Origin of the sequence: Dyadobacter sp. CY356 (assembly GCF_021440195.1) — a bacterium.
Taxonomy (GTDB): Bacteria; Bacteroidota; Bacteroidia; order Cytophagales; family Spirosomataceae; genus Dyadobacter.
In genome coordinates this window covers 692,059-1,153,431 of record NZ_JAJTSZ010000002.1, presented here as the reverse complement: position 1 = coordinate 1,153,431, position 461,373 = coordinate 692,059, and the positions used below count along the sequence as shown (strand labels likewise).

The following is a 461,373-nucleotide window of genomic DNA, read 5'->3' as shown; positions in this document are numbered from 1 at the left end:
TGACCTGAATAAGTTGGTATAGAAACCGACGGGGCGCATAAATTTGATGGAGACGTCATCGGGAAGCTGGTTCAGGATATTTTCGACGTCATAATGCACCGAGAGTGATCAGTATCCTGTTGCGCTGTGGGCGCCGACACTGCTTAAATGCACAATGTTTTTTACGCCGGAAGCTGTAACTGCTTTTTTGTAATTGTTGCCAATTTGATGAAACCCGGCAGTGAAATCAATGTCTTTGTCGAAGATGCTGCCGATGCCTTCCCAGGCTTCCATCAGATAGACAATATCTGCGCCTGTAAAAGTCTTGATAAGGAAATCAGCATCTTTCATTGATCCGATTGATGCTTTGGCTCCTAATGCTTCAATGTCTTTTTGTCTTTCGGCTTTACTGCTGATAACCGTTACAGTATGTCCTTTTTGTACCAATTCTGCTGTAAGCGGTTTTCCAATGTTCCCCAAAGAACCTGTGATTACGATGTTCATATTTTTGATTTATTTTGTTGATGCAAAGTTCAGCAACAAGTCAAAAGCAGAAGTAACCTAATCGGGGGAATACATAACGATAACGAGGATGTTAGTAAATGTTGAAGGGTAGGGGCTGTGTCAATCCGGATTTATATGCTGCTTTTGGGTTCCCCCAATCCACCTTATGCTTCTTAGTGTCTTTCGTGTTTATTGTGGCACTGATTTTCCAACAACTACCTGTTTAAATATGGCTGAACTATTTGCATACAATAATCCCAGATTATTCTTTCATTTTCGGCCGAGTAGTATTTTGGATTAGGTTTTGCCACTTTTTTGTTGGCAAAATATTTACCAGTAATATTTTCTACATCTTTCGAAGTTGCTAAATAAATCGTGTTTTCTGCTCCCTGTTCCGGTGTAATTGCAAATAACATGGAGAGTTTGAAAATCAGATTTATAATAAAACCTTTGTCAGCATTTTGGCCGAACTCCGTTTTTATAGTACCTGGATGTAAGGTATTCGCAGTGATATTGTTAAAACCCGTTTTCTTCAATTCTTTAGCCAAATATTGTGTCACCCAAATCAGGTATAGTTTTGATTGTCCGTAAGCACTGCCCAGCGAATAGTTTTTTGTTAACTGAATATCGTTCAAATCGGGTACGCCACTCATAGCGTGCGCAGAGGACGAAACATTGATAATGCGTGCAGCGGGGCTTTTGGCTAAAATCTCTAATAGCAACTGGGTTAGAAGAAATGGTGAAAAGAGATTAAGTGCCATGGTTTTTTCAAGACCTTCTTTCGTCGTTTCTCTGTCTTTACCGAACATTGCCCCTGCATTATTGATCAGGACATCCAGGCGTTCATATTTTTTCTTGAAGTCACCCGCCATTCGTTGTACGTCTGCCAGTGAAAACAAATCAGCAACTACAAAATCGATTTTGTCATTACCTGTTTCAGATTTTATTTCTGAACATACTGTTTCAGCTTTATTAAGATTTCGGCCATGTATAATGACCGTATGTCCCAGCTTTGCTAAAGCCTTTGCAGTTACTTTTCCAATCCCATCCGTGCTTCCGGTAATTAATATTGTTTTGGATTCCATGTGCTTTTTTGTCAGTTTTCTCCCCTTATTCACCAACACTTACCAACAAGTTACGATAGTCATATTTTCGATAATCGTTACTTTTTTCCTTTTCTTTATTAATCTCGATTAACTCGTTTTTGACTTCAACTCTTAACCAATACTCCGGATCTAAATTTGAGAATGAGCTCAATTTTAATACGATGTTTGTATTTAATTTTCTTTCACCAACCAGGTATTTATGAAGATTACTATCCTTCATTTCAAATAAATCTGCCAGTGTTTTTTGAGTTACGTTAAATGTTTTAAGATATAATTTTACAAAGTCCAAAACCCTTAACCTGTCAGAAATGCTGTCAGATTCAATATAATCTTCGATTCTGTATTGTATAGCCAACAATTCGTTTCTTAACTTTTGCTCTTTTGATTGTTTTTCTGAATGGGAAGTGATAAATTCTTTTAAAGACTTCATTTTATCATCATTCCAAATTTCTGTGACTTCAATTTCCTTGTTTTTCATGATGTTAGTTTAGAAATTTTGTGATTAATTGTTCACCAGCTTCCGGACTTATGACCATTGTTTTGTCTCTCCATTTCAATGCTCCGTATTTTTCACAATAAACAGCCATCAATTTTAATTCGTCTTCCTTATTTTCTTCCATAACATCGAACGCTAGCCAGCCCTTGAAATGTTCCAAACCATAAATGAAACTTAGTCTGCATGCAAATGCTATTAGGCATCCTGCAACATGATCGTGTATTTTAGTTTTGCCTTTATTGTGAGGGGCAATTTCAATATATGCCATATACGGTTCAACAGTCTCTCTTAATTGAAACGTGAGACATCCTTCAATAATTTTCGGGGTCGCTTCTTTAACTAAGATATAGGTTTGAAAACCTGCTCTTTTTGAATGCTTTTTAAGGTTAAAACGCCAGCCATCGGTTATAGATGGTATTGATAATCCAGAGGGTTGGATTATTTGCGCCTCAATTGTCTGCCTATCAGAAATTCGGAAAATCTTTACTTTCATTCTCAATACATCTGATACGAAGATAATGAAAATTATACAAAATGTATAATAATTGAAAAACCTTTCACAGTCCCTTGGCCGGATTATGTTCGTTATACTTCTTGCAGATTTGCAGGCTTTCCTGCTCCCCGCAATCTTCTGGAAAGTTTTTAAAAATTTTTGATGTTATGATTTTGTTGATGTCACTAACCAAGTTTGCTTAACCATTATTTTTACTTAACTGGTCAACAAATTTCAATATCATCTTTATTTGTTTGTCCTCAGATTCCTGAGACATAATTTTTTCTATAATTTGGTTTCTATCATCTTCTGATAATTTCTTGAATGGTTTTAATACATCCGATTCTTTGAAGGTCTCTAAAATTTCCTTTTCTGTAATCTGATTTTCTAACGGTAACAGGTAGAGTGTAACTGTTACAATGTCGCCGCCACTCTTGTTTATCGCTTTTCTGATTTTCTCATTTATTGAAATTAATTTGTCTTGTCCTGTGATGGTAAACAAGTTGATGCTTTCAATTTTATAGTCGTCAATCGTACCCGAAACTTTTAACGAACCCCATTTTCCTACTATATGTTTTGTATCAGGAACTTGAATATGATATGTCCAGGCACCTTTGCCAGGTTCATATTTCAATTCAAGTTTTTGGCCTTTTACTAGATATTGCATTTGGTCGGGGCTGTCTTTTGGCTATCCGTTCGTAGCGAAACATACAAAAATATTCTCTGACAATTTGTATTTTTCCTGTGCTGTTCCAATTAACAAGCGAATGTTTTAAGCCAATAACATCCAAATCACTTCACCTTCCGCGTATCAAGCCATCCAACCCTGTTCCGGATCAGCCAGCCAAAATGCAGATAAAATATACCAACGGTGAACAACGCAGCGGCGGTCCATATCATCAGTCGTTCTTCTCCAAAGATAGGATTGTAGATATTGATGATCGAAAAGAAAGATCCTGTCACAGCCCAAAACAGGAGCCAGGGCCATTCGGGGTGGCCGCTTTTCTTCACATGTACCGACCTTCCGATCATAACTGAACTTCGGATCAGCAGCCAGAATCCTGCTAAAAGTGGCAATGAAATGGCAGCCAATATGGAATTTGTAAAAAATATTACCGCCAGGATCATATCCAGTATGGCACCAGTAAGATACCAACTCCAGCCGCTGAACCATTTACGGTTTAGGATACAAAAAGCCAGTTCCAGCAAACCTGTTGTAAAAAGCAAAGCTGCAAAAATGATACTTATCTGGTCATAGGTCAGGGTCTGGTTTACAATGACGTAAATGCTAAATGCAACCATACCGGTTCCTGATAACAGGAACATCCACCAGTGGTGAATGAGATGTGTTTTTTCTTCAATAATATCTGGCATCATGGCTTATCCCGGTCGGGAATTTTGTTATAAAAATTTATTCAAAATTATTAATTACTGGTCAACCCAAATTCCATTTCCAGTTCAGGATTTCGGGCATGTCTTCGCCGTGCATATGGATGTAAGCTTTGTGATCGAGCAGCTTGTCACGCAGATATTGCTTGGTATATGCGCCTTTCGCACCCAAATCAGGCAGTCGGTCAATGACATCGCTTACCAGATGGAACCGGTCCAGGTTATTAAGCACCACCATATCAAACGGCGTTGTCGTTGTTCCTTCTCCTTTGTATCCCCGCACGTGCAGGTTTTTGTGATTTGTCCGGCGGTAGGTGAGGCGGTGGATGAGCAGCGGATATCCGTGAAAGGCAAAAATAATGGGTTTGTCTTTGGTGAAAAGAATGTCAAAATCCCTGTCATTTAAGCCGTGCGGGTGTTCGGTTTCCGGTTGAAGTGTCATCAGGTCTACAACATTAATCACCCGGACTTTCAATTCCGGCAGTTGTTCCCGAAGAATCTGCACGGCTGCGATTGTTTCCAGCGTAGGTACATCTCCGGCGCAGGCCATCACCACATCCGGCTCAAAACCTTCATCATTGCTCGCCCACTTCCAGATACCCAAACCAGCGGTGCAATGTTTTATCGCTGCATCCATATCGAGCCATTGCATTTCAGGCTGTTTGCCGGCAACGATCACATTGATATAATCCCGGCTTCTCAGACAATGATCTGTCACCGAAAGCAGCGTGTTGGCATCCGGCGGTAAATAAATACGGACGATATCGGCTGTTTTATTCGCCACCACATCCAGAAAACCCGGATCCTGGTGACTGTTTCCATTATGATCCTGTCGCCAGACATGAGAGGTGAGCAGGTAATTCAACGAGGCGATCGGTTTGCGCCACGGCAGATTTCTTGAAACCTGTAACCATTTTGCATGTTGATTAAACATCGAGTCCACAATGTGAATAAAGGCCTCATAACAAGAAAACAACCCGTGCCGGCCAGTCAATAAATAACCTTCCAGCCATCCCTGACAAAGATGTTCGCTTAAAACTTCCATCACGCGGCCATCGGGAGAAATATGATTATCCCCAGGAATTATTTCGGCGGTAGATGTTCTTTCAGTGATATCAAACAAATGAGAAAGACGGTTGGAAGCTGTTTCATCCGGCCCGAAAATCCGGAAATTCCGTTCATTCCAGTTTGCTTTCATCACATCCCGCAGAAAACCGCCCATAACCGAGGTCGCTTCGGCCGTAATATTGCCGGGCGTCGGCACGTCCACCGCATGATCTTTGAAATCAGGCATTTTTAAGTTTACAAGAAGTGATCCGCCATTGGTACTTGGATTGGCACCCATTCTTCTATTGCCTTCCGGAGCAAGTTCTGCAAGTTCCGCAGTTAGTTTTCCGTTTTCTTCAAAAAGCAGTTCTGGTTTGTAACTTTTCATCCAGGCTTCGAGCATTTGTACGTGCTCAGGTTTTGCAGCTAGTTCGGCCAGAGGAACCTGATGCGCGCGCCAGGTACCTTCAATTTGCAGTCCGTCAACCACTTTTGGGCCTGTCCAGCCTTTTGGCGTACGGAAAATAATCATCGGCCAGACCGGACGTTTTTTATATCCGTACACCCGTGCGTCACTTTGGATCTGCCGGATTTCTTCCACCACGATATCCAGCGTTTTAGCCAGCAATTCATGCATCGAATCGGGATCATCACCTTCCACGAAATATGGATTATACCCATATCCACGGAAAAGCTGTTCCAACTCTTCTTTTGAAATCCGGGCCAGAATAGTAGGATTGGCAATTTTATAACCGTTCAAATGCAGGATCGGCAGTACAGCACCATCATGAACAGGATTCAGGAATTTGTTGGAATGCCAGCTTGTCGCCAGTGCGCCGGTTTCCGCCTCGCCATCGCCTATCACACAGGCTGCGATCAGGTATGGATTATCAAAAACAGCGCCGAAAGCGTGGACAAGTGAATAACCCAATTCTCCTCCTTCGTTGATGGAGCCTGGTGTTTCCGGCGCCACGTGACTTGGAATGCCACCTGGAAATGAAAACTGTTTGAAAAGTTTTTGCATTCCGTTTTCGTCCTCACTGATATTAGGATAAACTTCACTATATGTGCCTTCCAGATAAGTATTGGCCACTAATCCGGGACCGCCGTGCCCGGGACCAGCTACGTAGATAATGTTCAGATCGTATTGTTTGATGATACGGTTGAGGTGAACATAAATAAAATTCAGTCCCGGCGTGGTACCCCAATGTCCCAAGAGTCTTGGCTTAATGTGTTCAAGCGTCAACGGCATTTTAAGTAACGGATTGCCATATAGGTAAATCTGGCCGACGGACAAATAATTGGCTGCTTGCCAGTAAGCATTCATTTTTCGTAATAATTCGGGCGTTAAAGTTTTTTCTTCACGACCGGTTTCTTCATTTTCCATATTTTATCGTTTGTTGATGTGATTCAAAACCTGGCTTACCAGCCGGGCGATCATTAGTTCTTCATTTGTTGCAATCACCCGAACTATCACTTTTCCGGTATCGATGGAAATAACCGGATCGTTTTTCTGATTCTTTTTTTCATTCAGTTCAATGCCCAAAAAGTCAAGATCCTGACAAATCCGGGTGCGGATTTCAGGAATATTTTCTCCGATACCTCCTGAAAATATAAGAGTATCAACCCCGCCCAGCACAGCCGCAAAAGAGCCGATTGCTTTTTTCACCTGATAACAAAACATTTCTATCGCTTCGGCAGCGCGGTGGTCAGCAGCTTCGGTTTTTATTAATTCCTGGATATCTGGACTCGTTTCCGAGATACCCAAAAGTCCGGACTCGTGATTAACCAGATGGTTAAATTGTTTGGGACTTAGTTTTTCAAATTGCATCAGATACCAGGCTATACCCGGATCAAGATCGCCGCTGCGGGTTCCCATCATCACGCCCGAGGCAGGGGTAAATCCCATGGTGGTATCAATACTTTTTCCTTGTTTTACAGCGGCCAGACTAACACCGTTTCCAAGATGTGCCAATATCACTTTTCCGTTGGCGGCTTTTTTGCCTGCCTGGGTTTCAAGTTCCTGCATCAGGTAAGCGTAGGAGAGGCCGTGGAAACCGTAACGGTGAATATGTTTTTCAGTAAATCTTCTTGGAATGGGAATCCGTTTTGCGACATCAGGCATTTCAGCATGAAACGAAGTGTCAAAGCAAGCGACTTGTTTTAAATCCGGATGTCTTTTGCTGAAAAGCTCAATCAGTTTGATTTCCTCAGGCAAATGTTCCGGATCGTAAGGGCTGATTTTTTTGAGGTATTCAAGTAATTCAGTTGTGATTTCTTGTGGGCCTGTGTGTTGCATGCCGTGCACTATGCGGTGGCCGATGGCAGAAACTCCGGGAAATTCACTTCGGTTTTCCAGCCAATTGGTCAGAAAGCCAATGGCGTGTTCAAAAGTGTTTTCCCGGATTTCAACAGTTTCGGTTTTTTGGGAAGTATTGATCGTTAAAACCGGTGCCGTTGTTTTACTTCCAATATTCGCAAGCTTTCCGGCAAGAACCAGTGTTAATGCCTTCCCAACTTCGTAAAAGGCAAATTTGATACTCGATGAGCCTCCATTGATAACTAGAATAAAAACGTTATTTTCTGTTGCCACCTCGTTTTCTTTTATTTTGAAAAATATGTGTCTCAACCAACATTAATTTATTAAATATATGAATGTCAGTTTGTTGCAAATTTCACCTGATAATAAAAGCAAACAGTAGATATAGCATGTTATAGATTTTTGGTTAGAACTTACATCTATTACAGATCATAAAAACATCATTGCCATTTTTCGGGCAAAATTATACGCACGCGCCGTATTGCAAAAACAGGGCCAACCCCGGCAACTGAAATTATTTCAGGTACCCGAACTTTAAGTATTTGAATCGACAATATATGTTGGAAGAAAAGTGTGTGGTATGCGATCCGGCTTAATCAGGTATGAATCAAATTTAGGCACAACTGCATGTCTTAATTGTGACAAGGATCATCTTTTAACCTAACCTTTGGCAGGCTGCAACGCTTTTTAACAGATCCTTTTATATCGCTTTCACGATAGCGATCAAAACGTTAAATCTATTCTCCGGTCAGCATAGCAACCATTTTGTTCGCAGCATCATCGGAATGTATCATTTCTGTATTTTTTAAAGTGTCCTGAGTAATTTCAGATGCCCTTTTTTGCATATGCAATTCATATTTTGCCACAGCATCTTTGATCGCTTTGAATTCGTTAACTGTCAGACATTCTGCTAATTCATAGGCATCCTGCATAGCCATATTTACACCTTCTCCGGCGTATGGCGGCATTCTGTGGGCAGCGTCACCAAGCATGGTCAGGTTAGGTAACGTTTCCCAGGTTTGATCAAAAGGAAAATGATACATGGGCCGGGGAACAATACTTATATGATCGGTTTCAAAAATTTCCTGATACATCGGATGCCAGGAACCAAATTGTTCTTTAAACCAGGCCGCAACCGATTTGTTGTTGCTAAAATCAATACCACTTTCACTCACCCAATTTTCAGTAACAACATTGCCACTATAAAATGAAAGTGTACCATCCGCTTTTGTATTGATGGATAAAGATTGATTGTCACCCATAATCATTACAGACCCGGCACCGTGATTTGTTAATTCCCACATTTTTGGCGCATTTACAGCGGCGTCATAGACATTGCCTTCAATAATGGTAATGTTGGAATAAACAGGCTTAATGTCAGTTATATAAGGCCTGATTTTAGAATTGGCACCATCCGCCGCAACAACAAAATCGGCATAAACCTGGCTTCCATTTTTAAAATGAAGTAACCAGCCTTCATTTTTTCTTTCCATTAAAAGAAAATGACTATCCCATACAACTGTTTCAGGATTTAATGAATTCAACAGGATATCGCGCAATACCTGGCGGTCAATTTCGGGACGGGTTTCGTCACGGTCATATTCAACTTCATGTTCATCCAAAAGTATGTTTGCATGCTTGTCCATAATTCTGAACCTGCCTGCATTCGGGCGATGATTTTCCATGAATTCCTGTATCAAATCTGCCCTCCGGATAGCTTCCAGCCCTGACTCTTCGTGTAGGTCAAGGGTTGATCCCTGATGTCTTATATTTTTATTAACATCCCGTTCAAAAACCTTCATGTCGACACCCTTTAACTGGAGTAATCTTGCCAAGGTCAGCCCACCGGGGCCGCCGCCTATAATGGCTACTTTTTTGTCTTTTAATAACATATTGCTAATTGTTAATTCTATGATACTTGCAAAATTAAAGGTACTTTTACGGATAAAATAACCATAAATGGTATTAAAATAGTCGTGAATGAAAATATCGGTTGTTGACAAACATGGTTCCGGCATAGCACTGCAATTTGCCAAAGCTATTGGCGCAACAGTTCAGGGACGTTATTTTCTGGTTCCTGAAAATAAAGGAGGAGGGTACATCACCGGCTTTTCCTGGGGAAATAATGAGCTGAGGTTAATGGTGCGAAATTATTATCTGCATGAGGAAATTCAGCTTGACAGAACCAATGAGCTGGCAGAGGATCAGGATGATATTGTCTTTTTGATCAGTGGCGTCCTTCCTCTTCCGGTTGAACAGGAAAAACAGCTGGTTCCTGAACAAGCCAGTGTATTAATCTGTGCGCACGCCGTTTCTTCGGTACTAACTATGCCTTCAAATACATTTTTCAGAAGTATTACAATGGCAGTTTCCCGAAAATATTTACAAAAATTCTTTGGAAACCTACTGCATCCTGTGGTTGTAAGTATTCTGGAAGCGAAAGGAAACTTTGTGTATGAGACCGGTATATCACCTGAAATGATCAAAACTGCCAGCGAAATCCTGCATCCAACGGTGTCGGAAAGTTTGGAAAGTCATTTCTGCAAGTTGAAATGTGAAGAAATGCTTTGCTACATTTTTGCTTTACTGATCCAGCGCGATTCAGCGCCAACAAGCGGGATGCATATCGACGATATCAAAGCGGTATATGCTATCAAGCTTCGTTTGCAGTCGCAGCTGGACAAAGCACCAAACATTGCTTTATTGGCCAGGGAAGTCCATATGAGCGAACCAAAATTGCGTAAGCTTTTTAATCAGACTTTCGGTAAGAATGTGTTTGAATATTTTCAGTCGATGCGTATGCAGCAGGCAGCGAGATTATTAAAGGAACAGAAACTGACGGTTTCGGAGGTGGGTTATCAGCTTGGATTTACCAATCTGAGTCATTTTTCAAGAGTTTTTGAACAGCATATTGGTATGAAACCGAAGAAATATTCAGCGTCATAAAATGACTTATTTCAGCTTTGACAAAATTATCAATACGCAGAATGATAAGCCAGACATCACAAAATCTCATTTTGAACAATTTATTCAAAATGAGATTTTATGATAATTTTAGTCATCAGAAAGCCATCCAATAACTGAGAATATTTATTTAACCCAGGAAATTCAGCACTGCTTCAAGTACCTTTTCCGGTTCTTCTTCATTCATGTAATGACCACTTTCTTGCAGATCGATTACGTTGCAATCTTTCGTAACAAAAGGCAAACCATAACACATAAAATTGTAACCAACATTACTTCCTATACCCAGCACAGGCATGGCTAGCTGCTGATAATTTTTTGCATCTTCAATATCCTGAGCGAAGCTTTGATACCACGCATTAGAAGCGCGGATACTTTCCGGCTGGTTGTATGCCGAAGCATATACAGCTCTGTCAAAAACCGACATTTTTGTTTCATCAATCATGACATAGGCAAACAGCCAGTCGAGCAAATATTGAAATCTGTCTTCGAGTAATTTTTCCGGTAGCCCTTTCACCTGATTGAAACTCATCCACCAGGCGTAGTTAGACTGGCCGTCCATTTTATCTTTAAAACTGCCCATGGGAGGTATCAGAGGCATTTGTAACATTCCCTCACTAGGGTGGGACCCATCCATGAGGATAAGTTTTGCAACCGCCTCAGGATAATTGAAAGCAAAACTCATAGCCACCATTCCGCCTATATCATGCCCAAGTAAATGTACTTTTTCAAGTCCAAGTTGAATTGTCAATTCATGGATATCCTTCGCCATTGTTTTTTTGTCATAGCCGGATGCGGGTTTTTCCGAAGTTCCCATACCTCTGATATCGACCACAATAACCTTGTAATTTTTCGCCAGTTCCGGTGCTATGGTATGGAAAGAATACCAGGTTTGTGGCCAGCCTGGTAGACAAATCAGTGGTTCTCCACTTCCCCCTTCAACATAATGAAGTGTAACTCCGTTTACTGTCGCAAATTTGTTTTCAAACCCGGGCCACTTTTTGATCAGTTCTTCATCAGAATACGGATCTGTTTCATTGTGAATTTCTGTATTCATGATATTGATTTAAATATTTGCTTCAACCGGCGACCAGCTTAATCCTCCGTAACGATCATTATCAAGATTGTTATGATGAACTAAAAACATGCTGTACAGATACTGGGATTGCTGCCATTTTGGATAAAGATCATTTTCGCCTTCCGGCTGAGCGGCTCTTTGCATCTTGTTATAGGCAGAAAATTCTTCCATGGAACCCATATGAACGAGCTCGAATTTTGCTCCTTTGTACTGTTCACTCAAACTGACAAGGTCACTTGGGCTAACACGGAAACTGGCAATATTTAAATATCTTGGAGTTGTTTCGTCAACAGCTGCCAAGGCCGTGTAGGCTGCGGTATCGTCCATTGTTGTGAAGTCAATTTCCCAATCTGCCTTATCGTCATAGTAAGCAACCGTCTTTTTTGGAACGTTGAATAGGGGCGTATTGTAGCGCAGAATATCTGTAAAACAGCCGTTAAAAATGGAGGTAGCCTGAATCGGACTTTGATCCAGAAGTTTGTGGAATTCTTTACGAAGATCGAAATTGCGGTTTTCACCTTCGGGCATCTGCGTGATATCAGTAGAGAAATCAGAAGGAATAAAACGGGGAACACCAGCGGCGATCGCTGCCTTCAATAGTTTTGACTGTGCTTCCACAATTACATCATGCAGGCCGGCTACCGCAGAAACCACGCAGGATACACCGGTGCAGGCAGCAATAAGATCCTGTTCGTTTGACGTATCGACTTTAACAACTTCGACGCCCAGTTTTTCAAGCGTATTAATTTTGTCTGCCTTACTTTCATGACGAACGATCGCCCGTACTTTTATATCATTTTTGATCAGTTCCCGGCAAATTCTCTGACCAAGATTTCCGGTAGCTCCGGATACTAAAACTAAATTTTCCATGTTTGTCATCATTTTTTAATGATGCAAAGCTAGATGCCTTTTGGGCGGCAAAAACTACCATTTGGTAGTAAATCATATTTTCTTAATATTTTTCCTGATCCTGCTGAGCGCGTTTGGCGTTATGCCCAGATAGGATGCGATTTGTTTTACTGGCACTCTCTGCATGAGTTCAGAATTTGCCAAGAATTCGAGATAGCGCTCTTCGGCAGACAAAGTTTGGAAACTGATAATTTGATCGATCATGCGAACGGCCATTGCTTCCCAGGTTATTCTGCCAAATTCCTGCCAGGCCGGAAATTGCTTATAAAGCTTCTCCATGTCCGGTTTATCAATATAAAACAATTCAGCATTTTCTATGGCTTCAATGTTAAAGCGTGTTGGCTTTTGTGGGCTAAGGCTGGAAATTTCAGCAAAAAATTCATCTTGAAAAACGACCCAGGCCGTAAGTTGCTGATCTCCTTCACCATAAAAAAAGCGAAGTGCCCCAGATTTGATGTAGAAATATTGATAGGCAATCTGACCCCGTTTTAGAATCAGATCACCTTTTTTTACCTTTTTTATCTTGAATTTTGAAAGAATTGCCTGAAGGGTAGTTTCTTCTATTGTTGTTTTTGATTTTATAAAATCTGATAATTCTTTCATTTTGATTCTTTGGGTTTCACGCAAAGGGGCAAAGTTTTTGTTTAAGATCGCAAAGTTAATTTTAGATAACACTTTGCGTACTCTGCCTTTTTTCTTTCCTGCTCTGCGTGAAATTTACTTTCGCAAAGTTATTACTGTGTTCTTCTATTTTTCCTTTCCTGCTCTGCGTGAAATTATTATTGAATTGCTTTTCCGAAAAAATCACCGGCATTCCATTTAGGTCTTTCAGTGGTTTGAGCGATGGAGTAACTAATCAGAAAATTAAGCTGAACATATTTTTTTGCAGCTTCAAAATCGAAGCCGTTTGTTATTTCGTCTGACGGCTTGTGATAATTGGCATCTCTCCATTGCTTTGTAAATTTAACCAGATCGAAAGAAGGATCGACAGTTTTTAGACCATATTTAATGTGTAACGCTGGTATACCCTCCAAAACAAAACTGTACTGGTCGCTGCGGACAAACCGTGCTTCCTCCGGCATTGGATCCTTTTGTTTTTCGATACCCAACTGTTCACATGCGAAAGCAACGTGTTGATCAATGCTGGAATGCTCTGCGCCAAGCGGTGCCACCGATAAAAGCGGAGCAATAAGCGTAGGCATATCTGTATTTACATCGGCCACAATCTGAGATTTCGGCACGGTGGGAAATGATGAGAAATAGGCAGATCCAAGCAAACCCATTTCTTCCGCGGTTGTCATCACGATCAAAACAGACCGGCGGGGTTTCACACCTGTACGTTTATAGATTCTGGCTATTTCCAACAGACAGGCCACTCCGGAGGCATTGTCATGTGCGCCATTATAAATTGAATCTCCTCTTACCGGCATTGCTATTCCCACATGGTCAAGATGGGCTGTGTGAATGACATATTCGTTTTTCAGATTTTGATCTGTTCCTTCAATTTTCGCAATGACATTATAACTCTCAACATCCTTATATTCGCTCGTATATTGAACGCGGATGGACACGGGTAATTCAAAAGAAGATGGTTTTCCCTGTTCCAGAATACTCAAAACCTGTTTCAGATTTTTACCGGAATTCATAAATATCCTGATCAATTCGGCATTGGGTACACGAGCACTCAGTTGAAGTTTTCCAAGCGCACTGCGGCCAACTGCCACTGTTTTGGCGGGATCCATCGCTACGGAAATACTTGGAATTGCCGTACTTGCCGGAGTAGGAAGGGCTGTGCTCATTATGACTCCAACTGCTCCTTTGGAAGCTGCGATTGTCATTTTTGATGCTGGACTTCCAAAATGTGCCTGAATGCTGGAAGGCAATTGCAGATTCGCCGGAGCACCATTTAACAATACCACAATTTTTCCCTTTACATCCAATCTATCATAATCCGAATATTTTCCCGGCATATCAATCCCATAACCGGCAAATACGAGCTGCGCTTCTGTTACTGTTTTGGCCTGCAAAGCGTTTGGTAAAATCGTTATATCCTTGCCAATGGAAAGTGTATCTTCATTTCCATTTTTATCTTTCAATATCGCCAGCGATGATTTTACATTTATTGTGGCTTTTCGAAGAATCAGTTTTTGAACAAAAGTGCCGTTTTCTCCCGCAGGCATTAATCCTATTTGTTTATATTGATCTACAACATAATCAACCGCCATTTGATAACCTTCTTTTCCGGGAAGTCTTCCCTTTAATTTATCATCGGCCAGGTAAGTAATGTCACGTTTTATTTTTGAAGTATCAACCTTGCTCAAAGCGTTTTTAGTGTTTTTGTCCAGTTTGAGATTCTGGGAGAAAACGGGGAAAAGAGCAAAACAGGAAAGTAGGATTGAAAGTAAAAAATTGAAGCGCATGGAAAATTGGTTGATCCAGGTTAAAGATTAAGTAATGTATTAAAGAAGTGTTGCACATAAAGATTACCATCAAATATATTTCGATCTTAAATCAGTCAGGCAACAATACTAATATAACATATTTATCCGAATATGAATATGTTGAATATGGTTTGACCAAAAAAGGATTCCCAAACCAATACTATTTTTGGTTCGGGAATCCTTTTTGGTAATTAGGACTCCTTAAACATTACCATAACTATTCGACTGTCCGCCGTCAATAGCAATCGTTTGTCCATTCACATAGGAGCAATCTTCGCTTAAAAGAAAAGCGACAACCTTGGCAACTTCCTCGGGCTGGCCCAATCGTTTGCTGGGATTAGACTGGGCATATTGCGTTTGCGCTGCTTTGGGATCTGCTGGATTTACCTGCACAAATGCCTCTGCAACCATGGGCGTGAGAATGGCTCCGGGCGCGATTGCATTGGTGCTGATATTGAATTTCGCATATTCCAGTGCTGCATTTTTGGTCATTCCCGAAACGGCATGTTTGCTGGCTACATAAGGTGTTTGGTTCATCACACCACGGATACCGCCCACCGAAGCTACGTTAACGATCCGGCCATATTTTTGATCCTGCATCACAGGAATTACATAACGCATTCCATAATAAGTACCCATCAAATTAATATCGATAACTTTTTTGAACACGTCCATATCATATGCCGTCATAGGTGCCTGGCGGCCTTCAATACCGGCATTATTGTAAAATCCGTCAATGCGTCCAAACGTTTTTACGGTTTCTTCAACATAAGCTTTTACCGCGGCTTCGTCAGACACATCAGCTATAATGACGATCAGTTTCACATCCGGGAATTTTTCCAAAATGGCTGTTTTAGCCTTTTCCAAAGACGACGCGTTGAAATCTATCAGAGCAAGATTTGCTCCTTTTGATGCACATTCAAACGCAGTTGCCAGCCCAAGACCCATCGCTGCACCGGTTATGATGATGGTTTTATCTTTTAAGTTACTCATATTGATTCTGTATTTAATTGAAAATATATTCGGTTAAAAACTAAAAAAAATTTATTGTGTTATACCTCGCCAAAGTAAATCGAAGCAATCGTCTATGATCTGCTGTGTTAGTGGAAATAACTTTTGAACGATCCCGGTTGAGCAGGAGCGGACAGCTCCGTCAAAAAAACTGATGAGCATGATGGGCGCCTGATTTTTGATGATACCTTCATTTTGTCCTTTTTTCAGCAGGTCATAGAGCGGTTTGTTTTGCTGCTCATATTCTGCCATCTGCTTCGAAAAATTGAGCTGAATGTAATTTGATTGTATATAGTGATCTATAAATACGGTCTCATTATAATGATTTAGTCTGTAATTCAGCATATTGACATATATCAGTTTCAGCGATTGCTTTACGGGCAGGTTGATGTCAAAACGCTCATACATTTTTTCGGTCATCTTATCTTCGACACTCGAATAAGCAGATTGGACGATCTCTTCTTTATTTTTGAAATAAGTATATAAAGTACCCGTACCTACACCGGCCGCCTTGCTGATGTCAGCAATATTAATTCCGGCAAGCCCATGTTTGCCCGTGATCTCAAATACTGACTGTATAATCTTTTCCTGTTTGGCTGGATCAAGTGGTCTCATAATGTAAATTTAACCGAAAATTTATTCATTTAAAAGTTAAGTTATAAATAAGATTATTATTAACTATAATTGCCAATATCAGTGGATACGCTTACCGTGAAAATGTATAAAAAAACCGCTATCAGAACTCTTATTCTAATAGCGGTTTTTTGAATATTTAATAACTGAATACTAAGTTAATTGAACTTCTGCGTTTCTTGGGCCAAGTGATTTACGGTTCATTCTATTACCGACTGATCTCATGAAAGCAAAAACAACAACGCCTGTTATAATACCTAACCCTATTATGTTTTTCGTAGTTTTCATAATTGAAATAATTTATTTTGTGAAAAAGCAGTAGTACCTTCCATATATTTCAACCTATACAAAAACGATACCAGTAATGGATTTTGGAAGAAATTATATTTAATTAAATTAAAAGCCAAAAAGGAAAGTCCATGAGCGTGTACATTAATAATATTCAGCGATATAAAACGAAGAGTGCAGCGTTATCGACTGAATTGAAGGGGGTTTCTACATGGCGATTGGGTGTTTTTTTATTGTCTGTAATCATCATTCTTATTCTGGCAAATGAAAAATTAATCGTGCCTTTACTTCTGGTTGTTCCGGTTTGTATTCTTGCTTTTGTCTTAATAGTAAAACGCTACTCCAAACTTTCTTTGGAGAAACAGCATGTGGATTTCTTGTTAGAAATAAATGAAGATGAGCTGTTAAGACAGGAAAATGGGTTATCTGGTTTTCCTTCCGGGCAAATGTTTGTCAATCGGAATCATCCTTTCGTATCAGATTTTGATATTTTCGGGACCCATTCACTTTTCCAGCTTATTAATCGTACTACAACGGAGTTTGGTCAATCTTTACTGGCACGCTGGCTCGGAGAGCCAGCGTCCCGGGACGAAATTTTGGAACGGCAGAAAGCTGTAAAAGAACTTACGCCTAAAATAGACTGGCGACAGGATTTTCAGGCATCGGGAATGCGGTTTAATAATGAGAAAAGTGCATTTAATAAATTGCTCACCTGGATAGAAAAGCCGGCAAAGTTACTTCCCCATCAATTTAAATACCTGGTAATAAGTATATTGTTGTCAATTTTGTCTACGTCGGCAGCGGCTTATTTCCTTTACGGTTTATTATCGGAAGTCACTTTTTCCTTTTATTATATACTCCCATTGGTGATCAGCTTGTTTATAAACCGGCGTATTTTGAAAACCACGAGGCATATTTCGGAAGAAATTATTGATAGTACACATGCCAATATCAAGACATTGGGCGGCTACCAGGCACTGATCGACAGAATTGAAACAGAAGAATTTGATTCCGTTTTACTTCAACGTCTTCGTTCTGTTTTCAATCAGAATAGTTATTCTGCGTCCAAAGAAATCAATGGATTAAGAACAATACTGGAAATATTTCAGACAAAGGGGACAAAGGGTTCTATTGGTAAAAATGATTTTTATGGTATTTTCAATAGTCTGTGGTTTTTTGATTTTTATCTGATTATCATGACTGAAAAATGGAAAAAGAAAAACAGGCCTTTTCTGATTTCCTGGGCGTCTGCGGTCAGTGAATTTGAGGTTTTAAGCAGCCTGGCCGGATTTGCCTGTTCAAATGATACTTTCACTTTCCCTGAAATTGTAGCGGAACCTTATGTTATTGATTTTAAGGAACTCAGCCATCCTTTGATTCTTAATGGAAAAAGGGTTTATAACGATTTTGCTTTTCATGGCCGTGGCGAAATTGCATTGATTACCGGGTCAAACATGGCGGGAAAAAGTACCTTTTTAAGATCGGTGGGTATCAACCTGGTTTTAGCGTTTATGGGAGCGCCTTGCTGCGCACGGTCGGGGCGCGTATCGCATCTTAAAATATTTACCAGTATGCGAACGCAGGACAATCTCGAAGAGGGAATTTCTTCTTTTTACGCTGAACTTAAAAGAATAGAACAACTCCTGAAACTGGTTGAAAGCGGTGAACCTGTTTTTTTCCTTCTGGATGAAATGTTCAAGGGCACTAATTCTCAGGATCGGTATGCTGGTGGCGCTTCGCTGATAAAACAGTTGGCCGGGCTTAATGCTTTTGGGATTATTTCAACACATGATCTCGAACTGGCCAAATTAACCGCAAATCAAAAAAACATAACGAATTACAGCTTTAACAGTGAAATAAATGATGATGAAATTATTTTCAATTACAGGCTGACAAAAGGAATATGCACAGACTTCAATGCCCGTGCATTGATGAAAAGAAGTGGGATAAAGATTATTTCGGATACTGGAAATATTTCTGAATTGTAAAGAGGATTTAAAAAAAATAAATAGGAACGGCCATCTTTCTGTAAGGTGGCCGTTCCTATTTATTTTTAATTTTTCTTAAACCAGTTTCCAGTCAGGTCTCTCGAAGTGGCAGGTATATCCGCCCGGGTTTTTTTGCAAATAATCCTGATGTTCAACCTCTGCATTCCAGAAATCTGTGGCAGGCACTACTTCTGTGACAATCTTGCCGGGCCAGATACCCGATGCTTCCATTTCTGCAATAAGCCCGGTAGCAACTTCACGTTGTGTTTCATCCAGATAAAAAATAGCTGAACGATAAGACATCCCGATATCATTTCCCTGACGATTTCGCGTTGTCGGATTATGAATCTGGAAGAAATATTCAAGGAGTTTGCGATAGCTTAATTGAGCCGGATCAAACACAATCTCGATTCCTTCTGCATGTGTTCCATGATTCCGGTAAGTTGCATTGGGAACATCACCGCCTGTATATCCCACAACTGTTGAAATTACACCCGGCTGATGTCTGAAAAGTTCTTCCACTCCCCAAAAGCAACCGCCTGCCAAAATGGCTTTTTCAGTACTCATATAGTTCGTTTTAATGTGATAATACTATAATGAAAATTCTGTGCCTCGTGCAATCCGGGACTTTTATTGTCAGTTTATCTATCTGGTGGTTTTGATCAAAGATTATTATCCTTTTTGCACCTGCATTATAACGTCACAACAATTTTACCAACTGTCCGTCCGCTTTCGATCTGGGCGTGCGCCTCTGCCATTTGGTCAAAGGAAAAGGTTTTTGATACATGAGATTTAAGCTTTCCATCCGCAATGAGCTGCGCTAAAAACTTCATATCGGTTCCACTGGAATGGACCAGTAACAATTTACCCTGAATATTTTCAGATTTTAGTTTTTCATTTACTTCCTCGCTAATCTGACCAACGATAGTGGTAACTTTTCCGCCATTTTTAAGTACTGGCAAAGACTGTATAACGCTATTCGAACCCACGCAGTCGAATGCGAAATCAATATCTTTTGTCGCATCTGCCAAGGACTGGTTTTGATAATCGATATGTTCATCGGCTCCTAAGGAAAGGACAAAATCCCGGTTTGCAGCAGATGAGGTGCCGATAACATAAGCACCCAGATGTTTTGCGAGCTGCACAGCATAATGCCCGACGCCTCCAGAGGCGGCGTGAATCAAAACCCTGTCACCTTTTTTTACCCCGGCATCAGTAAATACCTGCAAGGCCGTAAGTGCGGCAAGGGTTGCTGCGGCAGCCTCGTCGTGCGATATGTCAGCGGGTTTCAAAGCCAGGTGATCGGCGGGTGCTGCTACATATTCTGCGTAGGCATTACCAACGCCCGGGAAATTCACCATACCAAAAACTTCGTCACCAACATTAAACAGACCTGATTTGGATTCGGTCACTACGCCCGATATATCCCAGCCCAGAACCAACGCTGATTGCTTACTTACACCACCATATTTATAAACTCCGCCGCCCAGACGTGTTTTAGCATCAACCGGATTAATGCTGATTGATTTTACTTTGATCAAAACCTCGTCAGCCTTAATTTGTGGTACGGAAACTTCTGTCATTTTTAAGTTTTCTGTTGATCCCGGCTCAACCAATATCATCGTTTTCATTTGTTTGTTTTTAAGTTATACCGCAAAATTATACTATCAGGATGAATAGATAGTAGTATATATTTTCGTTAAGTTAGTATATTTGCTGCATGCAAAAAGAAATATTACACGCGCCGTATGTTATTAAGTATGAAACGCTGGACGTTTGTCCTAAGCCGGAACATGCCCACAGTTTTTTTGAACTGGTTTATGTCCGTTCAGGTACGGGCTTGCAGTGTATCAATAAGAGCAGCTTTGCATATCGGGCCGGACATTTGTTTTTGCTAACGCCGGATGATTGTCATTCGTTTGATATTCAAACGACCAGTCAGCTTTTTTTTCTTCAATTCAATGATATTTATATTAAAAACAACGGAATTGTTGCGGAGAATGTAAAAAGGCTGGAATTCATTTTACAAAATGCGAATCACCAGCCCGGCTGTATTTTTAGAAATAAAGATGACAAAATGCTGGTAGGCCCGATCATTGAAGCCATCATCCGTGAGCATGAAACCAGAGATATCTATAATCAGGAACTGATCCATCAGCTCGTCAACACACTCATCATTATCATTGCCAGAAATATTGCCAAATTCCTGCCGGAAAAAGTAAATATGGCAACAGAAGAAAAGGCGATTGACGTGCTTCAATATATTCAGAACAATATTTATTATCCTGAAAAATTAAAAGCAGAAAATGTCAGCGGACATTTTGGGATATCGAATTCATATCTGGGCCGATATTTTAAAAAACACACGGGCGAAACGATGCAGGAATATATCAGCAGTTACAAAACAAAACTGATCCAGCACCGCTTAAAATTCAGCGACAAGCGGCTGAATGAAATATCGGATGAGTTTGGCTTTACTGATATCAGCCACTTGAATAAATATTTTATAAACCAGACGGGTAGCAGTCCGGCGGCTTATCGTATCTCGGTGCGCAATGAATCCGTTTTAATTCAGTGATTGCTTCTTAAATAGTATTGGCGTCATACCCACCTCTTTTTTGAAAAGTCTTGAAAAATAGGACAGATTATCAAATCCTAACGCATAAGCAATTTCTGATACGGATTGTTCTTCATATTTCAGGCGGTTTTTTGCTTCCGAAATCAGATAAATGTGAATATGCTCCAATGCCGTTTTCCCGCTTTCCTGTTTTAACACATCAGTTAAATATCCCGAAGAAATATTCAAACGCTCAGCCATATATTGGACGGAAGGAAGCCCTTTGCTATGCAGTAATCCGTTGGCAAGGTACGCATCCATTTCTTCAACAAATCTGCTTACCGTTTTTCCGGAAATTTCTGAGCGGTTAATAAATTGTCTTTTATAAAAACGCTGGGCATATTTTAGCATTGTACCCACATTGGCCAGGATGATTTCCCGGCTGTATTCATCCTGATTGTTGTTATACTCATTTTCAATTTTACGATACAGATCCCAAATTGTTGTTTCCTCCTTTGGAGACAAATGCAACGCCTCATTGATTTCATAATCGAAAAAATGATATTTTTTTATCTCATTATGAAGAATATGGCCGTTCAAAAAATCCTCATGAATAAAAATCAGAAAGCCATCCTCATCCAAATGAAGATTTCTCATTTCGATAACCTGCCGTGGTTTTACAAACATCATTGAGCCGCAGTCATGATCGTATTTGGTACGGCCATATAAAACCACACCGGATTTTAATTTCTTAAAACCGAGCATATAAAAATCACTGGTAAACTCCTGCGCACCTATTGAGCAGGCTCCGTTGCATTGATATATACTGAACAAGGGATTTTCATTGGGAGGAAATCCGTTATCGCGGTGCAGGTCGCTCAGGTTTTTATAATGTTTCATTTTATTATCAGATAAATGAAAGACAATCTGCAAAAATAATCATGCAGATCGTCTTTCAGGATTAAATATTTCTATTTTATCAGTGGCCGTGTGCCGCTGCTGATACTTCTTTCCAGGCTTCGAATTCAGCGAGGCGTTCGCTGTAAACTTGTTTTACGCCCGGGTATGCAATTTTGCCTAACAAAAAGTGTAAAGGAGGGTTTTCTGCGTCAATTAATTGTAATACAGCATCTGTCGTAGCTTCCGGTTTTCCCCAGGTATCCGGAGTAGCACCATCAGCAAACGCTTTTTTGATCGGCGCATATACCTCGTTCGGTTCAGTTTGAAAAGCAGAGGCACCAGACCAGTCTGTTGAAAAACCATTTGGCTCAATCAAACTTACGTTTATTCCAAAACTTTTCACCTCAGCAGCAAGCGTTTCACTCAACCCGTTCACCGCATATTTTGAGGCATTATAAAGTCCTAAAATCGGAAGCGTTACCAGTCCAAGGAAACTTGAAACCTGAATAATATGTCCGCTTTTTTGCGCTCTCATAATCGGAACGACTGCTTGTGTAACCCAAAGAAGTCCAAAAAAGTTGGTCTCCATCTGAGCGCGGGCCTGCTGTTCTGTTGTTTCTTCAATAGCACCGAACAACCCGAAACCTGCATTATTGATCAACACATCAATACGGCCAAAATGTTCATTGGTTTTATTCACTGCTGCAAAACAATCTTCTCTGTTATTAACATCCAGCTGAATCGGAAAAACTGCATCACCATATTCCTCAATCAGATCATCCAGATTTTCTACATTTCTGGCGGTTGCTGCCACTTTATCTCCTCTTTCTAATAATGCTTTGGCCCAAAGTTTACCAAAACCACGGGAAGCTCCTGTAATAAGAATTATTTTTGACATGATATTTTTCTTTTTTAGTACACTACAAAGGTATCATGAGCCTATGCAGTGGATTTAACACAAAATCAGGATTCATTGACACAATTCGGGAATTGGCCATATCAGTATCCGGATTTTAAGCAAACTGACTTTTTTAAAGTTGGTATATCAGTACCTGACAGGATCAAAATGAGTCTATATTAAGGTTGTGAAAAAATACCGTATATCATTGGCAAGTAACTGAGGCTGTTCCGCAGCCGCAAAATGTCCGCCTTCCGGCATCTCTGTCCAATGCTCAATGTTAAAACCTTTTTCGATATAGGATCGGGGAGGTGTAGGAAGTTCCTTTGGGAATCTGGCATAACCAACCGGAATTTTCACAAATTCATTTTCAGCAAAAGCAACAGGCTTTTTGCTGTTTTCATTATAGATCCGCATGGAGGAATGAATGGTTTCAGTAAGCCAGAACAAAGTCACATTGGCAAGCAGCTCGTCCTTTGAAAACGTGTTTTCAATATTTCCCTTATGGTCACTCCAGCTATTAAACTTTTCCAAGATCCACGCACATAAACCCGCAGGCGAATCATTCAAGCCATAAGCAGCTGTGAGCGGTTTTGTAGCATGCATATGTGAATAAGCACCTTCTCTGGCGGACCAGTCGGCCCCGGTTTTTTGGAAAGCAATAACTTCATCCGGAAGCTTTTCATTTTCTTTGACATAAGGTTTATAAGACCCGGAAATAAAATTAAGATGCAGCCCGATAACGTTTGCAGGATGTTTCAATGAAAGCCAGGTGTTGATACCGGCGCCAATATCTCCGCCCTGAGCTCCATAGTGTTCGTAGCCCAAAGTCGTCATCAAATCATGCCAGAGATCAGCTACCACGAAACTATTACAACCCGGCTGATGCACTTTTCCTGAAAAGCCAAATCCGGGAATTGATGGAATTACCAGGTCGAATGAAATTTCCGGATCTTCGGTAAGCAGTGGTATCAATTGCATCATTTCAAGAAAAGAGCCGGGCCATCCGTGCGTAATGATCAGGGGAATAGACCGCTTTCCTTTTCCTTTGATGTGAAGGAAATGTATTTGGTAACCGTTTATATCGGCAATGAAATTGGGATACGCATTGATTTCTTTTTCAGTTTTTCGCCAGTCAAACGAGTGATGCCAGTAATCTGTCAATGTTTTCATATAAGAAAGATCAGCACCATATGACCAGCCGGACCCTGTAATTTCGTCGGGCCAGCGTGTATTATTTAATCTCAATTTGAGATCATCCAGCTGATGCTGTGGAATATTGACTGAGAATGGTTTTATCGTATTCACTATTTATCGTGTAGTTTTTATGGATATTAAAGTAGTTTTAAATTCAATACAGTAAGGTAAGCAAGTCGCAAGAAAAGCCATAATCATTCATTAATTCAATAATTTGATTTTTACAAGTTTTGGATTGATTTACATAATCAGTAAAAAGCTGTATACGAATACCTTTGTTCAACAAAATAAAAACAGACGATGGAACAGAAAAATAAAATTGCACTTATTACCGGCGGTAGCCGCGGATTGGGTAAAGACATGGCACTACGCCTTGCAGAAAAAGGAATTGATGTCATCATTACATACAACAGCCAGTTAAAGGATGCGGAAAATGTGGTGGCGCAGATTCAGGAAAGTGGACAAAAAGCGGCTGCGCTGCAACTGAACACGGGAGATATCAAAAGTTTTGGCTCATTTGTGGTTCAATTACAAGATATTTTGCAGAACAAATTTGCAGCAACGCGTTTCGATTATCTTGTAAATAATGCCGGTATCGGCGGTTATACTCCAATTGCGGACGTAACTGAAGAAGCTTTTGACGAATTGCTGAACATTCATTTCAAAGGTGTTTATTTTATGACACAAAAAATGTTACCCATTTTAAATGATGGCGGCGGAATCGTGAATGTATCATCCGGCCTGACCCGAGTAACGGTGCCTGGTTCTTCGGTTTATGCTTCAATGAAAGGTGCCATGGAAACATTCACGCGTTATCTGGCCAAAGAATACGGGTCGCGCGGGATCAGGGCAAACATTATTGCACCGGGAGCGGTGATGACAGATTTTGGCGGAGGACATTTGAGAAATGATGATAACATGCAAAAATTTATCAGCAACGTAACTGCCCTGGGAAGACCCGGCGTGGCTGAAGATATTGGTGGTGTTGTTGCCTTTTTATGTTCTGAAGAAGCGCGTTGGGTAAACGGTCAGCGTATAGAAATATCAGGCGGAATGGCATTGTAGTTTTTGAAATGTTACAAAAGAAAAGTTTAGTAGCATCCAATGCACTACTAAGCTTTTCTTTTTAATTCCATATTTCCATCAGTCGAAGTATTACTTTGCCCTGAAAACCCATTTTGGTGCATCATTTATCTGCTGACGTAGAAGCAAATTTATCTGCGCCGCGTGGTGCTGCACATGCCTCATGTTGTAAAATAATATTTCCAGAACAGAATAATTCATTGCATCAGATTCAAAATCTTCGATAAAACGCTCGTTTTTTATTTTTTCCTCAGTCAGGCCAGCAATTAATTTTCGGCATTTTTCACGACTTGATCGCATATAATCAAGCAATTCTGTTTTGGTGTAAAACCTGTCCGGTACTAAATCATCGATTGCATGTTCTGGTAAATTGTCGGGATCTGCAATTGTGAAAGATAGCTTTGGTGAGAAATTTACAGGAGGAATTGTTGAATAATAATCCAGAAATACCAGCACATGATAGGTCATGTAAAAGAGCCTTTTATGCTCATAAAAAATGTTTTCAGGACAAAGTAGGATTGCCTCTTCCAGCGTATCGATACTTGCACCAAATTGATTCCATAAGCTTTCTCTCAGTTCATGAATCATATAATGTTTTTTATTTAAGTACTTATTGATTAGTTAGTTATATGTAATACATAGGTATTTGCATACCAAAATTTTACTTGTATCAGCTTTAAGCGTACTATAAAATAACTTCTTTTTGTTTGTAACGAAGTATGACAATTCCGCAGTCAAAGGAGGTTGATTCTATCAGTGAATAATTTTGTTTACCATCAATTTCTTTGAAAATAGGTAGTCCATTGCCTATCGCAGAAGGGTCTAAAAGTAGATAGAACTCGTCAAGCAGTTTTTCTTTAATAAGAGCGGAGGCGAAAGTTGCACCACCATAAGCAATGATATCTTTTCCTTCCTGCATTTTCAGTTTTGTAATTTCCTTAACGAGATCACCTTTTGCCAGAATCGTATTTTCCCATTTTGACTCGTTTAGTGTTTTGGTAAAAACTACTTTTGGTGTCCGGGTAATCATTTTTCCTGGTATGTAATCGGGATCATCAGGTTTTGTCGCAATATTGGCCCAATAAGGAATAAATTCTTCAGCAAGTTTTCGCCCAAGAATGATGCAGTCAACAGGATCGGTTATTTGTTTTACATAATTGTTCAGTGCCTCATCCCAATCCCATACCATCCAGTCCATTTCTCCATTTGGCCCGGCAATATATCCGTCAAGACTGATCTGGACTTGAAGTTTTAGTTTTCTCATGATGTATTATTAATTTTGATTTACAAAATTAATAATACAACTTTTGAAGAAGAGGGTGCATCCGCGCCCAAAAAAGGGGGTATTGCGACAAATAACTCCTGATCACAAATATTCATATGATCAGGAGATGAATTTTTTCTATGAAAATAATTGCGGTTTCGCTTTGTAAGTCTCCCATAAAAACTCTCCGAATAAGGTATTAGCCCATGCAAACCATGATCTTGTAAATTTCGTGGCATCGTCCTTATGAAAAGATTCGTGCATGAAACCTGTGCCGCCATGGCACTTTTTCAGCGTATCAATACAGAGTTTTATCTCCTTATCATTGTTACTCGTCAGTCCGCGGATAATGATTCCCAACGGCCATATCATATCCAGACCAATATGCGGCCCGCCTATTCCTTCACCCGCCTTTCCCTTGAAAAAGAAAGGATTATTTAACGACAGCAACATTTTTCGCGTGTTCTGGTATATCGGGTCATTTACTGGCAGCGCATCCAGATAGGGTAGTCCCAAAAGACTCGGGACATTGGCATCATCCATCAGATTGTAACTTCCATACCCGTTTACCTCATATGCATATACCTTGCCATATTCTTTGCTGTCAACCACTGCATGGATTTTCAAAGCATTTTCGACTTCCAGCGCGAGTGCATTTAATTCAGTTGCGGCTGCCTTATCTCCACTAATTTTTTCAATCATTTTTGCAGCCTGTTTCAAGCTTACAACAGCGAAAAAGTTTGATGGTATCAGGAAAGAATAAATCGTTGCATCGTCGCTTGGACGAAATGCTGAACAGATCAAACCAACAGGTTTTACCGGATATCCGTATCCGTTCATCGGTACGCCATCGGTTGCCCAGGAAGTTTTGCGCTGGAAATGATAAGGCCCATTATCCTTTTTTCTCTGCTGCTCTTTAAAAGTTTTAAGCGTGAGCATGATCGCTTCTTTCCATTTGGCATCAAAAGGTGTTGTGTCACCAGTTAACTGCCAGTAACGATGGGCAAGCCGGATAGGATAACACAGAGAATCGATTTCCCATTTGCGCTCATGCAAACCCGGTTTCATATCCGTTTCGTCGGTTTTCCATTCACCGGTTTTTTTAGGATCGTCATAAAAGGCATTTGCATAAGGATCTCTCAAAATACAAACAGCCTGACGGTTTATGACACCGGCGATCAATTGTTGAAGCGTTTTATCTTTCTTGATAAAATCAAGATATGGCCAGACCTGCGCGGTACTGTCACGCAGCCACATGGCGTCAATATCACCTGTGATTACGTATGTATCCGGCTTTTCACCTTTTCCGTTAAAAGTTACAGTGGTATCAAGCGTATTTGGGAAACAATTACCAAAAAGCCAACCCAGTTCCTTGTCTTTAATAGCCGATTGAAATTCCAGAATGGCATCTTCAATAACCTTGCTGGTGAATTTCCGTTCACCAGGATTTAATCTGACAACCGGAAAATCGGGATTGGCAAATGCGGGTATTTTACCGATCATCAAACCGGTTCCTAAAAGAGCTGTACTTTTTATAAATGTGCTTCTGTTCATAGAGAATAAAAAAATAAAATGCTGATTGCCAGGGAGATAATTGTAATATATTAAAAAAAGTTATAAGATTGGGCGATGTCTTTATATTACAAATAACGTATTTAAACATATTACTGAATGCGAGATCACAGATTTTATTTTATTCATGGCAATGACAAACTTTTGTTATAAGGTTTATGGAAAAAATAGTCAGTAAATTCCGCTCAAAGCATTTTTTTAAAGTCATATGTATCATGGAACCAAACAAGATTTTTGTTGCTAATTTTTTGGTAACTTTGAATTCATCCTATTAAAGTTTGAGGGAAATGGGCAAAAATACATCCATATCAATTGGTCAACATTTTGACGAATTTATTCAAAATCAAATTGATACAGGCCGGTATACATCATCCGATGAAGTGATTAAGGCAGGACTTCGTTTATTGGAAGATGAAGAGCAAAAACTAAAACTATTACGACAAGCACTTATTGACGGTGAAGAAAGTGGATGGGTAGAAAATTTTAATCCAGCAATCTTCAAGGCCAAGTTGAAACAGAATTATTCATCGAATGAGTAAATACAGGTTAACTAAGCTTGCCGAACATGATCTGGAAAAAATATGGGATTACACAGTGTATGAGTGGTCACTTGATCAGGCGGAAAAGTATATCGACGGTTTGTTATCCAGTTTTGAAGCAATAGGTGAGGGAAGAATTGAAGGTAAAGCTATTGATTCAGTTGTGTTGGGTTACCGTAAGGTACTGCATGGTAAACACTATATTTTCTTCCGATTTTCACATGAAGATGTAGTAGATATCGTAAGGATTCTTCATATTAGTATGGATATTGAAAGGCATCTTTAAATTTGAGTTTGGCCGTCTGATTGGATAGGCCAAATATTGTATCAGTGATAAGTTCTGATAATATTACAGAAAGTGCCGGAATTTCAATGTTATTCCGGCACTCATTTTAAATTATAAAATTGAAGAGATTTAAAAGCTTAAACCCCCAAACTCCACCCTTCACGATAAGTACGTTTTACATACTGATTCACCTCATCAAAGTTGGTCACTTTCATGTTTTTATAATCCCAAAGCATTTTCATATTTGCACCCGGGTAATCAAATCCTTTTCCGTTTTCTCTTGGTTTGGGCATATCTGCGCCTCTGATTGCCAGGTTGGCCATAAGAATTGCTTCGGTTAATGGACCGGCAAGTTCAAAAGGTGAGCTAAGTTCCATATTGCCATATCCTGCAATGGCGCCTTCCACCCACTGTGCATAATGACCTTCTGCACTGCCTGGCACGCGGGCAAACTTTTGTTTCACTTTTACATCTTCCATTCTCGAAAGAGGCAAAAGGCGTGGATTGGCAGCATATTCGCTCGCCATCATTTTACCTTTTGTTCCTACAAATAAAATACCGCTGTTACCGTCACCGAACAATTCATTTGGTCCTAATTCTTCCGGACGCTCGGGTTTTATGCCCCCATCCATCCAGTGCATGGTAACCGGCCCTTTTGTTTTTGCGGTTTTAGGAAAAGTTAATGTGGCGTGACTGGATGGTGGACAGCTGTCAGGGAAAATGCCTCTTTTACCGAAATCTGTGAAAACACTGCTTACGCTCGCCTGTACGTCAAGGGCATATTTCAGTCCAAGCACCCGGAAAGGGGCCTCCATTAAGTGGCATCCCAAATCACCCAAAGCACCTGTTCCATAATCCCACCAACCTCTCCAGCTTCCAGGAATCAATTTATCTACGTAATCTTTTTTAGGAGCCGTTCCCAACCAAAGATCCCAGTCAAGTCCTTGCGGCACAGGTGGTTTTGCTGTTGACCACGGAATGCCTTGTGGCCATATCGGCCGGTTAGTCCAGATATAAACGGTGTGAACTTTGCCAATTGTGCCGGCATCATACCATTCATGCAATTGTCTTACACCATCACCGGAAGAGCCCTGGTTTCCCATTTGCGTAACCACTTTGTAACGTGCCGCTGCTTCTGTAAGCTGGCGTGCTTCGTAAATATCGTGGGTCATCGGCTTTTGAACATACACGTGTTTGCCAAGCTGCATGGCTCCCATAGCCACCACAGCATGGGTATGATCCGGTGTTGAAACGGATACGGCATCAAAATTTTTCGATTCTTTTTCAAACAATTCCCGCCAATCCTTATAGTATTTGGCTTTTGGGAAATTCTTTACGCTTTCAGCAGCACTTCGGTCGTCCACATCACATAGAAAGCCGATATCAGCTTTACCGCTTTTGGCAAAATTGGCAATATCCGATCTTCCCTTTCCGCCGACACCGACACCAGCTACAATCAGCCTGTCGCTTGGTGCCAGAAATCCTTTTCCGCCGATTACATGGCGTGGAACGATCATAAATGCGGCTGCTGCCAAACCGGATGTTTTGATAAAATCTCTTCTCGAAGAAGCCGGTTTATCATTTCCTGTACTTTTTTCCTGCATTTTAAGGTTCTGGTTAAGTGGTTTATTTCAGGAGGACATCAAGCCCGATAGTAAAAGTCACCGATGGGCTTATTCTTTTGTCAAACAGGATATTATATTTTTTTACTCAGAAAATTCAATTTTCCTGTTTCCTCTAATACATACGGGTAAAGGATATTATCAGGCCCCGGTTTATCTGAAAAAAGATGGAGAATTATTATTGGTTTGATATTTTTAGCTTGCAGATGTTTGGCAATCAAACCAAACCAATAATCAACCTGAAAATAAAACGACTCATGAAAATCGAACTTTCTATTGAATACCAGATATTTGAAAGTGACCAGGAGCTGGAAGAAGATTTGCAGGAACTTCTCAAAGCATCGAAAGAAGCGGTTAAACTGTCTTACGCGCCGTATTCAAAATTTCATGTGGGGGCTGCACTGCTTATGTCGAATAGAGAAATCGTGAAAGGCAGTAATCAGGAAAATGCATCTTTCCCGGCCGGGATCTGTGCTGAACGCGTGGCATTGTCGGCGGCGTCTTCCTTTTATCCAAATGAAAAAATAATGGCTGTCGCTATTTCTTATCATAACAGTACTGACGATAGTTCTACGGAAAATATTCTATCACCCTGCGGGATTTGCCGGCAAAGTCTTTTGGAGGCGACACAGCGGCAACAGGCGCATATCAAGGTTATTCTGAGTAATCCGCAGGGGAAAATAATTTATCTGAAAAATGCAGATGATTTGCTTCCTCTGGCGTTTTCCTCTGATCATTTCTGATTTTCAATTGTAAGAATAAATACAAAGCACACGAAGTTTTACACAAAAACGTAGTAAGGTGTTTTAGTATTTTTATGATTTTCAGGAATATTTGATTCGGGGTTAAGTCAATGTTTGGCTGGCATATTTAATAATACAATAATATTCATCACGATTCCTGTTCACATTGAGAGCCTAATTTCGTATTCAATTTAAGAAGCGAAAGATGGATTTTCTGGTTTGGCAAAACAGGCGTGATACAATTTTGTTTTTTAGATTGTTGACTACCATTTTATTATGGAAATCAACAATGCCATTCAACTGTTTGGCACAAAATTCGAAAAGCATTTTATTTTCTTCTGAGATGAAAATGACAGAAGCAGGAGAATTTTCAGTGATAACCTATAACATCGCCGGATTGCCGGAATTCATTTCCAGCGCTGTTACCAAAAGATCTTCGAGTATAGCAGAGATCGGGCAGAAATTGAACCGGTTTGATATTGCCCATGTTCAGGAAGACTTTAACTACAATAAATTTCTTTATAACTCAGGGAATAGTCATCCTTTCCGGACCAGAAATAAAGGAAAGGTTCCTTTTGGCGACGGGTTGAATACACTTTCAAACTTTCCGGTTCATGACCTCCGAAGAATACGCTGGAAAGATTGCAGCGGGTCGGACTGCCTGACCCCAAAAGGTTTTTCATTTAGCCGGATCGAAGTGGCAAAAGATGTTTTTATCGATTTCTACAACGTACATGCCAACGCGTGGAACCACAATTCAGCCTCCGCTGCAAGACGGAAAAATATTAAGCAGTTATCGGATTATATCAAACAGCATTCTGCTGAAAATGCAGTAATCCTGATGGGGGATCTTAATGCGCGTTATTGTTTTTACAATGATAACATCAGTCTGTTAAATACAGAAAACAAGCTGACGGATGTTTGGGTTTCCGAGAAAAATATGGGCAAATTTCCTGATATGTTAAAGGATTTTCCATCGGAAGATATTCTGTCCATGACAGATTCCTGTGAAACGATTGATAAAATTCTTTACAGAAGCAGCGTGGAAATTGAACTTTCTGCTACTGATTACAAATTTGAAAATCTGCTTTTTTCAAATGCAAATGGACTTCATCTTTCAGACCACATTCCGGTAAGTGCTAAATTCTTTTGGAAAATTAAGCGTAAAATTCATAACCGAATTGAACCAGTCCTTACCAAAAACGAAAAATAACATTTCCTTTTTGGCGAGTGATCTGTTATTTCCCCGTTGCTGCGGCAGTTCCGGAACTCAATAATCCGTGATAAAATGCCATGTAGTAAGGCAGTAAAAAGAAAGTACCTTCATGTTCCTCATGCCCGTCGCCCTCGGAAGCGAATAAGGCAAAGCCATCACGATCCTGCCGCACATGTCCGCGCTCGTCAACAGGTAATGCAAAACCGTCTGTCCGCCAGCCAATATTTTCATTTTGCAAAGGCGAAGAATCAAAAACGACATCGAGTCGATGTGTATTATCCATTGTATAACCAATCAGATCCAGTGGAATTTTTTGCAAATTTTCCAGAATGAAATCCGGATTATTATTTGCTTTATACATGCTTTTGACCACCTTCGGAGCATAAAGCCGGTTTTCGGGAAACAGGTTTTTATCATCGAAAAATTTCTGGTCGGCAAGTGCTGTGAAGCGATTTGCCAGCGATGCATAAATCACATCCCAAAATGCATTTTTTTGTTTGCTGATATGCTGCCAGGCAATTTCCAGCGACTGGCGATACATCAAGAAAGGGAAGGATCGGTCTCGTAATTGATCAATCCGTACATACTCATCAGACAAAGATTATTATCCCAGGGCACCACGTTTTCAGGCGGAAAAAACTCTTTTGGATGCATGGCATTGATATGGTAATTGTACTTTTCACGCAAAATTTTCGCCTCCTTATCATATTTCGAATCGCCGGTAACGTGTTTGGCAACATTCAAAAACGACAGCATCATCATCGAATTCAGTCCGCGCTGGTCATATCCATAAACTGAATTGAAATATTCGGGTGAAAAATCTCCCCAGCGTGTCACTTTTCCATCATGGTCAACAAGTTTATAACCATGTCGGATCAGGTGATCCATCACATCTCCTACAACTTCCCGGACTTCCTTTTTTTCTTCCTCTGTTTTGGCAACCAGATCGTAATAAATTCCGTAGAAAAAGAAATGGCCGGCCAGCTCGTCGGAACTGGTATCACATTTCCACAAATATTTGCCGTCTTTGCTTTTTGGGAAACGGGGATAAATATTTTTCCACATCGGATCGCCCTGCTGATGTTTTAGGTTGGCTTCCTGGCTGTAAATTTCATTCACAGGTTCGCGCCAGTCTACCGGAATAATGACACGCGCCGGAAATCCTTTTTCATGTGTGATATCCACAAGCCATTTGCAAGCTTTAAAACTTCTTTCGGCTAATGTTTTTGCTTCCAAATCACCGGACGCGGCATACCTGAATGCATTAGCCGCGCCATACATGGAAGTATACATACCGTCATTATCTGAAATGGCAACTTCCGAAGATTCCGGATTAAATTGTTCTTTCAAATGACTTGGCGCGACAAAACCCATCCGGTTATGTTTGTCTTCCACCTGTTTTGTGAAAATTTTTGCTTTATCTTCCAGTGACATTACCGCTGGTGTGATCTGGCTTATTCCCTGATTTGTAGCAATCCACAAAGTTCCGTCTGGTTGCACTGTCATATCATTGACATGATCATCAGGCATCCAGCGGCGGCTGTAACGGTATTTGAAATAATCGTTTTTGACTTCAATTACACCGTTTTCTGTACCAAACCAAACCGTTCCATCTTGCCCGGCAGCCGCGCAGATAAATTTATTATAGGGTAATCCTTCCTTTCCGGTAAACAATTTCCAGGATTTCCCGTCCAGGCATCCAACGCCTTCTTCTGCTCCGACCCAAAGTCTGCCTTTTGAGTCAGTAACGATGGCAGAAACATCTTTTAATGACCAGTTATATTTATCACTTTGAGGGAAAATTCTTTCCGGCTTTTTGCCCGTGCTGATGAAGTAAAGTCCTTCATCACAGCCGACGGCGTAACCGCCTTTGTAAGCTATCGATGAAAGTACTTTTCGTCCGGGAATTATGTGAGATTTTTGAAGAGATTTTAATTGCGCATTTCCAGCGGCTATCCATTTTCCATCCTGGAATTGAAACTTTTGTTTCAGAATTTCAGCAACAGGAATTCCGTTCCGGAAATAAATTTTGTCAACTTTTCCTTCCGGCAGACCATTTTTAACAGCATGTATGGTTACTATTTCCTGTATAAATTTTTGATTGCCGACGGATTGGGCCGGAATATGAAACGGGATAAGGACCAACCAGAGAAATAAAAATTTCATGCAACGTGCGGTTATCAGATTGTCTGCTTTGACAATCAACAGCATTATTACTTCTCTGGCTGAAAAAGAGGCTATGATCTGGCTTAAAACTACCTTCCCAGTGAAATTAAATTAGAGAATATCCGGTAAGCACCCGGCACACCAGCCGGTAGTTGGCGAAACCAGCTCATGGTCGTATACACATAATTTCCCTTACCATATTTGGCAATCAAAATTCCGCTATCCAGTTTTTCACTGCCAGGATCGTTGCAGGAAATGACGGTTTCATACTTTTCAGACCAGCTTTCGGGTTGGTATAAACTGCGCTCCTGAACCCAGCCGTCAAAATCTTTCTGGGTAATTTTATTTGGATAATTCAGTGCCTGGCAATCCGGTTTTAAAAAACGAACTTCCGCACCTTCCACAGTCACACGTTTGCTGGAAACCTTGAAGGGATAAGGTCCGAAATCCTGCATCAAAAGTCCCTGATCAGAATTGTATTGAACGATAAGGTTACCGCCATTTTCAACATAATGCAGCAAAACCTGGTTAATCACTTTCAACCGTTCCACAATATTATACGCCTTCACACCAATTACAACGGCATCATATTTTTGAAGTTTTTCATCAGAAATATCGCCGTCTTCCAGTATCACCACATTATAACCAATCTGTTGCAAACTGGCGGGAACGAGGTCGCCGGCGCCTTTGATATAACCAATCAACCCGTTCGTTTTACTGATATTCACTTTCACGACTTTTGCTTTTGCCCGTGGAAAGTAAAGCTGTGTAGGAATATGATTGTAGCTTAGCAGACCCAGACCCTTATCAAAGGTTTTATTTTCAAAAATTGCCTCCGCAGTAATTTCACCTTCACTACCTTCTTTTGGCGGAAATAATAGAAAATCTGCACATTGTTCTGCCCCTTTTATTTTTAGATTGAAAAGAACAGCGGCAGGCGAGGCGCGCCAGCCATCAGGAATTTTTAGTTTTACTTCTCCCGAAATGTTGTCTTTTCCTGCTTTGATCACAACACTAACCTTTTTATCAACCTGCTTGTCAAACAAGTAGACCTTTTCATTTATTGAAACATATACGGGTGGCGTGATGGCAACAGGCTCGTAAACTTCTCCAAGTATCGGATCTGTTTTTTGATAGATTACAGGGATTTTATAACACAAAGTACTTCCGGCAATATCCAGATTAAAAGTTAATTCAGCCACTGGCTGATTTTCAGGAACTCCTCTTTCCTGTTGTTTTGAAATATCAAATAGACCGGAAGTACCTTCTTTTTGTAGCCAGTAAGGCTGGGAATAATCAGCGTTTTCAGGAATTTCAATATCATCCAAATGCGTAAAATCCTGATTATTGGTTAATTCAACATTAAGAATGAAATCCCTCTTACCAAATGGGAAATTTATCTTTTTTATCGTTACAGGAATAGCAGAACGGTTGATGGCTTCAATCCTGAATTGCATTTTCTGTCCGGGCGTGTAGGAATTGTCCGTGGCCGTTATCTGGATAAATAAGCCAAGGGCATCCTGGATCACTTTATCCAAATCCTGTAATTTAGTTTGTTTCCAGTAACTGTCAGGCAATTTTTCAATCTCCTTTTTTATCGTTAATAGCTGTGGAACAACAAGGGATGGATTTGTTAGTTTGAAAGAATCTTCTGCTTCCAAAATAAGTTTGGTGATACGCTGAGCATCTTTTACTCTTGTCCAGTTCGTGGAAACGCCTTCCATCAGATCATGTCCGGCCTTGTCGCCCTTGACATGTTTGAAATATTCAGTCAGTGTTCCACGAAAACCGACAGTCCCAAATCCCTGACTTCTATGCAAACTGCGGCTTTCGGCAGCGATTTCTCCATAAGATTTTCCTAGCAAAGGATTAAAGCTCCCCACATCCAGTTTAATATAATCTTCCGCTTCTTTTTCGTCTACTTCATCCCGCCGCTGATTCCACCACATACCGGCATTCCAGACCAGACGTTTTGCTTTCCAAACCTGTACGTATTGCAATTGTTCCGGAAATTTAGCAGGATCTGCCGCGGCTTCAAATGCTTCTTCAATAAGTATGGCTGAGGCAATATGCTGTCCGTGTCCAGCTCTTTCATCAGGTGGGAAACGGCTGATGATCAGATCGGGCTTAAATTTGCGGATGACCCAGACGGCGTCGGCAAGTAGCTTTTCCTTGTCCCAGATTGTAAAAACTTCCTCAGCACTTTTTGAAAAACCAAAGTCGACAGCACGGGAAAAAAATTGCTGTCCGCCATCAATTTTTCTTGCCTGCAAAAGTTCCTGTGTTCTGAGTATACCAAGATTTTCCTTCATTTCGCTGCCAATCATATTCTGGCCTCCGTCACCTCGGGTTAAGGAAAAATAGGCTGTGTTATAAAGTTTTTCATTGGCCATGTATGCAATCAGCGTGGGATTTTCATCATCCGGATGCGCACCAAAATAAAGTACATTACCAAGCACATTCAGTTTTTGGATACTCTGAAGAATTTTGGAAGACGAAGGTTTATATAAATGCTGAGCGTGAAGCTGGATGGGAGTCATAATCTTGATCAGTAAAAATCCTATAAGCAAAAGTTTTTTCATAACTGGTTGCGTAAGTTTTGCATCTTTAATCACTGGCAATATACTCAAAATTTCTTATCAGTCTATAATGTTAATAGGATAAGTATATGAAATTAGTGACGGGTCAAATTGGCTTTGTGGTATGGATCCGAAATATTTAATTTAAACTCTACTTAGTTTATAGAGTAATTAATTTCTTCAACTACATTTGTAACAGGCTTAACCAGAAGTAATATAAAACTATCCTGACAATCAGAACGTTTCTGCGCAAATGGCACATTTGAAAGTCTGGCGAATGGTATTATGAGCCAAGTAAAAGTTATTGAACCTTCATCAAAAGAAGCAAACGTATGAGCACTTATCAGATCAATGTAATTTATCCGAATACCATCAGTCTTTATAAAATAACGTCACTTGTCGAGTCCGTTCAAGGAACAAGAATCCAGCATATCAACTTTACAAGTCAGGGAAAGGATTTGGTAGGAACATTAATTGTGGAAACCTCTGACAGAAGCGGATTTGCTTCCGTTGTCAGATTGATGCGGGCGAGCAATGGATTGCTTTCTGTTATTGAAAAACAGAATGTTGCCTGATTTCTGAGAATATTTCTTTTAGATTTTGAAAGGAATAATCACCTTAACGCTAAAATTTCTTCCCATATTAAAAACCCCCATTCTGCCGGTAACGGCGTTGACCGCTGTGTATTTCAAGCGACTGAGGTGATTTTGGTAAGCGACGTCAGTAATGTTGTTTGCTGATAAAAAAATACTCAAAAATGTTCGTTGTCTGGCAACCAGATCACCCCCCAACCCTGCATTCAGCAAACCATAACCTGCTGTTTTAGTTTCTGTGTTGAATCCTGTAAAAGGATGGTTTTGAGCGAAAGTATTGTCCAGTTCAAGCTTCAGATAAGCATTACGAAATTTTTTATTGTTTTTTCCAAACTCTGCTTTCAGTGTATTGATCAGCCTTCCTGCTGGAATTAATGGTAAATTTTTACTGCCATCCTGCTTCTGGCCAAGTGTTGCTCTGACATAAGAAAATGAACTTTGGATATGCAGCCAGTCGAGCGGGTGGGGGTGGATATCAATGCCAAGTTCCCCTCCATAAAGATTTGCTTTGTTTTGGGCATACTGATACGCGATCAGCTTTTCATTCCCATCCAGCACAATGGAATCTGATCCGGAACCGGAAACCAGTTTTCGGTAATAAATGAAATTACTGATTGAATTGTAAAAAGCATATGCGGAAAGCGTAAGATGCGAGGTCGACATTTCAATGCCGCCATCCAGCTGGAGGCTCGTTTCTGATTTCAGGTTTTGCTGGCCATGAACGTAGCGGTTTGTGCCTTCATGTGCGCCATTGCTGGCGAGTTCAGGAATGTTGGGTGCACGAAATCCTCTGGCGATATTAAATTTCAAAGTGGCGGCCTTTGTTAATGCATAACTCAAACCGCCGCTGGCCGAAACGTTTGAGAAATTCCTCTTGAAACTTTCAAATTTTAAAGCCTCATCCATGTATAACGCATTGCTGTTCAGAAATCTGCTATCAAAGCGAATTCCGCCGCTGATCGTTAATTTGTCGATTCTTTTTTGGCTGTAAAAAAATACGCCGGCATCAAAAAGAGCATATTCCGGAATCAAGGCTTCTACGCCTTTATTTCGGTTTGTCTGTTGCATACCGTTAATCCCAACAGAATTTTTCCAGCCGTTATTTTCTGAAAAATGGTAGCGGATATTATAGTTTATTGTGCTCAAATCAAAGTATAAGGCCTTTTCTCCCGGATCCAGAACATTACCAAATTCCTGTCTCCGGTTACGTTGGTAAGCAACCGTAACGGCGAGCCGGTTATTTCCAAGATAAAAACTGTTATCTGTTGCGAGCTTAAAATGTTTTATTTTCTGGTACGGAATGACTGGATTCGAAGTATCATCATCTTTCGAACCAACCGTAACTTCCTCCTCCGTTCCATTGTTATTAACAACTTTTGTAAACTTCCCCGTCACCTCATCGCGGTCTCCTTCAATTAATCCGACGGTCTGGTCGAAACGTGTCAGATACAGATGCGTAAATCCCCAGCTTTTGTTAAGTCCGATGTAAGTGCCGAAATTTTTCTCGTTGAAATTGGAATTAAAAACTTTTCCATCGTATTTATTTTTGTAATCAGCTGCCGCCTTATAGGTACCATTTAAACCCCAGACCAAACCATTTTTATTTCCATTAATTTCTCCGTGTACGCCACGTAAGTTGTTGTTTGACTGATAGGTAGTTAAAATATTACCATTGATTTCACCCTCTGCTGCCGTTTCGATGGAGGTGAAATTGATCACACCGGCCAAGGCGTCGCTGCCATACATAATAGACGCCGGCCCTTTGAGCACTTCTGCGCGGTTGATACTATATTCGTCAATTTCAACGCCATGTTCGTCACCCCACTGCTGGCCTTCCTGCCTGATCCCGTCATTGACAACAACCAGGCGGTTATACCCAAGTCCGCGGATAACAGGTTTGGAAATAGCAGCTCCGGTAGAAATCTGAGAAACGCCGGGAATCTTTGTCAGCGCATCGATGATGTTGGTGGAAGTTCCCCGGTTGAAGTCTTGCTTTTTAATAATCGTAACCGGAATCGGTGTGCGCTTAACCGAGGTTGCTGAAGAAACGCCTGTTATGGTAACAGCTTCCGCCTCCACAGCAGTTGGTGAAAGTTTGAAATCTTTTGTCATATTACCTTTCAGCTCAATTGTTTCCAAAATAGAGCTGAAACCTACGAATGTTATTTCAATCAAATATTTTCCTTCAGGTAAATTTTTGAAAGAGTACATTCCCTGTACATTGGTTGAACCTCCGATTTTTAAGTCGGGAAATATGACGGATGCGCCAGGAAGTATTTCTCCGTTTTCTGAATTTATTATTTTTCCGGTGAGAATATTTTTAACATTTTCAGTCGGCTGCAAAGCGTTATCTGTCTTGACCTGAGCCTTAGTATTTAAATGAAATATAATTCCTGCAATAAGAAATAGAATTTTCAGTAAATCTGACCTCATATTTTATATAAAATAACGTTTGGGACTGAATTTACATAAAATATTTGCAGGCTTTGAGTTTCACGGAAAGCTAATAGGTTTCACGCAAAGCAACAAAGTTTTGCGCAAAGCTCGCAGAACAAGATCTTCGCATTCGTTGCTTTTTATCTTTTTTCGCTTCGAGTGAACCCGGAGGTGAGATTTTATTTATACAAATTCAGCCACAACGATGCCCTTAATCCCAGATTACTTCCTGAGGGCGTGTTTACTATGTTTCGGAAATCATAGACATAGAAAGGAGAAAGCTGAGCCAAGGCTCTGGATTTTTTATATTGAAGGCCGGCACCAAACATAAAATTATGGAAGAAATAAGGCTTAGCATCAGTTTCAAAAGTATTGCGTCGTTTGGATTTATTTAGATAACTTTCAAAGTCAACTTGTTGATAAGCAGTCAAATCCAGACTGGTTCCCGATTGTATAAACAGCGAAATATTCTTTTTTAAAGGAATATAATATTTAAGGCTGATTGGCAGACTGATCACAGAAGTTTTAATTGAAATATCTTCAATCTTGTCAAATTTCGATGGCAGATAACTCCGGTATTGTATTAGAAAGAATTTCCCGGTTGCCGAATTATAGTCCCTGAGCGCTTTGTGATTTTCTGCTTCCAGCGTTGAAGCCTGAATTCCAAAAGAAACACCCAGATTTTCGGCAGGAAAAAATTCAACAACCGGACCTATACCGTAACTATGCAGCGAAAGCAAACTTTCCATACCAAGCCGGGGCTGTAAGGCAGAAAGTCTGAAAGGCGGCCTTTTCGGTTTTATAACTTGTGCTGGCGTCTTTTTTGAAGAAAGTGAATCAACAAGTGCGGCGAGGGCCTTGTAATTATAAGCCTGAATTGCCCGGTTAGAATCGAGCAGCATAGTAAACCGATCTTCGTCATTTGCCTTTTCAGTTGTATCGGAATGAGCAATGAAACCGGATTCTGCATTATTAGCAACAACGTTTTTTTCTGGAAGAACGTTTTTACCAGCGGCGGAGTGATTTTCTGCTTCTGGTGTTTTTGTTAGTAAAGTTTCTATTTCTTCATGGGTATCAGTTATTTCCGGATTATTTTTAGTTGTTAATGCGGTCGAATTCGTAGCGTTTTTTCGATCATCTTCGGTTCCGTTTTCTGTAAAACGATTTTTGTTCTCAGGCGGCGAATTATAGAAATGTCTATGCTCAATTATCGTTTTCTTAACAATATAAACCGTATCAGTATTGGATACAGATTTTAGGGTAGCGGTAATCTGCTCAGACTGGACAGATCTTTTTTCAGGATTATTTTCATAAACCATATTCCGGCCTGATTTATTACTCAGTTCCCGGATCAGCTCCTGATTTTCCCGCAGTGTATAAAGCGTTGTGAACCAGCCTGCAAGCATCATAGCAGCCAGCGCCCAACCACCATATTGCTGTATCCATGGGAAAAATCCCGCAGCAGGTAATTTTTTACTGAACCGGTCCCAGGCCTGGGGCTGATATTCCGGCCTCACAGATTCCAGATTCTTTTTAATCAGTTTGTCGAAACGTTCACTAGACATAGTTCCGTGTATTTATAGATCCGTTTGAGACCCAGTTTATGAGAAGTTCCTGTAATTTTATCCGGGCTTTCGCCAGATTGGAACGAGAAGTCCCTTCATTGATTCCAAGCATCCCGGCAATTTCAGCGTGCGAATAGCCGTCTACCACATGTAAAGAAAAAGCTGTGCGGTAGGATGGAGGTAAAAATTGTACAACGGCCAATATTTCTTCAGCCGACAAGCGTTCAATAAGTCCTTCATCCTCACCAATATCGTAGGCTTCTTCAATGTCAGTAAAGGTTACGTCTGACTTATTTTTTCGGTAATGGTCAATAGCAGAGCGGATTATTACCGTTCTAAACCAGGCGTCAAAAGGCTGATCGGGATCGTAATAACCTATTTTGTTTAAAATTCTGAGAAAGCCGTCATCAAACATTTCTTCTGCCTCCTCTCTATTGTCGGCATAGCGCATGCAAATGTTGATGCCGAAGCTGTAATATGCTTCAAACAACTGTTTCTGAGCGGCTGGTTTCTGATTGCGGCATCCTTCCAGTATCTCCTTCAAGGGCAATGTTTTAGATCTTCTAAAGAGCACAGATCTATCAATAAGTAAGTTCCATTTCTTTCTACGTAAAAGAGCGACAGTCTCGTTGCCTGACAAAGATAATTTTTTTTTCTTCCATACTCAGGCAACGCTGATGTCAGAAAACTCCGTAAGTATTTATGTAATTCTTGTAATAATACTTAAAAATATTAATTACTGTAAATCAGTACGTTATGTTGGTTTATCAAAAAGTAAGTTCCTGAATGCACCAGATTATCGATACGTACGCGCGTCAGTATTTCAACACAACCCTAACAATAAATTTTAATAAGGTTTTTTTGATTTTTTAAAGTAAAACTGATTTCTGTTTGTTGCCTTACCCTTTTTTATGGTAAATGTAGCCTTCCTCTATCCTAACAACAGAAAACCCGGTGTTTGCGGCTCTGGGTATGACTGTTTGATTTATAGAATTTATTAGTTTGATGTAAGTCCGGTTTTATAGTACTTTTTCGATTACCATTTCAGTATTTAGCCTTGAAAAAAGATAATTCCCCTCCGTTAATCAGTGTAGTGCTTCCTTGTTATAATCCGGTTGACGGGTGGTGCCAGACATTAGAAAATAATATCAAAGAGTTGAATGAAAGGTTGCCGGCCAACACTATTCAGTATATTATTTCAAACGATGGCTCGACCCGGCTGGATAAAGACAAGGTCTGCCTGCTTACTGCAAGCGATAATGTTGTCTTTCTTGATAATGTGGTCAACGAAGGAAAAGGCTCAGCAATTCGAAAAGGAATGATGCGTGCAGAAGGTGATATCATCATTTACACCGACATTGATTTCCCTTTTGGGACTAGTCCTATTGTGGAAATGGTTAAGATTTTTGATGAAAATCCTGATTGCTGGTTTGTTTACGGTAATAGGACGAGCGAATATTTTAAAAAACTGCCACTGAAACGAAAGATGATCTCGAAAGGTCTTCACGTGCTGAACCGTATTTTTCTTTCCCGGCATATCACAGATACGCAGGCGGGAATCAAGGGTTTGAGGAGAGAAATTCTGCCGGAGGTTCAGCGTACGAAAACAAATACTTTCGTTTTTGAAATTGAACTGATCCGGAAATTGATCAGAAAAAAAGTGGATATACAATCTGTGAATGTTTTCGCAAATCCTTCCATTATTTTTAGTGATTTCAGTACCAAAATTTTACTAAAAGAGGTCGTTAGTCTCAGCCGTATTTTTGTGATGAGCTGGATCTGGAACGATATGTTATAAAAGTACATCTGTTATTAAAAATTATTTTAACCTGGCTAAAAAGTCCTTTTCCTGGTGAAAGCCAGGAAAGGGCATCGAATTTATTTTTAGTGATAAAAATAAATTCATTTGTTAATTAATATAACGATCGGTATATTTGTTTTATGAAATTCGTACCAAGATCAGAGACCACAAGACAATTTATTACAGAAGCCACTGCGGATCTTTTTAACAAAAAGGGTTATGCCGGCACCTCAGTCGCAGATCTGGAAAAAGCAACCGGACTGACGAAAGGAAGTATATATGGCAATTTTGAAAATAAAGAGGATGTTGCGCTCGCTGCTTTTGATTACAATCTGGCCAGATTGAGGAAGCGGATACAGGAAACAGTTGAAAAATGTGATAGTAATAAAGAAAAACTTTTGGGCCACATTGCCGTTTATTATGTCAAAACGACCAATAACGGCGGTTGTCCTATGTTAAATACCGCTGTCGAAGCGGACGATACCAATGAAATATTCAGACTGAGAGCTGCTTCGGGGCTTATGTTATGGAAGTCTGACCTGGTAGATATTATTAGAAAAGGTGTTGCAGAAAATGAATTTAAAGCAGATACAGATGCAGATAAAACCGCATTGATCTTGATTGCCCTTATTGAAGGCGGAATTTTATTAGGTAAGGCAACAAAGAATTTCGTTCATATGGATACCGTTTTTGACGCTGCAAAAGGTAAAATAAGGGAAATCTGTGTCTGATTTTTTTTGAATCATCATATACCGATTGTTATATGGAGTAGTGGAGTAAACTTAAATAATATCATGAAATACAAAATTTTTGGAAGGAAAACCGGCCTTCGTGTCTCTGAGCTGGCATTGGGAACCGGGACATTTGGTACACGTTGGGGGCATGGTGCAGAACCGGTAGAATCACGTAAAATATTCGACAAATTTCTGGAAGCCGGTGGAAATTTCATTGATACTGCTGACGGCTATCAGGTGGGAGAGTCGGAAGAAATACTAAGTAATTTGATTGCCGGCAGGCGTGATTCCCTGGTGCTCGCATCCAAATATTCTATGGGTGGAAAAGAACTGCTGACATCAGGGAATAGCAGAAAAACAATGGTTCGCGCAGTGGAAGACAGTTTGAAAAGATTGAAAACTGACCGTCTGGACCTATACTGGGCGCATCTTTCGGATGGGCAAACACCGATTGAAGAGATAGTACGGGCTTTTGATGATCTGGTACGGGATGGTAAAATTTTGTACGCCGGTTTTTCAAATTTTCCGGCATGGAGAATAGCCAATGCATCCCTGCTCGCTGACCTGCGTGGATGGTCACCCGTCGCAGGAATCCAGATAGAGTATAATTTAATAGAACGGACTGCCGATCGTGAATTATTACCGATGGCCGAAGCTCTGGGATTGGGTGTTGCCTTTTGGTCGCCATTGGCAGGCGGAACATTGACAGGGAAATATCGTTTAGCTCAGAATGATAAAAATAATCGTCAGGAAGCATGGAAGGGCAATTTGGTAAAAGCAGAAACAGGAAATCGTGAAACTGAAATTCTGGATACGCTGGAAGTTTTGGCAAAAGAATATAACGTAAAAATACTGGATATCGCACTTGCCTGGATTCGTCAAAAGCATGATAAATCTACACTTTCGACAGTAACCATTATAGGACCTCGAACAAAGGAACAGCTGAATGACAACCTCGCTTCACTTGCGCTGACACTTTCTCAGGAACACATTCAGCGATTAAATGATATCAGCGCCATCGATTTAGGTTCTCCGCATGAAATCATTTCACAAAGCAGTGCTTCTCTTTTTGGGGCAGGTTCCGGATTTATTGAATTGAACCATCCGGTTGCCTAAATATTAACTTGAACTTTTGAAGCCTTGCTGATTTCGGTGTTAAACCGGGATTAGCAAGGCTTTTTATTTTGTAAATTCTGTTACTGAAAAAATGTTTTGGTAATCTGTATTTTATAAATTTACTTTGTCTATCAATTTAGTAGATTATCTATCTTTTTGCCAGCCAACGTTAATAGTATATTTTCGATTCACTTTCGGATCTGGTGGAAATAAGTTATCAAATAAAAATAATAAGTATCTCATATGAATAAGTATCTGCTATTACTTGTCATCTGTTTCGTTGTTTGTAAAGCATCCGCGCAGTCAGGTAGGTCTAAACCAAATATCATCATTATTATGGCAGACGATCTGGATAGTAAGCAATTGAGCTGTTATGGCGGCCAGAATCTGAAAACAAATAATATTGACGCACTGGCAAAAAATGGTTTGAAATTTAATCATATCTATACTTCGGAAGCCATGTGCGTCCCAACGCGTGCTTCCTTATTTACAGGTTTATATCCCGTTAGACATGGTTCTTTTCAAAATCATAAACCTGTATATGACAATCTGAAAAGTGTTGGACATTATCTTGCTGACCTTGGATATCGCGTTGGCCTCACGGGAAAAGATCATGTGACCAAGCCAAAAACCGTTTTTCCATTTGAAATTGTAAAAGGTTTTGAGCCGAATTGCGTAGCCGCTACCGATGATTATGAGCTTGAAGATGTTAAAAAATATATCACACAGGATGAAAAACCGTATTGTCTCTTTGTAATGAGCATCAATCCGCATGCTCCCTGGACGGTTGGTGACACGACCGAATTTGAGGCGGATAAATTAATACTTCCAAAAAACTGGGTGGATACAAAGATTACACGCAGTCAATTTGTTAAATATCTTGCCGAAGTAAGAAGGCTTGACAACCAGGTTGGTGATATCACAAAATTGCTGAAAGAGACCGGACAAGACAAAAATACGATCGTAATTTTTCTAGGTGAACAGGGTGCGCAATTTCCTGGCGCGAAATGGAATCTTTGGGATGCCGGTCAAAAAAGTTCTATGCTTTTGACCTGGCCAGGAAAGGTAAAACCGGCTTCCGAAACAAATGCATTGGTTCAGTATGAAGACATAACACCAACGCTGATCGATATCGCAGGTGGGAAAGCGATTCCAAATCTGGATGGAAAAAGCTTTTTGCCTGTAATTCTTGGAAAAACAAAAGAGGCAAGGGAATATGCTTACAGCATCCATAACAACATTCCGGAAGGCAATCCTTATCCGATCCGCAGTATTCGCGATAAGCAATATAAGCTCATCTTAAATCTGACTTCCGACAAAGATTATTACAACCGGTTTATGATGAATCCGAAAAGTACAGAGCGAAATTCTGTATGGTTTTCGTGGATGGCCGAAACAGGTAAAGATCCACAGGCAGAAAAACTTACAAACCGGTTTGTAAAAAGGCCTGCAATAGAATTTTATGATACTGTAAAAGATCCCTGGGAATTTAATAATCTGGCGAATGATCCTGTTTATCAAAAGACTATTGAGAAATATAAAGTAAAACTATACGCTTGGATGAAGGACCAGGGCGATAAGGGGGCAGAAATGGATATTGTCTACGACAAAAAGCCATGAAAATGCGCATCGTTTGATATGGATTATACATTCCAAAAACCGTAAGAAAACTTACTTTGTAACTATATTCTTTACCTGTTTGTAATTATTTTATAGGTAATTATAACTATATTACTAACTATGTTTTGAAAGTTGAAGTTAATCACATTGATTTGTCTATAAATCTGATAGACTAATAATTTGTAATGTTTTCTTCTGTTAGTCAAATACGTTTTTGTTGAAAATGAAATGATTAAAATTGATTTATAACAGATGAGATTTAAATAATAAGGAAAATGATTTACGAAAAGAGATTTATACTGACAGTGGGCAGAGAAGCCAAAATTATTCTAAAAGCAGATTTTCAAAAAAACAGTAATGAGGTTACGATCGATTTTGAATTTTTAATAAAAGACACACATGAAACTTCATTTCATGATTCGATCATGAGCAATCATCCGCAGTATTGGAAACTTAAAAAGTCCACAGTGGATAAGGCGCAGCTTCTGCAAATGGAATATAGCGGCGTTTCAAGAAAACAGCTTTATTCGGCCATAAATGAGTTTAAAACAAGGATAGGCGAGCATTATGAAATCCATTGTAATATTAATATTGAAGAAAAAATCAAAAATTTGAAAGGTGTTAGAATTAGTGCCCTAAACAGAACCTTACTGACCCGAATGTGATACTTGTCATGCGTATAAAGTTAAACGTTTGTGGTAATCTGCCGGATTTGTAATGTTATGAAATCTACTAAGACGATAGAATTATCAGAAAGTTTTTCTTTCGTTTTTAAGCTTTTGGTAAAATTAAATTTTGACATCCTGATTCACTTAGATTAAATAGTTTTAATAAATTCTGTCAAACGGAAAGTCGGTTTGGTGGTATTCTGGTAGCGGTGGTAGGGTGCATTCTTCTTTGAATGGTAATAAATTCAATGCTGTAAGTTTGTAATACGACTTTTTAACTTCCTGTGTAAAAGTACCTCAGTTTAGAAAATTTACCCGTTACATTTAAATTTCAAGACAATGCCAAAATTAAACGAAAAGCAGACTGCATTAGGCGACGTAGCAGCCAGGCAGTTAGCCATCGCAACGCGTACAGTTCCTCAAATGGGAGCGATCACCCCGCGTTGGCTGACTCATTTATTAAACTGGATTCCTGTTGAATCAGGAGTTTATCGTCTCAATAAAGTAAAAGATGGCAGCACAGCCGAAGTTGATTGTTCGGGACGCGATGAGCGCGAACTTCCGCATACTTTTATTGACTATGTCGAAAATCCACGTGAGTATAACCTGAATGCTGTTAATACGGTTCTTGATGTTCACACACGCGTTTCAGATTTATACAGCAAGCCTTACAACCAGATCAGTGAGCAGCTTCGTTTAACCATTGAAAGTATAAAGGAGCGTCAGGAAAGTGAGCTGATCAATAACGAAGAATATGGTTTATTGTCGAGCATTGCACCTTCACAACGTATCTCAACCAGAAACGGAGCACCAACGCCGGATGATCTGGATGAGCTGATTTCCAAAGTTTGGAAAGAACCGGGTTTCTTTTTGCTTCACCCAAAAGCAATTGCTGCCTTCGGCCGTGAATGTACCCGCAAAGGTGTTCCACCTCCAACAGTTTCTCTTTTCGGATCACAATTTATTACATGGAGAGGTATCCCGCTTTTCCCATCTGATAAATTACCGATCGAAAACGGAAAGACAAAAATTTTACTTCTTCGTACAGGCGAAAGTCGCCAAGGCGTTGTCGGGCTTTATCAGCCAGGTTTGCCGGGCGAACAATCTCCCGGATTATCAGTACGCTTCATGGGGATTAACGACAAAGCGATAGCGTCTTATCTGGTTTCTCTTTACTGCTCACTGGCGGTTTTGGTGGATGATGCGATTGCCGTACTTGAAGACGTAGAAATAGGAAACTATCATGAGTATAAATACTAATCAATTTCCTGCCGACGGAAATATTTCGGGTTTGCCGGATGTGACGGAACTGGAAAAACTGGCAAATGAGCTTTTTTCATTGCTTCCCAATGAGATGCCAAAAGCCAGTTTTTCCCCGGATCTTGCTGATCATCCGAGACTTGAAAAATCACTGAACCTGGTGCACGACAGGCTTCCGTCGTTATTCTCCAAAGGCGAAGGGTTTAATGTGAACAATCCGCAGACCAGTTTGCCGGATCCGCATTTTCCAGTCGACAGAACGTCCGTTCCGGGTTTCGGAGCCTCTCCATCGGCTTTGCGGCCAGGAAGCGAGTTGAGTTTGGCTCAGCCGGCTGGCCCAAATAGTATTACGAGCACAACGGATTATCCGGGACTGGATCATAAACGACCTTCTGTTGCCGGGAGTGGAATTTCACCATCTGCCGCACATCAGGGAAATGCTGTGAATCTGGAAAATCCGCAAACCAGCTTTCCTGATCCAAATGTTGGATCTTCTGTTGGTTTGGGACAAGTACCACATTCTGTTGCGGGAAGTGGAGTTTCACCCTCGGTTATTCAAAATGGGCCTGGTTATGCCGATGCATTTCCGTTTTCGCCAGACACCGCCTTTGAGCCGAACCTGGATAATCTCTGGTCAACCATTAATACTTTTAAGAGCACGCCTCAGATTCCTGAAATCCCTGGAACTGGCGGTGCGCAATATTATTTTTTACAAGGAGCTGGCTTTAAGGGAAATGATCCTTTTGGTGTCATTCAGAATCCAACCTCCCAGCTTAGTGGCAAATCCTTTCCGCATATTCAAAATGGTGCAGGAAATGCTCCGTTTGACGTAAATCTCATAAAAAAGGATTTTCCAATTTTGCAGGAACGTGTTAACGGCCGGCCTTTGATATGGCTGGATAACGCAGCGACCACACAGAAACCAAAATCGGTGATTGACCGGATCACTTATTTTTACGAACACGAAAATTCAAACATTCACCGCGCTGCGCATGAGCTGGCGGCACGTGCGACGGATGCCTATGAAGGTGCGCGTAGTAAAGTTCAGGTTTTCTTGAATGCGGGTTCTGTCAACGAAATTATTTTTGTCCGTGGTGCTACCGAAGCAATTAATCTGGTTGCGAAAACCTGGGGTGAACAAAACCTGAATGCCGGTGATGAGATCATAGTCAGCAATCTGGAACATCACGCGAATATCGTTCCCTGGCAGCAGCTTGCAGCAAAAAAAGGTTTGAAAATCAGGGTAATACCGGTAGATGATGACGGGCAGATTTTGCTTGATGAATATGCGAAATTGTTAAATCCAAAAACAAAACTGGTTTCCTTTACACAAGTCTCTAATGCGTTGGGCACGGTTACGCCGGCAAAACAAATTGTGGATATGGCGCATCAGGCCGGTGCGAAGGTACTGGTGGATGGCGCTCAGTCGGTTTCACATTTGCGTTCGGATGTCCGCGCTTTGAATTGTGATTGGTTTGTTTTTTCAGGTCACAAGGTTTTTGGTCCGACCGGTATCGGCGTGCTTTATGGAAAAGAGGATTTGTTGAACGAAACCCAGCCATGGCAGGGTGGAGGAAATATGATTCAGGATGTAACTTTTGAACAAACAAAATTCCACGACGCGCCAAACCGTTTTGAGGCCGGAACTGGTAACATCGCGGATGCCGTCGGACTTGGCGCAGCTATTGACTATGTCAATAAAATCGGGATTGACGTCATTCACCAGTATGAGCATTATCTTTTGGTGTATGCTACGAAGCTGATGAAAGATATTCCCGGCCTTCGTTTGATCGGTACGGCGCCAGACAAAGCATCTGTTTTATCTTTTGTTTTTGCGGGCTATAAAACAGAAGAGGTGGGTGCAGCGTTAAACAATGAGGGAATTGCAGTTCGCTCCGGGCATCATTGTGCGCAGCCTATTTTAAGAAGATTTGGTGTGGAAACGACCGTTCGTCCATCGCTTGCTTTTTACAATACCTGCTCAGATGTGGATGTGCTGGTTGAAACATTGTACAGGCTCAGAGGTGCCCGCAGATAAATTTTTGCGCTAAAATTATTTCAGACAGACGGCTATTTGTAATTTTCCTTTAAATTAACCGAACACGGCATTCAGAGGGAATTCACAGATAGCTGTTTTGCATATTACCAAATTCATGAGCAACAACACAAATACGCAGTCGCTGATCAGTCTTTTAAGGGAAACGCATAACGCAGAGTGGGAGGCAACCCCTTCGTCCCATGACGCTATTGCCTGGTTAAACGATCTGGTCCAGTTTCTTTTTCCAAGTAATCACTTACCGAAAAAGTCCTCATATGAAGGAATTTTGAAGAAAAACCAGATTGATCTTGAAAATATTCTTTTGAGTTATCTTGAACCTTCCGGGCTCGATATTGTCGGTGTTGTGAGTGATTTTTATAATTCGCTGGAAAATATTTATCAGAATCTGCGACTGGATGCGAGCAAGATTTATGAATATGATCCGGCCGCGACGAGCGTAAATGAAGTGATTGTATCCTATCCGGGATTTTATGCCATCACCGTATATCGTATTGCCCATAAGTTAACACAGCTTGATATTCCCGTTCTGCCGCGGATTGTCAGTGAATATGCACATGGGAAAACCGGTGTTGATATTCATCCCAATGCAAAAATTGGCGTGCCGTTTATGATTGATCACGGAACAGGTATTGTGATTGGCGAAACAACGGTTATAGGTAAAAATGTCAGTATTTATCAGGGCGTAACGTTAGGTGCATTGCAGGTTGCCAAAAATCTTGCTGATATTAAAAGACATCCAACAGTTGAAGATAACGTAATTATTTATGCCCGTACGACGATTCTTGGCGGTGATACCGTGATTGGAAAAGACAGTATTATTGGTGGCAGCGTTTTTCTTACCAAAAGCATCGAGCCAAATTCCCAGGTTTTTAATACGCATCAATTGCGTATCACTACAAGAGAAATCCCTGCTGAAATAAATAACGGTACCGGTTTATGACCAGTACCGTTAATATTTTTTTTACTTAATTGTAAATGAAATCCAACGCATAGGTTTCGTAAACTGATCCTGAGGCGTCATAGGACTTTACTGTGACTTTTTCCGGATAACCGTTTTGTAAATAAGTGTAGTCGTAAGTTTTGAATACTTTGTAAGTATTATTTACGATCCAGCGTTCTTCAATAATATTGTTTGGACTGTAAGACTGAACAGAAAACATGCCGCCCCGATCAACGCCTATTTTGAAAAACGGGTTGGGATGTGTATCGTATTTAAATTGTGACTGGCTATTTTTTTCTGTTTCAAGTGCACTTGTCTGCCAGCTTGATTCAATATTATTCTGAGCATTTCTGGTGTAATTAATCACCGTCGGATATTGCTCGTTTAAACCTTCGGTATACCTTTCCTGAATGATAAATCCTGATTTGTTATATACAAATTTCTTCACTGCTACTTTCGGCTGGTAAAACCACGTTTCACTGATTTTCTGTACTGTGTCAGTTTCAGGCGTATTGAACTGCATGGTATACAGCTTGATCATGTCCTTTGAAATATAATGGCTTTCAAACACTATTCTGTTAGCCTTCAATATTTCGTAGCTATCCAATTTTCCACTGATACGTTTAAATGTTCCTTTTAAGTAGGGAGGAGTATCCTTTGTGACGATATAAGCCCGATACTCACTCAGGTAACCATTTTCATACAAAAATTCGCTCGTCATATTTCCATTGTACAATACCTTTGAAAGTTGTGTATCAACAATATTATCACCAAAGGGAGCTTGCCTTTTAGAAATATTGGAAGGCGCTGGTTCGTCTTCTTTTTTGCAGGAAATGAAAGACACTAAAAATAATAGGCAATAAATGTACTTCATGGCTGATAAAATTAATGTGAGTAAAATCAATTCACTTACAAAATATTGATGAATTGTATTTTATAAGTAACCGCTGAATATATTTATAATATCTTTTAAATCAAATAGTTTGGTTGATGAGTCATCAATTCTCCGATGATTTTTTTAACGCAGATACTTAATAAAATTGAGTGAGAAGAAACTCAGTTTAATCAAAATCCGCATATCATTCGTAATTTTAACCATACCGGAAAACATTTACATTTATTAATTCCGGTTTCGTTATGGAAGATATTTTTGAGATTGACGTTGAATTCAAAGGTGAAATCAGAGAATTTGAGGGCCGGCTTGTTCTTACCGGTTATGAACACAAAATAGAAATTTTTATAGAAGATATTTCTGTATTTTTCGAACCTGATGAAGAGCGGAATTACCGCGCAATTGTAGGTCTGGATCAGATCGGCCATAAAAATCTAAGTCCCGGTTTATTGCAGGCTATTGCACAAAGACTGGAATCTTTACTGAAATAACATGAGTTACGTGGTTATTATCCAAACTGAAAGATGAGCTAACGTAGGAAAACCGATCCATCAATTAAAAATAATAATGGATGGATCAGTTTTCCTGTTTTAGTTCAAAGTGATTTGTTGCCAGGATATTCAATCTGATTTTCCTGAGTATTTAGAAGTCCTGCCGGAACATTTAAACTGCCTGTTTCAGCGTCCAACAGTCCATTTTTCTCGTCTTCAATATTGGTAGCCTGCGTATAAATATCGCCGGCAAAAGATCTGTTTCTTAATTCCTGTTTGAATTTTTTGATCAGAACCGCTCGGTCGTCATCATCTTTCGGGCCACCATAATTATCAAAACCGAAACCGCCCCATTCGCTTACAATTAACGGAACCTGGTTACGATAGAAAAACGGATCGCCAACGACCAGCGGAAAAGCAGCCACCCGGTCAAGTTCACCTGACGAAAGTTCTTCCAGAACTTCACGCCATCTTTGCAGGTCTGAGGTATATAAATGCGCGGATAATAAATCCGATTTCAAACGGCCTTCAAATGAAATATGCTGCCACCCATCGTTGTCAACAACCAGAAACTGCGGATAAGCAAGTTGCATGAAATGGTATGTTTCAATAATATATTCCCTGGTTTCCGGATTTGTGGCAATATCCTGTGCACCCCAATCTTCATTATAAAGACTCCAGATGATGATCGAAGGATGTGTGCCGACCAAAGCAAGCATTCGCAATAGTTCGTTTCGGTGATTCGTCCGGCTTTTCTGGCTGGATTGGTGCGGACTCGGGACTTCAACCCAAAGTAACATTCCGATTCGATCCGCAAGTTTATAAATCCTTGGATCAACTCCGGCGATATGAATTCTGACCAGATTGCAGCCAAGCTCCTTCATCGCATACATATGTTTCCTGATCTGTTCATAGGTTGATGCCCCCGGCTGATACAAAATTCCATCCAGATAAACGGGTTTATTATTCAGATACAGACAGCATCCACGGGCTTCAATTTTTCTCAGTCCAAATTTTGTTTCAATTTCAGCGGCATAGTCCTTCTCATCAATCAACTGAGCAACCAGGCGGTATTGATGAGGATCTTCGGTTGACCATAATTTTGCATCCGGAATCCGTAAAACTACACGCTGGGATTTTTGTCCGGTTTGCAATGTCAACGGAAACTCATCTTCCGCCACAGGTGTAGTTTTGTCCGCTTTGTCATCAAAAACTTTTATTCGAATTTTGTAAAAACCAGGATCCGAGATACGTGTTGTAAGATTAAACCGGACCAGATTATCTTCCACACTGCTCACAACGCCGACTCTGGAACGAAGCCTGTTTCTTTCCACAGTTTCAATCCAGATACTTCGTACCGCTCCCGTGTAGGTCTGATACCAGATTCCGCCGCGCTTGTAAACATAGGATTCCTGCTTTCCACGCGTGATATCCGCGTCCATTGAGCTTTCAATCCTGACTGTAATCCTGTTAACCGGTCTGAGAAGATGTTCATCCAACTCATAAGAAAAGGACGTGTATTCACCCAGATGTTTGAGTTCACCTTCAATCGTAGTAAGTTCAAAACCGTTGAGCCAGACCTGGGTTTCGTAGCCGCAGGCACCAAAAGAAAGTTGAATCAGGGAGTTTGCTTTCTTTTCTTCTTCAATATCCGGCAAATTAAATTCGCGCTCATACCATACCACAACCTTGTCCTGCCATGGTTTTTCCGACTCTAAAGCGCTGGCTATATGCTGTTCCACACTGCCCGGCCAATGTGCTGTCAGGTCGTATTGATGACCTGCAAACCAACTTTCTGACAAACCCTTATCCAGAGAATCATGTGAAAATTTCCATTCGCCATCCAATAACATATATTCATTGGGACGTATAACCGCCCGGGGAAGGGCGTCTGCATTGTCAACAAATCCCTCTTCTCTTGATTTTGTAAGTCCGTAATTAGGATGATTCTCCGTTCTGGTCATAATCGCTTGTTCGATGTGTCATGTAATATAAATCTGTCCACTATAATTACTATTCCAACAGTCTTCCGAAATAGCACGCCCGGTTGTTTCTATATGCGTAATTTGATGATTTTTAGTTTGTTAAATGGTTTTAAAAGTTGTTTTTGAATTTTATTTCAATAAAACACATTTTTGTAATGATAAGGTATACTTTTAGTGTTGGTTACATTGTTTTAATTGGTTTTTATGAATGGCAGGTTTCCGGTAAATATGTTTTCACCCCGAAACGATAAATTATTTATATTTTTTTTGCTTTTGGTCATTTTGTGGCCGTGTTTTTTGCTTGCCCAAAGTCCTGGTAATGTGCTGGAAAGAGATTCTACGGTTAGAGGAGATACCAGTAAATTGTATGACCTGATCGATGTTGGTAAAAGACTGCTTCATATTAAACCGAAAAAAAAGGAATCTACCCCGGGAAGAACGATCTACTTTTCAGTGCTTCCTTTTTCTACACAGGTGCCCGGTGGCGGGACGGCTTTGGTAACTTCCACAACGGCCGGATTTTATCTGGGCGATAGAGAAGATACCTATATGTCGCGCGTGACTTTTACGCCTTACTGGAATTTTAAACAGCGTTTCGGGCTTCCGATCCGTTCTTATATATGGCTTGATAAAAACCGTTGGGTGATCAGCGGAGATACGCGAATGATGGTATATCCGCAATATACCTGGGGTTTGGGAAGGCAGTATAAGGAAGGGGATGAGTTGCTGGTAAATTATTCCTATCTCCGCTTGTATCAAACTTTACTTAAACGACTTTCACGCGGTTTTTTTGCCGGCATAGGTTATCATATAGATTATCGGGTGCATATTCATACGGATGAGGGATCACCACTTCTGGCAGATTATTCAGGATATGCTTACGGTACAGCGCAGTCTGCAAACAGTTTTTCTTCGGGATTAAGTTTGAATGCATTGTTTGATACTAGAAATAATTCTATCAATCCGTGGGACGGATATTACGCGAGTATTCAGTACCGTTTCAATCCGACCTACCTGGGTAATACGAATTCGTGGAAGTCTCTTTACCTTGATTTTCGAAGATATATCCGCTTTGACCAGAACCGTGAAAGACAGAATATGTTAGCGATCTGGACTTATTTGTGGAAGGTTTTTGATAAAAAAGTGCCTTATCTGGATCTGCCCAGTATAGGTTGGGAAGATTACAACCGCTCCGGTCGTGGGTTTGATCAGAACCGTTACCGTGGAAGAAATCTGCTTTATGTAGAAACGGAATATCGCCGGGATATTACAAACAATGGCTTCCTGGGTTTTGTCGTTTTTGCTAATGCCAATACGGTCAGCGGGCCTAAAAGCACATTTTTATGGAGTTGGAATCCAGGCGGTGGGTTTGGCCTCCGTATAAAAATGAACAAACGCTCCGGGACTAATATCGCGCTTAATTATGGATTTAGCCGTCATTATTCTGGTTTGAAACTTACCTTGGGCGAGGTTTTCTAAATCCAGTCCTTGTTCTTATTTTCAGCTTTTTATGGATAACTCACAAAACGACAGAAGGTTTCCTCACATTTTGTATTCCTGTTACTCACACAAGAGTAGTGAGGGTGAACAATTCATACCTGAACATATTTTTGGTTTTGTTATTTCAGGTGAATCAGAAATGTATCTCAATGGAAAAAATTACGTTTTCAAAGCAGGAGATTTCCGGTTTTTAAGAAGAAATCAATTGGCAAAATATGTCAAGCTTCCGCCAGCCGGGGGCGAATACAGATCCATTTCTATATCGATGGATCAAAACACACTTCGTAGTATCAGTGCGGAAAATAACCTGGTGATGGATAAACCTTATACCGGTGAAAATGCACTGTTCCTGAAACCAAACCGTTTGTTCAGTAATTATGTTGAATCACTAAGTCCTTATCTTGACGGGACCTCCGAAATCAGCAAAGGACTTACAGCAGTAAAGGTCAAGGAAGCGATCCTGATCTTACTGGAAACTAATCCGGAACTAAAAAATATTCTATTGGATTTTAGCGAGCCAGGCAAAATTGATCTGGAAGCTTACATGAACGAGCATTACAGATTCAACGTAGACCTCAATCGTTTTGCTTATCTGACAGGCAGAAGTCTGGCAAGTTTTAAACGCGATTTTGACAAAATATTTCACATATCTCCAAACCGCTGGTTGCAGCAAAAAAGACTTGATGACGCCTATTTTCTGATCAAAGAAAGAGGATTAAAATCATCGGATGTATATCTTGAAGTAGGCTTCAAAGACTTTTCTCATTTTTCATTTGCCTTCAAAAAAGCCTACGGAATTTCTCCTTCCAGAATAGCATAATTCCATTTTTAACTAGTATCAAAAGTTTGTTTAACATTGATCTGAGACAAAAAACCCCGGGAAATACCGGGGTTTTTCTTTTTTGGTATTTGGATTAAACAAAGATCTTACTACAAATTTTACAAAGAAATTACTACTTTATTCGTCGGATTTCTCTACAATATTTCAGCCAATATCAATCTACATTTGCGCTAAACTAATTGGATAAGGTTCTTAGAATTATTGCCAGGTAAGTAAATCAGTCTTATGCCGGCAATGCTGAATCTTACGACTATTGAACATTCAAATTTAGATATAAATCAAAAACGCTCCTCATTCAAAGGATTAATATAAATCAATTCAATTATTTTACTCAAATGAAAAGAAAACTACAATTCTCTAAGAAACATTTTACGGTTACTTTGGTTTCTGCATTTATCCTGACTTCAACAACGTTATTTGCTCAGGTGAAAATTGGAGCCAACTCTGCGACAATCGGAGCGAACGCAAATCTGGAAGTTGAAGCAACAAATGCTAACAAAACCGTAATTACAAAAGATGCGGGAAAATTGATTGTTGACGGTAATGCACAAATCAAAACATTGCCTGATGCTGCTTTGGCCGATAAAAGCGTGGCTGCCGATGCGAGTGGAAATCTAACTTTAAGAAGCAATTTGACCGTTGCACCTTTAGGATTATTGACCGGGCCAACCCGTTATACAAGCGATCAGGTTAACGTAGCAGTGAATGCCGTAAGAACCGGGAATGTGGTTTGTCTTGAAGGTTATATATCGGCAAAGGAAACATTAGCCCCTAATGAAAATGGGAATGAATTCAGAATTGCTTTAATTCCAGGTGGTTACACACCAAGAGTGGTACAGCAAGGACCAAGTGGGGGTAATTTCGGAGTTCAACACGCGGATGCATGGGAAATCTATACACCGATCATTTATACCAACGGTGCGGTTGGGTTCTATTTACCGGACGCGGAGTTTACAATTAACCACATTGTTTCTCTGAACGGGGTATGTTATATAGTTAATTAAGGTTGCCTGTTCTTTTCAAAACGAAAAGAGGAAAATCATTACGGACTTATAACTTACACTCAATGAAAATATATAAAAAATCGTCCAAAGCTACGCGCTGGCTAAGGACGTGTTCATTTATTCCCATGCTGGCACTACCGCTTTTTGCAAATGCCCAGCAAGCGAGCCAGGGAAATACAACCGTTTTCGGTGGAGCGGAAATTACTGTTTTCGGAGCTCATAACTTTGTCACAGGCGGTAGCGGCACACAACCCGGAATCGTTAAAACAATACGCACTTCCCCTTTTGGTGTACTGAAATTTGGACCGGCAGCTACACAATCAGCAGCAAATGATGCAAATCATGTGGATGGTTATGTTTCCAAAATTGGTAATACTGCATTTACATTTCCTACCGGAAACGGTACGGATCTCAGGACGCTAAGTATTTCGGCGCCTTCTACGACAACTTCACAGGTTACAGTGGCCTGGTTCAATGGAAATCCCGGAACAGTAAATGATCCTTCGGACGCTTCAACCCATAGTATTTCTTCTTTGGACGGTACGTTAATTTCTGTGAGCCAGGCTGGTTTCTGGGATTGGATTCCGGTAACAGGATCTTTCTCCGGATTGACTGTTACGGCCTCTATTCCTGATCTGACTGCATATTCGGCTGCGGCTGACTTGCGCCTTGCGGGTTGGAATGGTACGCAATGGGTAAGCCTGAGCGCAACGGGTAATGCAACCGGAAATACCGAGGGAAGCACCATATCAGGTACAATTCCGGCCACGGGCACCATTTCGGCGCTAGCCATTGGTAGTGTTACGCCATTGGCAACAGATCCTGTTCCTTTTGCTTGCAGCACAAGCTCTTATCAGGTTGTAGGAGAGGGTTCATTTTCAAGACTTTATGAATATGATATCGTTACCGGAGTGAGAAATAGTGTTGCCTTGCTGGATCATTACGTCAATGCAATCGGATTTAATAACGTCGACAATCTAATTTGGGGATATGCGCCGAACACGAATGAGTTAGTACGTATAGACGCCTCCGGAACGGTTACACCTTACGTTATCCCTAACCTTCCTCAGAGTGCTTACAACGTTGGAGATGTAATGAACGGAGGCTATTTATTTCTCTATGCTCAGGCTTCGGCCAGCTATTATGTTGTAGATATTAATCCGTCGCGCACGGCAACCTATCTTAAACTTGTAGATCCGACAGCGGCCTATGCATTGGAAACTGCTCCTTTCGGAACAAACATAACGCCGATCGGGATCACCGACTGGAGTTACAATCCGCAGACTGGCCTGTTCTACACTTTGCAAAATGGCACAGCGGCTATCACTACGCTAAATCCAACAACCGGCGAGCTGGTCATAGCTTCTACGCCTGTTTCTGGTGCAGGTATAACGAGTGATGCGGCGGCATTTGGGGCTACTTTTCTTGACAATGCAGGTAATCTGTATGCCTTTTCAAATGGTACCGGGAAATTTTACAAGATAAATCTGGCATCTAATACGGCAACATTTATGTCAACTTCTACACCATCAGGAGCCAACGATGGTGCAAGATGCAACCTGGCAGAAGTTACTCCGGCTGTTCCGTTTGCATGTACTACCAGTTCTTATCAGGTAGCATCTACGGGATCTTCGGTTCCGTCTACGCTATATCAGTATAATATCTCAACAGGTTTGCGTACATCCGTTGCCACCCTGGACCGCTACGTAAATGCGATAGGATATAACAATGTGGACAACCTGATGTGGGGATATGCGCCTAACACAAATGAAGTGGCGAGAATAGACGCATCCGGTGCGGTGGCTGGTTTTATAATTCCTAACCTGCCAAAAATATCTTTCAATGTCGGGGATGTGATGAACGGGGGATACCTGTTTTTATATTCACAAAACAATAGTAATTTTTACGTAGTTGATGTGAATCCGGCACGTCCGGCGACCTATCTCAAATTGGTAGATCCAACAGCCGGTTATGCCCTGGAAGCGGCACCTTATGGTACTGCAATGTCTGCACTTGCGATCAGTGACTGGAGTTATAATCCAAAAGACGGGTTGTTCTATGCCTTGCAAAGTTTCACCGCTGTACTTGCCACACTCAATCCTGCAACGGGCGCAGTTAGCGTGAAACCGGCATCAGTTGTGTCTACCGGAGCCAATATTGCAGGTGACGCACAGTCGGGGTTTGGTGCAACTTTTCTGGATAATGAAGGTAACCTCTATGTCTTTGCCAATGGTAGCGGTAATTTTTATCGGATTGATGCCGCTGCTAACACAGCGTTGCTGATGTCAACCTCTATTGCTTCCATTGCTAATGACGGTGCGCGTTGTAATTTGGCTGCTCCAATTCCGCTGCCGGTTACCCTGGTTAGTTTTACTGTGGAAAAAAATGGCTCGGAAAATCCTTCTGCAGTGCTGAGATGGAGCACTTCCTCGGAAACCAATTCAGACCATTTTGAAATTGAACGCAGCGAAACTGGTAAAAACTGGGCGAATATTGGAAATGTTCTTTCGAGTGGTGAAAGCACTGCGCTTCTTAGCTATTCATTTAAAGACAACGAGCCAAAATCCGGTGAAAATCTTTATCGCTTGCGGATGGTAGACAGAGACGGCACATTTGCTTACAGTCGTATTCAGAGTGTGACTTTTGACGGTAGAGACACAGATCTGTCTGTTTACCCTAATCCATCTGCTGATAAATTATTTATCCGGGATTATAGCACAGTTAAGTATGTTGCCGTGAGTAATCTTAGCGGAGTTGCCGTATACAAATCAACCTCCTTTGCATCAGGAAACGGTTTTATTGACCTTACAAACCTTTCACAGGGAATGTACATTGTAAGGATATCCCGCACTAACGGGACTATATCTACACATAAAGTAGTTGTAGGGCAGTAAAACTTGTTTATTGAAAATGTGTTAAAAGCCCTTCCGTATATTCTGGAAGGGCTTTTTCATTATAAAAATGTTATTAAACGATTATCAGAATTGGTGATCGTTACAGCGAATACAGACCATGATATACATTTAATTCAATAAAGCCTGGAACTCCGATACTTTTAACTTCCAGAAGATAATATTTCCTCTTAGCCGTTTTACAGGCCACAATGGTCCCAACCGGCAGATAGTTTGTCCAGGAATATGAGCCATTCGGAGCGGCGTTGATCTGATAAGCATTGAAAGTCAAATTATTCAGGTCTTCAATCGTGATATTTTTTATACTGACAATACCGAGACTCTTGAATGAAACCGTCGTAGGGAATAAAGCAGAATAACATCCGCCGTCACTCTGCCACCCAATATCGCCTGCCGGGTAAGCTGCTACCGTAAAAGGACTTGTCAGTTTCATGCTTTTATCAAATCCAAGCTTTGTCGTGTTAACAAGATCCCAGTTAAAAGCAGGAGGTACCCGGTTAGGCAAATGACCGGGATCAATCATCGCAGATGTTGTTTCTGTGAAACTTACATGAGCCATTTTCGCGGTTTGCGTCTGGGTTGACGGTTGCGGATCCGTGTTTTCGTTACAAGAGCAGATTGTAAATAATAGTGAAATAAAAAGGGCATTGATAATTAAATTTTTCATGGCAATAGACTTTAAATTTTTATAAATAAATGATAGAATTATTTCCCTTCACAGCGTGCAGATTATCTGTCTCAGGAAGGCAATGCAAACGTAGAAAGGAATAAATGCAGCAACTATTTTACTTGGTATACAAAAGGTTGATAGGAGTGAAAAACGGGGTGTACAAAAAGTAAACGGGCTTGTTTAACGGTAAGAATCTGACAGAAAACCTGGTAGGAAGAGGCAAAGGAAAGTTTAAGGGGAACTGGCGGAGGATATTTATTTTTGAACTTATTGCAACGTTATCCCGGATAAACGGTGTCTTACTTTTAACACCCAGAAAGCAGAATCCAGGAACGCTAAAATTATTTTTGATAGCAGAAATGTTCTATCATCCTGTTAACGACTTATGAAAACAAAACTACACCGCCACATATTCTATTTTTTCACTTTCCTGATATTGGTATCCTGCAATAACGTAAAGGATCTCCAACCTGCGGGTGGTGAAGATGTTCCGGATGGCGTTGCTCAGGTGCTAACAAATGCATATCCACGTGCAAAAGATATTACGTTGAAAACCGTATTAAAAGATAAACTTTGGGAGGCCCGGTTTTCCTCTGATAATGTTTTATTCTATGTTGCATTGAGCACGAACCGGGTTCTTAGGGCTTATAAGTTGCTTAGCCCTACCGTACCGGATTCATTGCAAAACACTTTTTCTACATTATCTATTAAAGGAGGTACTTTTTCTGATTTCAGGCAAGAGGATTTTGCGGTGGATACACGGTATTATACAGCAAAGTATGTTTTAAACGGAACTCCCTATGTAGTTAAATGGGAAACATATTCACAAGAAGGAACATATGCAGGGAAACACATCTACGTAGTAACTGTTAAGCCTTATTTTAAGTTTGAATATAGAATTGGTTATAATGAACCTGAATTACAAACCGTTGTTCCGGCAGCTATCAATAAATATGTGGCTACTTTAAACCGTACACTTACTGGGGCCACCGGATATGTTTCTGATGAAAATAAAGTGTCATATTTCATTTCTGCGACGGACTTTATGCCTAATATTCAAATCAACCTTTTTTACGATGAAAGTAATAATCTTGCAATTGAGTATCCGGGACCAGGCGACCAAGTATTTCTTGGTCTGCCTAGTTTTCCTGAACAGGTAATTAAATTTGTAGATAATTCTGTGTTTACTTCAAAAATGAGTTTTGGGCAGGGATACATTAAGAAAACGGAAGCAATTGCACAGTTCGGTTTGTTTTTTAACCGTGAAATATCACAGCAATTTAGTAATACCGAGGCATTTCAAGTATGGCTGGACAGGAATGGAAACCTAGTTGATTTTTTATACACAGCGAGCTTATTTGTTTAAGACTTAGTTTACTATCTCGAACCTCACCTCCCTAACAACCCCTTAATGAAGTTTTTTCGCAGTAAAAAATACAATAGTTTAACCGAACTGGTGCTGGCCTGCCAAAGGCTTGAACCCAGTGCGCAAACTATTTTTTACGAGCGATATAAAGCAAAACTCACAGGTATTTGTTTGCGTTATGCCAAAACGAAAATGGAGGCGGAGGATATTTTCCAGGAGGCTTTTATTAAAGTTTTTAAAAATTTGAATGAGGTAAAGGATATCGGTTCCACAGATAGCTGGGTAAAATCAGTGGTGATCCGGACTGCCATTAATTATTACAACCGGACAACAAAAGATCAACTTTTACATTCCTCTATCGAAGACTTTCCGAAGGAACTGGAATCGGCAGATTACGATACAATTATTGAACAATTGAATGTTGAAGTGCTCCTGGAAATAATAAATCAGCTGCCTGACAGCTACCGGATGGTGGTCAATTTACATTTAATAGACGGATATACACACGCTGAAATTGGACAGATAATGTCAATTCCAGATAGCACATCGCGATCCAATTTCATGAGAGCAAGACATTTATTAATGAAAAAATTACAGGAAAAAGGAATCACGCAATATGAAAACTCCTGATAACAACGAGGACGAAGCATTGCAGAAAGCTTTGAGACGCAAATTTGATGACTTTGCGCCCGAACCGGACCCTTCATGGAAAAAAGGCATTTTTGATACTTTACAAACATCAAACAGAACTGCCTATATCAGGCCGTTATTGATAGCTACTGCTTTGATTGCCATACTTTTTTTTACTGGCATAGAATATGATTTTATTTCAATTAAGATGATTACGAAATCTGACATTTCGAATAAAGAAACTAATGTGAGACGTGATTCTGACAGAGAAATAAAAAGTAAGAATGAAATAACTGCTGAAAAATCAGAAACCATAAGTGACCTAACCAGTTCTTTGCCGGAGCCCGGCAAACTTTTGTTATCAAACAACGGCAATATGTCTGTCAAAAAAGTGAAAGAGGAAAAAACACATGTTGTCAGTAAAGTTGAAATCGTGCAGGACCACTTGGAAAGCAAGCGTAATGAGGTGAAAACTTTGACAGAAGCAGCAACTGAAAGGATAATCAATCAATTATACATAGAGAAAGATTCATTACCCGATATGCAATTGACCAAGATATCCCCAGACAAGGAATTGTTAAAATTCGATATTCCTAAAATCAAACCATTAGAAATCCGGGCTTTTATTGCATCAAATTTTAAACCTGCTCTGAAAATAAACAAGAAGGAATTAGCAAGAAATGAACAGGAAAAGCCAGGAATGGTAAAGACTAAGAAAGAGTTAAAATTTCTTTTTAATGTCACCAGCATGAATACTTTTCAGGAACTAACGGTACGTGCTACTCCCGGTATTGTTTACCAGAACATTGGTTTTCCAACAAAATTTTCAGCAAAAAGACTTGGAACGAAACTGAGCGGTGGAGTAGAAAAAAACGGATTCCAGCTGCTTTTAACTTATGGTCAGTTTGACCAGTCCTTTCAATATGAAATTGCAACTGACGAATTCCTGGTTAACGACAAAAACCAGATGGGTGACAAAATTATCAGAAAGGGAATCAAACATGATGAAAAAAGCACAATGAAATTAATTGGGATCGGACTCAAAAAGCATTCACTAATTACGAAAAACCATGTTTTCCGGAATTACTATGGCGATGTTGGAATGGAGTATTCCAGAGAATTAACAACCCGTAGTAATGTGTTATGGGGTAATGCGGGTATCGGGAAAGAAATAAGAATCAGTAAAAACACAAGTTTAACGATAGGGCCATATCTTGAATACAGTTTTATTAAATTGATAAATCCCGATAGTAAATTTCAGGTCAGGCCTTACCAAATCGGTATAGCAGCCGGTTTGCGATTTGGTAACCGATAATTCTTATGACCATTGTCGATTTTTGTTACAATTTATTGTAAACTTTTATCATCTGGTGGTTACAAATTCTACACTAATGGTTACATTTGTTTTAAGAAGAGAATGTAACCCTACGAATAAAACTATGACTATTCATCCCTCTAATCATTCGTCTATGCATGCGCGTTCCAAGTATCAAGAATTACCATATCATCTATGATGGGTTTATCCAGTAGATTTTAAGTTCAGAATTACTCAAAATCAAATAAATAATCGATCCGGGAGAACTGGTGTTAAAGCTAATTTATGACCAATTTTTGTTGGGGTCATTAAATAAATTCTAGTCCTGGCAGACTATTTGTTCCAAAACCTCTTTCAAAAATCTAATCCAAACGAAATGCTACTATATAATTGGATGAGAATGAATTTATTCAAAATTGCGGCCGGGATCAGCCTGTTATCCTGCGTGGTTTTAGTTATCGTCAAAGTTTATTTTTCAATGACTTTTCTTCCGGATATGTCAGGTAGTGAAGCAAGTACTATTTTTCCAATCCAGTTTCTGACAGATAACCGTCCAATATATACTGATCCTGAAAATGCACCGTTCCGTTTTACTCAATACACGCCAATATATTTCTTCATCACCAGTTTTTGCTTAAAATTGAATGGATGGCTTCCCGAAGACGTGCATAAGGTTTTCGTCAGCAATCGATTTATTTCTATTACACTTACAGTCCTAACCTCTCTGGTTGTTGCTTATATTTTAACCAAACTGACCAAAAGAAAAAAAATGGTCGGAATCCTGATCGCATGTTTCGTTTTTCAGGTTTTGGGCCTTTGGATATTAACCAGCTCCCGGCCTGATAGTCTGATCGTATTATTGACTGCCTTGTATGTTTGTGCAATCTTTAAAGGAATAACCTCTGCTTCACAAAGTGATCTTTGGTATATTCTGGCCATTTTCATATCTGTCAGCGCATTTTTTGTAAAACAGAGCGGAACCATTCATGCCATTGCGTTGGGCATTTTCTGTATCTATCAGTATCAGTGGAAATTGCTGGCAAAACTTATCCTGTCAGGTCTCGTATTTTTTGGGCTCTACTTGCTTGTATTACCCATCAATACCATACCTGTTTTCTTCTCCAATATTGTCGGCGGAGTAGAGAATTCAGTAAGCTGGAACTGGTTTTATGACTGGACACTGAAAAGATTTCTTCTTCAGTTTGCGCCGCTTATTATTTGTAATTTTATTGTTACATTTCATACGCTGACCCATAAGGAATCGGTTTTTTACCGTTTTTTGGCAATCGCCAGTTCCATGTTTTTCTTATTTGCAACGGCAACAGCCTTTAAGGTTGGAGCGGGGGTTGGATACTATCAGGATTATCTGATCCTGGCTGTAATCCAAATTACCTTGTTTTTTACTGAACCAGAAAGAAAGAATTTGTTTCAGCCCAAAATTTTAAGGGCAATGCTCGCTTCCTATCTCATCATTGTGGCCATTCATTGCACACTTTTTGTTTACATGACCTATCAGATTCAGCCACATAGTTTGTACACACATCAATACTTTACGGAACGGGAGGTTGCAAATTTTCTTGTGAATGAAAAGAATCTGATTGATAAGGAATGGGTTTATGTTTGTGATGCTGATAATTATCAGGGCGTGTATCTCAAACATTTCTTATTCAAAAATATTTTATTGCCTTTCACGGACGTGGTATATCTCGCAGACAAGAATAAAACCTTTGATTTCCGGAACTTTGAAAACATGGTCAGTGAAAACAAGATCAGGTTTGTCGTGGCAAAAAGAGGAGAAACTCCTAAAAATGTGCTGGGCTACGAATTTCCTGATTTGAAAAAGATCAAAACGATTGATAAATACGATATTTACGAGCAGTAGTTGTATTTTTGATTAGATCTTTAAAACGCTAAGAATGACCCGAATTGTTTTTTACCAATTACTGATCCTAATAATTTTCGCCTGTAATCTGTCGGCACAGTCGCCCCAACCCACATATCAATTTAAAACTGACAGTATAAATTTGTTTGATAAGGCGAGAAACCGGCTGGTTCCGGTGATGTTGTATTCACCAAAAACTGATAAGAAGTTTAGGAATCAGAAGCTGGTGATTTTTAGTCATGGGTATGGTGAAAATAAAGGAGGTGATTATCAGATTTATTCTTATCTGACCGAGAATCTTGCTTCACTAGGTTATTTTGTAGCGAGTATCCAACATGAATTGTCAACTGATAGTCTTCTGGCAATGAAAGAGCCTTTTAAGGTCACAAGAAAATCTAATTGGGAACGTGGAGTAGAAAATATTCATTTTGTTTTGAATGAACTAAAAATAAGATTTCCATATGTTGATAATAGAAATCTTATTTTAATCGGCCACTCGAATGGCGGCGATATGACCGCTTTATTTGCCACAAAATATCCAGAACTTGTTGATAAAATAATAACTCTGGATAACCGGCGGATGCCTCTTCCCAAAACAAGGCAGCCAAAAGTGTATTCCATACGTTCATGCGACTTACCGGCTGACGACGGGGTGTTGCCAACAGCAATCGATGCAAAGAAATATAGAATACAAATCGTCGCATTAGCCGACACAAAACATTCTGACATGGACAATGACGCAAACACCTTACAGCGTAGGGAAATCAATAGCTATCTGGAAAACTTTGTAAGAGAATAAATATTTTAGGGAAATTATATTTGTTTTCTTGCCCAAATGAAAATATCACCGCATATATATATGATCAACCTAATTCGTACCAACTCCGATGATCCGGATTTCATTCAGCTTGTAAAAAAACTTGACGCAGATCTTGCTATACGGGATGGTGCAGATCATACATTTTATTCCCAATTCAACAAAATCGACAAAATAAAACATACCGTTGTTGCTTATGAAAATAATCGACCCGTCGGTTATGGGGCGATGAAGGAATTCATGCCCGACAGTATGGAAATGAAACGCATGTACACGGCACCCGAAGGCCGGGGTAAGGGGATCGCAACAGCTATATTGACAGAATTGGAAAAATGGGCATCGGAGTTATCTTATAAAAGTTGTGTCCTTGAAACCGGGAAAAGGCAGCCGGAAGCTATTAATCTTTATAAGAAAAACGGCTACTTAAATATTCCTAATTATGGTCAGTACATTGGCGTTGAAAATAGTGTTTGTTTTAAAAAGGATCTGATAAATGAAAGGTTTGCATGATATGCTTCAACTGGGTAATCCGCTTCTCTATGAAGTGTGCGACCCCGTTTTGCAAACAGAATTACCGCTGGTTAAGGGATGGGTTGCGGATATGGATAATGTGATGAAGGAAATCAGGATAAAATACAGTTTCGGACGGGCTATTGCCGCGCCGCAGCTTGGCATTATGAAGAGGCTGATCTATATGAACATTGATAAACCTGTTGTTTTTATCAACCCTGAAATTACAGGATTAAGCAAGGAAATGTTCGAGCTTTGGGATGATTGTATGAGTTTTCCTAATCTTTTAGTCCGGGTAAAACGTCATAAAAGTTTAACAATAAGGTATCTTGATGAAAACTGGCATCAGCAGGAATGGGAAGTGTCGGATGATTTATCCGAATTGCTGCAACATGAATATGATCATTTGAATGGTATTTTGTGTACCATGCGAGCAATTGATAACAAATCGTTTAAGTGGCGGACGTAGCAGTAATTGGCAGGAATAAATATCTGTCAGAATTTTTGTATATTAGGTCTCATTTATTAAAGAAAAGTATGAATACTCTAAAGGTAGAAATATTGAATCCGAAGGCAGAGAAATTATTGGAGGATCTTGCTGACATGAATTTAATCTCAATTCTGGATTCATCGACAAATGGCTTTACATCTGTTTTAGAAAAACTTAGAACAAATGCAAAAATGGTCCCCTCAATTGATGAAATAACAGCGGAGGTAGAATTAGTGAGAAGCGGGCGTTATGCAAAATAATTATATGAGAATAATCCTTGACACAAATCTTTGGATCAGCTTTCTCATAACAAAAGACCTTTCTAAGCTCGATGAGATAATCTTTTCGAAGCAGGGTACCCTAATTTTCAGTGCTGAATTACTTGAAGAATTCCTGGAAGTCGCGCAAAGACCGAAATTTAAAAAATTTTTTCCTCAGGAAGATGTTGAGCAAATTTTGAAAACTATTGAAGAATATGCAGAATTTGTAACTGTTATTACAAAAACCGATGTTTGCAGAGACCCTAAGGATAATTTTTTACTATCATTATCAATAGATGGTAACGCAGATTTTTTAATAACCGGAGATAAAGATTTATTAGCGTTACATCCTTTTGAAAAAACTTCAATCATTACAATTTCAGATTTCCTTCAATTCCATCCATATCCGAAAAATACCTAAATACCCTAAATGAAATCTTCCTTAACCCCAGTCACTAAAATGAGAATCATGTTCTTGCTGGTTCTTTCATTAACCACATACATAGCCAGCGCACAACAAGCACAGACAATTATCCCGTTATGGAAAAACGGGCCTCCGGGTTTCGAAGCAAAATCGAAGGAGGCTGAATCCGCTAAGGATTATTGGGTGAAAAATATTCATAATCCTTCTCTTCAGGTGTTTCTTCCACCCACGGAAAAAGCAAACGGAACGGCGGTTGTGGTTTGTCCGGGCGGTGGATTCAGATTGCTTGTCTACAATGCAGAGGGAACAGAACCGGCAGAGTATCTGGCGAAACTCGGCATTACCGTTTTCGTTTTAAAATATCGTCTTCCAAGAGAAGAGGGCTCTCCCTATTCACTGGAAAAACAGCCACGTGAAGACGGGTTGCGTGCCATACGGCAAGTGAGAAGTTTGGCAAAGGAATACGGAATCGATAACGGCCGCATTGGTATGTTGGGTTTTTCTGCCGGTGGTGAAGTGGTTGCGGCTGTTGCGTATGAATCTGGAAAAGGAGATCCGGCGGCAAAGGATCCTGTTGACAGATTAGATGGTAAACCGGACTTTCAGATGCTCATATATCCCGGTCCGTTGGGCATTCCAGATGTAATTGCTCAGGATGCGCCGCCTGCTTTTTTGCTGGCAGCCAATGATGATCCCTGCTGCGCGGTTACGACCACGAGTTTATTAGTGAAATATCGGGAAGCAAAACGGCCTGTGGAAGCTCATTTGTATACAAAAGGAGATCACGGGTTTAACATGGGAAACCGCTCTCCGTGGCAAAGTATCAAGTCGTGGCCACAACGCATGGCTGACTGGCTTGGCGATAACGGCTATCTGGAAAAAGCGAAACCATAACAAATCAGGTTTGTTCAATTGAAATGAAGATTTCTGCTGTGGTTGGTGTTTGCACTAACCACAATTTATTTCGTCTTATGGTTGGTGCTTTCATCAACCATTCCTTATTCTATGCAAAACAATAATTCTTCTTCCATATACCGGAATTTTCATCATCGATTTTCTACAATTTATATTAAATTGTTGCAGCAACTCCCAATTACTATAACCCGTTATACAATTTCAACCTTATGAAGAAATTATATGTTTTATTCCTGATCTGGTCAGTTTCAGCGCAGGCACAGCAAAAGGAAAAAATTAAAGTAAGTGATTTGACAAAAGTCAGGCAGGTGGGAAATATCGCCATTTCTCCTTCTGAGAAACAGGCCATTTACACACTTTTAACTGTTGAACCTTTACCTGATTCTCCGTTTGAATATGATTACAGGACACACCTTTATCTCGTAGATCTTACCAACAAAAATGAGCCGGTTGCCTTAACCCACGGAACCGAAAGCGCAACCGCCCCCGAGTGGTCTCCGGACGGTACTAAAATTGTTTTTTCCAGAAAAGTTAAAGAAAAGACCCAGCTTTTTATTCTTCCTGTTCAAGGTGGTGAAGCCTGGCAGCTGACTGATTTAAGTTATGGAGCATCCAATCCGAAGTGGTCGCCGGATGGCAGCAAGATCATGTTCTCTGCATCACTTTCTATGAGTGAAATGTTGAAGGACTCAATCTTAAATCCGGGAAAAGCTGTTCCGGTGTGGTCTATGGAAAAGCCGGGATTCCAGAACAATAACTTTGTGAAAAAAGATAAATCCATCAAGGCAAATCCGGATGGGTCTCTTGCCGAAATTCGTGCATATCTGGACAAAGATGTGGAGGATAAAAAAGCGAAAGTGATCAATCGCCTAACTTTTCAGGGGGAATCTACCACGCAGCCAGAACTTACTTTCGCTCATTTATACACGATTGAGCCAAAGGAAGGTGCCAAAGCAAAACCTGTAACAAAAGGATTTTACAGCTACGGGCAAGCGATCTGGACACCTGATAATAAAATTATTTTCGTTACTCAGGGTGATAGTCTGCAACATCCCGACCGCAGCAAAACCAGCAGGATAGTAATTATGAATGCCGATGGCAGTATAGGTGCTACACTTTTGAGCGATCCTGCATATAGTTTCACTAAGCCAACGATTTCAAAAGATAACAAATCACTGGCCTACATTTCATCACAGGCTGCTATTAAACCTTCCACGCTGGATCAGGGGCATATTGGAATATTGACATTGGGTTCAGGTTCAAAACCTTATATTTCCAACTTCGACCGGATTGCTTCAAACCTTACCTGGACGGCTGATAGCAAATCACTTTATTTCGCAGCAGCTTCTAATGGCGGTTTCCCGGTTTATAAATTAACCTTATCAAACAAAAAAGTAGATCAGCTTACAGGATATGATACAGGAATCAACAGCTTTGATATTTCAACAACAGCCATTGTTTATTCCAAAACAGAAGTAGCCGACCCTTCGGAACTTTATACGGCTGATCTGGCAATGAAAGCAGAAGTGAAACGGAGCAATCATAACACAGAATGGCTGAAAGATAAGCTACTAAGCTACCCGGAAAAAAATACTTTGAAAAACTCCAAAGGGCAAACTGTTGAGTACTGGATTATGAAACCTGCAAAAGTGGAAGCGGGCAAAAAATATCCGTTGGTGTTACAAATGCATGGCGGCCCGACAGCCATGTGGGGGCCGGGAGAAATATCAATGTGGCATGAACTGCAATTCTTTTGCGCCCAGGGTTATGGAGTTGTTTATGCGAATCCACGCGGTTCAGGTGGTTATGGCCTTGATTTTATGAAGGCTAATTTTCAGGATTGGGGTACAGGTCCGGCGGAAGATGTTTTGGCAGCGGCAAGTTTGGCTTCAAAAGAATCCTGGGCAGATACGTCGCGTCAGGTTATAACGGGTGGTTCCTATGCAGGATATCTGACTGCCTGGATCGTTGGGCATGACAATCGCTTTAAAGCCGCGCATGCACAGCGTGGCGTGTACGAACTGACAACGTTTATGGGTGAGGGTAATGCGTGGAGCCTGGTTCCAAATTATTTCGGCGGTTATCCCTGGCAGACAGAAATCAAAAAAGTTCTGGATGCAAATTCCCCCCAGACTTTCGTAGAAAATATTCATACGCCTCTCTTGATCAAACATGGTGAAAATGATTTAAGAACCGGTATCATTCAAAGCGAATTATTATACAAAAGTCTTAAAATACTTGGTCGCGACGTGGAATATGTACGGATGCCGGGAGGAACACATGAGCTTAGCAGAAGTGGAAATCCTCGCCAGCGGATAGACAGAATTCTAAGAATCTACGAATTCTTTGAAAGGTATGTAGGAGAAAAATAGCGAAAACTGAACATTTAGTTTGATCTGAAAAAACGAAAAGCTGTCTCATCTCGTGTGGCAGCTTTTCGTCTTTCAGGCATAATAAAATTACATCAAAATTTCATTAGTGGCAGTAATCGGCGGAGGTAAATGTTTCTGACCCAGCATTTCACGTAAGTCAATTTCAATCGTTCGGCACATGGATGTGATCGGGACGTCGTTTGGTCCGCCTTCAAATGGATTTTCAGTACTTTCTCCAACTTGTTCAAGAGAAGTGAAAACCCAGGAAACAATCATGCTAAACGGAATATTTAGCCAGATTCCATATTCTCCGAGTTTGGCAAATTCATTTAACAAACCAAAAGGAAGAAGTATCACAAGCAACCGTATAAAAAAGAGATTGATACTTGCAAACTGCCTCGGATATGGAAAGTTTTTGATACGCTCACTCTTTCCCTGATGATCATACAGATCTTTCAAAATATTTTCAAGTTCTACATAACATAAGGTATCCAATATCCCATCTTCATTTAATTTTTTTAAATGTTCGGACTGCAATGCAATTATCTGTGTTGCCCTGTTTTTTGTTCCAAGAATATAGCCGGCTTCCTGCTCCGACAAAAAAGGTTTTAATTCATCCGCCAGATTTTTCTCCCATTCTTCAACCGTGTAATTGGTCAGAAATTCTATGTTGTATTTTTTGGTTTTAATATTTTCCCAGGATTTCGATTCTCTGAGTTGAAAGCGTAAAGCTGTTAACCAGGCCATATGACGATAGATTATCTGTTGGTGAATTCCCTTTTGGGCATCGTCTCCGGTTCTGATATAACCCTGGGTCATGATTCCCAAAGTCCGGCTGCTGTTAACAATTCCGCCCCAAATCTGACGCGCTTCCCAAAGCCGATTGTAGGTTTGTGTATTCTTAAAACCGGCAATAAATGAAGTTGCAGTTCCAATGAGCGCAATAGGAACCCATGGAATTGTGAGCCAGGTAAAACCCGCGAATTTGAAAAGAACGGTTGGGATAATTGCCCAAATTAAAAGCCAGTAAATAGTTCTGCGCGTCCAGAGTACAAATGTTTTTAAACGATAGTGACTTCCAATATTCATGTGAGTAGTTTTTCGTCCGGCGGGTCAGACAATTAATTAAAATGCACACTAAGCTAGTGAATAAAAATGTCCGGCAATTTTATCAAATGTATTATTGTTATGAGAAGCCTAATCCAAAAAACTTTGGCTGATCGCTTCCAGATAAATTTCGTTATTACATTTTTTAAAGATAATACCCCTGCATTGATTGAATTTAACGAATGCTTTCAGGGCCTGGATAAATTTTTCGATAATATTCTGGTCAAGATCAATCGTTTCAAAATGGATGTTTTGGACCACCAGTATTTTCTGTTTACGATCGGCTTTGGCATCCATTCTGGCGATAAATGTTTCTCCTGCAAGTACCGGTAGTGAAAAATAACCATACTTGCGTTTGGCTGCCGGAACGAAACATTCAATCTGGTAATCAAAATTAAAGAAGTCTTTTAAACGATGGCGGAAGACGTTGAGAATATCGAAAGGTGAAAGAATGAAGACATCATTTGATAAACTGATATTTATTTCCTGATCGGGTAGCATGTAAAAAGGACCTTTCAGTTCCTCGATAACGACTTTTTCTAATTCTCCGGTCTGAGCCATTTTCTTAATTTCTTTTTTCACCAGGTTACCTCTGACGTAACGGGCACGCCAGGCCATTTCTTTCTCGCTGGCAATTCCCAGAGCTCCAAGTGTACGGCGAATGACAAAACGGGCGTATTCTTCATCAGAAGGCATGGTTATGTCTGTATCTCGCGGCACCAGGTCGAGTGGCAGGCTATATACTTTTTGGAAAGTTTTGGTTCTGGTGATCATCAGGCTCCCATCGAGGTAAAGTCTTTCGAGCGCAACTTTGGCGGGCCGCCAATCCCACCAGCCCGAACTTGCTTCCAGACGATCATTTTCAAAATCGCCCACCATAAGCGACTCTTCTCTTTCCACCCTGTCGAGGATCTCCTTCATTAACTTGATCTCCTGTTCCGTGAGGGGTTTTCTTTGTGTTTTAAAAGCTTTTTTAACAGGCAGCGTATAGGAGAAGTCGTGCATGGGAATAAACCCGGCATCTGAGGTGAAGTATTCAAAAATGCTGCCATCCTTACAAAGTTCGGCCAGCCATTCATTTTGATAGTCCGGTATGCGCGCCGCCATAACATGGTGATGGGCACGCTCAACAACGTAATTCGTGTCCAACTGTACGAAACCCAAATGATCAATGACACGGTAAACAGCCTCAATCCCGGTCCCGAACTGTGCTTTTTGTGATAGTCCGGCGGCATTAAGGATAATTTTCCGTGCCTGCGATTTGGTTAGGGCAATAGCTGATTCCATAAGTCCAAGATAAATAATATCTGTGTCAATGCACAGTCTGCGATTTGACCGGACTTAAATTAACTTGTCTATCAGGAAATTTTGAATCTTTGAAGATTTGTATTTTACTACAAAATAGCCCGATATCAGGAGCAGCTTATAGCGTAAAGCTTATCCTGGTACCGGGCTAAATTTATTAAACTTAAACAAATATTAGAATCAGACCATTCATTTACAGGGAACATGCTTCAATACCAGTCCGTCAAAATGTAACTTTTCTGGTTGCGCAAAAACAATTTTACCATCTTGATTTTTGCGGGTACTGATCCCTTCGATAAACAAAGAATCTTTTCTTAGAAATATCACTTCCTGAATTGACTCTGAACCGTTGACCATAAATGTGCAGGTCGCTTTTAAAGTATCACCATACATTTTACCAAGCAATGAGCCGTTGCTGTGATCCTTTTCATAAAGTTTATACCCCAGACTTCCCCTGACACTATCGCCCGACATCAGAGCATTCAGCAGCACAGTATCTTTTTTAACAACAGAAGAATAACAAATGTTGAAAGTACTGTCCTTGTCAGAAGTCTTCATATTTACTGCCGAGTTTTGTGTAGGACCAGAATTGCAGGCAAACAGCAGCAAGAGCGCACAGGAGAAGAACAAAATATAGAAATAAGTTTTCACTGGTTTGTAGGTTAGTTGATAATGTATCAGTTTGTTATAATCTGATACAAAAATCTTCAAACCCCGGTGCCTGAAACCTGATATTGGCCTGAACGAAAAATGATCCTTATCATAGAATTAATTTTGACGTCACGGAAACTTTTTCTATTCTGTCATTTGCTTCCCCAACGCAGTATCCAGAAAATTAACCGCTTCATGATGGTCGGTGGAAATACTTACGGGCATCCATTTTTCCATTTCTGCTGTTCTGGCTGCGTCCGCTAGTTTTAAAATACCAATGGCCTCGCTTCCTAACACCAAATGCACAGGAGGTTCGGGGTTTTCAACCAAGTCAAGCATTACTTTTGCAGCCTTGTCGGGGTCACCCATTGGGACAAAATCCCCGCTTGCAAAATAGTAAGCTCGTTGATCTACGGTTGTTTCGTACCCCTCAACTTTTGGTGCGAAACTCATTGACGCGCCTGCCCAATCAGTACGAAATCCACCTGGCTCTACGCTGGTAACGAAAATTCCAAGCGGTAAAACTTCCTTCGCCAGGGCCTCGGTAAATCCGCCCAGACCAAATTTTGCAGCCTGATACATCGTTAATCCAGGATTTCCTACACGCCCGCCCACAGAACTTATCTGCAATATGCGTCCTGAACGCTGTTTGCGCATATGAGGTAAAATGGCACGGGTAATTTCAATAGGCGCATATAAATTTGTATCAAGCTGGCTCCGGAATTGTTCATCCGTAAAGGCCTCAGCAGCACCGATTATGCCAAATCCTGCATTATTGACAAGGATATCAATTCTTCCAAAATGCGCTATTGCATCCGACACAGACTGATAAATTTCTTCGCGAATGGTAACGTCAAGTTTTACAGGGAAAATCTGATCAGGATACTTTTCAACAAGATCGTCCAGTTGTGCTGTATTTCTTGCAGTGGCTACAACTTTATCACCTTTTTCAAGAACTGCTTCTGTCAGGTTACGTCCCAATCCGCGGGAGCTTCCTGTTATAAACCATACTTTTGTCATCGTTTTTGTTTTAAATTGATATGACAAAGGTAATGTGGTTTACCAACGATAGTTTTGTTGAAAAGCTCAGATTATTTTGTTGAAAAGCTCACGTATCTGATATTCGAAATCAAATAAATAAACAAATAACCATTGACATCTAAACGATTATAAAGTATTACGCACATTTATAAACGTTTAGACCGAGGCTTCGTCTTCGTATCTTCTTAATTATAGTTCGTTCAAATGCCTGTTTCATTAACAAGCATCAGGTTTCGTAATTCGAGAATATTATTCACTTTCAGTTTTTTAAGTATCCTCATTTTAATCGTACTGATCGTAGAAGTTTTTCTATCAAAAATTTGAGCGATTTCTGAAATATTAACTCCCTGACATATGTATTGGGCTATTTCATATTCATGAAAAGTAAGATTGCTGTTTTCTTTCAACCGGGTCGTTTTTTCAAAAGCAGAAACGTTTTTATTTATGCCCAGAATCTCTTTGCACACATAACGCATCCCAATCAAAACATCGGTGATACATTCGATGAGTTCTGCTTCATCGTTTTGTTTTGATAAATATCCCATAACACCAGCCCGCAGAAAAGAAATTGCCAGGTAAGGGCGCGGCTCTTCATCGTAAATAATAACTGGCCCGAAAGTATTTTCATCTCCTGATTTGTTTAAAAAGCGAAGATTGCCTGCATTTGAATCGGGATTTATTCCTAGAATAGTTACATCACTTTTTGCGTTTGTTTTGAGAAAAGAAGTCATGCAGGACGATTCCAGAATCAATATATCATTAAAGTTATCCTTGAGTAAAGCTATCAGGCCAATACGCGTAACCGGATGTTTATCCACGAGGGCAATAGTTATCATCTTAAAGAGGGGTTGTTTAATTTTCCAGTTGGCCTTTACGTTGTTTGAAATCAAACTTTACGGCAATGCCGTAAGAATGAGAAACGCTCAACATTTACTATTTCAATCCGTGTGTCAGCATCGCTTGTTTTTCTTGTCCATTCAGTCTTTGCATAGAATTTTTTCGATACAGCGATGTTTTGTCTGAAATTTTACAAAGGCTGACCTTGTATAGTGACAGACAAAAATTTTCAGTGCTCTGAAGATAAGATGCCAAAAAAATGGCAATTATCACCAGGGACCTGAATAACAGATACGAAATGAATATAATGATATCGTCTCAACGGAAGATTGGCCGATACTACTACACTATAAATGATGATCTTAAAAGCTTAGATTAATGTCCAGTTATAAATTTTACTGTTAAAGAACAATTGTTTAACTGAAATAAGTGTAGATGTCCTGAGAGGGTTAAAATGAGGTATTTTTAAAGAGTTTTTCATGATGAATCAATTTTATAAAGTGAGAAATATGTAACATAAAGATATGTAATAATTTACCAGAAATCAATTTGGAAACGATTTCCGGAAGACAATTTCCAATGTGCTGATGAGAATCATAATGTTTTGAGGATTTGACGGTTAATAACTTGTGCTGCTTTATCTGTTAAATGGTTTTATATCTTTTAACACTTTTAAAAAGATAGCTCGTAATTTTACTACTTTCTTCTATCAAACAAAAAGCGGTTATCATGGCATTTATAAATTTTAATTCAGGCAAAATCGTACAGATCTGGGACGGGATTTCCGGAACGCTGGCGCATACTGAAAATTCGACTTTTGGTTATTTTACAATTGAAAACGGCACAAATTTACCGGAACACAGCCATGTGCACGAGCAATGTTGTCATGTATTGGAAGGAGAACTCGAATTTAATATTGCCGGCGAAATTCAGTTGCTGACAAAAGGTATGGCGGCATTTATCCCTTCTATGGCACCTCATTCAGCCAGGGCATTAACAGCATGTAAAGTTCTTGACTGTTTTACACCAGTTCGGGAGGATTTTGTTGCACTGGAAAAAAACCAGTTATGATTCTAAAATGGTTCATAATCGATTCCGATTATGAACCATTCGCTTTGCATATTTCTTTTCATCACACGGATCGAGGTTTCTGTCACTGATATTTTTTTGATGTTTATTCCTGCCCTAACATTGTCAAAAAAATAAGATATGAAACTACGTTTGAGTGAATTTTGGCTGGCAACGCTTTGCTGGGTTCTTAGTATTTACCACTTCCTGAACAATGCATTCTCTGCATCGGAGCCGCATAAGTCATACATTGGGGAGATGACGCAGTTATTTGCGCAAAAAGGTATGGTGTATAATTATAGCACCTATCATCTTTTACCTCGGCTTTCGGTTGCAACTGGTTTATATCTCAGTTTTATTTTCCTCAATAACTGGGTCTTACCAAAATATTTGCCACGAAAAAAATGGAATATCATCGTGCTTTTCTGGTTATGTGCCTATGCCTTTTTGACTATGGTATATGCCGGTTATTACCGTCACGAAAACATCCTGACAAGTCCTTCCTTTGGTGCATGTCTGGTCGATAGTGCCCCTGATACTTTCAAAATATTTCTATTGTTTTTGGCTTATACGATTGTCAAAAATCTGATTTTGAATTTTCTGGTTCATGACGTACATAACCAATCTTTACGCACCAGAATCATTCGTGAGGTCATCGTCGTGTTCCTGATTTGGGCGGCTATTTTGTTTGCTTTATTGCAAAGTGATTACCGTGATTTGGCAATTTTCTGGTTCTGCATAATTCCGTGTGGTTATTTTATCTACCTGTTCAATTTATATTATCTGATACCAGATTATAAAAAAGAGCCGGAAAAACTCCGTGGATACACGCTAAGACTTTTGAGCACCATAATTGTTTCGGGATTTTTCTCAATGATTTTTTTGCAAATTTTACATCAGATTCTGCCGGTTATGGCTTTCCTGACCATCAATTTTCTGGTGTTTACGATCGCTGTTGTATTCTCCTGGTTCATTTATAATCAGAATAAAGACCAGCTGCAACTGCTTTATTCGCTTAAAACAGAATTAGGGAAATCTTCCGCTGACCTACAATTTCTTCGATCCCAAATCAACCCTCATTTTCTTTTTAATATATTGAATACCTTGTATGGAACAGCAATTCAGGAAAGTGCTGACAGGACTTCTGAAGGAATTCAAAAACTGGGAGATATGATGCGGTTTATGCTTTATGAGAATAATCTTGATATGATCCCGGTGGCACGCGAAGTCGATTATTTAAAAGATTACATTCATTTGCAGAATCTTCGCCTTGCAAAATCTGAAAACATAAAGGTTGAAGTAAATATTTCTGAAAATACCTGCCAGCATTCAATCGCGCCCATGCTGCTGATTCCTTTCATTGAAAATGCTTACAAACATGGGATCAGTTTGCAGAATCGGTCATGGATCAATATTTCGCTCCGGTGCGAGAATAATAAACTGGAACTGGATGTTTACAATAGCATACATACTAAAAATCAGTCTGATACGGAAAATGAGAACAAAGGAATTGGTCTGGATTATGTACGGCAGCGGCTCGGATTATTATATCCTTCGAAATATGATTTACAAATCAGAGCGTCGCAGATAGAATATTTTGTTCATCTTACATTGCGTTTTCAGTAGTGAAAAGTATGTCGAAAGGATAGCCACAACATGAGTATAACAATGAAAGCAATTGCAGTCGACGATGAGCCTATGGCATTGGAAATTATTGGGGCACTTGCAGCAAAAGTGCCTTTCTTAGACTTATCAGCCAGTTTTGTTAATGCCTTTGATGCCATTCGTTTTATAAAAGAAAATCATGTCGATTTGATTTTTCTGGATATAAAAATGCCTGATATTTCAGGATTCGAACTATTAAAAGCACTCAGCAAAGAGCCGCTGGTTGTTTTCACAACGGCATATACCGAACATGCTGTTAAAAGTTATGAACTTGATGCTGTGGACTATTTGCTCAAACCATTTTCATCAGAACGTTTTGCAAAGGCCTGTTACAAAGCTTCGGAGGTTTTGGAATTTCGTACCAAAACGTTAAATCCGAAACCCGAATTTTTGTTTCTAAAATCCGGGTTTGAACAGATCAAGGTATTTTTTAATGAAATATTGTTTATTGAAAGTTCTGGTAATTATATGGTTTTCAGGCTTCCAACCAGTAAAATTTTGTCCCGGCTTACGATGAAAGAAGTTTTAGAACTTTTACCGGAAACGGATTTCATTCGTGTTCATAGATCTTTTATTATATCAAAAAATCGGGTCAGCAAAATTGAACGGAATCACTTGCATATAGGCAAACACGTCATTCCAATCGGCAGCATGTTCATGAATGAAGTTGCGACTTGTTTTAAAAAATGATAGCATTTTGAATGATAGGATGAGAGAATGTTGGATCCCGGGAACTTAACCCCTCATTCCCGCACTTCATTCTATCATTCTATCATTCTATCATTCTATCATTCTATCATTCTATCATTCCAGAATTGCCGTTAAGTAACATCTTAACCTAAGTATCAAATATTTTCTACAAAATATATTAAATTAGTAGAAGTATTTCGTATTTAATACTTTGATATTCAGGTTATGAAACATTCGCGACGTTACTTTATCATGTTGTTTTTGTGTCTGTTTTTTACTTCCAAAACATTTGGAATCGATATAACGCAAAGCATCACATCAGGAGGAAAGAGCAGAAGTTTCGTTTTTCACGCACCGGGAACAGCCGTAGCGCAGAACCTTCCCTTGCTATTCGTTTTTCATGGTGATGGTGGAAGTGGTTCGGGAATTAAGAGTGCTACCGGCTTTGATGCTATTGCAGATGCCAATAATTTTATCGTCGTATATCCCAATGCGGATAACGATGGAAACGGCTGGAACCGGGCCATCGACCAGTTGAAAGATATCAACTTCACATCAGATATGATCGATTATTTTTGTTCGGCTTATCATATCAACGCGCAAAAAATTTATGCTTCCGGACATTCGGCCGGAGGGTTTATGACTTATAATCTTGCAGTAAATCTTGCCTGAAGGATCGCCGCTTTTGCACCGGTCGCTGGTAATATGTATGCAAATAATGGCAATTATTCCTATTTCAGCAGCGCAAATTTCAAGCCGGTTCCAATCCTTCATATTCATGGAGATCCTGACGGCACTGTCGATTATCCCGATCCCGACCATAAGCCAACGGATTGGAGCGAGTGGCCGCTTACTGAGTTTTCCTACTATACTTGCGGCAAAGTTACCTACACACTTCCCAATGGGACAATAGCCCCCAATGTAACCAAGCTTTCCTTCTGTGCCGGTACGCCGCCTGCAAAGGAGATTTCACTCATCCGGGTAGCTGGTGTGGGGCACAACTGGCCAGCGGTTACAGGATTTAATCCGGCCCAGGTTATCTGGGATTTTTTGAAAGCATATTCCATTACCACAGCGCCTTCCTGTGCACCGGTTCCTGAAACCCCGGCTTATGCCGAGGGTACCATTCATACACAGGGAAATGTGATCATGAGTCCTTGTAATGAGGCGTTTATACCAAGAGGTGTCAATTATTCTTTGGCAGACGATTGGGAATTTCCAGCCAATATTAACGGAGACCCAACAGGCGTAAACAATGAATTGTCTGCCGAAATTATAAAAGCGAAACCCAATATCGTCAGAATTGAATGGTATGCAAACCGTGCAGCAAACTGGAAACCCTATACTGTTGCAGACCTTGATGTGGTCATCACACGTTTTCAAAATGCCGGAATTGTTTCTGTAATCGACCTGCATGACCTTACTTGCTCCAATGATTATGTTCAGTTTAACAACATCATTTTACCCTGGTGGAGGCAGCAATCGGTCAAAAATTTGATCACCAAACATAAAGGTTATGTCATCGTAAATGTTGCCAATGAATTTGGTAATGTAAATTGGGCATCGGATCCGTCATCAGCTTACACGACCTGGCTCAATCATTACAAAACCGTCATAACAGATTTACGAACAGCAGGAATTCAGGTTCCGTTGATGATCGACGCACCCGATTGCGGACAAAGTCTGGACATCGCTTTGCAGGTCGGAGCCGCGCTTCAAACGCAGGATCCCATGCATAATATTATTATGAGTGCCCATGCATATTGGTATGCTGATAATGCTGCGGCCATGGAAGCGCGCGTTCAGCAAATTGCCAATGCCTCATTTCCGATTGTTTTGGGTGAAATCGCCAACATTCAGGATGCCACAGGACCTTGTTCCAATATAATTCCAGCCTATAAAAATCTGCTTCAAAGTTGCCAGAACCACAACGTGGGCTGGATGGCCTGGACCTGGACGGATGATTTTTGCGAAGGAATAAATGGTCGCCGGATTAGTATGAATGGCAGTTTTACTAATCTTTCAACATATGGAAGTACGATAATAAACGACCCGGATTTTGGACTTGCCACACATGCGGCAAAAATGAATGCATTGTGTCTGAGCGCACCGCTACCCGTCAAATTACAATCTTTCGAGGCAGAGGAAACTAATGAAAATCAGATTTTGATAACATGGAAAACGACTGATGAAATCAATTTTAAACAATTTGAGATTGAAAGAAGTACGGATGGAAAACGATTTGAAAAGCTGGCCATTATTCAATCCAATGTTGTTAATCATTCCAACTACAACTTTCCAGACACAAAATTATTGGAGCCAATATATTACTATCGTCTGAAAATGATTGATATGGACGCGACTTATGCTTATTCCGGTATGGTATCGGTTGAGAGAAAAGGCTTTGATCAAATAGCTGTTTATCCCTCACCAGCCCGCGACTTTGTCCGGATTAAAGCCAGCGACAATGCTTTTCCTGCCAAAATTAAAATTATAGATCAATCCGGAAAAATAGTTTTAGCCCAGACTATTTTGAAACAAAGTCAAAAGATCAATATTGAAACCCTAACATCAGGGTTGTATATCATTATCATGCAGGATAAAATGATTGGAAAGGTGATAGTTCAGGAGAAATAAAAGTAAATGCAGTATATGATCACCAAACCTGGCAAATCATATGCTGCATTTTTTGCCCGATTATTCAGCGGTAATCAGGCTTTATTCATGGAAAGCAGAATTTTACGAACCATGTCAAGTATCCTTTTTCGAAGAAGAATGGTGGCGGTTCCAAAAATTACAAAGACGCCCAGCAAAATCAAATACCCCAGATAATAGCTGTCCAGTGCTTCGTTAAGGAAATTTCCCAGCAGAATTAAACAAGTTACAAGAATTGAAAAACCCAGTATAGCAGTTAAAACGTAAAATGTTACTGTGGCTGCAACGGACTCAAAAACCGGTAAGATTTGTTGTTTTACAAGATCGAATTTGTCATCAATAAATTTGATAACTGTATGAATTAACTTTTTGCCATCTTCGGGTAAAGATGCAATCATTTTGAATGATGATTCCGGAGCCGCTGGTACTTCTGAACCATGTTTTTCCACCACTTCCAGTCTCGAAATTAATACTGCATGCTCATTCGGGGAAATATCTTCACCATCCGTTTTGGCGTAAACCTTGGTAAATTCAGCACCGAAGTATAGAATAATTGAGGAATAATAGACCCAGGTGAGCAGTATGACAATGGATGCGGATGCGCCATAGGTTGCGCCAAGATCCTGCTGGCCCAGATATAAACTGATTCCCGATTTCCCGATGGCAAAAAGTACAGCGGTGAAAGCTGCCCCGATCATACATTCTTTCCATCGCACATGTCCATCGGGTAACACTTTAAAAATCGCAGTAAATAATGCAGTCAGCACAATGAGCACCAGCAAAATATTCAATGCCGTAAAAACAATGACAGAAACTTCTGAAAAGTGACTTTCCAACTTGCTGCTCAACAGATCAATGGCAGTGTTTACACCCAGAGATACAATCAACAGAAACCCAAGCGTAAGTATTACAGAAAATGATAATAGCCTGTTTTTAAGATAAGCCAGCCAGCTTTTTTTAGGTTTTGATTTTATCGACCATATATAATTGATAGAATCCTGGATTTCTGCAAAAACCCCTGTCGCACCAATAAGCAGCGTTACTATACCCACCGTCGCCGCAACAGTTGACTTGTTGGATATCTCTGCATTCTTGATAATCTCCTGAAGCTGAGCGGCTGCATCTTTTCCCACCAACCCGCTGATCTGACCGAAAAGCTCACCCGTAAACGCTTCTTTGCCATAAAAAAAACTAACAACGGAAATGATGACAAGCAGCATCGGAGCCAGTGAAAATATGGTATAGTACGATAATGCCGCGGCAAGTTTCAGGCCATTATCATTCATGAATTCATTAAAACTATCTTTAATGAGAGAGAAAGTAAATTTTATTTTGCTCATAACGGTCTGTACAGTTGACAGTTTTTGATTGAAATTTTCTCATTAGGATAAATTTTTATGCCAAGGAAAAACGACATAAAATGTGTAGGTTTATATGCTCACGTGCTGTAATGAAATTTGAATTTTTCTAAAAATCAAACCGTCATTCTTATGGATATCAAAACTAATCAAGCCACAAAAAATCGCCCGGGAGGAGATCGTATTATTGACGCTCCTTATGTTTTTATTGATATTCCAACCTTTGTTGAACAGTTGAAAAGCGAAAAATCGTGGGAGAAAAATGACAGAAATGGAATAACGGTTTTTAAATCCTCAGGAATGACCATGGTTATCACAGCCTTGAAATCCGGTGCCGTGCTGAACCATCAGCGAATGGATGAGTTTTATACTTTGCAGGTTATGCAGGGAGAAATCCAGACCGAAACGGATGGAAAAATTATCCAAAGCATTCAGGGACAGGTGGCTGTTTTTCATCCCAACATGGCGCATACCATTCTGGCTTTGTCCGATTCGGTTCTGATGATGACGACTTATGTTTGTATTTAATTCAAGTTCAACATATTACCTGTTAAAATTCTTATCAGGAACACAATGTATCCTGTGAATGATATCAAATTTATTTTACTATCAATGAAATATTTCGCCGCTATTTTATTTCTGTCTGTTTTTTTGACTGGTGCTGCTCCGGGAAAAATAAAGCCAGGAGAAGGTTTTGTTGAAGTTAAAGGCGGACGTATCTGGTACAAAGTTGTCGGAACCGGAAAAGGTGTTCCGTTATTATTGATTCACGGCGGACCTGGCAGCAGAAGTTGTGAGGGAATTCCGGGATATTCCACTTTGGGAGACGATCGTCCTGTTATTTTTTACGATCAGCTAGGTTCCGGACATTCCGACCGGCCAACGGATACTACACTTTGGCAACTGCCAAGATTTGTTGACGAGATTGATGCGCTGCGAAAGGCACTGGATCTGAAAGAACTTAATATTCTTGGAAGCTCCTGGGGCGGAACGGTAGCTGTGGAATATATGGTGACCAAAAAGCCAAAAGGGGTAAAGTCTGTAATTTTTGCCGGGCCACTGATCAGTACTTCAAAATGGATGCGTGATGCCAAAATCCTGATTTCCCAGCTTTCAAAACCAGTTCAGGATTCGATCAATAAATATGAAAGTCTGAAAATCTACGACCACAAATCCTATGCGGCAGCAACGGATACTTTCAATATAAATTATCTCAGCCGAAAACCCGGAGCAAGAATTTCCGCTCCTGATTGTGCAGGATCAGGAAAAGGTAATGGAGAAATTTACAGATATATGTGGGGCCCAACCGAATTTAACGCGACAGGTACGCTGAAAAATTTTGAGAGAACGCCTAATCTCCATGAAATAACAGTGCCGGTTTTATTCGTCACCGGTAGATTTGATGAGGCAAGGCCGGAAACGATGTATGAATTTCAAAAGGAAATCCCGGGCTCGAAAGTGGAAATTATTGAAAACTCAGGACACAATAAAATCAGGGATAACCCGGAGCAGTATCTTACTGCAATCAGGAATTTTCTCAACGGGAAATAATTTTAAAAGATAGATTAACACAAAACAGGGTCGGCCAGTTTATTCTGGCCGACCCTGTTTTTATAATTCTAATTTAAATTTTTATTTGGCAGGAATAAACTTCAACGCCCAGGAATTCATACAATACCGTTTTCCTGTTGGAGCAGGGCCGTCGTCAAAAACATGGCCTAAATGCAAACCTGTACTGGTTTCCACCACTTCATCTCTCGACATACCCAGTGAATTATCCGTTACCACTTTCACCGCTTTGGAATCGATGGGTTTGAAAAAGCTTGGCCAGCCTGTGCCCGATTCAAATTTGGTATCCGAACTGAATAATGGTTTTCCAGTCGCAGCACTTACATAAATTCCCTTTTTGTGATTGTTCCAGTAAGGATTTCTAAAAGGAATTTCAGTACCCCTTTCCACCATAATATGATAAGCCTCGGATGACAAAACCTTTTTCCATTCCGCGTCAGGCTTGGCTCCGGGAAATGAGGCAACATCCACCGCACTTTCTTTGTTTTTACTACTACGACTTTGGCCACATGCATTCATCGACAGCAGCATAATGAACGCAATTATTATATTTAACTTTTTCATTTTTAATGTATGAAGTGATTATTGAAAACAATTTTTGGTCAATTAAAATTCTGATCGGAGGTTTTATTATACTACAATCCGGAGTAGTAATCATAGCCCCTTTTAGCCCAGTAATCCGGTGGGCGCTGATTGCTAAATGAAATCTTCCCGATACATTTCAGGTTTTTAATTCCATATTTCACAGGGATAATCAGCCTAAGCGGTGCACCATGAGCAGTCAGCAGCGGTGCATCATTCATTTCATAAGCCAGGATTGTTTGCGGATGCAAGGCACTTTCCATATCCAGGCCCACCTGGTATTTTCCGCTTGGCGTTTCCATTCCAACATACTGCATCGAAGTTATATCGTCCAGTTTATAATGTTTGATAAAATCAATAAAACGAACGCCTGCCCAGTGCTGGATCTGATCCCAGCCTTCAACGCATTTGAAATCAAATATAATTTCGGTTTTGGGTAAGGCTTTGATCGCATCTAAACTGACTTTCAAAATTTCCCCGTCACTTTTTACAACGCATAACAGCCAGTTTTCAGGATTGAAATTTTTATCTTCATTGCCGATATTACTATTGATCCGTACTCGTTTTGCGGCCATTTCTTTTGGATAAGTTTTCACGAGATGGTTATCGCTAAAAAACTTCCTGAAAAAAATCTCGGTTTTGTTCAAAGCAGCCCGCAGCGGTTTTCGGGCTCTTGCCGTTACACCGTTAGGTTCGGCGGGAGCTTTATAAAGCCAGTTCCAGCCTTCATAAGTTGCCGCACCGAAAGCAAAAAATGTTGCGAATGAGATAAAAGTCCTCCTTTTAATTTTTTGATCAACAGTAAGTTGCTTTTTATTTTTTGGATCAATAATCTCCATATCATTGTCGTGGTTTAAATAGAAATTATTCGATTACAAGACTTTCATTATCCGAAGCATTTCGCTCCTCATCAGGTTTTCCTGAGATGATCGCGGGTTTTTCTGTAACAACTTCAAAACCGGAAATCACCGACCTGAAATTATTCCAGTCTGCAATAATTACCTGGACAATGTGAATAATAAAGAAAAATAAATAACCCAGCGTTAACGCAAAATGCAGTATCCTGGCCAGATTATAGCCTCCAAAAATCCAGCATAACCAGTAAAACTGAACAGGTTTATAAATCGCCAATCCGGTAAGAACAGAACCCAGGCCCATAACTATAATGGCGGTGTATGCAATCCGTTGTGCCGCATTGTATTTGTTCTGCGGCGGAGCCGTTTTTCGGATATGCAGGTCGTGTAAAAGTACGAGCCAGGCTTCTTTGAAAGACTTTTTTTCGGGAACGAGATTTCGCCATTCTCCTGAAAAAATTGTGTACAAAACATAGAACAAGCCGTTCAGGGTAAAAAACCACATAAACAAAAAATGAAATGCCATTCCTTCCGCAAGCCGGTAGGGTATATGGAAGAAAGTAAATACCGCATCAGGGAAAAAATGATAGAAAGTATAGCCGAAAATGGTGATCGAATACGCGTCATTTGCCCAATAAATCAACATTCCGCTCCAAATCATGATCGTTAGTAAAGGGAAGTTTACCCAATGTGTCCAACGCATAACCAGAGAATGTTTTTCTTTTATAACTTTCATTTGAAGAGGTATTTAAATGATATTTCAAATTAGCTTTTTCACCCTTAGTCGCTTATCTTTTCGAAACCTTACAAAAAATGTGTAAAAATTTGTAAGGTTTTTCTGTTCAGCAAGTCTAACCATAAGATAGGTATTTAAAATCTTGGAAAAGCAATTCAGGCTGTTAATCATAATGAAGATTTTCCCTACATAAAAAAAATGGATAAAAGCAGGTTGTCATCCGAAAGTGTAATGGTTGATCCGCGCCAATGGGTGAAAAAGTATGCCGATTACTTGTATACATACGCTGTCTCGCGTGTTAACGATGAGGAGCTTGCGAGAGACCTTGTTCAGGAAACTTTTCTTGCTGCATTGGAGAGAATTAAAACCTTCGAGGGCAGAAGCTCGGAGCGTACCTGGTTAACAGCGATTTTGAGAAATAAAATTATCGATGTTTACCGGAAAAAATCGTCAGGTCCTGAAAGACAGTCTGATGTCACGGAGGCAGAACGGGCTCAAAATGACTTTTTTGATCCGAACGACGGGCATTGGAACGAAGCTTTCAGACCAAAGGAAATAGGAGAGGAGGAGGATCTGCTTGTGAGTGCAGAGTTTTCTGTTATCCTTCAAAAATGTATGGAAAAGTTACCTGTTTTGTGGTCCGCCGTTTTCACTATGAAACATATGGACGACGAGGTAACGGAGCATATTTGTGAGTACTTGAAAATATCGTCTTCCAATTTTTGGGTGATTATACATCGGGCCAAGCTTAACCTTCGTGCCTGTCTTCAAAAAAACTGGATTTAATTAAAAACGTTATGAACTCTTTAAAAGGAATAATATATAATTGTCGGCAAGCCACATTTCTGATTGAAAAAAAGCAGATCAAGAAGCTGACCTTCAGAGAAAACATTGAACTAAAGATACACCTCACAGGATGTTCGGTTTGTCGTGTATTTCAAAAACAAAGCATTTTGATCAATCAAATGGTCAAAAATCTTCTGATGAATTCACAAAATAAGGAAAGGAAACTGGACGATAATTTTAAACAAAACTTACAAGACAGGATTGATGATGAGTTGAATAGACAATAGTTTAAGAGTTTCGTAACAGGTTAAAGTATTCATTTTTTCCTTTTATAAAGCGACTCATAAAGATTTATCCACTCTTCCACAGTTATCTTTGAAACAAGTTCGCCTATCAGTGCAAACGGTATCTGATCAACTTTTTTAAAACGCAGGCAGCTTTTCCCGATATCCGGTTTGGTCGTAATGTGTTTGGCATATTCGCCGGTAAACCAGTTCATGAGTTCTTCATTTGCGTATATTCCCATATGGTAAACCGCTATGAAATTTTTTTGTGAAGCTATATTCATGAAAGGCAGCGGAAGCGATGGATTGCAATGATAGCCATCCGGATAAGTCGAATGCGGAATTACATAGCCGATCATGCCATAACTCATGACCTCGTTAAATCCTGACGGCAAGTTTTCAGTAATTACTTTTCTCAATTCATTAATAGCAGATTGCCGGTCATCCGGAAGTGAATCCACATATTCCTGGGGCGTAGAGGCGTTTGATTGCATGTAACGGATTGTTTAATATGTCATCTAAAATTAATAAGTATCCGGAAATTCCGGGTATTTGAATGATATCTTTTTGATTTCTGATTTTTATAGCCTGAAACGAACGCAATAAACGCCTAACGAATATTTAAGTACTAATGCAGGATGCTCCTATGGAGCGTATATTCACATACGCTATCCAGTAACTCTTCAATGGAATTTTCAACTCAACAACTCAACAATGAAACGGAAACCGACATCCGAAATACATCCAAAACTGATTTAACGGTTGCTTTCCGCAAACATTTATTTCTAGATTTGTTTAAATTATTAATATTTTTTAAATCCTTAATTTGTTATTATTGAGAAGTTTACGAAATTGAAGACGTCATTCCTATCATTTAAAAAATCTCAACCCTGTGAAACTAACTATCCGGAATCTTCAAAAAACTTATCCAAATGGTGTTCAGGCGCTGAAAGGAATAAACCTGGTTATAGAAACCGGAATGTTTGGCTTGCTTGGTCCTAATGGAGCCGGCAAATCTTCATTAATGCGGACAATTGCCACTTTGCAGGAAGCAGATGCGGGAAGCATTTTTCTGGATGAACTTGACGTGCTCAAAGACAAGGCAGAGGTAAGGAAGATACTGGGATATTTGCCGCAGGAGTTTGGGGTATACCCCAAAATCAGTTCGGAATTGATGCTGGATCATATTGCTCAGTTAAAAGGAATTCTGAATGCCAATGAAAGAAAACAAACCGTCGCAGCTTTGCTCGACAGAGTGAATTTATATAATGACCGCAAAAAACATCTTGGTACCTTTTCCGGTGGTATGAAACAACGTTTCGGAATTGCGCAGGCACTTTTGGCGAATCCCAAACTGATCATTGTCGATGAGCCAACGGCAGGTCTGGATCCGGCGGAACGTAATCGCTTTTACAATTTATTGAGTGAGTTGGGAGAAAATACCATTGTGATTTTATCTACGCATATTGTGGAAGACGTGCGGACTTTGTGTAGTGATTTCGCAATTATTTGTAAGGGAGAAGTACTCAGAAATGGAAATCCGGACGAAGCTGTTAAAGAATTGAATGGTAAAGTTTACAGCAAGCTCATAGACAAGGGTGATAAGTTGAGTTACAGAGAAAATTATCAGGTTATTTCAGAACAGATGAAAAGCGGCAAATTGGGAATTAGGGTATTTTCTGAATCAGATCCCGGAAACGAATTCCTGCCGGCTGAACCGGTTTTGGAAGATATTTACTTTCATCAGATAGCCAGCAAACTGGATACGGTTTCGATGTAAATCTTTTGTCCTGATTTCATTTGTAAAAATATTCCCTGACTCATAAAAAGACTCCGGCATGTTCCGTCAAATATTTTTGTTCGAAATAAAATATCGCTACAATCGTCCTGCCACCTGGATTTACTTCTTCATCTATTTTCTCGTCGGTTTTCTTTCTGTGGCCGGTGGCTGGTCGGCGGCTTCGGAAAAGGTGATGTACAACGCTCCCTGGACGATTGCGGAAGGAAATATATTTTTTAGTTTCACAATGATGATGGTCTGTTCAGCAGTGATGGGCGTACCGCTTTACCGGGACATCGAATATCAGACACGCAATTACTTTTATGCGATTCCAATAACAAAAGGTGGTTATTTCTGGGGAAGATTTTTCGGCTCTTTTGTATTCGTTTTATTAATCGGTACCGGTTTTAGTTTTGGAACTTTGACAGGAACTTTCGCCGGCCCCATGTTTGGCTGGATAGCTGCGGAAAGGGTTGGGAGTTATGGACTATGGAATTATTTCTATCCTTACTTCGCCTTTGCCATAGGAAATTTACTATTGTCCTCAACCATATTTTTTGCGCTTGTCTCTTTTACAAGAAATGTAAAAGTGATTTATTCTGCCAGTATCCTTCTGCTGATCGCTTATCTGTTGGGTAATTTTTTGGTCAGAGATATTGAAAATCGTGAGCTTGTTAAACTTCTTGATCCGTTTGCAATAAATACTTTCAATCTTGAAACCCGCTTTTCGACACCATATGAAAAGAATAATTTGCCCGTTCCGATAACGAATATTTATCTGCTGAACAGGCTGATATGGTTGGGGTTGGCCATAGCTTTAATATTATTTACTTATTACCAATTCAGCTTTCAAAAGTTTTTACAGCCTGAGATTTCAAAGGAAAAAAAATCAGGAAAGGATAAGGATGAAAAAGCACCGGGACTTTTAAAACACGTCACGCAGCAATTTGGCGGCAGTTACAAAAAAACGATTTTGTGGAATCTTACCAAAATTGAATTTTTAAATATTGTCAGAGATAATTATTTCAGAGCGATTTTGCTGGGCGGACTGATTTTTCTGATCCTGGATATCTGGATAGGCAATACACTTTACAGCGTAGGGGACAGGCCGCTTACGATTTTTATAATGGATTTTAAAGGTTTCGATTACAACGTTTTCATTTTCATAATTCTTCTTTTTTATACCGGAGAGGCTGTTCACAGAGAAAAAGCAACGCGTTACAACATTCTGAATGATGCACTTCCGGTTTCCAACACCATTTTATATTTATCAAAACTTTTCGGCCTTGTTGGGATTGCTGTTATTATGGCCACAATCCCACTTTTCATAGGGATCATTATCCAGACGCTCAAAGGTTTTACGGATTATAATCTGCCGGTTTATCTTATTGATCTGTACTTACTTACTTTACCTGGTTTTATCCAGATGATACTGCTGTCATTTGCCGTGCACGTTATTGTCAATAATAAATTTGCCGGACACGGTGTGGCGATGCTCATTTGGGCGGCCATGTTTCTGCTTCGTAATTTTGCGGAATACGATTATAATCTGCTCTTCTATTTTTTCACGCCCGAGTATAAATGGTCGGATATGAACGGTCTTGGGCACTTTGGCAAACCACTTTTCTGGTTTAATTTTTACTGGCTTTTGTTTGGCTCATTGCTGGTAACGATCGCTTATCTGTTTTTCCAACGCGGTGTTGTGGGTGGTTTTAACGAAAGAATCCGGGTAGCAAAAGAGCGGTATTCAGGTGTTCCAAAATTTCTGGTTCCTGTGTTTTTTATCGGTTGGTTCATGAGCGGGGCCTATATTTACTACAACGTCAGTTATCTCAATGACTATTACAGCGCTTCTGAACTGAGGACAAATCAGGCTCTGTATGAGAAAAAAATGAAGAAGTACGAAGGCTTGCCGCATCCAAAGGTTACGAGTCTTATCCTGAAAGCTGATATTTTTCCGGAGGAGAGAAGGTTAAATATGTATGCCAAAATGATGGTTAAGAATAGGACTAACAAGCCGATCCGAACAATACATATGCTGGATGGTGACAATCTGGAATATAAACTTCTCTATAATGGCAAAAACCTTAAATACACAGAACCGCTTCATCAGCCTTATTCCAAATTTACATTTTTCAAGAAGGGTGAAAAAGTAGCGGGTTACCGGATTTACAATTTAGAGAAAACCATGCAGCCCGGTGATTCTGCGGTTATGGAAATTTATTCAGTGAAGCGGAATAAAGGTTTTTTAAATAATGGTTTTAGCAGAGAAGTCGTTAATAATGGAACATTTTACAGCGGCGGTTTTCCGCAAATGGGTTATCAGGAAAGCCTTGAACTGGAAAGCGATGAGTATCGGAAAAAACTGGGATTGAAAGAAAAAAAGGACGATTTGCCAGCTCAAAATGATCCGGTTGGCAGAAGCACAATGTTATTCAACGACAACGCGGATCTTATACATTTTGAAGCCACGCTAAGCACGAGCACAGACCAGATTGCTATTGCGCCAGGTTATCTACAAAAGAGTTGGGAGGAAAAGGGACGGAAATATTTCTATTACATCCAGGACAGCCCTATACAATTATTTGAAAGCGTAATTTCGGCCCGGTACGAAGTTTTACGAGAACCGCTGAAACTGGATAACGGCAAAACGGTGAACATTGAAATATTTTATGATAAACATCATCCCTACAACCTGAACCGGTTCAAAGCTGCATACGTCGATGGTCTGAAATATTTTTCGGATGTCTACGGGCCCTTTCAATTTCGCCAGATGCGCCTTATGGAATTTCCCAGATATGCAGGATTTGCACAAAGTTTTGCAAATACGGTTCCCTATTCAGAAGCTTTTGGCTGGGTTGCGGATTTTAAGAGTCCTGACGATTTTGACTATACTTATTTTGTAACGGCACACGAATTGGCACATCAGTGGTGGGGCCATCAAATTACTCCCAATAAAACAAGAGGTTCCAATCTGATTTCCGAAGCCCTCGCGGAATATACCGCACTGATCCTCACCGAAAAGAAATATGGAAAGGACAATATGAAACGTTTTTTGAAAGATGAGCTTGACAGATATTTGCGGGGCCGGGCCAATGAAGCCAAAAAGGAAAATACTTTTATAAACTGTAACCGTCCATATGAATGGTATTATAAAGGAAGTCTGGTCATGTACGGTTTGCGTGATCTTATTGGAGATACGGCTGTGAACCATGCGCTTCGGGAATTCAGGGATGAATTTGCATTACGGGAAAATCCACCTTTTCCGGGGAGTTATGATTTGTTTTCTTACCTTAACAAACATACGCCTGATTCAGTAAAGTACTATCTGAACGATACGTGGAAGAAAATAACTTTGTATGAAAACAAATCAGAAAAAGTCACGGCAACGCCTGCGGGAAAGAATTTTTACGATGTGAAATTCTCTTTCAATACGAAAAAATTGTATGCAGACAGCGCCGGGAAGGAAACTGTTGCACCGATGAATGATTATGTTGATATCGGAATTTTTGCAGCAGAATCAAAAAACAAATCAGGTCAGAAACAGATAAACCCTCTGTTCATTAAAAAGTATAAACTTAAACCGGGCAACCAAACTGTTACGATCCGTGTAAAGGGAAAACCCGTTAAAGCAGGTATTGATCCATATAACAAACTGATTGATCGGATCCCGGATGATAATTTGATTGAAATTGATTAAAGAAATGCGGGCGAAAGATTATGATGATTTTTTATCAAGCCCATTGACGGCTAGAAATATTCCCGCTCATCGCAAATTCTAAATCTGCGATGAGCAGGATCCACATCAGGCCTTGTCGTAGGCTTCCTGCAAAAGTGCAATATCCAGTTTAGTCATTTTCAGCATCGCCTGCATAACACTTTGTGCCTTGGCCGGATTTTTATCACCCAATAATTCACCTAAAATTGAAGGTACTATTTGCCAGGAAACGCCAAATTTATCTTTTAGCCAGCCACATTGGCTTTTTGATCCTCCTTCTGAGAGTCTTTCCCATTTATCATCAACTTCTTCCTGTGTTTTGCAATCTACAAAAAATGATACCGCTTCGGTGAAATTGAAAACGGGCCCACCGTTAAGTGCGTAGAAAGTTTGTCCTTCGAGCTCAAATGTCGCGGTCATTATCTGACCGGCAGGTCCGGGGCTTCCTTCCGGATACCGGCTCACACTCAGTATTTTTGAATCTTTGAAGATGGATATGTATAAATTCATGGCTTCTTCCAACTGGTTGTCGTACCAAAGAAACGGTGTAATTTTTTGCATACTGTTAAATGTTTTTGTTTGGTTAAACGAAGATTTGGATTGGTTATTTATCAGGATTTATTATTACAAAAATACGTGAATCAGAAGTCGGTTGCAGGGTATGGAAACGACTTTATCAGGGGGGATTTGCGACTATTAATTTTTACAAAACGTAATTTTTTGTAAAAAAAGACGCATAAAAAGGAGAAAAACCTGCCCGACTCACATCGAACAGGTTTTCAGTATGGAGCAAAAAAAACGATCTTTTAAAACATTACAAAACTATCATTTTCCCATTGTGTTGTATGCAGCTTGTACGGATAAAGCGGACGGAAAGAGTAGTAGTAAGTAACTGCGCCAAGGGTAGCATCTTTTTCCTGTGAAACCAAAGTAATGTTTTCTGGAATTTTTGAAGCTTGGGCTGCGGCCATATCTTTGTAAAGAACAAGCGTGCCTTTTTCAAGGTAAGCAGTTTGATCAAGGGGGATTTTGAGGATTTTTGTTCCGTCATAACAGTGTGTAACCATGGTTCCGGCTGTGTCATCCCAGCTATAATCCAATCCCACCGGAAGACTTATTCTCGTAAAAATGGAGAATGTTCGGGCATAAGACGGGAAATTATTTTTTTGCTTTTCAGTGTCACTTGTCGACTCGTTACCAGAATAAAAACCCACATATCCACTTGAATATGTAAAAGAACATTGCGTTTTGTAAGCAGTGTACTCTGGTGAGGCTGGCAGTTCTGATCTGGTTCCTGTACCAATCTGTTTCTCGATTTTGGTAAGTCCCCATGTTTTATTTTCGATCAAAGGCATGACCTCGTCTTTTTTGATAACAATATCCTGCTCTTCTTCCTTCGCCAGTTCCTTCTCGGTACAGGCAAAATTTACTACCAGTAACATAATTACCCAATAGTAACGCGTTAAAATTTTCATATTGTAGAAATTTTTCATGAATAATAAATAAGTATTTTTTGCTAATTGGCTACGGATATGAAGAGGGATTTCATGTGTTTGTAAATTTAGAAAAATTGTAACAAATAATATTAATAGTTGTACAATTATTTTGATAGACTTGTAGAATATATGCTAAGGGATAAGAGCTTAGGACTTTGCAGAAAATTATATATCAAAATGAAGTTTTGATCACTACCTGCAAAATATTATTTCGCAGATTTTCTTCCTTCATGATCTGGTAGCGAAACATGTATCCGACTTCCAGATCGAGATTTTCACTAAAACGATAACCTGGCCCGGCATAGGATCTGTTTTGGTCAAAGAAATGATCATTGACCTGATTTTTTCCCTGAACATTCAGGAATAGCTCGTTTTGAACTGACAAATAGAATCCTTTTGTAAAGAGCGGATTGGCTAACAACGGGATTTGGGCTTGCAAATAATATCTGAAACGCTGGGCAAAAGCTTTGTTATTCTGCTGATCAAGGAACCTTTGTTCATATCTGAACCGGTTTGTAATTTCTGTTCGCCGGATCTCGTTTTCTATTTGAAACTGTTCGAATATCCGGTTTTCCAGTTCGTAATTTTTATTATCATTCTCTTTATCCCAGGTACCAAAATAGGTATAGCCCATCGTAATCGTTTTATTATCAGAAATTTTATAACCGATTCCGGGACGAATTAATAAGGTATTGACATACTCCATTTTATCTGCCGAACGCACCTGGACATCAGCACTAAACTGCCACCTTTCAGAAATTTTTTGCTGGTGCGACCAGAAAAGCCAACTATTGTGCTCTATGGTTTGTGCCGAAGCGGGCAGAAAACCATGTAAGATCAGGCACGCAGGTAGGAAGCAACATAGCTTTCGAAGTTTCATAATATAGCAGTTCAACATTGTGTACACATCATCTATATCTATGCCAGACTTCTGAAAATCAGGCTTCCACGTTAAGAAGTAATCTTTATAGAGCCCATAATTATTTGACAGCAAACAATCTTCATTGAAGAACAAAAAGCTCGCGGAACTGTAAAGGAATTATTAGCTATTACGGAATGAATTGTTATCCAACATGAGCAGCGTCTGTTTTTTAATTTTTGCGGTGCAGAGAATAACTGTGAATTGGGGAGGTATGTTTACCCGGAAGCCAGCAAATTAAATTCCGGAATTCAACAACTTTCCGCATTGTGGAATTTTAAGGAAGTTTAACCGGATTGGTATGATTATTTATTAAGCCAGGTCAATTACAACTTATCAACAAAAAACAATAGAAATTATGAAACGTATTAAATTGAATATCATAGCATTCATGCTTTTAGGATCGTCAGCTGCATTTGCACAGACAACTCCATCAACAACGCCAGGTAGCACGACTCCAAACAGTACGACTCCAAGTTCAACGCGTCCAAGTGGATCTTCTAAAAGCAAATCTAATGGAACGATGACGCAGCCATCGACATCTCCGGGAAGTACAACAACACCAGGCAGCACAACATCGCCGTCATCGACAACACCTGGTAGCAGCTCATATCCGTCATCAACAACGCCTGGTAGCTCTACAACAACACCTGGCAGCACAACATCGCCATCGTCGACAACACCTGGCAGCAGCTCATATCCGTCGTCCACTACGCCTGGTAGCACAACATCACCGTCGTCGACAACACCTGGTAGCAGCTCTTATCCGTCATCAACAACGCCTGGTAGCTCTACAACAACACCCGGCAGCACAACATCGCCGTCATCAACAACTCCTGGAAGCAGCTCATACCCGTCGTCAACAACGCCTGGTAGCTCGACAACTCCGGGAAGCAGCACGACAACACCAGGAAGTACAACAACACCCGGCAGCACAACATCGCCGTCATCAACAACGCCTGGTAGCAGTACATCACGTCCATCAAGTGGATCGTCTACTACAAGACCATAATAATTTAAATTCAACCTGGTAAGTTTATTACCAAACTGAAATAATAAGAAACCTGGTTACATATCCTTTATGGATTTCGTAGCCAGGTTTTCTTTTTTGGTAATTATTCAATGACCAGATTTTTATTTCCGGTCATTCTTATACCCGATTTGGGCATATTTTCGGTCTTTATATTTCTGCCCAAAACCTCACCCGACATCTTCGTATTGCTTATTTCAACTTGTGAACAACCGTTGAAATAAAACATTTTTTTATTCTCGGATTGCGGTGCCAAAGTGTTGCTTCTGATGATTGTATTGCCATTAAAAAACAACCCCTGCGTACTTTTCGCATAGAGTACCGGAAAGTCAAAGGTGGTAAAAACATTCTTCTCAATATGAATATTAAAATGAACCGGTTTTTTAAAATCAGCAATTTTATTTGAGGGGTTTATTCCAATAACTGCATTACCCGGCCCACCCTGGTAGGCGCAATCGATAAATTGATTGTTCCTGATAGTAACATCCCGAACAGGCCCCGACTCATACCATCCTTCTGCGTCAGCTTCGATCAGAATTGCGCTCATGCCTGTCCGATAAAAAATGTTGTTCTCTATCAGGGCTTTTCGAGGTGTGGTCAGCAATATTCCTCTGGTATTGGTCCTGGTGAAATAATTATTTTTAATCAAAACCTGTGGAGTCCAGGTCATATTTTCCACACAATCACGGGCTTCAAGTTCGGCTGGTACCACACTTTGAAAGGTTAAGATTATTTCCCGGTCGCTGATCTTTTCAATTGTTTTAACAATACCTTTTTCAAAACGGAGCATAGAAGCGGAGTGAACAAAAGCCACAGTATCGCCAGCGAAAAATGCATTGAATCCATAACTTTGGCCATGCATAAAACGTAGTTTCAACCGGTCGTTCCCAAGTTTTTCAACGATTCGCAGATTCGTTCCATGTATATTTATAGGGTCATCATGTGCTCCTGAAAATTTGCAATCCTCTATTCTGATTTGACCGCGGCATCCCGAAAAATGCATAAAATCGGCTGAGGACGCAATAAGCCTTTTTGTCTCTTCCCTTGGAGCGCAGGTCACACGCTGCATGGTAATGTTTTCAGAATACTGGCTCACAATTCCCAGTCCGTGCATATAATGCATCCCCAGATCTTCAAGTTTAATATTTTTGCTTTGAAGAATCAGCATACCAACCTGATCACGGATGATATCGCGAACTGTTAAAATATTTCCCTCTTTGGGTTTAAAATCATGGGGTGTGTCAAAATGTACCAGATTGGGCCGTAACTCCGAAGCCCTGCTGGTATTGAAAATCTTCCAGTCACTGTAACGCAAGGTTTTCAATGTGGTATCAAATTCAACACTATGAAAATGACTCGTTTTCCAGCCTTCACCATGCCAGATTAATTGTCTGTTAGTGATGGAATACGCTGCATCCGGATGGATTTCCATATTCACACCCTGAGCATCCACTTTTACATAACGCATTTCCGACATGGTTGGCCGTTCAAAATCCACATGGATATTTTGAAGTTTCATACCTTCACACTGATCCAAAACAATGGTAGTCATTTTTCCATGGAAAATGAACAGCGAACCATTCCCGTCAATGGTCAGGTTCCTGGCCTTTTTGAAAAGCATTCCAATTGTTTTTATTTTGGTTGGATCTTCTTCTTCTGCGGAAGTATTCGATACAAAATATTTTGCCTTTATCGCACCATCCGGCCAAAAATCATAGCGGCCTTTCGGGAAAGTTATATGTGTGTCATGTCGGGCAATGGCGTCATCAATAATCTTCTGAACCCGGGGTGTGATATTCTCATATGTATCCGCTTGTACCCCAAAATCGGAAACAGAAATAACTTGGCTATAAGTAAGTTGAGAAACGGAGGAAAATGAAATTAGTAACGTAATTGATCGTAGAAATTTAAATAGATAACGCATAGGGAAACAAAATAGAATCTTACATTCAGTTTGAAATAGAGTAAGCTGTTTAGTGCTATTTTTTACCGCCGGATTGAAAGTAATTTATTTAATAATAGTGGTTCATTTCAATTGTTAAGGGCAATAATCTCTTCACTTTTCTGTAAATCAGCCGGGTTTTTCATACCCCGCATCTGGCATAATTTTATCCTGTGAATGCATCTTTCAGAATTGTATATCTGAAACGGAATTTCAATTAATCCCATCGAAAATTTACACTTCATCCAATCAATTTCATGAAAAATCATTTTATCAGTAAAATGTTAATTTTTGCTTTATTAAGTGCAATTTCTCTTAATAAGGTAAAAGCACAGAAAGGTCTGCCTTCCAAACAGCCCTTCACAGCGACCATCAATACAAGTTATCCGCAACATCTGAATTTCAAGGAAAGTATGGTCAGTAATCTTAAAGTACCGCCAGGATTTAAAACGTCCGTAGTCGCCTCCGGTTTGGGGAAACCCAGAATTATGGTTTTGTCAGACAACGGATCTTTATATGTTACCAGACGTGATGTCGGTGATATATTGATGCTGACCGATAAAGATGGTGACGGTAATTTTGAAGATTTGAAAACCGTATGGGCGCAATTCCCCGACGTTCATGGCATTACGATTCATGACGGGTATATGTATCTCGCTTCGAGCAAAATTCTTAAAAGAGGTAAAATTGGCACAAATGGAATGTTGACCGATACATCGACTTTAATTAAAGACTTACCAGAAGGTGGCCAGCATGACAACCGGATGATTTCTTTCGGTGCTGACGGATTGCTATATATGACCGTAGGAAGTACCTGCAACGATTGCGGGGAAACGAACAAGGAGAATGCCACGATGCTGGTGATGAATGCGGATGGGACTAACAGAAGGATTTTTTCAAGAGGTCTCAGAAATACGATTGGTTTTGACTGGCATCCACAAACGAAGGAAATCTGGGGTATTGATAACGGTACAGATTGGCGCGGCGATGGAATTCCTCCCGAAGAACTAAACAAAATTGAAGACGGTGCTGATTATGGATGGCCATGGGTTTTCGGAATGCAGGAGGTGGATCCGACACGTGAAGATCCAACGGGAACTACAAAAGAAGCTTATGCCAAAAATACAAAACCGGCAATTATGACATTTGCGGCGCATAGTGCACCGATTGATTTCAGGTTTATTGGTAAAACGGCCGGTTTTTCTGCTGAATTTCAAAATGATGCTTTGGTGGCATGGCACGGCTCCTGGAACCGGAAAAATCCGGAAGGTTACAAAATACAGAGAATACACTTCGTGAACGGAAAACCGGCGTCAGTTCATGATTTCTTTTCCGGATTTTTAAGCGCAGATGGCAAAACACGCTTCGGTCGTCCGGCGGGGATTATTATTGATAAAAAAGGGAAAATCTACGTTTCTGATGATGAAAATGGAATCATTTACTGCATCATGCCGGCAAAATCATAAGTTGGAAAACATTAAAAATGATAAGATTATGAGAAATATAAAGTGTTTGCTTTTGATATTGATAGCGTTGACTTCTTATAGTAAAAGTCAGGCACAATCACCGAAAATCAAATTTGGAATGCCAGGAATTTATCCGGAAGGAGTGACTTTTAACAGTAAGAACAAATTATTTTATGTTGGTTCAGTCACCACCGGCACGATTGGGACCGTGGATATGAACGGAATTTATAAACCCATTTATCAGGATTCTTTGTTAAAATCAACCTATGGACTGAAAATGGACCCGAACCAGAATCTTTTATGGGCTTGTGTTTCGGATGCTAATTATAGTAAATATTCGGAGCCATCCACGCGTAAAAAAATAGGCAGGCTTATTGCCATTGATTTAAAGTCAGGGAAAAAAGTGAAGGATATTGATCTGGCATCGCAGTATGAAGGAAAACATTTTATTAATGACATTGCTTTCGATTTGCAGGGAAATATCTATGCGACAGACAGTTTTTCTCCGGTGGTTTATAAAATTGATAAAGATGGAAAACCTTCTGTTTTTACAAAAAGCGAAAATTTTGAATCCATAGATATTGGTCTGAATGGTATTGCATTTAATAAGGATGGTTATCTGATTGTGAATAATAACAGTCAGGGCGCGTTATATAAAATTGATTTGAAAAGTCCGGATAACGTAACACGGATAAAAATTAAAAATCTGTTTCCAGGCGCAGATGGAATGTTATTCGATAATACTGGGAACCTTGTTTTGGTTCAAAACAAAGGCGTTGACAAAGTACATCAGCTTTCCAGTACCGATGGATGGCAAACGGCTGAATTAAAGGCATCTACTTCTGCGGAGGATCGTTACCAGCAGCCGAGTACAGCGACGATGTCAGGTGAACAGGTCTATGTTTTGAATTCAAAAATGAATGAACTTTCGGATCCGATTAAACGGCCTTCGAAAGATTTTACGATACAGTTGGTAGAATTTAAACCGGCAAAATAGTTGTCTTCATAAACTCGAAATAATATTTTTAATGACTAATTGCTAAAAGCTAATGGCCAAAAGCTATATTGAATTCTTAATCAGCAAATACAAATTATGAATATTATCAAAGCAGATGAAATCAAGCCGCTTTCAGCAACCGGAGATACAGTAATAATCGATGCCAGGGGCGGTGCAGATGCAGAAGATCGTTTTGAACGTGAACATTTGGAAAGGGCTCAATTTGTCAATCTTGAAACAGATTTGTCAGAAAAACCGGAAAATGCTGCCGTTGGCGGTCGCCATCCATTGCCGGAAGCGGTTAAGTTTGGTGAGTTGCTTGGCAGGCTTGGTATCACTCCTTCTACGAGGATCATTGTTTATGATGACAAAAAAGGAGCTATGGCAGCGGCCCGTTTCTGGTGGATGATGAAGGCCATCGGGCATGAAGAAGTTTATGTAGTAAGCGGAGGCCTTGATGCCATCAAAAAAGAAGGTTTGAATGTCACCGACGAAACAGAAACTTTACTTACGGAATTCCCGGTTTATCCGGTAGAAAACTGGATTTCTCCCGTTGCCAATATCGAAAAAGTGGCCGAGGCTGCTGCAAATGAAAATTATATAGTCATTGATGTACGTGAAAATTTCAGGTTTAGGGGAGAAAGTGAACCGATAGATCTTGTTGCAGGCCATATACCCGGTGCGATTAATATTCCTTATCTGGGAAATATGGACGCAGAGGGGAATTTTCTTTCACCAGATGAATTAAGAGAAAAATATAAAGATGCCCTGGGTGATTATAATCCTGAAAACATCATTGTGCATTGCGGCTCAGGAGTAACTGCCTGCCACACACTTTTGGCTTTGGAAGAAGCGGGCATTGAAGGCGCAGCCCTTTACGTAGGTTCATGGAGCGAGTGGTCCAGAAATGACAGACCTGTTGCAACCGGCGATTTATAAATCTTTGTTATAATTTTAGTCCCTGATGGTAAGTATGTTTACTGCCATCAGGGATTTAATTTTGGTACATAAGGCCCGCCCGTTTCTCCCCATCCCCAGACCGGCATCGGTTCAGAATCGTCCAGAGGATTTTCATTTTCTTTTGAATTAATTACAGCAATCCTGCTTCCCCATTCCAGATATCCTACGAGCGCTGACCGGAATTCGGGATCATCAGCAAGATTGACTTCGTCACAACTTTCGAGTAATAATTCAATCCAACGTTTCCTCTTGGGTTCGTCAAGCATTTTGCCCAAATGATGCGCAATCATCTTATAATGACTTCCATGATCTACCTCGGAATAAAGTTTTGGCCCACCAAAAACTTCCCCGATGAAATGAGCCACGTGTTTGCTATGATCTCCGGACATATTTTTAAACACAGGATATAACAAATCGTCCTGAAAAACTTTTTCATAAAATACCTGCGTAAGTTTTTCCAGTGCTTCATTACCACCCGCCCACTCATAAAGCGTAGGGATTTTCTTCTCCATAATTTTAATATTAAACCAGATAATTAGATAGAGATTTTTCTATCTGAAATCCTCTGTTGATTAACAATTTATAAAAATTGAATATCAGATAAAAGAAAATATAAGCGTAATCGATCTTTATCACTTAGTAAAATGAATATTGGTATTCATGAAATTCAAAATATAATTTGATAAAATTTAATTAATACATAATTATACTAATGTTAAATATTATTTATCCAAATAAAGTAAAATGAAATTCAATAATATTGAAATAATTGATAATGATGTAAGTAAATTGTAATCATAATTTCCAGTTAATACGAAATTCTGAACCTAACTAATTTTCAATCTTAAACTGTCCTGCAAATGAAGAGAAATTTATACAGTTTTTCCAGGTACAAAAAAATGCTGGCAAATAGTATTTGCCTGGCTGGCGTCATGGCTTTCTTGTCTGGCAGTTTAATGGCGCAAACCAAAATGACGCCTGCGAAAATTGACGCTTTGAAAACAGAACTTTCAAAGGAAATTGAAGCCAACAAAAAGTTTTCACAGGAAATGGTGGATATGGTTTTCAGTTTCGGCGAACTCGGATTTCAGGAGACGGAAACATCAGCTTACCTGACAGGTATCTTAAAGAAAAATGGATTTACCGTAGAAATGGGGATTGCCGGAATGCCAACGGCCTGGACGGCCAAATGGGGATCTGGGAAACCGGTTATTGCCATTGGAAGCGATATTGATTGTATACCAAAAGCCTCGCAAAAACCCGGTGTATCTTACCATGATCCGATTGTAGAAGGTGCTCCCGGACACGGAGAAGGCCATAATTCCGGTCAGCCGTTAAATATTACAACCGTTCTGGCTTTAAAAAAAGTTATGGAGCGGGAGAAAATTCAGGGTACCATTATGCTGTGGCCCGGCGTTGCAGAGGAGCAGTTAGGTTCCAAGGCATATTATATCAGAGATGGATTTTTCAAAGATGTTGATGCCTGCATTTTCACACACGTAGCGAGCAATCTGGGAACGTCGTATGGCGATCCGGGAATGGTTGGGATGATTTCTGTGAAGTTCAGTTTTGAAGGACAGGCAGCGCACGCTGGCGGAGCACCATGGCGGGGAAAAAGTGCTTTGGATGCAGTGGAGTTGATGAACGTGGGGTGGAATTATCACCGTGAACATATGGAGCCGTCGCAGCGCTCACATTATGTGATCACGGACGGCGGCGATCAGCCAAATGTGGTTCCTTCGAAAGCGGCAGTATGGTATTATTTCCGCGAGCGGACGTATCCGAAAATTATGGATATGTATAAAGATGGTATCCGAATCGCAGAAGGGGCAGCGAAAATGACGGATACAAAAATGACCTATGAAGTTTTGGGAAGTGCCTGGCCGGGACATTTTAATCAGCCGATTGCCGAAGCAATGTATGAAAATATTAAGGCAGTAGGTTTGCCAAAATGGAGCGAGGAAGATCAGATTCTTGCGAAAGCTGCTCAAAAAGAAGTAAATAGTCCGATTGCGGAAGGGTCGGGTTTGAGTACTACACTGAGCCCGCTCGGAAAACCGACAGCCGTTCCATCGGGTTTTTCAGGGGGATCTGATGACATAGCGGATATTTCATGGAACGTGCCAACAATTGTATTGGGTTATCCTTCCAATATTCCAGGATTACCGGGCCATCACTGGGCAGATGCAATTGCTATGGCGACCCCCATTGCCCACAAAGGTGTTACCGCGGGAGCAAAAGCGGAAGCAATGACTTTGCTGGATCTTTTTGTAAAACCGGATATTTTGAAAAATGCATGGACATATTTCAAAGACGTCCAAACTAAAGATACCAAATATATTCCGTTGGTTTCTGCAACGGACAAACCTGCGATTTATCTCAACAAAAGGATCATGGAAGAATTTCGTCCTCAGATGAAAAAATTCTATTACGATCCTTCGAAATATGCCACTTATATGGAACAGTTGGGAATTAAGTATCCGACTGTTCGTGATGTAAAAGCTCCGAACGTCGGGAAATAAATCAGACTATTCTACTCACTCTAAAACATTGTTATGAAAACAAATTTTGCTTCATTTCCTTGCAGAAATTTGCTGCGGTTTGGTATTGGTTGCTTATTATCAGCATTTTTAACTTCACCATCTGAGGCCCAAACGAAAATGACGCCGGCAAAGATTGATGCGTTAAAAACAGAGCTGACAAAAGAAATTGATAAGCAGCAGAAAATGACGCAGGAAATGGTGGATATGGTTTTCAGTTTTGGAGAACTTGGTTTTCAGGAAACCGAAACGTCAAAATACCTTACTGACATTCTGCAAAAAAACGGTTTCACGATTGAACACGGAATTTCAGGTATACCAACGGCTTGGACGGCAAAGTGGGGTTCCGGGAAACCGGTGATAGCTGTGGGGAGTGATATAGATTGTATTCCAAAAGCATCTCAGAAACCCGGCGTTTCATACCATGATCCGATCATAGAAGGTGCTCCCGGACATGGAGAAGGCCATAATTCCGGCGAACCTTTGAATATTACAGCCGTTTTGGCTTTGAAAAAAATAATGGAACGTGAGAAAATTCCCGGAACGATCATGCTTTGGCCGGGCGTGGCAGAGGAATTGGTAGGTACGAAAGCGTATTTTATTCGTGACGGTTATTTCAAAGATGTCGATGCCTGTATTTTTACACATGTTGGAAATAATATGACGGTTTCTTACGGTGATGCAGGAAACAATGGTTTGGTTTCGGTTTTGTTCAAATTTGATGGACAGGCAGCGCACGCAGGCGGTGCGCCATGGCGCGGAAAAAGTGCATTGGATGCGGTAGAATTGATGAATGTCGGCTGGAATTATCACCGCGAACATATGGAGACGACACAACGGTCGCATTATGTGATTAAAGATGGTGGCGACCAGCCCAATGTGGTCCCTTCAAAGGCGTCGGTCTGGTATTATTTCCGAGAAAGATCTTATCCGAGAATCATGCAGAATTACAAGGATGGGATCAGAATTGCCGAAGGTGCTGCGATGATGACGGATACCAAAATGACCTATGAAGTCTACGGAAGTGCCTGGCCGGGGCATTTTAACAAAGCCATTGCAGAAACGATGTACGAAAATATCAAGGCAGTAGGTTTGCCAAAATGGAGTGAAGAAGATCAGATCCTTGCAAAAGCTGCGCAAAAAGAACAGGGTAACAGCGAAGGGGGATCAGGTGAAACAAAAGGACTGGCAACGACTTTGAGTGCTCTGATCAAACCAATCCCGATCACAGATCCGGGAAGTGGCGGTTCGGATGATATTGCTGATATCTCCTGGAATTTGCCAACGGTTGTGTTGAGGTATCCGGCCAATATTCCTGGTCTGCCTGGGCATCACTGGTCTAACGCAATTGCAATGGCAACACCGATTGCGCACAAAGGCGTGACAGCCGGAGCAAAAGTGGAAGCTATGACCTTACTGGATATGTTTGTGAAACCTGAAGTGATTAAAAATGCAAAAGCCTATTTCACAGACGTACAAACAAAGGATGTAAAGTACGAAGCGATTATTTCAAAAACTGATAAGCCTGCTATCCGTCTGAATGAAAAGATCATGGAAGAATTTCGTCCGGAGATGAAAAAATACTATTACGATCCGTCGAAATATGCCACTTATCTGGAACAGCTGGGAATCAAATATCCGACAGTAAAATGACTTCGGCTTTAGGCAATCGGCTGTCAGTATCTAGCTGAAATCCGATTGCCGAATATTCCATTAAACTTTTTTCTTAACCACTACTGGCCGGTAGCTGACGGCCGATAGCCGACTGCTAAATATGCTTAAACTCAAATCCGTTTCCCACAGCTATAATGGAAAGGAAGTGCTGAATTTCAGTGACTGGAATATTGAGCGTGGAGAAAAATGGCTTTTGTTGGGTGAATCAGGAAGTGGAAAAACAACGCTGTTGCATATTTTGACAGGCATAATTTCACCTGCAAGAGGTAAGGTTATGATCAATGAAACAGATTTATATAAGCTATCAAGTCGTGAACTTGACCGCTTCCGGGGTAGAAATATAGGTCTGGTTTTTCAACAGCCACATTTGATTAAGAGTTTGACTGTGGAAGAGAATCTGAAACTTGCCCAAACTTTTGCCGGACTTCAAAATGATAAAGTACGGATAGAAGAGGTCGTTGCAGCATTGGGGATTGGGCAGAAAATGAAAAGTTATCCAGCCGAATTAAGCCAGGGACAATTGCAGCGTGCGTCCATTGCCAGGGCGGTTCTGAATCAACCGGCGCTATTGATTGCCGATGAACCTACATCAAGTCTTGATAATAAAAATGCAAAAGTGGTAATAGATCTGCTTTTGAAACTATCAGAATCGTCTAATTCTACATTAATTATTTCTACGCATGACGATCGTGTTAAAGAGGCTTTTTCAAAAGAATATGTACTCAAATAATAAATGAATCCATTTCAAATCAGTTGGAAAAGCCTGCTATATAATAAATGGACATTTGTTTTGAATGTGCTGCTGGTTGCTTTCGGAACAGGTATTTTGACTTTACTTTTAATTGGAACAACACAAATTGGAGATAAATTAAGGGGGAATGCAAAAGGAATTGATCTGGTGGTAGGAGCGAAGGGAAGTCCGTTGCAAGTTATCCTGAGCAGTATTTATTTTATTGATTTTCCAACCGGCAATATTGCTATGTCCGAGGCACAACAGCTGGCAAAAAATCCGATGGTAAAACGAGCCGTACCTCTGGCTTTGGGGGATAATTATTTTGGTTGCCGGATTGTAGGCACGGATAGCAGTTTTATCAATTTATATCATTTGAAGATTGCAAACGGGAAGTTTTGGGAAAAAGATTTCGAGGTAGTTATTGGCTCGGAAATGGCGAAAAATAGAAATTTAAAAGTCGGAGATACCTTTCATGGTTCACATGGATTGACTGCTGGTGAAGAGGGCGCCCACGAGGGGCGCCCCTACGTGATTACCGGGATTTTGGCACCGGCAGGAAATACAACCGACAATCTTATTCTTACCAATATTTCAACAATTTGGAATATTCATGGAATTGATTCAGAAGGTCAGAATGATAAAAGAGAAATTACTTCGCTTCTGATACAATACAAATCACGGATGGCGATGATTATCCTTCCGATGATTGTCAATAAAACAACTTCCATGCAGGCTGCTTCCCCTGCCAAAGAAAGTGCAAGGTTATTTTCGCTTATTGGTGTCGGTGTAGAAACTATGCAGTGGTTTGCCCTGAGTCTGATGTTTATTGCAGGTATCAGCGTTTTTGTAAGTTTATACAATTCTCTGAAAGAGCGGATGTATGATCTGGCAATTATGCGGGTAATGGGTGCATCTCAGTTTCGCATTTTTTTGATTATTATGATTGAAGGACTGATTTTAACTTCAATTGGATCTATTGCCGGAATAATTATCGGACATTTTACTTTGGAACTCATAGGTCATTTTCAGGAATCATCACAGGCAAGGTTAACCGGATTCTATTTTGTAACGGAAGAATTTTATCTCCTGACCGGAGGATTTCTTATCGGCATTTTGGCCTCTGCGCTTCCTGCATTTAAGGCTTACAGCACAGATATTTCTAAAACTTTATCAAAAGGTTGATGTATGATTTTGAGAAAAACTGTTTTTCTGATATTGTTTCTTGTTACCACTTTTACTTTAAACGCCCAGCCTCCGACACACGTCCCTTTGATGACAAACACCTGGAAACTTATTGCAGAGAGATCGTACAGGAAAAATAAAGAATTTAAGATGGTGCCAACCTTTCCGGCCAAACTGGAAGCACTTCAAAATAAGTTTGTTGAGCTTCCCGGTTATATGATTCCCATCAACGCAGATGTTGAGCACAAGGAATTTATGCTGGCCGTGGTGCCGATGGATCAATGCCCATATTGCGGACAAGGTGATATTCCTTCTATGGTTGAAGTGAAAATGTCAAAAGAAGTAGGTTACACTGATAAACCTGTAAAAATCCGTGGAAAACTTTTATTGAATAAAACAGGAGATCTGCGCTCTGAAATATTTCTGCTCAATGCGGAATTGGTAAAATAAAATGTCGAAATTTTGAATAAATAACTCCTATACTAATTTTATGAAATTAACCTACAATGCATTAGCCGTTCTGCTGGCTTCCGGGTCTTTAACCTTTGCACAGAATCCAGCTGGTAATACCACTCCGGCCAAACCAGCGGCATCATCTGCAACATTTACTTCGGTGACCCAGGGATTGAAAAAATACGACGGTTTTTTTAATTTTTACTATGATGAAAAAACCGGGAAAGTATTGCTTGAAGTCGATAAGCTCGACAAAGAATTTCTCTATTTTTCGTCACTGACAGACGGTGTAGGCAGCGGTGGGCCAGAGCGTGGCCAGGCTTCTTCTGCTATTGCCAAATTTGTAAAAGTTGGCCCAAAAATTCTTTTGGTTGAGCCAGTTTATAATTACAGGGCGATCACACAAAATCAGGATGAGAAAAAAGCGGTTGAAAATAACTTTGCCAAATCTGTGATCTGGGGTTTTGTTCCGGTGGCGGTGGAAGGAGACAAAATACTGATTGATATAACGCCATTTATCGTCCGCGACAGTCAGAATATTGCTTCACGTTTGGGTGTGAGAAGGGCCGCCGGACCAGTCGCGGTTTCTCAGCCGGCAGGTGGAGGAGGTGTTTATAAAATGGATGAAACCCGTTCGGTTTTATATATTGAAAACACAAAAAATTTCCCAAAAAATACTGAATTTGAGGCATTAATAACCTTTACAGGAGGAAATCCTAATACCAATTTTTTTGGTGGCGGAGGTGGTTTGGCACCAGATCCGGGCGCGATTACAGTGAATATGCACCAGTCTTTTGTAGAACTGCCGGATGACAAATATAAGTCCCGGAAATTTGATCCACGTTCAGCATTTGGTCAGTTTAGTTATATGGATTTTTCTGCACCCATGGATGAGCCGATCGTTAAAAGATTTATCAGACGTCACCGGCTCGAAAAGAAAAATCCAGGCTCAGCGCCCAGCGAAGCAATAAAACCGATTGTTTATTACATCGACCGGGGAGCACCTGCGCCTGTAAAGGCGGCTTTGATTGAGGGCGGCGCATTCTGGAACCAGGCGTTTGAAGCGGCGGGCTATAAAAATGCATTTCAGGTAAAAGAACTTCCGGAAGGAGCTGATCCGATGGATATTCGATATAATGTGGTTAACTGGGTTAATCGGAATGGAAGTCCGCGCGGATTTTCTTACGGCATGTCGTTTATTGATCCGCGAACCGGAGAAATTATTAAGGGTGTGGTCACACTAGGCTCCGATCGTCACCGCCAGGATTACCTGATTGCGGAAGGTTTGTTGCAGCCTTATGTAGATGGGAAACCTGTACCCACGGCGATGAAGGAATTGGCACTTGCCCGGATTCGTCAGCTTTCAGCCCACGAAATTGGTCACACATTAGGTTTCAATCACAACTTTGCCGCAAGTCCGAAAGATCGGGCTTCGGTGATGGATTACCCTTTTCCAAAGTTTTCTTTGAAAGCAGATGGAACTGTTGATATTTCAGATTCCTATGCAAAAGGAATCGGGAGCTGGGATAAACGGGCTGTGATGTGGGGATATACCGAGTTCCCAAAAGGAACAGACGAAGATGCAGCCTTGGAAAAAATTATGCAGGAAACGCTGAAACAAGGTTTTATCTACATTCCTGATATTGGGGGCAACGCACATCCAACTTCTCACCAGTGGGATGATGGTTCAAACCCTATTGATCAGATGACCAATATCATGACGGTGAGAAGAAAGGTATTGGATAATTTCTCTGAAAAGGCAATTCGAAATGGTGAACCTATGGCAACTTTGGAAGAGGTTCTGGTACCAATTTATCTTTTGCATCGCTACCAGATTGAAGCCGTGGCCAAATCCGTAGGTGGTTTGTACTTTACCCATGCTGTAAAAAATGATGGACAGGTGATTACCAGAATGGTAGAACCAAAAGAGCAGTGGAGAGCTCTGGAATCTTTGCTTAATACAATTTCTCCCGAAGCATTGGCATTACCGGAAGCGTTGATCAAAAAGATCCCGCCGCGTCCAACCGGATATCCGGCAAGTCAGGAAACTTTTACAGGTCATACCGGACCAACTTTTGATCCGATTGCGGCAGCAGAAATGGCAGCAGGTACTACGTTTTCTTATTTATTCAGTTCCGAACGCGCGGCACGTTTAATCGAATATAACGCAAGAGATGAAAACCAGCCAGGATTGATGCCAGTAATTGACAAAATTCTTGACAAAACCTGGAAAGCTCCTGTTATAACGGGTTATAAAGGTGAGCTGCAAATGCTGGTTAATAACCTTTCATTGAAATATCTGTTAACGTTAGCCGCCGATTCCAAAGCGCCGGAGAATGTTAGAGGTGAAACGCTTTTGAAGGTTGAAGAGCTGGGACAATGGATGAAAGATAAAGTTACTTCGGTCACACCAAAACAAAAGGCAAATTTACTTTTTGGTCTTTCACAAATTGAAGAGTTTCACAAAAATCCGGATAAGTTTGAACCGGCCACCGTACTGGATATGCCGCCTGGTGCTCCGATTATGGGTTTAATGGATTTTATGGGTTGCTCCCAAAGTTTTAACCGGGAGTAGTTAGGATTGTTAAAAATATAGAAAGGCTCTGATTATCTGATGCGTCGTAGAAGATTTCAGAGCCTTTTTTATATCTAATAAAATTCACTGAATAAATATTTACGATTTTATCATACAAAATTGTGTAATGGTTTAGATTCAATCGGTTACATTTGAGAATCTTGTATTAGCCACTTTTTATATGAAATCACTATTCACGCTCTTAGTATTATTAATTATTGGCCCAATCTCGTATGGGCAAATTGTATTTTTGAATAACCCTGATTGGGAACAAGCAGCAAAAAAAGCCAGATCGGAAAAGAAACTGATTTTCATTCATCTGGAGAGCAACAATTGTCAACAGTGTAATGAAGTAGCAACGCAGGGTTTTAATGAAACGATTTTAAAAGAGAAGTTCGAGAAACATTACGTTTCAATCCGAGTAAATACAGATACTGAAATGGGACATAGGCTTGCCGAAAAGTTTGAGATTAAAGGAGCCCCCGTTTCTTTATTTGTAGATGCTGACGGAAATATTCTCAACCGTTTTAATGGTTCAACAAGCGCTGGATTTATGTATGCGCAGCAGGCAGATATCGCCTTGGGAAGGAGGGGTGAAAAAAAGGTAAAGGATTTTGAAAAGGAATATAACTCTGGATCCAGATCTTCAAAATTTCTTAAAGAATATATTGCAAAACGTAAAGAAATGCAGCTTCCTACAGATGATCTGCTGGAAGAATACGTTGGTCAGTTGCCAGTAGATTCTTTGAAAAATTACAATGTTATAAAGTTTATATATATGCAGGGACCATCCCTTGATAGCCGGGGATACAAAATGATTCAGTACACGGAACGTAAATTAATAGACAGTTTGTACAAATCAATTCCGGTACAAGAGGCGGTAGCGATCAACAACGCCATCATCGAGACAACTTTTAGAAATGCTGTCAGGAATAAGAACATAAACCTGGCTCATGATTTGTCGCGGTTTATACAGAATACTTACAGGCCGGATTTTGCAAAGGGTTCCCTGGCAAGTCAAAGAAGTTTGTTACGTTATTTTTATGCTGTAAAAGATACTGTTCAATACATCCAGTTAGCAGAAAATTTCCTGGATTATACGCACATGCGATTAACGGTTGATTCGCTTAAACGTATGGATGAAAAGGAAATGAAAATACAACAATCAAGACAAATTCCCGGGAAATTGTCGCATACCATGAGGATATCGCCGCCTTCCCAATATTTTCATATCGAACTTAATGAACATGCCTGGCATTTTTTTGAAATGGCAAAAAAGAAAGGCGATTTAGAAAATGCTCTGAAATGGTCGCAGCAATCAATGTTATTCTTTGATGCACTTAACAAAGATCGCCAGGGGTCGATGAGCCTCGGTAATCCAGCCTATCTGGATACCTATGCCCAAATACTATATAAACTTGGACGAAAAGACGAAGCAATTGAGTGGCAAACAAAAGCTGTATCCGCTCAAAAAGTTACCGGTATGCCCTCGGGGTCATTTGAAGCGACGCTTAATAAAATGAAAGCAAGGGAATAATCTTTTTCAAAAAACAGATCCGAAAATCAGAGTTTTCCTGTTATCGGATCTGTTTTTTTGACCTTCTACTGCTGATATTTAATTTTATTATTTTAGTTCTTGCCGGATGTCTGATACAAATTGCTCAGTTACTCCGGCAAGCATAGCTATTTTGGATATTGAAAAATCAGTATTAAGCAGCAGGTTTTTCACAATATCCTCACGCGCTTTTTCGTCGGCTGTTTTTACAGCAGTTTTAATCGCATAGTCCATGACATTTTCATAGTCCCATTTCGCTTTTAAACTTGAATCGTATGACATACGCTCTTCTTTGTTTAAATTGTTTAATTCTGCTATTTTAAATACTTTCTCAAAAACACTTTTTCTCATAAATAATGGCATTTTGTCCATCTTTACGATATTTTTCAACAAAAACAACCATCTATCCAGGTCGGTAAATAACTCGTTTTCTGTCTTTGTAAATTTAGGTAATTCAATGAATTTATATTCCAGCTTGTCGTAAAATATTTTCCCGGTCACTTTGTCTATCAAACATAAATCATGAAGATATTGTTCGCTCGTACTTTCTTCCAAAGTAAATTCCAGCAGTGCTATGAAATAAACTTCTTTCAATTTATAACCCCATTTATTTCCTTTCGGTAATTGTTCACTTATTAGACGTGAGGTGTAAAAAATAGCTCGTTCCTTAAAAAAGTCTTGTCTTCCGCGCTGCATTTCTACTAGAAACTGCTCTCCATTATCACCTGTGCATAATAAATCAAAAATTGCTCGTTTCGAATCTTCGTTATTTCCGTAAAGCTCAGTTTGGTTGTAAGTTAAGTCCCGGATTACTTTCTGGCCAAGAAATAATTGATTGAGGAAATCTATAAGAATTTCTTTGTTAGGTTCACTTCCAAATAGGCGTTTAAAACCGAAATCTGTCAAAGGGTCAATAAACCGACCTGGGGTAGGATAATCTTGCTGCATAATTATAATAGTGTGTGAAACTACAATGTAGCAAGATTTTATCTAACTTCCATTCTGGACATCATCATTCCTGATTCCTCTTTTATTTTTACGGATAGCGTCTTTGAGCCTTCCAAATTTATAATTCACACTGAAATTAAATGTTCTGAAATAATCCCTTCGGATACTGGATTGGGAAAAATCCGGGCCAAATGAATTATTAATATTGCGCCGGTATTTCTTATATGGATTCGAGACCGAGGCTGAAAATGATAATTTATCCTGATACAAATCTTTATTAACACTAAAAGAAGTACTAACAAAACTATTGGTTGATCCTTGTAAATTCACGCCTTTACCATTGGCATTCAGGTTTGCATTAACACGCCAGGATTTTTCAAACCGATATCCGGATGAAGCAGAAAAATTGTACATCAAACCTTCATTCTTTAATAAATTACCATTTACTACACCACGAACCATTCCATAGGCAACGCGTGTGTTCAGACTGAAATTCCATTTTTTAGTAATTGGAATGTTTAAATTCAGATTGCCCTGTGGGAGCTTTGCTTGCCCCGTGTTTCCATACGACGTCCTGGTAATATTTGTACTGGAATCATATACGGCCACTGGAAATATCAGGTTTTTGAAAAAAGTGTAACCAAGGCCAAAATTGACAGACATTTTTTTCGACCAGTTGTATCCAATCTGAAAGTCATTAACCAAGGCTGGTTTGAGATTTGGATTTCCTGTTTTTTCGAAATTTGGATTGGATTTGTCAATGAATGGATTGAGCTGGTAAATGCCGGGGCGTTGAATTCTTTGGGTGTAACCCAGATTGATAGCAGTGGTTCCAACCAGTTTTTTGCTAATAGAAATCGATGGAATTACATTGAAATAATGCGTTGAAAGATTTGATTCACTGGATATAAAATTCGCGTTGATCAAAGTTTGTTCAACTCTTGCCCCCACTTTAAAACTCCATTTATTGATACTGTATTGATAGGTATTGTATGCGCCGTAGACATTTTGGTCGTATCTGAACTTGTTGCTTAAATCAGGTTGAACTTCATAAGATCCCGTTTCATTATTTTCAAAAAGATTTTGAAAATCGCTTTGGTTATTGCGTAATATCGCTTTCAAGCCAGCCTCAATGTTTAACTTTTTATAAGGATGGATATAGTCTGCCTGAAATGTTTGTTCTGAAAATTGCTGGTCATTAACTTGTTTATAATCAGGTTGATCGTAATCCAATCTATCAGTGATCGCAATATTACTTTTTTGGTTATTGGTATATGCAAAATACCGGTAAGATAAAGTAAGCAATCGATTTTTATCTGCTCTGAATCCTCTCTGGTAATTTACCGCAGCGTCTATTCCTGAACCTTTTGTTCCGGTATTATTCGCCAATGAATATTTTTGTAAAACAGATTCCGGTGTGCTTAACAGACTGACTTGTCTGTTTTCTCCATTTGAGTTGCTGCCATTTAAATTGAATTGGCCGGATAGTAGATTCAGGCTGTCAATTTCGTAAGAAATTTCATATCCCAGATATGCACTTTTACTTTTGGATTCCGCTGTTCCATTTTGTAATAGCATCGTATTTTCAATGCCAAAGGTGTTTCGCGAAGTTGAATTGATAATTTGCGGAGATTTAAAAATACTCGCTCCTCCCAAAGCTGACATACCCATTTTTCCTATTTTTGCAGAAAAAGATCCACCCACGCCGGGTCCTCCATTTGGAAAACGTTCGCTTACGTTTACAGTTCCATTATATCCGTTATCGAGTTTTTTATTGGTGATGATATTAATTATTCCAGCTAATCCTTCGGCATCATATTTTGCCGGTGGCGTGGTAATTACTTCGATTCGTTCAATGGAGGATGCCGGCATTGTTCTCAAAATTTCCTTATAATTTCGCTCAACCATACTGGAAGGTTTCCCGTTTATCAGAATCTTGAAATCGCTGTTCCCTTTCATCAGAATATTATTATCCGCATCGAGTGATAGCAGCGGAACTTTGCGCATCATGTCCAGTACACTAAAAACCTTACTTTCCGGGTCAGCCTGTAAATCATAGGAAATCCTGTCGACTTCCTGCTTAACGATTTGTTTTGTTGAAGTAATGGTAACTTCTTTTAGCCCTACGGTTTGAGGTGTAAGAAGCAGTATACCCAGATCTGATTGTTGCTTTGTAGAGTCAGTCAGATCTACCAAAACCGTTTTATTTTTGTACCCAACACCAACAAGTACAATGGAATATTTTAAAGGTTGCAAGGCGGGGAACGAAAAGGATCCGTCACTTTTTGTGTAATCTGCTTTTACCGGAATTCCTTTTTCAGATAGTAAATTGACTGTTATATAATCCAGTTTTTTCTGTGCAATCGAATCACTCACAAATCCTGATATCCTGTAAGTTTTAGCGCTTGTCTGCGCAAAATTGTTTGTGCAGATACAATACATTCCCAGTGCAAAAAGCAGTAGCTTTTGCAGTAAATTTTTAATTTTCATGATGTATTTTTTATGGCTAATAAATTGAAAAAGGCATAGTTATCCTGTCCGGAAATTCCGGATTCTAAAAAATGTTCTGCATAAAAATCAGTAGTGAGGAATTCGCTGGAAGCTTGAATATTATTTTGAGCCCTTTTGACTACTCTTTGCGATCAAGTTTTCTTTCAATCAAAAAATTAGCAATCAGACTTAAACCGCCAAAAAGGAAAATCATTGATGTAAAAGCAATTCCCTTTTCAAAGTAAAAAATATGTCGTAGGATATTTGCGGTAATGATACCCAATGCAATACCCACAGATAACATTCCGAATTTTAAAGTTGGTGATAGTGAAGGATTGTTTTTGCCGACAAATATGGAAGCATCAACACCTTTGTCGATCATGGATATACGTTCCCGGTGTCGCGTCATCATAAATACATATGCAATTCCAAAAATTGCTGAAAAGGCTCCCAGTGCAATAATTACACTCATGGATGTTCCGCTCATAATATCTGTTTTAAAGTTTAATACTGATTATACTGCATTAGACAAGAATACTTCAAGACGGGTTACAGAATTTCTATAATTTTATTAAAATAAAAAATAGTTAAGATTATCTGTAACCTTATGATGGGAAGGACGGTCTCATAGCCAATAGGCATGTATAATTAGCGGATGAAAAATACGGACGACCAGTTTTATATCGAAAAAATAAAAAAGGGAGACCCGGCTTCTTATGCGTTTCTTGTGAATAAGTATAAGGATATGGCTTATACGATTGCGTTAAAAGTTTTACGAAACGCTGAAGATGCGGAAGATTCGGCGCAGGAAAGTTTTGTAAAAGCATATCAGCAGCTACATAAATTTGAGAATAAATCGAAATTTTCTACCTGGTTATATACGATTGTTTACAGGACATCAATCACAAAACTTCAAAAAAATAAAATTCCTTTTTTTCCAATTGATGAAGATATCAGCGAAAATTATGCTTACGATTTTTCAACATCACAAACAGATGAGATACTGGAGACAGAGCAGTCCACCTATATAAAATCAGCGATTGGGAAATTACCGCAGATGGAAGGCTTGTTGATTACACTTTTTTATATGAACGAAAATTCGATCAGGGAAATTGAAGAAATTACAGGTTTGACAGAATCTAACATTAAGGTAAAGCTATTTCGGGCCAGAAAAATTTTGGAGCAGGAATTGCGTTTTTTGTTAGAATAAAATAATTTAGAAAAATGGAAGAGGACGAAGAATATCTTTTCAAAAAACTAATGCAGGAATCACAGCCTGATCAAACATGCTCTGATTTTACGGATAGTGTTATGAAAATGGTGCAGGCCGAAGAGCTTGCCCGGCAAGAGGTTTTGCGTACTTTATTGGTAAAAGCTGACGCGGATCATCCTTCTTTTATGTTTGAATCCAGGATTATGTCCCAGATTTTGCCAGCCGCTGAAAAGGTTGAAAAACCAATTATCAGTAATGGCGCCTGGTATACCATTGCCGCTTTCTTTGCCTTAGTAATTGGATATAGCATATTTGCCAAGTCTCCTCAACTTGCGACGGATGTTGATCCCTATCTGCTTGGAAGAACGCTTACAGTTTTTTCAGTAAATATCAGTGAAATACCTTCAATTTACTCGATTGTCATTATAGCATTTTGCATACTACTAATGGCGGATTACTTTATCCTTCAAAGATTCCCAAGGAGAACAGTTCATTAATAAAACTTTTTAATTCCTTATCACATATAAATTTCTGGTATTGAATGCTGACATTCAATACCAGAAATTTAACCATTAACCATTAACCTCTGCGATTGTAACGGTCAAATTGGTTACCGCGCTGAAATGCCATTAAACGATCACGTTGCGCCGGAGTTAGAACAGCCATAATTTCCTGTTGTTTTTTCCATTGTGTTTCTTTCAGGTTTGGCGTTCTTCTTCCCACAATGACGCGGTCATAACGGTTTTCAATGTTTTTAATCTTATTTTCCTGTTTGCGTGTAAGTCCAACGATTTTGTCCAGCTTATTAATTTGAAACTCTTCAAAATTATTGTCGATCCGGGCATTTGGAACTGGTCTGTTTCCGTACGCACGGCCTTGTTGAGCATAAGAACTTCCAACTGTAAGTGTTGCTAAAAGAGCGATTGATAAGATGATCTTTTTCATGGTTTCTAAAAGTTTAATTTGTTTGTTATGTCTTTTAGAGAGGGATTTGACCATGAAGTTTAACGGGTGAAATGCAAAATCGGTCAATAGACCGGATTAATAGACGTAGAAGCTTTTTACATCGACCAATGGATCAGGTATATTGGAAATGAATAATGTTTCCATAAACCACTGTACCGCCATCGAGTATTGCATAGGCTCTGTAATAAGTATGAGGGACACATGGCCCACCTTCAACTTTACTTTTTGCCCCATCACTAAATGGGTCGCTGAAAATAACCTTCGTATTAGTTTCAACGGTTGGGGTAGGGTTAATTGGTGCACTGGCGCTGTATACGATTCCGTATTCAACAACATGCATATTACCACTTTCAACCACATTAAGTTTGAAGGTAAAGGAAGCATGACAGTTCATTTCTGTAACCAATGTTTCCAGTTGTGGTGGACCTGGCATACTGTGGTCTGTGCAGGCAAAAACGAATGAAAGGATGGCTAAAAGATAAATAGAGCGGAAGGAAGAGATTTTTTGCATGAGCTTATTGTTTAGGTAAAACAACACTAAATTTCATCTCTCAATTTACAAATAATAATACTATTTATAAAAATAATATTATTTAATGGGTGTTTAATTATATGTTTAAAGCAGTTACTTTAATGATTAATAAATCAAGGAAACATAAAATGCCGTAATTGATTTTGAGTAAGATCAGTTACGGCATTCAGGATTAAATTAAAAATGAAAATTTATTCACTTTTAAGGCTCTTGACCGGATTCATTAAAGCCGCTTTTATACTTTGAAAGCTCACGGTGAAAAGTGCTATGGCGACTGCGATAATTCCTGCAAGAACAAAAACCCAGTAGTTGATTTCAATACGATAGGCAAAATCGAGAAGCCATTGGTTCATAAAATACCAGGCTAGGGGCGAGGCTATAACCAGCGCAATCAGCATTAGTTTGATAAAATCTTTTGAAAGTAAAATCACAATACCGGAAGCGGTAGCACCCAGCACTTTCCTGATGCCAATCTCTTTGGTACGTTGCTGTGAAATAAAGGCAACCAATGCAAATAATCCTAAACAGGAAATCAGAATGGTAATGCTTGAAAAAAGTCCCAGAATTTTGGAAACCCGGCTTTCGGATTTGTACATTTCGTCAAATTCCTGATCCAGAAAATGATATTCAAAGGGACGCAGTGGAAAATTGGTTTTCCATGTTTCTTCCAGGACCTTGACCGCTTCCGGCATTTTATCACCTGAAATTTTTACCATCATTTTACCGAAATAATTGTATTCAGGGATAATGGCGATCGGGCCAATTTTTTCATGAAGTGACCTGAAATGGAAATCTTTTGCAACTGCCTTCACTTCACCTTCGCGACCATTCATGTTTACCGATTTTCCAATGGCAGCAGCGTTTGTCCAACCCAATGCTTTTACCGCAGACTCATTCAATATAAAAGCGTATTTTCTTAATTCAACGCTATCTTTTGTGGCTTGAAGGATATCTGTTTCATTGAAATTTTCACCGGCAGCCAGTTTCATCCCAAGCGTCGTAACAAAATCTTTTTCTACGGGGATAGCAGTGATATTCATATTAAAACCCGGAGGCTTGTCTTTTGCAGTAATCATATACCCGCCTTGAACGCTCACCGGTGAATCGTACGATGCCGTGACAGCTTCAACAGACGAATTATTAAGCAATTCATTTTTTATAGAAGCAAGTTTTCCGGACGAAATGCCGGTGCTGAGATCGAGTACTATAATTTTGGAAGGATTCATACCCAGATTTTTATTCTGGATATAAGAAAGCTGCTGATTGGCGATGATTGTACCGATGATGAAAAGCAGGGAAACCGTAAACTGGGAGACAACAAGAAAACTGCGCAGACCACTTCCATTATTTCTGGACAAAACCTTGCCTTGTAAAACCCTGATAGGTTCGAATCCCGACAGAACTGCGGCGGGATATACGCCTGATAAAAGCGTAACCAGAATAGCCAGAATTACAAGGATCAAGCTCACAGAATAAGTTGGCCAGACACTAAAACTCAAAATGCTACCAGTTAAATTACTCAGCGCAGGAAAGCCGAGAAGGGAAATAATGACACCAACGATAATAGATGAGATTGTAATAATTCCGCATTCAAAAAGATATTGGCGGAACAGCTGTGAGCGGGCAGCGCCCATCACTTTTCTAACACCAACTTCCCTTGCGCGCACGGCTGAACGGGCTGTAACCAGATTTATAAAATTAATACAGGCAATAACCAGTATCAAAATGGCAACACCGGAAAGGATATAAATGTATTTATAATTTCCGGAAACTTCCATAGAACTGGATGCTTTGGAATAAAGATGAATGCGGTTAAATTCTTCCAGTTCAAGGCGGACTTTTGAGGAAGGATCCTGCGGATTGTTTAGATTTTTATTTACATAACCGTCCACTTTTGACTGCAAAGTTTTGACATCGGTATTTGGTTTGAGTAATAAATAAGTATAATCATTTGCAGATTCAAAAACCTCGGTTTTCGAACGTGGTAATGTGCTGTAACTGGCCAACCAGTTGAACTTGATATGTGAATAAGAAGGAAGATCCGTGACTACGCCGGTTACCTGTAAATCGTATTTTTCTGCAATTTTTACCGATTTCCCGATGGCACTTCCATTCCCAAAATATTTTTTTGCAGTTGTTTCGTCAATCACAACTGAATTGGGTTGCGACAAAGCTGTTTTGATATCTCCTTCAAGAAAAGTTTGCGGAAAAATCCTGAAAAAGGAAGAATCGGCAAAGACAACCTTTTTTTCATTAAATAATTTGTCCTCATACTGAACAGAAACCGCACCTGAACCGCTGAGCGGGTATAGTCTTACAGCATCTTCTACTTCGGCAAATTCCCTGGAAAATACAGGAGCTACACCGGTTGGTGTAATGGCAACATAAACCGGCTCACTGTCGCCCGATTGATAAAATAAATTAACTCTGACAATATCTTTTCCGTGGGTTTGGAATTTGTCATATTGCAGTTCATGAAGAATATAAGTGGCCAGCAAAAGGAAACAGCCAATGCCGATTGACAATCCGGTAATGCTTATTATGGAATTGGTTTTGTATTTCCAAAGGCTCCGGAAAGTGATTTTAAGATAATTTTTAAGCATATCGAAATAGTTAACAGGTTGGTAGTGAAAATCGTATCGTGTTCTTTGAATTATATAAGATTGCTTTCTGTTTTCAGGAGGAGAAGCAGGTGGTAATCCTAGGATTATCTATATTTTTAATTAGCTTTGACAACAAACAAATGAAACCGATATGGAACTGATCAGGGAAATCATCGTGCCTACCGACAATACTTACCTTCTCAAATTGCCAGACGAAATGATTGGCAAGCAGGTTGAAGTTATTGCTTTTGAAATTGAAACGAAACCGGTTGAAGACATAGAAGAAAGAAGAAAGAGAATCCGAGAATCTCTTGCTGATTTGGAAGTGGACTTGTCTAATTTTAAATTTGATCGGGACGAGGCCAATAATTATGATGAATAAGTTTGCAGTAAATACTAATATTCTGGTATATCTGCATGAAACATCTCCATCTCCAAAAAAGGATATTGCAGAAAGGATTGTGTTAGGCTTTCCAGCAGTGTCGGTGCAGGTAGTTTCAGAATATCTTAATGTCCTGAAAAGAATTCTGAAACTACCTAAACTACGTTTGATAGAGCACACTATCGTATTGCTTGAAGATTGCAAAGTCGTTAATCTGGATAAGGAAATATTAGGCCACGCAAGACGGTTAATCAAAAGATACGATTTCCAACTTTTTGACAGCATCATTATAGCATCCGCGCTGGCTGCAAATTGCAGCATCCTGTATTCTGAGGATTTGCAGCATAAACAGCTGATTGAAAACCGGCTTACCATAATTAATCCGTTTTTGTAATTTTTCCAGATTTCTGACAAGTATTTAATTATTCGCTTTTCAGACTTTTCACAGGATTCATTAGTGCCGCTTTTATACTTTGAAAGCTTACCGTCAATAATGCAATTACCAGTACCAAAACAAATGGGGCTGCAAAAAGCCACCATTGAATATCTGTACGGAATGCATAACCATTCAGCCAGCGATTTGTAGCAAACCAGGCAAGCGGAGCCGATATGACAAATGAAATCAGGATCAATATTGCAAACTCACGGTACAACATTTCAACAATCGCATAAACCGACGAACCCAATACTTTACGTATCCCGATTTCTTTGGTACGCTGCGCGGTCGTAAATGAAGCTAGCCCGAACAAGCCAAGGCAGGCAACCAAAATGGCAAGTCCGGTAAATACACCAAACACCTGACCAAAGCGCTGATCAGCTTTGTATTGATCATTGAACCGATCATCCAGAAATGAATATTCAAAAGGATTGCCAGGAAAAAAGCGGTTCCATTCTGACTGAATACCGGCAACCGCAGTATTTGCTTGTCCTGTGCTAAGTTTCACCGAAAAGTATCCGCGAATGTCAGGAATAAGTCGAATAATAAGTGGTTCGTAAGCTTCTTTTAAAGACTGTTGGTGAAAATTATCAGTTACACCAACGATGGTGAAAATCTCTCCCCAGAAATTAATTTCTTTTCCTATGGCTTGCTCAGGATTGCTGAATCCAAGTTGTTTGACTGCCATTTTATTAAAAACAACAGCTTTGGGATCGCTTCCGAAATCTTTTGAAAAATTTCGTCCGGATACCAGTTTCAGATCATATGTTTTAAGGAAATCATAATCGACACCAATAACCCGGTATTGCTTTCCGGCACTTTCATCCGTTCCTTTCAATCTGATTCCGCCTGCATTCCATTGTGACGGCTGGCCGGGTACTACGGTTGATGCAGTTATGCTTTTTACACCCGATTGCCGCATTAATTCATCTTTAAAGGCGGACATCTGCCGCATAAATGTGGAATCATCGGCAACGATCGGAGGACTGATAACCAGTGTCTGATCAATATTAATTCCCAGACTTTGCTGCCGCATATAACGGATCTGCTGAAATACGGTCAAAGTGCCGACCAGCAAAAATAAGGAGGCTGCAAACTGAAAAACAACCAGAGATTTTCGTAATAACACGCCTTTGGCCGAAGTACTTACTTTGCCTTTTAAAACCACAACCGGTTTGAAACCGGATAAAACAAAAGCCGGATAAAGTCCTGAGAAAAAAGCGCCAACAACAAACAGCGTTATAAGTGGAAGCCAGAACATACGGCTTCCCAACAAAGCAAAGGATAATTCCTGACCGGAGATTTCGTTAAATTTTGGTAGGGAAAGTGCAACGAGTATGAGTGCCAAAACCACCGCTAATCCATTTAATAAAACAGATTCCATCATAAACTGACCAATCAGCTGGCTGCGTTGTGAACCCACTGCTTTTCTGACGCCAACTTCCCGAGCACGGTTAATTGCTCTGGCGGTAGACAAATTGATATAATTAACCCAGGCGATTACAACAATGAAAAACGCTATTCCAAGCAAAAGATAAACCGTATTGCCATCACCGTTAGGCTCAGCTTCCATCATCAGATGTGAATATAGATGTATATCCTTTAAAGGTTGTAATAAATAGACCGCTGCGGAATTGTATTTTTTATGCTCCTCTCCCGCAAGCTTGTCAACCAGAGCCGGGAATTGGGCTTCAAGTTTTGGGATGTTGGTGCCTGCACGAAGTTTCAGATAAGTAAGGCAACCATCCCATTGCCAGGCCAGATCCGGATTGTCTGGTTTCGCATCATTCAAAAATGTGGCGTAGGAAATAAGTATGTCTGACTTGAAATGAGTATTTGCCGGCATATCTTCAAATACGCCTGTTACTTTGGCCGGTTTTCTTTTATTAAACTTAATTATTTTACCAACCGGATTCTCCTTGCCAAAAAGTTTTTTAGCCACGGATGCGGAAAGGACAACGGTATTGGATTCTGTCAGGGCAGTTTTTGGATTACCATTTAGCAGCCTGTAAGAAAAAACCGAGAAAAAGGAGGAACTTGCCAAATAAACCTTTTCAACCTTAAAACTGCGGTCTTGATTGTCCAGAACCATTGAGCCCCGGTTAACAAGTTTGACATAATCTTCAACTTCGGGATATGCTTCTTTAAACGAATTTCCAACAGCATAAGCTCCTGCCGCCCATTCTGTACTGAGTTTTCCTTCGTTATAACGATCCTGGCGAACACGGTAGATCTGGTCGCCGTTTGCATGGAAATTGTCAAAACTTAATTCGAATGCAACATATTGTAAAATGAGGATACAGGCGGCGATCCCCAGCGCGAGACCGACAATGTTGATTGCCGAAAAGGCTTTGTTGCGGACAATATTTCTCCACGCAATTTTAAAATAACTTTTTATCATGGCTGTTTGGTTATATCATTTAGCTGGTTGTGTGTCTTTGAAATACAAAATTATTTCTATTCACTTTTGAGCGATTTTACGGGATTTGTCAGCGCCGCTTTAATGCTTTGGAAACTGATTGTAAGTAGCGCAATGCCTGCTGATAATACGCCGGCACCAATAAAAATCCAGGCAGAAATTTGGGTATGATAAGCGAAGTTTTCCAGCCATTTATACATTCCGTACCAGGCAATTGGTGAAGCAATGACAATGGCGATGAATACCAGTTTAAGAAAATCGCCCGACAGAAGAATTACTAAATTTGAAACAGAAGCTCCAAGAACTTTTCTGACACCGATTTCTTTTATACGTAATTCAGCCATGAAAATTGACAATCCCAGAAGACCGAGACAGGAGATGAAAATGGCGATTCCCGCAAAAATACCGAAGAGAAGTTGCTGTGTTTGTTCACGGGCGTATAGGTTTCCAAAACGTTCATCCAGAAATTCATACGTAAATGGTTTATCCGGAAATCTGCTTTCCCAAACTTTTTTGATATGTGCCAGTGAAGATTTGATATCGCCACCCGAAATCTGTATCGATAGCCATCTCATATTATTTCCCTGCATGAACATAACTAGCGGCGCTACTTTTTGATGCAGCGATTCGAAATGATAATCTTTTGTCACACCAATAATCTGACCACGTACATTACCGTAACCAAACTGATTTCCTACTGCGTCTTTCGGATTTTTAAAGCCGAGAAGACGGGTAGCTGTTTGATTTAAAATAAAACCTTCGGTCTTATCTGTTCCATATTGTTTAGAAAAATTTCTACCCGCTGCCATTTCAATTTTATAGGTAGGAATAAAATCTTCATCAACGGTAAGTGATTTTATATTGATATCAGATGGAGCCATAGAATCACCTTTCATCACGTATGCTACCCAGGAATCCAATAAACGACCGGACGGAATTCTGGATGAACGGCCGGTTTCAAGAATGCCGCTGTTTTGTTTTAATTCCTGACTGATCGCTTCAAAATTGGTAGTAGAATCAGAGGGCGGTGTCAGAAGGACCACCTGATCTTTCGAATAGCCAAGTTTGTAATTCTGGATATATTTCATCTGACTGTAAACTACGGCTGTACTGATAATGAGCACGACTGCGATCGCAAACTGTGCAACAACCAAAGTTTGTCGCAGTTTCCCATTCTTCAATGCAGAGGCAATTTTACCTTTTAAAACGCTTGTGGGTTGAAAGGAAGTAAGGAAAAAAGCGGGATAACTTCCTGCAACAAGTCCTGTGAAAAGCGTTATGGCAATTACAATAGCGATAAATGACGGATTGACAAGCGATGATATTGTAAGTTGTTTTTGTGTAAATTCATTGAGAAAAGGTATACAAAAAACAACGATGATCACAGCGATGGAAAGCGAAATGGTAACAAGTAAAATAGATTCGCTCAGAAACTGATTGATAAGCTGACTGCGCATTGCACCAACAACTTTACGCATACCAACTTCCTTCGCTCTTTTAGCGGAACGGGCTGTTGCCAGATTCATGTAATTGATGCAGGCAATGACAAGAATAAAAATGGCAATGGCTGAAAACAAGTAAACATACTGAATATCTCCATTTGCTTCCATCTCCGAATCAAGATGTGAATACAAGTGAATATCAGTCAGTTTGGTAAGGTTTAGAACAGAATAAGTGGAAGCTTTTGGATCTATATGTTTGTTTTGAAAAGCCGGGAAAGCCTTGGTCAGCTTTGCGGGATCATAATTTTTTGGTAACAAAAGAAAAGTTGAAAATGAGTTGTTGCCCCAATTGGTTCGCAGATTTTCCGCTCCGTAAATCCTGTTATCAGAAAGTGTTGAAAATGAAACAAGAAATTGCGGATGGAAACTTGCCTGTGCTGGCAAAGGTTCATAAACGCCTGTTACCGTATAATCAAATTGATTATCCATCCGGATAGTTTTGCCGATTGGATTTTCATTTCCAAAGTATTTTTCGGCCATTGGCTTGGAAAACATAATAGAAAATGGATTCACAAGGGCATTTGAAGCATTTCCCTGTACTATATTGAAGGTGAAAACTTTGAATATATTTGCTTCCGCAGCATACATATGTTCTTCATTAAAAACATGTTCTCCATATCGCACCATACCTCCGGTTTCAATCATACGGACAACCTGTTCTGTTTCTGGAAAATCCTGTTTAATCAGTGGTCCGAATGGTGGTGCGGCATGTCCAAGTCTCAAAGATTCAGTTCCGTCTTTGGAAAGAAATGTTCTGGATAAACGATAGATCCTGTCGGCGTTGACATGATGGCGGTCATAGCTGAGCTCGTCTTTTACATACAATGTCAAAAGCAAAAAACAGGCTAGCCCTATTGCTACGCCAATGATGTTGATAAAACTGAAAGACTTGTGCTTGACAAGATTTCGAAACGCGATTTTAAAGTAATTTTTTATCATGGCTGGCAGATAATTTAGGTTGCACCTTCGGTGATTTTAATAATTTTATGCCAGTTTGATAATCAGTTATTTACAAATTCTTTTATCTGTAAATCGTTCGAAAACGGACGATTTCGTCCAGAAGTGAACAACTGAAAAGGCAGGTTCAAAGTTAACCAGGACATTACAGCAAAAAGATTTATTCGCTCTTCTGAATATGAACGAGTGGTTCGGAATCGGTGGAAATAGTTAATCTGTAATAACCCTAATTATACATAAATGAAAATAAATTTTGTATGATTTTAATATTTTATTAAATTATACTTTTGATTGGTTTTTATGCTATATGCAATTCCTTCATGCGGTTAGTCCTGATTTTCTTAGCTGTTTCTGCTCTCATCTGCATGTTGTCGTGTGGGCCGGACCTTCCTGCTGATATTCAATTTGCTTATGATGAATTGCCTGAAAAACTTGATTACAATCAACATGTAAAGCCCGTTTTATCTGATAAATGTTTTGCCTGTCACGGTCCTGATAAAGCGAAACAAAAAGCAGGATTACGTCTTGATTTGAAAGAGACTGCATATGGAAAACTTCCGAAAAATCCGGGGAAAGTTGCGATTGATCCTGGCGATCTGGCTGATAGTGAGTTCTTCCACAGGATAATGTCGGAAGATCCGGACTATATGATGCCAACCAAAGATTCACACCTGAGTTTGACCCCAAAAGAAAAAGCCATCTTGATAAAATGGATAGAAGACGGTGCTGAATATAAGCCGCACTGGGCTTTTGTGAAACCTGAAAAACATGAACTGCCGGAAGTTAAAAAAACAGACTGGGTTCAAAATCCTGTTGATCATTTTATCCTGGCAAAACTGGAACAGGAAAAGTTGGTTCCGTCAAAAGAGGCGAACAAGGAATTGCTATTGCGGAGAGTGTCACTTGATTTAACGGGACTACCACCAACCATTGAAGAAATAGATGCGTTCCTGAAAGATAATTCTAAAAATGCTTATGAAAAGCAGGTCGACCGGCTTTTAAGTTCACCTCATTATGGCGAAAAAATGGCAGTTGACTGGCTTGATCTGGCGCGTTTTGCAGATTCGCATGGTTATACTGTGGACCGGCTTCGGGATATGTCGCCTTATCGTGACTGGGTCATTAATTCGTTCAATAAAAATATTCCTTATGACCGATTTGTACAATGGCAGTTGGCTGGTGATCTAATGCCAAAACCTACGAAAGAAATGATCATTGCCACAGCATTTAACCGCAATCACCAACAGAATATGGAAGGCGGAATTGTTGAGCAGGAATTTCAGACTGAATACGTTATTGACCGTACCAATACTTTTGGCGATGCGATGCTTGGTATTTCGGTGGGGTGTGCGAAATGTCACGACCATAAATATGATCCGATCTCGCAGAAAAATTATTACCAGCTATTCAGCTTTTTTAACAATGTAAAAGAAGCAGGACAGATCTCCTGGGACGATGCTCTTCCGACGCCAACACTCATGCTTCCAAATGACCAGCAGGAAAAAATGCTGAATTTCATTCATTCAAAAATATTGACGCAGGAAAAAGCTTTGGAAATGGCTAAAAAGACAGCCGAACCCGAATTTATAAAGTGGATTTCCGATAAGAAATATCAAAAGTTAAAAGATGAAAAGCTGCCAAAAGCAGGGTTACAGGCATTGTATACATTTGAAAAGAATAGTTTGAAAAACGCAGTTCATACGAGACAAACGGGAATTATGAAAAGAGAATCCGGACAAACCGGAGACGAGCCCGTTTTTGTATCGCATGAAAAAGGTAAGGCAATGGTCATGAATGGTGATGTTTTTCTGGATCTGAATGAAACCGGAGTGTTCAGCAGATCTCAGCCTTTTAGTATTGGCATCTGGGTGAACATTCCGAAAGCGTTGAAAGAAGGTGTGATTCTGCACAAGTCTCAGGCTGAACGGTTGTACAATTTCAGAGGCTATCATTTGTATTTAAAGGATGACAAACTGGAACTGAATATGGCTCATACCGCGCCGTCAAATGCAATTACAAAAATTTCGAAGGCCGGAATTACAAGAGATAAATGGATTCAGTTAACGATTACCTATGACGGTTCGTCGAAATCCAGAGGTTTAAATTTATTTCTGGATGGAAATAAAATGGCGATGGAAACGACGATGGATCAGTTGACAAAAGATATACTTTTTAAAACAGACAAACAGCCTGGCCTACAAATCGGTGGATGGTGGCGTGGACTGGGTTTTAAAGGTGGAAAAGTTGATGATGTTGTCGTTTACAACCGTGAGCTTACTGATTTTGAAATAAAAATTCTTGCCGGGAAAAGTTCCTGGTCCAGCATTGTTTCAAAACCTCAAAATCAACTTACTGACACTGATTTAAAAATCCTTGGAAACTTTTATGTCAACGCAGTCTCTGCAAAAGTTTTAAAAGCGAATGGCGAATTGACCCAATTACGAACAATTGAGTCAGATTCCACAGAAAATATTAGGGAGCTGATGGTTATGCAGGAAATGCCTGAACCGAAAAAAGCGCATATTTTATTGAGAGGAAATTATGATGCTTTTGGTGAGGAAGTTTTTCCGGATACGCCGGAATCAATATTGAGATTTGCAAAAAATCTACCTAAAAACCGTTACGGGCTGGCACAATGGCTAACGAGCAAAGACAATCCATTGACGGGGCGTGTGGCGGTGAACCGATTCTGGCAAAATTTCTTTGGAACAGGTATTGTCAAGACCACGGAAGATTTTGGAAATCAGGGAGAAATGCCGAGTCATCCGGAACTGCTGGATTATCTTGCAATCACTTTCCGGGAGTCTGGCTGGGATGTAAAAAAGCTTAATAAAATGATCGTCATGTCAGCGGCTTACAGGCAGGATTCCCGTTCGACGAAGGAAATGCGGGATAAAGATCCGGAAAATCGTTTGCTGACCCGCGGCCCTTCGGGGCGAATGAGCGCAGAAATGATCCGTGACAATGCATTAATGGCGAGTGGTCTGATCAATAAAAAAATTGGAGGCGAAAGTGTAAAACCGTATCAGCCCGAAGGTTTGTGGGAAATAAATAATACAACTTATCAGCCGGATTCAGGAAATGCAGTATACCGACGAAGCCTTTATGTCATTGTAAAACGGTCTGTCCCCAAATCCAACGCTGGCAACTTTTGACGCAGGTTCAAGGAGTTTTTGTGTTGTCAGAAGACAAAAAACAAACACACCGTTACAGGCGCTGGTAACTTTGAATGATCCGACGTTTATTGAAGCAGCCAGAGTTTTAGGCTTACAAATGACTTTGGCAGTAGATTCTAAAAATGCAATCTCCCTGGCATATAGAAAACTTACCGGTCACTTTCCTTTGCCACAGGAGATCGTTTTATTACAGAAAATGTATAAAACGGAATACGAACGGTTTAAAACAAATCCAAAGAAGGCGGCAGGCTGGCTTCATGCGGGACAATACCGGATCAATGATAATATAGATACTGCAAAAATTGCTGCGAACGCCGTTGTGGCAAGTACGATACTTAATTCTGACGCGTCTTTAACCAAGAGATAATTATGTCACACCATCATCACGAAGAATTCAGATTGAATTCACCTGAATTTGATAAATTAAACAAAAAGCTGGACAGGCGTCATTTTTTGACGAAAACATCTCTTGGTCTTGGTGCTTTGGCGGTGGGTTCTTTATTTGGTGCTGAAAAACTGTTTGGAACAACACCCAACGTCGCTGAAAATCCTTCAAATTTTGAAGACGAAATATTAAAAGCATTACCACATATCGCTCCAAAAGCCAAGCGGGTGGTATACCTGTTTATGAGCGGCGGTCCATCCCAGTTTGAAACTTTTGATTACAAGCCAAAACTGGTAAATCTTGCCGGACAAAATCTTCCGGATTCTGTAAGAAAAGGGCAGAGGCTAACCGGAATGAGTGCCAATCAGAGCGCATTGCCGATGGTGCCTTCTATTTATAAATTTAATCAGCATGGAAAAAGCGGTACCTGGATCAGTGAACTGATGCCGCATACTGCCAAAGTTGTGGACGAAATATGTATTATCAAGTCGATTCATTCCGAGGCGATTAATCATGATCCGGCGATTACTTTTTTCCAAACAGGAAACCAGTTGCCGGGCAGACCGTCGATTGGTTCCTGGGTTAGTTATGGTTTGGGATCCGATAATCAAAACCTTCCAACTTTTATTGTTCTGGTTTCAAAAAATGGATCGAAAGATCAGCCACTGTATGCGAGACTTTGGGGAAATGGTTTTTTACCATCCAAACATCAGGGTGTCCAGTTCAGGTCCGGAAAAGACCCCGTCTTGTTTTTGAATAATCCGGAAGGATATGACGGAGCGGATAGGCGGGAAATGCTGGAATATTTGTCGAAATTAAATCAGATACAAAACCAGGCTTACGGCGACCCGGAAGTGGATGCCAGAATTGCACAATACGAAATGGCTTACCGGATGCAGACCTCGGTGCCGGAAGTCATGAACACGGACGATGAGCCTGACGAAGTTTTTGAGCTTTACGGGCCAGATAGCCGGGACTCAGGAACATACGCTGCCAATTGTATTCTGGCCAGGAAATTATTGGAAAAGGATGTAAAATTTGTTCAGCTTTATCATCAGGGCTGGGATAATCACGGTGGCCTGCCCAAAGGAATTGCGCATCAGTGTAAAAATACGGATCAGGCGACAGCGGCCCTGGTTATGGATTTAAAAAGAAGAGGACTGCTGGAAGATACGCTTGTGATCTGGGGCGGGGAATTTGGGCGGACGGTTTATTCACAAGGCAAATTAACGGCGGATGATTATGGCCGCGACCATCATCCGCGCTGTTTTACGATGTGGATGGCAGGCGCCGGCGTGAAACCAGGAATCAGTTATGGTGAAACGGATGATTTCAGTTATAACATCGTCAAAGATCCGGTGCATGTACATGATTTTCAGGCAACTTTAATGCATTTGATGGGTGTCGATCACGAAAGATTAACCTACAAATATCAGGGCAGAAGATTCCGTTTAACTGATGTGCATGGAAATGTAGTGAAAGATATTTTGAGCTAATTTTTTTCATTTTAAGGTGCGGCAGCACCGAAATATTTGTAGGGATCACAAAAGATTAATATATCGACTTGATATCTTATTTTTGCCAGGCGCGGCAGCACCCAAATATTTGCAGAGATCACAAAAGATTAATATATCGAGTTGATATCTTATTTTTTTGCCAGGTGCGGCAGCACCGAAATATTTCCAGAGATCACAAAGGATTAATATTGACTTGATATCTTATTTTGCCAGGCGCGGCAGCACCGAAATATTTCCAGAGATCACAAATGATTAATATATCGACTTGATATCTTATTTTTTGCCAGGTGCGGCAGCACCGAAATATTTGTAGAATGACCAAGACACTGCATGCTTCCTAAGGTGCAGCGCACCGCAATAATCCCGCTGGTAATGTGAAGATCCAATTCCTCATTATTTTGTTGAAGCCCCTCCCGGATCTTTTCCAAGTATCGCTTCTTTGACAAAATTGCTATCCCAGGAATGGTCATTATCCGAAAAACTGAGCAACAGATCATTTTGCAGCAACTTTTCCTGAATGGCAATTTCGTCTTTTGAATTGAGTGCGTATTCTTTCATATCATACCTTGAAGCTGCCAGTTTTGCAAGCGCTTTTTCATCAAATTTGATGAACTTTTGTCCCTGTCGCGTAGCGGTGTGTTTTCTGAAACCGAGTTCTCCCAGAGCATCAACAGCAAGCTGAACTGCTGTGTAAAGCGTCTCGCGATAAACATGGCTTACACCGGTTTCCATCAGTTCATGGGCGTCGAAACGGTTTCTGGCGCGAGCGAGAATTTTAATATGAGGGAAATGTTTTCTTACAGTGTGAACAAGATTGCTGTTAGTTTCAGGAGAATCAATTGCCGCTATCAGTAGTTTTGCACTTTCAATACCGGCTGATTTCAGCATATCAATACGTGTTGCATCGCCATAATAAACCTTAAAACCCATCCTTCTCAGCAATTCTACCTGATCCGGATTGTTGTCCAGAATGGTAGCCTTGATTCCATTCGCCCTGAGTAATCTACCAATGGTGCTTCCAAAATGACCAAAACCGGCGACGATTACATCGTGATGCTCCTCAATCGTGTCACCAGGTTTTTCGACTGGTTTTTCCTGAATGCCAAAATGTGGGTGAATAAATTTTTCATGAACTAAAAGCAGAAGTGGAGTAGTCATCATACTGATTGCTGTGATGGCGGTCAGTTTTCCGATCCATTCTTGATCGATAATATTGAGTTGTCCGGTAAAGGAAAGCAGCACAAATGCAAATTCGCCAACCTGACTGAGACCGAGAGCAAACAGGAAGTTCTGGTCGATGTTAAGTTTGTAAATTTTTCCAATACCAAACAGGACAATGAATTTGATAAACAAAACCAGCAAAACAAGAGTTGCGATCTGCGCAGGAGCTTCCTGGATTAACTGGAAATTAATCGATGCACCTACACCCATAAAAAACAATCCCAGTAACAAACCTTTAAACGGATCAATATCACTTTCAAGTTCGTGACGGAATTCACTGTTTGCCAAAACAACGCCAGCCACAAAGGTGCCCAAAGCCGGACTTAAACCGACCATTTCCATCAAAAAAGCAACGGCCACAACCAGTAAAAGTGATGACGCCGTAAACATTTCACGAAGCCCGGTTTTAGCAATGACCCGAAGCAACGGAACGACGAGATAAGTACCAATTCCATAAATTGAACCTACCGCGGCAATAACCAGAATCGTTTGGACCCAGGCTGGAAGTCCGCTTAACAAGGAAGGATGGGCTTCATCGGCAACGACGGCCGTAGTTGCAAGCAGAGGCAAGATAGCCAGAATCGGAATGACGGCGATATCCTGAAATAACAAAACCGAAAAAGATGCCTGACCTGCTGTGGTTTGCGATAATCCCTTTTCTTTCAAAGTTTGCAAAACAATGGCGGTGGATGACATCGTCAAAGTAAGGCCGGCTGAAATTGCCGTTGTCCATGGCCAGCCCATTGATATAAATACCAGAAAAAGTAAAATGCTGGTACCAAAAAGTTGGGATAAGCCGAAGCCGGCTATCGCTTTTCGCATTTTCCAGAATGCAGCTGGTTCCAGTTCCAGACCGATAATGAATAACATCATGACCACGCCAAATTCTGCAACGTGCATAATATCCTGTCCTTCTTTTCCAATAAATCCAAGTACAAAAGGGCCAATGATGATACCGGATAGCAGATATCCAAGTACGGAACTCATGCCAATCTTTTTTGCAATCGGTACGCAGATCACCGCTGCACCCAGATATACCAAAGCCTGTGAAAGAAAATCGCTGGTCATAGTTGTTGGTTTTCTTTTACCCAATCATTCAGGTAGTTATATTTTTTTAAAGCCTCTATATCAAGATCATTATTCGCCAGGTAATCAAGAAGAAAGTGATATGCTGCGGTTTGTTCGTCAACCTGGTCTTTATGGATCCGGTGCGATCCGTGGGTGACAAAAGGCGGCAGGTAATCCATTTTACATAACGTTGCCGTCTGATCAAAAGGTGCAAGAAACTGTCGGATCGTGAATCGGTTGTTTGCCTCCTCATGATAGGAATGTTCGGGAGCTCCTGTCGTGATAACCTGGAAAACGGATTTTCCTTTAAGTGCAATTCCGCCCGGGCCATAAGCCCAGCCTGCTTCCAGCACCAGATCAATCCACTGTTTTAACAGCGCCGGACAGCTATACCAGTAAATCGGATGCTGCCAGATAATAATATCGTGATCTGTCAATAGTTGTTTTTCCTTTTCAATATCAATATTAAAATCAGGATAATGCTCGTATAAGTCGTGAAAAGTTACACCGGCTGGATAGTCTGACACCAGCGTTTTGTTTACTCTTGATTTTTCAAAAAGAGGATGGGCAAATAAAATCAGTACACGATTTGACATAAAACTTTTTAAAATGTGGACGGCGTTCTGATCTTAAAAATATAAATCTTTTACCTTTTTCCGGCTAACGACATCCCATTCTTCAAATCGACGCAAAGTGACAAACGAGCCATACTGCCAGTTTGTATTAATGATTACAGCACCAACTACAAAAATATGTTTTCCGGTAAAATCCGTACTACGGATCATATGATCAATCATGCTCCCGGATTCTTCATAAATAATGTCTGTTGCTTCTTTGACAGAATCTGATGAATTCAAAACTCTGTCTTTTTGATTGAATAAAAATTCCTGTAAGGAATGCTGCTGATAGTCGTCAGCAGGTTTTTGACCGGATATTATTTCATCATTTTTTAACCGGTTGAGGGCCAGGATTGTTGCTCCACAACAAGTTGAATCGTGATTTTGACCTACACGCAGGATTTTTCCGGTATCTCCTTCAGCATTAATTCCAATGTGAGGAGCATAAAATATCAGAGCCGCGCCTTCCTCAGGAACGTGGTGGGCAAAAGCGGTCATTCCGGTGATACCTGTAAAAGGATAACCATTTAGCCCACCCAGATTAAAAGGACCAAGCATTTGTCTGCCTTCCATCGGGTATTCAATATTATTTACGTCATCAGAACAAATCGAATGCGCAAGCAGGATCCGGTCAGGACTAAGGCCATAGTCAGACAAACCTTTGTATACATTCAAAATAAAATCGGAGGAACTGACGGCGTTGGGATAATGTGCTTTAACTTTATCAAGCATAACAAGACTGATTTCGGATGGGAGAAAATTTCACGATGCAAGATTTTAAAATGGTATGACAATATCAGGTTTTTGACTTTGAAACGGATATTATCGCTTGCTAAGCTGAAATTTTGATGGGTGTAAAAAATATTTAGTTCCCCAGAATGCCGTAGGCATGACCGAAATGGTAGCCCCGGAATTTATTCCGGGGTAATAGTGATCATACGGTAGGGCCTAAATGCCGTAGGTATGGCCGATTTTAGAAGGTTTATGGCGTGTCTTCAAACCATTTTTTAAATGTCGGAACCCGCTCCTTACTAACCAGAATCAGGTTCGTTGAAACCGGAAAGACCCGCATCAGCAGCCTGCCGTTGAAATACAACTCAATATCTTTAATACAATCCCTTGAAATAATAAACTGTCGGTTAGCCCGGAAAAAATTTGAGGTATCCAATTGATTTTCAAGCTCTTCCAGCGATTTATCCAAAATAAAACTCCGGTCGTCGTGAAGCATTGCCGTCACAATTCCGTTCTGGATGGTAAGCCAGGCGAAATCCTGCGCTTTTAATGGAATCAATTTATCCCGATAAGGGACCAGAAAACTCCTTCTTGCATTCTTTTTATTTAGGATCTGCGAATGGACAATTTCTTCCAGCACCCTTACTTTCGCCGTTGTATTTTCCTTGTTAAGCTGATAATATTTATCCATACTAAACCGCAGCAATTCCGGACGAATGGGTTTCAACAAATAATCAATGCTGTTAAATTTGAATGCGCGCATTGCATATTGGTCGTGGGCAGTTGTAAAGATGACCGGACATCCGATTGAAACCTGTTCGAAAATCTCGAAACAAGTACCATCGCCCAATTGTACATCCATAAAAATAAGGTCAGGCAAGGCATTGTTTTGAAGCCAGTAAATAGCCATTTCTACACTTTCCAGCATGCCCAGCACATTTGCCTGCGGATCCATCTGTTGTAAAAGCCCTTTCAGATAATTAGCTGCCGGAACTTCGTCTTCAATGATTAATATATTTGTCATGGAGATTCAATTAAAGGGACTTTGACTAAAAATTGTTGCGCATCATGAATCTGGGAGGTTTCTTTTCCGGTTTGAAGGCGGTAGCGCGCATCCAGATTTTGCAGGCCTATCCCGCTGCTGGCAACATTTGTTTTCCGGGTAATAGAGTTTACGACCAGCAACTGTTTTTCAGCTTCATCCAGTTTTACTTCAATGTGGAGAATGTGGTTGGAGGTAATTACATTATGTTTAATCGCGTTTTCAATCAGTATTTGTAAAGAAAGCGGAATGATATACCATTCACGGCTCGTTTCCACGTTATCAAATTTATACATCAGCTTGTCGCCAAACCGGGCTTTGTGCAAAGCCAGATAAGAACGGGCGATATCAAGTTCGTCAGAAAGTTGAACGACATTCTGGTTCTGTATTTTCAGATTGTAGCGAAGAATATCCGAAAGGTCATGCACAATTCTCTGCGCTTCTTCCGGATTGCTGGCGATGGATATATTGAGAATATTAAGTGCGTTGAACAAAAAATGCGGATTTAACTGGTGTCTCAGCGCGTCGAGTTGTGTTTTTAACTTTTCTCTTTTGAGCTGTTCATTTTCCAGATTCATCTGATAATTTCTTTGATCCACCTCCAGAAAGTCACCAAAAACACGGATAGCAAGCAATACTAAAATGTTATAACCAAAAGTTACCTCATTAAAAAAGAAAATGTTTTTTTGAGAATTTAAGGTTAATAACTGTAACTGGAATAGCAGTTCAGTCAAAACAAAAAACAATATCAGCGACAGGAAAACCTTGACATATGTTTTTTGTCTGTTAAACCATCCCGGAATATTACAAATATGGAAAAGATAAAGATTGCTGAAAATCCAGGAAAACAGAAAATTTGATATCAGTTGGACACCAAGATAAGCCAATCCAAACCCCTCCACGTTGGGTGAAGGTGAAGAATTAATGATTAGGAATAACCATGGAACACTAATGAACAGGCTCCATATAATACAAAACCGCCAGGCAAGCGCAACACCTTTGTCATAGAGAATTTTCATACTATGCAGCGGAGGTCACTTGTAGATGATTCGATTTAAATTGCAGGGATTTTTCCTTATAAATGTGTTTTTCATGAATTAATGCGCAGACAGACTGGATCAGCTCAATTTCATCCACGGTCCATTCTCTCAGATTCATGGTATCTTCCAGGCCGATAAATCCTGCCCATTGTTTTTTGTAAAAAAATGGAACAGCAAGAATGGATTGTATATCACGATTTTGAAACATGTTTCGCTCACTTTCCGGTAATTCTTTGAAAAAGTTCGCAAGCGGTTGGTCGTTTTCAAAAAGTTTATCCCAGCGTTTGAAATATGGATACCAGGCAGACGAAGAATTTGCCAGATATGTTTTTTCCAGACTATATACCCCGGGAGCGCGATATTCATTTGTTTTTACTATACCAATTAAGGTATCAGGAAGTTTGACTTTTTGGCAGATATAAACGCGGCTAACGTCCAAAGCTTCGGTTAACAAACTTAGCGTGTTCATCACACAGCAATCTTTTTCGCTTTTAAAATTCAACGACGTTAATTCTTCCTGGCAACGCTCCAAAACTTTTTCATGAAAATTTTGCTTTGTTTGATCAATTTGAGCAAGGCGGACCATCGCGTTTTGCTGCCATTTGGCCAGCGTCGTTTCCATCGCTTCAAGCCAGGAAGATTTGTTGGCGCTGGTAATATAAAAGTTGGTTGCCAGAATCGATAAAGCCTTGTCTGCATTGACAGGGCACACACCTTCTGCCATAACAAGGCATGGAATATGATTCCCCAGCACACTCACAAGGTCAGAAACCTGTCCGTCAGGAAGGGTACAATTGGAAATTACAAGATCAAATTTGTCGTGATAACAGGCCAGAAGTGCAAGTTGCTTGGTAGGCGCAATTTGAATATTATAGATATAACCTGCTGCATATAAAGATTCACGAATGAGGCTCTGCCATTCATTCCGGATTGAAACGATTAATAATTTTAAGGGTTCCATGAAGTTAATCTTTACGTTGGTCGGGTTCTAAACCTCTATATAAAAACACTGGGAATATCAATGCAGAAGATAGCGAAGTTATAGGCTTATACAGTATTAAAATCACTAATGATGCGCTATAAAAATGTTTTCTTTAAACAGAAACTAATTATTGTTGTTTTGAAAGGCCGGGGTTATTTGAAAGTGCATGTGTTTTTCATGGATCAATTCTGACACAGATTTGAGAAAACTGATTTCAGAAGTGGACCAGTCTCTTGGGTGCATACTATCTTCAAATCCAATAAATCCATCCCAACTTTCATTATAAGAAATAGGTATAGCCAGGAAAGATTGCATATCTCTCGTCTGCCACCAGGATTTTTGGTCGGGCTCCAATGCTGAAAATTTTATTTGAACGGGTTTTTGTGCAGAAAAAGATCTGTCCCAGCTTTTGTAATATGGATATTCAACATTAGAATTTTTTCTATTTTTTGGTTTCACACCAGGGGCGCATACTTCGACTGTCTGCACAATTTCCGTGGCTTGATTTGCGGTGCCGTATTTGCGGCAAATATAAACCCTGCTGATATCAAGAACTTCACGGAGCAGATCCAGAGTGTTTAATATAGCGTTTTCGGTAGATTCATTTCCTGGTGAAAGTTCTTCGGCGCAGCGCAAAAGTGCAGTTTCAAAAAGGCTGTTATAATTTTGATCAAATACGGCAATTCGTTCTTTTGCAGCATTTTCCCAGATGGTCATCGTGTTTTCAAGATGCGTAAGCCAGGAAATAGACTCGGAACAGCTGATATAATAATTGGTTTCAGGAATAAAAAGTATCGATTCTGCCGTGAAAGGGCATTTCCCTTCTGCCATGACCAGACATGGGAGTAAATCCCCAAGTACACTGACAAGATCAGTAACCGGTCCGTCAGAGAGTTTGCAATTGGAAATTAATATGTCGAATTTTTTTTCACCACATGCCTGCAAAGCATTTTGCTTGCTGTCCGCGTGGGTAATCTCAAAGCTGTAATTTGCTTCGGCCAGAGAGCTCTCAATAAGGGTTTGTGATCTTCCTCTTAACGATACTACCAATAACTGCAAGGGTTTCATTGCGTGTAATTATAAGGGTTTTCTACATGTTTGAAAGTGTATAAATTTCAAACAGCTGGAATTATTTCGATATAATGTGTGAGAATAACAGATGAATGCTGTCGTGAGTCAAATCAAAAGGAAACGAATTGGCTAATAATATCTGAAAGGTGCCTTTGAGGTGTGTAAGGAATACAAAGATAGCAGAGTACTTAAATTTTCAATGATTATTTAATGAAAAAAGAAAGCAAAATCTGCATTATTTTAAGCTTTAAATTATTAACCACAATACGCCAAAAGGTGTAATTCAGGCTATCAGGTTAATTACATTATTTTTTTACATTAAAATATTATCAATGGCTTCAATAGGGGCCGGTATGTTTTCTTCGTTCAGCATATCCCTCAGATCGGTTTCAATGATTCTGCAAATGGCGGTCATCGGAACATCATTGATCGCATTTTCAAAAGGATTTTCACTGGTATCACCAACCACTTCCATTGTATTAAATATCCAGGCAATCACTACATAAAGCGGGATACCCAGCCAGACAGCCGGGCCGGTAAGTTTGGCAAATTCTGTCAGTAGCCCAAATGGCAGAATCAGGAGAAATAGCCACACAAACAATTTGCTGTAATAGGCATACTGCCTTGGAAACGGAAAACTCTTGATGGCTTCACAGGCACCCTGATGGTTATAGAATTCCTGTACCATTTCCATCAGCCGGCGATGCCCTGTTTCTGTAATACATCCCCGCCCGGCGAGCTGCGTGATCCGCACGGCTTGTGTCTTCATAATCTGGGTGGCAATATTTCTTTTCTTGCCATAACTTTCAGCTTCAATTTCCGGAACATATTCCAGTAGAATTCTGGTGACATCCGAGGAAACCTGTGCATGATTATCCACCCCAACTACTTGATGAGCAACCGTACTGGTATCTCCCCAGACACTTTTTCGCCGCAATTGAATTCGCACAATATTGAGGTAAGCAATATGGCGATATAATATTTCTTCTTTTATAAAGCTTAATTCTTCCTGTGAAAGATCCGGGCAATTAATGAAAGCAACAATATGCGCTCCAAAACTCCGGCTTGCATTGATCATTCCGCCCCAGGAACGTCTGGAATCCCACAGTCTGGCATAGGAAGCATTATTTTTAAAACCGACAGAAAAAGCAACTGCTGTACCAATTAATCCGATTGGGACAAATGATACACCTATATGAATTCCAAAATAAAAATAAAGGACAAAAAGACTGCTCGAATAAATCAGGAAAAGTAAAACGGAACGCCAGGAAAATTTAAAGATAAGGTTTGGTTTGATCTCTCTTGCGGTATACATTTTCGTAACGTTATATATTAAGCATTTCAAATATTAAGGTTACAAATTTTTAATTTCATGACCGTTTTCCGGATGGTTTGATCGTGAAGCTGAAAATATGTGACTTGAAGCAGACGATTCCGGGCCTGAACTTTATGTTTCTAATTGATATTTATGAAGCTGGTAATAATTTTGAAGAGAATTTGATTTATATCAATATATATTATTGATAAACTAATAAAGATTTTTACAGAAAAGCTGGATTGACAGAATTCGCTATAATAAGTAATATTGTGTTTGATAAAATATTATTTTATTAAATGGCTTATAATCAAATGAAATGCTATATTTTATTTCAAAATTAAGTCAATGTTATGGTGTTGTAATTTCAATTACAGATACGGACGGTTTGAAGTACCGAATCAACAGGTTCAGGTTTATTTTTGTCAGTTTCAGCAATGATTTGTAACAGCTCAGAAGTTTAAGTGAGGATATTTACATCATAATCTACGCAAAAGCGGGTTAGATGAGAGCGATGAGCTTCTCTTTTAAATTCGCTCCGTAGTTTAAGATCTAAACGTATTAACCCTCAAAAACTTCAATACTAATGAGCGCAAACAAGTCCCTTGCTCGTCGTTATTTTTATCAGATCATGAATGGAATGAATGCGGAAACTGCGCATGAAATTCTCTCCGAAGATTTTATTTTTACGTTGCCGACACATCCGGAGCCGTTTCACGGACCAGACGGATTTTTAGGTTTGGTTGGAATGTTACACGGTGCTTTCCCCGATTTTTATATCAATCCACAAGAAATGATTGCCAACGATGATTGGGTCATTACGCGCTGGATTGGAGGAGGCACACATTCCGGAATTCCGCTTTTAACTGTTAAAGGTAATGTGGAAGCGTCGGGAAATTTCTTTGAAATTGACGGAATGACCTGGCATACGATTAAGGACGGAAAAATTGCTGAATCAATTGGTCATGAAGATACACTTGGATTAATGCTGCAATTGGGTGTTTTGCCAAGTAATACAAAAAAAGTAGAACCAGACCGTGCTGCCAATGAATTATTGGCCACCCGTTATTTTGACGAAATCATGAGCCAGGGAAAACTGGAAGTGATTGAAGAGATTCTCGATCCTGAATTCGCCTTTATAATTCCAACACAACCTGAGCCTATTAAGGGTTACGAAGCTTTTACAGAATTTGTTAAGTATCTGCACAATGCTTTCCCGGACATCAAATTCACTGTAATGCGCCAGACTTCGGAAGGCAACAAAGTGGCTTCGCGATGGAGTATTGCCGGGACACATCAGGGAGAATTCCTTGGAGTACCTGCTTCCGGACATCATCTGATCGATTATGGCATTGATATTTTTACAATTAAGAATGGGAAAATATTCTCTGTTCATGTCAACGAAAACGATTTCGGTTTGATGCAGCAACTTGGCGCTATACCATCCTGATCTGTTATTCTCCTCTTTTTTAAAATATCAATGTTATGTCAGAATTAGAAAAAAACAAGGCGATTATTCGTCGCTACTGGTTCGAGCTCTGGAACGAGAAGCGGATTGAAGTGCTGGATGAAATTGCTATCGAAAATGTTGTTTTTCATTTTCCACAGGGCCAGGCGCATAAACCCGCAACGCTGAGAATCTGGTTTGAAACTGCGCTGATCGCATTTCCTGATGTGCACTTTACACTTCATGACGAGCTGGCCGAAGGCGACAAGGTGGTTAGCCGCTGGTCTTATGAAGCCACAAACACTGGAACTTTCCTTGGTCGTGAAACGACAAGCATAAAAGTAACCGATCTGGGGATTGACATATTCCGTATCGAAAATGATAAGATCGTTGAAATGTGGGTGGCTCAGGACAGCCTTGGATTGTTACAACAACTGAAAGTGCTTCAATAAAGATTGGTTTGGAGCCTACAAAATATTTTAAAAGACCACAACAACCCTTTTAATCAAGAAAAAACCATGTCTTATACTGCCGAACAAAACAATGCAATCTGCGTTGAATTTTTTGAAACTGCCTGGAATACAGGTGTAATTCGTGAAGATTTATTGTCAGAAGATGCTATCGATCATTCTCAGGTTGGTGGCAAAACAGTAAGCGAACCAGGTTCCGGGAGCTTTAAACATATCGTTGGCATGTTCCGTGGCGGTATGCCTGATGCAGCGATCAGTATCGAAGACGCCATTTTTGCAAATGACAAAGTGGTGCACAGATGGAGACTGAACGGAACCGATACGCAGGGAATTATGGGAATGCCGCCAAGTGGAAAACATATCTCAATGACCGGAACCACAACCGTTCGTCTGGCAGACGGAAAAATAGCTGAACGTTGGGCAAATGTAGATGAGCTGGGTTTGTTGCAGCAGCTTGGTGTGGTACCGCCACCTCCCGGTGCTAACTGATAATCGATATTACGTATAATAAATATCGTTATTAATTATTTGACGAAAGACTTGAATTAGTTAACCCATATTTCAAACATCAGTGTTATGTCTAAGAAAATATTAGCAGTTCTTTCCGAGTATGGTTATTGGGGAATAGAACTTGTTGGCCCTCTTGAAAAATTGGAAGCTGCGGGATATACCGTGGAATTTATCACGCCAAACGGAAAAAAAGCAGAAGCCTTGCCACCAAGTTACGACACTACGTATGTGGATCCTCCGCTTGGCACCTGTGTTACCACGCCGCTCGCAGCAGAAAAAGTGATTGCTTTTGAAGCTACAAACCGGTTGGAAACAAGACAAAATCTATCTGAGGTTATTCCACAGCGACCATATTTTTCAACGCCTGATTTTCTAAGAGCATTTGAAAAATATTATGCTGATCTGAAAGTTGCGCAGGATAAAATTACGGAAGAATATGCAGCTGTTCTTTTGGTAGGAGGCAGCGGACCGATTATTGACATGGTTAATAATCAGCGTGTTCATGATCTTATCCTTGGGTTTTATAAGAAAAATATGCCGGTAGCGGGAATTTGCTATGGTGTTGCGCCACTTGTTTTTGCCCGTGATTTCAACGAGAGAGATTCCATCATCAAAGGAAAACATGTGACTGGCCACTGTATCGAATACGATTATCACGACGGAACCGGATTCCTGCACACAGATTTGAATATGGGGCCACCGCCTTATGTTTTGGAATATATTCTTTCTGACGCGGTTGGACCAGAAGGCAAATACCACGGAAATTTTGGAAAAGAAACTTCGGTTATTGTTGATTATCCATTCATCACTGCCCGCTCATTGCAATGTTCATTTGAGTTTGGCGATCAGTTTGTAAACGTACTGGATAAAGGTCTGACTCGTTATGGCTGGTAAAACCGGAAATCAGAAAATAATTGAACAATTCCTGGCTGACGGGATGGATCATATGTTCGGAAACCCCGGTACGGTGGAGCAAGGTTTCCTTGACGCACTGGCCGAATATCCGGAAATGAAATACATTCTGACCCTTCAGGAAACCATTGCCGTCATGGCTGGTGACGGGTATGCGCGTGCAACGCAAAAGCCAACGCTGGTTCAGCTGCACAGCTCACCCGGAATTGGAAATGCAGTCGGGGCGATTTATCAGGCAAAACGTGGTCATGCGCCACTTGTCGTAATCGGCTCGGATGCAGGGGTGAAATATCTGAACATGGATGCCCAGATGGCCAACGATCTGGTGGGCATGATGGCACCGGTAACGAAATTTTCCACAATGGTAACTTCATCAAAATCTGTTTTGCGGACTTTGAGAAGAGCGATAAAAATTGCTGCGACACCACCGATGGGTCCGGTTTATGTCTGTCTTCCGATGGACATTCTGGATGAAATAAATGATGAGCCGGTTTTCCCAACCTCCATCCCTTCAACACGCGTGGCACCGGCTGACGAACTCATTATTCAGACCGCCGAAATAATGCTCGCGGCCAAAAAGCCTATGATCTTCGTAGGCGATGGTGTGGCCTATTCGGGAGCAACAGTTGAACTGGCAAAAGTTGCGGAACTGCTTGGTGCAGAGGTGTATGGTGTTGAGTTTGGAGATCTGGTAATGGATAATACACATCCGCTTTATCAGGGTTCCACAGGCCATATGTTTGGTGAGTTTAGTCTTCCGATTACCCAAAAAGGAGATGTAAATCTCATTGTCGGAACCTACATGATGCCGGAGGTTTTTCCTGGGCTTGATGATATTTATGCTCCTGATGCGCAGGTAATTCATATAGATCTCAACGCTTATGAAATCGCTAAAAATCACCGCGTTGATCTTGGCATCGTGAGCGATCCAAAGCTTTCGCTGAAAGAACTGGCGGACGCTATTGAAGAATTAATCACAGATGAACAAAGATCTGCCGCCGCTGCAAGAGCAAAAGAAATCGGTGATTTGAAAGCCGAAAAACTGGCAAAAGAAAAGAAAGCTGATCTGGATCAGGTTGGAAAATCTCCACTCCATATGTCTCAGTTCGCTGCGGTGCTGTCAGAGAAATTACCGTCTGATGCGATCATCTTTGATGAAGCCTTAACCAATTCTCCACCGGTAACCCGATACATTCCGCCAACAATTCCGGGACATTATTTCGCAACGCGCGGAGGCTCCCTTGGAGTAGGTTTTCCGGGAGCGATCGGTGCTAAAATGGCCAATCCTGATAAAACAGTAATTGGATTTTCCGGAGATGGCGGTAGTATGTATACCATCCAGGCGCTTTGGTCTGCGGTGCGTCATAATACCGGGGTGAAGTTTGTAGTCTGTAACAATGGTTCTTACAAATTGCTTCAATTGAACATCGATGTCTATTGGAAGGAAAGAGAAATTCAGGGTCATAACCAGCCTTTACCTTTTGACCTTTCTTACCCTGTGATACGCTTTGATTTACTGGCTAAATCACTTGGTGTTGATGCAGTCCGGGTCGAAAAAGAAGAAGATATTCCGGCAGCGATTGACCGGATGCTGGCCGATGATAAGCCTTTTTTGATCGATCTTGTTTTAGAAGGAAACTATAAAACAGATTGGGTAGTAACCAACTGTGCGCAATAAAAATCTTAAATCCCTCCTCTATATAAAGTTATGGATTCTGATTCTAAATACGATTATGTCATCGTGGGCGCTGGTGCGGCTGGAAGTGTGCTGGCAAATCGCCTGAGTGCTGATCCGGCCAACAAGGTTTTGCTTGTCGAAGCTGGTGGCGCGGATCAAAACCCTGCCATTAAGGATCCTGGCGGTTTTGTGAGTCTATGGTTTTCTGAACTGGATTGGGCGTTAAAAACAACAAATCAGCCCGGATTAGCGGATCGTTCGATTGTCATTAATCAGGGGAAAGTTCTGGGAGGAAGTTCTTCAATCAATGCGATGATGTACGTGCGGGGCAATCCGGGAAATTTTGAAACCTGGAAAGCACAAGGCGCTGATGGCTGGGGATATGAAGATCTTTTGCCATATTTTATTAAGCTGGAAAACTTTGAAAACGGAGCTTCTGAATTGCATGGAATGGATGGAGAATTGTCAATCCGTGACTGTCCGGACGATGTAATGCGTTCAGAACATTTTCTGAAAGGGGCGATGGAATTGGGTTATGACGGGCCTGATTGGGATTATAACGGTGCCCGTCAGGAAAATGGTGCAGGTTTACTTCAATTTCATATTACCGAAAATGACAAACGCGATAGCGGTGCTTCTGCTTTTCTTGATCCGGTTTTTGATCGCGAAAACCTAACGATTCTAACCGGTTGCCAGACCACTAAGATCATTATTAAAAACGGCACTGCCGTTGGTATCGAATATATTATCAGCGGAATTAAAAATCAGGTTTTTGTTTCAAAAGAAGTGATCATTTCGGCAGGTGCACTTGCTTCACCAAAACTGCTTTTGCTTTCCGGAATAGGACCGGCTGCTGAATTGAAAACTTTGGATATTGAAGTGGTGGTTGATCTGCCAGGTGTTGGTAAAAACCTTCAGGATCATTTGCAGCTGCCTATGGTTTTTCGTTCCAAAATTGAAATGCCGGAGACAACGCTTTTGACAGGAAACGTACTTTTTGTCAATACAAAAAAAGATGACGGACTGGTGGATTTGCAGTTGAATTTCACACCAAGTTTGCCAGGACCCTTAGCACCGCTCTTACCGGATTTTGGAGGACCAATCTGTATTTTCCTCCCGATTCTCGTTCAGCCTGAAAGCAGGGGAGAGGTAACATTATCATCCAAAGATCCGCTTGAACCGGCTGTTATTGATCCACATTATCTTGAAAAAGAAGCTGATCTGGAAGTATTGAAAAAAGCGGTTGAGCTTGTGCGAAATCTTGCAGCAACGCCAACTTTTCAGGAATTAAGCGGAGGAGAAATTGCGCCGGGAGAAGCTGATATCACAGATTACATCCGGACACAAAGCTCAACCCTATGGCATCCGGCCGGTACTTGCAGAATTGGAAAAGATCCCCTTGCCGTAGTCGATCCAAGATTAAAAGTGCATGGAATAAAAGGCTTACGTGTAGCAGATGCTTCCGTAATGCCAACCGTAACCAGCGGAAATACAGTGGCTTCCAGTTTTGTAATCGGTGCGAAAGCTGCTGACCTGATCCTGGAAGATTATACCAATCAATAGAAATTTTTATCCAAACATAAAATTTAGAAGCGATGCTTACTGAGGAATCAATAAAGGAATTAGCAACCGAATGGTATAAAAAACTGGACGTTCACGTGCCGATGGTTGAAGTATTGCCACACTTGGCCGACAAAGAACTGGAAATGGTTTTTCCGGAAGCGACAGTGTATGGATATGCTGGTTTTGAAGGCTGGTTTCAGCGTGTGATCCGTATTTTCTTTGATGAAGTACACACGGTAAAAGTGGTGGAACCGGTAATAACAGGCGATACGGCTACGGTAAAAGTGGTGGTGCAATGGGAGGCCAGTGTATGGAATGCCCCGGAGGCTTATAGCAAAAGAATCAAATGTGACGCATTTCAAACCTGGGAAGTGAAGGCTCAGGGAGACAAGGCGATCATCACAAAATATATCGTTGACGGCCTGGAATACCACGAAGGCTCGGCAACGCTATAACCTGGAATTTGCATTTACTCAACGTTAGAGCAGGATCTGTCAACGACAGGCAGGTCCATGTTCATACTGAAAAAACCACTTTTTTAAAATCCTGAAAAGATGAAAAACGTACCGGATACCAAACTGGGCAAAATGTACAAGGAGCATATTCAGCATATTCTGGATAAGAATATCGAAGCGCTTTTGGATCAATATACCGACGACGCCACACTGATCAGCAGCTTCTCAAAATCTCCTGTTATTTATCAGGGAAGAGAGCAGGTGAAAGAACATATGCAGGGAATTTTGGGAATCGACGGCCTGGAAACTGACATTGTTTTTTGGGCAGAAACAGAAAACCCGGAAACGTTAATGATCACAGAGCAGATCACAATGACCGTTGGAGGAGAAAAAAGTGAAATGCGTTTCGCAGATAGCTGGGTTTTGAAAGATGGGAAAATCGCCATTCACTTTGCTGGTATGGTGCAGCACCCAGACGGTACTTTGGCTTAATTTTTACACTCCTCAACATACAAAATATGAAACTTGCCGGTAAAAAAATCGGAATTCTCTTTGAAGCCGATTACTTCGAAAACGAAATTTTCTATTACAAATACCGCTTTCCCGAAGAAGGCGCAGAGATCCATTTTTTATCCCGGCTATGGGGAAATGATAAAATTACTTTTACCGGTCATGAATACAAAGTTCCTATGGATTGCTGGGAATCTTTTGAAAACATGAGCGATGAAGAATTACGCAGTTACAGTGCAATCATTGTTCCCTCAGGTATGGTTTCAGACCGTCTTCGTTATACCGAAGATGTCGAAAAAATTCCACCGGCGACCGAATTTCTTAAACGTGCATTTGCAGAAGAAAGCATTCTGAAAGGAATAATCTGTCACGGTTTGTGGCTGACAGCACCGGCTACGGAACTGGTAAAGGGTAAAAAACTGGTTTGCCACAACAATCTGATCGGAGATGCAAAAGCTTATGGAGCGATATATACCAATGAAGATGTAGTCGTTGATGGGGATTTGGTAACCGGCCGTTCAGGCGGACATGCCCATCTTTTCGCGAAGAAAATTATTGAGATTTTATCTGAATCGACTAAATACTGAAACCATGAAAACATCCTTTTTTCATTTGGCGGTGACAGTAAAAAATCTCGCAAAATTCGAAGCTTTTTATGCAAAACATTTTGGGTTTAAAAGAGCTCGTGTGATCAGCCTCGGCGATGATGCAGAACTGGTATTCCTCAAAGATGACCACGGTTTTTACTTTGAAGTTTTCCCTCCGGAAGAAAACCGTCCTTGCCCGATGGAAGAAGCCGACGGCCCGCACTACCCCGGTCTGCGTCACTTCGCTTTTAGTGTGGATGATGTGGAAGCAAAACTGGAAGAAATGGGTTCTGACGCGGTTATAACGCTTGGTCCTCTTCATTTTGACGATGTGATTCCCGGCTGGAAAACGGTCTGGCTCAAAGATCCCGAAGGCAATATTATTGAAATCACGCAGGGTTATAAAGATCAGGAAGACCTGGCCTGACCTGCTTATGATATTAAATTATCCATACCTGAAAATTTAAATCAACAACCCTTTTTATCGACTCAAATGAATATAGACTTCACCTTTTCAGACACCATTGCGGGCTATGTGTATGGCTTCAATCCACAGGAACGCTGGTTTCTTTTAGAGACTTCGGATAATAGAAAATTCAAGGTCAACCTGATCCCTTCGACTTATGCACGAGGTACACGCAACCTGACGGAAGGATGGCAAAATCCTGGCGAAATTGATACTTTCCTTGCTACCAATGGGCAGTACGTTTTTGCTTACGGTACGTTTTATCCAAACGCAGGCCAGGATTCAGCAACTTTTGAAGCGCAGCAACTGGTATTTCCGGGTAATGAGCCGACAAAGTATCGTCATGAAGAACAAAACTGGTGGATCGAGCAAATTAGTTCTATCGCAACGAGTTATTTAAAATGGCAGTTTAACTATCCACAAGACGAAATTAATTACAAGAATTACCGCACGATGCTGCATCTGGGTGGTTCGAAAAAGGGCGATTATCTTCAGGAAACGGACACGATTTCCCGTATGGTTTATGGATTTGCTTCGGCTTATTTGCTGACCGGAAAAGATGAATTCCTTGAAGGCGCTGAATTGGGTACGGAATATCTTCGTGACCACATGCGTTTCTTTGATCAGGACGACGATCTTGTATACTGGTACCACGGGTTAAAAGTGGAAGGTCAGAAAGAAACGAAACTATTGACTTCGGAATTTGGTGACGATTTGGATTCGCTTCCTATGTATGAGCAGATCTATGCTTTGGCCGGACCTACGCAGACTTACCGCATCACGGGTGATCCAAAAATTCGTTTTGATATTGACAAAACAATTGATCTTTTTGAAAAATATTTCAAAGATCACAATGGAGAAGGTTATTTCTCCCACCTCGATCCTATTTCTCTGGATGCACATGAAGAGTCTCTGGCTCACAACCGTGCACGGAAAAACTGGAATTCGGTGGGTGACCACGCACCGGCTTACCTGATCAATTTGTATCTGGCAACAGGTGAGAAAAAACACGCTGATTTCCTTGAATACACTTTTGATACGATCACAAAACATTTCCCGGATTATGAGAACAGCCCGTTTGTTCAAGAGAAATTCTTTGAGGATTGGAGCAAAGACCAAACCTGGGGATGGCAGCAAAACCGTGCGGTAGTAGGCCACAATCTGAAAATTGCATGGAATTTGATCCGTCAGCAATCGCTGACACCAAAAGACGAATACCTTGCTTTTGCGAAAAAAATCGCAGAATTAATGCCGGCAGCTGGCTCTGATCAGCAGCGTGGCGGTTGGTATGATGTAGTTGAACGTGTTGCAAAAACCGGTGGAAAACATCAGTTCGTATGGCACGACCGCAAAGCATGGTGGCAGCAGGAACAGGCGATTCTGGCTTACCTGATTATGTACGGTGTTTTGGGTGATGAAGACTACAAAAAATACGCTCGTGAATCGGCTGCTTTCTACAATGCATTCTTCCTTGATACGGACGATGGCGGTGTATATTTCAACGTATTTTCAAACGGTATGCCTTACCTTCTTGGAACCGAACGTTTCAAAGGAAGTCACTCGATGAGCGCGTATCACAGTACTGAATTGTGCTATTTGTCAGCGGTTTATATCAATTTGCTGATCACAAAAGAGCCAACTTACTTCTACTTCAAGCCGTATCCGGGTGGGTTCAAAGATAATATCCTTCGCGTTTCGCCGGATATTTTGCCACAGGGAAGTATCTACATCAGTGAAGTATTTATTGACGATGTTCCATACACAAATTTCGATGCTCAGGCACTGACAGTAACCTTGCCGGAATCTGACAAAGCGGTTCGTGTGAAAGTACAGATCAGCCCTGCCAAGTAGTTGTAAAAACATACTAACGAACTTCCTATGAAAGTTACAATAAAAGACTTCGACGACATCGCTGTCGTCGAAGCAGAAGGCAACATCGATAGTAAAACAGCGCCGGAGTTTGAACGCAATACCAAACTTGCCACGGATAAATCGAACATCATCGCGATAGATCTGACCGCAGTAGAATTCATGTCCAGTGCCGGACTTCGTGTGCTTCTGATGCTTTACAGGAATGTGAAAGCCAAAGAAGGAAAAGTGGTTTTGGCTGGTGTTTCAGAAGAAATTCAGGACGTGATGTCAATGACTGGTTTTATCAACTTTTTCAAAATCGTTGATACGAAGGAACAGGCTCTTTCCTTTTTAAAACAGGCTTAGGTCATGGCAACAGACATTCGTATCGATTATTACCCGACCCACGAACAGGAGGGTATTAAATTCCGGAGGGGCCATGTGCTTCCGTTTGGCGCCACGATGGTGCCAAATGGTATCAATTTCAGTATATATTCCAGTGAAGCTATTGACTGCACGCTGGTTTTATTTGAAAGAGGAGAAGCTGCACCGTTTGCTGAAATTCGTTTTCCTGAAGAATTCCGCACTGGAAATGTTTATTCAATGATCGTTTTTGATCTGGATTATGAAAGACTGGAATACGGTTACCGTATGGACGGACCTTTCAATCCTGAAAAAGGACATCGTTTTGATAAAAGCATTATCCTGAGCGATCCCTATGCGAAAGCCATTGGCGGACGTGATACATGGCTGGCAAAACCAAACTGGGATGACATTTATCCATATCGTTCCCGTCTTGTTTTCGAAGATTTCGACTGGGAGAATGATCATCCGCTGGAAACGCCGATCGAAGATCTTGTGATCTACGAAATGCACGTCAGAGGTTTTACACAGCACCCGTCCTCAGATGTAAAAAATCCGGGAACATTTGCAGCCATTCGCCGCAAAATCGCTTATCTGAAAGAACTGGGTATCAACTGTGTTGAGCTCATGCCGATCTACGAATTTGATGAGTGGGAAAACAGTAAGGAAAATCCTGTGACCGGCGGTTTGATCGTCAATTTCTGGGGTTATAGTACTGTTAATTTCTTCTCTCCAAAAGCAGGTTATGCAGCTACCGGAAAGTTTGGAATGCAGGTTGATGAGTTGAAAACGCTGATCAAGGAATTGCATAAAAACGGTATTGAAGTAATGCTCGACGTGGTATTTAACCATACTGCTGAAGGTGATCACCGTGGCCATACGATTTCTTTCCGAGGAATTGACAACAAAACATATTACATGCTGACGCCGGAAGGTTATTATTTCAACTTTTCCGGAACAGGAAATACGCTGAATTGTAACAACCCGGTTGTTCGGAATATGGTACTGGATTGCCTTCGCTACTGGGCTGCTGATTATCATATTGATGGCTTCCGGTTTGATCTTGCAGCCATTCTTGGGCGCGACCAGAATGGTGCGCCGCTAAGCAATCCGCCGCTTTTGGAATCGCTGGCACATGACCCGATTTTGGCCAAATGCAAGCTGGTGGCTGAGGCCTGGGATGCGGGAGGACTTTATCAGGTTGGATCATTTCCTGCCTATGGCCGCTGGGCTGAATGGAATGGAAAGTACCGCGACGGTATCCGTAAATTTTTGAAAGGTGATGATGGATTGGTGGGCAAAATGGCCCAGCTCGTTCAGGGTTCTCCCGATCTTTATTACTATCGCGGACCAACAGCCAGTATCAACTTCATTGCCTGCCATGATGGTTTTACGTTGTATGATCTTTTCGCTTACAATGAGAAACATAACATTGCAAATGGCGAGAATAATAATGACGGTGGAAACGACAATGATTCCTGGAACCATGGTGTAGAAGGCGAAACCGAAGACGCAGGTATCAACCAGCTGCGCCACCGCCAGATCAAAAATGCACTTTCCATTCTGATGGTAAGCCAGGGCGTTCCGATGATTCTTTCAGGAGATGAAATGGGTGTTACAAAATTTGGTAACAACAATACCTATTGTCACGATAACGAACTGAACTGGACGGATTGGGGATTATTGAAAAAGAACGATGATATCTACTATTTCGCCCGCCACATTTTGCGCTTCAGAAGAGCGCATCCGGTATTGAGAAGTGCCACGCACTTCCAGCACAGGGATTATGTGGGAAGCGGATTTCCGGATATCAGTTTCCACGGAACCCAAGCATGGAAACCGGATTATTCTGATTCGAGCAAATGCCTGGCATTTATGCTTGACGGTGCGCACGCCAAAAACGGCAGTGTCAAAGATGACATGATCTATGTCGCGATGAATACCTATTGGGATGCGCTTTATTATGAACTTCCGGCACTTTCATCAGGCAGAAACTGGTATCTGGCCGTAAATACAAGCATGCCTTCGGGCGAGGATATTTTCGAAATCGGAAAAGAACCAATCTTGGCCGAACAAGGCAGATTCCTGGTAGGAGGTAGATCGACCGTAATTCTCGTAGGCAAATAAATTTAGCTTTTAGGCATTACGATTAGTCTCGACTATCATCAAGCTAATCGCCAACAGCTAGTCGCTAAAAACTTTTTGACATAACTAATAAAACTAAAAATACTCATGGCTTTTAAAATAGATTCTGTTGTAGATGAACCGGTAGCAGTATTAACACTGGTAGGAGAGCTTGACTCTCTGTCGGCAAGAGTTTTCCAGACGGAAATTGAAAAACTTTCAACCAAAACGATTTCAGTATTGGTGCTGAACATGGAAAAGCTGGACTTTATGTCGTCGGCTGGCCTTCGTGTGCTTATTTTTTCAAAACAAAAAATAGGTGTTGGTCTTAATATCATTATCGTAAAGCCACAGGAATTGATTGTTGACACGCTTGAAAAAACAGGCCTTCACCACAGCGTAACTATTGTCGATCAATATCCAGAATAGATCCTATGGGCATGGAAACCAGAAGTTTTCCGGGTAATGTAGATTCGCTGGATCCTTTGCGGGAACACATAGGAGCGCTTGCGCAACAGGCGGGATTATCCAAAAAATCTACTTACAATCTTAAAGTGGCTATCGACGAGATCGCCACCAATATCATCTTGTATGGTTATCAAAGTGAGAAGATTGATGGGACTTACCGGTTACTGAGTGAAATCACGGAAAACGAACTGACCGTAATCCTGGAAGACGATGCCAAACCATTTAATCCTCTGGAAAATAAACTTCCGGATGAACTTGATTTATCACTTCCGTTGGAGGAAAGAGAAATCGGAGGGTTGGGTATCTTTCTGACAATCAATGGGGTTGATGATTTTTCATACGATTTCTCGACAGGTAAGAATCGGAACAAATTTGTCATGAAGGTGGCTTAGTACTGTGCTGTATCCATTAATATGCCAGGTCCGACATAAAGCAGTTGAACAAACACAGATATCAGGAGGCAAAGCAGTTTTCACATCTCCTTTATGAATAGACTTTAAATTTAGTATGGTCGATATAACTACACTTTCTAATCCTTTTCCCGGGCTAAGGAGCTACGAGTACGAAGACCATTCCTTATTTTTTGGCAGGGAATCGCATATCCAGGAGTTGAGGAATAAACTCCTGGATGCGCGTTTTCTTGCATTAATCGGGTCGTCCGGAAGTGGTAAATCCTCTTTGATCAAGGCGGGATTGATACCTTCTTTGGAAAATGCCCAACAGGTAAAAGAAGATTGGAAAGTGATCGTGTTCCGTCCGGGTGGAAATCCGGTCAAAAGCCTGATTGCTGCTTTGAAAGTAAATCTCAGAAGAGAAGATCTGAGCTGGGAAAACCGTGATCTGGAAAAGGCCGAAAAATGGCTGCTTTCAGATCCAAAAGCTATTTTCGAATTACTGGAAATATTAAAGGGGAGAAAAATTTTACTGGTTATAGATCAGTTCGAAGAGATATTTCGCTTTGAATTCAGTGATACGCTGAGCCGGGAAAAGCTGCAAAGTCCTGCTTTTATCAATCTTTTACTGACACTGATCAATCAGCGTGAGCTGCCAATTCACGTGGTGATCACGATGCGTTCGGATTATCTGGATCATTGTACGGAATTTAAAGGACTTACCGAAGTCATCAACCGTGGTTATTATCTGCTTCCTAAAATGAATCAGGAAGAGATTAAAGAGGTAATTGTGCGGCCGGTAGAAACATTTGGCGCAACCATTGAGCCGGATCTGGTTAAAACGCTTCTACTAAAACTTGCTGAAAATCCCGACTTTTTGCCGATTCTTCAACATGTGCTGATGCGTATGTGGGACCGGTGGAAACTTACCAAAGCGGCTACAAGTCCTATTTCGCTGGTAGAGTATGATGCTATCGGGAAAATGGAGCAGTCGATCACGCTGCATGCAGAGGAAATATTTACCCGGAGACTGGATGAAAAGAGAAGAATTGCAGCCGCAAAATTATTCAAAACGCTTATTGTTTTGGGGCCAAGTGATACCCCATCGCTTAGGCCGACATCACTTAAAGAAATAGAAAAAATTTCAGGCGTTCCTGATTACCTTTTGATTGATGTAGTACTTGTTTTTCGTGAAAACGGCGTATCATTTTTAACCCCAAGACCGGGCGTTAAAATCGACAGTGATTCTATCATCGACGTTGCAGTTGAAAAAGTACTGACACTTTGGGACCGGTCACGTATCTGGATTGAAGAAGAACTTGAATCCGCCAAATTATATAAACAGCTAAGTTATTCGGCCACGCTTTATCAGGATGGAAGAACCGGACTTTGGGTGAATCCTGAACTTCAGGTAGGTTTGAAATGGCTGAAAGAAAGCGAGCCCACCATTGAATGGGCGCAGCGTTATGACCCTTTTTTCGAAAGGGCCATCAACTTTCTGGATTACAGTAAAAAACAATACGATCAGGAAGTTCAGCATAAGGAAGACCGTCAGCGAAGGGAACTTCGCAAGGCCAGGACTTTTGCAACTGTGCTTGGTGTGAGTTCATTAATTTCTTTGCTTTTTTTGATCGTGGCCATGGTGCTTCGTACTCAGGCTGAGCAAAGTGAAAAAACAGCTTTGGATAAGGAAAGTCTGGCATTGACAGAACGTAAACGTGCTGAGGATCAGACCAAGGAAGCCATAGCGCAGAAAAAAATTGCTGAACAGCAAGGCATTATCGCCGAGCAGCAGAAAATATTAACGGAAGAACAAAAGACAATTGCCGTCCGGGAACAGGAAAAAGCGATTAATGAGAGTGTAGCTGCCAAGGCCGCCAGAAAACTTGCGGAAGAACAAAAAATTCAGGCGGATAACGCCCAGCGCATCGCGGTGCAGTCGCAAAGAGAAACGGAAGTGCAAAAGGAGTTTGCGGTTGGTGCAAAAAATGAATCAGAGCGTCAGAAAGTGAATGCTCAAAAAGCTCAGAAAGATGCAGAAAAGTCAAGAAACGACGCTTTACGGCAACGATCAAAAGCGATTGCAAGATTTATAGCGATCCAGTCCAACCAGATGCCGGCAGCCGATGACCTTGCTGCACTTTTGGCATTGCGTGCCTATGACTTCAACATAAAAAACGGTGGTGAAAAAGAAAATCCTGACGTGTACGCAGCACTTTCAAAAGCAGCAGGAGCCAAAGCTACGCTGCTGGGCCATAATGATGTTGTGCGTGTGATAGCCGAACCGGAAAAATCGAATAATTCAATCTTCGCCAGTGCAGGGGATGATGGCGTTCTGAATTTGTGGAATTACACCGCAGCATCCAACCGGCCGATACCACTTAAAAATCCTAAGCAGACCTTTAAAAGTATCCGTTCCATAATCTTTACGCCGGACAACAAAACCATATTTGTCGGAACATCCAATGGTCAGATCGTGCGTTGGGATAATCTTACAGCCGGTAGTTTGCCAACCAAAACGCTGATTGCTCAGGACGGCATGGTCATTAATCTGTTGATCCGTAATGAGGACGGAAAACCAAGACTGATTTCAACAAGTTCAATCGGGCAGATCAGACTTTGGGATATTGCGGATAAAAAGCTGGAAGTGCTTAAAAATGTAAATCTGGGTGTGGATCTCTCCACCGTTGAAGCAAGCCCGGATGGGAAATACCTTTTTTATGCAACCGGAAAGGAACAGATTATTCGTATCGAAACAGCTGATATTACCAAGAAACCAATTAGTTATGATTTCAGCCGGGTGAGAGGGCGCATTTCCACCATGGCTTTCAGTCCGGACGGTTCTCAGTTATTTCTGGGCAGTTCGACCGGCGCTTTATACTCGGCAAAGATGAAATCCGGCGAACCCGTTCTATCCACATTAACTGGTTTTCAGGGAAGCCATACCTCAGGAATTACAGGAATTGCCGTGAATCCGGATGGCAGCCGGGTGGCAACTTCCAGTTTCGATTCAAAAATTAAAATATGGAATCTTGAAGAGGATTTGTCCAAGCAGCAACCTGTGGTATTGAACGATTTTAATTCCTGGGTATTAAATCTGCGGTTTACCCACGATGGTAAAAAATTAATCGCTTCCGGTGCGGATAAAACGGTACGTATCTGGGACATTAATTCGGCGTCATTATTCAATGAAGTATCCAAAAAAGTAGCGAGGGATTTAACCGAAGAAGAATGGGATAAATATATAGGGAAAGACATTCCCTACGAGAAATTATCACGCAGCGTAAGATGAAAAACTTTACTATGAAAAACAGACTGGTCTTTTGTGTTTCCCTGATTCTGCTGATTTCTTCGGCAAAAGTTTGGGCACAAAATGATTGTGACGCTTCGGTCATTATCCCGGAAGCAGATCGGAAATATAGAAATGGAAATTTTGATGAGGTTTTTGATATACTGATGCCTTGTCTTAAAAACAGATTTTCGGCAAACGCGCAGGTTCAGGGTTATAAGATCATGGCCATGAGTTATCTCGCGCTGGATTCCCTTCCGCAGGCTGCGGCGGCTGTGAGAAATCTTTTGATTGCCAATCAAAATTACGAACCGGAATTCTCGGCCACACCACAATTTAAGGAGTTGGTAACCCAGCAAAAAGATTTGCAGGAAAGGATCATTCAGATTACTTCTGTTTCTAAAAAAGCGGAAAATTTGTTGCAGGTGCCGGCTACGGTTACAGTCATTACAAAAGAGGATATCACCAAAAGAGGATACCGGGATCTTACCCAGATGCTGAACGACCTTCCCGGATTTGACGTGATTCGCGGCAACGGGCCTTCTTATGTAACTTTTTATCAAAGAGGATACAGATCAACTTCAAATGACCGGTCCATTTTGCTGGTTGATGGCGTTGAGGAAAATGATTTGAATTCGGATAACATTCCTATTTCCCGCCAGTATGCCTTATCAGATATTGAACGGGTTGAAATTATTTATGGTCCCGCTTCCACCATGTACGGAGCCAACGCCTTCATGGGCGTTATCAATGTGATTACCAAAAAGTATCTCGATAAGGGTTTGCCGGAAGGAAAAAGAGTTGCAGTATCGGGAACCGGCCAGGTTCGCTATGGTTCACTTAATACAAAAATTTTGGACGGCGTAGTTTCTATCCGCTCAAAAGATATTGCGGTTTCCGTTACGTCACGCTATTTTTCTTCCAATGAAATGGATCTTTCCAAATATCCGGAATGGAATTATGATCCGCGTACCGCTGCGGATTATACCACCCAGCAGAACGTCAACGGCGCAACACTTGCGCAGCAATATATCACCAATAACAAGCTGACGACCTTATTCCCTAACAGCAATTTATACGAAGTGAAGTACGATGCTGGCGGAGCGGTAAATGGATTAAGTCTTACTGACGCAGGAAAAGCAAAGGCGGCAGAGCTGGACAACGGAACCTTGTTCGGAGCGAATGTGAATGGAAAAACGGTGAAATTCAGCGACGCTTCCAAAAACTTTTTCATACGGGCAAAAGTTGAATTTAAGGATTTTACGATTTCTTTCATCAACTGGAAAACGGATGAAGGTGCAACACCCTGGTATACCAATAAATCGCGGATAGTAACAGATGATTTGTCGCGCTGGGTGGCTAATAATAAAGCATTTTCGCTGACCTATAATAAATTTATCAATGACAAAGTCCAGATTCTTAACCTGACTTCATACCGGCTTCATGAATTGAAAGGTGCCACCAATCTGCCAACATACAGAGGGTATTATAATGGCAGTTACGGGATCGTCGATTTGCTCAATCAGAGAAAACCAACTTATTCCGTCCCATACTGGTACCGGGTTTCCAACCAGTTAAGAAATGAGTTCCGCGTGCTTTGGACTCCATTTGCAAAACTGGATATCAACAGCGGACTGGAAGTTCGGAATAGTATCATCCAGGCCAACTACATCACTTCACTCACACCAGATCCTTCCCAAACAGGCCGGCCGGATTCTACACTTGCAGGTGGAGATAATTTCCGGGTTTTTGATATCGGCGTTTTTAGTCAGGCCACATACAACTGGACGGATAACCTGAAAATGGTGCTTGCGTCGAGGCTTGATTATAACCAGATCCGCACGAGTGGTGGTTATGGGGCTGTTTTCAATCCAAGGGTCAGTTTAATTTATTCCAAAGGAAAATTCGTATTCAAAGGAATTTATGCAGAAGCGTTTAAAGATGCTTCCTATCTGCAAAAATTCGCAACGACCAGGGAGCGGCTTTTGAATAATCCAACCTTGCAGCCTGAGCGTGTGAAAAATATTGAAGGCAGTGTTTATGTGAAACTGACCAAAAATCTGTCGTGGATCGCGACGGCATATCTGGCCAATTATAGCAACGCCGTAGGCCTGGCCGCCGCCGTGACACCCGCCGGTGTTAATACCACCCAGTTTCAGGCGCTCGGAAAGCAGCGTATCATGGGCATCCAGTCGGAGGCGAAATATGATGTAAAGAAATTGCATTTATGGGGGAACTTCACTTTTACAAATCCAAGAGATCTAAGCAAAATTGAAGGTCAGAAAGTACGGGTGAGTGATATTGCCAGTTTTACTACCAATATCGGCGGTGTTTGGGAAGCATACAAAAACCTGGATATCAGTGTTACCAACAACTATGTCAGTAAGAGGAAATCCGGGGCGGGTACCTCAGGAAGCAGCAACCCGATCACAAGTTTTGACGCGATCTATTTATTGAACTCAGCCATTACCTATAAGAATTTTTATAAGGGAATGAGTTTGCAGCTTCAGGTATCCAATCTTTTGAACTCGGAATATTTTGTGCCCGGTATCCGGGCGGCAGAGGGCGTTACCTCTGCTTCGCGGTATCCTCAGGAAAGAAGAACCATTTCATTCGGACTACTTATTGACACGAATTAGTAACAGTGACCAACCTATGAATCTTTCAGTAAGCACTCCTTTTATCATGAATAATAAACCACAACGTCGCATTTTCGATGACGAGGAATTCCGGTTGTCGAAAATTTCATACCCCGATAAAATTGACGAAATGGGCGCGTTGAGAGTTCATGCATGGAAACATGAACAGGGAATTAGCCAACAGTTTTTCTCAAACAGCACATGGATCGATGAATTTGATGAAAATGCACACCACTGGATCATTACTGTTAAAGGACATATCGTTGCCTCGGCCCGGATGAGTTTTCATGAGTCCTATGCGTCGATACCGCATTCAGAACTTTTTGATGAAAAGGAGCTGGGGATTTACAATCATGGTCCGTTTGCATCTATCAACCGGCTGGTCGTTGATCCTGACTATCGGGGAAAAGGATTTTCTTCTGTTTTGGATGAAGCCAGGGTTGACTTTGCAAGACAACAGGGAATTAAAGTGATCATTGCGCAGCCGATTGAATCCAGAATCAGATCATTGGAAGAACTTGGTTTTTTATTGATCGGCAAAATAAAACCTCTATATCAAATGCCGGAAAGACAACTTTATTTTATGGTAAACGACTTATCTCTGAATAAATAATGTGGAAAAATAGGTCTGTTTTAAATTTATTAAAAATCAAACAGGGAGAAGAAAACCTCGTGTTCCTGCTGATTGGCTACTCCTTTTTTATGGGAGGAGCCACGGCGGTATTCTACACGATCGTCGTCTCTTCCTTTTTAATAAATTTCGAAAGCAGCTTCCTTCCATATGCCTACATCGCCGGCGGTATTCTGGTTTATCTGGTTGGTATGTTTATCGGTAAACTGCAAAAGATGATCACCTCAGAAAAGCTGGGTGAAGGGATGCTGATATCGCTGATTTCATCCATTGTTATCCTTTTAGTGCTGTATCAGATTACCGGAAATAAATGGGTTTTTTTTGCTCTGTTCATCTGGAACCGCTTTTTTGTTCTTGTTAATGGTGTCACATTCTGGGCGATTGTCGGGAAACTTTTCAATTTTCAACAATCCAAAAGATTATCCGGACTGATCAATACTGGTGAGGTGATTGCTTCTGTTGTGGCTTATTTGTCGATGCCACTGTTGATCAAATTTTTGAATATGAATTTTCTGCTGATTTTTGTCGTCGTATTATTGATGGCATGCAGTTATTTAATTCATACCATCCACCGCAATTATTTATCACACGACTTAAACAAAGTAAAGCAAACCAGCGAAATAAAGGAACATACCAAACCGGTTGAAAAACTTGATAAAGGTTATTACAAAGTCATTTTTATTCTCGCCGTGCTTCCGGTTTTCGGATTGTTTTATGTTGAATATATTTTCTTTACCGAATCCCGGGTTATTTTTCCCAACAAAGAATCACTTGCCAGTTTTCTCGCAGTCTTTTTCGGGATATGTTCAATTGTCGAGTTCTTTATAAAATCGTTTTTCTATAACCGTCTGCTGGCCAAATATGGTATGCGCATCGGTATAATCATTTTACCGGTCAGTCTGGCATTCAGCTTTTTACTGGCTGTTGTATATGGTCTGAGCAGCGGGCCTTCGGCTATCTTTTTTGCTTGTATTGTGTTAGCGCGCTTCTTCCTGAGCGCAGTACGAAAAGCCATCAGCGATCCCGTTTACCAGATTTTATACCAACCCATACCGGCAGCTTTCCGTCTTAAAATTCAGGGGAGGATTGAAGGCCGGGCCAAATCTGTAGGCGGACTTCTTGCGGGTGTAATACTTCTGATATTGCATAGACTTTCTATTGTGGATGACGTCGCACTTTCTATTGTTTTTCTGGCTGTGACCATGTACTGGATATTCACTTCCGTCAGAGGGCAGGGGGCATATAAACAGATTGTGCGGGATAAAGTGTTCATCATTCCGGAAAAACCGGTTTACAAGGTTGCCGAGCCGCAAATAGCTGAGGAACATCCGGCTGATTACGAAGAGGTTCTTGAACTTACTTCCTCGTCCAACGGATCGGATCGTTACAGGGCCGCCTACAATCTGGGTCGTTCAAACCGTTTCATGTCTTATAAATACCTGATTCCGCTTTTACAGGATAAGGATCCGCATGTCCGGGAAGTTGCCATCGTTGCTTCCGGTGAACTGAAACGGGAAGAGTTATGGCCTTATTTGTTCGAACAACTTGATCAGGACAGGTTTTACACAATGGCTTCGCAGGCCCTGGTCAAATCAGGTACGCCGTTGTTGAAACAGATCGAAAGGTCTTTTGCCAGCCGTTCAGAGGGGAAATTATTTCAAATCAAACTGCTTGAAATAGTAAAAGGAATAGGTGGCTCAGAGGGTATAAGATTCTTGCGTAAAAATATTGCTAATCCTAACCGTTATATCAAAGAAAAAGTAACGAGCTCGCTGCGTGATCTGGGATACAAAGCAACCGTGCTGGAACAGACCTATTTTTTGCAGGAATTTGATGATTATGTGGCCAGTTATGTCTGGGTTCTGGCGGCTCAGGCAGATCTTTTCAATGACTATGAGGAGGACAGTCAGTTAATGATTGTTTTGGAAAAAGAAAAAGAACTGATCATGCTAAAGGCTTTTACAGTGCTTGAAGTGCTTTATGGCTCCAAATTTAATGTAATCGTTTTGCTTGATGGCGATCAGCAGGAAGATGTGCGGGATTACCTGATTGAAATTGCCGATCTGATGCTTCCTGAGGATGTCAAAAATAAATTACTGCCTTTTCTGGAAAGCACTACGCTGCATGAAATGCTGAACCGTTACCAGGAAATATTCCCTCAAAACCAGCTGACAGTTGAGGAACGGTTAAAAGATATTGTCAACAAAGATTACACGCGCATATCCAGATGGACAAAATCTATCGCTATGCTCGAACTGAAACACTATTCATCGGAAAGCGTCACGCCATTGCTGGTATCCAACGCGCTATCATCTTCAAAAGTGGTTTCCGAAACGGCTTTTTACATTTTGCGTATTGTCAATCCGAAACGTTTTTCTGCTTTATTCAAAATAATACATCAGAAAAAGGATGATTTTCACAAAGCGATTATGGAGCCTCTGGACTGGCTTTCCAGTGAGGAAGATTTGTTGATCAGCAAACTTCGACGGCTTCGTGGTATGGAGCAGCTTGGAGTACTTTCAAACGAAAATCTGCAAAGGATTTTGCTTCACTCGACTTACTTCAATGTGGAAATGGATGACGTTACTGACCTCAGGAAATTTACAAATGACAGAGAAGTTTCTCTGATTGTGACTTACGGAAAACTCGTTTTTTCAGGGCAGAATCATGTAGTGAGCGGTGATATCTGGGATATTACGGAACATAGAAAACGGGGAATTGTGATGATCCCCAACGCAATGGCAGATTCAGAATTTTATATTGTCGAAACCTATATTCTGAGAGATTTGTCCGTTGAGATGCAAAGAAAAACGGCCGTTGTTGCCTGATGAAATTTGTGACTTTTGATATTATATTTTACTAAAATGAAAGTAACAAAACTGGTATTATTGATTGTGATTTTGTGCAGGGTAAGCTTTTTTAGCTTGTCTGTTAAAGCGCAATCCAGCTTTTCCCGGGAAAGTGAAATGGGGCATCCTTTGTCCAAGGTGTACGTACCAGCTGACTATAATGCGCATGGACAGAATTTTTCGATCACACAGGACAAATCCGGAATCATTTACCTGGCAAATTTTGCCGGCGTTTTGGAATATGACGGCGTAAACTGGAAAACGATCCTTACTGAAAATATCAGCCGGGTGTCTTCCTTACTGACTGATAAAACGGGTCGGGTGTTGGTAGGTGCAAACGGAGAATTTGGTTATCTGGGATATGATTCTTTGGGCGTACACAAATTTATCAGTTTGTCCAGGCACATGAAGCAAAAAATCGGACCGGTTACCCAGATACTGGAAATGCCGGATGGGATTTACTTCATTTCCTCAGATGCCTGGTTTATTTGGGACGGTAAGAAGGTAAGAATCCAGAAAAATTCTTTCCAGACCTCCACCGCCTTCGGTTTAAATGGTCGCATTTTGGTTTACAGCCGTAATAATGGTCTGCTTTCTGTGCGAGGTAAATCGGTCACTACTGTTGAAAAATCACCGGACGTACCTGTGTTGCTGGATGTAGTATCTCTGGTGCCATTGAATAATGATGCAGCGTTGGTGGTCACAACGAATCAGGGTATTTTCAAACTTGTCAATAACCGGCTGTACGTCCTGAGCGGAGATGCAAATGAACAGCTGATAGCCAACAAAGCAACCTACGCAATAAGGTTAGTAGATAACAGCATTGTAGTTAGTATGCTGACCGGCGGCCTGTTGGTGATTTCCGAGCAGGGGAATTTGTTATATCCGTTGTTGCCTGGCGGAGGTATTCAGGATAGTCAGGTTAGCTTTCTTTTCAATGACCGGGACGGATATCTTTGGTTGGCGTTGAATGATGGTATCGGAAAAATGAATATTCCTTCACCCATTTCCCGTTTCGACAGCAGCAATGGATTAAAAGGGGAGGTAACTTCCATCTGTCGTTTTGATGGCAAACTCTATGTCGGAACATTGTATGGATTATATTATATCGACAACAATTATGTAAAGAAAATCGACAGCTTCCAGGGAAGTGTTTTAGCCTTTGAAAAATTTGGCAATGCGCTGATGATTGCCACAAATCGCGGTGTTGTATTGTGGCAACCCGGTTCGGGAATCCAAAATCTGACTAACGAATTTGCTCTTTCGGTAGCCATATCAAAAACCTATCCCAACAAGGCATTTGTAGGTTTGCAAAATGGTCTGGAAGAATTGACCAGATCAGCTTCGGGCTGGACTGTTACAAAAGTTAAAGGGGTTGATGAGCAGATCGTCGGGATCAGGGAAAACGCAAATCAGGTTTGGCTTGAAACTTTGTCTAACGGCCTCATGAAGTGGGATCGTCAGACCGGCCAAGTGAAACGTTATACAGAGCGGGAAGGCTTGAAAAGTCCGCTTTATAATAAAGTGTCGGGCTACAATGGGAAAATCATTGTTTCCAACAAAGACGGGATTTTTGTTTATAAACCGGAAAAAGATCAATTTGGACCATTCAATATTCTGAACGATAAACAGGACGTTGCCAATTCCTGGTACGATCAGTTGATTGAAGATGATAACCAGAATATCTGGGCTACGCGGGGCGATAAAAGAGAAATTGCTTTCTTTAAAAAGAAGGCAGGTGTTAACCTTTCTTTCACCAAAATCCAGCAACCATTCAAGCCGGTTTCCGGAATTTCGTTCCAGGTGATGTATCCTGATAAGGATCAGGTTGTTTGGGCCGGAGGTGATCAGGGCCTGTATCGTATGGATATGAAGGTAACCCGAAATTACTTTCATAAATATCCGACTTTGATCCGGGAGTTATCATCCACAAATGGAAAATTAATTTCCGGCGGGCTTGTTTTCTCAGATTCATCAAAGGGTGGAAAACGGACGGAAGTGCTGGTGAATTTTGCCCAGAACAACATAGCGATCGAATATGCCTTGCCAAGTTACAACGTCAATCAGGAAATAGAATACCAGTTTTATCTTGAAAATTTTGATAAGAACTGGTCAGATTGGAGTTCGCTTACACATAAGGAATACAGTGGTTTACAGCCAGGTAAATATAATTTCAGGGTAAGGGGAAGAGACATCTACGGCAATATTTCTCAGGAGGCGGTTGTGCCCATCACCGTCAGCACGCCCTGGTTTATGACCTGGTGGATGATTGCTATCTATGCCGGAGTCTTCTCTTTATTGATTTATTATACCGTCCGCTGGCGACTTCAGGCGGTTATCCGTGAAAAACGTGGACTTGAAACCTTGATCCGTGAGCGGACTGAGGAGGTTGTCAACCAAAAAGAAGAACTCGAAAAGCAGTCAGAAGAGCTCTCTTCAACAAATGATCAACTGGAAAGAATTGATGATTTTGTAAAATCGATCAACGGCGAGGTTAATACGGGGAAACTGTTTCAGCTGGTACTGGAACGTCTGTGCCTGTTTCAAAATGTGGATAGTGCATCGGCTTTGGTGCATAGTAAATCGTCTGATTCTTACCAGTTTATCGCGATGGCCGGCACAGTTGATCTGGATAGCGTGAGTGATGTAAAACTTTCCTACGCGCAGGCGGCGCAGCGATATATTGACAATGGCAAGGAGGTTTTTGAGGATATTTTCCTTAAAAATAATTTCACGTACGAAAACCTGAATAGTTCCATTGATGATATTTATGCCCCTAAGTCCCTGATCACTATTTTGATACGGGTTGAAGGGGCTGTAAAAAGTTTTATCACGCTGGAAAACATGGACCACGAAAATGCTTTTGGCGACCGGGATTTCCATATGGTAAAAAACCTGAAAGAACATTTGATCGGTGCCTATATCAAAACGAGTATTCTTGAAAACCTTGAAAATACGCTCACGAATCTGAAATCAACGCAGCAGGAATTGATCAGGCAGGAGAAACTTGCGTCAGTCGGGCAGTTGACAAAGGGGATTGTCGACCGGATATTAAATCCATTAAACTATATCAACAATTTCTCCCAGTCATCGAAATCCTTATTACAGGAAATTGAAGAAGTCACTGAAAAATATCAGGATGGATTTACCGAAGACGATCAGGATGATCTTGGAAGCGGCGTAGTAATGCTTAAAAAAAATCTCGAAAAAATTTACGAACACGGAGCGAGTACAACCCGTATCGTAAAGGATATGCAGAAACTTCTGAAAGGGAAATCTACCGAATTCCTGATTACCGAGCTCAACCCATTTCTTGAAACAAAAGCTAAAACAGCCCTTGCCGAAGTGCTGGCCGACTACAAAGGCTGCGAACTGCATATTGATTTTGATCTTTATAAAATGCAGGTAAAAGTTAGTCTTTTGCCGTACGAGTTCACGGAGGTTTTGCAGAATCTTATCAGTAATGCCTGTTATGCGGTTATTGAAAAAAGTAAAACCGTTAAAGATTACGTTCCGCAGGTATCTATCAAGACTAACAAAACCAGGGAGGGGATTTGTATACAGTTTCGGGACAATGGAAAAGGAATTCCGCAAAAAGAAATCGAGCAGATTTTCAGCCCCTTTTTTACTACCAAACCCACCTCAAAGGGGACTGGTTTAGGCCTTTACATGAGCAAGGACATTGTCCAGTACCACAAAGGAGAAATGTCAATAAATTCGGAGGTCGGCGAATTTACAATAGTAGAAATTCTATTGCCGGTCATCATCTAATACATTCATCGAACCTACTTACACTTAACAATACCTATTATGGAGCAGCAACAAGATAACCATGCAGATTCTCCGCCTACGGAAACAAGTCTCCATACCGGGATTGAAGAATTGAACAAAGAAATTGAAGCATATCAACAAAAAATATCAGAATTGAGTAAGCTGGCTGATATTGGCCAACTGAGTGCTGGCATACTCCATGAGATAAAGAACCCGGTTAGTTTTGTGAATAATTTTTCAAGGTTATCGCAGGGACTGGTGGAGGAACTGGAAGAACTTTTAGACAAACCTGCTGAGGAAGTTAGTGAAGATGACAAGGCCGATCAAAAGGATTTGCTGGAAGCACTTTCGAAAAATCTTGTAAAAATTAATGAAAACGGAAAAAGGATCGAGCGTATCATTCAAGGTATGCTGTTGCAGACACGGACAGACGGCGCATATCTGGAACCAACCGATCTGAATCAGCTGCTGGAAGAATTCAGCAAACTGGCCTATCAGGGTGCCCGCTCAGAAGACAAAGAATTTAACGTGACTTTGAAATATGATCTGGATCCTTTGATTAAAGAAGTGAAACTATCGCGGGGTGATTTTGGTCGGGTGATACTGAATCTGGTTAATAACGCCTGTTATGCGGTGAATGAGCGGGCTAAAAGACAAATTGAGAAGTATGATCCGTTCATCAAAATCACAACGAAAAAACGTAATGACAAAATAGAGGTCCGGTTTGAGGATAATGGAATTGGTATCCCGGCTGATATTGTATCAAAATTATTTCAACCTTTTTTCACAACAAAACCACATGGAAAAGGCACAGGTCTCGGACTTTCGCTGACTTACAGCACCATCGTGGAAACACATCAGGGCACTATTGAAGTTGCTTCTGAATTAAATGAGAGAACGGAATTTCTAATTGTAATTCCGGCATAATAAACCCTGATTTTTTAAATACTCATAAAAAAACTTCACAATAATGGCAATCCGAATATTAAGTGTAGACGACGAGCAGGATATGGAAATGCTGATTCTTCAGCTTTTCAGAAAACAGATCAGAGATAAAAAATATGAATTTGTTTTCGCAAATAATGGTATAGAAGCACTCGAAAAGTTGGAGGAAGTGGGTGACGTTTCGTTGATATTGTCCGATATCAATATGCCCGGAATGGACGGTCTGACCTTTCTGGCCAAGATTAATGAAAAACAAAATCCTTTGTTGAAATCAATCATGGTTTCGGCTTACGGCGATATGGACAACATCCGCACCGCAATGAACCGCGGCGCTTTTGACTTTGTAACCAAACCGGTCAATTTTGAAGATCTTGAAATTACGATAAGCAAAACGGTGGAGCATATCGAAATGCTGACAAGTCTCGAAAAGGGAAGAGAACAGCTGATTGCAATACAAAACGATCTGAGCGTGGCAAAGGAAATTCAGCTTTCGATGCTTCCAAAAACGGTTCCGGCAAATATCGGAAAAGCAGGCATCGATCTTCATGCATTTTTACAGCCCGCCAAAGTGGTAGGAGGGGACTTGTATGATTATTTCATGATGGACGAAGACCGGTTATTTTTTATGATCGGAGATGTTTCAGATAAGGGGATTCCTGCCGCACTTTTCATGGCCATCACCAAAGCTATTTTTAAAAGCCAGTTTTCTAACAGAAATGGTGATAGTCTGGTGCAGAAGGTGAAGATTGTTAATGAGTTTTTGTGTGAGGATAATTCCATGTTTATGTTTGTCACTGCGTTTATTTGTATATTAAATACAAAAACAGGAGTGGTGGAATATGTTGATGCTGGTCATGAACCACCAATTATCCAGCGCGCTGACGGCACGACCGAACTGGTTAAAAAGCAGGAAGGTATGGCTTTGTGTTTTGATCCGGAATATGAGTATGAATCAAGATTTCTGACGCTGAATGCAGGGGATAAATTTGTACTTTATACGGATGGTGTTACGGATGCAAACAATCTGAGCGGCGTACGTTACGGACTTCATCATTTGCAGGATTTCTTTACAACAGGTGAGGGCTCAACGCAAAAATCCGCCAAGGATATGAACGAAGTTACACTTTCAAGTCTGGTGGAATTCATTGGCCCTGCGACCCAGTTTGATGACATTACGATGTTGTCGCTGAGAGTAATGAATGGGGAATAAAAAGAATTCTATTTTTTTATTAAAAATCACGAAGTTTCATCTGTAAAAAGGTGAAAATTCGTGATTTTTTGCTTTAATAAAGACTTGTTGCAGGCTGGCTACGCATCATGGCCAGTTTATAGATTTCCTCATAACGCGGCTGAATTTCTGACCAGCAGAGCTTTTCAATCGCTGTGTTTTTCATGGTGCTTCTTGGGATGAAAGGATTTTTAACGAAGCTCTGGGTGAAATTATACAGCATTTCTGCAAGCTGGTAAGCAGCGCCCTCATCAGACCGAAACTTTCTGTCGAGTATATACATTTCTTTCTCCTCATGATTGGGAACATTGGCCTGAATGAATTGTCCAAATCCGGAAAGATTGCTCACAACGGTGGGAGTACCAACGACAACAGATTCCATAGGTGCATATCCCCAGGGTTGATACAGATCAGGAAATATTCCTAAATGACAGCCGGAGACAAACTCATTATAATCCATTCCTAATAATGAAGTGGCCCTTTCGATAAACTCATTATGGTAGACCACCTTGACAGCAGAATTTTTACTATTATCTAAACCGCATAAGCGGCAAAAATCGGTGATCTCGTCTTCATGAACCAGGTGGTGTGTCGCTACGGCTGGTAAATGTTGCTGTTTAAATCCGGCTACTGTCCTTTTCCATGTTTGCAGCAGATCATCGTCTAGTAATTTGTTGATATCAGGCAGAGCTGAGCCACCGTCATGTGTGACCGACGCATAGATCCTTGGCCCAAGTTTGGAACTGATTTTCATGCATAACTTCTGCATATGCTGATAGCGTGACCTGGCTTCCAGAACATCCGCCTTTATGGAATAATGCGGTCTTGGTGATACAATAAACAAAATAACCGTAATGCCGGAATCTGCTTCCTGTAATTTTTCATTAAGTTGTTCTATTGCTTTCAGCGTTATATCAAAACCTTTGTTTCTATATTCATAACGGCCGGAAGTGAAAAAATATAAGGTCTTTTCAGTATTGAATTGATAACTTGGAAAGAATAATCCCTTCACAAATTCATCGATCATCCGGCGGTATTTTTGATGTATTGTAAAGCTTTCATGGGGAAATCGCTGCTGAAAGTTTAGCCCATTCGGGATAATTACATCAGGACATCTGCCTAGAAAAATTTCGCATTCCGTAGCGCATTGCTGACTTACCGTTGTGAGGACATTCGCATGTAAGGCAGCAGCTTTTTCTATTCCTGCGGGTGCTTCAATATTGTAATAGGCAGCTTTTTCTTCTATGTTAAACGTGTGCAGTTTGTTGTAAAAATCATATTCATTTGGCGCGAGATATCTGCCTGGCACCGTCGCATGTGCAGTAAAAACGGTTGAAATTTTAATTTTGTCATTATGGAGCTGGGGAAGACAACTTGCTGACATCCACTCGTGAAAATGAGCAATCAAATCCTGGTCCTTATTAGAAAAATTTCTAAGTGTAGTAAAGAAAATCCGGACAATTTCGCCAAAAGAAAGAACCTGATCAGTGAGCGCATCTGCACGGATTGAAGAGATTTTATGATCATCCCATAATTTTGTTTTTACCTGGTTCAGATCTATTAAATGACTGTTAGGATTATATAAAATCACCAGTGGGCGGGAGGATTGTAGAAGCCAGTAACCCAGATGGATTTCATAACCCATATCGCGCATAAGCAATATTGTTTTACCAACAGGACATTCCCCTGTTACTGCCACTGCTTTAAAATCCAGCCGGGCGATATCCGGAAAATAAGGTCCGAGAAGATAATAATTATCTTCCCGGACGTCCATCACAGCGGGAATTTTAGACTTGATAAATGTATAAATCCCACCTATTTGATTACATATTTCCCATGCAACTTCAAATAAGATTGTGTTAGGTTTCAAAATGACGGAGGATAGAAAAATGTTGAGTTTTAAAAGAGGGTACAAGTGTGTATATTGAGAAAACAGGTCAGATTATGACAGAATTTTCAAACGAAAATAATTACAATTATAAACGGGATTCTTACATTAAAGTCTAAACCGAAAAAATCAGGTTTGAAGCTTCCTAAAATGTATTTGAGCCAAAAAAATACCCGTCCGACTGTAAAAGCTGAACGGGTATTTTTATCTGATTATAAAACGCTACTTCTTCTTTTCAGGAACATTTGCTCCTGCCTTACGCGCTTCTGACAAGCCGATCGCAACGGCTTGTTTCTTTGACGTTACTTTCTTGCCTGTGCCGGTTTTCAGCTTTCCTTCTTTTTGTTCATGAAGTGCAGCTTGCACTTTTTCACCGGCTTTTTCTGAATATTTAGCCATTGGATTTTATTTTAAATCGTTCAACACAATCCTTCTCCCAAAATCTAGATTATGATATTACCACCGTTTTGAACCGCGCTTATAGCCTGTTCTGCAACTTCTGAATGCAGCGGTTTTCCAGCAATAAACCGGATCAGATCATCATTCAGCCTTTCCTTTTCTGTAATAAAAAGTCCGTGTGGTGCATTTTCATAAACAATATATTCTGCGGCCGGCATCAATTCTGCTGTCCTTTTTCCACTCACTTCAATAGGAACCGTTTTATCAGCATCACCATGAATAATCAAAGTTGGCACATTGATCACTTTCAGATCTTCTCGGAAATCCGTTTCGCTGAATGAGCGGATACATTTGCTTGTAGCACGGCCGGAAGCCTGCAAAGCCAGCATATTATGCCAGGTCATAATTTCATCGCTCACATTAGGACTCAGGAACGAGTTACCATAAAATCCCTTTGCAAATTCTGCCAGAAATTTTGGACGGTCATCTTCCGAAGCCGTTACAAATTCGTCAAACATTTCCTTTGGCAGACCATCCGGGTTGCTTTCTGTTTTCAACATAAAGGGTACCACAGAACTGATAAAAACTACCTTTGAAATTCTTTGATCACCATATTTCGACATATAACGAGCAACTTCCCCGCCGCCCATGGAGAATCCAACAAGCGTGACATCGTGCAGATCAAGTTCTTCCAAAACTGCATTTAAATCACCTGCCAGCGTATCATAGTCATAACCTTCCCATGGTTTATCTGATTTTCCAAAACCGCGACGGTCATAAGCGATGCAACGCAAGAAATGTTTTGGCAAAACATTCAATTGATATTCCCACATTTCACTGCTCAATGGCCATCCTGAAATAAATACAACAGGTTTTCCATGTCCAATATCCTGTACGTACAGATTTACTGGTTTATCCGAATTTCCTGAATTTGATTCGATGAAAGTCATAACGATTTAGAATTATTTAGTTTGAAAGTTTGATGAAACGGCACAGGATGAGAGAATTCCAAACTGCCGTAGTAACCTAAATAAAATAATCGTTCCAAATATTTTCTTCGGACACAAATCCTGTTTTGCATCAACCATAAAGAAAATAAAAGCCGCATGGAAGACAGAACTTCCATGCGGCTGAGTTAGATAGATAATTTCTTTTTTAGCTGCTGATCAACACTTTATAAGATTTTTTGCTGCCATTAACATACTGCAATGAGACAATGTAAATACCGGCCGGAAAACGTGAAACGTCAATGACGGCACTCGATTTTTTGTCAGATTTATAAGCGTATGAGCCTGCTCGCCTCCCCGTTCACCAAGCTGGTGCACTTCGCCCATTTGTATAGGTGTTCTTCCTCTCACGTCCGGCAGCGCAAAGTTGACTCTCCCGTCACCTCCGAAAGTTGTTCCCAAAAGTGCAAATAATGCCTGATTCTGGTTTATAGCTAATAATTGTCCATTGGTCAGCGCCCAGCCTTTCGGAGCAAACTGAAAGCTCATAACTCTTATTTCAGCCAAAAACAGTTCTGCCATGATCGCTATTTTTATTATATTAAGTCAATGAATTAGAATACAGTCCGTGTTCTTACATGCTGTTAAAGGCAAAAACTCTGCTGTTTTTTTCATATAAAGAAAAGTCAACTTTTGCATCCTTTCCGTCGAATTTTACGATAAGCCGGAGTGATCCTGTTTTGGCCAGAAGTGTATTCGGAATCGTTTTTTCCGGAAGATTTTGAATCGGGGTCAGCACGTCTGCGAGTTGTTCACCAGTATATTTTTGAACCAGTTCAGGAAGGGCAGATGCAATACTTTCAAGATGAAATCCGGAAAATGAATTACAGTATTCCCGTTGGTTGGAAGTGTTTTTTCTAAAAAAAGAACAGCAATATCATTAATACAATCGTAAAAATTCTATTGACAGCTGTAATGAATAAAAGTTTGTAACTTTTATCTATAAGTATTGGATAATAATTTGAAAATCTGGTATTAAATAATCAAAAATAGAAAATCAGATTCAAATCCACCTGGTAGTATTTTGATTTAAATATCTGATTTCAAGATGATTGCCAGTACTGATCAATGTTCTCTGTCTTTTAATTCTATTGAATTAATTTACTTTTCCTCTAAACTATTCACGCAAAAACATTGAACTCTATCCCAGTTGTAAGCGCGCACTTTCTAATAATTCTATATTAAGTTTTCGATATTAAATAAATAAAATTATAATTAATTGTACATTAGGTTTAAAATGTTTAGTAATACTATATTTTGAATAGTAAAAGTTTCCTTTACAAAATTATAAGTTAGATTTTTACTTAAATTTTCAGGACTTGGAAGATCTTTACATTTATATAAACAGTATAATTACTCTGTCTGAGCAGGGATGGAGTGCCTTGAAAAAGGTTCTTAACTTGCGGCAAGTTAAAAAAGGTGAATATTTATTGCATGCAGGAGAAATAAGTGACGCGCTTTTTTACATCGAAAAAGGTTATTGCAGAGCTTATTATGATTACGATGGAAAGACGATCAATACCAATTTTTATTTTGAAACGGAATTTGCCACCAATATCAGAAGCATGAAATCCGGAGCCGGATCCGAATATTTTATCCGGGCTGAGGAAGAAATGCGTGTGATCGTTTTTAATAAAGATAAGCTTTACGAATTATTCAGCCGGTCTGTCGAGGTTGATACCATGGGTAGAAGATTGATGGAAGAAATTCTGGCACGACAGGAGCAGCAGGCGCATATTTTCAAGCTTGATAGTGCTTTGGAACGTTATAAATATATGTCCGGAATCCAACCACAAATTCTTGAAAGAGTTCCTCTGATACACATAGCTTCTTACCTCGGCATCAGTTTGCAGACCCTCACTGAAATTCACAATACCCAAAAATAATCTTACTCTTAAAGCCTGCTGATAAATTAGTATTGCTTTCCTAACAACCAGCCATTCCCTTCACTAAACATCCTGACGCAAAACTTCCAGGGGAGATTTGGATAAAATTCCACGGCTGTTAATTAATCCAATGATTACCGTCAGTGAGGAAACAAGCAAAAACAATAACAAAACCGGCAAAAGCTCCGGTTTGAATTCTGTTTCAAAAGTGAATTTTGCAAGTGCCCAGCTACTGAGTAATGCAAGTAAAATCCCGGTTAAGGAAGCCATCGCACCAAGGAAAAAGTATTCCAGAGCTGTGATAGCAAAAATCTGTTTCCGGCTTGCTCCCAAAGTCCTGAGCAAGACACTTTCCTGCAACCGCTGATATTTACTGATCAGTACGGATGAAATAAGCACTACAATTCCAGTCAGAATACTGAAACCAGCCATGAAACGGATAACAAAACCAATCTTGTTGAATAGGTCGTCAATCACTTTTAAGACCAGCGCAAGATCTATAATCGAGATATTTGGAAATTTTTGAACCAATGCCTGCTGAAACCTGGCTGAAACCTCAGCGGATGGCACATGCGTTAAAAGTACATGAAACTGAGGGGCATCTTCCAAAACGCCTGTTGGAAAAACAACAAGGAAATTGGTCTGCACTTCGGCCCAGTTAACATTTCTAGTGCTTGCCACATAAGTCTGCATGATGGTACCCTGAACATTGAAAACAAGTGTATCACCCAAATCCATATTACCTCGTTTGGCGAAACCTTCTTCTACGGAAACGGGAATTAGTTCAGACTTGGGATCATATTTTCCAATCCATTCACCCTGCACAATTTTTTCGGATGACGTAAGCGAATCCCGGAAAGTGACACGATATTCTCTGCCAAAAATACGTCGTGACTGTTCTTTGGAAGTATCGCTTTCAGCTGTCGCGGCACTTCGGGAATTGACCTGTTCAAGACGCATATTAACAATAGCAACTGTTTCATTGACAGGAAGTTTTTCCTGTTTTGCCAATGCTATCACTGCATCTTTTTGACTTGATTGAATATCAAATAAAACGATATTGGGTTTATTCCCGCTGGACGACAATTTGACACGATTTAAGAGAATTGTTTGCGTGAAAAACAAGGTGCAGATAAATAAGGTACCCAGGCCAATGGCAACGATCAGAATAATTGTTTGATTATTTGGGCGGAAAAGATTTGCTAATCCCTGACGCCACAGATAGCTCCATGAGGCCGGGAAAAATCTACGGACTAACCACATCAACAAAATTGCCATGCCTGTCAGCACGAGAAAAGATCCCAAAATTCCCGCTGTAAAAGAAAGTGCCTGTATCCAGTTTTGTGTCTGTAGATAAGAAAAACCAAGTATGAAACCGACGATCAGTATGTATACGATCCAGGTTACCGGATCCCTTTGTGATTTTCCGGTATCCGCCGTATTTCGAAGAACATTGAGTGGTGATATTTTCCTGATCGAGACCAAAGGCGGCATCGCAAAAAGTATTGAAATAATTAACCCAATACCAATACCCTGCCCGATTGCGGGCCACGACAGACCTGTGGTAAGTTCAAAAGGAAGGAAATCTTTGATAACAATCGGCAAAAACTGCTGAATAATACTTCCGAGAGCAGCACCCAAAACAGAACCAAAAAGCCCGATCCCGGCAATTTGAATGAGATAAATAAGAAATGCCTGATAACCTTTTACGCCAAGACACCGGAGAATGGCAATTGAATTAAGTTTTTCCCGGATATAAATATGAACTGCGCTGGCAACGCCGATACAACCAAGAAGCAAGGCGATAAAACCCACCAAAGCCAGAAATTGCGTCAGGTCTTTGAATGATCTTCCGGTATCTTCTTTTTGGCTTTGTACGGTTTTATGATCAAGGTCAGCAGCATCAAGTCTGGTTTCCAGAGTTTTAACCAGTTTCTCAACATCTGTTTCCGGTGCAAATTTGATATAATTCCGGTAAGCGATCCGGCTACCTTTTTGCATCAAACCTGTCTGGTCCAGATATTTCATCGGGATATAAACGGACGGTGCAACCGAACTTGTCAGTCCGGTTTGTCCAGGCGCTTTTAATAAAATTCCTGCTATTGCAAACGTTACTTCACCAACTTTAATAGAATCCCCAACCCTGGCTTCATATTGCAGCATAAGTGTTTGATCCACCAACGCTTCTTTTCCATTTCTAAATGTTTTCCCTGCACTTGTCGGGCTCGTTTCAAGTTCACCATAAAACGGAAAATCACCATCAAGAGCCTTCACCTGAGCCAGACGATTTCCATTATTTTTTGGAAATAAAATCATCGACGCAAAGCTTCTTTCTTCGGAACGTTTGGTACCTAGTGAATCGATCAGTTTTTTTGCTTTTCCGGTGACAGGCTTATTGCTGAAAAGTTCAAGATCAGCACCCAGAAGCGTAGCGGCCTGACTATCAATATTCTGTCTTAAATTATCTCCCAAAGAATAAATGGCGACCAGCGCAGCGATGCCCAGTACGATGGACGAAACAAACAGAAGTAACCTGGAACGGTTTCTCCTGCTGTCGCGCCAGGCCATTTGTAATAGCCAGGGAAAATTCAAGCCTTCGTTTTTATCTTCTGACGATGTTTCGGATGGGATCATTTTGTATCAGATTCACTATAAAAGGAAATGAAATAAATCAGGTTTCAGACAATCAGACCAGGTGTATCTGAAATGATTTTCCCCCCTTTTATTTTGATGATTCTTTGTGTTTTGGCAGCAAGTTCGAGGTCGTGGGTTACAACCACCAGCGTAGTTCCTGCTTCTTTATTAAGGTCAAAAAGCAGCTTCACAACTTTTTCACTCGTTTCAGCGTCCAGATTACCTGTTGGCTCATCAGCAAATAAAATTTGTGGTTTATTTGAAAAAGCCCTGGCCAGGGAAACGCGCTGCTGCTCGCCTCCGCTGAGTTGTGTTGGATAATGGTGACTTCTATCGGCCAGGCCGACTTTATCCAGCAAATCCAGTGCTCTTGGTTTTATATTTTTTTCGCCCCGAAGTTCAAGTGGTACCATTACATTTTCAAGCGCTGTCAAAGTCGGCATGAGCTGAAAGTTCTGGAAAATAAAACCGACATATTTATTTCTAACCGCTGCCAGCTGATCTTCACTCAACCCATCCAGACGCGTTTCATGCAGTTCTACTTTGCCGGAAGTTGAGCGGTCCAAACCTGCGCATAAGCCCAGAAGTGTAGTTTTTCCACTTCCGGACGGCCCCACAATTGACATGGTTGAACCAGCCTCAACGGAAAAACTGATATTATCCAGCACAGTAAGAGACCTGCTGCCACTTTGATAGATTTTACTAACCTGATCCAGATTCAGTATCGTATTCATTAAATTTTTCGTTGTTAAGATTTTCGGCAACCTTGTCGGCGTGATCTTTTTATCAAATAATCCAACCTGATCAACGCGCAGGAAATATAAAGTATTAATATTATATTTTTACATGTTGATTGCAGCCAATTGTAAAGATAGGCGGTATTAAATTGTATTTAAACCAAAATTAAAAAAGCTTAAACTGACAAGACCTGATCTATGAACAATCTATTTTCAATCGTAAGATTATTCGTTATAATTATAGTACTAGCCGCCTGTAACGGTAATAAAAAAACTGAACCAACTGAATCTGCAAAATCCGGAAAGGAGGAAACTGTCAAAAAAGGTAAAAAGACCATCTTGTTTTTTGGTAACAGCCTTACAGCAGGATATGGCCTTGACGATCCTTCGAAAAGTTTTGCCAGCCTAACACAACAAAGGATCGATTCGCTGGGTCTGGATTATAAAGTTGTAAATGGGGGAGTAAGCGGAGAAACAACGGCTGGAGGAAATAGCCGCGTAGACTGGATATTGAAGCAGCCAGTGGATATTTTCATTCTTGAACTGGGTGGAAATGATGGGCTTAGAGGTATTCCCGTAAGTGAAACCAAGAAGAATCTTCAATCGATTCTTGACAAAGTCAAAGCCAGGTATCCGGATGCTAAACTGGTGCTTGCAGGAATGCAAATGCCACCAAGTATGGGGAAGCAGTATACAACTGAATTTAGAAACGTTTACACAGATATTGCTGCTGCTAATAAACTTACTTTAATCCCTTTCCTTTTGCAGGGCGTTGGCGGAGAAGCGAAATTAAACCAGCCGGATGGTATTCACCCAAGTGTGGAGGGGCACAAAATTGTGGCTGAAACAGTCTGGAAATCACTTAAAGATTTATTGTAAAAACTCTGGGAAATCAGACAGGTTTGATGATTTCCCAGAGTTCGAGTTTGGCTTCCATTATTTCCTTTTTAGAAATATAGTTGTCATATGCATCATGATTTGTAGTGTTTTTAAACTTCGGTTTTACAACCCTTGTAATGTATTCACTATCACTGAATGGATCTATCCAACGATCCGAATCCGCTTCACGAAGAAATATGGAATATCCCCAGTTTGATTTATTAAGATGAACATATAACCAAACTGATACTTTAACCCGGCTTCCATCCTTCCGTTTAAATATCTTCTCGTGTGTCATTTAAATACTTTTTGATCAATACTCTTAACCCAAATTATGCTATACTAATTCCTTAATTCTGGATTCCAGCATATTTTTAATTGTGTTCATTTTAAGCAAAACCGGATCGTTCCCATTTTCATCCAGTGTCAGTTTTTCATATTGCTCACGTATTCGGCCGGTGACCTGAAACCAGTGATCGTCAGCAATTTTGTAGCTAATCGCTTCCATATCCTGATTTATAAATTCATCCAGAATATCGTTGGCAACATCTTCCGGGTATTTTTCTATGGTATCGAAAATGAAAAAACCGTTTTCGTGGCGGCATTTTACATAATTTTCCATGTTGAGGAGCGAAGTTTATGATTTGCTAAAAATGTCAGGATTTTACTTTTAATCTTCATGGACCTGTCTTCCACCAAGGCCGTTCCAGACCGTGATGATCTCCATCCGGTCTTCAACTGTTTTTGGTTTAAAGCCGATAATGATGCCGCCATCTTTCAAGCTTTTTTCATAATGTTCAGCATGGTGTTTGGAAATCCCGGAGCCTACCAGTGCACCAATAATCCCACCGGCAATTCCTCCAGCACCTGCCCCCGTTAAGGAAGCCAGGATGGGTCCGGCCACTGCAATGCCCAGTCCTGGAACAATTACAGCAGTTCCGATAGCGGCAATGGCACCAGCCACCGCACCGGCAGTTCCGCCGATAGCAGTTCCAAGTCCTGCTTTTTCGAGGGTTTTATGCCCGGTATGTTCATCCGTTTTATGCTCCTTAGTTTCTTCTGAAAGATGCAACGTTTGCGTATCACCGGAAATGATCACAGTAATTTCATCCGCGGCGTAACCACGATTTATTAACTCGTCATAAGCTTTTTGTGCCCCTTCTCTTGTTTTAAAAACAGATGTTATTGTATCAGGAACAGGGTTATAGTCTGTATTTTCCATATTATTTGTCAGGTTAGCCACTTTAAGCCGGCAAGTCTGTTTTCATAACAATTATGCCAAGCTGCTAAATTTTCTGTTGTTTTTGGGGTTTTAACAAGGCAAAAAAAACTCAGGATTTCCAATGGAAACCCTGAGCAAATATCATTGATGAAGTATTTCTTTAGACAACTCTGTCTCCACGTATCAATCTAAGTATAACCGCAACAACAGCAATTACCAACAGAACGTGAATGATGTTACCCATTCCAAAACTGGCAAAGCCGAAATAACCGATTAGCCATAAAATAACCAGAATTACGGCTATTGTATAAAGTAAATTCCCCATGGTGGTAGTAAAGTTAGTTAATATGAAAAAGTATACTGAGATATATTAAAAATAAGTGCCAGCATACTTCTGCTTCATAAAAGCGTAATTATTCCCCGTATTTATATTTTATTCCATTTTGGAATATTAATTTTTATTGGAGTTGTGGAAAAAAACACTCAAAATCACGTCTCAGTGCGTTTATGTAATAAGTTGCACTACAAAAATAGTTGAAACTGAAAGTTGCAAACCGTTGTATAATGGATAGTGACAAGTTAAATTGCCTTAACTAAACATAAAAACCGGCTATGAGTGGAAAATATGATGATGTTCCTTTAGTTGATAATAAAGAGAAACACAATTTTGAATTTATTGTAGATAATCACAGATCATTTATAGACTATGTTATTAAATACGACCACGTATATCTGATACACACCGAAGTTGCGCCGGAGCTTGAAGGGAGAGGTGTTGCATCAGCGATGGTTACTAAAACGCTTGAATATATTGAATCTGAAAACAGAAAGATCGTTCCGAGATGTTCTTATGTGCTGGATTACCTTGAAAGGCATCCGGAATGGAAAAGACTGGTGGCAAATTATTGAGTGAGCTTTTTAAAGCTCACTCATTTTCTTTCCTTCATTTTCAATAAAATATGAATTTTTCGCTTCCCCGATAATCTGGGCATTGTAAATGCTGGTGTTGCCGGAAAAAAGGTAAGACACTACGCAGGCGATGGCTACATAAACGCCGCATTCAGCGCCAAATAATTCGATCGCCATAAAAATGCAGGCAAGTGGTGTATTGGTAGCACCTGCAAAAACAGCTACAAAGCCCATTCCGGCTAATAATCCGACGGGCAACGGAATGAAATAGGAAAGGGCATTTCCCAGAGTGGCGCCTATAAAAAACAAAGGTGTGACTTCTCCGCCTTTAAATCCGGCGCTCAAAGTGATGATGGTGAAAACAATTTTTAGCAAAAAGTCGTAAGCCGGGAGACTTTGTTCAAAGGATTCCAGAATGGTTGGAATGCCGAGTCCGATATATTTTGTTGTGCCCAAAATCCAAACCCCACCTGCCACGATAATCCCTCCGATCACGGGACGAAATGGTGGATAACTAACATAAGTTTTGAATAATTTGCCGGTTTGACGTATGGTTTTGCTAAAAAAAGCTGCTGTTATACCAAAAAATAATCCGGCAAGAATACTGAACAAAATGTTAACGGCGGTAATTTTTGGAATGAAAGTAATGTGATAATGTGTATGAGAAACCTGCCAGGCATCAGTGACAAGGCTTGCCAGAATTGCCGAAAGAAAAGCCGGGAATATGGCGTTGTACCGTATGCGTCCGAGTAGAAAAACTTCCAGTCCGAATATGGCACCTGCAAGAGGGGTTCCAAAAACGGAACCAAAACCGGCACTGATTGCTGCAATAAGGAGGACTTTTCTGTCGTCCGGATTAAGTTTGAAAATGCGGCTAAACTGATCACCGATCGCACCAGCCATTTGTAACGCCGTCCCCTCACGTCCTGCTGACCCTCCGAAAATATGGGTTGTTATGGTCCCAATTAAAACAAGAGGCGCCATTTTAAATGGAATCCAGTCTTTTGGATTATGGATGGTATCAATCAATAAATTATTGCCGCCTTCAACTTCCTTACCAAAATAATGATACAGCAATCCGACAGCAAAACCGGCGACAGGAAGCAATGCGATCAGCCAAAGGTGCGACTCGCGCAGTTCAGTTGCCCATTGCAGAGAAACAAGAAAAAATGCGGAAACCGAGCCAACGCAGATTCCAAGTACCGAGCATATCAAAATCCATCTGATTATATAACCGGATGATGGATATTTCTGATTGATTTTGGAGAAATAGAGGTAACTTTTTGTTTTTACAAACGTTGATCTTTGATCTGTAAAAGGCATAACTATCCTGGCTTAAAATGAACATAACCAGGCGCCATCAGCTTTTTTAGGGCGGTTCAATTAGGAAGACACCATTTCCTTTGATGCGCAAATATAAAAAAACAGTTTAGCGCATCCAATTTTTCAGATTAAAATAGGATCACTAATTTCTGACCGCCGGTTAATGCACCAGCAGCTTTTTGGCAGGCAACTTTTCTTCAGAATCAAGTTGTATAAAATAAGTGGCTGGTGACAGGTTCGAAATATCTAAAATTAATTCGCTTTTACGATTTACCTTTTGTCTGACTATTATTTGTCCGGAAGCATTTATCACATTCAAATTCCCGGAAACGGCTTGTTTGAACTGAACGGTAATCTTGTCATGCCTGTTTGCAGGGTTTGGAAACACAGAAATTAAATTATCTGCTTCTTTCAGTACACCAAGCACAACGGGAGCCTGAACATTAGCATAACCATAATCAGCTGATTCCGATAATTGTCCTATGGATTTCAAACGGTAAGTCACCTCCCCGGTTTCTGAACTAAGGTTGTCCTGATAAGTCTGTGTAGTAAGATTGGCTATTGTTTTAAATGATGTTTCAGAGGAGGTTTTCCTTTGTAAAACATAACTTTTCGCATCCGTGGTCGACGGCCATGAAAGTGTAACATTGGCCAATTCATCAATAGTCGCCGTTAGCACTGGTATGGTGAGTGCAGTACCAATATTTACGTTGTAAAAAGAAAGCGCACGCATTCCTGATTTATTTGTCAGATATGGCCCCAGATAAGGATAAAATGGCCCGCCTTCTGCAATGTATGGAGGTAAATAATCGATGGTCTGTGCCGTTTGTGAGCCGTTTAATTCGAGAATAATCCTGTTATCATCAGCTTTTCCGGAGACTATATTGCCTGAAACATTATTCAGATAAAAGAAATCTTTCATATCCAGTACTGTGCCGTTTGTGTAATTATATTTAGCCGGATAAACCAATTCCTGTCCCTCATCAAATGTCAGGATCAATTGTTTTTTTTCGTTTGATGTATAAAAGGCTTTTTTTAACGCGGGTGAGTTTATGTTTGCCGTGTCTTTTAAAGTATAAAAATCTTTGGCAATGATTCTGGATAATTCCAGACCACTCTGTCTGTTTCCTTCTCTGCCATAATGTAAGCCGTCAAAATCCCTGGTTCCAACCGTTGCAAGCACACGGATATCCGGATATATTTCGGGAAGCCTGCGCTGATAATCACGGATTTGCGCACCGGTGATGCTTTGATAATATATGACGTCGATCTGGAAAACATACAGTTTTTCAAGATTGGGTAAATCAAGTTTGAGATTGTTATATAACTTTTTAAAATTTCCCGGCCAGTCTGCACCCTCGTGATAAGCTTCAGTTTCACCTTGTCTGAAAATAAAGGTTTTCGCGGCGTTTATTAAGCCACCTTTTTTAATCCGGTAAAGCATACGTCCATAGCCGTTGTTAAGATCTGCCGGATTATTATCCGTTCTCTGCGCGTGCATGGCGGCAGATGACCAGTGAAATCCTCCATTGATGAGGCAGTTGGGAATTCCCGAAGTTTGAGCCAGCTGTTTTTGCAATTCCAAACCCATTGTTCCTACACCATTGTAATACGCCTGCTGGTTTGACAAAGCCCACAGCGTATCAGCCGGAATGTAGGTTTCAGTATTCAGAGTTCCGGTAATTTTTCCAAACGTACGGCAATATTGGTTGGTATCTGCCTCGGTGAAAAAACCGGTAGAATTCGATTGCCCTGTAAGAATATAAACGTCCCCGCTGACAACATTTTTCCGGGTTACCATAAGCGTAGAATCGTTTGGCTGACAAGCATATACTTTGAACGAATATTCTGCAAGTTCCGCCTTGATCTTTGTTTCTGTGGTAAAAGATCCTGCTCCTTTATTATTATAGCTAATCGGAGCTTTCAAATATTTGATTAATTTGTCGTTTCTGAAAACCTGAACGGATATGTAGCTGAAACCGGGAGCTTCAATAAATCCGGATACCGGCACGACTGATTCACTTTGCGCATTACGTGGATAAAGCTGGTAATCCTGCGGTAATTGGTTAAACACAACAGAGTAAAATCTCTGCGCCTTGGCCGGATTGGTAGCCGTAAATATTAAAAAGATGGGTATTAGGAAAGCAAATAAAAAGGGGAAATTTTTAAATACCACGTTGAGGTAAAATTTTATAATCACAGGTCGTTAACTTTAAAAAATGAATAAGTTAAAACTTTATATGATTCTGGTTGGATGCAGGCCGCCAGGTCGTTTTACCGAGCAGCATGATGTATTTTTCGGAATCGGTGAGTCAGTTACAAAAATGATACCACATATCATCCGGTTTTGGCCTGAGGCAAAAGGAAAGATGCATCTGGATGCTTTTCGGGAGGTAAACATTATGGATGGCTATGAAATTGAGGTTCTGGAACGCAGTGAGCAGTCTGGTGAAGAAGGAAATTTGAAATTATTTTTTATTAATCTGGGTGGATATAAAAAAGGAGAGTTCGATGAATTTCATTACAAAATGCTCATCGTAGCAAAGTCTCAAAGTGAAGCCATTGCCATTTCCAAAGAAACAGCCTTTTTCAGACATACCGGATTCAAAGGCGCCCCTTCCCATGTTGACGATAAATACGGAATTGATGTTGATGATATTTTTCAGGTCCAGGAAATACTGGCACCAGCTTTTAAAGAAAAATATCATTTGAAAATTTCGAAAAAGGAAGGTCCCGAAGATGAGCTTCATTTAGGATTTTTTCCTTTTAAAAAAATAGAAGATGAATTTTGAAATGATATAAAACAAAAGCCCTGAAAATGCTGTTCCAGGGCTTTTGTTTTATACCGAAAAAGTAAATCTCTTACAATGTTGCCAGTTTAGTATGCAGCGTTGAGCCATTTCTGACTTCTTCACTTGCTTTTTTTACCAACTGATCTTTTACCTGAAGGTTACTGCTGAAAATTTCTATTGTACTGTCCAGTTCTCTTCCCTTTTTTACATCAACCCATAAAGCTTTGTTGTCAACCACCTTTACAACAAAAACTCTTTCCATAGAATTAACAAGCGCGGTTTTTGGGATAACAAAAGAAGGGACGTCTGACGAAAGTGGAATTTCTACCTCTGCAACCATACCAGGAAACAATTTTTTGTCATCATTGAAAACATCCATTTCAATTCTTTCTGAACGAAGTCTGCTGTCAAGTGCACCGGCCAGACGTTTTACTTTGGCTTTAAATTTCTGGTTTGGATATGCCTTTACAGAAAAGCTTATTTCAGTCTCATTGGTAACATAACCTACATATGCTTCCGGTATGGAAACGACCAAACGCATTTTTTTCTGTTCCTGCAAAGTGAATAGCGGGAATTCTGAACCTTTTCCGGCAGGGCCTACATAGGCGCCGGGACTAATGTTTTTTGCAGTAATAATCCCGGAAAAGGGTGCTCTGATTTCAAGATAATTTTTGCTCGCGCCAACTTCTTTCTGACTTGCTTTTGCTGATTGAAGCTGCGCGTAATCAGCATCCATACGGGCCAGAGCCTGATCCAGGTCATTTTGCGAAATCGTTCCCGGTGTTTTGCTGGTTTCTACCAAACGTGAATAATTTGCTTTGCTGGCAATATAGGCAGCTTCCTGTGCTTTCACTCTTGATTCCGCTCCGGCGAGCCTTGAATTTAATTCCGGTGCCTCCATCGAAACAAGCAATTGTCCTTCTTTAACTTCTGAACCAACATCGGCGTAGATCTTTTTCACGAAACTGGTTTCTCTGGCATACAAGTCCACATTTCTGAATGAAATAAGCTCTCCGGGTGTGTGAAAAGCTGTTGACAGATCTTCTTTTTCAAGTGGGAAAGTAACTATGGCAGAAGGACCAGCGGCCGCTTTTTCATCTTTTTCTGTTTTCTCTTTTTCCTCAGCATTGGAACTACATCCTATAACAGTCGCAATCAGGAAACTGAAAATCAGTCCGTTTATGATCGAATATTTATTTGTTGGTTGCATCAGGTTATATTTTACAATTAATGAGCAGGTATATAAAATTTACTTTCCTTATCCCCAGGGTCAAGAGAAACCGAATCTGTTGATGTTTTTTCCTGCACCCAGGCAAAAACCAGCGGTAAAATTACGAGTGCAGCCACAGTGGAAGCAATCAATCCGCCAATTACCGCTCTTGCCAGAGGTGAGGCCTGATCGCCGCCTTCGCCTAGTCCGGCTGCCATTGGAATCATCCCCACGATCATCGCGACACTGGTCATTAAAATAGGCCGGAGACGAAGCTCTACGGCTTCTTTTGCCGAAAGCAAAGCATTGCCATTATGTTTTCTGAGCTGTTCGGCGTTGGTTACCAAAAGTACTGCATTGGAGATTGATACCCCGACCGACATTATGATTCCCATATATGACTGCAAATTTAATGTAGATCCTGTAATTGTCAACATTGCCAATGCTCCCAATAACACAGCGGGGACGGTGGTAAGTACTACAAGTGATACTTTAAATGACTGGAAATTAGCCGCCAGCATCAGGAAAATCACAACAATGGCAACTCCCAAACCGGATTGAAGGCTGTCAAGTGTTTCTGTTAGAACAGTACTCAGACCAATTGGTTCAATCGTAAGACCGCGTGGCAATTCTCCCAAAGAAGCAATGGCTTCATTGACTGCTTTGGAAGCTGTTCCAAGGTCGGTTTTATGTAAATTGGCAGTTACAGACATAATGGGCATGGCTCCCAAATTGTCGTTTTCACCATAGGTTGTATCCAGTTTTATTGTTGCCACATCACTCAATACCGGGCGCGTCGAATTTTTTAAAACAGGAATTTCTCCGATGCTGTTAACGCTATTCATGAGGTTTTCAGGAACCTGTACCTGAACGGCGTAACTAAGCCCGATTTTTTCATCCAGCCAAACGTTTTTCTCAGTATAACGTGATGAAGAAGTTGACGCAGTCAGTGAACGTGAAACATCTGACATGTCAACACCAAGCTGTGCTGCACGTGTTCTGTCCACATCAATATTTACTGCCGGATAATGAAGCGGCTGTGCAATCTGAACATCACGAAGGAAATTGATCTGTTGTAGTTTTGCTACTATTTTGTTGGCATATTCTTCATTTTGCTTTTTATTTTTCCCCATGATCCGTACTTCAACGGGAGTAGGAGAGCCTTGACTTAAAATTTTATCTGTCAGTTCAATAGGTTCGAAAGAAACCTTTACATCTGGCAAATTTTGCTTCATTTTTGCTCTCACACTTTCTTTAAGGTCGTCAAGCTGTACTTTATAATCTTCCTTTAAACTTACCTGAAGAATTGCATCGTGAGGTCCGCTTGTAAACAAATAAATAGGATTGGTTGAGAACTGAGCCGGGTGCATACCGACAAATGCAGAGGTGATCGCGATGTTCTCTTTCCCAACAATTGATTCCAGTACTCCAATGGTTTTGAGCAATTTTTCTTCTGTCCGTTCAATCCTTGTTCCATCGGGTACCCGAATATGCAGCTGAAACTGGCGGCCATTTACTTTTGGCAAAACGTCACGACCAATATTTACAAGCAGTAATCCTGCTACACCGGTAATTATCACAACATAAGCGAGCACAACAAGTTTTTTGCTGGGAAATAACTTGTCAAGCATACGAACAAAGCCGTTTCTAAACTTTTCGAATCCGCCTACTTTTCCATCATTATTAAAATTCTGAGGTTCTGCCAGTTTTTTCTCATCCCAGGTATCAATTTCACTTCCTGCAATACTTGAATCTACTGCCGGTTTGTGAATTTTGTGCAGGTGGTCTTTCATCAGCCAGTTGGCCATAACGGGAACAAATGTCTGCGAAAGAAGAAAAGATACAAGCATTGAAAATCCAATCGCAAGGGCAAGCGGAAGGAAAAGTGCTCCCGGAATGCCAGTCATTGTAAATGCCGGAGCAAAAACGGCCAGAATACAAAGCAGGATAAGAAGTTTGGGGAAAGCAATCTCTTTACAGGCATCCCAAATCGCGAGTGCTTTGGGTTTTCCGAGATCCAGATGCTGGTGAATATTTTCAATGGTTACCGTCGACTCATCTACCAAAATACCAATTGCAAGTGAAAGGCCACTTAATGTCATGATATTGATCGTTTGCCCGAATAATTTCAAAAACAATACCCCTGCTATAATGGATGTAGGAATTGTCATGATCACAATGAGGGCACCACGCGGATCACCAAGGAAAATCAATACCATGATTCCCGTTAAAATTGCACCAATTGCACCTTCGGTAATCAAACTTTCAACAGCATTGATTACATAAGCGGACTGGTCAAACTCATATGAGATTTTTACATCTTCGGGTAAAATATTCTGAAAACGTGGAATTGCCTTTTTCAGATTTTGAACAACTTCCCAGGTCGAAGCATCTGCTGATTTTGTTATTGGCAAATAAACGGATCTTTTTCCATTGATCAATGCATAACCCGCAGTGAGGTCGGCTCCGTCTTCAACAGTAGCAACATCTTTCAGATACAAGTTTTGTATTGTTCCCTTAAACAAAGGAATATCTCCAAAATCCTTGACATTTTTTATTGAAGTATTTGCAGGTGTCAGATAGTTTTTATCCCCGATACGAACGTTTCCTGCTGGTGTTGCCTGATTATTTACCCTGATTGCTTCTACTAACTGATCCGGGGTAAGATTATGTGAACGTAATAATGCAGGATCCGCCTTAATCAATATAGTACGAAGATTTCCTCCAAATGGCGGCGGAGAAATAAGCCCTGGTATTGAGGTAAAAGAAGAGCGGATGTAAACCTGGGCCAGATCAAGAAGTTCATTATTTGACCGTGTAGCACTGCTAAAAACGAGCTGACCAACCGGCAATGTGGAAGCATCAAACCTGATAATAAATGGTGGCTGAGATCCGGGTGGAAAAGAAGACTGCATCCTGTTGGCAAACGCACTTAATTCGCCGGCTGCCTGAGCCATGTTGGTACCTTCGTAAAAGCTCAGCTTCATCAGGGTTAGTCCCTGGATATTTTTTGTTTCAACGGCTTTTAAACCATTTACAAAAAGAAAAATATTAACATAGGGCTTTCCAAAATAAGCTTCCATCTGGTTTGGCGTAAAACCACCGTAAGGATGGGAGATATAAATAACGGGCAGATCCATGGCCGGAAATATATCTACTTTGATGGTTCGCACTGCGTTAATACCAAAAAAGAACATCCCGGCAACAAGTACTAAAATAGAGATGGGTTTGCGAAGTGCATTTCTTATTAAATCCATATTAATTGGGTAGGGATTAAGCAGTGGGGTACATCGGGTGAAAATGCTTTTCCCTTTTTCATAACATTCTAAAAACTGCTGGTAAACAAACTAAAATCTCCTGCGGCGGCGGCTTTTAATAAGAGAGCCTGCCAAACATTACTGAATGCGATATCTCTGTCAGTTTCTGCACGGTTCAAAACGTAAAGCGCCTGGGTGAGATCTACAATATTGCTGAGCCCGTTTTTATAAAGCGTACTTTTCTGAATGAACGCGTCTGTGGCAGATTTTATCTGAATAGGTGCTTCCTGATAATTGTCCAGCGCATTTTTTATCTTGTTATTCGATAAAAGGAGCTGATTTTTGATTTGCTGATCCGCAAGATCGTATTCATTCTGCATGGCGTTAGAGACAAATTTTTGCGCCAGTACCTGATGACGGATACGAAGGACACTGGTCATATTCCAGACTATCCCTAAACCAAAAAGATAATTTGATCTTACCGGTTTTACGCCGTCATAAAAATTTTGTGTGTAAGAATGCTGATCAGATGCGTAGTTTGAATTGAATCCAGAACCTCTTGTCTGAAAAACACCAAAGGCGGAGAAAGTCGGATAACTTAGCGTTTGATAATATTTTGCCTGCTGGTTACTAAGCGCAATACGATTTGAATAATATTTTAAAAGCGGATGATCAGGACTGGAACTTTGTATTGAATCGCTGAATGAGATGGGTATTTTGGTGATGAAAATCGTATCCAGCGTGAAGTTTTGTTCTTCAACACCCATCAAAACAGCTAAGCGGTTTGCCTGCTCCTGCTCAAAATCCCTTGCGCGCGTGATTGCGATTTTGGCACTTGAAACTTCCGCGTTTGCGAGCGACGAATCTACTCCGGCAATCAGCCCGTTTTTCGCTCTTGTCACTACTACGTTTTTAAGAGCAGTAGCACGAACAAGATTATTTTGCCAGGATTTTGTCAGTCGTTGTGCCGCAAGTAAATTAAGGTAAGCCGCTGCAACACGGATTTCATGCTGAAATAATTCCTGGTCAAGATCGCTCTGGTCGCGTACTACGGTAGACTTGGCAACATTGATTTTTTCGCGTGCGCGCCCGAAAGCAAAAAAGTCCCAGTTGACATTGGTAAGATACATCGCCCCAAAAGCCGAATTCCAGTTTTGACTTGCAAGCGGCAAACCGGAAGAAGCAACACCAAGACCTCCCAATCCATAGAGCGGACCATTCTGACCATTCACTGTGCCATAATCCTGTTGAAGGGAAAGATTAAGATTTGGCAGATAATCTTTTTCACTTTGACGCACCGAAGCCCGGGAAGCGTTGATATAATTTGCTTTCGCTTTCAATGTACCATAATTGCTTTTGGCAGTTGATATAGCATCAGGCAGGGTAAGTGCCTGTGCTCCCACTTTGGTAACGGATAGAAGCAAACTCAAAATTATCAGCGCAAAAAGACTGTTAACTTTTATAAAATTGGGTGAATAACAAAAAGACCGGAAGATTATTAAAGTCTGATAGGGACTTAGGGCGGAATTTGATCTCATTTTAACCATTTTCTTAACTTGTATTCTAAGGTCACAAAAGTACTGCAAGACAATGCACTTATTACTATGTATTTCAAACAATAAACTGTAAAATTCAAACATTCATTTTCTAAAGGAATTTGGTGTTATTCCGGTTTGTTTTTTAAACAGATTATTGAAGTATTCAGGGTATTCAAATCCAAGGCAATAAGCGATTTCCGAAATGCTCCAATTGGAATTTTTTAATAATATTTTAGATTCCTGTATCAACCTTTCAGTGATGTGTTCGGTTGTGGTCTTTCCGGTTACTTCCTTCAGTGCCCTGTTAAGGTGGTTGATATGAACGGATAAACGCTGGGCATAATCTTTGGCTGTGCGGAGCTGTAATTTATGTTCAGGCGAATCGATTGGAAATTGTCTGTCCATCAGCTCAACAAAGTAGGAAGTAATCCGGCCCGATCCGGTTATATGACTGTCGCTGATCTGTGAGGCTTGCATTTTTACAGCTTCATGAATAATCAGGTTTACATAATTTTTGATTAATTCGTACTTGTAAATATAGGCAGACTCAATTTCAACGCACATTTTTTGATATAGATCCAGAAGATATTTCTCTTGCTGTTCCGTTATAAAAAATACGGGGATTGTATCGATTTTAGATATGGGCGAATCCATAAAACTTTTCGTTCGACTCATTCCGTTCAAAAACTCGTCATTAAAAAGGCAAAAATAACCGGATTGGTTTTCTGAAACCGTTTCCCAGGAATAAGGCACATTTCTGTTAAAGAAAACAAGTGCGTTCTGATTTATGTCAATTTCTGTATCTCCATAAAGCAATTTTCCCTTACCGATTATAAGAGAGATCTTGTAATAGTCCCGGCGGCTGTATGCATTATAACGATTACAAAATTTCCGTGAAAATACGTTGAAGTGTCCCTGTGTCTGTTGCGCATTATTATGATCCACCGGAATGGATTTGGCAGCCGGATGTGATTTGTAAAAATCCTCGATTGATTCACTGATTATCATGCCATAAAGCTATGAAATTCAAATAACAGCAGCAAAGATTAATGAATGATGACCGGGATTTTAATAATAAACTAATTTTATCAGATCATTTAAAAAATTGTAAAAAATGATACAGGCGGCTGAATAAGTTGACGTAAATGAAAAAAACCGGATAAATCCGGTTTTATATTCGTCATGGATCAATAATTTCAAAATGTCTTAAACAGTCAGGATCGATCAAGGATAAGTCATGGCAAATAGGATGCGATACAAAGGTTATACACCTGGCCAGTTCATTTATCCGAATATCATTTTTAGGCTTCCAGACATATGTCTTACCGTTACTGCCGGATTTGGCTGGATTAAACTCCTCAAAGTTTGATCGTGGAGTATTTTTGTGCTCTCTCATAACAATAATGTTAAGGATGAGTGATTTAAGGTGATCAAACTTACATATTTGATCATTAAATGTCAAGCACAAATAGTTATTATTCTACATATCCATAAAAGATTTTTTACATCTTTTTGAATTAAAAGGAGAGAAACAGATTTTGACGGACAGAGAACTTTTGAAAGGTAATAAGAGAGTCCCCGATTACTCAATGAGTTTTCAGAAATTAATCACAAAAAAATTAAAAGGAGAGTTGAGATTAAGACTTTTACCAGTACTCACGGAGTCTTAAACATCGAAGAGCGCATAAAAAAGTACTGTTACATGCCTGCGTAAACCGAACGTTTTTCCAAACCTGGCAGCGTTGCTTTTTGTACTGATTGTGTTTGCTGTCCTTTAACAGATTTTTCAGCCAGGTCAACATTTGTAGTTCTGGATAATGGTTTTGTCCAGCACATATAGAAACCTAACATCAAAAAAAGCACAACCGTAGACAATCCGAGAGACCAAAGGACTGCATCCACGCAACGTTTTGAGAACGATAAAAGACTGTTCATATTATTTCATGATGGTTAGTTTGTCAGAAAATGGGCGTTACCAGACCCCATTGTGTTTCTGTTTGCAGGAATATGTACGAAAACCATGCCTAAATAGATTAACCAGGCGGCTTATTAGTTGAAATCAGGTGAGTTTACGACCCTTCCATTCATATTCTGGTTTTTGTGCAATTAATCCAAAAAAACATACATAGAAAGGATAGAAGATTTGAGTAAACGGTATGAAGAAAATAGACACAGATTTTTTGAGAAAATGTAGAACTGTCCCCAAAAATAACCATTCCGGGGCGCATTTGATCAGAAGTAAAATTCCGAAATCTCTTCCGGTCAGGTTTTCCGACAACCATAACAGACCAGCAACAATCACGGAAAGATTACATAGAAAAATGTAAAGTGCAAGTAAAAGGGGTGTCTTGCTTTGATAGTGTTTCCATTTGCTTGCCCAACGTTTTCTTTGCCTGAAAAACAGCGACCATTCCGTATGCGCTTTGGTGGAAACAACGGCTTCCGGATTTTTTAAAAATTTGATACTCCCCGGATATTTCGCGGCAATTTTATGCATTAAAAATTCGTCATCACCCGAAGCAATATGTCTCACACCATCATAACCATCAACGGCAAAAAAGGCACTTTTTTCATAAGCCAGATTTGCTCCGTTGCAAAGTGACGGAAATCCCGCGGCTATTGCACTTGCGCCGCTTCCGATAAGGCTCGAAAACTCCACCGTCTGCAAATAATCTGTGAATGAAGATTCTTTGAAAAACGTAACCGGGCCACTGATCAATTTTGCTTTGGATGACATCTGGCAGTCGGATATGGCCTGAAGCCATCCGGATCTTACCCGGCAGTCGCCGTCTGTGGTCACGATTATGTTTCCTTTTGCCTGGATGATGGCTGTTTCTATTGCCCGTTTTTTTGGCGACGTAGTAGGAATATTGGGAAGAGAAATTAAAGAAATGTTACAGGACGAATGTAAACTTAGTTTCTTAACAATGGCCGCAGTCTGATCCGTTGAGCTGTCATCCACTACCAATACTTCAAAGCGTTCGTATGGAAAACTTTGCTTTTCAAGATCGTTTAAAAGATTTTCAATATTGTCCTGCTCGTTGCGCACAGGGATTATGACAGAGAGAAAATTGGATGTGCTACTTTGTTTTTTATTAATGGCTGGAATAAATTTCCAGAGAACATATAACAGGATGGTGAATATACCGTAGCTTGAAATTAATATCCATAAAATTGGCACCAGCCACGGAGTTATATACTGTTCAGTCATTTTGTGTCAATTTACTATAAGAAGGAAATTCCTGAAGCTTATTTCAAACCTTTCCATTTGTACTTCCAAAGTAGGAAAATTCCAATGAGTATCGGGCCCAGAACGTTAATGATCCATACCAGAAATGTGGCCGCAATGATCTGTTCAGTGGGTAAATTGTATTGTTTAAAAACAAAAAGTGCTGTGAACTCGCGCAGTCCAAGATCTCCTAACACGTTCACAGCCGGGATAAGTGTTTTAGCCAAAAAAATAAGTGCCGCGCATGCAGATAGATTTGCATAGTTTAAACCGAAATCAAAGAGGGACAAAACCAGCACAAACTGAGATAAAAAAACAAGATAACGGAGCGAGCCGTATGTTGTCGCCACCATCAGGTCTGCTGCGGTGTATTGGCCGATAATCTGAAAATAGGATAGCATTTTAGATAGAAAAACGGTCTTCGTTTTCCACGTCGTCAATTTTTGGCGATATATTATGATGATTATCGCAAGTAATATCAATACAATGAGAAGTCCGTTTAATACAGATCTTGCAAGAGGGTCAAGCCCGAGCTTTTCGCCGACCCAAAGCAAACCCAAGCCACCGCCGATGATGGATACATAAAACTGAATACCATTAGAAACCAGCGCTGCGCCAATAGCTTTTAACCTGTCGTGGGAGCGGAGGGAGGCCACGCGTCCGATCGTATCGCCTAGCTGAGCTGGTGCTGCTACACCTATAGCCAATCCGGTTAATGTTCCCCGAAATGCGTCCCAAAAGGTTACCGGCACGGCTTTTCTCGCCAGCCGCTGCCATTTTAAACTTTCCAGAGCCCAGTTCACGGGTACCAATATCAATATGAAGGAAATAATTAAAATATGTTTTTGGACGAAGATTGTTTTATAAACCAGACCTACATCCCGGATCCCTTTTTGTTCATTTTCAAAAGTGTGATAGATGTAGCTGACGATCAATAGGGTCACTACAAGTTTTGCCACCCAGAATAGCTTTCGCCAGGTTGTTTTTTCTTTTGGAGAAGAGAGTTGCTTATCTTGCACCATGATAAAAATGCAGCAGGCCGACGCTACCGAAAAGGTGATTATTGGAGTTGATCCCGGAACACAGGTTATGGGTTACGGGGTTATTTCGGTAAAGGGGCAAGAGATTACGTTGGTTCAATATGGTGTGATTCATCTCAGCAAATATACTACCCATGAGTTGAAGTTGAAGAAAATCTTTGAACGCATCTCACAATTGATCGACGATTACCTACCTGATGAGATGGCCATTGAAGATCCTTTTTACGGAAAAAACCCCCAATCGATGCTTAAACTGGGTCGTGCCCAGGGCGTTGCGATGGCAGCAGCCTTGTCCAGAGATATACCGATCGTTGAATATTCCCCTAAAAAAGTAAAACAGTCTGTGACCGGGAGTGGTGCTGCTTCGAAAGAACAGGTCGCCTATATGCTTGAAAAAATCCTGAAAATGGAACTCAGCAAAGAATTTATGGATGCTACGGATGGAATCGCCATTGCCATTTGCCATCATTATCATGCGAATTCGCCAGCTGCGGCGGCTTCGTCTTCGGGTAGTAAAAAATCCAAAAAAGGCGGTTGGGGTGCCTTTGTAAGTGAAAATCCAAACAGGGTTAAATGACCTTTATATAGTTATTGATTTAAAAGCTTTTCTTTCGAAATAGTAAGAATCCATTTCATAATGATCAGGATATCTTTTTCGGGAAATCCGGGACATAGCAAAGGTTATGATCTGCAATTTCGTTGTGCCATGCCTGACATTGTTACAAAAATGGTGGCTCAGTTTTTATAACAGCGCATCAGCAAAAGTGAAAAAGCTTAAATCAACGCTGCTGGTTTTGGCCCGATATAATCCTATTTCCGGTTTAATCTAATTTTAATGGTACTTATCCTATGAATGCTTGAATAAATCAAACGTTTGTTTAGATAAATCAAACAAACGTTTGATTTGTGATTTTTCTTATATTACATTTGTACATCAATCAGCAGAGCAATGAACAAATAATCACTAATATGCTGAGGATCAAATGAAATGGAATACAACGCAAAACAATTACAGATTATTCAGGTAGCGGAGAGGCTTTTTGCGGGTAAGGGCTTTTCAGGAACTTCGATCCGTGATATCGCGCATGAGGCAGATATCAATGTTTCGATGATCTCATATTACTTTGGTTCGAAAGAGAAATTGATCGAGGCGCTTTTTGAAGTGCGGTTTAACGAATCAGCGGAAAGATTGGATAACATTGTATCCAATGAAGATCTCTCACCACTTCAAAAGATTTATATATTGATTGATGGTGTAATCGACAGGCTTTTGGGAAATAAGTGCTTCCATAATATCATGTTGCGTGAGCAGCTTTCAGGTGAGGAACGTACGCAGGTAATTTCAGATTTGATATATGAATTAAAGCTAAAAAACTGGCAGGGTATCAACAGTATTCTTCGTGAGGGGCAGGAAAAAGGTCATTTCAAAGAAAGTATCGATGCGACCTTACTTTCAGCAACGCTTTATGGAACTGTAAATCATGCCATTACCACACAATCTTTTTACCGTAGAATAAACAGTCTTGAATCCCTGGGACAGGATGAATTTGATAAATCCCTAAAACAAAAATTGAGCAAACACTTAAAAAGTATCTTTAAAGCAACAGTAGCATATGAGACCATCGAGTAGTAGAAGAATGGCTTTTGTGGCAGTCGGTTTGATCCTGATCGCCTCTCATTCCTTCGGGCAGACAATCCGGAATATTACCCTGGAAGAAGCCGTAGAGCTTAGTCTGAAAAATAGCAAACAATTGAAAATAAGTCAGTCAAATGTAGATTTGGCTGGACTGAACATCCGTCAGATCAAAGACAACCAGTTGCCGAGTTTTAGTGTTTCGGCATCTTATCTGAGATTAAATACACCGAACATTAATCTGAAATCTTCATCCAGTGATACCACCAGCGGCGGAGCAAGTTCACTTCATGTTAATTCGGTAGCGTATGGGATGGCGAGTGCTTCGGTACCTCTTTTCTCAGGTTTCCGGTACAAGTACAGTCTTGAATCTGCGAAATATTTACAGGAAGCTTCGAGACTGGATGCCGAAACGGATCGTCAGGCAGTGATCCAGAATGCGATTCTGGCCTACAGTAATTTGTATAAAGCAAAAAGATCGGTTGATTTGGTTGCAGAAAACCTTGTGAGAGAACATGAACGCGTGACCGAATTCACAAACCGTGAGAAAAACGGCATCATAGCGCGTAATGATTTATTGAAAGCAACCTTGCAGGAATCCAATGTGCAGTTGACCTTGATGGACGCTGAAAATGATCTTAAAATCACAACCATCAATATGAACCTGATTTTAGGTCTGCCTGAGGATACCCAGCTCGCAGCAGATTCTGCAAGTTTTGAAGTATTGAAAGACGCCGGAAATGCAATGGATTGGGAACAAACGGCGATTACGCACCGGAAGGATATGGCCGCCATTGCCATGCGCCAAAAGGCTGCCGGATCTGACATTCATGTAGCTAAGGCTGATCTATACCCCAGCGTGGCGTTAACAGGCGGATATGTTGCTTTGAATATTCCGGGATTTGTAACGGTTCCCAATGCATTCAACGCAGGAATTGGTGTTAGCTATAACCTGGCTTCACTTTGGAAAACAGGTTCGAAAATTGACGAAGCCAAAACGAGACTTTACCAGCTAAAAACCAATGAAGAAATTTTACTTGACCGTGTGCATCTGGACATTAACACTGCCTACTACAATTATGTGTTAAGCAAAAAGAAGATCGAGGTTTATGAAAAAGCGGTGGAGCAAGCCAACGAAAATTACAGGATCACCAAAAATAAATATGACAACAGTCTGGTAACGACAACTGAATTACTGGATGCCGATGTGGCTCAGGTTCAGTCTAAAATTAACTATGCTGCTGCAAAAGCTGATGCGGTCGTGGCTTATAAAAAGCTTGAACAAACAGCCGGAGTTATTAACTAACCAAATTTCAACAGCGGCGGATCTTGCCAGCTCCATCGCACTTTCTAACATTATATTATTCCAAAGATTATGGAGACTAATCAAACAACAGGTGTTGCAAACGAACCAGCACCTAAAAAGAAAAGTTACACTTTCCCTATCATCCTGGCAGTTCTTGTAATCGTGGGTGGAACCTGGGGTTATACAAAATACAACCACGGATTACACCACGAAGAAACTGACGATGCGCAGATTGATGCGGATATCAGTCCGGTAATTCCACGTATTTCAGGTTATATTACAGAAATCAGAGTAAAAGATAATCAGCTGGTCCACAAAGGCGATACGCTGATCGTACTTGACAATCGTGATCAGCAAATTAAACTGGAACAGGCAGAAGCAAATCTATATGCTTCTCAGGGAAATCTGGTTGTTGCCAATGCTACAACATCCGCATCGATTGCTTCGGGCAGTACTTACGTTGCGAATGTAGAAGTTGCAGAAGCGCAGATTGAACAGGCAAAAGTAAGTGTATGGAGAGCAAATCAGGATTTTGCCAGATATGAAAATCTGATCAAAGATCACTCCATTACACAGCAGGAATACGAACAGGCTTTGGCTACAAAACAAACTGCGGAGCGTCAGTTGCAGGTTTTGATATCACAGAAAAATGCGGCACAACGCCAGGCAAAAGCAGCGACTTCTCAAACAGCGGCAACTTCTCGTCAGACTGGCGTTGTGAATGCAACCATCAAAGCACGTCAGGCTGATATAGACAATGCAAAACTGAACTTGTCATATACAATTATTACAGCACCAACTGACGGACACGTTTCAAAAGTGAATGCGCAATTGGGACAATATTTACAGGCTGGACAATCTCTTTTCAGTATCATCGCAAATTCTCAGCCATGGGTTGTTGCCAACTTTAAAGAAACACAGCTTACCAAAATGAAACTTGGGCAAAATGTGAAAATTCACATTGATGCATATCCTGACCATGTGTTCGAAGCAAAAGTGGCGTCATTCTCTCCTGCAACGGGAGCGCGGTTTGCACTTTTACCTCCGGATAATGCAAGTGGAAACTTCGTAAAAGTTGTTCAGCGTTTGCCAATCCGTATCGAATTTAAAGAAAGCAAAGATGAATTTATTCAACGTCTGCGCCCGGGAATGAATGTGTTTGTAGATGTTGAGCTGGATTAAGATGAAAGAATTAAATGGTGAGTTTGCCCGGCAAACTCACCTGATCATCTTCTCATCAATAAAATAATAAGCATATGGAATTACAACCATCCCTGGTAGAGTACGGCTTTCGACGGGTTATTATTACAATCACAGCCGTAATGTGCGCGCTTCTTGAAATCGTCGATACGACGATCGTGAACGTGGCTTTGAATGATATGCGGGGGAATCTGGGTGGAACACTTTCCGAAGTAAGCTGGGTTATTACGGCTTACGCCATTGGTAACGTGATCATTGTACCGATGACAAGCTGGCTTTCCCAGCAATTTGGACGGAGAAATTATTTCGCCGCTTCCATCATCATTTTTACCGTGGCATCTTTCTGTTGCGGTAACTCAGACAATATCTGGGAACTTGTATTTTTCCGTTTAATCCAGGGTTTTGGTGGTGGTGCGTTACTGGTTACGGCCCAAACGCTGATTACTGAAAGTTATCCTCCTGAAAAACGTGGAATGGCGCAGGCTATCTATGGTTTAGGGGTTATTGTTGGTCCTACTTTGGGTCCTCCGCTGGGTGGATATATCGTGGATAATTATAGCTGGCCTTACATTTTTTATATCAATATTCCGTTGGGTATCATTGCTGCACTTTTGACAATGCAGTTTATCCGCAGTCCTAAATATTCAGAGAAAAAATCAGCCAATGAAATTGACTGGTGGGGAATTGGTCTGCTTGCTCTTGCCGTTGGATCTTTACAATATGTATTGGAAAAAGGACAGGAAGAAGACTGGTTTAACGATGAGATCATTATCATTTGTTCAGTACTTGCAGTCCTTGGATTCTTTTTCTTTATCTGGCGGGAGCTTACTTATAAAAATCCAATTGTTGCGCTACGGGTTCTTAAAAACGGCAATCTGATGGTCGGGACCATTCTTTCCTTTGTACTAGGATTCGGTCTGTATGGTTCAACATTTATTATTCCCCTTTACACACAGGCAACGCTTGGATGGACTGCTACCCAATCAGGTATGTTGATGGTGCCCGCAGCACTGGTAACGGCATTTTGTATGCCTATTGTCGGGCAACTGATCCAGCGCGGGGTGAAACAGCAATATCTGGTAGCTGGTGGAATGGTTGTGTTTTTTATATACAGTTTCTGGGGGTATACTATTCTTACTCCTGACACCGGCAAAGATGCGTTTTTCTGGATGCTGATCGTCAGAGGTGCAGGTTTGGGTTTCCTTTTCGTGCCGATTTCAACATTGGCATTATCAACATTGAAAGGTCGTGAAATTGGTGAAGGCGCTGCATTCACGGGTATGATGCGCCAGCTTGGCGGCTCTTTCGGGGTAGCGGTTATCACCACCTACATTGCCAGACAAAATATGCAGCACCGCAGCGACCTGGTAAGTCGGTTGGATATTAATAATCCTGTTGTGCAGCAACGCATTGAAGGCTTACAAAGGAATTTTATGGGCAAAGGCATGCCCTCAGATGTCGCTTTGAAAAGTGGGTATCAGGTGCTTGAATATAGTGTTTACAAACAAGCCACTGTATTATCTTACATGGACGTATTTCTTTTTCTGGGTTGTCTCTTTTTATTCTGCGTTCCGTTTGTTTTGATAACAAGACCGGGAAAAACAAAAATTGACCCATCGTCCGTACATTAAAAAAAGAAGTGTTTGTTAAATTTGGTATAGTAGTAGTTTAAAGAAGCTTTCCCAGTTTAGAGGGAGAGCTTCTTTTTTATGTGGGTATGTCAGGGAAATTAAAAGAAAAACAGACTTAGATACCGTGTTATTCCAAATTTTTCAATTCAGTTAATCCAGCTTCCGCTTCCATTGCAAGCTGTCTGATTTGTTCTTTCAAATCCACTGAACGAATATTATTTTTCAGGTCACCTTCAATCTTTTTGTATTTATCTGCGGTTGAAAGCAGCCCGACAGAGAATAATGAAGACCGGAATTTGTGTACAACCTGGCGTAATTTTTCGTTGTCACCTGATTCTTCTGCTTTAAAAATTAATTCTGATTGTGAACCCAGTTCGCTCTCAAATAAAGAAATGAGCTCATCTCTCAATTCGGCATCACCACCAGTTATCTCATTCAAATAGGTCAGGTTCAGGATTCCGGAGTCCTGTGAACTTTCACCATTAACATTCGTCGAATTCATTTCTTTGTAGTTAAGATTTTGTTTGCCGGTCAGACTTGAAATAGCATGTAACAACTCGTTTTCCCGGAAAGGTTTTGAAATATAACTGTTTGCGCCTATGCTCAGGCATTCTTCCTTTTCCCCAACCATCGCATGTGCCGTCATCGTGATAATCGGTACGGTTTGAGAAATTTCGTTTCTTATCTTTTTAATTGCAGTGTAGCCATCCATAACCGGCATCTGAATATCCATCAACACCAGGTCATAATCCGTTTTTTCAAGCGCATTAATTGCTTCCTGCCCATTATTAACGATTGTCAATGGAATCGACATACGCTCAAAAATAGCTTCCAGCAGTTTTTGATTTAAGAGATTATCTTCAGCGGCAAGAACCCTGATATCGCCGATTGGAGCTATGGTTGATGTAGAATCATCGATTACCTCGATATCAGTCAGATCGGTTACAACTTCAAAAGGAAATTCGAGAATGAAGGTTGTTCCCTTACCCAAAACACTTTCTACACGTATGGTTCCGCCAAGTAGGTGAACGAGTGATTTTACAATGCTCAAACCAAGTCCCGTGCCGCCAAATAGTCGGGTGGTGCTTTCCGATGCCTGGACGAAACGTTCAAAAATCTTGTTTATTTTATCTTCAAGAATTCCAATTCCACTGTCAATGATCGAAAAACGAATGGTTTGGACATCGTCTTTTAAATCTGAAACCGGGTCAACAATTAATTTTACAGAGCCTTTTTCAGTAAATTTTATTGCATTCCCACAAACGTTAAGCAAAATTTGAGTCAATCGCAGTTTATCGGAAATGATCAGTTGCGGCAGTTCTGCGGAAAGGATTTTTTCATACCCTATTCCTTTTTCATTAGCGCGTTGACTAATTATAACGGAAACTGAATCGACAAGTTCGTTTATAGAAGTATTGGTTTTGTCAAGAATAACTTGTCCCGCTTCGATCTTTGAAAAGTCAAGAATATCATTGATCAGATCGAGAAGATTTTTACTGGCGATTTTGATGTAACTGACATAGTCACTACTTTTTGGATCTTTAACCTGCTCTTCCAGCAAATTCGTAAAGCCAACAATAGCATTTAGCGGTGTCCTTATTTCATGACTGACATTGGAAAGAAAAATATCTTTCACGCGCACCGATTTTTCTGCAATGGACCGTGCTTTTTCAAGTGCAGTTTCGTAATTGGCGCGTTCTGTAATATCCCTGAAAACTGTAATGGCATTTGTAATTTCTCCATCCAGACCAAGGATAGGCCTGGCACTGGTTTCCAAATGGTATAGCGTATTATTTTTCAGCAGGTCAATTTTGTTTCCGGTTGATTTTATTCCGTCCAGTGCTTCACTTACAGGCAAGGTTTCGGATGTGAATTTTATGTTGTAACGCAACGGATCTAACAAAGTGATTTTACTCATCTGCTCTTTTAGCAGTTTATCGTCATCCAACCCAAGCATTTCTTTCCCTGACTGATTCAAAAGCACAATTTCCTTATTCGTATCCAGAACCAGAACACCATCAGGAATTGCATCAATATATTGATAGAGAAGTCTTTCTTTTTTTTTGATTTCGAGTTGAAGCAAGCGTTGTTGTTTCTGGTTCCAAAGCAGCGAAACAATGGAAAGAACAGTCAGGAAAAACCCAAAGATGCTTGTCCCCATAATGAAAAGTGTGGTTTTTTTCTGGGTCTTCTGGATAAGCATTCTTTGTTTGTTAAGATGCCTGTTTTCTGCCTGTTCGATGGATTCAATTTTACTCATCAGGAGTTGATTCAAGTGCAAACCTTCTCCTTTTTGTATCATATCAAAGGCTTTTTGAGTCCCCTGATTCCTGTAAACAGTCATTACCGCATGAGTATGATCAACGATTTGACTTGAAACATCCAATAATTCTTTAACCCTTTCGGTCTGTATTTTGTCGTCTTTTACCAAATTAAAAAGTGTATCGCTCATCCCTAAAAGTTTTACCTTTTTTGAATAAGTATCGTCCAGCAGCTTTTCATTCCCGGTTATGACAAACTCATGCATATTGGACTGAATATCTTTGGTAGATAATCCAAAATTGGCAGTTTGGTTAAGAATACCTATTGTTACATTCACGCCCTGATTGTGAAGGGACAAATCCTGAACATTTTTATAAGCGAAATACTGGGAGGCAAAAATTAAGAACAGGCCAATGAAAATGCTGATGTAAGACCATCGGAGAACTTTGTCCTTAATTATAGAATGCATGTGAAGAAATGTAATTTCCGTTGAGCTTTACCAAATGTAATATTGTTACCTGTAAAGTAAAAATAATTTAACACCGGGCAAAGTTAAATCCAGTTGATTCGGAAACTAATTATATCGCAATGGCAGAGATTTAATGGCTCAATTTACCAGAAATCCTATACAACCATTACCAGATTGCTACGGAAGCCTTATGGCTAAATTGTTATATTCAGACAGCATTTGGGAAATGCCAGGCATTGGAAGGAAATTGTGCCAGCTGCTAATTACGAATTTAAACCTTACAAAAATATGTAAGGTAATAATAGTAGAGTTATTATTATTTCAGATTCTCACCTGAGGAAGTTACCATTTGGGATATTACATTAGGCTACTAAATTGATGAAAAGACAGTTTCTTTTTTATATGGGGAATATCAAAGGAAAGAAGCCATGCCGTCAAATTTTTCAATAATATTTTTGCGAAATGAAACCGGAGCTGCACTTTCAAGACTCATGACAAGAAGTACCAAACCTTCTCTTGTTATGAGAATTGAAGGATCCGCTTTTCCAGACGGCCATAGGCTTGGAGATGGAAAGAAATTGGATTTTTTAAATTCCTTGCTGCAAGGAAGTTTTTCAATTGATCTTAAAATATCATTGTGAGACTTCCCAAACTGATCAGCTACGGCTGATGAGGAGGTTGTCGGTTTTCCATTATTATATGATACGAAATACATGCCTATCTGTGATTTATGACTATAACGGTACATGACAAATATCATACCATGTTAAAATCAGATTAGAAGGGCGAATGATTTTCTCAACTATAACGATCATTTCTCCATGGATAAGCAGTATTGGAATATCCACGAACTTCCCAAAAACCAGGTTTATTTTTGTTTAAAAACTCAATTCTGTTGATCCATTTTGTTCCTTTCCATGCATATAACTGAGGCGTTATCATGCGTACCGGCCCACCATGGTCGCGTTCAAGTGGCTTGTTATCAGCAGAATGAACAAGCAGGACATCTTCTTTAAGGGCTTCTTCTATGGAGATGTTGGTTGTATATTTATCATAACCATAACAAATAATATGGGTGGCAGTAGATTTGGGCATAACAAGTGCAGCTATATCTGCCAGTTTTACCCCAACCCATGGTACATCCATCCGCGACCATGTAGTCACACAATGAAAATCGCTGACGTCTGAAGTTTGCGGCAGATTCATAAAATCCTGCCAGTTAAGTTCCAGAGGGGATTCTACTTCTCCATTTACGGTCAATTTCCATTGAAGATGTGATATATCAGGTTTGAATCCAAGATCAAGTACAGGCCATTTTACAGTTTTTATTTGTCCAACCGGCAACTTGGGCATTCCATGTCTGTTGAGCTCCCCAGTTCCCATAGGCTTGTCATCAGATATGGACGGCGTTTGCAGCATTTTTTCCTCAAACCGCGCTTTCAGTTTCATTCTTGCCTCAATGATCTTGTCGAGTTTATTTTCTTCTGACATATTATTTCTTGTAGATTTTAGATAACAATTAGAGATAGGTTTTTTGCCGATGGGTCTTCCTGCTATTTCAACTCATTCAGGAGGCCACCCAGATTCAAAACTCTGGTATACATTTCAAGATTTCCGTCTTCTGTTTTTGGCCAGAATTCCATCGGCCTGTCCCAGTACAATTCCACACCATTATTGTCCGGATCATTTAAATATAAAGCCTCCGAAACACCATGGTCACTGGCTCCGCTTAATGGATAACGGGCATTGATCAGCCGCTGGTAAATGGCTGCCAGATCCTTCCGCGTCGGGTATAAAATGGCCGTATGAAACAGGCCAACACCTTGCTGACTGGCAGGAGGAAATCCCTTACTATACCAGGTATTCAGCCCGATATGATGATGATAACCTCCGGCAGAAATAAACGCGGCCTGATCACCATAGCGGGCCATAATTTCAAAACCCAGCAAACCGCAATAAAAATCGAGGGACTTTTCAAGATTGGATACCTTCAAATGAACATGGCCAATTCGGGTCTGGGCGGGTAAAGTATATTCTTCGGAAGGCATAATAATGTCAAAAATGATGATTGATACGAAAGCAAACCCTAATTTAATAATCAAATTTAAACTTTCACCGGTAAAAACCTTTCCGGGTATTCTTTGTTAGAAAATCAATTAAATAAAAGCAAATTCCTGATGAACCGCAGAGAAGCACTTTCTTCCGTTTTGGCATTATCAACCGCCACCGTAATGCCTGTGAACACAAAAAAAGACAAACAAACTTCCTTTATATATTCATTGAACATGAGCACGTTACGCGGCCATAACCTTGGATTTAAAAAAGAACTGGAAGTAGCTGCAAAAGCAGGATATAAATCAGTCGAAATATGGATCAATACTTTACAGGATTTTATAAAAACCGGTGCTACACTAGCTGAGGCGAAACGGATCATTGATGATCTGGGGTTAAAGGTTGAAGATGCCATCGGTTTTGCAACCTGGATTGTGGATGATCAGGCTGCACGGAACAAAGCGCTGGACCAGTTAAAAATGGAAATGGATCAGCTTGCGCAAATTGGATGTCCGAGAATTGCCGCGCCGCCAATGGGCGCAACAACGGGTGAAAGCCTTGAACTGCCTAAAATGGCAGAACGCTATCGGAAAATACTTGAATTGGGTGATCAGACTGGCGTGGTTCCACATCTTGAACTCTGGGGTTTTTCCAAAAATCTTAGCAGGGTAGGAGAGTTGTTGTATGTGGCCGTAGAATCAAATCACCCGTCAGCAAAAGTGTTAATGGATGTGTATCATTTGCACAAAGGCGGTTCAGGGATGGATAGTGTGAAGGATGTAGGGAAACCACTTATTGAAATTTTTCACATCAATGACTATCCGGCAACTCCGCCAAGGGAGACAATTGTGGATGCAGACAGAATATATCCCGGTGATGGAACAGCGCCATTGAAAAACTTACTTAAAACACTTAAAAATCCTGAAAAACCGGTTATTCTGTCTTTCGAAGTTTTCAATAAAACCTATTATGCGCAGGATGCATTGCTGGTAGCAAAAACTGGTTTGGAAAAAATGAAGAAGGTTACGGAAGGGATTTAATAGGTTTGATATATTTATTATTATAATCCTATTGTAAAAGTCATTCTAATTGATCAATTTTATATTTGGCCAAAATGGAATTATGGGTGCGATAATTAAAAATAACCTTTTAACACCTCAACTGGATAAGGATCTAATTAGTCTAATTGAGGAAAAAGTATCGACAAATGAAATTACCTGGTTTTTGCTGGGGGGAGAACGATTCATGGTCAAAAAGCCAGTTTCTGGATTTGACTTTTTAGTTGCTAGTGAAAAGGGAATTCATAAGTTTGCAATTGAAAATTTGGCAAATGTTATGCATGTTCCAATGAAGGATATGGCATCTTTACTTAATATATCATATAAAATTTTGGTAAAAAAGAAGGATAATTATGTCTTTAATAATCTGATCTCATCTTTATCTGTTGAAATTGCCAATACGATTGCAAAGGGATTATCTACTTTTGAAGATCCTGAAAAACTTAATCGGTGGTTACATAAAGAGAATAAATCACTTAATCTGCAAAAGCCGTTCGATCTCCTCAATACACCAACCGGTATCAAACTGGTTAACCAAATACTAGGGCGTATTGAAGATGGTGTTTATTCCTGAAATTTATGGTTGTTTACAGGATAGCGAAGAAGAAGGAGCGTTCAAATGATTTGACGGGACAAGGTGCTGCCAAAGAGGGCGGTAGATGGAATAGTGAAGGTGTTTTTTGTTTGTATACAAGTGAAAGCCGAGCATTAGCCATGTTAGAATTGCTGGTACATGTAGATGAAACTGAATTGCCTCCCAATTTATTTGTAATGACCATTGAGATCGAAAATTCAGCACTGTTTTTTGAAATTGATGACAAAGATTTGCCACCTGACTGGCGGAATACCGAGAATCTCGCTTTGAAAGAAATGGGGGATGAAATTTTCAGAATTAAAGAATACATAGGCATTAAGGCAAGAAGTGCCGTAATGCCGCAAGAGTATAATTTTGTACTTAATCCTTTATTTCCAAGTTATTATGACTTGGTAAAGGTGATTGCCGTTGAAGATTATATTCCAGATAATAGATTGTAACCTAATCCCAAATCCCGTTAACCGCCGTTAAAATCACCGGTTTTCCATCTGTTACTAAAATAGTATGTTCGTGCTGTGCAACATATCCGCCTTTATTGCCCAACAGCGTCCAGCCGTCTTTTCCTTTTTCAGCGATTGTTGAAGCTGTGGAAATAAATGTTTCAATCGCAACCACCGTATTTTTTCTGAAACGCTGCTTGTTATCATGATCACACCAGTTAAGGATCTCGTGCGGATCTTCATGCAAACTTCTTCCTACGCCGTGCCCTGCCAGATTTTTGATCACACGGTAGCCGGCTTTCCGTGCTTCAACTTCAATTAACCTGCCTATATCCGAAACTTTTTCACCGGACCTGATACGATAAATTGCCTTATGAAGAATATTTTTCGAAGCATTTACCAACTTTTGATGGTTGTTAGTATCATCGCCTAAAATAAAAGATCCACCGTTGTCGGACCAAAATCCGTCAAGCTCAGCAGAAACGTCTATATTAATCAAATCACCATCTTTTAGAACTTTTCCGGCCGAAGGGATACCATGGGCCACTTCATGATTAACACAAATACAAGTCCAGCCGGGAAATCCGTAAGTAAGTTTTGGAGCCGATTTTGCGCCGAGTGAATTTAAAATTTCACCACCAAAATCGTCAAGTTCTTTTGCTGTCATACCTGCTTTGGCAAAATCCCTCATTTGTTTTAACGTTGTAGCAACTGCTTCACTTATTTTCTGAATTCCCTCTAATTCCGACGCTGATGTAATTAACATAACTCTGACTCCCGACTAAATATTTATTGCTGACCGCTGAAAAACCAACAAGGATCGGATAAATATAGTTTATAAACGAGTGTTTTCAGGTGCGACTATTCTGTAAATCAGTGTTTTATGTTATGATATTTTTTTAATACTTTTAGAAAGATTTGGACTGATAAAATTCCAACTACTATGGCGATATATAATCTTACAGTTAACAGTAAAAAAGTAAAAGTCGATGTGGAAGACGATATGCCCTTGTTATGGGTAGTCCGAGACATTGTAGGTTTAAAAGGGACAAAGTTTGGCTGCGGAATGGCGCTTTGCGGTGCCTGTACGGTGCATCTGGATGGCCAGCCGGCACGTTCCTGCCAGACACCCGTTTCCAGTATTGGTAAAATTACGAAGATAACCACGATTGAAGGTATAGGAGACGTGAAACTGCACGCAATCCAACAAGCATGGATTGAAGAGCAGGTGCCTCAATGTGGTTATTGTCAGTCAGGGCAGATCATGTCAGCAGTGGCTTTGCTGAAAACCAATGCAAATCCGAACGATCAGGATATCGATGCTGCGATGAGCGGAAACCTGTGCCGGTGCGGAACGTATGACCGTATCCGTAAAGCAATTCACCGTGCCGCAGAAACAATCAAAGTAGAAGAAAAAGGAATCGGAAAAAGATAGTTTTTCACAAAAAGCGTATCAAAGACATTGGAAAATATACAAACCTCACGCCGTGATTTTCTGAAAACAACCGGTCTGACTTCTTTCGGCCTTGCTCTGGGCATTTCTGCTTTTTCAAAAGATGCAGTGGTAAAGAAGATCAATCCGGCCATTTTAAAACTTGAAATCAATCCGTTTATCATTATTGATACGGCCGGCAATATCACGATCGTTAACCCTCGTCCGGATATGGGACAAGGTTCCACCCAGGCAGTACCCTCTCTGTTGGCGGAGGAGCTTGAAGTAAGGCTTGATCAGGTGAAAATTATTCAGAGTGACGGGAAAGATAAATATGGCAGCCAGACATCGGGTGGAAGTAGTTCAGTACGGTCATTATGGGAACCAATCCGTAAAGCCGGAGCAGCTGCAAGGGATATGCTCACGGAAACTGCCGCCAAAAGATGGAATGTGCCGGTTGCAGAATGTATTGCGAAGGATGGGACAATTATCCATAAACCAACAGGAAAAAGCCTGGCGTATGGTGAACTGGCAGATGACGCTTCAAAGCTTGAAATTCCTAAAAATCCGAAATTGAAAGATCCCAAAGACTTTACGATTTTGGGCAAATATAACAAGCGTCTGGATGTGCCGGAACGTGTTACGGGCAAGGCAATTTACGGTATTGATATTGATATTCCGGGGATGGTTTATGCCAGCATTCTGCATTCGCCTATGCTGCACGGAAAAGTTATTGCTGTCGATGATACCGAAACGAAGAAAGTAAAAGGTGTTATCAAAGTAATTAAAACGGAACGGACCATGCCGCATCGTACTTCCGAGGCGGTCGCGGTAATTGGAACCAATTATTGGGCAGCACTGAAAGGAAGAAAAGCGCTGGCAGTGAAATGGGATAATGCAGATTACGAAAAAACACTGAGCACGGAAAAATACTTCACAGATACTTACGAAGCGGCAAAAAAAGAAGGGATCAACTTTGAGGAAAAAGGTGATTTTGACGCAAAATATAGTTCTGCTGCTAAAAAGCTTGAATCAAATTATGAAACTCCATTTCTGGCCCATGCGCCTATTGAGCCGGAAAATGCTGTGGTGCATGTAAAGGACGATGGTTCGATAGAGATTTGGGCACCGGTACAAGGCCCGGACTGGGCATTGCGTGATGTGTGTGCGTACATGAAAGTGGCTCCGGAAAAAGTAAAAATCAATGTGACACTTCTGGGTGGTGCGTTTGGTAGAAAGGCTTATCATGATTTCCTTTTGGAAGCCTGTCATTTATCAAAGGAATTGAAAAAACCGGTGAAGGTTGTCTGGACGAGGGAAGATGATATCTCGCAGGGGCCGTATCGTCCGGGTATGTTAAGTCATATGCAAGGCTTTATTCAGGATGGAAAAATAGTCGGATATCACCACCACGCCATTGGGGAATCGATTCTTGGTCAGGTATATAAAGGATTGAAACCTGATGAAGCAGATCCATGGTTAAGTGAGGAAATCAGTACAAATAACAATAAATACAGTTTTGATGTAGCTTCAAAAGTAAGCTGGACACATGTGAAAACGGATATTCCAGTCGTTTGGTGGCGTTCAGTTTATGCTTCGAATTTTGGATGGGGACAGGAATGTTTTATTGATGAACTCGCACATCTCGCAGGAAAAGACCCATTGAAAGCGCGTCTGGAAATTATAAAGGATGAACGTTTCAGAAAAGTTCTGGAAACGCTTGCAGAAAAATCGGCCTGGGGTGAAAAACTTGCAGAGGGGCAAGGAAAGGGAATTGCAGTTTTCAAGTCTTTTGACAGTATTTCTGCTACCTGCATAACGGTTACTAAAAAAGATAGTGGTGTTAAAATAGACAAGGTTGTCTCCATTATTGATTGTGGTTATTATGTCAATCCCGATAATGTGAAAGCCCAAACGGAAGGCAATATTGTTATGGGTATAACGGCGGCAACAAAAGATGGAATTACATTTACAAATGGTGTTTGTGATCAAAGTAATTTCCATCAATACAACATCATGCGTTTAAATGAGATGCCGGAAATTGAAATACATATTGTTGACAGTGGTTCCAGTCCGGGCGGGGTAGGTGAGCCGGGACTTCCGCCAATAGCCCCGGCGCTTGGTAACGCAATTTTTGCAGCAACAGGAAAAAGAATGCGAAAACTTCCTTTTGATATAACTAATCTAAAAGTTTGATGGCATTATCCATAATCTGTTTCTGGATTAAACTAGATAGATATAACTGATAAAGAAAGTCATATAATTAACCCCGAAAATGTCCATCAATGGCGAATTTTCGGGGTTTTTATTTATCTTCTGGAAACCAAACTGTATAAAATCGCCCGACTGGCAATTGGAAAATTTGTTTGTATTCCCCTTGGATCAGGTAGAACTGGACATGTTGTTCAATTTACTCTTCAATAGCGACCATTATCATCGTGCGTCCCTTCGCTTCTATGGTTTGTTTCCAGAGTTTTCTATTGGTTTTGTCAATAAAATACTGTGATTTTCCATTGCTGATTTCGTCGTTCACATCTACCACCCAGACCTCTCTTGAACCTGACCTTTTGCTACTGTAAATCCCACTGCTGACACCACTTACGGTAGCACTGATCACGCCAATTTTAGCAGATGGGTTGTAATCGTAAATCGCTATTTTCGTGGTAAATCCTTCTTTAAGGGGTAGCCAACGAATCAATACCGGATACATATTACTATCAAAATAAGACGTCTGCGTGGTATCATGGATTAAAATGTTTTTCCCCGGCTTTTTATCGTTATAAAATCCGGTTATAATTTGACCAAAATTGAGTACCATATCTCGTTGTGCATTGTAAGAAGCATGACGAATTGGAGTCAGAGTTTTTCTATCTGAACTCGAAGAGTCAACCCAGGTTCCTTTCATGCCTTTCATTTCTACGATTGTAATAACCACAACCTGATCTTTATTTTCAACGATCCGGGTCGAAACTTTTCCTATCTCGATTTTGGTAGTATCCCGAATTGCGTACCAGGCCATGTCATAGGTTTCAGGTTTTACCCACTTTTTCTCAAAGGCTTCCGGTGAGGGTTTTAATTGCGCGAAGGTTTTGCTGAAACAACATAGGCAAACAGCAAGCAAGAGATATCTCATAATTTTGTATTATTAGTAAAACAACACAAATTACTAAACCGTCACATATAGCTTATCCGGGAGTTTCACGAAAGGAGAGAAACAATGATTAGTGGTATTCAACCATAAATTCCACTAGAACCTGCCGAATTTCAATGTCATATTGTAGGAGACGTTGCTCAAATCTGCATCGTTTAGTCCATTACCTTTTGCTCCGAAAGTTTTGCGGTAAGATATTCCCGGACTTATCCGCATCCATTTTAAAAGGTTAATTTCAACCTGAGCTCCTGGCTCAATGACATAGAAAAATTTTGCATTGGTATGGTCATCATCCCAGTCGTCATCAACGTCCCAGTCATCCCAATCCTTTCGGTCATACTGCAAGGTAAATCCGGCGCCGTTAATAAGATTTACTGCAAAATGTACTTTTTTGTTTGAAGCAAAAACGTACTCCGTGATAAGACCAAATTGTCCATACTGGTAAGAGATTTTTTTGTCGGGAGAATTATTAAATGCAGCTGAGGGAATAAAATTGGAGGTCGCAGCTAATTCCGCACCGATCAAAAATTTACTGTTGATAAACCAGCCACCATAAATTTCCGGCATATTCGCGAAGTCGCCGTTGATGGTGGTAAACTTGTTCGAGATGGCCGCATATCCACCCGATCTTTTAATTTTGCCGCCGCTAAAAACGGTTTGCACCTGTTGCGAATGGGATTCAAAACCACTCAGCATACATAAAATTGTTAATGCTAATAATGTTTTTTTCATGACTTTTCGTTTTAAATCAATAACAACTTAAAGCAAAAAGACCCCTATACCTAAACGCAAATTAATTTAACCTCAACCAATTTTTCTCAACATCATATAATTAAAAAAGCGATGCAGCCATCAAGACTGCACCGCTTTATAAAAAATTAAATCAGCGGTTTTTATTTTTCAGCTCCGTCTGTCATAGCGCGTTGCACCGCATAATTACCAACTTTATGACCAGTTGCCAATCCTTGTTCACAGTCAAAACGATAGTGGATCAGGCCATAAATCCTTGAAACCGATGCTTCAACAGCCATTGCATCAACATTGGCTTTTTCAGATGGGAAAATATGGGCCAATACCTCTGCCGCAGCTCCGGAAAACATGGAATGTCCCGAGGTGTAAGAAGGGAAGTTTGGTAAACCAACCGACGTTTTTACCTTACTGCTCATTTGGTTAGGACGAGGATAATAATAGTAATATTTCGCATCCCAGCAGCAGATTCCGGCATCCTGCATGGCAGTACCAACAAGCGCAAAAGTTCTGGCAGTTCTTACTTCGCTGAAATTATTGTCATGTGCCAAAGTCGCAGCTTTGCGATGCCAATGTCCCGGCGGGGTGTAACTTCCTACACCATCAGACCAGAAATTTGCAATCCGGGCTTGCTCCCGCGTCTGGCTTTTTGCAATCGAGAGGAGTTCGTTCATATTTTCTTCATACTCCGGGCTACCAATTGCCGGTGGAGCAATCGGACGGAGTGTGGCAACAGTTGCAGTATTAAAATTCCAGGTAAGCACAGAACCATAAGTAGGAAGCATAGGAGGACGCGCAGGGAATTCCTGACTTTTCCATGGCTGAGAAATCCCGATTTTTAAGGCGTTGGCGATCATGTCCGCGGTTTTTGCCTGGTTATTGGCAGCACCCATTCCATCAGTTTTGGCACGGGCCATCACTTTGGCCCCAACTGCATTACCAAGAGCACTTCCGGCTACGATATCACTCTCTACATTCATTCCGGCCAGTAAACGGCTGTTCTTATGCTCAGCCAGTTTGGCATCCAGAAAAGGGATTTCACCCGGAAACATCGCTTTCAAAATTGTATACGACGCGGCAGCAACCACAGCGTCTTCCGATGGATAGGATGGTAAATCTGAGACCGGAAGAATGGCCTTGATAGATGCGTCAATTTTCGAGGGTGCTTTGCGGTTGTATTTGAATTTATAGTTCCAGGCACTTACAAGCGCATCATACTGTGCCACACTCAGGTAAGCCAGGGCGCGGGCAGTGTAAGGTGGATTTGCAAACGGAAATTTCGGGTCAGCCAAAGGATTGGCAGCATCGGGAACCGGATATTTTCCTTCCGCATTTACAGCAGGAGGACTGTTATACCTTGCAGCAAGCTCTCTTGCAATTTCATTCCAGCGATATGCTGCCCCGGCACCCCAGTAGTTGATCTGGTCACGTTGCTGAGGTGTAACGCCGGCCATGGTTTCTTTCAATTTTGCAATTTCAGCGATGTATTCTGCTGAGGTTGCAGCCTTTGGCTCATCCACGGGCACTTCGCTGGATGATGCCAGAATGTAAGGTTTCCAGGTTCCGGCATTCTCATCCAGGGTTGATGGATTATTGATAGATGCAGTTGGCTCATCAACTGTTTTGCTGCATGAAAAAACCGTAAAAGCTAAAAATAAACCTGTTGCAAAGAATGCAGCGCGGCCACGCGAATTGTATATCTTATTCATAATATGATCGTAATGACTGTAATTTTTATTTTCCAGATTTAAGATATCTGAACTGGTATAAAAGGCCGGCGGAATAGGTCATCGCCTGGCCAACATTTTCTCCACGGGTCACATAGGCCACACGTGCGTTGAAACCAATGTTTTTTGGTTGAAATTTTCCATACCATCCAACAGTAGTAGACTTCATATTATTGGTTGGGAATGGCATTCCGTTGCGGCGGATATAATCGCCATTTACACATTCATTGCGCTCTGCATAAACCTCCGTCTGAATTGCTTTGTTTGTAAAACCAACCCGGGCAGAATAATCGAAAGCGTTAGGGACACTTACGCGATTAGTGTTATAAAGCGTTTCTCCCATTAGATAAGAATCACGGTCAATCGTAATTTTACTTCTTAAAATGTAACTTCCGTAAGCCGTTGCATAAATACCGGTTTTGTGACGGTAACGTGCCACCAGTCTTCCTGTGGCCGTTTTGCATTGTAAACCTATGGACAAAGGCATAAAATCAGGAACATAATTTGAGCTTGGTATCGATGCGCCAACTACTGCATTTAACGATAATCCTGCTTTGTTATAAAACCGATATTTTACCCAACCCCCAACATCCTGAAATCCTTTACTCCACTTCATGTTTCCGGCGCTTGCCTGGGTCCAGATGTAGGGAAGGCTCACGATCACATTAAGATTTTTTGTAACACCAACGGCCAGCATAGCCATTCCAACCTGTGTTGTTTGCGTTCCAATATTGAGATTTTCTCTTTTCAAAGTATTTTCCCAGTATTTATCCCACGAACTGTGTGTGTATGACAATGCCAGACAAGCAGTATTTTTTGACATATAAACAGCATCATTCGGCATTTGTGCATAGGCTCCGGTGAAACTGATCATAGCCAGAACGAACATCAAAAGATGTTTTTTATTCTGTATAGTTGTAAACATATAGTACTAAATAAAAGTGTAGCTCCGCCTTTCAAAACGGTAGATTGATTAAATGATAATTACCTTCTTATAAAGAAAAATCGTACAAGTCAGGATATTTGAAAGCCATATCACATTACTGCGAAAGGTTTACAAAATATAAATATGAAGTTATCAGCAGTGCTCGGGAGGTGGTGTTTGAAGTTTTAATAGAAAGCGGGTAAACTTCACTTCCGCTGACGGATAGATGGCAATTGCATCACTGGCAAAAAATGCCTGGTGCTGAATTGAAAAATGATATGTGTTCTGAATATAATTTTTCATGAGATTATCCAGCAATTTCAAAGTTTTTCCTTGTGAAGAGTCTGCCGTCTGATTCGCGGGATCTGCAATAGACTGCATCTGATTTGCAAGTTCAAAAAACCGGTCACGGGCAGGCTGGTTCGATTTCAGCGTCACATACAAAGTGTCGTTTATATGGAGCACGTGGGTGGTATTATAAAATTGGCCGTTACTTTTCGTAAGACCTTCTATCTCATTTTCATTTTCCCAGCTATCTGTGTAAGGCAATGAAGGTACATAAACTTTCAGAAGCTGGTAATCCTCTTCGTTGTTTGAAGAAACAGAAGATTTATATTGATCGTCAAACAGAAGCACAGCAGTAGTGAGCCCTAACATGTTGTAGAGCAACAAAACCAATAAACCTATGGCAACTATTTTTTTCAATTTTCAGGGATTATTCTGTCAAATATAATAATTAATTTATGATTTTAAACTGTTCGGATACATAAAAGATATCAGAAATGCGTGTTACTATTATATTGCAAAATAATATTTTATAAAAATGAAAATTGATAAACTATGTTCTGCGAGCTCATTCGTTTGATGAATAAGTTATTCAAAGTATAATTTGTTAATAACTTTATATTTCAGATTTTCTACCCGTTTAAGACTTAAAATGCCCGTTTCTATGAAAAAATCGAACATTAATCCAATGCCGCCGTTTTTTGACCGGTACATTAATCTGGTGGAAGATATTGATATTTTTGACGCTTTTGAAAAGTATTCTCCCCAAAAGGTTTATTCGGAAGTTGAGAAACTTACTGATTTAGAGGACAAAGTTTATGCTCCTGGAAAATGGACAGTAAAAGATATATTGCAGCATATTATTGACAATGAGCGTATTATGGCTTATCGGGCGCTTCGTTTTTCGAGGAATGATAAAACTGCTTTACCAGGTTATGAGGAGGCAGAGCTTGCAGCAAACACGGTTGCTAGTAAACGTTCAGTTACAGATTTGCTGGAAGAGTTTAATTTGCTTCGTCAGACAACCATATTACTTTTTAAGAATATGAGTGATGAAATGATCCTTAATCCTGGGAATGCCAATAATATTGAGATTTCAGCTCTTGCGCTGGGATTTGTAATTATTGGCCATCCGGTTCACCACATGAATATTATCCGCGAAAGATATTTTCCTCTGTTGTAATACTCAGCAATGAAGAAAGCGTTCAGATTTCTCTGAATGCCTTCTTTCATTTTCCACCGTATCATCCAAGTTGTTCCAGCGCTTCTTTTACAGAGGTTACCGGCAACTGGCACGTTTTGTCATAACAAACATAAATCGCAGTTTTATCATTTAGCGTTGTCCGGTTTTCGAGCAGCGGTAGTTCAGATGAAGTTTTCGTACCTACTACCACTTTATTTGGGACAAAAAAACGGTCAAAATCTTTTCTGAGCACATCTGCATCTTCGCCCACAATAGCAATTTCGGCGGTAGGGGATGTTTGCTGGCAATAAAGTGCGGCCCAGTTTGTAACCCACTGCACATCGGCGATCAGAATCTTACTCATTTTGGAAAGCATCTGATCTGACAAATCAAGGTAATCCTGGCGATCAAGAATTTTTCCAAGGGTATATAAATTTTGCGCCATTATCGAGTTGGACGCTGGGATTACGTTATCAAACAATTCTTTTTTTCGCGCAATCAATGCCTCGCCTTCCGAATCAGTAAAGAAGAAATATCCATCCGAGGCATCGTAAAAATTCGAAATGGTGTAATCGCTCAAACGAACAGATTCTGTCAGCCATAAAGGATCAAAGGTGATTTGATATAACCCAAGATACGCTTCGATGACGGCTGCATAATCTTCCAGAAAAGCGGTTATGCTCGTTTTCCCGTTTTTATAGCTATGCCAGAGTTTTCCATCAACTGTCATTTTTTCCAATATAAACCGACCTGCGTTTACAGCCATATCTCGAATATATTCGTCGCCCAAAGCCTGATAAGAAGTTGTCAGACCTTTGATTAGCAGTCCATTCCAGGAAGCCAGAATTTTGTCATCAAGTCCCGGACGAATACGGCTTTTGCGTGCTTCTGCAAGCCTTTCAAGCGCGTTCTGGTATTTTTCGTCAAAAGTATCGGAATAAATTCCAGCTGCCCTGGCTGTTTCTGAAACGTAATTTGTCAGGTGCAGATGATTATATCCATCCTCCCAGTTTCCATGTGCGCTGATATCGTATAATTTGGAAAACCATTCAAAATCATCACCTAAAACATTTTGCAGTTCTGCTTTTTTCCAGATATAAAACCTCCCTTCAATACCTTCACTATCAGCATCAAGTGCAGAGTAGAAACCTCCATCCGGACTTTGCATTTCACTGCTCAGCCAGGAAATTGTTTTTGTGACACGATCGGAATACAGGCCATTATGCGTTAAAGAATATCCCTCTGCAAAAATGCCAAGCAACTGTGCGTTGTCATAAAGCATCTTTTCGAAATGAGGGATAAACCATTCATCATCAACCGAATATCTGGCCCACCCACCGGCAACGTGATCGTAAATACCGCCTAATGCAATTCTGTTGAGAGAAAGTTCAATCTGTGCAAGTGCTGCGGGATTTTGAGTTATGTCAAAATACCGTAACAAAAATTTATAGATCGATGGCATAGGGAATTTGGGAGCCCTGTCCATACCACCTTTTTTTATATCGAAATTTTGACTCAGTTTTTCATACATCTGATCCAAAGCATCAATTGAATAACCGGAATCAGAACTTTCCAGTCCATATTTGGTTGTTTCCGGCTGGATCATATTTTCGACAAATCCTTCGGCAGAATTGGCCAGTTCGTCGTAATGATTGGTAAAAGCATTGCTCACACTTTTCAAAAGCTGCACCCAGTTTTGCGGCGGCAAATATGTGACGCCATAAAAAGGTTTGCTATCCGGCAGCAGGAAAACATTGAGCGGCCAGCCACCACGAGTGCCCATGGCCTGCAAAGCGTCCATGTAAACGGCGTCAACATCCGGACGCTCCTCACGATCTACTTTTATACAAACAAAATGTTCATTCATCACATCTGCCACATTCTCATGCTCAAAACTTTCGCGTTCCATCACATGGCACCAGTGACAGGCGGAATATCCAATACTAACAAGAATTGGCTTGTTTTCAGCTTTTGCTTTTTGCAGTGCTTCGTCTCCCCAGGCAAACCAGTCGACCGGATTGTTGGCATGTTGCAATAAATACGGGCTGGTTTCTTTGCTAAGACGGTTCATTATTTTGTGATGATGATTTTTTGGGTAATCGTTTTGTTCGGACTTTTGAAACGTGCTATATATAAACCCATGCCAAGCTGCGGAAGCGTTACAGTCTGATCTGTTGAACCTGCAATGGCTTGCAGTTTTCCTGAATAAACCACTTTTCCCTGATTGTTGAAAAGATCAAAATCTACGCTAACCGTACCGTTAATTCCTGTAAGTCTCACTTTGGAATCCGCAGCCATAGGATTTGGATATAGAAATGCTTCCGTAATATTCGGTTCAGTTGAGGAATTATCCTGGCTAAGATCAAACTTGCATAGAAAAACTTCCTTGCCTTTCAGACTGATCGTTTTAACCCATTTCTGGTAAGAAAGTGTCACACTCGTCACATCACTATCGCCGGCATATGGATTTTGAGCTGCAATCAGAATGTTTCCATTTTTTACAACGCCACGCCAAACCGGTTTTTTGGAGGTCATCAAATCTCTTGCTGTTTCCGGGATCACCAGTTCATATGAGCCTTCAAACATATCCTTGAATTCCGAAAGCCGGTAAAGTCCGTAAATAAAATTCTCATAGGCTGCATAATTTTCCTGGCGTGAATTTGAAATCCCGCCATTTTCCCAAAGCCAAAGTCCTTTTGCTCCTGAAAAGAAAGGGAAAATAGCCGTTGCCTGTGCCTGAAAAGGCAAAATCATGGGAACCGTCGGATCGAAACTGTCATGAATCCGCATCCAGACAAATGGAATATTGGGTTTGTTGGACCACGCATTATTGACTTCAACCTGAAACAAAAGGTAAGTAAGATAGTCTTTGCCGATCGGACTGCTGTAACCATAATAATAGTAAGGAGACGGCGTCAGGCTCGTCAAGGAATTATAAAAACTGCCACCGATTTTTCCATTATCATCCTGCATCAAATAATGTGTACGGGCTGTATTTGTTGTCCAATCCTGCCAGCTGTTACTTTCAATATTCAACCAGGTTGCGCGTACAGGGACATCGCTGTAACTTGTTATGGTTGAAGATTTATCGAAACCTTTGTTTTTTAAATAGTTTACCGCTTCGGTATACCACCAGCGGATATCTCTTTTATAAGTCGCAATAAAATCGGCATCCGATAAATTCTTATACTTCGACGGCGTGGCAGCATTTGTTTTCAGCTTTAAAATATCACGATCCTCGGTCAGCATACGCTCAACATCCAGACATATGATATCTGCTTTTGGCAATCCGCTACCCTGCGAATCCTGGAAGCTGTTGGCCAGTAAAGTGAGATATTGTTCCCACCCCTGGCGGTAAGCGGTGGTATCATTTCCCCATGGACTTCTGAGATCATCCATTCCCCAGGGCTGATTTCCTGAATTGGTTGCAACACTATTCCACAGCAAAGCCCGGTTAGCGGCAGGTAACGTGGCGGGTTCATTTCCGGAAAATAAGGCGAGATGACTAAAACCGTGTTTTAAAGGAAGCGACTGGGTGTCACCAAAGCGCGGCCCGTTGTATATTATTTTGAAGGGCAAACTGAATTCCGGAAACTTATTCCACTCAATAGAATTGTTGGCAGTAACCGGATTTAATATATAAGATGGCGTACAATCCTGCGCAAAAGTATGGATAGAGCTGATTGTCAGCAGTGTAATTACAATTTGTAAATATTTTGATAACATATTTGTGTGTCGTTCGATAAGAATTGATGAAACAAATTCGTTAATTTTGCAAAACTCCCGGAAAATCTGTTAATTTAACTTTTACAAGATATTCACTTTTAAAGGTTTAAAATCAGAAACCGGAATTTTAGCCAAATTATTACTTTAAAAACACAAAAATGAATCGATTAATTAATCTTGTTGCTGTATTTGTCATTTTATTTTCACTTGGTTCTTGTGGAAGTAAAGATAATGACGATTCTGTGAAGCCTACGGAAAAGAGCAAAATTCTTGTAAATTATCCATGGCGCATGAGCTCGGTAACAGATTTGAATGGTAAAGCGATAGCTGATAATTTATTGAGTGCAGATACGAAAGCTATTGGTACCTACATGGATATCCAGTTTTTATCTAACAATGTTACGAAAGCTCTGGAACAAAAAACTAGTCAGGTAATCAACGGCGGTACTTGGTATTTGATCGATAACGACGCTACATTGGATATTGCGGTTACAGGCTTTTCCGGTAAATTTGGTGTTGTTGAACTGACAAATAGTAAATTAAGATTAAAAAGTACGATGCCCGTCGACGGTGTGGATACTGAAACGATCATGGTTTTTGAACCGGTCATAAAATAAAAAGCATTTTATAAATATTGTAAGAAAAGCGACAGAGGAATCTGCCGCTTTTCTTAGTTTTACAGGAAATATACCCTTTATGAAAAAGAACGATCCAAAAATAATCAATGCCTGGTGTATGTACGATTGGGCCAATTCTGTTCATGCCCTGGTAATCGTTTCAAGCATATTTCCTGTTTATTTTAGCGCCGCTGCACTAAATGCCTCAGCAGGAACAGGGTTCATTGATTTTTTTGGTATGTCAATTAAGAGTACGGTGCTCTTTTCCTACACAGTTTCTGCCTCTTTTTTATTTACAGCACTTTTAATACCACTTTGCACAGCCATTGCAGACTTTACCGGGCACAAAAAAAGGTTTATGAAATTCTTTTGTTATCTCGGTTCAGTAAGCTGTATGCTGCTGTTTTTCTTTACAAAAGATACACTCAATATTTCAGTCATGATTTTTGCATTGAGTCTGATAGGATGGAGTGGAAGTATTGTTTTTTATGATTCATATCTGCCAGAGATTGCGACAGAAGAAAATTATGATCGTGTGAGCGCAAAAGGGTTTTCGATGGGTTATTTTGGAAGCGTACTGCTTCTACTTTTCAATCTGAGTATGGTGCTTTTTCCATCTCTTTATGGTATAATTGATAAGGCTATGCCGGCCAGAATTTCGTTTTTTACTGTGGGTGTTTGGTGGATTTTGTTTGCCCAGATCCCGTTTAAATATTTACCATCTGCCAGTAAAAGCAAAAAACAGGTTGAAAACTGGATATTTAGCGGGTTTAAAGAACTTGTAAAAGTTTACGGACAACTACGGGAACAACCATATCTCGCCAAATTTCTGATTGCATTTTTTGTTTATACCATGGGATTGAGAACGGTTATGTACGTAGCGACAATATTTGGTTCAAACGAATTGAAATTACCATCACAAAGTCTGATTATCACCGTGCTTTTAATTCAGCTGGTAGGTATTGCCGGTTCTTATACGTTTTCCTGGTTATCTTCAAAAATCGGGAACATTTATGCGCTGATGATCGGTGTGGCCATCTGGATCGGCATTTGTGCCGGCGCTTATTACACAACAACTGCCGGACAGTTTTACGTTGTAGCCTGCGCGGTTGGTATGGTGATGGGTGGCATCCAGTCGCTTTCCAGGGCAACATATTCAAAATTGATACCTGAAAATACGATTGACACGGCCTCTTTTTTTAGTTTTTATGACGTCACTGAAAAGATCGCTATCGTGCTGGGAACATTCATTTACGGAACGGTTGAGCAAATCACAGGTAGTATGAGAAATAGTATTCTGGCCTTGCTTCTGATTTTTGTGATCGGTCTTATACTTTTATCAAGAATCCCTTCTCAAAAAGTATACAGATTCGAATTGCAGACGAAATCAAATTAATATATATTTACAACCATCAAAAAGGATGTTAGCTCAGTTGGTTCAGAGCGTCGCGTCGACAACGCGAAGGTCAGCGGTTCGAGCCCGCTACGTCCTACTGATTTGAACTTGCAGTTACGAAACAAAAACCCGTTCATTGGAGCGGGTTTTCGTTTTTATTTATGCTGAACTTAAAACTTTCGTTCAGTCTTCGAATGTTTTAATCTGTCTGCAACCGAAGCAATTGTCAGTCTTCCACTGGGATCATAAGGGCTGTAAATGGCATAAAGGCCAGGATCTGCATCCACACCCGACAGGACGCCAAATATTCGGGCATCGGTAAGAAAAACATTAGCTGAATCAGGCGATCCAAAGTCAGGATATCTTTCCTGATAAAATGTTAAGGCTTCATTTGTTACAGCCTGGGTAGTGGTAAGTCAATCAGGAAGCGCGTTAAAATCTTGTTAAATGAAATCGCCTTTTGAATTAAATCATAAAAAAAATGATTCACATATCGTAGCGGTAAGGTGGATGATTGCATTGAACACCGCCAACTCTAAATCGTGTCAATTCAAAAAGAATTCAGAATCTGACTATACATTTAGCACTGCTTGAAAAATTGTATTAAAACCTCTTTCTATGTTTCGTAAATTTTTGTTGCTGCAACTGGCTATTATTTTGTCGTTGCCATCTTTTGGCCAGCAGCAGGACTCTGTTCAGATCAATCAAAAGCTTTCTTTTACAAATAGGCAATTATACGTTCCCGGAATTTTAATGGCTTCCGGATTATTTACAACCGTGTTTTTTAAGGATCAGATCAAGTTCAAGATCCGGGATGAACGTAACAAACAGATACCTCATTTTCGCACCAAACTTGATAATTATCTGGAGTATGCCTCTTTACCCATCGCATATGGTCTGGATGTTTTTGGTGTAAAATCAAAAAACGATTTTCCAAACCGAACGGCAATTCTGATTAAAGGAGAATTATTTATGTACGCTTCCGTCACGATCTTAAAAAGTGTTTCGCATGAAACCCGGCCTGATGGAAGTGACCGTTATTCTTTCCCGTCCGGGCACGCTGCCCAGGCCTTTGCCACTGCTACTTTTTTGAGTGAAGAATACAAAGACCGGCTTCCCTGGATGCCATATGCGGCTTATACCATGGCGGGTACGACAGGATTACTTCGGATTGCGAATAACCGGCACTATCTCGGAGACGTGCTTTTCGGTGCTGGATTTGGGTTTTTGTCTATGAAAATGGCCTACTGGACGCATCAATATAAGTGGGGAAAAAATAGAAAAAAATCAACCCCGGTTTACTGAGTTGTAGGGTGGATCTGATGAAATTTAAGATAAGCGGGAAAAGTTTGGTAAGATCATTTTTTCAATTATTTCAAAAGGTAATTGACGCATCATATTAATTACGGCAAAAACAGGCATGATTATTTCCATGGCTGAGCCATGGATAGCTATATTATTACAATTACTTTGATAGGAATTGCAGCATTGGGAATGGCCTGGATGCCTTCTTTTACAAAAAAGACCGGTATTTCTGATTCCTTTGTTTATGTCCTTCTCGGTGCAGTTTCTTATTATTTCATAGACATGCTCCCGAAGCCGGATCCGGTGAGATATGAAGATTACACGGTTCATTTTACAGAATTTGTAATCATCATTTCGATCATGGGCGGCGGGTTAAAAATTGACCGGCCATTTTCCCTGAAAACCTGGGCTGTCCCGCTGCGGCTTCTAACTGTAACCATGGTTTTGTCAATTTTTCTACTGACCATGTTATGTTATCTGGTACTGCATTTTGACTTTGCATCTTCTCTGCTACTCGGTGCAGCATTAGCTCCGACAGATCCCGTTCTGGCGGCAGATGTACAGGTTGGGCCACCTCTGGAAACCACAAAAGATAATGTCCGTTTTGCCCTAACGGCCGAGGCGGGGATGAATGATGGTATGGGGTTTTCGTTCACCTGGCTTGCTATTTCCGTAGCGTCATTGGGCCCAAATAATGCCGGAAGTATTTTCGAATGGTTTGCCTACGACTTTGTATATAAAATTATAGCCGGAATAATTGCCGGTTTTTTGCTTGGAAAAGTGCTGGGTTATCTGATTTTCAATGTATCTCAAAAAACCCGGTTCATCAATATCAACGATGGATTTATTGCCGTTGCCTCTGCACTTTTGATATATGGTTTAACAGAAATGATCCATGGCTACGGTTTTATCGCCGTGTTTGTAGCTGCTGTAACACTTAGAAATTATGAGTTCACAAATGAATTTCATAAAGATCTTCACAACTTTTCTGATCAGGTAGAGCGGATTCTGGTTGCCATCGTTTTACTTGTTTTTGGCGGAAGTCTGGTTCATGGGATATTGGGTTCGCTGACATGGACCATGGCTATGGTTGGGATAATTTTTATATTTCTGATCAGACCATTCAGCGGTGTTGTAGGACTGATAAATACAGATCTGCATATCAAAGAAAAACTGGGTATCAGCTTTTACGGTATCCGGGGATTGGGATCGTTTTACTATCTCTCTTTTGCCATCACGCAGAAGGACTTTTTGTATAGTAATGAACTTTGGTCAATTGTTTCATTCATCGTATTACTATCCATCATAGTACACGGACTAACGGCCACAAGGGTGATGACTAAGCTTGAGAGTAAATTTTCAGAGGAGATAGTACATTGACATAGCCATCCGTAGGGTTGAATTTTATTTGATTAACCACAAAAGGTGGCCATTTCTATTATGAAATGACCACTTTTTTATTGTAATAAGCAATTTGTTTGGTTAATTCTTTTAGTATCAAAAAATCGATTTGGACGGTCAATTTAAGTGCGAATCTGTCCAGTATTATCCTGCTTAGTCACTATTGGCTAGTTACTAACAGCTACTTGTTATTAAACTTTCAGTGTCGCTTACGATAACGTCCTTCGTGCCATACGTATTTATTTCTTTTCCATTTGTAGTTTCCTGGAACCCAGACGTGTCTTGACGAAGGAGAAGCCGGAATTATCTCGACTCTTGCTGCTGGTGGGCCAGGTCTTCTTCTTTGGCTGACACAACCAACAGCAAGCATTGTGCATAGAAAAAATATACCGTACGCAGTGAATTTTTTTAGATTTTTCATAAAACAGTAGGTTGATGATTGGTGAACCATTGTTGCAGTGAATTTATAATTCGTTCCTGCCAGCATCTTTTTGATTATGAAATGTGCGGATGGTTTAAAGTCACCACTGGAATATTTAAAATGGTCTATTTAAATGGGCCTATTTGGTCTGTGAATGTGGAATTTTGGTATAAAATTTTTCTGGACTGATTTTTTATTGTGCAGAATAAGTACTACTCAAAACCACTATGAAAAATAAAATATATCCACCGGATCAGGCCAAAGTGCTCTTTACGGACGTGAAAGGGGTAAGGCGCGAAGGTGTTTACGTGTTGGACATGAATGCCTATGTAGAATTAGTTGAAAGTTCGGATACACAGGATTGCAATAACATTTTCCCGGAGGGGGAAATTATTCAGTGGGAATTTTTGGAATCAGAAAATTCTGATTCTGAATATATAACTGTTTTATAGTACCTTTTCTTAGAAATTTTAAAATTAAGTTATTAAAATATTCTGCAAAATCCCGGCTTTAACCTGTTACATGCGATTTTTAGAGGTGATTAATTGAAAAGGAAAATACCATAGAATAATTTCTTGTGTTCTATGCTCTTGTTATTCTCCTTGTATATAATATATTTGTACTATAACACACTTACTAAGTGTGTAGAGGAGGGTAACATATATAAGAATCTCGGGCTTCCGGGATTCTTTTTTTTATTTATAAATGGTTGATAAAGAGTTGATTTCTATCAGATTGTTGCTGATTTAAAACCTAAATTTATGATTTTTTTAAAGTTCATTTTTCTTTTAAAAAAGATTTCGGTGAGGGATTGATGAGGATCATAATCGAATAAATTCTAAAAAATTTTAATTTCTTATGGAGTTTTTCAGAATAAAATTTTAATTAAATTCTCAGAGCCTAACATTTGCCTTAATCCAGGATACTAAAAAATGATTTCATCTATTAAGTCGAAAAAATTTGAGTAAGCTCATTGACCGAATTTTCAGGTACATCCTTTTGTTCAGGGACTTTTAATCAGAATTTCTGAATACGAATTTTTATCATCATAGATTTTCAATATATAATTCCCCACAGACAAGCCCGGTAGATTTTTCATTTCATAATTCGTCTCACCAGCGTAAATATATTTTTGTTCACTTCTTATCAGCCTTCCCTGAATATTGTAAAGTGTGAAATACAACAGTCCTCTATTTAAAGTTTTGATAGATAACTTCAAATGATCCTGAAATGGATTGGGCCAGATCGTTAGATCAGAATTCGCTAATGCATTAAAATTCAGAGCTACAATTCTTGAATAAATAAAATTGTCAGAACCATCGGGCATTCTTATACGGTAATAAAATGATGGAACATTTACTGTCCCTAGTTCCTCACTAAACAGATATTTATTGGTTTGTGAGGAAGGACCGCTCCCTGCAACTTTTCCAATTCGTTGAAAATCTTTTGCGTTAGTACTCTTTTCAATATCAAATATAAATCCTGCATCTTCATCGGTTGTTTCCCATTGCAGCAGTGCGTTATTGTTTTGCCTGGATACATTAACAGAAATGAATTTGACAGGCAAAGGTGTAGTCTGAATTAGATTCACCAGATAATCTTCCGTTTCTCCCAAAGAAAGATTATCACAGGAATTAAATCCAGCATAGAAATAATTCGATCTGATACGGATTCTGGTGGTTAAAGAAATTTGATTATCCGGAATTTTAAAAGTCCCTGAAAAGCTTTCCGTCAGCGAAGTTTTCGTTTCGGCGATCAGCTCATCCGTTGTAAATTCTCCATCATTATTGTAATCAATCCAGGCTTTTACCTGCTGTGCAAAATTATAGCCTATCAACGAAAAATTGAAAGCATAACTTTGTCCGGAACTGAGCTGGGGAACAGGAGCGGAGGTATTAAAAGTATAACCCCCAACCGCGCAATCAGATGCTACACTTAGTGGAAGATTATTGATAGTTACGGAATTCAGTCCGATCCCAATCGCTTTGGAGCATTGGTCAGCGGGTTGACAATAAGTTGGTTGGCTATTGTTTGTGGCAAAGGTCTGTATTTCTGTATACTCAGAACAATTTCCTTTAACCCTCCAGTTATAGCTGGTATTAGGTAATAAATTTGATAACAGTATAGTATTTTTAGTAGTTTGAAACTCGATCCAGTTACCCGAAGAATTAACATTTTTATATTGAATGATATGTGTAGTATTTGATCCGCTGAAATTCCATTGCAACCGTGCACTGCGCGCTGCGACATTGTAGGCCAGTAAATCTGACGGAACACTATTTGAAACGGGCAAAGTTGCATTATTTGAAACTCTGCTGCGTATCAGATTGCCGGGAAGCGGCCCAAAACCCAGGGCCAGATTAATTCCGATGCTCGTGTTTTGGCAATAACTCATAATTGTTCCGCCGTTTACCGGGGTTGGTCCGGGCGGGCAGTTTCCTTCCACAGTCGTGCAGTTGTCTATTGCTCCGCCAGGCCATATGCAGGAATGGGTATGTGGAGAGCCGAGGTTGTGGCCAAGCTCATGCGCAAATACCTTTACATCCCATGAATAGGCAGGTACAATTTTGTAATTACCATAAATCATATTCACGCCATAGGCCTTACTACGGTCGTCCATGGCTTCCATATTTGCGTTCCCGCCACCGAGTGGCCGGCAGGTTAGTAGGTGTGCAAATTGCCCTGGAAAGTTATTGTTTTTTGCATTCCAATAGCTCTGAAATACATTTAACGCGTCATCTAAATTTGTTTGGCTGGACGCATAAGGATCAAGCGTATCCCAAATGTAAAGTCCTGATATACGAAATGCAATATTTTCTGCATTGAACAAAGTGGCAACCTGATTGAACATGCCCAGAACATAAGCTGTGACATTGGCTTTACTGCCTAGTTTGTCATAGACTGATTTGTCTGTTTCAATATACACCCCTAGATATTTACATTCAGTTACATCTGATACTGACGCAATACGGGCATTTTTTGTTTGGTTAAAATCCTTTTCTAACGAACCACACAAGAATTGAAAACCAGTAGTGATATCATTTTCATAGTACAGAATATAGCTTGTTTCTGTTGAAGCCGGATCCTGATTTTTTCCTAAAATTCTGGTTCCGCTACTGTCAATTATCATCCCGGAAAGCTCATTATTAATAAAACTTAATGATGCCAATGAGCTGTCATCGCCTTTAATTTTTCCACGGTAAAATGTGCTTTGGTCAATAATCGCCTGTGTCTGGCTTTTGTCGGCAAGATTGGAGACATTAAAATCTGCGGATGTAATGATGACGGGAACGAGTTCAAGTTCAATTGGTATTTCGTCAATACCAGGAATTTGAATATTCAGATTTTCATTTTTTTTTGCAGTAAGGCTAAGAAAGTAATCGGCGTTAAAATCCAGCGAGATCAGACGCGTGTTTTGTTTGATTTCTTTGAATGATGCGTTTACCTTTTTACTGAGAAAGCTATTTTCCGCTAAAATGGTTTTTTGTGGATTTTCCAGCTGTTTTAACATTTCTACGGACTGAGCAATAGCCAAGTTTGCTGTCAAACAAGTCAGCATAAGTATAGTAAAAGTTCTAAACATTCTTTCTTTGTAGGGGAAGATTAAATCTGACGGAACAATAGGGATGTTAAGTAGATAACAGAGAAATAAAGTTAGAACTTTTAATATTAATACACCTTATTTAATTGGTTTACTTTGTGTTGGATTTTTTTGTAGGACGATTATAACCTTCGTTCTTCTTCTCTGATAGCCAGGTCGTTGATGCTTGCAAATCTTCTTTGCATCAATCCATTTTCGTCAAACTCCCAGTTCTCATTGCCATAGGCGCGAAACCACTGGCCGTCTTTATCATGGTATTCGTATTCAAAACGTACCGCGATGCGGTTTTCAGTGAAAGCCCAAAGTTCCTTTTTTAGTTTATAGTTTAATTCCTTTTTCCATTTGTCAGATAGAAATTTTACGACTTCCTCACGGCCATTTACGAATTCAGAGCGGTTTCTCCATTCGGTATTCATTGTGTAGGCAAGGGAAACTCTTTCAGGATCCTGGCTGTTCCAGGCATCTTCGGCGAGCTGGACTTTTAGGGTGGCGGTTTCAAAATTAAACGGTGGTAAAGGAAGTTTCTGTTCCATAATAATCATTAATAAGGTGTCGATTTATTTATTTTGATTCACATCCTCAGAATTTCAAAGGACATATCGGTCAATTCACTTTTCCTGACAAATATATGCTTGCACATTACGTTTGCAATTGTATAAATCAATGAATTTGTGGTGGTGAATGGGGGAGTTTGCTTGCTTTCATTTTTGTATTGATATATCAATTGGCATTTCATCATCAGATTAAATAGTGATTAAATAAACGTTATCAGCTGCATTTATACTGAAAATGAGAAAAACCGGCATAAAAATTTGATGGTTTTGAATTCAATCTGAAAAATGACCGTCCACTATAAAATTTACTTCAATGCCGAATAAAGTAAGTGCTACGTTTGAAAAAATTGCATCAAAAATCACGAACTGGACGGGGAGTTCGCCAGCATTCCTGATTGCATTTTTGATAATCCTTGCCTGGGGAATCATGGGGCCGGTTTTCAAGTACTCGGATACCTGGCAGCTGGTCATCAACACCTCCACAACCATCATCACTTTCCTGATGGTATTCATCATTCAAAAATCCCAGAATAAAGATTCCAAAGCGATACATCTGAAACTGAATGAACTGATTGCAGCCAGCCGTCATGCCAGTAACCGAATGGTGGACATTGAGGATTTGAGTGAAGACGAACTTAATGTATTACATCAGTTTTACCAGAAGTTATCTGACATTTCAGAAGACGATGACGACATTCATCGTTCACATTCCATCGATGCCGCAGAACATTTGCAAAAGGAAAAGAATGATTTTAAAAAGGCAAAAAAGTCGGACGCAGGTGTCGCCGAATAGCAGTGGGTGTTGTGCACATACTTTCAATCAATCTATTAATTTGTGATTTTGATATTATAATTTAAACCATTAACAATCAATCTATTAGATTGTTAATGGTTTAAATTATTTCAACAAATGAGACAGGTTCAATCCATCCTGATAGCTTTTACTGGATTCATAACTGCTGCTTTGTAAGTTATGAGACTAACCAGAATGCAGACAACCGTAGCAAAAATAACACCGACGGATGCGAAGCTAATCCAGCCAATTTCAATACGGTATGCATAATTTTGAAGCCATTTATTAACGCTGAAAAAGGCCAGCGGAAATGCGATTAAGATGGCAGCAAGAATGATCATTAAAAATTCTTTCAAAAAGAGCATCGTAACATTCGCATAGGAAGCTCCCAGCACTTTGCGTATCCCAACCTCGCGCGTTCTCCGGGAAACATTCAGGGAAACCATTCCCAAAATTCCAAGCAACACGATGATGATTGAAAGTATGGTAGCGACGTTGGCAGCGCGTTTTAATTGCATTTCGGTCTTGTAGAGTTTAGCCAGCGTATCGTCCATGAAAGAATATTCGAAAGCTGTTTCCGGCATCAGGGTGCGCCATTTATTTTCAATCGCAGCGATGGATTGAGAAATATTTCCGGCGGGGATTTTAAAGGAAAGGAAACGATAGATATTCGCATTTCGAATATGAAGAAAAGCCAGTGGTTTAATTTCCTTATGCATGGACTCAAAATGAAAATTTTTGATCACACCTCTTATGGTCAGGGGTGCAGGGCTGAAATGCATCTTAATTTGTTGTCCGATGGCATCCTGTGGATTCAAAAATCCAAGCGATTTTGCTGCTTCTTCATTCAGGACAATTTCATCTGACTGGTACACTCCCTGTTTGGCATAGAAAAATCTTCCAGCCAGAAGAGATAGTTGGTAAGTGTCAGCATACTTCTCGTCGGTGGATAGAGTCTGGGTGTAAATTGCCTGCGTAGAATCCTGACCTATTTTGTATAATCCCGTGTTTCCTCCAAAATTTCCATTCGGAATTTCATAGGATAAACTAACATTACTCACTTCTTTCAAACGGGACATTTCCTCGCGGATTGCCTCCATTTTGGTAAGTCCTTCCGGCGTCCAGTCCCTTGGTGTTGCTATTGAAATGATTGATTCTTTGTTATAACCCAGATCTTTGCTGAAAAAATAACTGACTTGCCTGGCGACAAGTGTAGCTGCTATAAATACAAAAAGGGCTGTCGAAAACTGGGAGGCTATCAGTATTCTTCTGAATAAAATATTTTCTTTAACAGATTTTAATTTTCCCTTTACGGACTCAATTGCTGGCAGGGAAGATAAAATAAATGCAGGATAAATCCCTGCCAGCAAAGCTGTACAAGATGCTATAAGAACAATAATAATCAATGAATAAGGCAAAAGGGAGAAAATTGAATTAATATTTTTGCCAAGCATCTCTTCAAAATACGGACGGAATAGTTCATAAAAGCCAATAGACAACAACATTGAGATGAAAGCGAGAATAAAGGATTCAGCCAGAAACTGGAAAATTAATTGTTTTCGCATACTTCCCAATACTTTCCGGACGCCAATCTCTTTCAGCCTGGAAGACGAATTCCCAATGGAAATATTGACAAAATTAACCACAGCCATCATCAATATAAAAATGGATACGCCTAGAAGAGTGTAGATCATTTTTCTTACCAGACCGTTATTTTGATCCATATAAAATGATCTTAACGGTGTCAGGTATACCTGCAAATTAGCCTTGATATTTTCCGAAGCATTAGTGCTTAATATCTGTGTAATTGGTTTTTCAAGATCTTTCGCAGTTACACCGTTTTTCAGTTCTATAAAAGTTATCATGTACGCAAAAGACCAGCTTTCCGCTCCGTCTCTTCCATTAAGTCCGTTTAGGGGAATGAAGATTTCCGCAGGTAATTTCAAAAGATTGGTTACCGAATTATTTGGCAATGATTTCAGAACGGCCGTAATCCTGAATTCCTGTTTTCCCCCGATAAAATTAGCCAGAGTAATATTTTTACCTAAAACATCATTTGTCCCAAAATAATTAACCGCTTTTTCCTCAGTTAGTGCAATGGAATTTGGTTGAGACAATGCCGTCGCCGGATCGCCATATAACAATGGAAAACCATACATGCCGAGCAGGGTAGAGTCGCCGCATTGCACTTCCTCGCGGAAATGTTTATCACCTTTTGAAACGGCAACGGTTATGCCGTCATATCGGTAATAATTCGCAACCAGGTTTGGATATTCTTCTTTTAACGTTTTCCCAAGCGGACCAAGCGTTGCAATTTCAACACCCATATCGGGCTGTTTCCATTTACTTTGCAGGATGTACTGATTATCTGGATTTTTTAATTTTTTGTTTACCTGCAATTCACCCCAGACATAACTTCCGATCAGGAATGTGAATGTCAGTCCGGCCGATAAACCGAGAATACTAACCAGTGAAAAGAATTTTCGCTTGACCAGATTGCGCCAGGCAATTTTGAAGTAGTTTTCCAGCATAGCTTTTTTGTGATAAAAGTAGGTTTCACAAAGCTGCTAATCTAATGTATGAAAGCTATTTAACGATTTTTAACTTTCATACATCAGAGCGATTTAAATCTTTACCTGGACGGTTATATAAAATCCTCTACCGTCTGAGGGCAAAATACCAGGCCCCGGATAACCCGTAGCACGACGGGTGAAATACATCCGGTTCGCGAGATTATTAACGCTTCCCTCAAATCTCAGCTTTTTAATTTCGTATGAAACGCTTGCGTCCATAATGGTGTAGGCCGGAATAATTCCAACAACACCCGTCACGCCGCCGTCAACTGCATTGGTCGCCTCGGTAAACTGGTCGGATAAATGGGTATATTGAAATGATGCTTTCAGATTTTTATAGCCCAGTCGCAGACCGGATTTGATATTGAATTTTGGAACAAATTCAACCTGTTTTCCCTTCACACCCACAATTTCACTTTCTTTATAAGTGGAATGAATGACAGCAATGTTTGTAAATAAAACGCCACTAAGATTTGATTTGGGTACCAATAATTTCCAAAAATCCGCTTCGCCGTAAGATTCCAATCCCATGATCACAGCCCTTCCGACATTTCCTCTTTTCCTGAGCACGCGGTTGCTTTCATCATAAAATTGTACTTCTCCGATACGGTTGTTATAATTCAAATAAAATCCACTTACATCAAAATTATAAAGCGAAGTCTGATAACTCCTGATTCCGATATCCAGCGAATGACCTTTTTCATCTTTCATATTCGGATCAATAACGGATGAAGGATTTGAAATCCGCATATCGCTGAAAGTGATCGAACGATAATTCTGGGAAATATTTCCATACATATCCAGATACTGTGCTGGTTTGTAACTCAACCCCAAACCGGCAATTACAAACTGCCTTCCGTTGGTTCTGTATTCATCCGTTTTTGAGATATTGATGATATTACCCGCCAGGTCCCTGGAAATGTTTCCATAATAACCGTCGGCAATAGTATGAATGTATTCAAAGCGAATTCCCGGAGTGACGGAAAATCTGTCATTTACATACAACACGTTTTCAGCAAAAAGAGAAACATTGCGGTTTGGAAAACGATAATCATACGTTACCAGTTTGTCGGCGTCAACGAAATTAAAATTTGCATCCTTGCCAGTACTTCCCGATCCCTGTAAACTGTGGTTGAAACCGTGATAATACCTGGACCCTACCAATAAAACAGATTGCATTTTTCCGGTATAGTAACGTTTTAGATATCTGGCTTCCGCACCCCAGTTTGTGAAATTCCCCTTGATTAAATCCCGCTCACTATTATCGTCAACCGTTGCAACGCGATTTGGACGGAAACCAAGTGAGTAACGGGAAGCAGATAAACCAAAAAGTCGCAGGTTAAATTCATTCATCGTATTGAACTGATGATCCAGATGAAAAGCCAGCATATTCCAGTTGACCTTAAACCAGTTTCGTTCCCGGTTACTTTGGCGGGGATTTGTTTTGAACATATCATCCGACAATCCGCCTGGTTGCTGCGCCAGGTAATTCATGTGGGTGATGTCCACACCAATTTTTGTTTTTTCAGAGATTTTATAATCGATATCTGAAAAGACAGTTACATTGTTAAAATGAGAATTCGGCCGCCAGCCATCGCCTCTTTTGTATTGAACAAAGGTGTAGTAACTGAGTTTTCCAACCGTTCCGCTTGCACTCGTAAAGGAATTATAAAATCCAAAAGAGCCGGCACTTTGCCTGACTACCAATTCGAGCTTCCGGTTTTCAACCGGCTTTTTCATTACAAAATTTAACAATCCGCCAAATTGTGTTCCATATTGAAGTGAAGCCGCACCACGAATAATCTGTATTCTTCCCACTGCTTCAACAGGCGGGGTATAGTAACTTTCCGGATATCCAAGTGCATCGGCACTGATGTCATATCCATTTTGACGAACATTAAAATTGGAGCTCCGGTTGGGATCCAGACCACGGCCGCCGATGCTCAGCTGCAATCCTGCACCATCATTTTCATAAATATTCAGTCCGGGAACACGGGCATATACCTGTCTGGCGTTGTTGGTGGCGAGATTGGCAACCAGCTTGTCCGGCAAAATAACTTCGGTTTTTTTGCCTTCATAAATGCCCATATTTTCAACGCCACGCATTCTGGTATAACCAAAATCACTTTGTTTTTCAGTGACAGTAACTTCATCCAGATCATTTTCTCTGCTCTGCAATACAATCTTTAAAAAAATTGGCTGGCCATCTGCTTTAAATGAATGCTGATAAGATTTAAAATCGGGATGCGAGATGTGCACGGTGTGATTACCCGGGCTTATAGCAGGAATTGCAAATTTACCGTTGTCGTCACTGATAACACTCTGACCACCCTTGGTAATATAAACCGAACAACCGGATATAGGCAAACTGTCCTTTTTTGATATGATCATTCCGGTGAGCTGACTTTGAGCCAGCGATTTGGTAATGATCAGACAAAATATAAAAATATTAAAAACCTTTAATTTCATTATCGAATGGTGTTATCCAGGATTTGTGTTGGAATGATTCGGTTTCTGCTGCCAGGTTAACGTCCGGACTAATCAGTGGCTGCCCCATACGGCCATTAAGCGCGACGTAAGAATCCACATAAACTTCCGGATTTTCGAATCCGTGCTGAGTGTAATAATCACGAAGTATGTGGGAATATTGTAAAATCATGTCGGGTTGGGTTGACATGGCTTTTTCCTGTAAAGTGGTCAAAAACAAATTGTTATTAACAATCAGACTTTTTCCGGATTTATCTTTAATCTGAAATTGGGTATACCCGGCCTTTTCCATCAGCATCACGCGCCACGAAAACCGATAGCCTTCCTCGGTCCAGAATAATTCACCGGGATAAGCCAGATACCGGAATGGAATGATAAGTTGAAGCAGAAAAAAGATTGTAAAAGTTACTGTAACTATGTTAGTGGACAGTCTGGTTGGGGAATATTTTTTATTGTTTATCAAAAATGAAACTGGCAATCTTAGTACGCTTCCAAGTTTAAAAATTATGTTTTGATGAAAATGGCCTGAGAAAAATATTGTCGCCGTGACGATCATAATATACGGAAACATGCCGATCGGGAACAGGATGGCGGTTAGTATATGGAAAATAACCACCGCAATAAAAGCTAAGGGACGCGTTTTTTTGTTCCAAAGTAAAAACGGAATACTCAGATCATACAAACATCCAAACCAGCTGAATACATAAGGAATCCATTCATAATTGAAAAGAAAACCAATGACCGGCATATCATTTTTGGCTGGTAACCAGATTCTTAGCGGTAATGCATTTAAGAGCCAGTCGCTGTTTAATTTGGCAAGACCGGCATAAAAATAGAGAATGCAGACCATAGCTTTAATAGAAAAAATGCACCAGACCGGAATCTGACCCGCGTGCACTGTTTTATTCCGGCAGGCATCAACGGAAAAGTAAACATGGGCAGGCAAAAAGATTAGCATAAAACTGATAATACTTACAAAATAATAGTGATTTAAGTAAGTGGATTTGTCGATCAGTTCTATGTAAGTAAAACTAAGAAAAAGTCCTATACTGGCAATTCTGTAAAATAATCCCAGAGCCACCAACAAGGCAGCAATGCCGCATATGGCAAACAAAAAATAGGTGTATTCTCCTAACGGCCTGATGAATTCGAAACCGTAAAAGGGGAAAAAATATTGAGGTTTTATATACAATTGTCCGATCCATCCCTTGCTCCAAAACCGGATTATGCTCAAAAAAAGCATAGTGCCAAAAGCAATCCTGAAAACAGCCAAAGGAGCGGCAGAAGTATACGATTGTAAAGTTTTAAACACAGAATAATTGTATTAATCTCCGTCGTTATCTGTATAGGTAATTGTAATACTCATCGCAGAAGTCATGTCGACTTTCAGGATACGCACGGCTTTTTGCATTTCCGTGTACGTGTCTTTCATTGCCTGATTATTGGTTTTTACCTCATCGTAAAGACTAGGTTTCAACGTAGTCAGTTTTGTTTTGATCACTTCAAACTGCGTGTTAAGGATTTCAGATAATGTTTTCCCGGTTGCGCTGTCTTTTGCTCCCAATGCATTCAGATAGGATTTTAAAGAAGGGCCTTCGACACCGGTTGTAAAATTCTTTCCGTTAAAAAAATCAACAAAAGCCTGCTGGGCTGTTTTTGCCAGGGTCAATGACAGATCTTTTTTGTAAAAACTTTCCACTTTTTCTGGTGCCGGAACGCCGTTCAGCATAGCTCCTGACGGAATGCCAAATTTTCCTGACCTGATATATCGCTCATAGTGAAGTACATATGCGTTGACCATTTGAGAAGCGGAAGAGCTGATATCCAGTCCTGTTTTGCTGATAAAAGTTTCACGCGCAGTACTTCCCCAATCGTTTCTTACTTTGCTGATCAATCCGCCCATCCTGTTCGTTAGCCTGGTCAAATGTGCAAGACGTTTTGCGCCGTCCGTTGGTGCGCCATAATATGCTAAAATGGCTGGATCATCCGCACCCACGCCATTGATCATATAATCTAAAGCTGGAAAACCCTGTCTGTCATAAGAAGCCGGGACCTCAAAGTTTGGTGACAGCTCAGAAATATCGCTGTTGATACCGGCAACATTGGCTGGATATATATTGAAATAACTTCTGATAGCATACTTTTCGCCCGGTCCAAATTCAAAAAGCTCCACTTTCTGCCATTCTACGTAGGCATCCGCCCAGGCCTGGCGTAATGCCAATAATTCAATCTGCTCAGGCTTAGCGACAAATGCGCTTCTTTTAGCAAGCATCAGGTCAAATTTTGTCTGGAAACTGGCGTAGGATGTGATTATAATATTATCTGCCAGGTTGGTCAGCATATCTTTTCTGTTCTTATCCTGGACGTCAATCGTTTCCGTCGGCGCATCACTGCTTCCCGAACAAGCCCAGATTGCACTGGACAGAAACAAGATTATTGCACCTTTTTTGAAGTTAGCTAGTATCATCTTTTAAACAATAATAGTGGACTGGTGCGCTAGCAGCCAGTCCACTGAGGAATATAGATATTTAGATTTATCAGATCTTAAAGCTTGAATTTCGCTGTGATAGCGTCAGCAGCTGTATTAATTTTATCAGGAGTTAAGTCCCAGAAGCCATTTGCTGAACCAACAAGTCCAAGCAGGATAGCGTCAGAAAAAGCGGCATCTGCTCCGTTAATTGATGCATAACGCAGAGAGTAAATAAATCCAAGACCTTCGCCCATGGCATGTGCACGCGCCGCGTCGGTAGTTGAAGTTTTCCATTTACCCAAATAACCTACTGCGGCTTTTGCAATCGCTCTTTCCATTTCTGTACGGATAAAAGTTGCCTGAGTTTTCAATTCGGCAGCGTCGTTATTTACAATCGCGGCACGACCTTTCACGAATGCCGGATGGATTTTAGCGTAATTTTCCTTATTGTATTCCCAGATATATGATCCCAGAAATGATTCGGAAGTGCCTCTTACAGCATCTGTGGAACCTAAAAGATAAACAGGATTTGTGGTTAGCATACCATATGCTTCGTCCCAGTTATGTTCAAGCGCAGTATATTTCTGGCCTGAAACCAAAGTTTTATTATCAGCTTCCAGTCCTTTAACAAGCAGAACGTTAGAAATATAGTCCAGCTGAAGAGCACCGATTAATCCTTTTTGAATAATTTGAGCATGTTCAATTCCTTTGGCATCAAGAAGATAGGTTCCTGATTTTCCGGCTACGCCTTTGGACGCAGCCTTTTTGACAGACTTACTGGCATCGGCCATTGAGGCGAAGCTGGTTTCGAGATAAGTATTGGCAGCAGCCATCTCCGCAGCTGTTTTCGAAGAAGCAGTTTTATCTTTAAGCTGGACTCCGGAAGCATTCAATGTTGCACCAACAATTTTTAAGGAAGGTACGTCAACAAAAGGATTGGATGCGTTTGCGAACATGTTTTTCATGACAGTTGCATCCAGGGTAGCAGAATCTCTAACGGCAGATCCAAGGTAATAATTAAGTCCCTGGAACATTCTGTAACGGTTATTTCCTGATGTTAAATCAACGGTGGTATCGCCTTTTGCATCTATAAAAAGTGCTTTGTAAGGCGTGGTTGGGGTTACTTTGGCGTAGTCAATTTTGGTGCGAAGATCCGAAACAACAGGTGGAGTAGGGTTGTCATCATCGTCATCACTACAAGATGAAAGGCTAACGGCAACCATTGCCGCGAACAATAACGATTTAAAGGTAAATCTGTTTTTCAACATTCGTAAGTATGTTTTTGTTAGGATACACGCTTCATTTGAATGAAATTATTTAGACTAATACCAAATGAGCGAGACAAACATATACATTATTTAGAATTAGAACAAATTGTTATTTAAATATTTGGAACCTTTTTTTTGTCAATATATGCGTTTTAGATAGTACCGGATCAGCAATCTTCTGTAAATCAGCAATAGTGATTGTTTTATACATAAAAAAACTTCTGAGAAAATCTGTTGAACAGACTTCTCAGAAGTTTAGAAAAATCGGACTGGTTATTATGACCTTACTTACCGGCCTTATCTTCTTTTTTATTTTTTTTGGAATAGCTCTTTTCAGCAGTTTTTGCTTTTTCGAAATCCAGAACTACGCCGTTTATGCAGTAGCGCAGACCTGTTGGCGGAGGACCATCATCAAAAACATGACCCAGATGTGATTTGCACCTTCCGCAGGTCACTTCCGTTCTTACCATTCCCAATGTTTTGTCGGTATGGTAAACGATGGACGTTTTACTGATCGGTTCATAGAAACTTGGCCAGCCACATCCGCTGTCAAATTTGGTATCACTTTTGAATAGCGGATTTCCACAAACGGCACAGTAATATGTTCCTATCTCTTTCGAAGTTTCAAACTTACTCGTACCAGGGCGCTCCGTTCCCTTTAATCTGGCAACTTCAAAAACTTCTGACGGCAGAATCTTTTTCCACTCGGTTTCAGAGGTTGTTACTTTGCTGGTATCGGTGTGAGAATAAACCGGACTCTTTTGCTGCATTGTCTGCGCATATGAACTTTGAAAGCAAAATCCTGTTACGCCTAAAATGAGCATCAATAACTTAATTTTCATATGTACTTGATTTGAAATGCTGATATGGAATATACGAAATCAGTATGCTTAAAGATTTAACATTCAGGATTTTTTCATTGTTCCGTTTTGTCAAAAATAGTTCTGTTCGTAGGAATTGGTGTCAAAAAAGGAGATATCAAAAACTAAATAAATGACGATAAATCCTGAACCCCAAGCATCCTCGTTGTCGTAAATCCTTCCCCATATTTCACACCAATTGCGTGTCCCATTTCCTGTGCACGGGCTATGATGAAATTTAAAAATTCGGGAGACGAAATATAGCTCTGTGGCTCGTTGCTGTTTTCATCATAATCAGGATTGAAAAACTGGCTTTTAAAAGCGCGGATTGCCTCCACTTTCTGTTCATGAAAATCAGTTATGTTTACAACAAAATCAGGTTTTATATACCGGTCCTGGATAATGTGGAATACCAGACGTGGTCGCCAGGCTTCCTGTTTGTTTCCTTCGCTATCAAAAGTTTCAATCATTCTCAATCCTGAATAAAAACAGCTGTCGGATACCAGTTTGCCACCACGTGCATGGTCCGGATGACGGTCATCAAAAGCATTTGTGATAACGATATCGGGCTGGTATTTTCGGATATAGGGAATAATCGCTTTCTGATGCGCCTCGTCATTGGCAAAAAAACCATCAGCAATACCAACATTGTCGCGAACGGAAATACCCAAAACATTGGCTGCATCGGCTGCTTCCTGTATACGTCCTTCCGGTGTGCCTCTGGTACCCAGTTCTCCGCGTGTCAGGTCAACAATGCCTACCTTTTTTCCTAACGCCATTTGCGCAAGCAAAGTGCCTGCGCAGCCAAGTTCGACATCATCAGGATGGGCCGTAATGGCCAGAATATCAAGTTTCATTGAAAGATTTTTTTATATATGCTTTTAAAAAAAATGGAGCTGAATCAAATTCAGCTCCATTTTCTGATCTATTTAATTCTTATTTTTTGACCTAAACGTAAGGTTGAACGGGTTGATATTCTGTTCTTTTTGGCAATGGTTGAAATGGAAACACCATATTTTCCGGCTATTGAAGAGAGTGTATCTCCGGAACGTACCTTATGTAAAATTGAACGGGTATAAGCTACGGGAGCATCGCCTGATTCAAATTCACTTTTTGTTGCGCGTCCACCTCTTAGGTGATTCCAGACACTGCTGGTCAGGAGAAAGTGGTCGGAGCGGATTTGTTTATTATCCCAGTCAAAAATATTCCGGGCGTCAAAAGGATTTCCTTCATACCGGTTTTCATAATGCAAATGAGAACCTGAGCTACGTCCCGTATTTCCACCAAGACCTATCACCTCACCAGCTTTCACCATTTGTCCGGATTCAACCAATTGTTTAGAAAGGTGACCATACAATGTTTCAAGTCCATTATAATGACGCACTAAAATAAATTTACCATAACCACTTCCGTCAAAGGCCACAATCCTGACCATACCATCATAGGTTGATCTGACGGTGTCGCCTGTTTCAAGGTCCAGATCCGTTCCGTTGTGCCAGCGGCCCCAGCGAAAGGAGAAGTTTGAAGTTGTTTTTGTGTCCGTCATCGGAGTGCTCCACATACGGTTAAGGGCAGGATTGTATAAGGTCAGATCGACAGGTTCGTCAAAATCCAGCGGACTTAACCCGTAAGGATTAATCGTACGGGAATCCCAGATTACATAATATTCAGCAGATTTCACCCATTCGTCACCGACCAGTAGAGAATCCACCACTTCTACAACATCCGTTTCTCCTTCGTCAATTGTTGAAGTATCTTCACTTACAACCGGATTTAGTGGTTTTACGGGTTCAAACTGGCTCTGGAATTTTAATGTAGAAGTTTCGACTTGAAATTCATCCTCTGGCTGAGGCGTTCCTACTCTGGTTGGGCCTTCATTGGCATTGCTGCCGGCCTGATTGATCTTTGGATTTTTTTTGAACTTTCCTCGCTCTTGTGCTTGCGTGTTCCAGGGGATCAGACACACGACCATTAGCAAACCAACAATAAGCTTTTCTCTCATAAATATAATTACTGTATCGGGCTGGCCACTGTGATTTCCACAATGGCCAGCCCGACTTAAATGTCAAATCTATTCCGGATTATTCTTAGTTTGTTTCAAGTATATCGTCCGCGATCACTTCCACTTCACGTTCCATCAGGAAACGTTCAGCATCCAGCGCGGCCATACAACCAGTTCCGGCAGCCGTAATCGCCTGACGGTAAACATTGTCCTGCGCGTCACCACAGGCAAAAACACCCTGTACGTTGGTATGCGCACTTCCCTTTATGGTTTTGATATATCCGGTTTCGTCCATATCAATGTAACCTTTGAAAATTTCAGTGTTTGGTTTGTGACCAATGGCTACGAAAAATCCGGTTACATCCAGAAGTGTTTCTTCTCCTGTTTTGTTATTTTTTACCAAAACACTTTCCAAGCCTTCTTCTCCATTCAAAGAAACGGTTTCTGTGTTCCAAAGAATTTCAATATTTGGAAGCGTTTCCAAACGTTTCTGCATGATTTTGGAAGCACGCATTTCGTCACGACGCACCACCAGATATACTTTGCGAACTAATTTGGCAAGATAACTTGCTTCTTCAGCAGCCGTATCGCCAGCGCCCACAACAACCACATCCTGGCCACGGAAAAAGAAACCATCACAGACCGCACAGGCAGATACGCCGCGGCCGTTCAGTCTTTCTTCACCTTCAATACCCAGCCATTTGGCAGTTGCGCCCGTTGAAATGATCACAGAATCAGCAAGAATTTCTTTTTTGCCGTCGATAATTACTTTGCGGGGATACGTTGTAAAATCAACTTCTGTTGCCATACCATAACGGATATCAGCACCAAAACGTCTTGCTTGTTTTTCAAAATTAATCATCATTTCAGGACCTGTGATCCCGTCAGGATATCCCGGATAATTGTCAACTTCGGTAGTTATCGTCAATTGACCACCAGGCTGGGCTCCCTGATAAAGAACTGGATTTAAACCAGCTCTTGAAGCATATATAGCAGCGGTGTAGCCGGCAGGACCGGAACCAATAATAAGGCAATCTACTTTTTCAGATGTCATGTTAATTTCTTACTTATAGTAATCAAAAATCTTTAATTCAAATATTTACAGTGCAGAACAGCCATTTTACTGTTCTTTTTTCAGTGTAATGATGGAGCGATTTTGGAAGATCTGCTCACGGATGAATAACATTTCCTATTGTACAAAAGTGCGAAATTTCACTCCTTTATGCAAATTTCCTTACAAAACGCGCCATTCGATCCGGCGGTTCCTTCGTCGGTTTTCTTCGGAATCATTTTTGGCGACAGGTTTTGTTTTGCCAAATCCTTTTGCCGTAAGTCTTTCCGGCTCAACGCCTGATTTTTTCAGATAATCCAGTACTGACTGCGCCCTTTTTTTAGACAATTCCAGATTGGTCTGTTCACCTCCAACGTCATCCGTATGTCCGGAAATTTCTATATTAATTTGTTTATTATTTTTCAAAAAGTCAACCATCCTGTTCAACTCCACCTTTGATTTGTCGTCCAGTGTAAATTCACCAGTATTGAAAAAGATATTGTTTAAAACTTCAATACGATCTTTTTGTATGGCTTCCAGAGGAATGTCAAGGTTGACAGAAGAGACAGAATCGGTGACAGAAAAAGTAAGACTTTTGAATAGATATCCGCTTTTGGAAACATAAAAAGCATATTCACTTCCTTTGTTTAAAACCGCGAGAAAATTACCAGTCTGGGTATCAGAAGAAAACTCCGCCACTTTCTCCTGGCTTTTGAGATCGTATAATTCAATGCTGGATGCAAGCGGTTTATTCGTTTTTTTATCAAAAACTTTACCTTTTGCAAAGCGGGTGGGGGTTACGAGGTTTTGTAATGAATCGGGCAGATCAAATGTATACAATAAGGAACGGCCTTTGGTTTTTTCGGAAGTGTCGTCGGTGTAATATCCTTTTTTTCCATTTGACGAAATAAATAAACCAACCTGATCTGCCTGGGTATTAATTGGATATCCAATGTTTTTGGGTGAAGTCCAGGTGGTATCGGCTTTTTGGGACAAAAATATATCAAAACCGCCCATACCTGTCAAGCCGTTGGAGGCATAAAAAAGCGTGCGTCCGTTGGCGTGAATAAAAGGAGCATTTTCGTCTTCCGGCGTGTTAATTACCGGCCCGAGATTTTTCGGATCCGACCATTGTCCTTTTTCTTTTAAAACCGAAAACCAGATATCCGAACGGCCTTGTCCGCCACGACGATCCGATGCAAAATAAAGCGTCCTTCCATCCGCAGATAAAGAAGGTTGCGATTCCCAGTTTCTTGAATTTATATTTTCACCAACATTCTGCGGCGCACTCCAGTCATTTCCCTGTTTGTGAGAAATGTATAGATCACAGCCACCATAACTGTCGGGGCGGTTGCAGGCAGTCAAAACCAATGTTCTTCCGTCGGCTGAAATGCTGCAGGTGCCTTCGTTATTGGTCGTATTGATAGATTTCGAGATTTCTTCCGGAACATCCCAACCTCCGGGAATCCGGTGGGTTACATAAATGTTTTCATCCCGGTTTTCGGTCAATCCGGTGAAAATGAGTGTTTCATCATCCGCTGTCATTACCGGGAAAAATTGAGAATTGAGAAAATTAACCGTATCGCCCAATGATTGTTTATGCACTTTCATCGGATTTCTCATAGCCATTTGAGCGAAACGGGAAGAAGCCGCACTTTTTTTTGCCAAACGTGCCAGTCCCGATTTAGGCGGAGAAAGAGCCAGCGCTTTTTCAAAATAAACCACCGCTGAATCGTATTTTTCTTCTTTGAAAAAATCACTTCCAAGCCATTGGTAAGCGGAAGAAGATTGAGGATCAGAAGGCCGGAGTGTCACAAACCGGACAAAATGTTTTCGGGTTAGTTCCGTTTTTTTTTGGAGTTCATATATCTGCGCAAGCCTCAGGTGAATCTCGGAATTGTTTGGATCCGTTTCTTCCACTTTTTCAAATAGTACCATTGCCTCGTTCAGTTGCCTCGCCTGCCACGCTTTCTGGGCTTTGTCAAACGTTTCCTTGCCACGGCGCGACAAAGGCGCATCCTGTGCATGACTATCTGTTAAAAAAAAATAACCTGAAAAAAGCAGTGTCAGAAAAAGGCGGCGCATTATGGAATATTCATGTATTTATGCGTTTGTAACGACATTTTCCACTTCGGATTGTCTTTGATGTAATCTATTATCAATGGAAGCATCTGTTCGTGTTTACTCCATTCGGGCTGCAATAATAATGTACAGTTGTCATTCACTTTTGCTGCGTGCTCTTCAGCGAATTCAAAATCACTTTTATTGTATATGATCGCTTTCAGCTCGTTTGCGTTTTCGTAAATATCCGGGTGAGGCGTTTTAAATTTCTTTGGTGAAAAACAAACCCAGTTCCAATGTCCTGTAAACGGATAAACGCCCGAAGTTTCGATGTTAGTCTGGAAGCCTGCTTCCTGTAAAGCACCCGTCAGTGCATCCAGATTATACATTAATGGTTCGCCGCCGGTGATCACCGCCAGTCGGCCGCGGTATTCCAGAGCACCTTCTACAATCATATTTATTTCCTGTTTAGGGTGTGCGTTGGCATCCCAGGATTCTTTTACATCACACCAGTGGCAACCTACTTCACATCCGCCGAGACGGATAAAATAAGCAGCTTTTCCACTATGCTGGCCCTCTCCCTGCAAAGTGTAAAAAGCCTCCATAACAGGAAGTTGACTGGTGACGATGGGTAATGTTTCAGTTAGCAAAATTCAAAAAGTATGTAAGCGTTAAATAAAATCAGTGCAAAGATAGAGGGTAACAAAAGAAATCGGGAAATAATTTAAAATCTGATAAAGTCTTTCAGATTGACTAACTGGCTTTTAAAGATTTTTATCATGCTTTAAATGAATTTGGAATAACGCTTGTTAGACATAACGATCACTTAAACTTAACATTCAGCCCGGAAAATAGCTGAATGAATGCGATATTTGTACTATGAATAATACCCAAATACAACAACAGGAAGCGATTTGCGCTCTGGCGACACCTTCGGGCGTGGGAGCCATTGGGGTAATCCGTGTTTCCGGACTTCATTCGATCTCGATTGTCAACGATATTTTTAAAGGCAAAAACCTGAATTCGGTTGACAGCCATACGGCGCATTTTGGTACGATACAGTCAGAAACTGAGTTAATCGATGAGGTTTTAGTAACTGTTTTTAAAACACCAAAATCTTTTACAAAAGAAGATTCAGTCGAAATTTCCTGTCACGGCTCAGATTATATCATCAAACAGATTTTGAAACTCCTTATCCAAAAAGGAGCAAGAATAGCACGCCCGGGAGAATTTACCCAACGTGCGTTTTTGAATGGACAATTTGATCTGGTACAAGCAGAAGCCGTAGCGGATCTCATCGCTGCCGATTCTGAGGCCAGCCATAAAACTGCGATCAATCAATTAAGAGGTGGTTTTTCAAAAAAACTTGCTTCATTAAGAACAGAATTGATCCATTTTGCTTCTTTGGTAGAACTGGAATTAGATTTCGGCGAGGAAGATGTTGAGTTCGCTGAGAGAGACGATTTGAGAAGATTAATTCAAAAACTTCGTCAGACAATAGCGCCTTTAATTGAATCTTTTGATTATGGAAATGCGCTGAAAGAAGGCGTTCCGGTAGCGATTATTGGCTCACCAAATGTTGGGAAATCAACCTTGCTGAACGCACTTTTGAATGAAGAAAAGGCAATCGTAACCAGCGTCGCAGGAACGACCCGTGATGTGATTGAAGATACCATGATTCTTGAAGGATTAAAGTTCAGATTTATTGATACGGCAGGAATTCGTGAAACGACTGACCTCGTAGAATCCATCGGAATTGAACGTTCACGTGGAGCGATGGAAAAAGCGGATATGGTAATTTTCCTATTCGACAGCGAGCAGACATTTTTGGAAAACAAGCAGGTTGCTACGGAATTAGCTTCTGGAAAAGATGTGCTTTGGGTATTTAACAAAATAGATATCGAACCTGAAATTTTCAATAAACTAAAAGCAGAAAATCATGAAATAATTGGTATTTCCGCACAAACTCAGGAAGGTTTGAAATCTCTCACCGACGTTTTGGTTAATCGTGTTTATGGACAAGCTGCAACGGATACTGTCGTTACAAATCTTCGTCATTACGAGCATTTATTAAAAACGCAGGATGCGTTGAATGAAGTAATCAATGGCCTGGATACTGGAATCACGGGCGATTTTCTGGCTCAGGACATCAGGTTGTCACTGCATCATTTGGGTGAGATAACGGGGACTATTGTTACGGATGATTTGCTGGATAATATTTTTAGTAAGTTCTGTATCGGGAAGTAATCCAAAAATAATAATTGGACTCCCGGTTCGCTATATTTAAATTATACAGCTAACCGAAGTGCATGTAAACATGTGGCCAGCTACTAAAATCAATTTTAACGTTGGAAAGGCTTATGAAAATAGATACTACATATTTAGAAAGGTGTAGAGCGGCACTGGGAAAAAGCACATTCATTGCTTATCGAGTCGGAAATAGATACCGTTGAATATGATATGTTTCGTTCGGCCTGTTTCAAAGCGTTTGAGCTTATTCTGGAACAGACTGGCAAATTATTGCGAAAAGCTATCAAACCCTATTTTCATAGTCCCAAAGAAGTGGATAAAATGGTATTTAAAAACGTGTTCAGAAATGCTGTTTTGCGGGATTTAATGACTGATGAACAATGTGAGCGATGGCTCCAATATAGGGACATTAGAAATAATACTGCGCACGATTATGGGGTAAATTTTGCTAATGAAACGCTTGTGTTTTTACCGCAGTATTGAGCTGTCTGCTATTTTGAAAAACCAAAATATTGATTAAAATGCTATTGAGAGAAAAGGACAAACAAGCGTTACTCGCAATTTTTCAGGAGTCAGAAACTGCCATGGAGGTTTGGGCATATGGCAGCCGTGTAAATGGAAAGGGTCATAGTGGAAGTGATCTCGATCTGGTGCTGCGAACCAAGGATTTAGCACCATTGCCCTTTGATGCGTACATTATGCTTTGCGAAAAAATCACCGATAGCAATATACCGATCCTGGTTGAACTTAGAGATTGGGCGGTACTGCTCATCTCTTTTCACAAAAATATTGAAGCTAACTACGAGTTTTTGTTCTCTTCTATTGTGGATGTGCCGGACGAATCATTTTAACATAACATAAAGGCACAACTTTGAAAATCTGTTAGCTGCGGCAATTTTAAAAATTTAACGAAAACGTAGCCTGGCCCCTTTAAAAAATATGGTCACTAAGTCTGTTTCGTTTTGGCAACCCTTCCAAAATCTTCTACTTTTATTGAATGGGAGGTTATATCCCTTCAAGATTACTTTACAATATGAATCATACAGTACACAATAAACTTGTTTCTTTTATCTGGTCCATCGCTGACGATTGTTTGCGTGATGTATATGTGCGTGGAAAATACCGGGACGTAATTCTCCCGATGGTAGTTTTGAGGCGGCTGGATGCTTTGCTTGAACCGACCAAGGACGCGGTTATGGAAGAGCTGGCATTCCAGAAAGACGAAGCCGGTTTTACAGAATGGGACGAAAACGGACTGATGCAGGCTTCCGGTTATGTTTTTTACAATACCAGTCCGTAGACTTTGCAGCGGCTGCACAGCACTGCCACCAACAGCCAGCAGATTTTACAGGGTAATTTTGAAGAATATCTGAATGGTTTCAGTGCGAATGTCAAGGAGATTATCGACAAGTTTAAACTGAAAAGCCAGGTACGCCACATGGCCAATAAGGATGTGCTGTTGAACGTGCTGGAAAAATTTACTTCGTCTTACATCAACCTTACGCCTTTTGAAAAGGTGGATCTGGATGGGCGGAAATTACAGCCGCTTTCTAACCTGGGTATGGGTTATGTTTTTGAAGAGCTGATCAGGAAATTTAACGAAGATAATAACGAAGAGGCCGGGGAGCACTTTACGCCGCGTGAAGTGATAGACCTGATGACACATATTATTTTTGATCCGATCAAAGATATGTTGCCTCCTGTGATGACAATTTATGATCCGGCTTGTGGAAGCGGCGGTATGCTGACGGAATCCCAGAATTTTATCAAAGATGAAGAAGGCGGTATCCGGGCCAAAGGTGATGTGTATCTGTATGGCAAGGAGATCAACGACGAAACTTATGCGATTTGTAAGTCGGATATGATGATTAAGGGCAACAATCCGGAGAATATCCGGGTGGGCTCTACGCTTTCTACGGATGAATTTGCCGGAACGAGTTTTGACTTCATGCTTTCCAATCCGCCTTATGGCAAGTCCTGGGCGAGTGAGCAGAAGTATATCAAAGATGGAAAAGATATTATTGATCCGCGTTTCCAGATCAGACTGCAAGATTACTGGGGCGTGGAAGATGACGCTGATGCCACGCCGCGTTCGTCGGATGGACAGCTGCTTTTCCTGATGGAAATGGTTTCTAAAATGAAGCCCGGCCACAGTGGTTCGCGTATTGCTTCTGTGCATAACGGTTCCAGTTTGTTTACGGGTGATGCCGGTGGGGGAGAAAGTAATATCCGTAGGTACATTATTGAAAATGACTGGCTGGAAGCGATTGTGCAGTTGCCGAATAATCTGTTTTACAACACTGGCATTACGACTTACATCTGGATCCTGAGTAATAAAAAAGCACCGCACCGCCAGGGAAAAGTGCAGCTGATTGACGCCGGACAGCTTTACCGGAAACTTCGGAAAAACCTGGGTAACAAAAACTGCGAATTTGCTCCTGAACATATCACGGAAATCGTGCGGGTATATACCAGTCTGGAAGCGATTGATAGGGAGGGTGATGAGGGCATTGCTTCACAGGTTTTTGATAATGCCGATTTTGGTTATTACAAAGTGACCATCGACCGGCCGAAACGCCTGAAAGCGCAGTTTACCGAAGAACGCATCGCCGACCTGCGTTTTGACAGATCCTTACGCGAACCCATGACCTGGGCTTATGCCGAATTTGGGGAAGAAGTGTATACCGATATCGCCACGCATGAAAAAGCGATTTTGGAATATTGTGAAAAAAATGACCTGAACCTGAATACCAAACAAGCCAAAGCCCTGACCAGCAACGAAACCTGGCAAAAACAGCTGGATCTGTTGAACAGCGCAAAGGAACTGCTGGCGGCGATGGGTACAGAAGAATTTACAGACTTCAATATTTTCAAGGAAAAAGTAGATGCCGCCCTCAAAAAACAAGGCACCAAACTGACCTCTTCTGAAAAAAATGCGATCCTGAACGCCGTGAGCTGGTATGATGCCGGAGCTGAAAAAGTTGTAAAAGGAGTTGTAAAACTCACTGGCGAAAAACTGGAAAAACTGCTCAGTTATCTGGATTGCTCCGACGAACAACTGGCCGATTATGGATATTTCCCGACCGGTAAAAAAGGTGAATACCTGCAATATGAAACGGAAAGTGATTTGCGCGATACGGAAAACGTACCGCTGAAAGAGAATATCTACGAATACTTTTTACGCGAAGTAAAACCCCACATAACCGAAGCCTGGATAACCCTGGACGCTACGAAAATCGGTTATGAGATCAGCTTCAACAAATATTTCTACCGCCACAAACCTTTGAGAAGTATTGAAGATGTGGCTGCTGATATACTGGCTCTCGAAGCGGAAAGTGACGGCTTGATCCGGGAGATATTGGCCATGGGTGAAAGTGTGGACGTTTTAAATGAAAGTATTTGATGTTTGAGAAATATAGTGAGTATAGGGATTCTGGAAATGTTTGGCTTGGTGATATTCCAAAAAGTTGGCAATTAAAGAAATTAAAGACGATTGCTAGCTTCATAAATCGAGGAGTTACACCAAGCTATGTCGAACAGTCAGATTTTAGGGTAGTAAATCAAGCAACTTTTAGTAAGGGATATTTTGATGCAGATAATTGCAAGTTCACAAAAGTTGGTCCATTTGAAAAAATAGGGGCTGTTAAAGGAACGGTATTTAAGAACGATATTTTATTAGCTTCTACTGGGGGAGGAGTGTTAGGAAAGGTTGCATTTTTTGATTTGAATAAGAATAATTATTTAGCGGACAGTCATGTTACTATAATTCGTGGGGATGATAACTTTCACGCCAAATTCTATTATTATATTTTTTCGATCAACTACGATCTGATAAATGGCATTTTAGCTCAGGGATCAACTAACCAGACGGAATTGCAAAGGGACTGGCTAAGAGACCTTGTGTTTCCTGTTCCATCCCTCGCCGAACAAACCGCCATCGCCAATTTTCTTGATCGCAAAACGGCTCAAATTGACCAGGCTGTTTCCATTAAAGAAAAACAAATAGAACTACTCAAAGAACGCAGGCAAATACTGATTCACAATGCGGTAACGCGTGGGTTGAGTTTGGATGTGAAGATGAAGGATTCTGGGGTAGAATGGATTGGGGAGATTCCGGAGCATTGGGAGGTTTTCGCAAACAGGGTTCTTTTCACTGAAAGAAATCAGCCAGGTCGGGAAGGACTTCCTTTATTATCCGTTTCAATTCATACAGCCATTTCGTCGGAGGAATTGGACGAAGAATCCAATATTCGCGGCAAAGTTAAAATTGAAGATAAAAGTAACTATAAACTTGTAGAGGTTAACGACATTGTATTTAATATGATGCGCGCTTGGCAGGGGGCAATTGGTGCTGTGGGTACCAATGGTATGGTTAGTCCGGCGTACGTTGTTGCGAAGCCAAACAAGAATATCGAAGCGAATTATGCTGAATATCAATTTAGAACAAGCATTTATATTCAAGAAATGAATCGCGTTTCTAAGGGTATCACAGATTTTAGAAAGCGTCTATATTGGCATGAATTCAAACAATTGACAACCGTTGTTCCTCCATATAAGGAACAGAAGGAGATTGTTTCCTACATAGAAAACATTAATCAAAAAATCGCCACCGCCATATCCCTGAAACAGAAAGAGATTGAAAAGTTAAAAGAGTACAAATCGACGTTGATTAATAGTGCGGTGACGGGGAAAATAAAAGTCTGAACTGTGATTTTTTTGATTTGTGTGATTTTTATGATTTTTTGCATTTGATTAGGAAGTGGCCTTTGATTTTTAGTGAAGACAGTTCTAAGAATCATAGTACAGACAAAAGGCATATTGGTGTAATCAAGGCAATCACAAGAATCAACCGAATCATAGTAATTTTTTATGATTTTTTGCATTTGATTAGGAAGTGGCCTTTGATTTTTAGTGAAGACAGTTCTAAGAATCATAGTACAGACAAAAGGCATATTGGTGTAATCAAGGCAATCACAAGAATCAACCGAATCATAGTAATTTTTTATGATTTTTTGCATTTGATTAGGAAGTGGCCTTTGATTTTTAGTGAAGACAGTTCTAAGAATCATAGTACAGACAAAAGGCATATTGGTGTAATCAAGGCAATCACAAGAATCAAACGAATCAAAGTCATGATAAATGACCAGTATAAATATTCTGAGCTGACTTCTAAAATTATTGGGTGTTGTATGAGTGTCCATCGGGCACTTGGGAATGGGTTTCAAGAGGTGATATATCAGAGGGCTTTGGCGATCGAATTTGAGTTGAATGGGATTTTGTTTAACCGGGAATTTGAGATGCCTATTTTTTATAGAGGACAGCGTATTGGTACCAGGCGAGTGGATTTTTTAGTACAGGAGTTCATATCAGTTGAACTTAAAGCCACATCAAAACTTGAAGATGTCCACTTCGCCCAGGCGATCAATTATCTGGAAGCGTATAATCTGGAAGTAGGATTACTAATCAACTTCGGAGAAACCAGCCTGAATTTCAAACGACTACTAAATAAGAAGTTCAAGCCAGACAATCCTAATCAACCCAGTGATCACTAAAATCGAAAAAACACAGTCAAAAATCACAGCAATCAAAAAAATCAAAAGAATCAAAGTACTGACATATGGAAGTAGGAAACCAGCCTGAATTTTAGACGACTACTAAATAAGAAGTTTAATCCAGAGAATCCTAATTATCTCAATAATCAATTAAACAACACAGTCAAAAATCACAGCAATCAAAAAAATCAAAAGAATCAAAGTACAGACATATGGAAGTAGGAAACCAGCCTGAATTTCAAAAGATTACTAAATAAAAAGTTAAATTCAGATAATCCCAATAAACCCAGTAATCACTAAAATCGAAAAAACACAGTCAAGAATCATAACAATCAAAAAAATCAAAAGAATCAAAGTACAGACAAACAGCAATCAAACGAATCAAAGTCCGCACAATTTAAAATCACACTAATGCCAAGCTCAACGAACGAAGCCGCCCTCGAAGCAACCATTGAAAAGAAATTGACAGGCACAACCCTGGAAGAATATATAAAACCAACTTCACCCGTTTCGTCTTTCGAAGAGCGCGAGCCTTTGTATAGAAGCGGACAGGGTTATTATCTGGGATTGGCCCGAGATTTCAATGCGCGTTATGCGGTGGACGAAGTTCGGCTTTGGGATTTTCTGGAAACCACCCAGAAAGATGAGCTGGCCAAATTGCAGAAACAAAGCGACTGGAAACTGAAAATACTGGAACGCCTGGACCGGATGCTGAAGAAGAACGGAATTATCCGGATACTGCGAAAAGGACTGGATGTTGAAGATGCGCATTTTACATTTTTATACGTGTTGCCACTAGCCAGCAGCAGCGAAGTGATCAAGCAGAATTTTGAAAGCAACCAGTTTAGCGTAACCCGTCAGGTACGTTACTCCCTTACCAAACCGGGCGAGGAAATTGATATGGTGCTATTTGTGAACGGTTTGCCCTTTGCCACCATGGAACTTAAAAACCAGTGGACCGGACAAAATGCTAAGTTTCATGGGCAAAATCAATATAAAAATGATCGGGACATAAACCAGCCCTTACTAAATTTTGGCCGTTGTATCGTGCATTTTGCGGTGGATACAGACGAGGCCTATATGACTACAAAACTGGATGGGAAAAATACCTTTTTTCTTCCTTTCAACCTTGGAAATGATTTTGGAAAAGGAAATCCTGTAAATCATTTCGGGCATAAGACGGCGTATCTCTGGAACGAAGTGCTGACCCGGCAAAGTGTAGCTAATATCATGCAGCATTTTGTCAGGTTTGATGGAAAAGATACCGATCCGCTGGCGAAAAAGCGCCTGTATTTTCCACGGTATCACCAGATGGATGTGGTCAGGAAACTGATCACCGATACCAGTAAATACGGCGTTGGGAAAAGTTATCTGATACAACATTCAGCAGGGTCGGGTAAGTCAAACTCTATAACCTGGGCAGCCTATCAGCTGATTGAAACTTATCCTGAAAACGATCAGGTGTCGGGCAGCAAAGGTGTAGAAAACCCGCTATTTGATTCAGTGATCGTGGTGACCGACAGAAGGTTACTCGACAAACAGCTGCGGGAAAATATCCGCGAGTTTTCCGAGGTGAAAAATATTGTTGCGCCAGCCTATTCGTCCAAAGAACTGAAAGAAAGTTTTGAGAGCGGGAAACGGATAATCATTACGACCATTCAAAAATTTCCATTCATTGTAGACGGAATTGCCGATCTGAGCGATAAGCGTTTCGCTGTGATCATTGACGAAGCACATGGAAGCCAAAGCGGAACCGCGGCTGACAATATGAACAGAGCGCTGGGAAGTGCGTCAAACGAGGAAGAAGATCCGGATCCGCAGGATAAAATTATTGAAATTATGCAGTCAAGGAAAATGCGCGGAAATGCGTCTTACTTTGCCTTTACAGCAACACCGAAAAACAGCACGCTCGAAAAGTTTGGCGTTCCGACAGAAAGCGGCGGTTTCCGGCCTTTCCATTTGTATTCTATGAAACAGGCGATTGAGGAAGGTTTTATTCTGGATGTCCTGGCCAATTATACCACGTACCGAAGTTATTACGAAATCGAAAAGTCCATAGAGGACAACCCACTTTTTGATACGGCAAAAGCACAGAAAAAACTCAAAGGTTTTGTGGAGCAGCACCGGCAGACCATTGGCACCAAGGCTGAAATTATGCTTGATCATTTTATTTCAAAAGTGGTCAATACCAAAAAACTGAAAGGAAAAGCCAAGGCGATGGTGGTGACTCAGAGTATTGAGTCGGCTGTCAGATATTATTTTGCGCTCAAACAATTGTTGAACGACAGAGGCAATCCGTTCAGTATTGCCATTGCGTTTTCAGGAAAGAAGGAAGTTGACGGAATTGAATATACAGAGGACGTAATCAATAATTTTCCATCGGCACTCGATTCGGCAAAACCCAGTGATCCGGGTTATATCAGCGACAAAATTGCGAGGTATTTCAATATGGATGAGTATCGTATGCTGGTGGTGGCCAACAAGTATCTGACCGGTTTCGATCAGCCGAAACTTTCAGCCATGTATGTCGATAAAAAGTTGCAGGGAGTTTTGGCTGTTCAGGCACTGAGCCGGCTAAACCGCTCTGCTGACCAGCTGGGAAAGAAAACCGAAGATTTATTTGTACTTGATTTTTTCAATTCGACTGACGAAATTAAGGCTGCTTTTGATCCTTTTTACACTTCCACAACACTCAATTCTGCAACGGACGTAAACGTATTACACGATATTAAAAATACGCTTGACGAAACCGGCGTATATGAATGGGCGGAGGTTGAAGATTTTATTGATAAGTATTTCAAAGGTGTCGATGCACAGGAACTCAGTGTTATTATTGACATCGCCGCACAACGATTTAATTCAGATCTGGAACTGGATGATAATGGCAAGGCAGAGATTAAGATCCTGGCCAAACAGTTTGTGAAAATATACGGACAAATGGCATCCATACTTCCTTATGAGATTGTTAACTGGGAAAAGCTGTTTTGGTTTTTGAAATTTTTGATTCCGAAACTTATTATCAAAACGGGGAACGAAAAGCTTTATGACGAACTTCTCGACTCGGTTGATCTTTCAACATACGGATTGGAACGTGTGAAGTTGAATGCATCGATCAGCCTGGATGCTTCTGAAACGGAATTGGAACCACAAAATCCAAATCCGCGGGGAGCGCATGGATCTGATGCGACCGAAGATCCGTTGGAGCTTATTGTCAACAGTTTTAATGAACGTTGGTTTCAGGGCTGGGAAGCCACGCCGGAGGAGCAGCGCGTGAAATTCGTAAGTCTTGCAAAATCCATTCAGGTCCACCCGGATTATGAGGAAAAGTATTTAAACAATCCGGATGTTCAAAACCGGGAGCTTGCTTTCAGAAGAATTTTTGAAGAAGTAATGGGCAAGCAGCGCCGGAATGAGCTTGACCTTTACCGGGCGATATCGAAGGATGATGCTACGAAGATGGCTTTTATTGATTCATTAAAACGGGTGTTGGGGGCGGTGTGAAGTTATTATTTTTTGAGAGAAGTAATTTGGCAAAGTATGGATATTTTGGATCGCAACTCATTCGAGTTGGACATGAGCAAGTTTCGAATCGTTTGGATATGGACAAGTCCATTTTTAGTGCCAAATGATATGTCTATTCATGCGGAAAAATATTTCGTTGCATCTCAGATGGCAATAATGCTAGGTAATAAGTCTGTGGATTATACTCTGAAAACTATGATGGATGGTTTTGAAGAGGAAAGAAAAACAAAACCTAAAATTGAGGAATTTGATTTAATTCAAGAGATTCTGGATTTCTCTGTATCGGTTAATGAGGAAATATTGGATAGACTTAAACAATGTAATTTTAATGATGGAACAAAATCAAGCTTAGCTTGTGAAGCCGTCTTCCAAAGACTCCGTACAACAATTAAATCAATTCACTACCATATTAAATTTGGCTTTTATTTTGAAGCTTTCGCCTTGATTCGTTTCTTTATGGAGCAACTGGCTTATGCCTACACGGCGTCATTAGTCTCTGGTAATGAGATAGCAAATTTCATGTCTCCTACCAAATCTATTACTGTTTTAAAGAAATTTATTCCCAGGGTGGGTTTACTTTATGGTGAGCTGAGCAAATTTAGTCATTTAGATACCTCCAAAATTAGTAAGTGCCTGGTTATCAATGAAGGTGAAAACAGAATTATCCAACAGTCAATCCTCTTTTCTCTGGAGGTGAGCAAGTACTATTTAGAGCTGCTCGAATATCAAAATTATATATTCGAATTTTGTTTTAGAGCTTACCTCACTGACTTTAAATATATCAAGGCAAATAATGAGAAATGGAAGTTTTTGAGTGGCAATGATTTTGATCTGCGTCAAAAAAAATATATTAATCGAATAAAGGCTTTGTTGAGAAATTACCTAGTAAAATAGATTAAAAGTATCCCAAGAAGTGATTTAAAGTAGACGAGTTGTATGCAAATTTTCAAAAACAACAAACAAACCCTGTCTACCCTCCGCGAAATCCCCTTCAAACTGAAACGCAACATCCAAAACCTCTTTGAACAAAATCTCGAATTACTCAGCAGTTTAAAACTGGTCAAATCAGAGTTTTCGATCCAGAGCCGCCGCATCGATACCCTTGCTTTTGATAAGGAAAGCAATGCCTTTGTGATTATTGAATACAAGCGCAGCCAGAATTACAGCGTTGTCGATCAGGGTGTATCCTATCTGAACATGATGCTGGAATACCGGGCAGATTTTATCATGGAGTATAATGAAGTGCATGGTGCAAATCTCAAACGAACGGATGTAGACTGGTCGCAGAGCCGGATTATGTTTGTGTCGCCGTCGTTTACGGATTTTCAAAAGCAGTCAACCAATTTCAAAGATCTGGGGATTGAACTTTGGGAAATCAAGCAGTTTGAGCATGATGTAATTACGATTAACCAGATAAAGAAGTCGAAATCTGCATCGAGTATCGGATCCATGCAGAAGACTGAAGGGTCAGAAATCAGTAAACTGGCCAAAGAAATCAAAACCTATTCGGAAGAAGATCATTTACTTGGCAAGAGTGAAACGACGGTGGAGTTGTACGAAATCTACAAAAATGCCATACTGAATCTGGGCGCAGATATTGAAATCAAACCGCAGAAAATGGTCATTGGCTTTACACAAAAAGGTAAGGTATTTGCGGATGTACTGGTTTTGAAATCGGAACTGAAATTCTGGATCAATCTGAAAATCGGAAAGCTGGATGATCCTAAATTGTTGAGCAGGGATGTTTCAAATGTTGGGCATTGGGGAAATGGTGATTACGAGATCAGGATTCGGGACACAACAAACCTTGAATATATTATGAGTCTTTTCAAGCAGGCTTTGGCATTTTGAATATGAATAGCCGGTTGTTTCAGTAATTTCAATAACCGGATGGATATTCTGTTTATTTAGATTCAACAGGTTCATTTCAAAATTAGATATGTTTCGCCTATTGTAAAATGTTCGTATGATTTGTCATAGCTTGCTTGTAAGATAGCGTTTAAGAAAATATTATTAAAATGGTAATGGCTACAATCTGAATGAACTGGATCACTCGTGAACGACCTAAAATTGACCGCATCGCCTGTCCCTGGCTGATCAAAAGGTTTATTGATCCGGATGCGCAGATTTTTTATGTTCCGTTTGATCAGGTCCGGGCTAAAGCCCTCGAACTTGATGCAACACCTTTTGATATTCCGGACACAGAATTTACGCATTACGAAGACCGCTGCACTTTTGATTTCTTTCTGGAAAAATATGAAATAGAAGATCCGGCGTTGAAGGATATGGCAACGATCATCCGGGGCGCAGATACCGATAATCATTCACTTGCAAGCCAGTCGGCTGGATTATGGGCAATCTCTGCGGGATTGGCATATAACATTACCGATGACCAGGAGCTGCTGGAAAAAGGCATGCTCATTTATGATTCACTGTATAGCTGGGCAAAACATCTGCAAAACCAAAAGCATACGCAGAGCCCTTCTGAGAAGCTGCTGCTGGCAGTTTTCAATACATATCTTGACAAACAGAAGTCTGAAGAGATTAAAACCCCAAAATGGGCTCATGAGCTTAAAGACATCATACAGGACCAGATAGATACAAATCTTAGTTTAAGTCTGAAAGAAATTGCGGAAGGGTTACAGATTCATCCGTCCTACGTGTCAAGAGAATTCTCCAAGTATTTCAGTAACCTTTCCTTTGGGGAATATATTCGTAAGCTCAGGATAGAGAAAGCGGTTGATCTGCTTTCAAACGATAATCATACCTTATCCGAGATCGCCTATTTAACAGGATTCTCCGATCAAAGTCATTTTAACAGGATTTTCAAGGCGCATACAGGTCAGAATCCATCGAAGTTTAGAAAAAGTTTGCATAAAAAGTAATTCCTGTACAAATCGTCATTTTCATTCTATTATTTTAAAAGTGTCTGAGGTAGTATTGCAATGCAAATCGCAATTCGTATGGTCAGTCAAAATATTGAATTAGAGAATCAGCCGAATATTTATAGCCTGCTCGCCTTAACCAAGTACTTTCTAAAACTGGGGACACTAGGCTTCGGAGGCCCCGTTGCGCTGATCGGTTATATGCACCGGGACCTGGTCGAAGACCGTAAATGGATCAGCGAAGATGAATACCGTGAGGGCCTGGCACTTGCACAGCTTGCACCCGGACCGTTAGCCGCTCAGCTGGGAATATATCTTGGATATGTACATTACGGTGTATGGGGCGCAACGCTGACCGGGCTGGCTTTTGTACTTCCATCCTTTATTATGGTCGTTTTACTGGGCATGGCCTATAAACTATATGGCGGACTTCCGTGGATGCAGTCTGTGTTTTACGGGGTAGGTTCTGCTGTGATTGGTATTATCTCCCTGAGCTGTTATAAACTGACGGTAAAAACGGTTAGTAAACTCGAAATCGAAGCAATCAAAAGCAGGTGGATTTTGTGGCTGTTCTTTTTAATAATGGCAATCGTTACTGCTATCACAGAAAGAGAGGAAGTCTGGCTATTTTTGATTTTGGGCTTTATTTACATGTTCGTGAAAGCACCTCCGGAATGGCTGCGAAGAAAGGATACATCGTTATCAATTATTCTTTTGGCTGGAACCGGATTCTGGCAATATGAGCCAGGGGAACTTGTTAAACTTGGATTATTTTTCACGGAGGCGGGAGCATTTGTTTTCGGAAGCGGACTGGCAATTATCCCATTTTTGCAGGCGGGAGTTGTTGGTGAAATGGGCTGGCTTAACGAACAGCAGTTTCTGGATTCCGTCGCGGTGGCCATGATCACGCCAGGGCCGGTCGTTATCACCGTCGGTTTCATCGGTTTTTTGGTTTCCGGATTTTCCGGGGCAGTTGTTGCAGCTTTGGGCGTATTTCTACCTTGTTTTGTTTTTACAGTTCTCCCCGCACCTTACTTCAAAAAGATTGCAAAAAACGCCAGTATCAAAGCATTTGTGGATGGCATTACAGCAGCTGTGGTTGGTGCACTGGTTGGATCCGTCTTCGTCATTGCCACACGTTCAATTGTCGATCCTGCGTCGGCTGCTATTGCAATCGTCACGATACTCTCACTCATTTATATTAAAAAATTAAAGGAACCATATATCATCCTGATAGCCGCAATTCTCGGATTTTTTATCAAAACTTATTTATAAATATTTTTTAACCTGTTTTCATGAAAAAATTTGTTCTACTACTGTTTGTCCTTTTTTCAATTCCATCCTGGGGTCAAAAGCAGGTCAATAAACAAAGCGGCGTTTGGCTGGGTTACTTTAACCAGACCAGGCTGACCGATAAATGGGGTATCTGGCTGGATGTCCACGCCAGGAGGACAGATTTTCTCGACCGCTGGTCTGCCCAGCTTATTCGCCCCGGCATTACCTATTACGCAAATGATCATCTTCGTTTCACAGCCGGTTATACCTATGCCCGCAGTTTCCCTGCCGCTGGCTTGCACACAGTCCGGCCGGAAAACAGGCTCTGGCAGCAAGTACTCTGGACCAGCCGTCAGAAGCGTCTGCAAACCCAGCAGTGGATCCGTCTTGAAGAACGTTTTAATCGTAAAATTGCCAACGATCAATTGCTCGACGGTTCGAACTTTAATTTCAGGTTTCGTTATCTTTTAAATCTGATGGTGCCGTTGAACAGAGACTTTATTGAACCTAAAACTTTGTTTTTTGCTTTCAATGACGAAATCCATATCAATGCCGGCAAACAGATTACCTATAACCTCTTTGACCAGAACCGCTTTTTTGTCGGTTTGGGTTACCAGTTTACAAAGGGACTGAATTTGCAGGTCGGTTACATGAACCAGTTTCAGCAGCTTCCTTCCGGAAATCATTTCAACAGCAATAATGTGCTCAGGATTTTTGTCTTTCATAACCTGGATCTGCGGGCTAAGAAGTGATGTCCAGAGAAGCGTTAAAAGTTTACTTTTTTCGTTTCTTTCAATTGTATAATCGTAGCTTTGCGGCTCCAAAAAATGAGAAGATGATTACAATTGAAAATTTGGCCGTTGAATTTAGCGGTTCTGTACTTTTTAGCGAAGTGTCCTTCGTTATAAATCCTACTGATAAAATTGCCCTTATGGGTAAAAACGGAGCGGGGAAATCCACAATGATGAAAATTATTGCGGGTGAACAAAAAGCCAATCGCGGTCATGTACGTGCACCGAAGGATGCGGTTATCGCTTATTTGCCGCAACATTTACTTACTGAAGATAACTGTACGGTTTTTGAAGAAGCGGCCAAAGCATTCAGGCAGGTTTTTGAAATGCGTGCCGAAATGGAGAAACTGAATTATGCCCTCGAAACCCGCACAGATTATGACAGTGATGAATACATGGCCATCATTGAGCAGGTTACCGAAATAGGTGAAAAATATTACCAGCTGGAAGAAGTCAATTATGACGCGGAGGTTGAGAAAGCCTTGAAAGGATTAGGATTCAGGCCGGAAGATTTTCAAAGACAAACCAAGGAATTCAGTGGAGGGTGGCGAATGCGTATTGAGCTCGCCAAAATATTATTGCAAAAACCAGACCTTATTTTACTGGATGAGCCTACAAACCATATAGACATTGAATCGGTGATGTGGCTGGAAGATTTTTTAGTGAATAAGGCAAATGCAGTAATGGTTATTTCCCACGACCGCGCCTTCATCGATAATATTACCAACCGGACGATTGAAGTAACCATGGGTCGGATTTTTGATTATAAAGCCAACTATTCACATTATTTGCAGTTGCGTGAAGACCGCAGGTCGCATCAGGTGAAGGCATATCAGGAACAGCAGAAAATGATTGCCGATAATATGCAATTTATTGAACGCTTTCGCGGCACATATTCCAAAACCAACCAGGTTTCCTCCCGTGAACGCATGCTGGAGAAGCTGGAAATTATTGAAATTGACGAAATTGATAATTCTTCTCTAAAACTTCGTTTTCCACCTTCGCCACGGTCTGGCGACTACCCGGTTACCGTGAAAGATGTTTCAAAATCCTACGGAGATCAGGTTGTGTTTAAAAATGCAAGCATGACGATTTCAAGAGGGGAGAAGGTATCTTTTGTTGGGCGGAATGGTGAAGGAAAATCGACGATGATCAAGGCTATCATGGGGCAGATAGATGTGGAAGGCACCTGTCAGCTTGGACATAATACCAAGGTTGGATATTTTGCGCAAAACCAGGCGTCCTTATTAGACCCTAATCTGACGATATTTCAGACGGTTGACGAGGTTGCCGAAGGTGATGTGAGAACCCAGATCAAGAATATTTTGGGCGCCTTTATGTTTCAGGGTGAAGACATTGACAAAAAAGTGAGTGTCTTGTCGGGTGGAGAAAAGACTCGGCTTGCGATGGTGAAGTTGCTTTTGGAACCTGTGAACCTGTTAATTCTTGATGAGCCTACGAATCACCTGGATTTAAAATCAAAGGATGTTTTGAAAGAAGCACTAAGAAACTTTGATGGTACGTTGGTGCTGGTTTCCCACGATCGTGATTTTTTACAAGGCCTGTCACAAAAAGTCTTTGAGTTTAAAGACAAACGTGTAATCGAGCATTTTGAAACGATTGATGCATTTCTGGAACGCAACAGGATAAAAAGTATAGCTGATCTGCAACTTGCCAAATAGGCATCCGATATTTTAGGACGAGATAAAGTCTGCTATCGATTATAAATAAAGGATAGGATTCAGGTTTTTGACCTATATGCTTTTACATTTCGCTATAAATTACAACTATTTGCTGCCTTAATTCAGGCCAGCAAATAGTTGTAATTAAAACTGCCGGGCTCTCTTAAAATAATCAGTGAGAATAAGCGGAATCAAAAACCAGAATGGATTACTTCTGATTCATGAATTAACAAGAAACACAATTCTGACGATATGATGTTTCCTAAGAATATTATGACGGTTCTGCAATACCACTGTTGAATTCGTCATAATATTTGTTTACAAATTCTACCAATGTTTTTACACCAAGTTTTTTAAAAATAACCGTCTTGTGCGTTGCCAGGGTCGAATGAGCAATATCCAATGAGGTTGCAATCGTGGACGTCGACTGTCCCTGGAGCATTCTTTCAGCTATCTGGAATTGACGGCTGCTTAATGTGTAGAATGGGCTGGAAGTCCAGGATTCAGTATTGCCCGATTTTTTTTGACTGGTTCCGTTACTTTCTTTTAAAGTTTCATTCACCATTTGTTCCATCATACTTAAACATATAAATCGTCGTCCTGCTAAAACCGATTTGATGGCCTCAAAAATTTCATCACTCCCGGCATTTTGCGTTACATAGCCGTCGGCCCCCCCCAACAGGCAGTTTATGGCATCCGAATATTCCATTTTGCCGGCAAATATCAGGATTTGGGTTTTGCTGTTTTTTCTCTTGATTTTCTCTATGAGCAACGCGGTTATTCTTGAAATTGATCCTAAGATAACAAGGTCATAGTGATCTGTTGTAAGCTTGAAATGAGCCAGGGCGTTTGGTGATAAGGTATCAAAAGATACCCCTGACTCGAATTTTTCTTCAATAATTTTTCGTAAGCCGACTCTAACGATGTAACTGCTTTCAATAAATAAAATTTTAAGGTCTATCATGTTTAGGTTATAGGTATTAATAAGGGGATTTGGGATGCGATCTTTTTTATTTTTATCGAGGATTTCGGGTACCTTAACTATGGAGGGAATAATGCACGTCGTCTTCACGAGTAGCATTCAGGAATGATTCTATAAAACCTAATATTCAGCCAATCGGCCATCAGTTCAGATTTTGCTATTAAAATGCTTATTTTCTATCGTCAATAAGTATAAAATAGGACTGATGTAATTGTTTACGCAAGGTGTGTTTTATCGGAGGTGCTTGTCAACTATTTAATTGTTAGGACATTAGCCTTCTGATATTAAATATTAGTTACCAACCTGATTATTAGGTTGCAGGTTCGAAAGAAAAATCAGAAGAAAATTTAAAAAAAGGATCACGTATTTTAATATACGAACCGGGAAATATAAACAGAGCAAATTCCTCAATAGGTTATGTGGGCTTAATATGGATATTCTCTTTCATGGCTCTGATAACTTATCACATTGGTGTTACAACACCCATGTTAAATAAAGCCTCAAAAAAATCCTCGAATTTTGACGGACTGACAGTCTGGTAAAATCATTGTTCAATTGAATACTATATGAGGCCTGGTTGAAAGTATTTATTTAGCAAAAAATAAAAGAAGGTCTGTCACAACGTCGACATTGTTCTACTAATATCGTGCCAAAGTGTGTTATTTTATAGAATTATATCTACAATTTTAGCCATATTTGATGTTAAACAGTGTAATATAAAAGGATATGCATTGTTGTAGACAGTAAACCACAAGCCATGGATGTTTCAAGCCGTCCAGGTAGCATTTAAATCTTTCGAACGGAAAATGGCCTGCTCGCCTAACCGAACCTATTAACCCGATTATATCCATTCTTTGTCAAAGGAAGCAGGAATTTAGTTTTAACCAGCAAACAATAGACAAATGTCGATGGAATTTGTTGCCATTTATCAACTAGTCATGACAGGACAAAGCATTAATTTCACTTTTACTTTTGTAGATTAGTTTTGGAATTTAAAATTGAATGCCATGCTTGATATTGTTATAGAATCCCGTCAGGCGGTTATTTCGCCCGGATTTTCTGTAAAACGTATTCTTCCGTTTCAACTTAGAAGAATGGTCGGCCCTTTTATATTTATGGATCATGGCGGCCCGATCAGCGTGCCTGCAACCACCAATCTGGATGTGCTTCCGCACCCGCATATAGGGTTGTCGACAGTAAGTTATTTGCTGAAAGGAAATGTTACACACCGGGATAGCCTTGGTGTTGAACAACTTATAAAACCAGGCGAAGCGAACTGGATGAATGCCGGGAAAGGTATAGCGCACAGCGAACGTTTTGAAGATCCGGCAATACTGGCTGCTGGTGGACTTGAAATGATCCAGACCTGGGTAGCACTGCCTGAAAAGGATGAAGAATCCGATCCTTCCTTTAAAAATTATACAGCGGAGGAATTGCCTGTTTTTACAGAAAAGGGTATATGGATGCGCTTGATAGCGGGTGACGCTTATGGCCTCACAAGTCATGTAAAGACAAATTCTCCGCTGTTTTATCTGCATGTTGTACTTGATCAGGGTGCCCGGTTTGGCATTCCGAAAGAACACAGCGAGCGGGGTGTGTATATTGTGAAAGGAAGTATTGAACTAAATGGAGTCAGTTATCCGGCAGGAAAATTGCTGGTATTTTCCAAAGGTGCAGATCCGCTCATCATAGCAAAAGAAACTACAACGCTCATGATGCTGGGCGGCGAACATCTGGGCGATCGCTACATCTGGTGGAATTTTGTGTCGAGCCGTAAAGAAAGAATTGAGCAGGCGAAAGAAGACTGGAAGCAGGGGCGTATTCTCTTGCCACCTACCGACAATGCGGAATTTGTCCCGCTGCCGAAGGACAATTCAAGGCCGGCAGGTGGTCCGCCTCCGGGGGCTCTTTCCTGAAAAATTGAGATATAATATTTTGAAAAAGAGCAGTTTGTCGTCTTTCGTCGCTGCGCTGAAAATTGTAAGTTGATGATTTAAATAAAAATAGGATGGAAATAGGTATTGATAGTTTCGCTTCGGCAATGTATGGCAGTAATACGCTTAGCAGCGTGGATGCGATGGAACAGTTGCTTGACAGGATCACATTGGCAGATCAGGCCGGTTTAGATAATTTTGGTATTGGTGAACATCATAAAAAGGAGTTTTTGGATTCTGCTCCTGCGGTCATACTCGCCGCTGCGGCTGCCCGGACCAAAAGGATCCTTCTGTCCAGTGCCGTAACGGTTTTAAGTACTTCCGACCCGGTGCGTGTGTTTCAGAGTTTTGCTACGCTTGACCTGATCTCGAAAGGCAGGGCAGAGATTGTTGTCGGTCGTGGTTCTGCCATTGATGCATATCCATTGTTCGGTTTTGACCTGAAAAATTATGATGCCTTGTTTAAGGAAAAGTTAGAGTTGTTACTTTTGCTCCGGGATCAGGAATTTGTCACATGGTCTGGCAAGTTCAGGCCGGCTTTGAATAACCAACCCGTTTATCCAAGACCTTTACAGGAGAAATTACCTGTTTGGCTGGGTGTAGGCGGCACGCCGGAATCATTCGTGCGCGCAGGTTCGTTAGGTCTGCCGTTGATGGTGGCAGTTATTGGAGGTGAAACTCATCGCTTCCGTCCGCTTATCGACCTTTACCGTGAGGCAGGAAAACGGGCAGGTTACGCACCGGATCAGTTGAAAGTTGGACTTCACTCGCCGGGTTATGTGGCTGCCTCTGACGAAAAAGCGGTTGCAGATTATTATCCGGGTTATGCTGAATTGTGGACGAAACTGGGGAGAGAACGTGGCTGGCCTCCTGTTACAAAATCACAGTTTGATAGTCTGATCGCGCCTAAGGGAGTACTGGTAGTAGGTGGACCTGAGCAGGTTGCCGAAAAATTACTACGCCACAGTGAAGCCCTGGGAGGTGTTGACCGGTTCACTTTTCAGATGGATAATGCAGGTTTATCTCACCAGCAACTGATGTCTTCGATTGAACTGATCGGTGAAAAGGTAATTCCGCTGGTTATTAAAAAATAATATTTTTTTGAGATCCCAATAAGTTGGAGAGGCCAACTTTTCTCGATATCGGTTACTGAGATTTATTAATATAAAGACGTGCAATATCCGGGGCTGCCCGTTATTGCACGTCTTTTAAAACATTTTGTATTGATATTGAAAAGTAGCGTTTTAATAAATCACTTTAAACGAATTACTCACTTCTTCCGGTTTAACGGGCAGGAATTGAAGTAAAGAGTCAGCAAACGATACCGTTCCCCTTTTATAAACATGAAAATTCATGTAGGTTCCGGCTTCACCAGTTCCCAGTTTTAATTTATTTCCGGTTTTCAGGAATACAATTGGGTCAATTAGCTTTGTATTGTCTCTGGATAAATAGCGAAAATTCCCAACCAGCGTGTCGCCAATGATATTGCCGCTGATTGTACCCTCATCCGTCGACCTGCCATCATAAATAACCTTGTAATCTCCATAAAAGGATCCTTTTGCCGTTATCAACTTCAATATCGCGGTGTCCTTTTTATCGAGAGAAATAGCCTTGTAGTATTTTGTATCATAATCCGGACTACAACTAATAAACGCTGTCAAAAGCAAAAAATATATTTTTTTCATTACACCAAAACTCCATTTTAAAGGCAAGTATTATTCAGAAAATGAACTTAGTCAATTAGGCTGGCTTTGCGTAGTTTTTGAGATGAAAAATTATAATGGGTGTTTGATAATTTTGATAAAGTTTTGATGCTTTATCGGATTTGATATTCGGTTTCCCCCATAAATTTTTAGTTTGATGTAAATCCTGCAAAGGAAGAAAATACATCAAACTAAATTTATCTTGAAAAACGGGTAGCAAGTTAAAGAATCGATTTTACTTGCAGATTGAGCGTTCCTTATTCTTTAACTTCCTGAACGTTTTCAGTCAGCCATTCGCGTAACGTTACAAATTTGCTGGTAGCAATTTCATTTGCCAACGCAATCCTTGATTCAGGATCCGGCCCCATGTAGGTGTATTTTTCAAAGTATCCGAACATTTCAGAAAATTCCTTTGCGCCTTCAAAAAAAGTCGAAAACAATGCTGCCGGTACCTGCGTGAAGGTATAATCCTGGCCGTTTGCTTTATATGCTTCTATGATATCATTAAAGCTGTTGAACTCGGTGGCAAGTGAAAGATAATTCCCATTACCAACTTTCTCCGGCTGCGCAAATGCGCCGGCGACTACTTTACCCAAATCATGGATATCGGCCATATGGATGGCCTTTATTGTTGGATCAATCGGTAAAGTCCAGCCCGTTGTACCATCCTGTTTGGGCTGAGGGGGAATGGCACCTGTAAGGTTTTGAAAATAAAATGGAGGTTGTACCAAAGTTGAATATCTGAAACCCGCATTTTTTACAAGATCATCAGCCTTGGCTTTATTTGTGAAATGGGGAACATCAAATTCAGCATGACTGATTACTTCCACATCCGGAAGTGTTGACCAGATAAAATGCTGCACACCAGCTGATTTTGCGGCTTCAATGGCATTTTTGCTCTGCTCAATTTCATCGGCTCCTTCCCAGAAGTTGGTTACCACAAACACGCCATAAGCATCCTTAAAAGCATCTTTTAGTGATTCAGTATTATTAAGATCTGCAAAAACAGCTTCATTTGCGTTCCCTAAATATTTTTCAGGATTGCGGGTTACTGCCTTAACATGATATAAACCTTCATTTACAAGTGCATCAACCACACCTTTACCTTGTGCGCCGGTTGCGCCGAGTACGACTATTATTTTCGTTTCCATTTTTGAATTGTTGAATATTGATTGTAATAATATCATGTGCAGCTTTTTATCATTGACCAACTTCTGTTTTGTCCTTGATCATTAATGAAAACCTTTCATGACATTCGTAATTGTTTAATGCTAATCGTTTATCGAATTAACGATACAAAGGTGCCCCGGAAGCAAGTCAAACAACGATGATAAATGGCGAAAAAAAGCGTAGACAAATATCTATAAAGGAGAAAAACAGAAAAGGGAAATGATGTTGGCGTGACCTTTGAGTATAACATATGCCACGCAAAAGGATGGAATAAAAAAAATCTTTCCCGGTACGATAGATCGTTCAGGGAAAGATTTTTTTACTTGTAAACTGAATATGTAAGTAGATTATGTTGGAGCGATCGTTACAGCCACGATTTGGCCAAAAGGTATCACGCGCTGTGGAGAGATTTATTTTTTTATAGCCTGTTTTCTTACACGACTTAACGTGTCTTTTGTAATCCCCAGATAAGAAGCAATGATGTGCTGAGGAAATCTTTGAATGAATTTGGGATGGTTTTCAACGAACTCTTCATAACGTTTTTCTGCTGTATTGCTAAGGGTTGAATTTAGCCTTCTTTGCGACGCAATAAAACTTCTTTGATCCATTAATCTTGTCATTTGACCAAACAAAGGGATTTTTTCTATCAGGTTCACCATATCGGCCACCTTTGCGACAAGCAGTTCTGTGTCCTCCCAGGCATCAATATTATATTTTGAAGGCGTTAGCGTTGCAGCACTTTCGCGGTCGCTGATCCACCAGTTTTCCAGAAACAGATTGACGACATGCTCTGTACCTTTATCGTCTACGCTGTATTGCCGCATAGCACCTTTTACTATAAAACCTACGTATTTGCATACATCACCTTCCTGCAAAAAATATTGCTTTTTCCTGTATTTTTTAGGGAGAAAAGCTGCCACGACAAGTGCTTCTTCATCGCTTGTAAGCGGGGGAGAAGCATTCTTGTTTATATATAGCAAGAGGTTTTCATGCATTGGAAATAATAATAAAATTAATATCAGGGAATATTGTGCCTATACCTATTTCCTGGTTGTAATAAAAAAACTGCTCGTGTAAAACTACATCAAAATTAAACAAATTTTGCAGAACAGAGCGTTGTCAGGGGATTTCCCGCAATTATGCTTAAATCTTCAAAATCAATCTTCAATGGCCTCAATTCCAAGTTTTTTGAGCTTTTCCAGATTTGTTTTCATTGTTTTAAGTTCTTCCGGGGAGTGTCCCTGCCAATCTGTAATTTCACCAATTACCCTGAACGGATGGCGGGAGCGGTATGACTTTGTAGGATTCCCAGGAAATTTTTTGTCCGTTAAATTGGGATCGTCTTCTATCGGGCCGGTCGGCTCCACAATATAAATTCTCTCCCGGCCTTCACCCAAAGCCAGTTCGGCACCCCAGATCGCGGCCGGCAGGGTTGCGGTCAGATAAATGTATTTTGCTTTTTTCTCCTGACCATAGTTTGAATTAAATCCAACTTCAATCAAATCACCTGTCGATAGGTTTGCTTTGGTACCGTGGTAGTACGTAGTGAAGTCGTTTGGCTGTGATGCCTTGTCGCCACTTTCATTGATTTCCATTTTTTATTCATTGTTCAGTTTGTAATGAATTACTGTCACACCACATTCATATGCTGTGGCACTAATTAAAGACAGCTTTTGACGTTTGTCAGGCAAGTCAAAAATTCTCATTCCCTTATTGATCAGCACCGGATTTACAAAAAGAAAAAATTCGTCAATGTGACCGCCGCCAATCAGTGAAGAAACAAAACCTGCACCTCCGTAAACCAAAATATCTTTTCCGTCCTGATTTTTAAGTCTGGCAATTTCTTCGGCCAGATTTCCTTTTGCCAGCGAAGTATTTTTACCAAACGGTTTATCAAGCGTTCTGCTGAAAATAACTTTCGGGATGTTTACCATTTTTTGAGCGAAAGTTATTTTTGGACTATCAGATTCAAATTCTTCAAAATGGGGTATGAATTTCTCGGCCATTTTTCTGCCTAAAAGAAGGGTGTCCGAGCTATCGGCTAATGCACTAATAAGCCCAAAAAGTTTTTCGTCTGATCCCCTCAAAACCCAATCCTCTTCACCATTTGGTCCGGCAACAAATCCATCAACCGATATCTGCATCTGCAATTTTAGTTTTCGCATGGTTCTTATGTTTTTACAAAAATAACTTTTACAGGTTTTGTTGTTAGGGTGTTAATGCGGCTATTTCAGGCGGTAATTGTGACAATTGTAGTGAAAATATAGTGGGTCAAAAGTCAATTTATTGGCAGTTCCTAAATTATATAAATCCCGGAAAATGCCTGATATAAAAATAGGAGTAAAAAGAAAATATTCCTTTTACTCCTGTTATAATATAACTATTTTTAAAAACAAACTTGTGCTATTTTCTCAATTCTTACCGCTTAACCAGCGTAACTACTTTTTTGAATCCTGTCATAACCAAAAATACAATCAGGCCAAATACCAAACCGATTGCAAATTCTTTGATCATCGAGGGAAGTTCAGGCATGAAGTGGTGAAGGTATTCAATGTTATGGACAAAAATACCACCGGAAACCAGAAGTAAAGCGACCGTTCCTACGGCACCTAAAATCTTAATAATAACCGGAAGCGCCTTAACCAGCAAATGGCCTAATTTTGAAAAGAAACCTTTACCATCTGATTTTTTGATCAGTTTGTAACCTGCATCATCAGATCTCACAATGAGGGCTACAATGCCATAAACACCAATGGTTGCTAAAAACGCTACGGCAGAAACGGTTAGTATCTGTATCGGTAATGTCTCATCGAGAACACTTCCGAGCGCAATGATGACGATCTCTATTGAAAGGATAAAGTCGGTAGTTACCGCAGATTTTATTTTTCCTTTTTCATTCTCAATAGTATTTCCCTCACTTTCTGGTTTTGTATCCTGAACAACGGCGTGCTCTTTTTTTGCCGGATGAAAGAAGTATTCTATTATTTTTTCGACACCTTCATAAGCAAGATATAATCCACCTAAAAGCAATACGTAGGTGATAGCAACCGGGAAGAAAACATTGAGCAGCAAAGCCACAGGAACAATAATGAGTTTATTAACCAGCGATCCTTTGGTTATAGCCCACAACACGGGTAATTCCCTTTCTGACAGAAAACCTGTTGCCTTCTCGGCGTTCACCGCCAGATCATCACCCAGAATTCCTACGGTTTTGTGGGTAGCCACTTTTGTTGCCATTGCAACATCATCCATTAAAAATGCTATATCATCTAAAATCGCAAAAAATCCTGATGCCATGTTTTATTTTTTCTTGTAATATTTAAAATGTTTGGTCGGGAAATGGTGTAAGAATCATTCCAGTACACCGTTTGAGCACGAAGGTAATAAACTGGCAGGATACTTCTGTTTTCTTATCCGTATCAAAATCCTGCATTTTCGGTATTTAGGCTAACATAAAAGGTCTTTTCACTAAATCTGTTTTTCAGCAGGTACTGATCTTTGTATCAACAAAAACTGAAAAATAACTTGGTATGAAAGCAATCAGAATTCATGAATTTGGCGGGGTTGAAGTAATGAAGTTGGAAGAAATCGTTCGCCCTGTTCCTGCACCGGACGAGATTTTAGTGAAATTGTTTGCCAGTGGAATAAACCCTGCGGACTGGGTAATTCGGAATGGTGGAAATGATATTTTAAGACCATTGTTAAAATTACCTTTAACATTGGGTTGGGACGCTGCCGGTATCGTTGAAGAAACGGGAAGTGAAGTACAAGATTTTAAAGTAGGGGATGAAGTATATGGCGTTCCCAATTTTCCGGGCGATGGCAGTTATGCTGAATATTGTGTTGGAAAAGCAAACGGGTTTGTACTGAAACCTGAAACTATCAGCTTTAATGAAGCCGCTGCTGTTCCGCTTGCATCACTTACAGCCTGGACGGGTATTTTTGAGTTCGGAAAACTGCAATCCGGACAACGTGTTCTGATTCATGGTGCAACCGGCGGTGTTGGAAGTTTTGCTGTACAATTTGCAAAGGCAAAAGGTGCTTATGTTATCGGCGTTGCTTCTGCCCGAAATCTTGACTATTTAAAACAACTGGGTGCCGACGAAGTAATAGATTACCGGACCCAAAAATTTGAAGAAATGTTGCACGACATAGACGTGGTATTCGACGCCGCGCCGCATCGGGACAATAATGAAAGGCTGAGGTCGGTAAAAGTATTGAAGGAAGGTGGCATTCTGGTCAGTGTGAATATTGACTTTCCCTTTAATGACGACGTGTTGGAAGCGCTTGCAGAAAAGAAGGCGAAAGGCGAACAGGTTGCTGTTCAGGTAAGGAATAGCTGGTTGCAGGAAATCGCACAATTAATTGATGAGGGAAAAGTAAAAATCTTTATCAATAAAGTATTTCCTTTGGAACAAGTCGCCGAAGCGCATCTTGAAAGTGAAAGCTGGCATGTGCGCGGAAAACTGGTTTTGGAAATAAGAAAAGAACATGATAAGGCATGAAGCATTTTAAAACGATCAGCGAGTTTCATCAGTTCAGAGGTTTGCCAAAACCGCAGCATCCGTTAATCAGCATATTCAGTGTTGATAGTGTCAGGCATTTGCGGGCCGACGAACCGATGAGTCTCACGTTCGATTTTTACAGTATCGCCGTCAAACGTGTGCAAAATGCCAAAGTTAAATACGGACAACAATCGTTTGATTTTAATGAGGGCATCATGTCTTTTATGGCCCCGAATCAGGTTTTTAGTATTTCCATTGATAAAAAGGAGGAAGAATTTAGTCAATCAGGGTGGGTGATCTACATCCATCCTGATTTTCTCTGGAATACCAGTTTGGCAAAAATCATAAAACGATATGATTTCTGGAGTTATTCTTTAAACGAGGCGTTGTTTCTTTCTGAAAAGGAAGAAACCGTGATAGGTGGAATCATTCAGAATATTGAACAGGAATATCACGCCAATATTGATAAATTCAGTAAGCAGATTATCATTTCGCAAATTGAAACCTTGCTGAATTATGCAGAGCGATTTTACAATCGTCAGTTCATTACCCGTGAAAAATCCAGCCACCAGTTACTGGATCGGCTGGAAAAACTGGTTGGTGATTATTTTAACAATGACGATTTAATCAGCAGAGGTTTGCCAACCGTTCAATATATAGCCGGAGAACTTAATCTTTCACCAAAATATTTGAGTAGTTTATTAGGAACGCTGACCGGCCAGAGCACACAGCAATTTATTCATGATAAACTGATTGAAAAGGCCAAGGAGAAATTATCTACAACAAATTTGTCCGTCAGCGAAATTGCCTATGAACTTGGATTTGAGCATTTACAATCGTTTAGTAAGTTATTTAAAACCAAAACCAACCAGTCGCCCATGGAGTTTCGGCAATCTTTTAATTGATTGGATGTAACAGATAAATACAACATCGTAGATAATTACTCCGTACCATTTAGGACAGACTGCGGCAATACTTTCAGCAATTCGGGATCGTCAAGAATGGTTTGTAATCTTTCAGCTTTTGGATAGGGGATATGTAGCCTCGGTTTCACAAGATGTTGTTTGTCATGCGTTTTTAGATATAAAAACACATTTTTTGTTTGGATTATTCTGATGGCGTGATCCTCTTTCATTGTGACGATATCACGAGGAAATCTTTTTGCATGGCTAATGAAAAGTGCCGCAAAAAAGATGAGTCCGATAATCCGCACAAAAATTCCTGCCTTCTTTTCCGTAAAAAATCCTTCTGTTGCGCGTATAACAAACCAGGCATTTCCTGCCAGTCCCAAATGAAGGACTTCTGTATACCGTGACGAAATATCAAAAAGCTCGTGTCCTCTGCCATAAGCCAGGGCCAGAACCTGCGCACCTGTCCAGATGAAACAACCAAACATTAAAAGATCAAAACGTGTAAATCTGCGGGTAAATAACAGCACCGGAATTGTAATTAATGCTGGTAACCAAAGCACACCAATGTATAATTTCTTATCAATCAGTGGCCATCCCATGATCCGGATAGTGGTTTTAACCATTTCGGTCATGTTTTGCGCATGAAGAAAATTATGTCCTGCTATGTAGGGCATTGTCATATATCCGGTTGCGGCGATAACGACCAGCATAACCATCATGATCACTTTTTTTAGCGAAAAATCCCTTTTGATATATCCGTCAGCAGCATAAACCATGGCCACTGCCACAGGCGTGATCAGGCCTGACGCCATCGTCACTACGCTCAGCACACAAAGAACTGCAACGGAAATCATCGCCCACGTATCCCGCGGACGGAACACTACGAGCGCAAGAGCAGATAAAGTAAAAAGATTCAGAAAGTAAAACTGGCTCTGGAAACCTATCAAAAGATTTTCCCACGACAGCGGAAATGTAGCACCTGCGATAATTACTGCAACAACAAGCCATCTGAAACCATATAATTCCCGTCTTTTATATAACAGCCAGATCAGTAAAATTGGTGTTGAGGCTCCCGGCAAAATGTTTATTCTTGTTTCTGCCAGATTACTCCATGTTCCCGTCAGCTCAAAACTAAGTAAGGTCAGGAGTCTTGTAGGGAATATACGGTGTTCATTATGATTACTCCAAAGAACTGAAATGGCAAGTTTTCCTTCTGTCCAGGGTTTTAATAAATTGACCCATTCAGCGTCCCACTGATCATAGAAAGGTAATGCAACGGCAAAATTTTCAACATAATACCATCTTGGCAAGATGATTACGATACAAAGAAGTGCAAATAGTAATTGCCCGTTGATTGATGGTTTGGCAATTTTTGAAACTGGTTTCGACAGCGGTGTAGCTTCAATCATTTTTATCCGCGATCAAAATGAAAGGAGCTTTTTGAGAGGTATTCGTAATAAACAAAGGATGATTTAGCCGAAAAGTTACATTGGAGGTAAATAACATTGTTTTTTAAAATTTGTTAGGGTATGGCAATTTTGCCTGAAAAATGCCCGTAAAGATAGGGTATTATAAATCACGTTGAAATAAGGAGTCAAAAACTGCAAAAAGGGTTGCAAGGATAATCTAGTTTTTAGCGAAGCTTTTAAGATTTTCTAGACAACCTGTCAATTGAAAGATTGGCGGAATTCAAGCGGTGAAATATTTGTCTTTTGTTTGAATAACTTATTAAAAGACTGAGGATGTTCAAATCCAAGGTCATATGCAATTTCAGCAATGGTCAGGGTTGTGTTGCTGAGTATATTCTTAGATTTTTCAATCAATTGATTATGAATATGTTGCTGCGTGCTAAAACCTGTGAGCGATTTTAGCATATCTGTCAGATATCGCGGAGAAAGATGTAAATGATCAGAAACTTCCTGTACAGTCGGTAATCCCGGTTGAGAAGCTATTTGGCCATCGAACCGGTCAGAAAGATATGCGTTTAATCTTTCAATCGTGTCGTTGTGTACCGCCTTGCGCGTTATAAATTGTCTGTTATAATACCTGTTGCTGTAATTGAGTAAAAGTTCGAGCTGTGAAACCAGAACATCCTGGCTGAAATTGTCGATATTATTATCAAGTTCACCGGCGATTGATTCAAACAAGGCTGCGATAACAAGTTTTTCTTTTTCAGATAAAAACAAAGCCTCCGAAACAGCGTAGGAAAAGAAGCCATATTTTTGAATAGCACTGCCCAGCGGATAATTCCTGATCAGATCCGGATGAAAATATAGCGAATATCCTTCATAACCATCCGGATTATCAGACATTGTAACAATCTGATTCGGAGCCAGAAAAGCCAGTCCGCCTTCTTCAAAATCGTAATATCCCTGGCCATATTTCACCTGGCCGCTGAAACTGGTTTTGAAAGATATTTTATAAAAACCCAACGAGAATTTATTTCCGACATCGGTCAGCGAAACTTTTACATTGTTATAATCGATGAGCGCAACGAGTGGATGGAGCGGCTTTTGCTGCTCCATCCGCCTCATTAATTCGGATATGCTGTTATAATTCTGAAGCATAATTTAATGCCTGTTTTTATTCAATTTTTTAAAATCTGTAATGAGCAGGCACATGCCCGTAATAATGGCTGCTTCTGCGTAAAATTACAAACTAATCCTGAGCACTTGGCCGAATTACAATGTCACCAACATCAACATTCGAAGGCAGACCGATAGCAAAGGAAACGGCGCTGGCTATAGCATCCGGCGAGATGGCAACTGTGTCCATTTTTTCTATGATGGCCGCCCGCATTTGTTCATCCTGAATACTGTCGGCCAGCTCTGTTTTGACAAAACCTGGCGAAATACCAGTCACCCGCCAACGTCCATTCGATTCCTGGCGCAAAGCTTCACTGATCGTGCGGACCGCATTTTTTGTAGCCGCATAAACGCCTTGCATCGGCACTATTTTAATGCCGGAGGTTGAAATTATGTTAATGATATGCCCAGAACCCTGTTCTTTAAAAACCGGAATGGCGGCTGCGATACCAAACAAAACACCTTTCACATTCACATCAATCATTTCAAGCCAGCCTTCTACATCAAGCTCTTCGATCCGGGAAAGCTGACTGATTCCGGCATTATTGATCATCACATCTAGCCTTCCAAAACGATCGCAGGCCAGCTTTACAAGTTTCTCAACGTCTTCACGGCATTTAACGTCAGTAATTGCATAAGCAGCTTCTCCGCCATGATCATTGATTGTCGCTACAAGTTTTTCCAAACGATCGGAACGACGTGCACCCAATACCACTTTTGCTCCCTGACCGGCCAACATCAGTGCAATGGCTTCACCGATTCCGCTGCTTGCGCCGGTAATCGCAACAACTTTTCCTATTATTTCGCTATTCATATAATCTGTTTAAAATGATGAAGCAAAATTCCTCAGAAAATGGGTCGAAAGTGTAGCCGGAATTACAAAGATTGTAGCTTAAATCTCAGCCGGAAAAGTATAACTAAGATCTGGATATTTACGTTTTACGTTTGCGTTATTAATTTTGAAAGTTAATGTTAAGAAATTCTATTTTTTCCTGACATAGATTTCCACGATTTCCTGATTGATATTCAGACTGTCAATTTTCTCAATGCCAGTCTGGATCAGTGAGTCTTTTTTTACATCAAGTTTAAATTTGAAATCACGGTTTTCCCAGTCCCGGTAATTGCAGTATGCCAGATGTTCGGAGTAATCTCCATTTTTCAGCTCATAAGTTCCCGCGCCTGAATCAAATATGGCAGCCTCGCCTTTGCCGCCATTCAGATCATGTTTAAAAAACGCAAAAGTATTGTCGTTGAAGATCTTGATCATTTCCTGACCTTTAACAGGGAAAGTCAAAACAGTATCTCCTTTGGTGATCACCCTACTGGAAGCAAGCGACCAGGTTCCGGCTATGGAAGGTTCAGTTTCTGTTTTTGTATCTTTTTTTTCATTACAACTGATCAGACTAACAACCAGGGCAGCGGCGAGGAAAGTAATTTTCATTTTTAAATACAGGATGAGTTTTATGTTCAGGATCTGCGCATTGACTTTATGCAACGCAATTTAGTTTTGTTTTTTATAAAATGTGAAAATCATACAATCCTGCTGAACCGACTGTTAAGTATTAATTGAATTTTCTGATTTCATAAGTATTTTTTACCGGTTGAAGGTTTTGTAAATGTTTAGTAATTGAAGATCAATACGTAGCTTAACTTATCCATGAAAAAGTTTTTTCTCCTTTGCCTTTTAGTTTTTATATCGATTGCATCCGCACCGAGGAAAATATCCTGGGTTGCCATCGGGGATTCCATTACTTATCTGAACGACCATAAAGATGAAACCGGAAACCGCGTTACAAAAGGATATATGACATTAATAACTGAAAAAAATCCGCAGATCGAATACATTAATCAGGGGCATAATGGCTGGACTTCCATTAATATCGCTGATAAAATCGAGTCGCTTGATTTGGTAAAAGCGGATGTCTACACCATATTTTTGGGCACCAACGACTGGTGGCAGGGAAAAACATTGGGCACAATCAGCGATTATGAGCTAAATACCGGGACAGGAACGGTTTATGGTGCATTTCGGATTATCAGGAACAAGTTAAAAAGCCTTAATAAAAAAGGAAAGATAATCCTGATCACGCCTATGCAGCGCGGCGATTTTGTATATATAAACAGCGCGAAAAACAATGCATATGGTTCTTACCGGAAAAAAAATAAGCAGGAACTTGAAGATTTTGCCAATGCAGTTGTTGAGATAGGAAAGAAAGAAAATTTTCCTGTGGTTGATCTGTATCACGACAGCGGAATTACTCTGGACAATATGGTTAATTTTAAAAGATTGAGAGACCCGCAAACCGGAAATTACGAAAACTACGGTTATCCGGCCTACACAGCCGTTCCTTTTGATCCGGAAAAAGATGAATATCCCTATCCGGTTGAAGCCATCAACATGACGTATGACGGGCTGCACCCTTCGGATAAAGGGTATGAGGTGATTGCCGGGATGCTGGAAAAGGTTTTAAATTAATTGGTCAGTCTTCTTGATTCCCTCTAAATATCAAATGAAACTTGGTGCCTTTTGTATTGTCAACCAATAATTCAATGTTAAGCATATAGGTAATTTCTTTGATCATCAAAAGGCCGAGCCCGTTAAATTCCTGAGAAACTTCAAGTGCCTTCTGGCTGGCATCATCTTCTGCATTCAGCCAGTGCATCAGGTTTGATGATATTCCAGGGCCACTGTCAGCAATGATCAGAAGAACTTTATCTTCACGTGTTTCAGTGTAAATGCGGATCTCGCCATTAAAAGTATACTTATTGGCGTTATCTATAATATTGTGAATCACCACACCAAGCAAATGCATATTGGACAGGACAGTAATCTCTTCGCTTATTTCAGAAATGAAAGTATTCTCCTGCTCCTGGATGAGAGCGTTGAATAAGGATATTTTTTCACTGATCAGCGTGTGAAGAAAAACCTCAGTAAATTTGATATTTTCGCCTTTAAACTGTGTTTTGATATACTGAATCATGTTTTCCAGCAAACGACTGATTTGTCGGGCAGACGTAGTTATATTGTTTCCGATCATGGAAACCTGGTCATATCTTTGGGCACTCAGCAAGGGGTCGATCTTCTCGGAAGCGTAAATCAGAAACTTCATAGGCGTCCGGATATCATGGCTGATGGATGCAACAAGGCGCGTCCTGATGTGCATTTGTTTGGTTAATTCTTTTTCAGAAATCCGCAGCCGCTGAAGTGTTTCTTCAAGTGATTGCGTTCTGGCTTTTATTTTCATTTCCAATGCCTGGTTTTGTTTTTCGAGGTAACGTGTTCTTGACCTGATAAAGAGAAAAACAACGCCTAGAAACATCAGGACACAAAATAGCCTGAACCAAAAGGTTTCATACCAATGTCTGGGAACGATGATCGTAATGATTTTTGTGGAAAAATTATTTTCACCAAAACCATTGACTTTACGAACGGTGACTGTGTATTCTCCTGACGAAAGTTCAGAAAACCGGATGGTTGGATCTGACGATTTTAATTCTATCCAGTCCGAAGCAACTGGTTTAGAACCTGATCTGTTAACTGCATAGGATAGATTCAGATTGTAATTATTCCCATAATACGGCGTAGTGATATGCAGATTTATTTGCCGAGGATCCTTTCCGAGCGTAATGGTATCACCATTTATCAGGCTTACTTTACCACGAATTTCCAGCCTGTCGTAGAAAAAACTTTTATCGGGCAGTTCTGGCGTGATCTTTTCTGGTGTAAACCATACCAGGCCATTCATAGACGGTAGCGATACCTGGCCGGTTGGTAATCTGACTGCACCTGGTTGGGCACCTCCATTAAACTCGTTGGTGAAGAAGCCATTTTCTTTATTATAATAAACGAAAAATGGTTTTTCTGGTTTGGTTATTTCTTTTTCTGACTCCTTTGCGAATCGGAGAAAATCCTTTTTTGCAAATTGAAATAATCCTTTGTTGGTCGGTATCCACAAAAATCCTTTTTTATCTTCTACAATATAATGCGCAGCTGAGATAATCTTGTTGTTGTCCAGTGGAAAACGTATGAGCTTATTTCCGGTATAATAAATTATTCCATCACCCATGGTTGCCAGGAATACTCCTTCCTCATTTTCCGGAATATTATTTTTACTTTTATCAGGGAAATAAATGCTTCGGATAATTAGTTTTTCCGTTCCCGGAATCAAAACTGTTTTACCCGATGCTATTTGAACAGAAAATAAACCGTGATCGGTTGTTAACCATAATTTTTCGTCATCCTTGCTGGTAATATATTTAATGTCTACTATAACAGGACCGATGAATTTGGATGGCTTTTGCGCGGGGCGTGAGGGATCAATGTAAAACAATCCCAGACGCTGTATTCCGAGCCAAATACGTCCATGGTCATCCATATACATAGTGTATATCTGGTTCCCCATATCCCAGTGACCTAGAAGTTTTTCTCCTTTTGTATCATATTGATATAAGTGATATCCCGATTTAGACCAAATGTTGCCCTGTTTATCTGTAACAATACTATAACCGTCTCGCTCAAACCCGGAGCTTATTACGGGTAAAATCCTGTTGAAAACTTCTCCTTTTTTCGTGCCGGATTCAATGAGTCCGAGTATACTGCCCTGTGGTGTTACTACCAGATTTTTACCGTAAACCGACTGCGTGTAAAATGCATTATCTGCGTCATTGATACCAAAACGAATTGTCTGGAAATCTTTTCCTGTGAAGACAAACAAACCCTGGGTGGAACTTCCCAGAAAAAGCCTTTTCTTTTGCTTATCAAAATAAACTGTTTGAATGATAGGGGCATCCAGTTCAAAGTCATCAAGAATCAGTCGTGTTTTGCATTTTCCGGCTTTAATATCATCCACATAGTAGAATTTCTTTCCGGATTTAATAAAGACCTGATCAGAAATATTATTCCAGAAAATTTTAATTTTTTTATTTCCGGCAATCTGATTTGCATCATCGAGTATATCGCCGTCAAGTCGAATCGCTTCCAGGCCTCCTGCTTTAAAACGAAATAAATCTCCATCCGGTGACGAGGAGAACAAGTCTCCGTTTGAAATAAAATAGCTGGCGAAGTCAGTGCTTTTGTATGGTATTTCCCAGGATTTCTTCCAGTCCGTGAAAAATTCGATTTTGTTGCGCTGAATGATGTAGAAAGTGCCAATCCGGGAAGGGACTAAAACGATATAATATTGAAGCAGTCTGTCAGTCATCTGAATCAGATTATTGGGCAGGCCTGACGCCAGTCTGTCACGGTTTGTATTACTATGAGGAACGCGGGAGAGTTGCTTTGCATTGTATGTGGAATCATCCAGGGCATTTGGACCATCGATGCGCAAAATGTCTTCCATATTATCACCAATGGCATAAATCCGGTTGGCATGTCCGGTCAGGTCTGGAAGAAGGGAATAAAATCTTGGGCTTAACAGGCTGGAATTACTTTTATCAAAAGTATAAAAATGCTGACCGTCAAAGCGTACCAGCCCATTTTCTGTGGCAAGCCAGATAAAACCATTTTTGTCCGCTGCAATGCTTTTTACACTATTTTGAGGTAATCCGTTTTCGTCTGTGTAGTGACTAACTGTATACTTCTCAGCATACTTCTGTGCCCGGGCATCAATTGAACCAAGGCCCAGGATAACAAATAAAAATATTCTAATCAACATATCTTATCATAATCCGGCTTGCCTGACTCACAAACCAGTCGTTATTGTGGAAGGGAATAATGTGCAAAATACATTTTAATGCTGTTTTCAATGTGATTTTAAATCAGAAAATCCGGGTGTAAGTATTACAACCTATCACAAATTTAATTTTTAGCGAAGTTAGTACGTAAGTATTTTACATAGTGATTTATTTATAGCAATATCCTCTTTTGACTAAAATACATAATACCTGTATCGTCATTCAGATATTTTTCAAAATAATATACCTAAAAAAGTATAAAATATAAACTTATAATGAATTTTCGTAAAAATTGATTTTGAATTTGTTACATACGTAATTGTTGCTTAATGTTGTATAAATACTTACGTAATAACCTAATTTCACAAAATCATGAAACGATTTATACTTTGTGTAAGTGCAGTCATTGGTCTGTCGTACAGCACAGTGTACGCCTTGACTCCGGATGATAAGAAGGACAAAAAGACTGCTGGAAGAGTACGTATACTGAGAGAGCTGCCTGCCTATCTGGCTCCTGTGGATACCACATCGAAGAAAGAGATGCAGGAAGCTGAGGAATTTAAACCTTCCATTCATCTTGGTGCTATTGTACATATGTTCGCATCCGCAGAGCAGTCGGGTTTTGGTGGAACCGTATCAGCTGACGCAAAGGATTGGAACAAAGGGTTTTCCCTTTATCGCGCCAGGGTTTTGGTAGGTGGGCAGTTATCAAAGAAAGGCAGCTTTTTTATGGAAACGGATCTGCCTTCACCCATCGGCGTTCAGCTAAGCAACGGGACAAAAAATGTAAAAGTTGCGCCGATTATTCTGGATGCGCAGTATGAATACGATTTTTCTAATGCTTTTCAACTGATCGCCGGTATGCAGCTTGTTTCAAATAACAGGAATGGTCTGCAAGGTGCAGCGGGATTGATGGCCAATGACTTTACATATTTCCAGTATCCATATAACATGTTTGGCAACAGTCCCTTGCAAGGAAATTTCGGACGTGACCTGGGTGTGAATGCGAGAGGTTTTCTTTTAAAGGATAAACTGGAATATAGGCTGGGAGTTTTTACGGGAAGAAATATGGATGGTCAGGCACCACTGCGTATAGTAGGAAGAGTAGCGTGTAATTTCCTTGATCCTGAAAAGGATTATTATTATGCTGGTACTAAGCTGGGCAACGGAAATACGTTTGCCTGGGGAGCTGGTTTTGATACACAAGGTTCATACTACAATTTGGGAACTGATGTTTTTATTGATAAAAAGGCAGGTAAAGCGGGTTCAGTTACTTTGAATGCGGCATTTCAATACATGACAGGTGGGACCAATATTAATTCCAAATACTCATTTGCCGGACTGATTCCACAGCAAACGGTTCAATTTGCCGAATTAGGATATTATTTCACCAAATCAAGACTTCAACCATGGGTAAGATATGAGAATCAGAATATTTCTTCCAAAAAAGAGCAGGTTGGATCCGAACTCACCAGCAGTTTTGACAAAGCCAAATCAAGTAAGGTATACGGGGCCGGTTTGAATTATTTTTTTGCGGGAAATACAACCAATCTCAGGCTTTCCTATGTAGCCAGACAATATAACATTGCCAATTCAAACGGGAATTTCAATACAAAGTCATATGGTCAGTTATGGCTTCAGGTTCAGTTTTTTATATTTTAAGGAAAATACAAACGTAAATTAAGAGGTTTTTTAATATTACCTACGTAATTGAAATAATACAGGTATCTGTTCATCTTTACAAAATCTTGACCGGGTCAGGTTTAATCAGATCATTATTTTTCACTCAATATCATTATTAAATTCAGACATATATGAAGATCATACAAGCACGTTACTGGGGCATGTTAATGCTCGCTTTGATTGCAGCACTTTCAGGCTGTGGCGGTTCAGGTTCAAGTGATAAAAAAGCAGGAGAGGGCGAAACGGTTAAAATTGGAATTTTGCATTCATTAAGCGGTACCATGGCTATTTCCGAGGTTTCGCTGAAAGATGTTGTATTAATGGCCGTGGATGAGATCAACGCCAAAGGGGGAGTTCTTGGAAAGAAAATTGAACCAGTTATTGTAGATCCGGCTTCCGACTGGGATTTGTTTGCAGAGAAAGCGAAGGAGCTTTTATTGGATAAAAAAGTATCGGCCGTGTTTGGCTGCTGGACCTCAGTTTCCAGAAAATCGGTACTGCCTGTTTTTGAAGAAAATAACGGACTGCTGTTTTACCCTGTTCAATATGAGGGAGAAGAATGCTCAACCAGTGTGATATATACAGGTGCCACGCCAAATCAGCAGCTTATTCCGGCAGCGGAATACATGATGAGCGCAGAAGGTGGGGCATACAAAAAATTCTATTTACTGGGCACAGACTATGTTTTTCCCCGTACGGCCAACAAAATCCTGAAAGCATTTTTACTTTCCAAAGGTGTTCCAAAAGAAAATATTGTGGAGGAATATACGCCATTTCATCATCAGGATTACCAAACTATTGTTTCGAAAATAAAACAATTTGCAGCAGGCGGAAAAGCATGTGTCCTTTCAACGATCAACGGAGATTCCAACGTGCCGTTTTATAAAGAATTTGCAAATCAGGGATTATCAGCTGCAACTTGTCCAATTATGGCTTTTTCGGTAGCTGAGGATGAATTACGCGCTACGGACACTGAGTTTCTTGTTGGTCACCTTGCCGCATGGAACTACTTCCAGTCATCCGAATCAGCTGAAAACAAAAAATTTGTGGAAGATTTCAGAGCTTTCTGCAAGAAAAATAATTTGCCGGGTGGTGATAAAAGAGTTACCGATGATCCGATTTGCTGGGCTTATACCGGCGTGTATCTTTGGGCAAAAGCGGCAGAAAAAGCCGGTTCTTTTGAAGTGTCAAAAGTACGTCCGGCACTTTACGGACTGGAATTTGATTCTCCTGACGGCGTTGTTAAAATGGATACTAAAAACCACCATCTTGCCAAACCGGTTATGATCGGAGAAATTAAACCCGACGGTCAGTTTGATATCATCTGGAAATCGAATGGCCTGGTTAATCCTGAGCCCTGGTCAAAGCTGACTTCTCCGGATAAAGATTGTGATCATGTGGCACACGGCGGAACCTACACTGTCGCCAAAAAGTAGGTCAAAAAAGCAAACATTCGCTCAGCGTTCAATAGATAAGTTGTTTGCCAAAGGGTATCCACACTTCCTTTAAACTGGTTGCTGCCGCGCAGGTGGTAACCGGTTTAAGCCAGGAATCCAATTGAAAAACTTACCGTACAATTTAAACTTTCAGGGTATGAACTGCATCATCAAAATGTGGCTGGGAATATGTCTGTGCCTCATAATTGGAAAACATGCCTCGGCGCAGTCTGACAGTACAAGTATTTTAATAGGTCATATTCTCTATCCGCCTGGTGATTCTGCCAGAAGCACAGCCCTGCAAAAGCTGGTCAGCCGTGGCGAGCCTGCGACTTTTCCCTTTCTTGCTGCTATTAATGACAAAAAAATATTTTTGTTAGATGGCCAGCCTGTAACCACAGGCCTGCCCCAACAGGCTGCTGATGGCTCAGAGGTTTTTGAAGTTTTTCTTTTGTATCCGAAAAGTGTTCCGGTTTTAAATTCGGATGGTATACCAAAATTACTTCCTGTCAGTTCGCTTGAACAAATCAGTATCAGCCGTTCGGACCGTCTTCTAATGATACCAATTTTACCGTTTCTGAATCTTGCAAATCCAGATCCGAAGAAACGTATAATTGCATACGGTCAGTTATTAAATTCTGCTGACAGTTCAAAAATAAGTGTTTTGTCTGGTGCCTTAAATCTGGAAAAAGATAAGGAAGCGCTCACTGCGGGTAAAGAGATTTTGTTTCAGCTCGAATTGGAACAGGCTAAATCTGAAACTGTGGCGAAAGCGTACATCGACAGTCTCGATAGTAATTGGGGAGAAAATGTCACGCTGATCCTAAAAAATTATGCTACGTCAGGAAAACTGGAGGGAGCAAAAAAATATGCAGCCGAAAAAGTAACAGACCTGGAAGGCCTCCAGGGCAGAATCCAGAAAGCGCAGAATTTGTTCAGCGGCATCAGTCTGGGTAGTATACTGATTTTGATTGCATTGGGACTTGCAATCGTTTATGGCCTCGCAGGAATTATCAATATGGCTCACGGCGAATTTTTGATGATTGGTGCATATACCACTTTTTGTGTTCAGAAACTTTTCATTGATATTTTAGGGATAAAATCAGATCTGTTCTTTTTTGTGTCGCTGCCTGTTTCCTTTTTGATCGCAGGCGTTTTCGGATTGATTCTGGAAAAGCTTGTTATCAGGCATTTATATTCGCGTCCGCTGGAAAGTCTTCTCGCAACCTGGGGTGTAAGTTTGATTATGGTACAGCTTGCCAGAAGTATTTTTGGCGATCTGACTGCCGTTAAAGCACCTTCGTTTCTCGCTGGTGGTTACCAGGTTATGCCACATTTAATCCTGCCATATAACCGCCTTTTTATTATCGGCTTAACGATTATCGTTGTATCCCTTACGTATCTGATGCTATATAGAAGTCGTCTGGGAATTCAGATCAGAGCCGTAACCCAAAATCGAAGCATGAGCGCCTGTCTGGGCGTGGAAACCAGAAAGGTGGATGCGATTACTTTTTTTCTTGGTTCTGGTTTAGCCGGACTTGCCGGCTGCGCGATGACGCTCATTGGCAACGTGGTCCCGGATATGGGACAAACCTATATTGTTGATTCTTTTTTGGTCGTGGTTACCGGTGGCGTTGGGAAAATTGCAGGCGCTATACTCTCAGGTCTTGGGATCGGGTTTCTTACCAAAGTTCTTGAATCATTTTATGAAGCCGTTTATGGTAAAGTATTGATACTTGCCCTGATCGTAATTTTCCTGCAATTCAAACCACGAGGACTTTTTCCGGATAAGGGAAGGATAGCGGAGGATTAAGCAAATCAATCCTGCCATAAAAAAAAATCAAATTTCTGAACAATATTTTTGATCATGATCATGGAAAAAACAAAAGATCTCAGGTTTTATCTCGCCTTTTTAGTGCTTTTTGCAGTACTGCTTCCTTTGGGGAATCTGACTGGTCTGGTTTCCAATAACACCATTTCTTTGTGGGGCCGCTATTTTTGTTTTGCCATAGCCGCATTAGGCGTTGACCTGATCTGGGGATATACTGGCATCCTTTCCATGTGCCAGGCTTTCTTTTTTTGTCTGGGCGGATACAGCGTGGCGATGCATATTGTCATGAAAGGTGCTTCCGCAAATGGTACCGGGATTCCAGATTTTATGGTTTGGAACCAGGTAAATTCACTGCCCTTTTTCTGGGTGCCATTTCAATCTTTTGGGCTTGCACTAATTCTCGGTTTGCTGATTCCGGCTGCTTTTGCTTTTGTTTTTGGATATTTTATTTTCCGAAGCAGGATCAAAGGGGTTTACATGGCCATTATCACACAGGCACTTGCACTGGCCATGTGGCTTTTGTTTTTAAGAAATGAAACAATGCTGGGAGGCACAAATGGGCTGACAGATTTTAAATCGTTACTTGGGCTCAGCCTTTCATCGCCAGCCGTAAAGCTCGGTTTATACCTCATTTCGCTGGCAGGACTTTGCGGAGCTTATTTTTTAAGCAAAAAACTTGTGGACTCAAAATTTGGGAAAGTATTACAGGCCATCCGTGACAGTGAATCCAGAACGAGTTATACCGCATATCGGGTTCTGGATTATAAACTCGCAATCTTTATTGCAGGTGCATTACTGGCCGCTTTTGCAGGAATGCTTTACGCGCCCCAGACTGGAATCATTACACCCGGAAGAATGGATGTGAGAGCTTCGGTTGAGATGGTGATGTGGGTTGCACTGGGAGGAAGAGGTAAATTAAAAGGTGCTGTGCTTGGTGCTTTGGTGGTAAATTTTCTGTATAGTATCTGCACTAGTCTTTTCCCGGATTCGTGGCTGTTCATTCTCGGTTTCTTGTTTGTGATAACGGTGCTTTATTTTGACAAAGGATTTTTAGGGATGATTGAAAAGATAAGCGGCGGAATTGGTAAAAGGAAAAGTTCAATCAAGGAAGTTGCTGAGCAACAGGTTGTTTGAAACTATGTAATATCTAATAATCCTATCAAGAATTTAAACTGTTAAACAGATGCTACTTACAGTGAATGAACTTTCAGTTTCCTTTGGTGGTGTGCATGCCCTGGATCTGAGCCATTTTGAATTAAACGACAAAGAACTTCGGGTGATCATTGGCCCAAACGGAGCAGGTAAATCAACTTTTCTTGATATTCTCTGCGGAAAAACAAAACCTGATTCCGGCGAAGTTTTGTATAACGATATTCCGGTTCTTGGTAAAACAGAAGTTGAAATAGCCAATCTTGGTATTGGACGAAAATTTCAAAAACCTTCCGTCTTTCCCAGCCTTACGGTATACGACAATTTGCTATTGGCTTTCAAAATGAAGAAAAGCATTTTTGCCTCGCTTTTTTTCAAACCAACAGAAGAAATTGATGTAAGAATCAGGCAGGTTGCTCTGAAAGTAGGACTTGAAAGGGAGCTGAAAAAAATTGCCGGTGAACTTTCACATGGACAAAAACAATGGCTGGAAATAGCGATTGTCGTGTTACAGGATCCCAAATTAATGCTGATCGATGAACCGGCTGCCGGTATGTCGGACGAAGAAACAGAAAAAACAGGCGAGCTTTTGTTAGAATTGTCAAAACACCATGGCATTATCGTCATCGAGCATGATATGAAATTTGTGGAGCAGATAGCAAACGATCTGGTCACTGTTTTGGTGAGAGGGAAATTGCTGGTTGAAGGTTCGTTTGCACAGGTTCGAAATGATCAGCGTGTGATTGACAGTTATTTAGGCAGGGCCAATGTACAACTTGAAAATTTCTGAACCATGAGTCAATCCATATTAAAAATCAATTCGCTGAGCTCTGCTTACGGGCAAAGTACTATTTTATGGGGAACTTCCCTGGAAGTTAAAAAAGGTACAGTAACCACCGTTATGGGGCGAAATGGTGTCGGGAAAACTACGTTATTGAAAACAATTATGGGTCTGGTACCTCCCAAATCTGGTATGATTGAGTATAAAGATGAGGATGTGACAAATCTGCCAGCCTTTAAAAAATCAAGATTAGGCATTGCCTACGTGCCTCAGGGAAGAGAAATTATTCCAAAACTTACGGTTTATGAAAATCTCAAACTGGGATTGGAGGCTTTGAGTGATAGAAAAGCAAAAATTCCTGAGGATGAGATCTATGCTATGTTCCCAATCCTGAAAGATTTCAGAAACCGGCTTGGCGGAAATTTGAGCGGTGGGCAGCAGCAACAGCTGGCTATCGCCAGGGCACTGACGGGCAGACCTTCCTTATTACTTTTAGATGAGCCCACAGAAGGAATTCAGCCATCGATTTCTCAGGAAATTGGTCACATCCTGAAAAAACTTGCGAAGGAACAGGGAATTTCTGTTTTATTGGTTGAACAAAAAATAGATTTTGCCAGACCTGTTACCGACTATTTTTATTTCATGAATCGTGGTGCAGTAGTTTCCCAGGGTAGTGCGGATCAAATGAGTATGGAAGAACTTCAAAATCACATTTCTCTCTAACAATTTCTTTTAATAATTACGTACACACTTTCTTTTGATTTATTAGTCTGAAAATTTATGTTTTCGCTCTTATACCTACGTATATTTACACGTAGGTATAAACGATTTTACAGGTTTGCCACAACAAAATATATAATCTAACGATCAGGATCATGTTTAGAAGGGAGCCCGTCAAAGATGAAACGCAGGAAAGAAAAACCTTTCTATACTTTACGTGGCTGTATGTTTCCGCTCTTTTAATTGTTGCCGTAATTTCCATACTTAGCCAAATTCTGATCCAGAGATATCTGACTGCTCAACGGGATGATTCTCATATTATCAATTATGCCGGCCGGCTTCGGACATATAGTCAAACGCTTAGCAAAACAGCTCTTTTAATAGAATCCGGACGTGATTTGGAGTCCAACCGGAAAGAATTTGTCAATACCTTAAAGCAGTGGCAAAAAGCACATCAGGCTTTGATCGGAGGCAATTCTTTCCTGAACCTTCCTCCAAACAATCGAAAGGAAATCGCAATGATGTACGATATGGTGAAAGAACCGTATCAGGAAATCCTGATGGCTGCTAATAATATGGTGGCAGCCATGGATAAAAATAAACAAGCCGATTCGGTGACAGTGAAGCCTTACGTGAAAAAAATTCTGGAATACGAAAAGTCATATCTTTTGGGGATGGAGCTTATCGTTTTTGATTATGACCGTTTCTGGCGGCAAAAGGTACGTACGCTAAAAGAGATCGAATACATTCTTTTGGGCGTCGTGTTATTTACATTGCTTTTAGAAGCCGGACTCATCTTTTTTCCACTTTCTGTAAGAATCAGGCAAACGATGACCGGTTTGATCGATTCAGAAAACCATGCGAAAACGCTGGCACAACAGCTTCAGGAAAGCAATAAGTCCATTGAAAAATCACATAAGGAACTACGGGAAACAAACTTTGCACTGGAAAAAGCAACTTATCTTGTCAAAACGGACAGGGACGGAAACATTATTTATGCCAATGATAAGTATTGTCATGTAACAAAATACAGTTTATCGGAGCTTCTCAACCGTCCACTGTTTTACAATAATCTGGGAGGAGAAGAAAGCATTGTATATAATCACATCCGCGACAAGCACCGCAAAACAGAAGTTTGGCAGGGAGAAGTTTTTGATACTGCTTCTGATGGAGCAGGTTTTTGGCTCGACGTAACCATGATGCCAATTATTGATAACACAGGAAGTGTTTATCAATATCTTGTCGTAAGCAATGATATAACTAAAAGGAAAAATACAGAAAAGCAGCTCTGGCTTCTGACCGAAGAAAAAATGCGCAGACAGGAAACTGAGCAGCATATCCGTTCCTTTTCAATCATTACCGGACAAGAAAAAGAGCGCGAGCGGGTGGCGGCTGAAATTCATGATGGCATTGGTCAAATGCTGACAAGTCTTCGAATGAAACTTGAACAGGTGGATGACAGGATGGAGCATAAAGATCCTGAAATTCAAAAGGTTAATGAGCTTCTGGCCGGGATAATATTTGAAACCAAAAGGATTTGTGCTGATCTGCTTCCAAGTGTTCTGGAAGATTTTGGCCTTCGCTCAGCAATTCGGGAGCTGGTAAAGATGTGCCGGGAAACGGCTGGTGCTGTTACTTTTCATCTGGAAGAAAATATCAGGAATGAAACCCTTCCCAGGGAAATTGAAATCGGTGTTTTCCGGATTTTGCAGGAAGCACTTAATAATGCGATCAAACACTCGCAGGCAACGATCATAGAAGTGCATGTGGATAGCAATGCAGAGTTCTTGAATATGATCATTCAGGATAACGGGAAAGGTTTTTATTTTGACAATCAATATATTTATTCAAGAGAAAAATTCCCGAAAGCGCATGGTCTCAGAGGTATGAAAGAACGATCTGATCTGCTGAATGGAACGATCAGTATCAGCTCGGAGCCAGGCCATGGTACCGCGGTTCAGCTGGAATTACCTTTGGGGAAACATAAATCCTGACTTATTACTCATCAGCAAAACTTTTTTTATGAAAAAAATAGCCGTATTCCTCGTCGATGATCATGAGATTTTTCGCAATGGATTAAAACAACTTATTAACAATGAACCGGATATGGAAGTGGCAGGTGAAGCTGCCACGGGCGAAGACGCGATAGAAATGCTGTCAAAAATAGCAGTAGATGTTATTATCATGGATATCCGTATGCCCGGAATCAGCGGACTCGATACAGGAAAATCTGTTTTAAAAGATAATTCCAAAGCCAGACTGCTGTTTTTTAGTTTGTTTGACAATCCGGATTATGTACTTACAGCACTTGATATGGGTGCCAGCGGTTATATTTTAAAGGATACCAGTAACAAGATTTTTTTGCACGCAATCCGTACAGTGCATAATGGTCAGTTTTATTTTATCGGTGATGTTACTGACACCCTGGTCCGTAAATACCATGAACAAAGACATACTTCTCCTGAATCAATAACGGCTCCATTGGCAGAAACCTCACTTTCCAAACGTGAGCAGCAGATTATCAGGATGATAGATCAGGGCGTAACAAACAAGGAAATTGCTGAATCTCTTGGAATAAGTATCAGAACCATAGAAGCACACAGACTTAATATTTTAAGAAAATTCCAGGTCAGTACCATTGAAGAGGCTGTTGAAAATGCACGGGCTTATTCTCTATTGGCATAAAACTTAAAAAAATGTTTTTTTAGTTCAGTTTGATTGTTATATTTACGTACGTAATTAGTACTTAGGTACGTAAATATAAAAGTTAATCCAAAAGCTGAATTCTGATGCATCTATCTCCCCGGGAGCAGGAAAAACTACTACTATTTCTGGCTGGTGAGCTGGCAGAAAAACGTAAAGCGCGCGGTTTAAAACTCAACTATCCCGAATCAATTGCGCTAATAAGCAGCCGTTTACAGGAAGCCGCCAGAGATGGGAAGTCGGTAGCTGAACTGATGCAGTACGGTGCCGCGATTTTGTATCGGGAAGATGTGATGGATGGTGTAGCTGAAATGATTCATGACATCCAGATTGAAGCAACATTTCCAGACGGAACAAAACTGGTTACAGTCCATAATCCTATCCGCTAAAACCATGATACCAGGAGAATATATTTTGGGTAAGGGTGATATTATTGCCAACACCGGAAAAAGGACCGAATCTGTTACTGTGGTCAACACCGGTGACAGGCCCGTTCAGGTAGGCTCGCATTTTCATTTTTTTGAGATCAATAAATCACTTCTTTTTGACCGGGAAAAGGCCTTCGGTATGCGGTTGAACATTGCCGCTGGAACGGCAGTCCGCTTTGAGCCAGGAGAGGAAAAGGATGTTGTTTTAGTAGTTTTTGGAGGTAGTGGAAAGATATACGGATTCAATAATCTTGTAGACGGCGATTTGTCAGATAGTAAAGAAAGTGCGGTAAAAAAGGCAGATCTCTCAAATTATAAAAATGTGAAATCATGAGCTTGTCAATAAACCGCATTAAATATGCCAACATGTATGGGCCAACGGTTGGAGATAAAATAAGGCTGGCCGATACAGATCTGATCATAGAAATTGAGAAAGACCTTTGCGTAGGCGAGTCGGGTTATGGAGAAGAATCCAAGTTTGGCGGAGGAAAAACGATCCGTGACGGAATGGCGCAATCGGCCAGAGCTACACGGGATGAGGGCGTACTGGATTTTGTCATAACCAGTGTGATGATCATCGACCATTGGGGAATTGTCAAGGCTGATATTGGCATCAGAGATGGGAAAATATCCGGTGTTGGAAAAGCTGGAAACCCTGATACAACTGACGATATCACACCCGGAATGATCATTGGGGCAGCCACAGAAGTACACGGTGGCGCAGGTTTGATTGCAACTGCGGGCGGGATTGATACGCACATTCATTTTATTTGTCCGCAACAAATTGACCACGCACTTTTTAGCGGAATCACTACCATGATCGGAGGCGGTACAGGTCCGGCCGATGGCACGAATGCAACAACGGTGACGCCAGGTGCCTGGAATATCAGGAAAATGCTGGAATCGGCGGAGGCATTTCCTGTGAACCTGGGCTTTTTGGGTAAGGGGAATTGCGCCTCGCTGGCACCCTTGGAGGAGCAAATTGAAGCAGGTGTTATTGGTCTTAAAATCCACGAAGACTGGGGAGCTACACCGGCTGTGATCGACGCCTCTTTAAAAATGGCTGATCAATTTGATATTCAGGTCGCTATACACACAGACACACTAAACGAATCCGGTTTTCTGGAATCTACTATGGCTGCTATTGATGGCCGGGTCATTCACACCTATCATACCGAAGGAGCGGGTGGGGGACATGCCCCGGATATTATAAAGGCGGCGATGTATCCACATATTTTGCCCTCATCAACCAATCCGACGCGTCCGTTCACGATCAATACCATTGATGAACATCTGGATATGCTGATGGTTTGTCACCACCTTGATAAATCCGTTCCGGAAGATGTGGCTTTTGCCGATTCCCGGATCCGTCCGGAAACCATCGCAGCCGAGGATATTTTACATGATTTAGGTGTTTTTAGTATGATGAGCTCCGATTCTCAGGCGATGGGCCGGGTCAGTGAAGTCATTATCCGAACCTGGCAGACGGCAGACAAAATGAAAAAACAAAGAGGATTTTTACCGGAAGATAAACCTAACAAAAATGATAATTTCAGAGCTAAACGATATGTGGCGAAATATACCATCAACCCGGCCATTACCCATGGGATTTCGGAACACGTAGGTTCCATTGAAACAGGAAAACTGGCCGATCTGGTTTTATGGAAACCTGCTTTTTTTGGTGTTAAACCAGAAATGATAATAAAGGGCGGTATGATCATTGGCAGTCGGATGGGAGATCCCAATGCATCGATCCCGACGCCGCAACCTGTAATTTATCGCCACATGTTTGGTGCCTATGGCAAAGCGCTGTTTAATACCTGTGTCACTTTTGTCTCCCAACTATCTCTGGATAGAAATGTGGTGCAGCAGTATGGTTTGCAAAAAATGATTTTACCGGTAAAAAACTGCCGTAATATTTCCAAAAAGGATTTGATCCATAACGATGCCACGCCGCAAATTGACGTGAATCCGGAAAATTATGAAGTAAGAGTGGATGGCATGCATATTACCTGTGAGCCGATTGCAGTTGCTTCATTGGCCCAGCGTTATTTTTTGTTTTAGAACAAATATTCCTGTTTCATCATGATCATAAAAGAGAAGCTTGGGAACATTAGCACTTTCGAAGTCGCAGGCAGGCATATTGACTGGCTTGAAATGCATTGGTATGAAACCCGGAAAAGAATTCAGCATAAAAAAACACGTTCAGGAAAAGAGATAGCCATAAAATTTCTAAGCGAGTCGCCGGAAATTACCCAGGGAGATGTGTTATATCATGATGAATTTATGATCATCGCCGCTGAAATTCTGCCCTGTGATTGTATCGTTGTAAAACCAAAGACCATCTTCGAAACCGCCTCGCTGTGTTATGAGATCGGGAATAAACATTTACCGTTGTTTTTCGAAAATGACAGTTTGCTGGTGCCTTACGAAGCGCCTTTATTCAGACTTTTAACAGCACAGGGTTATCAGATTTTGCGTGAAGATCGCAGACTTTTGCAGCCTTTAAAAACGACGGTATCACCACACGGAGATCAAAGTAGCACCAGTTTATTTTCTAAAATTATGCAGCTGACCACGTAGAGACAATGAAAAATATAGGTGAAATATGAAATAGATGGTGCCAGTCCAAGTTTTCTGTTCGTACTATGAATCTTCAGCTTCTCAATTTATTACAGCTTAGCGACCCGACACTTCCCATAGGAGGCTACGCGCATTCTTCAGGACTAGAAACGTATGTACAAAAGGGTATGGTGAAAAATCTGGAAACAGCTCAGGAATTTATTATGCAAATGCTAACTAAAAACTTCAAATATACCGATGCGGCATTTGCTTCACTTGCATATGATGCAGGCGTTAATCATGATTTTCAGCAGCTGTTATCACTGGATCAGGAATGCAGCGCGCTAAAATTACCGAGAGAAATGCGTGAAGCAAGCCAGAAATTAGGTAACCGTCTGACGAAAATCTTTCAGCCTTTATGCAGCAGTGAAATCACTGAAAAGTATTTGGATGCCATTAAATCAAAAACCGTATCAGGGCATTATTGTATTCTTTTCGGCTTGTATGCCAAGTCTTTACAAATTGACAAAAAACAAATGCTGACAGGATTTTTCTATAACACCACGGTTGGTTTCATCACAAACAGCGTAAAGCTTATTCCTTTGGGGCAGCAGGACGGGCAGCAATTATTATTTTCGTTTCTACCTGTGATTGATCATCTGGTTGAAGAGTCGATGCAGCCCGACAGAGATCTTTTAGGCTTATGCTGTCCGGGATTCGATATAAGATGTATTCAGCATGAAAGTTTATATTCAAGACTTTACATGTCATAAGTTTTTTAGAAATAATAGGCTTGATTTTACTCAAACGGTCAGTAAGCCATAAAACATTAAATTAGGATGGAAAGAAGTTACATAAAAATTGGTGTGGCAGGCCCGGTAGGTTCGGGGAAAACGGCTTTGATAGAAAGGCTTACGCGTCAAATGGCGGCCATTTATAGCGTGGGTGTCATTACCAATGACATTTACACAAAAGAGGATGCAGCATTTTTGACACAAAATAGTCTTTTGCCGGAAGACAGAATTATTGGCGTAGAAACCGGCGGTTGTCCCCACACGGCCATTCGCGAAGATGCAAGCATGAATCTGGAAGCGGTTGAAGAAATGGCAGGCCGTTTTCCGGATATTGAGATAATTTTTATTGAAAGTGGCGGGGATAATTTGTCTGCAACTTTTAGTCCTGATCTGGCCGATGTCAGCATTTTTGTAATAGATGTGGCTGAAGGAGATAAAATTCCCAGAAAAGGCGGTCCCGGTATTACCAGAAGTGATTTATTGGTTATAAACAAAATCGATCTGGCACCCTATGTACATGCAAACCTGGAAGTCATGGAGCGTGATTCAAGAAAAATGAGAAATGGACAGCCCTTTGTTTTTACCAATCTAATGAGCCTTCAGGGGCTCGATACGGTCATTGACTGGATCAAAAAATATGCATTATTGGAGCAGATTCAGGATCCTGCATTGCTGAGATGATTGCCGCTCTGCACATTCATGCGGCACTTCGCGGGAAGGCGACTTACTTAAAACGAAGTTACTTTTCGCCACCTTTAAAACTAGCCGATATCACGGAGAACCGTAGTCAGAAATCGCTGCATCTTATGCAGATGAGTTCATCGCCCGGAATTTTAGATAATGATCAGTTTGAAATAAGGATTGAGCTCGAAGAAAATTGTCATTTGCAGCTTCATACACAATCGTATCAAAGACTTTTCACAATGAAAATGGGTGCGAGACAGACAATGACGGTAAATCTGGCGGCAGGAGCATCATTCATTTATTTACCGCATCCGGCAGTACCGCAGGCAAATTCAATTTTCACGACCAGAAACAAAATCTATCTGGCGCAAAACTGCCGTTTGATCTGGGGTGATATCATTACATGTGGAAGGAAATTAAATGGAGAGATTTTTGAGTTTTCAAAATATCACGCTGTCACCGAAGTTCTTGTTGAGAACAGGTTGGTCATCAAAGAAAATATCTGCCTGATTCCTGATGCGATGACTATTAACGCCATAGGTCAGCTTGAAGGTTTTACACATCAGGCCAGCCTTATTTTTCTCGAAGGAAGAAAGGATTGCAGTGCTTTAACCCGGGAGGCCACTTTATTTTTAGAAACTCAAGGCGAAATAATTTTTGGCATTACGGCGGCACCTGTGTCAGGACTTTTAGTAAGAATTCTTGGTAATAAATCCGAACAACTCATTAACTGCCTTAAAAGTTTAACGAAAATTTTTACAACAGAAGATTAACATATGCAGACAGAATTGCAGGTTTTGCTCGCAGCAGCCATAACGATCGCCTGCCTTCATACCTTAACAGGGCCGGATCATTATGTTCCATTTATTGCCTTGTCAAAATCCAGAGGATGGTCTTTTTCTAAAACAATCTGGTGGACTGTCGTCTGCGGATGTGCCCATGTCTGGAGTTCCATTTTACTTGGGCTCGGCGGTGCCGCTATCGGTTGGTCACTTAGTAAGGTAAGTTGGCTCGACGAGATCAGAGGCGGAATTGCAGGCTGGATGTTACTGGGTTTTGGAATAATTTATGGTATCTGGGGACTGCTGAATGTATATCGCAATAAAAGTCATAAACATTTTGATGTTGAAGAAGAAGGGGAGATTTACGTCTATGAGCACAGACATGGGCAGGTCGTAAGAGCTGGCGAAAAGCATAAAGTAACGCCCTGGGTCATGTTCATCATTTTTCTTCTGGGGCCTTGTGAACCCATGATACCTTTATTGTATTTTCCGGCAGCTCAAAATTCTTTAACCGGAATGCTTATGATGATCGCAGTTTATACCACAATCACCCTTGCAACAATGGTGCTCATGGTTGTCCTAGGTTTCTACGGACTTACGTTTTTCAAGGTGAATAATATGGAGAAATATATGCATCCTCTAAGTGGACTGACTATTTTTATCTGTGGTGCGGGGATGGTATTTATGGGATGGTAATTGAAAATTTGTTCCTGTTTTTAAAATCAAATCTCCCGGTTATGGCCGGGAGACTGAAAGTAATATTCACATTATTGATTTTGCCCAATTTTTTGGATTACAGTGTATGTATTTAGCCTTTGTCTATCATCTTCGAAGAATCTGATGGTGTGATACAAACGGCCGGCATAAAACAGGATTTTTAATTTATATTTTGATGATGAAGTGTAAATCCTTTTGAGCAGAATTTTTTTTGCTGTCTTTATTTTATCGTTTTTCCATATGACGTGTTATTTCTAAAAAGTAACGAATTTTTTCTATGTCCAGATTAATAAAATGTATTGATCTGAATTATAATTTGCTGTCATTTGCCAAAAAACTGGTTTAGTAATTCAATGACCTTAATAAGAAAAATGCCCAGGAAGAAAGCAGTTTCCATATACTTGTTCCTGAATTTTTCCTTTGTTCTCAGCAGACGCATTTTGACAGAACTTTCAGTTACTTTAAGAATTTCTGCTATGTCGCGAATGCTCATTTCGTCAGCATATTTCATCAGTAAAAGTCCTTTTTCATCTACGGTCAGCTGATCCATAGCCAGTTGTAATCTTTTGGTTTCAACATCGTCGTGATCAAATAAATTATTTAAGTCAGTGTCGTCCGGGATTTCAAATGTCTCGTCATAAGAAATTTCGCCACTTCTTTTATAGGACCGGAGCTGGTCCATGCAGTGATTGTAAGTAATAGAATATAACCAGGTTGAAAATTTAGAATTCTCTTTAAATGTACTGAGCCGAAGTATTAATTTAAAAAAAATATCATGGGTCAAATCTTCCGCTTTGGCTGAATCTTTCACAAAAAACAGGCATTTCTGATAAACTCTTGTTGCATATCTTTCATATATTTTTTCAAAATAACTATTGCGCTGAGTCTGAACATATAGCTTTACAAGGTCTTCATCAGTATAATTTTGATCATCAACTTCTTTTTTTAACGGTTTTTCAGACATACTTTCAAAAGGGTAACAGGCGGGCCTTGAAGTTTTTAATTTTAGGTTGAACAGACCAGGCAAATGTCTGATCTGTATTTTTAATAAGTTGATGTAAAGTTAATCGCTTGAAAAAGGCTCTAACCTTAAAAATCCGACTTGCAATTTGCAATACTGACAAGCCTAATCCTTTGCTGTGTAAGAGGCTTAACAGTTGTATTAAAACTGAATCAGGTATGCAATATTATTTTGGTCAGCAGTTATTAAACCCTGAAACGTGATTTAATAAATGTTTCGGCATAAGACGGGGCGTGTCAAAAAAAGTAACGAAATTTTTCTATTATTTGCCGAAAAAATTTGATCCGAGAAAACCAGAAGGATCTTCAAATCTTATCTTATTTATTTTTGATCAGGTCGTTTTGATTCATGGAAATCCCTGAACTTATTTGGATATAGTAGTACAGAGATGAAAGGCATACCAAATTTGAAGGGAAGTATAATCATCAGGGATTCTGAATGACCTTCTTTAAATGCAGATAGGCAACAAGGTCGATATAAACGAATTGAACATAACCGGATAATACCGGTTAACCTTTCATTTTAATCTGACGGGCGTTTACAGAATCGTAATGTTTGGCAAGACAATGGTATAGTATCAGTTCGTAGGCGCGTTGCTTTGTGTTGAAAGTGCGGTTAACACTCATATGGATCAGGCTGCTCAGAATTGAAAAATACTGATTCCGATCGGATAAATTTTCCGAAAGTCTGCTCAGGCTAATTTTGAATGCCGGGCTAATTTCTATATTATCAGGCTCGACTACCCGGTCAATGATATCTTTAAAATTTCGGTAATGCATACCAAGTTGTTTACGAAGCGTGCTGTTACCTTCAAACTCTTTAAAGAAAGTCTCTTTGAGGTTTTCCATTATGACAACGCATTCGGAAATTTCCAGACCAGCATTTACCAATAGCAAATTTATCCGACGGATAGAAAGTTCGAACCTGGTGATCTCGTCGGGAATGTCGTCAACTGAATGAATAGCATTCAAAAAATCCATACTGTCCAAATGAAATAAATTCTCACAAACTTCAATTTGTTCGTGACCATATCTTTCAATCTCCCTTTCATACGTATCAAGCTGAATTTTGTACACAAGTCCGCTTTGAATATATTCTTCAAGTGTTTCTTTGATAACATCAATCACGCGATGATAAAAACCATTTTGCGGATCACCTTTAAAACGAAGTCTTAAATGGTAGTCGGGATCCTGGTAACGGACAAAGAAAAACTGCGTTACAACATTTTTTTCCAGCAATTCGTGGATCAACGGATGAAGCACAAGCAGTAATTTATCAGAAGATTTTTCTTCACAATAAATTTTAAAATAAAGCCATTCACTGCCAACAGAAAAGCTCCGTTGGGCAATTTCTCCGGAAACTTTCTCTGAAATTCCTTTTATAGGAGCGGCTTTTGTATTGCACAGCGGAATCACAATTTCATTCGTAAATCGAAATTCATCCTGACGAAGGAGGCTGTTATCTGATGTAAATAACGTTTCAAAAACACGGATTTCGTCGTTTTTGTTAATTTCCTGCATGAGGATTTGTAGGGCAGGAGCAATACGTATATCGATCAGAAGCTCATTATCTCCGGAAGTAATGACGAACTGAGGCGGCAAACCCATAGCAGTGAGTTTTTTTGCTACATATTCGGAATCGGAGGATCTAAAATCATAGGTCCGGAGCAGCCAGCTTTCTCTGCTCAAAATCAAGTTCTTATATTTTACACGGGGGAGATGTGGTTGACCGCCAAACATAGCCCAGTCCCACTGCATATTAAGGTCAGAATCCTGTGTCTGTAATGCGCACAAAAACTTGTAAATCGGAAGTCCTTTGGTAAAATTATGTGCATTGGAAAGCCTCGGGATTATCCGTTTATTCAACCGCTTTGACCGTAGTAAAATCCTGTCATTTATTATGGAAATCATTAAATCCTGGACAGGAATCTGAAAGTTCTCATCCACCGAAGCGTGTCCCATGTATGGAATTTCGTAGCGATGAGCTACCGGCCTTGTCATAATGTTGCCGGCTGCGGAATCAGGACAATGAACAATTTCTGCAAAAATTACATCAGGACTATTTTGTTCCTCCAATGCTGCCCAATGGAGTAAGTGCTTGCTTAAAGTTGGATCTGCTTCGTGAAAACGACTCATAATATTGGCAGCTGAAGGGCCGCTGCATGTCAGAAGATTAAATAAAAAATTACCTTCATCGGCGGCTTCGCCGGATTTGGCAAGAAGATTTCCCAGTATATAAAAGCTGAAAGGTAAAGACGAAGTCTTTACCTGATCCATTTTCTTTAAGTCTTCAATATCGTTTAAGTCTCTGTCTGTCAGCTCAATTTCTGACAACTGATCTCTTATAAAACGTGTGTATTTTTCTATTAACAGATTTTGCCACCAATCCGGCTGCTGAGCTGTTTGTTTTTTCTGATTTTTAGGGAAAGTCAGCTCTTCGATCATCGGCGTGTAACTGGCTCCCAGCGTACTTTGGAGTCCATAACCGATACCTGTTTGATGATCCAGTGCCGTTGTAAGTGCAACTTCCTGCTGTTGATACCTATCCAGAAATCTTCTTTTGAATTCGTCCAGCTCGTGATTGTTCCTTGGTTTGTTTAAAACAACCAAACGTGAAAGCTGCTTGGTTATCGTGGAAATCAACTTTTCCGATATTTGATTAAACTGGCTGAGCGCAACTGTATCAACGTGAACCAGGTCCTTCTTAATGGTTGGGATTCCAAGAAAATCCAATTTGTCCCGCAGTTTTTGATACATCTCAACCCGGTTATCCTGCTGACCGAGAAGTTGCAGAAGGGAGTTGAGATGGCCGTTAAGTAATTGTGTGTGCTCTAAAAGAGCAACATTTTTGATAATCGTCTGCAGGTAGCTGGCACCGGTCACATTAGGTTCCAGCTCGGATACAAGAATTCTGTTTTCGATTAATTCGTCTATAAAATCATAAGCTTCAACGGCTTCGATATCATAACTTTGTAATAGCGCAATGAGCGCTGGTATCTTTACGCCCCTTCCCGCCTTTTCTAAAATGAGCGACAAGAATTCGTTGTTTTCCAGCGAACTGATGAAGTAATTCCGTTTGTCAATTTCAACAACCTCTTCAATATACCGAAAATCGTTTCCTACCGTATAAAGAGAACTGTTCACTGATAACGTTAGCTGCATACGAATGCTCTGTTGTCTGATCAGCCATTCCTTTATGGCAATCATACACTCCATATCCAGGCGCGTATGTTTGATCAACACATCCTCACTACTAACCCGCATATCAGTGTCACCACCGATTGTGCCGGTTGAAGTCAGCGCAAAGTAGCCATAAGGAGTACAACGCGTACTCATTCGGACCAGATATTTGTATAGGGTAATTTCCAGCTTGTCGGCCTCAGAAACATTTTCTGCTTCTAACCACATTTCAAATCTTTCAAACAAAGCCGCCGAGGCAAGAAATATTGCTTCCTTAGCACCCGAATTTGTTATGTACCATTCTTTTAGTACATGAAGATTTTTTTCTTCTAAAAACACGTGGTGAAATTTCTCAAGCTGATCAACGGCAATAAGTGGTCGCCGTAACATAAACAGGCCAAAGTGAGAAATCATAAGGTGCGGGCACTGACGTTAGTTATTCAGAAAATTAAAGTTAAGGTTGCAAGATAACAATTGAAAACCACTAATGCCCATAGCTATTAACCTGAATTCAGGCACTTTTTCTGCGATAAGCAATATCTTTGAATTTTTCCAACGCCCTTTGAAGATTCGCCGGGGGAAATGGTTCTTTCAAAAAGTATAAGGGATCAAGTCCGTATCCGGAAAACAGGTATTCGGGATATGAAGCTGAAACAATAAGTGCCTGCTGCTTACGTAGTTCCGACAGAATACTTTCAGGAACTGCCATTTCAGGTGAAGGCAAACTTGCAAATACAAGATCATAAGAACCTGTTTGCAACGTGTTCAATGCTTCCGCCGAATATGCGCCGGCCCAGGTCAGTTCAAGGCAAGTCGTACGTCGTATAAAACTTTCCAGAAAGCTGTCGGCAAGCCACCACTTTTTGATAAGAATACATCTGTACAACGGCTTTGGATTTATCTGAAAACTGGATTCAACAGTATTCGACCAATTTACCGCGTTCACAGTAGGAATGAAGTCATGCCTGTGTTATCTTTTGATTGCTGAGCACCGTTTTTTGAACTTAATGAAGTGATTCTTTCTTTTTTAAGAACTAGACGTTTGCTGGCAGATGCGGAAGTAGTTGATTTCGATTGCATGATAATTGATATTTGAAGTTTTAAAAACGTTTGAATCTAAATAGTCTTTGTGACTGTTTGATGAAACAAATCTAGCATATCTGTACAGCGGGTTGAAATTATTTAGACGTACAGGTAGACGTTTTTCGATAAGCGGGAAACTATTACCGATCAGTGCATTGGTCGGTGGTATTGCTTTCAGGCACCAAGAAATATCTGAAGCGTAACTTCATATTCCTTTTCAGTTTTTTGAAATGATAATTCATGCATGCCGGGATATAGCATGCTCAGGCGTTTGCGGGTATTGGAGAGACCGATTCCGCCCGATTTTTTTGAGGGCGCAATTACAATTGGCGTTTTGCTATTTTCCGGAAGGCTGTTCTGAACAGTAAAATATAGCGTGTTATTTTCTACAACAACAGAAATATGGACATAGGACGATTTTATGCTTAGATTGACACCATGCTTAAATGCATTTTCGACGAGTGAAATTAAAAGTAACGGTGCAATTTTATGACTATCGGTAATACCCTCAGTATCCATTGAAATAATAACCAGATCCGATGAGTGTCTGTATTTTTCGAGATCAAGATAATTCTCAATGTATTCAATCTCTTCTGTCAAAGGCACTCTGTCTTCGTTAACACCATACAAACTGTAACGCATCAATCCGGATAGTTTTAGGACCAGGTCAGAGGCCTGGTCATCCACATCCAAAGTCCGGTTATAAATACTGTTGAGGGTATTGAATAAAAAGTGTGGATTGATCTGGGACTTCAGGAAGCCGAGTTCAAGTGCCAGATTATCCCTTTCCAGTGCCAGATTATTGTTTTTGAGCGTCATATTGTGTTTCTGAATCTCAATCATGTCCCTGAAATATTTAATACTTAAATAGATGGTAGGGACTTCAAAGCTATACCAGAAATTCCACGAAGCCACTTTTGGCATCGTAAAACAGCCAAACCACCCGGCATGGATTAGAAAAAGACTGTATACCTTCTGTATCCATACGTCTTGATAATTGCCTGATGCGTAGCCGTCACTGTATGGCAGCAGGCGCAGGATGGAAAAGTAATTACACCAATATACAAGAAGGTAAATCACTAAAAAACTCAACAAGAAGGGAAGGACTTTCTTTTTGTAAAGGTACCTGGGAAAGATAAAAAGGCTGAAACAGTAATAAATGAAAAGAGTTTGGAAGAAAAATATTATGCATAAGATGTTTGTAATAAACAAGTTATCTCGTGTAAAAGGGCCGATCGAAAAATATTTGCTGATAATCCAGGTTAGCCCACATAATAAAAGATGAAAAATAATAACCCCCGCTTTTTTATTATCAAATATCGAATACAAGCTGATTTTATTTTTCATCGAAATTCTTATTTGTTTTCAGCTGCTTTTTTCAAAGCTTCCAGTACAACTTCTCTATAAGTAACTCCAATGTCGACCTTCCTGCCGTCTGTCGTAGTAATTTGATTTCCGTCTATTTCTCCTATGGCATTGATCCTGATAATATTGGAGCGGTTTACACGAATAAAACGGTTCACCGGCAGCATGGATTCCATTTTAGTCATGGTACTCAGGGTGATAATTGTTTTTCCGGGTAGAAAAATTTTAATATAGTCCTTCATTGCCTCTATCAGCAAAATATCTTCCGGTATCACCCTGACAAGCTTTTTATCTTCCTTTATTAGAAGAAAGTCACTTCCATTTTGTTCTCTTTTGGTTGGTGAAGGCAACTTTAAGGGCATCGATGCGGAAAGGTCCTGCTGGCTTATTCCCGTTTTTTCTGTGTTCAGCGAAAGTAGTTCGGTAACCCTGTTGATTGCTCTGATAAATCTTTCGAAGGAAACGGGTTTTAGTATATAGTCTGTCACTTCATGTTCAAAACCTTCCAGGGCATAATCGGAGTAGGCAGAAAACATTAGGATTTTAGGTCTCATGTTACCCTTTAATGACCTTATAAATTCAAAACCGTTCATTTCCGGCATTTCTACATCCAAAAATATTAAATCCGGTTTAAGGCTCTGCATCTGGAAAAGGGCATCAACAGCATTTCCAAATTCACCGACCACTTCTAAAAAAGGTACACGGGCAACAAATTTTCTGATGACTTCGCGTGCACCAGGCTCATCATCGATGATAAAACATTGTAAAATCGCACTCATAGTCGGTGATTCATCTGTTCGTCTGAAAATTTACCGCATTGGTCGAATAATAGTAAAACTGGTCGAAATTGTTTCTGTTCCATAACTCAATACATGTATTTTTATTACGGAATTAGTATTATCAATTAATGGGACTCAATAACAGTAAGGAAGGTTTTATGTCTGTTAAACTAATTTTTTTTGATTAAAGGCTATTATCGTAATCCTCATATTCAACTGTAAACATAATATTAATATACGCTACTTTTAAATATACAGAATTACAAAATTCCATAAGGTTAGTAATACAAGGGGTTAGGTGACAAAATATATTTTTCAGGTACTTGTAAAGACATAATAAATGCTCAACGTTATGATGGTTAAATAAGGTTTTATGTTTTTCAGGAAATTGAAAAACTGATCCTATAGTGTGTGCGTAGTGAGGAACAGGATTACATTTTTTGTAATCCTGTTTTTGTTGATAAACACTTTATGCAGAAACTTTCTCGTCAAATCCTGAAAATTTTCAGCCGTGCGTATCGTACATTTTTAATTGGGATTTCTAACGGATGTGTGATAGCAATTGTATATGCCAATTTACTAAAAGTATACGACATCCTTTAAGGAATACTAATTCCATTTAGGATATATACCGATATAATCTTATTTGAAGGTTTCTTAATGCGGGGAGAAGAAGCTGCGCGGAGATTTACAGCATAGATGTTATTATTTCGTGCAGATAAAAAATAAAGCAGGCCACATATTCACATGGCCTGCTTTTAAAACGTTTGGTCTTATTGTTCCAGGCTTACTCCCTCTTTGATTTGACTAACAAATTCAGGAGAAGGCTTAAAGAAAGGAATGACATGCGCATCCACGATAATTGTGGAATTAAGTGCAATATTTCTGGCAGTTTTTTGTGCCCGGTGCTTGATTGTAAAGCTACCAAATCCACGGAAATAGACATTTTCTCCTTCACTCAATGAATCTTTAATTGTTACAAAAAAAGATTCAATTATTTTCTCAACGGTGTCTTTTTCGATTCCTGTCTGTTCGGATATCTTCGAAATGGTTTCTGCTTTCGTCATGCGGTCTGTATTGTGGGGTAAAACAAAGTGCAAAGGTAAACCTTTATAAGTTAACACACAGGTTTTTAAGCAGTAAAAGTCTGAGCGTGAAAATATTCCAGCCTGAAAAAATCATTTTCCGGGTTGAAGTAATAAAGATTTTCAAAGCAAAACAGGAAGATTTATATTTTAAAATTGAAAGCGATCAAGTGATCTGGCAAATTCCACAAGCACTGCTTTGTCCTTTACAACAGCCATAAATCCTGAAATATGTCTGAAAACAAATCCATCAAGTTGGGTTATACGCTCGGGAACCACCGCCACAAGGGTGTCAACAGTTTGAAGCTGCCAACCATTTGCGTGAGGTAAGACGGCAAAAATGTGTTCTTTTTTATCTTTCCAAACCGTAGAAAATTGATCAAAAACAGCCACATTATTGTCAAGTACAGTCCTGAATTGATAGTCAGATTCAGATTTTGCTTTTTTAACGGATGAATAAATTTCATTCCCAATAATCTCCTGAGCAATATCTGTGGCCTTTAAAAACTGTTGATACTGCATGGGAGCATCGGTCATATCTCTGTTAAAGCCACCCAGGATCCCGGAAGTATTTTTAAATCCTTTTGGGAGTGTAGACCAAATTTCAAAAATATTGTCACGGTTGGTATCCATGACGTCTATGGATGAAATAAACCTTCCAAAAAAGGCCTGGGCATCAACCGGACAAATTTCATTTTTAAAATGCTCGTAAATCAATCCTGCGGCTGATAATAGTTCTTTATTCTGATGGTGATCAAAATTGAGCATCTCCGGATCATAAACTCCGCCGACATCCAGAACTAGAGTGTTTTTATCCGCAACTGCTGCTTCAAGTACTTTTGGGGCACGGGTACGTATTAATTCGAATTGATAACCGGCCTGACGAAGAAGGGCGACGGCTATGATCTCATCTGCGTGAAAGGCTGTGTCATGCGTAATGACGGTTGTAAAAGACATAAATAGATTGTAAGATTTCCGCTAAATTAACGAATTCAACCTAAATCCTCCTTACCAGTTGCACGATTGAGATGGCAACATTAAATAAATCTATATCGGAAATACCGTATAATCGATATTGTCAAAATAATGTTATTTATATATTATTTATAATTAAATTTATACCAATAATCACTTTTAACCCTTTATGATCATGGAAACCAGCGATATACTTAAATGGTGTACAGTTCTACTATTTACATTTTTTTTATCCTGCACTGATCATTTGCCTCCACAAAGTTTAAGGGTTAAGAGTATCACGCAAACACTTCCTAACAGCAACGGAATAACCAACATAACAGAATTTAATTACGACAATGCAGGCCGTTTAAGTAATCTCAAATCTTACCAGTTGCCGGATAGTAATGCAGCGGTCAGATCCCGTACGATTTACACCTATGATGGCAATAATATGCTTTTAGCAGTGACCAGGAATTTTAGTGATCTGAAAACTGAAAGTTATCAGTTTGGCTACAATCAGGCTGGCAAAGTCAATAAGCTTGATTATAGCGCATTAGCAGATGATGTCTACAAAATGACTTTTCAATATAGCGGAAATATGCTTACGGGAAGTGAAAGGAAATTTAACTTTTCGTCTGTTTCTTATATTAAGAGCGTTCTTTACAATTTTCCTGGCAATAATCTTGGATCAGTAAGTTCTGTAACCACATTCACAAAAAATGTATCGTCGATCACAAATTCTGAATCTGAATATACTTATGATGATCAGGTAAATCCTTTCTATGGAAACTTCATCATTCCTGCGCCCAACGGGCCGGCAAGACCTTCTCAGGGAAATTTCAATTATTATACATACTATGGCGGAATAGATAATTTTCTGTCTCTCAGCAAAAACAATATACGATCAGAATCAATAGGTGATTACCAGGCCACTTACGACTACACCTATAATGGTCAGGGGCTTCCGCTTACACGTGTTACAAAAAAGAAAAATGGCCAGAATGAAAGTTATATTGACGAAACCCTGGAATACGTTTATGAAACATACTGACATCTTATCGTCTTCAGAATCAAACGTATGTCACTACCGTCAGTAATTTCCACAAACAATAATTTTTCGATTACTAATGACCAAATCCTGACAATAAATGACAATTATACCTGTTTCAGATTTTTCCTTTCAGCCTGCTTAATGTTTCCTGGGAAATGTTCAGATACGAGGCGACCAGTTTATTTGGCAAACGCATTACAATCGTTGGATTCTGTTGAAGGAGCAAATGATATCGTTCTCTGGCTTCCATGGTTACAAATGACATCAGCCGGTTTGTATTATTTACATATGCTTTTTCTAAATAAATCCGGTAGAACTTATCCCAGGAAGGAATGATTTCCAGAAGGTGATAAAAATCTTGCTGGGTGATATAAAGTAAATCAGAATTTTCAACGGCCTGGATAAATTCCTGTGAGGGTTCGCCTGTAATAAAACTCACAAGACTGGTTGCGAAATTATTTTCAAAAGCAATATAACGTGTAGTATCCTGGCCCTGTTCATTATTGAAAAATATCCGGAGACAACCCTTACCAACAAAAAATGTGCGTTGCCCGATCTGGCCTTGCTGTATCAAAATTTCATTTTTTTGAGCTCGGTACGGTTTGAAATAGGAAAGTATGATTTCGACTTCTGACGGCGAAACCTGAATTCTTTCTTTTATGTAAAAAATTACCTGTTCAAATATGTCATTCATGGTTTTGAGGAGAATTTTTCTGCAAGTTTTCTGGCATTAGGAATTATCAAAAATGCGGCTCCATAAGCCACAGGCAACATAACGCTCCATGCGCTGATAAACTTGTAAAACCAATCCTGACCGAATCCATAATTGCGGATCAACCCGACAAAGGCCATAATCAGCGTCATAGGAATAACCACAAAAAGGGTATTGATGTACTTAAAATATTTCTGTTTCATTTTGCCTGATTTTCTATTTGATCATGCAAAGATGCTGCACTGCATGACGGCAAACATTGATCTATGTCAATAAAATGAAAAGAATAGAAATTTCGGTTTATAAATATTCTTGCCGATATGATAGCTAACTATAAGGGGTTAACGCACAAGTTACATAAATCATCAGGGGCGGATATTCCTTTATTCGGGTACTTTTAATTTTTTTGCTGATCCGCCGTCGATATTAAGGCAATCAATTCTACAAGCCCTGTCATGCCAGAAGGTTTAAAATCGTGGTATACTTGTTTTTATCAAATGCCCAATCATCAAACTAAAAACAAACTTTATGAAAGCTGCCGTATTTCACAAACCAGGCGATATCAGCGTCGATAATGTACCAGATCCGGAAATTCTAGATCCAAGAGATATTATTCTGAAAGTAACTTCCACAGCAATTTGTGGATCTGATCTTCACATAATGAGCGGATCCGTTCCTCAAAAGGAAGATATGGTTTTAGGACATGAATTTATGGGAATTGTTGAGGAAGTTGGATCTGCCATTACAAATTTGAAAAAAGGAGATCGTGTGGTGGTACCATTTCCGATTTCTTGTGGTAACTGCTTTTTCTGCACGCATGAGGCCTCTCCTGCCTGTGAAAATTCCAATTTTAAACATTATGGCCCAAATGGCGATATGTTGGATCAAAAAGGTGGCGCATTGTTTGGTTATACCGACCTGTACGGTGGATATTCCGGCGGGCAGGCTCAATATGTGCGCGTGCCCTATGCTGACATAAGTCCCCGGATTGTTCCGGATAATATGACTGATGAGCAGGTTTTATTTTTAACTGATATTTTCCCGACAGGTTGGTCTGCGATTGACTGGGCTCAGCTGAAAGGTGGCGAAGTAGTTGCAATCTTCGGGTCCGGACCAGTGGGTCTGATGGCACAGAAGGCTGCCTGGATTAACGGTGCAAGCCGCGTTATTGCTATTGATCCGCTGAATTATCGTCTGGAAAAAGCAAAAAGAGTAAATAAAGTCGAAACACTGAATCCGCACGAAGTTGATGTTGTTGCGGCCATTCGCGATATGACAGGAGGCAGGGGAGCAGATGTTTGTGTGGATGCGGTAGGTTTTGAGCCCGAAAGATCATTTCTTGATAAAGCAAAAGCTGCTATCAATTTTGAAGTAGGTTCGCCAAAAGTGCTTGAAATGTGTTTTGAAGCGGTGCGTCGTATGGGGACGGTGTCCATCGTAGGTGTTTATGGTTCAACATATGATAATTTTCCTATGCACCGGATTTTTGACAAAGGATTAACAATCAAACAGGGGCAGGCACCGGTTTTGAATTATATTGATCATCTGATTGATCTGGTCAGAGATGAAAAAGTAATTCTGGATGATATTATCACGCATACGCTCCCATTGGAAGAGGCCGCACATGGCTATAAGATTTTCCAGGAAAAGGAAGAAGATTGTGTAAAGGTTGTGTTGAAACCATAATAAAAATTCCCCCTTTCAAATCCGCTGAAAGGGGGAATTTAATTATGTATCTGGTATATATCAAAAATCAGAAGGTAAGTAAATTTCAAATACTGCGCCCTGACCAGGCTGGCTGATGGCTGTAATGGCGCCTCCGTGATTGTTTACCACCTTGTCACAAATGGCAAGCCCGATTCCGGTACCTTCATATTCGCTCTTACCATGCAGCCGTTGAAATGCCTGGAAAATTCTGTCCGCATATTGCTGTTCAAATCCAATTCCATTATCGGACACGGATATTAAATGATACGTGGAAGACCAGCGCGATGGTTTTACATGCGCAGGAAGATCAGCCGTATTGATCAATCTTGAACGTATATGAATGCGGGGTATATTTTGCGAATCGTGGAATTTTAATGCATTGCTAAGCAGATTCTGAAACAGCTGTCCCAATTGAATCTTGTTTCCATTTATTATTGGCAGCTGATCCACAGTTATCTGAGCATTGGTTTGCTGAATACGGTATTCCAGATCCGACAAAGTTGTACTGATTACATCATGCAAAGAAATCTGTTGGGACTCCTGAGGATTATTAGAAATACGAGCATAAGTCAAAAGATCAGTGATCAGCGTTGACATCCTTGTGGCAGCAGATTGCATCCTGTCCAGGTATATAAGCGCGTCGGGGGATGGAGAGTCGTATTTCTTTTTAAGAAGATCACCAAACTGTTGTATTTTTCTGAGCGGCTCCTGAAGATCGTGGCTGGCAATGTATGCGAACTGTTCCAGGTTTTGATTGGAAAGGCTCAAGAGATGATTGGCTTCGGCCAGATCGTCATTTGTTGCGGCAAACTCTTCATTTATCGCAGCCAGTTCTTCATTTGTTGCCGTTAACTCTTCATTCGTTGTTTCAAGTTCTTCTGTACGTTCCTGCACAAGCTGTTCCAGAGTAAACTGGACTTCGCGTTGTTTTGTAACATCCTGAGCTGTACCGCTTAAAATCGCCGGATTACCTTCGGAATCATAAAAAACTCTGGCTTGAACCTGTATGATCCTTTGTTTCCCTGTTATACGGTTGATAATGGGATGTTCATTTTTATATATTCCGGAAGAACCTGGTCTGATAGCTTCGTTTACAGCCTCTTCCACTGATTGTCGATACTGTTCCGGTACAGGATTGTAGGCATCGTTTTCCGATAAATAATCATTGTCAAGACCCAGCCAGTCTGTGAAACGTCCGGAATATGTAAATTTTCCTGCCTTGATATCCAGGCTCCAGGTGGCCAGTTCTGCCAGTTCGATTGCACCGCTCAGCTGCTGCTGAGATTCAGAAATCTGCTGACGTGCTTTAACCTGTTCCGTTACGTCAATGGCAATGTCCAGAATGGCATAAACATTTCCTGATTCATCAAAAAGTGGAGAATAAGTGATATTATAGAAATTGTGCGTCATCTCGCCATTTCGCACAATATTAACCTGTGCCCCAGGACTTTGGAACATCTTTCCTGTGGTATACACATCATCCAGAATCTGAAGAAAAGCCTGATTTTCAAGTTCCGGCATAACATCTGCGAGTCGCTTTCCGGCAATGTCGTTACCTTTTCCAACAATTTCGATAAATGCCTGGTTGGGAAGCTCGATGATTAGATCCCTTCCAACAAAAAGTCCCATTGCTGCCGGTGCATTTTCAATAATTGATCTTAACTGAGACTCGCGGCTTTCAACTTCTTTTCTTGCCAAAACCAATTGCGTAACGTGCGTGGCAATAATCAGAACCCCTGATATACTTCCATCTGACTCCTGGTTTGGCTGATACGAAAGATCCACATAAATTGTTTCCAGTTTACCGTTTCTAAGAACAGTTGCCGGAACTTCCAGAGCTTTGTAGGGGATGCCGGTATCCATAACCTGCTTCATTATTGTATCAAATCCTTGTCCACGAAGCTCTGGTAAAATGTCCAGCAAAGATTTTCCGATTAGTTGCTCCGGAGATCTTCCCACAAGTTCACCGTAAAAAGGATTGGCCATGGTAAAAACCAGATCCGGATTACTGACAATCGCAATGGCAACAGGAGATTGCTCGAAGGACGCAAGAATTTTTCGTTGGCTTTCTTCAATCCGCTTTTGATACAGAACTTGCTCAGTGATATCAACCGCCATATTTAAAATGGCGTAAACTTTGCCATCAGGCCCAGTGAGAGGCTGATAAGTAAATTTAAACCAGAAAGACTGAAGTTTTCCGTTCACAACCAGATCAACCATTTGCTGGTCAGTCTGGTAGATTACGCCTGTATCGAATACATTTTCCAGAATTCCGATGAAAGGCTGACCTTCGAGTTCCGGTAAGGCATTCGATAATTTGGTACCAATCACAGCGGGCGTTTTTCCCCAAAGTTCAATCATTGCCTGATTGGCTATATCGATGATCAGGTCGCGGGATCTGTAAACTGCAATTGCAAAAGGTGCCTGCTGAATCAGCCCTTTGAAGTGGGCTTCACTATTTTGAATTTGCTGTTGATGCTGTTTTTCTTTAGTAACATCTTGAGCAACTCCCGAAAACCGGGTTATTATTTTTTGATCGTCATATTCTGCTTTTCCGGTGAACCTCACCCAGCGAAGAACCTTATCCTTTGCCCCGATCGTACGGTAGGTAACATCATATTCTCCTGAGTACCCCGGCGTCATTGCCAGATTTCTTGCTGTCGCAACCCAGTCTCTGTCATCCGGATGAATATGGGAAACAATATCATCTAAAAGCAGATAATCGTCGTCCAAACCAAACATTTCCCTGCAACGCTGGTCCCAGTGCACAATTCTTGTGTTTGGATTGATCTCCCATACACCAAGTTTTGCTGCCTTTAACGCAAAATCTACGCTCAGACGTTGGTTTAGTCCATTATGATCTGTTGATATCTCCTGTCCGTTACTCATTGATTGAGTAAATTTTAATTAGAAATTTAGATAGACAATTTTGTAAAACTTTCGTGCCTGACCGGACACATTTATTTGAAAAAAAATGAAACAAGTTTGTCAGCGAGTTTCGCGAATTCAGGGATGCTACTGGGTTTGGCAATAAAATCGTTGATTCCTTCCCTGAAAGCCGATGCCACCAGTCTGGGGTCTGACGATGTGGATATCATCACAGCGGGTATAGTTGCATAAAACGGATTAGAACGTATCGCAATCAATGTTTCGAGGCCATTCATTTTCGGCATGTTCATATCCAAAACAATCAATACGGCGGATGTGGACTGTTTTTCCTCAATAGAAATTAATAAATCAGAACCGTTTTCAGCTTCAATAATCGTAATTGCGGGATCAATTTGTTTTATGGCATCACTGATAAGGTAACGGTCGTCGGGATCATCATCAGCCAGGTAAATTGTTTTTATATTCATACAGCCAGTTTGGCAAAACATTAAAGAGTACGGGGTTATTGCAAAAAATGGGTAACGATTCCTGATAGTGTTTAATTTAAATCGCTTTATCAAACAGGATGTTACTGCGATCAGGGAAACTCAACATCCAATTTTGTTAAAACTACCAGGGAAATTCTTACCAAATATATTCCAATATGGCATATTTATGACACATATTGCGAATTTTATGTAGTGCTTGTAAGTTTAATGGCTTGTAGAAAATATCAGAAACCTGCAAATATTCAAAGATTATGAAACAGAGAATAGCCCATATAACATTGTTGGTAAAGGATTACGATGAAGCGATTGCGTTTTATACTCAAAAAATGGATTTCTTACTGAATGAGGATACCAAATTAAGCGAAGACAAACGCTGGGTTGTAGTCTCACCACCGGGATCGAACGGATGTGCTCTTTTGCTGGCAAAAGCTGCCGACAATGAGCAACTTGAAAGTGTTGGAAATCAAACGGGTGGAAGGGTATTTTTGTTTCTTTATACAGACGACCTTTGGAGAGATTATAATAAAATGACTGCCAGGAATATTGAATTTGTAAGGGCTCCGAAAAAAGAAGCTTATGGAACGGTGGCGGTGTTCAAAGATTTATATGGCAATCTATGGGATTTGTTAGAGCCATTCGCTGATAGCAAACTTTGATGGCGGACTTTCCCAATTTCGGAAGAAAAATTTGATACAAGCTATCCCAATATTTCGTGGGCTAACGGACGCAGGTAAGTGGTAATAAAAAAAGTTACCAGTAAAATACTGTCAAGCAAGGCCCTTCTGATATTTTACTGGTAAGTGAAATTATTTTTTATAGGCAACATCAAATTTTACCTCAGTCCCATCAGGTAGTTTTGGAACAATTGCAAAATATTCAACATGCTGCCTGGTGGTAAGAACTCCTTTGGTACGCACGACTTCAACGTGGTACGTCACTTTTCCGGCACCACAATCACTGGTTACCAACTGGCTCACGACGTGAGCTGCCGAATCAGTAAAATAACTTCCTGCCAAAAGCATTTTTGAATCAAAATCAATACTCTGGTTACGGTTTGCGATGTATCTCTCGTATTGCTGTTGAGAGGTAATAACCAGATTTACAACGGAATTGGTATCCAGAACTGCTGCTGATAAAGATGATTTTGAATTCAAATCTTCATAATTCAAAATGCCTTCGCTGCAAGCCACCACAACGGGGTCATCAGATTTACAGCTGTTAAAAACAGTTCCGGCTAATCCGAAAACCAATAAACTTGCCAGAGAAATACTTAAAGCCTTCAACTTTTTGCTCATAAAAAACGGACTGATACTAAAAAATGCATTAAATTTTTGTGGTTTGAATACTTTCCAGCCACAAGGTAAAAAGTAAACCGTCAGCGGAAATATACTTGAAACGTCTTGTAAATATAACAACACAAAAGTTTAAAAATGCTACTTGCTTATCCTTGGAGCTCTTTTAGCAATTCCTTGTATTTATCAATTTTACTTTCAAAATTTCTAATCCCGGTTTCGTAAATGATCTTTAAAGAAAGAAGATCATCTATATCAGCCTGATAGACCGGATCTGCCTGGTCTTCATCTGTCAATTCTGGTAAAAGTGCAATCAATTTATTTAAGGATTCGGTGTTTTGTTCGAGCCGGTAATTGTTCCAGTCGATCATTTTTTGATATGCTTTTTGTAAGGAATTCTTTTTCATAGATTAAATATTTAATAACTGTAATTTGAAAAATCATTGTACAAAATCATGCCTTTAAATTTTTATGATTCTGCTTTTGCTGGATTTTCCAACGCTTGTAAAAAATGTTTCTGATTATTGGCAATTATCCTGCTGTGTTCACACAATGAACTGGCGTGCCAAAACCGGATCCTTGCTGATTTCCAGCAAGTCCGGCTTTAAATTATCTCTATCAATTTTCGGAATTTATATTTGACGTGAGCTTGTAATAACTTAAAAGATTAGAACGGAATAATTACCTTAACACTGCCATTCCTACCCATATTATAAATCCCGGAACGGCCATTTGGAGAGGCAGTATAATATTCGAAATATTTCAAACGATTCAGATTTGACTGATAGGCAGTGTCGAATAAATTGTCAATCTGTAAAAACAGCTGGAACAATGGTTTTTTATTTCGATTATTTACTGTTGTTCCGCAACCGATATTAAACAAGGCATAACCGGCCGTAGCCGTTTCGGTATTATCAACGCCATAGAATTTATTCTGTGCGCCGTAATAGTCTATTTCTGCTCTGAAGTAAGTCCCGCTTAAATTACCGATTGGTTCTACAAGAGAAGCTCTGATCTCGGAACGGCCATGAACGGGAGGTATAAACGGCAGGTATTTTGCTGAATTTCCTTCCAAAGCAATTAATGCTTTATTGCGGTTTAAACCTCTGATAAAAGCCAGACTGTTATTAAATGTCAGCCATTTAACACCGGTAGGGTGCAGGTTTATACTGAATTCTGCTCCATATAATTGCGCCTTGGATTGCTGATATTTATAGGTAAAATTTCCAGGAACGATAATGACCGGTTTTCCGTCAGCATCAACCAGCCGTGCCTGGTAAATGTAATTGTCAATAGTATTATTAAAAAGTTCGACGCTAAAATCGAATTCTTTAAGGTAACCGATAAAGCCGATATCCGTTTGCAGACTGAATTCTGGTTTGAAATCGCGGTTTCCCAGATAAACGATATGCGCACCAGGGTCCAAACCATTTGAGCCTATTTCGGTGATATTGGGAGCGCGGTAACCTCTTGACAGATTAGCTTTTAAAAGAAGCCTTTCGGAAATATTATAAGTCGCCCCCAGACTTCCGGAAATACCAGTAAAATTTCTATTATAAGACGGGAATTGTAAAACTGCCCCAGAACCAGGTTTTGTCAAAAGTTGATTAAATCCGGTTTCAGGATCATGTTGTACATATTGATCTTTCCAATTCCATGACCGGGTATCATAGCGCATACCGCCGCTGATATCTACTTTTTCAAGAGATTTTTTCAAAAATAAAAAGGTTCCGATATCAAGCAGATTATAGTCCGGAATCGGGAAATCAGTTCCACTCAGATTTCGGTTCATCTGGTACATTCCATTCACACCCAATGTTGCTTCCAGTCCTTTCCACTCCGGGAAATTGTATTTGAAATCATAATTATAGGTATTCAGCTGAACATAAAGTCCGGGCTGCGAAGGCATAGTCGGATGGTTATATTCACGGCGCACACTTTGTTGAAATCCAAACAAGGCTGTCAGGTCACCTTTTCCTAAAAGAAAACGATTTCTGGTAAATAAACGGTAATGCTGAATTCGCTGATGCAGCGGATTGATGTTATATGTTTTTAAGTCATGCTGAGACACGAGCGGACGATTTTTGATATTATCCGGGCCGCTTTCGAGTACTTGTCTTGTAAATTTCCGAGTCAGTGAATCGCGGCTGCCGTCAGGGATTTCCTGTAAATTATTATAAAGCGTGGCATAAACATAGGACGATCCCCAGCGTTTTATAATCCCGGTCATCGCAGAAAGATTGAGCTCGTTATAGGCTGTCCCGTAAACCCGGCCATCAATTTTATTCTTATATGCAGTAGCATTTTTCCCTGAAACCCTGAATGCAGATTTCCATCCGTTTTTGTTATAAGCTAGTCCGCCCGAGGCACCGATCATGCCATTGTTGGTATGGTATTCCGTCGTGATATCACCTTTAATTTTTCCTTCCGGCCCTTTTGGAATGTAGGGAATGAAATTAATTACGCCGGCTACTGCGTCAGATCCGTAAATAAGACTTGCCGGACCTTTCACCACTTCTGCGCGTTCGACGCCATACTGATCAATTTCAATTCCATGCTCATCACCCCATTGCTGCCCTTCCTGACGAATTCCATTGTAGAGCGTCAGGACCCTGTTGTAGCCAAGTCCCCGGATAAAAGGCTTGGAAATATTCGGTCCGGTTGTAACCGCGCTCAGACCCGGAACACCTTTTAAAACCGCGTCGACAATATTATTATTGACATTCATATCCATTTCCTTTTTGCTCATTACCGCAATGGCGACCGGACTTTTCCTAAGTTCAGTTGCTCTGGATACGCCCGTAACAACCAATTCGCTAAGTGTATTATTTATTGGTTTTAAGTCGATTGTCAGCATAGAATTTTTGTTTTCGCTAACATCTATTTTTCTGGAAAAGCTCTCAAACCCAATGGACGAGGCCATTATTTCATATTTTCCGACTGCTATATTTATCAATTTAAAGTGGCCTGAACTATCTGCCTGAGTCCCGAAGGATGTTTTGGTAAGGGTTACCGAGGCATAAGGTACAGGCTTTCCACCCGAAATAATCTGGCCCGAAACAGATCCGGTCTGGGCTTTCAGAATGTAATTACCTGCCAGTAGTATGACAATTAATAGAAGACGTATTTTCATAAATAGAAAAATGTTAGGGGCAAGACAAACGCATTTTATCAAATCGAGTGAAAAACTACGCAATCAAATATATTAGCTTTATTTTAAATATAATTTAGACAAATCTAAAAATTAAATTTAACAAAGCAAATTTAATAATTAGAATGAGCATATCGATAAGTTTAAATAGAACTTAATCTACTGACGAGTATATAGTAATGCCGGCCTCGGAGATTTGAAATTTATTATACGGTAAGTTAAAAAGACAGGAGATTACCTGAATTTGTAAAAGGATAATCTGTTACGTCCGGTTAGAAACATTGACGTTCCGGCTTTGGAATGGTGCGGTGTGAGCTGCGCAGAAGATTTCCAGATATACTATGGGAGAAATACAAACAGAGTTGGACCGGCCAACTCTGTTTGTATGAAATTTTTAATTTTTCTTTTCTATTGTAAGCGACTTGAAGCTTCGAGTCAAGTCGGTAAGTGATTTTTCAACACCCATTCGTTCCAATGAAGAGGCGCCGACAAATCCGTGTACATTCGTTTTGTCCAGGATAACACGTACATCCTCAGGTGTATTGATAGGGCCGCCGTGAGCGAGAAAGAAAATATCGGGATTAATGGCTTTCGCCGCATCAATGATTTTTTGAGTACGCGTAATGGCATCATCCATCGTACACGAAGCGTCCACAACACCTATGGATCCGCCAACGGTTGTACCAACATGCGCGATGATAGCATCCGCACCTGCTTCTGCCATCTGTGCAGCTTCCTCTGGTTTAGCCACATAAACGATGGAGAAAAGATCCATTTTACTTGCAATGCGTACCATTTCCACTTCCTTATCAAAGCCCATTCCTGTTTCTTCAAGCACCTGGCGGAATTGCCCGTCGACAATGGAATGTGTAGGAAAATTATTAATTCCCGAAAAACCCATTTCTTTCACTTTCAGCAAATGATGCCACATGCGGCGTCTGGGATCCGACCCGTGGACGCCACAGATTACAGGAATTTCCTGAACCACCGGCAAAACTTCAAATTCTCCGATTTCCATCGCTTCGGCATTGGCGTCTCCGTAAGCCATAAGGCCTGCTGTGGAACCATGGCCTGCCATTCTGAACCGGCCTGAGTTATAGATAATGATCATATCTGCTCCGCCTTTTTCGATAAACTTGGCACTAATTCCGGTACCTGCACCGGCAACGATAATGGCTTTATTTTGATCCAGGGTAGCTTTTAAACGATCTCTGACTTCCTGTCTTGTGTAAGGATTTCCCTTACCTGTCCATGGATTTGGCATAGTATTTTTTTATTATGATTATGTATTTCCAGATATTTTTAAGGCTGGCTTCCTGCCTTATCAATAGTTTCTATCAATGTTTTTACCAGTAATGCGGCAAAGGATTTGTCGTTAATATGTGCGTTTGCTTCAATAATTTGGATACTTGCTGCTGCATGTTTTTTAATTGAATCAAATAATGCCTGATCATTTTCTGGTTCAAAAAAGATACCTCCCGCGCAGTCAATTTGCGAAATCCCCTTTAATGGCAAAACAATACTTACCGGAGCCGTGGATTTATTCAGTTTTTGTGAAAGCTGTTTCCCTAAGATGGAGTTTTCTTCGGTATTCGTCCGCATCAGAGTCACATCCGGTGCCCAGCTGTAAAAAAAGCGATCTTTATATCTGGCAGGGACTGTGTCGGGATGCCCAAAATTAACCATATCCAGACAGCCGGGAGCGATTACTTGTGGAAGATGCATTTCACTGGCAGCCAATAATCTATCAGGACCTGCACTGCAAATACCGCCACAAAGATCATCGGCCAGCTCTGTTGTTGTAACATCCAGAACTGCATCAAAATAACCTTCCCTGATCAGGGCTTCCATTGTTTTACCACCAATTCCGGTGGCGTGAAATGCAAGAACTTCATATCCCTCTTTTTGTAACAATAAAGTACACTGATCCACGCAAGCCGTGGTATTGCCGAACATGCTGACTGCAATTCTTTTGACCTGCGCTTTTTCAGTAATGGATTTAACATTGGACATCGCACAAATAGCCGCGGCCGACTGGCTGATCAAAACTTTGATGATACTATTCAATCCTGCAACATCAACAACAGAAGGCACCAACGTAATATCCTTATGGCCAATTTGTCTTGAAAGATCTTTGGCAGCTATTGTGGTCAGACAAAGTTTTGGAATGCCAAAAGGAATCTGCTGCATCGTGGAAAGTGATATGTAGGTTCCGCCACCACCGCCCATTCCGATTGCACCTTTTAATTTTTCTTCTTCAATAAGTGTTTTGACGATGGCAGCAGCGCCTTTTCCCATGACATCCATCGCATGTCCACGGTCGCCAAGTTTTCTTAATTCAAAAATCTCGGAACCACCTTGCAAAGCCACACTATCGGATTCAAAATCGACAGGAAATAAGTCTGTGGTCCCTAAAACGCCTGTATTGATGGTAATTACCTTTTCACCCAAAGCGAGAATACAATCTCGCAGATAAGCGAAAACTTCACCTTTGGTATCAAAACAACCCAGTATTAAAATGTGTTTTTTGGAATAAGCCATTTTCAGGTTTAGCAGATTTACTACCAAGATGTGATCTTCCAAATTTAAGGGATAGCTTTGAGGTTTCTACTTTTCCAGGTACTGATTATTCTATCCTGATTAACAGGAATTAAAAACCGGTGATGCCAGATCTGCCCGTATTTTCTTTATATTGATAAGATTACAGTTATAATGAGTTGCCGATTTTACAATGACAAGTTAAAATTGTTGTGTTAAAAATCTTAACTTAAACTTGCCTAAACTTCACCCGAAAGCATTAAATTCTGAATCATGTCAACAGTTGCACTTGCCAGTACAGAAGGAAAATGGATCATGGCATCAGTCATTCTGGCATCAGCAATGGCTTTTATTGACAGTACGGCGCTGAATGTTATTTTACCATCCTTACAAAATAGTCTTGGTGCAAGTGGCAGTGACCTGTTCTGGATACTGAATGCATATTTATTGATGCTCGCTTCACTAATTCTGATTGGTGGAACTTTGGGTGATAACCTTGGCCGCAAAAAAGTATTCATGGTGGGAATTGCTATTTTTATTGCAGGTTCTGCCGCTTGCGGATTTTCTCCAACAGTTACATGGCTGGTGATTTTCAGGTTGATTCAGGGAATAGGCGGTGCATTGATGATACCGGGAAGTTTATCGCTAATCTCATCATCGATTAATGAAAAGGAGCGGGGCAAGGCTATTGGAACCTGGTCGGCATTCACGACCGTAGTAACAATAGGCGGTCCGATTCTCGGTGGCGCTTTGGCTGATGCAGGTCTTTGGCGTTATATTTTCTTTATCAATGTGCCAATTGGCACGGCTGCACTGATCATGTTGTGGGTTCGTGTTAAAGTATCTGAGGAAGAATCTTCAGGAAAGCCGCTGGATTTTGCCGGGGCTGCTGTGATCGCTTTGGCACTTGCCACCTTAACATTAGCTTTTCTAAGGATACCTTCGATCGGTTTTAATAATTTTCAGACTTATTCAGCCCTTTGCGCTGGTATTTTTCTGCTTGTTCTTTTTATTTATTTGCAGTACAAAAGCACACATCCGATGATGCCGCTGAGCCTATTTTCAAGTGTTACTTTCAGCGGTGCAAATCTCCTGACATTTTTCCTTTATGCGGGACTTGGCGGCGGAATGTTATTTCTGTCGTTAAATCTGGTGCAGGTGCAAGGATATAGTCAACTGGAATCCGGCCTTACGTTTTTGCCTTTTACAATTTTAATGATATTGCTGGCAAGGTATGCCGGAAAATTGGCCGATAAATATGGACCCAGATTATTTCTGATTGCGGGGCCTTTTACAACAGGTGCCGGTTTGTTTATTTTATCAATGGTGAAACAAACCAACGGTCCATCAGAATACTGGACGACATTTTTTCCTGGAATTTTAATTTTTGGCTTTGGTATGTCATTCATCGTGGCACCCCTGACAACCGCAGTAATGGCTTCCGTGAGTGATCATTTTTCCGGAACTGCTTCCGGGGTTAACAATGCGACGACAAGAATTGCCAATGTTTTTGCCAACGCAATTTTTGGTGCTCTGGCAGTTTTATTTTTCTCCGGTGCCCTGGAAGATCAGTTAAATAAATCAGCGTTCAGTACTTCTGAAAAAACAGAGATTCTCCGGGAAGCGACGAATCTGGGTAATGCAAAAGTGCCGGTGGAAATTGAAAAAGGAAAAATACAAGTTGTGACAAATGCTTATCATCAATCGTTTATTAGCGCTTATGCCATTATAATGCGTATTTCTGCCGGGCTTGCGTTTTTGGGTGGGTTGATGGCTGTGTTGTTTATTAGGTCTTCGAAGAAGGAGGTTGAAAAGTGACAATCTGTTTTTACAGATATTATCATCTTCTTAAACAAGATTTTTGGCAAGCAGATAGTGTAAGGATAAGTCCCATTTCAAGCCATTAATCCAAAATTTACATATCATGAAATCTGGTCCTTTGTAAATTAAGACTTACCGGATTCCCGGAAGAGATAAGCAAATGGCTAAGTTTATTTTAGGGACGACATAAGCGGCCAATCTCTTTGTACAAAAAGCAGTTTCAATAAATAATTTTAGAGTCAATAAATCCATTCTGATTTTTTAATTTCAATTACCTAACCAAAACCTCTTTAATTTCCAGCGCAACAGGTGCTACCTCGATCAGTTCCAGCGATTTGACCATTTTTAGCGTACCATTTTTATATTTGATAAAGTGCGGTGTTTTTAAGTGAAATTGGTATGCTTCCTCACTAGCATATACTTCAAAAACTGTGAAAAGTTCAGGATGCGTTTTATCCTGAACGGCTTGCAAAGCAAGAACTCCTTTTTCGACTTTAACAGCCGTTTTTGCGTGTTGTGCAAGCGCGTCCTTGTAGGCTTCCACGTCTGTTGGATAAACTTCGAGCTTGGCAATGCGAAACTTTCTTTCGTCTTGTTGTGCAAAGGTTTTTACCGAATCCAGTGTGAACATAAGCGCAAAGAGGATACTTGATTTAATGATTTTGTTAAGCATATTCTCATAATTTTAAATTAGTCAAATCTAAACGAGCAGTTCTGGTGCATGTTAGATGCAGAAGTCGCTACTAACACCATCTTTACTTCCCGCAGTATTTTTTTATAGTTTAGGCAGGTATAATTCAGGAAGGTGATAAGTTAACGAACTCCCAAAGTACTAAATCTTGTGAAGGTAAAATAGCGTATTAAATCCCAACTTACAAATTCCTGCTTATGGCGCATGGGTTCTTTGCAATTCAACATAAAACAAAACACCCTCAATAAATGATTAAATCTATTGAGGGTGTTTTGATATTAATTCTATTAACTTATTTCTTTTCCAACCACAATCTGGCATTCACAAATGCTTCCATCCACGGAGAAACTTCATCTTTTCTTCCTTTCGGATAATTGGCCCAGTGCCACTGGAACAACGATCTTTCGATGTGTGGCATCATCACCAAATGTCTTCCTGATTTATCACAAAGCATTGCGGTATTGAAATCTGAACCGTTTGGATTGGCCGGATATGATTCGTAACCATATTTTGCCACGATGCTGTATTGATCCTCTGTATAAGGAAGTTCAAACTTGCCTTCGCCATGAGAGATCCATACACCAAGCGTACTGCCGGCCAATGTGGAAAGCATAACAGAATTGTTTTCCTGTATTGTTAAAGAAGTAAATCCGCTTTCGTGTTTTTTACTTTCATTATGAAGCATTTTAGGTTTTTCTTCGTGATCTTCATTGATAAGGCCCAATTCTATAAACAACTGGCAGCCGTTACAAATACCAACTGAGAGTGTGTCCTCGCGTTTGAAGAAGTTTTCCAAAGCGATTTTTGCCTTTTCATTGTAAAGAAATGCACCAGCCCAGCCTTTGGCAGAACCTAAAACATCAGAATTTGAAAATCCTCCGACAGCACCGATAAACTGGATATCTTCCAGTGTCTCGCGGCCTGAGATCAAATCCGTCATATGCACATCTTTCACATCAAAACCTGCCAGATACATTGCGTTGGCCAATTCTCTTTCCGAGTTGCTGCCTTTTTCACGGATGACAGCCGCTTTTGGTCTTGGTTTTGATGGATCAATTACTGGTTTTTTACCATCAAATTGTAATGGAAAATTGTATTGCAATACGTGGTTTTTATAATTATCGAAACGTTCTTTGGCTTTAACGGGTCCGCTTTGTTTTTTATCTAACAAATAAGAAGTTTTAAACCAGACATCGCGAAGTTCGTCGATAGCAAATTCTTGCGTTACTGACTGATCTTTAATTGTCAAAGTTGCCGTAGATGTAACAGTACCTATTTTATGGAAATCTACACCAGCCGCTTCAAGAACAAATTCGGCTTCTGAATCAGCCTGGAAAACGATTCCAATATTTTCGGCGAAAAGTTTGGTGATCATATCCTGATCTGACAAAGATGAAAGATCAATATCTGCTCCAAGATCACGATCGGCAAAACACATTTCCAGAAGGGTAGTAATTAAACCGCCGCTGCCAATATCATGTCCCGCCTGAATTTTTCCTGCTTTGATCAGCTTTTGAATCGTATTAAAAGTATTTTTAAAAGATTCCGCATTTTTGATATCCGGCGTTTCTGTTCCGATTTTACCCAAAATCTGAGCAAAAGAAGAACCGCCCAGTTTATAAAGATCTTCGGATAGATTGATATAGTAAACCGCACCTCCGTCTTTTTGAAGAACCGGTTCTACTACCGAAGTGATATCATCACAATGCCCGGCAGCTGATATGATCACAGTTCCGGGAGCGATCACTTCTGTATCCTTATATTTTTGTTTCATTGACAAGGAATCTTTTCCCGTAGGAATGTTGATTCCCAGACTGATCGCAAATTCGGAACAGGCTTTTACCGCTGCATATAAACGTGCATCCTCACCTTCATTTTTACAGGCCCACATCCAGTTGGCAGAAAGCGAAACACTTTCCAGTCCGTCCTGTAAAGGCGCCCAGATAATATTCGAAAGGGATTCAGCTATTGCATTGCGACTACCGGCAGCGGGATCAATCAGCGCAGAAAGAGGAGCGTGGCCGATTGAAGTGGCTATTCCTTCTTTTCCTTTATAATCCAGCGCCATAACGCCCACATTATTCAAAGGCAATTGAAGCGGACCGGCACATTGCTGTTTCGCAACGCGGCCGCCAACGCAACGGTCAACTTTATTGGTGAGCCAGTCTTTACTTGCCACAGCTTCCAGTTGAAGAAGCTGCGTCAGGTAATTGTGAAGCTCTTTCTGGTCATAGGTTACAGGCTGATATTTTCTGTCAACGGTTTTGTCATGCATAACAACCTTTGGCGAGCTTCCAAACATATCATCCATTTCAAGATCCATCGGTTTTATGCCTGTGGAAGCCGATTCGAAAGTAAAGCGGTGGTCAGAAGTCACTTGTCCGACGGTATACATCGGCGCTCTTTCGCGGTCTGCTATTCGTTGAAGCGTATCAATATTTTTCTGTCCGATCACAAGTCCCATACGTTCCTGGGATTCATTACCGATTATTTCTTTTGCCGAAAGGGTAGGGTCACCCACAGGCAATTTGTCAAGATCAATTTTTCCACCCGTTTCTTCCACGAGTTCAGAAAGACAGTTTAAGTGTCCGCCTGCGCCGTGGTCATGAATGGAAACAATCGTGTTGTTATCACTTTCTACCATACCGCGAACGGCATTGGCAACTCTTTTCTGCATTTCAGGATTCGAGCGTTGTACCGCATTCAGCTCAATTCCCGAGCTCATTGCGCCGGTGTCAGCAGAAGAAACTGCTGCACCACCCATACCGATACGGTAGTTTTCACCGCCCAGTACTACAATTTTGTCATCAACAGAAGGTTTTTCTTTTTTAGCCTGATCTGTCTTTCCATACCCGATTCCGCCTGCCTGCATGATCACTTTATCATAACCAAGCTTACGGGCATCTTCTTCATGCTCAAAAGTCAGCAAGGATCCAACGATCAAAGGCTGTCCGAACTTATTTCCAAAATCAGAAGCACCATTCGAAGCTTTGATCAGAATATCCATCGGCGTCTGGTATAACCATGGCCGTTCTGCCATGGGCTGTTCCCATGGACGATTTTCTTCCAAACGTGAAAATGAAGTCATATAAACCGCAGTTCCTGCCAACGGCAAAGAACCTTGTCCACCGGCAAGTCTGTCTCTTATTTCTCCTCCCGATCCGGTTGCGGCACCGTTGAAAGGCTCAACCGTAGTCGGGAAATTATGCGTTTCAGCTTTCAGGGAAATGACAGAATCGAAATCTTTTGTCTCGTAATATTCAGGAACATCAGGGCGTTTCGGAGCAAATTGCTCCACGCGCGGACCTTTTACAAACGCGACGTTATCTTTATAGGCAGAAACAATTCCATTAGGATTGGTTTCCGAAGTTTTGCGTATCAGTTTGAATAAAGAAGAAGGCTGTTCTTCGCCATCAATAACAAATGTACCGTTGAAGATTTTATGACGGCAGTGTTCAGAATTTACCTGAGAAAAACCAAAAACTTCTGAGTCAGTAAGTTTACGATCCAGTTTTTCAGAAAGATTATTCAAATAATCAATCTCCTCAGAACTTAGCGATAAACCTTCCTGACGGTTATATTCAGCAATATCATCAATTTCCAGAATGGATTCAGGCTTGATACTGATGGTGTAAATTTCCTGGTTCAGCTCACTGTATTTTTGCGACAGCATTGGATCAAAACCGGTAAAGTCTGCCTCAACTTTTAAAAACTCCTCAATTCTGATAATCCCATGGATATCCATGTTCTGGGTAATTTCCACAGCGTTGGTACTCCATGGTGTAATCATTGCAGCACGAGGGCCCACATAAGATCCACTCAGAACAGTTTCTTCACTGAGCTGGGCGTTACCAAAAAGCCAGGATAATTTAGAAATATTTGCCTGAGAGAGGGATTGTTCAATTTGCAGAGCAAAGACGGTATTGCGGTCGTTGGAAAAGAAGTAAATCATGATATATTTTTAATGCGGCAAAGGTATTTAAAAAATTACCGAAGCCCATCTATAATGTAAAAATTGATCTGATTTATAAAAAAGGTTAAAAGACCAAGGTTAGTTCCTGCATTGATCTTTCAATTAACATTTTATCCCCAAAGCCTGGCTTGATTCAGTCGCACAGTTAGAAATTTTTCGCTTAAAATTCAAGCCGGTCAATAAATTCCGACCGGAAATTATTGACAATCTGTCTATGATATACGGGTTTCTATCTATTCTATACCCTGGTTGTAGATATTTCTTTGTCCATTTACACATCAATATGAATTAATTACCACTTTTTATTAAAAGAATTGACAACATTTCCTCCGTGAATATGAAAGACAATGATAAAATGGATTCGGTTTTTCTCTCACTTTGCGGTGATATTTTAAAAAAACTTACCGATCAGCATTCCAGGAAAGAAGGTATTAAAGAAATAACAGAAATAAAGTTTGAGACAAAAATGTCTGAAGAGGACTATGTACAATATATGTTCTTCAAGGCGTTAAGTGAAATGTACAAGGCAGGACTTGAAGATAGGGAGCATGAAGAGGAGCCTGAACCGGTGACCGAATTGAACCAGGAAAAGAGTGTTGTTTATTTTCGTTCTAGAAAATCAAAAAGAAGTATTCCGGCCGATAATTTTGCCATGAAATTAGCGCCTGTTTTAAAGGAAATAAGACAAAGCGGCCCGCTCACACTTCTGGAAATTGCCAACAAACTTACCGAGCTCGGGATAACAACCAGTGAAGGAGGAAAATGGCATCCGGCAACAGTGAGATCTCTCGAAAACAGAATAGAAAAAATTACAAGTAAAACTGCTGAGTGGAGTAATAGTCTGAAGGAAAATTCTAAGGGGTAGTGGGGTGGTTGATATAGTAACTAATCTAATTATTCCGGATATACTGTCTGTCTGGGCTGCTATCGTTCCATCCCTATTCAACCAAAACAGCCTACTACTTCGTGCTATACCAATAATTCCCTTCATATTTTTGAGAATATTCGATAAGTGAAATAAACGATATTGACAGTATAGACCAAATGACAGCATTCAGCAGTGCACTCGCCAAAACCGTAAATCCTGATTCTGTAAGTGCGTAGGATGATAATGCCGAAATTACAAACAAAGCATATGTTACATACACTCTCACAACCATTTGAGATTTTATCACACCAAAAACACGAAGCCATTTTACATACCTCTGAAGGAGAAAAATTGGAAGAGTTAAAACAGGCACAATAGATGCGCCGGATATCAATCCGCTTAAAAAGTCGTAACTATCAGCCACATTCTTAGTAAAGAATCCCAGATAAAGACATAAAGCTGTGATCGCGGCCGAAACAATTGCAGTTCTTAATAGTTTTATTCCGGCAAACTGACTTTTTTCCAATGCCCATAAAACACGGATTTGTTTTTTCATAAATCCCATTCTGAATTGCCACTCCATTTTTTGGATAGCACCCAAACCACCAAAATCCTTAATGGTCAAATCCATAGCTTTATCAAATGGAAAGGATTCCGTAAGTTTTGATTCAATGGCATCAATAAAATGGTCGGTCATTTCTTTAATGAAATCCGTTTCAACCAACTTGCAATTTTTTGTAAAGAATTCCTCTATCTCGAAATATTGAGCTTGCGTGATTTTCATGAAATAGTAATTTACGGTATTGAAATCAAATCTTTGGTTTCAAGTATCAATTGTAGCTGGTTAAGAAAATTTTGTATCATTGCCAGTCTGTCAACAGCATTTCCTTGCTGATTACTGGCTATTGAATAGTATTTCCGGGCACGGCCATCTACAACTTCTGTCTGTGTCGTCAATATTCCTTCTCCTTCCAGTTTATGTAATGCGGGATATAGAGCTCCTTCTGTTATACGTAATTCTCCGCTGGTAATTTCTTTTACCCTCTGACATATTTCATATCCATACATCCGTTCCGTTTCTGAAAGGAGTTTTAATATTACCGCATTGATACTTCCTTTTAAAAGCTGTTGGGCGTTTTTATTCATAACTCAAATATACCAAAGTATTGTATACATCCAAGTCTTAGGTATGCATTTTTCACAAATTTTTTTATAAGTTAAACTAAGTAATGTTTTTAACCACCGCAACTGGTTGGAAGTACGTAGTGTTCCAAGAACACTACGTACAACTTTTGTTTTGCTCTTAGTTATGGATTGACTAATTTCCCCTCGATGGAATCATCCATGGTTTTTCCAAGGATTGCGCCAACAACGGTTTTGGCAAAGGCAACTGTATTTCCATGTTTATTATCCCAGTAATAACCTTCTCTGGCTTCCACCTTGATTGCTGTAATTCTTGGATCGTCGACGCCTTCTGTAAACCAGGTCTTCAAAATTGGCTCCCAAAGTTCTTTGATGATTTCCTTATCCTTGGTGATGGTGGCAGCACCATAAATGCTCAGGAAATCCGAGTATGAGGACCCTTGAAACAATAGGTGAACATTCGGATCGGACGCAATATCTGCATTTTTGTGACTGTCGTCGGCACTTAAAAACCAGAAATTACCTTCCTCATCCACTTTCTGCACCGACATTGGTCTAACTTTTAATGGCTGCTGAGAAGTAATACGAGTGCAGAAAAAGCATGTTCCTGCATCTTTTGCCAGTTCTTTAATTTTTTCACCTGCTGCCTGTCCGAAAAGATCTTCGTGGTTTTTCTCTTCCTGTTGTTGATTGATGCTATCCATAGTAATTCAATGATTAATTGTTTCCGGATTATTAAAAAAGATCATTCCAGGAATCTTTTAACCTTATTTTGGAGGACTTTGGTTTGCCTTTAACGCATAGACGAAATCTAAATAATTATATTTTTTAATCATATTTTAATATATTCTTACAAGTAAGTTTGGGGCTAACAAATCTTATTGTTTAAAGTCGTTTTGAAATCCTGCCTCTGCGATAATTCAAAATGCTACACAACCAATTAATTATGAAAGCACTTTCCCACATTGTGATGGTTCTGGTTGTTCAGTTATGCTCATTTTCAATGGTTTTAGGACAAGGTAAATTTGCACTTTCTACCACGGTGGCTCCTATGTACAGGCATTTCAAATCCAGAAATACTATTATACTTCCCGATAATAATGGCGGAACTTATACATATATTGATAAGTCAGAAGGATCCTGGCGAGGTAGTTGGTTTGGTTTGAATGGACAATATTCTTTTTCTCCAAAATGGTCTGCCACAACCGGCCTGTGGTATAATAAATCAAGGTTAATTTCCGGAAATACAGAAGCAAGGTCACACAATTTTTCTATCCCTTTAATGATTAATTTTCAATCATCAACAAGAAAATTGTCACCCTATTTTTCAGTAGGGTCATTATGGAACCTTGAGACTACTACGCATATGTACATTGATGACATTGGGCCAGTTGTATTCAAATCCGGCGATAAGACTTTCAAAATATCTCCAACAGTTGGGGCAGGAGTAATATACAATTTTTCCAAACATTTTACTGTCATTGCCCAACCAACTTTTAGCTATGTAATTCCTCCTGTCGGATTTAATTCGAGAACATATCAGTTGCTTTTTCATGTTCAGCTGATGTATAGATTCTAGCTAACCCGGTCAAATATCTGATGATATTTATCAATCGGCTGGCTTTTTTCCACTACAAATTGATAAAATATTATCATCGATCAAAAAATAACCTTCTCCGGATAGTTTATCTTTAATAACCTGTTCTCCAATAAAACCGAGGATTTCTTCCCTTCTTGAAAGCGGAATTTTTGTGTGTCTTTCCCAGTATTTCGGTTCCGGAATCCCCATAATGATTATGGCAGGTGGCATCGCCAGTTCATACCACATTTCAAAACTGGTTTCTTCATTTTTAAAATAAATGGTTCCGCTACGTCCGTCTTCTGAATAGCGAAGAGAGGAGTCTGTGTTATTCATGGAAAAGTATTTTTTGCCCAGATATATCCGGATATGAATGAGAGGATAAACCCAATCGGGCCAAAAACAAATATGCTTGTCATGCTGGCTTCAACACTTCTGTCGTGGCCGTTTGATGAAAATTTTCCTATCAAAAAGTAGCTTAATGAGGCAGCAATGACATATCCGGCAATACCCGCAATCAGCGCAATACCAAAAGATTTCATGGTGTTGTAAATTTAATTCGTGGCAAACTGATAGATAATTAAAAGAAGTATTGTCGCAATGCACGTAGATAGAATTTTCATCCATTGCTGTGATACAACGTTCAGACCTACCAAGACAAGAAGCATAAGGAACATCACACCTTTGATCGCCGATTCTACGCCTGGCATTTCGTGGCTGGGTTTGCTTTCCTGCATAAAAGCCCAGGCTACGAATCCGCCGTAAACGGTGATAAGTATCCAGTTGATTATAGTAATAATTTTAACAAAGGTCATAAAACAAGCGATAAGTTTTTAAAAATTGAAAATAATGGTAATCAGAACTTTCGTTTCTGGGAATGAAAAATTCGAAAGTTCTGATTCTTCTTTTTACACTTCAAAGGGTAATTCATACTCTTTACTGATCACCTTCGAGCTGCGTGTTTTAACTTCAACTCGTGCTTTCAAAGGCGAGCCCGGAATCAGATAATTTTTAATGAACTGATCTTCGTGCACCATCCAGGAGTAGTCACTAAGTAAAAAAGCGACATCTTCCGTTTTGGAAGCCTGATAAGCCCAGCGCTCTACTATATCTGGTTCGAAATTGATCGTATTTCCCATGAAAAGTATCTGAATTCCCGGAAGTGAATGATTACCTAGTTCTGTACAGTTAACCACAGTTATGGTCAGGGAAGATCCATCTTCGAGATCTCTCACTGCCCATTCATCAAGAAGTGTTTTAATATTAGCCATCTGGTGGTTTGATATGTATTAAATGCTGAATTAAACTTTTAGTAACGCTGACTGACATACGCAATCGGTTTTCAGGCAATTGTGGATAGCACTGTCAAGGATACAAGACTGCTTAAAATGAGATTGACAAAACGTCTTAACCTTGGAGAAACGCCAGGATTTTGCTGACGGTTCTGATATGTATGCCAGTGCGAACCTAAAATGACATTGAACAGCTCCAGCGATGCACCGATAATATCGCCGTGACGTAAATTCACTGTTACAGTTTCAAGTCGCAGGAGTATTGCAACGGGTATCAGATTGAAAATAAAAGTATGATAATTGAGTAATATTAATTTTTTCATGACTAAGATTTGCTGTTTTATTTGTTTATAGAGAAATATACCGGCTTGTGTATCTCTCTCTGGTTTCTGATGGGATTTAATTTTAAGGGTGAAGCCCAATTTCAGTGACCAGATAATCATATCGCTTGGTTTCAACCAACGCCGCGCCAGAGATATTATAAATCTGTTTTGCCGTTACATAACCGTCACTGTTTAGCTCATAATTGTAATACTTGCCGCGGGGAATAGCTTTCTCTGTAATCATTTTGACCAGATGTTTGCTTGGTTTGCCGAAAATTTTAAGATACGGATCAGGAAAGCCTGCTTGTTCACAATTAACAGGTGAAAAGTCATCAAGCATCGGATCGCCACCAATTTGTTCGTAGGACAAATACAATTCAGTCAGTAAACTTGGTCCTGGTGTAATTCCGGAATAACCGTAGTAGCTGATTTTATTTAAATCACCTGCCGTATTATAGCCAAATAAAGTTTTTGAATTTGGAGCTTTTTTGTCAGTCATGGTTGTCAATTGCCCCTTTGGATTATAAATGTAGGAAAGTATAGTTTCGACTTCCTGTACAGCATTTGTACCTAATGGCATATAATCTATCCGGCTGGATTCAAGACAATGTCCCGTGTTTGGATCCAGCAAAAAAGTTGTTATTGCAACCTCTTTCCCATTTCTTGATAATGTAGCCACGATTGAATTTGTACTGTAAGCATAGGTAACATTAGTCAGGTAACTGCCGCGAATGTTAGCGCCCATACTTACTTTTTTTAATTTACCATCTTCAAAATAGGATAGAATCGCATCTCCATGTTTGATAAGCTGATATGTTTTTGGAAGATTCGGAGAAACTCCGTCTCTCAATGCCTGCGCAGATGCAGGATCCGGCAAAACCGGTTTTGGTCCATCGTCATGCTGACACGAAACCAAGCCGATCACGAAAACTAATGAAACGACTATTGCTAATTTTTTAACTGAGATGTTCATTCGATTTGAGTACTTTATTATTTATGACTAATTGATTTTAGATACTTGATTAGTTATCAATCAAGGAGTGAAACAGTTCTTGCCGAAAGTAAATCCTTTGGTAAAGTCCTGTTTAGTTCAATTGATTTGTTGATCACCTGATGACCCTGTTTGACACGTAAAATGTATCTGCCGTTTTCCAGATTGGTTATGTCAAATTTCTGGCTGAATTTTGCGCTATTTTTTGGCAGATTGCTTCCGTAAAGTTCAATACCCTTTTCTGTCAGCAATTGTACCGAGGCTGATTTTTTTGAGCCTTTTTCAATAAGCAAGCAGAATTTATCAACATTTTTGACCTGATACATTCCCACAGCGAGGTGATTGTTATACTGTGATTTCTGAGCGAAACTAACCGAACTGCCTAATAGTAACAGACCAGCAAGTAATGATTTTGTGCCGATGTTACCCGACATGATTTTTAAATTTTTCATGGTAATAGCTAAATAAATTTGTTAAAAAATGATTGAAGTTTCTTGCCAACCGGTTTAAAGCATCGTGCTTTCGGAAGGCAATGCAAACGTATGGCGGATAAATTCAGCCTTCAATTTTAAAGGGTATACAAAAGGTTGATCCGCTGAAAATAGGGGTGTACAAAAGGTAAATGGAGCAATACTGAGGTTGACAAAAGGTAAACATGACCATTCTTTCGTCAGAATAGTCATATTTCCTAAGGTGTTAAATAGAAAAAGAGGCCTTTTGTGAGAGATAATCGCTTATGGATTCAAACAGTAAGTTTTAAAACTTTACCGATTCAACTTGCCATTATCTGGTAAGATTTATTGATAGATATAAAGAAGGGCATAAGATATCAATCTCGGGGTTTTCGTTTACAGCCATCGACTTGACGTAGATTGGTAGTCGGAAATCTGTTTAACCCAAAACGTCTCAGAACATCATAAAAAATATAGCAATCGTTAACGTCCATATGACGATAATGATAATTTCAGATATTGTTAATCTATCGGAATTGCGAAGTTTTATTTTTTTCATCATTACACATCGATAAAATAGAACAGGCTGGAAAGCGACATATTACTGCCGTTTCCCAGCATGATTAAAAATTTAAACAGTAACCTGCTTTACTTCAAGAATTTCAAATTTTTTCATCCCCGCCGGCATTTTCCATTCTACTTTTTCACCTTTACACAGGCCGATTAAGGCCGCACCCATAGGTGTCAAAATGGATATTTTTTGTTGTTTTATGTCTGCAAATGCCGGCATCACAATAGAAAATTCAAGCTCCTTATTTGAAATCAATTCACGCACTTTCACGATAGAATTTAGCCGGATACTATCTTCCGGAAGTTCATTATTGTCAACTACAACAGCACGGTTTAATTCATAAGACAACGTCATTTCATTGCCACTGATGTTGGAAGGCAAAGTTTCCGAGAATTGTTTTAACAGACGAAAATCATTTTCGCCCAGTATCACCAGGTTTTTATTATTGTTCATCTTTACATGGATTATATATTAAAGGTTGTATCAGAATCTACACAACGCCATTACCAGTCCCCATTTTGGAAACGTGTATATTAGAAAAGGTCAGACTGACCACCATTAAATTTAAGTTTGGAATTATTTTCCCCTGAGCCGGGGAATTTACCCCGATATCTGGCATTGAAGCAGATTCGGGGCAATCGTGTTGAAGTCCTTGAAGTTGGAGATGTAGTAGGTTTTTTTTGTAAAGCTATGGAAAGGTACCTGATTTACAGATTGGAAATCTTCCATCAGTAAATCAGGATATTGAGTTGTTCTGAAAAAATATACTTCTGATTTAATTGCCATAATCTTTCGATCAGAAAGTGGAATTGATTAATAAGATATTACTTTTAAATACCTTATGTTATACCAAAATTATTACTCAAAGCCTGCGGATCTGAGCCCAGAACTGCTGAATGAAACTTCGTTCTCTGCGTGAAATTCCTTCGTGCAACCGCGTAACACGCTGCATTGTATTTACAAAACGCTGTTTTGTAGTTTCATTTAATTCAACGTGTTGAACCGTTTTTCTCTCAGAACCAGTTATGTAATCTTCGTTTACAGGCCGGCTGATAATTTCTCCGATGAAACCGGCGTATAAATCAAGATCTTCATGAGGAAGTGCAGAGAAAAGTTCTTTAACAAAGTGCTTTTCTCTCAAATTAGGGCTACTTTCATTCAGGAATAGAGACTGAATTCCTGAGACCGGACGTAAATTAACTGATTGCATATGCTGATGAATTTAACTAGTACTGAAATTTTATGCTGATTGTTTTTGTCAACAAGAAAACTACTTCAAATCCCGTACCTAAGCATACGCACGGGCAGCCAAATGATGAAAAACACGCTCATCCAGTTTGTACCGGTCATTAAGTGTAAGACTGCTGCGGGCTGTGAACAGTGCATAATTAACAGCATTATACATTAACCAGTAGGACGGGTCTGCACTTAAAATTCGCTCTTCATATCGTAACCGTTCCTGCGCCTGTTTGGCCAGCTGAACCGGAATCGGTAATGTTTTGAGCAATCCTTCATCCGATTTTTTTACAGCTGTTTTGTGAAAATGTTCATAAATGTCAGCGGTAAGAGTTGGTTTCACCTGTAAATGATAAGCAAGCATATCCCGTAGTCGCTGCTGAAAAATATCAAGAGTCAGCTTTCCGTGATGAATTTTTTTTATCTCAGCGCCTGCTTGTACCGGTCGATTTTGGCCTTTCGGACTTTGGGAAGTTCGTGCTTTTTCTTTTCCCAATGACCATTGTTTCAACCACTGCTGGTAAGCTGAAACTTTCAAAAAGGGGTCCGCCCATCCAACAAGTCCGTTTTGACAAACGGTACGGAACAAACTGCTTCCGGGCAAAGTGTCATTATTTGGAACGGAAGCCAGTGTTTGTCCCTGAACGCTGAATGGAGTTTTTCCATTATAGCTGTTGGTCAAAATCAGACTTTTATAAAGTTTTTCGCCACCAACCGATAATTCATCTGGTAAAATTATACTGATACTGAATTCTCCCGTTGTGGTATGTTTAATTTGAAGCGAATAGTCATCAATTAATTCATTGACAACATCGCGGATCGCTGCGTTAGGAATGATGGAGTAGTCAGCACTCTGAATACCGAAAATTGTTTTGCGACCTCCATCCGGCTGTCCCACAATAAGTTGCTGGCGATCAGTTGCCATGATATCATACTCCGGCAAAAGATCTGCCAGCCACACCGGATTGACAGGATAACAAATGTCATCCCATGAACTCGCTAATTGTGGTTGTGCACTGATGTAAGTCATTTTATTTACTTTTTTATTTTTACAGTTGTAAATTTACAATGGTCATTTTTAATAACAAAATATTTGACAAACAAATATCTCTTAGTAATCAGTTTTAAGGAAAATGCTGTCTGCACTTTTTAGTCGTTCTATGTTTTTAGTAATCGTAGCTTTATCAGCGGGTGAATGTGAAATTTTCAGCGCGGTTGGATAATGGTTAAGGGACTTTTAGTTATATCCTGACAAGGTGGTGAAAATATTTTCCTGAAATGACATACGTCTTTCAATTATTGGGATTGAAGATGGGAAATTGCTGAATTATCTTCCAGACTCCGTCGCCGGTTTGTTCAATTAAACTGATTGTATCAAAATTAATAATGGAAGGTAATTTGTACTTTTTTATCTGATCAAAAATTTTGTCTGTACAAATCGAATTCCTCGGATGCATTAGCGTAATGTGCGGGAGATAATTTCTGTTAAATTCCCCGGTTCCTGCCAGTATTGTTGTTCTTAGTTCAAGAAAATCACTGTTCCCGATTTTAGCAGGAATCAATAAACCTTTTCCTTTCTCAAATCTTTCCACAGGTTCAAACTCCATTTGCAAGGGTTTCGAAAATGAAATTGTTCGGATGTTACCAATGATTTTATCCAGTTCTTCAATTTCGTTTTCTCTGCATAAAGTAATGTGCGCGGCTATAAGTTCAAACTGAACAGGATTAAATTCGGACCTTATCTTTTCAATTTCGTCCTTTTGGTTAGTAAGAAATAAGGTAAGCTGCCGTCTCATTTTATCATTTAATTTATCTGAAAGAAAGGGTAGTTTAGCAAATAAATCAAAGAATTTTCCTGACGCCAGGAATCTGAGCAACCAAATACCCAAGAAGAAAGCTGAACAGGATACCAGCTGGTGCCACTATTGCCAGTTTCATAGCAGGATCTACCGGCCAGTTTTTCAAAAAGAGCGATAAGCTGATAAGGACGAGTGGATGGAAAATATACACTGCAAAAGCACAACGGGATAATTTTGCCAGGAATGCAGATGGCTTGTTCCAATAATTTTTGCCGATGTAAAGTAAGCTCGTAATGATTGTCAGACCGGTAAGTTGCTCCCAGGTCGCATATAACAGGGACTCAAAATGAATACCACCACTAAACCATTCGAGAGGCGTATCATTTATAATCTTGATTGAGTAAATGAGAGGAAAGCCGAAAATGATCAGACCGATTGCTATGAGGCCGGATCGTTTATATTGCGAAGCGATATTTCCCAGCCAGTTGTTATGAAAACAAATAATGCCCCCAATGAATAAAGCGATATATTGCGGGAAATGTCCTAATTGAAATCCAACCGGCTTTAAGACCCATCCAACCGGAAAAATAATTCTTACAAGAAAACTTACGACACCAAGCCCGCCAGCAAATAGTAAAATGGCACTAAGTGATGGAGTTTTACAAATTGTTGGTTTCGACTCATCAACCTTTCTCCATATAATATAGACAGCCGTAAATAACAAAAGTGCGGCAACAAACCACATAACGCCAAAACTCATCCAGCCCTGGTATCCACCCAAAAATTGGACGAAAGTAATATGATGACCGCCGTCATAATAATAAACCAGATAATCCATCACCGGCGAAAGTATAAATGAATAAAAGAGCAATGGAATTCCCAGTCGATTCAGACGATCTTTAACAAAAACTGTCGTTCCTTTTTTAGTAAGAGAAGCTGGGATAAAAAGTGCAGAAAGAAAGAAGAAAAAGCCCATAAAAAATGCCTGATTGGTTGCTACAAGCATAGTTACAGGAATTATCACAGCACTTTTTGACGTCTTCTCGGCATAATACCAGGAGCCTGGTCCGGCGTATGTCACACAAGCGTGGTGCAAAATAACAAGGCCGGTGAGCAGTACCTTCAGGTGATCGATGTAGAGAATTTTTGCGGCTGGGGGTTTACTACTTGAATTATATGTTGCAACAGGCATTTTGAAATTATTTACAAACGCATTTAATCAATGATCAGTAAGGTTTTTTATATATTGTTATTAGTTATTCTAAAAAAATAATTGAAGTTTATTTTTTACGTGAGAGCTTTCTTCCTTTCTCATCACCTCATCGGTCTTGATTTGATGTTCTTTATCTTTTTGCAATAATCTATACCAAATGTGGGCTGGAATTATGCCATTAGAATGCAGTTCGAGCCGAATGATGATTTTGTGCGGAGGTTTTCTATGATTGTTAATATACCCGCTTAGAACAGCTGGTTTAACATCTATATCTGCTGCAAATTGTTTATCCTGTTTTTCCAGTCCGTTGATATACTCATTCAAGAAAAATCCGAAATTAGCATCTGCATCATATTTCTGGTTTGTAACATAATCTTCTAACTGAAATTTTAGTTGAAGTAATTTGTCGTAAATCTTTTGTTGCTTACTTCTGCTTTCGAATTGTTGTTGTCTTTCTTTCCAGAAATCTTCATCTTCCTTTTTTTCTACTTTATCTGTATTTTCTATTGATGGAAATATAAATGCTTCGGCCAGTTCTCTATCACTCAACCCCTCGAAGTCGTGCGATTCGTTTAAAGTATTTGGAGCTTTATTTTTCATAATATTTATTAATCAAAGCCAAGGAATTTTGTCCCTGAGATACTAGAAATAATTTTGTTGAAGTAAATCCATACATTTCCTGATAATGTTCTTTTAATATTGTTTTGGGTTTGAGACAAATGTAGCCTCCATATCCAGACTTAAAAGCTTCCATACACGCAAAAGCAATTAAGCAACCGGCTATTCTATCATATTTTTTTCCACTACCCATATTTTCTTTTGCACATGCAAGTAATCTGATTTGAATAGCGTAATCCATCGAACGATCTTCTATTGATATCAATCCTAATGCGCCTTCAATACCATCCGCAGTCAACATGTAAACATTATAAGAGATTTCGGTTCTCCAATTGAAATGAAATTTATCCTTATTGATGGATAGAATTTCTTTTGTATCCAATTTCCTTACAGTAGCCTTAATTTCCTTACCGCTCTTGCTATGAATAACAAACATATAATATTTAAATATAACGAAAAGTTTGCATTTTATGCAAACTTACGGTCTTCTGTTGTTATGAAATTTAAATTTATTTGTTGAGTACCAGGATATTTTGGAAAATTAAATTTAAAAAAGATCAGGTTAAAAGCAAGTTACATGCTAATCAATAGTATGGGTTTCACTCCTGAACGACCTCAAACGAAATCCTCTTAGTAGCATCAATTTTAAGCCAAAGCAGGGCGCCAATGATCAGTAAAATGGCCAGAAGCACAACCGGCGCGTGGTAATTATTACCAAATGTAGTTACGAGATAGCCAAACCCAATTGTATTTAAAGTGCTTCCAAAAAGTCCGGCAGTATTCATGGCACCTGTGATGGTGCCCGCATTTTTACCACCAATATCCATGGCTGTCGACCATGACGCAGGAATGGTAAAATCCATCAATCCAAGACCTGCGGATAGAAGTATAGTTGCCAGCGTATTGTCGTTAACAAAAACGGATATCATCATCAGTATGCCTGATAGGCCAAGTCCGGTTATTGCCACAGCAGCGCGTCCCCATCTTGGGCCAATCTTTTTGACCAGAAAATCACAGACAAAACCACCGGAAAGACAGCCCACCGCACCTAAAACGAATGAAAAGGAAGTGATAAATGACATTTGCTGATCATCAAGCCCGCGGCCCTTTTGCAAATAAGTCGGAAGCCAGGCCTGGAAGAAAAATGCTCCTGATGCGTAGCAGAAGTACATCGCCATCAAAAGCTGTAAGTTGGTATTTTTAAAAATTGACCAGGAAAATTTGTGATGTCCCTGGGGCAGATTTCGATTGGCAAGAATATTGTTTAATTCATGTTCAGTAATTCCCTTCATTTCGGCAGGTTCTTCTTTAAACCAGAATTTCCAGAAAATCACCCATAATAAACCGAGTATTCCCAGAAAGAAAAAGCTGCCCCGCCACCCGAAATGGTTTTGAATAGGGATCACTAAAAACGGCGTCAACGCACCGCCAACGCGGCTCGCAGACCATATCCAGGCTTGTCCCCGTGCCCTTTCAATGGCAGGAAACCATTTGGAAAGTACAATGGATGAATTTGGATAAGCACCGGCTTCGCCAATTCCAAAAAGAAAACGTGTGATCACAAGCATACCAAAGCCCGTCGCAAAACCTGTGAGCACGGTAAAAGCCGACCACCATAAAACGACCCGAATCAATACTTTTTTTGCACCAAGCCGGTCGCCCATCAAACCGGTCGGTATCTCAAAACCACCATAGGCCAATGCAAAGATTCCGAGAACCCAGCCGAGCTGCTCCTTGCTGAGTCCTAAATCCGTCATGATTTTGGGACTGGCGACACTAATGGCAATACGGTCCAGAAAAGTAATAACGGAGAGAAGAGAAAGTGCAAAAAGAACCTGGTAACGTTTTTTCATGAACTGATAAGAAGGAAAATTTTTTAAAATTAGTTGAAAATCAGGAAGTGAATGTTTGTAAACAATATTATTTATCAAAAGACTAACTGGAAGACTTTTACTGCGTGTAAAGAATTAATATATTGAAACTTTCAGCCTGTTTTAGATTTCCCTTCAGCATTGTAATTTTTCTAATTTTGAGTGGTGAAAAATCAATTACAAAATATTCGTCAGTTCGAACTTTCCCCCTTGGCAAAGGCGGGTGTTTTTTTGATAAATATGCAAAAGTCTGATCGTGACGAACACCATGATACGATCACTCCACATCGCGACTCGCACTATCTTTTCATGTTTGCCAGCGATGGAAAGTTAAAGCTAAATCTGGATTTTGAAGAACTGGCTGTCGAGGCGCCGGCAATGTTGTTTGTATTTCCAGGACAGGTCCACAATATAGTAGACATTACTGAACCCCGTGGCTGGGTGGTCAGTTTTGATCCGTCTCTGATTGATATGGATTTTCAAATCGCTCTTGAACAGGGGTTTAAAGGGCCCGCGTTACTTGACAAACAATCTGCATTTTTTCAGCAAATGATCATATTGCTGGATCTGATTGAAAAAACTCAGACCGACACAACCAATAGTTATACCGGCCGGACAACTCATTCACTATTGGCAGCTTTATTAAGCTTAATTGCCGGAAGAATAGAAACAGGGATACAGGATCAAATAAAAAAAGAAGGCCGTGGAGATATCATTGCACGTGAATTTAAGCAACTTCTTAAACAGAATTACAAGAGTTGGAAGCAGCCTTCACAATATGCTGCTGAGCTTGCCATTTCTGTGTCTCATTTAAATGATACTGTCAAGGAAATAACAGGTACACCAGTTTCAATGCATATTCAGCAGTTTTCCATCATGGAAGCAAAACGATTATTGTACTTTACGGATATGAGCGTCAAAGAAATTGGTTACGCACTTGGCTACGACGAGCCTGTATATTTTAACAAGCTCTTTAAAAAGGTAACAACATTAACACCGGTACAATTTCGTATAAAATTCCGCGATTAAGACCATCATTCCGCTTATTGCGCCTACATGCCGGGTCCTAAGATCCGTTTCCTTTGCATAACCATTAAACAATGTTGTTATGCAAAAAGAAATCAATATTCCTGTCATTCTTGACGCTGTTAAAAAAACTGGTGATCTGTTCCTTCCGGATTTTAGAAAAACGGTTATTCCCCTTGCAAAAGAAGATTTTGCGATTCAGTTGAATGCAATTGAAGAACGCTGCCTGCAATCTTTGAAAGAATATTTGTCTGTTGAATTTCCGGAAACGCCATGGAAAGGTGAGGAATTCGATTTCAAAGAACAAAAGAAACCGCTCGATCTGCCTGAATACTGGCTGTGTGACACCATGGATGGGGCGATCCAGTATATGCAGCATATCACGGGCTGGACCATTAATTTAGTTTTGGTACGCGAAGGACGCCCACATTTCGCCGTGATTTATGATCCGTTTTCCCAGGAAATGTTTTGGGCACAGGAAGGTGGCGGAGCTTTTTTGAATGGAAATCCTATAAAAACTTCTTCCAAAACAGACCTGAAATTGATGACCGCTGTTTTTGAGTATGCGTATCAATATGAAAAAGTTGATGGATTAAATGAAAAAATAGGCAAGTCAGTTACTGATCTTCTGGACAATTTTGGCGTGGTAAGAAATTACGGCCCGCATGGTCTGCAACTTGCATACATCGGTGCAGGCAGAATTGATGTATTTTATCAGCAGGATCTGGATACGTACAACTGGCTCGCCGGTGGCCTGATTGCAAAAGAAGCCGGGGCCGAAATTTTAACTGCCGATGGTCGCCCCTGGACCTGGGGTGACGATAGTCTTTTGGTGGCAATACCAGGCGTTGGCCAAAAGTTTTGTAATGCTAAATACGAAAAGCAGCTTTCCTGATAATCTCATTTTTATGAAAATTGTAATAATCGGTGCATCAGCCGGAATCGGTCTGGAAGCTGTCAACCAGGCTTTGGAACGCGGGCACGAGGTAACCGCTTTTTCCAGAAATACGGATATGATCCAGGATCATCAATTTCTAACCAAAATAAACGGAAATGCCACATCAGTAATGGATCTTAAAAAAGTGATAATAGATGCGGATTCTATTCTGGTCACAATTGGAACAAAAGATAAAAAAAATACTATATTATTTTCTGAAACTGCAAAGGCCCTTATTGAAGCGGTCTGCGAAATAAGACCGGATTTACCTGTTTTAATTGTCACTGGTTTTGGGGCAGGAGAGAGTAAAAATTATTTAAGCTTTTTCATGAGCATGGTGATCCGCTTTTTCCTGAAAGACCAGTATGAAGACAAAACATACATGGAAGAACTCATTGCGAAAAGTATACTGAAATGGGAAATTATCCGGCCCGGTATGCTCACCAATGGGATGCGTACGAAAAGTTATCAAGTTAAAACTAAACTTGAATCAGGTATAAAAATAGGTAAAATTTCCAGGAATGATGTGGCAGACTTTCTGCTTAACCAAGCTGAAAATCCGGATTTGCTTTATCAATATCCGGCGCTGACATACTAAAGTTTAATTATCTAAAAGAAAAAGATCAGGCAAATTCAATTGTCTGATCTTTTAGTGAAGTTTGATTTCAACTATTACAAAATACAGGCCTTTTCATTCCCGCTTCATTTTCTTTTGATGTTCCGGAAAAGTCAATTTTGTAACAACCGTGATTTGAAGTATAGCAGCAGCGTCATTAAGGGGTATTGTAGTTCTGATTTTTTTAATTTAATAGATGTATATTGTTGAAACAATATAATTTTGCTAACATGCTAAACCTCAACCAACTCCTGTTAAAATGATGAACCGACGTAAATTTGTACAATTAAGCGCTACAACTGCTCTGACGGCAAATATTTCATTAGCCCAACCTAATATTGAATTGAAGGAATTGAAAAAGAAAATTTTTATTACCGGCGGATCAATGGATCCCAAATTTATCATGTACATCGCCGGATTGACAGGGAAAGAAAATCCAAAAATTTGTTTTTTGCCCACAGCGACTGGTGATTCTCTGGTGACTATTACGCGCTGGTACGATTCCTGCCAGGGTTTGCCGATCCGTCCATATGTTCAGCGTTTGTTCATCTCGTCTTATACTCAAAAAGAATCATTTGAAACGGTGCTTTTAGGAATGGACGCCATTATTGTCGGCGGAGGAAATACGCTGAATATGATGGTGATCTGGAAAGCCCATAAAATTGATGAAGTTCTTAAAAAAGCTTGGGAGAAAGGGATCGTTTTAGGCGGAGGCAGCGCCGGTTCGCTTTGCTGGTTTGAGCACGGAACAACAGATTCCCGCCCGACAGAGCTGACAAAAGTGGACGGTCTTGGCTTTATAACAACAAGTCATTGTCCTCATTACCATGCCGAAGCACAGCGTAAACCACTATATTGGGCAAAAATCAAAAGCGGAGAATACAAAGCGGGATATGCGGTTGACGATAAAGCCGGTATTTATTTCGAAGATAATCAGGTGAAAAAAGTTGTGTCACTCGACGAACAAAATAACGCCTATTTTGTGTCTCTGGTTAAGGGGGAAGTGAAGGAAGATGTTTTTCCGAAAGAAATTCTTAAATAGCTGATTCATAATTTTTTAACAATCTGATACTAAAATTTAAAGTTCATAAAAAACCGCAAGGCTATCATGCCCTGCGGTTTTTCAGTTAAAGTCTATATTCTTAGAATGAATATCTTGCACCAAGCTGCATCTGGCAACGTGATCCAAGTGGATCAATCGAATAAGGTGCACCTGGTTTTGTCCATGTAAATGTCGGATCGCCGGTTGTCGGGTTTGTCGCACGTGTCAAACCAATAGAGGCCGTTGAATTAAACGTATTTGGAGAGAAATAAGAATAACCCAATTTCTTGTCAACCAGGTTAAGGAAATTAAGAATGTCATAAGTAACCTGGATTGACTTACGACCTTTGATCTTAAACTCGTGCATAAAACGTAGGTCCATCGTATTGTTCCATGGCGTACGGCCGCCATTTCTTTCTGTGAAATTCCCTTTCTGTCCTTTCAAATAAGATTTTGAATCAACAAAGGCCATGAAATCAGCTGCCTGCGTGCCTGTCGGTAACAGTTTTTGTGCCTCTGCCAAATCCTTTGGAATGTATGCTAAGCTGTTTGCCTGGCCTGTTCCATCGATCGTTGTATTGACATAACCCCATGAGAACGGCGTACCTGACTGGAACGAATAGAACAAACTAACCGTGGTTGCATTTTTCGGATTCCAAATGTGGCGGTAATTTACTGTTCCAACAATACGGCTGCGAACGTCAAAGTTTGAGTAAGCCAGCTTTGGATTGTTAGGATTCAGAGACTGGTTAAGCTGCCAGTTAGATTCCATCGAGTTTCTGATACCGTTCGTGATATCATATGATTTTCCGTAGGTATAAGCTGCCGAGAAACCAAAACCAGTTGAGAAATTCTTTTGGATCTGTCCTGTCAAACTGTAACGGTAACCTTGTTTTGTGTTTGATAGCATGTATGCATTCGCAAAGTTATTGTCAATCCGCTGCGCTCCGGCTGATCCGTTTGTGGCAACATAAATCGGCTGCTGGTGGTCAGTATCGTAACTATAATAACGCACAGCATCTTTTGTATTAACCTGCTGGAATTTCAGATCCTGGATCACTTTGGTATATAAGGCTTCAACTGTAAACTTGTAGCCGGCCAGCGTATAATCTACCGCCAGGTTACTTCTGAACATTTGCGGCATTTTAAAATTATTGTCGATTAAGTCAACCTGTGTACGTTTTACACCACCGTTAACCGGATTGTTGTTGATCAGCACACCTCCATTTGGTACCAAAGGATCACCAACCAGTTTGGTTGCAGCCGTCGCATTGTTGTTAAAATCATAAGCGCCGTAACCTACACCGTTGTTATAGAACGCATAACCCAGCCATGCAAAAGGAATACGGCCGGTAAATAATCCCGTTCCACCACGAAGGATAATGCTCTTATCTCCTTTGATATCCAGTTTGAAACCAAGACGGGGAGAAACCTGTACGTTATTCAGATATTTGTTGTTGATATCTTTCAAAGGTGTATAAGAATATGTTCCTCCGTAGCCAGGATCTTGCGCAGCGTTTGTTACCAACGGACTTAAAGTCGGTTTCGTAGGCAATCCTGAATAATCAAGACGAATACCCGGCGTGATCTTAAAATTATCTGTAAGCTGGATATCATCCTGAATATAAGCACTTAATAAATTAACTTTGAACTGAGCATATGGATTATCAAACTGATTGTCCAGATTATTCGTCGGGTCAGCAAAAGGGTATGATCCTCTCACACGGTTTGGCAGCGACTGGTTATTAGGCGTACCTATACCTAAAAACTGATTCAGGTTACTGTAAGAAATACGGCCATTTGGGGAGTTTACAAATCCATAATTGATGTTGTAAAACTCGTTATGTGTTCCGACCGTGAAGGTATTTTTACCTACATAAAAAGTAAAGTTATCAGTCAGCTCAAAGGTTTTTTGTTTCAGGTTGAAAACCGATGCTTCGCGGTCATTACCAAGGAAAATAGTTCCGCCATTATATCCGATTTCAACCTGAGGGAAAGTTCTGACATTGGAAAGCGTGTTACGGTAATCATGGATTGATGAATATCCAACGATCAAACTGTTGGAAGAATGTCCGCCAAACTGGCTTTTCAACTCTGCAACGGTACTTGTCTGATTGTTATGCTGTTTGTAATCAATACTTCCGAAGCGGAAATTCTGTGAATCACGTTCCAGGTTGGTTGCTTCTGAAAATACGGTATTGTTTCGAATCGATAGCTGATGTTTGGCATTGATGTTCCAGTCGATACGGTTGAAGAATTTGGTACTTTTCGAATTGATTGAATAATCACCAAAAGAACCAGCGTCAAGGCCATAATTCGTTTTAACATAATCACTGATCTGCTGCGCAACCGCAACATCTTTAATCAAAGAAGAAGCAGTACCGGCCTGAAATTGAACAGGATCCTGGCGGTTTGTGATCTCTTCATTGGTAAAGAAGAAAAGTTTATCTTTTATCAAAGGAAGACCAACGCGAACACCAGTCTGGTATTCATGAAATGTACTTGGCAATTTCTCTTTTGCATCAGAAGCGCCGTTCCATTTGGTAACCAGTGCTGAGTTACGGCCAAAACCGTAAACTGATCCCGTCAAATCGTTTGTTCCGCTGCGGGTTACCGCATTGACTGACCCACCCAAAAAGTTACCCAATCTTACATCAAAAGGGGCAACGGCAATCTGAATATCCTGAATCGCATCAAGACTGATCGGGTTGGTACGCGTACTTGATCCCGGCTGTCCGGTAGATCCTGTTGAACCACCCAGCGACGGGCTAAAACCGATAGCGTCATTATTCACCGCACCATCGACAGTCACATTATTATACCGGAAATTCGTTCCTGCAAATGAGTTGTTGTTGTTGACCTGCGGAGAAGTTCTGGTCATATCGGTCAAACTGCGGGAAATGGTAGGCAAGCGCCGAATGGTTTCCGCATTGACACTTGAACCTGTGCCTTCGCGATCCCCGCCACGTGAACCGGTCACAGTGACCTCGGTCAGTGTTTGGCCGGCATCCTTCAAAACAACATTCAGATTTGTAGTTTCACCAAGTTGTAAAACAATATCTGACAGGGTTTCAGTTTGAAATCCAACGTAAGTGATCATGATCTGGTAAGGACCGCCGGCGTTCATGCTGTTGATGCGGAAACGTCCGTCAACATCTGTAACGGTTGCATATTTAGTCCCGGTTGGCACATAGGTGGCCTGAACCGTTGCTCCGATTAAGCTTTCTTTTTTCGAGTCATTAACAAGGCCGCTTATACCACTGGTTGTGATCTGGGCCTGGGAGAGCGTTGCAAATAAAAGTAGTAATAGCAGGGTAGAAACTGAAAGCTTCATGATTCGTAACTGTTTGATTGTTCTGGTTATACAATGCAAAAGTCACAGAAATAGACAGGATGTATGTTAAGGGAATGTTATGTAACGCGTTTTTAATCCATTATTAATTTTGTAACAAGCATTAGAATAATGCTACTTAGAGCATTAAGTTTATCTTAAAAAAGCCGGTTATTTTATTGATTTATCTTCCATTTTTTAAGTAAACCCATGATATTGTATATACCATACATGAGGGCTCTTAGTTCTTTTAATAGATCTTCCATGGTATTAATTACAAATCTGAGCGGCAGGAAATGTAGCGGTCAGATCTGTAATTTTAATCTTTATTTAATGAAAAACGATTTTTCCTTTTAGTTTTCCTTAAAAATTAAAACCGGAATTTTTGCATTTAAAGTGATTGCTTCGGTAATGTTCTGATGGGTAAGATTATAGAAAAAACTGTATTTACCGGGAAGCGCAACAATGAGTTGAATATCTTTGCTCTGCTTGGCAAAGTTCAAAATTCCGGCTGCAATGTTTTCCTCCCGGGCATAGTAAACGGTATAGCTAAAATCACCAAGTCTTTCCTTAATCTGTGCCCTGTAATCTTCTTCGTCTCCTGTATGTTTGTGATCAACATTCAGAATCACAAGTTCCGGATCAGGAAGTATCTGGCGTAAGCGGTTAAGCCGTTGAAGTTGGGATATAGCACCCGCTCCACATGGTACCAGTACTTTTTCTACTTTCAGATATTTACTCGCAGAAGGGATAATCAAAACCGGGATCATGGAAGCCTGTGTTATTTCAATCACGTTTTCACCGACCGGACTTTCCTCATCACCGGCATCACTTCCCAAAACAAGCAGCGTAGCTCCCTGATCACTGATGGTGTCAAGAATTGCCTGAGCTATTGGTAAGTCACTGATCAATGTTTCCACCTTCGTGCCTGGCTTACATTGTCTGAGTAATTTCTGTCCGGTAAATGTCAATTGCTCTTCTGTATCGGTTCTTTCCTGAAGTATATATTCGGCATTAGATTGGCCATAACCAGAAGGAATTATATTGGAATAAATAGAAACATAATGTGTTTTGAGTAAAATGATTTTCTCCATATCAACATCCTGATTTAAGTCTGAGATAAACTGTAAGGCGTTGGAAGAAGTATGAGAAAAATCGACGGGAATCAGTACGGTCTTCATTTTACCTGAATTTTGGGATGAAAATTTAATTTGAATTTCAGATTTAAACTTTATGCTTTAATCGTGTAGCTGTTAATAAAGTTAAAGATTAATCAATTAATTATGTGCCATTTTTATACGCAGTTGCGGATAAGAATTATTTTTAATAGCTTATACACCTAACCGTTCCTACTGATGAGCATATCTACTGCAACCCGCAACCTCTTATCTCTGTTAATGATCACATCGATCGTCTTTAACGCATCCGCGCAAAAACCAAAACTGAATGGATACATAAAAGGAATCAATGACAAACCGATTATTTTTTGGTATTCTTTGAAAGGTGAAAGGTATAAAGATACGGTATATGCGAAAAACGATCATTTCGTCTATTTTCCAAAACCAAGCGATGAAGGATCGATTTCGATTTTCATAAGTGCACCTAGATTCACTAGTTTTTGGTATGAAAATGCTGATATTCAGCTTTCAGGTCATGTTGAAAAACCCTACGCGCTGGTTGTAAAAGGAGGAAGCGAAAATAATATTCTTACACTTTATAACACTACAATATACTGGCCTTTTGTAGACCGCATAGCCAAAGCTTCCAATGCTGAATTTATGAAAGCGAGAGAAGATAAACATAAAGCGACGCTTGATTTTATTGCGAAATATCCCAATGCAAAAACCAGTGCTGAATTATTGGAGGGTGAGACCTCTTACTCGAACGATGATATTAAGATTTATGAAAAATTATACGCCGGCTTTTCTCCGTCCGTGAAGAAAAGCCTGAATGGTGTTGAAGTAATGAAGCGAATCAACATCATTAAAAATCAGCCCGTCATAGGCAAAAAAGCCATTGATTTCACTTTGGCTGATACTTCCGGCAAAAAAGTAACCCTATCATCTTTTCAGGGAAAATATGTGCTTCTTGATTTCTGGGGACATTGGTGTTCTCCCTGTATCAGGGCATTTCCTGAGCTGGTGAAAATTCATGAGCAATATCCTGATAAGCTTGTTATGATCGGGGTCGCCGCGGAACATAGTGATGATAAATCTAAATGGATTCAGGCTATCAATAAGGGCAATGCAAAATGGATCCAAGTCTCAGAATTGCAAGGCGACCACGGTGAGCTTAGTACCAGATATAACATTGTGGAATGGCCAACTTACTTTTTGCTTGACCCAAACGGCATTGTTGTCGGCCGGGTAAATCATGTGGAAGAATTAAAAAAAGTTTTGGAACTGGTCAAATGATGGTAATGAATTTATAACGCATCATTTCTCAGCAGCTGCGCCGGGTTTAGGAAATACCTGATGGGTTTTCGCCCACTCATTCCAAAGAATTTCTAGCTCATGAACTTTTGAAGGATTACTTGCAGCCAGATCGACCGTTTCTGTTTTATCCTTGCTGAGATCATACAAATGCCAGGTTGAATCCCGCGGAAGCGACACAAGTTTCCAGTTTTCGCTGCGGACATACCTGGCTCCGTAGTGTTCATTGAAGAGCTGAACATGTCCTTTTTCATTTTTATTTTGAAAAGAAGCAACCATACTTTTTCCGGAAGTCTGCGTAATATTTTTACCATTGATACTTGACGGATATTTAACACCCGCCAGTTCACAAAAAGTAAGCATGAAATCCATCACGTGGCCGGTGAAATCACTGAATTCTCCTTTGTTAACAGTTATTCCTTTTGGCCAGAACGCGATCATTGGTGTATGAATGCCACCTTCAAAAGATTGTTCTTTCCAATACCGGTAAGGTGTATTGGCAACATGCGCCCAGCGCGGGCCAATAGATGCATAGGTAGTTTGAGGGCCAGGAACCGCTTGCTTTTTTGTAGCATAAACAATTGTCCTGCCATCCCGTGTCTGGCTCGGGCGGTCGAAACCAGGACCATAATTGGCGCAGTTTTCTGCACTTGCGCCATTGTCAGATAAAAATAAAATTAGGGTATTATCCAGTTGGCCGGTTTGTTTCAAGGCACTGATAATCCGCCCGATTCCCTGATCCATGTTATCAATCATCGCCGCGTGCACAGCCATGGCCATTGCGTCCCAGTCTTTATCCGGATTGTTCTCCCATTTCATATCATCGATGGGGTCAACGGGAAGTTTTGTTGTCGCAGGATCAATCAGGCCAAGTCTGATCATTTTTTTGTACCGCTGTTCTCTGATCACATCCCAGCCGGCTTTATAAGTTTCCTTATATTTTGCAATGTCTTTTGGTTTGGCCATCAGCGGCCAGTGCGGTGCATTCTGCGCTACGTATATGAAAAACGGTTTATCACTTTTTGCATATTCCCTGATGTAAGAAACTGTTGTATCGTTAATTGCATCTGTATGGTAATAATCTTTAGGCACCGATTTCACAGGCTCCTTACCGTTGACGAGACTAAAAGGATCGAAAAAATCAATGACGCCCCAAATGGTACCAAAAAATTTCTCAAAACCTTTGGCGGTAGGATACTGCTCAATAGGTGAAAATGGCCCATAATCTTTTTGGTGATTTAGCCAGTCAAGCTGGTCCTTCGGATCTTTCTGAGAAAAAGTATTGGAAACATGCCATTTGCCGGTCATAGCCGTATGATAACCAGCTGATTTTAGTACTTCGGCTATCGTGACTGCATTGTTTGTAAGATGTCCCTGGTAGCCAGGCGCATCTTCTGCTTCGGTCATTTTTCCAATTCCGGCTTGCTGATTATATAAACCTGTCAGTAAAGAGGCGCGGGTAGGGCAGCAGCGGGAAGTATTATAAAATTGCCGGTACCGGATTCCGTTTTGTGCAAGAAAATCAATATTAGGTGTCTGGATTTCACCGCCATAACAGCCAGCATCAGAAAACCCCATATCATCTGCCATGATCACGATAATATTCGGGCGTTTTGTTGCCGATTTACCGCTAATTTCCGTTTTGCTTTTCCAGGAAAGTAATGCTGTTATGGTAATTGTAAGAAAAATAATTCCGGATAATATCTTTATTTTATTCATTACAAATCAGATGTAAATTTGAAGCTAATCACCAGGCTAAGTTATGGCAATGATCATGCGTTTTTAGGAACTGATGAAATTATTTTATTTTTCAGTGTTTCCTTTACTTGAAAATATTCCTGAAAACAAACTTTTGATTTATTGAAAAGAATTTAAACCTTGCCTATATTGAGTTCACTAACCTTTGGGGATCAATCTGATTATCAGGAGCTCGGGTTTTCTATCTTTGAAATATCATTTTAGTAATCATATTTTTTAATGGACAGTAATCAAGTGAACCGCAGAGATTTTCTGCAAAAAGCAGGCAGTTTTCTTGCGGCTGCTCCGTTTATCAATCACGTCGATTTTTTTACTGATGATAAACCTTATCTGACATTTGACTTTCATGCACATCCGGGATTGTTTTTTGCCAGGGAAACCAAAATGTATCCCGGAGACGGTATGTTGAAAAAAACGTTGGCTGACATGACTCAGGGGCAGTTGACAGGTGCATTTTTTGCTCTGGTTGCTGATGCAAAGGTGATTGAGATCGGGCCAAACGGAGTAAAACCTTCCCGCTCCTATGAGCCTAATGAAGCCTGGGCGGAATATAACCGCCAGATGAGACTGCTAAAAGATATAATCACTGCCAACGATTTAGTGCTGGCGACAAGGTCATCCGCTCTGAATGATGCTCTAAAAACTAAAAAAACAGCTGCTTTCATTTCTGTTGAAGGCGGAGATTTTCTGGAAGGAAATGCGTCACATCTCGATCAGATGTATCATGACGGTGTTCGTTCGGTGCAGTTGGTTCATTACCATACCAACGAACTTGGGGATCTTCAAACCGAGCAGCCGATGCATAATGGTCTTTCGGCAGCAGGGAAGGAGGTTATTAAAAAAATGAACAAGTTAAAAATGCTCGTTGATCTGGCCCATGCTACTGAGGCCACCACAAAAGCGGTTTGCGATATCACGGATGCACCGATCATTATTTCTCATTCTATTCTGCAAACTAATGATAATCGTCCGATGGCAAAACGGGCGATTACTGTGCAGCACGCCAAAATGGTTGCCAGTACGGGTGGGGTAATCGGCGCATGGCCATCAGGTTTCAACACCAGTTTCGACGAATTTCTTGACAATACATTACGGCTGATCGATGCCGTCGGGATCGACCATGTAGGTTTGGGGACGGATATGGATGGCAATTTCAAGCCTGTTTTTTCTTCCTATACCCAAATGCCGGAATGGATTCAGGGTCTTAAATCAAAAGGATTGAAAGATGATGAGGTAAGAAAAATCGTTGGAGGAAATGCGAAAAGAGTGCTCGATAAAGTACTGTAAAATCAGTTTTCCACTTCTACCACCATTTCAATTTCAACGGGTATGTTAAAAGGGAGAGAATTCATGCCTACTGCTGAACGGGCATGTTTTCCCTTTTCTCCAAAAACTGCAACCATCAAATCCGAAAACCCATTGATGACTTTGGGATGCTCCGTGAAGTTTTCCGGACAGTTAACCATTCCCAGAACCTTCACAATGCGCTTCACCTTATTCAGATCACCAATTTCTTCTTTCAAAGATGAAAGAAGGCTCAATCCTGTTAATCTGGCTGCGTCATATCCCTGTTCAATCGTTAAATCTCTTCCGACTTTTCCGGCAATCAATTTCCCATCCATTGATGCCGGGCCCTGACCGGACAAAAATACCAGATTTCCAGAACGTACTGCCTTAACATAGTTTGCAAGTGGTTTTTGATTTGGAGGAAGTTGCAAACCCAGATCAATAAGCCTTTTTTCAACATCCGGCTGTTGCGCAAAAGTGGCAAATGCGCTGGTAATCAATAAGCAGAGCAAGATAAACGTTCTCATATTTTTCTTTTTATCCCAATATAAAGAAGAATTGATTCAGATAATTGACCTCGTTTATTTTTTGACAATGAATGTTTATTTAATCCAGTTTTGAACCGAAGACAAAAACATATCCTGCTGATCAATAAACAAAGTATGAGAGCTGTTGTCAATATATTTGACATGATCTGAGCCAATTATTTTCCCCAGATCTGTCATCTGTTGCGCACAAAAAATTCCGTCCTGCCTGCCGTAAACGGCATAAATCGGGATGTTTTTGTTCCTCACTTTTTTTAGACAGGCACTCACATCAATATTTCTCAAAGTTTCATTTTTCCAAAACGTGGGTACCGCCTGCTCATTTTTGACATACTTTGAGATCAACGGATCTGTATCATAACCTGCATAAATATCTTTCGCTTTCTGGTCAGGATTTTTTAATTTGAAATAACCGTTTAGTGTGGCATGTTTGAAACAGGCAGTCCGGTAATCCAAAGAGTTTTTATCCATTTTATCAATCATTTTCAGATCTTCTAAATTGGCATTATCTCCTTTTTTCTCATAGATCGCTTTGGTCGTTCTTAGAATGGTATTGTAAGATTCCTGCTGAGATACCAGAGCGCTAACCAAAACTATTGATTTTACTTTTTCAGGATATTTCTCTGCAAACTGAGCCGTTATCAAACCACCAAAACTGAATCCGATCAGGGTTGCTTTTTTTAATCCGTATTTTTTATAAAGGCTGTTTAAATCTTCAAAATATTCCTGAAAATTCATTTTTGCATCCCCGTCTTTGGAACGGCCTTCACCACGCCTGTCATAAATGATTACATAAAAACCTGTGTCCGCAAGTTTCTGTGCGGTTGTAGCTTCAAAATAAACGGAGCTGCTTCCCGGACCGCCGTGAAGAAAAATGACCGGTTTGTTTTTGCTGTTTCCAAAGGCTTTTGAATAAATTGTCTGGCCGTTGGTTATAGAAATGGTTAAAAATAAAAGCAGAAGCGTACTGATTTTTTTCATTAAAGTAATTTGTGTTTTTAGAGAAATTAGAAAATTAAAAGGCTTCATTTTCTGCCATCAATCTTATGAAAAGATCACGGCAAAAAATGAAGCACAATGTTATATTTAAATATTACCTGAAATTTATTTGGCCAGCTGTTTAAAATCTTCTTTTGCAACCTGTCCTTCTTTTCCCAGATATGCCCAGTCTATAACCGTCATGTATTTATTAAAAGCTTTATTCAGGTCGGCTAATTTTACGAGGTTGATTTTGGTATTGATCTCATCAAACAACTTCCAGCTTCCGGATGCCTCACAAAAACCAAGTTGAGATGCCTGCGCAGCACTCGATTCGTTGGTCATGTAATAGCGGGTCAAAAAGCTTTTTTTCTTGTCTTTCACTTCTTTTTCAGTGAATCCGTCTTTTTTAATACTGTTGATAATGTCTGTCATCACCGCAAGAGATTGTTTAGGATCAATGGTGGTAATGTATAAATTAGCCAACGGCTGCTGAATAGTCCTTTTGCTGTAACTGGCCGCGGGGGCATAAGACAGACTTCTTTTAGTGCGCAATTCAACAAAATAACGGTCGTAAAGAATACGCATCGCAAAGTCGAAAAGTGGTCCGTCAACCGAATTGTATTTTGGTGCGTTCATCGTTCCCAGAATATAATTGGTTGCCAGCGTTCTGTCTTTGATTATGGCATCCGGCGTGGTCACACTTTTGAAAGTTGGCGTCTTTGCAATCTGCCCGGCAGGCAATTTCGCCAGACTGTTTTTGACATTTTGCAAAAGATCCTTTTCTTCAATATTTCCTACTACCACCAGGTAACATTTTTTCTTACCCAGTAAATTCTGATAGTATGCCTTCACATCGGCCAACGTGATCGTTTCCAAAGTTGCGGGTGTGCCTTCCGGGATTTTTGCATAATCAGTATCACCAAAAAGGGATTCGTTGGCCATATTTCTCAGATAAGCGTCCGGGTCAGATTCACGCTGTTTTGCCTGCGCAATCATCTGGTCTTTCAATACCTTAAATTCACTCTCATCCATGGCAGGTTCAAAAATTGCACCATTGAACATTTCCCAGCTCGGCCCGAAATTTTCTTTTAGACAAGTCATCGTCATGGTGCTGTAATCTGTCGAACCACTGGCCGCAAAACTGGTTCCGAGTTTGTCTGCCTTGGAAGCAAACGCGTCTTTGTTTAATTTTTTTGTTCCACCATCAAGAGCCAGATTTAATGCCATAACTTCCAGGCCTTGCTGTGCCTGGGTAATGTTGGCTGTGCCGCCTTTAATAAATAGACTTGCCGTGATTACCTGCTTCGGCGTTTTTTTATAAATAATTTTCAGGCCTTCAAAATTGATCTCTTTCGTCGTATTCTGGGCGAATATCGGGCTTGAAACAAATAGCAGGCAATAGGTGGCTGCCAAAAAAGAAAATATATTTTTCATAGGGAATGGAATCTTTTTAGTTGAACAGCGCGTCTACATTTTTCACATTCAGCGTTTTTTGCTGCTCCGCATTAAGCAGTAAACCTTTTACGCATGGTTTGCCTTTGATATACTTTTGAACATAAGCATTCAAATCTGCCCTCGTTATTTTATTGATCTCATTCACATAATTGAAATAATAAGGCAGTGAAGCGGAGGCCCACCAGAATGTTAGCGTATGGATATACTCCGAAGTAACCTCGGAACTGTATTTTTCGCCGTTGGCCAATTTTATTTTGGCGGTTTCAATCTGTTCATCCGTATAATAATCAGGAGCATCAAACTGATCGATCTGCTGTTTCAATACTTTGAAAGACTCTTCGAATTTGGCAGGGTTTGGTATCATGAATAACTGTATCGGACCAACATATTTTTGGGTCAGATAGTTGATACTCAAATTGAGCGCATAACCCTGATCTACCAATGCCTTCTGAAACTTTGAATTTTTCTGGGTAAGAATATAGGAAAATACATCGGCTACAAGTGTATTTTTAATATCATTTCTTGTATCCGGACCGTGCCAGGCAATTTCCAGTGCCGGTACACGGGCATTAGGGCTGGTCACTACAAAACTTAATGAATCAGCTGGATTTAATGGTTTAAATTCAGGAATTGGCCATTTCTCGATCGGATCGAAATCGGCTGCCTTCCAGTCTCCAAAAATCGTTGTTACTTTTTTTAGAATGTCATCATATTTTACATTTCCGGCAACAACAAGAATTGAGTTGTTTGGATAGTAATACTTGTTTTTGATCACATTCATTTTTTCCGGTGTGCAAGTCAAAATGATGTTGTGGTCACCTATCACATTTTTTCTTGAATAGAGATCTCCCCACATTTTGTGATCAAACTTATTGAAAAGCGGGTAAAAAGGACTGCTCTCCGCGCGTTGGAATTCTCCATCAACAACGGGGTTTTCATTTTTCATCTCTTTTTCAAGAAATAAAGGATAGCGAATGGCACTGTTCAGAAACTGCAAGCCTTCGGAAACTTCATCGCTGCCCAGGGTAAAGAAATAATTTACACGCTCTGTACTCGTCGTTCCGTTGAAAGAAATTCCAAGTTCCTGAACTCTTTCAAGATATTTTTCCTGGGAAGGAATTTCTTTATTCGCCTTGAAAAACATATGCTCATAAAGATGCGAGAGTCCGTTATATTCCGGCGATTCGGTGAATGATCCGTTTTTAACGGCAATTTCGACAGTTACCAACGGGACGGAATTATCTTCCAGAACCAGGATTTCCAATCCATTGGGTAGTTTGGTAAGATGAATGTTAGAGGGCTGTTTGTCCTGCGCGCTGGCATGTAAGGCAACGAGCAGAACGACGCAAATCAGGGAAAATTTGTTCATAAACAAAACAATATTTTGGTGGTAAGAAAGGTCAAATTACTTATTTTTAAAACAATCAGGGCTGTCACTTAACGTTTTTTGTATGAACGGTAAATGCATGGGATATGCGAACAGTATGAATATATTTTAGTTTGAATTTTTTAGGTTTAAACTAAGACTGTTTTGCCATCCATGTCCCATTTTTTACATTGAAAAATTGACAGTTTAATCGTTTTAATATTGAAACAAAATGTTACTATCACCTGCTTTTGTCGTACAGACTTTTGGGCAGGTTTTTTTATGAATTTTAAAAAATAAAAGATTAATGATTTGGTATGATACTTTTAAGCAAATTAAACACCTTTGCAGCTGCGTTGGCCGCTGAGTAGTCATTCGCATCATATTACACGTTACCCAATTCAAAGCACAGAACATTTTAAATATTACCAATGAGTTCTCTTAAACATAGTGACAGGGCTTCGGCTGCTGGTCTTTTGGTTGCACTTGGGATTATTTACGGAGATATCGGAACTTCCCCATTGTATGCCATGCAGGCCATTATTGGCAAGGAGCGAATTTCTCTGGACGTAGTCTACGGCTCGGTTTCCCTGATTTTCTGGACCCTGACCTTACAAACAACCCTGAAATATGTAATTCTGATTTTACGGGCTGATAATAATGGAGAGGGTGGGATTCTTGCTCTTTACGCGTTGGTTCGGAAAAATGCGAAATGGCTGACAGTCCCGGCGATTATTGGTGCAAGTACGCTGCTGGCGGATGGTATCATCACCCCGCCAATTTCTGTTTCTTCTGCGGTGGAAGGATTGAGAATTCTTTATCCAAATATTGAAACAATACCGATCGTCATTGGAATACTGACGCTGCTGTTTATAATCCAGGTTTTTGGAACAACAATTGTTGGCCGTGCCTTTGGACCTGTAATGATGATCTGGTTTCTGATGCTCCTGGTTCTTGGGCTTTCCCAGGTTATTTATCATCCCGAAATCTTCAAGGCATTTAATCCCTATTATGGATATGAGCTTCTGGTTGATCATCCGGGCGGATTTTGGTTATTAGGCTCGGTGTTTCTATGTACAACAGGAGCAGAAGCACTTTATTCTGACCTTGGGCATTGCGGAAGAGGCAATATTCGTATCAGCTGGATTTATGTAAAAAGTTGTCTGGTAATCAATTATTTTGGTCAGGGTGCCTGGCTTGCGTTGCACAATGGAGAGTTTTTAAACGGTCGCAAACCATTCTATGAAATTATGCCGGATTGGTTTTTGCTGCCCGGAATTTGTATCGCGACGATGGCAACGATCATCGCCAGTCAGGCTTTGATAAGTGGTTCATTCACTTTGATCTCGGAAGCAATACGGCTTAATTTATGGCCGAAAGTGCGTCTTGTATATCCAAGTGATCAAAAAGGGCAGCTTTATGTACCGAGTGTCAACTGGCTGTTGTGGGCCGGATGTATCGGTATTGTGCTTTATTTTAAAGAATCTTCCAACATGGAAGCCGCTTATGGACTGGCCATTACGCTGACGATGATTATGACAACTTTGCTGATGTCATTTTATCTGTATGTTCATAAGATTAGTAAATTATGGATAGCGGCCTTCATGATCGTTTATCTCGCAATTGAAGGCTCTTTCCTTGCTGCAAATCTTTTGAAATTTACACACGGAGGATGGGTTTCGCTACTTTTGGCAGTGATCATCGCGGACATTATGGCGATGTGGTTAAAAGCAAATTCGATCAAACTGCGTCTTACGGAATTTGTGAATCTTGGTGAACACATTCCGGCGCTGAGAGAACTCAGCAATGATATCAGTATTCCGAAGTATTCGACGCATTTGATATTTATGTCCAACGCGGCCGGCGAAAACGAGATTGAAAGCAAAATCATTTATTCAATATTTCAAAAACGGCCTAAACGGGCTGATATTTTCTGGTTTGTCCATGTGGAAACAACGGATGAACCGTACACAATGGATTACCACGTCAATATCATGGCTGAAGACGATGTGATCAAAATCACGTTCCGACTTGGATTCAGGGTCGAGCAGCGCATCAATCTTTTCCTGAGAAAAGTTGTTCAGGATATGGTTTTGAATAAGGAAGTGGATATTACCAGTCGTTATGAATCGCTGAATCGCCAAAACATTATGGGCGATTTCCGGTTTGTAGTTTTGGAACGATACCTGTCAGTAGAGAATGATTTGCCCTGGTACGAGGAGTTTGTGATGAACTTTTACTTCGCTATCAAAAATATTACGAACTCAGAAGACAAATGGTTTGGGCTCGACAGCAGTTCCGTAAAGGTTGAAAAAGTCCCCTTGGTAATCAGAAGTAATGTTAAAATAAAAATGAAAAGGGTATATAGTTAATGTCTTTTCAACCAGTGAATTAATTATCATTTGAACTGATAGTTTTTACAAAATACAAAAAGAGGGAACAATAGCCATGACGGCAGATTGTTCCCTCTTTTCGTAATTATTATTTTCCTCTATGTGTTAACTGCATCTGTTTTCCTTTCGAACCGTTGGGTATAGAGGTTCAAATTATTGAGGTACAAACGTGAGTTGAAAAACCGCTCCCTGCGAACCGTCGACATTGCTACGCTGCCAGCCCAGAGATAACGGAAGCCTTTGGGTAAGAAATATTTCAATACCGACAGTAAGTCTTCCTTTTTGGTGATATCCGGAAATCCAGTCGCCAATTAAATGAAGTTTTTTATACCAGATACCTGCGTCCATGGCGCACTGAAAACCGTAATAAGCACCTTCACTCAAATACCGGTGATTACTTAGATATGGCCCGGCCGCAAACTGATATTGATCCTGATTTCCGGCCGATGCCAAAAGGTTTGCATAACTATAATATACAAACTTGCGGGAATGGGAGCTTGTGATGTTAGTTCCTGCAATGGCACCCAGGCCGACGGACAAAAGATCATTAAGTTCAAAAACTTTTTGAGCATTGGCTAAAAGTAAGGGTGCATAGGGGATTGCCGTGGTGGAATCATTGGTTTCCAAAGATTTCTCCTTCATGTTATAATCTACATTGACAAGATTTAATCCCACTTCCCAATTTTTGCCCAGCCCATAAGTGAGCGTTGTAGAGGATTCTATTTCATCCTGAATTTCAAATTGTTGTTGAACGCTGATCTTACGTTTGTCTGTAATGGTGGATGAAGAAACATTAAATACAGTGAGCTGGGCAGATACTTTCGTGACGGGTAACAAGATTATAAGCCAACAAATCTTATGAAGTTGAGGTTTAAACATATTGATTAATTTAAATGGAGGAAATATCCCGAATGGGATTCAGTAGGTCAAAAACCTTGCCAGCCACATTTTGAGAAGTCAAATACGGCCCAATGACGAACTACGCCATTTATATTCATACAACATTCTTAAAATCAAATGATTTAGGTGCCATGATTTGTATGATATATTCGGCTGGAAGAATAAAATTTGATGCAAGAATTACCCAGATGTCAGGAGACTACTAATAAATTAAGGTCTACACGTAACCCATAGGTCTGGAACAGTTTTGTATATAATGCGGCGTACAAACAAATTATTCGTCATCATGGAAAATCAAACTGGCTCAGAACCTAAATTCAAGACTAAAACTTCGGCTCATGCAGAGCCGGCTCTAATGGAATTATTTTTGGATGGTATCCGGGATATCTATTGGGCAGAAAATCACCTTGTTAAATCCTTGCCGAAAATGATCAGCGCGGCCAGTTCCACAGAACTTTCCAAGGCTATCGAAAATCACCTGACTGAAACCAAAGAACACGTAAGCCGGCTTGAAGAGATTTTTGACCTGCTTAACGAAAAGGCAATCGCAAAAAAATGTGATGCAATGGAAGGAATTGCAAAAGAAGCCGAAGGTATTGTTGAAAGCACAGACGAAGGAACTGCAACAAGAGACGTTGGCATTATACTCGCTTCTCAAAAAGTTGAGCATTATGAAATCGCAACCTATGGTGGGCTAACGCAGTTGGCTAAAACCCTCGGGCTTGACGATGTAGCAGAAATTTTATATCTGACTTTGACAGAAGAAAAAAAGGCTGACGAACTGCTTACTGAAATCGCAGAAAACGAGGTTAACTACAAGGCTTCGGAAGAAGCATAATTTAACACCATCCCTATTTTTATGGCAAACGAACAGACATTCACAGATTCGGGCGAGCAGCTCGACAATGATAAAGTTTCCAAACTGCAACCATTTACAAATGATGCAGCTGGTCAGTCGATGACAACCAATACTGGTTTGAAAATCAATGACGACCAGAATTCTCTAAAGGCAGGCGACCGCGGAGCGTCACTTCTGGAAGATTTTATTCTTCGCGAAAAAATTACGCATTTTGACCATGAGCGTATTCCTGAACGTGTAGTGCATGCACGCGGTTCGGGAGCCCACGGCGTCTTTAAGGTTTACGAATCTCTGTCTGACGTAACAAAAGCGCAGTTTCTATTAGATCCTTCTATTGAAACGCCTGTATTTGTGCGTTTTTCGACGGTTGCCGGTTCAAAGGGTTCTACGGATCTTGCCAGAGACGTACGAGGTTTTGCGGTTCGTTTTTATACACAGGAAGGTAATTTTGACCTGGTAGGTAATAATATGCCCGTGTTTTTTATTCAGGATGCTATTAAATTTCCTGACTTGATACATGCGGTTAAACCAGAACCGGATAGCGAAATGCCTCAGGCAGCTTCCGCGCATGATACATTCTGGGATTTTATTTCTTTAATGCCGGAATCTGCACACATGATCATGTGGGCCATGAGCGACCGTGCGTTACCAAGAAGTTACAGGATGATGGAGGGTTTTGGCGTTCATACATTCCGCTTTATAAACAAGGAAGGCGTTTCAAGTTTTGTCAAATTCCATTGGAAACCTATACTTGGTGTTCACGCTGTGGCATGGGATGAAGCACAGATTATTTCAGGTAAAGATCCTGATTTCCACCGTCGCGACCTTTGGGATGCCATTGAAAGTGGTGCATTTCCTGAGTGGGAGCTAGGTGTCCAGATAATCCCTGAGGAAGACGAATTCAAGTACGACTTTGACCTGCTGGATTCCACGAAACTAGTTCCCGAGGAACTGGTTCCTGTGCAGCGCATTGGTAAAATGACGATGAATCGTAATCCTGATAACTTTTTTGCAGAAACTGAACAGGTAGCTTTCCACTTAGGACATATAGTGCCGGGAATTGATTTTACAAATGATCCGCTTTTGCAGGGACGTTTATTCTCCTATACTGATACACAATTACTTCGCTTGGGAGGGCCAAATTTTCAGGAAATCCCGATCAACAGACCGGTTGTGGGTGTGTATAACAACCAGCGTGACGGCCATATGCGCCAGACGATTAACAAGGGGAAAGTAAGTTACAGTCCAAATTCTCTTGGAGGAAATGATCCTGCACAGGTGAAGGAGTCGGAAGGTGGGTTTGTTTCTTATCCGGAACGTATTGATTCCAAAAAAATCAGATCTAGAAGCAAAAGCTTTTTGGACCACTTCTCTCAGGCCCGATTATTCTTTAACAGCCAGTCTGATCCTGAAAAAAATCATATTGTTGACGCATTAAGTTTTGAGCTTGGCAAAGTAAAAACCGCAGCCATCCGTGAAAGGATGTTAGGGATTCTATCACTGATAGATGGTAACCTGGCGGCGGAAGTTGCATTTGCACTTCGTATTCCGGTTCCACAGGATCCTGCGTTGCCTTTAAATCATAGTATGCCTGCCGATGCTGATCCAGCGGATTATGATTCAGCCATGGTAGAAGGTTCACTTCTAAAATCTGAGGCATTAAGTATGGCAAACACGCCGAAGGATAGTATCGAAACGCGTAAAATCGCATTCCTTACTGCGGATGGTGTTGATGGAAAATCACTTAACACTGTTAAAAATGCTTTGGAAGCAGAAGGAGCCATTGTTGAGATTATCGCACCGAGACTGGGTTATGTCCTGACTGAGGATGATGAGCAGCTACCGGTATCGCAAAGTTATTTAACAGCCGCCTCGGTACTTTATGATGCAGTATATGTGCCAGGTGGTACCAACAGCGTTGCAACTGTGGAAGCGGAAGCAGATGCGATCCATTTCTTAAACCAGGCCTTTAAACATTGTAAAGCGATTGCAGCAGATGCTCAGGCCATTCAGGTTTTGGAAGCAACCTATTTCATCAAAAAACTTCCGGCAGATTTCACTGAGGAAAATGTCCTTGCGGAAGGTGTGATCGTGAGTGATGACGCGGCGCAGTTGGCAGAAAAATTTGTTCTGGCTATTGAGCAGCACCGTTTCTGGGAACGTGAAAAACCAAGAAAAATACCGGCTTAACAGCTTTTAATTGATGAAAAAGTCACCCGTTGATGTTTATTCAGCGGGTGACTTTTTTTGTAGGAACTTAATATTTCAATAGACTGAAATATCAATCGCTTTTAAAAACAGATAGACTTGTCTATATAATATTTTCGTATTAGTTTTATAAAATGAAAAAATCAGCGGTACGTGAGCGGATACTTAAAGTGGCTTCAAGATTATTTTATGAGCAGGGATACAATCTGACAGGGATCAATCAGATCATTGAAGAGGCTGATATTGCGCGGGCATCACTTTACAATCATTTTGATTCCAAAACAGATCTTTTGCTTGCTTATCTAAAAGAGGCTGAGGATGTTTGGTATAAGGAAATGGAAGAATTTACTGCAAATTTTTTCGACCCTAAACACAAGCTGCTTGCGCTTTTTGATTTCAGGATGGAAAGACAAAACAAGCGAGGATTTGGAGGTTGTCAGTTTATAAAAATCAGTGCGGAAGTTTCCCGTCAGGATCTTGTGGTATTCGACGCTGTTAGTCATCAAAAAAGCAGATTGAAGTTTTTTATTGATAGCATTGTTGGAAACTTGCCTCAAAACAATCAGGTATTATCACACACGATGCTCAGCGATGCATTATTTTTTCTTTTAGAAGGAGCAACGGTAAGCGGATCAATTTATAAAAATCAGGAATCTATGTTGGCGGCGAAGGCAATTGCAGAAAAACTTTTGCAGGATTCTTTTCCACAACCTGCTATTAAAATTTGATTATAATAAATGCACAGTTACAATTTAATGTTAGAGTAAACTGATCTTGAATTAAATTAGTAATCATATCAGTAACCCGATTCGTATCCTTAATTTAGTGCAATTTTAAATATCTATTTGTAAATTTTTTCGATAATATCCGAATTCTTCCTATTTCCTATTCATTCACTCTATCATGAATTTAATTCTTTTAGCATTAAGGAAACCAATTACCGTAATGGTGATTGTAGCGACCATGCTGTTTTTCGGGATAAATGCGCTGCGCAATATCAAGATTGATATTTTTCCAAAACTTGATATGCCGGTTTTGTATATATCTCACCCGTTTGGAGGTTATACGCCTAATCAGATGGAAACTTTTTTTGCCAAACCCTACATCAATCTACTTTTGTATGTAAACGGTATTAAAAGTATCGAAACAAAAAACATTCAGGGTTTAACATTAATTAAGGTCAATTTTTATCCGGGTACCAACATGGCACAGGCCGCTGCGGAAGTAAGCGCCTCATGTAACAGGGCTCAGGCAATTTTTCCGCCGGGTTCCCAGCCGCCATTTATCATCCGTTTTGATGCGTCAACCTTGCCCATTGGCGAGCTTATCGTAAGTAGCGATATCAGGGGAAATAACGAACTTCTTGATCTTGCGAATACCTATGTGAGGTCTTCTTTTACAACGATTCCCGGTCTTGTTTCAGCACCGCCATTTGGAGGGAACATCCGGACTATTGTCATAAAAGCAGATCCTGACCTTCTCAGATCACACAATATGACTCCGGACCAACTTGTTGAAGCAATCCGTGTTAATAATCAGACGGCTCCTTCCGGAAATGTCCGGGTAGGAAGCAAAAATTATATCACACCTACCAATACGACAATCCATAACATTAAAGATTTTGCAGATATTCCTCTATTCAAAGGCGGCGTTCAAAATCTTTATTTGCGTGATGTGGCCACGGTTGAAGATGCTGCCGATATCACGGTTGGTTATGGATTGGTTAATGGCAAACGTTCGGTTTATTTAAGTATTGCTAAAAGTGCAGATGCGTCAACCTGGGAAGTTGTTCAGAAATTGAAAGCCAATTTACCCAAAATGCAGGCCTTACTACCTGCGGATGTACATTTGACTTATGAGTTTGACCAGTCTGTCTATGTAATTAACTCCGTAAAAAGTCTTATCACAGAAGGTGCCCTTGGTGCAGTTTTGACCGGTTTGATGGTGCTGTTGTTTTTGGGAGATCCACGGGGTGCCTTGATCGTAATCCTGACAATTCCAACGTCAATAATTGCAGGTGTTTTGTTTCTGAATCTATTTGGACAAACCATTAACATTATGACTTTGAGTGGGTTGGCCCTCGCTATCGGGATATTGGTTGATGAAAGTACCGTAACGATCGAAAATATTCACCAGCATCTGGATATGGGGAAACCCAAGCGGCTCGCCATCTGGGACGCATGCCGGGAAATTGCCTTTCCGAAACTTCTGATCCTTTTTTGCATTCTGGCCGTTTTTGCGCCGGCTTTTACAATGGGTGGGATTCCCGGATCGCTATTCCTTCCGCTTGCCCTGGCAATAGGTTTCAGCATGATCGTTTCGTATTTTTTGTCCCAGACATTTGTGCCGGTTATGGCGAACTGGATCATGAAAGGACATAAGGCCAAAGCACATGACGCGCCGGAGGAAAAGCTGTCGCGGTTTGAGAAACTTCGTTTGCGGTTTTTAAGATTTATTGACAGGACTCTGCCGTTGAGAAAACCAATCGTAATTTCCTATCTGGTCATTACCATTGCCTTAACGGCATTTTTATTATCAATCATTGGAAAAGACGTTCTTCCAAAAGTAAATGGCTCACAGTTTCAGGTAAGGCTTCGCGCCGCCGAGGGCACCCGGATTGAGAGAACGGAGGAGAAAACGTTGGGTATGATCCGGATCATCAAAAATATTGTAGGACCTGAAAATGTTTCAGTAACTTCTGCATATGTAGGACAACATCCATCGCTATTTTCTTCCAATCCGATTTATCTCTGGATGGCTGGTCCTCAGGAAGCAGTTTTACAGGTCGCTCTTAATGAAGATTACAAAACGAATCTGGATGCGTTAAAAGAAAAAATCAGGAGCCAGGTTCGTGCCGCTATTCCAGACGTAAGTCTTTCTTTTGAACCTATGGAGTTGACTGACAAGATTTTAAGTCAGGGGTCTCCAACACCTGTCGAAATTCGTTTTGGTGGAAGAAACAAAAAACTTAATGAACAGTATGCCAGGAAGCTGATGGTGGAGCTGTCAAAAATCAGCTACATGCGTGATATTCAGCTGGGGCAATCCAATAAATATCCTGCTATTAATATTGAAGTGGATCGCATCCGGGCTGCTCAGCTCGGCACCGACATGACAGATGTTTCAAGATCAATGACAACCTCCACATCATCATCCCGGTACACAGAAAAGAATATTTGGGTGGATGAGAAAAGTGGTTTGAGTTATAGTGTCCAGGTTCAGATTCCTGAAAATCAAATGAATTCTCTGGATGAAATAGGGGAGATACCACTTTTAAAAAATACCAGCAGACCGGTACTAAGTGATGTGGCTACAATAAAACTCGACACAACCTATGGTGAAAATGATAACCTGGGCGCTCTGCCGATACTTACCGTAACGGCCAATTTGAACGATAAAGATCTTGGTGCTGCAACGGTAGATGTTCAAAAAGCAATTGCCGCGCTTGGAGAACTTCCAAGAGGGATTACTGTGGAACAAATCGGGATGAGCTCTACGTTGACGGATACTTTAAGCAGTTTGCAAAGTGGACTGCTGGTCGCTATTGTCGTGATATTTTTAATGCTTGCAGCGAACTTCCAGTCATTCAGGGTTTCTGCTATTATTTTAACAACAGTTCCCGCGGTAATTTTGGGTGCACTTGCCATGTTGCTTGCTACGGGATCGACGTTAAACCTTCAATCGTACATGGGTATTATCATGTCGGTTGGTGTATCCATTTCCAATGCGGTTTTGTTAATTACCAACGCTGAACAGCTTAGATTGGTGAATGGCAATGCATTGGCATCTGCCAAAGAAGCGGCGGCGCTCCGGATGAGGCCAATTGTGATGACTTCTCTTGCAATGGTTGTAGGTATGCTTCCTATGGCCAGCGGACTTGGTGAGGCGGGTGATCAGTCTTCTCCTCTGGGGCGCGCAGTAGTTGGCGGACTGATTGCCTCGACTTTCGCTGCGCTCTTTATTTTGCCGCTGGTGTTTGCCTGGGGACAGAAAAATGCGTCGATCGCATCGGTTTCACTTGAAGCGAATGATGAAGAAAGTTTGGAATTTATGTCTTTAAATCCCGACAAGATTCATTGATAGTAATCAATAAAAAAAACAGCACTGCAAAGCTTTAAGCGAATTGCAGTGCTGTTTTTCAATTGATATATTTTTTTTTAAGCCTGTTTTGCGATCTGGATATTGGCAATTACTTTGATGTTTTCACCCAAAGCAAGTCCGCCGGTTTCAGTAAGTGAGTTGAATGAAACACCGAAGTCCTTCCGGTTTACAGTACCCGTTACTTCAAATCCAATCTTTGTATTGCCATACTGATCTTTCTCAGTTCCACCGTATTCGGCTTCCAGTTCCACCTCATTCGTAACACCTTTCATCGTTAGATTACCGATCAGCTTGTATACATCACCTTTTGCTTTTTTGAACGAAGTCGATACAAATGTGATTTGTGGATATGTTTCAGCGTCAAAGAAATCCGCTCCCTTTAAATGTTCATCGCGACCTTCCTGACTTGTGTAAACGCTGTTTACATCGATTGAAAATTCAATTTTTGCATCTTCTAACTGATCGTTTTCGGTAGTCGCCTGACCGCTGAAAGATGTAAATGCTCCCGTAACCGTTGAGATAACCAGGTGTTTTACTTTAAATTGAACTTCGGAGTGAAGTTTATCAACAACCCATGTAGTTTGTGACATTTTTGAAAAGTTAATGTTAATATTGCTTACTGTACTTTTTAAGACTGTTAAGTCCTAATCTTAAATGATGCCCCAAAGGTAGGTCTATAAAGCCAGTATAGTAATAGCCCTATACTTTTGTATAGTAACTTAAATTGATCTGACGAAAATTCATGCATTCTGACGCTTACAAAAAAATGGATAATCCTGTTTGGCATGCCTTGCAGACGGTACATAAAAACTTTGCGATAGGTACTGATACTGTATGCAGGTATCGTCCCGGAACATTGCAGATTATGGGATGTGAAGATCCTCAAAACGCAGATCTAAATGTTTTACGGCCATGGCTTTCTGCCGGTGAAAAGATGTTCATGGTAGGCAAACTTGCGGCTCCTGCCCCGGGTTGGACCATAAGCAGGAAACTGGACTGTGCACAGATGGTTTGTGAAAGTAGAGAAAGTTTAATTCCTGATCCCACGGAAGACATTATTCGGCTTAACGATTATGATACGCAGGAAATGCTGGAACTGATCAATCTGGTGCAGCCAGGGTATTTTTATAAGGATACGCCTCTTCTCGGAAAGTATTTTGGGATCAGAAAAGATGGAAAATTGGTGGCAATGGCAGGCGAAAGACTTCGGATAACTGGTTTTTCTGAAATTAGCGCTGTGGTTACGCATCCATCTTATACAGGGAAAAAGTATGCGCAAATGCTTGTCAGCCACGTAGCGCTGGACATACTCAATGAAGGTTCAGTTCCTTTTCTTCACTTCGTAAATACCAATGTGAGAGCGGGCAAGGTATATGAATTTTTAGGATTTAAAGAACGAAAGATCATTCCTTTTTGGGAGCTTATTATGGAATTTTAAAACCAATGGATTGGTTCTGCATGATTAATATTTAGTATGTAACCGTTGTGCTATTAGGATTAATCCCATATTCGCGGATTGTATCTTAAATTATAACACCAAATGATAAAGAAATCTATAAGTTTAATCAGCAATAGAATTGATGAGGGTATTAAGATTATTGCGCTCATTAGCCATAAATTCTAATTTGAATTTTTTGTAAAATGTGCTGACTGGAAATTCGGATTTCTACAATAATCGTAGTAATTTTACTACAAGTCTTACCAGATAAGACTGTGAGAAATATTTAGTAAAAGAGCTTCGGATTTTCCGGAGCTTTTTCTTTGCCCTAACTTTTTGAAAATCTGCAATCGACGATCAGATTTTCTTTAAAAATCAGACTTTAAAAGATTGGTGCTTATCTGATATTTATATTCTAAAAAAAATAAAAGTTATCGCGTATAACTCTCATCGGTTGATAGGAAATTACGGTAATTTTTAATTTTAAAATTGTTACTTTCGGTCACTTGTTATTTGTTTGAAAAATATTTTTTTTCTTAACGTGATTAATATCGAAAGTGATGAAAGTGACCAATAATTAGCTGAAGACTTTGAAGTGGAAATTTATTTAGACGCACGTATATTGTATTTAATCAATATATGTAACTTTGAGTATTAAACCCTCAACGTACATCATTGTGATTAAGTCAAACATTTTCGTTTATACAGAGCTTTCCAAACTTGTAGCAAGTTTGAGTAGTAACATTTTACTTTCCAAACAATATCTAAGATCCCAGGCGGCATATTTTAATATCATAACTTCCAAACATTTCTCAGATACTTTAAGCCCTGAATGGGAGAGTATCACCATTCAGATCAAAGCGAAAGGGCCAAAATTTGATAAGGACGGAAAATTAACTGCTAATGCAATTATCAATACCATAGATCAGATGACTTCGGAAGAATGTATTTCTCTGGCCATGCGTGTCATGAGTCTTTATGAAAAGGTTAGAAGCGAATTTGAGAATGCGTAAATTTTCAAATGGATAGGGAATAACTGACACTACGCCCGCCACCGCTTATTATTAATGCCTTAATATCTACCAGATATTGAAGATCCCTTGTTGCAGTGGCTTTTGATGTTTTGTTAATGCTCATGTATTTTCTTGCCGTCATTCCGCCCTGGAAACCATCCGGTCCGGATTCAAGCATTTTTTTAATGGCTTTGGACTGGCGCTCATTAAAATATTTTTTAAACCGATCGAAAAAGTTTGTTTTCTGCAAAGTGAAATTCAATATTTTTCTTGCATCCACCTGCGCCTCATAGATTGTACGGACAAAGTAATGAATCCAGGCACTAATGTCATCGCTTCGTTGTGCTGTTTCCAGGGCAGAATAATAAGATTTTCGGTCAGCCTCAATTTTCCGGGACAGACTCATCATTACCGGTCGCTCCAAGGTTTGGGATAATGCTTTTTCGGCTAATACTCTTCCAATACGTCCATTTCCATCTTCAAATGGATGGATTGACTCAAAATATAAATGTGCAATTGCCGAACGGACAGGTGCTCTTTTGATCTCCATGCTTCCTCCTGGGGCTGTTTCATTAAACCAATTTATGAATAGTTGCATCTCCTGTGGAACCTTCTCGGAAGGTGGTGCTTCAAAATGTATTTTTTCTTTCCCTAATGTTCCGGAAATTACCTGCATAGGTGCCATTCCCTTGCGCCATTCTCCTGAATTGATAGCTTTATTTTCGCTTAATAACATCACATGCCATTCGAAAAGCTTCTCTTCGGTAAGTACTTCGGAATAGGTTTTACGAACATCGATCATTAGTGTACTTACTCCCTCGGCACGTTTATCTTTTACTTTAACCGGGTTTGAATTGAGCCCCAGATTATTTTTAATAGAAGATACTACATCTTGTCGGCTTAAATACTCGCCTTCTATTTCTGATGTTTTAATGGCTTCTGAAACCATAATGTCAAGAAGGTTTTCGGCTTTTACATGTTCCGTAGCAACTTGCAGAATTCCGGAAATATTACCGGTTTCTTCGGCATAGGATAACAGCAGATCTTCTAAATCTGTAACATTATAAAAAAAGTGCGGCCATTCCGGCCGTTGCCAATTGTATTTCATGAGCCGATTAATTTCCCTATTCGGCTCAAATATACTGAAATTATGAGCCGATTAGGTTAATTATTCGGCTCACAATTTTTGATAGTATACCAAAGTGCTTTTAGTCTAAGTATTGATCCTTTTTAAAAGGTACAGCAGTCATCGTAATTCTTTAAAGCTCGTCAGTTTTACTTTTGTAGATTTACACATCGTTGGATAGTAAAGTGTACAAACTGAAAGAAATCAAGCTGAAAATGAGTTCATCCATTAAAATTATTAAAACGGATAAAGCTGCTCCGGCAGGCGGTCACTATGTGCAGGCAACTGTCTATCAGGGACAAATCTACATTTCAGGTCAGTTGCCAGTAACGGCCGAAGGAAAACATACCTTTCATGAAACCTTTGAAATACAGGCCAGACAGGCTATGAAAAATTTGCTGGCCATTCTTGAAGCAGCTGGTGGAAATCCAGCCAATCTCCTGAAAGTTACTGTATATCTGGTAGGCGTGGAAAATTGGCCGGCGTTCAATCTGATCTATGCTGAAATGCTTGGTGAGACAAAACCGGCAAGGGCCGTTGTCCCAGTTCCGGAATTACATCATGGATATCTGATTGAGATTGATGCGGTTGCAGCAGCTATTTCTGAATAAATTGGAGCTTATATTTAAAAGCAGGGGAATTTAAAAATCTTCTTCCGCAGCAGCACTTATTGTTTTCGCAGGTATAAAAAGCTGGATCTGAACAATTCCCCAAACCAGGAGACAAGGCAAAACACGCACTACCAGCGGTGGTATTGTTTCATCAATTGGCCATGATGATGGAAAAAAATCCCTGTTTACCAGCACGCAAAATGCCAGAACAAAGTAAGACAACCAATTCAACCAAACATTTTGACTGCTTTTATTGGCAATGAAAAAAAGTCCTGCGCCTGTGATCGCAATTATATAAGTTGGAGATTCAGAGGCATGATTGAAAAGTATTACCCACAAAAGTGTATAGGCCAGCAAAAGCATTCTCCGTTTTTTTGTTTTGTTAGCACTACTAATCCAGTTCCAGCTTATCGTCACAGCAAAAAGGAAAAGACCTGAAATCTGTACTTTGCTGAGATCATTTTCAGTAAAAGACGGCATTGCCAATTTCATCAATCCCATCACTGACGATCCAAAATTAACCTTATGATCGTCAATCAGGCAGGTTATCCAGTTTTGATATACTTGCTGAAAATAATCTGTTCCGGTAAGGGGTAAGGGAAGCAATGTCAGCACTGCCAGCCATAGAATGGAATAGGTAATGTATTTTTTCTTTTCAGGATAAAACAAAAAAAGCACTGCAAAAACAAGCCCATATCCCTTAATACAAAAAGCCAGTAACGGAAAAATTGCAGCCCATTTCGGCTTTGCTCGTTCAAGAAAAATAAATGTAAATAAACCCAAAGCTGCAATAACGGAATTGGTCTGCTGGCTATGCAGATTATTGAGCAGTTCAATTAATACAAACCAATATAAAAATACCTTTCCTTTTTCGGCAACAGGCAGCATCCTGATTGCATAAAAGATAAAAAGTGAACTGATTATGGTCCATAATATAAGGGATATTGAGACGGGTATCAGGCTTAACGGACTAAAAAAAACGGGGAATGCGGGATGATATAAAAAGATATCAAAATACTCCGAAGGATATTCAAGGTAAAGATTTTTGTGATCAAGCAAGTGAAAAAATGACTGCCTGTAAATGATCAGATTATTAAAACGGCGAGGCCCCTGATTATAAAAGATTATGCTAATAACAAGACTTGAAAGCAGATAAACAAAAAGAATTATTTTCTCTTTTGAGAAAAATTGTAAAGCACTTTTCATTGTCAGGGATAAAATATTTCTCAAAAGTAATAATAACTTTTTGTCCTCAGCAGCTCGTTCTGCAAACCCCCGAAGTTTTAATTTATTACTAATAACGTAGACCAGCGATTTAATACAGGATGGGATTGTAATTCATAATTGCATAAACAAAACAGGCTGATCGCACATCGTTTCTAATGAGCTAACAGCCTGTTTAATAAGATAAAAAAACACAACAATTATTTTAATTTTCTGACCTGGGTGTCATAATATTTAACAGCTTCCAGCACAGAATTCAGATTACTCGGTTTTTGCGTTTCATCTTTTTCAATGTATATGTAACCACGGAAATCCTGTTTCTTTAATTCGGCAAATATTCCGGGAAAATCTACTACACCGGTGCCGACAGTTACATCGAGAAGTTTAGGATTATTAAATGCTGCGATATCTTTCAGGTGTACGGCAAGAATGTGTCCTTTCAGTTTTTTAATAGCATCCAAAGGATTAATACCACTTTTTGGCCAGTGACCCAGATCTGCACAGGCCCCGAAATTCGGGTGATCTTTAATGGCTGCGAGGACAGAATCAGGATGCCAATATGCGCTAACACCTTTCCAATGTTCGTGAATTGCCACTTTCATTCCATATACACCTGCAAGACTATCAACACTCTTCCACATCGAGACAGGTGGCTCGGCAGTTACAAATTTCACCCCGAAATTTTTAGCAATTTCAAACTCCTTTTTCCAGGAATCCACTGTTTTGCCGCCTCCAATGTAAATGGATTCGATTTTGATGCCTTTTTCATTAACCAACTTCTTTAATTTTTTTATTCCCGAAGGTGATAATTGTGAAATCAGGCTATCCTTTAAATCCGGACCTGATTTGTGAAAAGTCATTCCCTCTATATAATGTAGACCGGCGCTGTCCACTTTTTGGATTGCGTCCGGGAAATTAACCGTGTGGAAGGTATACATCGCAACGCCTAATTTCCAATCGTCGGTTGCATTGGTCTTCCGTTGAGCGAAGGAGCTGGAAATAACAAATACCAACAGGAATGTAATAAAAGAAGAACTTGATTTCATAATCGGCGATCAGGGAATAATGGTTTTTTCAAATCTAGTTATAAATAAATTTTTATTTATAAAGAAGCTTGATTACCGCTTCGGGAAATGTAGCCAGGTGATAACATACAAAAATAAAAATTTGGTTTATCATCAAATTTAAAGCATTTTTAAAAATAGTATTTCGAAAATACCTCGATAATCTATTGTATTCACTCCAATTACCTAACTTAACCTATGATAATGAAAATTTGCCATTATTTTCTATTACTATTTCTATTTTCGAATTTAATAACACAGGCCCAGACGATTCCCACACCAAAGGAACATTTTGGATTCAATATCGGAGACGATTATCATCTGGCATCTTACACCCAGTCGGAGGCCTATTATTTAAAAGTTGCAGCGGCTTCTAACCGGGTAAAGGTGGTTGATATCGGATTGACCGAAGAAGGGAGGCATCAGTATATGCTGATCGTTTCGTCTCCTGAAAATCTTAAAAAGCTTGACCGTTACAAGGAAATTTCACAAAAACTGGCCCGTGCAGACGGCATCACTCCCGAAGCTGCCAAACTTTTGGCAAAGGAAGGGAAACCGGTAATCTGGATCGATGGCGGACTTCATGCTACGGAAACGGTTGGGGCGCATCAGCTGATTGAGACCTATTACCAGTTGGTTAGCAGAACTGATCCTGAAACAATGGCAATTCTGGATAATGTGATTATTCTTCTTTCGCAGGTAAATCCGGACGGGCAGGAACTGGTATCTAACTGGTATATGAAAGATGCGGATGAGAAAAAGCGCAACATGAAAATCCCAAGGCTCTATCAAAAATACGTCGGACATGATAATAACCGGGATTTCTACATGAACAACATGAAGGAAACCATTAACATTTCGCGTCAGCAATATATTGAATGGATGCCTCAGATTATTTACAATCACCATCAGACCGGGCCCGACGGAAGTGTACTGGCTGGTCCGCCTTACCGGGATCCGTTCAACCACGTTTTTGATCCGATGATTATTACCGGTCTGGATGCTGTTGCGGCTGCGATGATCAACCGTCTGAATATGGAAGACAAACCAGGTTATACGCGTTTATCGGGTTCCAACTATTCGACCTGGTGGAACGGCGGACTTCGTACTGCACCTTATTTCCATAACCAGATAGGGATTTTGACGGAAATTATCGGAGGACCTACGCCATCAAAAATTCCATTGGTTCCTGAAAGACTGATTCCTGATAACTCCACACCTTTTCCGGTGACACCGCAGGATTGGAAATTCAGACAATCCATTGATTATTCGGTTTCACTTAATTATGCTGTTTTTGATTTTGCGAGAAGATCAGGTGATGAGTTGCTTTATAATATTTACAAAATGGGAAAAAATGCCATTGACCGAGGAAATATGGATCACTGGACAATGCTTCCAAAATATTCTGCATCGGTAACATCGGCTTATGAGGCAGATAAAAAGGTTGTAAAAAAGGATACCGCAGCAGCAAAAAGAGATTCCTTGCTGGCTTTAAGAAGCGATGAATATGGGCCGGGAGCTGGCGTTCCCGTCAGGTTTTTTGATGCAGTTTATAAGGATCCGGCGCTGAGAGATCCGCGTGGTTATATCATTACCACACAGCAGCCTGATTTTTCAACGGCAGTTAAATTCCTTAATTCATTGATCAAATCAGGGATACAGGTTCATATTGCCACAGCTGATTTCACGGTTGAAGGGAAAAAGTATCCTGCCGGATCTTACGTTGTTAAAACAAATCAGGCTTTCCGTCCGCATGTACTGGATATGTTTGAGCCTCAGGATCACCCGAATGATTTTCAATATCCGGGCGGACCTCCCTTAAAACCTTATGACGTGGCCGGTTGGACACTTGCCTATCAAATGGGTGTAAAGTTTGACCGTATTTTAAATGGATTTGAAGGCCCATTTGCAGCAGTTCCTTATGGCGAACTTCAAAAACCAAAAGCTGATAAACTGGCTGATGCCAAAGCCGGTTATATTTTAAGCAGCCAGAATAATGATACATTCACGACGGTGAACAATTTATTAAAGGCAAAAGTACCTGTTTCCAGAATCACAGAAGCTTCTGGTTCAGTTCCGGCGGGGTCATTTTTAGTTGGGGCAAAAGGAAAAGCAATTCTTGAAAAAGCTGCAACGGATTATGGGATCAAGGTGATTTCGGCATCATCTAAGCCGGGTAAAACAACACCAATCTCACCTTCCAGAATCGCACTTTTTGATCAGTATGGCGGTTCGATGCCATCGGGATGGGTTCGTTGGCTTTTGGAACAAAATAATTTTGCTTTCACAGTGATCTATCCAAAAGATATTGACTCGGTTGATCTTCATTCCAAATATGATGTGATACTGTTTATGGGAGCTGGCATTCCTGCGGTAACGGCTAAAACCGCTGATCTTGCAAAGAGGTCAAGAGACCCGAAAGCAGCAGAAATTCCGGCAGAATTCCGCCCCTGGCTTGGATTTCTGACAGCAGAAAAATCAATTCCTGCCTTAAAGAAATTTATGGAAGATGGCGGTTCTGTCGTAACCGTGGGAAGCAGCACTTCGCTGGCTTACCACCTTAAACTGCCTGTGCATAACGCACTTGTTGAAATGAATAAAGGTGAAGAAAAACCGTTGCCGGGTGATAAATATTACATCCCGGGAAGTATTTTACAGGTTGCGGTTGATACGACAAATAAAGCAAACTGGGGTATGGCTTCAACTGCGGATATGGTTTTCAGCAGTAGTCCGGTTTTCAAACTCGATCCGGATGCAGCTTTGAAAGGCGTTAATCCGCTGGCCTGGGTTTCAGGTAAAAAAGCACTTCGCAGTGGATGGGCATGGGGGATTTCTTATCTGGACGGCGGTGTGGTTGCTTTTGAAGCCAAAGTAGGGAAGGGGAAACTCTATGCTTTCGGACCGGAGATTATTTTCAGAGCACAGTCGCACAGCACTTTCAAACTTTTGTTTAACGAGCTTTATAAATAGTCGGTGATTACTGGTTATCTCTCAACTTTTGTCTCAAAAAAACTAGTAACATGGGCATATTATCACAGCAGGAAGCAAAGAAAATTATAGATAAAGTTTTGTCTTTTTCGAAAGCAGATGAAATGAGCGTGAGTCTGAGTGGGGAAAATGTCGGTAACATTCGTTATGCCAGAAATGCGGTAAGTACAAGCGGTGATTCCAGAAATGTTTCGCTGGCTGTGACGGCGGTTTTTGGTAAAAGAACCGGAACGGCAACAATCAATGAATTTGATGAAGAATCCATAAAAAAAACGGTTGCCAGAGCAGAAGAACTTGCCAAGCTCGCACCGGAAAATCCGGAATACGTCAGTATGTTGGGACCCCAGAAATATCCGGAAACCAAATCATTCGCTGACAGTACTGCCAACATTGACCCCGATAAAAGAGCACAAATCGCCCTAGACAGTATTGATCTTTGCAGAAAAAAATCAGTGGTTGCAGCCGGTTATCTGGAAGATTCTGCCGGATTCAAAGCGATTGGCAATAGTAAAGGACTGTTTGGATATTACAAAACGACATCGGTAGATTACTCCATCACGGTTCGGACGGAAGATGCAAAAGGTTCCGGTTATGTGGTTCGTGATTTTAATGACGTTTCAAAATTAAACAGTGCCTCATTGACCCAGACCGCACTGCAAAAAGCGATGGCTTCCACAGCAGCCCAGGCTATTGAACCGGGAAGGTATACCGTCATTCTGGAACCTACTGCGGCGGCGGAGCTAATGCGCAATATGATGTCCAACATGGACGCCAGAAGTGCTGACGAGGGGAGAAGTTTTCTATCAAAAAAAGGGGGTGGAAACCGTGTTGGAGAAAAACTTTTTGATGAGAGAATAACGATTTATTCTGATCCGATGGATGCCGATATTCCCGGAACTCCATTTGTTCTTGGCGACAATACGGTCGACGGAAGAGCACAGGAAAAGGTGGTGTGGATTGAAAAAGGGGTTGTCAAAAACATGTTTTATTCCCGTTTTTGGGCTGAGAAAAAGGGTGTCAAAGCCATTGCCGCTCCTTCAGGATTTATCTTTGAAGGAGGTACAGAATCGATTGCTGATCTGATTAAAAGTACGCAAAAAGGAATACTGGTAACAAGATTCTGGTATATCCGCGATGTAGATCGCCAGACGCTTTTGTATACGGGACTAACCCGTGACGGTACCTTTTATATCGAAGATGGTAAGATCAAATTTCCGGTCAAAAACTTCCGGTTTAACGAAAGTCCTATTGTGATGCTCAATAATATTGAGGCCATGGGAAAACCTATGCGCTCGGGTGGTAACATGATCCCACCAATGAAAATTCGCGATTTTACATTTACAAGTTTGTCGGACGCTGTTTAATTGATGATCAAAACGAACATCAATTTTATTTTTCAACCTCAAATAAAACAATGTTTTGAATAGAAGAGATTTTATCCAGCAAGCAAGTATCGCGGCCGGCGCTTTTATAATTCCTGTACTTACACCTGGTGGAAGATTAGTGGCCAGTGAAGTATTACTGGAACCGGGACTTGATGTAAATATCAAAAAAAGACTGGCAGATGCCGGACTGAATGCCGCAACGGCAAAAGGCGCATCTTATGCAGATATCAGAATTGGAAGGTATTTGAACCAGTTTGTCATTACCCGTGAGGACAAAGTTCAAAGTATTGTGAATACGGAATCGTATGGAATAGGCGTGCGGGTGATCGTAAACGGCTGTTGGGGTTTTGCTTCGTTGGGAGAGGCAAAAACGGAAACAGAAGTTGCCAAAACGGCTGAAATTGCCGTGGCAATTGCCAAAGCGAACGCCAAACTTTTAGCTGAACCAGTTCAGCTGGCCGCGCAAAAAGGTTTTGGTGAAGTGAGCTATAAAACGCCAATAATCAAAAATCTGTTTGAAGTGCCGATCAAAGAAAAAGTGGATCTTTTAATGGCCGTAAACGGGGCAGCGCAAAAAAACGGGGCAGATTTTGTGAATTCACAATTGTTTATGGTGAACGAACAGAAATATTTCGCTTCCACAGATGGCTCTTATATTGATCAGGATATTCACCGGCTTTGGCCAACCTTCACGGTTACCGGAATTGATAAGGCCAGCGGTCAATTTCAAACCAGAAATTCATTGGGAACAGCCAAAGCGATGGGTTACGAATACCTGGAAAGCAAACCAGCCGATCGTATAACCGGCAGAAAAACGACTTTGTTTAACAGCCGTTATGACATGATCGATGACGCTACTTTGGCGGCTGTCCAGGTCAAGGAGAAAATAAAAGCGAAATCCGTAGAGCCTGGAAAATACGATCTGGTTCTGGATCCCACGCATCTTCGATTAACGATTCATGAATCTGTCGGTCATGCAACGGAACTTGACAGGGTTTTAGGATATGAAGCAAATTTTGCCGGTACTTCTTTTGCAACAATGGACAAATGGAAATCCAAAAACTTTAATTATGGAAGCAAGATTGTAAACTTTTTTGCAGACAAAATCCAGCCAGGTTCTATGGGCGCGGTAGGTTGGGATGATGAGGGTGTGAAAAGTAAAAAGTGGGATTTGATCAAAGACGGAATTTTGGTGAATTATCAGGCGACACGCGATCAGGTGCATATGATCGGGGAGACGGAGTCACATGGATGTTCATATGCTGACAGTTGGAATTCTGTTCAGTTTCAAAGAATGCCGAACGTCTCACTTGCTCCGCAGAAAGAGAAATTGTCTTTTGAAGAAATGATAAAGGATGTTAAAAAGGGAATTTATATTGTCGGTTACGGCTCCTTCTCAATTGATCAGCAGCGATACAATTTCCAGTTTGGCGGACAGCTTTTCTATGAAATTAAAAATGGAGAGATTGTCGGGATGTTGAAAGATGTGGCCTATCAGTCAAATACGCAGGAATTCTGGAACAGCTGTGTAAAGATTTGTGACGATAGTGACTTTCGGGTGGAAGGATCTTTTTTCGATGGAAAAGGCCAGCCGTCACAAAGCAGTTGTGTTTCTCATGGTAGTTCTACTTCAAGGTTTGATGGAGCAAATGTGATCAATACGGCAAGAAAAGTCTGAGAAAAGCAATGGCTAAAGCCCGGGAAGTCCTGAGCTCCTGACCACCCAGGGTTGAAACCCTGGGTTAATTTTTAGACCAGATCCTGGACCATGTGGTTTCACTATCAGATTCAAAGCTGTCTGTGAATAATCTTAATCCTGATTACAAATCACTATCCCTGGGTCGAAATCCTGGGTAGGTTTTTAGAGCAAATCGCGGGGCCTAAGGTTTTACTATCGGGTTTTGGAGTTGCTAAGAAAAAAATAATCTCCTGATCTCTAATACTAATCCAGGGTTTCAACCCTGGGTATCAGAGTCACCCGAATACTGCCGGCTTCAGCCAAAGCCTTAGTCTGAGTTGATCTTTTTCAATTCAATATCTCTTAACAAGACATCAACAAGTTTTACCCTAGGTCGAAATCCTGGGTTAGTTTTACACCAAATCGCAAGACCCAGTTACTATCGGGTTTTGGAGTTGCTAAGAAAAAAATAATCTCCTGATCTCTAATACTAACCAAGGGTTTCAACCCTGGGTATGAGAGTCACCCGAATACTGCCGGCTTTAGCCAAAGCCTAAGTCTGAATTGATCGTTCCCAATTCAAAATGTTCGAAAAAGATTTCAGCAAGTTTTAATAAAGACTTTAGAAACATTGTTTTATAGTAATAATCCGGTATCACGTAAGTTACAGGATTTTATAAAGTGAGCAGTTAATTTATTTTTACTATTTGATTAACACCTTAAAGTGCAAAAAATTAAAATCAACATATGAATTATTGAAGCAAAAGATCTTAAAAAAAATTTTATGTAAATGATTGATTACCAATTATTAATCTTTTTTGTTTTAAAAAAATTGTTAAGTGTATTACCGTTAAATAAGTTATCCATTGCCGGTTACTAAATAATTGATAGACTTGTAACACAAAGTCCTCCTTTATCAATCGTAAGTGCAAATGCCGGCCCTGAAAAAGCTGGCATTTTGTTTTAGCATTGTTTTCTGAACAATAAGCAACTGTTACTACCGAGTTTTTTTATTATATCTGAATTTATGGTTTGTGTTTTTCCATTTTAATTCTGGCATACCAACTCTGGATAGGTGAGTCTTCCTTCAATAAATAACACCATAAGAAAATAAACTATTTAATTAGTTGTTAGAACTAATTAAATAGTAGTATATTTGACACATCTATTTAAGACTTGTTTAAGTGCAAAACAAATGAAAACACTAACTCGTGCAGAAGAGGAGGTAATGCGGATATTGTGGCATCTGAAAAAAGCATTTGTCAAAGATATAATTGCTGAAATGAAAGCGCCGGTACCTGCTTATAACACGATTTCAACAGTGATTAGAATTCTTGAAAAAAAGGAGGTTGTAGGTTACAAACCTTACGGAAATACCCATCAATATTATCCTTTGATATCTGAGGAAGAATATAAACGTCACGAAGTAAAGGAAATCATGGCCAGCTATTTTGACAACTCATTGCCAAACATGGTTTCATTTCTGGTGAAGGATAATGATCTCAATGTCAGCGATCTGGATGAACTGCTAAAATTAATAAAGGAACAAAAAAGCAATAAATAAAACGGACTTGGTGATGGAAAATCTGATTTATCTGGCAAAAGTTAATTTATTCTGGATCATTCTTTATGCATGTTTCTGGTTGTTTTTTCGGAGACAAACGTTTTTCTTTCTTAACAGATCCTACCTTTTGGGGAGTTTGTTCCTGGCCATGTTTCTTCCATTAATCAAGATACCTGAAACGGCTACAAAAGAGATCCCGCCAGTCGTATATAGTATATCGTTAAACCCTGTTCTGCCAAATGAAAGTCAGATTTCCAGTCAGTATATGGATTGGTCACTGATTATTTTTGTGATCTACCTTGCTGGTGTAGCAATCATGACATTTTATATGTTTCGCGGGTTTACTAATCTGTTTTCATTTATCAAAAAAGGAGAGGCCACTAAGTTTGATGATCATACCTTAATCTTATTGCCGGAAAGCATAAATGAAAGGAGCAGGATAGGTTCCTTTTCATTTTTCAAGTGGTTAATTATTAGTCAGGATGATTACGAAAATTGTCTGGAAAATGTGCTCAGACATGAGTTGGTGCATATCAGGCAAAAACATAGCATTGATATCATTTTCGTAGAGTTATTGAAAATTTTATTCTGGTTTAATCCGGCGCTTTGGCTTTATAAAATTTCGATGCAGCAGGTTCATGAATTTCTTGCCGATGCACCAGCGACTGATCGGGAAGAGTACGCTACTTTTCTTATTTCCTACTCGTTTAATGCGCCGGTTCAGTCTTTATCCAATCCATTTTTTAATTCATCATTATTAAAAAGCCGCGTAAAAATGATTTTTCAAAACCGTACACCACGTTGGTTAGTGAGCAAATATATGTTGGTTTTACCGGTCCTGGGTTTGATCATCATTCTCACAGCTGCCAGAGAACATTTGACACAAATTCCAGATTTCAGTAAACAATTATTGGAAAGTCGCAGTGCAGAAATTGTTGGTTATTTAACTGATAATCAACATGAATCAAAACAGTCACTAACAAATAGAAGGTATGAAAGTTTGATATCACCAAAAAATGATTCGGTACCCGGAAAACTTGTTCCGGATAGAAATGCTTATTTTGGAAACAGCTTTCGACAGACCGAAAATTATTTTTATTCTCAAATGAAATATCCGATCGATGCGCTGGCTGCTGATATACAAGGGAAAGTAAGGGTAGCCTTTACGGTAGATGAAAATGGAAATGTGCGTGATGTAGAAATTGTGGAAGGACTGGGTTATGGCATTGATGAAGAGGCTTTGCGAGTTGTAGGAAATATGCCCAAGTGGCATTGTGCTATCAAAAACGGAAAACCGATCGCTATAAGAATTACCATGGGAATCGATTTTTATCCTGCTCTTGCGGGAGGGAGAAGGAAATCGGATATTGAAATTAGAAATGAATATTACAATGTTGCTCCAAAGGTTGCAACACTGGATGTTCCACTTCAGACTATTTCAGGAATTGGTAAGTTTTTAAAAAAATCAATCGACTTTTCGGAAGATAATCCACCGAAAACGAATGCTTTATTATATGGCGGTTTTTCATTCAGTGGGGCACGATTGTCAATTAAAGGAATCGATTCGTTACAAAGGGGGAATTGATGATTTATTAATGTTAATAATTGATTTATAGTCTATAATAAAATATATTCAACAGAATCAAACTGCTCGGGCCTTACATTCCGTAAAACCTGAGCAGTTTAGAATTCGTTGCTACGAAAATTTCTCACTTAAAGTCTGATTTGATATTTAATCAGTAAGTGAAAAATTTTTAGATCATTCACGTATTTGTGAATGTATTTATCAGCCGACATTCAGATATTCTCCTGCAAGTGTTTCCTGGATTTCCAGGATTCTTCTCCGTGCGATTGGCAATTGTTTCCCTCCGTTAAGTATCACCTTATCAGGATTAACACGTTCCACCAGGTGCATTGGATTGATCATGTAGGATTTATGGATTCTGAGAAATCCGGCATCCAGGATTTTCTGGATAGCTTTCATTGTCTTTGAAATAAGATAACGTTTGCCCTGTGTTGTGTATACGTAAGTGTAATTTCCATCTCCCTGAAGATAAACGATCTCGTGGAATTCCAGGAAAAGTATTTTACATCCCAAATGGACATTGATTACATTTCCCGGTTTCTTGCCTGCCGAAATGGTCAGATTTTCAAAAGGTTGGTTCAATAATGTTTTCATCACGTTGTAAAGGTTAAGACCCATTTTGAGGGCCGGGTTAATAAAAATTTCTGATCTCAATAGTGCTTTGGAAAATGAATTAAATCTGTAAGCTCAACCTTCTGTCAGAAGGGTACTAGCTTAGTCGGGATAGTATCGGTGGCGGGTAACAGGAATCAGGTTTTATTTTTAAAAACTTTCCGGAATCAATTCACGGCGGTTGGGAGCATCTTCTCATGCGGATATTTTTTCTCAATAAATCCTGGCTGTAAAAGTTTTTTCCTTGGAAACATCTGTCTGACATCAGTTCCATATGGATAAGTGGAATGGTATAGATTTTTCTATCTCTCAGCCAGTCAGTTGAAAAATATTCTGAATCATTTCAAACTTTTTTGAAATGCACTGCATAAATCCAGCCCTGAGCTGCGTATCTGCTAATGTTATCATTATGTAATCAATGATTCTGACCGAAATTTTACTCCATTTAAACGGTTAACATTGAACAGAAATACCAACACTCGGCTTATGAAATTAACTGAACTTTCTTTGCAGCGTTATTTTCCCTGGTTGCTTGCAACAGGTATTTTGCTGAATATGCCCGGCTTATGGCTGGATGTGATGGAACCTGATGGAGCTTTGTACGCAACAATTGCCAAACATATCGTACTTCATAATGATTGGGTAAACTTATTCGGAGACGGGCACGACTGGCTTGATAAACCCCATTTTCCTTTTTGGATGGCGGCAATCAGTTATAAAATATTGGGAATCAATGGTTTTTCCTATAAACTTCCGGCTTTCCTTTTCTGGCTTTTAAGTCTTTTTTACACCTACGTAACCGCCCGTGATCTGTTTAATAGTACCGTTGCAAAAATCTCGTTATTGCTTTATACCGTGGCGCTGCACAGTACGCTGGCTAATTTTGATGTGCGTGCAGAACCCTATTTAACTGCCTGTACAATTGCCGCCATATGGCATATGCTCAATATTTACAAAGGCAAACACTGGCTCCATATTGTCGCAGCGGCATTTTTTATCGCCTGTGCGGTCATGACAAAGGGAATTTTTATTCTGATTACCATAGGATCTGGATGGTTTATTTTCCTTGTGATCACAAAACAGTGGAAGCAGTTTTTGAACTATCGCTGGTGGGTTATGATGGGCCTTTCGTTTGTTTTTATTCTGCCGGAATTATACAGTTTGTACGTCCAGTTTGACCTGCATCCGGAAAAAATTGTTTTTGGAAGGACTAATGTTTCGGGGCTGCGTTTCTTTTTCTGGGATAGTCAGTTTGGCCGGTTTTTTAACACCGGTCCAATCAAAGGAAGCGGAGATCTAAGTTTCTTTTTGCACACGACTTTATGGGCATTCCTGCCCTGGTCTGCCGGATTGGTTGGGGGACTGGTTTATTTATTCCGGTATGAAAAAGACACAAATTCTTCCCGCTGGATTCTTTATGGCAGTACGCTGGTTACGTTTTTGTTGTTTTCCTTATCCAAATTTCAGTTACCGCATTACATCGTAATTGAGTTTCCATACTTCGCCATAATCACCGCCTATTTCTTATATCAAAAGGCAAATGATCCGGTACTTAACTGGTTTGCAGGCATTCAAAGTGGATTATTGTACATTCTATGCGGTTTGATCCTGTATCTTTTTTATATCACCAATATACAAAATGCGTGGATAGGAGCTGTTTTAGCCGTTTCGATCGCGATAATTTCAGCTCTTTTTAAGGATAAGATTGTGCTGCGAAAAATACTTTTCAGAGGATATGCCACAGCTTTGATGTTGTATATTTTTCTATTTGTCTTTTTCTATCCTTTTTTGCTTCAATATCAGTCTGGTGCGAGTGCTGCAAAAATGATTTCACAAAATGATGACGACGTTCCCGTAGCATCCTACCATTCGTTTTCTTATGCATTCGAATTTTATGCACCGGCAGGTGTCAATCTCATCAAAACCACTGATCAGCTGGATGATTTTATTGATAAAAATCCGTGTTACTTATACACCTCGGCTGCTGTCGGCGATAGTTTGATCAGGTCCGGAATTGATGCAGAGATCGTTTCATCTTCCCAAAACTTCCATATTACAAAACTTAAAATGGGCTTTCTGGATCACAAAAAAAGAGGGAAGTCGCTTGAAACAAGGTATTTGCTATATATAAACGACGAATCAGTTTTGGATTGATATAATTGGTTTAAAATGAATAACCAATACCAACCCGGCCGCCCGCGTTGATCGTGCTTCGTCTGCTTCCATGGTCAGAACCTCCGGTGGCTATAAATGCATGACGTTCTATTAATGGATTGACAAAAATTGCGACATTTTTAAACCTGTATTTCAAACCGGCACCTAATCCGAAACCAATGCCGGATTGTTTGTTGATGTCATTATTCTTCCTGTTAATCTCGGTATCAATAAGTGCTCCTCCGTTAATAAACAGATATTTGAGAAAAGTCAGGTGAGCATATACAGGAATTGAAATCAGTTTAATACTCTGCGTCACATCCGGAATGACTACACCCGGGTTGTCAACATAATCGAGCTTGAATTTATAGTCAGAATATTCAATTCCGGTTTCAAGTGTGATGATTTTGTTACTCTTTAAATGGTACCTGATCCCAAAAGAATTTGAAGCTACCGGCCGATAACCTGCGCCGCCGTCTATGTGTCCGTTGTATATCGGTTCAGGATTAGATAGTGCATAAGTTAAAAATAATGTGTTTTTATTCTGAGCGAAACAGACAGAATTTAACATAACGATAATACTGATCAGGAAGAGGTTTTTCATGACTAATTGAGTAAAATTGAAGTGACTAATAATTGCGTTAAGATAATCTGTATCAATGACATTTTATCATTTTTCGCCACCAAAATTTTGTACTAATCTCCCATAGGGTGCCCGTTTTTCCTGGTAGGGTGCAGCGCTTAATCGTGCTGCGCAACCCAGATAAGTATAATGGGTATTTAAAAGGTTGGCGCGGTGCGGTGCAGATTCCATCCACTGGCGAACGCAGTAATGTGCATAGTCTGCATAGGTAAACGGCTGGCAAATTGTTTTTTCATCCAAATCAAGAAATTCGTAACGCCGCTCCCTGTTGTCCCAGTGAACCGCAAACCACTGTTTGGTGACCAACGTTTGATATTGGCCAATGTTTTCTCCTGTCCGCCTGAAACGATTGGTGATCAGTTCAATTCTCTTGGAAGCCGTCCTTTCAAAATTACTGTAAGGATTATTATGGTTGTAAAAGTTAAAGACAATCATGGAACGAGCATGATTGGACGAAGAAAGATATAAACTGAAATCATAAGTAAATATTGGTATTCCGTTTTTCCGACGGGCTTCGTTACTGGCCTGGAAAATGGCCGCATCGAGCAGTAACGTGTCCGGCGCGGTTAGGGGAATGATCTGCTGCAACTTTGGCAAGGCAAAAAAATCTTCATCGGTCATTCCGTAATACCCAAGCTTGCCACTGTTGAGGAGCGCATACACATCCAAAAACATTCCAAAGATTAGAAAATATCTCATGGGCGGCAACCTTTAAGTTTACCAAATTTATTGATTTTGTTTTGTAAAATAATGCGATAGTTATATATAATTTTATCAAAAAGAAAAGCAGTGATAAACGGATTTATCACTGCTTTTCAATATTTATTGCCTTAAATCTTTCCTGATTTATTTGGCAGGAGTAATGACAATATTCCGATATTCAACCGGACCATGATCTCCCTGGATCAATAACGGACCAGGTTCTCCTTCGTTGCTATCCAAAGCACCACCAGTGATACCAGGAATTTCCTGATTTGTAATCACAGTTTTGCCGTTAACAGCCAGCGTCAGCATTCTGCCGACAAGTGTCAGGTCAAAGGTCTGCCATTCGCCTGGCTCTTTTGCCATCATTTCACTTGGACTGATAAATCCATATACCGCTCCCAATTGATCCACGGCTGGTTCCAAACCTTTGCCATCGGTAACCTGCATTTCATAACGGCCTCTCAGATAAACACCACTGTTGCTTCCCTTTGGGATACGGAATTCAACGTGTAATTTGAAATCACCATATTTGGCATCTGTGATCAGGTTAGCTCCTGATTTATCGCTTTTCAAAATACCATCTTTCGCAACCCATTGATTTGTTCCTTCTGCATGCCATCCTTTTATTTCATTTCCACCTGTCAATGGAATTGCTTTTCCCCAGACAGGTTGTGTTGTTTTGCGCAGAGAAGGCGCGCGAACGCCCGTCCAGCTATATGTTTTACCATCAACGGTATTCATAGTTCCGGTAAGTTTTTCGCCAGAAAGTGTGCCTTCAACCGTCAGATCTTTATCTCCTTTTTCCCACTGGGGAGGAATGGCGAAGGATAATTTTCCGTCTTTAAAATGAACTTCCGAGATAGGGCGGGCGCTTCCTGAGAAGCCAACAAATTGTCCGATTAAAGTATGATTTCCCGAATGTCTTACTTCGAGCCAGGATGGGGAAGGTTTCCCTGCCACGTCAACGGTAATATCCCAACGCCCTTCGAGCGGGGATGCAAGCGGTTTTACAAGATTACTGGCCATAGCCGAACCTGCGGCGATAAGCAATGAAAGCACCGGAAGTAAAAAGTGCCGGGAAAGATTTTTGGGGTTTGTCAGGAATATTTTGCTCATAAATTTTTAAGAAGATTATAAGCTCACAATTTACCTATAAATCTGAAATAAATCGATTTTTGTGCCAATTGCCGGAACGGGTTCTTAAAGTTGAACTCAATTTTATTAATATTTGACAAAAAACTAAATAACTTACGGTTAATTAAAAGATTTTAACGGGGTTCATATGAACCAGATGCAGCTCCCACAGCAAGGCGCGATTTGGGAATCATATCTTGAAGCCGGGAAACCGCGGTAAGTTATTGATTGATGCTGAGGGTGAAATTTTTCAGCCCGATGCGTCGGGACACTCACCAGGCAAGGTAACCTCAGAAATAAAGACACTTTTGAACCAGAATAGGTTAGTAAGCAAATAAAAAACAGGTTTCGGATTTAAGCCGAAACCTGCAATCGTTTTTGATCACCCACCGCCAACCTTTGCCTGCTCGGGCAATTCGTTATATCCGCCGGACCGGTCATTCATTCCTTCGTCACTTTTCACACTGTCAGTTGGAGTGTCTGCGTTTTCAAGAAATGATTTCAAGTTTTCCAGAGCGGTTTTCCAGGCATCCTGATGGGGTAGTGCTGCCTCTTCTCCTGGTAATCCTTCCTGTTTTATATGAAGAATGCTTCCGGAATCAGTGTTTTCAAAGCGAATGGTCAACAGGTATTTTTCATCGGGAAGTTCATTTGAAAAATCCCAGTTCCAGCTGTAAACCAGGTTCTCATTTAGTTTTACTTCCTGATACTTTCCGGTTACACGAAATTCACCTTTTTCAAAATCATAGGTAATTTCTCCGCCTTCCTCCACAATATTATGGACTTCTGACAAAGAATCTCCCATCGGATGCCACCATTGTTTTAACTTATCGGCAGCGGTCCAGGCTTCAAAAAGGATTTCAGCTGACACCGAAAAATCCTGACTGAATTCAATACTGTATTCGTTTTCTTTGATTTCCATAATTGACACATGTTAAATTAAATCTCTGTCTAACAGGATCATCGAAATTCTCCTGGCAACCGATCACCTATAATAAGCATGCCTCGAAAATCCTTGATCGTCAATTAAATTCTGTTTAAAATCAAAAAGGCTCTGACGTGCGCCAGAGCCTTTTTACTATGCTATATTCTCAGAAGTAATCCGAATTTGTTGTTTACACCAATAAATCTTCGCAAAACTGTATCTGGAAGGAGTAAATTATAAGTATTTTTCATACCTAAGCTTACCCACATTCCTGACTGCATTTGCTTCGATTATTTTTTATCGATGCTTTTCAATTTTAGCTCAACAATGTTTGCTTTTTGAATAGCAGTTTTTGTTGATTCTGCTGATAAACTAACACGTTGTGGTGCCGGACTATCCAAAACTGGAAGTGAAGCAGGCAATACTTTATTTATCAGCGTAACTTTTGATTTTTCTTCGTTTGAAGCAATAGCACTTGTTGCGATAGTCAATGCCAATAGGATCAGAGCTATCATTATGTTTGCATTTTTCATAGATAATTATTTTTACAACTTTTTCTGTTGTTCTTGTTTTTATTACGACACAAATATAATACATATATTTATAATATGTACATATGATGCAAGTTACGCATATTAAGGTACCTCACATTATCGTAAGTTTCCTGCCGGATAACGATTTTTGTATACGAAAAATATAGGATTATTTAAATATTGAAATCTGAATTGTAACCAATTTCCGTAAATGTGCGCCTAATAAGATTTTGACCCGTTCGGCGCAAAGCAATGATCTTATCACAAATAAATCGCGTTCAATACTTTATATCGATAATGGGTAATTTTTTAAAATTTTATTCTGAATGTATTTTGTCAAGAGGCCTTTTTGGGGCATTTGCCCAATATTATTTCCCAAGCCTTGAAAAATATTTTTAAAATAATTTAAAATATTTTTTGATACGGCTTAAAGAATCGCTTCCTAAACGATAAAATGGCTCATGGCAAAGTCTGATGACAAAGCAATGCGGGAAAAAAAATCTTAATGAGTATGGTGATAGAGACGTACTTCGTCGAGGTCCATCTGTTTTTCACGTTTTTTCAAAACGTCCTCATCGAAGTAATTCTCTTTTCTCATCCGTGATAATTCCGCCCTCAGATTTCTTAGAATGTTATTGGTTACGTGGCCAAAGCGATCGACATTTCTTATGTCGGGCTTGTCTGATGCCAAAATCTGGGAATGAAGTAAAAGATCTCTTTCAAGTTCCAGTTTAAACCTTTGCAGCATTTCGTTTTCAGCTACATCGCAGGTGTAATTTTCATTGAGTTCTTTCAGCGCAATAGCCAGAAGACGCTTGTTAATATCAGCTTCCTGAACTGAATTTGGTATGACTGGCTTTTCTTCATCAAACTTCAAAAAACGTACTAAAAATGGCAGCGTGATTCCCTGAAAAACGAGCGTAACCAAAATGACGGTGAAGGTGATGAACAAAATTAAATTGCGTTGTGGAAAAAGCTGTCCATCGTTTAATACAATAGGTAGCGATAGGGCAGAAGCCAGGGAAACCACGCCGCGCATTCCCGCCCAGCTTATTACAAACACACTTTGCCAACTCTGTTTAACTGCCTTGGTCCTGATTTTCGAACTTAGCCAACCCGGAACGAAAGATGTGAAAAAAAGCCATAACATCCGGACGATGATGGTTAACAGACTAATCACAACAGCATATTTCAACGCTTCGGTGATGGAGTAACCTTGCAGACCGGCTACAACAAGTGGCAATTGAAGTCCGATCAATATAAAAACAAGACCATTTAAAATGTACACAATAACAGAACCTACGGCGGCTGAATGCATCCTGGAAATAGCGTAATTGTGCAATTTTACAGATTTGGATGACATGAATAATCCTCCGCTGACTACGGCCATAACGCCTGAATATCCATAATGTTCCGCCACCAGATACATAAAATAAGGGGCAATGATTTCAAGTGTTGCGTCCATACTTGGTGTTGTCGGCAGGTAGCGGTGAATGAAATAGAACAAGGCGGCAAATGCGATCCCGATGACAATACCCATAAATCCTACTACAATAAAAGCTGCGGCAACTTCTTCTTTTACAAAGCGGCCGGTGAGTACAGCTTCCAATGCAAAGCGAAAAACGATCAAACTCGCAGCATCATTCAGCAGACTTTCACCTTCCAGTATCGTAACCGTTTGGCGGGGGACTTTCATATCCTGTAAAACAGAATTGGCAGCAATTGCGTCTGGTGGGGAAATAATTGCTCCAAGAAGTAACCCGAGCGGCATTGTAAAGCCAGGAATAAAAGCGTTGGAAAAATAAGCAACGATGCAGGAGGTAAATAAAACAAGCCCGAAAGCAAGCATTACTATGGATCGTTTCCACTTCCAGAAATTATTCCATGGCGTGTTCCAGGCAGCCTGATACAATAACGGAGGCAGTATGACCATGAAAACCCAATCGGCCGATATTTTGAAGTGCGGCACGCCGGGTATAAACGTGATAAGCAGTCCGGCTATAACCAAAAAAATCGGATAGGATATTTTCAGCTTTTGGCCTAACATAATCATCATAGAAACTGCAAAAAGCAGCAATAGTGTAATCAAAAGATTTTCGTGAAGCATATTCAGATTGATACGGTTTAGCGTAAATCTTTTCCATGATGCATGTTTTTATGGATTGAAAAATTTGATAATTATTATTTTCAGGCTTCTGCTCTTTTCTTAATCAGATAATCTGAAAACTGTTTTACGGTTTGTAGTTCCTGATATTCTTCATCGGGAATGGCGATTTTGAACATATCTTCCATTTGCAAAACCAGGTCAACAGTATCGAGACTATCCAGCCCCAGATCTTTTGATAAATTCGATTCGTCTTTAATAGATGTAAACGGAAGGCCGGAGTTGGCCGCAAACAAAGCTCTGAGCTGATCATTCATGTGAAATTATTTTTATTTTATGGAGGAAAAATTTCCAGGTAAAATTATCTCATCAGGATATCAGGCTTTTTTTGGTTTAATTGATAACGATCTCTTCGGTGTTAAGCTGTGCCAATCGGCTTGCGTATAGGTAATACTTCCAAGCGCATTTGAATGTTGCAGGTTTGGTGAAATTTAAGATTCCTTAACATTAAACCTGACTTTTAGCTATGATTATCTAACTAAATTTAGAAGTAGTTGTAAATTTTGAAGAATTTCGAAATTTATTTGGACGAATTTAAAATAAGGACAAACTTGTAGACATTAATTCAATTTGGAATGATTAAATCTGAATATTTGATCATTCTTTTTTTGACAGAACTTATTGAACTGCACGGTCTGACGTCCTATGAAAAGCAAATATACTTTTAGAAAACTTGTCAATGATCTCCATCTATGGGTGGGACTTCCAAGTGCAATTATACTTTTCATCATGTGTCTGACCGGCACTATCTATGCTTTCAGAGTTGATATTACCCATTTTCTGGATACTGATAAATTTACCATAACACCCGGAAATAGAAGTCTGATGCCGCTGGCTTCACTGACGGCTAAGGTAGAGGCGGAGATAAAGGGAAAAATCAGTAACATACAGATTCCCGAAAATAAATCAGAAGCCTGGACTTTTGCACTGAATATTCCGGAAAAGGGCGAAAAAAAAGAAGCTCAGCAAAAAGACAAGACTTCTAGAACTGCCGGAAAAAAGGAAGAGCCGAAATTGAAATCGGTTAGTTATTTTGTTGATCCATATAACGGAAAAATAATAGGAGATGCCCAGACATCCTCGTTCACATTTTTTGCAACGACATTAAAGATTCACAGATGGCTTTTGCTGGATAAAAAAATCGGTGGGGTAATATCAGGCACTGCTGCCCTGATGATGATTTTCCTTCAAATTTCCGGATTGATTTTATGGTTTCCGGCCAAAATTAAAAGCTGGAAAAAGTCACAAAGCTGGTCTGCCGGATTTAAGGTGAAAACGGATGCCAGTTTTAAAAGGGTCAATTTTGATCTGCACAAAACGCTGGGATTTTATGCTTTCTTCTTCGTTACCATTATGGCGATAACCGGCCCATATTTTGCCTTTGACTGGTACAAAGAGGGATTTATTAAGGCAATGGGTGTTGAAAAGAAAGAAAATCCGGTTTCAAAAGTCGAAGAAAATAGCATTGCTGTGCCTCTGGAAACTGTGATAGCCAATGCGAATAACTTTTACACCTATCCGGGAAACATACGTATCAATATGCCCTCAGACTCCCTGGGAGTCTATGCGGTGCTAAAAAGCCAAAGTGGATTTTTTACACTTGCCGCCATCGACCGTGTTTATTTTGATCAATATTCCGGAAGTATGGTCAGGTTGGAAAAGTATTCGGAAAAACCTTTTGGCGAAAAAATTACATCGTCAGTAAAGTTTATCCATACCGGAGAATTGTTTGGAACTTTCTCAAAACTGCTTTATTTCATCGCATGTCTGCTTGCTACTTCATTGCCGGTTTCCGGCTTTTTGATATGGTACAACAGAGGTAAAAAGAAACCTGAAAAAGTAAAAACCAGATCAAAAGTGCTGGCGGGCCAGGTTTAATTGATCTGGTTTTCTGAAAATCTTTTAAGGCTGATTCGATACCGGATTGGCCTTATTTAATTTGTCTTCCTCAAATTCCTGAATGGCAGGTTTAGTATCCGGATGGCTGTCATCGTCGCCCAGGACCATACCCCAGGGTTTTAAACCTTCAACACGGTCAAATATAACTTTAACGATTGCAATAACGGGAATGGATAAAAACATACCTGTAATACCCCAGATCATCTCTCCAAGCACAAGCCCAATCAGCGCGACGAGTGTATTTATTTTCACTTTTGAACCTACAATTTTAGGCATAATATAATTGCTGTCGATCAGATGTATGACCACAATTGCGGCTATTACAAATAATATATGACTGGAAGTTGAAGTCGCAAAAGTGATCAGAATGGCAAGCAGCAAGGCTGTCAGGATTCCGATGTATGGTATCAGATTGAAAATCCCGGTGATCAGCCCCAATAAAAAGCCATATTTTATTCCAAGAATTGTAAATGCAGCGACCGAAAGCCCGGTTACTATCATCATTTGAAGAAATAAACCAACGATATATTTTTTGACTATATACTGAATCTGACTCACAACATCGTAAACTACGATGCTTTGTTCCTCGCTAAATAAAGAGACGATGAACCTGAGTAGTAAACGTCTGTGAAGCAGGATGAAGAAAGTATATAGAAAGGTAAAAAGTAAAAACAGCAAAATAGAGGATACGGAAAGCAGGGTATGCCCAAGTAGCGTTGTACCGGTATTCAAAGCTTTATCTGTAGAGTCGTTGATATAACTCATCTGCTGCTCGCTGTCCACATGGAATCGCATCGAAATCCATTTTTGCAAATCCTCAGTGCCGGTAAGTACCTGCTGCTTGAAAGCAGGCCAATCCTGCGCCAGTGCTGTTAGCTGTGATCCAAGAATTGTCATAATACTGACAATGGCGAGAATCAAGGATAACAATGCCACAAGAGAAGAAGCCCATCTAGGTAAACGCAGTTTATTTTCCAGAAATACAGTAAAGGGCAATAGCAGTAAAGAAAATAACAAGGCAAAAATCAAGGGAGCCAGTAACGTGCGGCCAATGATAGCAATGTAAAATAAACAAATAATACTGATCAGGATTTGAGCTAACCGGGTATAAAAAGGGGTAACGCGCGTCATGGGAAATGAAAATTTATTGTATGTGTTCGGAACTTTGATAATTATAATCATGCCAGATAAAAAATCGGAGTGTAAACACAGGTAGCGTTTCCATTTGCCTGCCTTTACACAGTAAAGCTAAATCAAAAGGTATGAAGCAGCCCTTGGCTCCGAAACGTTGGTTCCGGATAATTCCCATCGTATTTATCACATACAGTCTGGCATATCTGGACAGGGCCAACTTCGGTTTTGCAGTGGCAGGCGGTATGGCAGATGATCTTAACCTGGACAAAGCTACGTCATCGCTTCTTGGATCGTTGTTTTTTCTGGGCTACTTCTTTTTTCAAATTCCGGGAGCTCACTATGCAGCCAGTAAAAGTGCTAAAAAACTGATTTTTATTTCTCTCATACTCTGGGGTGCACTGGCCGCAGCAACCGGGATGGTCAGTAATGTAACTTCTTTAATTATAATCCGGTTTATGCTGGGCGTGGTGGAAAGTGCCGTAATGCCTTCCATGCTGATTTTGCTGAGTCACTGGTTCACAAAAAAGGAACGATCAAGAGCTAACACTTTTTTGGTTTTAGGAAATCCGGTTACAGTTTTATGGATGTCAGTACTTTCGGGCTATCTGATCAATTCTATGGGCTGGCGCTGGATGTTTATTATTCAGGGAGTTCCCGGTATAATCTGGGCATTTATCTGGTGGAGGATGATTGATGAAAAGCCGAAAGATGCGAACTGGCTGAGTGAGGAAGAAAAACAGGCTGTGGAAAATCAGCTTAGGGAAGAGCAGGCAGGAATTAAACCTGTGAAAAATTACGCTGAGGCTTTTAAATCCACCACCGTGATTCTATTGTGTTTTCAGTATTTATTATGGAGTCTCGGCGTTTATGGCTTTGTGATGTGGCTTCCTTCTATCATTAAGGCTGCGCCGGATATGGATATTGTAAAAACCGGTTGGTTATCTTCGGTTCCATATCTGCTGGCAATCTCGGGTATGCTGGCGACTTCCTATTTTTCAGATAAAACACTGAACAGGAAAATATTTATCTGGCCGTTCTTGCTTGCAGCTTCGGTTGCGTTCTTTTGTTCGTATCTCATCGGCACCCAGCACTTCTGGATTTCATTCGCACTTTTAGTCATAGCAGGCGGCGCACTCTATGCGCCTTATGGACCTTTTTTTGCTGTTATTACTGAAATTTTGCCTAAAAATGTTGCCGGCGGTGCGCTTGGACTTATTAATAGTATCGGCGCACTCGGATCTTTCATCGGGGCTTATCTTGTAGGTTATCTGAATGGAAAAACCGGAGGTTTTGAATCTTCCTACATTCTTATGGCTGTGGCTTTGCTGCTTTCGGCTATCATCACAATCATTGTAATTAAGGCTCCGGCAAATATTTTAAAAGAGGAAGTTTAAAACTTTATATTTATTGATATCACGCTGAAAAATATTATTCAAGAGCAGGCTGCTGATCTAAAATCACAGGATTTATGGGAACGGATATATAAAAACAGGAGCCTTCGCCGGGTGTACTTTCGAACCATATTTCTCCATTTTGGGCTTTGATGTATTCAACACAAAGTAACAAACCCAGGCCAACTCCCTTTTCACCTTTTGTGCCAAAAGTAGATTCTGCTTTCAAAGAAAAAAGATCCTGCTGTCTCTCCTTTGGTATTCCGATCCCGGTATCTTTTATTGAAATGATACAACTTGCCGGGGCAGTTTTTGCAGAAACTGATATCACACCGCCTTTGTGTGTAAATTTGATAGCGTTGCCAACAAAATTTCGGATAATGAGCTGCATCATATCTTTATCAGCGTAAATTTTCAGTTCAGGATCAAAGGAATAATCCAGCATAATATCTTTTGCAGCAGCAACATTTTTTTCAAAATTCAGTGTATCGGACAAAATATCACAAACATTTAAATATTCAGGATAGGCCGTTACACCGTTAAGCTGGGATTTTGACCAGGCCAGCAGTTTGGTAAGCAATGCGAGCGTATCTTTTGTTGCGAACAAAAGATCTTTTTCTATACCTATTTTCTCAGATTCTTCGAGCCTGTAAGAAGATAACAATTCCAGATACCCTTGTATGCTGGAAAGTGGTGATCTCAGGTCGTGTGCAATGATTGACATCAACTTCGTTTTCTCGGCATTCAGACTTTCAAGTTCCAGATTTTGCTTTACTATACGCAAATTCTTTTTTGTGATCGATTGGGTTTTTATAAGTGCGGAGGTTTTTTCACGTTCATAACTTTTTCGAAGAAAAGATATATAAACAAAGACCAGCAATGCGATTTGAATATACGAGGAAGTTTGATCTACAAAACCTTCAAGCCGGCTGGTATAGGGAGTTGGGAATAATTCCGGATGAAAGTATTCTGTAAGATACAGCGCCACAACAATACCAATATTGACCGGAACCCAAACCTTGTATTGCTCAACCGGACTTATTAAAACACTGATCAGTAGAAATAGTAAGAAAAACTGTTCAGTAGGCCCGGAAATTCCACCATTTACAAAATAGGTAAATGTGAAAAGTCCAAGTCCGAGAATATTGGAAATAAATATACTTGTGTTGACCTTCTTTAAGAATCTTGAATTGTAATAAAGTCCAACGCAGAGAATTAGTACGAATATACAAGCCCAGGCTACGTCAGGCAAGCCAACAAAAAAGTTGAAAGGAATATCGTAAACAATCGCTGCAATCGAAATCAGACATGCGGAGTGAAATATGCGGGCATTAAGGGGAAACTCAGATGGGTGTCCCGCCAGCCTGATCCAGTACTTATCTAAAAGTGCTTTATTCGGAAAAATTTTGCTTTTCATTTGTACAAATATAAGTCAACTTATACCAATACATCCAACTTGTTGCGTTATCCTATCCGGCCGGGCGGATTTTTTTTATTATTACAAACGATCAAGCTGCTTATCAATTTCCAGCGCGGCGCTGATCAGTGCCAGGTGTGTGAAAGCTTGCGGAAAATTCCCGAGATGCTCAGCTTTGTGACTGATCTGTTCACTAAAAAGTCCCAGGTGATTTGCGTAACCTGTCATTTTTTCGAAACTGTCCAGTGCTTTACTCACCTCGCCACTTTTGGCAAGCGATTCAATATACCAGAAAGAACACATATTAAATGTTCCCTCATCGCCTTGCAGTCCGTCAAATTGGTCAGGGCCATTTCTGTACCGATATAAAAGAACGTCAAGACCCAATTCACGTTCCACCACTTTCATAGTTGACAGCCATCGGGGTTCATGCGGAGAAATAAAATGGAGTAACGACATAAGCAATACGCTTGCATCCACATGACTGGCACCTTTGTATTGAACCCAGGCACCTAATTCTTCATGCCAGAAATTTTCATAGATATCAATATATATTTCATCGCGCACCTCACTCCATTGCGTTTTTGGGTAGGGAAAAGAACGGTGCTCGGCAATTTTTATCGCGCGGTCCATCGCTACCCAGCACATGAGCCGGCTGTGAAGAAATTCTTTCTCAACATTTCTTATTTCCCATATACCGTGATCGGCCTTTTTCCAGCTTTTGATCACTTCTTCAACCTGCTTATATATGGTTTGCCAGAATTCATAGGTTATGGCAGAATACTGTTTGTCATAAATATAAACCGTGTCAATCAATTCCCCGTAAATATCAATCTGAAGCTGGTTCTGAGCCGCATTTCCAATTCTTACCGGTTTTGATTTTTTATATCCTTCCAGATGTTTCAATTCTTTTTCTTCCAGATCGTGATGTCCGTCAATGGAATACATCAGATAAAGTTTGTCATCAACACAACGATCGTGTATCCATTTCAAAAATGCGGTGGCTTCTTCGGTATAACCCAGCCTTAAAAAAGCATACATCGTGAAAGCAGCATCTCTGATCCAGGTAAAGCGATAATCCCAGTTTCTGCCAGCACCCAAAGTTTCGGGCAGACTAAATGTAGGCGCGGCAACCATGGAACCCAGCTCGGCAGATGTCAGCAACTTTAAAGTGATCGCTGATCTGTTCACCGTTTCATTCCATCTGCCTTTGTAAACGGATTGTTTTGACCAGTGTCGCCAGAAATTAATTGTTTCGGTGTAAGTCTGTTCTTTATAAATTTCGATCGGTTCAATCTCCTTTTTTTTCTGATTTCCATCTTCAAGAATCAGGTAAGCAGTTTCAGATTGTTGCAGCGTGAACTCAGCGTACCCATAATTTTCTACAATCTGTAATGGAACTGACGCCGACAAACGCAAGGTGGTTTTAGCTTCGTCATCAGCCTTGAATAGTATGACATTATTTTTCAGCTCACAGGTATGTCCGGACCGGGCATAATCAAATGCCGGATCACATTTTACCTGATAAGTAATTGCACCTCTTACAGATTTAACTTCCCTGACAATAGCATTGGATTTTTTTGGATTTCCGTTTTCAACCGGCATATAATCAGTCAGTTCCACTATACCTTCTTCGGAGAAAAAGCGTGTTAAAAGAACGGCTGTACCAGGAAGATAAAGCTGTTTGGTTTTGTAATCCCTGATAGCGGGTGTGATTGAAAAATTACCGCCTTTTTTACTATCCAGTAATTTCGCAAAAACGGTAGGGGAGTCAAAATCAGGATATGACATAAAATCTATACAACCATCCATTGATACCAGCGCCACCGTTTTCATATTTCCAATCAGGCCGTAATCTTCAATAGGATTGTATCCTGCTTTGTCCTTCTGCATGTGTTTAACTTGAAAATGTAGGGAATGAAATTATTCTGTCAGGATCAAAATAATCAGGCCAGCCTCATAAGCCGGTTATATTTTGTAAGAATTTTGGATGAGACAAATGATAGAGAAGCGATTGAAGTTGTAAAATTAAGCAGGACCTAAAACAGAAAGGTATCCCGTTTCCGGGATACCATCAGTAATGTAAAGGGCTGGCAAAATAACTTATAAAATTTTTGGGTTCAGTTTTGAAGCGAGGAGCTCACCGGTTGGTGCTCCCGCCATCCAGCGCTGACGGTCGGCTTCCTGATGTTTGTTCTGTGGCTCAGTTACTCGCGCGCCATCTGCCACAAAAATAATGGTCATCACTTCCCTGACGACATCGGCAGATTTGTTACCGGGCGCAGAATGCAGTGTCCAGCCATAATGCCACGTCGCATCACCGGCATTCATAGTTTTTGCACGGGCTATTTTGTAACCTTTTTCCTGAACAAATTTTTGCAGCATAATTTCGGATTCATCCGAGATCGGGACGTTTTCAATAAAACCACATTGATGTGATCCGGAAGCGAACGTGAGCATGCCCATGTCCGTATCAATATCAATCAAAGGCATCCACATGGTGATGGTTTTATCTGTGTCAACCGGCCAGTAATACTGGTCCTGATGCCATGGTGTGAAGCCCCCGCCAGGTTCTTTGTACAATGCCTGATCATGATAAATTCTTACATTTTCGACACCCAGAAGATCAGCGGCGATCTTGCCAAAACGTTTTGCAAGTGAGAAGTTTTTTACATTTTCATCAACTTCCCATAAATTGGTAATTTGCAGAAAAGCCTTTCCATAAGTGTCCCTGTCTTCCAGTTTACGCTTTTCTGTGTTGTAGGTTGTGGCTGCCTTGTTGATCACGTCACGGTAATACGCAACTTCGTTTGAATCAAGAACACCGGGAATCATTATATGCCCGTTTTCTTTGAAACTTTCGATTTCACTTTCGGAGACTGTTTTGTAACCGTTTAGATCGGGAGCGGTCAAAGTAGCCATGCATTTTTAAGGTTTAGGAATAATCATTTGCAAATTTCGTCCCTTTATTGATTTTTTGTGAGGCATATAATGGCCATTTTATGGTGTATTTTATCTATTTTTATAAATAATATTAATTTTTGAATAATAAAGTCAACATGAAGCCTTTATTTGAAAATTTGCAGCCTGGGCCTGAAAGTTCATTTATTGTCAGAGCTTTTGACCTTGAACAGTTCACCGTCCCCTTCCATTTTCATCCGGAATTTGAACTGACAATGATTTTAAAGGGTAGGGGAAAACGTTACGTGGGAAACAATATGGAAGATTTCGAGCAAAATGATCTGGTATTGATCGGACCAGATTTGCCGCATTGCTGGAAAAGTGAGAAGGAAGATGGCGTAAAATCAGTGGTCGTACACTTTATAAATGATTTTCTGGGAGAAGATTTTTTCAATAAACCTGAGCTTTCCAACATTCAAAATATCCTTCAGCGTAGTGCTTCCGGTATACGTTTTTACGGAGAAACAGCTGAAAATGCAGTTACAAAAATGGAGTTATTGTCGGTTGAAGAAAATCCTTTCCGCAAAATGATGCGCTTACTCGACGTCATGGAAGACCTGGCGGGATCTTCTGAATATCAGCTGCTCGACCATGGAGGCGCGGTTGCACAACTTCCAAATATCAATAAGGAGAGGATGAATGTGGCGTTGGGTTACATCGTCGATAATTTCCGGCAAGACATTATTTTAAATGAAGTAGCTGCCGAAGTGAATATGTCACCCAATGCGTTTTGCAAATATTTCAAAAAAGCTACGGACAAAACTTTCATGGAAACTGTAATTGATTATCGTATTAATTTTGCGATGCAGCAGCTTTTATCAACAGAAAAACCAGTTGCCGAAATTGCCATGGAAAGCGGATTTGGCGATGTTTCTCACTTTTATAAACTATTCAAAAGAAGGATTAAGATAAGTCCGCTGCAATACAGAAAAGATTTCCAAAAAGGTATTTAAGATATGGAAGTCTGAACGTAATCAATTTCTAGAAAATCTTCGACATTTTTAGCCCATAGCTGTTCAACAAATTGAACGTGATCAGGATGTGCCGAGTAATCGTCATACTGTTTTTGATCATCGAATTCCATGGTTAGCCCGTAATCGAATTTATTCGATTTGCTAATTTCTTTCACACACTGAAAATTATTTACCCCAGGTATAGAAGACAATGCAAGTGCTGCATTTAAAAATGCCTTTTCCTCTGAGGAACCTGGTGCATGTTTGAGTTTGAAAAAAACGGAATGCGTTATCATATTTTTTAAATAAGCTGTTGAATATTGGAAAAGGCTAAGTTAATGTTTCGCCTTCAATTTTTTAAAAATATTAAACGTCGGAGCTGCGCATAAAGAAGGGAAAAGAAATCAATCTTTTCCCTTCTTTCAAAATCTTAAAGTAATTAATCGTTATTGATCAATGGAATAGCCCAGAAAATGCTGGCCTGGATCACACTGTTTTTGAAATCTGGTGTGATGTTTTGTCCTGTAAAATCGCCAACTTTTGAAAGTCCGGCAATGTAACGGGCACCGATTCCCAATCCGATTTTTGTCTGATAACCAATTCCCGCGCCTACTGCAAGATCAAGGTTTTTAGAAAAGTGACTGATTGTCTGATCGGGCAGATCCTGTGAAGTTCTAAATCCTACCTGCGGTCCTGCCTCAATGAAAAATCCACCGTTTGTTTTTAATTTAAACATCACAGGAATGGTCAGGTAACTTATTTTATAATCCTGCTGACCGGCCGGACGCTGAACTTTTGCACCTTGTGTAGAAAACAAAACCTCTGGTTGAATCGAGAAATTTTTGCCAAAACCAAAATTTAAAAGACCACCGATATGGTAACCTACCAAGGGATCCGAGTCAATATTACCGCTTGTATAATTGCTGATGTTAACACCCGCTTTCGGACCGATACTGAAATTTTGTGCAAAAGTAAATGTGCTGATCGTTGCCAGACATATTGTAAATAGTAGCTTTTTCATGTCGTTTAATTGATTATATTATTAGATGGTTTAAATTTTTAGACCAAACACGCGTTTGAGTCTAAAAATATGAAATTAAAATAACCATACCTGTTGACAAGGCTCTGTGAATTGCTAACCTGTAATAAATTTTGTTTTCGACTCGTGTTCGTGCATTTTGTGAAGATCATTTTACCGTGTCTGGGTAACTAATTTTGTTGTCCATGGGTATAGCAAAATGATTATTAACCTGGCTGAAATACTGCGGTTACAAATAAGTATTTAATCTGTAATGGAAATTGGGGAAATTTTTCTCGGCATTGTGAAAGCAATCCTGCAAAATTTCAGATACTACTTCCTATTTTTATCAAAATGAATTAGTCAACATTCCCGCTTTATCAGATCATGTATAACCGAAGAGACTTTTTACGAATTTCAGGTTTGTCGGCCGCACCGGTTGTGACCGCGATAACTGGTTTTTCCCCCGGCGTAGAACCGGAAGTTCCCAAAAAAGAAGGATTGTATTTTATGGGCGACGGGCCTATGTATTCTCCTGATGAGTTTTTGGAAAAATTACAGCAGATCCATAAGGACAAACCAATTGTAAAAGATTTCTACGGAAAAGGTGGAAGTGTTGAGCAGCTTCTGAAAAAGTTTTGTGAAATAACTGGTAAGGAATCAGCGATTTATATGCCTTCCGGAACGCTTGCGAATCAACTCGCGATATCTGTTTTATCTGGTGAAAATGCAAAAGTTATTGTTCAGGAGACGAGTCACGTATACCGTGACGAGGCAGATGCTGCACAATCGGTTTTCAGTAAACGTCTGATTCCGCTTGCCGCCGGAAGGGCGTATTTTACATTGGATGAATTACAAAAATCCATTGAAGAGCATACCCAGGGTGAAGCATTTAAAAGCGGAATTGGGGCAGTTTCTATTGAAAACCCGATCAGAAGAAATGACGGACAATTTGTTCCTCTGACCGAAATTAAGAAAATCAGTTCCTTCTGCCGGGAGAAAGGTTATAAACTTCATCTGGATGGTGCGCGCATCTACCTGGCATCAGCCTTTTCGGGAGTTTCGGTTTCTGAGTACGCTTCTTTTTTTGATACTATATACATTTCATTATATAAATATCTTGGTGCCTCCGGAGGTGCAGTGTTGTGCGGTCCAAAGGATATCATCGATAAAATGGAACATTTGACAAAAGTGCACGGTGGCGTTGTTTTCTCAAATTGGGCTAACTCAGCGATGGCTTTACATCATCTTGACGGAATAGACGATCGTTTTAAACGATTCTCGGTTCAATCACAGCAACTCTTTAAAATGATGAACCAATTGCCTGAAATGAAAGTATCGAGCCTGGAAAACGGTACAAATATTTCTATTCTAAAACTTGCTGATACTGTGAATTCTAAAAAGCTAAGCGAAGTTTTATGGAAAAAATATAACATTGCCCTGCCTGTTGCCAAATCGGACGGTACTATAAAATTAATGGTTAATGATAGTTTGTTGACGCATTCCAACGAACAAATAATGAGTGCTTTTAAAGATGCGCTTGGATTGTCTAAAATTTGATTGAGTAGATCTTCTTACATCTCATCAACCAGTTTTCTCAATACATCCGTATCAATAGGTTTTCTGATGAAATCTTTCACCGGACCAATGGACATAGCGCGGTCATAATCATCCTTATCATCAGAAGAGCTGGTCATATACAGCGTTATGTCCTTTTCGATGACTGGAACCAGTTGGGTGTAACCAGCCAAAAACTGCCATCCATCCAGTATTGGCATATTGATATCCAGTAGAATTAATTCCGGCAGCTCTTCCGGCTGCATTTTCTTATCCATAAAGAATTGAAGCGCTTCCATACCGTTTTTGAAAAAAATGGACTTTTCGGCTACTTCCGCATGTTGGATTATTCTCTTGATAAGAAATGTGTAAATATCATCGTCATCGATAACACAGATAAGATTAATTTTTTTCATAAAATGTAATTTTAAATTTAGTGCCTTTATTGGGTTTGCTTTCTACTGTGATTTTCCCGCCTTGTGACTCAATCTGGTTTTTGATCAGAAATAATCCCACACCATTTGCATTTTTATGGTGGTGGAATGTTTTGTAGAGTCCGAAAATTTTCTCGCCGTGCAGTGTCAGATCGATACCGAGGCCATTGTCGGTATATTCAAAAATCGTGATCTGATTTTTATCAAGATAGGTTTTAAGTTCAATGTGTAAGTCTTCTTTTTCCTTTTTATATTTAATACCATTAGAAATCAGGTTCATAATAATACTTTCAAGATAGATTCCCGGAAACAAGATTTTATCTACCTCAAAATTCATATTAACAACAGCATTACTTTCTTTTAGCCCGGTATCCAGCGCATTCAAGACCTTTTCGGCGGTTGCAGTAAAACTTAATTCCTGACCTGGTAAATAACTCTCTCTGATTTTAATAACATTCGAAAGATCATTCAAAGTCTCATTCAGGTTAAAGGAAACCCGTTTTATTTTCTGAAAAATTTCCGCATTATTATCATCGAGGCTTTTTTCATCCACAATATCAGTGAGCATCGAAATATTACTGGAATGATTCCTCAGATTGTGTGAAAGTATGTGCGTGAAATTTTTAAGCTGGGTATTTTGCCGGGCCATTAAATCAACCGATTTGCTTAGCGCCAGCTCGTTTATTTTATATTTATCAATGTCCATAATCACACCCCTCATTTTAATCAAATCCCCATTTTGATCAAATAAAGGCTTGCCATAATAACGGACCCATTTCTTGCTTTGATCCGGCGTTACAAGTTGTAATTCAAGATCCCATCCAATACCTTTCTCATAAGCATCTTCCAATGTTTTTCGCAATATCTGCTGATGTGGTTTTATGAAATGTGACAGGGACTCCTCGGGTCCGATGTAATAATCTACCTCCCGGCCAAAGATTTCATAGGCTGTTCTGGACCAGTTGAATTGTTTCTTCTGCACATCAAATTCCCATCCGCCCACCCGGCCAACATGCCCGGCCTCTGATAGTAAAAATTCGCTGGCTGCTAGTTTTTCTTCTACCAAACGCCGCTCATTAATCTCATGTTCGAGTTCCTTTACAGATCTTAGCAGCAATACATTTGGTAAGATCCTGTACAATGCATAGACGGTGGTTACAGATACTACCGCAGTAAGGAGCCTGATAAATGCGCTCAAACGATAAGCGGGCCACCAGAAAATAATGGCATCTACGAAATGGTTAGTTCCGCATAAAACAATAAAAGCACCAAAAAGCCAGACTAATTTGGGAAATGGAAAGTCTTTCCGAAGAATGACCAGACGCAATAGAAATATTGGTATCAGAAAGTAAGCAGCCCAGATCAACAGGTCTGATATAATGTAAAGCCAGCCATGAAAATCAGACCAGGTTCCACAGTACCAACGTGCGGGCCAGTCATTGGTATCCAAAAGGCCGGAAAAAAATGTAGCCACTTGTTCTCCCAACCCTGCCTGAGATGCGGCGTGTTGAGTATTTCTTGCCTGACAAATGGGCCCGCAATCCGGAATGTTGGGAATTGTTGTGTCTGGTTTCACATTAGTTTATTAAGGTGTGTTGCAGTTGAGTTTTTGCCAAATAATAGAAATTTTACTTTTAATGAAAAAAGTAAAATTTAAGAAGTTCCTGTATTGAATCACCCGAAAAAAAGGGGTTTAGAACAGAACGATAATAAGGCTTTGTAATTCAGAAATGAAATTACATTAGAAATGGACGCGATCCGTAGCTAAGAAATGAAGATCAGCTTCCTGACAAAAGATTAGTTGTGTAAAGTTTTGGTTCATAACATTTAAGTTGGAGGATTAAAATTATAACGATCACTGTGAAACGTCAATACGCGCTAATATACGATTCGAAGTTTCATTTGGATCATTCTTAGTTTAGTTTTTTGTGTATTTCTTAATTACTATCAGAGTTTTATGACCACATCTGGATAGGGAGTTTTGGCAATAGTCCTGCAAGCTAATTCCTGAACTCGAAATTATAAAACCTGAGAATAAGAATTACGACTTTGAAACTGCTTTTTGAAGTAGACCCAAAGCTATTGATACTCAAAATTGACTGCGGCATAGAAATTGTATCGGCAGAATTTTAATCGAATAAGTCAGAATAATGGTTTTACCAGTCTGGCTAATAAATAATTTTAAACCTCATCATGGAAAATTTTACAATGCTTCAATTTTTTGAGTGGTATTATCCAGCCGACGGAAGTCTGTGGAACCACTTTAAAAATGAATCAGAAAGACTTAAATCAATTGGTATTGATTCTGTGTGGCTTCCGCCTGCACACAAAGGAATGGAGGGCAGCAAGTCGCCGGGATATGATTCTTACGACTTATATGATCTGGGAGAATTTGATCAGAAAGGTTCAGTGAGAACAAAATATGGTACAAAGCAGGAATTTATTGACGCGATAACTGCCGGAAAAAACGCGGGTCTGCACGTGTATGCAGACATTGTTTTAAACCATATGGGTGGTGCTGATGAAAAGGAAGTGGTGACGGTTAAGAAGGTTGTCCCAGAAAACCGGAACGAATTTATCAGCGAACCCATAGAAATAGAAGCTTATACGAAATTTACTTTTCCTGGGCGGAATGGAAAATACTCATCCTTTGTATGGGATTACCAGTGTTTTTCAGGTGTGGATTTTGATGCGAAAACAGAAGAAACTGCAATTTTCAGTATTCAGAATCAGTACGGTGAAGGTTGGCAGGATGTGTTGGATAACGAAAATGGAAATTACGATTATCTGATGCTTTCCGATATTGATTTTCGTAATCCGTTTGTGAGAGAGGAGCTGAAACGCTGGGGAGAATGGTTTTATGAAACTGTTGGGATAGATGGTTTTCGTCTCGATGCGATCAAGCATATGGATCCTGATTTTTATAATGAATGGCTGGATCATTTAAGAGGTAAGTATCAGAAGGAATTTTACACGGTTGGTGAATACTGGGCGCCTTACGATTTGTCATCGATGTTGGCGTACATTGAAGCGACAAACCGTAGAATGTCACTTTTTGACGCGCCGCTTCAGGCCAATTTTTATAAGGCCTCAAAAGAGAATGGAGATTTTGACTTACGTACCATTTTTGATAACTCTTTGGTTCAGGCCTGTCCAGAATTGGCTGTGACTTTGGTGGAAAATCATGATACACAGCCACTTCAATCGTTGGAGCAAACGGTTGAGGCCTGGTTTCGTCCTTTGGCTTATGCTTTGATTTTATTTAGAAAGGATGGGTATCCATGTATTTTCTACACCGATTTGTATGGGACAAAATACGTTGATACCGGCAATGATGGTGAGGAGCACGAGATCACGCTGGAAAGAATGGATCATGTGGAAGCGTTTCTTTTTGTAAGAAAACATCTGGCATATGGTCAGCAAAATGATTATTTTGATGATCCAAATTGCATTGGCTGGACACGTGAAGGGGATGAGGAACATGAAAATTCCGGGTGTGCCATCGTCATTTCAAATGGAGAAGAAGGTGTCAAAACCATGCACATGGGTGAACAACATGCAGGTAAAACTTTTGTGGATTACTTGGGTAATGTTACCGATGAAATTGTGATAGGCGAAGATGGTTCGGCAACGTTTAAAGTCAATAGCAGATCCGTATCTGTATGGGGATTGAAAAATAATTGAACTCAGATTATGTTGATTTAAAGACAAAAGAGCGGTCGAAATTTTCGATCGCTCCTTTGATTATTGCAACACTGCAGGACTAAGCATCTGCTCAAATTCTTTAACAGCTTTTCTTAATTGTTTTTCTGAAACGCCGCTGTATTTGGTCTGAAGTGCCCTGGCTTGTTCCGAATCCAGTTTTTTAAGTTTCCAGAATTTGGGATGGCTTTCTACGATCGGCAAATGAAATTCTTCTTCTTTTGGATCTTTAATCAGCACATTCACCGTAACCGTAATTCTTGAAAAATCTTCTGCCAGCAGTCCCTCAGTTATCACTTTCAGGCATCGTCCGGTATCTAATATAAATATTTTTTCCTGTCTCATGTCTAAATCCATATCTTCTGAGTTACAAAGATATTTATTGTCCTCAGTAAAAGTAAGGGCTTAACAAAATGATAATTTTGGGTGATCTACGTTTGTAAATTCCTCATTCGGTCTAAAAAAAGGAAGTGTTGAAGCCGAGGAATACAATCAGGTTTAATTTTAATATACGAAGCGGGTTTAATATTAGCGATTTAGATCAGGCCGACAATAAGTGTAACTTTACGGTTTCTTTTTATTATACAAATGTCAGATAACAAATTACCAAGGATATTAATTACCGGCGCCACTGGCCAGGTTGGAAACAAAACAATAGAGTTTCTCAAAAATAATAACGAAGTTGAAGTGATTGCGGCAGTTCGCACACAGGAGAAAGCACGTCAGTTTAAACGAAAAGGAATAGATACGGTTCTCTTTGATTTTGATGACGAACTGACACATCCGGAAGCGCTGAAAAATGTTGACCGCGTTTTGATTGTGACGGGATACACCGTTGATATGCTCCGCCAAAGCAAGGTTTTTCTGGATAGCGCAAAAGTTGCAGGGGTGAAACATGTTGTCCATCTGGGTGCCTGTGGACCGGATAATACGACCGTCGCGCACTGGGTTTGGCATCAGCTGGTAGAAAAATATATCGAATCTGCCGGCTTTTCTTTTACACATTTGAGACCGGAAACTTTTATGCAAAATCTGCTAAGTTATGGTGGGAAAGAAGTGGTAAAACAAGGCGTTTTTAATCAATACGTTGAAAGCGCGACGAAAAGCTGGGTGGATGCAGAAGATGTGGCGCAGGTTGCGGCGCTGTCTTTATTACATCCTGATTTGCACGCCGGGAAAACATACCGTATGGGATACGATGCAAAATCATACGATGAAATTGCCGAAATATTAACCAGGCTTATTAAAAAACCATTTCAATATCAACCACAGTCACCCGAGGTTTTTCTGAAATCCATGCAGGATGCCGGAGCTGAAATGGCCTATATGCATTGTGTTTATGAACATTACAAGCGTTACGCCGCCGGAACAATTCCTGGTGCCGATGAGACCTTTGATAATTTTCCGCAGATTACAGGAAAAGATCCGGTGAACTGGGAAGCCTTCGTTAAGAAACACAAGGCTGAATTTGACTACTAGACTGACTTAAACTCAACAGTATATAAATCAGTCGATATGAAAAAGGGAAAGGAGCCAATTGATTTGACTTCTTTCCCTTTTTCATATGACTTTAAATTATTTCTGGTTCAATTCGATTAAATAACCATCCGGATCAGCAAAGTAAATCTGGGTGACACCATCAAACCTTACCTGCTTGTGGAATTTCAATTTTTTCTCCGTCAAAAACTTTTCCGCCTGATCAATAGAAGCCACAAATAATGCCATGTGGCCACCATCTTTATCTGCCACCACAGGTTCGGTACGTCCGGCCAGCAAATGGATCATTTGACCATTTCCAGCGTCAAACCAGCCACGGATAGCTTTTAAATTGTCAGGAACCGGAACCGGTTTCATGCCAATTATTTCTCTGTAAAAAGTCTTGCTGGCCTCAATGTCTTTCACATGAAGTGCCATATGGTTCCAGCCTGTATAGCCTAGCTTTGAAGTCATATCCTGAGCAGAAGAAGTAGCTGAATTGAATAACTGAGTCAGCAATAAAAGAAAAATTAAGCGTTTCATGAATGATAAAATTAATTTGGGATTCTTAAAATCAAAGGTAGGTTTAGGAATAGTATTATTGGTAATATTGCTGTATTAATTTTGATTAATTATAGTAAGACTACGTTTAAAGGCGGCGAATTCTTATATTCTTATACCACATTTCCTGTCCATGATGCTGAAACATAATGTGCCCTTCTGAATACTGGGCAAATCCAGGGACATCTTTATACTTACTGGCTTTAATCAGTGCATTCAATTCCGGACTGTCGATCGTATATTCCACAACTTTTCGTCCATTCAGCCAATGCGCTACATGTTTGTTTTTTACGATCAACCGAGAGCTGTTAAATGTTCCAACGGGTTTTAATACCTTGTTTTTCGGCGTGATCAGATCATACAAAGATCCGGCTGAACGCTTTGGTTCTTTGTCGTTAAACCCTATATCATCCAATAGCTGCATTTCAAAATTAGTCAGCCAGTTGGGACTGTTACCGTTTCCCGCTTCTTGTTTTGCATCTTCAATGACATTGTAAAACACGCCTCCATTGCCGCCAACAGATGTTTTCCAGTCAAACTGGAGTTCGAAATCCTTGTATTGCTCTTTGGTAACAATATCATTGTTTTTTACTCCGGGGATTGTTTTAAGCAGGCCATTTTCTATCGACCAGCATTCCAGCGGAAAATCTTTTCTTTGATAGCCACGCAGTTTTTCAACGGATTTTCCATCAAAAAGCACATCCCAGGGGCCTGTTTGCGAATTGTTTGTAAAAGACGATAATGTAAAGACCGAAATGAATAAGGTCAGAGCTGAGTTAAAAATACAACGCATGATAAAACGGTTTAGAGCAAAAACAAAACTATCGAGAACTATCTGTCTTCATGTAAGAGAAGTTAGCCAGTTTATTAAAAATCTTAGCAAGGTTACCGATTTCTGACTATAATTTGGGTAAATATGAATGTTTTTTTGGATGTTTAAAGATAGATTTGCGCTAATCTCCTTTATTCTGAACAAATTTCTGAAAGCAATGCAGCCCAAATTCCATAAAGTACTGACGCCTCCGTCCAACAGTATCAATGTTGTCAAAAACAGGCGCCATCATTTTCTAAATCCCTTTCATTATCACCCTGAAATGGAAATTTCATTGATTTTAAAAAGTTCGGGATTCAGGTTTGTAGGCGATTCTGTGGAATCTTTTGAGGCGGGTGATTTGATTTTTATTGGATCTGATATTCCGCATTGCTGGCGGAACGACCTGGCCAGTATTACCAATCCGGATCATGAAGCCGAAATTCTTACGGTTCATTTTCCAAAGGCTTTCATCGGCGATACCTTTTACAATCTGCCTGAAAGTTCTGCCATTGATATTTTTTTGAAAAAATCAAAACAGGGTATTAAAGTAATAGGAAAAACGCGGGTTGAAATAACTGAAATGCTTTTAGTTTTGGAAGAGCAGGATGGTATGAATAGAATTATTACGTTATTATCGATTCTGGATAGACTGTCAAAATGCCGGGAAATTCTGCCGCTGGCCAGTGCTGGTTTTGTTAACCGGTATTCTGAGGCTGAATCTGACCGGATCAATACGGTTTTTTTGCATGTGATCAATAATCTGTCTGGAAAGATCACTTTGCAGGAGGTAGCATCACTGACTAATTTAAGCGAAACCGCTTTTTGCAGATATTTTAAATCTAAAACAGGTAAACGTTTTTCTAATTTTTTAAATGAAGTAAGAATTGGATATGCCTGCAAAATCCTGATTAGTTCAAACCGGAGTATCACAGAAATTGCTTACGAGAGCGGATACAATAGTCTGGCCAATTTTCTGATTCAATTTAAAAGCATCATGAAATTAACACCGAGACAGTATCAGCTGCAATATAAAAACGCCAGCTTTGTATGATTGATTTTACCGATATTTCATATTTAAAGAATGGAAGTGAGAAACAGAAATTCACTTTTAATTTGTTGACCAACAACGGGATAATGAATGTCCTTACCGGTTTTGATCCAATTCTTGCCGGAACCATTCCATTGAATATCAACATTGAAGGGAGCGATCTGGATATCGTTTGTTATTGGAAAAACAAGGAAGATTTTGTTGCTGTTGTCATTAGTCATTTCGCTGAAAATCTGAATTTCAATATCAGGGAAACAATTATTCAGTATCAGGAAACCGTTATCGCAAATTTTTTTATTGATGGTTTTGAGATAGAAATTTTTGGACAGAATATTCCTTCAAAACAACAATATGCCTATCGCCATATGCTTGTCGAATACAAAATTTTGCAGGAAAGGGGAGAGGATTTTAGAATTGCGGTTATTGAATTAAAACGGCAAGGTCTTAAAACGGAACCTGCTTTTGCACAGTTGCTAGGCCTTTCGGGAAACCCTTACGAATCATTGTTAGCTTTCGAAGATAATTAAAAGCCGGTACCGGCTATTTATTTTCAGTACCGGCTTTTAGAGCATTATACAGATTTGTCAACTACCAGGCACTGGCAACATTGAGTTTTTCAATGGCCGTATCAGAAAGTTTTATAGTTGCCGCCACCGTTAATTGTTTCAATTGATCAAGTGTGGTTGCACTTGCAATGGGGGCTGTAACGGCCGGATGGGCGATGAGCCAGGCAAGAGAAATTGTCGCCGGATTGCTGCCATATTCAGCAGAAATCTCGTCAAGCGCAGCTAATATCTTAAAACCTCTTCCGTTAAGATATTTTTCAACCATACCAGATCGCTTGCTTCCTTTCAGGTCATCTTTTGAACGATATTTTCCTGAAAGAAACCCACTTGCCAGAGAGAAATAACTGATCACACTCAGATTGTTATCAACGGTGAAAGGAGCAATATTTTGCTCGAAATCCTGTCGGTCAAATAAATTAAATTCAGGCTGGAATGTTTGATAAACCGCCAGATTTTCCTGCTGACTCACTTTTATTGATTCTTCCAATCTTGGTATCGGAAAGTTAGAGGCGCCAATAATTCTTACTTTCCCTGATTTTACAAGTTCGTTATAAGCTTCCAGCGTTTCCTCAACTGCTGTTTCCGGGTCATCATAATGCGATTGGTACAAGTCAATATAATCGGTCTGCAATCTTTTTAAAGAACTTTCAACAGCTTCGAGAATATACTTTTTGCTCAGGCCTTTTTTTCCTGGCCCCATTTCGGAAGCTACTTTTGTGGCTAAAATAATGCTATCCCGCTTTCCACTTTTTTTGAACCACTTTCCAATGGCTGTTTCAGATTCTCCGCCCTGATTTCCCGGTACCCAGGCAGAATAGACATCAGCTGTATCAACGGCGTTGAAGCCTGCATCAACAAAAGCATCAAGTAATTCAAATGTCCGGTTGTCGTCTGTTGTCCAACCAAAAACATTCCCGCCAAAAACTAATGGCGCAATTTCGATATCGGAATTCCCTAATTTTCTTTTTTCCATTTTGGTTACATTTAATACTGAAAATAACTATTCAATCCTTATGCCATAAACTTTTCTGTTAACGGACTGATAACCATCCAAGCCGGTCTGTCAATTTGTGACTGATTCTAAATTGCAGTAGTTTTGAACTTACATGAGGTATTTTAAGGTTATTCAATCCTATACGGACCATCTTCAGGCATGTCTTATCAAATTTCAGCAGAATTGTTTTCATACAGCGTTTAGACAAAATGTTGTAAAAATATGCATATCAGTCACAAGCCCTATATTGTGAAATAAGACTTTGACTTTAATTATTTCACCAATCTTTGTTACCGACGAACAATGCCCGAAGCAGGTTGTGTTTTCCAAACCTTCGTCCGCTAAAAAGGCTATTAACTTGCACTGACAAAGCTGGTATTGATGTCGTCTAATCCGGACAAAAATATTTCACGACAAACCTAATATTATTATTGAATTACAATTTAGCTATGGCAAGATCAAAAGAATTTGACGAAGAACTGGTTCTGGACAAAGCGATGGATCTTTTTTGGTTTAAAGGATATAATGGAATTTCGGCGCAGGAGCTTGTAGATGGATTGAGCCTGAGCCGTTCGAGTTTATACGATACTTATGGTGATAAACGTACACTTTTTATAAGGGCATTACGCCGTTATCGGGACAAAGTTACCGGGCACATGATCTCTCTTTTAGATAATGCAGAGGATGTTCCGTCCGTTATCAAAGCTATTTTTCAGGCAACAGCCGTGGAGTGTCTCGGCGACAGTTCGCCTAAGGGATGTTTTATGGTCAATTCAAGAATTGAGCTTGCGCCACATGATGCCGAAATTGCTGAGATCGTTACCGAAAATCGTCAGGCAATTGAAGAGGGTTTTTACAAAGCGATAACAAGAGGGCAGGAGCTGGGGCAAATTTCCTGTGACCAACCGGCAAAAGCGTTAGCCGGATTTTTTGTCAATAACCTATGGGGCTTAAAAGCTTACAGTAAATCTGAGCCGGAAAGGGAGATTATTGAAGGAACGGTCAAAATTGTTTTGTCGGTTCTGGAAAATTGAATTGATCTGGAAATTCCGGCTTAATAAAAAAAAGAAGTCAACCTTTGAGAGCGGAAGGCTCAGGGTTGACTTCTTTTTTTGTTCGGATTTAATCATCAAAACCAGTTGATTTTGTCAGATTTTCCCATTTTTCATATTCACTGGTCAATACCTCCATTTTCTTAAATGCCCGTTCATAGGCATCTTTTCCTAATAAAAGATACAGCGGTGGATTTTCCTCGGCAACAATCTGAATCATGGCAGCGGCCGCTTTTTCAGGATCTCCGGCCTGATTTCCGTCCATGTTCAAATACCTGCTATGCGAATCTCTCACGGCCTGATATTCCTGAATTGGATTGCTGGTCATTACCAAAGAGTCCGGCGTAAGAAAACTGGTACGAAAAGCGCCGGGAGCTACAACAGTTACTTTTACTCCAAAGGATTTTACATCATCAGCCAACACTTCGGACAAGCCGATCACTGCATATTTCGCAGCTGCATAAACAGACCAGCCAGTTCCTGGGGCGATACCGGCTATGGAAGAGATGTTGATAATATGACCCGATTTTTGTTTTCTAAGATATGGCAGCGCTTTTCTGATCACATTGAGCGTTGCAAAAACGTTGACATCAAAACTTAAACGCGTCTCTTCGTCAGTCAGCTCCTCAATACTTCCACCGATACCGTAACCAGCATTGTTGATGACAACATCAATACTTCCAAACCGCGCGCTGGTTTCTTTAAGTGCGTCCGCAACACTTTCCTCATTGGTCAAATCAACAGAAAGTGGCAGGAAAGTTGCACCGGGCGAGTCAACGGACTTGGTCAACTCGTTTATGTTCCTTGTTGTTGCGGCAACATTTTGTCCCGCATTCAATAATTGTTTTACCAAACTGAGCCCCAAACCTTTTGAAGCTCCTGTTATAAACCAGGTTTTTTGAGAATCCATATTTTTGTTCTTTTTGTTGAAACAAAAGTAGTCTTACTCGTTTAAAATGCTGTTGCCTTATTCAAACGGATGATTACAAAATTCAAACAATCCTGGTTTAAACTGACTGGAAAAAATTGTATTGCAAGAGGGCCGGCGTATAGAATTAATTATTCCTTTTTGCCATTTTCAAAAAGCGGTTGATTAAAAATACGGAAGCCAGCGTAAGCCCGATAATCAGTCCAAGCCAGATACCCGGAGCACCCATTTTGAAGTGGAAAGCCAGAACGTAACCAGTAGGCAAACCGATAACCCAATAGGCAATAGCAATCAGTATTGTTGGCGCTTTTACATCTTTGATACCTCGTAACAAACCGGCACTGATGGCTTGTGTGCTATCAGATATCTGAAAAACAGCCGCAAATAAAAGCAGGTAAGCGGCCAGCTGCAAAACTTCCGCGTTGTCATTAAACGCTTTTGGAAGTTCAAAACGGAAAACTGCAAACGCTATGGCACAAAATGTTCCATAGATCAGCGCGGTGATCATGGTGCTTTTTCCAATCACAGCAATTTTTGCCCAGTTGGATGTCCCAAAGGCATTACTTACCCGGATAGATCCGGCCTGAGCCAGACCCATCGAAACCATAAAAGTAAAAGATGCACTGCTTAACGCAATCTGATGTGCAGCCTGTGCAACAGCTCCGATCGTCCCGATAATGATACCGGAAACCGCAAAAGCCCCAGCTTCCATACCTATTTGCAGACTGCTCGGGATACCGATATGAAGCAATTCTCCAAGTGTTTTACGCTGTAAAACCCACTGTTTTTTCCTTACAGCTATATACTTTCTGAATGTTTTATGTCTTAATATAGTAACACCCAATGCAAGGAAAATGATGCTCCTGGTGATAAGCGTAGCGTAACCCGCACCAACCAGTTCCAGTCGCGGGAAACCCCAGTTTCCATATATCAGCAGCCAGTTTAAGAGAATATTTATCGGCATACCAGCCAGGGACAAAAACATCGCCGTTTTTGTAAATTCCAGTCCGTCAGTGAATTGTTTAAGCGTCATAAATAGCAGCATAGGCACAATGGACAAGCCCATTAACTGCATAAACGGAAGCGCAAGAAGCACCACCTCGGGGTCCTGACCCAGGTGATAAAGGATATTTTTGCCAAAAACCAATGTTAGCGATATCAGGATTGCGGTTAGAGCGCAAAGGCAAAACCCATTGAATAAATAATGGGAAACCTGCTGCCCATCACGCCGTCCATGCGAAAGTGAAACCATTTGCGAAACAGATATCGTCATCCCGATCCCGATCACAAAAGGAATGTTCATGGTGTTAACAACCAGAGCTGCCGCAGCAAGTTGTTTATAACTGATGGCACCAACCATCGCCGTATCAATAAGGTGAAGAGCCATTTGGGCAAGTTCTCCTATAATAATTGGCAATGCCAGTTTTATTGTTTTTGTAGCTTCACTTTTCATAAAATTGCAACACTGTCTTAGAATGTTACAAAGTTATCAAAGTTTAAAAGAAGCGCGGCAGAGAATTAAAAAGTTATCTAAAAAGCTTCTGTAAACCATATACAGAAAATTCGGCTCCTGAAAGTTATGGAAAACAATTCGGGCGATTCTTGGTTTCAGGCAATTTCTTCTATTACTATTTCAGCAATGACATTGCTTTTATTTTTTACAGTTTCAGATAAAATAATGTTGCAGTACCTGTAATCTTTCCGAGACATTCCTATCCGTTGCAAAATAGTTGCTTGGGAACAAGATCTTCCACGCTGACTTAATTTACCAGTATTTGTTTCAATTGATATCATTATTGGGTACAAAAACGGACAGAATAGGAAACTTGGGACAATTTCACATCCTGCGACCTAAGCTTTTGATTTACAACAGATAGGAATATTGGCAATACGGAGAGATTCTGGTTCTGGTATAGTTATTTTATAAGCCGGATTACCTGACTATCAACTTTAAACTGAAAGCGTTATGATACAATTACTCAAATATTCGGATACTTTTGGACCGTATTTCTTTATGATCCTTGTCATTGCAATTACAACCTGTGCGATCTGGTTAATTGCGCAATTGAAAACGTCCGTATCTGGTAAGAATGATTGGTTTGTTAAACGCAATAATGAAGGTTTAAAGAAAGTAATGATGAATTAGGAAAATCGCTGAGGTAGGTTTGCAAAGTTGGGTTAGATCCGAAATTAAATAATTTATAGATGCAAAGCTGGTATATTCTTATACCAGCTTTTTTGTTTAAAACCCGGCATCATATAAAGGTTTCGTGAAGGAATTCATTACTGAATTGATTGGAATTTAAAGGTCTTGATTTAACCCCGGTTATAGATTTTTGTAAACCTCACTCTTGTTTGGGTTTTTTAGAAGTTATCAAACTCAATGAGGTACAAGTGGTTACATCATTGAGTTCGTACAAAAAAAACATCCCTAAGGTATGACCTATGGGATGTCCGATTTTACTCAACGTTATGAGAACCATTTAACTGGTTTTCAGTCACAAAGCTAACAAGAATTTGGAACATCACCAGTATTTTTATTGAATTATCTATTTCAATATTTGGGTTTTTTAAGTTGCAAATACTGTCGGAATAGGAAAATTTATATTTTTTAAACTGGTAATCGTTTTTTGAATTGTAAAATCTACTCTAATTTTACGTTTTATTTTTATTAAATTAAAAATATGAAAAATACCATATTACATATGCTAATAGTTTTTAAAGTACCAGAAGTACTGTTAATGTTATATTTTTTAAAAGATTTACACGCTTAGTCAAAGGTTAAATTCTTCTTATTGACTGCATTCATTCCCAATGAAATTTGAGTTTGCAGCGTAAAATTTTGATACTTTATTTTTTTTAAAATAATTAAAATTTTTTTGAAAAAAAGTAATTTTCGCTTCTCCTTAACAGCGGTAAATCGTCCGATAAAAATAACTTTGTAGATATTTTAGTTAATCTCTATACATCGTATTTAACTAATTACCAAGTAGATAGATAATTAGTTCTATTTAAAAATAGAACTAGTACTACAATCGTGCCAATTGTTATTATTTTAAAATTAATGCCTGGAGTTTTGAACGGCATCAATAAATTTTTGCAGGTCTGACAGTGAATAATTCTCCTTTTTCTGAGATTCAAATTTTCTGTGGATATCGAGCATTTTAGAATATTTGCTAAATGAACCGGTGCCATGAGATTCGAGCTCCTTGCCGCGATATTCCAGATACTCATCCATCCGGTCGACAAGGTATGACATCATGTAATAATGCATATTTCAATAATACACAGCTGTTGAATAATTCTTAAATATAGGGGTTTGGATTAAATACAATGATGATCCCTTAATAGAATGGTGTTGATATGAGTGGTATGATTCAGGTTCATAATTATAAACGAATCTTCCTGAAAATATGAACTGCAATTATTTGTACAACAATAGGCATGATAGAGACATTTTTTCAACCATGGTTTTAAGATAAGTTTGAGCAAAAATTTACTATAATTTGGGAATAGTGATAACGAATTTTTTCTATCAAAATACAGTATCAACGGTACTTTTAAAGATGGTACAAAAAGAAGGAACAACCTGGACCGTGCCCTTCTGAATTTGCTGACATATGTCCTGTATTTTTAATAAAATACCGATTCTTATGCAGATATTTGAGGGAAACTGGATGTTGACAAATTATGGTGATTGATCAATCAAATTCCTTAAATATGAATTATTCTTCTTTATTGGCTGAGGTAGAAAATTATATAAAATCGGCTGAAAATAGAAATACTTCCGATGAATTGTTATATCACAACAAAGACCATACACGCGAAGTTGTTACCCGCGCTACTGAAATTGCAAAACACTATAAACTGGATGATAAAGATTATTTCATAGTTATAACAGCGGCGTGGTTTCATGATAGTGGATATTATAGCGGTAAGGCTGAGGGTCATGAGGCCAGGGGAACTGATCTTGCCAAGGCATTTTTGCAAGAGAATCTGGTTCCGCAGGAAATTATTATGGCAGTAGGAGGTTGTATCAGCGCTACGATTATGCCTCAGTCGCCTGTAAATCTGTTAGAGAAAATTCTATGTGATGCGGATTTATACAACTTCGGAACTGATGATTTCCAGGAGATCAATAAACTTCTCAGAAAAGAAACAGCGTTGCTTTCGAGTAAGAAAATAGATAAAAGCGAATGGCGATTAAAGACGATTGCTTTACTCGAATCTCATCATTTTCAGACTGATTACTGCCAGCAGCTTTTAAATAGTAAAAAGCAGGAGAATCTTGACAAGCTAATAAAAAAAGCACGTAAAGAGGGTGAGCAGCTTCCGGTATCCAATGCGATTTCTGAAAAGAACAGCGAGCCTCAAAAAGTTAAAAGACAGAAACCGGAAGCCGATGATTTCCCTTCTAAAAAGCAAAAATCTGACCGGCCGGAGAAAGGAATCGAAACCATGTTCCGGATCACTTCGGGTAATCATCAGAGATTGAGTGATATGGCTGATAATAAAGCCAATATTATGATTTCAACCAACTCGATTATTATATCCGTTCTGCTGAGTATCTTGCTGAGGAAACTGGAAGATAATTCTCAACTTATTATACCGACAATCCTTTTGTTGACAGTTTGTGTGACCACGATGGTCTTCTCAATTTTATCAACAAGGCCTTCCGTTCCACCGGGTACTTTTACCGAAGAAGACATTGACCTGAAAAAAGTGAATCTTCTTTTCTTCGGGAATTTTTATAAAATGAGTTTTGCTGATTATGCTTCCGGAATGCAGGCGATGATGGACGACAGGGATTTTTTATACGGAAGTCTGACCAGAGATATTTACGCTCAGGGTGTTGTGCTTGGCAAAAAGTATCGTCATCTGCGGATTGCCTACAATGTGTTTATGTTTGGAATCGTCATTTCGGTCATCACGTTTGTGATTAGTTCTATATTTTTTGGATCCTGATAAATTTACTGATTATAAATGAGTGCTTATTTTTTTGCCGACAGGGATATCAGCTGGTTATCTTTTAATGAAAGAGTTTTGCAGGAAGCAGGAAAGGATTCCGTTCCGCTCAATGAACGTATTAAATTTTTGTCAATTTATTCGTCAAACCTGGATGAATTTTACCGCGTTCGTATGCCCGCGTTACTGGCGTTGAAAAAGATCGATAAGGAAAAATCAGGCTTGCCTGTTTACAGGCAAGCAGTAGAAATAATTAACAGACAGCAGAACGAATTCGGCAGAATTTTCAATGAATCTGTCTTGCCGGGTTTGAACCGATATTGCTTTAAGCTGATCTACAACGACCAGATTCCTGATAAGTTAAAAGAAGCAACCACGCATTATTTTTTCACCCAGATCGCGGGTTTTTTGCAACCCATTCTGATAAAGGGCAATACAGATTTTTTTCTGGAAAATAACCAGCTTTATCAGGCAGTCATTGTGCAGTATGAGTCTAATGACGAGCAGCTTTATCTTGTTAATATTCCAACCAACAATGTTTCCCGATTCTTTAAAATCACAAAGGAAGATGGGGATTATATCGTTTTTCTGGAAGACATTATCCGCCAGAATTTACAATATTTATTTCCTGGAGCCAGTATTTCCGGTTCTTATAATCTGAAAATCACACGTGATGCAGAGCTTGATCTGCGGGATGAGTATGGCGATCTGGCCAGGAAAATTGAAAAGCAGCTCAAAAAAAGAGAAATGGGTTTTGCCACCCGTTTCCTTTACGAGCCGGGGATGCCGCTCCGCCATTTACAGGATATGATCGAGATTTTTAATTTACAGAAAGCATCTGTGGTTGAAGGTGGAAAACATCATAATCTTAAAGATCTGGCTTCGCTGCCGGTTCATAATGCAACACTTGCTTATCCAGCCTGGCCTGCCATTGAAAGTATCAAAAATGTAGATATTCCCGGAACTCTGTTTGCTGCCATTGAAAAAGAAGACCGCATTGTTCATGCGCCTTATCAGTCTTACGATACCATTATCCGCTTTTTTAATGAGGCAGCGATTGATAATTCAGTAGAAAAAATTTATACAACCATGTACCGTGTTGCCAGTGATTCACGCATCGGATATGCGCTGATCAGTGCGGCGAAAAACGGTAAAAAAGTTTCAGTTCTGGTTGAGCTCAAAGCAAGATTTGATGAAGCAAACAATATCCGCTGGGCTCAGAAAATGAAAGCGGCCGGAGTTCGTATTATTTACAGCAGCAATATTCTGAAAGTACATGCCAAGATCGCTTTGGTAAAAAGGAAAAATCACCAGGTACCTTATCTGGGACTTTTAGCGACTGGAAACCTGAATGAAAGTACGGCACGTTTTTACACAGATCATATTTTGCTTACTGCGTTTCAGCCCATGCTGGCGGAAATGGAATCTCTTTTTAATTTTCTCAGGAAAAAGAAAAAGGGAAATCAGCAACCGTTATTATTTCAGCATTTACTTGTCGCACAATTTAATCTGCAAACACGTTTTCTGGAATTGATCGACCGGGAAATTGAAAATGCAAAGCGGGGTTTGGAAGCTGCAATTACGATTAAGATGAACAATCTTGAAGAAGAAGTTCTGATATCAAAATTATATGACGCTTCTAACGCCGGAGTGAAAATTAATTTAATTGTCAGAAGTATTTGTCGCCTGGTGCCAGGCATACCTGGCCAGAGTGAAAATATAACGATTAAAAGAATAGTAGACAGATATCTCGAACATGGCCGGATTTTTATTTTCCATAATGCCGGAAAGGAAGAGGTATACATGGGTTCGGCAGACTGGATGAACCGGAATATTTACCGGAGAATTGAAGTGTGTTTTCCAATTTATAACGAAGCTATTAAAAAGCAAATGGTTGAACTTCTGGCTTTGCAATGGAGCGATACAGTTCAGGCAGTTTTGATTGATAAAAATCTGGAAAATGTTCCTGTGAGAAATGAGAATGGATATGAAGTAAGATCACAGGAAGCAATCTATAAGTTGTTGGCAGGACAAATTTGATCCGTGCCAATATTAGTATTGAATTATTTATACTTTAAGCCAAACCGGTATCAGATTTTGACGGGTTTATTCTGTCAGGCTTTAACAAAATGTTAATTGTTACGGATAAAAACCGGGAACCAACAGAAGGTTATCCATTGAGCGGCAATAATTTCGACCAGCCGGAAGGAATTGTTTTGATAAATCAGGCAATTTGTACATTTCCAATGAGGATGACAAAATGCCGGAAGGAAATATTCTATAAATCAAGAGAGTGGCAAAATAATCAATCCGGGATTTGTGCTGGTTTCTTAATCAGTTTTCTGCTTGCAATTTATAAGTAATTAAGGAAATTTTTCAGGGTTACTCTTCGTGCTTAATACGATTTGATATGAAAATAAAATTACCTCTTCTGATCGGGATAGCAGGGCTTGTACTGGCCTCCTCCTGTGCCAGCTACAAAAAAAATCAGTATGCCGGGAATTCGGATGAATGGAAAAATAGCGGTCCGGATCAAAAAGCAAAACTGACGCATACCATGTATTTGGTAGGAAATGCGGGTAACGATTCTCCGGATAAAAAAGCTCCGGTACTTCAATATCTGAAAACGAAATTACCCACAGAATCCAAAAACAGTTCGATCTTGTTTTTAGGGGATAATATCTATGAAAAAGGAATGCCTCCCAGGGAAGATTCTGTTGAAAGAAAAGAGGCTGAATATCGAATAAATTCGGAATTACAAACGCTCGATGACTTTCAAGGCAGACCGATTTTCCTTCCTGGAAACCATGACTGGAAAGGCTGGGGGCTGAAAGGATTGAAAAGAGAGGAAAATTACATAGAAAATTATCTGAACAATCGTCGTGGTAAAACAGACAAGGATGATTTTGAAAATTACTTTCTTCCCGATGACGGATGCTCTGGTCCTGAGGTCGTTGAGTTAAATGATCAGCTTGTTGTCCTGGTTGTAGATTCTCAATGGTGGCTTACCGATTGGGATAAAGAGCCGACAATCAATGACGGTTGCGATGTTAAAAACCGGGAAACGTTCAAGTTCGTATTTGAGAATCTTGTTCGTAAGTACAAAAACAAAAATGTTGTTATCGCGCTGCATCATCCGCCTTATACGTATGGAGAGCATGGTGGAAATTTTACGGTCAGGCAACATATCTTTCCGCTGACGGATATTAATAAAAATCTGTATGTTCCTCTGCCAGTCATTGGAAGTCTGGCGGCATTGTTTCGGAGCAGCATTGGGGGGAAGCAGGATGTTTCCAATCAATACTATAAAAATTTAAAAGCAGGTATGATGGCTGGTGTCCGAAAAAACGGAAGTTTCATTTTTGCCAGCGGTCATGAAAATGCGATGGAGTTGATTGAAAATGAAAGACAGGAATTTATTGTCAGTGGAAGTGGCTCAAAAACAGGGCCAGTTCGTCTGGGAAAAGGTTCGAAGTTTGCTTCAACGGCTTTAGGATATAGCACGTTATCTTTTTATGAAGGTGGTGAAACCTGGGTTCAGTTTTGGCAAGTCAGTGATGATGGAAGCAAGTCTGAAATGGTTTTTCAAAAGAAAATAAAAGACAAGTTGCCCGTCCCAAAACAGGACATCCAGCCGGTTTATACCGAATATGAGCACCACAAGGATTCGCTTGATAAACCCATTTTTGCAAAAGAAGTTAAGAAGGTAAATCATGCTCACAATTTCTTTTTTGGAGCGCACAACCGCGCATTGTATCAGGAAAAATATCCTTTCCCGGTATTGGATCTGGCTACATACAAAGGAGGTCTTACCCCAGTAAAACAGGGTGGGGGAAACCAGACGAATTCACTACGCGTCAAGGATCCTACCGGAAAAGAATATGTGCTTCGCGGCATGACCAAGGACGTGAGCCGGTTGCTGCCTTTCCCTTTTAACCAGATGACGGCCGCCAAATATGTGGCGGAGGATAATTTCCTTTCCACCCATCCTTTTGCACCGCTGGCCATTCCGCCACTGGCTGATGCTATAAACGTATATCATACCAATCCTAAATTGTTTTATGTTCCAAATCAGCCTGCATTGGGCGTTTTTAATTCAATCTTTGGCGGGAGTATGAGTCTGTTTGAGGAACGGCCGGATGGTAAGAAATGGAAAAATGATGCATTCTTTGGTAATGCAGACAAGATAATCGGGACGCCGGATCTGATGGAAAATATCCTGAAAGACGGAAAGTATAAGGTCGATGAAGAATGGGCGCTCAGAACGCGGCTGCTGGATTTTCTTCTGGGTGACTGGGACCGTCATGATGATCAGTGGACCTGGTCTTCAACAAAAAAGGAAGATGGAACACAACTTTACAGACCCATTCCTCGTGACAGGGATCAGGCCTTTTCACGTTATGATGGTTTGTTTACCAACATGGCCAAGCTGACAACCATGCCGTTTTTGAGACAGCTGCAAACCTATCAGCCCGAAATAAAAAGCATGAAATGGACGAGCTGGAGTGCACGGCTTTTTGATAGAACTTTTTTGACTGAGCTAAGCTGGGAACAGTGGGAAAATCAGGTGAAATTTATTCAGGCCAATCTGACAGATCAGGTTATTGAAGGCGCTTTTGCAAGCTGGCCTGAAAAAGCAAGGCAATTGTCGGCCCCGTTTATAATCAAAAGTTTGAAAGCCAGAAGAGACAATCTGATGACGCTTGCCAAAGAACATTATGCTTTCATTGGAAAATCGGTAGATATCCTGGGAACGGAAAAACGCGAACGCTTTGACATTGAGCGAATTGACAATGAGCATACCCGTGTGACTGTTCACGAGATCAACAAAAAAGGAGAAGAGAAAGGCTTGCATTACGACAGGATCTTTGATAACAAGATCACCAGATCAATCAATATTTATGGAAATGGGAATGATGATCAGTTTGTTACCAAAGGTTCTTCTCATAAAGGAATCAAAGTCAGGCTCATTGGTGGAACCGGAAAGGATTCTTTCGCCGATAGTTCACAGGTTGAAAGCGGACTGAGGAAAACGGTTATTTATGATGACCTTTCGGATAATAATGTGATTGAAGGAGAAGAGACAAATGACAAAAGGACTGGTTTGTACCGTTACAATATTTATGACCGCCGCGGTACTGGCAGCGACTATAATATCAATATGCCAATCCCGATTGTCGGCTATAACCCGGATGACGGATTTTTGATCGGTGGAAATTTGACAATGATCCGTTACGGATTCAAAAAGGAGCCATATGCTTCCCTGCAACGTTTTGGCGGCAGTTTTTCTTTTGGTACAAAAGCGTTGAAATTGAATTATACCGGTGATTTTATCAATGCTTTTAAAATATTCGATTTCTATCTGGATGCTTTTTATCATGGTCCGGCGTATGCGTTCAACTATGCCGGTCTTGGAAACGAAAGCCAGCGTCCGGTAAGCGATCCGAACTTTTACCGGGTGCGTCAAAAAGCCATTCATATTTATCCTTCAATTAAAAAGCGTTTTGGAAACAATGGTTTTGTAACGCTCGGGCCAATACTTGATATCTCAAAAATTCAGCAAACAGCGGGGAGGTATATCACGGTTGCAGATGGTGATCTCAATAAAGATGATATTTTCAATACAAAATATTTTAGTGGCGGAAAGGCTACTTTTGATTTTAACAATGTTGATAATATATATTCTCCGCATTCAGGAATCCGCTTTCATACCGATTTGAGCTGGGTGAAGAATTTGAAAGAAAATAAAAATTTCACCGGGTTGCGGGCTCAACTGGCACTGTATAAAAGTCTGGATAAAAAGGAACGTTTTGTCGTTGCCTCTCAGGTTGGAACCGGCGTGAATTTTGGATCGGGTTATGAGTTTTTTCAATTACCAACATTAGGTGGAAATCAGGATGGGCAGGGATTGCGGGGATACCGGACCCAGCGTTTTTATGGAAAAAGCAGCCTTTGGCACAGTACCGATATGCGGGTGAAAATCAACAGCAGTTATAACAAAACGCTTCCTTTTACTTTCGGCGTTTTTGGCGGATTTGATTATGGTCGCGTTTGGCTTACAGAATATCCTTCTGAAAAGTGGCATTACGATTACGGCGGTGGTCTATGGTTTGCGCCGGTAGATATTGTGACAATTTCTGTGGGGGCATTTTTCCCGAAAGAGAAAAAAGAGGAATCTCCTCTGATTATGTTCCGGATGGGTTTCTGGTTTTAGTTCCTTAGGTTACACAGCGTTTCACTGAGGGGTACAGCGTTCTTTTTAGGAATATATTATTTGTATAAAAAAGATAACGGCTATCAGAAATTTCTGACAGCCATTATCTTTTTTATTTTTTTAATAAATCAGTATAACCAGTTATCCGGTAGTTTTTGATTCGTTGTTTTTTTAGAATTTCCATGTCCCCCAAATATTGAATTATATCTGGATATGAAGCAGTTCAAATATTGTTTTAGATCTTTTTTCATTTCCATCCGCCTCCTAACGAACGATATAGGTCTACATTGGCACTAAGCTGGGCACGTTTGATGGCTACCAGTTCCAGTTCACCTTGCAACACATTGCTTTGCGCGGTGATCACTTCCAGATAATTGGCCATGCCACTTTGGAATAATAAATTTGAGTTGGTTATAGCCTGTTCAAGTGTTCTGACACGCGTTGCGGCGATATCTTCCTGCTCTTTTAATTTTTCAATTTTTACCAAAGCATCAGAAACTTCACCAACTGCGTAAAGTACTGATTGTCTGAATTGTATAACGGTTCTTTCACGTTCCACTTTCGAAACTTCGTATTGAGTTTTCAGCAGATTTCTCTGGAAAAGCGGCTGGGTAATTCCTCCTGATGCAAGGCCAAATAATGAAGCCGGAATACTAAACCAGTTTGATGCTTTGAAAGAATTAATCCCACCACTCGCGGTAATGACCAGAGATGGATACATACTTGCCTTGGCTATACCCACATTCGCATTGGCAACATCCAGCGCGAGTTCAACACGTCTGATATCCGGGCGGCGAGTTAGCATGGCTGATGGTACACCGGCAGACAACGTTTTTGGAAAAGACACCTGATCCAGATTAATATCACGCTGCGTTCTGCCTGGCAATTCTCCAGCAAGAATGCTAAGTGCGTTTTCCTGTAAAATAATGCTCTGCTGCAATTGTGGGATCAGTTTTGCTGCCGTCAGGCGCTGTGCTTCGGCTTGTTGAATAGCAAGCGATGTTACTTGCCCTGACGTAAATTGAAATCCGAAAATTTTAATTGTACTGTCATTCAGCGCAAGGTTTTTCTGAGCAATGGCAAGTTGGGCGTCCAGCATCAACAGATTGTAAAATCCTTGTGAAACCGTTGCCACCAGATTTGTCTGAATCGCGTTTTTTGCTTCAATCGTTTGCAGATATTCAGCCAGTGCTCTTCCGTTCCTGTTGCGGATTTTGCCCCAGATATCAGCTTCCCAGGATAAACCTACGTTGGCAGTAAAATCCTCGATATGAGTAGTTCCTAAAAATGAACTCGCACTTAATCCATTCAAACTGTTGTCGGAAGGACGACTTGATCCAACGCCAATATTAAGATTAGCACTCGGTAAATAGGCAAACTTTGTTTGTTTGAAGAGCAATTGGGCACTTTCTATGTTTTTAAGCGCCACCTGCATATCATAGTTTTTTACGATCGCACTGTCCAGTAATCGTTGAAGCGATGCGTCGGTAAAAAAACTATCCAATGGCAAATCTGCAACACTATTTGTATCGGCCGTGGTGGCAGCATTCCTGAAATTTTCAGGTAATGCCGCGTTTGGCGTTTCGACGTTTTTCGAGATTTTACAAGCGCTTAACAGAGCCAGTAAAACAAAGAAATATAATTTATTAACGTAATTTTTCATGATTGTTTTTACTTTAAATTGCTTCTGCCAGTTCAGGAATTTCTTCATGTTTAACAGCTGCATGAGGTTCTCCGGTAATCAGTTCCTGCAAGTATTGGAAAATAATAAACAGCACCGGGATAATAAATACGCCAAGGATAACACCAGTGATCATACCTCCCGCGGCACCAATACTGATCGAGTGATTTCCCTGAGCCGATGGACCGGTTGCTGTCATCATCGGTATCAGTCCCACCACGAAAGCAAGCGACGTCATGATGATTGGACGAAGACGAAGTTTGGCTGCTTCAATGGCTGCGTGCAACAATTGTTTTCCGGCTTTTCTTCTTTGAACCGCATATTCTACAATCAAAATCGCGTTTTTGGCGAGCAGACCGATAAGCATGATCAGGGCAACCTGAACGTAAATATTGTTTTCAATTCCTGTTAAACCGATCGCTGCAAATACACCGAAAATCCCGGTTGGTATTGATAAAATAACGGCGAAAGGTAAAATGTAACTTTCATACTGGGCAGCCAGAAGGAAATATACGAAGAGCAGACAAAGCGCAAAAACCACAACCGATTGTCCACCGGACGAGATCTCTTCTTTTGTCATACCAGAGAATTCATATTTGAATCCGTTCGGCAGATTTTTAGAAGCAACTTCTTCTACCGCTCTGATCGCATCTCCTGAACTGAAACCAGGTTTTGCAATCGCATTAATACCTATCGAATTGAAAAGATTATAACGTGAAGCCGTTTCCGGGCCGTAAACTCTTTTCATTTTGACCAAAGTATTGATCGGCACCATATTGCCCAGGCGGTTTTTGACAAGAACCCCATCCATAGAAGTCGGATCTGTCCGATCCGCTTTTTCAGCCTGAACCATCACGCGGTAGTATTTTCCAAAACGGTTGAAATCAGATGCCTGTGAGCTACCAAAATAAGCCTGCATGGTTTGCAAAATGTCTTTTACATTGACACTCAATTGTTCCGCTTTCACTTCGTCAACTTCCATTTCCAGCTGAGGATAATCGGCACGGAAAGCTGTGAAGGCTACGGCGATTTCAGGACGTTTCATGAGTTCCCCTATGAAATTATTGGCAACGCCGCTGAATTTGTCAAGTTTTCCACCATTTCTGTCCTGTAATACAAAGTCAAGTCCATCCACATTACTAAATCCCGGAACGGTAGGGAAGGTGAAGACGAAGAAATTCGCTCCTTTAATTGAACCCAGCTTTCCACGAATTTCATTCATGATCGCGTTGATATCTTTTACTTCACCTCTTTCTTTCGAAGGTTTCAAAAGTACAAATGCAACGGCAGACGATGGGCTGGATGATTGCGTCAGGATATTAAATCCTGAAAGTCCCATTAACGTTTTCTTAGAATCCATTGAACCTAGAATCTGTTCGGCGCGGTGAATTACTTCTGTCGTTCTATCAAGTGACGCACCAACCGGCATAGATAGTGAAATGGCTATAAATCCTTGATCCTCAGAAGGTATAAAACCTGTTTTTGTAGTTTTGACCATATATCCGGTGGCAATCACAACGAGCGCAAGTGCACCCATGCTCAGCCATCTGTAATGGATCAAAAATCTCAGGCTGTTTACATATTTGTTTGTCAGTTTGTCAAAACCGATGTTAAAGCCGATGAAGAATTTTTCTTTGAAACTTCTCTTGACATGTGCTCCCGTTTCAGGATGATGTTCTTTCAGGAATATCGCACATAGTGCAGGGCTCAATGTCAAAGCGTTAACCGCAGAAATTACAATCGCAATGGCCAGTGTAAAGGCAAACTGTCTGTAAAATACGCCCGTTGAACCTTCGAGGAAACCAACCGGTAAAAACACAGCGGACATGATCAAAGTAATCGAAATGATCGCACCGGTAATTTCACTCATGGCAGAACTGGTGGCGGCTTTGGGTGATAATCCTTTCTTTTCCATTTTTAAATGCACGGCCTCGACGACGACAATGGCATCATCGACGACAATACCGATGGCAAGTACAAGTGCGAAAAGCGTCAGAAGGTTAATCGAAAACCCGAAAAGCGACATAAAAAAGAATGTTCCCAAAATCGCAACCGGTACTGCTATCGCTGGAATCAAAGTTGAACGGAAATCCTGAAGGAAAATGTATACAACAATGAAAACCAGTATAAAGGCTTCAATCAAAGTGTGTTTAACCTGCTCAATCGACTGATCCAGTGAATCTTTTGTGTTATAAAGAATCAAATGTTTCATGCCTTTCGGGAAATCTTTGGAAGCTTTTTCCATCAATTCCTGAATTGCGATCTGGATCTCGTTGGCATTGGAACCGGCAAGCTGCATGGTGGCAATGTTCACGCCTTGTTTTCCATTCACGCGGGTGAAATTCCCGTAAGTATACGAGCCAAATTCAATTCTGGCCACATCTTTCAGTCTCAAAATCGAGCCGTCGGCGTTTGAGCGGATGATAATATTTTCGTATTCCTCCGGTTTGTTAAGTTTCCCTTTATATTTGATTACATACTCAAAAGACTCCGTACTGTTTTCACCAAATTTACCCGGCGCAGCTTCAAGGTTTTTGTCTTTGATCGCAGCCATTACTTCATTTGGCGTCAGATTGTAGGTAGCAAGTTGGCTCGGATTCAACCACACACGCATCGAATAATCTTTATTTCCACCAAAAATAATCGATTGACCAACACCTTTAATCCGTTTGATTTCAGGAATAATATTGATCTGCGCATAGTTGGCCAAAAATGTCTGGTCATAAGTTGCTTCATCTTCTGAATAAAGATCAACAACCATCAAAAGGCTGTTTTGCTGTTTGGCAGTCGTTACACCCGCCTGGATCACTTCGGCTGGTAACTGGCTGGTCGCCTGTGAAACCCGGTTCTGAACGTTCACCGCTGCCTGATCCGGATTGGTGCCCAGTTTGAAATAAACCGTGATCACCAAAGATCCGTCATTACTGGCCGTTGAGCTCATGTAACTCATGTTTTCAACCCCGTTTATGGATTCTTCAAGCGATGGCGCAACGGAGCGCAGAACAGTTTCTGCATTGGCACCAGGGTAATTTGCTATTACCTGAACGGCTGGCGGAGCAATATCCGGAAACTGCTGCAAAGGTAAGTTTGTAAGTCCAAGCACGCCGAGTATGACCAGCAATATGGAAATTACGGTGGCTAAGACGGGTCTGTCTATGAATTTCTTAAACATGATATTGACTTTAAGTTTTTAATTTGAGGCAAGAGCCGGTTTTGCTTTTTCAGGCGTGATGACGGTGCCGTCCTGTAAGATGTCAAGGCCGGAGAATACAATCCTGTCGCCTGCTTTAACGCCATCTTTTACCAGATAATTTTTACCGCTTTTACCAACAATGGTGATCGGCATTTTCTTCACTTTGTTGTCTGACGATACAGTATATACGAAGACTTTATCCTGCATTTCAATTGTTGCAGATTGCGGTACCAGTATTGCAGAATCGTGTTGCAGACTCAATCTTACTTTACCCGTATTTCCTGAGCGCAGCAGGCCCTGTGCATTTTTGAAAGTAGCACGCATCGTGATCGCTCCTGTATTTTTGTCAAACTGACCGTCGATCATATCGATTTTTCCCTGTGTTGGATAAACCGTCTGGTCAGCCAAAAGAAGTGAAATAGGATCCAGTTTTTTCAGTTTATCATTCAGAGTCGCACCGCCATATTGTTTTTTGAAATTGATGAAATCATCCTCTCCCAGCGCAAAGTAAACGTGAACTTCCTGAATATCTGAAAGTTGTGTCAGTGCCTCCGGGTCAGTAGGTGAAACAAGGCTACCTTTTTTCTTAGGAAACCTTCCTACAAAACCGTTAACCGGTGCTTTTACTGTTGCATAACCCAGGTTGATCTGAGCCGTTCCTACCATTGCTCTGGCCTGTTCAATATTGGCAAGTGCCACGGCATTGGCAGCTTTCGCTGATTTAAGCTGATAATCTGAAATAACTTTATTCGCCACCAGCGGTGTGAATTTGTCAATTTCAAGCTGTGTGTTGATCAACGTTGCATTGGCAGCACTCAAACTGGCTTTGGCATTATTCAGCTGCTCACGGAAGGGCTGGTCGTTAATTTTAAAAAGTGGCTGTCCGGCTTTAACATAAGCGCCTTCATCAACAAACACCTTATCAAGATAACCGGCAACCTGCGGGCGGATTTCAACATTAACCGTGCCTTCAACTGAGGCTGGATATTCCTGGTATGTTGTGGCAAGTCCTGATGTTATTTCGACAACTGGTATTGTTGGTGGGGGAGGTGTTGTCGGAGCCTCCTGTTTTGGTGCACATCCGTAAAGGAAAATAGCAAGTGCTATGAGAAGATTTTTCATGATTGTGGTATTAATATTAATTAAAAAATTGACTTTTCTGAAATGAAGATTGACGGCTTTTTGTAGGTTCTGACTAATAATGTTTATTTTGGAATGATCGTTCAATAATTTTACGATATCTTGGAAAAAAGTTTTAAATAATGACAATTGAGATGCTGGGTGATGTTTTTATGAGGAGAATTCTAATGATAATTATATTTTAAAATTTGCGATACCGATCCGGATCAGATATTTTGGCCGGTATCACGATTTGCTATTAAAGATGTTTTACACCAATCCGCAGAGCTTTTAAACCAATGACGCCTTGCAGCTCTTCCAGTTCAAGATATTCGAGATTATCATCGAGCAAGCCCATTTGTTGTAAATCGCTGATGTATTCAACATACTCGTCAGCTTCATGATCGTTGAAATAAACCAATGCAATTTTTCCAGGCTGCGTCAGGCGTTCACGGCTTTCACTGACAAGTGCCTTATCAATCCGTTTTTTAATAATTTCATAGCGAATGTTGTATGCTCCCTCCACATCAAACCTGCGCTCGTCATTTCTGAAATTGATATTGATCGGATTGGAGTGAATAAATATCATCTGCGTGGTCCTGAGCGGCTTTTCCATTTGCGGCAAAAGCTTTTCAGTTAATCTGGCGATCTCAGCCATGGAGGTCAATTGCCACAAACGCAGGTGTTTCAGATAAATTTCGTCAAACGGTTTTTCCGGCGCCATCGATTGCCCGATGTACATATCATATTCAATACCATCTGTCCTGAATTTTTCAAAATAAAACGGATACGCTGATTTTAAAGATTTCTGGGCATTTTCAATATAACCTGCCACGGACGTATTAACGAGCTGAAGAGAGCGTTCGAGCTTTCTTCTGTTTTCAAATGCAATCCCGGTAGTTTCATCCAGAGCCGCAAAATAAAAGTTTACAACATCTTTCGTCGCCGGATATTCAATTGTCACACGATTCAAAAAAGGATTTACCTCAGCTATCAAAAAACGGTTTAGTGCAATTTCATCCGCTGAGGAAAGGTATTCATTAATTTCAGAAGACCATTTGTCGCAGCTGCAAACCAATGTTTCCGCAGTTTCGATTCTTACGATTTCTTTCAGCGAACTTAAAGTATTGGTCAGCAGGTTAAGCTGGTTTTTGATATCTTCTTTAACTGCACGGTTTCGCTCAAAAGTTGAATTGCGAATGTCAATCGCCCCGTATAGTGGATGAACTTTTTCAAATGTAACAGTTTCAATATCAGCAATATTCGTTTCTCCTCTGCTGGATTCCAGATAATGCCAGGCTGCCTCATTGAACTTCCATTGCACAGAAGGCCGAAGCGGTGTAAACTTGTCGCGGATGATATTTTCTATTTTGGCGTCAAATTCTTCCGTACTATATTTAAGCAACTGAGCGATCAACGGAAGTGCTGTCTGTAACCTTGAAAAAATGGCATCATCCAGTAATACGTCATCTTTTGAAAATACTTCCAGAATTCCCGCCATTCTTTTGTTATAAAAAACCGGAATCAAAGCGTACGAAGAAATACCTTCTGCAATGAGCAATCTTAAAAGCGGATGTTCTGATAATGCATCATCTGACAAATGGTTGAAAACGACCATTTCCGGATTGGCGAAATATTCTGTGACCAGCGTATCAAAAGTTTCCTGGGTCATACCGTATTTTTTTGCGGCCTCCACCACCATACTTTGAGAACATTCCGCTTTGGCAACAACAAACTTTCCATTGATCTGAAAAGAGGGAATCAGTCCAAAATCAATTTTATCATTTCCTGCCAGTGTTTTCAAAGCCTGGATGACCGATTCATTTCGGCAAGCATGATATTCATGATTAACCAAAACATCCCTGATGATTTCCGTAGCCTGAGCAGCAGTGACATCAACCATTGTTATAACCGAAAAACCTTCGAAACGGAAGTTTTTGAGCGGTAACAATGCTTCAAGCGGAGCTGTATCTGCGCCTTCCAAAAGATAGGGTTCCATCGCTTTATAATCCAGCTGTGGTAATTTTCCTGTCGGCTGAATATCAATGAAACGGGTATCCGTGAAAATCGAATAGAATTTTGGCAGATTCGTCGTCACATCAGTATACTGATACAAAACCTCATTTTTGGCATGCGTCGGTATTTTGTAAAGACGATCCAGAATAAGCCTGTACAAATATTGCGTCTGCTGTTTTTTGTATAATTCCACCGGACTGATCGTGATGTCAGGGCCGGAAGAAGTTTGCCGGGTTAAGAAATCGTAAAACCCGTCGGTACTGAAAAATATCTTGTCAGGAATTGGTGTGCTCAGTGCCCAGTAATGTTCTCTTTCATTGGTTGCCAAAGGTGTCAGAATCATATAAACCAATTCCATCAACTCCTTATAACTTGCCGAATCGCGGATCATAATCGCTGATCCTTTTGTCATTTCATTTTCAAACTTGCTGATCACATACCGGTAAAACTCGGATTTTACAGAAGGCTGATCTTTCAGCATGTTTTTCAAATGAGCCACAAATGGCCGGAAGGATAAAGCAGACTCCATAGTAGCAGGTTTGAAATCATTATTTTTGATCTCAAAAGTTTTCCGCTGTATGGATGATTGGTCGGTATAAGATTTTGCCAGATACATTTACTTTTTTGCTTTACACTTGTTTTTCGCTCCGCTCGCCGAGTGGCTGAATTATCAGATTAAATAGATAAGCGATATTGTTGAATGATCGTTCCAGATGTGAGGAAGAATATTGTAATAATTCTAAATATCTTGTAATAATTAAATATTTTAAAAGCAGGATTAAAAATAAATGTCCTGTGGTTAGAAGTTAAATCAGGCCAGTTAAAAATGTAACCAGTAGATACAATATAGATTACTATCGACGATAGCTATACGTACTGTGATTTTAAACTTAATAAAATTTAGATATTACTCGCGACTTACCAACTGAAATAAACCGAAATGTTACCAACATTGTGGCTATACAATCCTTTGCTGTAAGCAGTACTCGGTTTTTGTGTGTAGGTTATACTGAAATTTCCAAAATTAATCACAGTCCCAAATTCCACTTCGCCCAGAAAATTTTCGACATCAGGAGTATAAACCTGCTTTGTGTCTCGCTCCGGTTGCGAATTATGCTGAATACTTCCGTGCAAAATCGCATTGCTCGCCATCCATGTCAGTTTAGGTTTTAGGAATAGATAAAGCTGTGTTTTATGGTTACTGCCGTTTGCCTTGCTAAACTGACTTAAAAAACCATTAAAGTATGGATTCATCTTTCCAAAACGAATAAGCGGATATATGGTAAGACTGTTCATCATAGTACCTGCGGTTATTTTTGCTCCACCCATGACCTCTGTTAATCCCTTGAATGCAGCCAATTGTTTTTCAGCTGTAAAATTAACATTCAACAAAATTTTGGACGAGGTCTGATTTTGCCAGCCCATGGGCTTTCGGTCGTGAATGGTCCTGTGTATAAGTTTTTGCGTCTGCTCCGCAAACGAAGCCGGCCCTCGGATACCTGCAATTAGCTCCGTTTGAAAACTGTATTTTTTATCTTTATTGTAAGACGAAAGGGAATGTGTCACAAAAAGTGCACCCGAATAGGGATAGTCGTCTGGCTGGTAACCGGGTATGGAAATGTCTTCAGGAGTAACCATAACCTGCATAACCGACCAGCCGTAGGTATCAATACTTTTGGCTCCGGCGTGTGGAAGGATCGAAAAACGAGCCGGCTTTTTTTTGTTATAAAAAAGATCCAGCCGCACACCGTTGGTATACGATCTATCGGTTCCAAGTCCGCGCACGTTCAGGAAATCATTATCTTCATAAAAGCGGAACATTCTGGTTGGCTCCGCTTCCTGGCCAACAGAAGGTAGTATACCTGTCAAAACCAGAAATAACGAAGAATACAGGAAACGTAAAGCTTTTTTCATTGTCGTGCTGATAGCATATTATTGGCCGGTTGACAGGTTTGTTTTATTAAAGGCGGAACGATAATGGTACCGGCATAAGTTTCTGGCAAGAGATAATTATCAGGATATTTTTTTCTACTGTTCATATAATCTGGTATGAAACCATATTCATGTAAAACATTTTCCTGGATTTTATCTTGCTATTGCGTCGTACAAATGGTTAAAAGCAATGGCGAAAAAAACAAATTTGCCTCACCGATTTTAACATAGGTGAAAATTGTTGATCCTGATTCTTGTGAGTTTTGCATCATCAGAAATCAAAAAACAAGATCATGGAAAACGAAACGATTGTAAATGGAAACCTAGTCCCTGCTTTTACTCTTAAAGACCAGGATGGAAATACTTTTTCAAGCAAAGATTATGTCGGCAAGAAAAAAATGGTGATATACTTTTATCCAAAAGATGAAAGTGCAATTTGTACCAAAGAAGCCTGCGCATTTCGTGATAGTTATGCTGATTATGTGGATGCCGGCGCAATAGTAATTGGAATAAACGCAGGTACTGTGGAAAGTCATAAAGCATTTAAAAACCATCACCGTCTGCCGTTTACATTGTTGAGCGATCCGGATAACAAAGTCCTGAAATCTTTCGGAATAAAAAATGTTCTTTTCCTGACAGGCCGGGAGACTTTCGTAATAGATCTGAATGGAGAAATAGTTTTCAAATTCAGGGGATTTTTGAATGGCAGTGATCATTCGAAAAAGGTACTGGATTTTTTGAAAAGTGTACGATAATATCTATTCCTTATACAAAAATATCATATTGTTACCGTTAAGTAGAAAATATACTACAAATAAAAATACGTAGTACTACTTGTTGTAAAGAATTGCTTACGTACATTTGCCTCGTTCTAATATACACTATTGTATTTAAGCACTATTCCTTTATTCCATCTTCTGGATAAGGAATACAAAACGTTGAGTGTAATGCATAACACCTACCTTGAACTCAAAGTAGGTGTTTTTTTATGGGTATATTGATGCCTTATCTCAATTGTTCATCAGAGTATCTGCCAAAACCTGATCCCCATAAATTTTGTTTTAAGATAAATGATCGGGAAATTGTCGTTAAGAATTAAGTGAAATAGAATTGTCAGACCAGGAGCAGGATGAATCAATCATACTGAAAATTGTGAAGCATATTCGTTTACGAAAAAATCGAAACTTCTTGCCTGTTTTCCTGTTGCTTCTCTGACCCCTGATTTTACTTCGGCTGCTTCTCCAAGTTTGTAGTGCGCATAATCTTCAACTAATCCCTCCGCCTGCCATTCAGTGAAACCAACATACAAAAGTGTCTGTTTTAAGTCATTTGGTGTGATGTCAACAAACTCAATCTGGCGGCCGAGTGCTGCGGAAAGTTTTTCCGCCATTTCATAATGCGTCAGCGATTCCGGGCCGGTAAGGTCATAAACTTTGCCCTCGTGTGCGGATGATGTCAATGCCTCCCCGGCAGCAGCAGCAATATCACTTGTATGGACCATGCTGATCCGGGAATCCCCAATTGCGCCGAAAAATTGATTTTGTCTGATAATGGTTTCCCGAAATCCAAGAAGTCCCTGCATAAACAGATTTGGTCTTAAAAATGTGTAAGCCATTCCGGATTCTTTTATCAGATTTTCGATCACGGCATGGTATCTCAAAAAGCGTACGGGAGAATTTACATCCGCGGCCCATTGAGAAAGTTTTACGATGTGTTTTACACCGGCACGGGCCGCTGCCATAACAAAAGCAGTTTGTTGCTGTTCAGCCAGTTCGGAAGAATTTGTTAGCAAGAATGCTTTTTCTATGCCTTTAATTTCATTTTCCAATGATTCAGGATCGTTAAAATCTCCCTTTATTATTTCAACACCCGGCAAAGTAATGCTTTCTAGATCTTTACTGCGATCCATCGAACGCACCATGGCGCGGAATGGAACTTCTTTTGTGGCTAAATATTTTACAAGTTCTTTTCCTACATTTCCTGTTGCGCCTGTGATTAGAATACTGGCAGATTTTGACTGTGACATTTTCTTAAAGTTTAGATGATTAATGTTTGATATGTCAAAAGTACAGTCACAATTGCTCCGGAAATTGTAAGAAAACGAAATCCATATGACACCTGCCGATTTAATACAAAGAATTATTTCTAACTTTCGTCACCGGGTTATTTGATATGAATCCGCAGAAACGTCAGTCTTTAAATACGAAAAATGGAATCATCGGGCATTCATATTGATGTAGAAGCGCCATTGAACGAGGTGATCAAATATTTGTATTGCATAAATACTCCGGCAGATTTTGAAACGACATCCCAGCATTTATCACCAAATCTGGAAATGCTGCTTATTTTCAATTTTGGGAAACCGCTGCACTTTTCTTATTCAGATAATACTATTTCAGACTTACAGATGAATAAGGTTGCAGTAATTGGGCCATTGCGTAAAATGCTCACCTATGCATTGCCGCCGGACACGAATCTGATCGTTATCGTATTTAACCCGCAGGGTTTTTACAGATTAATGCAGCTGCCAATGGATGAAATAGGGGATAATGACCTGATTGATCCGGATGAATTATTACAGATAACAGGCTTTCATGCATTATGGGATTTGTTAAATGATTTACCGACACTGGAAGACAAGATCGGTTTAATAAAAGAATATGGACTCAGGTTTTTCTGTGAGGCCGATGATGCTTCTTATCCTTTGTTAAAAGGAATTGATTATTTTGAAGATCCGTTTATTCAGCCTGTGCGTGCCATAGCAATGGATTCAGATCTTTCGGAGAGGACGATTCAGCTGCGTTTTAAGAAATACCTGGGTTATTCGCCCAAAGAACTGCTTCGTTTTTTACGGTTTAAAAAGGTAATAAACAGTATTTTGAAACTTGAAAATCAGGAAGTTGACTGGCATGGACTTATCGAGGAATACGGCTACCACGATCAAAGTCATTTGATCAAAGATTTTCAGCATTATTTAGATACTACACCTCATAAATTTGTCAAAGAAATCGTTGGAAAGGAGTTTTGTGTGAGCCGCGAACGCAGATTTAATTCCTGACGATGATTTACGGGATGATTATAATACGGGATTATTGCGTTAACTAGCGCCTTTTTTAATTTAAGTTTACAATGATGGCGAATTTTCAGATTTTTAAAAGCAGCACGAAAAACGAGTATTATTATCTTTTAAAAGCAACAGGAAATTCACAGTTAATTCTTTCTGGTGAAGGTTTTAGTTCAAAACAAAAATGTCTGGATGCCATAAAATACATCCGTGAAAAAGCTGCTGACGATGATTTTTACGAAAGAACCAGCAGTTATCTCAATTACATTTTTGTAGTAAAATCAGCTGACGGAACAGTGATTGGTAAGGGTGAGCACTATACCATAGAGAGCGCCAGAGAAAATAGTATCGAAATGATTAAAAGTGGGTCTGAAAAAGCTGTTGTTCAGGATTTTTGCTGAAAAGCCGATGTGGAATAAATATTAAATGAGGAACGGATGGAGATTTCTTTTTTACCGGCGGACATATCAACTAAAAAGCTCAAAGCAGTTGAAAAAGCGTTGCTGGAAACATTTGGTGATATAAATATTACTGACGCTGTATCCGTCAAAGGTGGGCTATCAGGTTCATTGGTCTACAAAATTTCAATGGACAGCCAGAGCTATATTTTAAAAATTAATGCAGATGAAAGTTCTGTTTCAGGTGATTCATTTAATAGTCTTGAAATTGTCTCACAGGCTGGAATTGCACCAAAAGTATATTATATGGATAAAGTGGACGGGATTTTTATCACTTCCTTTATTACTAATGTGCCTTTGCGAGCCGTTTATATCACATCGGATGTTCTTTTGCCTGAACTCGCAAAAACCATCAGGCAGATTCATCAACTGCCACTTTTTGAAAAGGAAAATAATTTACTGATCACTATTGATACACTGGTAACAGAGTTCAGGAAATCGGGTATGCTGGCAAGTCCGGTTCTGGATGAGTGTTTTACACATTTTGATAAAATAAGAAACAAATATCCCTGGCACGATACCGATAATGTTTCCAGTCATAATGATCTGAATCCGGGTAACATAACCTGCGACGGAGAAAAAATCTGGGTCATAGACTGGGACATGGCGTCTCAAAATGACCGTTATGTTGATCTTGCCACGACCGCGAATTTTTTTGTTCATTCAGAAAAAGATGAAAAAATATTTCTGGAAAATTATTTTCAGTCCACACCCGACGAATACAAAAGTGCCAGATTCTTTATCATGCGTCAGACCTGCCGGATTGTTTACGCCATATTGATGTTCAAGCTTGCAGCTAAATTAAAACCTGCGGGAGAAAGTCATAGTAATGACATGCAGGTTCCGGAGCTGAAAGAAATAGGTGAGCGAATGCGCGCCGGCACCATCCAACTTTCATCTTACGAAGGCCAGATGATGTTTGGGAAAGCAATGATCAATGATGCGCTTAAAAATATGCGGTCGCCAAGATTTCAGTTATCAATTGATCTTTTTAAATAATATACATTTCCGGTAATTGTAACCTGAGATAATAGTACTGACAGATTATTAGGCTGATAGTATATTTAACAGTGGTAGAATCATCCGATACTTGGTTTGAGATCTCATTTCCAGTAAAAAAATATTGGTTTCCTCCTAATCAGTATTTTAAAGATCAACGTTTGCAGCCACCCGTTATAATGAGCATTGCGCCTGCTGATCTATCGGTTTAATATCTGATCAGTTTCCAAAATCAAAGCGGTCATCAATTCATCCGTTTTGGTATATTTCAAATTAACAGCATTTTGCCCGGACCAGAAATTAATCATATCCGTTTTCCCCTGAGCCATGGCCGCTTCCCGCAATGGCCCGATTAAACGGGTTTGCAGAGGGAAAGGTAATACAGGCGTTTCAAACTTTATCTCCTCCGAAATCCGGTTCCGGATCATTCTACCCATTCTGCCGGTCAGCGATTTGGAAAGTACAGTATATTTTGTTTCTTCGGAAAACAATTTAGCTTTGTGGAGCGGTGTCGCATTGGATTCGTCCGTGACCAAAAATGCTGTTCCCAACTGCACTGCATCGGCTCCCAAAGTCAACGCAGCTGCAATTCCCTTTCCATCAGCAATTCCTCCCGCTGCAATTATTGGTGTTTTGATTTTTGCTTTCAATTGCTGAATTAGGGAAAATGTCCCTGTCAAAGATTCATTGGCAGGTTTTAAAAATGAAGGACGATGCCCTCCAGCTTCAAAACCTGCCGCTACGATAGCGTCAACATTGGCTTCTTCCAGTGCCAGTGCTTCATCAAGTGTCGTCGCTGCGCCAACGGTTTTAATACCCAGTCTGTGGCACTCATCCAGAATTTCTTTTGATGGTATACCAAATATAAAACTGAAAACCTTCGGCCTTATCTCAAATAACACTTCAACCTGTTTTAGAAATTTGGACGGAATTTTGATATCAAGATCGGGCAGCGGTATACCAAGTTCATCATAATAAGGCTTAAAAAGCGCTTTTACTTTCTGAAGACTTTCAACTGGATAATCCGTCAGGCTTTCATCCACATCCGAAATCCAGAGGTTGATATTATAAGGTTTGTCTGTTTTGGTTTTGATGATTTTGTTAGTTTCCAATATCTGTTCAGGTATCAGTGTGTAAGCACCCAAACTGCCCAATCCACCGGCATTTGATACCGCAGCCAAAAGTTCGGGCGTTGAAAATCCGCCACCCATCGGCCCCTGTAAAACCGGATATTTTATACCAAAAAGTTCGGTAATTCTCGTATGGTTCCACATAACTTTACTGGGTTACATTTGTTAATAATTTATTGACAATAATCCACTTCCCGTTGATTTTACTCAGGCTGAGCAGGTCGTAATAATTAAACTCAAACATAGGAAGATGTACCTTAGCCACCGCAATAGAGTTGATAATTTCTATCGACAATATTTCCATTCTGAACGTTTCATTCAGAGATTGCGGACTTTTTCTGTTCCCGACACCGTCCAGGTATTGATCAAGACTTTTGAAATATGGCTGTCCGTTAATATCCCCGCTGACCAGTGTCTGCGGGTGAAAGATGCTCCGCAACAATTCAACATCTCCGTTAAAAACGCCCTTGAAATAATCTGATAACACGGCTGATATTTCAGCTGCATTTTCGCTGTAAGTTTTCATTTTTATTCCGATTTAATTATGCTTAGGAACGATTTGTCCCTAAGCATAATTGTGAATTAATAGTTAAAGTGCTTTTAATCAATATGATGTCCTGCGACATGTCCGCCGTCCAGATTGATAATTTCCCCGGTGACAAAATTGCTTTTAGCCAGATAAAGTGCCAGTTCAGCCACATCCTGCGTTTCACCAATACGATTAAGTAAATGAAGTCCAGCAAGACTGTCCGCATCACTGACGCCGGTTTTTGCCTGCAACGGGCTTCTGATAATACCTGGTGCGATGCCGTTGACGCGAATATTGTTTTTGCCAAATTCAGTAGCCAGTTGTCTCGTCAGCGCATGAATTCCTCCTTTACTGGAAATAGGTGCTGTGGCCGGAAAACCTCCGATGGCGTGATCAACCAGAACAGTGCCGATATTGATTATCAAACCTTGTTCCTGTGTCAGCATTTGTCTGATGGCAGCCTGACTGGTGAAAAAAGTGCCTTTCAAATTGATACTTAAAAACCGGTCGAGGTAGGCTTCATCTACTTCCAGAAATCCTTTTGGCTCAAAAATCCCAGCGTTGTTCACCAGCACATCCAGAGATCCGAAAGTTGCCACGGCTGTTTCGACAAGTTTCTGACTTGTAGCCGTGTTGCTGATGTCTCCGGCAACCATGACAAGGCGGTCGTGATGACCTAACTCCGTAAACGTCGCTTTTAAATTATTTTCGTTGGCAGAATTGATAACGACGTTATATCCATTATCCAGAAATAAACCTGCAATTGCTTTACCGATACCGGTAGACGCACCGGTTACGATTATTGTTTGTGTTTTCATGATCCTTATCGTTGAAAATCCCTTATTGTTTATTGGCAGTTATCCCTTTTTCTCTCAGGACTGATACCTGCTCGCCTGCGTAACCCCAGTCATCCAGTTCAATTTCCTGAATCACCACATGTGTAAGTTTCGGATCCTTGTCAAGTACTTCTGTGATAAGATCAGTCACTCCGGCGATAAGTTTTTGTTTTTGCTCACGGGTAACACCTTCGCGGGTTACCTCAATTTTTACGTATGGCATGGCTTTAAAATTTAAAGGGTTGCAGTTAATTTCACATCCAGTTCAAACTCATTATAAATGAGCGTATCACCCAGATTCGTGAAGAAGTTTCCGGACCTGAATTTCATATCATATTTGGTACGGTCTACAATGATCTTACCGGAAGCAGTAATTTTGCCATCGGAGATAATGACAGCGGCAGGGAAAGTGACCGGATGGGTGATACCTTTAATGGTCAAATCGCCCGTAATCTGATAATTCGTCGCATTGATAAAAGCCGAATTTGTAACAGAGAAGAATGCTTCCGGGTTATTTTCCACAGCAAAAAAATCTTCTGAAAAAAGATGGTCAGCAAACTGTCTGTTTGTGGCAGGATCCGTGACATCCAGTATTTTGATGGATGGGATATCAATTACAAAACTGCCTGCTGTCAGTTTGTTATCGGCCAGGATCAGCGTTCCTTCTTTAATGGCGATTGTACCATTATGCGCTCCGGTTACTTTTTTCCCGGTCCAGTCAATGCTGCTTTCAGCGCTTACAACTTGAAATTTTTGAGTTTCCATTTTCTTTTATGTTATCAATTGTTAAATAATTTGATAGCACAAAGGACCGCAGGAATTCGGAGGCTGTTACGTGATGTAGATCACAATCGCAGGCTTTACTTGTGGGAATTATAAAGTCGGCTTAAAGTTTCCCGGGATACGCCGAGGTAGGCAGCAATCAGATGTTTAGGTACCAGATTGTAAAGCTGCGGATACAACGCAAGCAGTTCTTCATAGCGCGCCCGGGTGTCATTATTCATAAAAGACAAGAGTCGTTTTTGTGAAGCCAGATAGCCTTTATTGGTCCGCCAGCGAAAAAAATGCTCCGCCTGATGCAGTTCACTACAAATTTTTTCCCTGTCTTGATTTGAAAGGCAAAGTACCTCCGAATCAGAAATACAGTCAACATTGATTGTCGCTCGTGTCTGGTTGTATAATGCGCCGTAATCGGAAGTCCACCAGGTCGGCATGGCAAACTGAAGAATATACATTTTCACTTCATCATTAATAAAAAAAGCTTTTAAACAACCGGAAACGACAAAATATTCATGATCAACTTTCTGTCCCTCAGTGATAATTACCTGTCCTTTTTTGTATGATTGCGGTTTAAAATGCGAAAAGAAATAATCGAATTGCTCGTCTGTCAGCGTTGCAGTTTTGGCGATGTGCTGCTTTAAAATTTCCTTCGCTTCCATAGACTTATCAATAAACGTTTTAAGACTTTTATGCCCCCGAAATTATTGATTTTTGTTAAACTTTTATTGAAGTCAGATAAAAATTAGCTGTTCCGCAGCGTTGAAAAATTCTGTCTCAATAAAATGATATCTCGATCCAAATCTACCGCATAGAACAAATTACCGGCTCAATATACCTGAGATCAGCTGGACGTTCCACCAGAGAACTCCGCCCGTTCTTTCGACCAGACCGGGATCCGTTACGGGGTGACGGCAGCCATAAACCGTAGTTGATCGTGTGCCTTACTCTTTTCATCTGTTCGGTAGTAAATGAGTTATTTTCAGTGTAATAGTAATCCATGAAATTGGTCGAAATGTATGCTACACCAGCACAGGAAATCCTTTTATAGCGTTGAGTCGGATCCGTATTGGAGGCATAATTATTTCTGTTGTAATAGGGCGTATCGAAGCAATAATCCGGATCAACGGAAGTGCATGTATTGAAATTGGTATTGTTACCATCAAAAACATGAAATAATCCAAGTGCGTGACCGGCTTCATGTGCTAGGATCTCCTCAGTTCTTCCCCCTTCATAATTGATTGAGACGTGATTCCCATTCAGGAAAATGCCGTAGGGGTAGAATGGTTTTGTGCCTTCCAGAGAAGTAGGAAGTCCATCCATGGGCACTGTCACGTTGGGGTAATATGCCCATGAAGAATTCGCATAATCCCCGGTAATATTGGGATATACCCAAATATTCAGATAGTTTGCCGGATCCCAGAAAGAGTTAAATGAATCGCTGTAAGCATCGGCGGACGTAAAACTTGTTTTTGGACTCGAAGTACGGTGTAATCCCGGAGCACTGAGTCTGTTACCATCCAGACCAATTTCTGCCGGATAAAATTCTACGAAAAGATCCTCTGCATTTGGATCTTTTTGTGCCTGATTTAAATTATACTGATTGCGGTATGCCCGGGTCATGTCTTCCGTCAGTTTACGAATTCTGTCGGCCGTGAGTATGGTTGTGTTTATTTCATGGAATATTACAGGCAAACGTACTACGGCATAGGTAGTTTTTGGGAGTACATTGATTGTGAGTTCATTACTGGATATTCCCAATCCTTTTGCCTGAAATTTATAAGTGCCGGGAACTGTGGTTGAGAATGTTTCTGAGGTTTGTTCCTTACCATTTACGAATAGATTGTACGGGAATTTTATATCGACAATCCGGTTTTCCTTCATTACATCAACCTTGAATTTTAATGTGTCGGTGCCATTTGCATAAAATGCATTGGAAGAATCTAAAACACTTAAAGAAAGTGTCAGTGAGGCTGGGTCCCATACCCTGATGAAGATGGTGTCGCTAACTTGTCCGGCCAGTTTCCCGACAATGGCAAAGTTACCTTCCTTATCCACAGAAAATGTTTCTCCCGAAATTTTAACATTATTGCTGTAAAAACTTACCACTTCCTGCGGTGTATCGATCACTTTACCCTGCTGGTCATAGGCTGTTACATTCAAAGGAATGCGCACATTGTCAGTCCCCAGGAAGTAATCAATTTGCGCTGGTTTTTTAATGGACAATTTGTTCAGTTTATCAAAACGATAGAAGTCGTCAGTGGCCAAAGGAACCACCTTTTCACAGCCTGTGAGAAAACACAGACCCAGTAAAAATCCTAAAATCCGGTTAGAAAATTGTATTTTATATTTCATGGCGGACTAGATTGAAAATGAAAGAATTACGGAACGGTTTTTGATACCAGACGAAGATGAAACAGAAGGAATTCCTGCTTCATACCGAAGTTCAAAAACCGGCCTTTTCCAGATGTAAACACCGGCGGAAATAGAATAGCCATAATCGTTTTTTACATTCAGGTTTTCGGCTGTCACCGGATCATTTTCCCAGGAGCCTTGTCCTGTTTTAGTCCTTGATTTTATTCCGATACGGCGTGCATAATATCCGCCAAAGGCAATATAAGGATTGATCTTTCTGAAACCGGGTTTAATAATTAGCGGTAATGCGCTGACCTGTAAGTAGTGTAAACGGTTTGTATTCCGGATTGAAATCTGGTCGTTCGAAAATGTTTCCTTCGCTCCTTTATTCATATATGACAATTCCACACGGGCATTGTAATGTGTCTTTGTGAAAAGATCCATTGAAACGCCCGCATGCCAGGCTGGTAATGATTTCTTTACGGGTGCAGGAACGAGCAGCTCGTTTTTGTGACTGAAAGAACTAGCCAAAGCACCGAATTTAATTCCTGAATAATTGGCAGAATGCTTTTTCTTCGAAACCGAGTTTGTATCCGGCGGGCTATTTTGTGCAATAATAGCCAGAGGCCAAACAAGGAAAAAACACGTAATGAATATTTTCATTGATGAAGGTTATTGATCAATAATAGTGTTGTACAATACTTATTTCAAAAGTAACTATTTTACACTTATTATAACTGATTAAAATTATTCACCTTTTGATTAGAAAATTTTTTAAAGTTGATGCAAAATTAAAAACGCTGTCCATGGTTTTAGTAAACCAGTAAACAGCGTTTATTGTAATGTTATTAATTGGATTTCACGGATCGCGAAACCGTGTTTCATGCTGAAATTTGTGTCCAGTGATCCTGTTATTAAAACATTTTATTCAAATCTTCTGAGAAATAAATTGTGCTACTTCTGCAAGTCTGGATGTGAAACCCCATTCATTATCATACCAGGTAGCTATGGAAAGCAGTTCGCCCTGTTTAACGGTAAGTGGTAAATCGATGATGGATGAATGCGGATCGCCTACGATACGCGCGGAAGTCCATTCCTCTTCGAGTACATCAAGCACACCTTTAAGCGAGCCCTCAGTCGCGGCCTTGCGGAAGGCTTCGTTTACTTCTTCAACGGTACATTCCTTCTCCGTTACCAGATTAAGTTCTGCAATACTACCTGTGCGTGTCGGAACGCGGTATGCTTTTCCTGTGATTTGAAGATCCTTCCAGATAAACTGAAGCGCACGCGCCGCGCCGGATGCTGATGGAATAATATTCTCTGCTGCTGCCCAGGAATCGCGGCGATCTTTCATCGGCTGATCCGTCAGCGACTGCGTATTTGTATAGGAATGTACAGTTGAGAAAAGTCCGTATTTAATTCCAAAATTATCAAGGATAACCTTCACCGCGGCTGCAAGTGCGTTGGTTGTACAGCTTCCCATGCTGATAATTTTATGATTTGAGGGGTCAAAAGTATCCAGATTAATACCTTTAAGCAGTACCGCGTCACAATCCTGCAAAGATTTGCTTGCTGCACTGATGAGCACATATTTAGCCCCGCGGTCAATATGCGCCTGTGCGCCGGCGCGGGTAGTGGCACGGCCGGTACAATCCACAACGATATCTACCCCAAGTGCTTTCCAATCAGGAACTTCGGCTTTTGAATTTACGTATTTGATCCTTTTGTCACCAATCAAAAGATCATCTCCATCATGCGAAACTTTCTCCCCGTAGCGACCATAGTTGGTGTCCACGCTGAAAAGTGACGCAAGAATCCCAACATCATGAATATCCGAAACTGATACGGGAACAAAAAGATTATTTTCAAGTGCAATGCGGAGGAACTGGCGGCCAATCCGGCCAAAGCCATAAAGTGCAATATTTGCCATAACGTTTCTTAGTTGTTGTTCTAAATTAAAGTCAGTGTATCGATTCCTAAAAATATAAAAAATGTTCTTTAATATCTCATTGGACAATGTTATGATTAGGACACATTACGTCTCAGCAGATTTTCATGAACACCTTTGACCTTATTTTATTTCAACACCCGGCACAGCAATAATATGATTTTTGCACATAGAGCACACCTTATTTTTTTCTCCCGACAAACCTGATTACTGAACCTTTGCCGTTATGAAAAATTCCCTCATTCAGTTCAATTTCTTTTTCCAACAATTCTATGATCTCATAATTTGCGAAATCGGATTTTATTTCTTCAATGGAAAAGAGGCTTTCAATGTCTTTTGGCCCGCCAACTTTTTCATTGGCAGCAATGTAGTCGATGTGTTTTTTACTGAAAGCTTCAAAAATAATGATCCCGCCATTTTTTAGATACTGGCTATGGGTTTTGTGATAAAGCGATTTAATGTCTGCCGGAAAATGAGCATATAGAAGTGCTATGACATCAAATTTTTCTGTTTCCAGCTTTAAAGTTTCCAGTCCAGACGTCTTTTGACTGAATTTTATTCATATTGATTTCTTCTATTTTATTTCAAAATTTGACTAATCCATCATTCCTACACTGGCGAGCCGGAACGCTCATATGGTAATAGTCGTGCTACATCTGTCAGGTATCAAACCCTGAGCGAACCCCGGAAACCTCTGGCTGCATAATAAGAATCGGCACCGTTATGATAGATAAAAACCCTTCCGAAACGGCGATCTCCGAAAATTGCGCCACCCAGCTTTCTGATGTCAGAAGTTGTTTTGAGCCAACTGGAGGTTTTTAGGTCAAAATTTCCAAGTTGCTGTAAGTACTGATATTCTTCTTCTGTCAAAAGTTCGATACCCATTTCTGTTGCCACGTCAACGGCGGTGTTTTTGGGTTTATTTGCCTTTCTGGATTCCCAGGCTGCCCGGTCATAACACAGACTTCTTCGATCTTTGGGGCTCTCAGGAGCACAATCGAAAAAGAGAAATTCTCCCGATTTTTGATCAAAACCCACAACATCCGGTTCTCCGCCGGTCACTTCCATTTCATCAATCGACCAGAGTTTTTCCGGATTAGCTTCAAGTTTTTCCTGAACATTTTCCCATTTAATATCATCGTGTCGATTTGTATTTTTCTCAAAACGGGATTTCAGGATTGTTAGAAGTTCCTGACTATGTTCCGGCGATAACCTTTTTGTATTATTACTCATATTATTCGTAACTAAATATTCTAAGTTGAGGATTTTCTAAAATTTCAATCACTATTAGTCATCCAGGCCCTTACTCTCCAAAATCTTCGGAATATTTTTTTCTACCCGCGCCTCTCTTGTTTTGGATTGTTTGGGCTGGGAAAAATGTAGCAGATAAGCACGTTGTCGGCCGGGTGTTAATTTTTCAAAAGCAATTTTCAGGTCGTGAATTTCATCAAGTTTGGATTGAAATTCTGCTGCTACGCTAAATTCAGCCGGCTTTTTCAATTCAACTTTTAATCCGGCCTTTTCCACTTCAATGGCTTCGTAGATATGGGCTTTCAATATCTTTTCCTGCTCTGTAATTTCCTTCAGATCAGTGAAACGTATCTGACGCGCGGCCTGTACATTTTCTGTCTGCTGGATAAGAATCCCATGCGTGTTCTTCAACAAGGCGCCCTTGAAAAATAGAAGGGCGCAGTATTCTTTAAAAACATGTATTAAAACAATGTTGCTCTGCTGAAACATGTAACAGGGACAGCCCCATTTCAAGACTTCTGTCAATCCACAATCAAGAACGATGGTGCGTAGTTGCTGGATTTCTTCCTGCCATTGCTTGTCTTTTTCAAAATAAAAATCAGCTTTTGGATTCATTTTTACGATCAGAAAGTGAGAATTGTATTACCCTTGCCGGCGTACCATTTCATTGATCCAGATGGGTGCGAAAGGGGAGGTGCATCCTTTGGAAACCGGATAATCTCTGAAAATTCCCAACGTTTCGCCAATCGACAGCGCCCTTTCCCTGTATTCAGGAAAGCGAATGCCAATGTTTGCCAGTGTAGAATTCATAGTCCATTGTACTTCGGGTGCGGCAGCAGCCATTCCGGATTCAATTCTGTCCAGAATTCCGGGAATGTCAATTAATTGCGGATTCCTGCTGATGCATCCACTCGTCAAACTCCACCCGGCACGGGCACACATGACATCTGTTGATTTCATCCACTCATGCCGCAGCGGTTCCGTATCCGGGTAAATTTTAATTACGTAATTATATAACCAATCTGCAACATGAACGAACCCTTCCGATTTTACCATTCTGTTTATTTCATCATGCGACAATTTTTTTGGCACCATGATCAGAATGGCCAAAAAGCGGGCATCGATATTTTCAGTATCCCAAAGCTGCAAAGCCAGTTCGTGGTCCGTTTTTATCTTTTTGGCCAACGCGCGGATGTCGCCCATTTTTACGCCAAACTGGTTTTCTCCTGCACCATATTTCCTGTTATGAAGGCGCATTGTTTCATTGCCAAAACTTTCAAGCTGAGTGAGCGCTTCCGATAGTGTCATAAGCGGATTTAGTTTGATGGAGTAATTTAAACTGGCATATTGATAAAGTTTTGCAAACTGAACTGTGCGATCCCGGCTATGCGTCCCGATCTATGCGACCCCATTTGCGCGATACCTTTTGAAATACCAAGATAATACAGTCAGAATCAATAATAATACAGGGCCAAAAAATTCTTTCGCACCATCGGCAACGGCAAGATGTGAAAATACAGCACCTGACATTGCAAAAAAGAAACCTGCATAGGCCCATTCTTTTAACAAAGGAAACTTAGGGATCAGTACGGCAATAACGCCGAGTAGTTTCCAGATTCCCAGTATGGTCAGAAAATAAAGAGGATAACCCAGATGTGTCATCATTTCTGCTTCTTCCTTCATTTTTATGATCTGGACAATTCCCGTAGAGATCATGCCTAGGGAAAGCCAAAGCGTGGCGATCCAGTAGATAATTTTATTCCTTTTTGCCATAAAAAGATTATTTTAATTTGTTTGCAGCTTCCTGTAAACGGTTATGTGCCATGTTGATTCCCTGTGCAAAAGGCAGTCGTAACATCTGATCCCGCAAAGCGACTGAACGGTATACCACATGCATAACCAGTCGGCTGGTTTCTTCAGAAAGTGCTTCAAATTCCAGGAATTCAAGCTGCACATCAAACCGGATCGCCGAAGCGTGCGTACTATCCATTTCAAATGTCCGTGTGATTTTGCTGTTTGGCACAAATTCGTGGATTGTACCGTTGGAGCGAAATACTACATTTCCCTGGGCATCGGAAGTTTCGAACTGGTAACTGCCATGCTTTTTGTTTTCAAGTTTCAACACTTTTGTTCCCATCCATTGTTCAACAATTTCAGGCTCAACATAGGCTTTGAAAAGTAAATCCAGTGGCAGATCGAATTCCCTGGTAATCACTATTTCCTGTTTTCCGTCTTCTGCATCGACCTTCGTTTTTCTTTCCATACAATTTATTTTTCGGGTTTATAATTTTTCATGATGGCTTCTAACTTATTAAATCTGTCGTCCCACATCTGGCGGAAAGGCTCAATGAAATCAGCTACTTCCTTCATTTTTTTTGCATTGATATGGTAATAAATCTCCCTGCCATTCTGCTCCTGCGCAATTAGTTCGCACTCGGTGAGTATCTGCAAATGTTTTGAAACCGTCGGTCTGGCCGTGTCAAAATTGGATGCGATCGCACCCGCGGTCATTGCCTGAGAAGCCACCAGCAATAAAATAGCCCGTCGGGTTGGATCTGCTATGGCCTGAAATACGTCTCGTCTTAAATTCATTATGTAGTTATTTGGCTACGAATATATGTGTAGTTATTTGACTACGCAAAAGTTTGTGATTATTTATTTCTAAAAATGCACAAACCGAACTCAACTCATTGGTTTCAACTCCAATAATAGTTATCATATCTACGCAGAAGCCGCCAGATTACTGGATGAAAAATGTCTGGCACAGGTGATCATGGCCATTATCACGATTAATGTGTGGAACAGAATTGGTATAGCAACGAAATTGATACCTGCCTGAGATTTTGTGGGAATAATTTTGTAAAAAGAAAAATTGAATGTTTGTTGTAATGTATAATGGCGGCGGGAAATATCCTTGCCGCCATTTTTTTAGCGGTAATATAAATATTGCTCATAAAAAACCGTCTTTCTATTGAAATCCCTTACTTTTTATCTGAAACAAAAAGACCTGACATTCGTGTGCCAGGTCTTTTTGTTATTTCAAATCGGAAGTAATAGGGCGCTTACTGAAAGTTATTGCTCATAAATGATCATTTAACGCTGTTTAAAATTTTCAGGGCTTCATCATCTTTATATTGAACAATGAGCGTTTTTAATTGTTCTTTCAAACTTTTTACAATTGCGTCGCTCGCTCTCTCTCCGTATATATTTTTAAGTTCATGTGGGTCTTTTTCAAGATCAAATAACTCCCAGCTATCAGTTCCACCATAGAATCGCACCAGTTTATAACGTTTTGTTCTCACACCGAAATGTGGGGAAACGTGGTGAGGCTCAGGGAATTCATAATAGTGATAGTAAGCCGCGTCACGCCATGGGGTATTTGCTTTTGCATTTTTATCCAATAATGGAAGAAAAGATTTCCCCTGAATTTCTGCCGGGATTTTCGCACCCGCCAGATCCAGAACAGTCGGCGCCCAGTCTATATTGGAGATCAATTGATCAACCTTTGTTCCAGGTTTAATAACACCCGGATATCGAATGACAAAAGGCGTTTTCAGCGATTCTTCATAAATAAAACGTTTATCGAACCAGCCATGTTCGCCCATGTAAAAACCCTGGTCGGAGGCATAAATCACAACTGTGTTTTTTGATAAACCAGTCTTGTCCAGATAATCAAGGATTTTGCCAATATTACGGTCAAGACCATTTGCAGTAGCCAGATAATCCTTGATGTAACGCTGATATTTCCATTCCGTTAACGCTTTTCCGGAAAGTTTTTTATCATCAAATTCTTTGGTGATTTTGTCGTAATAATCTCTTAGTTTTTTCTTTTTATCTTCCGGAAAAAACTTG

At 40.3% G+C, this 461,373-nt stretch carries 394 protein-coding genes, 1 tRNA gene and 4 pseudogenes (2 of these 399 cut by a window edge); 182 read left to right on the top strand and 217 right to left on the bottom strand.

Annotated features, from left to right (window positions below):
• From LXL81_RS11205 to LXL81_RS11160, 10 genes are all read right to left on the bottom strand, one after another.
• Window positions 1-99, bottom strand: the 5' end (the start) of a protein-coding gene (locus tag LXL81_RS11205) for a hypothetical protein (protein WP_234646870.1). It extends 420 nt beyond the left edge of the window; the window shows 99 of its 519 coding nt (coding positions 1-99); its start codon is at window positions 97-99; the stop codon falls past the left edge of the window.
• Window positions 100-108: 9 nt separating this feature from the next.
• The gene (locus LXL81_RS11200; RefSeq protein WP_234646869.1) at window positions 109-483 is read right to left on the bottom strand and encodes an SDR family oxidoreductase; all 375 of its coding nucleotides are present in this window, start codon (window positions 481-483) and stop codon (window positions 109-111) included.
• Window positions 484-698: 215 nt separating this feature from the next.
• Window positions 699-1,568: an SDR family NAD(P)-dependent oxidoreductase gene (locus LXL81_RS11195; protein ID WP_234646868.1), complete on the bottom strand. Its 870-nt coding sequence runs from the start codon at window positions 1,566-1,568 to the stop codon at window positions 699-701.
• A 25-nt stretch (window positions 1,569-1,593) separates the two neighbouring features.
• Window positions 1,594-2,067 (bottom strand): hypothetical protein, encoded by a 474-nt coding sequence (locus LXL81_RS11190; protein ID WP_234646867.1) that lies wholly within the window; start codon window positions 2,065-2,067, stop codon window positions 1,594-1,596.
• Window positions 2,068-2,071: 4 nt separating this feature from the next.
• Window positions 2,072-2,578 (bottom strand): hypothetical protein, encoded by a 507-nt coding sequence (locus LXL81_RS11185; protein ID WP_234646866.1) that lies wholly within the window; start codon window positions 2,576-2,578, stop codon window positions 2,072-2,074.
• Between the two features lie 199 nt (window positions 2,579-2,777).
• On the bottom strand, window positions 2,778-3,245 hold the full coding sequence (locus LXL81_RS11180; protein ID WP_234646865.1) for a DUF1905 domain-containing protein: 468 nt from the start codon (window positions 3,243-3,245) through the stop codon (window positions 2,778-2,780).
• A 125-nt stretch (window positions 3,246-3,370) separates the two neighbouring features.
• Window positions 3,371-3,955 carry an HdeD family acid-resistance protein gene (locus LXL81_RS11175; protein WP_234646864.1) on the bottom strand — a complete coding sequence of 195 codons (585 nt, stop codon included), beginning with the start codon at window positions 3,953-3,955 and terminating at the stop codon, window positions 3,371-3,373.
• A gap of 58 nt (window positions 3,956-4,013) precedes the next feature.
• Window positions 4,014-6,401 (bottom strand): phosphoketolase, encoded by a 2,388-nt coding sequence (locus LXL81_RS11170; protein ID WP_234646863.1) that lies wholly within the window; start codon window positions 6,399-6,401, stop codon window positions 4,014-4,016.
• Window positions 6,402-6,404: 3 nt separating this feature from the next.
• Window positions 6,405-7,643 (bottom strand): acetate/propionate family kinase, encoded by a 1,239-nt coding sequence (locus LXL81_RS11165; protein WP_234646862.1) that lies wholly within the window; start codon window positions 7,641-7,643, stop codon window positions 6,405-6,407.
• Window positions 7,644-8,071: 428 nt separating this feature from the next.
• Window positions 8,072-9,226: an NAD(P)/FAD-dependent oxidoreductase gene (locus LXL81_RS11160; protein WP_234646861.1), complete on the bottom strand. Its 1,155-nt coding sequence runs from the start codon at window positions 9,224-9,226 to the stop codon at window positions 8,072-8,074.
• A gap of 88 nt (window positions 9,227-9,314) precedes the next feature.
• Here LXL81_RS11160 and LXL81_RS11155 point away from each other — a divergent pair, with 88 nt between their 5' ends.
• The gene (locus LXL81_RS11155) at window positions 9,315-10,280 is read left to right on the top strand and encodes an AraC family transcriptional regulator (RefSeq protein WP_234646860.1); all 966 of its coding nucleotides are present in this window, start codon (window positions 9,315-9,317) and stop codon (window positions 10,278-10,280) included.
• Between the two features lie 148 nt (window positions 10,281-10,428).
• Here the strand turns inward: LXL81_RS11155 and LXL81_RS11150 are convergent, their stop codons facing one another.
• The 6 genes from LXL81_RS11150 to LXL81_RS11125 form a co-directional block, all read right to left on the bottom strand.
• Window positions 10,429-11,355 carry an alpha/beta fold hydrolase gene (locus tag LXL81_RS11150; RefSeq protein ID WP_234646859.1) on the bottom strand — a complete coding sequence of 309 codons (927 nt, stop codon included), beginning with the start codon at window positions 11,353-11,355 and terminating at the stop codon, window positions 10,429-10,431.
• Window positions 11,356-11,364: 9 nt separating this feature from the next.
• The gene (locus tag LXL81_RS11145) at window positions 11,365-12,246 is read right to left on the bottom strand and encodes an NmrA family NAD(P)-binding protein (RefSeq protein ID WP_234646858.1); all 882 of its coding nucleotides are present in this window, start codon (window positions 12,244-12,246) and stop codon (window positions 11,365-11,367) included.
• Window positions 12,247-12,318: 72 nt separating this feature from the next.
• Window positions 12,319-12,888 carry a Crp/Fnr family transcriptional regulator gene (locus tag LXL81_RS11140; protein WP_234646857.1) on the bottom strand — a complete coding sequence of 190 codons (570 nt, stop codon included), beginning with the start codon at window positions 12,886-12,888 and terminating at the stop codon, window positions 12,319-12,321.
• A 176-nt stretch (window positions 12,889-13,064) separates the two neighbouring features.
• A complete protein-coding gene (locus LXL81_RS11135; protein WP_234646856.1) occupies window positions 13,065-14,705 on the bottom strand; it encodes a M28 family peptidase in 1,641 nt (546 codons plus the stop codon).
• A gap of 222 nt (window positions 14,706-14,927) precedes the next feature.
• On the bottom strand, window positions 14,928-15,719 hold the full coding sequence (locus LXL81_RS11130) for a glucose 1-dehydrogenase (RefSeq protein WP_234646855.1): 792 nt from the start codon (window positions 15,717-15,719) through the stop codon (window positions 14,928-14,930).
• Between the two features lie 51 nt (window positions 15,720-15,770).
• Window positions 15,771-16,352, bottom strand: coding sequence for a TetR/AcrR family transcriptional regulator (locus LXL81_RS11125; protein ID WP_234646854.1), 582 nt, complete (start codon window positions 16,350-16,352; stop codon window positions 15,771-15,773).
• Between the two features lie 437 nt (window positions 16,353-16,789).
• On the opposite strand from LXL81_RS11125, the gene LXL81_RS11120 reads away from it, so the two are divergent.
• Window positions 16,790-18,646, top strand: coding sequence for a MutS-related protein (locus LXL81_RS11120; protein WP_234646853.1), 1,857 nt, complete (start codon window positions 16,790-16,792; stop codon window positions 18,644-18,646).
• Window positions 18,647-18,721: 75 nt separating this feature from the next.
• On the opposite strand, the gene msrA is transcribed toward LXL81_RS11120, so the two are convergent.
• Window positions 18,722-19,213 carry a peptide-methionine (S)-S-oxide reductase MsrA gene (gene msrA, locus LXL81_RS11115; RefSeq protein ID WP_234646852.1) on the bottom strand — a complete coding sequence of 164 codons (492 nt, stop codon included), beginning with the start codon at window positions 19,211-19,213 and terminating at the stop codon, window positions 18,722-18,724.
• A 125-nt stretch (window positions 19,214-19,338) separates the two neighbouring features.
• Window positions 19,339-20,277, bottom strand: a complete 939-nt coding sequence (locus LXL81_RS11110) for an NADP-dependent oxidoreductase (protein WP_234646851.1) — start codon at window positions 20,275-20,277, stop codon at window positions 19,339-19,341.
• 89 nt (window positions 20,278-20,366) lie between these two features.
• Here LXL81_RS11110 and LXL81_RS11105 point away from each other — a divergent pair, with 89 nt between their 5' ends.
• The gene (locus LXL81_RS11105) at window positions 20,367-21,224 is read left to right on the top strand and encodes an AraC family transcriptional regulator (protein WP_234646850.1); all 858 of its coding nucleotides are present in this window, start codon (window positions 20,367-20,369) and stop codon (window positions 21,222-21,224) included.
• Here LXL81_RS11105 and LXL81_RS11100 read toward each other — a convergent pair.
• From LXL81_RS11100 to LXL81_RS11090, 3 genes are all read right to left on the bottom strand, one after another.
• The gene (locus tag LXL81_RS11100; RefSeq protein ID WP_234646849.1) at window positions 21,213-22,103 is read right to left on the bottom strand and encodes an AraC family transcriptional regulator; all 891 of its coding nucleotides are present in this window, start codon (window positions 22,101-22,103) and stop codon (window positions 21,213-21,215) included. The genes LXL81_RS11105 and LXL81_RS11100 overlap by 12 nt on opposite strands.
• 79 nt (window positions 22,104-22,182) lie before the next feature.
• The gene (locus LXL81_RS11095) at window positions 22,183-23,001 is read right to left on the bottom strand and encodes an SDR family NAD(P)-dependent oxidoreductase (protein WP_234646848.1); all 819 of its coding nucleotides are present in this window, start codon (window positions 22,999-23,001) and stop codon (window positions 22,183-22,185) included.
• A gap of 174 nt (window positions 23,002-23,175) precedes the next feature.
• Window positions 23,176-24,309 (bottom strand): epoxide hydrolase family protein, encoded by a 1,134-nt coding sequence (locus tag LXL81_RS11090; RefSeq protein ID WP_234646847.1) that lies wholly within the window; start codon window positions 24,307-24,309, stop codon window positions 23,176-23,178.
• Window positions 24,310-24,498: 189 nt separating this feature from the next.
• Between LXL81_RS11090 and LXL81_RS11085 the strand changes: the two genes are divergently transcribed.
• Window positions 24,499-25,263 carry an SDR family NAD(P)-dependent oxidoreductase gene (locus LXL81_RS11085; protein ID WP_234646846.1) on the top strand — a complete coding sequence of 255 codons (765 nt, stop codon included), beginning with the start codon at window positions 24,499-24,501 and terminating at the stop codon, window positions 25,261-25,263.
• Window positions 25,264-25,353: 90 nt separating this feature from the next.
• On the opposite strand, the gene LXL81_RS11080 is transcribed toward LXL81_RS11085, so the two are convergent.
• The 3 genes from LXL81_RS11080 to LXL81_RS11070 form a co-directional block, all read right to left on the bottom strand.
• Window positions 25,354-25,869: a DinB family protein gene (locus tag LXL81_RS11080; RefSeq protein WP_234646845.1), complete on the bottom strand. Its 516-nt coding sequence runs from the start codon at window positions 25,867-25,869 to the stop codon at window positions 25,354-25,356.
• A gap of 97 nt (window positions 25,870-25,966) precedes the next feature.
• On the bottom strand, window positions 25,967-26,545 hold the full coding sequence (locus tag LXL81_RS11075; RefSeq protein ID WP_234646844.1) for a dihydrofolate reductase family protein: 579 nt from the start codon (window positions 26,543-26,545) through the stop codon (window positions 25,967-25,969).
• A 138-nt stretch (window positions 26,546-26,683) separates the two neighbouring features.
• Window positions 26,684-28,099 (bottom strand): glycoside hydrolase family 125 protein, encoded by a 1,416-nt coding sequence (locus tag LXL81_RS11070; RefSeq protein ID WP_234646843.1) that lies wholly within the window; start codon window positions 28,097-28,099, stop codon window positions 26,684-26,686.
• Window positions 28,100-28,404: 305 nt separating this feature from the next.
• Between LXL81_RS11070 and LXL81_RS11065 the strand changes: the two genes are divergently transcribed.
• A complete protein-coding gene (locus LXL81_RS11065; RefSeq protein ID WP_234646842.1) occupies window positions 28,405-28,656 on the top strand; it encodes a type II toxin-antitoxin system ParD family antitoxin in 252 nt (83 codons plus the stop codon).
• Window positions 28,649-28,942 (top strand): type II toxin-antitoxin system RelE/ParE family toxin, encoded by a 294-nt coding sequence (locus tag LXL81_RS11060; RefSeq protein WP_234646841.1) that lies wholly within the window; start codon window positions 28,649-28,651, stop codon window positions 28,940-28,942. The genes LXL81_RS11065 and LXL81_RS11060 overlap by 8 nt, the downstream gene beginning before the upstream one ends.
• A 137-nt stretch (window positions 28,943-29,079) precedes the next feature.
• On the opposite strand, the gene LXL81_RS11055 is transcribed toward LXL81_RS11060, so the two are convergent.
• Entirely contained in the window at window positions 29,080-30,546 is a 1,467-nt protein-coding gene (locus LXL81_RS11055) for a Gfo/Idh/MocA family protein (RefSeq protein WP_234646840.1), read from the bottom strand.
• Between the two features lie 185 nt (window positions 30,547-30,731).
• Between LXL81_RS11055 and LXL81_RS11050 the strand changes: the two genes are divergently transcribed.
• Window positions 30,732-31,307, top strand: coding sequence for a cytidine deaminase (locus LXL81_RS11050; RefSeq protein WP_409013877.1), 576 nt, complete (start codon window positions 30,732-30,734; stop codon window positions 31,305-31,307).
• Window positions 31,308-31,650: 343 nt separating this feature from the next.
• On the top strand, window positions 31,651-32,520 hold the full coding sequence (locus tag LXL81_RS11045) for an endonuclease (protein WP_234646838.1): 870 nt from the start codon (window positions 31,651-31,653) through the stop codon (window positions 32,518-32,520).
• A 25-nt stretch (window positions 32,521-32,545) separates the two neighbouring features.
• Here LXL81_RS11045 and LXL81_RS11040 read toward each other — a convergent pair whose 3' ends face one another.
• From LXL81_RS11040 to LXL81_RS11030, 3 genes are all read right to left on the bottom strand, one after another.
• On the bottom strand, window positions 32,546-33,067 hold the full coding sequence (locus LXL81_RS11040) for a hypothetical protein (RefSeq protein ID WP_234646837.1): 522 nt from the start codon (window positions 33,065-33,067) through the stop codon (window positions 32,546-32,548).
• Window positions 33,064-34,689: a hypothetical protein gene (locus LXL81_RS11035; RefSeq protein ID WP_234646836.1), complete on the bottom strand. Its 1,626-nt coding sequence runs from the start codon at window positions 34,687-34,689 to the stop codon at window positions 33,064-33,066. Before LXL81_RS11035 ends, LXL81_RS11040 begins: the two co-directional genes overlap by 4 nt.
• Window positions 34,690-34,778: 89 nt before the next feature.
• Window positions 34,779-37,271: a PIG-L family deacetylase gene (locus tag LXL81_RS11030; RefSeq protein WP_234646835.1), complete on the bottom strand. Its 2,493-nt coding sequence runs from the start codon at window positions 37,269-37,271 to the stop codon at window positions 34,779-34,781.
• Window positions 37,272-37,600: 329 nt separating this feature from the next.
• Here LXL81_RS11030 and LXL81_RS11025 point away from each other — a divergent pair, with 329 nt between their 5' ends.
• Window positions 37,601-37,843 carry a hypothetical protein gene (locus LXL81_RS11025; protein WP_234646834.1) on the top strand — a complete coding sequence of 81 codons (243 nt, stop codon included), beginning with the start codon at window positions 37,601-37,603 and terminating at the stop codon, window positions 37,841-37,843.
• A gap of 18 nt (window positions 37,844-37,861) precedes the next feature.
• Here the strand turns inward: LXL81_RS11025 and LXL81_RS11020 are convergent, their stop codons facing one another.
• From LXL81_RS11020 to LXL81_RS11010, 3 genes are all read right to left on the bottom strand, one after another.
• On the bottom strand, window positions 37,862-40,294 hold the full coding sequence (locus tag LXL81_RS11020; RefSeq protein ID WP_234646833.1) for a TonB-dependent receptor: 2,433 nt from the start codon (window positions 40,292-40,294) through the stop codon (window positions 37,862-37,864).
• A 182-nt stretch (window positions 40,295-40,476) separates the two neighbouring features.
• Window positions 40,477-41,862 carry a hypothetical protein gene (locus LXL81_RS11015; protein ID WP_234646832.1) on the bottom strand — a complete coding sequence of 462 codons (1,386 nt, stop codon included), beginning with the start codon at window positions 41,860-41,862 and terminating at the stop codon, window positions 40,477-40,479.
• On the bottom strand, window positions 41,855-42,406 hold the full coding sequence (locus tag LXL81_RS11010) for an RNA polymerase sigma factor (RefSeq protein ID WP_234646831.1): 552 nt from the start codon (window positions 42,404-42,406) through the stop codon (window positions 41,855-41,857). Before LXL81_RS11010 ends, LXL81_RS11015 begins: the two co-directional genes overlap by 8 nt.
• 513 nt (window positions 42,407-42,919) lie before the next feature.
• On the opposite strand from LXL81_RS11010, the gene LXL81_RS11005 reads away from it, so the two are divergent.
• The 8 genes from LXL81_RS11005 to LXL81_RS10970 all read left to right on the top strand — a co-directional run bounded on the left by LXL81_RS11005 (window position 42,920) and on the right by LXL81_RS10970 (window position 52,060).
• Window positions 42,920-43,660, top strand: a complete 741-nt coding sequence (locus LXL81_RS11005) for a glycosyltransferase (protein ID WP_234646830.1) — start codon at window positions 42,920-42,922, stop codon at window positions 43,658-43,660.
• A 143-nt stretch (window positions 43,661-43,803) separates the two neighbouring features.
• Window positions 43,804-44,394, top strand: a complete 591-nt coding sequence (locus tag LXL81_RS11000) for a TetR/AcrR family transcriptional regulator (RefSeq protein WP_234646829.1) — start codon at window positions 43,804-43,806, stop codon at window positions 44,392-44,394.
• 63 nt (window positions 44,395-44,457) lie between these two features.
• Window positions 44,458-45,513, top strand: a complete 1,056-nt coding sequence (locus tag LXL81_RS10995; RefSeq protein ID WP_234646828.1) for an aldo/keto reductase — start codon at window positions 44,458-44,460, stop codon at window positions 45,511-45,513.
• Window positions 45,514-45,756: 243 nt separating this feature from the next.
• The gene (locus tag LXL81_RS10990; protein WP_234646827.1) at window positions 45,757-47,133 is read left to right on the top strand and encodes a sulfatase; all 1,377 of its coding nucleotides are present in this window, start codon (window positions 45,757-45,759) and stop codon (window positions 47,131-47,133) included.
• Between the two features lie 275 nt (window positions 47,134-47,408).
• Window positions 47,409-47,798 carry a hypothetical protein gene (locus LXL81_RS10985; RefSeq protein WP_234646826.1) on the top strand — a complete coding sequence of 130 codons (390 nt, stop codon included), beginning with the start codon at window positions 47,409-47,411 and terminating at the stop codon, window positions 47,796-47,798.
• Between the two features lie 342 nt (window positions 47,799-48,140).
• A complete protein-coding gene (locus LXL81_RS10980) occupies window positions 48,141-49,061 on the top strand; it encodes a family 2A encapsulin nanocompartment shell protein (protein ID WP_137339831.1) in 921 nt (306 codons plus the stop codon).
• A complete protein-coding gene (locus LXL81_RS29045; protein ID WP_255713683.1) occupies window positions 49,045-51,099 on the top strand; it encodes a family 2A encapsulin nanocompartment cargo protein cysteine desulfurase in 2,055 nt (684 codons plus the stop codon). Before LXL81_RS10980 ends, LXL81_RS29045 begins: the two co-directional genes overlap by 17 nt.
• A 115-nt stretch (window positions 51,100-51,214) precedes the next feature.
• Window positions 51,215-52,060, top strand: coding sequence for a serine O-acetyltransferase (locus LXL81_RS10970; RefSeq protein ID WP_234646825.1), 846 nt, complete (start codon window positions 51,215-51,217; stop codon window positions 52,058-52,060).
• 25 nt (window positions 52,061-52,085) lie between these two features.
• Here LXL81_RS10970 and LXL81_RS10965 read toward each other — a convergent pair whose 3' ends face one another.
• Window positions 52,086-52,934 (bottom strand): hypothetical protein, encoded by an 849-nt coding sequence (locus LXL81_RS10965; RefSeq protein WP_234646824.1) that lies wholly within the window; start codon window positions 52,932-52,934, stop codon window positions 52,086-52,088.
• 263 nt (window positions 52,935-53,197) lie between these two features.
• Between LXL81_RS10965 and LXL81_RS10960 the strand changes: the two genes are divergently transcribed.
• Entirely contained in the window at window positions 53,198-53,443 is a 246-nt protein-coding gene (locus LXL81_RS10960; RefSeq protein ID WP_234646823.1) for a hypothetical protein, read from the top strand.
• Between the two features lie 104 nt (window positions 53,444-53,547).
• Here the strand turns inward: LXL81_RS10960 and LXL81_RS10955 are convergent, their stop codons facing one another.
• Window positions 53,548-55,407: a glycoside hydrolase family 2 protein gene (locus LXL81_RS10955; protein WP_234646822.1), complete on the bottom strand. Its 1,860-nt coding sequence runs from the start codon at window positions 55,405-55,407 to the stop codon at window positions 53,548-53,550.
• Window positions 55,408-55,656: 249 nt separating this feature from the next.
• Between LXL81_RS10955 and LXL81_RS10950 the strand changes: the two genes are divergently transcribed.
• The 4 genes from LXL81_RS10950 to LXL81_RS10935 all read left to right on the top strand — a co-directional run bounded on the left by LXL81_RS10950 (window position 55,657) and on the right by LXL81_RS10935 (window position 61,667).
• Window positions 55,657-56,907, top strand: a complete 1,251-nt coding sequence (locus LXL81_RS10950) for a BamA/TamA family outer membrane protein (RefSeq protein WP_234646821.1) — start codon at window positions 55,657-55,659, stop codon at window positions 56,905-56,907.
• A gap of 31 nt (window positions 56,908-56,938) precedes the next feature.
• Entirely contained in the window at window positions 56,939-57,748 is an 810-nt protein-coding gene (locus LXL81_RS10945) for an AraC family transcriptional regulator (RefSeq protein WP_234646820.1), read from the top strand.
• Window positions 57,749-58,104: 356 nt separating this feature from the next.
• Complete coding sequence (locus LXL81_RS10940; RefSeq protein ID WP_234646819.1) at window positions 58,105-58,773, top strand: hypothetical protein; 669 nt, start codon at window positions 58,105-58,107, stop codon at window positions 58,771-58,773.
• Between the two features lie 62 nt (window positions 58,774-58,835).
• Window positions 58,836-61,667 (top strand): T9SS type A sorting domain-containing protein, encoded by a 2,832-nt coding sequence (locus LXL81_RS10935; RefSeq protein ID WP_234646818.1) that lies wholly within the window; start codon window positions 58,836-58,838, stop codon window positions 61,665-61,667.
• A gap of 100 nt (window positions 61,668-61,767) precedes the next feature.
• Here LXL81_RS10935 and LXL81_RS10930 read toward each other — a convergent pair whose 3' ends face one another.
• The gene (locus tag LXL81_RS10930) at window positions 61,768-62,352 is read right to left on the bottom strand and encodes a hypothetical protein (RefSeq protein ID WP_234646817.1); all 585 of its coding nucleotides are present in this window, start codon (window positions 62,350-62,352) and stop codon (window positions 61,768-61,770) included.
• Between the two features lie 388 nt (window positions 62,353-62,740).
• Here LXL81_RS10930 and LXL81_RS10925 point away from each other — a divergent pair, with 388 nt between their 5' ends.
• From LXL81_RS10925 to LXL81_RS10875, 11 genes are all read left to right on the top strand, one after another.
• On the top strand, window positions 62,741-63,721 hold the full coding sequence (locus LXL81_RS10925) for a hypothetical protein (RefSeq protein ID WP_234646816.1): 981 nt from the start codon (window positions 62,741-62,743) through the stop codon (window positions 63,719-63,721).
• Between the two features lie 45 nt (window positions 63,722-63,766).
• On the top strand, window positions 63,767-64,351 hold the full coding sequence (locus LXL81_RS10920) for an RNA polymerase sigma factor (RefSeq protein ID WP_234646815.1): 585 nt from the start codon (window positions 63,767-63,769) through the stop codon (window positions 64,349-64,351).
• Entirely contained in the window at window positions 64,338-65,666 is a 1,329-nt protein-coding gene (locus LXL81_RS10915; protein ID WP_234646814.1) for a hypothetical protein, read from the top strand. Before LXL81_RS10920 ends, LXL81_RS10915 begins: the two co-directional genes overlap by 14 nt.
• Window positions 65,667-66,066: 400 nt before the next feature.
• On the top strand, window positions 66,067-67,548 hold the full coding sequence (locus LXL81_RS10910) for a hypothetical protein (protein WP_234646813.1): 1,482 nt from the start codon (window positions 66,067-66,069) through the stop codon (window positions 67,546-67,548).
• A 34-nt stretch (window positions 67,549-67,582) separates the two neighbouring features.
• Window positions 67,583-68,347 carry a serine aminopeptidase domain-containing protein gene (locus LXL81_RS10905; protein ID WP_234646812.1) on the top strand — a complete coding sequence of 255 codons (765 nt, stop codon included), beginning with the start codon at window positions 67,583-67,585 and terminating at the stop codon, window positions 68,345-68,347.
• 60 nt (window positions 68,348-68,407) lie between these two features.
• Window positions 68,408-68,875, top strand: coding sequence for a GNAT family N-acetyltransferase (locus LXL81_RS10900; protein ID WP_234646811.1), 468 nt, complete (start codon window positions 68,408-68,410; stop codon window positions 68,873-68,875).
• Window positions 68,859-69,344 carry a peptide deformylase gene (locus tag LXL81_RS10895; RefSeq protein WP_234646810.1) on the top strand — a complete coding sequence of 162 codons (486 nt, stop codon included), beginning with the start codon at window positions 68,859-68,861 and terminating at the stop codon, window positions 69,342-69,344. Before LXL81_RS10900 ends, LXL81_RS10895 begins: the two co-directional genes overlap by 17 nt.
• Window positions 69,345-69,412: 68 nt before the next feature.
• Window positions 69,413-69,625: a hypothetical protein gene (locus tag LXL81_RS10890; RefSeq protein WP_234646809.1), complete on the top strand. Its 213-nt coding sequence runs from the start codon at window positions 69,413-69,415 to the stop codon at window positions 69,623-69,625.
• On the top strand, window positions 69,615-70,046 hold the full coding sequence (locus LXL81_RS10885; RefSeq protein WP_234646808.1) for a putative toxin-antitoxin system toxin component, PIN family: 432 nt from the start codon (window positions 69,615-69,617) through the stop codon (window positions 70,044-70,046). The genes LXL81_RS10890 and LXL81_RS10885 overlap by 11 nt, the downstream gene beginning before the upstream one ends.
• A 39-nt stretch (window positions 70,047-70,085) precedes the next feature.
• The gene (locus LXL81_RS10880) at window positions 70,086-70,943 is read left to right on the top strand and encodes an alpha/beta hydrolase (RefSeq protein WP_234646807.1); all 858 of its coding nucleotides are present in this window, start codon (window positions 70,086-70,088) and stop codon (window positions 70,941-70,943) included.
• A gap of 230 nt (window positions 70,944-71,173) precedes the next feature.
• Window positions 71,174-73,336 carry a S9 family peptidase gene (locus LXL81_RS10875; protein ID WP_234646806.1) on the top strand — a complete coding sequence of 721 codons (2,163 nt, stop codon included), beginning with the start codon at window positions 71,174-71,176 and terminating at the stop codon, window positions 73,334-73,336.
• Between the two features lie 87 nt (window positions 73,337-73,423).
• Here the strand turns inward: LXL81_RS10875 and LXL81_RS10870 are convergent, their stop codons facing one another.
• The 5 genes from LXL81_RS10870 to LXL81_RS10850 all read right to left on the bottom strand — a co-directional run bounded on the left by LXL81_RS10870 (window position 73,424) and on the right by LXL81_RS10850 (window position 78,276).
• Complete coding sequence (locus LXL81_RS10870) at window positions 73,424-74,425, bottom strand: bestrophin family protein (RefSeq protein WP_234646805.1); 1,002 nt, start codon at window positions 74,423-74,425, stop codon at window positions 73,424-73,426.
• A gap of 108 nt (window positions 74,426-74,533) precedes the next feature.
• A complete protein-coding gene (locus LXL81_RS10865; RefSeq protein ID WP_234646804.1) occupies window positions 74,534-75,730 on the bottom strand; it encodes a winged helix-turn-helix domain-containing protein in 1,197 nt (398 codons plus the stop codon).
• 207 nt (window positions 75,731-75,937) lie between these two features.
• Window positions 75,938-76,306 (bottom strand): hypothetical protein, encoded by a 369-nt coding sequence (locus LXL81_RS10860; protein ID WP_234646803.1) that lies wholly within the window; start codon window positions 76,304-76,306, stop codon window positions 75,938-75,940.
• Window positions 76,307-76,543: 237 nt separating this feature from the next.
• Window positions 76,544-77,446 (bottom strand): oxidoreductase, encoded by a 903-nt coding sequence (locus tag LXL81_RS10855; protein WP_234646802.1) that lies wholly within the window; start codon window positions 77,444-77,446, stop codon window positions 76,544-76,546.
• Window positions 77,447-77,640: 194 nt separating this feature from the next.
• On the bottom strand, window positions 77,641-78,276 hold the full coding sequence (locus LXL81_RS10850) for a response regulator transcription factor (protein ID WP_234646801.1): 636 nt from the start codon (window positions 78,274-78,276) through the stop codon (window positions 77,641-77,643).
• A gap of 730 nt (window positions 78,277-79,006) precedes the next feature.
• Between LXL81_RS10850 and LXL81_RS10845 the strand changes: the two genes are divergently transcribed.
• The 5 genes from LXL81_RS10845 (at window position 79,007) to LXL81_RS10825 (ending at window position 84,337) form a co-directional block, all read left to right on the top strand.
• Window positions 79,007-79,348, top strand: a complete 342-nt coding sequence (locus tag LXL81_RS10845; protein WP_234646800.1) for a cupin domain-containing protein — start codon at window positions 79,007-79,009, stop codon at window positions 79,346-79,348.
• A gap of 138 nt (window positions 79,349-79,486) precedes the next feature.
• Window positions 79,487-80,971: a sensor histidine kinase gene (locus tag LXL81_RS10840; protein WP_234646799.1), complete on the top strand. Its 1,485-nt coding sequence runs from the start codon at window positions 79,487-79,489 to the stop codon at window positions 80,969-80,971.
• A gap of 42 nt (window positions 80,972-81,013) precedes the next feature.
• The gene (locus LXL81_RS10835; RefSeq protein WP_234646798.1) at window positions 81,014-81,700 is read left to right on the top strand and encodes a LytTR family DNA-binding domain-containing protein; all 687 of its coding nucleotides are present in this window, start codon (window positions 81,014-81,016) and stop codon (window positions 81,698-81,700) included.
• 225 nt (window positions 81,701-81,925) lie between these two features.
• Entirely contained in the window at window positions 81,926-82,372 is a 447-nt protein-coding gene (locus LXL81_RS10830) for a PHB depolymerase family esterase (RefSeq protein WP_234646797.1), read from the top strand.
• 33 nt (window positions 82,373-82,405) lie between these two features.
• The gene (locus tag LXL81_RS10825) at window positions 82,406-84,337 is read left to right on the top strand and encodes a T9SS type A sorting domain-containing protein (protein WP_234646796.1); all 1,932 of its coding nucleotides are present in this window, start codon (window positions 82,406-82,408) and stop codon (window positions 84,335-84,337) included.
• Between the two features lie 74 nt (window positions 84,338-84,411).
• Here LXL81_RS10825 and LXL81_RS10820 read toward each other — a convergent pair whose 3' ends face one another.
• A complete protein-coding gene (locus tag LXL81_RS10820; protein ID WP_234646795.1) occupies window positions 84,412-85,695 on the bottom strand; it encodes a YihY/virulence factor BrkB family protein in 1,284 nt (427 codons plus the stop codon).
• A gap of 150 nt (window positions 85,696-85,845) precedes the next feature.
• On the opposite strand from LXL81_RS10820, the gene LXL81_RS10815 reads away from it, so the two are divergent.
• Window positions 85,846-86,241 carry a hypothetical protein gene (locus LXL81_RS10815; protein WP_234646794.1) on the top strand — a complete coding sequence of 132 codons (396 nt, stop codon included), beginning with the start codon at window positions 85,846-85,848 and terminating at the stop codon, window positions 86,239-86,241.
• Window positions 86,242-86,325: 84 nt separating this feature from the next.
• Window positions 86,326-87,264 carry a proline iminopeptidase-family hydrolase gene (locus LXL81_RS10810; RefSeq protein WP_234646793.1) on the top strand — a complete coding sequence of 313 codons (939 nt, stop codon included), beginning with the start codon at window positions 86,326-86,328 and terminating at the stop codon, window positions 87,262-87,264.
• A gap of 81 nt (window positions 87,265-87,345) precedes the next feature.
• On the opposite strand, the gene msrB (LXL81_RS10805) is transcribed toward LXL81_RS10810, so the two are convergent.
• The 3 genes from msrB (LXL81_RS10805) to LXL81_RS10795 form a co-directional block, all read right to left on the bottom strand.
• A complete protein-coding gene (gene msrB, locus LXL81_RS10805) occupies window positions 87,346-87,846 on the bottom strand; it encodes a peptide-methionine (R)-S-oxide reductase MsrB (RefSeq protein ID WP_234646792.1) in 501 nt (166 codons plus the stop codon).
• Between the two features lie 71 nt (window positions 87,847-87,917).
• Window positions 87,918-88,703, bottom strand: coding sequence for a molybdopterin-dependent oxidoreductase (locus LXL81_RS10800; protein ID WP_234646791.1), 786 nt, complete (start codon window positions 88,701-88,703; stop codon window positions 87,918-87,920).
• Window positions 88,704-88,728: 25 nt separating this feature from the next.
• Complete coding sequence (locus LXL81_RS10795) at window positions 88,729-89,454, bottom strand: cytochrome b/b6 domain-containing protein (protein ID WP_234646790.1); 726 nt, start codon at window positions 89,452-89,454, stop codon at window positions 88,729-88,731.
• 198 nt (window positions 89,455-89,652) lie between these two features.
• Here LXL81_RS10795 and LXL81_RS10790 point away from each other — a divergent pair, with 198 nt between their 5' ends.
• A complete protein-coding gene (locus LXL81_RS10790; protein ID WP_234646789.1) occupies window positions 89,653-90,240 on the top strand; it encodes a sigma-70 family RNA polymerase sigma factor in 588 nt (195 codons plus the stop codon).
• Between the two features lie 316 nt (window positions 90,241-90,556).
• Here the strand turns inward: LXL81_RS10790 and LXL81_RS10785 are convergent, their stop codons facing one another.
• The gene (locus LXL81_RS10785) at window positions 90,557-91,018 is read right to left on the bottom strand and encodes a DUF1801 domain-containing protein (protein WP_234646788.1); all 462 of its coding nucleotides are present in this window, start codon (window positions 91,016-91,018) and stop codon (window positions 90,557-90,559) included.
• A gap of 398 nt (window positions 91,019-91,416) precedes the next feature.
• Between LXL81_RS10785 and LXL81_RS10780 the strand changes: the two genes are divergently transcribed.
• Both LXL81_RS10780 and LXL81_RS10775 read left to right on the top strand, forming a co-directional pair.
• A complete protein-coding gene (locus tag LXL81_RS10780; RefSeq protein WP_234646787.1) occupies window positions 91,417-92,304 on the top strand; it encodes an ABC transporter ATP-binding protein in 888 nt (295 codons plus the stop codon).
• 58 nt (window positions 92,305-92,362) lie between these two features.
• A complete protein-coding gene (locus LXL81_RS10775; protein ID WP_234646786.1) occupies window positions 92,363-96,004 on the top strand; it encodes a M1 family aminopeptidase in 3,642 nt (1,213 codons plus the stop codon).
• A 105-nt stretch (window positions 96,005-96,109) separates the two neighbouring features.
• Here LXL81_RS10775 and LXL81_RS10770 read toward each other — a convergent pair whose 3' ends face one another.
• The 3 genes from LXL81_RS10770 to LXL81_RS10760 all read right to left on the bottom strand — a co-directional run bounded on the left by LXL81_RS10770 (window position 96,110) and on the right by LXL81_RS10760 (window position 98,398).
• Window positions 96,110-96,583, bottom strand: coding sequence for a VOC family protein (locus LXL81_RS10770; protein WP_234646785.1), 474 nt, complete (start codon window positions 96,581-96,583; stop codon window positions 96,110-96,112).
• A gap of 245 nt (window positions 96,584-96,828) precedes the next feature.
• The gene (locus tag LXL81_RS10765) at window positions 96,829-97,497 is read right to left on the bottom strand and encodes a hypothetical protein (protein ID WP_234646784.1); all 669 of its coding nucleotides are present in this window, start codon (window positions 97,495-97,497) and stop codon (window positions 96,829-96,831) included.
• Between the two features lie 193 nt (window positions 97,498-97,690).
• Window positions 97,691-98,398 carry a DUF2490 domain-containing protein gene (locus LXL81_RS10760; RefSeq protein WP_234646783.1) on the bottom strand — a complete coding sequence of 236 codons (708 nt, stop codon included), beginning with the start codon at window positions 98,396-98,398 and terminating at the stop codon, window positions 97,691-97,693.
• Window positions 98,399-98,795: 397 nt separating this feature from the next.
• Between LXL81_RS10760 and LXL81_RS10755 the strand changes: the two genes are divergently transcribed.
• Window positions 98,796-99,449, top strand: a complete 654-nt coding sequence (locus tag LXL81_RS10755) for a hypothetical protein (RefSeq protein ID WP_234646782.1) — start codon at window positions 98,796-98,798, stop codon at window positions 99,447-99,449.
• Window positions 99,450-99,552: 103 nt separating this feature from the next.
• Here the strand turns inward: LXL81_RS10755 and LXL81_RS10750 are convergent, their stop codons facing one another.
• The gene (locus tag LXL81_RS10750) at window positions 99,553-101,391 is read right to left on the bottom strand and encodes a right-handed parallel beta-helix repeat-containing protein (RefSeq protein ID WP_234646781.1); all 1,839 of its coding nucleotides are present in this window, start codon (window positions 101,389-101,391) and stop codon (window positions 99,553-99,555) included.
• Window positions 101,392-101,666: 275 nt separating this feature from the next.
• Between LXL81_RS10750 and LXL81_RS10745 the strand changes: the two genes are divergently transcribed.
• From LXL81_RS10745 to LXL81_RS10735, 3 genes are all read left to right on the top strand, one after another.
• On the top strand, window positions 101,667-102,875 hold the full coding sequence (locus LXL81_RS10745) for a sorbosone dehydrogenase family protein (protein WP_234646780.1): 1,209 nt from the start codon (window positions 101,667-101,669) through the stop codon (window positions 102,873-102,875).
• Between the two features lie 28 nt (window positions 102,876-102,903).
• Window positions 102,904-103,872, top strand: a complete 969-nt coding sequence (locus LXL81_RS10740; protein ID WP_234646779.1) for a gluconolaconase — start codon at window positions 102,904-102,906, stop codon at window positions 103,870-103,872.
• A 96-nt stretch (window positions 103,873-103,968) separates the two neighbouring features.
• Window positions 103,969-104,811, top strand: coding sequence for a sulfurtransferase (locus LXL81_RS10735; RefSeq protein ID WP_234646778.1), 843 nt, complete (start codon window positions 103,969-103,971; stop codon window positions 104,809-104,811).
• A 47-nt stretch (window positions 104,812-104,858) separates the two neighbouring features.
• Here LXL81_RS10735 and LXL81_RS10730 read toward each other — a convergent pair whose 3' ends face one another.
• Window positions 104,859-105,344: a group II truncated hemoglobin gene (locus LXL81_RS10730; protein WP_234646777.1), complete on the bottom strand. Its 486-nt coding sequence runs from the start codon at window positions 105,342-105,344 to the stop codon at window positions 104,859-104,861.
• Between the two features lie 420 nt (window positions 105,345-105,764).
• On the opposite strand from LXL81_RS10730, the gene LXL81_RS10725 reads away from it, so the two are divergent.
• The 7 genes from LXL81_RS10725 (at window position 105,765) to LXL81_RS10695 (ending at window position 115,526) form a co-directional block, all read left to right on the top strand.
• Complete coding sequence (locus LXL81_RS10725) at window positions 105,765-107,354, top strand: amidohydrolase (RefSeq protein ID WP_409013881.1); 1,590 nt, start codon at window positions 105,765-105,767, stop codon at window positions 107,352-107,354.
• 33 nt (window positions 107,355-107,387) lie between these two features.
• Entirely contained in the window at window positions 107,388-109,025 is a 1,638-nt protein-coding gene (locus tag LXL81_RS10720; protein ID WP_409013876.1) for an amidohydrolase, read from the top strand.
• A gap of 121 nt (window positions 109,026-109,146) precedes the next feature.
• Window positions 109,147-109,776, top strand: coding sequence for an ABC transporter ATP-binding protein (locus LXL81_RS10715; RefSeq protein ID WP_234646776.1), 630 nt, complete (start codon window positions 109,147-109,149; stop codon window positions 109,774-109,776).
• A 3-nt stretch (window positions 109,777-109,779) separates the two neighbouring features.
• Window positions 109,780-110,961, top strand: a complete 1,182-nt coding sequence (locus LXL81_RS10710; protein ID WP_234646775.1) for an FtsX-like permease family protein — start codon at window positions 109,780-109,782, stop codon at window positions 110,959-110,961.
• A gap of 3 nt (window positions 110,962-110,964) precedes the next feature.
• The gene (locus tag LXL81_RS10705) at window positions 110,965-111,411 is read left to right on the top strand and encodes a hypothetical protein (protein WP_234646774.1); all 447 of its coding nucleotides are present in this window, start codon (window positions 110,965-110,967) and stop codon (window positions 111,409-111,411) included.
• Window positions 111,412-111,451: 40 nt separating this feature from the next.
• Entirely contained in the window at window positions 111,452-113,989 is a 2,538-nt protein-coding gene (locus tag LXL81_RS10700; protein WP_234646773.1) for a zinc-dependent metalloprotease, read from the top strand.
• A gap of 181 nt (window positions 113,990-114,170) precedes the next feature.
• Entirely contained in the window at window positions 114,171-115,526 is a 1,356-nt protein-coding gene (locus tag LXL81_RS10695) for a thioredoxin family protein (protein ID WP_234646772.1), read from the top strand.
• Window positions 115,527-115,613: 87 nt separating this feature from the next.
• Here LXL81_RS10695 and LXL81_RS10690 read toward each other — a convergent pair whose 3' ends face one another.
• From LXL81_RS10690 to LXL81_RS10680, 3 genes are all read right to left on the bottom strand, one after another.
• Entirely contained in the window at window positions 115,614-116,492 is an 879-nt protein-coding gene (locus LXL81_RS10690) for an Rpn family recombination-promoting nuclease/putative transposase (protein ID WP_234646771.1), read from the bottom strand.
• A 42-nt stretch (window positions 116,493-116,534) separates the two neighbouring features.
• Window positions 116,535-118,982 carry an outer membrane beta-barrel family protein gene (locus LXL81_RS10685; protein WP_234646770.1) on the bottom strand — a complete coding sequence of 816 codons (2,448 nt, stop codon included), beginning with the start codon at window positions 118,980-118,982 and terminating at the stop codon, window positions 116,535-116,537.
• 139 nt (window positions 118,983-119,121) lie between these two features.
• Window positions 119,122-119,469 carry a DUF6249 domain-containing protein gene (locus LXL81_RS10680; protein ID WP_234646769.1) on the bottom strand — a complete coding sequence of 116 codons (348 nt, stop codon included), beginning with the start codon at window positions 119,467-119,469 and terminating at the stop codon, window positions 119,122-119,124.
• 168 nt (window positions 119,470-119,637) lie between these two features.
• Here LXL81_RS10680 and LXL81_RS10675 point away from each other — a divergent pair, with 168 nt between their 5' ends.
• Together LXL81_RS10675 and LXL81_RS10670 are read left to right on the top strand one after the other, a co-directional pair.
• Window positions 119,638-120,192, top strand: coding sequence for an RNA polymerase sigma factor (locus tag LXL81_RS10675; RefSeq protein WP_234646768.1), 555 nt, complete (start codon window positions 119,638-119,640; stop codon window positions 120,190-120,192).
• A gap of 14 nt (window positions 120,193-120,206) precedes the next feature.
• Window positions 120,207-120,692, top strand: a complete 486-nt coding sequence (locus LXL81_RS10670) for a hypothetical protein (protein ID WP_234646767.1) — start codon at window positions 120,207-120,209, stop codon at window positions 120,690-120,692.
• Window positions 120,693-120,774: 82 nt separating this feature from the next.
• On the opposite strand, the gene LXL81_RS10665 is transcribed toward LXL81_RS10670, so the two are convergent.
• The 3 genes from LXL81_RS10665 to LXL81_RS10655 form a co-directional block, all read right to left on the bottom strand.
• Complete coding sequence (locus LXL81_RS10665; protein WP_234646766.1) at window positions 120,775-121,140, bottom strand: hypothetical protein; 366 nt, start codon at window positions 121,138-121,140, stop codon at window positions 120,775-120,777.
• Window positions 121,141-121,273: 133 nt separating this feature from the next.
• Window positions 121,274-121,594, bottom strand: coding sequence for a hypothetical protein (locus LXL81_RS10660; protein ID WP_234646765.1), 321 nt, complete (start codon window positions 121,592-121,594; stop codon window positions 121,274-121,276).
• Between the two features lie 290 nt (window positions 121,595-121,884).
• On the bottom strand, window positions 121,885-124,296 hold the full coding sequence (locus LXL81_RS10655) for an ABC transporter permease (protein ID WP_234646764.1): 2,412 nt from the start codon (window positions 124,294-124,296) through the stop codon (window positions 121,885-121,887).
• A gap of 151 nt (window positions 124,297-124,447) precedes the next feature.
• Between LXL81_RS10655 and LXL81_RS10650 the strand changes: the two genes are divergently transcribed.
• Both LXL81_RS10650 and LXL81_RS10645 read left to right on the top strand, forming a co-directional pair.
• The gene (locus LXL81_RS10650) at window positions 124,448-124,678 is read left to right on the top strand and encodes a hypothetical protein (RefSeq protein ID WP_234646763.1); all 231 of its coding nucleotides are present in this window, start codon (window positions 124,448-124,450) and stop codon (window positions 124,676-124,678) included.
• Window positions 124,668-125,072, top strand: coding sequence for a PIN domain-containing protein (locus tag LXL81_RS10645; protein ID WP_234646762.1), 405 nt, complete (start codon window positions 124,668-124,670; stop codon window positions 125,070-125,072). Before LXL81_RS10650 ends, LXL81_RS10645 begins: the two co-directional genes overlap by 11 nt.
• 28 nt (window positions 125,073-125,100) lie before the next feature.
• Here LXL81_RS10645 and LXL81_RS10640 read toward each other — a convergent pair whose 3' ends face one another.
• Window positions 125,101-127,515, bottom strand: a complete 2,415-nt coding sequence (locus LXL81_RS10640; protein ID WP_234646761.1) for an ABC transporter permease — start codon at window positions 127,513-127,515, stop codon at window positions 125,101-125,103.
• Window positions 127,516-127,571: 56 nt separating this feature from the next.
• Entirely contained in the window at window positions 127,572-129,974 is a 2,403-nt protein-coding gene (locus tag LXL81_RS10635; RefSeq protein ID WP_234646760.1) for an ABC transporter permease, read from the bottom strand.
• 338 nt (window positions 129,975-130,312) lie between these two features.
• Between LXL81_RS10635 and LXL81_RS10630 the strand changes: the two are divergent.
• Together LXL81_RS10630 and LXL81_RS10625 are read left to right on the top strand one after the other, a co-directional pair.
• Window positions 130,313-133,535: pseudogene (locus tag LXL81_RS10630) on the top strand (DUF1553 domain-containing protein).
• 2 nt (window positions 133,536-133,537) lie between these two features.
• A complete protein-coding gene (locus tag LXL81_RS10625; RefSeq protein WP_234646759.1) occupies window positions 133,538-135,049 on the top strand; it encodes a DUF1501 domain-containing protein in 1,512 nt (503 codons plus the stop codon).
• A 414-nt stretch (window positions 135,050-135,463) separates the two neighbouring features.
• Here LXL81_RS10625 and LXL81_RS10620 read toward each other — a convergent pair whose 3' ends face one another.
• The 8 genes from LXL81_RS10620 to LXL81_RS10585 form a co-directional block, all read right to left on the bottom strand.
• Window positions 135,464-137,359: a monovalent cation:proton antiporter-2 (CPA2) family protein gene (locus LXL81_RS10620; RefSeq protein ID WP_234646758.1), complete on the bottom strand. Its 1,896-nt coding sequence runs from the start codon at window positions 137,357-137,359 to the stop codon at window positions 135,464-135,466.
• Window positions 137,356-137,955, bottom strand: a complete 600-nt coding sequence (locus LXL81_RS10615; RefSeq protein WP_234646757.1) for an NAD(P)H-dependent oxidoreductase — start codon at window positions 137,953-137,955, stop codon at window positions 137,356-137,358. Before LXL81_RS10615 ends, LXL81_RS10620 begins: the two co-directional genes overlap by 4 nt.
• 33 nt (window positions 137,956-137,988) lie before the next feature.
• Entirely contained in the window at window positions 137,989-138,708 is a 720-nt protein-coding gene (locus tag LXL81_RS10610) for a hypothetical protein (RefSeq protein WP_234646756.1), read from the bottom strand.
• 250 nt (window positions 138,709-138,958) lie between these two features.
• Window positions 138,959-139,732 carry a LytTR family DNA-binding domain-containing protein gene (locus tag LXL81_RS10605; RefSeq protein ID WP_234646755.1) on the bottom strand — a complete coding sequence of 258 codons (774 nt, stop codon included), beginning with the start codon at window positions 139,730-139,732 and terminating at the stop codon, window positions 138,959-138,961.
• Complete coding sequence (locus LXL81_RS10600) at window positions 139,729-140,769, bottom strand: sensor histidine kinase (protein ID WP_234646754.1); 1,041 nt, start codon at window positions 140,767-140,769, stop codon at window positions 139,729-139,731. Before LXL81_RS10600 ends, LXL81_RS10605 begins: the two co-directional genes overlap by 4 nt.
• 1 nt (window position 140,770) lies before the next feature.
• A complete protein-coding gene (locus LXL81_RS10595; protein ID WP_234646753.1) occupies window positions 140,771-141,751 on the bottom strand; it encodes a GAF domain-containing protein in 981 nt (326 codons plus the stop codon).
• Between the two features lie 144 nt (window positions 141,752-141,895).
• Complete coding sequence (locus LXL81_RS10590; RefSeq protein ID WP_234646752.1) at window positions 141,896-142,840, bottom strand: GAF domain-containing protein; 945 nt, start codon at window positions 142,838-142,840, stop codon at window positions 141,896-141,898.
• Window positions 142,841-143,156: 316 nt separating this feature from the next.
• Window positions 143,157-144,158 carry a bestrophin family protein gene (locus LXL81_RS10585; RefSeq protein WP_234646751.1) on the bottom strand — a complete coding sequence of 334 codons (1,002 nt, stop codon included), beginning with the start codon at window positions 144,156-144,158 and terminating at the stop codon, window positions 143,157-143,159.
• A 586-nt stretch (window positions 144,159-144,744) separates the two neighbouring features.
• On the opposite strand from LXL81_RS10585, the gene LXL81_RS10580 reads away from it, so the two are divergent.
• The 22 genes from LXL81_RS10580 to LXL81_RS10475 all read left to right on the top strand — a co-directional run bounded on the left by LXL81_RS10580 (window position 144,745) and on the right by LXL81_RS10475 (window position 173,288).
• Window positions 144,745-145,608 carry an ester cyclase gene (locus LXL81_RS10580; protein ID WP_234646750.1) on the top strand — a complete coding sequence of 288 codons (864 nt, stop codon included), beginning with the start codon at window positions 144,745-144,747 and terminating at the stop codon, window positions 145,606-145,608.
• A 35-nt stretch (window positions 145,609-145,643) separates the two neighbouring features.
• Entirely contained in the window at window positions 145,644-146,057 is a 414-nt protein-coding gene (locus LXL81_RS10575; RefSeq protein WP_234646749.1) for an ester cyclase, read from the top strand.
• A gap of 66 nt (window positions 146,058-146,123) precedes the next feature.
• The gene (locus tag LXL81_RS10570) at window positions 146,124-146,564 is read left to right on the top strand and encodes an ester cyclase (RefSeq protein WP_234646748.1); all 441 of its coding nucleotides are present in this window, start codon (window positions 146,124-146,126) and stop codon (window positions 146,562-146,564) included.
• An 87-nt stretch (window positions 146,565-146,651) separates the two neighbouring features.
• Window positions 146,652-147,479, top strand: a complete 828-nt coding sequence (locus tag LXL81_RS10565; RefSeq protein ID WP_234646747.1) for a type 1 glutamine amidotransferase domain-containing protein — start codon at window positions 146,652-146,654, stop codon at window positions 147,477-147,479.
• Window positions 147,469-149,175, top strand: coding sequence for a thiamine pyrophosphate-binding protein (locus LXL81_RS10560; RefSeq protein WP_234646746.1), 1,707 nt, complete (start codon window positions 147,469-147,471; stop codon window positions 149,173-149,175). The genes LXL81_RS10565 and LXL81_RS10560 overlap by 11 nt, the downstream gene beginning before the upstream one ends.
• A gap of 30 nt (window positions 149,176-149,205) precedes the next feature.
• Window positions 149,206-150,738, top strand: a complete 1,533-nt coding sequence (locus LXL81_RS10555) for a GMC family oxidoreductase (RefSeq protein ID WP_234646745.1) — start codon at window positions 149,206-149,208, stop codon at window positions 150,736-150,738.
• A gap of 32 nt (window positions 150,739-150,770) precedes the next feature.
• Window positions 150,771-151,193 (top strand): hypothetical protein, encoded by a 423-nt coding sequence (locus tag LXL81_RS10550; protein WP_234646744.1) that lies wholly within the window; start codon window positions 150,771-150,773, stop codon window positions 151,191-151,193.
• A 99-nt stretch (window positions 151,194-151,292) separates the two neighbouring features.
• On the top strand, window positions 151,293-151,685 hold the full coding sequence (locus tag LXL81_RS10545) for a nuclear transport factor 2 family protein (RefSeq protein ID WP_234646743.1): 393 nt from the start codon (window positions 151,293-151,295) through the stop codon (window positions 151,683-151,685).
• A 26-nt stretch (window positions 151,686-151,711) separates the two neighbouring features.
• Entirely contained in the window at window positions 151,712-152,290 is a 579-nt protein-coding gene (locus LXL81_RS10540; RefSeq protein ID WP_194120032.1) for a DJ-1/PfpI family protein, read from the top strand.
• A gap of 4 nt (window positions 152,291-152,294) precedes the next feature.
• Entirely contained in the window at window positions 152,295-152,717 is a 423-nt protein-coding gene (locus LXL81_RS10535; RefSeq protein ID WP_234646742.1) for a VOC family protein, read from the top strand.
• Window positions 152,718-152,783: 66 nt separating this feature from the next.
• Window positions 152,784-154,607: an AGE family epimerase/isomerase gene (locus LXL81_RS10530; RefSeq protein ID WP_234646741.1), complete on the top strand. Its 1,824-nt coding sequence runs from the start codon at window positions 152,784-152,786 to the stop codon at window positions 154,605-154,607.
• Between the two features lie 27 nt (window positions 154,608-154,634).
• Entirely contained in the window at window positions 154,635-154,973 is a 339-nt protein-coding gene (locus LXL81_RS10525; protein WP_234646740.1) for an STAS domain-containing protein, read from the top strand.
• A 3-nt stretch (window positions 154,974-154,976) separates the two neighbouring features.
• Window positions 154,977-157,097, top strand: coding sequence for a glycogen debranching protein GlgX (gene glgX, locus LXL81_RS10520; protein ID WP_234646739.1), 2,121 nt, complete (start codon window positions 154,977-154,979; stop codon window positions 157,095-157,097).
• 105 nt (window positions 157,098-157,202) lie between these two features.
• On the top strand, window positions 157,203-157,523 hold the full coding sequence (locus LXL81_RS10515; protein ID WP_234646738.1) for an anti-sigma factor antagonist: 321 nt from the start codon (window positions 157,203-157,205) through the stop codon (window positions 157,521-157,523).
• An 11-nt stretch (window positions 157,524-157,534) separates the two neighbouring features.
• Window positions 157,535-157,954, top strand: a complete 420-nt coding sequence (locus LXL81_RS10510) for an ATP-binding protein (protein WP_234646737.1) — start codon at window positions 157,535-157,537, stop codon at window positions 157,952-157,954.
• Between the two features lie 115 nt (window positions 157,955-158,069).
• Complete coding sequence (locus LXL81_RS10505) at window positions 158,070-161,246, top strand: hypothetical protein (RefSeq protein ID WP_234646736.1); 3,177 nt, start codon at window positions 158,070-158,072, stop codon at window positions 161,244-161,246.
• Window positions 161,247-161,257: 11 nt separating this feature from the next.
• Window positions 161,258-163,882 carry a TonB-dependent siderophore receptor gene (locus LXL81_RS10500; protein WP_234646735.1) on the top strand — a complete coding sequence of 875 codons (2,625 nt, stop codon included), beginning with the start codon at window positions 161,258-161,260 and terminating at the stop codon, window positions 163,880-163,882.
• 16 nt (window positions 163,883-163,898) lie between these two features.
• Window positions 163,899-164,495 carry a GNAT family N-acetyltransferase gene (locus tag LXL81_RS10495; protein ID WP_234646734.1) on the top strand — a complete coding sequence of 199 codons (597 nt, stop codon included), beginning with the start codon at window positions 163,899-163,901 and terminating at the stop codon, window positions 164,493-164,495.
• Window positions 164,495-167,341: a HEAT repeat domain-containing protein gene (locus tag LXL81_RS10490; protein ID WP_234646733.1), complete on the top strand. Its 2,847-nt coding sequence runs from the start codon at window positions 164,495-164,497 to the stop codon at window positions 167,339-167,341. The genes LXL81_RS10495 and LXL81_RS10490 overlap by 1 nt, the downstream gene beginning before the upstream one ends.
• Window positions 167,342-167,377: 36 nt before the next feature.
• Window positions 167,378-171,133, top strand: a complete 3,756-nt coding sequence (locus LXL81_RS10485; RefSeq protein ID WP_234646732.1) for a sensor histidine kinase — start codon at window positions 167,378-167,380, stop codon at window positions 171,131-171,133.
• A 39-nt stretch (window positions 171,134-171,172) separates the two neighbouring features.
• The gene (locus tag LXL81_RS10480; RefSeq protein WP_234646731.1) at window positions 171,173-172,060 is read left to right on the top strand and encodes a sensor histidine kinase; all 888 of its coding nucleotides are present in this window, start codon (window positions 171,173-171,175) and stop codon (window positions 172,058-172,060) included.
• Between the two features lie 43 nt (window positions 172,061-172,103).
• On the top strand, window positions 172,104-173,288 hold the full coding sequence (locus LXL81_RS10475; protein WP_234646730.1) for a PP2C family protein-serine/threonine phosphatase: 1,185 nt from the start codon (window positions 172,104-172,106) through the stop codon (window positions 173,286-173,288).
• Between the two features lie 73 nt (window positions 173,289-173,361).
• On the opposite strand, the gene LXL81_RS10470 is transcribed toward LXL81_RS10475, so the two are convergent.
• The 6 genes and pseudogenes from LXL81_RS10470 to LXL81_RS10450 all read right to left on the bottom strand — a co-directional run bounded on the left by LXL81_RS10470 (window position 173,362) and on the right by LXL81_RS10450 (window position 177,339).
• The gene (locus LXL81_RS10470; RefSeq protein ID WP_234646729.1) at window positions 173,362-175,176 is read right to left on the bottom strand and encodes a glycogen/starch synthase; all 1,815 of its coding nucleotides are present in this window, start codon (window positions 175,174-175,176) and stop codon (window positions 173,362-173,364) included.
• A gap of 240 nt (window positions 175,177-175,416) precedes the next feature.
• Entirely contained in the window at window positions 175,417-175,593 is a 177-nt protein-coding gene (locus tag LXL81_RS10465) for a DUF6496 domain-containing protein (RefSeq protein WP_234646728.1), read from the bottom strand.
• Between the two features lie 44 nt (window positions 175,594-175,637).
• Entirely contained in the window at window positions 175,638-176,543 is a 906-nt protein-coding gene (locus LXL81_RS10460; protein ID WP_234646727.1) for an alpha/beta fold hydrolase, read from the bottom strand.
• A 205-nt stretch (window positions 176,544-176,748) separates the two neighbouring features.
• The gene (locus LXL81_RS29305; RefSeq protein ID WP_409013880.1) at window positions 176,749-176,844 is read right to left on the bottom strand and encodes a hypothetical protein; all 96 of its coding nucleotides are present in this window, start codon (window positions 176,842-176,844) and stop codon (window positions 176,749-176,751) included.
• A gap of 101 nt (window positions 176,845-176,945) precedes the next feature.
• Window positions 176,946-177,089 (bottom strand): annotated as a pseudogene (locus LXL81_RS29300) (phage tail protein); the annotation flags it as partial.
• Between the two features lie 85 nt (window positions 177,090-177,174).
• On the bottom strand, window positions 177,175-177,339 hold the full coding sequence (locus LXL81_RS10450; protein WP_234646726.1) for a hypothetical protein: 165 nt from the start codon (window positions 177,337-177,339) through the stop codon (window positions 177,175-177,177).
• Window positions 177,340-177,919: 580 nt separating this feature from the next.
• On the opposite strand from LXL81_RS10450, the gene LXL81_RS10445 reads away from it, so the two are divergent.
• Window positions 177,920-178,486, top strand: coding sequence for a Crp/Fnr family transcriptional regulator (locus tag LXL81_RS10445; protein WP_234646725.1), 567 nt, complete (start codon window positions 177,920-177,922; stop codon window positions 178,484-178,486).
• Window positions 178,487-178,549: 63 nt separating this feature from the next.
• Here LXL81_RS10445 and LXL81_RS10440 read toward each other — a convergent pair whose 3' ends face one another.
• Together LXL81_RS10440 and LXL81_RS10435 are read right to left on the bottom strand one after the other, a co-directional pair.
• Window positions 178,550-181,120 (bottom strand): ABC transporter permease, encoded by a 2,571-nt coding sequence (locus LXL81_RS10440; RefSeq protein ID WP_234646724.1) that lies wholly within the window; start codon window positions 181,118-181,120, stop codon window positions 178,550-178,552.
• Between the two features lie 44 nt (window positions 181,121-181,164).
• Window positions 181,165-181,854: an ABC transporter ATP-binding protein gene (locus LXL81_RS10435; RefSeq protein ID WP_234646723.1), complete on the bottom strand. Its 690-nt coding sequence runs from the start codon at window positions 181,852-181,854 to the stop codon at window positions 181,165-181,167.
• Between the two features lie 201 nt (window positions 181,855-182,055).
• On the opposite strand from LXL81_RS10435, the gene LXL81_RS10430 reads away from it, so the two are divergent.
• Window positions 182,056-182,736, top strand: coding sequence for an arylesterase (locus tag LXL81_RS10430; RefSeq protein WP_234646722.1), 681 nt, complete (start codon window positions 182,056-182,058; stop codon window positions 182,734-182,736).
• A gap of 13 nt (window positions 182,737-182,749) precedes the next feature.
• Here the strand turns inward: LXL81_RS10430 and LXL81_RS10425 are convergent, their stop codons facing one another.
• The 4 genes from LXL81_RS10425 to LXL81_RS10410 all read right to left on the bottom strand — a co-directional run bounded on the left by LXL81_RS10425 (window position 182,750) and on the right by LXL81_RS10410 (window position 184,283).
• Window positions 182,750-183,034, bottom strand: a complete 285-nt coding sequence (locus tag LXL81_RS10425; protein WP_234646721.1) for a hypothetical protein — start codon at window positions 183,032-183,034, stop codon at window positions 182,750-182,752.
• Window positions 183,035-183,073: 39 nt separating this feature from the next.
• The gene (locus tag LXL81_RS10420; protein WP_234646720.1) at window positions 183,074-183,358 is read right to left on the bottom strand and encodes a hypothetical protein; all 285 of its coding nucleotides are present in this window, start codon (window positions 183,356-183,358) and stop codon (window positions 183,074-183,076) included.
• A gap of 48 nt (window positions 183,359-183,406) precedes the next feature.
• On the bottom strand, window positions 183,407-183,958 hold the full coding sequence (locus tag LXL81_RS10415; protein WP_234646719.1) for a hypothetical protein: 552 nt from the start codon (window positions 183,956-183,958) through the stop codon (window positions 183,407-183,409).
• 160 nt (window positions 183,959-184,118) lie between these two features.
• Window positions 184,119-184,283 carry a lmo0937 family membrane protein gene (locus LXL81_RS10410; protein WP_194120062.1) on the bottom strand — a complete coding sequence of 55 codons (165 nt, stop codon included), beginning with the start codon at window positions 184,281-184,283 and terminating at the stop codon, window positions 184,119-184,121.
• Between the two features lie 287 nt (window positions 184,284-184,570).
• Here LXL81_RS10410 and LXL81_RS10405 point away from each other — a divergent pair, with 287 nt between their 5' ends.
• Window positions 184,571-184,867 carry a GNAT family N-acetyltransferase gene (locus tag LXL81_RS10405; protein ID WP_234646718.1) on the top strand — a complete coding sequence of 99 codons (297 nt, stop codon included), beginning with the start codon at window positions 184,571-184,573 and terminating at the stop codon, window positions 184,865-184,867.
• A gap of 9 nt (window positions 184,868-184,876) precedes the next feature.
• Here the strand turns inward: LXL81_RS10405 and LXL81_RS10400 are convergent, their stop codons facing one another.
• Window positions 184,877-186,190, bottom strand: a complete 1,314-nt coding sequence (locus tag LXL81_RS10400) for a voltage-gated chloride channel family protein (RefSeq protein ID WP_234646717.1) — start codon at window positions 186,188-186,190, stop codon at window positions 184,877-184,879.
• A gap of 160 nt (window positions 186,191-186,350) precedes the next feature.
• Window positions 186,351-188,264, bottom strand: coding sequence for a T9SS type A sorting domain-containing protein (locus LXL81_RS10395; RefSeq protein WP_234646716.1), 1,914 nt, complete (start codon window positions 188,262-188,264; stop codon window positions 186,351-186,353).
• A 145-nt stretch (window positions 188,265-188,409) separates the two neighbouring features.
• Here LXL81_RS10395 and LXL81_RS10390 point away from each other — a divergent pair, with 145 nt between their 5' ends.
• On the top strand, window positions 188,410-188,982 hold the full coding sequence (locus LXL81_RS10390; protein WP_234646715.1) for a DUF1543 domain-containing protein: 573 nt from the start codon (window positions 188,410-188,412) through the stop codon (window positions 188,980-188,982).
• Window positions 188,983-189,052: 70 nt separating this feature from the next.
• Here LXL81_RS10390 and LXL81_RS10385 read toward each other — a convergent pair whose 3' ends face one another.
• The 7 genes from LXL81_RS10385 to LXL81_RS10355 form a co-directional block, all read right to left on the bottom strand.
• Window positions 189,053-190,192 (bottom strand): efflux RND transporter periplasmic adaptor subunit, encoded by a 1,140-nt coding sequence (locus LXL81_RS10385; protein ID WP_234646714.1) that lies wholly within the window; start codon window positions 190,190-190,192, stop codon window positions 189,053-189,055.
• A 17-nt stretch (window positions 190,193-190,209) separates the two neighbouring features.
• On the bottom strand, window positions 190,210-193,449 hold the full coding sequence (locus LXL81_RS10380) for an efflux RND transporter permease subunit (RefSeq protein ID WP_234646713.1): 3,240 nt from the start codon (window positions 193,447-193,449) through the stop codon (window positions 190,210-190,212).
• Between the two features lie 68 nt (window positions 193,450-193,517).
• A complete protein-coding gene (locus LXL81_RS10375) occupies window positions 193,518-194,987 on the bottom strand; it encodes a TolC family protein (RefSeq protein ID WP_234646712.1) in 1,470 nt (489 codons plus the stop codon).
• A gap of 102 nt (window positions 194,988-195,089) precedes the next feature.
• Window positions 195,090-195,995, bottom strand: coding sequence for an AraC family transcriptional regulator (locus LXL81_RS10370; protein WP_234646711.1), 906 nt, complete (start codon window positions 195,993-195,995; stop codon window positions 195,090-195,092).
• Between the two features lie 690 nt (window positions 195,996-196,685).
• Window positions 196,686-196,922 (bottom strand): hypothetical protein, encoded by a 237-nt coding sequence (locus tag LXL81_RS10365; protein WP_234646710.1) that lies wholly within the window; start codon window positions 196,920-196,922, stop codon window positions 196,686-196,688.
• 124 nt (window positions 196,923-197,046) lie between these two features.
• Window positions 197,047-198,198 carry a glycosyltransferase gene (locus LXL81_RS10360; protein ID WP_234646709.1) on the bottom strand — a complete coding sequence of 384 codons (1,152 nt, stop codon included), beginning with the start codon at window positions 198,196-198,198 and terminating at the stop codon, window positions 197,047-197,049.
• 38 nt (window positions 198,199-198,236) lie between these two features.
• On the bottom strand, window positions 198,237-199,238 hold the full coding sequence (locus tag LXL81_RS10355; RefSeq protein WP_234646708.1) for a lysylphosphatidylglycerol synthase domain-containing protein: 1,002 nt from the start codon (window positions 199,236-199,238) through the stop codon (window positions 198,237-198,239).
• A 7-nt stretch (window positions 199,239-199,245) separates the two neighbouring features.
• On the opposite strand from LXL81_RS10355, the gene ruvC reads away from it, so the two are divergent.
• The 5 genes from ruvC (at window position 199,246) to LXL81_RS10330 (ending at window position 205,026) form a co-directional block, all read left to right on the top strand.
• Window positions 199,246-199,833 carry a crossover junction endodeoxyribonuclease RuvC gene (gene ruvC, locus LXL81_RS10350; RefSeq protein WP_234646707.1) on the top strand — a complete coding sequence of 196 codons (588 nt, stop codon included), beginning with the start codon at window positions 199,246-199,248 and terminating at the stop codon, window positions 199,831-199,833.
• Window positions 199,834-200,244: 411 nt separating this feature from the next.
• Window positions 200,245-200,886 (top strand): TetR/AcrR family transcriptional regulator, encoded by a 642-nt coding sequence (locus LXL81_RS10345; protein WP_234646706.1) that lies wholly within the window; start codon window positions 200,245-200,247, stop codon window positions 200,884-200,886.
• A complete protein-coding gene (locus tag LXL81_RS10340; RefSeq protein ID WP_234646705.1) occupies window positions 200,870-202,195 on the top strand; it encodes a TolC family protein in 1,326 nt (441 codons plus the stop codon). Before LXL81_RS10345 ends, LXL81_RS10340 begins: the two co-directional genes overlap by 17 nt.
• Window positions 202,196-202,264: 69 nt before the next feature.
• Window positions 202,265-203,377, top strand: a complete 1,113-nt coding sequence (locus LXL81_RS10335) for an HlyD family secretion protein (RefSeq protein ID WP_234646704.1) — start codon at window positions 202,265-202,267, stop codon at window positions 203,375-203,377.
• Between the two features lie 74 nt (window positions 203,378-203,451).
• Window positions 203,452-205,026: a DHA2 family efflux MFS transporter permease subunit gene (locus tag LXL81_RS10330; protein ID WP_234646703.1), complete on the top strand. Its 1,575-nt coding sequence runs from the start codon at window positions 203,452-203,454 to the stop codon at window positions 205,024-205,026.
• 127 nt (window positions 205,027-205,153) lie between these two features.
• Here the strand turns inward: LXL81_RS10330 and LXL81_RS10325 are convergent, their stop codons facing one another.
• The 4 genes from LXL81_RS10325 to LXL81_RS10310 all read right to left on the bottom strand — a co-directional run bounded on the left by LXL81_RS10325 (window position 205,154) and on the right by LXL81_RS10310 (window position 209,805).
• Window positions 205,154-207,757 carry an ATP-binding protein gene (locus LXL81_RS10325; protein WP_234646702.1) on the bottom strand — a complete coding sequence of 868 codons (2,604 nt, stop codon included), beginning with the start codon at window positions 207,755-207,757 and terminating at the stop codon, window positions 205,154-205,156.
• A gap of 412 nt (window positions 207,758-208,169) precedes the next feature.
• Window positions 208,170-208,472, bottom strand: coding sequence for a Rha family transcriptional regulator (locus LXL81_RS10320; protein ID WP_234646701.1), 303 nt, complete (start codon window positions 208,470-208,472; stop codon window positions 208,170-208,172).
• A gap of 83 nt (window positions 208,473-208,555) precedes the next feature.
• On the bottom strand, window positions 208,556-209,248 hold the full coding sequence (locus tag LXL81_RS10315) for a molybdopterin-dependent oxidoreductase (protein ID WP_234646700.1): 693 nt from the start codon (window positions 209,246-209,248) through the stop codon (window positions 208,556-208,558).
• Window positions 209,249-209,310: 62 nt separating this feature from the next.
• The gene (locus LXL81_RS10310; RefSeq protein ID WP_234646994.1) at window positions 209,311-209,805 is read right to left on the bottom strand and encodes a VOC family protein; all 495 of its coding nucleotides are present in this window, start codon (window positions 209,803-209,805) and stop codon (window positions 209,311-209,313) included.
• A 129-nt stretch (window positions 209,806-209,934) separates the two neighbouring features.
• Here LXL81_RS10310 and LXL81_RS10305 point away from each other — a divergent pair, with 129 nt between their 5' ends.
• From LXL81_RS10305 to LXL81_RS10295, 3 genes are all read left to right on the top strand, one after another.
• The gene (locus tag LXL81_RS10305) at window positions 209,935-210,849 is read left to right on the top strand and encodes a sugar phosphate isomerase/epimerase (RefSeq protein ID WP_234646699.1); all 915 of its coding nucleotides are present in this window, start codon (window positions 209,935-209,937) and stop codon (window positions 210,847-210,849) included.
• Window positions 210,850-210,931: 82 nt separating this feature from the next.
• Window positions 210,932-211,441, top strand: coding sequence for an antitoxin Xre/MbcA/ParS toxin-binding domain-containing protein (locus tag LXL81_RS10300; protein ID WP_234646698.1), 510 nt, complete (start codon window positions 210,932-210,934; stop codon window positions 211,439-211,441).
• Window positions 211,442-211,446: 5 nt separating this feature from the next.
• Window positions 211,447-211,902 (top strand): RES family NAD+ phosphorylase, encoded by a 456-nt coding sequence (locus LXL81_RS10295; RefSeq protein WP_234646697.1) that lies wholly within the window; start codon window positions 211,447-211,449, stop codon window positions 211,900-211,902.
• Window position 211,903: 1 nt separating this feature from the next.
• Here the strand turns inward: LXL81_RS10295 and map are convergent, their stop codons facing one another.
• Window positions 211,904-212,668 (bottom strand): type I methionyl aminopeptidase, encoded by a 765-nt coding sequence (map, locus tag LXL81_RS10290; protein WP_234646696.1) that lies wholly within the window; start codon window positions 212,666-212,668, stop codon window positions 211,904-211,906.
• Between the two features lie 177 nt (window positions 212,669-212,845).
• Between map and LXL81_RS10285 the strand changes: the two genes are divergently transcribed.
• Window positions 212,846-213,337, top strand: coding sequence for a (2Fe-2S)-binding protein (locus tag LXL81_RS10285; protein ID WP_234646695.1), 492 nt, complete (start codon window positions 212,846-212,848; stop codon window positions 213,335-213,337).
• Between the two features lie 27 nt (window positions 213,338-213,364).
• Window positions 213,365-215,530 carry a molybdopterin cofactor-binding domain-containing protein gene (locus LXL81_RS10280; RefSeq protein WP_234646694.1) on the top strand — a complete coding sequence of 722 codons (2,166 nt, stop codon included), beginning with the start codon at window positions 213,365-213,367 and terminating at the stop codon, window positions 215,528-215,530.
• 214 nt (window positions 215,531-215,744) lie between these two features.
• Here the strand turns inward: LXL81_RS10280 and LXL81_RS10275 are convergent, their stop codons facing one another.
• From LXL81_RS10275 to LXL81_RS10255, 5 genes are all read right to left on the bottom strand, one after another.
• Window positions 215,745-216,467 (bottom strand): hypothetical protein, encoded by a 723-nt coding sequence (locus tag LXL81_RS10275; protein ID WP_234646693.1) that lies wholly within the window; start codon window positions 216,465-216,467, stop codon window positions 215,745-215,747.
• Between the two features lie 114 nt (window positions 216,468-216,581).
• On the bottom strand, window positions 216,582-217,217 hold the full coding sequence (locus LXL81_RS10270; RefSeq protein WP_234646692.1) for a hypothetical protein: 636 nt from the start codon (window positions 217,215-217,217) through the stop codon (window positions 216,582-216,584).
• Between the two features lie 161 nt (window positions 217,218-217,378).
• Window positions 217,379-218,941 (bottom strand): phosphatase PAP2 family protein, encoded by a 1,563-nt coding sequence (locus tag LXL81_RS10265; protein ID WP_234646691.1) that lies wholly within the window; start codon window positions 218,939-218,941, stop codon window positions 217,379-217,381.
• A 25-nt stretch (window positions 218,942-218,966) separates the two neighbouring features.
• Window positions 218,967-219,884 carry a hypothetical protein gene (locus LXL81_RS10260; RefSeq protein WP_409013875.1) on the bottom strand — a complete coding sequence of 306 codons (918 nt, stop codon included), beginning with the start codon at window positions 219,882-219,884 and terminating at the stop codon, window positions 218,967-218,969.
• A 153-nt stretch (window positions 219,885-220,037) separates the two neighbouring features.
• Window positions 220,038-220,589 carry a hypothetical protein gene (locus LXL81_RS10255; protein ID WP_234646690.1) on the bottom strand — a complete coding sequence of 184 codons (552 nt, stop codon included), beginning with the start codon at window positions 220,587-220,589 and terminating at the stop codon, window positions 220,038-220,040.
• 244 nt (window positions 220,590-220,833) lie between these two features.
• Here LXL81_RS10255 and LXL81_RS10250 point away from each other — a divergent pair, with 244 nt between their 5' ends.
• Complete coding sequence (locus tag LXL81_RS10250; protein WP_234646689.1) at window positions 220,834-221,352, top strand: DinB family protein; 519 nt, start codon at window positions 220,834-220,836, stop codon at window positions 221,350-221,352.
• Between the two features lie 61 nt (window positions 221,353-221,413).
• Here LXL81_RS10250 and LXL81_RS10245 read toward each other — a convergent pair whose 3' ends face one another.
• Window positions 221,414-223,423, bottom strand: coding sequence for a thioredoxin domain-containing protein (locus tag LXL81_RS10245; protein WP_234646688.1), 2,010 nt, complete (start codon window positions 223,421-223,423; stop codon window positions 221,414-221,416).
• Window positions 223,423-225,078 carry a T9SS type A sorting domain-containing protein gene (locus LXL81_RS10240; protein ID WP_234646687.1) on the bottom strand — a complete coding sequence of 552 codons (1,656 nt, stop codon included), beginning with the start codon at window positions 225,076-225,078 and terminating at the stop codon, window positions 223,423-223,425. The genes LXL81_RS10245 and LXL81_RS10240 overlap by 1 nt, the downstream gene beginning before the upstream one ends.
• Before the next feature lie 158 nt (window positions 225,079-225,236).
• On the opposite strand from LXL81_RS10240, the gene LXL81_RS10235 reads away from it, so the two are divergent.
• The 6 genes from LXL81_RS10235 to LXL81_RS10210 all read left to right on the top strand — a co-directional run bounded on the left by LXL81_RS10235 (window position 225,237) and on the right by LXL81_RS10210 (window position 230,670).
• The gene (locus LXL81_RS10235) at window positions 225,237-225,695 is read left to right on the top strand and encodes a hypothetical protein (RefSeq protein WP_234646686.1); all 459 of its coding nucleotides are present in this window, start codon (window positions 225,237-225,239) and stop codon (window positions 225,693-225,695) included.
• Window positions 225,696-225,774: 79 nt separating this feature from the next.
• Entirely contained in the window at window positions 225,775-227,091 is a 1,317-nt protein-coding gene (locus LXL81_RS10230; protein WP_234646685.1) for an MFS transporter, read from the top strand.
• A 22-nt stretch (window positions 227,092-227,113) separates the two neighbouring features.
• A tRNA-Val gene (locus LXL81_RS10225) sits at window positions 227,114-227,188 on the top strand.
• Between the two features lie 521 nt (window positions 227,189-227,709).
• Window positions 227,710-228,396 (top strand): phosphatase PAP2 family protein, encoded by a 687-nt coding sequence (locus tag LXL81_RS10220; RefSeq protein WP_234646684.1) that lies wholly within the window; start codon window positions 227,710-227,712, stop codon window positions 228,394-228,396.
• Between the two features lie 138 nt (window positions 228,397-228,534).
• Window positions 228,535-229,776 carry a sodium:proton antiporter gene (locus LXL81_RS10215; protein WP_234646683.1) on the top strand — a complete coding sequence of 414 codons (1,242 nt, stop codon included), beginning with the start codon at window positions 228,535-228,537 and terminating at the stop codon, window positions 229,774-229,776.
• Window positions 229,777-230,445: 669 nt separating this feature from the next.
• Entirely contained in the window at window positions 230,446-230,670 is a 225-nt protein-coding gene (locus tag LXL81_RS10210; RefSeq protein WP_234646682.1) for a hypothetical protein, read from the top strand.
• 551 nt (window positions 230,671-231,221) lie between these two features.
• Here LXL81_RS10210 and LXL81_RS10205 read toward each other — a convergent pair.
• Window positions 231,222-233,801, bottom strand: a complete 2,580-nt coding sequence (locus LXL81_RS10205) for a M12 family metallo-peptidase (RefSeq protein ID WP_234646681.1) — start codon at window positions 233,799-233,801, stop codon at window positions 231,222-231,224.
• Window positions 233,802-233,941: 140 nt separating this feature from the next.
• Complete coding sequence (locus tag LXL81_RS10200) at window positions 233,942-234,352, bottom strand: nuclear transport factor 2 family protein (RefSeq protein ID WP_234646680.1); 411 nt, start codon at window positions 234,350-234,352, stop codon at window positions 233,942-233,944.
• 334 nt (window positions 234,353-234,686) lie between these two features.
• Here LXL81_RS10200 and LXL81_RS10195 point away from each other — a divergent pair, with 334 nt between their 5' ends.
• The gene (locus tag LXL81_RS10195; RefSeq protein ID WP_234646679.1) at window positions 234,687-235,166 is read left to right on the top strand and encodes a low affinity iron permease family protein; all 480 of its coding nucleotides are present in this window, start codon (window positions 234,687-234,689) and stop codon (window positions 235,164-235,166) included.
• Between the two features lie 128 nt (window positions 235,167-235,294).
• On the opposite strand, the gene LXL81_RS10190 is transcribed toward LXL81_RS10195, so the two are convergent.
• The 11 genes from LXL81_RS10190 to LXL81_RS10140 form a co-directional block, all read right to left on the bottom strand.
• Window positions 235,295-237,697 (bottom strand): ABC transporter permease, encoded by a 2,403-nt coding sequence (locus LXL81_RS10190; protein WP_234646678.1) that lies wholly within the window; start codon window positions 237,695-237,697, stop codon window positions 235,295-235,297.
• 93 nt (window positions 237,698-237,790) lie between these two features.
• The gene (locus LXL81_RS10185; protein ID WP_234646677.1) at window positions 237,791-240,208 is read right to left on the bottom strand and encodes a TonB-dependent receptor domain-containing protein; all 2,418 of its coding nucleotides are present in this window, start codon (window positions 240,206-240,208) and stop codon (window positions 237,791-237,793) included.
• Window positions 240,189-241,469 carry an HTTM domain-containing protein gene (locus LXL81_RS10180; RefSeq protein ID WP_409013879.1) on the bottom strand — a complete coding sequence of 427 codons (1,281 nt, stop codon included), beginning with the start codon at window positions 241,467-241,469 and terminating at the stop codon, window positions 240,189-240,191. The genes LXL81_RS10185 and LXL81_RS10180 overlap by 20 nt, the downstream gene beginning before the upstream one ends.
• Window positions 241,470-241,550: 81 nt before the next feature.
• Window positions 241,551-242,693 (bottom strand): imelysin family protein, encoded by a 1,143-nt coding sequence (locus tag LXL81_RS10175; RefSeq protein WP_234646675.1) that lies wholly within the window; start codon window positions 242,691-242,693, stop codon window positions 241,551-241,553.
• A 77-nt stretch (window positions 242,694-242,770) separates the two neighbouring features.
• Window positions 242,771-243,964 carry a DUF4856 domain-containing protein gene (locus tag LXL81_RS10170; protein ID WP_234646674.1) on the bottom strand — a complete coding sequence of 398 codons (1,194 nt, stop codon included), beginning with the start codon at window positions 243,962-243,964 and terminating at the stop codon, window positions 242,771-242,773.
• Between the two features lie 284 nt (window positions 243,965-244,248).
• Window positions 244,249-244,806 carry a peptide-methionine (R)-S-oxide reductase MsrB gene (gene msrB / locus LXL81_RS10165; protein WP_234646673.1) on the bottom strand — a complete coding sequence of 186 codons (558 nt, stop codon included), beginning with the start codon at window positions 244,804-244,806 and terminating at the stop codon, window positions 244,249-244,251.
• 143 nt (window positions 244,807-244,949) lie between these two features.
• A complete protein-coding gene (bshB1, locus tag LXL81_RS10160; protein WP_234646672.1) occupies window positions 244,950-245,681 on the bottom strand; it encodes a bacillithiol biosynthesis deacetylase BshB1 in 732 nt (243 codons plus the stop codon).
• 68 nt (window positions 245,682-245,749) lie between these two features.
• Window positions 245,750-246,826, bottom strand: coding sequence for a M23 family metallopeptidase (locus tag LXL81_RS10155; protein ID WP_234646671.1), 1,077 nt, complete (start codon window positions 246,824-246,826; stop codon window positions 245,750-245,752).
• Window positions 246,827-246,911: 85 nt separating this feature from the next.
• Window positions 246,912-247,880, bottom strand: a complete 969-nt coding sequence (gene trxB / locus LXL81_RS10150; RefSeq protein WP_234646670.1) for a thioredoxin-disulfide reductase — start codon at window positions 247,878-247,880, stop codon at window positions 246,912-246,914.
• Between the two features lie 180 nt (window positions 247,881-248,060).
• The gene (locus tag LXL81_RS10145; RefSeq protein ID WP_234646669.1) at window positions 248,061-249,962 is read right to left on the bottom strand and encodes an OmpA family protein; all 1,902 of its coding nucleotides are present in this window, start codon (window positions 249,960-249,962) and stop codon (window positions 248,061-248,063) included.
• Window positions 249,962-250,543 (bottom strand): 7-carboxy-7-deazaguanine synthase QueE, encoded by a 582-nt coding sequence (locus tag LXL81_RS10140; protein WP_234646992.1) that lies wholly within the window; start codon window positions 250,541-250,543, stop codon window positions 249,962-249,964. Before LXL81_RS10140 ends, LXL81_RS10145 begins: the two co-directional genes overlap by 1 nt.
• Before the next feature lie 274 nt (window positions 250,544-250,817).
• Here LXL81_RS10140 and mnmE point away from each other — a divergent pair, with 274 nt between their 5' ends.
• The 13 genes and pseudogenes from mnmE to LXL81_RS10070 all read left to right on the top strand — a co-directional run bounded on the left by mnmE (window position 250,818) and on the right by LXL81_RS10070 (window position 267,895).
• Window positions 250,818-252,185 carry a tRNA uridine-5-carboxymethylaminomethyl(34) synthesis GTPase MnmE gene (mnmE, locus tag LXL81_RS10135; protein ID WP_234646668.1) on the top strand — a complete coding sequence of 456 codons (1,368 nt, stop codon included), beginning with the start codon at window positions 250,818-250,820 and terminating at the stop codon, window positions 252,183-252,185.
• A gap of 174 nt (window positions 252,186-252,359) precedes the next feature.
• Entirely contained in the window at window positions 252,360-252,671 is a 312-nt protein-coding gene (locus LXL81_RS10130) for a nucleotidyltransferase substrate binding protein (RefSeq protein WP_234646667.1), read from the top strand.
• 38 nt (window positions 252,672-252,709) lie between these two features.
• Entirely contained in the window at window positions 252,710-253,039 is a 330-nt protein-coding gene (locus tag LXL81_RS10125; protein ID WP_234646666.1) for a nucleotidyltransferase domain-containing protein, read from the top strand.
• Window positions 253,040-253,221: 182 nt separating this feature from the next.
• Window positions 253,222-255,591 (top strand): annotated as a pseudogene (locus LXL81_RS10115) (N-6 DNA methylase).
• Window positions 255,591-256,892, top strand: coding sequence for a restriction endonuclease subunit S (locus LXL81_RS10110; protein ID WP_234646663.1), 1,302 nt, complete (start codon window positions 255,591-255,593; stop codon window positions 256,890-256,892). Before LXL81_RS10115 ends, LXL81_RS10110 begins: the two are co-directional and overlap by 1 nt.
• 428 nt (window positions 256,893-257,320) lie before the next feature.
• Complete coding sequence (locus LXL81_RS10105) at window positions 257,321-257,740, top strand: GxxExxY protein (protein ID WP_255713678.1); 420 nt, start codon at window positions 257,321-257,323, stop codon at window positions 257,738-257,740.
• A gap of 411 nt (window positions 257,741-258,151) precedes the next feature.
• Window positions 258,152-261,241, top strand: a complete 3,090-nt coding sequence (locus LXL81_RS10100; protein ID WP_234646661.1) for a type I restriction endonuclease subunit R — start codon at window positions 258,152-258,154, stop codon at window positions 261,239-261,241.
• 72 nt (window positions 261,242-261,313) lie between these two features.
• Window positions 261,314-262,156, top strand: coding sequence for a hypothetical protein (locus LXL81_RS10095; protein WP_234646660.1), 843 nt, complete (start codon window positions 261,314-261,316; stop codon window positions 262,154-262,156).
• A 42-nt stretch (window positions 262,157-262,198) separates the two neighbouring features.
• The gene (locus tag LXL81_RS10090) at window positions 262,199-263,113 is read left to right on the top strand and encodes a DUF5655 domain-containing protein (RefSeq protein ID WP_234646659.1); all 915 of its coding nucleotides are present in this window, start codon (window positions 262,199-262,201) and stop codon (window positions 263,111-263,113) included.
• A gap of 188 nt (window positions 263,114-263,301) precedes the next feature.
• On the top strand, window positions 263,302-264,147 hold the full coding sequence (locus LXL81_RS10085) for a chromate resistance protein ChrB domain-containing protein (protein ID WP_234646658.1): 846 nt from the start codon (window positions 263,302-263,304) through the stop codon (window positions 264,145-264,147).
• Window positions 264,148-264,207: 60 nt separating this feature from the next.
• Window positions 264,208-265,422: a chromate transporter gene (locus LXL81_RS10080; protein WP_234646657.1), complete on the top strand. Its 1,215-nt coding sequence runs from the start codon at window positions 264,208-264,210 to the stop codon at window positions 265,420-265,422.
• A 20-nt stretch (window positions 265,423-265,442) separates the two neighbouring features.
• Window positions 265,443-266,174: a DUF2490 domain-containing protein gene (locus LXL81_RS10075; protein WP_234646656.1), complete on the top strand. Its 732-nt coding sequence runs from the start codon at window positions 265,443-265,445 to the stop codon at window positions 266,172-266,174.
• Window positions 266,175-266,257: 83 nt separating this feature from the next.
• On the top strand, window positions 266,258-267,895 hold the full coding sequence (locus tag LXL81_RS10070; RefSeq protein ID WP_234646655.1) for an ABC-F family ATP-binding cassette domain-containing protein: 1,638 nt from the start codon (window positions 266,258-266,260) through the stop codon (window positions 267,893-267,895).
• A gap of 271 nt (window positions 267,896-268,166) precedes the next feature.
• On the opposite strand, the gene LXL81_RS10065 is transcribed toward LXL81_RS10070, so the two are convergent.
• Window positions 268,167-268,859 carry a response regulator transcription factor gene (locus LXL81_RS10065; RefSeq protein WP_234646654.1) on the bottom strand — a complete coding sequence of 231 codons (693 nt, stop codon included), beginning with the start codon at window positions 268,857-268,859 and terminating at the stop codon, window positions 268,167-268,169.
• 1,025 nt (window positions 268,860-269,884) lie between these two features.
• Between LXL81_RS10065 and LXL81_RS10060 the strand changes: the two genes are divergently transcribed.
• Complete coding sequence (locus tag LXL81_RS10060) at window positions 269,885-270,793, top strand: pirin family protein (protein WP_234646653.1); 909 nt, start codon at window positions 269,885-269,887, stop codon at window positions 270,791-270,793.
• Between the two features lie 92 nt (window positions 270,794-270,885).
• Window positions 270,886-271,905: an Atu2307/SP_0267 family LLM class monooxygenase gene (locus LXL81_RS10055; RefSeq protein ID WP_234646652.1), complete on the top strand. Its 1,020-nt coding sequence runs from the start codon at window positions 270,886-270,888 to the stop codon at window positions 271,903-271,905.
• 150 nt (window positions 271,906-272,055) lie between these two features.
• On the opposite strand, the gene LXL81_RS10050 is transcribed toward LXL81_RS10055, so the two are convergent.
• From LXL81_RS10050 to LXL81_RS10025, 6 genes are all read right to left on the bottom strand, one after another.
• Window positions 272,056-272,496, bottom strand: a complete 441-nt coding sequence (locus LXL81_RS10050) for a hypothetical protein (RefSeq protein WP_234646651.1) — start codon at window positions 272,494-272,496, stop codon at window positions 272,056-272,058.
• A gap of 275 nt (window positions 272,497-272,771) precedes the next feature.
• Complete coding sequence (locus LXL81_RS10045) at window positions 272,772-273,665, bottom strand: NmrA/HSCARG family protein (protein ID WP_234646650.1); 894 nt, start codon at window positions 273,663-273,665, stop codon at window positions 272,772-272,774.
• 429 nt (window positions 273,666-274,094) lie between these two features.
• The gene (locus LXL81_RS10040) at window positions 274,095-274,679 is read right to left on the bottom strand and encodes a Crp/Fnr family transcriptional regulator (RefSeq protein WP_234646649.1); all 585 of its coding nucleotides are present in this window, start codon (window positions 274,677-274,679) and stop codon (window positions 274,095-274,097) included.
• A gap of 162 nt (window positions 274,680-274,841) precedes the next feature.
• Entirely contained in the window at window positions 274,842-275,279 is a 438-nt protein-coding gene (gene arr, locus LXL81_RS10035; protein ID WP_234646648.1) for an NAD(+)--rifampin ADP-ribosyltransferase, read from the bottom strand.
• 3 nt (window positions 275,280-275,282) lie between these two features.
• Window positions 275,283-275,849, bottom strand: a complete 567-nt coding sequence (locus tag LXL81_RS10030; protein ID WP_234646647.1) for a dihydrofolate reductase family protein — start codon at window positions 275,847-275,849, stop codon at window positions 275,283-275,285.
• Between the two features lie 253 nt (window positions 275,850-276,102).
• Window positions 276,103-276,981, bottom strand: coding sequence for a DUF808 family protein (locus tag LXL81_RS10025; protein WP_234646646.1), 879 nt, complete (start codon window positions 276,979-276,981; stop codon window positions 276,103-276,105).
• A 233-nt stretch (window positions 276,982-277,214) separates the two neighbouring features.
• Between LXL81_RS10025 and LXL81_RS10020 the strand changes: the two genes are divergently transcribed.
• Together LXL81_RS10020 and LXL81_RS10015 are read left to right on the top strand one after the other, a co-directional pair.
• Complete coding sequence (locus LXL81_RS10020; protein ID WP_234646645.1) at window positions 277,215-278,189, top strand: NADP-dependent oxidoreductase; 975 nt, start codon at window positions 277,215-277,217, stop codon at window positions 278,187-278,189.
• Window positions 278,186-279,094, top strand: a complete 909-nt coding sequence (locus LXL81_RS10015) for an AraC family transcriptional regulator (protein ID WP_234646644.1) — start codon at window positions 278,186-278,188, stop codon at window positions 279,092-279,094. The genes LXL81_RS10020 and LXL81_RS10015 overlap by 4 nt, the downstream gene beginning before the upstream one ends.
• Before the next feature lie 35 nt (window positions 279,095-279,129).
• Here LXL81_RS10015 and LXL81_RS10010 read toward each other — a convergent pair whose 3' ends face one another.
• The 4 genes from LXL81_RS10010 to LXL81_RS09995 form a co-directional block, all read right to left on the bottom strand.
• Window positions 279,130-280,509 (bottom strand): hypothetical protein, encoded by a 1,380-nt coding sequence (locus LXL81_RS10010; protein ID WP_234646643.1) that lies wholly within the window; start codon window positions 280,507-280,509, stop codon window positions 279,130-279,132.
• 258 nt (window positions 280,510-280,767) lie between these two features.
• Complete coding sequence (locus LXL81_RS10005; RefSeq protein ID WP_234646642.1) at window positions 280,768-281,667, bottom strand: AraC family transcriptional regulator; 900 nt, start codon at window positions 281,665-281,667, stop codon at window positions 280,768-280,770.
• A 91-nt stretch (window positions 281,668-281,758) separates the two neighbouring features.
• Entirely contained in the window at window positions 281,759-282,499 is a 741-nt protein-coding gene (locus LXL81_RS10000) for an SDR family oxidoreductase (RefSeq protein WP_234646641.1), read from the bottom strand.
• 168 nt (window positions 282,500-282,667) lie between these two features.
• Entirely contained in the window at window positions 282,668-283,126 is a 459-nt protein-coding gene (locus LXL81_RS09995; protein WP_234646640.1) for a hypothetical protein, read from the bottom strand.
• 216 nt (window positions 283,127-283,342) lie between these two features.
• Between LXL81_RS09995 and LXL81_RS09990 the strand changes: the two genes are divergently transcribed.
• A complete protein-coding gene (locus LXL81_RS09990; RefSeq protein ID WP_234646639.1) occupies window positions 283,343-284,161 on the top strand; it encodes an SGNH/GDSL hydrolase family protein in 819 nt (272 codons plus the stop codon).
• A 4-nt stretch (window positions 284,162-284,165) separates the two neighbouring features.
• Here LXL81_RS09990 and LXL81_RS09985 read toward each other — a convergent pair whose 3' ends face one another.
• A complete protein-coding gene (locus LXL81_RS09985; RefSeq protein ID WP_234646638.1) occupies window positions 284,166-287,339 on the bottom strand; it encodes a two-component regulator propeller domain-containing protein in 3,174 nt (1,057 codons plus the stop codon).
• Window positions 287,340-287,730: 391 nt separating this feature from the next.
• Here LXL81_RS09985 and LXL81_RS09980 point away from each other — a divergent pair, with 391 nt between their 5' ends.
• The 16 genes and pseudogenes from LXL81_RS09980 (at window position 287,731) to LXL81_RS09905 (ending at window position 303,607) form a co-directional block, all read left to right on the top strand.
• On the top strand, window positions 287,731-289,020 hold the full coding sequence (locus tag LXL81_RS09980; protein ID WP_234646637.1) for a hypothetical protein: 1,290 nt from the start codon (window positions 287,731-287,733) through the stop codon (window positions 289,018-289,020).
• A gap of 152 nt (window positions 289,021-289,172) precedes the next feature.
• Complete coding sequence (gene urtA, locus LXL81_RS09975; RefSeq protein ID WP_234646636.1) at window positions 289,173-290,477, top strand: urea ABC transporter substrate-binding protein; 1,305 nt, start codon at window positions 289,173-289,175, stop codon at window positions 290,475-290,477.
• A 157-nt stretch (window positions 290,478-290,634) separates the two neighbouring features.
• Window positions 290,635-292,290 (top strand): urea ABC transporter permease subunit UrtB, encoded by a 1,656-nt coding sequence (gene urtB, locus LXL81_RS09970; protein WP_234646635.1) that lies wholly within the window; start codon window positions 290,635-290,637, stop codon window positions 292,288-292,290.
• A gap of 60 nt (window positions 292,291-292,350) precedes the next feature.
• On the top strand, window positions 292,351-293,442 hold the full coding sequence (gene urtC, locus LXL81_RS09965) for an urea ABC transporter permease subunit UrtC (protein ID WP_234646634.1): 1,092 nt from the start codon (window positions 292,351-292,353) through the stop codon (window positions 293,440-293,442).
• A gap of 49 nt (window positions 293,443-293,491) precedes the next feature.
• Window positions 293,492-294,247, top strand: a complete 756-nt coding sequence (urtD, locus tag LXL81_RS09960) for an urea ABC transporter ATP-binding protein UrtD (RefSeq protein WP_234646633.1) — start codon at window positions 293,492-293,494, stop codon at window positions 294,245-294,247.
• 3 nt (window positions 294,248-294,250) lie between these two features.
• Entirely contained in the window at window positions 294,251-294,961 is a 711-nt protein-coding gene (urtE, locus tag LXL81_RS09955) for an urea ABC transporter ATP-binding subunit UrtE (protein WP_234646632.1), read from the top strand.
• Between the two features lie 152 nt (window positions 294,962-295,113).
• Window positions 295,114-296,952, top strand: a complete 1,839-nt coding sequence (locus tag LXL81_RS09950; protein ID WP_234646631.1) for an ATP-binding protein — start codon at window positions 295,114-295,116, stop codon at window positions 296,950-296,952.
• 28 nt (window positions 296,953-296,980) lie between these two features.
• Window positions 296,981-297,643, top strand: a complete 663-nt coding sequence (locus LXL81_RS09945) for a response regulator transcription factor (RefSeq protein WP_234646630.1) — start codon at window positions 296,981-296,983, stop codon at window positions 297,641-297,643.
• Window positions 297,644-297,747: 104 nt separating this feature from the next.
• The gene (gene ureA / locus LXL81_RS09940) at window positions 297,748-298,050 is read left to right on the top strand and encodes an urease subunit gamma (protein WP_234646629.1); all 303 of its coding nucleotides are present in this window, start codon (window positions 297,748-297,750) and stop codon (window positions 298,048-298,050) included.
• Window positions 298,051-298,054: 4 nt separating this feature from the next.
• Window positions 298,055-298,357: pseudogene (gene ureB / locus LXL81_RS09935) on the top strand (urease subunit beta); the annotation flags it as partial.
• A gap of 62 nt (window positions 298,358-298,419) precedes the next feature.
• Entirely contained in the window at window positions 298,420-300,153 is a 1,734-nt protein-coding gene (ureC, locus tag LXL81_RS09930; protein ID WP_234646627.1) for an urease subunit alpha, read from the top strand.
• 21 nt (window positions 300,154-300,174) lie between these two features.
• A complete protein-coding gene (gene ureE, locus LXL81_RS09925) occupies window positions 300,175-300,672 on the top strand; it encodes an urease accessory protein UreE (protein ID WP_234646626.1) in 498 nt (165 codons plus the stop codon).
• Window positions 300,673-300,737: 65 nt separating this feature from the next.
• Window positions 300,738-301,424, top strand: a complete 687-nt coding sequence (locus LXL81_RS09920; RefSeq protein WP_234646625.1) for an urease accessory protein UreF — start codon at window positions 300,738-300,740, stop codon at window positions 301,422-301,424.
• Window positions 301,425-301,490: 66 nt separating this feature from the next.
• Window positions 301,491-302,126 carry an urease accessory protein UreG gene (gene ureG / locus LXL81_RS09915; RefSeq protein WP_234646624.1) on the top strand — a complete coding sequence of 212 codons (636 nt, stop codon included), beginning with the start codon at window positions 301,491-301,493 and terminating at the stop codon, window positions 302,124-302,126.
• The gene (locus tag LXL81_RS09910) at window positions 302,123-302,902 is read left to right on the top strand and encodes an urease accessory protein UreD (RefSeq protein ID WP_234646623.1); all 780 of its coding nucleotides are present in this window, start codon (window positions 302,123-302,125) and stop codon (window positions 302,900-302,902) included. The genes ureG and LXL81_RS09910 overlap by 4 nt, the downstream gene beginning before the upstream one ends.
• A 3-nt stretch (window positions 302,903-302,905) precedes the next feature.
• Window positions 302,906-303,607, top strand: a complete 702-nt coding sequence (locus LXL81_RS09905; protein ID WP_234646622.1) for a hypothetical protein — start codon at window positions 302,906-302,908, stop codon at window positions 303,605-303,607.
• A 343-nt stretch (window positions 303,608-303,950) separates the two neighbouring features.
• On the opposite strand, the gene LXL81_RS09900 is transcribed toward LXL81_RS09905, so the two are convergent.
• The 8 genes from LXL81_RS09900 to LXL81_RS09865 form a co-directional block, all read right to left on the bottom strand.
• Entirely contained in the window at window positions 303,951-304,592 is a 642-nt protein-coding gene (locus LXL81_RS09900; RefSeq protein WP_234646621.1) for an RNA polymerase sigma factor, read from the bottom strand.
• 566 nt (window positions 304,593-305,158) lie between these two features.
• The gene (locus tag LXL81_RS09895) at window positions 305,159-308,218 is read right to left on the bottom strand and encodes a lantibiotic dehydratase (protein ID WP_234646620.1); all 3,060 of its coding nucleotides are present in this window, start codon (window positions 308,216-308,218) and stop codon (window positions 305,159-305,161) included.
• Window positions 308,219-308,339: 121 nt separating this feature from the next.
• On the bottom strand, window positions 308,340-308,714 hold the full coding sequence (locus tag LXL81_RS09890; protein ID WP_234646619.1) for a hypothetical protein: 375 nt from the start codon (window positions 308,712-308,714) through the stop codon (window positions 308,340-308,342).
• Between the two features lie 56 nt (window positions 308,715-308,770).
• Window positions 308,771-308,908, bottom strand: coding sequence for a hypothetical protein (locus tag LXL81_RS09885; protein WP_234646618.1), 138 nt, complete (start codon window positions 308,906-308,908; stop codon window positions 308,771-308,773).
• Between the two features lie 177 nt (window positions 308,909-309,085).
• Window positions 309,086-309,754, bottom strand: a complete 669-nt coding sequence (locus LXL81_RS09880) for a sensor histidine kinase (RefSeq protein WP_234646617.1) — start codon at window positions 309,752-309,754, stop codon at window positions 309,086-309,088.
• Window positions 309,755-310,266: 512 nt separating this feature from the next.
• A complete protein-coding gene (locus LXL81_RS09875) occupies window positions 310,267-311,055 on the bottom strand; it encodes a LytTR family DNA-binding domain-containing protein (protein ID WP_234646616.1) in 789 nt (262 codons plus the stop codon).
• A gap of 773 nt (window positions 311,056-311,828) precedes the next feature.
• Window positions 311,829-312,155 carry an HU family DNA-binding protein gene (locus LXL81_RS09870; RefSeq protein WP_255713697.1) on the bottom strand — a complete coding sequence of 109 codons (327 nt, stop codon included), beginning with the start codon at window positions 312,153-312,155 and terminating at the stop codon, window positions 311,829-311,831.
• Between the two features lie 135 nt (window positions 312,156-312,290).
• Window positions 312,291-313,097 (bottom strand): MYG1 family protein, encoded by an 807-nt coding sequence (locus LXL81_RS09865; protein ID WP_234646614.1) that lies wholly within the window; start codon window positions 313,095-313,097, stop codon window positions 312,291-312,293.
• Between the two features lie 193 nt (window positions 313,098-313,290).
• On the opposite strand from LXL81_RS09865, the gene LXL81_RS09860 reads away from it, so the two are divergent.
• Entirely contained in the window at window positions 313,291-314,148 is an 858-nt protein-coding gene (locus tag LXL81_RS09860) for a hypothetical protein (protein ID WP_234646613.1), read from the top strand.
• A gap of 115 nt (window positions 314,149-314,263) precedes the next feature.
• On the opposite strand, the gene LXL81_RS09855 is transcribed toward LXL81_RS09860, so the two are convergent.
• Together LXL81_RS09855 and LXL81_RS09850 are read right to left on the bottom strand one after the other, a co-directional pair.
• The gene (locus LXL81_RS09855; protein ID WP_234646612.1) at window positions 314,264-314,842 is read right to left on the bottom strand and encodes a Crp/Fnr family transcriptional regulator; all 579 of its coding nucleotides are present in this window, start codon (window positions 314,840-314,842) and stop codon (window positions 314,264-314,266) included.
• Window positions 314,839-315,063, bottom strand: a complete 225-nt coding sequence (locus LXL81_RS09850; protein WP_234646611.1) for a DUF2798 domain-containing protein — start codon at window positions 315,061-315,063, stop codon at window positions 314,839-314,841. The genes LXL81_RS09855 and LXL81_RS09850 overlap by 4 nt, the downstream gene beginning before the upstream one ends.
• 325 nt (window positions 315,064-315,388) lie before the next feature.
• On the opposite strand from LXL81_RS09850, the gene LXL81_RS09845 reads away from it, so the two are divergent.
• Window positions 315,389-316,546, top strand: coding sequence for a zinc-dependent alcohol dehydrogenase (locus tag LXL81_RS09845; protein WP_234646610.1), 1,158 nt, complete (start codon window positions 315,389-315,391; stop codon window positions 316,544-316,546).
• A 60-nt stretch (window positions 316,547-316,606) separates the two neighbouring features.
• Here the strand turns inward: LXL81_RS09845 and LXL81_RS09840 are convergent, their stop codons facing one another.
• Together LXL81_RS09840 and LXL81_RS09835 are read right to left on the bottom strand one after the other, a co-directional pair.
• Complete coding sequence (locus LXL81_RS09840; RefSeq protein WP_234646609.1) at window positions 316,607-319,456, bottom strand: PAS domain S-box protein; 2,850 nt, start codon at window positions 319,454-319,456, stop codon at window positions 316,607-316,609.
• A 71-nt stretch (window positions 319,457-319,527) separates the two neighbouring features.
• The gene (locus LXL81_RS09835; protein WP_234646608.1) at window positions 319,528-319,923 is read right to left on the bottom strand and encodes a response regulator; all 396 of its coding nucleotides are present in this window, start codon (window positions 319,921-319,923) and stop codon (window positions 319,528-319,530) included.
• Between the two features lie 272 nt (window positions 319,924-320,195).
• On the opposite strand from LXL81_RS09835, the gene LXL81_RS09830 reads away from it, so the two are divergent.
• Window positions 320,196-320,600 carry a VOC family protein gene (locus tag LXL81_RS09830; RefSeq protein WP_234646607.1) on the top strand — a complete coding sequence of 135 codons (405 nt, stop codon included), beginning with the start codon at window positions 320,196-320,198 and terminating at the stop codon, window positions 320,598-320,600.
• A 150-nt stretch (window positions 320,601-320,750) separates the two neighbouring features.
• On the opposite strand, the gene LXL81_RS09825 is transcribed toward LXL81_RS09830, so the two are convergent.
• The 5 genes from LXL81_RS09825 to LXL81_RS09805 all read right to left on the bottom strand — a co-directional run bounded on the left by LXL81_RS09825 (window position 320,751) and on the right by LXL81_RS09805 (window position 326,970).
• Window positions 320,751-321,359: a hypothetical protein gene (locus tag LXL81_RS09825; RefSeq protein WP_234646606.1), complete on the bottom strand. Its 609-nt coding sequence runs from the start codon at window positions 321,357-321,359 to the stop codon at window positions 320,751-320,753.
• Between the two features lie 26 nt (window positions 321,360-321,385).
• Window positions 321,386-321,643, bottom strand: a complete 258-nt coding sequence (locus LXL81_RS09820) for a hypothetical protein (protein WP_234646605.1) — start codon at window positions 321,641-321,643, stop codon at window positions 321,386-321,388.
• 260 nt (window positions 321,644-321,903) lie between these two features.
• The gene (locus LXL81_RS09815; protein WP_234646604.1) at window positions 321,904-324,369 is read right to left on the bottom strand and encodes a TonB-dependent receptor; all 2,466 of its coding nucleotides are present in this window, start codon (window positions 324,367-324,369) and stop codon (window positions 321,904-321,906) included.
• 412 nt (window positions 324,370-324,781) lie between these two features.
• Window positions 324,782-325,651, bottom strand: coding sequence for a phosphoenolpyruvate hydrolase family protein (locus LXL81_RS09810; RefSeq protein ID WP_234646603.1), 870 nt, complete (start codon window positions 325,649-325,651; stop codon window positions 324,782-324,784).
• Window positions 325,652-325,689: 38 nt separating this feature from the next.
• Complete coding sequence (locus LXL81_RS09805; protein ID WP_234646602.1) at window positions 325,690-326,970, bottom strand: Tm-1-like ATP-binding domain-containing protein; 1,281 nt, start codon at window positions 326,968-326,970, stop codon at window positions 325,690-325,692.
• Between the two features lie 228 nt (window positions 326,971-327,198).
• Between LXL81_RS09805 and LXL81_RS09800 the strand changes: the two genes are divergently transcribed.
• Window positions 327,199-328,743: an MFS transporter gene (locus LXL81_RS09800; protein ID WP_234646601.1), complete on the top strand. Its 1,545-nt coding sequence runs from the start codon at window positions 327,199-327,201 to the stop codon at window positions 328,741-328,743.
• Window positions 328,744-329,017: 274 nt separating this feature from the next.
• On the opposite strand, the gene LXL81_RS09795 is transcribed toward LXL81_RS09800, so the two are convergent.
• Complete coding sequence (locus LXL81_RS09795) at window positions 329,018-329,419, bottom strand: putative quinol monooxygenase (RefSeq protein WP_234646600.1); 402 nt, start codon at window positions 329,417-329,419, stop codon at window positions 329,018-329,020.
• 310 nt (window positions 329,420-329,729) lie between these two features.
• Window positions 329,730-333,389, bottom strand: coding sequence for a phosphoribosylformylglycinamidine synthase (gene purL, locus LXL81_RS09790; RefSeq protein WP_234646599.1), 3,660 nt, complete (start codon window positions 333,387-333,389; stop codon window positions 329,730-329,732).
• Window positions 333,390-333,747: 358 nt separating this feature from the next.
• Here purL and LXL81_RS09785 point away from each other — a divergent pair, with 358 nt between their 5' ends.
• On the top strand, window positions 333,748-334,275 hold the full coding sequence (locus tag LXL81_RS09785; RefSeq protein ID WP_234646598.1) for a recombinase family protein: 528 nt from the start codon (window positions 333,748-333,750) through the stop codon (window positions 334,273-334,275).
• Window positions 334,276-334,369: 94 nt separating this feature from the next.
• Here the strand turns inward: LXL81_RS09785 and LXL81_RS09780 are convergent, their stop codons facing one another.
• From LXL81_RS09780 to LXL81_RS09770, 3 genes are all read right to left on the bottom strand, one after another.
• Complete coding sequence (locus LXL81_RS09780; protein WP_234646597.1) at window positions 334,370-335,062, bottom strand: hypothetical protein; 693 nt, start codon at window positions 335,060-335,062, stop codon at window positions 334,370-334,372.
• An 11-nt stretch (window positions 335,063-335,073) separates the two neighbouring features.
• Window positions 335,074-335,424: a PadR family transcriptional regulator gene (locus tag LXL81_RS09775; protein WP_234646596.1), complete on the bottom strand. Its 351-nt coding sequence runs from the start codon at window positions 335,422-335,424 to the stop codon at window positions 335,074-335,076.
• Window positions 335,425-335,585: 161 nt separating this feature from the next.
• Window positions 335,586-336,125 carry a pyridoxamine 5'-phosphate oxidase family protein gene (locus LXL81_RS09770; protein ID WP_234646595.1) on the bottom strand — a complete coding sequence of 180 codons (540 nt, stop codon included), beginning with the start codon at window positions 336,123-336,125 and terminating at the stop codon, window positions 335,586-335,588.
• 242 nt (window positions 336,126-336,367) lie between these two features.
• Between LXL81_RS09770 and LXL81_RS09765 the strand changes: the two genes are divergently transcribed.
• A complete protein-coding gene (locus LXL81_RS09765) occupies window positions 336,368-337,000 on the top strand; it encodes an outer membrane beta-barrel protein (RefSeq protein WP_234646594.1) in 633 nt (210 codons plus the stop codon).
• 30 nt (window positions 337,001-337,030) lie between these two features.
• On the opposite strand, the gene LXL81_RS09760 is transcribed toward LXL81_RS09765, so the two are convergent.
• From LXL81_RS09760 to LXL81_RS09690, 15 genes are all read right to left on the bottom strand, one after another.
• Entirely contained in the window at window positions 337,031-337,336 is a 306-nt protein-coding gene (locus tag LXL81_RS09760) for a hypothetical protein (protein ID WP_234646593.1), read from the bottom strand.
• Complete coding sequence (locus LXL81_RS09755) at window positions 337,333-337,542, bottom strand: hypothetical protein (protein ID WP_234646592.1); 210 nt, start codon at window positions 337,540-337,542, stop codon at window positions 337,333-337,335. The genes LXL81_RS09760 and LXL81_RS09755 overlap by 4 nt, the downstream gene beginning before the upstream one ends.
• Window positions 337,543-337,554: 12 nt before the next feature.
• Window positions 337,555-337,815 carry a hypothetical protein gene (locus tag LXL81_RS09750; RefSeq protein WP_234646591.1) on the bottom strand — a complete coding sequence of 87 codons (261 nt, stop codon included), beginning with the start codon at window positions 337,813-337,815 and terminating at the stop codon, window positions 337,555-337,557.
• 93 nt (window positions 337,816-337,908) lie between these two features.
• On the bottom strand, window positions 337,909-338,271 hold the full coding sequence (locus LXL81_RS09745) for a hypothetical protein (RefSeq protein WP_234646590.1): 363 nt from the start codon (window positions 338,269-338,271) through the stop codon (window positions 337,909-337,911).
• Window positions 338,272-338,342: 71 nt separating this feature from the next.
• Window positions 338,343-338,615, bottom strand: coding sequence for a hypothetical protein (locus LXL81_RS09740; RefSeq protein ID WP_234646589.1), 273 nt, complete (start codon window positions 338,613-338,615; stop codon window positions 338,343-338,345).
• An 82-nt stretch (window positions 338,616-338,697) separates the two neighbouring features.
• The gene (locus LXL81_RS09735; protein WP_234646588.1) at window positions 338,698-339,588 is read right to left on the bottom strand and encodes a DUF4595 domain-containing protein; all 891 of its coding nucleotides are present in this window, start codon (window positions 339,586-339,588) and stop codon (window positions 338,698-338,700) included.
• A 56-nt stretch (window positions 339,589-339,644) separates the two neighbouring features.
• On the bottom strand, window positions 339,645-340,058 hold the full coding sequence (locus LXL81_RS09730; RefSeq protein ID WP_234646587.1) for a hypothetical protein: 414 nt from the start codon (window positions 340,056-340,058) through the stop codon (window positions 339,645-339,647).
• Window positions 340,059-340,689: 631 nt separating this feature from the next.
• Entirely contained in the window at window positions 340,690-341,082 is a 393-nt protein-coding gene (locus LXL81_RS09725) for a GreA/GreB family elongation factor (protein WP_234646586.1), read from the bottom strand.
• Window positions 341,083-341,491: 409 nt separating this feature from the next.
• A complete protein-coding gene (locus LXL81_RS09720; RefSeq protein WP_234646585.1) occupies window positions 341,492-341,839 on the bottom strand; it encodes a TerB family tellurite resistance protein in 348 nt (115 codons plus the stop codon).
• 78 nt (window positions 341,840-341,917) lie between these two features.
• The gene (locus LXL81_RS09715) at window positions 341,918-342,895 is read right to left on the bottom strand and encodes a DUF945 domain-containing protein (RefSeq protein ID WP_234646584.1); all 978 of its coding nucleotides are present in this window, start codon (window positions 342,893-342,895) and stop codon (window positions 341,918-341,920) included.
• A 262-nt stretch (window positions 342,896-343,157) separates the two neighbouring features.
• Window positions 343,158-343,661: a 2'-5' RNA ligase family protein gene (locus tag LXL81_RS09710; protein ID WP_234646583.1), complete on the bottom strand. Its 504-nt coding sequence runs from the start codon at window positions 343,659-343,661 to the stop codon at window positions 343,158-343,160.
• 46 nt (window positions 343,662-343,707) lie between these two features.
• Window positions 343,708-344,856: an acyltransferase gene (locus LXL81_RS09705; protein ID WP_234646582.1), complete on the bottom strand. Its 1,149-nt coding sequence runs from the start codon at window positions 344,854-344,856 to the stop codon at window positions 343,708-343,710.
• 69 nt (window positions 344,857-344,925) lie between these two features.
• On the bottom strand, window positions 344,926-345,477 hold the full coding sequence (locus LXL81_RS09700) for a hypothetical protein (protein WP_234646581.1): 552 nt from the start codon (window positions 345,475-345,477) through the stop codon (window positions 344,926-344,928).
• Window positions 345,467-345,931, bottom strand: coding sequence for a hypothetical protein (locus LXL81_RS09695; protein WP_234646580.1), 465 nt, complete (start codon window positions 345,929-345,931; stop codon window positions 345,467-345,469). The genes LXL81_RS09700 and LXL81_RS09695 overlap by 11 nt, the downstream gene beginning before the upstream one ends.
• A gap of 163 nt (window positions 345,932-346,094) precedes the next feature.
• Entirely contained in the window at window positions 346,095-347,348 is a 1,254-nt protein-coding gene (locus LXL81_RS09690) for an MFS transporter (protein ID WP_234646579.1), read from the bottom strand.
• 258 nt (window positions 347,349-347,606) lie between these two features.
• On the opposite strand from LXL81_RS09690, the gene LXL81_RS09685 reads away from it, so the two are divergent.
• The 4 genes from LXL81_RS09685 (at window position 347,607) to LXL81_RS09670 (ending at window position 350,987) form a co-directional block, all read left to right on the top strand.
• A complete protein-coding gene (locus LXL81_RS09685) occupies window positions 347,607-348,395 on the top strand; it encodes a helix-turn-helix transcriptional regulator (protein ID WP_234646578.1) in 789 nt (262 codons plus the stop codon).
• 79 nt (window positions 348,396-348,474) lie between these two features.
• Window positions 348,475-349,287: an inositol monophosphatase gene (locus tag LXL81_RS09680; RefSeq protein ID WP_234646577.1), complete on the top strand. Its 813-nt coding sequence runs from the start codon at window positions 348,475-348,477 to the stop codon at window positions 349,285-349,287.
• A gap of 13 nt (window positions 349,288-349,300) precedes the next feature.
• Complete coding sequence (locus LXL81_RS09675) at window positions 349,301-349,927, top strand: NAD(P)-dependent oxidoreductase (RefSeq protein WP_234646576.1); 627 nt, start codon at window positions 349,301-349,303, stop codon at window positions 349,925-349,927.
• Between the two features lie 277 nt (window positions 349,928-350,204).
• Window positions 350,205-350,987: a peptidase E gene (locus LXL81_RS09670; protein ID WP_234646575.1), complete on the top strand. Its 783-nt coding sequence runs from the start codon at window positions 350,205-350,207 to the stop codon at window positions 350,985-350,987.
• A gap of 100 nt (window positions 350,988-351,087) precedes the next feature.
• Here LXL81_RS09670 and LXL81_RS09665 read toward each other — a convergent pair whose 3' ends face one another.
• Entirely contained in the window at window positions 351,088-354,321 is a 3,234-nt protein-coding gene (locus LXL81_RS09665; RefSeq protein WP_234646574.1) for a TonB-dependent receptor, read from the bottom strand.
• 350 nt (window positions 354,322-354,671) lie between these two features.
• The gene (locus LXL81_RS09660) at window positions 354,672-355,499 is read right to left on the bottom strand and encodes a universal stress protein (protein ID WP_234646573.1); all 828 of its coding nucleotides are present in this window, start codon (window positions 355,497-355,499) and stop codon (window positions 354,672-354,674) included.
• Between the two features lie 174 nt (window positions 355,500-355,673).
• Here LXL81_RS09660 and LXL81_RS09655 point away from each other — a divergent pair, with 174 nt between their 5' ends.
• The gene (locus tag LXL81_RS09655) at window positions 355,674-356,732 is read left to right on the top strand and encodes a TlpA disulfide reductase family protein (RefSeq protein WP_234646572.1); all 1,059 of its coding nucleotides are present in this window, start codon (window positions 355,674-355,676) and stop codon (window positions 356,730-356,732) included.
• Between the two features lie 21 nt (window positions 356,733-356,753).
• On the opposite strand, the gene LXL81_RS09650 is transcribed toward LXL81_RS09655, so the two are convergent.
• A complete protein-coding gene (locus LXL81_RS09650; RefSeq protein WP_234646571.1) occupies window positions 356,754-358,469 on the bottom strand; it encodes an arylsulfatase in 1,716 nt (571 codons plus the stop codon).
• Between the two features lie 258 nt (window positions 358,470-358,727).
• On the opposite strand from LXL81_RS09650, the gene LXL81_RS09645 reads away from it, so the two are divergent.
• Window positions 358,728-359,795 carry a dipeptidase gene (locus tag LXL81_RS09645; protein WP_234646570.1) on the top strand — a complete coding sequence of 356 codons (1,068 nt, stop codon included), beginning with the start codon at window positions 358,728-358,730 and terminating at the stop codon, window positions 359,793-359,795.
• Window positions 359,796-359,797: 2 nt separating this feature from the next.
• Here the strand turns inward: LXL81_RS09645 and LXL81_RS09640 are convergent, their stop codons facing one another.
• The 4 genes from LXL81_RS09640 to LXL81_RS09625 form a co-directional block, all read right to left on the bottom strand.
• Window positions 359,798-360,322 carry a RidA family protein gene (locus LXL81_RS09640; protein ID WP_234646569.1) on the bottom strand — a complete coding sequence of 175 codons (525 nt, stop codon included), beginning with the start codon at window positions 360,320-360,322 and terminating at the stop codon, window positions 359,798-359,800.
• Between the two features lie 75 nt (window positions 360,323-360,397).
• Entirely contained in the window at window positions 360,398-361,321 is a 924-nt protein-coding gene (locus tag LXL81_RS09635; RefSeq protein WP_234646568.1) for an alpha/beta fold hydrolase, read from the bottom strand.
• 123 nt (window positions 361,322-361,444) lie between these two features.
• Window positions 361,445-362,755 carry a pitrilysin family protein gene (locus LXL81_RS09630; protein ID WP_234646567.1) on the bottom strand — a complete coding sequence of 437 codons (1,311 nt, stop codon included), beginning with the start codon at window positions 362,753-362,755 and terminating at the stop codon, window positions 361,445-361,447.
• Between the two features lie 16 nt (window positions 362,756-362,771).
• Window positions 362,772-364,145, bottom strand: a complete 1,374-nt coding sequence (locus LXL81_RS09625; protein WP_234646566.1) for a pitrilysin family protein — start codon at window positions 364,143-364,145, stop codon at window positions 362,772-362,774.
• 428 nt (window positions 364,146-364,573) lie between these two features.
• Here LXL81_RS09625 and LXL81_RS09620 point away from each other — a divergent pair, with 428 nt between their 5' ends.
• A complete protein-coding gene (locus LXL81_RS09620) occupies window positions 364,574-366,514 on the top strand; it encodes a KUP/HAK/KT family potassium transporter (RefSeq protein ID WP_234646565.1) in 1,941 nt (646 codons plus the stop codon).
• 174 nt (window positions 366,515-366,688) lie between these two features.
• Here LXL81_RS09620 and LXL81_RS09615 read toward each other — a convergent pair whose 3' ends face one another.
• Window positions 366,689-367,414: a hypothetical protein gene (locus tag LXL81_RS09615; protein ID WP_234646564.1), complete on the bottom strand. Its 726-nt coding sequence runs from the start codon at window positions 367,412-367,414 to the stop codon at window positions 366,689-366,691.
• A 307-nt stretch (window positions 367,415-367,721) separates the two neighbouring features.
• Between LXL81_RS09615 and LXL81_RS09610 the strand changes: the two genes are divergently transcribed.
• The 4 genes from LXL81_RS09610 to LXL81_RS09595 all read left to right on the top strand — a co-directional run bounded on the left by LXL81_RS09610 (window position 367,722) and on the right by LXL81_RS09595 (window position 374,582).
• On the top strand, window positions 367,722-368,273 hold the full coding sequence (locus LXL81_RS09610; protein WP_234646563.1) for a ferritin-like domain-containing protein: 552 nt from the start codon (window positions 367,722-367,724) through the stop codon (window positions 368,271-368,273).
• A gap of 21 nt (window positions 368,274-368,294) precedes the next feature.
• Window positions 368,295-370,484 (top strand): catalase, encoded by a 2,190-nt coding sequence (locus LXL81_RS09605; RefSeq protein ID WP_234646562.1) that lies wholly within the window; start codon window positions 368,295-368,297, stop codon window positions 370,482-370,484.
• Window positions 370,485-370,636: 152 nt separating this feature from the next.
• Window positions 370,637-371,230 (top strand): TetR/AcrR family transcriptional regulator, encoded by a 594-nt coding sequence (locus LXL81_RS09600; RefSeq protein ID WP_234646561.1) that lies wholly within the window; start codon window positions 370,637-370,639, stop codon window positions 371,228-371,230.
• Between the two features lie 175 nt (window positions 371,231-371,405).
• On the top strand, window positions 371,406-374,582 hold the full coding sequence (locus tag LXL81_RS09595) for an efflux RND transporter permease subunit (protein WP_234646560.1): 3,177 nt from the start codon (window positions 371,406-371,408) through the stop codon (window positions 374,580-374,582).
• A 77-nt stretch (window positions 374,583-374,659) separates the two neighbouring features.
• Here the strand turns inward: LXL81_RS09595 and LXL81_RS09590 are convergent, their stop codons facing one another.
• Window positions 374,660-375,193 (bottom strand): YceI family protein, encoded by a 534-nt coding sequence (locus tag LXL81_RS09590; protein ID WP_234646559.1) that lies wholly within the window; start codon window positions 375,191-375,193, stop codon window positions 374,660-374,662.
• Window positions 375,194-375,369: 176 nt separating this feature from the next.
• Between LXL81_RS09590 and LXL81_RS09585 the strand changes: the two genes are divergently transcribed.
• Window positions 375,370-376,041, top strand: coding sequence for a GNAT family N-acetyltransferase (locus tag LXL81_RS09585; protein WP_234646558.1), 672 nt, complete (start codon window positions 375,370-375,372; stop codon window positions 376,039-376,041).
• 677 nt (window positions 376,042-376,718) lie between these two features.
• Window positions 376,719-377,054 (top strand): hypothetical protein, encoded by a 336-nt coding sequence (locus tag LXL81_RS09580; RefSeq protein ID WP_234646557.1) that lies wholly within the window; start codon window positions 376,719-376,721, stop codon window positions 377,052-377,054.
• 4 nt (window positions 377,055-377,058) lie between these two features.
• Here the strand turns inward: LXL81_RS09580 and LXL81_RS09575 are convergent, their stop codons facing one another.
• A complete protein-coding gene (locus LXL81_RS09575; RefSeq protein ID WP_234646556.1) occupies window positions 377,059-378,162 on the bottom strand; it encodes a Fic family protein in 1,104 nt (367 codons plus the stop codon).
• A 233-nt stretch (window positions 378,163-378,395) separates the two neighbouring features.
• Between LXL81_RS09575 and LXL81_RS09570 the strand changes: the two genes are divergently transcribed.
• Window positions 378,396-378,791 (top strand): RidA family protein, encoded by a 396-nt coding sequence (locus tag LXL81_RS09570; protein ID WP_234646555.1) that lies wholly within the window; start codon window positions 378,396-378,398, stop codon window positions 378,789-378,791.
• A 30-nt stretch (window positions 378,792-378,821) separates the two neighbouring features.
• On the opposite strand, the gene LXL81_RS09565 is transcribed toward LXL81_RS09570, so the two are convergent.
• Complete coding sequence (locus LXL81_RS09565; protein WP_234646554.1) at window positions 378,822-379,997, bottom strand: glycosyltransferase family 87 protein; 1,176 nt, start codon at window positions 379,995-379,997, stop codon at window positions 378,822-378,824.
• Between the two features lie 218 nt (window positions 379,998-380,215).
• Window positions 380,216-381,061 carry a sugar phosphate isomerase/epimerase gene (locus tag LXL81_RS09560; protein WP_234646553.1) on the bottom strand — a complete coding sequence of 282 codons (846 nt, stop codon included), beginning with the start codon at window positions 381,059-381,061 and terminating at the stop codon, window positions 380,216-380,218.
• Between the two features lie 216 nt (window positions 381,062-381,277).
• Between LXL81_RS09560 and LXL81_RS09555 the strand changes: the two genes are divergently transcribed.
• From LXL81_RS09555 to LXL81_RS09535, 5 genes are all read left to right on the top strand, one after another.
• Window positions 381,278-384,049, top strand: coding sequence for a M14 metallopeptidase family protein (locus LXL81_RS09555; RefSeq protein ID WP_409013874.1), 2,772 nt, complete (start codon window positions 381,278-381,280; stop codon window positions 384,047-384,049).
• Window positions 384,050-384,099: 50 nt separating this feature from the next.
• Window positions 384,100-385,431, top strand: a complete 1,332-nt coding sequence (locus LXL81_RS09550) for a TldD/PmbA family protein (protein WP_234646551.1) — start codon at window positions 384,100-384,102, stop codon at window positions 385,429-385,431.
• Between the two features lie 55 nt (window positions 385,432-385,486).
• On the top strand, window positions 385,487-387,130 hold the full coding sequence (locus LXL81_RS09545; RefSeq protein WP_234646550.1) for a TldD/PmbA family protein: 1,644 nt from the start codon (window positions 385,487-385,489) through the stop codon (window positions 387,128-387,130).
• A 1,195-nt stretch (window positions 387,131-388,325) separates the two neighbouring features.
• The gene (locus LXL81_RS09540) at window positions 388,326-388,694 is read left to right on the top strand and encodes a BlaI/MecI/CopY family transcriptional regulator (protein ID WP_234646549.1); all 369 of its coding nucleotides are present in this window, start codon (window positions 388,326-388,328) and stop codon (window positions 388,692-388,694) included.
• Between the two features lie 13 nt (window positions 388,695-388,707).
• Entirely contained in the window at window positions 388,708-390,279 is a 1,572-nt protein-coding gene (locus LXL81_RS09535) for a M56 family metallopeptidase (protein WP_234646548.1), read from the top strand.
• Window positions 390,280-390,480: 201 nt separating this feature from the next.
• On the opposite strand, the gene LXL81_RS09530 is transcribed toward LXL81_RS09535, so the two are convergent.
• Entirely contained in the window at window positions 390,481-390,873 is a 393-nt protein-coding gene (locus tag LXL81_RS09530) for a LytTR family DNA-binding domain-containing protein (RefSeq protein WP_234646547.1), read from the bottom strand.
• 504 nt (window positions 390,874-391,377) lie between these two features.
• Between LXL81_RS09530 and LXL81_RS09525 the strand changes: the two genes are divergently transcribed.
• Window positions 391,378-393,045, top strand: coding sequence for a glycosyltransferase family 39 protein (locus LXL81_RS09525; protein WP_234646546.1), 1,668 nt, complete (start codon window positions 391,378-391,380; stop codon window positions 393,043-393,045).
• Window positions 393,046-393,055: 10 nt separating this feature from the next.
• Here the strand turns inward: LXL81_RS09525 and LXL81_RS09520 are convergent, their stop codons facing one another.
• From LXL81_RS09520 to LXL81_RS09490, 7 genes are all read right to left on the bottom strand, one after another.
• Window positions 393,056-393,649 (bottom strand): hypothetical protein, encoded by a 594-nt coding sequence (locus LXL81_RS09520; RefSeq protein ID WP_234646545.1) that lies wholly within the window; start codon window positions 393,647-393,649, stop codon window positions 393,056-393,058.
• 66 nt (window positions 393,650-393,715) lie between these two features.
• A complete protein-coding gene (locus LXL81_RS09515) occupies window positions 393,716-394,387 on the bottom strand; it encodes a CAP domain-containing protein (RefSeq protein WP_234646544.1) in 672 nt (223 codons plus the stop codon).
• Window positions 394,388-394,534: 147 nt separating this feature from the next.
• Complete coding sequence (locus LXL81_RS09510) at window positions 394,535-395,509, bottom strand: family 16 glycoside hydrolase (RefSeq protein WP_234646543.1); 975 nt, start codon at window positions 395,507-395,509, stop codon at window positions 394,535-394,537.
• A gap of 400 nt (window positions 395,510-395,909) precedes the next feature.
• Complete coding sequence (locus LXL81_RS09505; RefSeq protein ID WP_234646542.1) at window positions 395,910-396,449, bottom strand: SRPBCC domain-containing protein; 540 nt, start codon at window positions 396,447-396,449, stop codon at window positions 395,910-395,912.
• A gap of 293 nt (window positions 396,450-396,742) precedes the next feature.
• A complete protein-coding gene (locus LXL81_RS09500; RefSeq protein WP_234646541.1) occupies window positions 396,743-396,985 on the bottom strand; it encodes a hypothetical protein in 243 nt (80 codons plus the stop codon).
• Window positions 396,986-397,487: 502 nt separating this feature from the next.
• The gene (locus LXL81_RS09495; protein ID WP_234646540.1) at window positions 397,488-399,092 is read right to left on the bottom strand and encodes a Na+/H+ antiporter; all 1,605 of its coding nucleotides are present in this window, start codon (window positions 399,090-399,092) and stop codon (window positions 397,488-397,490) included.
• An 80-nt stretch (window positions 399,093-399,172) separates the two neighbouring features.
• A complete protein-coding gene (locus tag LXL81_RS09490) occupies window positions 399,173-399,406 on the bottom strand; it encodes an acyl carrier protein (RefSeq protein WP_234646539.1) in 234 nt (77 codons plus the stop codon).
• A gap of 388 nt (window positions 399,407-399,794) precedes the next feature.
• Here LXL81_RS09490 and LXL81_RS09485 point away from each other — a divergent pair, with 388 nt between their 5' ends.
• The gene (locus LXL81_RS09485; RefSeq protein WP_234646538.1) at window positions 399,795-401,027 is read left to right on the top strand and encodes a PepSY domain-containing protein; all 1,233 of its coding nucleotides are present in this window, start codon (window positions 399,795-399,797) and stop codon (window positions 401,025-401,027) included.
• A 24-nt stretch (window positions 401,028-401,051) separates the two neighbouring features.
• On the opposite strand, the gene LXL81_RS09480 is transcribed toward LXL81_RS09485, so the two are convergent.
• On the bottom strand, window positions 401,052-402,179 hold the full coding sequence (locus LXL81_RS09480; RefSeq protein WP_234646537.1) for an AI-2E family transporter: 1,128 nt from the start codon (window positions 402,177-402,179) through the stop codon (window positions 401,052-401,054).
• A gap of 131 nt (window positions 402,180-402,310) precedes the next feature.
• On the opposite strand from LXL81_RS09480, the gene LXL81_RS09475 reads away from it, so the two are divergent.
• Window positions 402,311-403,576, top strand: a complete 1,266-nt coding sequence (locus LXL81_RS09475; protein ID WP_234646536.1) for an MFS transporter — start codon at window positions 402,311-402,313, stop codon at window positions 403,574-403,576.
• A gap of 34 nt (window positions 403,577-403,610) precedes the next feature.
• Here the strand turns inward: LXL81_RS09475 and LXL81_RS09470 are convergent, their stop codons facing one another.
• From LXL81_RS09470 to LXL81_RS09460, 3 genes are all read right to left on the bottom strand, one after another.
• The gene (locus LXL81_RS09470) at window positions 403,611-404,990 is read right to left on the bottom strand and encodes a sensor histidine kinase KdpD (RefSeq protein WP_234646535.1); all 1,380 of its coding nucleotides are present in this window, start codon (window positions 404,988-404,990) and stop codon (window positions 403,611-403,613) included.
• Window positions 404,991-405,071: 81 nt separating this feature from the next.
• Window positions 405,072-406,883, bottom strand: a complete 1,812-nt coding sequence (locus LXL81_RS09465; RefSeq protein ID WP_234646534.1) for a glycoside hydrolase family 15 protein — start codon at window positions 406,881-406,883, stop codon at window positions 405,072-405,074.
• 210 nt (window positions 406,884-407,093) lie between these two features.
• Window positions 407,094-407,912, bottom strand: coding sequence for a phytanoyl-CoA dioxygenase family protein (locus LXL81_RS09460; protein ID WP_234646533.1), 819 nt, complete (start codon window positions 407,910-407,912; stop codon window positions 407,094-407,096).
• Between the two features lie 137 nt (window positions 407,913-408,049).
• Between LXL81_RS09460 and LXL81_RS09455 the strand changes: the two genes are divergently transcribed.
• The gene (locus LXL81_RS09455; RefSeq protein ID WP_234646532.1) at window positions 408,050-408,904 is read left to right on the top strand and encodes an AraC family transcriptional regulator; all 855 of its coding nucleotides are present in this window, start codon (window positions 408,050-408,052) and stop codon (window positions 408,902-408,904) included.
• Here the strand turns inward: LXL81_RS09455 and LXL81_RS09450 are convergent.
• Both LXL81_RS09450 and LXL81_RS09445 read right to left on the bottom strand, forming a co-directional pair.
• The gene (locus LXL81_RS09450) at window positions 408,901-409,200 is read right to left on the bottom strand and encodes a Dabb family protein (protein ID WP_234646531.1); all 300 of its coding nucleotides are present in this window, start codon (window positions 409,198-409,200) and stop codon (window positions 408,901-408,903) included. The genes LXL81_RS09455 and LXL81_RS09450 overlap by 4 nt on opposite strands.
• A 143-nt stretch (window positions 409,201-409,343) precedes the next feature.
• Entirely contained in the window at window positions 409,344-409,925 is a 582-nt protein-coding gene (locus tag LXL81_RS09445) for a porin family protein (protein WP_234646530.1), read from the bottom strand.
• A 384-nt stretch (window positions 409,926-410,309) separates the two neighbouring features.
• Here LXL81_RS09445 and LXL81_RS09440 point away from each other — a divergent pair, with 384 nt between their 5' ends.
• The gene (locus LXL81_RS09440; protein WP_234646529.1) at window positions 410,310-411,482 is read left to right on the top strand and encodes a low specificity L-threonine aldolase; all 1,173 of its coding nucleotides are present in this window, start codon (window positions 410,310-410,312) and stop codon (window positions 411,480-411,482) included.
• A gap of 14 nt (window positions 411,483-411,496) precedes the next feature.
• Here LXL81_RS09440 and LXL81_RS09435 read toward each other — a convergent pair whose 3' ends face one another.
• On the bottom strand, window positions 411,497-411,895 hold the full coding sequence (locus tag LXL81_RS09435; RefSeq protein ID WP_234646528.1) for a two-component system response regulator: 399 nt from the start codon (window positions 411,893-411,895) through the stop codon (window positions 411,497-411,499).
• Window positions 411,882-413,489, bottom strand: a complete 1,608-nt coding sequence (locus tag LXL81_RS09430) for an ATP-binding protein (RefSeq protein ID WP_234646527.1) — start codon at window positions 413,487-413,489, stop codon at window positions 411,882-411,884. Before LXL81_RS09430 ends, LXL81_RS09435 begins: the two co-directional genes overlap by 14 nt.
• A gap of 617 nt (window positions 413,490-414,106) precedes the next feature.
• On the opposite strand from LXL81_RS09430, the gene LXL81_RS09425 reads away from it, so the two are divergent.
• Window positions 414,107-415,597, top strand: a complete 1,491-nt coding sequence (locus LXL81_RS09425) for an alpha-amylase (protein ID WP_234646526.1) — start codon at window positions 414,107-414,109, stop codon at window positions 415,595-415,597.
• Between the two features lie 60 nt (window positions 415,598-415,657).
• Here the strand turns inward: LXL81_RS09425 and LXL81_RS09420 are convergent, their stop codons facing one another.
• Entirely contained in the window at window positions 415,658-415,972 is a 315-nt protein-coding gene (locus LXL81_RS09420) for a hypothetical protein (protein ID WP_234646524.1), read from the bottom strand.
• Between the two features lie 231 nt (window positions 415,973-416,203).
• On the opposite strand from LXL81_RS09420, the gene LXL81_RS09415 reads away from it, so the two are divergent.
• Window positions 416,204-417,094, top strand: coding sequence for an SDR family oxidoreductase (locus LXL81_RS09415; RefSeq protein WP_234646523.1), 891 nt, complete (start codon window positions 416,204-416,206; stop codon window positions 417,092-417,094).
• Window positions 417,095-417,190: 96 nt separating this feature from the next.
• Here the strand turns inward: LXL81_RS09415 and LXL81_RS09410 are convergent, their stop codons facing one another.
• Window positions 417,191-417,634 (bottom strand): VOC family protein, encoded by a 444-nt coding sequence (locus LXL81_RS09410; RefSeq protein ID WP_234646521.1) that lies wholly within the window; start codon window positions 417,632-417,634, stop codon window positions 417,191-417,193.
• 106 nt (window positions 417,635-417,740) lie between these two features.
• Entirely contained in the window at window positions 417,741-418,445 is a 705-nt protein-coding gene (locus LXL81_RS09405; RefSeq protein WP_234646519.1) for a DUF1080 domain-containing protein, read from the bottom strand.
• A gap of 139 nt (window positions 418,446-418,584) precedes the next feature.
• Between LXL81_RS09405 and LXL81_RS09400 the strand changes: the two genes are divergently transcribed.
• Together LXL81_RS09400 and LXL81_RS09395 are read left to right on the top strand one after the other, a co-directional pair.
• Window positions 418,585-419,517: an AraC family transcriptional regulator gene (locus LXL81_RS09400; protein WP_234646518.1), complete on the top strand. Its 933-nt coding sequence runs from the start codon at window positions 418,585-418,587 to the stop codon at window positions 419,515-419,517.
• Window positions 419,514-420,041 carry a DUF4269 domain-containing protein gene (locus tag LXL81_RS09395; protein WP_234646517.1) on the top strand — a complete coding sequence of 176 codons (528 nt, stop codon included), beginning with the start codon at window positions 419,514-419,516 and terminating at the stop codon, window positions 420,039-420,041. The genes LXL81_RS09400 and LXL81_RS09395 overlap by 4 nt, the downstream gene beginning before the upstream one ends.
• Window positions 420,042-420,102: 61 nt before the next feature.
• Here LXL81_RS09395 and LXL81_RS09390 read toward each other — a convergent pair whose 3' ends face one another.
• A complete protein-coding gene (locus tag LXL81_RS09390; protein ID WP_234646515.1) occupies window positions 420,103-421,053 on the bottom strand; it encodes an aldo/keto reductase in 951 nt (316 codons plus the stop codon).
• Window positions 421,054-421,523: 470 nt separating this feature from the next.
• Between LXL81_RS09390 and LXL81_RS09385 the strand changes: the two genes are divergently transcribed.
• Window positions 421,524-422,108, top strand: a complete 585-nt coding sequence (locus LXL81_RS09385) for a TetR/AcrR family transcriptional regulator (RefSeq protein ID WP_234646513.1) — start codon at window positions 421,524-421,526, stop codon at window positions 422,106-422,108.
• An 88-nt stretch (window positions 422,109-422,196) separates the two neighbouring features.
• Here the strand turns inward: LXL81_RS09385 and LXL81_RS09380 are convergent, their stop codons facing one another.
• Both LXL81_RS09380 and LXL81_RS09375 read right to left on the bottom strand, forming a co-directional pair.
• On the bottom strand, window positions 422,197-423,036 hold the full coding sequence (locus LXL81_RS09380; protein ID WP_234646511.1) for an oxidoreductase: 840 nt from the start codon (window positions 423,034-423,036) through the stop codon (window positions 422,197-422,199).
• Between the two features lie 145 nt (window positions 423,037-423,181).
• Complete coding sequence (locus tag LXL81_RS09375) at window positions 423,182-424,507, bottom strand: MATE family efflux transporter (RefSeq protein WP_234646510.1); 1,326 nt, start codon at window positions 424,505-424,507, stop codon at window positions 423,182-423,184.
• Between the two features lie 513 nt (window positions 424,508-425,020).
• On the opposite strand from LXL81_RS09375, the gene LXL81_RS09370 reads away from it, so the two are divergent.
• A complete protein-coding gene (locus tag LXL81_RS09370) occupies window positions 425,021-425,200 on the top strand; it encodes a hypothetical protein (protein ID WP_234646509.1) in 180 nt (59 codons plus the stop codon).
• 915 nt (window positions 425,201-426,115) lie between these two features.
• On the opposite strand, the gene LXL81_RS09365 is transcribed toward LXL81_RS09370, so the two are convergent.
• Window positions 426,116-426,316, bottom strand: coding sequence for a hypothetical protein (locus LXL81_RS09365; RefSeq protein ID WP_234646507.1), 201 nt, complete (start codon window positions 426,314-426,316; stop codon window positions 426,116-426,118).
• A 458-nt stretch (window positions 426,317-426,774) separates the two neighbouring features.
• Between LXL81_RS09365 and LXL81_RS09360 the strand changes: the two genes are divergently transcribed.
• From LXL81_RS09360 to LXL81_RS09345, 4 genes are all read left to right on the top strand, one after another.
• The gene (locus tag LXL81_RS09360) at window positions 426,775-428,019 is read left to right on the top strand and encodes a Pycsar system effector family protein (protein ID WP_234646505.1); all 1,245 of its coding nucleotides are present in this window, start codon (window positions 426,775-426,777) and stop codon (window positions 428,017-428,019) included.
• An 18-nt stretch (window positions 428,020-428,037) separates the two neighbouring features.
• Window positions 428,038-430,059: a polyphosphate kinase 1 gene (gene ppk1 / locus LXL81_RS09355; protein WP_234646503.1), complete on the top strand. Its 2,022-nt coding sequence runs from the start codon at window positions 428,038-428,040 to the stop codon at window positions 430,057-430,059.
• An 89-nt stretch (window positions 430,060-430,148) separates the two neighbouring features.
• Window positions 430,149-430,382: a hypothetical protein gene (locus tag LXL81_RS09350; protein ID WP_234646501.1), complete on the top strand. Its 234-nt coding sequence runs from the start codon at window positions 430,149-430,151 to the stop codon at window positions 430,380-430,382.
• Window positions 430,383-430,429: 47 nt separating this feature from the next.
• On the top strand, window positions 430,430-434,233 hold the full coding sequence (locus tag LXL81_RS09345; RefSeq protein WP_234646499.1) for a metallophosphoesterase: 3,804 nt from the start codon (window positions 430,430-430,432) through the stop codon (window positions 434,231-434,233).
• A gap of 247 nt (window positions 434,234-434,480) precedes the next feature.
• Here the strand turns inward: LXL81_RS09345 and LXL81_RS09340 are convergent, their stop codons facing one another.
• From LXL81_RS09340 to LXL81_RS09320, 5 genes are all read right to left on the bottom strand, one after another.
• Window positions 434,481-435,944 (bottom strand): TolC family protein, encoded by a 1,464-nt coding sequence (locus tag LXL81_RS09340; RefSeq protein ID WP_234646497.1) that lies wholly within the window; start codon window positions 435,942-435,944, stop codon window positions 434,481-434,483.
• The gene (locus LXL81_RS09335) at window positions 435,910-439,086 is read right to left on the bottom strand and encodes an efflux RND transporter permease subunit (RefSeq protein ID WP_234646495.1); all 3,177 of its coding nucleotides are present in this window, start codon (window positions 439,084-439,086) and stop codon (window positions 435,910-435,912) included. Before LXL81_RS09335 ends, LXL81_RS09340 begins: the two co-directional genes overlap by 35 nt.
• Before the next feature lie 18 nt (window positions 439,087-439,104).
• Window positions 439,105-440,229, bottom strand: a complete 1,125-nt coding sequence (locus LXL81_RS09330) for an efflux RND transporter periplasmic adaptor subunit (protein WP_234646493.1) — start codon at window positions 440,227-440,229, stop codon at window positions 439,105-439,107.
• A 256-nt stretch (window positions 440,230-440,485) separates the two neighbouring features.
• Window positions 440,486-442,858, bottom strand: coding sequence for a GAF domain-containing protein (locus LXL81_RS09325; RefSeq protein ID WP_234646492.1), 2,373 nt, complete (start codon window positions 442,856-442,858; stop codon window positions 440,486-440,488).
• 302 nt (window positions 442,859-443,160) lie between these two features.
• Entirely contained in the window at window positions 443,161-444,156 is a 996-nt protein-coding gene (locus tag LXL81_RS09320; protein WP_234646490.1) for a lipid A deacylase LpxR family protein, read from the bottom strand.
• Window positions 444,157-444,467: 311 nt separating this feature from the next.
• On the opposite strand from LXL81_RS09320, the gene LXL81_RS09315 reads away from it, so the two are divergent.
• Window positions 444,468-444,929 carry a peroxiredoxin gene (locus LXL81_RS09315; RefSeq protein ID WP_234646488.1) on the top strand — a complete coding sequence of 154 codons (462 nt, stop codon included), beginning with the start codon at window positions 444,468-444,470 and terminating at the stop codon, window positions 444,927-444,929.
• Window positions 444,930-445,312: 383 nt separating this feature from the next.
• On the opposite strand, the gene LXL81_RS09310 is transcribed toward LXL81_RS09315, so the two are convergent.
• The gene (locus LXL81_RS09310; RefSeq protein ID WP_234646487.1) at window positions 445,313-446,200 is read right to left on the bottom strand and encodes an SDR family oxidoreductase; all 888 of its coding nucleotides are present in this window, start codon (window positions 446,198-446,200) and stop codon (window positions 445,313-445,315) included.
• A gap of 183 nt (window positions 446,201-446,383) precedes the next feature.
• Between LXL81_RS09310 and LXL81_RS09305 the strand changes: the two genes are divergently transcribed.
• The 3 genes from LXL81_RS09305 (at window position 446,384) to LXL81_RS09295 (ending at window position 448,695) form a co-directional block, all read left to right on the top strand.
• A complete protein-coding gene (locus LXL81_RS09305) occupies window positions 446,384-447,232 on the top strand; it encodes a helix-turn-helix domain-containing protein (protein ID WP_234646484.1) in 849 nt (282 codons plus the stop codon).
• A 71-nt stretch (window positions 447,233-447,303) separates the two neighbouring features.
• The gene (locus tag LXL81_RS09300; RefSeq protein WP_234646483.1) at window positions 447,304-447,639 is read left to right on the top strand and encodes a YegP family protein; all 336 of its coding nucleotides are present in this window, start codon (window positions 447,304-447,306) and stop codon (window positions 447,637-447,639) included.
• A gap of 36 nt (window positions 447,640-447,675) precedes the next feature.
• On the top strand, window positions 447,676-448,695 hold the full coding sequence (locus tag LXL81_RS09295) for a phosphotransferase (RefSeq protein ID WP_234646481.1): 1,020 nt from the start codon (window positions 447,676-447,678) through the stop codon (window positions 448,693-448,695).
• Window positions 448,696-448,895: 200 nt separating this feature from the next.
• On the opposite strand, the gene LXL81_RS09290 is transcribed toward LXL81_RS09295, so the two are convergent.
• The 16 genes from LXL81_RS09290 to LXL81_RS09215 all read right to left on the bottom strand — a co-directional run.
• Window positions 448,896-449,969 carry a nitronate monooxygenase family protein gene (locus LXL81_RS09290; protein ID WP_234646480.1) on the bottom strand — a complete coding sequence of 358 codons (1,074 nt, stop codon included), beginning with the start codon at window positions 449,967-449,969 and terminating at the stop codon, window positions 448,896-448,898.
• Between the two features lie 4 nt (window positions 449,970-449,973).
• Window positions 449,974-450,351 (bottom strand): nuclear transport factor 2 family protein, encoded by a 378-nt coding sequence (locus LXL81_RS09285; RefSeq protein WP_234646478.1) that lies wholly within the window; start codon window positions 450,349-450,351, stop codon window positions 449,974-449,976.
• Window positions 450,352-450,425: 74 nt separating this feature from the next.
• Window positions 450,426-451,172, bottom strand: a complete 747-nt coding sequence (locus tag LXL81_RS09280; protein WP_234646476.1) for an SDR family NAD(P)-dependent oxidoreductase — start codon at window positions 451,170-451,172, stop codon at window positions 450,426-450,428.
• A gap of 22 nt (window positions 451,173-451,194) precedes the next feature.
• Window positions 451,195-451,413, bottom strand: coding sequence for a 4-oxalocrotonate tautomerase family protein (locus tag LXL81_RS09275; protein WP_234646475.1), 219 nt, complete (start codon window positions 451,411-451,413; stop codon window positions 451,195-451,197).
• A gap of 11 nt (window positions 451,414-451,424) precedes the next feature.
• Complete coding sequence (locus LXL81_RS09270) at window positions 451,425-451,955, bottom strand: YceI family protein (RefSeq protein ID WP_234646472.1); 531 nt, start codon at window positions 451,953-451,955, stop codon at window positions 451,425-451,427.
• A 95-nt stretch (window positions 451,956-452,050) separates the two neighbouring features.
• Window positions 452,051-452,629 carry a Crp/Fnr family transcriptional regulator gene (locus LXL81_RS09265; protein ID WP_234646471.1) on the bottom strand — a complete coding sequence of 193 codons (579 nt, stop codon included), beginning with the start codon at window positions 452,627-452,629 and terminating at the stop codon, window positions 452,051-452,053.
• Between the two features lie 142 nt (window positions 452,630-452,771).
• Window positions 452,772-454,322 carry a M43 family zinc metalloprotease gene (locus LXL81_RS09260; protein WP_234646469.1) on the bottom strand — a complete coding sequence of 517 codons (1,551 nt, stop codon included), beginning with the start codon at window positions 454,320-454,322 and terminating at the stop codon, window positions 452,772-452,774.
• Window positions 454,323-454,328: 6 nt separating this feature from the next.
• Window positions 454,329-454,985 (bottom strand): outer membrane beta-barrel protein, encoded by a 657-nt coding sequence (locus LXL81_RS09255; RefSeq protein WP_234646467.1) that lies wholly within the window; start codon window positions 454,983-454,985, stop codon window positions 454,329-454,331.
• Window positions 454,986-455,250: 265 nt separating this feature from the next.
• Window positions 455,251-456,252 carry a type I glyceraldehyde-3-phosphate dehydrogenase gene (locus LXL81_RS09250; protein WP_234646466.1) on the bottom strand — a complete coding sequence of 334 codons (1,002 nt, stop codon included), beginning with the start codon at window positions 456,250-456,252 and terminating at the stop codon, window positions 455,251-455,253.
• 684 nt (window positions 456,253-456,936) lie between these two features.
• On the bottom strand, window positions 456,937-457,503 hold the full coding sequence (locus LXL81_RS09245; RefSeq protein WP_234646465.1) for a DUF4256 domain-containing protein: 567 nt from the start codon (window positions 457,501-457,503) through the stop codon (window positions 456,937-456,939).
• 54 nt (window positions 457,504-457,557) lie between these two features.
• A complete protein-coding gene (locus LXL81_RS09240) occupies window positions 457,558-458,136 on the bottom strand; it encodes a YdeI family protein (RefSeq protein WP_234646463.1) in 579 nt (192 codons plus the stop codon).
• 27 nt (window positions 458,137-458,163) lie between these two features.
• Window positions 458,164-458,829: a DNA alkylation repair protein gene (locus tag LXL81_RS09235; protein ID WP_234646461.1), complete on the bottom strand. Its 666-nt coding sequence runs from the start codon at window positions 458,827-458,829 to the stop codon at window positions 458,164-458,166.
• A gap of 90 nt (window positions 458,830-458,919) precedes the next feature.
• Complete coding sequence (locus LXL81_RS09230; protein WP_234646459.1) at window positions 458,920-459,294, bottom strand: DoxX family protein; 375 nt, start codon at window positions 459,292-459,294, stop codon at window positions 458,920-458,922.
• 7 nt (window positions 459,295-459,301) lie between these two features.
• Entirely contained in the window at window positions 459,302-459,784 is a 483-nt protein-coding gene (locus LXL81_RS09225; protein WP_234646458.1) for an SRPBCC domain-containing protein, read from the bottom strand.
• A 5-nt stretch (window positions 459,785-459,789) separates the two neighbouring features.
• Window positions 459,790-460,113 carry a helix-turn-helix transcriptional regulator gene (locus LXL81_RS09220; protein WP_234646456.1) on the bottom strand — a complete coding sequence of 108 codons (324 nt, stop codon included), beginning with the start codon at window positions 460,111-460,113 and terminating at the stop codon, window positions 459,790-459,792.
• A gap of 497 nt (window positions 460,114-460,610) precedes the next feature.
• A protein-coding gene (locus LXL81_RS09215) for a sulfatase (protein ID WP_234646455.1) crosses the window boundary here: on the bottom strand, window positions 460,611-461,373 show its 3' portion. The gene runs 773 nt beyond the window's last position; only the last 763 of its 1,536 coding nucleotides appear in the window; the start codon falls outside the window, past its right edge — the gene reads right to left on this strand; its stop codon occupies window positions 460,611-460,613.

Excerpts from the sequence above, each read along its gene's own strand:
- LXL81_RS09760 (WP_234646593.1), bottom strand. The coding sequence starts at position 337,336 with ATGAATAACACAGACTCCTCTCTTCGCTATTCAGAAGACGGACGTAGC.
- LXL81_RS09710 (WP_234646583.1), bottom strand. The coding sequence starts at position 343,661 with ATGAGACGGCAGCTTACCTTATTTCTTACTAACCAAAAGGACGAAATT.
- LXL81_RS09900 (WP_234646621.1), bottom strand. The coding sequence starts at position 304,592 with ATGTCTGAAAAACCGTTAAAAAAAGAAGTTGATGATCAAAATTATACT.
- LXL81_RS09570 (WP_234646555.1), top strand. The coding sequence starts at position 378,396 with ATGAGTTCATCCATTAAAATTATTAAAACGGATAAAGCTGCTCCGGCA.
- LXL81_RS10330 (WP_234646703.1), top strand. The coding sequence starts at position 203,452 with ATGGAATTACAACCATCCCTGGTAGAGTACGGCTTTCGACGGGTTATT.
- LXL81_RS10560 (WP_234646746.1), top strand. The coding sequence starts at position 147,469 with ATGGCTGGTAAAACCGGAAATCAGAAAATAATTGAACAATTCCTGGCT.
- LXL81_RS10775 (WP_234646786.1), top strand. The coding sequence starts at position 92,363 with ATGTTCCGTCAAATATTTTTGTTCGAAATAAAATATCGCTACAATCGT.
- LXL81_RS09620 (WP_234646565.1), top strand. The coding sequence starts at position 364,574 with ATGAGTTCTCTTAAACATAGTGACAGGGCTTCGGCTGCTGGTCTTTTG.
- LXL81_RS10300 (WP_234646698.1), top strand. The coding sequence starts at position 210,932 with ATGGGTGCGATAATTAAAAATAACCTTTTAACACCTCAACTGGATAAG.
- LXL81_RS09980 (WP_234646637.1), top strand. The coding sequence starts at position 287,731 with ATGAAACGATTTATACTTTGTGTAAGTGCAGTCATTGGTCTGTCGTAC.
- LXL81_RS10070 (WP_234646655.1), top strand. The coding sequence starts at position 266,258 with ATGATTACAATTGAAAATTTGGCCGTTGAATTTAGCGGTTCTGTACTT.
- LXL81_RS10390 (WP_234646715.1), top strand. The coding sequence starts at position 188,410 with ATGAATAAGTTAAAACTTTATATGATTCTGGTTGGATGCAGGCCGCCA.
- LXL81_RS10635 (WP_234646760.1), bottom strand. The coding sequence starts at position 129,974 with ATGATAAAAAATTACTTTAAAATCGCGTTTCGAAATCTTGTCAAGCAC.
- LXL81_RS09735 (WP_234646588.1), bottom strand. The coding sequence starts at position 339,588 with ATGAACATCTCAGTTAAAAAATTAGCAATAGTCGTTTCATTAGTTTTC.
- LXL81_RS10500 (WP_234646735.1), top strand. The coding sequence starts at position 161,258 with ATGAAAAACAGACTGGTCTTTTGTGTTTCCCTGATTCTGCTGATTTCT.
- LXL81_RS09555 (WP_409013874.1), top strand. The coding sequence starts at position 381,278 with ATGATAATGAAAATTTGCCATTATTTTCTATTACTATTTCTATTTTCG.
- urtB (WP_234646635.1), top strand. The coding sequence starts at position 290,635 with ATGAACTGCATCATCAAAATGTGGCTGGGAATATGTCTGTGCCTCATA.
- LXL81_RS11085 (WP_234646846.1), top strand. The coding sequence starts at position 24,499 with ATGGAACAGAAAAATAAAATTGCACTTATTACCGGCGGTAGCCGCGGA.
- LXL81_RS09300 (WP_234646483.1), top strand. The coding sequence starts at position 447,304 with ATGATGGCGAATTTTCAGATTTTTAAAAGCAGCACGAAAAACGAGTAT.
- LXL81_RS10175 (WP_234646675.1), bottom strand. The coding sequence starts at position 242,693 with ATGATACTAGCTAACTTCAAAAAAGGTGCAATAATCTTGTTTCTGTCC.
- LXL81_RS10205 (WP_234646681.1), bottom strand. The coding sequence starts at position 233,801 with ATGTTTAGAACTTTTACTATACTTATGCTGACTTGTTTGACAGCAAAC.
- LXL81_RS09850 (WP_234646611.1), bottom strand. The coding sequence starts at position 315,063 with ATGAAACAGAAATATTTTAAGTACATCAATACCCTTTTTGTGGTTATT.
- LXL81_RS10835 (WP_234646798.1), top strand. The coding sequence starts at position 81,014 with ATGAAAGCAATTGCAGTCGACGATGAGCCTATGGCATTGGAAATTATT.
- LXL81_RS09550 (WP_234646551.1), top strand. The coding sequence starts at position 384,100 with ATGGGCATATTATCACAGCAGGAAGCAAAGAAAATTATAGATAAAGTT.
- LXL81_RS10720 (WP_409013876.1), top strand. The coding sequence starts at position 107,388 with ATGAAAACAAATTTTGCTTCATTTCCTTGCAGAAATTTGCTGCGGTTT.
- LXL81_RS10320 (WP_234646701.1), bottom strand. The coding sequence starts at position 208,472 with ATGTATTTCGTATCATATAATAATGGAAAACCGACAACCTCCTCATCA.
- LXL81_RS09795 (WP_234646600.1), bottom strand. The coding sequence starts at position 329,419 with ATGCTTAACAAAATCATTAAATCAAGTATCCTCTTTGCGCTTATGTTC.
- LXL81_RS09530 (WP_234646547.1), bottom strand. The coding sequence starts at position 390,873 with ATGAAAACATTATTGAACCAACCTTTTGAAAATCTGACCATTTCGGCA.
- LXL81_RS09835 (WP_234646608.1), bottom strand. The coding sequence starts at position 319,923 with ATGAATATAAAAACAATTTACCTGGCTGATGATGATCCCGACGACCGT.
- LXL81_RS09785 (WP_234646598.1), top strand. The coding sequence starts at position 333,748 with ATGAAAGACAATGATAAAATGGATTCGGTTTTTCTCTCACTTTGCGGT.
- LXL81_RS10230 (WP_234646685.1), top strand. The coding sequence starts at position 225,775 with ATGAAAAAGAACGATCCAAAAATAATCAATGCCTGGTGTATGTACGAT.
- LXL81_RS09995 (WP_234646640.1), bottom strand. The coding sequence starts at position 283,126 with ATGAAAATTACTTTCCTCGCCGCTGCCCTGGTTGTTAGTCTGATCAGT.
- LXL81_RS09245 (WP_234646465.1), bottom strand. The coding sequence starts at position 457,503 with ATGAGTAATAATACAAAAAGGTTATCGCCGGAACATAGTCAGGAACTT.
- LXL81_RS09525 (WP_234646546.1), top strand. The coding sequence starts at position 391,378 with ATGAAATTAACTGAACTTTCTTTGCAGCGTTATTTTCCCTGGTTGCTT.
- LXL81_RS11180 (WP_234646865.1), bottom strand. The coding sequence starts at position 3,245 with ATGCAATATCTAGTAAAAGGCCAAAAACTTGAATTGAAATATGAACCT.
- LXL81_RS10645 (WP_234646762.1), top strand. The coding sequence starts at position 124,668 with ATGATGAATAAGTTTGCAGTAAATACTAATATTCTGGTATATCTGCAT.
- LXL81_RS10905 (WP_234646812.1), top strand. The coding sequence starts at position 67,583 with ATGACCCGAATTGTTTTTTACCAATTACTGATCCTAATAATTTTCGCC.
- LXL81_RS10730 (WP_234646777.1), bottom strand. The coding sequence starts at position 105,344 with ATGGAGAAGAAAATCCCTACGCTTTATGAGTGGGCGGGTGGTAATGAA.
- LXL81_RS10590 (WP_234646752.1), bottom strand. The coding sequence starts at position 142,840 with ATGAAACCCTTGCAGTTATTGGTAGTATCGTTAAGAGGAAGATCACAA.
- LXL81_RS10960 (WP_234646823.1), top strand. The coding sequence starts at position 53,198 with ATGGAAGATATTTTTGAGATTGACGTTGAATTCAAAGGTGAAATCAGA.
- LXL81_RS10420 (WP_234646720.1), bottom strand. The coding sequence starts at position 183,358 with ATGGAAAATTATGTAAAATGCCGCCACGAAAACGGTTTTTTCATTTTC.
- LXL81_RS10945 (WP_234646820.1), top strand. The coding sequence starts at position 56,939 with ATGGATAACTCACAAAACGACAGAAGGTTTCCTCACATTTTGTATTCC.
- LXL81_RS09375 (WP_234646510.1), bottom strand. The coding sequence starts at position 424,507 with ATGAAAAGTGAAGCTACAAAAACAATAAAACTGGCATTGCCAATTATT.
- LXL81_RS10055 (WP_234646652.1), top strand. The coding sequence starts at position 270,886 with ATGGAAATAGGTATTGATAGTTTCGCTTCGGCAATGTATGGCAGTAAT.
- LXL81_RS09840 (WP_234646609.1), bottom strand. The coding sequence starts at position 319,456 with ATGAGTAACGGACAGGAGATATCAACAGATCATAATGGACTAAACCAA.
- LXL81_RS10725 (WP_409013881.1), top strand. The coding sequence starts at position 105,765 with ATGGCTTTCTTGTCTGGCAGTTTAATGGCGCAAACCAAAATGACGCCT.
- LXL81_RS10170 (WP_234646674.1), bottom strand. The coding sequence starts at position 243,964 with ATGTTGAAAAACAGATTTACCTTTAAATCGTTATTGTTCGCGGCAATG.
- LXL81_RS10155 (WP_234646671.1), bottom strand. The coding sequence starts at position 246,826 with ATGAGAGAAAAGCTTATTGTTGGTTTGCTAATGGTCGTGTGTCTGATC.
- LXL81_RS10690 (WP_234646771.1), bottom strand. The coding sequence starts at position 116,492 with ATGCAGCAAGATTATCCTACCCCAGGTCGGTTTATTGACCCTTTGACA.
- LXL81_RS09480 (WP_234646537.1), bottom strand. The coding sequence starts at position 402,179 with ATGACGCGCGTTACCCCTTTTTATACCCGGTTAGCTCAAATCCTGATC.
- LXL81_RS09405 (WP_234646519.1), bottom strand. The coding sequence starts at position 418,445 with ATGCGTTGTATTTTTAACTCAGCTCTGACCTTATTCATTTCGGTCTTT.
- LXL81_RS10545 (WP_234646743.1), top strand. The coding sequence starts at position 151,293 with ATGAAAAACGTACCGGATACCAAACTGGGCAAAATGTACAAGGAGCAT.
- LXL81_RS10245 (WP_234646688.1), bottom strand. The coding sequence starts at position 223,423 with ATGAACCGTCTTAGCAAAGAAACCAGCCCGTATTTATTGCAACATGCC.
- LXL81_RS10625 (WP_234646759.1), top strand. The coding sequence starts at position 133,538 with ATGTCACACCATCATCACGAAGAATTCAGATTGAATTCACCTGAATTT.
- LXL81_RS09605 (WP_234646562.1), top strand. The coding sequence starts at position 368,295 with ATGGCAAACGAACAGACATTCACAGATTCGGGCGAGCAGCTCGACAAT.
- LXL81_RS10340 (WP_234646705.1), top strand. The coding sequence starts at position 200,870 with ATGAGACCATCGAGTAGTAGAAGAATGGCTTTTGTGGCAGTCGGTTTG.
- LXL81_RS09755 (WP_234646592.1), bottom strand. The coding sequence starts at position 337,542 with ATGAAATCTTTTGGTATTGCGCTGATTGCGGGTATTGCCGGATATGTC.
- urtA (WP_234646636.1), top strand. The coding sequence starts at position 289,173 with ATGAAGATCATACAAGCACGTTACTGGGGCATGTTAATGCTCGCTTTG.
- LXL81_RS10790 (WP_234646789.1), top strand. The coding sequence starts at position 89,653 with ATGGATAAAAGCAGGTTGTCATCCGAAAGTGTAATGGTTGATCCGCGC.
- LXL81_RS09235 (WP_234646461.1), bottom strand. The coding sequence starts at position 458,829 with ATGACACTATCGGAAGCGCTCACTCAGCTTGAAAGTTTTGGCAATGAA.
- LXL81_RS09770 (WP_234646595.1), bottom strand. The coding sequence starts at position 336,125 with ATGGATAGCATCAATCAACAACAGGAAGAGAAAAACCACGAAGATCTT.
- LXL81_RS10490 (WP_234646733.1), top strand. The coding sequence starts at position 164,495 with ATGTGGAAAAATAGGTCTGTTTTAAATTTATTAAAAATCAAACAGGGA.
- LXL81_RS10090 (WP_234646659.1), top strand. The coding sequence starts at position 262,199 with ATGCAAATTTTCAAAAACAACAAACAAACCCTGTCTACCCTCCGCGAA.
- LXL81_RS09865 (WP_234646614.1), bottom strand. The coding sequence starts at position 313,097 with ATGTCTTTTACAACCGTCATTACGCATGACACAGCCTTTCACGCAGAT.
- LXL81_RS09855 (WP_234646612.1), bottom strand. The coding sequence starts at position 314,842 with ATGAATGACATATTTGAACAGGTAATTTTTTACATAAAAGAAAGAATT.
- LXL81_RS09350 (WP_234646501.1), top strand. The coding sequence starts at position 430,149 with ATGTTAATTGTTACGGATAAAAACCGGGAACCAACAGAAGGTTATCCA.
- LXL81_RS10715 (WP_234646776.1), top strand. The coding sequence starts at position 109,147 with ATGCTTAAACTCAAATCCGTTTCCCACAGCTATAATGGAAAGGAAGTG.
- LXL81_RS10365 (WP_234646710.1), bottom strand. The coding sequence starts at position 196,922 with ATGAACAGTCTTTTATCGTTCTCAAAACGTTGCGTGGATGCAGTCCTT.
- LXL81_RS09280 (WP_234646476.1), bottom strand. The coding sequence starts at position 451,172 with ATGAAAACACAAACAATAATCGTAACCGGTGCGTCTACCGGTATCGGT.
- LXL81_RS10655 (WP_234646764.1), bottom strand. The coding sequence starts at position 124,296 with ATGCTTAAAAATTATCTTAAAATCACTTTCCGGAGCCTTTGGAAATAC.
- LXL81_RS09225 (WP_234646458.1), bottom strand. The coding sequence starts at position 459,784 with ATGGAAAGAAAAACGAAGGTCGATGCAGAAGACGGAAAACAGGAAATA.
- LXL81_RS10405 (WP_234646718.1), top strand. The coding sequence starts at position 184,571 with ATGAGTGGAAAATATGATGATGTTCCTTTAGTTGATAATAAAGAGAAA.
- LXL81_RS09985 (WP_234646638.1), bottom strand. The coding sequence starts at position 287,339 with ATGTTGATTAGAATATTTTTATTTGTTATCCTGGGCCTTGGTTCAATT.
- LXL81_RS09400 (WP_234646518.1), top strand. The coding sequence starts at position 418,585 with ATGTTTAAAGATAGATTTGCGCTAATCTCCTTTATTCTGAACAAATTT.
- LXL81_RS10670 (WP_234646767.1), top strand. The coding sequence starts at position 120,207 with ATGGAAGAGGACGAAGAATATCTTTTCAAAAAACTAATGCAGGAATCA.
- LXL81_RS09330 (WP_234646493.1), bottom strand. The coding sequence starts at position 440,229 with ATGAAAAATCTTCTCATAGCACTTGCTATTTTCCTTTACGGATGTGCA.
- LXL81_RS10665 (WP_234646766.1), bottom strand. The coding sequence starts at position 121,140 with ATGAAAAAGATCATCTTATCAATCGCTCTTTTAGCAACACTTACAGTT.
- LXL81_RS11100 (WP_234646849.1), bottom strand. The coding sequence starts at position 22,103 with ATGAAACATTATAAAAACCTGAGCGACCTGCACCGCGATAACGGATTT.
- LXL81_RS11130 (WP_234646855.1), bottom strand. The coding sequence starts at position 15,719 with ATGAGTAACTTAAAAGATAAAACCATCATCATAACCGGTGCAGCGATG.
- LXL81_RS09750 (WP_234646591.1), bottom strand. The coding sequence starts at position 337,815 with ATGACCTTTGTTAAAATTATTACTATAATCAACTGGATACTTATCACC.
- LXL81_RS09990 (WP_234646639.1), top strand. The coding sequence starts at position 283,343 with ATGAAAAAGTTTTTTCTCCTTTGCCTTTTAGTTTTTATATCGATTGCA.
- LXL81_RS09470 (WP_234646535.1), bottom strand. The coding sequence starts at position 404,990 with ATGAAAAGCAAAATTTTTCCGAATAAAGCACTTTTAGATAAGTACTGG.
- LXL81_RS11080 (WP_234646845.1), bottom strand. The coding sequence starts at position 25,869 with ATGATTCATGAACTGAGAGAAAGCTTATGGAATCAATTTGGTGCAAGT.
- LXL81_RS09240 (WP_234646463.1), bottom strand. The coding sequence starts at position 458,136 with ATGAATCCAAAAGCTGATTTTTATTTTGAAAAAGACAAGCAATGGCAG.
- LXL81_RS11170 (WP_234646863.1), bottom strand. The coding sequence starts at position 6,401 with ATGGAAAATGAAGAAACCGGTCGTGAAGAAAAAACTTTAACGCCCGAA.
- LXL81_RS09390 (WP_234646515.1), bottom strand. The coding sequence starts at position 421,053 with ATGGAAAAAAGAAAATTAGGGAATTCCGATATCGAAATTGCGCCATTA.
- LXL81_RS09520 (WP_234646545.1), bottom strand. The coding sequence starts at position 393,649 with ATGAAAAACCTCTTCCTGATCAGTATTATCGTTATGTTAAATTCTGTC.
- LXL81_RS10600 (WP_234646754.1), bottom strand. The coding sequence starts at position 140,769 with ATGAAAATTCTCTATGACAAAGGTGTTGCGCTTGCCTGGCGGTTTTGT.
- LXL81_RS09670 (WP_234646575.1), top strand. The coding sequence starts at position 350,205 with ATGATGAACCGACGTAAATTTGTACAATTAAGCGCTACAACTGCTCTG.
- LXL81_RS09360 (WP_234646505.1), top strand. The coding sequence starts at position 426,775 with ATGAATTATTCTTCTTTATTGGCTGAGGTAGAAAATTATATAAAATCG.
- LXL81_RS11110 (WP_234646851.1), bottom strand. The coding sequence starts at position 20,277 with ATGAAAACGATGATATTGGTTGAGCCGGGATCAACAGAAAACTTAAAA.
- LXL81_RS10435 (WP_234646723.1), bottom strand. The coding sequence starts at position 181,854 with ATGAATACGATACTGAATCTGGATCAGGTTAGTAAAATCTATCAAAGT.
- LXL81_RS09575 (WP_234646556.1), bottom strand. The coding sequence starts at position 378,162 with ATGAAATACAATTGGCAACGGCCGGAATGGCCGCACTTTTTTTATAAT.
- LXL81_RS09260 (WP_234646469.1), bottom strand. The coding sequence starts at position 454,322 with ATGAAATATAAAATACAATTTTCTAACCGGATTTTAGGATTTTTACTG.
- LXL81_RS10875 (WP_234646806.1), top strand. The coding sequence starts at position 71,174 with ATGAAGAAATTATATGTTTTATTCCTGATCTGGTCAGTTTCAGCGCAG.
- LXL81_RS10270 (WP_234646692.1), bottom strand. The coding sequence starts at position 217,217 with ATGAAAAAAACATTATTAGCATTAACAATTTTATGTATGCTGAGTGGT.
- LXL81_RS10745 (WP_234646780.1), top strand. The coding sequence starts at position 101,667 with ATGAAAAATCATTTTATCAGTAAAATGTTAATTTTTGCTTTATTAAGT.
- LXL81_RS10950 (WP_234646821.1), top strand. The coding sequence starts at position 55,657 with ATGTTTTCACCCCGAAACGATAAATTATTTATATTTTTTTTGCTTTTG.
- LXL81_RS09765 (WP_234646594.1), top strand. The coding sequence starts at position 336,368 with ATGAAAGCACTTTCCCACATTGTGATGGTTCTGGTTGTTCAGTTATGC.
- LXL81_RS09830 (WP_234646607.1), top strand. The coding sequence starts at position 320,196 with ATGAAACAGAGAATAGCCCATATAACATTGTTGGTAAAGGATTACGAT.
- LXL81_RS10275 (WP_234646693.1), bottom strand. The coding sequence starts at position 216,467 with ATGAGATATCTCTTGCTTGCTGTTTGCCTATGTTGTTTCAGCAAAACC.
- LXL81_RS10285 (WP_234646695.1), top strand. The coding sequence starts at position 212,846 with ATGGCGATATATAATCTTACAGTTAACAGTAAAAAAGTAAAAGTCGAT.
- LXL81_RS10385 (WP_234646714.1), bottom strand. The coding sequence starts at position 190,192 with ATGCAACCAACAAATAAATATTCGATCATAAACGGACTGATTTTCAGT.
- LXL81_RS10335 (WP_234646704.1), top strand. The coding sequence starts at position 202,265 with ATGGAGACTAATCAAACAACAGGTGTTGCAAACGAACCAGCACCTAAA.
- msrB (WP_234646792.1), bottom strand. The coding sequence starts at position 87,846 with ATGAAAAAGTTAAATATAATAATTGCGTTCATTATGCTGCTGTCGATG.
- LXL81_RS09895 (WP_234646620.1), bottom strand. The coding sequence starts at position 308,218 with ATGTTACGGCGACCACTTATTGCCGTTGATCAGCTTGAGAAATTTCAC.
- LXL81_RS09385 (WP_234646513.1), top strand. The coding sequence starts at position 421,524 with ATGGCAAGATCAAAAGAATTTGACGAAGAACTGGTTCTGGACAAAGCG.
- LXL81_RS09270 (WP_234646472.1), bottom strand. The coding sequence starts at position 451,955 with ATGGAAACTCAAAAATTTCAAGTTGTAAGCGCTGAAAGCAGCATTGAC.
- LXL81_RS10995 (WP_234646828.1), top strand. The coding sequence starts at position 44,458 with ATGAAATACAAAATTTTTGGAAGGAAAACCGGCCTTCGTGTCTCTGAG.
- LXL81_RS09730 (WP_234646587.1), bottom strand. The coding sequence starts at position 340,058 with ATGAAAAATTTAAAAATCATGTCGGGTAACATCGGCACAAAATCATTA.
- LXL81_RS11060 (WP_234646841.1), top strand. The coding sequence starts at position 28,649 with ATGAGTAAATACAGGTTAACTAAGCTTGCCGAACATGATCTGGAAAAA.
- LXL81_RS09905 (WP_234646622.1), top strand. The coding sequence starts at position 302,906 with ATGCAGACAGAATTGCAGGTTTTGCTCGCAGCAGCCATAACGATCGCC.
- LXL81_RS09910 (WP_234646623.1), top strand. The coding sequence starts at position 302,123 with ATGATTGCCGCTCTGCACATTCATGCGGCACTTCGCGGGAAGGCGACT.
- LXL81_RS11150 (WP_234646859.1), bottom strand. The coding sequence starts at position 11,355 with ATGAATACAGAAATTCACAATGAAACAGATCCGTATTCTGATGAAGAA.
- LXL81_RS10250 (WP_234646689.1), top strand. The coding sequence starts at position 220,834 with ATGAAAAAATCGAACATTAATCCAATGCCGCCGTTTTTTGACCGGTAC.
- LXL81_RS09660 (WP_234646573.1), bottom strand. The coding sequence starts at position 355,499 with ATGAAGACCGTACTGATTCCCGTCGATTTTTCTCATACTTCTTCCAAC.
- LXL81_RS10505 (WP_234646736.1), top strand. The coding sequence starts at position 158,070 with ATGGTCGATATAACTACACTTTCTAATCCTTTTCCCGGGCTAAGGAGC.
- LXL81_RS09285 (WP_234646478.1), bottom strand. The coding sequence starts at position 450,351 with ATGAAAACTTACAGCGAAAATGCAGCTGAAATATCAGCCGTGTTATCA.
- LXL81_RS09380 (WP_234646511.1), bottom strand. The coding sequence starts at position 423,036 with ATGGATTCTCAAAAAACCTGGTTTATAACAGGAGCTTCAAAAGGTTTG.
- LXL81_RS10000 (WP_234646641.1), bottom strand. The coding sequence starts at position 282,499 with ATGAATAGCGAAATAATAGGAAAAGTTGTTGCGATTACCGGCGCAAGC.
- LXL81_RS10840 (WP_234646799.1), top strand. The coding sequence starts at position 79,487 with ATGAAACTACGTTTGAGTGAATTTTGGCTGGCAACGCTTTGCTGGGTT.
- LXL81_RS09685 (WP_234646578.1), top strand. The coding sequence starts at position 347,607 with ATGCAAAAGTCTGATCGTGACGAACACCATGATACGATCACTCCACAT.
- LXL81_RS10260 (WP_409013875.1), bottom strand. The coding sequence starts at position 219,884 with ATGTTTACAACTATACAGAATAAAAAACATCTTTTGATGTTCGTTCTG.
- LXL81_RS11175 (WP_234646864.1), bottom strand. The coding sequence starts at position 3,955 with ATGATGCCAGATATTATTGAAGAAAAAACACATCTCATTCACCACTGG.
- LXL81_RS09820 (WP_234646605.1), bottom strand. The coding sequence starts at position 321,643 with ATGAAAAAGAATTCCTTACAAAAAGCATATCAAAAAATGATCGACTGG.
- LXL81_RS09745 (WP_234646590.1), bottom strand. The coding sequence starts at position 338,271 with ATGGCTAATATTAAAACACTTCTTGATGAATGGGCAGTGAGAGATCTC.
- LXL81_RS09220 (WP_234646456.1), bottom strand. The coding sequence starts at position 460,113 with ATGAATTTAAGACGAGACGTATTTCAGGCCATAGCAGATCCAACCCGA.
- LXL81_RS10145 (WP_234646669.1), bottom strand. The coding sequence starts at position 249,962 with ATGCGCCGCCTTTTTCTGACACTGCTTTTTTCAGGTTATTTTTTTTTA.
- LXL81_RS09950 (WP_234646631.1), top strand. The coding sequence starts at position 295,114 with ATGTTTAGAAGGGAGCCCGTCAAAGATGAAACGCAGGAAAGAAAAACC.
- LXL81_RS11200 (WP_234646869.1), bottom strand. The coding sequence starts at position 483 with ATGAACATCGTAATCACAGGTTCTTTGGGGAACATTGGAAAACCGCTT.
- LXL81_RS10105 (WP_255713678.1), top strand. The coding sequence starts at position 257,321 with ATGATAAATGACCAGTATAAATATTCTGAGCTGACTTCTAAAATTATT.
- LXL81_RS10705 (WP_234646774.1), top strand. The coding sequence starts at position 110,965 with ATGATTTTGAGAAAAACTGTTTTTCTGATATTGTTTCTTGTTACCACT.
- LXL81_RS10495 (WP_234646734.1), top strand. The coding sequence starts at position 163,899 with ATGAATCTTTCAGTAAGCACTCCTTTTATCATGAATAATAAACCACAA.
- LXL81_RS10535 (WP_234646742.1), top strand. The coding sequence starts at position 152,295 with ATGAAAACATCCTTTTTTCATTTGGCGGTGACAGTAAAAAATCTCGCA.
- LXL81_RS10815 (WP_234646794.1), top strand. The coding sequence starts at position 85,846 with ATGGATATCAAAACTAATCAAGCCACAAAAAATCGCCCGGGAGGAGAT.
- LXL81_RS10845 (WP_234646800.1), top strand. The coding sequence starts at position 79,007 with ATGGCATTTATAAATTTTAATTCAGGCAAAATCGTACAGATCTGGGAC.
- LXL81_RS09635 (WP_234646568.1), bottom strand. The coding sequence starts at position 361,321 with ATGAAAAAAATCAGTACGCTTCTGCTTTTATTTTTAACCATTTCTATA.
- LXL81_RS10525 (WP_234646740.1), top strand. The coding sequence starts at position 154,635 with ATGAAAGTTACAATAAAAGACTTCGACGACATCGCTGTCGTCGAAGCA.
- LXL81_RS09610 (WP_234646563.1), top strand. The coding sequence starts at position 367,722 with ATGGAAAATCAAACTGGCTCAGAACCTAAATTCAAGACTAAAACTTCG.
- LXL81_RS09560 (WP_234646553.1), bottom strand. The coding sequence starts at position 381,061 with ATGAAATCAAGTTCTTCTTTTATTACATTCCTGTTGGTATTTGTTATT.
- LXL81_RS10475 (WP_234646730.1), top strand. The coding sequence starts at position 172,104 with ATGGCAATCCGAATATTAAGTGTAGACGACGAGCAGGATATGGAAATG.
- LXL81_RS09645 (WP_234646570.1), top strand. The coding sequence starts at position 358,728 with ATGGACAGTAATCAAGTGAACCGCAGAGATTTTCTGCAAAAAGCAGGC.
- LXL81_RS09515 (WP_234646544.1), bottom strand. The coding sequence starts at position 394,387 with ATGAGATATTTTCTAATCTTTGGAATGTTTTTGGATGTGTATGCGCTC.
- LXL81_RS10460 (WP_234646727.1), bottom strand. The coding sequence starts at position 176,543 with ATGACTTTCATCGAATCAAATTCAGGAAATTCGGATAAACCAGTAAAT.
- LXL81_RS09640 (WP_234646569.1), bottom strand. The coding sequence starts at position 360,322 with ATGAGAACGTTTATCTTGCTCTGCTTATTGATTACCAGCGCATTTGCC.
- LXL81_RS09440 (WP_234646529.1), top strand. The coding sequence starts at position 410,310 with ATGTATAACCGAAGAGACTTTTTACGAATTTCAGGTTTGTCGGCCGCA.
- LXL81_RS10380 (WP_234646713.1), bottom strand. The coding sequence starts at position 193,449 with ATGGATTTAATAAGAAATGCACTTCGCAAACCCATCTCTATTTTAGTA.
- LXL81_RS10085 (WP_234646658.1), top strand. The coding sequence starts at position 263,302 with ATGAACTGGATCACTCGTGAACGACCTAAAATTGACCGCATCGCCTGT.
- glgX (WP_234646739.1), top strand. The coding sequence starts at position 154,977 with ATGGCAACAGACATTCGTATCGATTATTACCCGACCCACGAACAGGAG.
- LXL81_RS09290 (WP_234646480.1), bottom strand. The coding sequence starts at position 449,969 with ATGTGGAACCATACGAGAATTACCGAACTTTTTGGTATAAAATATCCG.
- LXL81_RS10570 (WP_234646748.1), top strand. The coding sequence starts at position 146,124 with ATGTCTTATACTGCCGAACAAAACAATGCAATCTGCGTTGAATTTTTT.
- LXL81_RS10005 (WP_234646642.1), bottom strand. The coding sequence starts at position 281,667 with ATGCTTCAGAATTATAACAGCATATCCGAATTAATGAGGCGGATGGAG.
- ureC (WP_234646627.1), top strand. The coding sequence starts at position 298,420 with ATGAGCTTGTCAATAAACCGCATTAAATATGCCAACATGTATGGGCCA.
- LXL81_RS10940 (WP_234646819.1), top strand. The coding sequence starts at position 58,105 with ATGAAAAGAAAACTACAATTCTCTAAGAAACATTTTACGGTTACTTTG.
- msrB (WP_234646673.1), bottom strand. The coding sequence starts at position 244,806 with ATGAAAATTAAGTTATTGATGCTCATTTTAGGCGTAACAGGATTTTGC.
- LXL81_RS10920 (WP_234646815.1), top strand. The coding sequence starts at position 63,767 with ATGAAGTTTTTTCGCAGTAAAAAATACAATAGTTTAACCGAACTGGTG.
- LXL81_RS10755 (WP_234646782.1), top strand. The coding sequence starts at position 98,796 with ATGAAACGTATTAAATTGAATATCATAGCATTCATGCTTTTAGGATCG.
- ruvC (WP_234646707.1), top strand. The coding sequence starts at position 199,246 with ATGCAGCAGGCCGACGCTACCGAAAAGGTGATTATTGGAGTTGATCCC.
- LXL81_RS10325 (WP_234646702.1), bottom strand. The coding sequence starts at position 207,757 with ATGCATTCTATAATTAAGGACAAAGTTCTCCGATGGTCTTACATCAGC.
- LXL81_RS10710 (WP_234646775.1), top strand. The coding sequence starts at position 109,780 with ATGAATCCATTTCAAATCAGTTGGAAAAGCCTGCTATATAATAAATGG.
- LXL81_RS10515 (WP_234646738.1), top strand. The coding sequence starts at position 157,203 with ATGGCTTTTAAAATAGATTCTGTTGTAGATGAACCGGTAGCAGTATTA.
- LXL81_RS09255 (WP_234646467.1), bottom strand. The coding sequence starts at position 454,985 with ATGAAAATATTCATTACGTGTTTTTTCCTTGTTTGGCCTCTGGCTATT.
- LXL81_RS10640 (WP_234646761.1), bottom strand. The coding sequence starts at position 127,515 with ATGATAAAAAGTTATTTTAAAATTGCGTGGAGAAATATTGTCCGCAAC.
- LXL81_RS11160 (WP_234646861.1), bottom strand. The coding sequence starts at position 9,226 with ATGTTATTAAAAGACAAAAAAGTAGCCATTATAGGCGGCGGCCCCGGT.
- LXL81_RS10140 (WP_234646992.1), bottom strand. The coding sequence starts at position 250,543 with ATGGAGGCTTTTTACACTTTGCAGGGAGAGGGCCAGCATAGTGGAAAA.
- LXL81_RS11000 (WP_234646829.1), top strand. The coding sequence starts at position 43,804 with ATGAAATTCGTACCAAGATCAGAGACCACAAGACAATTTATTACAGAA.
- LXL81_RS10615 (WP_234646757.1), bottom strand. The coding sequence starts at position 137,955 with ATGTCAAATCGTGTACTGATTTTATTTGCCCATCCTCTTTTTGAAAAA.
- LXL81_RS09485 (WP_234646538.1), top strand. The coding sequence starts at position 399,795 with ATGAAAAGCAAATATACTTTTAGAAAACTTGTCAATGATCTCCATCTA.
- LXL81_RS11125 (WP_234646854.1), bottom strand. The coding sequence starts at position 16,352 with ATGAGACCACTTGATCCAGCCAAACAGGAAAAGATTATACAGTCAGTA.
- LXL81_RS10015 (WP_234646644.1), top strand. The coding sequence starts at position 278,186 with ATGAAGCATTTTAAAACGATCAGCGAGTTTCATCAGTTCAGAGGTTTG.
- LXL81_RS10030 (WP_234646647.1), bottom strand. The coding sequence starts at position 275,849 with ATGCGAAAACTAAAATTGCAGATGCAGATATCGGTTGATGGATTTGTT.
- LXL81_RS11120 (WP_234646853.1), top strand. The coding sequence starts at position 16,790 with ATGAGCGTGTACATTAATAATATTCAGCGATATAAAACGAAGAGTGCA.
- LXL81_RS10045 (WP_234646650.1), bottom strand. The coding sequence starts at position 273,665 with ATGGAAACGAAAATAATAGTCGTACTCGGCGCAACCGGCGCACAAGGT.
- LXL81_RS09590 (WP_234646559.1), bottom strand. The coding sequence starts at position 375,193 with ATGTCACAAACTACATGGGTTGTTGATAAACTTCACTCCGAAGTTCAA.
- LXL81_RS09420 (WP_234646524.1), bottom strand. The coding sequence starts at position 415,972 with ATGGATTTAGACATGAGACAGGAAAAAATATTTATATTAGATACCGGA.
- LXL81_RS10595 (WP_234646753.1), bottom strand. The coding sequence starts at position 141,751 with ATGGAACCCTTAAAATTATTAATCGTTTCAATCCGGAATGAATGGCAG.
- LXL81_RS10765 (WP_234646784.1), bottom strand. The coding sequence starts at position 97,497 with ATGAAAATTTTAACGCGTTACTATTGGGTAATTATGTTACTGGTAGTA.
- LXL81_RS09860 (WP_234646613.1), top strand. The coding sequence starts at position 313,291 with ATGGAAACCAGCGATATACTTAAATGGTGTACAGTTCTACTATTTACA.
- LXL81_RS09535 (WP_234646548.1), top strand. The coding sequence starts at position 388,708 with ATGGAAAATCTGATTTATCTGGCAAAAGTTAATTTATTCTGGATCATT.
- LXL81_RS09425 (WP_234646526.1), top strand. The coding sequence starts at position 414,107 with ATGGAAAATTTTACAATGCTTCAATTTTTTGAGTGGTATTATCCAGCC.
- purL (WP_234646599.1), bottom strand. The coding sequence starts at position 333,389 with ATGATTTACTTCTTTTCCAACGACCGCAATACCGTCTTTGCTCTGCAA.
- LXL81_RS09725 (WP_234646586.1), bottom strand. The coding sequence starts at position 341,082 with ATGAACAATAATAAAAACCTGGTGATACTGGGCGAAAATGATTTTCGT.
- LXL81_RS11020 (WP_234646833.1), bottom strand. The coding sequence starts at position 40,294 with ATGAGGTCAGATTTACTGAAAATTCTATTTCTTATTGCAGGAATTATA.
- LXL81_RS09740 (WP_234646589.1), bottom strand. The coding sequence starts at position 338,615 with ATGAAAAAATTAATATTACTCAATTATCATACTTTTATTTTCAATCTG.
- LXL81_RS10110 (WP_234646663.1), top strand. The coding sequence starts at position 255,591 with ATGTTTGAGAAATATAGTGAGTATAGGGATTCTGGAAATGTTTGGCTT.
- LXL81_RS09600 (WP_234646561.1), top strand. The coding sequence starts at position 370,637 with ATGAAAAAATCAGCGGTACGTGAGCGGATACTTAAAGTGGCTTCAAGA.
- LXL81_RS09295 (WP_234646481.1), top strand. The coding sequence starts at position 447,676 with ATGGAGATTTCTTTTTTACCGGCGGACATATCAACTAAAAAGCTCAAA.
- LXL81_RS09565 (WP_234646554.1), bottom strand. The coding sequence starts at position 379,997 with ATGAAAAGTGCTTTACAATTTTTCTCAAAAGAGAAAATAATTCTTTTT.
- LXL81_RS11105 (WP_234646850.1), top strand. The coding sequence starts at position 20,367 with ATGCAAAAAGAAATATTACACGCGCCGTATGTTATTAAGTATGAAACG.
- LXL81_RS11035 (WP_234646836.1), bottom strand. The coding sequence starts at position 34,689 with ATGAAATTTTTATTTCTCTGGTTGGTCCTTATCCCGTTTCATATTCCG.
- LXL81_RS10555 (WP_234646745.1), top strand. The coding sequence starts at position 149,206 with ATGGATTCTGATTCTAAATACGATTATGTCATCGTGGGCGCTGGTGCG.
- LXL81_RS10415 (WP_234646719.1), bottom strand. The coding sequence starts at position 183,958 with ATGGAAAATACAGACTATAACCCTGTTCCTGATACAATAACATCTGTT.
- LXL81_RS10375 (WP_234646712.1), bottom strand. The coding sequence starts at position 194,987 with ATGAGATCAAATTCCGCCCTAAGTCCCTATCAGACTTTAATAATCTTC.
- LXL81_RS09490 (WP_234646539.1), bottom strand. The coding sequence starts at position 399,406 with ATGAATGATCAGCTCAGAGCTTTGTTTGCGGCCAACTCCGGCCTTCCG.
- LXL81_RS09465 (WP_234646534.1), bottom strand. The coding sequence starts at position 406,883 with ATGCAGAAGGACAAAGCAGGATACAATCCTATTGAAGATTACGGCCTG.
- LXL81_RS09495 (WP_234646540.1), bottom strand. The coding sequence starts at position 399,092 with ATGCTTCACGAAAATCTTTTGATTACACTATTGCTGCTTTTTGCAGTT.
- LXL81_RS11025 (WP_234646834.1), top strand. The coding sequence starts at position 37,601 with ATGAGCACTTATCAGATCAATGTAATTTATCCGAATACCATCAGTCTT.
- LXL81_RS09310 (WP_234646487.1), bottom strand. The coding sequence starts at position 446,200 with ATGTCACAGTCAAAATCTGCCAGTATTCTAATCACAGGCGCAACAGGA.
- LXL81_RS11190 (WP_234646867.1), bottom strand. The coding sequence starts at position 2,067 with ATGAAAAACAAGGAAATTGAAGTCACAGAAATTTGGAATGATGATAAA.
- LXL81_RS09775 (WP_234646596.1), bottom strand. The coding sequence starts at position 335,424 with ATGAATAAAAACGCCCAACAGCTTTTAAAAGGAAGTATCAATGCGGTA.
- LXL81_RS10830 (WP_234646797.1), top strand. The coding sequence starts at position 81,926 with ATGAAACATTCGCGACGTTACTTTATCATGTTGTTTTTGTGTCTGTTT.
- ureG (WP_234646624.1), top strand. The coding sequence starts at position 301,491 with ATGGAAAGAAGTTACATAAAAATTGGTGTGGCAGGCCCGGTAGGTTCG.
- LXL81_RS10985 (WP_234646826.1), top strand. The coding sequence starts at position 47,409 with ATGATTTACGAAAAGAGATTTATACTGACAGTGGGCAGAGAAGCCAAA.
- LXL81_RS10510 (WP_234646737.1), top strand. The coding sequence starts at position 157,535 with ATGGAAACCAGAAGTTTTCCGGGTAATGTAGATTCGCTGGATCCTTTG.
- LXL81_RS10480 (WP_234646731.1), top strand. The coding sequence starts at position 171,173 with ATGGAGCAGCAACAAGATAACCATGCAGATTCTCCGCCTACGGAAACA.
- LXL81_RS10295 (WP_234646697.1), top strand. The coding sequence starts at position 211,447 with ATGGTTGTTTACAGGATAGCGAAGAAGAAGGAGCGTTCAAATGATTTG.
- LXL81_RS10410 (WP_194120062.1), bottom strand. The coding sequence starts at position 184,283 with ATGGGGAATTTACTTTATACAATAGCCGTAATTCTGGTTATTTTATGG.
- LXL81_RS10750 (WP_234646781.1), bottom strand. The coding sequence starts at position 101,391 with ATGCGTTATCTATTTAAATTTCTACGATCAATTACGTTACTAATTTCA.
- LXL81_RS10025 (WP_234646646.1), bottom strand. The coding sequence starts at position 276,981 with ATGGCATCAGGATTTTTTGCGATTTTAGATGATATAGCATTTTTAATG.
- bshB1 (WP_234646672.1), bottom strand. The coding sequence starts at position 245,681 with ATGAAACTTGATATTCTGGCCATTACGGCCCATCCTGATGATGTCGAA.
- ppk1 (WP_234646503.1), top strand. The coding sequence starts at position 428,038 with ATGAGTGCTTATTTTTTTGCCGACAGGGATATCAGCTGGTTATCTTTT.
- LXL81_RS09650 (WP_234646571.1), bottom strand. The coding sequence starts at position 358,469 with ATGAATAAAATAAAGATATTATCCGGAATTATTTTTCTTACAATTACC.
- LXL81_RS10865 (WP_234646804.1), bottom strand. The coding sequence starts at position 75,730 with ATGGAATCAGCTATTGCCCTAACCAAATCGCAGGCACGGAAAATTATC.
- LXL81_RS09345 (WP_234646499.1), top strand. The coding sequence starts at position 430,430 with ATGAAAATAAAATTACCTCTTCTGATCGGGATAGCAGGGCTTGTACTG.
- LXL81_RS10400 (WP_234646717.1), bottom strand. The coding sequence starts at position 186,190 with ATGCCTTTTACAGATCAAAGATCAACGTTTGTAAAAACAAAAAGTTAC.
- LXL81_RS10860 (WP_234646803.1), bottom strand. The coding sequence starts at position 76,306 with ATGAAGACTTCTGACAAGGACAGTACTTTCAACATTTGTTATTCTTCT.
- LXL81_RS11195 (WP_234646868.1), bottom strand. The coding sequence starts at position 1,568 with ATGGAATCCAAAACAATATTAATTACCGGAAGCACGGATGGGATTGGA.
- LXL81_RS11095 (WP_234646848.1), bottom strand. The coding sequence starts at position 23,001 with ATGTCAAAAATAATTCTTATTACAGGAGCTTCCCGTGGTTTTGGTAAA.
- LXL81_RS09450 (WP_234646531.1), bottom strand. The coding sequence starts at position 409,200 with ATGATAACGCATTCCGTTTTTTTCAAACTCAAACATGCACCAGGTTCC.
- LXL81_RS10895 (WP_234646810.1), top strand. The coding sequence starts at position 68,859 with ATGAAAGGTTTGCATGATATGCTTCAACTGGGTAATCCGCTTCTCTAT.
- LXL81_RS10695 (WP_234646772.1), top strand. The coding sequence starts at position 114,171 with ATGAAATCACTATTCACGCTCTTAGTATTATTAATTATTGGCCCAATC.
- LXL81_RS09335 (WP_234646495.1), bottom strand. The coding sequence starts at position 439,086 with ATGTTTAAGAAATTCATAGACAGACCCGTCTTAGCCACCGTAATTTCC.
- LXL81_RS10235 (WP_234646686.1), top strand. The coding sequence starts at position 225,237 with ATGAATCGATTAATTAATCTTGTTGCTGTATTTGTCATTTTATTTTCA.
- LXL81_RS09920 (WP_234646625.1), top strand. The coding sequence starts at position 300,738 with ATGAATCTTCAGCTTCTCAATTTATTACAGCTTAGCGACCCGACACTT.
- LXL81_RS11050 (WP_409013877.1), top strand. The coding sequence starts at position 30,732 with ATGGAGAATTATTATTGGTTTGATATTTTTAGCTTGCAGATGTTTGGC.
- urtC (WP_234646634.1), top strand. The coding sequence starts at position 292,351 with ATGGAAAAAACAAAAGATCTCAGGTTTTATCTCGCCTTTTTAGTGCTT.
- LXL81_RS10440 (WP_234646724.1), bottom strand. The coding sequence starts at position 181,120 with ATGATCCCATCCGAAACATCGTCAGAAGATAAAAACGAAGGCTTGAAT.
- LXL81_RS10040 (WP_234646649.1), bottom strand. The coding sequence starts at position 274,679 with ATGCATGAAAACCTCTTGCTATATATAAACAAGAATGCTTCTCCCCCG.
- LXL81_RS10065 (WP_234646654.1), bottom strand. The coding sequence starts at position 268,859 with ATGATAGACCTTAAAATTTTATTTATTGAAAGCAGTTACATCGTTAGA.
- LXL81_RS10530 (WP_234646741.1), top strand. The coding sequence starts at position 152,784 with ATGAATATAGACTTCACCTTTTCAGACACCATTGCGGGCTATGTGTAT.
- mnmE (WP_234646668.1), top strand. The coding sequence starts at position 250,818 with ATGAATAATACCCAAATACAACAACAGGAAGCGATTTGCGCTCTGGCG.
- LXL81_RS10315 (WP_234646700.1), bottom strand. The coding sequence starts at position 209,248 with ATGTCAGAAGAAAATAAACTCGACAAGATCATTGAGGCAAGAATGAAA.
- LXL81_RS10180 (WP_409013879.1), bottom strand. The coding sequence starts at position 241,469 with ATGCTTTTTTTGAGCATAATCCGGTTTTGGAGCAAGGGATGGATCGGA.
- LXL81_RS10740 (WP_234646779.1), top strand. The coding sequence starts at position 102,904 with ATGAGAAATATAAAGTGTTTGCTTTTGATATTGATAGCGTTGACTTCT.
- LXL81_RS09690 (WP_234646579.1), bottom strand. The coding sequence starts at position 347,348 with ATGAAAAAACGTTACCAGGTTCTTTTTGCACTTTCTCTTCTCTCCGTT.
- LXL81_RS10680 (WP_234646769.1), bottom strand. The coding sequence starts at position 119,469 with ATGAGCGGAACATCCATGAGTGTAATTATTGCACTGGGAGCCTTTTCA.
- LXL81_RS09800 (WP_234646601.1), top strand. The coding sequence starts at position 327,199 with ATGTCAACAGTTGCACTTGCCAGTACAGAAGGAAAATGGATCATGGCA.
- LXL81_RS09700 (WP_234646581.1), bottom strand. The coding sequence starts at position 345,477 with ATGAAAAATAAAGCTCCAAATACTTTAAACGAATCGCACGACTTCGAG.
- LXL81_RS10345 (WP_234646706.1), top strand. The coding sequence starts at position 200,245 with ATGGAATACAACGCAAAACAATTACAGATTATTCAGGTAGCGGAGAGG.
- LXL81_RS11145 (WP_234646858.1), bottom strand. The coding sequence starts at position 12,246 with ATGGAAAATTTAGTTTTAGTATCCGGAGCTACCGGAAATCTTGGTCAG.
- LXL81_RS09780 (WP_234646597.1), bottom strand. The coding sequence starts at position 335,062 with ATGAAAATCACGCAAGCTCAATATTTCGAGATAGAGGAATTCTTTACA.
- LXL81_RS11045 (WP_234646838.1), top strand. The coding sequence starts at position 31,651 with ATGAAAATGACAGAAGCAGGAGAATTTTCAGTGATAACCTATAACATC.
- LXL81_RS10955 (WP_234646822.1), bottom strand. The coding sequence starts at position 55,407 with ATGACCAGAACGGAGAATCATCCTAATTACGGACTTACAAAATCAAGA.
- LXL81_RS10565 (WP_234646747.1), top strand. The coding sequence starts at position 146,652 with ATGTCTAAGAAAATATTAGCAGTTCTTTCCGAGTATGGTTATTGGGGA.
- LXL81_RS10540 (WP_194120032.1), top strand. The coding sequence starts at position 151,712 with ATGAAACTTGCCGGTAAAAAAATCGGAATTCTCTTTGAAGCCGATTAC.
- LXL81_RS10810 (WP_234646793.1), top strand. The coding sequence starts at position 86,326 with ATGAAATATTTCGCCGCTATTTTATTTCTGTCTGTTTTTTTGACTGGT.
- LXL81_RS09265 (WP_234646471.1), bottom strand. The coding sequence starts at position 452,629 with ATGGAAGCGAAGGAAATTTTAAAGCAGCACATCGCCAAAACTGCAACG.
- LXL81_RS10620 (WP_234646758.1), bottom strand. The coding sequence starts at position 137,359 with ATGACCAGCGATTTTCTTTCACAGGCTTTGGTATATCTGGGTGCAGCG.
- LXL81_RS10050 (WP_234646651.1), bottom strand. The coding sequence starts at position 272,496 with ATGAAAAAAATATATTTTTTGCTTTTGACAGCGTTTATTAGTTGTAGT.
- LXL81_RS10075 (WP_234646656.1), top strand. The coding sequence starts at position 265,443 with ATGAAAAAATTTGTTCTACTACTGTTTGTCCTTTTTTCAATTCCATCC.
- LXL81_RS09625 (WP_234646566.1), bottom strand. The coding sequence starts at position 364,145 with ATGAACAAATTTTCCCTGATTTGCGTCGTTCTGCTCGTTGCCTTACAT.
- LXL81_RS09705 (WP_234646582.1), bottom strand. The coding sequence starts at position 344,856 with ATGCCTGTTGCAACATATAATTCAAGTAGTAAACCCCCAGCCGCAAAA.
- LXL81_RS09680 (WP_234646577.1), top strand. The coding sequence starts at position 348,475 with ATGCAAAAAGAAATCAATATTCCTGTCATTCTTGACGCTGTTAAAAAA.
- LXL81_RS09585 (WP_234646558.1), top strand. The coding sequence starts at position 375,370 with ATGGATAATCCTGTTTGGCATGCCTTGCAGACGGTACATAAAAACTTT.
- LXL81_RS09810 (WP_234646603.1), bottom strand. The coding sequence starts at position 325,651 with ATGCCAAATCCATGGACAGGTAAGGGAAATCCTTACACAAGACAGGAA.
- LXL81_RS10930 (WP_234646817.1), bottom strand. The coding sequence starts at position 62,352 with ATGAAAAATTTAATTATCAATGCCCTTTTTATTTCACTATTATTTACA.
- LXL81_RS10095 (WP_234646660.1), top strand. The coding sequence starts at position 261,314 with ATGAGCAAGTTTCGAATCGTTTGGATATGGACAAGTCCATTTTTAGTG.
- LXL81_RS09675 (WP_234646576.1), top strand. The coding sequence starts at position 349,301 with ATGAAAATTGTAATAATCGGTGCATCAGCCGGAATCGGTCTGGAAGCT.
- LXL81_RS09395 (WP_234646517.1), top strand. The coding sequence starts at position 419,514 with ATGATTGATTTTACCGATATTTCATATTTAAAGAATGGAAGTGAGAAA.
- LXL81_RS10355 (WP_234646708.1), bottom strand. The coding sequence starts at position 199,238 with ATGGTGCAAGATAAGCAACTCTCTTCTCCAAAAGAAAAAACAACCTGG.
- LXL81_RS10305 (WP_234646699.1), top strand. The coding sequence starts at position 209,935 with ATGAACCGCAGAGAAGCACTTTCTTCCGTTTTGGCATTATCAACCGCC.
- LXL81_RS10195 (WP_234646679.1), top strand. The coding sequence starts at position 234,687 with ATGCCGAATAAAGTAAGTGCTACGTTTGAAAAAATTGCATCAAAAATC.
- LXL81_RS10585 (WP_234646751.1), bottom strand. The coding sequence starts at position 144,158 with ATGTATACCGCAAGAGAGATCAAACCAAACCTTATCTTTAAATTTTCC.
- LXL81_RS09410 (WP_234646521.1), bottom strand. The coding sequence starts at position 417,634 with ATGAAACGCTTAATTTTTCTTTTATTGCTGACTCAGTTATTCAATTCA.
- LXL81_RS09250 (WP_234646466.1), bottom strand. The coding sequence starts at position 456,252 with ATGGCAAATATTGCACTTTATGGCTTTGGCCGGATTGGCCGCCAGTTC.
- LXL81_RS09305 (WP_234646484.1), top strand. The coding sequence starts at position 446,384 with ATGGAATCATCGGGCATTCATATTGATGTAGAAGCGCCATTGAACGAG.
- arr (WP_234646648.1), bottom strand. The coding sequence starts at position 275,279 with ATGGAAATCAATGAAAGTGGCGACAAGGCATCACAGCCAAACGACTTC.
- LXL81_RS10425 (WP_234646721.1), bottom strand. The coding sequence starts at position 183,034 with ATGACACACGAGAAGATATTTAAACGGAAGGATGGAAGCCGGGTTAAA.
- LXL81_RS11055 (WP_234646840.1), bottom strand. The coding sequence starts at position 30,546 with ATGCAGGAAAAAAGTACAGGAAATGATAAACCGGCTTCTTCGAGAAGA.
- LXL81_RS10080 (WP_234646657.1), top strand. The coding sequence starts at position 264,208 with ATGCAAATCGCAATTCGTATGGTCAGTCAAAATATTGAATTAGAGAAT.
- LXL81_RS09315 (WP_234646488.1), top strand. The coding sequence starts at position 444,468 with ATGGAAAACGAAACGATTGTAAATGGAAACCTAGTCCCTGCTTTTACT.
- LXL81_RS09455 (WP_234646532.1), top strand. The coding sequence starts at position 408,050 with ATGAAGCCTTTATTTGAAAATTTGCAGCCTGGGCCTGAAAGTTCATTT.
- LXL81_RS11015 (WP_234646832.1), bottom strand. The coding sequence starts at position 41,862 with ATGTCTAGTGAACGTTTCGACAAACTGATTAAAAAGAATCTGGAATCT.
- LXL81_RS11155 (WP_234646860.1), top strand. The coding sequence starts at position 9,315 with ATGAAAATATCGGTTGTTGACAAACATGGTTCCGGCATAGCACTGCAA.
- LXL81_RS10910 (WP_234646813.1), top strand. The coding sequence starts at position 66,067 with ATGAATTTATTCAAAATTGCGGCCGGGATCAGCCTGTTATCCTGCGTG.
- LXL81_RS09365 (WP_234646507.1), bottom strand. The coding sequence starts at position 426,316 with ATGATGTCATACCTTGTCGACCGGATGGATGAGTATCTGGAATATCGC.
- LXL81_RS09875 (WP_234646616.1), bottom strand. The coding sequence starts at position 311,055 with ATGAGTGCGATTTTACAATGTTTTATCATCGATGATGAGCCTGGTGCA.
- LXL81_RS10265 (WP_234646691.1), bottom strand. The coding sequence starts at position 218,941 with ATGAATAAGATATACAATTCGCGTGGCCGCGCTGCATTCTTTGCAACA.
- LXL81_RS10220 (WP_234646684.1), top strand. The coding sequence starts at position 227,710 with ATGTTTCGTAAATTTTTGTTGCTGCAACTGGCTATTATTTTGTCGTTG.
- LXL81_RS09320 (WP_234646490.1), bottom strand. The coding sequence starts at position 444,156 with ATGAAAAAAGCTTTACGTTTCCTGTATTCTTCGTTATTTCTGGTTTTG.
- LXL81_RS09505 (WP_234646542.1), bottom strand. The coding sequence starts at position 396,449 with ATGGAAATCAAAGAAAACGAATACAGTATTGAATTCAGTCAGGATTTT.
- LXL81_RS10970 (WP_234646825.1), top strand. The coding sequence starts at position 51,215 with ATGAGCAACAACACAAATACGCAGTCGCTGATCAGTCTTTTAAGGGAA.
- LXL81_RS10800 (WP_234646791.1), bottom strand. The coding sequence starts at position 88,703 with ATGGAGATTATTGATCCAAAAAATAAAAAGCAACTTACTGTTGATCAA.
- LXL81_RS09275 (WP_234646475.1), bottom strand. The coding sequence starts at position 451,413 with ATGCCATACGTAAAAATTGAGGTAACCCGCGAAGGTGTTACCCGTGAG.
- LXL81_RS09445 (WP_234646530.1), bottom strand. The coding sequence starts at position 409,925 with ATGAAAAAGCTACTATTTACAATATGTCTGGCAACGATCAGCACATTT.
- LXL81_RS09460 (WP_234646533.1), bottom strand. The coding sequence starts at position 407,912 with ATGGCTACTTTGACCGCTCCCGATCTAAACGGTTACAAAACAGTCTCC.
- LXL81_RS10935 (WP_234646818.1), top strand. The coding sequence starts at position 58,836 with ATGAAAATATATAAAAAATCGTCCAAAGCTACGCGCTGGCTAAGGACG.
- LXL81_RS09815 (WP_234646604.1), bottom strand. The coding sequence starts at position 324,369 with ATGAAAATACGTCTTCTATTAATTGTCATACTACTGGCAGGTAATTAC.
- LXL81_RS10020 (WP_234646645.1), top strand. The coding sequence starts at position 277,215 with ATGAAAGCAATCAGAATTCATGAATTTGGCGGGGTTGAAGTAATGAAG.
- LXL81_RS10785 (WP_234646788.1), bottom strand. The coding sequence starts at position 91,018 with ATGCAATCAAACGCCTCTACGCCCCAGGAATATGTGGATTCACTTCCG.
- LXL81_RS10685 (WP_234646770.1), bottom strand. The coding sequence starts at position 118,982 with ATGAAAATTAAAAATTTACTGCAAAAGCTACTGCTTTTTGCACTGGGA.
- LXL81_RS10240 (WP_234646687.1), bottom strand. The coding sequence starts at position 225,078 with ATGTTATCAAAATATTTACAAATTGTAATTACACTGCTGACAATCAGC.
- LXL81_RS10915 (WP_234646814.1), top strand. The coding sequence starts at position 64,338 with ATGAAAACTCCTGATAACAACGAGGACGAAGCATTGCAGAAAGCTTTG.
- LXL81_RS10185 (WP_234646677.1), bottom strand. The coding sequence starts at position 240,208 with ATGAAATTAAAGGTTTTTAATATTTTTATATTTTGTCTGATCATTACC.
- msrA (WP_234646852.1), bottom strand. The coding sequence starts at position 19,213 with ATGAGTACTGAAAAAGCCATTTTGGCAGGCGGTTGCTTTTGGGGAGTG.
- LXL81_RS09615 (WP_234646564.1), bottom strand. The coding sequence starts at position 367,414 with ATGTTTAAACCTCAACTTCATAAGATTTGTTGGCTTATAATCTTGTTA.
- LXL81_RS10660 (WP_234646765.1), bottom strand. The coding sequence starts at position 121,594 with ATGCCAGGTCCACCACAACTGGAAACATTGGTTACAGAAATGAACTGT.
- urtD (WP_234646633.1), top strand. The coding sequence starts at position 293,492 with ATGCTACTTACAGTGAATGAACTTTCAGTTTCCTTTGGTGGTGTGCAT.
- LXL81_RS10870 (WP_234646805.1), bottom strand. The coding sequence starts at position 74,425 with ATGAATATTGGAAGTCACTATCGTTTAAAAACATTTGTACTCTGGACG.
- LXL81_RS10925 (WP_234646816.1), top strand. The coding sequence starts at position 62,741 with ATGAAAACAAAACTACACCGCCACATATTCTATTTTTTCACTTTCCTG.
- urtE (WP_234646632.1), top strand. The coding sequence starts at position 294,251 with ATGAGTCAATCCATATTAAAAATCAATTCGCTGAGCTCTGCTTACGGG.
- LXL81_RS09665 (WP_234646574.1), bottom strand. The coding sequence starts at position 354,321 with ATGAAGCTTTCAGTTTCTACCCTGCTATTACTACTTTTATTTGCAACG.
- LXL81_RS10010 (WP_234646643.1), bottom strand. The coding sequence starts at position 280,509 with ATGATTGAAGCTACACCGCTGTCGAAACCAGTTTCAAAAATTGCCAAA.
- LXL81_RS09340 (WP_234646497.1), bottom strand. The coding sequence starts at position 435,944 with ATGAAGAAATTCCTGAACTGGCAGAAGCAATTTAAAGTAAAAACAATC.
- LXL81_RS10575 (WP_234646749.1), top strand. The coding sequence starts at position 145,644 with ATGTCAGAATTAGAAAAAAACAAGGCGATTATTCGTCGCTACTGGTTC.
- LXL81_RS09595 (WP_234646560.1), top strand. The coding sequence starts at position 371,406 with ATGAATTTAATTCTTTTAGCATTAAGGAAACCAATTACCGTAATGGTG.
- LXL81_RS10605 (WP_234646755.1), bottom strand. The coding sequence starts at position 139,732 with ATGACAAATATATTAATCATTGAAGACGAAGTTCCGGCAGCTAATTAT.
- LXL81_RS10430 (WP_234646722.1), top strand. The coding sequence starts at position 182,056 with ATGAACAATCTATTTTCAATCGTAAGATTATTCGTTATAATTATAGTA.
- LXL81_RS11070 (WP_234646843.1), bottom strand. The coding sequence starts at position 28,099 with ATGAACAGAAGCACATTTATAAAAAGTACAGCTCTTTTAGGAACCGGT.
- LXL81_RS09540 (WP_234646549.1), top strand. The coding sequence starts at position 388,326 with ATGAAAACACTAACTCGTGCAGAAGAGGAGGTAATGCGGATATTGTGG.
- LXL81_RS11185 (WP_234646866.1), bottom strand. The coding sequence starts at position 2,578 with ATGAAAGTAAAGATTTTCCGAATTTCTGATAGGCAGACAATTGAGGCG.
- LXL81_RS10610 (WP_234646756.1), bottom strand. The coding sequence starts at position 138,708 with ATGCTTGATAAAGTTAAAGCACATTATCCCAACGCCGTCAGTTCCTCC.
- LXL81_RS10360 (WP_234646709.1), bottom strand. The coding sequence starts at position 198,198 with ATGACTGAACAGTATATAACTCCGTGGCTGGTGCCAATTTTATGGATA.
- LXL81_RS10795 (WP_234646790.1), bottom strand. The coding sequence starts at position 89,454 with ATGAAAGTTATAAAAGAAAAACATTCTCTGGTTATGCGTTGGACACAT.
- LXL81_RS11140 (WP_234646857.1), bottom strand. The coding sequence starts at position 12,888 with ATGAAAGAATTATCAGATTTTATAAAATCAAAAACAACAATAGAAGAA.
- LXL81_RS10990 (WP_234646827.1), top strand. The coding sequence starts at position 45,757 with ATGAATAAGTATCTGCTATTACTTGTCATCTGTTTCGTTGTTTGTAAA.
- LXL81_RS09945 (WP_234646630.1), top strand. The coding sequence starts at position 296,981 with ATGAAAAAAATAGCCGTATTCCTCGTCGATGATCATGAGATTTTTCGC.
- LXL81_RS09370 (WP_234646509.1), top strand. The coding sequence starts at position 425,021 with ATGATACAATTACTCAAATATTCGGATACTTTTGGACCGTATTTCTTT.
- LXL81_RS09500 (WP_234646541.1), bottom strand. The coding sequence starts at position 396,985 with ATGAAAAATGCAAACATAATGATAGCTCTGATCCTATTGGCATTGACT.
- LXL81_RS11030 (WP_234646835.1), bottom strand. The coding sequence starts at position 37,271 with ATGAAAAAACTTTTGCTTATAGGATTTTTACTGATCAAGATTATGACT.
- LXL81_RS09885 (WP_234646618.1), bottom strand. The coding sequence starts at position 308,908 with ATGCAATCGAAATCAACTACTTCCGCATCTGCCAGCAAACGTCTAGTT.
- LXL81_RS10060 (WP_234646653.1), top strand. The coding sequence starts at position 269,885 with ATGCTTGATATTGTTATAGAATCCCGTCAGGCGGTTATTTCGCCCGGA.
- LXL81_RS09880 (WP_234646617.1), bottom strand. The coding sequence starts at position 309,754 with ATGATTGAGATTCAGAAACACAATATGACGCTCAAAAACAATAATCTG.
- ureA (WP_234646629.1), top strand. The coding sequence starts at position 297,748 with ATGCATCTATCTCCCCGGGAGCAGGAAAAACTACTACTATTTCTGGCT.
- LXL81_RS10485 (WP_234646732.1), top strand. The coding sequence starts at position 167,378 with ATGAAAGTAACAAAACTGGTATTATTGATTGTGATTTTGTGCAGGGTA.
- LXL81_RS10700 (WP_234646773.1), top strand. The coding sequence starts at position 111,452 with ATGAAATTAACCTACAATGCATTAGCCGTTCTGCTGGCTTCCGGGTCT.
- LXL81_RS11065 (WP_234646842.1), top strand. The coding sequence starts at position 28,405 with ATGGGCAAAAATACATCCATATCAATTGGTCAACATTTTGACGAATTT.
- LXL81_RS10125 (WP_234646666.1), top strand. The coding sequence starts at position 252,710 with ATGCTATTGAGAGAAAAGGACAAACAAGCGTTACTCGCAATTTTTCAG.
- trxB (WP_234646670.1), bottom strand. The coding sequence starts at position 247,880 with ATGACATCTGAAAAAGTAGATTGCCTTATTATTGGTTCCGGTCCTGCC.
- LXL81_RS09415 (WP_234646523.1), top strand. The coding sequence starts at position 416,204 with ATGTCAGATAACAAATTACCAAGGATATTAATTACCGGCGCCACTGGC.
- LXL81_RS10735 (WP_234646778.1), top strand. The coding sequence starts at position 103,969 with ATGAATATTATCAAAGCAGATGAAATCAAGCCGCTTTCAGCAACCGGA.
- LXL81_RS10465 (WP_234646728.1), bottom strand. The coding sequence starts at position 175,593 with ATGGCTAAATATTCAGAAAAAGCCGGTGAAAAAGTGCAAGCTGCACTT.
- LXL81_RS10100 (WP_234646661.1), top strand. The coding sequence starts at position 258,152 with ATGCCAAGCTCAACGAACGAAGCCGCCCTCGAAGCAACCATTGAAAAG.
- LXL81_RS10825 (WP_234646796.1), top strand. The coding sequence starts at position 82,406 with ATGTATGCAAATAATGGCAATTATTCCTATTTCAGCAGCGCAAATTTC.
- LXL81_RS10885 (WP_234646808.1), top strand. The coding sequence starts at position 69,615 with ATGCAAAATAATTATATGAGAATAATCCTTGACACAAATCTTTGGATC.
- map (WP_234646696.1), bottom strand. The coding sequence starts at position 212,668 with ATGTTAATTACATCAGCGTCGGAATTAGAGGGAATTCAGAAAATAAGT.
- LXL81_RS10965 (WP_234646824.1), bottom strand. The coding sequence starts at position 52,934 with ATGAAGTACATTTATTGCCTATTATTTTTAGTGTCTTTCATTTCCTGC.
- LXL81_RS10770 (WP_234646785.1), bottom strand. The coding sequence starts at position 96,583 with ATGCAAAAAATTACACCGTTTCTTTGGTACGACAACCAGTTGGAAGAA.
- LXL81_RS09845 (WP_234646610.1), top strand. The coding sequence starts at position 315,389 with ATGAAAGCTGCCGTATTTCACAAACCAGGCGATATCAGCGTCGATAAT.
- LXL81_RS10580 (WP_234646750.1), top strand. The coding sequence starts at position 144,745 with ATGAGCGCAAACAAGTCCCTTGCTCGTCGTTATTTTTATCAGATCATG.
- ureE (WP_234646626.1), top strand. The coding sequence starts at position 300,175 with ATGATCATAAAAGAGAAGCTTGGGAACATTAGCACTTTCGAAGTCGCA.
- LXL81_RS10200 (WP_234646680.1), bottom strand. The coding sequence starts at position 234,352 with ATGGAACAGAAACTTCCTTTACCACCGTTTAATTTTGAAACCGCCACC.
- LXL81_RS10900 (WP_234646811.1), top strand. The coding sequence starts at position 68,408 with ATGATCAACCTAATTCGTACCAACTCCGATGATCCGGATTTCATTCAG.
- LXL81_RS11135 (WP_234646856.1), bottom strand. The coding sequence starts at position 14,705 with ATGCGCTTCAATTTTTTACTTTCAATCCTACTTTCCTGTTTTGCTCTT.
- LXL81_RS10675 (WP_234646768.1), top strand. The coding sequence starts at position 119,638 with ATGAAAAATACGGACGACCAGTTTTATATCGAAAAAATAAAAAAGGGA.
- LXL81_RS10650 (WP_234646763.1), top strand. The coding sequence starts at position 124,448 with ATGGAACTGATCAGGGAAATCATCGTGCCTACCGACAATACTTACCTT.
- LXL81_RS10550 (WP_234646744.1), top strand. The coding sequence starts at position 150,771 with ATGCTTACTGAGGAATCAATAAAGGAATTAGCAACCGAATGGTATAAA.
- LXL81_RS10880 (WP_234646807.1), top strand. The coding sequence starts at position 70,086 with ATGAGAATCATGTTCTTGCTGGTTCTTTCATTAACCACATACATAGCC.
- LXL81_RS10215 (WP_234646683.1), top strand. The coding sequence starts at position 228,535 with ATGGATAGCTATATTATTACAATTACTTTGATAGGAATTGCAGCATTG.
- LXL81_RS09435 (WP_234646528.1), bottom strand. The coding sequence starts at position 411,895 with ATGAAAAAAATTAATCTTATCTGTGTTATCGATGACGATGATATTTAC.
- LXL81_RS10310 (WP_234646994.1), bottom strand. The coding sequence starts at position 209,805 with ATGCCTTCCGAAGAATATACTTTACCCGCCCAGACCCGAATTGGCCAT.
- LXL81_RS10850 (WP_234646801.1), bottom strand. The coding sequence starts at position 78,276 with ATGATAACTATTGCCCTCGTGGATAAACATCCGGTTACGCGTATTGGC.
- LXL81_RS10980 (WP_137339831.1), top strand. The coding sequence starts at position 48,141 with ATGCCAAAATTAAACGAAAAGCAGACTGCATTAGGCGACGTAGCAGCC.
- LXL81_RS10210 (WP_234646682.1), top strand. The coding sequence starts at position 230,446 with ATGAAAAATAAAATATATCCACCGGATCAGGCCAAAGTGCTCTTTACG.
- LXL81_RS09655 (WP_234646572.1), top strand. The coding sequence starts at position 355,674 with ATGAGCATATCTACTGCAACCCGCAACCTCTTATCTCTGTTAATGATC.
- LXL81_RS09630 (WP_234646567.1), bottom strand. The coding sequence starts at position 362,755 with ATGAAAAATATATTTTCTTTTTTGGCAGCCACCTATTGCCTGCTATTT.
- LXL81_RS10190 (WP_234646678.1), bottom strand. The coding sequence starts at position 237,697 with ATGCTGGAAAACTACTTCAAAATTGCCTGGCGCAATCTGGTCAAGCGA.
- LXL81_RS09475 (WP_234646536.1), top strand. The coding sequence starts at position 402,311 with ATGAAGCAGCCCTTGGCTCCGAAACGTTGGTTCCGGATAATTCCCATC.
- LXL81_RS09720 (WP_234646585.1), bottom strand. The coding sequence starts at position 341,839 with ATGCAATCAGTTAATTTACGTCCGGTCTCAGGAATTCAGTCTCTATTC.
- LXL81_RS09695 (WP_234646580.1), bottom strand. The coding sequence starts at position 345,931 with ATGTTTGTTATTCATAGCAAGAGCGGTAAGGAAATTAAGGCTACTGTA.
- LXL81_RS10820 (WP_234646795.1), bottom strand. The coding sequence starts at position 85,695 with ATGAGCAAAATAAAATTTACTTTCTCTCTCATTAAAGATAGTTTTAAT.
- LXL81_RS09510 (WP_234646543.1), bottom strand. The coding sequence starts at position 395,509 with ATGAGCAAAATATTCCTGACAAACCCCAAAAATCTTTCCCGGCACTTT.
- LXL81_RS11075 (WP_234646844.1), bottom strand. The coding sequence starts at position 26,545 with ATGAGAAAACTAAAACTTCAAGTCCAGATCAGTCTTGACGGATATATT.
- LXL81_RS10370 (WP_234646711.1), bottom strand. The coding sequence starts at position 195,995 with ATGATAATCAGTGAATCAATCGAGGATTTTTACAAATCACATCCGGCT.
- LXL81_RS29045 (WP_255713683.1), top strand. The coding sequence starts at position 49,045 with ATGAGTATAAATACTAATCAATTTCCTGCCGACGGAAATATTTCGGGT.
- LXL81_RS10760 (WP_234646783.1), bottom strand. The coding sequence starts at position 98,398 with ATGAAACTTCGAAAGCTATGTTGCTTCCTACCTGCGTGCCTGATCTTA.
- LXL81_RS09715 (WP_234646584.1), bottom strand. The coding sequence starts at position 342,895 with ATGACTTACATCAGTGCACAACCACAATTAGCGAGTTCATGGGATGAC.
- LXL81_RS09325 (WP_234646492.1), bottom strand. The coding sequence starts at position 442,858 with ATGTATCTGGCAAAATCTTATACCGACCAATCATCCATACAGCGGAAA.
- LXL81_RS10890 (WP_234646809.1), top strand. The coding sequence starts at position 69,413 with ATGAATACTCTAAAGGTAGAAATATTGAATCCGAAGGCAGAGAAATTA.
- LXL81_RS09230 (WP_234646459.1), bottom strand. The coding sequence starts at position 459,294 with ATGGCAAAAAGGAATAAAATTATCTACTGGATCGCCACGCTTTGGCTT.